At 43.4% G+C, this 461,373-nt stretch carries 421 protein-coding genes, 1 tRNA gene, 1 other RNA gene, 2 pseudogenes and 3 other annotated features (1 of these 428 cut by a window edge); of the genes and pseudogenes, 118 read left to right on the plus strand and 307 right to left on the minus strand.

Annotation, left to right across the window (positions count from 1 at the left end; translation table 11 throughout):
- Both IGK61_RS14025 and IGK61_RS14030 read right to left on the minus strand, forming a co-directional pair.
- Window positions 1-1,041 carry the 5' portion of an ABC transporter ATP-binding protein gene (locus tag IGK61_RS14025; protein ID WP_005228533.1) on the minus strand. The gene continues 48 nt to the left of window position 1, outside the view, so only the first 1,041 of its 1,089 coding nucleotides appear in the window; it begins with the start codon at window positions 1,039-1,041; its stop codon lies off the left edge, out of view.
- 16 nt (window positions 1,042-1,057) lie between these two features.
- Window positions 1,058-1,600: a helix-turn-helix domain-containing protein gene (locus IGK61_RS14030; RefSeq protein ID WP_015510239.1), complete on the minus strand. Its 543-nt coding sequence runs from the start codon at window positions 1,598-1,600 to the stop codon at window positions 1,058-1,060.
- Window positions 1,601-1,986: 386 nt separating this feature from the next.
- Between IGK61_RS14030 and IGK61_RS14035 the strand changes: the two genes are divergently transcribed.
- From IGK61_RS14035 to IGK61_RS14050, 4 genes are read left to right on the plus strand one after another with little or no spacing between them, the layout of a single operon-like run.
- Window positions 1,987-2,976, plus strand: coding sequence for an acrylyl-CoA reductase family protein (locus IGK61_RS14035; RefSeq protein ID WP_074535481.1), 990 nt, complete (start codon window positions 1,987-1,989; stop codon window positions 2,974-2,976).
- Window positions 2,973-3,722: a phosphopantothenate--cysteine ligase gene (gene coaB / locus IGK61_RS14040; RefSeq protein WP_074535480.1), complete on the plus strand. Its 750-nt coding sequence runs from the start codon at window positions 2,973-2,975 to the stop codon at window positions 3,720-3,722. Before IGK61_RS14035 ends, coaB begins: the two co-directional genes overlap by 4 nt.
- A gap of 31 nt (window positions 3,723-3,753) precedes the next feature.
- Window positions 3,754-4,311, plus strand: a complete 558-nt coding sequence (gene coaC, locus IGK61_RS14045; protein WP_005228528.1) for a phosphopantothenoylcysteine decarboxylase — start codon at window positions 3,754-3,756, stop codon at window positions 4,309-4,311.
- Window positions 4,312-4,313: 2 nt separating this feature from the next.
- Window positions 4,314-4,958, plus strand: coding sequence for an ECF transporter S component (locus IGK61_RS14050; RefSeq protein ID WP_005228527.1), 645 nt, complete (start codon window positions 4,314-4,316; stop codon window positions 4,956-4,958).
- A gap of 66 nt (window positions 4,959-5,024) precedes the next feature.
- On the opposite strand, the gene IGK61_RS14055 is transcribed toward IGK61_RS14050, so the two are convergent.
- From IGK61_RS14055 to IGK61_RS14070, 4 genes are all read right to left on the minus strand, one after another.
- Window positions 5,025-6,245 (minus strand): hypothetical protein, encoded by a 1,221-nt coding sequence (locus tag IGK61_RS14055; protein ID WP_438844952.1) that lies wholly within the window; start codon window positions 6,243-6,245, stop codon window positions 5,025-5,027.
- 117 nt (window positions 6,246-6,362) lie between these two features.
- A complete protein-coding gene (gene murB, locus IGK61_RS14060; protein ID WP_420911906.1) occupies window positions 6,363-7,247 on the minus strand; it encodes a UDP-N-acetylmuramate dehydrogenase in 885 nt (294 codons plus the stop codon).
- A gap of 276 nt (window positions 7,248-7,523) precedes the next feature.
- Complete coding sequence (locus IGK61_RS14065; RefSeq protein WP_005228524.1) at window positions 7,524-7,655, minus strand: hypothetical protein; 132 nt, start codon at window positions 7,653-7,655, stop codon at window positions 7,524-7,526.
- Window positions 7,656-7,727: 72 nt separating this feature from the next.
- Window positions 7,728-8,003 (minus strand): AbrB/MazE/SpoVT family DNA-binding domain-containing protein, encoded by a 276-nt coding sequence (locus IGK61_RS14070; RefSeq protein WP_074535477.1) that lies wholly within the window; start codon window positions 8,001-8,003, stop codon window positions 7,728-7,730.
- 213 nt (window positions 8,004-8,216) lie between these two features.
- On the opposite strand from IGK61_RS14070, the gene IGK61_RS14075 reads away from it, so the two are divergent.
- Window positions 8,217-8,969, plus strand: a complete 753-nt coding sequence (locus IGK61_RS14075; protein WP_005234144.1) for an exodeoxyribonuclease III — start codon at window positions 8,217-8,219, stop codon at window positions 8,967-8,969.
- Window positions 8,970-9,053: 84 nt separating this feature from the next.
- Window positions 9,054-9,587 carry a 3'-5' exonuclease gene (locus IGK61_RS14080; protein WP_010749886.1) on the plus strand — a complete coding sequence of 178 codons (534 nt, stop codon included), beginning with the start codon at window positions 9,054-9,056 and terminating at the stop codon, window positions 9,585-9,587.
- Window positions 9,588-9,662: 75 nt separating this feature from the next.
- Here the strand turns inward: IGK61_RS14080 and IGK61_RS14085 are convergent, their stop codons facing one another.
- The 5 genes from IGK61_RS14085 to IGK61_RS14105 form a co-directional block, all read right to left on the minus strand.
- Window positions 9,663-10,178: a GNAT family N-acetyltransferase gene (locus tag IGK61_RS14085; RefSeq protein ID WP_074535476.1), complete on the minus strand. Its 516-nt coding sequence runs from the start codon at window positions 10,176-10,178 to the stop codon at window positions 9,663-9,665.
- Window positions 10,179-10,194: 16 nt separating this feature from the next.
- The gene (locus IGK61_RS14090; RefSeq protein ID WP_010749888.1) at window positions 10,195-10,719 is read right to left on the minus strand and encodes a GNAT family N-acetyltransferase; all 525 of its coding nucleotides are present in this window, start codon (window positions 10,717-10,719) and stop codon (window positions 10,195-10,197) included.
- The gene (gene tsaE, locus IGK61_RS14095) at window positions 10,712-11,185 is read right to left on the minus strand and encodes a tRNA (adenosine(37)-N6)-threonylcarbamoyltransferase complex ATPase subunit type 1 TsaE (RefSeq protein WP_010749889.1); all 474 of its coding nucleotides are present in this window, start codon (window positions 11,183-11,185) and stop codon (window positions 10,712-10,714) included. Before tsaE ends, IGK61_RS14090 begins: the two co-directional genes overlap by 8 nt.
- Before the next feature lie 214 nt (window positions 11,186-11,399).
- The gene (gene pta / locus IGK61_RS14100; protein ID WP_005228517.1) at window positions 11,400-12,383 is read right to left on the minus strand and encodes a phosphate acetyltransferase; all 984 of its coding nucleotides are present in this window, start codon (window positions 12,381-12,383) and stop codon (window positions 11,400-11,402) included.
- 141 nt (window positions 12,384-12,524) lie between these two features.
- The gene (locus tag IGK61_RS14105) at window positions 12,525-13,214 is read right to left on the minus strand and encodes a uracil-DNA glycosylase (RefSeq protein WP_016608882.1); all 690 of its coding nucleotides are present in this window, start codon (window positions 13,212-13,214) and stop codon (window positions 12,525-12,527) included.
- 131 nt (window positions 13,215-13,345) lie between these two features.
- Between IGK61_RS14105 and IGK61_RS14110 the strand changes: the two genes are divergently transcribed.
- Entirely contained in the window at window positions 13,346-14,215 is an 870-nt protein-coding gene (locus IGK61_RS14110; protein WP_074535475.1) for a Cof-type HAD-IIB family hydrolase, read from the plus strand.
- Between the two features lie 39 nt (window positions 14,216-14,254).
- A complete protein-coding gene (locus tag IGK61_RS14115; RefSeq protein WP_005228514.1) occupies window positions 14,255-14,776 on the plus strand; it encodes an LURP-one-related/scramblase family protein in 522 nt (173 codons plus the stop codon).
- A 4-nt stretch (window positions 14,777-14,780) separates the two neighbouring features.
- Here IGK61_RS14115 and IGK61_RS14120 read toward each other — a convergent pair whose 3' ends face one another.
- Window positions 14,781-15,347 carry a GNAT family N-acetyltransferase gene (locus IGK61_RS14120; RefSeq protein WP_005228513.1) on the minus strand — a complete coding sequence of 189 codons (567 nt, stop codon included), beginning with the start codon at window positions 15,345-15,347 and terminating at the stop codon, window positions 14,781-14,783.
- A gap of 93 nt (window positions 15,348-15,440) precedes the next feature.
- Window positions 15,441-15,818, minus strand: coding sequence for an SMU1112c/YaeR family gloxylase I-like metalloprotein (gene gloA2, locus IGK61_RS14125; protein ID WP_074535474.1), 378 nt, complete (start codon window positions 15,816-15,818; stop codon window positions 15,441-15,443).
- 136 nt (window positions 15,819-15,954) lie between these two features.
- Between gloA2 and nrdI the strand changes: the two genes are divergently transcribed.
- Together nrdI and IGK61_RS14135 are read left to right on the plus strand one after the other, a co-directional pair.
- Window positions 15,955-16,404: a class Ib ribonucleoside-diphosphate reductase assembly flavoprotein NrdI gene (nrdI, locus tag IGK61_RS14130; RefSeq protein ID WP_005228511.1), complete on the plus strand. Its 450-nt coding sequence runs from the start codon at window positions 15,955-15,957 to the stop codon at window positions 16,402-16,404.
- Window positions 16,405-16,445: 41 nt separating this feature from the next.
- Window positions 16,446-18,095 carry a MutS-related protein gene (locus tag IGK61_RS14135; protein ID WP_074535473.1) on the plus strand — a complete coding sequence of 550 codons (1,650 nt, stop codon included), beginning with the start codon at window positions 16,446-16,448 and terminating at the stop codon, window positions 18,093-18,095.
- Between the two features lie 67 nt (window positions 18,096-18,162).
- Here IGK61_RS14135 and IGK61_RS14140 read toward each other — a convergent pair whose 3' ends face one another.
- The 5 genes from IGK61_RS14140 to IGK61_RS14160 all read right to left on the minus strand — a co-directional run bounded on the left by IGK61_RS14140 (window position 18,163) and on the right by IGK61_RS14160 (window position 23,999).
- On the minus strand, window positions 18,163-19,983 hold the full coding sequence (locus tag IGK61_RS14140) for an LTA synthase family protein (RefSeq protein WP_081343862.1): 1,821 nt from the start codon (window positions 19,981-19,983) through the stop codon (window positions 18,163-18,165).
- Window positions 19,984-20,174: 191 nt separating this feature from the next.
- On the minus strand, window positions 20,175-20,999 hold the full coding sequence (gene nadE / locus IGK61_RS14145; RefSeq protein WP_074535472.1) for an ammonia-dependent NAD(+) synthetase: 825 nt from the start codon (window positions 20,997-20,999) through the stop codon (window positions 20,175-20,177).
- Window positions 21,000-21,061: 62 nt separating this feature from the next.
- A complete protein-coding gene (locus tag IGK61_RS14150) occupies window positions 21,062-22,528 on the minus strand; it encodes a nicotinate phosphoribosyltransferase (RefSeq protein WP_010749897.1) in 1,467 nt (488 codons plus the stop codon).
- Window positions 22,529-22,777: 249 nt separating this feature from the next.
- Window positions 22,778-23,131 (minus strand): DUF1827 family protein, encoded by a 354-nt coding sequence (locus IGK61_RS14155; protein ID WP_010749898.1) that lies wholly within the window; start codon window positions 23,129-23,131, stop codon window positions 22,778-22,780.
- Window positions 23,118-23,999, minus strand: coding sequence for an HAD-IIB family hydrolase (locus IGK61_RS14160; protein WP_074535471.1), 882 nt, complete (start codon window positions 23,997-23,999; stop codon window positions 23,118-23,120). Before IGK61_RS14160 ends, IGK61_RS14155 begins: the two co-directional genes overlap by 14 nt.
- 114 nt (window positions 24,000-24,113) lie before the next feature.
- Here IGK61_RS14160 and IGK61_RS14165 point away from each other — a divergent pair, with 114 nt between their 5' ends.
- On the plus strand, window positions 24,114-24,887 hold the full coding sequence (locus IGK61_RS14165; RefSeq protein ID WP_074535470.1) for a MerR family transcriptional regulator: 774 nt from the start codon (window positions 24,114-24,116) through the stop codon (window positions 24,885-24,887).
- 60 nt (window positions 24,888-24,947) lie between these two features.
- Here IGK61_RS14165 and IGK61_RS14170 read toward each other — a convergent pair whose 3' ends face one another.
- Together IGK61_RS14170 and IGK61_RS14175 are read right to left on the minus strand one after the other, a co-directional pair.
- Entirely contained in the window at window positions 24,948-25,865 is a 918-nt protein-coding gene (locus tag IGK61_RS14170; RefSeq protein ID WP_010749901.1) for a LacI family DNA-binding transcriptional regulator, read from the minus strand.
- A gap of 13 nt (window positions 25,866-25,878) precedes the next feature.
- Window positions 25,879-26,142: a hypothetical protein gene (locus IGK61_RS14175; RefSeq protein WP_074535469.1), complete on the minus strand. Its 264-nt coding sequence runs from the start codon at window positions 26,140-26,142 to the stop codon at window positions 25,879-25,881.
- Between the two features lie 193 nt (window positions 26,143-26,335).
- On the opposite strand from IGK61_RS14175, the gene IGK61_RS14180 reads away from it, so the two are divergent.
- From IGK61_RS14180 to IGK61_RS14200, 5 genes are all read left to right on the plus strand, one after another.
- Complete coding sequence (locus tag IGK61_RS14180; RefSeq protein WP_005234115.1) at window positions 26,336-26,584, plus strand: helix-turn-helix domain-containing protein; 249 nt, start codon at window positions 26,336-26,338, stop codon at window positions 26,582-26,584.
- A gap of 176 nt (window positions 26,585-26,760) precedes the next feature.
- Window positions 26,761-27,696 carry an ABC transporter ATP-binding protein gene (locus tag IGK61_RS14185; RefSeq protein ID WP_074535468.1) on the plus strand — a complete coding sequence of 312 codons (936 nt, stop codon included), beginning with the start codon at window positions 26,761-26,763 and terminating at the stop codon, window positions 27,694-27,696.
- Window positions 27,689-28,459 carry an ABC transporter permease gene (locus IGK61_RS14190; protein WP_005228499.1) on the plus strand — a complete coding sequence of 257 codons (771 nt, stop codon included), beginning with the start codon at window positions 27,689-27,691 and terminating at the stop codon, window positions 28,457-28,459. The genes IGK61_RS14185 and IGK61_RS14190 overlap by 8 nt, the downstream gene beginning before the upstream one ends.
- Before the next feature lie 153 nt (window positions 28,460-28,612).
- Window positions 28,613-29,284: an ABC transporter ATP-binding protein gene (locus tag IGK61_RS14195; protein ID WP_074535467.1), complete on the plus strand. Its 672-nt coding sequence runs from the start codon at window positions 28,613-28,615 to the stop codon at window positions 29,282-29,284.
- Between the two features lie 8 nt (window positions 29,285-29,292).
- Window positions 29,293-30,567, plus strand: a complete 1,275-nt coding sequence (locus IGK61_RS14200) for an ABC transporter permease (RefSeq protein WP_438844953.1) — start codon at window positions 29,293-29,295, stop codon at window positions 30,565-30,567.
- A 65-nt stretch (window positions 30,568-30,632) separates the two neighbouring features.
- On the opposite strand, the gene IGK61_RS14205 is transcribed toward IGK61_RS14200, so the two are convergent.
- On the minus strand, window positions 30,633-32,462 hold the full coding sequence (locus tag IGK61_RS14205; RefSeq protein ID WP_074535466.1) for a glucose PTS transporter subunit IIA: 1,830 nt from the start codon (window positions 32,460-32,462) through the stop codon (window positions 30,633-30,635).
- 289 nt (window positions 32,463-32,751) lie between these two features.
- Here IGK61_RS14205 and IGK61_RS14210 point away from each other — a divergent pair, with 289 nt between their 5' ends.
- Window positions 32,752-33,951, plus strand: coding sequence for an enolase C-terminal domain-like protein (locus IGK61_RS14210; protein WP_005234111.1), 1,200 nt, complete (start codon window positions 32,752-32,754; stop codon window positions 33,949-33,951).
- 96 nt (window positions 33,952-34,047) lie between these two features.
- Here IGK61_RS14210 and IGK61_RS14215 read toward each other — a convergent pair whose 3' ends face one another.
- From IGK61_RS14215 to IGK61_RS14245, 7 genes are all read right to left on the minus strand, one after another.
- Window positions 34,048-34,755 (minus strand): GntR family transcriptional regulator, encoded by a 708-nt coding sequence (locus tag IGK61_RS14215; protein ID WP_005234110.1) that lies wholly within the window; start codon window positions 34,753-34,755, stop codon window positions 34,048-34,050.
- Window positions 34,752-35,078, minus strand: a complete 327-nt coding sequence (locus IGK61_RS14220) for an MGMT family protein (RefSeq protein ID WP_005228493.1) — start codon at window positions 35,076-35,078, stop codon at window positions 34,752-34,754. The genes IGK61_RS14215 and IGK61_RS14220 overlap by 4 nt, the downstream gene beginning before the upstream one ends.
- A gap of 139 nt (window positions 35,079-35,217) precedes the next feature.
- A complete protein-coding gene (gene uxaC, locus IGK61_RS14225) occupies window positions 35,218-36,606 on the minus strand; it encodes a glucuronate isomerase (protein WP_074535465.1) in 1,389 nt (462 codons plus the stop codon).
- A gap of 16 nt (window positions 36,607-36,622) precedes the next feature.
- Window positions 36,623-37,699, minus strand: coding sequence for a mannonate dehydratase (gene uxuA / locus IGK61_RS14230; RefSeq protein ID WP_074535464.1), 1,077 nt, complete (start codon window positions 37,697-37,699; stop codon window positions 36,623-36,625).
- Between the two features lie 3 nt (window positions 37,700-37,702).
- Window positions 37,703-39,301, minus strand: a complete 1,599-nt coding sequence (locus IGK61_RS14235) for a mannitol dehydrogenase family protein (protein WP_074535463.1) — start codon at window positions 39,299-39,301, stop codon at window positions 37,703-37,705.
- Window positions 39,302-39,573: 272 nt separating this feature from the next.
- Window positions 39,574-40,410 (minus strand): YitT family protein, encoded by an 837-nt coding sequence (locus IGK61_RS14240; RefSeq protein ID WP_015510257.1) that lies wholly within the window; start codon window positions 40,408-40,410, stop codon window positions 39,574-39,576.
- A 58-nt stretch (window positions 40,411-40,468) separates the two neighbouring features.
- Window positions 40,469-41,389, minus strand: coding sequence for a cation transporter (locus IGK61_RS14245; protein ID WP_074535462.1), 921 nt, complete (start codon window positions 41,387-41,389; stop codon window positions 40,469-40,471).
- A gap of 322 nt (window positions 41,390-41,711) precedes the next feature.
- On the opposite strand from IGK61_RS14245, the gene IGK61_RS14250 reads away from it, so the two are divergent.
- On the plus strand, window positions 41,712-42,503 hold the full coding sequence (locus IGK61_RS14250; protein ID WP_074535461.1) for an L-threonylcarbamoyladenylate synthase: 792 nt from the start codon (window positions 41,712-41,714) through the stop codon (window positions 42,501-42,503).
- Window positions 42,504-42,786: 283 nt separating this feature from the next.
- Here the strand turns inward: IGK61_RS14250 and uidA are convergent, their stop codons facing one another.
- Both uidA and IGK61_RS14260 read right to left on the minus strand, forming a co-directional pair.
- Window positions 42,787-44,547 carry a beta-glucuronidase gene (gene uidA / locus IGK61_RS14255; protein WP_074535459.1) on the minus strand — a complete coding sequence of 587 codons (1,761 nt, stop codon included), beginning with the start codon at window positions 44,545-44,547 and terminating at the stop codon, window positions 42,787-42,789.
- Between the two features lie 5 nt (window positions 44,548-44,552).
- Window positions 44,553-45,839, minus strand: a complete 1,287-nt coding sequence (locus IGK61_RS14260; RefSeq protein WP_074535458.1) for a PTS sugar transporter subunit IIC — start codon at window positions 45,837-45,839, stop codon at window positions 44,553-44,555.
- 180 nt (window positions 45,840-46,019) lie between these two features.
- Between IGK61_RS14260 and IGK61_RS14265 the strand changes: the two genes are divergently transcribed.
- A complete protein-coding gene (locus IGK61_RS14265) occupies window positions 46,020-46,682 on the plus strand; it encodes a GntR family transcriptional regulator (protein WP_074535457.1) in 663 nt (220 codons plus the stop codon).
- 514 nt (window positions 46,683-47,196) lie between these two features.
- Here the strand turns inward: IGK61_RS14265 and IGK61_RS14270 are convergent.
- The 6 genes from IGK61_RS14270 to IGK61_RS14295 are packed head-to-tail and all read right to left on the minus strand — an operon-like array spanning window position 47,197 to window position 52,491.
- Window positions 47,197-47,838, minus strand: a complete 642-nt coding sequence (locus IGK61_RS14270; RefSeq protein ID WP_074535456.1) for a copper homeostasis protein CutC — start codon at window positions 47,836-47,838, stop codon at window positions 47,197-47,199.
- A 59-nt stretch (window positions 47,839-47,897) separates the two neighbouring features.
- A complete protein-coding gene (locus IGK61_RS14275) occupies window positions 47,898-48,599 on the minus strand; it encodes an SIS domain-containing protein (protein ID WP_074535455.1) in 702 nt (233 codons plus the stop codon).
- 35 nt (window positions 48,600-48,634) lie between these two features.
- Window positions 48,635-49,429, minus strand: coding sequence for a PTS system mannose/fructose/sorbose family transporter subunit IID (locus tag IGK61_RS14280; RefSeq protein WP_074535454.1), 795 nt, complete (start codon window positions 49,427-49,429; stop codon window positions 48,635-48,637).
- A complete protein-coding gene (locus tag IGK61_RS14285) occupies window positions 49,413-50,219 on the minus strand; it encodes a PTS mannose/fructose/sorbose/N-acetylgalactosamine transporter subunit IIC (RefSeq protein ID WP_074535453.1) in 807 nt (268 codons plus the stop codon). The genes IGK61_RS14280 and IGK61_RS14285 overlap by 17 nt, the downstream gene beginning before the upstream one ends.
- Window positions 50,216-51,175 (minus strand): PTS sugar transporter subunit IIB, encoded by a 960-nt coding sequence (locus IGK61_RS14290; RefSeq protein ID WP_074535452.1) that lies wholly within the window; start codon window positions 51,173-51,175, stop codon window positions 50,216-50,218. Before IGK61_RS14290 ends, IGK61_RS14285 begins: the two co-directional genes overlap by 4 nt.
- Window positions 51,172-52,491 carry an alpha-L-fucosidase gene (locus tag IGK61_RS14295; RefSeq protein WP_074535451.1) on the minus strand — a complete coding sequence of 440 codons (1,320 nt, stop codon included), beginning with the start codon at window positions 52,489-52,491 and terminating at the stop codon, window positions 51,172-51,174. Before IGK61_RS14295 ends, IGK61_RS14290 begins: the two co-directional genes overlap by 4 nt.
- Window positions 52,492-52,673: 182 nt before the next feature.
- Here IGK61_RS14295 and IGK61_RS14300 point away from each other — a divergent pair, with 182 nt between their 5' ends.
- The 5 genes from IGK61_RS14300 (at window position 52,674) to IGK61_RS14320 (ending at window position 58,178) form a co-directional block, all read left to right on the plus strand.
- On the plus strand, window positions 52,674-54,107 hold the full coding sequence (locus IGK61_RS14300) for a rhamnulokinase (RefSeq protein ID WP_167826912.1): 1,434 nt from the start codon (window positions 52,674-52,676) through the stop codon (window positions 54,105-54,107).
- Between the two features lie 34 nt (window positions 54,108-54,141).
- Window positions 54,142-55,923 (plus strand): L-fucose isomerase, encoded by a 1,782-nt coding sequence (locus tag IGK61_RS14305; protein WP_438844954.1) that lies wholly within the window; start codon window positions 54,142-54,144, stop codon window positions 55,921-55,923.
- A 19-nt stretch (window positions 55,924-55,942) separates the two neighbouring features.
- Window positions 55,943-56,593 (plus strand): L-fuculose-phosphate aldolase, encoded by a 651-nt coding sequence (locus IGK61_RS14310; RefSeq protein WP_074535448.1) that lies wholly within the window; start codon window positions 55,943-55,945, stop codon window positions 56,591-56,593.
- Between the two features lie 35 nt (window positions 56,594-56,628).
- Window positions 56,629-57,387, plus strand: a complete 759-nt coding sequence (locus IGK61_RS14315; protein WP_074535447.1) for a DeoR/GlpR family DNA-binding transcription regulator — start codon at window positions 56,629-56,631, stop codon at window positions 57,385-57,387.
- 473 nt (window positions 57,388-57,860) lie between these two features.
- Window positions 57,861-58,178, plus strand: coding sequence for an RNHCP domain-containing protein (locus IGK61_RS14320; RefSeq protein ID WP_010749914.1), 318 nt, complete (start codon window positions 57,861-57,863; stop codon window positions 58,176-58,178).
- A 209-nt stretch (window positions 58,179-58,387) separates the two neighbouring features.
- Here IGK61_RS14320 and IGK61_RS14325 read toward each other — a convergent pair whose 3' ends face one another.
- From IGK61_RS14325 to IGK61_RS14390, 14 genes are all read right to left on the minus strand, one after another.
- Complete coding sequence (locus IGK61_RS14325) at window positions 58,388-60,157, minus strand: ABC transporter ATP-binding protein (protein ID WP_074535446.1); 1,770 nt, start codon at window positions 60,155-60,157, stop codon at window positions 58,388-58,390.
- Window positions 60,158-60,159: 2 nt separating this feature from the next.
- Complete coding sequence (locus IGK61_RS14330; protein WP_074535445.1) at window positions 60,160-61,869, minus strand: ABC transporter ATP-binding protein; 1,710 nt, start codon at window positions 61,867-61,869, stop codon at window positions 60,160-60,162.
- A gap of 229 nt (window positions 61,870-62,098) precedes the next feature.
- Entirely contained in the window at window positions 62,099-62,500 is a 402-nt protein-coding gene (locus IGK61_RS14335) for an MmcQ/YjbR family DNA-binding protein (protein ID WP_010749917.1), read from the minus strand.
- Window positions 62,501-62,789: 289 nt separating this feature from the next.
- The gene (locus tag IGK61_RS14340) at window positions 62,790-63,407 is read right to left on the minus strand and encodes a LysM peptidoglycan-binding domain-containing protein (protein WP_008380639.1); all 618 of its coding nucleotides are present in this window, start codon (window positions 63,405-63,407) and stop codon (window positions 62,790-62,792) included.
- A 329-nt stretch (window positions 63,408-63,736) separates the two neighbouring features.
- A complete protein-coding gene (locus IGK61_RS14345) occupies window positions 63,737-65,020 on the minus strand; it encodes a uracil-xanthine permease family protein (RefSeq protein WP_016612741.1) in 1,284 nt (427 codons plus the stop codon).
- A 49-nt stretch (window positions 65,021-65,069) separates the two neighbouring features.
- On the minus strand, window positions 65,070-66,425 hold the full coding sequence (gene guaD, locus IGK61_RS14350; protein WP_074535444.1) for a guanine deaminase: 1,356 nt from the start codon (window positions 66,423-66,425) through the stop codon (window positions 65,070-65,072).
- Window positions 66,426-66,678: 253 nt separating this feature from the next.
- On the minus strand, window positions 66,679-66,954 hold the full coding sequence (locus tag IGK61_RS14355; RefSeq protein WP_074535443.1) for a helix-turn-helix domain-containing protein: 276 nt from the start codon (window positions 66,952-66,954) through the stop codon (window positions 66,679-66,681).
- Window positions 66,955-67,046: 92 nt separating this feature from the next.
- Complete coding sequence (locus IGK61_RS14360; protein ID WP_074535442.1) at window positions 67,047-68,381, minus strand: hypothetical protein; 1,335 nt, start codon at window positions 68,379-68,381, stop codon at window positions 67,047-67,049.
- Window positions 68,382-68,537: 156 nt separating this feature from the next.
- A complete protein-coding gene (locus IGK61_RS14365) occupies window positions 68,538-68,879 on the minus strand; it encodes a PTS lactose/cellobiose transporter subunit IIA (RefSeq protein WP_010749921.1) in 342 nt (113 codons plus the stop codon).
- A gap of 1 nt (window position 68,880) precedes the next feature.
- A complete protein-coding gene (locus IGK61_RS14370) occupies window positions 68,881-69,180 on the minus strand; it encodes a PTS sugar transporter subunit IIB (RefSeq protein ID WP_010749922.1) in 300 nt (99 codons plus the stop codon).
- 28 nt (window positions 69,181-69,208) lie between these two features.
- Complete coding sequence (locus tag IGK61_RS14375) at window positions 69,209-70,474, minus strand: PTS sugar transporter subunit IIC (RefSeq protein WP_074535441.1); 1,266 nt, start codon at window positions 70,472-70,474, stop codon at window positions 69,209-69,211.
- A gap of 15 nt (window positions 70,475-70,489) precedes the next feature.
- The gene (locus IGK61_RS14380; RefSeq protein ID WP_074535440.1) at window positions 70,490-71,275 is read right to left on the minus strand and encodes a tyrosine-protein phosphatase; all 786 of its coding nucleotides are present in this window, start codon (window positions 71,273-71,275) and stop codon (window positions 70,490-70,492) included.
- Window positions 71,276-71,278: 3 nt separating this feature from the next.
- A complete protein-coding gene (locus IGK61_RS14385) occupies window positions 71,279-73,159 on the minus strand; it encodes a BglG family transcription antiterminator (protein WP_074535439.1) in 1,881 nt (626 codons plus the stop codon).
- A 166-nt stretch (window positions 73,160-73,325) separates the two neighbouring features.
- Window positions 73,326-75,476, minus strand: coding sequence for a glycoside hydrolase family 65 protein (locus IGK61_RS14390; protein WP_167826910.1), 2,151 nt, complete (start codon window positions 75,474-75,476; stop codon window positions 73,326-73,328).
- Window positions 75,477-75,651: 175 nt separating this feature from the next.
- Here IGK61_RS14390 and IGK61_RS14395 point away from each other — a divergent pair, with 175 nt between their 5' ends.
- A complete protein-coding gene (locus tag IGK61_RS14395) occupies window positions 75,652-76,869 on the plus strand; it encodes an amidohydrolase family protein (RefSeq protein ID WP_438844955.1) in 1,218 nt (405 codons plus the stop codon).
- Between the two features lie 82 nt (window positions 76,870-76,951).
- On the opposite strand, the gene IGK61_RS14400 is transcribed toward IGK61_RS14395, so the two are convergent.
- From IGK61_RS14400 to IGK61_RS14425, 6 genes are all read right to left on the minus strand, one after another.
- Window positions 76,952-77,761 (minus strand): alpha/beta hydrolase, encoded by an 810-nt coding sequence (locus IGK61_RS14400; protein ID WP_074535436.1) that lies wholly within the window; start codon window positions 77,759-77,761, stop codon window positions 76,952-76,954.
- A gap of 10 nt (window positions 77,762-77,771) precedes the next feature.
- Complete coding sequence (locus IGK61_RS14405) at window positions 77,772-79,238, minus strand: alpha-L-fucosidase (RefSeq protein ID WP_074535435.1); 1,467 nt, start codon at window positions 79,236-79,238, stop codon at window positions 77,772-77,774.
- Window positions 79,235-79,891 (minus strand): SGNH/GDSL hydrolase family protein, encoded by a 657-nt coding sequence (locus tag IGK61_RS14410; RefSeq protein ID WP_074535434.1) that lies wholly within the window; start codon window positions 79,889-79,891, stop codon window positions 79,235-79,237. The genes IGK61_RS14405 and IGK61_RS14410 overlap by 4 nt, the downstream gene beginning before the upstream one ends.
- A 138-nt stretch (window positions 79,892-80,029) precedes the next feature.
- Window positions 80,030-81,778: an ABC transporter solute-binding protein gene (locus IGK61_RS14415; protein ID WP_016612762.1), complete on the minus strand. Its 1,749-nt coding sequence runs from the start codon at window positions 81,776-81,778 to the stop codon at window positions 80,030-80,032.
- A gap of 21 nt (window positions 81,779-81,799) precedes the next feature.
- Window positions 81,800-82,732 carry a carbohydrate ABC transporter permease gene (locus tag IGK61_RS14420; RefSeq protein WP_005228460.1) on the minus strand — a complete coding sequence of 311 codons (933 nt, stop codon included), beginning with the start codon at window positions 82,730-82,732 and terminating at the stop codon, window positions 81,800-81,802.
- 15 nt (window positions 82,733-82,747) lie between these two features.
- Complete coding sequence (locus IGK61_RS14425) at window positions 82,748-83,689, minus strand: ABC transporter permease (protein WP_005228459.1); 942 nt, start codon at window positions 83,687-83,689, stop codon at window positions 82,748-82,750.
- 234 nt (window positions 83,690-83,923) lie between these two features.
- On the opposite strand from IGK61_RS14425, the gene IGK61_RS14430 reads away from it, so the two are divergent.
- Together IGK61_RS14430 and IGK61_RS14435 are read left to right on the plus strand one after the other, a co-directional pair.
- Complete coding sequence (locus IGK61_RS14430; protein WP_060791434.1) at window positions 83,924-84,529, plus strand: YesL family protein; 606 nt, start codon at window positions 83,924-83,926, stop codon at window positions 84,527-84,529.
- On the plus strand, window positions 84,526-86,322 hold the full coding sequence (locus tag IGK61_RS14435; RefSeq protein ID WP_060791435.1) for a sensor histidine kinase: 1,797 nt from the start codon (window positions 84,526-84,528) through the stop codon (window positions 86,320-86,322). The genes IGK61_RS14430 and IGK61_RS14435 overlap by 4 nt, the downstream gene beginning before the upstream one ends.
- A gap of 58 nt (window positions 86,323-86,380) precedes the next feature.
- On the opposite strand, the gene IGK61_RS14440 is transcribed toward IGK61_RS14435, so the two are convergent.
- From IGK61_RS14440 to xylB, 10 genes are all read right to left on the minus strand, one after another.
- Complete coding sequence (locus IGK61_RS14440) at window positions 86,381-87,844, minus strand: glycoside hydrolase family 43 protein (protein ID WP_074535433.1); 1,464 nt, start codon at window positions 87,842-87,844, stop codon at window positions 86,381-86,383.
- Window positions 87,845-90,115, minus strand: a complete 2,271-nt coding sequence (gene yicI / locus IGK61_RS14445; RefSeq protein ID WP_074535432.1) for an alpha-xylosidase — start codon at window positions 90,113-90,115, stop codon at window positions 87,845-87,847.
- Complete coding sequence (locus tag IGK61_RS14450) at window positions 90,112-91,011, minus strand: ROK family protein (protein ID WP_074535431.1); 900 nt, start codon at window positions 91,009-91,011, stop codon at window positions 90,112-90,114. Before IGK61_RS14450 ends, yicI begins: the two co-directional genes overlap by 4 nt.
- 144 nt (window positions 91,012-91,155) lie before the next feature.
- Window positions 91,156-92,583, minus strand: a complete 1,428-nt coding sequence (locus tag IGK61_RS14455) for a 6-phospho-beta-glucosidase (RefSeq protein WP_060791439.1) — start codon at window positions 92,581-92,583, stop codon at window positions 91,156-91,158.
- 10 nt (window positions 92,584-92,593) lie between these two features.
- Complete coding sequence (locus IGK61_RS14460; protein ID WP_074535430.1) at window positions 92,594-94,444, minus strand: beta-glucoside-specific PTS transporter subunit IIABC; 1,851 nt, start codon at window positions 94,442-94,444, stop codon at window positions 92,594-92,596.
- Between the two features lie 111 nt (window positions 94,445-94,555).
- Window positions 94,556-95,386, minus strand: a complete 831-nt coding sequence (licT, locus tag IGK61_RS14465; RefSeq protein WP_010749938.1) for a BglG family transcription antiterminator LicT — start codon at window positions 95,384-95,386, stop codon at window positions 94,556-94,558.
- Between the two features lie 362 nt (window positions 95,387-95,748).
- A complete protein-coding gene (locus IGK61_RS14470; RefSeq protein ID WP_438844956.1) occupies window positions 95,749-97,155 on the minus strand; it encodes a response regulator transcription factor in 1,407 nt (468 codons plus the stop codon).
- 36 nt (window positions 97,156-97,191) lie between these two features.
- Window positions 97,192-98,658, minus strand: coding sequence for a glycoside hydrolase family 1 protein (locus IGK61_RS14475; protein WP_074535428.1), 1,467 nt, complete (start codon window positions 98,656-98,658; stop codon window positions 97,192-97,194).
- A gap of 141 nt (window positions 98,659-98,799) precedes the next feature.
- Window positions 98,800-100,107: a xylose isomerase gene (xylA, locus tag IGK61_RS14480; RefSeq protein ID WP_008380597.1), complete on the minus strand. Its 1,308-nt coding sequence runs from the start codon at window positions 100,105-100,107 to the stop codon at window positions 98,800-98,802.
- A gap of 117 nt (window positions 100,108-100,224) precedes the next feature.
- Window positions 100,225-101,721, minus strand: coding sequence for a xylulokinase (gene xylB, locus IGK61_RS14485; protein WP_060791444.1), 1,497 nt, complete (start codon window positions 101,719-101,721; stop codon window positions 100,225-100,227).
- 250 nt (window positions 101,722-101,971) lie between these two features.
- On the opposite strand from xylB, the gene IGK61_RS14490 reads away from it, so the two are divergent.
- A complete protein-coding gene (locus IGK61_RS14490; protein ID WP_060791445.1) occupies window positions 101,972-103,150 on the plus strand; it encodes an ROK family transcriptional regulator in 1,179 nt (392 codons plus the stop codon).
- A gap of 55 nt (window positions 103,151-103,205) precedes the next feature.
- Here the strand turns inward: IGK61_RS14490 and IGK61_RS14495 are convergent, their stop codons facing one another.
- From IGK61_RS14495 to IGK61_RS14510, 4 genes are all read right to left on the minus strand, one after another.
- Entirely contained in the window at window positions 103,206-104,039 is an 834-nt protein-coding gene (locus tag IGK61_RS14495; protein WP_005228444.1) for a carbohydrate ABC transporter permease, read from the minus strand.
- Entirely contained in the window at window positions 104,040-104,951 is a 912-nt protein-coding gene (locus IGK61_RS14500) for a carbohydrate ABC transporter permease (RefSeq protein ID WP_015510298.1), read from the minus strand.
- A gap of 128 nt (window positions 104,952-105,079) precedes the next feature.
- Entirely contained in the window at window positions 105,080-106,405 is a 1,326-nt protein-coding gene (locus tag IGK61_RS14505) for an ABC transporter substrate-binding protein (RefSeq protein WP_074535427.1), read from the minus strand.
- On the minus strand, window positions 106,402-108,018 hold the full coding sequence (locus tag IGK61_RS14510) for a glycoside hydrolase family 43 protein (RefSeq protein ID WP_074535426.1): 1,617 nt from the start codon (window positions 108,016-108,018) through the stop codon (window positions 106,402-106,404). The genes IGK61_RS14505 and IGK61_RS14510 overlap by 4 nt, the downstream gene beginning before the upstream one ends.
- A 266-nt stretch (window positions 108,019-108,284) precedes the next feature.
- On the opposite strand from IGK61_RS14510, the gene IGK61_RS14515 reads away from it, so the two are divergent.
- The gene (locus IGK61_RS14515; protein ID WP_074535425.1) at window positions 108,285-109,079 is read left to right on the plus strand and encodes a helix-turn-helix transcriptional regulator; all 795 of its coding nucleotides are present in this window, start codon (window positions 108,285-108,287) and stop codon (window positions 109,077-109,079) included.
- Between the two features lie 262 nt (window positions 109,080-109,341).
- Here IGK61_RS14515 and IGK61_RS14520 read toward each other — a convergent pair.
- The 11 genes and pseudogenes from IGK61_RS14520 to gnd form a co-directional block, all read right to left on the minus strand.
- Window positions 109,342-110,064: pseudogene (locus IGK61_RS14520) on the minus strand (HAD family hydrolase).
- Between the two features lie 96 nt (window positions 110,065-110,160).
- Window positions 110,161-110,778 carry a bifunctional 4-hydroxy-2-oxoglutarate aldolase/2-dehydro-3-deoxy-phosphogluconate aldolase gene (locus IGK61_RS14525; protein WP_074535424.1) on the minus strand — a complete coding sequence of 206 codons (618 nt, stop codon included), beginning with the start codon at window positions 110,776-110,778 and terminating at the stop codon, window positions 110,161-110,163.
- The gene (uxuA, locus tag IGK61_RS14530) at window positions 110,775-111,872 is read right to left on the minus strand and encodes a mannonate dehydratase (RefSeq protein WP_074535423.1); all 1,098 of its coding nucleotides are present in this window, start codon (window positions 111,870-111,872) and stop codon (window positions 110,775-110,777) included. The genes IGK61_RS14525 and uxuA (IGK61_RS14530) overlap by 4 nt, the downstream gene beginning before the upstream one ends.
- Before the next feature lie 20 nt (window positions 111,873-111,892).
- Complete coding sequence (locus IGK61_RS14535; RefSeq protein ID WP_005228436.1) at window positions 111,893-112,348, minus strand: PTS sugar transporter subunit IIA; 456 nt, start codon at window positions 112,346-112,348, stop codon at window positions 111,893-111,895.
- Between the two features lie 24 nt (window positions 112,349-112,372).
- Window positions 112,373-113,248 (minus strand): hypothetical protein, encoded by an 876-nt coding sequence (locus IGK61_RS14540; protein ID WP_074535422.1) that lies wholly within the window; start codon window positions 113,246-113,248, stop codon window positions 112,373-112,375.
- Between the two features lie 103 nt (window positions 113,249-113,351).
- Window positions 113,352-113,858, minus strand: coding sequence for a PTS system mannose/fructose/N-acetylgalactosamine-transporter subunit IIB (locus tag IGK61_RS14545; RefSeq protein ID WP_005228434.1), 507 nt, complete (start codon window positions 113,856-113,858; stop codon window positions 113,352-113,354).
- An 18-nt stretch (window positions 113,859-113,876) separates the two neighbouring features.
- Window positions 113,877-114,734, minus strand: coding sequence for a PTS system mannose/fructose/sorbose family transporter subunit IID (locus IGK61_RS14550; RefSeq protein WP_074535421.1), 858 nt, complete (start codon window positions 114,732-114,734; stop codon window positions 113,877-113,879).
- Window positions 114,735-114,753: 19 nt separating this feature from the next.
- The gene (locus tag IGK61_RS14555) at window positions 114,754-115,587 is read right to left on the minus strand and encodes a PTS mannose/fructose/sorbose/N-acetylgalactosamine transporter subunit IIC (RefSeq protein WP_005228432.1); all 834 of its coding nucleotides are present in this window, start codon (window positions 115,585-115,587) and stop codon (window positions 114,754-114,756) included.
- 11 nt (window positions 115,588-115,598) lie between these two features.
- On the minus strand, window positions 115,599-116,702 hold the full coding sequence (locus tag IGK61_RS14560) for an iron-containing alcohol dehydrogenase family protein (protein WP_005228431.1): 1,104 nt from the start codon (window positions 116,700-116,702) through the stop codon (window positions 115,599-115,601).
- A gap of 15 nt (window positions 116,703-116,717) precedes the next feature.
- Window positions 116,718-117,719, minus strand: a complete 1,002-nt coding sequence (locus IGK61_RS14565; RefSeq protein ID WP_074535420.1) for a D-isomer specific 2-hydroxyacid dehydrogenase family protein — start codon at window positions 117,717-117,719, stop codon at window positions 116,718-116,720.
- Window positions 117,720-117,730: 11 nt separating this feature from the next.
- Window positions 117,731-118,630 (minus strand): phosphogluconate dehydrogenase (NAD(+)-dependent, decarboxylating), encoded by a 900-nt coding sequence (gene gnd, locus IGK61_RS14570; RefSeq protein WP_074535419.1) that lies wholly within the window; start codon window positions 118,628-118,630, stop codon window positions 117,731-117,733.
- A gap of 152 nt (window positions 118,631-118,782) precedes the next feature.
- Here gnd and IGK61_RS14575 point away from each other — a divergent pair, with 152 nt between their 5' ends.
- Window positions 118,783-119,634: a MurR/RpiR family transcriptional regulator gene (locus IGK61_RS14575; RefSeq protein WP_005228428.1), complete on the plus strand. Its 852-nt coding sequence runs from the start codon at window positions 118,783-118,785 to the stop codon at window positions 119,632-119,634.
- A 245-nt stretch (window positions 119,635-119,879) separates the two neighbouring features.
- Here the strand turns inward: IGK61_RS14575 and IGK61_RS14580 are convergent, their stop codons facing one another.
- The 3 genes from IGK61_RS14580 to IGK61_RS14590 form a co-directional block, all read right to left on the minus strand.
- Window positions 119,880-120,251, minus strand: a complete 372-nt coding sequence (locus tag IGK61_RS14580) for a YccF domain-containing protein (protein WP_074535418.1) — start codon at window positions 120,249-120,251, stop codon at window positions 119,880-119,882.
- 162 nt (window positions 120,252-120,413) lie between these two features.
- Complete coding sequence (locus IGK61_RS14585) at window positions 120,414-121,478, minus strand: DUF1002 domain-containing protein (protein WP_015510302.1); 1,065 nt, start codon at window positions 121,476-121,478, stop codon at window positions 120,414-120,416.
- Window positions 121,479-121,655: 177 nt separating this feature from the next.
- On the minus strand, window positions 121,656-122,669 hold the full coding sequence (locus IGK61_RS14590) for an acyltransferase family protein (protein ID WP_438844957.1): 1,014 nt from the start codon (window positions 122,667-122,669) through the stop codon (window positions 121,656-121,658).
- A gap of 232 nt (window positions 122,670-122,901) precedes the next feature.
- On the opposite strand from IGK61_RS14590, the gene IGK61_RS14595 reads away from it, so the two are divergent.
- Window positions 122,902-123,693 (plus strand): helix-turn-helix domain-containing protein, encoded by a 792-nt coding sequence (locus IGK61_RS14595; protein WP_015510303.1) that lies wholly within the window; start codon window positions 122,902-122,904, stop codon window positions 123,691-123,693.
- A gap of 48 nt (window positions 123,694-123,741) precedes the next feature.
- Here IGK61_RS14595 and IGK61_RS14600 read toward each other — a convergent pair whose 3' ends face one another.
- Window positions 123,742-124,410 (minus strand): CPBP family intramembrane glutamic endopeptidase, encoded by a 669-nt coding sequence (locus IGK61_RS14600; RefSeq protein WP_060791459.1) that lies wholly within the window; start codon window positions 124,408-124,410, stop codon window positions 123,742-123,744.
- 398 nt (window positions 124,411-124,808) lie between these two features.
- Here IGK61_RS14600 and IGK61_RS14605 point away from each other — a divergent pair, with 398 nt between their 5' ends.
- From IGK61_RS14605 to IGK61_RS14615, 3 genes are read left to right on the plus strand one after another with little or no spacing between them, the layout of a single operon-like run.
- Window positions 124,809-125,783 carry an ABC transporter ATP-binding protein gene (locus IGK61_RS14605; RefSeq protein WP_015510305.1) on the plus strand — a complete coding sequence of 325 codons (975 nt, stop codon included), beginning with the start codon at window positions 124,809-124,811 and terminating at the stop codon, window positions 125,781-125,783.
- Window positions 125,780-126,583 carry an ABC transporter permease gene (locus IGK61_RS14610; RefSeq protein ID WP_074535416.1) on the plus strand — a complete coding sequence of 268 codons (804 nt, stop codon included), beginning with the start codon at window positions 125,780-125,782 and terminating at the stop codon, window positions 126,581-126,583. The genes IGK61_RS14605 and IGK61_RS14610 overlap by 4 nt, the downstream gene beginning before the upstream one ends.
- A gap of 5 nt (window positions 126,584-126,588) precedes the next feature.
- Window positions 126,589-127,362, plus strand: coding sequence for an ABC transporter permease (locus tag IGK61_RS14615; RefSeq protein WP_005228413.1), 774 nt, complete (start codon window positions 126,589-126,591; stop codon window positions 127,360-127,362).
- Window positions 127,363-127,417: 55 nt separating this feature from the next.
- On the opposite strand, the gene IGK61_RS14620 is transcribed toward IGK61_RS14615, so the two are convergent.
- The 4 genes from IGK61_RS14620 to IGK61_RS14635 all read right to left on the minus strand — a co-directional run bounded on the left by IGK61_RS14620 (window position 127,418) and on the right by IGK61_RS14635 (window position 132,053).
- On the minus strand, window positions 127,418-127,876 hold the full coding sequence (locus tag IGK61_RS14620; protein ID WP_016608416.1) for a PTS sugar transporter subunit IIA: 459 nt from the start codon (window positions 127,874-127,876) through the stop codon (window positions 127,418-127,420).
- 13 nt (window positions 127,877-127,889) lie between these two features.
- Window positions 127,890-129,056 (minus strand): MFS transporter, encoded by a 1,167-nt coding sequence (locus IGK61_RS14625; protein WP_074535415.1) that lies wholly within the window; start codon window positions 129,054-129,056, stop codon window positions 127,890-127,892.
- 65 nt (window positions 129,057-129,121) lie between these two features.
- Entirely contained in the window at window positions 129,122-130,453 is a 1,332-nt protein-coding gene (locus IGK61_RS14630; RefSeq protein WP_010749959.1) for a 6-phospho-alpha-glucosidase, read from the minus strand.
- 28 nt (window positions 130,454-130,481) lie between these two features.
- Window positions 130,482-132,053 carry an alpha-glucoside-specific PTS transporter subunit IIBC gene (locus tag IGK61_RS14635; RefSeq protein ID WP_016612789.1) on the minus strand — a complete coding sequence of 524 codons (1,572 nt, stop codon included), beginning with the start codon at window positions 132,051-132,053 and terminating at the stop codon, window positions 130,482-130,484.
- Window positions 132,054-132,233: 180 nt separating this feature from the next.
- Between IGK61_RS14635 and IGK61_RS14640 the strand changes: the two genes are divergently transcribed.
- A complete protein-coding gene (locus tag IGK61_RS14640) occupies window positions 132,234-133,007 on the plus strand; it encodes a MurR/RpiR family transcriptional regulator (protein ID WP_167826900.1) in 774 nt (257 codons plus the stop codon).
- Window positions 133,008-133,034: 27 nt separating this feature from the next.
- Here the strand turns inward: IGK61_RS14640 and IGK61_RS14645 are convergent, their stop codons facing one another.
- From IGK61_RS14645 to IGK61_RS14685, 9 genes and pseudogenes are all read right to left on the minus strand, one after another.
- Entirely contained in the window at window positions 133,035-133,280 is a 246-nt protein-coding gene (locus IGK61_RS14645) for a hypothetical protein (protein WP_016608418.1), read from the minus strand.
- A 572-nt stretch (window positions 133,281-133,852) separates the two neighbouring features.
- On the minus strand, window positions 133,853-136,768 hold the full coding sequence (locus tag IGK61_RS14650) for an NADH-dependent flavin oxidoreductase (protein ID WP_074535411.1): 2,916 nt from the start codon (window positions 136,766-136,768) through the stop codon (window positions 133,853-133,855).
- Window positions 136,769-136,906: 138 nt separating this feature from the next.
- Entirely contained in the window at window positions 136,907-137,746 is an 840-nt protein-coding gene (locus IGK61_RS14655) for an SDR family NAD(P)-dependent oxidoreductase (protein WP_074535410.1), read from the minus strand.
- Window positions 137,747-137,833: 87 nt separating this feature from the next.
- Window positions 137,834-138,493 carry a hypothetical protein gene (locus IGK61_RS14660; protein WP_074535409.1) on the minus strand — a complete coding sequence of 220 codons (660 nt, stop codon included), beginning with the start codon at window positions 138,491-138,493 and terminating at the stop codon, window positions 137,834-137,836.
- A 24-nt stretch (window positions 138,494-138,517) separates the two neighbouring features.
- The gene (locus IGK61_RS14665; protein ID WP_430605809.1) at window positions 138,518-140,638 is read right to left on the minus strand and encodes a hydantoinase/oxoprolinase family protein; all 2,121 of its coding nucleotides are present in this window, start codon (window positions 140,636-140,638) and stop codon (window positions 138,518-138,520) included.
- A gap of 17 nt (window positions 140,639-140,655) precedes the next feature.
- Window positions 140,656-141,983, minus strand: a pseudogene (locus tag IGK61_RS14670) (citrate transporter).
- Window positions 141,984-142,098: 115 nt separating this feature from the next.
- Window positions 142,099-143,382: an MFS transporter gene (locus IGK61_RS14675; protein WP_015510311.1), complete on the minus strand. Its 1,284-nt coding sequence runs from the start codon at window positions 143,380-143,382 to the stop codon at window positions 142,099-142,101.
- Window positions 143,383-143,469: 87 nt separating this feature from the next.
- Window positions 143,470-144,318 (minus strand): shikimate dehydrogenase, encoded by an 849-nt coding sequence (gene aroE / locus IGK61_RS14680; protein ID WP_074535406.1) that lies wholly within the window; start codon window positions 144,316-144,318, stop codon window positions 143,470-143,472.
- A gap of 28 nt (window positions 144,319-144,346) precedes the next feature.
- The gene (locus IGK61_RS14685; protein ID WP_074535405.1) at window positions 144,347-145,198 is read right to left on the minus strand and encodes a sugar phosphate isomerase/epimerase family protein; all 852 of its coding nucleotides are present in this window, start codon (window positions 145,196-145,198) and stop codon (window positions 144,347-144,349) included.
- Window positions 145,199-145,434: 236 nt separating this feature from the next.
- Here IGK61_RS14685 and IGK61_RS14690 point away from each other — a divergent pair, with 236 nt between their 5' ends.
- The gene (locus IGK61_RS14690; protein WP_074535404.1) at window positions 145,435-146,334 is read left to right on the plus strand and encodes a LysR family transcriptional regulator; all 900 of its coding nucleotides are present in this window, start codon (window positions 145,435-145,437) and stop codon (window positions 146,332-146,334) included.
- A 140-nt stretch (window positions 146,335-146,474) separates the two neighbouring features.
- Here the strand turns inward: IGK61_RS14690 and IGK61_RS14695 are convergent, their stop codons facing one another.
- From IGK61_RS14695 to IGK61_RS14715, 5 genes are all read right to left on the minus strand, one after another.
- The gene (locus IGK61_RS14695) at window positions 146,475-147,101 is read right to left on the minus strand and encodes a restriction endonuclease (protein WP_074535403.1); all 627 of its coding nucleotides are present in this window, start codon (window positions 147,099-147,101) and stop codon (window positions 146,475-146,477) included.
- Between the two features lie 492 nt (window positions 147,102-147,593).
- The gene (locus IGK61_RS14700) at window positions 147,594-147,857 is read right to left on the minus strand and encodes a type B 50S ribosomal protein L31 (protein ID WP_005233979.1); all 264 of its coding nucleotides are present in this window, start codon (window positions 147,855-147,857) and stop codon (window positions 147,594-147,596) included.
- Window positions 147,858-147,956: 99 nt separating this feature from the next.
- Window positions 147,957-149,252, minus strand: a complete 1,296-nt coding sequence (gene rho, locus IGK61_RS14705) for a transcription termination factor Rho (protein WP_005228301.1) — start codon at window positions 149,250-149,252, stop codon at window positions 147,957-147,959.
- Between the two features lie 2 nt (window positions 149,253-149,254).
- A complete protein-coding gene (locus tag IGK61_RS14710; protein WP_074536819.1) occupies window positions 149,255-150,514 on the minus strand; it encodes a UDP-N-acetylglucosamine 1-carboxyvinyltransferase in 1,260 nt (419 codons plus the stop codon).
- A gap of 173 nt (window positions 150,515-150,687) precedes the next feature.
- Window positions 150,688-151,557, minus strand: a complete 870-nt coding sequence (locus tag IGK61_RS14715; RefSeq protein WP_005228297.1) for a class II fructose-bisphosphate aldolase — start codon at window positions 151,555-151,557, stop codon at window positions 150,688-150,690.
- A 368-nt stretch (window positions 151,558-151,925) separates the two neighbouring features.
- Between IGK61_RS14715 and IGK61_RS14720 the strand changes: the two genes are divergently transcribed.
- Entirely contained in the window at window positions 151,926-152,381 is a 456-nt protein-coding gene (locus tag IGK61_RS14720) for a YehR family lipoprotein (protein WP_005233973.1), read from the plus strand.
- A 263-nt stretch (window positions 152,382-152,644) separates the two neighbouring features.
- On the opposite strand, the gene IGK61_RS14725 is transcribed toward IGK61_RS14720, so the two are convergent.
- The gene (locus tag IGK61_RS14725) at window positions 152,645-154,252 is read right to left on the minus strand and encodes a CTP synthase (protein WP_005228290.1); all 1,608 of its coding nucleotides are present in this window, start codon (window positions 154,250-154,252) and stop codon (window positions 152,645-152,647) included.
- A 720-nt stretch (window positions 154,253-154,972) separates the two neighbouring features.
- Here IGK61_RS14725 and IGK61_RS14730 point away from each other — a divergent pair.
- Together IGK61_RS14730 and IGK61_RS14735 are read left to right on the plus strand one after the other, a co-directional pair.
- Window positions 154,973-155,458 carry an RNA polymerase sigma factor gene (locus tag IGK61_RS14730; protein WP_074536817.1) on the plus strand — a complete coding sequence of 162 codons (486 nt, stop codon included), beginning with the start codon at window positions 154,973-154,975 and terminating at the stop codon, window positions 155,456-155,458.
- The gene (locus tag IGK61_RS14735) at window positions 155,448-156,137 is read left to right on the plus strand and encodes a hypothetical protein (RefSeq protein WP_074536816.1); all 690 of its coding nucleotides are present in this window, start codon (window positions 155,448-155,450) and stop codon (window positions 156,135-156,137) included. The genes IGK61_RS14730 and IGK61_RS14735 overlap by 11 nt, the downstream gene beginning before the upstream one ends.
- A gap of 56 nt (window positions 156,138-156,193) precedes the next feature.
- Here the strand turns inward: IGK61_RS14735 and IGK61_RS14740 are convergent, their stop codons facing one another.
- From IGK61_RS14740 to IGK61_RS14760, 5 genes are all read right to left on the minus strand, one after another.
- Window positions 156,194-156,901, minus strand: a complete 708-nt coding sequence (locus tag IGK61_RS14740) for a zinc metallopeptidase (RefSeq protein ID WP_005228270.1) — start codon at window positions 156,899-156,901, stop codon at window positions 156,194-156,196.
- A 94-nt stretch (window positions 156,902-156,995) separates the two neighbouring features.
- Complete coding sequence (locus tag IGK61_RS14745) at window positions 156,996-157,328, minus strand: zinc ribbon domain-containing protein YjdM (RefSeq protein WP_010749972.1); 333 nt, start codon at window positions 157,326-157,328, stop codon at window positions 156,996-156,998.
- Window positions 157,329-157,571: 243 nt separating this feature from the next.
- Window positions 157,572-158,405: a diaminopimelate epimerase gene (gene dapF, locus IGK61_RS14750; protein ID WP_005228261.1), complete on the minus strand. Its 834-nt coding sequence runs from the start codon at window positions 158,403-158,405 to the stop codon at window positions 157,572-157,574.
- Between the two features lie 23 nt (window positions 158,406-158,428).
- Window positions 158,429-159,745, minus strand: coding sequence for a diaminopimelate decarboxylase (gene lysA, locus IGK61_RS14755; protein ID WP_005228260.1), 1,317 nt, complete (start codon window positions 159,743-159,745; stop codon window positions 158,429-158,431).
- 4 nt (window positions 159,746-159,749) lie between these two features.
- The gene (locus IGK61_RS14760; RefSeq protein ID WP_074536815.1) at window positions 159,750-160,919 is read right to left on the minus strand and encodes a M20 metallopeptidase family protein; all 1,170 of its coding nucleotides are present in this window, start codon (window positions 160,917-160,919) and stop codon (window positions 159,750-159,752) included.
- 222 nt (window positions 160,920-161,141) lie between these two features.
- On the opposite strand from IGK61_RS14760, the gene dapA reads away from it, so the two are divergent.
- From dapA to dapD, 3 genes are read left to right on the plus strand one after another with little or no spacing between them, the layout of a single operon-like run.
- Entirely contained in the window at window positions 161,142-162,023 is an 882-nt protein-coding gene (dapA, locus tag IGK61_RS14765) for a 4-hydroxy-tetrahydrodipicolinate synthase (RefSeq protein WP_008380503.1), read from the plus strand.
- Between the two features lie 13 nt (window positions 162,024-162,036).
- On the plus strand, window positions 162,037-162,792 hold the full coding sequence (dapB, locus tag IGK61_RS14770; protein ID WP_015510324.1) for a 4-hydroxy-tetrahydrodipicolinate reductase: 756 nt from the start codon (window positions 162,037-162,039) through the stop codon (window positions 162,790-162,792).
- Window positions 162,793-162,804: 12 nt separating this feature from the next.
- Window positions 162,805-163,518 carry a 2,3,4,5-tetrahydropyridine-2,6-dicarboxylate N-acetyltransferase gene (gene dapD, locus IGK61_RS14775; RefSeq protein ID WP_005228253.1) on the plus strand — a complete coding sequence of 238 codons (714 nt, stop codon included), beginning with the start codon at window positions 162,805-162,807 and terminating at the stop codon, window positions 163,516-163,518.
- A gap of 140 nt (window positions 163,519-163,658) precedes the next feature.
- Here the strand turns inward: dapD and IGK61_RS14780 are convergent, their stop codons facing one another.
- The 8 genes from IGK61_RS14780 to IGK61_RS14815 all read right to left on the minus strand — a co-directional run bounded on the left by IGK61_RS14780 (window position 163,659) and on the right by IGK61_RS14815 (window position 174,195).
- Window positions 163,659-164,612 carry a DHH family phosphoesterase gene (locus IGK61_RS14780; RefSeq protein WP_074536814.1) on the minus strand — a complete coding sequence of 318 codons (954 nt, stop codon included), beginning with the start codon at window positions 164,610-164,612 and terminating at the stop codon, window positions 163,659-163,661.
- Window positions 164,613-164,666: 54 nt separating this feature from the next.
- Window positions 164,667-165,998, minus strand: a complete 1,332-nt coding sequence (locus IGK61_RS14785; protein ID WP_005228249.1) for a DRTGG domain-containing protein — start codon at window positions 165,996-165,998, stop codon at window positions 164,667-164,669.
- A 37-nt stretch (window positions 165,999-166,035) separates the two neighbouring features.
- Complete coding sequence (locus tag IGK61_RS14790; protein WP_074536813.1) at window positions 166,036-166,719, minus strand: metal-dependent hydrolase; 684 nt, start codon at window positions 166,717-166,719, stop codon at window positions 166,036-166,038.
- 198 nt (window positions 166,720-166,917) lie between these two features.
- Window positions 166,918-168,357: an MFS transporter gene (locus tag IGK61_RS14795; RefSeq protein ID WP_074536812.1), complete on the minus strand. Its 1,440-nt coding sequence runs from the start codon at window positions 168,355-168,357 to the stop codon at window positions 166,918-166,920.
- 242 nt (window positions 168,358-168,599) lie between these two features.
- The gene (locus IGK61_RS14800; protein ID WP_010749981.1) at window positions 168,600-170,282 is read right to left on the minus strand and encodes a ribonuclease J; all 1,683 of its coding nucleotides are present in this window, start codon (window positions 170,280-170,282) and stop codon (window positions 168,600-168,602) included.
- A gap of 122 nt (window positions 170,283-170,404) precedes the next feature.
- Window positions 170,405-171,457 (minus strand): aspartate-semialdehyde dehydrogenase, encoded by a 1,053-nt coding sequence (locus IGK61_RS14805; RefSeq protein WP_074536811.1) that lies wholly within the window; start codon window positions 171,455-171,457, stop codon window positions 170,405-170,407.
- A 304-nt stretch (window positions 171,458-171,761) separates the two neighbouring features.
- A complete protein-coding gene (locus IGK61_RS14810) occupies window positions 171,762-173,549 on the minus strand; it encodes a glycoside hydrolase family 13 protein (protein ID WP_005228237.1) in 1,788 nt (595 codons plus the stop codon).
- Window positions 173,550-173,709: 160 nt separating this feature from the next.
- A complete protein-coding gene (locus IGK61_RS14815) occupies window positions 173,710-174,195 on the minus strand; it encodes a MarR family winged helix-turn-helix transcriptional regulator (RefSeq protein ID WP_010749984.1) in 486 nt (161 codons plus the stop codon).
- Window positions 174,196-174,333: 138 nt separating this feature from the next.
- Here IGK61_RS14815 and IGK61_RS14820 point away from each other — a divergent pair, with 138 nt between their 5' ends.
- The 3 genes from IGK61_RS14820 to IGK61_RS14830 all read left to right on the plus strand — a co-directional run bounded on the left by IGK61_RS14820 (window position 174,334) and on the right by IGK61_RS14830 (window position 179,886).
- Complete coding sequence (locus IGK61_RS14820; protein ID WP_074536810.1) at window positions 174,334-176,676, plus strand: ABC transporter ATP-binding protein/permease; 2,343 nt, start codon at window positions 174,334-174,336, stop codon at window positions 176,674-176,676.
- Window positions 176,677-176,833: 157 nt separating this feature from the next.
- Entirely contained in the window at window positions 176,834-178,183 is a 1,350-nt protein-coding gene (locus IGK61_RS14825) for an Nramp family divalent metal transporter (protein WP_074536809.1), read from the plus strand.
- A 152-nt stretch (window positions 178,184-178,335) separates the two neighbouring features.
- Window positions 178,336-179,886, plus strand: coding sequence for an IS1182 family transposase (locus IGK61_RS14830; protein ID WP_074536951.1), 1,551 nt, complete (start codon window positions 178,336-178,338; stop codon window positions 179,884-179,886).
- A 116-nt stretch (window positions 179,887-180,002) separates the two neighbouring features.
- Here the strand turns inward: IGK61_RS14830 and IGK61_RS14835 are convergent, their stop codons facing one another.
- The 9 genes from IGK61_RS14835 to IGK61_RS14875 all read right to left on the minus strand — a co-directional run bounded on the left by IGK61_RS14835 (window position 180,003) and on the right by IGK61_RS14875 (window position 191,117).
- Window positions 180,003-181,226 (minus strand): DUF1015 domain-containing protein, encoded by a 1,224-nt coding sequence (locus IGK61_RS14835; RefSeq protein ID WP_074536779.1) that lies wholly within the window; start codon window positions 181,224-181,226, stop codon window positions 180,003-180,005.
- The gene (locus IGK61_RS14840) at window positions 181,226-182,410 is read right to left on the minus strand and encodes a phosphoglycerate dehydrogenase (RefSeq protein ID WP_016609459.1); all 1,185 of its coding nucleotides are present in this window, start codon (window positions 182,408-182,410) and stop codon (window positions 181,226-181,228) included. The genes IGK61_RS14835 and IGK61_RS14840 overlap by 1 nt, the downstream gene beginning before the upstream one ends.
- Window positions 182,411-183,490, minus strand: a complete 1,080-nt coding sequence (serC, locus tag IGK61_RS14845) for a 3-phosphoserine/phosphohydroxythreonine transaminase (RefSeq protein ID WP_010749989.1) — start codon at window positions 183,488-183,490, stop codon at window positions 182,411-182,413.
- Window positions 183,491-183,615: 125 nt separating this feature from the next.
- Entirely contained in the window at window positions 183,616-184,542 is a 927-nt protein-coding gene (locus tag IGK61_RS14850; RefSeq protein ID WP_074536780.1) for an alpha/beta fold hydrolase, read from the minus strand.
- 205 nt (window positions 184,543-184,747) lie between these two features.
- Window positions 184,748-186,154, minus strand: coding sequence for a glycoside hydrolase family 43 protein (locus IGK61_RS14855; protein WP_074536781.1), 1,407 nt, complete (start codon window positions 186,152-186,154; stop codon window positions 184,748-184,750).
- Between the two features lie 30 nt (window positions 186,155-186,184).
- A complete protein-coding gene (locus IGK61_RS14860) occupies window positions 186,185-187,978 on the minus strand; it encodes a glycoside hydrolase family 2 protein (protein ID WP_074536782.1) in 1,794 nt (597 codons plus the stop codon).
- 18 nt (window positions 187,979-187,996) lie between these two features.
- Window positions 187,997-188,830: a carbohydrate ABC transporter permease gene (locus tag IGK61_RS14865; protein WP_008380370.1), complete on the minus strand. Its 834-nt coding sequence runs from the start codon at window positions 188,828-188,830 to the stop codon at window positions 187,997-187,999.
- Window positions 188,831-188,841: 11 nt separating this feature from the next.
- Window positions 188,842-189,717 carry a carbohydrate ABC transporter permease gene (locus IGK61_RS14870; protein ID WP_016609464.1) on the minus strand — a complete coding sequence of 292 codons (876 nt, stop codon included), beginning with the start codon at window positions 189,715-189,717 and terminating at the stop codon, window positions 188,842-188,844.
- A 158-nt stretch (window positions 189,718-189,875) separates the two neighbouring features.
- Window positions 189,876-191,117 (minus strand): extracellular solute-binding protein, encoded by a 1,242-nt coding sequence (locus tag IGK61_RS14875; RefSeq protein WP_016621844.1) that lies wholly within the window; start codon window positions 191,115-191,117, stop codon window positions 189,876-189,878.
- 246 nt (window positions 191,118-191,363) lie between these two features.
- On the opposite strand from IGK61_RS14875, the gene IGK61_RS14880 reads away from it, so the two are divergent.
- Window positions 191,364-192,272, plus strand: coding sequence for an ArsR/SmtB family transcription factor (locus IGK61_RS14880; RefSeq protein ID WP_008380365.1), 909 nt, complete (start codon window positions 191,364-191,366; stop codon window positions 192,270-192,272).
- A 78-nt stretch (window positions 192,273-192,350) separates the two neighbouring features.
- Here the strand turns inward: IGK61_RS14880 and IGK61_RS14885 are convergent, their stop codons facing one another.
- The 6 genes from IGK61_RS14885 to IGK61_RS14910 all read right to left on the minus strand — a co-directional run bounded on the left by IGK61_RS14885 (window position 192,351) and on the right by IGK61_RS14910 (window position 198,042).
- Complete coding sequence (locus IGK61_RS14885; protein ID WP_074536783.1) at window positions 192,351-193,379, minus strand: Gfo/Idh/MocA family protein; 1,029 nt, start codon at window positions 193,377-193,379, stop codon at window positions 192,351-192,353.
- Window positions 193,380-193,403: 24 nt separating this feature from the next.
- Window positions 193,404-194,372: a sugar phosphate isomerase/epimerase family protein gene (locus IGK61_RS14890; protein ID WP_005228209.1), complete on the minus strand. Its 969-nt coding sequence runs from the start codon at window positions 194,370-194,372 to the stop codon at window positions 193,404-193,406.
- Window positions 194,369-195,088 carry a ThuA domain-containing protein gene (locus IGK61_RS14895; protein WP_074536784.1) on the minus strand — a complete coding sequence of 240 codons (720 nt, stop codon included), beginning with the start codon at window positions 195,086-195,088 and terminating at the stop codon, window positions 194,369-194,371. The genes IGK61_RS14890 and IGK61_RS14895 overlap by 4 nt, the downstream gene beginning before the upstream one ends.
- Window positions 195,085-195,837, minus strand: a complete 753-nt coding sequence (locus IGK61_RS14900) for a sugar phosphate isomerase/epimerase family protein (RefSeq protein ID WP_008380356.1) — start codon at window positions 195,835-195,837, stop codon at window positions 195,085-195,087. Before IGK61_RS14900 ends, IGK61_RS14895 begins: the two co-directional genes overlap by 4 nt.
- A gap of 30 nt (window positions 195,838-195,867) precedes the next feature.
- The gene (locus tag IGK61_RS14905; RefSeq protein ID WP_005228203.1) at window positions 195,868-196,941 is read right to left on the minus strand and encodes a Gfo/Idh/MocA family protein; all 1,074 of its coding nucleotides are present in this window, start codon (window positions 196,939-196,941) and stop codon (window positions 195,868-195,870) included.
- Window positions 196,942-197,175: 234 nt separating this feature from the next.
- Entirely contained in the window at window positions 197,176-198,042 is an 867-nt protein-coding gene (locus IGK61_RS14910; RefSeq protein WP_074536785.1) for an AraC family transcriptional regulator, read from the minus strand.
- Between the two features lie 132 nt (window positions 198,043-198,174).
- Between IGK61_RS14910 and IGK61_RS14915 the strand changes: the two genes are divergently transcribed.
- Window positions 198,175-198,963 (plus strand): PHP domain-containing protein, encoded by a 789-nt coding sequence (locus IGK61_RS14915; RefSeq protein ID WP_074536786.1) that lies wholly within the window; start codon window positions 198,175-198,177, stop codon window positions 198,961-198,963.
- 107 nt (window positions 198,964-199,070) lie between these two features.
- Here the strand turns inward: IGK61_RS14915 and IGK61_RS14920 are convergent, their stop codons facing one another.
- From IGK61_RS14920 to IGK61_RS14945, 6 genes are all read right to left on the minus strand, one after another.
- A complete protein-coding gene (locus IGK61_RS14920) occupies window positions 199,071-200,009 on the minus strand; it encodes a 2-dehydropantoate 2-reductase (protein ID WP_008379573.1) in 939 nt (312 codons plus the stop codon).
- Window positions 200,010-200,274: 265 nt separating this feature from the next.
- On the minus strand, window positions 200,275-201,237 hold the full coding sequence (gene trhO, locus IGK61_RS14925; RefSeq protein WP_074536787.1) for an oxygen-dependent tRNA uridine(34) hydroxylase TrhO: 963 nt from the start codon (window positions 201,235-201,237) through the stop codon (window positions 200,275-200,277).
- Between the two features lie 107 nt (window positions 201,238-201,344).
- Window positions 201,345-202,094 (minus strand): alpha/beta fold hydrolase, encoded by a 750-nt coding sequence (locus IGK61_RS14930; protein ID WP_008379569.1) that lies wholly within the window; start codon window positions 202,092-202,094, stop codon window positions 201,345-201,347.
- A 100-nt stretch (window positions 202,095-202,194) separates the two neighbouring features.
- Window positions 202,195-203,067, minus strand: a complete 873-nt coding sequence (gene scrK, locus IGK61_RS14935; protein WP_074536788.1) for a fructokinase ScrK — start codon at window positions 203,065-203,067, stop codon at window positions 202,195-202,197.
- Window positions 203,068-203,086: 19 nt separating this feature from the next.
- Complete coding sequence (locus tag IGK61_RS14940) at window positions 203,087-203,584, minus strand: LURP-one-related/scramblase family protein (RefSeq protein WP_005233908.1); 498 nt, start codon at window positions 203,582-203,584, stop codon at window positions 203,087-203,089.
- A gap of 3 nt (window positions 203,585-203,587) precedes the next feature.
- Window positions 203,588-204,463 carry an SPFH domain-containing protein gene (locus IGK61_RS14945; protein ID WP_008379560.1) on the minus strand — a complete coding sequence of 292 codons (876 nt, stop codon included), beginning with the start codon at window positions 204,461-204,463 and terminating at the stop codon, window positions 203,588-203,590.
- Between the two features lie 164 nt (window positions 204,464-204,627).
- On the opposite strand from IGK61_RS14945, the gene IGK61_RS14950 reads away from it, so the two are divergent.
- Window positions 204,628-204,984 (plus strand): hypothetical protein, encoded by a 357-nt coding sequence (locus IGK61_RS14950; RefSeq protein ID WP_074536789.1) that lies wholly within the window; start codon window positions 204,628-204,630, stop codon window positions 204,982-204,984.
- A gap of 39 nt (window positions 204,985-205,023) precedes the next feature.
- On the opposite strand, the gene queG is transcribed toward IGK61_RS14950, so the two are convergent.
- Window positions 205,024-206,199 carry a tRNA epoxyqueuosine(34) reductase QueG gene (queG, locus tag IGK61_RS14955; protein ID WP_034872140.1) on the minus strand — a complete coding sequence of 392 codons (1,176 nt, stop codon included), beginning with the start codon at window positions 206,197-206,199 and terminating at the stop codon, window positions 205,024-205,026.
- 259 nt (window positions 206,200-206,458) lie between these two features.
- Between queG and IGK61_RS14960 the strand changes: the two genes are divergently transcribed.
- From IGK61_RS14960 to dhaL, 4 genes are all read left to right on the plus strand, one after another.
- Window positions 206,459-208,783, plus strand: a complete 2,325-nt coding sequence (locus tag IGK61_RS14960) for an HAD-IC family P-type ATPase (RefSeq protein ID WP_074536790.1) — start codon at window positions 206,459-206,461, stop codon at window positions 208,781-208,783.
- Between the two features lie 199 nt (window positions 208,784-208,982).
- The gene (gene dhaM, locus IGK61_RS14965; protein ID WP_005228160.1) at window positions 208,983-209,387 is read left to right on the plus strand and encodes a dihydroxyacetone kinase phosphoryl donor subunit DhaM; all 405 of its coding nucleotides are present in this window, start codon (window positions 208,983-208,985) and stop codon (window positions 209,385-209,387) included.
- Window positions 209,384-210,367: a dihydroxyacetone kinase subunit DhaK gene (gene dhaK / locus IGK61_RS14970; protein ID WP_010750002.1), complete on the plus strand. Its 984-nt coding sequence runs from the start codon at window positions 209,384-209,386 to the stop codon at window positions 210,365-210,367. Before dhaM ends, dhaK begins: the two co-directional genes overlap by 4 nt.
- Before the next feature lie 14 nt (window positions 210,368-210,381).
- Complete coding sequence (gene dhaL / locus IGK61_RS14975; protein ID WP_016609484.1) at window positions 210,382-210,987, plus strand: dihydroxyacetone kinase subunit DhaL; 606 nt, start codon at window positions 210,382-210,384, stop codon at window positions 210,985-210,987.
- 77 nt (window positions 210,988-211,064) lie between these two features.
- On the opposite strand, the gene IGK61_RS14980 is transcribed toward dhaL, so the two are convergent.
- From IGK61_RS14980 to hisS, 4 genes are all read right to left on the minus strand, one after another.
- Entirely contained in the window at window positions 211,065-212,933 is a 1,869-nt protein-coding gene (locus IGK61_RS14980; protein ID WP_074536791.1) for an acyltransferase family protein, read from the minus strand.
- A 198-nt stretch (window positions 212,934-213,131) separates the two neighbouring features.
- On the minus strand, window positions 213,132-214,007 hold the full coding sequence (locus IGK61_RS14985) for a YitT family protein (RefSeq protein ID WP_005233887.1): 876 nt from the start codon (window positions 214,005-214,007) through the stop codon (window positions 213,132-213,134).
- Between the two features lie 156 nt (window positions 214,008-214,163).
- Entirely contained in the window at window positions 214,164-215,939 is a 1,776-nt protein-coding gene (gene aspS / locus IGK61_RS14990; protein ID WP_074536792.1) for an aspartate--tRNA ligase, read from the minus strand.
- An 11-nt stretch (window positions 215,940-215,950) separates the two neighbouring features.
- Window positions 215,951-217,249: a histidine--tRNA ligase gene (gene hisS, locus IGK61_RS14995; protein WP_034857522.1), complete on the minus strand. Its 1,299-nt coding sequence runs from the start codon at window positions 217,247-217,249 to the stop codon at window positions 215,951-215,953.
- A gap of 449 nt (window positions 217,250-217,698) precedes the next feature.
- Window positions 217,699-217,906: a binding site (T-box leader), on the minus strand.
- Between the two features lie 189 nt (window positions 217,907-218,095).
- On the opposite strand from hisS, the gene IGK61_RS15000 reads away from it, so the two are divergent.
- Window positions 218,096-218,530: an acyl-CoA thioesterase gene (locus IGK61_RS15000; protein ID WP_008379539.1), complete on the plus strand. Its 435-nt coding sequence runs from the start codon at window positions 218,096-218,098 to the stop codon at window positions 218,528-218,530.
- Between the two features lie 90 nt (window positions 218,531-218,620).
- The gene (locus tag IGK61_RS15005) at window positions 218,621-218,791 is read left to right on the plus strand and encodes a hypothetical protein (protein ID WP_008379536.1); all 171 of its coding nucleotides are present in this window, start codon (window positions 218,621-218,623) and stop codon (window positions 218,789-218,791) included.
- A gap of 68 nt (window positions 218,792-218,859) precedes the next feature.
- Here IGK61_RS15005 and IGK61_RS15010 read toward each other — a convergent pair whose 3' ends face one another.
- The 16 genes from IGK61_RS15010 to IGK61_RS15085 form a co-directional block, all read right to left on the minus strand.
- A complete protein-coding gene (locus tag IGK61_RS15010) occupies window positions 218,860-219,498 on the minus strand; it encodes a PepSY domain-containing protein (protein ID WP_074536793.1) in 639 nt (212 codons plus the stop codon).
- Window positions 219,499-219,605: 107 nt separating this feature from the next.
- On the minus strand, window positions 219,606-220,964 hold the full coding sequence (locus tag IGK61_RS15015; RefSeq protein WP_074536794.1) for a sensor histidine kinase: 1,359 nt from the start codon (window positions 220,962-220,964) through the stop codon (window positions 219,606-219,608).
- The gene (locus IGK61_RS15020) at window positions 220,954-221,661 is read right to left on the minus strand and encodes a response regulator transcription factor (protein WP_074536795.1); all 708 of its coding nucleotides are present in this window, start codon (window positions 221,659-221,661) and stop codon (window positions 220,954-220,956) included. Before IGK61_RS15020 ends, IGK61_RS15015 begins: the two co-directional genes overlap by 11 nt.
- Before the next feature lie 141 nt (window positions 221,662-221,802).
- The gene (locus IGK61_RS15025) at window positions 221,803-223,239 is read right to left on the minus strand and encodes an ABC transporter ATP-binding protein (protein ID WP_074536796.1); all 1,437 of its coding nucleotides are present in this window, start codon (window positions 223,237-223,239) and stop codon (window positions 221,803-221,805) included.
- Window positions 223,236-223,937 carry an energy-coupling factor transporter transmembrane component T gene (locus tag IGK61_RS15030; protein WP_005233872.1) on the minus strand — a complete coding sequence of 234 codons (702 nt, stop codon included), beginning with the start codon at window positions 223,935-223,937 and terminating at the stop codon, window positions 223,236-223,238. The genes IGK61_RS15025 and IGK61_RS15030 overlap by 4 nt, the downstream gene beginning before the upstream one ends.
- A complete protein-coding gene (locus IGK61_RS15035; protein WP_016609843.1) occupies window positions 223,934-224,533 on the minus strand; it encodes an MptD family putative ECF transporter S component in 600 nt (199 codons plus the stop codon). The genes IGK61_RS15030 and IGK61_RS15035 overlap by 4 nt, the downstream gene beginning before the upstream one ends.
- Window positions 224,534-224,751: 218 nt before the next feature.
- Window positions 224,752-225,108 (minus strand): PTS glucitol/sorbitol transporter subunit IIA, encoded by a 357-nt coding sequence (locus IGK61_RS15040; RefSeq protein ID WP_005228129.1) that lies wholly within the window; start codon window positions 225,106-225,108, stop codon window positions 224,752-224,754.
- 36 nt (window positions 225,109-225,144) lie between these two features.
- Entirely contained in the window at window positions 225,145-226,533 is a 1,389-nt protein-coding gene (gene lpdA, locus IGK61_RS15045) for a dihydrolipoyl dehydrogenase (RefSeq protein WP_074536797.1), read from the minus strand.
- Between the two features lie 15 nt (window positions 226,534-226,548).
- The gene (locus IGK61_RS15050) at window positions 226,549-227,766 is read right to left on the minus strand and encodes a dihydrolipoamide acetyltransferase family protein (protein ID WP_429966549.1); all 1,218 of its coding nucleotides are present in this window, start codon (window positions 227,764-227,766) and stop codon (window positions 226,549-226,551) included.
- A 10-nt stretch (window positions 227,767-227,776) separates the two neighbouring features.
- The gene (locus IGK61_RS15055) at window positions 227,777-228,760 is read right to left on the minus strand and encodes an alpha-ketoacid dehydrogenase subunit beta (protein ID WP_074536799.1); all 984 of its coding nucleotides are present in this window, start codon (window positions 228,758-228,760) and stop codon (window positions 227,777-227,779) included.
- Window positions 228,761-228,769: 9 nt separating this feature from the next.
- The gene (locus tag IGK61_RS15060; RefSeq protein ID WP_438844958.1) at window positions 228,770-228,916 is read right to left on the minus strand and encodes a hypothetical protein; all 147 of its coding nucleotides are present in this window, start codon (window positions 228,914-228,916) and stop codon (window positions 228,770-228,772) included.
- A gap of 79 nt (window positions 228,917-228,995) precedes the next feature.
- Entirely contained in the window at window positions 228,996-229,883 is an 888-nt protein-coding gene (locus IGK61_RS15065) for an IS3 family transposase (RefSeq protein ID WP_317756472.1), read from the minus strand.
- Window positions 229,841-230,407, minus strand: a complete 567-nt coding sequence (locus tag IGK61_RS15070; RefSeq protein ID WP_016249831.1) for a helix-turn-helix domain-containing protein — start codon at window positions 230,405-230,407, stop codon at window positions 229,841-229,843. Before IGK61_RS15070 ends, IGK61_RS15065 begins: the two co-directional genes overlap by 43 nt.
- Window positions 230,388-231,317 carry a thiamine pyrophosphate-dependent dehydrogenase E1 component subunit alpha gene (locus IGK61_RS15075; protein ID WP_438844959.1) on the minus strand — a complete coding sequence of 310 codons (930 nt, stop codon included), beginning with the start codon at window positions 231,315-231,317 and terminating at the stop codon, window positions 230,388-230,390. Before IGK61_RS15075 ends, IGK61_RS15070 begins: the two co-directional genes overlap by 20 nt.
- A 56-nt stretch (window positions 231,318-231,373) precedes the next feature.
- Window positions 231,374-232,321 carry a sugar-binding transcriptional regulator gene (locus IGK61_RS15080; protein ID WP_074536801.1) on the minus strand — a complete coding sequence of 316 codons (948 nt, stop codon included), beginning with the start codon at window positions 232,319-232,321 and terminating at the stop codon, window positions 231,374-231,376.
- A gap of 79 nt (window positions 232,322-232,400) precedes the next feature.
- Window positions 232,401-233,645, minus strand: a complete 1,245-nt coding sequence (locus IGK61_RS15085) for an NAD(P)H-dependent oxidoreductase (RefSeq protein ID WP_074536802.1) — start codon at window positions 233,643-233,645, stop codon at window positions 232,401-232,403.
- Window positions 233,646-233,908: 263 nt separating this feature from the next.
- Between IGK61_RS15085 and IGK61_RS15090 the strand changes: the two genes are divergently transcribed.
- The 4 genes from IGK61_RS15090 to IGK61_RS15105 all read left to right on the plus strand — a co-directional run bounded on the left by IGK61_RS15090 (window position 233,909) and on the right by IGK61_RS15105 (window position 236,876).
- Entirely contained in the window at window positions 233,909-234,301 is a 393-nt protein-coding gene (locus tag IGK61_RS15090) for a transcriptional regulator GutM (RefSeq protein ID WP_074536803.1), read from the plus strand.
- Window positions 234,302-234,823 carry a PTS glucitol/sorbitol transporter subunit IIC gene (gene srlA / locus IGK61_RS15095; protein WP_074536804.1) on the plus strand — a complete coding sequence of 174 codons (522 nt, stop codon included), beginning with the start codon at window positions 234,302-234,304 and terminating at the stop codon, window positions 234,821-234,823.
- Window positions 234,824-234,850: 27 nt separating this feature from the next.
- Window positions 234,851-235,855 carry a PTS glucitol/sorbitol transporter subunit IIB gene (gene srlE / locus IGK61_RS15100; RefSeq protein WP_074536805.1) on the plus strand — a complete coding sequence of 335 codons (1,005 nt, stop codon included), beginning with the start codon at window positions 234,851-234,853 and terminating at the stop codon, window positions 235,853-235,855.
- 445 nt (window positions 235,856-236,300) lie between these two features.
- On the plus strand, window positions 236,301-236,876 hold the full coding sequence (locus tag IGK61_RS15105) for a helix-turn-helix transcriptional regulator (protein ID WP_438844960.1): 576 nt from the start codon (window positions 236,301-236,303) through the stop codon (window positions 236,874-236,876).
- Window positions 236,877-236,900: 24 nt separating this feature from the next.
- Here the strand turns inward: IGK61_RS15105 and IGK61_RS15110 are convergent, their stop codons facing one another.
- On the minus strand, window positions 236,901-238,520 hold the full coding sequence (locus tag IGK61_RS15110; protein WP_074536807.1) for an ABC transporter ATP-binding protein: 1,620 nt from the start codon (window positions 238,518-238,520) through the stop codon (window positions 236,901-236,903).
- Window positions 238,521-238,838: 318 nt separating this feature from the next.
- Here IGK61_RS15110 and IGK61_RS15115 point away from each other — a divergent pair, with 318 nt between their 5' ends.
- On the plus strand, window positions 238,839-240,134 hold the full coding sequence (locus IGK61_RS15115) for an ISL3-like element ISEfa11 family transposase (RefSeq protein ID WP_074536952.1): 1,296 nt from the start codon (window positions 238,839-238,841) through the stop codon (window positions 240,132-240,134).
- Window positions 240,135-240,237: 103 nt separating this feature from the next.
- On the opposite strand, the gene rplT is transcribed toward IGK61_RS15115, so the two are convergent.
- The 4 genes from rplT to nox all read right to left on the minus strand — a co-directional run bounded on the left by rplT (window position 240,238) and on the right by nox (window position 243,048).
- The gene (gene rplT, locus IGK61_RS15120) at window positions 240,238-240,597 is read right to left on the minus strand and encodes a 50S ribosomal protein L20 (protein ID WP_003128653.1); all 360 of its coding nucleotides are present in this window, start codon (window positions 240,595-240,597) and stop codon (window positions 240,238-240,240) included.
- Between the two features lie 63 nt (window positions 240,598-240,660).
- On the minus strand, window positions 240,661-240,861 hold the full coding sequence (gene rpmI / locus IGK61_RS15125) for a 50S ribosomal protein L35 (protein WP_003128650.1): 201 nt from the start codon (window positions 240,859-240,861) through the stop codon (window positions 240,661-240,663).
- 60 nt (window positions 240,862-240,921) lie between these two features.
- The gene (gene infC, locus IGK61_RS15130) at window positions 240,922-241,443 is read right to left on the minus strand and encodes a translation initiation factor IF-3 (protein ID WP_005228103.1); all 522 of its coding nucleotides are present in this window, start codon (window positions 241,441-241,443) and stop codon (window positions 240,922-240,924) included.
- 47 nt (window positions 241,444-241,490) lie between these two features.
- Window positions 241,491-241,614, minus strand: a sequence feature (ribosomal protein L20 leader region).
- A 99-nt stretch (window positions 241,615-241,713) separates the two neighbouring features.
- Complete coding sequence (gene nox, locus IGK61_RS15135; protein WP_061053308.1) at window positions 241,714-243,048, minus strand: H2O-forming NADH oxidase; 1,335 nt, start codon at window positions 243,046-243,048, stop codon at window positions 241,714-241,716.
- Window positions 243,049-243,380: 332 nt separating this feature from the next.
- On the opposite strand from nox, the gene IGK61_RS15140 reads away from it, so the two are divergent.
- A complete protein-coding gene (locus IGK61_RS15140; protein WP_074536712.1) occupies window positions 243,381-244,016 on the plus strand; it encodes a pentapeptide repeat-containing protein in 636 nt (211 codons plus the stop codon).
- Here IGK61_RS15140 and IGK61_RS15145 read toward each other — a convergent pair.
- Both IGK61_RS15145 and IGK61_RS15150 read right to left on the minus strand, forming a co-directional pair.
- Window positions 244,013-244,918: a magnesium transporter CorA family protein gene (locus IGK61_RS15145; RefSeq protein WP_008379505.1), complete on the minus strand. Its 906-nt coding sequence runs from the start codon at window positions 244,916-244,918 to the stop codon at window positions 244,013-244,015. The two genes, IGK61_RS15140 and IGK61_RS15145, sit on opposite strands and share 4 nt — an antisense overlap.
- 90 nt (window positions 244,919-245,008) lie before the next feature.
- Window positions 245,009-245,653, minus strand: a complete 645-nt coding sequence (locus IGK61_RS15150) for a deoxynucleoside kinase (protein WP_008379503.1) — start codon at window positions 245,651-245,653, stop codon at window positions 245,009-245,011.
- A 305-nt stretch (window positions 245,654-245,958) separates the two neighbouring features.
- On the opposite strand from IGK61_RS15150, the gene mvk reads away from it, so the two are divergent.
- The 5 genes from mvk (at window position 245,959) to IGK61_RS15175 (ending at window position 252,255) form a co-directional block, all read left to right on the plus strand.
- Window positions 245,959-246,891, plus strand: a complete 933-nt coding sequence (gene mvk / locus IGK61_RS15155) for a mevalonate kinase (RefSeq protein WP_175445295.1) — start codon at window positions 245,959-245,961, stop codon at window positions 246,889-246,891.
- Entirely contained in the window at window positions 246,884-247,882 is a 999-nt protein-coding gene (mvaD, locus tag IGK61_RS15160; RefSeq protein ID WP_034878304.1) for a diphosphomevalonate decarboxylase, read from the plus strand. The genes mvk and mvaD overlap by 8 nt, the downstream gene beginning before the upstream one ends.
- A 36-nt stretch (window positions 247,883-247,918) precedes the next feature.
- Window positions 247,919-249,001 carry a phosphomevalonate kinase gene (locus IGK61_RS15165; protein ID WP_005233792.1) on the plus strand — a complete coding sequence of 361 codons (1,083 nt, stop codon included), beginning with the start codon at window positions 247,919-247,921 and terminating at the stop codon, window positions 248,999-249,001.
- Window positions 248,998-250,038 (plus strand): type 2 isopentenyl-diphosphate Delta-isomerase, encoded by a 1,041-nt coding sequence (gene fni, locus IGK61_RS15170; protein ID WP_074536710.1) that lies wholly within the window; start codon window positions 248,998-249,000, stop codon window positions 250,036-250,038. The genes IGK61_RS15165 and fni overlap by 4 nt, the downstream gene beginning before the upstream one ends.
- Before the next feature lie 294 nt (window positions 250,039-250,332).
- Window positions 250,333-252,255: a heavy metal translocating P-type ATPase gene (locus IGK61_RS15175; protein ID WP_061053311.1), complete on the plus strand. Its 1,923-nt coding sequence runs from the start codon at window positions 250,333-250,335 to the stop codon at window positions 252,253-252,255.
- Between the two features lie 81 nt (window positions 252,256-252,336).
- On the opposite strand, the gene celB is transcribed toward IGK61_RS15175, so the two are convergent.
- From celB to rpsO, 4 genes are all read right to left on the minus strand, one after another.
- Window positions 252,337-253,677, minus strand: a complete 1,341-nt coding sequence (gene celB / locus IGK61_RS15180; protein WP_034872146.1) for a PTS cellobiose transporter subunit IIC — start codon at window positions 253,675-253,677, stop codon at window positions 252,337-252,339.
- A gap of 2 nt (window positions 253,678-253,679) precedes the next feature.
- Window positions 253,680-255,080 (minus strand): glycoside hydrolase family 1 protein, encoded by a 1,401-nt coding sequence (locus tag IGK61_RS15185; protein WP_074536709.1) that lies wholly within the window; start codon window positions 255,078-255,080, stop codon window positions 253,680-253,682.
- A 210-nt stretch (window positions 255,081-255,290) separates the two neighbouring features.
- Window positions 255,291-257,408, minus strand: coding sequence for a polyribonucleotide nucleotidyltransferase (gene pnp / locus IGK61_RS15190; RefSeq protein WP_074536708.1), 2,118 nt, complete (start codon window positions 257,406-257,408; stop codon window positions 255,291-255,293).
- Window positions 257,409-257,790: 382 nt separating this feature from the next.
- Window positions 257,791-258,060: a 30S ribosomal protein S15 gene (gene rpsO, locus IGK61_RS15195; protein ID WP_005228072.1), complete on the minus strand. Its 270-nt coding sequence runs from the start codon at window positions 258,058-258,060 to the stop codon at window positions 257,791-257,793.
- A 216-nt stretch (window positions 258,061-258,276) separates the two neighbouring features.
- On the opposite strand from rpsO, the gene IGK61_RS15200 reads away from it, so the two are divergent.
- Window positions 258,277-259,137 carry a MurR/RpiR family transcriptional regulator gene (locus IGK61_RS15200; protein ID WP_008379484.1) on the plus strand — a complete coding sequence of 287 codons (861 nt, stop codon included), beginning with the start codon at window positions 258,277-258,279 and terminating at the stop codon, window positions 259,135-259,137.
- A 70-nt stretch (window positions 259,138-259,207) separates the two neighbouring features.
- Here the strand turns inward: IGK61_RS15200 and IGK61_RS15205 are convergent, their stop codons facing one another.
- The 7 genes from IGK61_RS15205 to IGK61_RS15235 all read right to left on the minus strand — a co-directional run bounded on the left by IGK61_RS15205 (window position 259,208) and on the right by IGK61_RS15235 (window position 270,955).
- A complete protein-coding gene (locus IGK61_RS15205; RefSeq protein WP_074536707.1) occupies window positions 259,208-260,593 on the minus strand; it encodes a glycoside hydrolase family 1 protein in 1,386 nt (461 codons plus the stop codon).
- On the minus strand, window positions 260,590-262,845 hold the full coding sequence (locus IGK61_RS15210) for a glycoside hydrolase family 3 N-terminal domain-containing protein (RefSeq protein ID WP_074536706.1): 2,256 nt from the start codon (window positions 262,843-262,845) through the stop codon (window positions 260,590-260,592). Before IGK61_RS15210 ends, IGK61_RS15205 begins: the two co-directional genes overlap by 4 nt.
- Window positions 262,846-262,851: 6 nt before the next feature.
- Window positions 262,852-265,899: an alpha-mannosidase gene (locus IGK61_RS15215; protein WP_438844961.1), complete on the minus strand. Its 3,048-nt coding sequence runs from the start codon at window positions 265,897-265,899 to the stop codon at window positions 262,852-262,854.
- Between the two features lie 84 nt (window positions 265,900-265,983).
- Window positions 265,984-267,636, minus strand: a complete 1,653-nt coding sequence (locus tag IGK61_RS15220) for an extracellular solute-binding protein (protein WP_015510400.1) — start codon at window positions 267,634-267,636, stop codon at window positions 265,984-265,986.
- A 21-nt stretch (window positions 267,637-267,657) separates the two neighbouring features.
- Window positions 267,658-268,572, minus strand: coding sequence for a carbohydrate ABC transporter permease (locus IGK61_RS15225; protein ID WP_015510401.1), 915 nt, complete (start codon window positions 268,570-268,572; stop codon window positions 267,658-267,660).
- A 15-nt stretch (window positions 268,573-268,587) separates the two neighbouring features.
- Entirely contained in the window at window positions 268,588-269,541 is a 954-nt protein-coding gene (locus IGK61_RS15230) for an ABC transporter permease (protein WP_005228058.1), read from the minus strand.
- Between the two features lie 55 nt (window positions 269,542-269,596).
- Window positions 269,597-270,955, minus strand: coding sequence for an alpha-L-fucosidase (locus IGK61_RS15235; protein ID WP_074536704.1), 1,359 nt, complete (start codon window positions 270,953-270,955; stop codon window positions 269,597-269,599).
- A gap of 300 nt (window positions 270,956-271,255) precedes the next feature.
- Here IGK61_RS15235 and IGK61_RS15240 point away from each other — a divergent pair, with 300 nt between their 5' ends.
- The 4 genes from IGK61_RS15240 to IGK61_RS15255 are packed head-to-tail and all read left to right on the plus strand — an operon-like array spanning window position 271,256 to window position 275,605.
- Window positions 271,256-271,888 (plus strand): DUF624 domain-containing protein, encoded by a 633-nt coding sequence (locus IGK61_RS15240; protein ID WP_015510403.1) that lies wholly within the window; start codon window positions 271,256-271,258, stop codon window positions 271,886-271,888.
- Entirely contained in the window at window positions 271,888-273,759 is a 1,872-nt protein-coding gene (locus IGK61_RS15245) for a beta-N-acetylhexosaminidase (RefSeq protein WP_074536703.1), read from the plus strand. Before IGK61_RS15240 ends, IGK61_RS15245 begins: the two co-directional genes overlap by 1 nt.
- An 18-nt stretch (window positions 273,760-273,777) precedes the next feature.
- A complete protein-coding gene (locus IGK61_RS15250) occupies window positions 273,778-274,275 on the plus strand; it encodes a hypothetical protein (RefSeq protein WP_015510405.1) in 498 nt (165 codons plus the stop codon).
- A gap of 25 nt (window positions 274,276-274,300) precedes the next feature.
- Window positions 274,301-275,605, plus strand: coding sequence for an alpha-L-fucosidase (locus IGK61_RS15255; protein WP_074536702.1), 1,305 nt, complete (start codon window positions 274,301-274,303; stop codon window positions 275,603-275,605).
- A 239-nt stretch (window positions 275,606-275,844) separates the two neighbouring features.
- Here IGK61_RS15255 and IGK61_RS15260 read toward each other — a convergent pair whose 3' ends face one another.
- The 8 genes from IGK61_RS15260 to IGK61_RS15295 form a co-directional block, all read right to left on the minus strand.
- On the minus strand, window positions 275,845-276,345 hold the full coding sequence (locus tag IGK61_RS15260) for a GNAT family N-acetyltransferase (protein WP_074536701.1): 501 nt from the start codon (window positions 276,343-276,345) through the stop codon (window positions 275,845-275,847).
- A gap of 150 nt (window positions 276,346-276,495) precedes the next feature.
- A complete protein-coding gene (locus IGK61_RS15265) occupies window positions 276,496-277,797 on the minus strand; it encodes a family 20 glycosylhydrolase (protein WP_074536700.1) in 1,302 nt (433 codons plus the stop codon).
- A gap of 33 nt (window positions 277,798-277,830) precedes the next feature.
- Window positions 277,831-280,098, minus strand: coding sequence for a helix-turn-helix domain-containing protein (locus IGK61_RS15270; RefSeq protein ID WP_074536699.1), 2,268 nt, complete (start codon window positions 280,096-280,098; stop codon window positions 277,831-277,833).
- Between the two features lie 129 nt (window positions 280,099-280,227).
- On the minus strand, window positions 280,228-281,154 hold the full coding sequence (locus tag IGK61_RS15275) for an ROK family protein (RefSeq protein ID WP_060791536.1): 927 nt from the start codon (window positions 281,152-281,154) through the stop codon (window positions 280,228-280,230).
- A gap of 531 nt (window positions 281,155-281,685) precedes the next feature.
- Window positions 281,686-282,222: a flavodoxin domain-containing protein gene (locus IGK61_RS15280; protein WP_074536698.1), complete on the minus strand. Its 537-nt coding sequence runs from the start codon at window positions 282,220-282,222 to the stop codon at window positions 281,686-281,688.
- A gap of 33 nt (window positions 282,223-282,255) precedes the next feature.
- Window positions 282,256-282,825 carry a TetR/AcrR family transcriptional regulator gene (locus IGK61_RS15285; protein ID WP_010749120.1) on the minus strand — a complete coding sequence of 190 codons (570 nt, stop codon included), beginning with the start codon at window positions 282,823-282,825 and terminating at the stop codon, window positions 282,256-282,258.
- A 281-nt stretch (window positions 282,826-283,106) separates the two neighbouring features.
- Window positions 283,107-284,288, minus strand: coding sequence for an AI-2E family transporter (locus IGK61_RS15290; protein ID WP_005228027.1), 1,182 nt, complete (start codon window positions 284,286-284,288; stop codon window positions 283,107-283,109).
- Window positions 284,289-284,303: 15 nt separating this feature from the next.
- Window positions 284,304-284,657: a PTS glucitol/sorbitol transporter subunit IIA gene (locus tag IGK61_RS15295; protein ID WP_005228025.1), complete on the minus strand. Its 354-nt coding sequence runs from the start codon at window positions 284,655-284,657 to the stop codon at window positions 284,304-284,306.
- Between the two features lie 118 nt (window positions 284,658-284,775).
- Here IGK61_RS15295 and IGK61_RS15300 point away from each other — a divergent pair, with 118 nt between their 5' ends.
- From IGK61_RS15300 to IGK61_RS15310, 3 genes are read left to right on the plus strand one after another with little or no spacing between them, the layout of a single operon-like run.
- The gene (locus tag IGK61_RS15300; protein ID WP_005228024.1) at window positions 284,776-285,798 is read left to right on the plus strand and encodes a lactonase family protein; all 1,023 of its coding nucleotides are present in this window, start codon (window positions 284,776-284,778) and stop codon (window positions 285,796-285,798) included.
- Window positions 285,799-285,817: 19 nt separating this feature from the next.
- Complete coding sequence (locus tag IGK61_RS15305; RefSeq protein WP_005233740.1) at window positions 285,818-286,168, plus strand: hypothetical protein; 351 nt, start codon at window positions 285,818-285,820, stop codon at window positions 286,166-286,168.
- A 33-nt stretch (window positions 286,169-286,201) separates the two neighbouring features.
- Window positions 286,202-286,363: a hypothetical protein gene (locus IGK61_RS15310; RefSeq protein WP_005228019.1), complete on the plus strand. Its 162-nt coding sequence runs from the start codon at window positions 286,202-286,204 to the stop codon at window positions 286,361-286,363.
- Between the two features lie 43 nt (window positions 286,364-286,406).
- Here the strand turns inward: IGK61_RS15310 and IGK61_RS15315 are convergent, their stop codons facing one another.
- The 10 genes from IGK61_RS15315 to metG form a co-directional block, all read right to left on the minus strand.
- The gene (locus IGK61_RS15315; RefSeq protein WP_074536697.1) at window positions 286,407-287,954 is read right to left on the minus strand and encodes a bifunctional metallophosphatase/5'-nucleotidase; all 1,548 of its coding nucleotides are present in this window, start codon (window positions 287,952-287,954) and stop codon (window positions 286,407-286,409) included.
- A 176-nt stretch (window positions 287,955-288,130) separates the two neighbouring features.
- Window positions 288,131-289,414 (minus strand): ABC transporter substrate-binding protein, encoded by a 1,284-nt coding sequence (locus tag IGK61_RS15320; protein WP_016609876.1) that lies wholly within the window; start codon window positions 289,412-289,414, stop codon window positions 288,131-288,133.
- A gap of 16 nt (window positions 289,415-289,430) precedes the next feature.
- Window positions 289,431-290,723: an MBL fold metallo-hydrolase gene (locus tag IGK61_RS15325; protein WP_005228016.1), complete on the minus strand. Its 1,293-nt coding sequence runs from the start codon at window positions 290,721-290,723 to the stop codon at window positions 289,431-289,433.
- Window positions 290,707-291,525: a carbohydrate ABC transporter permease gene (locus IGK61_RS15330; RefSeq protein WP_005228015.1), complete on the minus strand. Its 819-nt coding sequence runs from the start codon at window positions 291,523-291,525 to the stop codon at window positions 290,707-290,709. The genes IGK61_RS15325 and IGK61_RS15330 overlap by 17 nt, the downstream gene beginning before the upstream one ends.
- A 4-nt stretch (window positions 291,526-291,529) precedes the next feature.
- Complete coding sequence (locus IGK61_RS15335) at window positions 291,530-292,411, minus strand: carbohydrate ABC transporter permease (protein WP_005228014.1); 882 nt, start codon at window positions 292,409-292,411, stop codon at window positions 291,530-291,532.
- A complete protein-coding gene (locus IGK61_RS15340) occupies window positions 292,411-293,484 on the minus strand; it encodes an ABC transporter ATP-binding protein (protein WP_005228012.1) in 1,074 nt (357 codons plus the stop codon). The genes IGK61_RS15335 and IGK61_RS15340 overlap by 1 nt, the downstream gene beginning before the upstream one ends.
- Window positions 293,485-293,959: 475 nt before the next feature.
- Complete coding sequence (gene abc-f / locus IGK61_RS15345; protein WP_074536696.1) at window positions 293,960-295,453, minus strand: ribosomal protection-like ABC-F family protein; 1,494 nt, start codon at window positions 295,451-295,453, stop codon at window positions 293,960-293,962.
- Window positions 295,454-295,948: 495 nt separating this feature from the next.
- Window positions 295,949-296,377, minus strand: coding sequence for a hypothetical protein (locus tag IGK61_RS15350; RefSeq protein ID WP_005228008.1), 429 nt, complete (start codon window positions 296,375-296,377; stop codon window positions 295,949-295,951).
- A 170-nt stretch (window positions 296,378-296,547) separates the two neighbouring features.
- Complete coding sequence (locus IGK61_RS15355) at window positions 296,548-299,226, minus strand: cation-translocating P-type ATPase (RefSeq protein ID WP_016609880.1); 2,679 nt, start codon at window positions 299,224-299,226, stop codon at window positions 296,548-296,550.
- Window positions 299,227-299,488: 262 nt separating this feature from the next.
- Window positions 299,489-301,495 carry a methionine--tRNA ligase gene (gene metG / locus IGK61_RS15360; RefSeq protein WP_167827393.1) on the minus strand — a complete coding sequence of 669 codons (2,007 nt, stop codon included), beginning with the start codon at window positions 301,493-301,495 and terminating at the stop codon, window positions 299,489-299,491.
- A gap of 356 nt (window positions 301,496-301,851) precedes the next feature.
- Between metG and IGK61_RS15365 the strand changes: the two genes are divergently transcribed.
- Entirely contained in the window at window positions 301,852-302,127 is a 276-nt protein-coding gene (locus tag IGK61_RS15365; RefSeq protein WP_074536694.1) for a hypothetical protein, read from the plus strand.
- Window positions 302,128-302,177: 50 nt separating this feature from the next.
- The gene (locus IGK61_RS15370) at window positions 302,178-303,008 is read left to right on the plus strand and encodes an NUDIX domain-containing protein (protein ID WP_005228002.1); all 831 of its coding nucleotides are present in this window, start codon (window positions 302,178-302,180) and stop codon (window positions 303,006-303,008) included.
- Between the two features lie 145 nt (window positions 303,009-303,153).
- Here the strand turns inward: IGK61_RS15370 and IGK61_RS15375 are convergent, their stop codons facing one another.
- From IGK61_RS15375 to opp3b, 5 genes are read right to left on the minus strand one after another with little or no spacing between them, the layout of a single operon-like run.
- Window positions 303,154-304,152: an RNA-guided endonuclease TnpB family protein gene (locus IGK61_RS15375; RefSeq protein ID WP_010749109.1), complete on the minus strand. Its 999-nt coding sequence runs from the start codon at window positions 304,150-304,152 to the stop codon at window positions 303,154-303,156.
- A gap of 30 nt (window positions 304,153-304,182) precedes the next feature.
- The gene (locus IGK61_RS15380) at window positions 304,183-305,121 is read right to left on the minus strand and encodes an ABC transporter ATP-binding protein (RefSeq protein ID WP_005227998.1); all 939 of its coding nucleotides are present in this window, start codon (window positions 305,119-305,121) and stop codon (window positions 304,183-304,185) included.
- Window positions 305,122-305,135: 14 nt separating this feature from the next.
- Entirely contained in the window at window positions 305,136-306,188 is a 1,053-nt protein-coding gene (locus tag IGK61_RS15385; RefSeq protein WP_216593164.1) for an ABC transporter ATP-binding protein, read from the minus strand.
- Window positions 306,188-307,231, minus strand: coding sequence for an ABC transporter permease (locus IGK61_RS15390; protein ID WP_074536693.1), 1,044 nt, complete (start codon window positions 307,229-307,231; stop codon window positions 306,188-306,190). The genes IGK61_RS15385 and IGK61_RS15390 overlap by 1 nt, the downstream gene beginning before the upstream one ends.
- Window positions 307,231-308,172 (minus strand): oligopeptide ABC transporter permease, encoded by a 942-nt coding sequence (gene opp3b, locus IGK61_RS15395; protein ID WP_005227991.1) that lies wholly within the window; start codon window positions 308,170-308,172, stop codon window positions 307,231-307,233. Before opp3b ends, IGK61_RS15390 begins: the two co-directional genes overlap by 1 nt.
- Before the next feature lie 84 nt (window positions 308,173-308,256).
- On the opposite strand from opp3b, the gene IGK61_RS15400 reads away from it, so the two are divergent.
- Complete coding sequence (locus IGK61_RS15400) at window positions 308,257-308,592, plus strand: DUF3899 domain-containing protein (protein ID WP_005227990.1); 336 nt, start codon at window positions 308,257-308,259, stop codon at window positions 308,590-308,592.
- A gap of 100 nt (window positions 308,593-308,692) precedes the next feature.
- On the opposite strand, the gene IGK61_RS15405 is transcribed toward IGK61_RS15400, so the two are convergent.
- Window positions 308,693-310,354 carry a peptide ABC transporter substrate-binding protein gene (locus IGK61_RS15405; protein WP_005227982.1) on the minus strand — a complete coding sequence of 554 codons (1,662 nt, stop codon included), beginning with the start codon at window positions 310,352-310,354 and terminating at the stop codon, window positions 308,693-308,695.
- Between the two features lie 427 nt (window positions 310,355-310,781).
- On the opposite strand from IGK61_RS15405, the gene IGK61_RS15410 reads away from it, so the two are divergent.
- Window positions 310,782-312,193, plus strand: a protein-coding gene (locus tag IGK61_RS15410; RefSeq protein WP_438844962.1) for an IS3 family transposase whose coding sequence is annotated in 2 segments (ribosomal slippage) — window positions 310,782-311,337 and window positions 311,337-312,193 — 1,413 coding nt in all. Because the reading frame shifts where the segments join, the coding sequence is not laid out codon by codon here.
- 151 nt (window positions 312,194-312,344) lie between these two features.
- On the opposite strand, the gene pcp is transcribed toward IGK61_RS15410, so the two are convergent.
- The 14 genes from pcp to IGK61_RS15480 all read right to left on the minus strand — a co-directional run bounded on the left by pcp (window position 312,345) and on the right by IGK61_RS15480 (window position 326,608).
- The gene (gene pcp, locus IGK61_RS15415) at window positions 312,345-312,992 is read right to left on the minus strand and encodes a pyroglutamyl-peptidase I (protein ID WP_005227979.1); all 648 of its coding nucleotides are present in this window, start codon (window positions 312,990-312,992) and stop codon (window positions 312,345-312,347) included.
- A 30-nt stretch (window positions 312,993-313,022) separates the two neighbouring features.
- Window positions 313,023-313,943, minus strand: coding sequence for a DUF979 domain-containing protein (locus tag IGK61_RS15420; protein WP_005227977.1), 921 nt, complete (start codon window positions 313,941-313,943; stop codon window positions 313,023-313,025).
- Window positions 313,944-314,627 (minus strand): DUF969 domain-containing protein, encoded by a 684-nt coding sequence (locus tag IGK61_RS15425; protein WP_010749105.1) that lies wholly within the window; start codon window positions 314,625-314,627, stop codon window positions 313,944-313,946.
- Between the two features lie 195 nt (window positions 314,628-314,822).
- A complete protein-coding gene (gene rlmN, locus IGK61_RS15430) occupies window positions 314,823-315,890 on the minus strand; it encodes a 23S rRNA (adenine(2503)-C(2))-methyltransferase RlmN (RefSeq protein WP_231435901.1) in 1,068 nt (355 codons plus the stop codon).
- Window positions 315,891-316,190: 300 nt separating this feature from the next.
- A complete protein-coding gene (locus IGK61_RS15435; protein WP_005227970.1) occupies window positions 316,191-316,487 on the minus strand; it encodes a hypothetical protein in 297 nt (98 codons plus the stop codon).
- Between the two features lie 8 nt (window positions 316,488-316,495).
- Entirely contained in the window at window positions 316,496-316,867 is a 372-nt protein-coding gene (locus tag IGK61_RS15440; protein ID WP_005227961.1) for a type II toxin-antitoxin system PemK/MazF family toxin, read from the minus strand.
- Between the two features lie 9 nt (window positions 316,868-316,876).
- Complete coding sequence (alr, locus tag IGK61_RS15445; RefSeq protein WP_074536114.1) at window positions 316,877-317,998, minus strand: alanine racemase; 1,122 nt, start codon at window positions 317,996-317,998, stop codon at window positions 316,877-316,879.
- 122 nt (window positions 317,999-318,120) lie between these two features.
- Window positions 318,121-318,486: a holo-ACP synthase gene (acpS, locus tag IGK61_RS15450; RefSeq protein ID WP_015510424.1), complete on the minus strand. Its 366-nt coding sequence runs from the start codon at window positions 318,484-318,486 to the stop codon at window positions 318,121-318,123.
- A 401-nt stretch (window positions 318,487-318,887) separates the two neighbouring features.
- Window positions 318,888-319,601: a GntR family transcriptional regulator gene (locus IGK61_RS15455; protein ID WP_074536116.1), complete on the minus strand. Its 714-nt coding sequence runs from the start codon at window positions 319,599-319,601 to the stop codon at window positions 318,888-318,890.
- Window positions 319,602-319,619: 18 nt separating this feature from the next.
- Window positions 319,620-320,639 carry an ADP-ribosylglycohydrolase family protein gene (locus IGK61_RS15460; RefSeq protein WP_438844963.1) on the minus strand — a complete coding sequence of 340 codons (1,020 nt, stop codon included), beginning with the start codon at window positions 320,637-320,639 and terminating at the stop codon, window positions 319,620-319,622.
- Window positions 320,640-320,665: 26 nt separating this feature from the next.
- Window positions 320,666-322,009 carry a PTS transporter subunit EIIC gene (locus IGK61_RS15465; RefSeq protein WP_074536120.1) on the minus strand — a complete coding sequence of 448 codons (1,344 nt, stop codon included), beginning with the start codon at window positions 322,007-322,009 and terminating at the stop codon, window positions 320,666-320,668.
- Window positions 322,010-322,269: 260 nt separating this feature from the next.
- On the minus strand, window positions 322,270-323,793 hold the full coding sequence (gene cshA / locus IGK61_RS15470; RefSeq protein WP_005227956.1) for a degradosome RNA helicase CshA: 1,524 nt from the start codon (window positions 323,791-323,793) through the stop codon (window positions 322,270-322,272).
- 290 nt (window positions 323,794-324,083) lie between these two features.
- Window positions 324,084-325,433 (minus strand): UDP-N-acetylmuramoyl-tripeptide--D-alanyl-D-alanine ligase, encoded by a 1,350-nt coding sequence (locus tag IGK61_RS15475; protein ID WP_015510425.1) that lies wholly within the window; start codon window positions 325,431-325,433, stop codon window positions 324,084-324,086.
- Window positions 325,434-325,519: 86 nt separating this feature from the next.
- Window positions 325,520-326,608: a D-alanine--D-alanine ligase gene (locus IGK61_RS15480; RefSeq protein ID WP_015510426.1), complete on the minus strand. Its 1,089-nt coding sequence runs from the start codon at window positions 326,606-326,608 to the stop codon at window positions 325,520-325,522.
- A 182-nt stretch (window positions 326,609-326,790) separates the two neighbouring features.
- Between IGK61_RS15480 and IGK61_RS15485 the strand changes: the two genes are divergently transcribed.
- Window positions 326,791-328,533: an ABC1 kinase family protein gene (locus IGK61_RS15485; protein WP_015510427.1), complete on the plus strand. Its 1,743-nt coding sequence runs from the start codon at window positions 326,791-326,793 to the stop codon at window positions 328,531-328,533.
- Window positions 328,534-328,585: 52 nt separating this feature from the next.
- Here IGK61_RS15485 and IGK61_RS15490 read toward each other — a convergent pair whose 3' ends face one another.
- The 6 genes from IGK61_RS15490 to IGK61_RS15515 form a co-directional block, all read right to left on the minus strand.
- Window positions 328,586-329,038 (minus strand): YaiI/YqxD family protein, encoded by a 453-nt coding sequence (locus IGK61_RS15490; protein ID WP_015510428.1) that lies wholly within the window; start codon window positions 329,036-329,038, stop codon window positions 328,586-328,588.
- Window positions 329,039-329,205: 167 nt separating this feature from the next.
- A complete protein-coding gene (locus IGK61_RS15495; RefSeq protein ID WP_074536122.1) occupies window positions 329,206-329,871 on the minus strand; it encodes an ABC transporter ATP-binding protein in 666 nt (221 codons plus the stop codon).
- Window positions 329,872-329,881: 10 nt separating this feature from the next.
- Window positions 329,882-331,366: an ABC transporter permease gene (locus IGK61_RS15500; protein ID WP_005231794.1), complete on the minus strand. Its 1,485-nt coding sequence runs from the start codon at window positions 331,364-331,366 to the stop codon at window positions 329,882-329,884.
- A gap of 170 nt (window positions 331,367-331,536) precedes the next feature.
- Window positions 331,537-333,393 (minus strand): carbohydrate-binding domain-containing protein, encoded by a 1,857-nt coding sequence (locus tag IGK61_RS15505; protein ID WP_074536124.1) that lies wholly within the window; start codon window positions 333,391-333,393, stop codon window positions 331,537-331,539.
- A 15-nt stretch (window positions 333,394-333,408) separates the two neighbouring features.
- Window positions 333,409-334,086, minus strand: a complete 678-nt coding sequence (locus IGK61_RS15510; RefSeq protein WP_074536126.1) for a DUF4956 domain-containing protein — start codon at window positions 334,084-334,086, stop codon at window positions 333,409-333,411.
- Window positions 334,076-334,798 (minus strand): polyphosphate polymerase domain-containing protein, encoded by a 723-nt coding sequence (locus IGK61_RS15515; protein WP_074536127.1) that lies wholly within the window; start codon window positions 334,796-334,798, stop codon window positions 334,076-334,078. The genes IGK61_RS15510 and IGK61_RS15515 overlap by 11 nt, the downstream gene beginning before the upstream one ends.
- A gap of 132 nt (window positions 334,799-334,930) precedes the next feature.
- Between IGK61_RS15515 and IGK61_RS15520 the strand changes: the two genes are divergently transcribed.
- From IGK61_RS15520 to IGK61_RS15530, 3 genes are read left to right on the plus strand one after another with little or no spacing between them, the layout of a single operon-like run.
- On the plus strand, window positions 334,931-335,605 hold the full coding sequence (locus tag IGK61_RS15520) for a response regulator transcription factor (RefSeq protein ID WP_005227933.1): 675 nt from the start codon (window positions 334,931-334,933) through the stop codon (window positions 335,603-335,605).
- Between the two features lie 3 nt (window positions 335,606-335,608).
- On the plus strand, window positions 335,609-336,925 hold the full coding sequence (locus IGK61_RS15525; RefSeq protein WP_005227932.1) for a sensor histidine kinase: 1,317 nt from the start codon (window positions 335,609-335,611) through the stop codon (window positions 336,923-336,925).
- A gap of 13 nt (window positions 336,926-336,938) precedes the next feature.
- Window positions 336,939-337,412, plus strand: coding sequence for a GNAT family N-acetyltransferase (locus tag IGK61_RS15530; RefSeq protein WP_074536129.1), 474 nt, complete (start codon window positions 336,939-336,941; stop codon window positions 337,410-337,412).
- Between the two features lie 348 nt (window positions 337,413-337,760).
- Here IGK61_RS15530 and udk read toward each other — a convergent pair whose 3' ends face one another.
- The 3 genes from udk to IGK61_RS15545 form a co-directional block, all read right to left on the minus strand.
- Window positions 337,761-338,384 carry a uridine kinase gene (udk, locus tag IGK61_RS15535; RefSeq protein WP_005227927.1) on the minus strand — a complete coding sequence of 208 codons (624 nt, stop codon included), beginning with the start codon at window positions 338,382-338,384 and terminating at the stop codon, window positions 337,761-337,763.
- Between the two features lie 83 nt (window positions 338,385-338,467).
- Window positions 338,468-339,151: a YjjG family noncanonical pyrimidine nucleotidase gene (locus tag IGK61_RS15540; RefSeq protein ID WP_074536131.1), complete on the minus strand. Its 684-nt coding sequence runs from the start codon at window positions 339,149-339,151 to the stop codon at window positions 338,468-338,470.
- A 14-nt stretch (window positions 339,152-339,165) separates the two neighbouring features.
- Complete coding sequence (locus IGK61_RS15545) at window positions 339,166-339,882, minus strand: 16S rRNA pseudouridine(516) synthase (protein ID WP_074536133.1); 717 nt, start codon at window positions 339,880-339,882, stop codon at window positions 339,166-339,168.
- 300 nt (window positions 339,883-340,182) lie between these two features.
- Between IGK61_RS15545 and IGK61_RS15550 the strand changes: the two genes are divergently transcribed.
- From IGK61_RS15550 to IGK61_RS15560, 3 genes are all read left to right on the plus strand, one after another.
- Window positions 340,183-340,797, plus strand: a complete 615-nt coding sequence (locus IGK61_RS15550) for a 50S ribosomal protein L25/general stress protein Ctc (RefSeq protein WP_015510436.1) — start codon at window positions 340,183-340,185, stop codon at window positions 340,795-340,797.
- A 316-nt stretch (window positions 340,798-341,113) separates the two neighbouring features.
- Window positions 341,114-341,431: a DUF960 domain-containing protein gene (locus IGK61_RS15555; RefSeq protein ID WP_005227922.1), complete on the plus strand. Its 318-nt coding sequence runs from the start codon at window positions 341,114-341,116 to the stop codon at window positions 341,429-341,431.
- Between the two features lie 248 nt (window positions 341,432-341,679).
- Entirely contained in the window at window positions 341,680-342,726 is a 1,047-nt protein-coding gene (locus tag IGK61_RS15560) for a helix-turn-helix domain-containing protein (RefSeq protein ID WP_074536135.1), read from the plus strand.
- A 38-nt stretch (window positions 342,727-342,764) separates the two neighbouring features.
- On the opposite strand, the gene IGK61_RS15565 is transcribed toward IGK61_RS15560, so the two are convergent.
- The 6 genes from IGK61_RS15565 to IGK61_RS15590 all read right to left on the minus strand — a co-directional run bounded on the left by IGK61_RS15565 (window position 342,765) and on the right by IGK61_RS15590 (window position 347,667).
- Window positions 342,765-343,619 (minus strand): MetQ/NlpA family ABC transporter substrate-binding protein, encoded by an 855-nt coding sequence (locus IGK61_RS15565; protein ID WP_010749087.1) that lies wholly within the window; start codon window positions 343,617-343,619, stop codon window positions 342,765-342,767.
- A 44-nt stretch (window positions 343,620-343,663) separates the two neighbouring features.
- On the minus strand, window positions 343,664-344,350 hold the full coding sequence (locus IGK61_RS15570; protein WP_005227919.1) for a methionine ABC transporter permease: 687 nt from the start codon (window positions 344,348-344,350) through the stop codon (window positions 343,664-343,666).
- Window positions 344,343-345,377, minus strand: a complete 1,035-nt coding sequence (locus IGK61_RS15575) for a methionine ABC transporter ATP-binding protein (RefSeq protein WP_005227918.1) — start codon at window positions 345,375-345,377, stop codon at window positions 344,343-344,345. The genes IGK61_RS15570 and IGK61_RS15575 overlap by 8 nt, the downstream gene beginning before the upstream one ends.
- A 71-nt stretch (window positions 345,378-345,448) precedes the next feature.
- Window positions 345,449-345,698: a binding site (T-box leader), on the minus strand.
- Window positions 345,699-345,775: 77 nt separating this feature from the next.
- A complete protein-coding gene (locus IGK61_RS15580) occupies window positions 345,776-346,114 on the minus strand; it encodes a glycine cleavage system protein H (RefSeq protein ID WP_010749086.1) in 339 nt (112 codons plus the stop codon).
- Window positions 346,096-346,473: an arsenate reductase family protein gene (locus tag IGK61_RS15585; protein WP_010749085.1), complete on the minus strand. Its 378-nt coding sequence runs from the start codon at window positions 346,471-346,473 to the stop codon at window positions 346,096-346,098. The genes IGK61_RS15580 and IGK61_RS15585 overlap by 19 nt, the downstream gene beginning before the upstream one ends.
- A gap of 9 nt (window positions 346,474-346,482) precedes the next feature.
- Complete coding sequence (locus IGK61_RS15590; protein ID WP_010749084.1) at window positions 346,483-347,667, minus strand: FtsW/RodA/SpoVE family cell cycle protein; 1,185 nt, start codon at window positions 347,665-347,667, stop codon at window positions 346,483-346,485.
- 453 nt (window positions 347,668-348,120) lie between these two features.
- Between IGK61_RS15590 and IGK61_RS15595 the strand changes: the two genes are divergently transcribed.
- From IGK61_RS15595 to IGK61_RS15625, 7 genes are read left to right on the plus strand one after another with little or no spacing between them, the layout of a single operon-like run.
- Window positions 348,121-350,064 (plus strand): BglG family transcription antiterminator, encoded by a 1,944-nt coding sequence (locus IGK61_RS15595; RefSeq protein WP_074536137.1) that lies wholly within the window; start codon window positions 348,121-348,123, stop codon window positions 350,062-350,064.
- A gap of 2 nt (window positions 350,065-350,066) precedes the next feature.
- Window positions 350,067-350,522 carry a PTS sugar transporter subunit IIA gene (locus IGK61_RS15600; protein WP_005233600.1) on the plus strand — a complete coding sequence of 152 codons (456 nt, stop codon included), beginning with the start codon at window positions 350,067-350,069 and terminating at the stop codon, window positions 350,520-350,522.
- A gap of 15 nt (window positions 350,523-350,537) precedes the next feature.
- Window positions 350,538-351,875 (plus strand): PTS galactitol transporter subunit IIC, encoded by a 1,338-nt coding sequence (locus tag IGK61_RS15605; protein WP_074536139.1) that lies wholly within the window; start codon window positions 350,538-350,540, stop codon window positions 351,873-351,875.
- Between the two features lie 15 nt (window positions 351,876-351,890).
- Window positions 351,891-352,175 (plus strand): PTS sugar transporter subunit IIB, encoded by a 285-nt coding sequence (locus tag IGK61_RS15610; protein ID WP_015510443.1) that lies wholly within the window; start codon window positions 351,891-351,893, stop codon window positions 352,173-352,175.
- A gap of 12 nt (window positions 352,176-352,187) precedes the next feature.
- On the plus strand, window positions 352,188-353,036 hold the full coding sequence (locus IGK61_RS15615) for a class II fructose-bisphosphate aldolase (protein WP_074536141.1): 849 nt from the start codon (window positions 352,188-352,190) through the stop codon (window positions 353,034-353,036).
- Complete coding sequence (locus IGK61_RS15620; protein WP_015510444.1) at window positions 353,036-353,728, plus strand: triose-phosphate isomerase; 693 nt, start codon at window positions 353,036-353,038, stop codon at window positions 353,726-353,728. The genes IGK61_RS15615 and IGK61_RS15620 overlap by 1 nt, the downstream gene beginning before the upstream one ends.
- A gap of 4 nt (window positions 353,729-353,732) precedes the next feature.
- A complete protein-coding gene (locus IGK61_RS15625; protein WP_005227898.1) occupies window positions 353,733-354,248 on the plus strand; it encodes a YjbQ family protein in 516 nt (171 codons plus the stop codon).
- 102 nt (window positions 354,249-354,350) lie between these two features.
- Here the strand turns inward: IGK61_RS15625 and IGK61_RS15630 are convergent.
- Window positions 354,351-354,423 (minus strand) — tRNA-Thr (locus tag IGK61_RS15630).
- A 126-nt stretch (window positions 354,424-354,549) separates the two neighbouring features.
- Here IGK61_RS15630 and IGK61_RS15635 point away from each other — a divergent pair.
- Entirely contained in the window at window positions 354,550-354,786 is a 237-nt protein-coding gene (locus tag IGK61_RS15635) for a hypothetical protein (protein ID WP_005227896.1), read from the plus strand.
- 174 nt (window positions 354,787-354,960) lie between these two features.
- Here the strand turns inward: IGK61_RS15635 and upp are convergent, their stop codons facing one another.
- The 9 genes from upp to IGK61_RS15680 all read right to left on the minus strand — a co-directional run bounded on the left by upp (window position 354,961) and on the right by IGK61_RS15680 (window position 362,613).
- Window positions 354,961-355,590: a uracil phosphoribosyltransferase gene (gene upp, locus IGK61_RS15640; protein WP_005227894.1), complete on the minus strand. Its 630-nt coding sequence runs from the start codon at window positions 355,588-355,590 to the stop codon at window positions 354,961-354,963.
- Window positions 355,591-355,838: 248 nt separating this feature from the next.
- Window positions 355,839-357,083, minus strand: a complete 1,245-nt coding sequence (gene glyA / locus IGK61_RS15645) for a serine hydroxymethyltransferase (protein WP_005227890.1) — start codon at window positions 357,081-357,083, stop codon at window positions 355,839-355,841.
- An 81-nt stretch (window positions 357,084-357,164) separates the two neighbouring features.
- Window positions 357,165-358,193: an L-threonylcarbamoyladenylate synthase gene (locus IGK61_RS15650; RefSeq protein ID WP_005227888.1), complete on the minus strand. Its 1,029-nt coding sequence runs from the start codon at window positions 358,191-358,193 to the stop codon at window positions 357,165-357,167.
- A gap of 176 nt (window positions 358,194-358,369) precedes the next feature.
- Complete coding sequence (gene prmC / locus IGK61_RS15655; protein WP_074536143.1) at window positions 358,370-359,227, minus strand: peptide chain release factor N(5)-glutamine methyltransferase; 858 nt, start codon at window positions 359,225-359,227, stop codon at window positions 358,370-358,372.
- Window positions 359,220-360,293, minus strand: a complete 1,074-nt coding sequence (prfA, locus tag IGK61_RS15660; protein ID WP_005227884.1) for a peptide chain release factor 1 — start codon at window positions 360,291-360,293, stop codon at window positions 359,220-359,222. Before prfA ends, prmC begins: the two co-directional genes overlap by 8 nt.
- 3 nt (window positions 360,294-360,296) lie before the next feature.
- Window positions 360,297-360,881: a thymidine kinase gene (locus IGK61_RS15665; RefSeq protein ID WP_005227882.1), complete on the minus strand. Its 585-nt coding sequence runs from the start codon at window positions 360,879-360,881 to the stop codon at window positions 360,297-360,299.
- Window positions 360,882-361,017: 136 nt separating this feature from the next.
- Window positions 361,018-361,599: a GNAT family N-acetyltransferase gene (locus tag IGK61_RS15670; protein WP_074536145.1), complete on the minus strand. Its 582-nt coding sequence runs from the start codon at window positions 361,597-361,599 to the stop codon at window positions 361,018-361,020.
- A 100-nt stretch (window positions 361,600-361,699) separates the two neighbouring features.
- On the minus strand, window positions 361,700-362,089 hold the full coding sequence (locus IGK61_RS15675) for a GNAT family N-acetyltransferase (RefSeq protein ID WP_254777455.1): 390 nt from the start codon (window positions 362,087-362,089) through the stop codon (window positions 361,700-361,702).
- A gap of 2 nt (window positions 362,090-362,091) precedes the next feature.
- The gene (locus tag IGK61_RS15680) at window positions 362,092-362,613 is read right to left on the minus strand and encodes an AAA family ATPase (protein ID WP_074536147.1); all 522 of its coding nucleotides are present in this window, start codon (window positions 362,611-362,613) and stop codon (window positions 362,092-362,094) included.
- A 92-nt stretch (window positions 362,614-362,705) separates the two neighbouring features.
- On the opposite strand from IGK61_RS15680, the gene msrA reads away from it, so the two are divergent.
- Window positions 362,706-363,224 (plus strand): peptide-methionine (S)-S-oxide reductase MsrA, encoded by a 519-nt coding sequence (gene msrA / locus IGK61_RS15685; RefSeq protein ID WP_074536149.1) that lies wholly within the window; start codon window positions 362,706-362,708, stop codon window positions 363,222-363,224.
- 162 nt (window positions 363,225-363,386) lie between these two features.
- Window positions 363,387-364,451, plus strand: a complete 1,065-nt coding sequence (locus IGK61_RS15690) for an iron-containing alcohol dehydrogenase family protein (RefSeq protein ID WP_074536151.1) — start codon at window positions 363,387-363,389, stop codon at window positions 364,449-364,451.
- 150 nt (window positions 364,452-364,601) lie between these two features.
- On the opposite strand, the gene IGK61_RS15695 is transcribed toward IGK61_RS15690, so the two are convergent.
- The gene (locus tag IGK61_RS15695) at window positions 364,602-365,396 is read right to left on the minus strand and encodes an HAD family hydrolase (protein WP_325837316.1); all 795 of its coding nucleotides are present in this window, start codon (window positions 365,394-365,396) and stop codon (window positions 364,602-364,604) included.
- A 311-nt stretch (window positions 365,397-365,707) separates the two neighbouring features.
- On the opposite strand from IGK61_RS15695, the gene IGK61_RS15700 reads away from it, so the two are divergent.
- From IGK61_RS15700 to IGK61_RS15730, 7 genes are all read left to right on the plus strand, one after another.
- A complete protein-coding gene (locus IGK61_RS15700; protein WP_223597487.1) occupies window positions 365,708-367,165 on the plus strand; it encodes a TrkH family potassium uptake protein in 1,458 nt (485 codons plus the stop codon).
- A gap of 198 nt (window positions 367,166-367,363) precedes the next feature.
- Window positions 367,364-368,713: a Mur ligase family protein gene (locus tag IGK61_RS15705; RefSeq protein ID WP_005227862.1), complete on the plus strand. Its 1,350-nt coding sequence runs from the start codon at window positions 367,364-367,366 to the stop codon at window positions 368,711-368,713.
- Window positions 368,706-369,377 (plus strand): type 1 glutamine amidotransferase, encoded by a 672-nt coding sequence (locus tag IGK61_RS15710; RefSeq protein ID WP_005227859.1) that lies wholly within the window; start codon window positions 368,706-368,708, stop codon window positions 369,375-369,377. The genes IGK61_RS15705 and IGK61_RS15710 overlap by 8 nt, the downstream gene beginning before the upstream one ends.
- 187 nt (window positions 369,378-369,564) lie before the next feature.
- Window positions 369,565-371,157: an alpha-glucoside-specific PTS transporter subunit IIBC gene (locus tag IGK61_RS15715; RefSeq protein ID WP_074536156.1), complete on the plus strand. Its 1,593-nt coding sequence runs from the start codon at window positions 369,565-369,567 to the stop codon at window positions 371,155-371,157.
- 13 nt (window positions 371,158-371,170) lie between these two features.
- A complete protein-coding gene (locus IGK61_RS15720) occupies window positions 371,171-372,502 on the plus strand; it encodes a 6-phospho-alpha-glucosidase (RefSeq protein ID WP_008379332.1) in 1,332 nt (443 codons plus the stop codon).
- A gap of 63 nt (window positions 372,503-372,565) precedes the next feature.
- Window positions 372,566-373,339: a MurR/RpiR family transcriptional regulator gene (locus tag IGK61_RS15725; protein WP_074536158.1), complete on the plus strand. Its 774-nt coding sequence runs from the start codon at window positions 372,566-372,568 to the stop codon at window positions 373,337-373,339.
- On the plus strand, window positions 373,332-373,772 hold the full coding sequence (locus IGK61_RS15730) for a hypothetical protein (protein WP_074536160.1): 441 nt from the start codon (window positions 373,332-373,334) through the stop codon (window positions 373,770-373,772). Before IGK61_RS15725 ends, IGK61_RS15730 begins: the two co-directional genes overlap by 8 nt.
- A 56-nt stretch (window positions 373,773-373,828) precedes the next feature.
- Here the strand turns inward: IGK61_RS15730 and IGK61_RS15735 are convergent, their stop codons facing one another.
- Window positions 373,829-374,659 (minus strand): endonuclease/exonuclease/phosphatase family protein, encoded by an 831-nt coding sequence (locus tag IGK61_RS15735; protein ID WP_074536162.1) that lies wholly within the window; start codon window positions 374,657-374,659, stop codon window positions 373,829-373,831.
- Window positions 374,660-374,752: 93 nt separating this feature from the next.
- A complete protein-coding gene (locus tag IGK61_RS15740; protein WP_074536166.1) occupies window positions 374,753-376,927 on the minus strand; it encodes a PTS transporter subunit IIBC in 2,175 nt (724 codons plus the stop codon).
- Between the two features lie 250 nt (window positions 376,928-377,177).
- On the opposite strand from IGK61_RS15740, the gene IGK61_RS15745 reads away from it, so the two are divergent.
- Both IGK61_RS15745 and IGK61_RS15750 read left to right on the plus strand, forming a co-directional pair.
- A complete protein-coding gene (locus tag IGK61_RS15745) occupies window positions 377,178-379,442 on the plus strand; it encodes a glycoside hydrolase family 65 protein (protein WP_074536168.1) in 2,265 nt (754 codons plus the stop codon).
- 107 nt (window positions 379,443-379,549) lie between these two features.
- Window positions 379,550-380,569, plus strand: a complete 1,020-nt coding sequence (locus IGK61_RS15750; protein ID WP_005227844.1) for a LacI family DNA-binding transcriptional regulator — start codon at window positions 379,550-379,552, stop codon at window positions 380,567-380,569.
- 77 nt (window positions 380,570-380,646) lie between these two features.
- On the opposite strand, the gene IGK61_RS15755 is transcribed toward IGK61_RS15750, so the two are convergent.
- Both IGK61_RS15755 and IGK61_RS15760 read right to left on the minus strand, forming a co-directional pair.
- Complete coding sequence (locus IGK61_RS15755; RefSeq protein ID WP_005233536.1) at window positions 380,647-381,612, minus strand: ribose-phosphate diphosphokinase; 966 nt, start codon at window positions 381,610-381,612, stop codon at window positions 380,647-380,649.
- 71 nt (window positions 381,613-381,683) lie between these two features.
- Window positions 381,684-382,223 carry a C39 family peptidase gene (locus tag IGK61_RS15760; RefSeq protein ID WP_005233534.1) on the minus strand — a complete coding sequence of 180 codons (540 nt, stop codon included), beginning with the start codon at window positions 382,221-382,223 and terminating at the stop codon, window positions 381,684-381,686.
- A gap of 140 nt (window positions 382,224-382,363) precedes the next feature.
- Here IGK61_RS15760 and IGK61_RS15765 point away from each other — a divergent pair, with 140 nt between their 5' ends.
- Window positions 382,364-384,256: a M13 family metallopeptidase gene (locus tag IGK61_RS15765; protein ID WP_074536170.1), complete on the plus strand. Its 1,893-nt coding sequence runs from the start codon at window positions 382,364-382,366 to the stop codon at window positions 384,254-384,256.
- A 50-nt stretch (window positions 384,257-384,306) separates the two neighbouring features.
- Here the strand turns inward: IGK61_RS15765 and IGK61_RS15770 are convergent, their stop codons facing one another.
- The 3 genes from IGK61_RS15770 to IGK61_RS15780 are packed head-to-tail and all read right to left on the minus strand — an operon-like array spanning window position 384,307 to window position 385,909.
- Window positions 384,307-384,606: a hypothetical protein gene (locus IGK61_RS15770; RefSeq protein WP_008379310.1), complete on the minus strand. Its 300-nt coding sequence runs from the start codon at window positions 384,604-384,606 to the stop codon at window positions 384,307-384,309.
- Window positions 384,607-385,170, minus strand: a complete 564-nt coding sequence (locus IGK61_RS15775; protein WP_008379309.1) for a cysteine hydrolase family protein — start codon at window positions 385,168-385,170, stop codon at window positions 384,607-384,609.
- 43 nt (window positions 385,171-385,213) lie between these two features.
- The gene (locus IGK61_RS15780; RefSeq protein ID WP_005227823.1) at window positions 385,214-385,909 is read right to left on the minus strand and encodes a 5'-methylthioadenosine/adenosylhomocysteine nucleosidase; all 696 of its coding nucleotides are present in this window, start codon (window positions 385,907-385,909) and stop codon (window positions 385,214-385,216) included.
- Window positions 385,910-386,061: 152 nt separating this feature from the next.
- Here IGK61_RS15780 and IGK61_RS15785 point away from each other — a divergent pair, with 152 nt between their 5' ends.
- Window positions 386,062-386,664: a class I SAM-dependent methyltransferase gene (locus IGK61_RS15785; RefSeq protein WP_008379308.1), complete on the plus strand. Its 603-nt coding sequence runs from the start codon at window positions 386,062-386,064 to the stop codon at window positions 386,662-386,664.
- A gap of 57 nt (window positions 386,665-386,721) precedes the next feature.
- On the opposite strand, the gene macP is transcribed toward IGK61_RS15785, so the two are convergent.
- Complete coding sequence (gene macP / locus IGK61_RS15790; protein WP_005233519.1) at window positions 386,722-387,018, minus strand: cell wall synthase accessory phosphoprotein MacP; 297 nt, start codon at window positions 387,016-387,018, stop codon at window positions 386,722-386,724.
- A complete protein-coding gene (locus tag IGK61_RS15795) occupies window positions 387,011-387,589 on the minus strand; it encodes an NUDIX hydrolase (protein WP_008379307.1) in 579 nt (192 codons plus the stop codon). Before IGK61_RS15795 ends, macP begins: the two co-directional genes overlap by 8 nt.
- A gap of 218 nt (window positions 387,590-387,807) precedes the next feature.
- On the opposite strand from IGK61_RS15795, the gene IGK61_RS15800 reads away from it, so the two are divergent.
- Window positions 387,808-388,449: a 5-bromo-4-chloroindolyl phosphate hydrolysis family protein gene (locus tag IGK61_RS15800; protein WP_008379306.1), complete on the plus strand. Its 642-nt coding sequence runs from the start codon at window positions 387,808-387,810 to the stop codon at window positions 388,447-388,449.
- Window positions 388,450-388,546: 97 nt separating this feature from the next.
- A complete protein-coding gene (locus IGK61_RS15805) occupies window positions 388,547-389,740 on the plus strand; it encodes a toxic anion resistance protein (protein WP_005233515.1) in 1,194 nt (397 codons plus the stop codon).
- A 102-nt stretch (window positions 389,741-389,842) separates the two neighbouring features.
- On the opposite strand, the gene IGK61_RS15810 is transcribed toward IGK61_RS15805, so the two are convergent.
- The 31 genes from IGK61_RS15810 to IGK61_RS15960 form a co-directional block, all read right to left on the minus strand.
- Entirely contained in the window at window positions 389,843-390,760 is a 918-nt protein-coding gene (locus IGK61_RS15810; RefSeq protein WP_074536172.1) for a D-ribose ABC transporter substrate-binding protein, read from the minus strand.
- 18 nt (window positions 390,761-390,778) lie between these two features.
- Window positions 390,779-391,732: an ABC transporter permease gene (locus IGK61_RS15815; protein ID WP_086337773.1), complete on the minus strand. Its 954-nt coding sequence runs from the start codon at window positions 391,730-391,732 to the stop codon at window positions 390,779-390,781.
- Window position 391,733: 1 nt separating this feature from the next.
- Window positions 391,734-393,218: a sugar ABC transporter ATP-binding protein gene (locus tag IGK61_RS15820; protein WP_060792555.1), complete on the minus strand. Its 1,485-nt coding sequence runs from the start codon at window positions 393,216-393,218 to the stop codon at window positions 391,734-391,736.
- 19 nt (window positions 393,219-393,237) lie between these two features.
- On the minus strand, window positions 393,238-393,633 hold the full coding sequence (gene rbsD / locus IGK61_RS15825; protein WP_060792556.1) for a D-ribose pyranase: 396 nt from the start codon (window positions 393,631-393,633) through the stop codon (window positions 393,238-393,240).
- Entirely contained in the window at window positions 393,608-394,513 is a 906-nt protein-coding gene (rbsK, locus tag IGK61_RS15830) for a ribokinase (RefSeq protein WP_034857599.1), read from the minus strand. Before rbsK ends, rbsD begins: the two co-directional genes overlap by 26 nt.
- Entirely contained in the window at window positions 394,506-395,492 is a 987-nt protein-coding gene (locus IGK61_RS15835) for a LacI family DNA-binding transcriptional regulator (RefSeq protein WP_060792557.1), read from the minus strand. Before IGK61_RS15835 ends, rbsK begins: the two co-directional genes overlap by 8 nt.
- A gap of 226 nt (window positions 395,493-395,718) precedes the next feature.
- The gene (locus tag IGK61_RS15840; protein ID WP_060792558.1) at window positions 395,719-397,050 is read right to left on the minus strand and encodes a sensor histidine kinase; all 1,332 of its coding nucleotides are present in this window, start codon (window positions 397,048-397,050) and stop codon (window positions 395,719-395,721) included.
- Complete coding sequence (locus tag IGK61_RS15845; protein ID WP_005233513.1) at window positions 397,044-397,730, minus strand: response regulator transcription factor; 687 nt, start codon at window positions 397,728-397,730, stop codon at window positions 397,044-397,046. The genes IGK61_RS15840 and IGK61_RS15845 overlap by 7 nt, the downstream gene beginning before the upstream one ends.
- 74 nt (window positions 397,731-397,804) lie before the next feature.
- Window positions 397,805-397,963 carry a hypothetical protein gene (locus tag IGK61_RS15850; protein ID WP_005233508.1) on the minus strand — a complete coding sequence of 53 codons (159 nt, stop codon included), beginning with the start codon at window positions 397,961-397,963 and terminating at the stop codon, window positions 397,805-397,807.
- 40 nt (window positions 397,964-398,003) lie between these two features.
- Window positions 398,004-399,317, minus strand: a complete 1,314-nt coding sequence (locus IGK61_RS15855) for a PASTA domain-containing protein (RefSeq protein ID WP_005233507.1) — start codon at window positions 399,315-399,317, stop codon at window positions 398,004-398,006.
- Window positions 399,310-399,984 carry an ABC transporter ATP-binding protein gene (locus IGK61_RS15860; protein ID WP_008379303.1) on the minus strand — a complete coding sequence of 225 codons (675 nt, stop codon included), beginning with the start codon at window positions 399,982-399,984 and terminating at the stop codon, window positions 399,310-399,312. Before IGK61_RS15860 ends, IGK61_RS15855 begins: the two co-directional genes overlap by 8 nt.
- Window positions 399,985-399,996: 12 nt before the next feature.
- The gene (locus IGK61_RS15865; RefSeq protein WP_074536220.1) at window positions 399,997-401,451 is read right to left on the minus strand and encodes an ABC transporter permease; all 1,455 of its coding nucleotides are present in this window, start codon (window positions 401,449-401,451) and stop codon (window positions 399,997-399,999) included.
- Between the two features lie 273 nt (window positions 401,452-401,724).
- Entirely contained in the window at window positions 401,725-403,110 is a 1,386-nt protein-coding gene (locus tag IGK61_RS15870) for an APC family permease (protein WP_005233503.1), read from the minus strand.
- Window positions 403,111-403,133: 23 nt separating this feature from the next.
- A complete protein-coding gene (locus IGK61_RS15875) occupies window positions 403,134-404,000 on the minus strand; it encodes a GRP family sugar transporter (RefSeq protein ID WP_008379298.1) in 867 nt (288 codons plus the stop codon).
- 115 nt (window positions 404,001-404,115) lie between these two features.
- Complete coding sequence (gene sapS, locus IGK61_RS15880) at window positions 404,116-405,153, minus strand: two-component system sensor histidine kinase SapS (RefSeq protein WP_016621950.1); 1,038 nt, start codon at window positions 405,151-405,153, stop codon at window positions 404,116-404,118.
- A complete protein-coding gene (sapR, locus tag IGK61_RS15885) occupies window positions 405,150-405,824 on the minus strand; it encodes a two-component system response regulator SapR (RefSeq protein WP_005227794.1) in 675 nt (224 codons plus the stop codon). The genes sapS and sapR overlap by 4 nt, the downstream gene beginning before the upstream one ends.
- A gap of 159 nt (window positions 405,825-405,983) precedes the next feature.
- Window positions 405,984-406,187 carry a hypothetical protein gene (locus IGK61_RS15890; RefSeq protein WP_005227790.1) on the minus strand — a complete coding sequence of 68 codons (204 nt, stop codon included), beginning with the start codon at window positions 406,185-406,187 and terminating at the stop codon, window positions 405,984-405,986.
- Window positions 406,188-406,206: 19 nt separating this feature from the next.
- Entirely contained in the window at window positions 406,207-407,712 is a 1,506-nt protein-coding gene (locus IGK61_RS15895) for a phosphoglucomutase (protein ID WP_060792561.1), read from the minus strand.
- Between the two features lie 103 nt (window positions 407,713-407,815).
- The gene (locus IGK61_RS15900) at window positions 407,816-408,310 is read right to left on the minus strand and encodes a methylated-DNA--[protein]-cysteine S-methyltransferase (protein ID WP_060792562.1); all 495 of its coding nucleotides are present in this window, start codon (window positions 408,308-408,310) and stop codon (window positions 407,816-407,818) included.
- Window positions 408,311-408,512: 202 nt separating this feature from the next.
- Window positions 408,513-410,435, minus strand: a complete 1,923-nt coding sequence (locus tag IGK61_RS15905; RefSeq protein ID WP_005227782.1) for an ABC transporter ATP-binding protein — start codon at window positions 410,433-410,435, stop codon at window positions 408,513-408,515.
- On the minus strand, window positions 410,374-412,113 hold the full coding sequence (locus IGK61_RS15910; RefSeq protein ID WP_074536174.1) for an ABC transporter ATP-binding protein: 1,740 nt from the start codon (window positions 412,111-412,113) through the stop codon (window positions 410,374-410,376). Before IGK61_RS15910 ends, IGK61_RS15905 begins: the two co-directional genes overlap by 62 nt.
- Before the next feature lie 189 nt (window positions 412,114-412,302).
- Complete coding sequence (locus IGK61_RS15915) at window positions 412,303-413,853, minus strand: PASTA domain-containing protein (RefSeq protein ID WP_074536175.1); 1,551 nt, start codon at window positions 413,851-413,853, stop codon at window positions 412,303-412,305.
- Window positions 413,846-414,520 carry an ABC transporter ATP-binding protein gene (locus IGK61_RS15920; protein ID WP_005227776.1) on the minus strand — a complete coding sequence of 225 codons (675 nt, stop codon included), beginning with the start codon at window positions 414,518-414,520 and terminating at the stop codon, window positions 413,846-413,848. Before IGK61_RS15920 ends, IGK61_RS15915 begins: the two co-directional genes overlap by 8 nt.
- 12 nt (window positions 414,521-414,532) lie before the next feature.
- Window positions 414,533-416,074 carry an FtsX-like permease family protein gene (locus IGK61_RS15925; protein ID WP_081343880.1) on the minus strand — a complete coding sequence of 514 codons (1,542 nt, stop codon included), beginning with the start codon at window positions 416,072-416,074 and terminating at the stop codon, window positions 414,533-414,535.
- A gap of 312 nt (window positions 416,075-416,386) precedes the next feature.
- On the minus strand, window positions 416,387-416,833 hold the full coding sequence (gene dtd / locus IGK61_RS15930) for a D-aminoacyl-tRNA deacylase (protein ID WP_005227772.1): 447 nt from the start codon (window positions 416,831-416,833) through the stop codon (window positions 416,387-416,389).
- Between the two features lie 6 nt (window positions 416,834-416,839).
- Window positions 416,840-419,050: a RelA/SpoT family protein gene (locus IGK61_RS15935; RefSeq protein ID WP_005227770.1), complete on the minus strand. Its 2,211-nt coding sequence runs from the start codon at window positions 419,048-419,050 to the stop codon at window positions 416,840-416,842.
- A 187-nt stretch (window positions 419,051-419,237) separates the two neighbouring features.
- On the minus strand, window positions 419,238-419,903 hold the full coding sequence (locus IGK61_RS15940; protein WP_005227769.1) for a hypothetical protein: 666 nt from the start codon (window positions 419,901-419,903) through the stop codon (window positions 419,238-419,240).
- A 4-nt stretch (window positions 419,904-419,907) separates the two neighbouring features.
- Window positions 419,908-420,663: a 16S rRNA (uracil(1498)-N(3))-methyltransferase gene (locus tag IGK61_RS15945; RefSeq protein WP_015510470.1), complete on the minus strand. Its 756-nt coding sequence runs from the start codon at window positions 420,661-420,663 to the stop codon at window positions 419,908-419,910.
- 1 nt (window position 420,664) lies between these two features.
- A complete protein-coding gene (gene prmA, locus IGK61_RS15950; protein ID WP_074536177.1) occupies window positions 420,665-421,612 on the minus strand; it encodes a 50S ribosomal protein L11 methyltransferase in 948 nt (315 codons plus the stop codon).
- 11 nt (window positions 421,613-421,623) lie between these two features.
- On the minus strand, window positions 421,624-422,112 hold the full coding sequence (locus IGK61_RS15955; protein ID WP_005227763.1) for a DUF3013 family protein: 489 nt from the start codon (window positions 422,110-422,112) through the stop codon (window positions 421,624-421,626).
- Between the two features lie 16 nt (window positions 422,113-422,128).
- Window positions 422,129-422,749 (minus strand): DNA-3-methyladenine glycosylase, encoded by a 621-nt coding sequence (locus IGK61_RS15960; RefSeq protein ID WP_010749036.1) that lies wholly within the window; start codon window positions 422,747-422,749, stop codon window positions 422,129-422,131.
- A 216-nt stretch (window positions 422,750-422,965) separates the two neighbouring features.
- On the opposite strand from IGK61_RS15960, the gene IGK61_RS15965 reads away from it, so the two are divergent.
- The 4 genes from IGK61_RS15965 (at window position 422,966) to IGK61_RS15980 (ending at window position 425,525) form a co-directional block, all read left to right on the plus strand.
- Window positions 422,966-424,243: a replication-associated recombination protein A gene (locus IGK61_RS15965; protein WP_074536179.1), complete on the plus strand. Its 1,278-nt coding sequence runs from the start codon at window positions 422,966-422,968 to the stop codon at window positions 424,241-424,243.
- Between the two features lie 85 nt (window positions 424,244-424,328).
- Window positions 424,329-424,523, plus strand: a non-coding RNA gene (gene ssrS / locus IGK61_RS15970) — 6S RNA.
- A gap of 167 nt (window positions 424,524-424,690) precedes the next feature.
- The gene (locus IGK61_RS15975) at window positions 424,691-424,981 is read left to right on the plus strand and encodes a hypothetical protein (protein WP_010749034.1); all 291 of its coding nucleotides are present in this window, start codon (window positions 424,691-424,693) and stop codon (window positions 424,979-424,981) included.
- A 64-nt stretch (window positions 424,982-425,045) separates the two neighbouring features.
- On the plus strand, window positions 425,046-425,525 hold the full coding sequence (locus IGK61_RS15980; RefSeq protein WP_074536181.1) for a universal stress protein: 480 nt from the start codon (window positions 425,046-425,048) through the stop codon (window positions 425,523-425,525).
- Between the two features lie 285 nt (window positions 425,526-425,810).
- On the opposite strand, the gene IGK61_RS15985 is transcribed toward IGK61_RS15980, so the two are convergent.
- Entirely contained in the window at window positions 425,811-427,391 is a 1,581-nt protein-coding gene (locus IGK61_RS15985; RefSeq protein ID WP_074536184.1) for an ABC transporter, read from the minus strand.
- On the minus strand, window positions 427,392-428,147 hold the full coding sequence (locus IGK61_RS15990) for an ABC transporter ATP-binding protein (protein WP_438844964.1): 756 nt from the start codon (window positions 428,145-428,147) through the stop codon (window positions 427,392-427,394).
- A gap of 270 nt (window positions 428,148-428,417) precedes the next feature.
- On the opposite strand from IGK61_RS15990, the gene IGK61_RS15995 reads away from it, so the two are divergent.
- Window positions 428,418-430,418 carry a KUP/HAK/KT family potassium transporter gene (locus IGK61_RS15995; RefSeq protein ID WP_005227748.1) on the plus strand — a complete coding sequence of 667 codons (2,001 nt, stop codon included), beginning with the start codon at window positions 428,418-428,420 and terminating at the stop codon, window positions 430,416-430,418.
- 313 nt (window positions 430,419-430,731) lie between these two features.
- Window positions 430,732-432,315 carry a ribosomal protection-like ABC-F family protein gene (gene abc-f, locus IGK61_RS16000; RefSeq protein ID WP_074536188.1) on the plus strand — a complete coding sequence of 528 codons (1,584 nt, stop codon included), beginning with the start codon at window positions 430,732-430,734 and terminating at the stop codon, window positions 432,313-432,315.
- A 95-nt stretch (window positions 432,316-432,410) separates the two neighbouring features.
- Here abc-f (IGK61_RS16000) and IGK61_RS16005 read toward each other — a convergent pair whose 3' ends face one another.
- From IGK61_RS16005 to IGK61_RS16075, 15 genes are all read right to left on the minus strand, one after another.
- Window positions 432,411-433,871 carry a peptide MFS transporter gene (locus IGK61_RS16005; protein WP_005227746.1) on the minus strand — a complete coding sequence of 487 codons (1,461 nt, stop codon included), beginning with the start codon at window positions 433,869-433,871 and terminating at the stop codon, window positions 432,411-432,413.
- 358 nt (window positions 433,872-434,229) lie between these two features.
- Entirely contained in the window at window positions 434,230-435,414 is a 1,185-nt protein-coding gene (locus IGK61_RS16010) for an acetate/propionate family kinase (protein WP_005233419.1), read from the minus strand.
- 24 nt (window positions 435,415-435,438) lie between these two features.
- Window positions 435,439-436,443 carry a class I SAM-dependent methyltransferase gene (locus IGK61_RS16015; RefSeq protein ID WP_074536190.1) on the minus strand — a complete coding sequence of 335 codons (1,005 nt, stop codon included), beginning with the start codon at window positions 436,441-436,443 and terminating at the stop codon, window positions 435,439-435,441.
- Window positions 436,444-436,610: 167 nt separating this feature from the next.
- Window positions 436,611-436,982 (minus strand): competence type IV pilus minor pilin ComGG, encoded by a 372-nt coding sequence (gene comGG, locus IGK61_RS16020; protein ID WP_240934946.1) that lies wholly within the window; start codon window positions 436,980-436,982, stop codon window positions 436,611-436,613.
- Entirely contained in the window at window positions 436,945-437,370 is a 426-nt protein-coding gene (gene comGF / locus IGK61_RS16025; protein WP_005227741.1) for a competence type IV pilus minor pilin ComGF, read from the minus strand. The genes comGG and comGF overlap by 38 nt, the downstream gene beginning before the upstream one ends.
- Window positions 437,360-437,674: a hypothetical protein gene (locus IGK61_RS16030; RefSeq protein WP_015510481.1), complete on the minus strand. Its 315-nt coding sequence runs from the start codon at window positions 437,672-437,674 to the stop codon at window positions 437,360-437,362. Before IGK61_RS16030 ends, comGF begins: the two co-directional genes overlap by 11 nt.
- Complete coding sequence (comGD, locus tag IGK61_RS16035; protein WP_034857584.1) at window positions 437,655-438,128, minus strand: competence type IV pilus minor pilin ComGD; 474 nt, start codon at window positions 438,126-438,128, stop codon at window positions 437,655-437,657. Before comGD ends, IGK61_RS16030 begins: the two co-directional genes overlap by 20 nt.
- Entirely contained in the window at window positions 438,103-438,408 is a 306-nt protein-coding gene (gene comGC, locus IGK61_RS16040) for a competence type IV pilus major pilin ComGC (protein WP_074536192.1), read from the minus strand. The genes comGD and comGC overlap by 26 nt, the downstream gene beginning before the upstream one ends.
- Window positions 438,405-439,433 carry a competence type IV pilus assembly protein ComGB gene (gene comGB / locus IGK61_RS16045; RefSeq protein ID WP_074536194.1) on the minus strand — a complete coding sequence of 343 codons (1,029 nt, stop codon included), beginning with the start codon at window positions 439,431-439,433 and terminating at the stop codon, window positions 438,405-438,407. The genes comGC and comGB overlap by 4 nt, the downstream gene beginning before the upstream one ends.
- Complete coding sequence (gene comGA / locus IGK61_RS16050) at window positions 439,387-440,349, minus strand: competence type IV pilus ATPase ComGA (protein WP_005227732.1); 963 nt, start codon at window positions 440,347-440,349, stop codon at window positions 439,387-439,389. Before comGA ends, comGB begins: the two co-directional genes overlap by 47 nt.
- 88 nt (window positions 440,350-440,437) lie before the next feature.
- Entirely contained in the window at window positions 440,438-441,094 is a 657-nt protein-coding gene (trmB, locus tag IGK61_RS16055; RefSeq protein WP_015510485.1) for a tRNA (guanosine(46)-N7)-methyltransferase TrmB, read from the minus strand.
- A gap of 57 nt (window positions 441,095-441,151) precedes the next feature.
- Window positions 441,152-441,931 (minus strand): phosphotransferase family protein, encoded by a 780-nt coding sequence (locus tag IGK61_RS16060; protein ID WP_005227730.1) that lies wholly within the window; start codon window positions 441,929-441,931, stop codon window positions 441,152-441,154.
- A gap of 104 nt (window positions 441,932-442,035) precedes the next feature.
- Window positions 442,036-443,247 (minus strand): ABC transporter permease, encoded by a 1,212-nt coding sequence (locus IGK61_RS16065; protein ID WP_005227729.1) that lies wholly within the window; start codon window positions 443,245-443,247, stop codon window positions 442,036-442,038.
- Entirely contained in the window at window positions 443,244-443,978 is a 735-nt protein-coding gene (locus tag IGK61_RS16070) for an ABC transporter ATP-binding protein (protein ID WP_005227728.1), read from the minus strand. Before IGK61_RS16070 ends, IGK61_RS16065 begins: the two co-directional genes overlap by 4 nt.
- Before the next feature lie 78 nt (window positions 443,979-444,056).
- Complete coding sequence (locus tag IGK61_RS16075) at window positions 444,057-444,536, minus strand: hypothetical protein (protein WP_074536196.1); 480 nt, start codon at window positions 444,534-444,536, stop codon at window positions 444,057-444,059.
- A gap of 212 nt (window positions 444,537-444,748) precedes the next feature.
- Here IGK61_RS16075 and IGK61_RS16080 point away from each other — a divergent pair, with 212 nt between their 5' ends.
- The 3 genes from IGK61_RS16080 (at window position 444,749) to IGK61_RS16090 (ending at window position 446,699) form a co-directional block, all read left to right on the plus strand.
- A complete protein-coding gene (locus IGK61_RS16080; protein WP_005227719.1) occupies window positions 444,749-445,174 on the plus strand; it encodes an HIT family protein in 426 nt (141 codons plus the stop codon).
- The gene (locus IGK61_RS16085) at window positions 445,175-445,549 is read left to right on the plus strand and encodes a YtxH domain-containing protein (RefSeq protein ID WP_074536200.1); all 375 of its coding nucleotides are present in this window, start codon (window positions 445,175-445,177) and stop codon (window positions 445,547-445,549) included.
- A 115-nt stretch (window positions 445,550-445,664) separates the two neighbouring features.
- Window positions 445,665-446,699 (plus strand): peptidylprolyl isomerase, encoded by a 1,035-nt coding sequence (locus tag IGK61_RS16090; protein WP_074536202.1) that lies wholly within the window; start codon window positions 445,665-445,667, stop codon window positions 446,697-446,699.
- A gap of 170 nt (window positions 446,700-446,869) precedes the next feature.
- Here the strand turns inward: IGK61_RS16090 and IGK61_RS16095 are convergent, their stop codons facing one another.
- The 5 genes from IGK61_RS16095 to IGK61_RS16115 all read right to left on the minus strand — a co-directional run bounded on the left by IGK61_RS16095 (window position 446,870) and on the right by IGK61_RS16115 (window position 454,461).
- Window positions 446,870-447,814 carry a 3'-5' exoribonuclease YhaM family protein gene (locus tag IGK61_RS16095; RefSeq protein WP_026008117.1) on the minus strand — a complete coding sequence of 315 codons (945 nt, stop codon included), beginning with the start codon at window positions 447,812-447,814 and terminating at the stop codon, window positions 446,870-446,872.
- A gap of 16 nt (window positions 447,815-447,830) precedes the next feature.
- Window positions 447,831-450,506, minus strand: a complete 2,676-nt coding sequence (locus IGK61_RS16100) for an AAA family ATPase (protein WP_074536204.1) — start codon at window positions 450,504-450,506, stop codon at window positions 447,831-447,833.
- Entirely contained in the window at window positions 450,503-451,693 is a 1,191-nt protein-coding gene (locus IGK61_RS16105) for a metallophosphoesterase family protein (RefSeq protein WP_233619068.1), read from the minus strand. Before IGK61_RS16105 ends, IGK61_RS16100 begins: the two co-directional genes overlap by 4 nt.
- 193 nt (window positions 451,694-451,886) lie before the next feature.
- Window positions 451,887-452,228, minus strand: coding sequence for a YlbF family regulator (locus IGK61_RS16110; RefSeq protein WP_005227708.1), 342 nt, complete (start codon window positions 452,226-452,228; stop codon window positions 451,887-451,889).
- Window positions 452,229-452,298: 70 nt separating this feature from the next.
- Entirely contained in the window at window positions 452,299-454,461 is a 2,163-nt protein-coding gene (locus IGK61_RS16115) for a PBP1A family penicillin-binding protein (protein WP_005227705.1), read from the minus strand.
- Window positions 454,462-454,652: 191 nt separating this feature from the next.
- Here IGK61_RS16115 and IGK61_RS16120 point away from each other — a divergent pair, with 191 nt between their 5' ends.
- On the plus strand, window positions 454,653-455,507 hold the full coding sequence (locus IGK61_RS16120) for an RluA family pseudouridine synthase (protein ID WP_074536208.1): 855 nt from the start codon (window positions 454,653-454,655) through the stop codon (window positions 455,505-455,507).
- 94 nt (window positions 455,508-455,601) lie between these two features.
- On the opposite strand, the gene IGK61_RS16125 is transcribed toward IGK61_RS16120, so the two are convergent.
- The 3 genes from IGK61_RS16125 to IGK61_RS16135 form a co-directional block, all read right to left on the minus strand.
- Complete coding sequence (locus IGK61_RS16125) at window positions 455,602-456,624, minus strand: M23 family metallopeptidase (RefSeq protein WP_074536210.1); 1,023 nt, start codon at window positions 456,622-456,624, stop codon at window positions 455,602-455,604.
- Between the two features lie 196 nt (window positions 456,625-456,820).
- The gene (locus IGK61_RS16130; RefSeq protein ID WP_074536212.1) at window positions 456,821-457,540 is read right to left on the minus strand and encodes a pseudouridine synthase; all 720 of its coding nucleotides are present in this window, start codon (window positions 457,538-457,540) and stop codon (window positions 456,821-456,823) included.
- A gap of 69 nt (window positions 457,541-457,609) precedes the next feature.
- Window positions 457,610-459,256 carry a putative polysaccharide biosynthesis protein gene (locus tag IGK61_RS16135; protein ID WP_015510492.1) on the minus strand — a complete coding sequence of 549 codons (1,647 nt, stop codon included), beginning with the start codon at window positions 459,254-459,256 and terminating at the stop codon, window positions 457,610-457,612.
- A 199-nt stretch (window positions 459,257-459,455) separates the two neighbouring features.
- Here IGK61_RS16135 and murE point away from each other — a divergent pair, with 199 nt between their 5' ends.
- Window positions 459,456-460,976, plus strand: coding sequence for a UDP-N-acetylmuramyl-tripeptide synthetase (gene murE / locus IGK61_RS16140; protein WP_005227684.1), 1,521 nt, complete (start codon window positions 459,456-459,458; stop codon window positions 460,974-460,976).
- 72 nt (window positions 460,977-461,048) lie between these two features.
- Here the strand turns inward: murE and IGK61_RS16145 are convergent, their stop codons facing one another.
- On the minus strand, window positions 461,049-461,348 hold the full coding sequence (locus tag IGK61_RS16145) for a DUF5960 family protein (protein ID WP_005227682.1): 300 nt from the start codon (window positions 461,346-461,348) through the stop codon (window positions 461,049-461,051).
- Between the last annotated feature and the right edge of the window lie 25 nt (window positions 461,349-461,373).

Here is a 461,373-nt window from a genome sequence, read left to right on the forward strand (position 1 = left end):
ATTGAAACGCATGACGTGGATGTCTTCTGGTTCAAAGGAAAGCCCGATCTTGCTTCCTTCAGTGGCTTTTCTTGTAGAGTGAACCATCCATTCGTTGCCTTGTTCATCGTAACAAATGATTTCGTAATGCACGCCTCGGAACAATTGCGTGTCTACTTCAACGACCAGCTTGCCTTTTTCCGCCGTCGTCAAATTCAAATCTTCTGGACGGATCACGATCTCAACAGCTTCATTCGGCCGCATCCCGCCATCGACACATTCAAATTGCTTGCCGACAAACTCCACTAAGTTGTCTTCGATCATCGTACCTGTGACGATGTTGCTTTCACCGACAAAATCCGCCACGAAATGGTTGATTGGTTCATCGTAAATATCCACTGGTGTGCCGCTTTGGACGATCTTCCCTTTATTCATAACGAAAATCTCATCACTCATCGCCAACGCTTCTTCTTGGTCATGGGTGACAAAAATAAAGGTGATGCCTAGTCGCTGCTGCAATTCCCGCAGCTCGTATTGCATGTCGGTTCGCAATTTCAAATCCAATGCGGACAAGGGTTCATCAAGAAGCAATACTTTGGGCTCATTGACGATCGCTCGTGCGATTGCGACCCGTTGGCGTTGTCCTCCAGACATTTCGCTGATTTCACGATTCTCATAACCAGGAAGCTGCACTAGCCGCAACGCTTCTAAGACTTTTTTATTCACTTCATCTTTTGGTAATTTTTTGATTCGCAGACCAAATGCCACATTTTCAAAAACGTTCATATGTGGGAATAAGGCGTAATCTTGAAAGACAGTATTCACTTGCCGTTGATTGGCAGGAACGTCATTGATTCTTTGTCCATCAAAATAAACGTCGCCTTCTGTTGCGTCCGAAAAACCCGCAATGATGCGTAAGATGGTTGTTTTTCCACAACCTGAAGGACCTAACAATGTATAAAAGCGACCTTCTTCAATATCAAAACTCACTTTTTTCAAAACTGTTTCATCATCATCAAATCGCTTCACCACATTGTTGAATGAAATTATTGTTTTTCCCACACTCTTTCCTCCTGTACTATAAATAAGAATCTGTCACGACTACAAGCACACGGCTTTTTTTGCCCGCAATATTTTTTAATTGATGCGGCTCAGTCGCCTGATAATAAATCGATTGGCCTTTACGAGCCTTGTACTGCGTTTCTCCTAGTGTCAAGGCCACACTGCCCTCTAAGACATAGATAAATGTTTCTGCTAACGATGGTTCAAAGGTCTTGTATTCGCCCGCTTTATCAAAGGTCAGCAAGACTGGCTCCATTTCTTTTTCATTGGAATCGGGAATCAGCCACTTCAATTCATAGCCATTTTCTTCATCATAATAAAGCGTGCTGTCTTCTTCGCGATAAACCACTTGATGCTGCGCATTTTCTTCTCGGAAAAATTCCTCTGGTGTCACGCCTAAAACTTCTAAGATCGTAAAAAAAGTTTCCATAGAAGGCGAACTCAAATCACGTTCCAACTGTGAGATATAGCCTTTCGTCAAATCGGTCCGCTCGCCTAATTCTTCTTGGGTCAAATTCTTTTGAACGCGCAAATTGCGCAGCTTCTCGCCAATCTCCATGTTCATTCCCCCTTTGATTGACACAACTTCAAATAAAAAAGTTTGCTATAAGTAAACTTCATGTTTAATTTCACTTTTTCTAGTATACAAATAATTGCAAAAAACACAAGCCTTTTTTCTTCATTTTTTTGAATTCTTTTCTCCCTGATCAAAAAAAGGAGTGACGCTAAACGCTTGTGTTATAAAGGAAACGATTTGTGGTCCCGGCATTTTCGCTTTTTAAAGGTTTAAAAGAACAACTTCTATTTTAACGAAGAAAAGGTAGATTTAATAATGATCTGTTTTTGCTGATTTTTTGATAAGAAGACCTGCCTTTTCTTGCTTCACTGGTTAAAAAAATAAAACTTATGGTATTATGAGTACAAACCATCAAAGGAGTGTCTGAAATGACGAATTTCTCTACCTTTCGTGTCATGAATGAACCAAATTTTACTGCTTCACTCACAACTGCAACCCTTGACGAGCTGCCAGCAGGCGATGTGCTTGTCCGTGTTGATTACTCAGATGTCAATTACAAAGATGCCTTGGCAGCAAAAGAAAATGGCGGCGTGATCCGCACGTATCCGATGACGCCGGGAATCGATTTAGCAGGGGAAGTCGTGGACAGTCAGTCTGCTGATTTTGCCCCAGGCGACCAAGTCTTAGTGACAGGTTATGGCTTAGGGGTTTCTCACCCAGGCGGTTACAGTCAATTTCAACGGGTCCCAGCCGAGTGGCTCGTGAAACGTTCTGCTGGTTTTTCAGCAAAAGACAGTATGACCTATGGCACTGCTGGGTTCACAGCAGCTTTAGCGGTGCAAGAATTAGAACAGCTGCACTTAGCAAAAGACGCTGCTATTTTGGTGACAGGTGCTAGCGGTGGCGTCGGCAGTGTCAGCATTGCTTTATTGAAAAAACTGGGCTATACAAATATAGTGGCGCTATCTCGGAAAACCGATGCGCAATGGTTGTTGGACCTAGGCGCAGCGAAAATCGTCAGTCCTGATGACGTGGTACCAGAAAAGGTCAAACCATTAGCAAAACAAACGTTTGCAGCGGTCATCGATACAGTTGGCGGTCCATTGCTTGCGGCAGTGCTTCCGCAAATCGCGTATGGGGGCGGTGCCTTCTTATGCGGCAATGCTGGTGGAATCAAAATCGAAACGACTGTCTTACCATTTATTTTGCGTGGGATTCGCGTAATTGGGATCGATTCGGTCAATGTTTCCCATGAGATCCGCTCGGCATTATGGGAGAAATTAGCGGGTGAGTGGAATGTGATCGATCAGCTTTACACGAAAGCCATCACTTTGGAAGACTTGCCAGAAACATTGGCAGCTTTATTAGCTGGTACGCACCAAGGACGGACGATCGTTGAGGTGTCACAAGCGCAATGAGAATTTTGATTACGGCTGGCGGTACTTCCGAAAAAATCGATGATGTCCGTGCAATCACGAATCATTCCACGGGCTCACTTGGTCAAGCCATTGCCAAGGAATGGCTGCAATACCCTGAGGTGGCCATCGATTACGTTACGACGAAAACTGCCAAACAACCGCCGACCGATCCACGCGTTACCTGTCATTTCATTGAAGGGACCACGGACTTGTTGACGCAGTTGACCGATTTATTGACGACCCATTCGTATGCTGCTGTGATCCACAGTATGGCAGTCAGTGATTTCACCCCTGCTGCTCATTTTTCAGAAGCAGCGTTTTATGAAGCAATCAACGATGCCCTACCAGCTTATGACAACCAGGTCACTCCGGCATTGATGGCACACGTGCTCACACAATCTGAAACAACGGCAGGCAAAGTTTCTTCCAATACTGATCATTTGTTTTTAGTGTTGAAGAAAACCCCGAAAGTGATCCAAACCATCAAAGCATTACAGCCGACAACCTTATTAGTCGGATTCAAATTATTAGTAGACGTAGCGGAAGCCGAGTTGTTTGCGGTCGCACGAAAAAGTCTGCTGGCTAGCCAAGCGGATTATGTGTTGGCCAACGACTTGACGCAAATTTCTGGAAACCAGCATGTCGGACACCTTTTGACACAAGAAGGACAAATCGGGACTGGCCGCACAAAAGCTGAGATCGCAACCTTGATCGTTGACACATTACGCAATGACCTGCGTGCTTAGCTAGATGTTTTTTAGAAAAGGAGAAAGAAACATGAAACAAAAACACGTTCTGCTTGGCGTCAGCGGCAGTATCTCTGCATACAAAGCAGCCGACCTAACCAATGAATTAACCAAAAAGGGCTATGCAGTGGATGTCTTAATGACTCAAAACAGCACACAATTTATTACGCCTTTGACGTTACAGTCATTATCCAAACGCCCGATCCATGTCGATGTTATGCAAGAACGTCAACCAGATCGGATCAATCATATTGAACTAGCCAAACAAGCCGATCTTTTCTTGCTCGCCCCAGCCAGTGCCAACAGTATTGGCAAGCTGGCGCATGGGATAGCCGATGATTTGATCTCAACAGTTGCCTTAGCGTTGCCGTTATCCGTTCCCCGCTTGATTGCGCCAGCCATGAATACCGTCATGTACGAAAACCCGATTGTTCAAAGAAATTTGGGGATTTTGAAAGAAGTCGGCTTCCAAGAGATTGAACCCCGTGAAGCGTTACTGGCTTGCGGTGATTTCGGCAGAGGCGCATTAGCAGCAACAGAAACGATTCTTGAAAAAGCATTGACTGCTTTGGAAGTACGGAGTGTCTAACAATGAAAAAAATATCAACTTTTGAACTTGTCTTAACAGCTTTCTTTTTAGGAATCTTGATTCTTTTAGCATCGGTTCCCTTTCTTGGGTTTATTCCCTTAGGACCAATCAATGCGACAACGATGCACATTCCTGTCATCATCGCTTCCATTGTATTGGGACCTCGGATCGGCGGCTTTTTAGGCGGCGCCTTTGGGATCATCAGTATGGTGCGTTCGACCTGGATCATCACCCCGCTTTCTTTTGTCTTCTCCCCTTTCGTACCGATTTATGGGAGTGATCAAGGAAGCTGGAAAGCGATCCTCGTAGCGTTGATTCCTCGTATTTTGATTGGTGTCGTTCCTTACTTTGTGTACAAAGGCTGTCAAAAAATCTGGAAAAACAAACAGCAAAGTCTTTCGCTACTGATTGCTGGTGTCGCTGGAGGCTTGACGAATACGATCCTGGTAATGAACTTGATCTACTTCTTGTTCCAGCAAGAATATGCGGAGGTTGTGGGGAAAGCTGGCAATGCTGTCTATGCAGCGATTTTGGGTGTAATCTTCGCCCAAGGTGTACCTGAAGCCATTGTAGCGGGAATCGCCACGATGGCAGTTGGAACCGTCCTTTTACGCTTAGTCATGAACCGCAAAAAAAATCGTATCTAAAAAAATAGCGACCGCCCAAAGTTAGCTTTTTGGCTAACTTAGGCGGTCGCTTCCCTTTTGAGTGACTCATAGACTTTGTGTCACTTGGAGTGCTTCGACAAGCTCTTGATACTGCTCTTGGGTCAAGTACTCTTCATAAAATGTCAGATAATCATCGATATCTGCTTGGGTCAAATAAGGCAGCTCTTGCTTGATTTGCAGCAGCAGTTCTTCAAACTCCTCATCCGTCAGCATATAAGAAGACCAATCATCGGTTTCATCATAGCTATCCCAGTACTCATCATCATAATCATTTTCATACCCATCGTCATAGCTGTCATCCCAACCATAATCATAGGGAGAAAACAATTCTTCTGGGTCAATCAATTCTTCCGCTGTAGGGATTGCAACAGCAGTATCACTTTTCTTCCCTGTAAAAGTCACCGTGGCTCCGATAGTGGTTTGCAGCTCATCCGCTTGCACGAAGTGAAAAGCCATTTTCTGCTGATTTGTTTTCGTATTGACGGTCATGGCTAAGTCAAACTGCTCAACTTCTTGCAGCATCGTTTCTAATTCGGCGACTTGCTTTTGATCGGCGCCGTGTTCTTGAGCATAGGTTGCATAATCTGCCAATTCTTCTTTGGTAAACGTGTGGCTGATCGTATCTCCATCTCTTTTGAAAGCATCTGGTTCAAAGGTTTTCAAATAGTCTGCAAACGTCTCATTATGAAAAAGACTGTTCATGGTAAAGAGGTTTTCAGGCTCTTTTTCTGCTTCGGTTGCCCCCTCGCCGTCCTCTGCAAAAGTTCCTTCGCCAAAGTAAGAATCTAAGGTTTCTTGATCGATGCGCAGGTATTTGCCTTCATATTCCGCAGCGTCTGGTTTTGTCCCATAACTGTCACTACCAAATGCGCTGATATACCCTTGCAGTGTTTCATAGATTTCAGCTGACACATACGCTTCTTGTTTTTCTGGATCGACGATCAGCTTGATCGGCAGCTCCTGCCCCCCAAAAGCGACTGCCAGATTGAGTAAAATCGCTTTGGTTTCTTTGTCCTGGACGAAGTCCCCTTTAAATGACGAGCCGACTAACTGTGACATCAACATAGAGGCATACCTATCGGCTTCTTGACCGTATTCGCTGCTGCTGCCCATCTCAAAGGTATCGATCGTCGCTTGGAATTCACCAGCATTCGCTGCTTGCTGATTCGTCAACTGTTCGGCAAACTGTTCTTGCGGTAATTTCGTACAACCGCCGAAAAGAAAGGCGAACCCAACAAACAAAATGACGCGTCCCCACTTTTTCATCCTGCTCACTCCTTTTCGTTTATTGTACCGAAGACTGAGAAAGCTTACAAACCTAAGCTCTTTTTTATCAGCTCTCATAAAAAAAAGACTGCCCCTCAGGACAATCTTTTTGCTATTCTATTCTTCGCCGATGATTCGGACTTCTGTTTCTAAGGTGACATCAAAGGTTTCTTTGATGACTTGTTGGATATGAGCGATCAGTTCGACGTAATCCGTTGCAGTGGCTTGATCGACATTCACGATAAAGCCTGCATGTTTTTCCGAAATTTGGGCTCCGCCCCATTTCAATCCTTGTAAGCCTGCATCTTGGATCAGCTTGCCGGTAAAATGACCGACTGGACGTTTAAAGACACTCCCACAAGAGGGGTATTCTAGCGGTTGCTTCAATTGCCGCAATTCTGTCAGTTCATCCATCCGCTTTTTAATTTGCTCTTGATCGCCTTTTGCTAAATCAAAGCGACTGCTTAAAATGATCATCTTTTGCTCTTGTAATTTGCTATGACGATAAGCAAATTCCATTTCTTCCTTGGTATAAGTCACGATTTGACCATTAGCCAGCAAAACGTCGCAGGACGCAAAGACATCTTGGATTTCGCCATCATAGGCGCCAGCATTCATAAAGACGGCACCGCCGACACTGCCAGGAATCCCGCAGGCAAATTCAAAACCAGTCAACGATTCATGCAAAGCGATATAGGTGGTATCGATCAACTTTGCTCCAGCATCGACGATCAAAGAAGTGCCGTCCACCACGATTTGGTTCATTTCTGATAGCATGATCACCACGCCACGAATACCACCGTCACGGACGATCAAGTTGCTGGCATTTCCTAAGACGATCCAAGGAATCGCTTGTTCTCGGCAATAATCAAGCAGCTGTTTGGCTTCATCTGCTGTTTTGGGAAAAGCCAAAATGTCTGCCGGTCCACCAGTTTTTGTATACGTATAGTTCAATAAGGGTTCATCTTTTAATAAGGCAATTTCAGGGAATTGCGCAATCATCAAGTCTTTATTCACGAGAAGGTTTCCTTTCACAATAAACATCTCACTTATTTTAGCATGTTCAAGGAAAAGTTGCTACCTCTGGTGAATCAAAGAAAAGCTTAATAATCGAATGACCTGATTAATAAAGAGTCAGCTTCAAAAAAAGTGTTTTGTTATTTCAGATAATCGTTCTTTCATCTCCGTAGTGACTTTATCGACTACTTCTAAGTTGCTGCGATGCAAGAAGTCCACACTGCAAATATGCTGACAAAGAATCGTCCCTTGAACTTTACTTTATTGTGTTTCGGTAACTGTTTGAAACGCATTCGATCGAGCAAATTTTTCTTCTACATATTTTTTTGAGCTACTGAGTGGCATCACTAAGATGGTATTGAAACTCTTGTTATAATAATCATTACTAACCACTACACACGGTCTTTTTTTGCCATTTCATTTCCTTTGGTGGGATTTAAGTCAATAAAAGAATATCTCCTTGCCTTACCATTCAATGTTCTCCTCCCCTAAATCTTTTTCAAAAAACATCTCACCTGTGTCAAATTTTCCCATTTCTTCTATGATCGCTAATTCTTGTTTCCAAAAATCTTCAAAAGAAGGTGCTGCTTTTTCACCTCTTACCTTGATCTCACCTTCTGGGGTAAATTCAAAAATTACCCAGTGATTCTCTTTTAAGCCTAGCTTTTGCCGCACACTTTTTGGAATAGTTATTTGATTTTTCGAAGTCATTTTCGCTGAAACTTGCGCTTTGATCGTCATGAAACTGCCCCCTTTTCAAAATGACTGTATCATAAAATGGAAGTAAACGTAAGGAGCCATCGTTCCTTTTTCGTACTACAAACGGATTTTCTCTAGCATCCAAATTTAATCCTCATTCTTCCTCCTTGTTTTCCTCATTCCGCTCACTTGCTTTGCGCTTCTGGCTTTTTTAGGTAAAATGGGAGGCGTAGTGGAAAAGAAGGAGGAGTCTCAATGAAATTTATTTCTTGGAATGTCAATGGTTTACGGGCCATCGTTAAAAAAAATTTTTCTGAAGTGTTTGAAGCCCTCGATGCTGATTTCTTTTGTTTACAAGAAACAAAGCTGCAAGAAGGTCAGATTGAATTGGATTTACCAGGCTATCATCAATACTGGAATTATGCGGAGAAGAAAGGCTATTCTGGCACAGCGATTTTCGCAAAAGAACCTGCACTATCGGTCCGTTATGGATTAGGAATCGAAGAACATGATACGGAAGGTCGCGTCATCACGCTGGAGTATCCTGAATTTTTCTTGATTACTTGCTACACACCAAATTCCCAAAATGAATTGCGCCGCTTGGATTATCGCATGACTTGGGAAGATGCCTTTTTGGCTTACTTGACTGAATTGAAACAACAAAAGCCAGTGATTCTCTGCGGTGATTTGAATGTTGCCCATAAAAATATCGACATCAAAAATTGGAAAACCAATCAAAAAAGTGCTGGGTTTACACCTGAAGAACGGGAAAAGTTTTCGACTCTTTTGGCTGCTGGCTTTACCGATACGTTCCGCTATTTCTATCCAGATGCAGAAGGTATTTATTCTTGGTGGAGCTACCGTTTCAACGCTCGCAAAAACAATGCTGGCTGGCGCATCGATTACTTTGTCGTTTCGGATGACTTAAATGAGCGCTTGCTAGACGCCAAGATCCATACAGATATCATTGGCAGTGACCATTGTCCGGTGGAACTGGATCTCAACTAACCGTAAGAAAACTTCAGTTTTTCTTAACGTTTGTTCGCTTTTCATTCTTTGATTTTGTGCTAGAATGGCAATGAGGTGAGTCTGATGAATTTTATCGCAATGGACTTTGAAACAGCAAATTATCAAAAGCATAGTGCCTGTTCCCTTGCACTAGTCATGGTACAAGATAGCAAAATCGTGGGCGAATATTACACATTGATCCAACCGGAAACGGAATTTTTTTGGAAAAACATTCAAATTCATGGCATCCGTCCAGAAGATGTACAAGAAGCGCCTAAGTTTCCTGACGTATGGAAACAAATCCAACAATATTATCAACTGAACAGTTTGATCGTTGCGCATAACGCTGGTTTTGATACTGGAGTTTTGGCGGGATGTCTTGATTATTATGGGTTGTCACAACCAAATTATCTTTCCTTATGCACGGTGCGAACGAGCCGCAAGCTGTATCCAGAATTTACGAACCACAAATTAAACACGGTTTGTGAGCAATTACAGATTCCTTTACTAAACCACCATGATGCACTAGAAGATAGTCGGGCATGTGCCCAAATCTTATTGCGTCAAGAAGAAGAATTTGGTATCGATCCATTAAAAAAATTGGTTTTAGTCAAATAAATGAAAACGTGCGTCCTAAAGTCAGCATTGCGCTAGCCTTTAGGACGCACGTTTTCATTTAAGGAAGGATTCATTTTAAGTCAGATCGATCCAATAATGACAGATTATAGCGCCATCTTCAGGATCAATGACTTTTTCTGTCAATTTACCTCCGTTGTTTTCAATGACTTTGGCGGAGGCGCGATTGGCTTCTTCACAGGTTACTAACACGTTGTTCAAGCCAAATTGTTTGGCACTTACCAATGACTGTGCCAGCATTGCCGAGCCGATGCCTTGCTTTCGATGGTCTGGGTGCACCGAATACCCGATGTGTCCGCCAATTTGGCGCAAGTACGCATTAAGTGTCAGACGCAGATTCAAGAGACCGATCACTTTTTGATCTTGGATAGCCAGATAGGTACGGGCGGGAACGAATCCTTCTGGTACCGTTTCTGCTGTTTTAAAATCCGCCAATCCCTCTAGCCAGTCTTTGGCTGTGGGACTTTCTACAAGTCCTGCCCCACCATGGATGACTTCTTGATTCTTCTCGAAGGCTTGCCGATACGCTTCGATTTGATCGCAGTCTGCGATCGTCGGTTCCCGAAACTCCATTTCCTTCACTCCTTTTTTATGATTCAAAAAGACGTGCCATCATCAAGACGTCAACTTTTTGCCCCTCGCGGGTTTGCACCGCTTCTTTCATACAGCCTTCTGTTAAAAAACCAAATTTTTGATACAGATGGATCGCCCGTAAATTTCTCGCTTGAACGGTCAACTCGATGCGGGTCAATTCGCCAACTTCTACTACCCAGTCCAGTAATTCTTCAATCAGGAGCGAACCTAAGCCTAAGCCCCAATAGTCTTTTAAAATCGAGATACCGATCTCCCCGACATGGGCTAATTGCCACTCTTCATGGCCTTTGACTGATGCCATGGCGATCAATTGTTCTTGATCAAATGCCAACAACAGCAAATAGTCGTCCCGTTCATAGATAGCGTCCAGCTGTTCTGCCAATAAGGCTTCTGGCAACGCCAAGCCGCTTTCGTCCATCAAGAGAAAATCCGTTTCTTCTCCTAGCTGTTGACTGACTGCTAACACAGCTTTGGCATCAGCACCCGTGGCTTCTTTGATCTGTAATTGGATCTCACTCATGGGCTGCCTGCCATTTTGTTGTGATCCGTTGCAAAAAGGCGGTTGCTTTGGTGCCGTATGCATGACATTTCACAAGACGTTTTTGTTCATCTGTATCATCTTTTTCCAAAATCAGTTCTAAATAATCCTCTGGCAGGGAGGCTTCTAAGAGATTGCCCCATTCGATCACACACAAGCCATCCCCTTCGAAATAATCATCCAGTCCTAAATCTTCTGCACCGTATTCCACCCGATAGACATCCATATGATACAGCGGTAGCCGCCCATTGGTATATTCACGAATGATCGTATAGGTCGGACTTTTGATCAGTTGCTCGATTCCTAGCCCCAAGGCGATGCCTTTCGTCAAGGTTGTTTTGCCAGCACCTAAATCGCCCGTCAATACCAGATTATCCCCTGGCTCGGCTGCCTCTCCAATGATTTTTGCAAATGCTGCGGTTGCTTCTAAGTCGTTAATGGTAAACATAGTCCCCATCCTTTGATCAATCTAATTTACTAGTTGCTAGTATAGCTTGTTTTTCAAGGAATTGTAAAGAAGGAGCTTAGGGGAAATTTCCCGACGATCACTGGATCGTTGCTTTTGCGCACACTTCCTCCTTTGCTGCCCTCAACTTTCCAAGAGCAAAACAAAAAACTGACCCTCAAGGGATCAGTTTTTCATAAGTGCAGCGATTGGCTGCTTATTTTTCCATTAGTGTTTGTGCCGCAGTAATGATTGATAATTTGTAGACATCTTCTTCATTTGAACCACGAGACAAATCAGAGATTGGTTTGTTCAATCCTTGTAAGATTGGTCCAATCGCTTCAAAGTTACCGAAACGTTGGGCGATCTTGTAACCAATGTTTCCTGATTGTAAATCTGGGAAAACAAAGACGGTTGCTTTACCTGCTACTTCAGATTCAGGAGCTTTCAATTGCGCAACTGCTGAGATATACGCAGCATCGAATTGCAATTCTCCATCGATTTGGTATTCTGGTGCCAATTCTTTGGCGATTTTTGTTGCTTCAACGACTTTATCTACTTCTGGTGCTTTCGCAGACCCTTTCGTTGAGAAGCTTAACATAGCAACTTTTGGATCGATTTCAAATAATTCAGCGGTTTTCGCTGAGTCAACAGCGATTTCTGCCAATTCTTGTGCAGTTGGGTTTACATTGATGGCACAGTCTGAGAACAAGTATTTTTCTTGGTCACGACCACGAACCATTAGGAAAGCACCACTTGTACGGCTCACACCTGGTTTTGTTTTGATGATTTGTAAAGCGGGTCTTACTGTATCACCCGTAGAATGGATCGCTCCTGAAACCATTCCTTCAGTAATGCCCATGTAAGTCAACATTGTACCGAAATAGTTGACATCTTTTAAGATTTCTTCTGCTTGTTCTTTCGTTGCTTTGCCGTTGCGGCGTTCCACAAAAGCTTCAACCATTTCATCCCAACGATCATAATTTTCAGGATCTAAAATTTCAAAGTTTGATACGTTGATTCCGCGAGCTTCCGCTGCTTTTTCGATTTCAACCGGGTTACCGATCAAAACAGGTTCAATCAATTCTTCTGAACGTAAACGGCTAGCAGCACCTAGGATACGAGGATCTGTTGCTTCAGGAAAAACGATTTTGATATGACGACGCACGATTTTAAATTTTAAACTTTCGAATAATTCCACGGGTAAAGACCTCCAGTTTTTTTATACCCTTCCATTGTACAATAATTGCGAAAAAAAGAACAGATAAAAATCCTGTATTAGTCGATTATTTTAAATATCGTTACCTTTTTCACAAGTTTACTCATTCTAAATAACACAGTTTTACAACTGTGTTATTTTTTCTGGCAACGCCCAGGAAATCGGTTCTTCCCCTAACGCCAGCAATGCTTGATTGATCTTAGAAAAAGGCTTCGAACCAAAGAATCCTCGATGCGCTGATAACGGACTTGGATGAGGCGCTGTTATAATAATATGTTTGCTAGTATCTAGCAAAGCGGCTTTCTTTTGGGCGGGTTTGCCCCAAAGCACAAAAATGACCGGTTCTTCTCGTTGATTCAATTTTTCGATGATCGTATCAGTCAGCTGCTCCCAGCCATGCCCGTGATGTGAATAGGCTTGCCCTTCACGTACTGTCAACACGGTATTCAACAATAAGACCCCTTGTTGCGCCCAAGGTACGAGATAACCGTGGGACACAGGTGGAATCCCTAAGTCATCAGCTAATTCTTTGTAAATATTCCGCAACGAAGGCGGTATTTTGACCCCCGGCTGTACGGAAAACGACAGTCCGTGGGCTTGGTGAGGGCCATGATAAGGATCTTGACCTAAGATGACAACTTTTACGTCATGGTATGGTGTCAGTTTTAAGGCTTCATAAATATGATCCATCGCTGGATGGATCGTTTGCTGGGCATATTCTTGTTTTAAGAAAGCTCGCAGTTGTTGGTAATAGGGTTGCTCAAATGATTCTTGCAATTGTTCTTGCCAATCATTGTCCAATAGTCGTTTCATGGCGAATCTCCTTTGTTTTCTTCTAGGATAACAAATCCCTCCCCTTAGAAACAAGAATTACTCTTCGAAAGAAAAAAATGCGCGATTTATGGTACACTATTTGTAGAAACGATTAAGAAAGGACGCTGACAATGATCAAATTAATTGCTTCTGATATGGATGGTACGCTTTTAAATGCTAGTATGCAGATTTCAGAAGAAAATATCCAAGCAATCAAATATGCCCAATCCAAAGGAATCGAATTTATGGTCGCAACTGGCCGTAACCGCAAAGAGGCTTTGCCGCCGCTGCAAGAAGCCGGGATCGACTGTGCAATGATCACCTTGAATGGTGCCCAAGTCTACGACGAAGCGGGTAATTCATTATTTACTGTGCCGATCAGCCATGATCAAACTCGTTCGTTGATCGACCTACTCAAAGAAAACGACATCTATTTTGAGATCTCCACGAGCAACGGGATCTATTCGGAAAGCCAAACACGTCGGATCGAAAATTTTGCGATCCACACGGCAGAAGCAATGCCCCATTTAACCCATAAGATGGCGATTGCTATGACAGCAGCCCGTTTGGAATTTTTACCGATCAATTATGTCGATGATTTCAGTGAGTTGTTTTCGATCGAAGAATTAGAATTTTTGAAAGTGATCTGCTTCCATCAAGATGGTGCGCGGGTATTGGGTCCTATCACGAAAATCATCGATGGGTACGGCGATCTAGTGGTGACTTCTTCTGGACAAAACAATATTGAGATCAACCACCGAAACGCGCAAAAAGGAATCGCAGTGGCGCATGTCGCTAAGGATCGGATGATCTCACTGGAGGAAGTGATGACGATCGGTGACAACTTAAATGACGTAAGTATGCTGCAACTGGCAGGCGTTAGTTTTGCAATGGGAAATGGCGAGTTAGAGGTAAAAGAAGCCGCGAAGTATTTGACGGACACCAATATTGAGTCTGGTGTCGGCAAAGCGATCGTTCGGGCAATTGATGAAAATCTTTAAATCACGCAGCTTTTTGGGGATACATGAGGAGGCGTAAGTATGTCAGAATTTTTCATCCAAGACAGACAACTTAGCAGAGTCACACGCACCATTGTCAAAGATGAAACAGGCAAATCACTGTTTTTAATGGTGGGCCGTTGGGGAACTAAGGGCGATGCTCTTTCCCTTTACCGCTTGAATGGGCAAATGGTTGCTAGTATCAAACAAATCAGTTTTACTTTTGGTACGCGCTTTGAGATCTACAAAGACTTTGAGAAAGTCGGTACACTGCAAAAAATCTTTAACTGGCCGGGTGATTTCTACTATATCCAGCAACTTCACTGGGCGGTCCACGGCGATATCTACAATCATCGCTATGGGATCCATCATTTCAATAAAAAGATCATGGAAATGGATAAGGCGACCTTATTGACGGGGGATTATTATGTACTGGATGTCGTTGATGATCGGGATGCACCAGTCTGCATCTGTATCGCTGCCGTCATGGATTACTGGCTGTACAATCGGCACCGCAAGAAAGACCATCCTCTTGAGCTTCGACTAACAAATGGAACCAGCTGAAAAATCAGCTGGTTCTTTTTTGCATATGGTCGTATAGGTGGCCACTGATCTCTCTTTGTGCCACGACTTCAAAGCCATGCTTTTCATAGAGCCGCTTCGCATGGGGATTTGCTCGGTCCACACTCAAGCCGATCACCTCATAGCCATCTCTAGAAGCAATTTTCGGCAACGCTTCTAATAAGGCTGATCCGACACCTTTGCCGCGAAATTTCTCAGCCACACAGATGGTATCTAAGTACCATTCATTTGGTAAGGTTTCTTCATCGATAAACAGCTTCATGTCTTTACTCAAACCGTACTGTTCCAGCACTTTATCTAGAGGCTGATCGATCGTTGCCTCTTCTTTGTCTGGGTATCCAAAGGCGACCCCAGCAACCTCCCCGTCGATCTCATTGACCAACGCACGGCGAAAGCCGTAACGATAGTCGGGTTCTAGCATGGCATCTGCCAAGATCTCTAAGGTCTTTGCTTCACCGATCTCTTTGACAAACGGCAATTCCATATCCTTTAAAATGACTAAAACGAGTTCAGCCATGACAAAGCGATCTTCTTTTTTTGCAAATCTTATCACGTTTTCTCCTCCTTACCTCTATACATAGAATAACAATTCTCTCAAGAAAAACCAAGTTGAATCGACAAAGGATCCACACAAAGTTTTCCTTATTTATTCATGCAATTCCAACGGCAAGCCGTCTGGATCTTGGAAAAAGGTCATTTTCTTATTCGTAAAGGTATCGAAACGAATCGGTTCACACGCAATTCCTTTGGCGGCTAACTTTGCCACGACTGCTTCAATATTTTCCACCGCAAATGCCAAATGCCGCAAGCCAGCTGCTTCAGGAAAACTTGGTCTTGCTGGTGGGTTTTCCACCACAAACAGTTCTATTTCTGATTCCCCAAAGCGCAAGTCGATTTTTACATCTTTCTTTTCTGGGCGCGCATGTTCACGAATCACTTCAAAGCCTAATTTCTCTACATAAAATTCTATGGTCTGCTGGTAATCACTGGCGATGATCGCCACATGATGCATTTTTGAAAACATTATTGCCACTCCTTTGTATTGGACTCCTCTCTCAGTGTAAAGCCTTTGGCTGCATTTTACTAGAAAAGACTGCCGAAGTTCTCCTCTTTTCATAAATGGTTTCTGTTATACTAGAAAGCGGAAGGTGATGAAAAAAATGAAACTACTTTATATTTCAATCTCTGGAAATACCCGTGCATTCGTCAACCGCTTGTTGGCCTATGCGGATCAGCAAGACACTCCGAGTACTTGGGAAGCCAAAGAAATTCATGACAATAGTGTCTTTGAACAAGAAGACGAACCTTATGTGGTTTTTGTCCCTACCTATTTAGAAGGTGGAAATGGCGTCGATAACGGCGATCAGGAGATTCTCACAGAAACCATGCGGGAATACATTGACTATGAAAACAACGCAGCTCTTTGCTTAGGCGTGATCGGCAGTGGCAACAAAAACTTCAATTATCAATATTGCTTGACCGCAAAGCAATATGCGGAGCAATTTTCGATCCCGTTCTTAGCGGATTTCGAGCTGCGAGGCACGACCCAAGATATTGAACGGATCTATGCTTGTTTGAAAGAAATCGATCCTGCCCACAGCAACACTTAACTTTAGCCAGCATTCATTAGCCATTAGGAGGACTTTTGCATATGGAACCACAAACGATGGTCATTTTGATCATACTCGCCAGCATTCTCATCTTGACCGCATTAGATATCTGGAATCGATACAAAGTACGCCGTTACGTTCGGCTTGCTTGGGGAAAGCTTCCCCGTCAGCCCCGCTTTGATAAAGAAGCGAGTTTGAAAAAGGCTTGGCTGACTGAGAAGAAGTTTCACGATTTTGATAGCGAGGTCGATGACATCACTTGGTATGACTTGGATGGCTTTTCGTTGTTTGAGTCCATTAATCTGACGTTTTCCAGTGTCGGTTCAGAAGCATTGTACCAGCAGTTACGCAATTTTCGCTTCAAGACGGACAAACAGCTGACCAAATTGATCGACTTTTTTGCTGCTGACAGTGCCGCACGCGAACAATCCCAATATACGTTTGCTCGTTTAGGAAAACAAGATGATAATTTTTCGAAAGCCTACTTGGCCAATGAAGCTGCGCAATCGATCGGCTCTCTGCCGTTCTTTGTCTTTTTAGGTGTGCTGCCGTTAGTCGGCATCTTGCTGCTCCTGCTGGGGTTTGTCCAAGGCATCCTGTTGACGTTGGTTAGTGTCGTTTTCAATACGATCTATTACTCCATCAAAAAAGCCAAGCTGGAAACAGAACTGAACAGCATGCGCTATTTGGTTCAAACGATTGCCTGTGGCAGTCAGATCGCTAAAATCAACACGCCCCTCCAAGATGAGATCAAACAATCCTTGGCACCATTAAAAAAGATCACTCGTTTCGCCTTTTCGTTTCGTGCCAAAAACGGCAGCGAAGGAGACATGTTGTTTGAATACATCAATATCATTTTTATGCTGCCGTTTATTTCCTATCAAACGGTCACTACTACCCTGGCAAAGCACCAACAAGCAGCCATCGATCTGTGGAATTTGCTGGGAAAATTGGAAGTCGCAGCCGCCATTTTAAATTTTCGCACGTATATGCCCATCACTTGCCTACCGACCTTCCAAACAAGCGGAGGTGTACAAGCAACGGGTACGTATCACCCGCTTCTAAGTGAAGCAGTCATGAATGATGTTGCTTGGACCCACAATACCCTCGTGACTGGCTCCAATGCCTCGGGCAAATCGACGTATGTCAAAAGCATCGCCATCAATTGCATTTTGGCACAAACGATCCAGACAGCAGTTGCCGAAGCCTTTACGATGGTTCCCGGTCATGTCATTACCTCGATGGCTGTCGAAGATGACTTGTTTGAAGGCGACAGCTATTTCGTCGCGGAAATCAAATCCATCAAACGCCTGCTAGACACCGTTGCTACGAACCAGCGTTGCTATTGTTTTGTTGATGAGATTTTAAAAGGAACCAATACGGTGGAACGGATCGCTGCTTCTGCCAGCATCATCCATTGGCTGCGTGCCTACCCATCATTGGCATTTGTCGCCACCCATGACATTGAGCTGACTGAAATTTTAAAAAACGACTGCCGCAACATTCATTTTTCTGAACAAGTCACGGAAGATGACGGCATCTCCTTTGATTACAAGGTCAAATCCGGTCCTGCCTTGAGCCGCAACGCGATCGCCCTCTTAAAAGTCATGGGCTACCCTGAAACGATCGTTCAAGACGCCTATGCCGCCGCCAATGATTTTGATCAAAACCGTAAATGGCAGGATTTATAACTTCCTACAAACAAAAGCGCCTTATCCTGTGACTAACACTGGGATAAGGCGCTATTTTACATTTCATTTAGCCAAACAAACCAGTCGTTAAACTGTATTGCTCTCCTTGTAACACATCGTATTGGATCAAATTGTAGGCATCATAGATTTCTTGGGCTTCTTGATCCAATGCAAGGGTCGTCTGCCATTGCCCGCCTTGATAATATTGACCCATTTCAAAAGCTGGCAGCTCATCTTGCAAGGCCAATAACAACTGGTAAAACCCGCTCGTTGGTTGGTCACTGGCTTCTAATAGGTTCGGCGCAAAGTAAAAGGGACTTGTTACTGGTACATCTTCTGGTGCAAAATTCCCTTGCGAATCGACCATCAAAAACTCCGTTTCATGCAGGGCAGCCGTTTCATTTTGCTCCTTGATCTCATCGGCATAAATGCCTGGTAAATGATCCCCCCAAAAGACGACCAGCGTTCGCCGATCCAGCTGTTCTAATTCAGCTACAAAGTTTTTCAATGCTGTACTGCTGTAGGAGATATCCTGCAGGTAGTTTTTCAAAGAAGCCATATTGCCCGGACCGCTTGCTTGGTAATTCAAGGTATCGTATTTACCAGTATACGGCATATGGGTCTGCATCGTCACTAAATGGACAAATTGCGGTTGCTGATCGTTTTCCAACAATGCCAGCACTTCTTTGTAGGCCGCCTCATCAGAAATATAAGGATTATTTTCGATTTTGTCGGTATAGGTCATCGTCTCTTGATCGATAAACTGTTCAAACCCCATCACCCCATAGACATCCTTGCGTTTGTACATCGATGTATCGTAAGGATGGATCGCCGTTGCCGTATACCCGGACTGTTCCAAGAAAGAAACCAAGGATGGCAGTTGCGTCAATTTCGGCACTAGCATCGTGTAAGGCGTCGTCATTTGCGGATTCAATAGGCCCATGGCAAAGCCAGTCAGCGCTTCAAACTCGATGTTTGCCGTACCGCCTCCATAATTTTGCGAAAGCATTTTTCCGCTGATGGTTTGATCGGCGACGTGGTAATAGTCTTTCAACGGATCGCCGGTGATCGACAAGCCATTTAAATGGCTCGGGTCGGAAAAGCTCTCGCTCATCACATAGACGATATTTGGTGCTTCACTTTCACGGTCTTGATTTTTCTCCGCAGCCTGTGCATTGTAGGTGTCCGCAATCGCTTGGATCGCTTCTTTTGAATACCCCTCAGGCTTCGTCATGGCATCTACCCGCAGGTTGTACAAAAACCCACCGATGAATCCCGTATTGTAATAGTTCATTTTTTGTGAATACGGAATCCAGAGCGCCGTCTGATTGTAGGCTTTGCGTAAAAGGTTGTTGCTGTCATTGAAGTGAGAAACATAGACTAAGCCCAGCGAGCATACGACCAGCACCGCTCCTCGCATCACTTGCAAACGCAGGTTTAATTTGCGGCTGCGATAGATACTCCAGCCGATCGCTCCGATCGCAGCCAGAGCGAAGAGGATGGCTAAGAAAAAGGCGCTATTGCCGATCATGGTTCGTAGAAGGTCGAATTGAGTGACCATCTTTAAATCATCGGGATAGATTGGTTCTTGGCGATAGACCATCTTTGTGTGGTTGGCATACCCTAAGATTCCGATGACGACACTATAAAAGATGCCCCCAATCAGTACCGAACCTGCCAAGCTGGCAAACACCCCATACACCAGCAGTAGCACCCCACAAGCCAAGAAAAACTTTGCTGTATGCCACGAAAAGGCAAATTTCAAGGCTAATTCAACGGAAAGATTGTTTTGACACCATTGCAAATATAAATTACTGAAAATGATCAACAGGACGATGGCGATGCCTTTTAATGCGATCTTCAGATAAGGATGGCTATTTATTTTCACGAAGGAACATTCCTCCTTTTCTACACGTTCTAGGTACCCTCGTATTTTATGCTTTCAAGACAAGAAAGTAAAGCCAGGGCAAGAAGATTTTGTTATTTTTAAAGAAAGCAACCCTCATAAAAAAGAGTCTAAGGTTTCTTGCCCCCTAGACTCTTCTTTCTATCCGAATGGAACTCAATCACTGGTTTCGTTTATTTCCAAAAATCGTCAAAGATCGTGACTGGCAAGTGGCGTTTGTGTTGCGTTTTGTTCCACCAGTTTTCAATGGTTTGTTGGGCTTCAGCCGAAATTTCCTTGCCTTCTAAATAGTCATCGATGTCGTTGTAGGTCACTCCTAAAGCTGCTTCATCTGCCACTAAAGGTTTGCCATCTTCCAAGTCCGCAGTTGGGACTTTTGTATACAACGCTTCTGGCGCGCCTAAGTATTGCAAGAGTTGACGTCCTTGGCGTTTATTCAAACGAAACAGTGGTAAAATATCGGCTCCGCCATCCCCGTACTTCGTAAAGAAGCCGGTGATGTTTTCCGCAGCATGATCTGTTCCCAGAACAGCCCCTGCTTTTTCACCCGCAATGGCATATTGCGTAATCATCCGTTGACGGGCTTTGATATTGCCTTTATTAAAGTCAGAAACCGCTAAGCCTGCTTCTTCCACCGCTTGCACTTGGGCATCGACGGCGGCTTTGATGTTTACCCGCAGCTCAATGTCTGGTTTGATAAATTCAATGGCTTTTTTGGCATCTTCTTCATCTGCTTGTTCCCCATAAGGTAAGCGTACCCCTATGAACTGATAGTTGGGATTCCCAGTTTCGCTGCGCATTTCCTCCATCGTCAATTGCGCAAGCCGTCCAGCTAACGTCGAATCTTGTCCACCACTGATCCCCAAGACAAACGTATGCAAGAACGGATTCTTTTGCAGATACGCCTTTAAAAAATCAATACTCTTACGAACTTCTTCTTTCGGGTCGATGGTCGGTAAGACTCCTAATTCTTTGATAATTTCTTGTTGCATGGTCATAGAAACGCCTCCTCTTATTTTTTGAAGCAGCTGACTGATCCTAGGACCAGCGCAGTTGCGGATTACAAAATCGCGCCATTGGTTTGTTTGCGTACTTTTTCAATCGTGCGCATTTTATGATCCCAGCATTCTTGCGAAAGATCGACTGGGTATTTCTGTGGATTCAAGTCACGTTTGTACTCGTCCCAAAGGGAATCCAAGCAATTCGTCGCATAGGCTTTGATGTGTTCTAAGTCAGGCACTTGATACACTTGCTGGCCATCCACAAAGATGTCTTGCAATAATGGTCGCGCATCAAAGTTCGTCACTGTTTTGTTGATAAAGGTATGAACAGGATGGAACATGAACAGTTCGTCTGCTGCTTGGGGATTTTCTTCCCATAGCGTGACATAATCGCCTTCTGACTTGCCGTCAGATTTACGGGTGATCCGCCAAACTTGTTTTTTCCCAGGGGTCGAAACCTTTTCAGCATTGCTGGATAATTTGATGGTGTCGATCATTTCTCCCTGCTCATTTTCGATGGCCACCAGTTTATAAACCGCGCCTAATGCCGGTTGATCGTAAGCGGTGATCAGCTTGGTGCCGACACCCCACACATCGATTTTCGCCTTTTGCATTTTCAAGCTTAGAATCGTATTTTCGTCTAGATCATTGGAAGCATAGACTTTGGCTTCCGTGAATCCCGCTTCATCCAGCTGTTCACGGACTTTTTTCGAGATATACGCCATATCGCCGCTGTCGATCCGCACACCTAAGAAATTGATCTTATCCCCCATCTCTTTGGCCACACGAATCGCATTCGGCACACCTAAGCGCAATGTATCATAGGTATCGACTAAGAATACGCAATCTTTGTGGGTTTGGGCATACGCCATAAATGCATCATAGTCATTGCCGTAGGATTGCACGAGGGAATGGGCGTGGGTTCCGCTGGCTGGGATGCCAAAAATCTTCCCTGCCCGCACATTACTCGTCGCATCTGCTCCGCCAATATAAGCCGCTCGGGTCCCCCAAATGGCTGCATCCAATTCTTGTGCCCGCCGTGAACCAAATTCCAACAAGGGATCCGTGCCGATCACGGATTTGATGCGGGCCGCTTTCGTGGCGATCAGTGTTTGGAAATTGACCATATTCAGTAACGCCGTTTCGATCAACTGTGCTTGTGCCAACGGCCCTTCTACTTGAATGATCGGTTCATTGTTGAAGACTAAATCGCCTTCTAACGCAGAACGAACGGTACAAGCAAACTTGAACTCCTTTAGATACTCTAAAAAGGCTTCTGGGTAGCCGCCGATTTCTCGCAAGTAGGCGATATCCGTTTCTGAAAAGGATAAATCGTTCAAATAGTCGATCAATCGTTCCAGACCGGCAAAGATCGCATAGCCGTTTTCAAAAGGCATGTCACGGAAATAGCATTCAAACACCGCATTACGATCGGCTCTGCCTAACTCCCAATAGGTTTGCATCATGTTGATTTGGTAGAGATCGGTGTGCAGCGTCAAGCTGTCATCTTTAAATAATTTCTGCATGTTCTTACTCCCTCTAGCTTACTTCTTCTCATTATAGCAAAAAAAACACAAAAGACAGAAAATCTTGTTTTTTTCAAAAAAAAGTTGGGTTTTTGCTCGTACAAGGCAATCCACCTGAGAACAAATTGCTCAAAAGCATGGGTCAGCCTCCTACTTATTGGCGCATCATTCCTGCGCGCGTATAAGGTCGCCCTTTTGTTCAACGTTTGATTGCTCTTGCAACGTGCATGTCCCAACTTCTTTCAACTACTATTCTTTCACAGGCAATTGAACAAGAATGACATCTTTCCTCGGTTTAGAAAAGGTGATGCCTCTTGCTTCCATTTCTTTACGAATATTAACATTGACGGTCACGTCTTTGCGATCGACCTTCAGCAAACGATGAATCGCTGTGTCAACTTCTTCCCGACTGATTTTCTTTTTATTGTTGATCAATACTAAAGAAATCGTATCAAAACTATCCACATAGAGAATCTGCGTCCGATCAAGCGAGTACAATTTATAGTATTTGATCGCTATTTTGTCAAATAGATACTTGGAGATGTTCGGGTAAAAAGTTTCCATATTTAGATTTTGGTTTACTGGGGTTTCAATCAACTTCATGCACAACATCCTCTCTCGAAACTAATTCTGTTAAAATAAAGCGGCCAACACCGCCGTCTTCCGCGCGCTCAATGGTTCGATCACAAACTGCTTTGATCGCTGGGCTGGCATTTGCTACAGCCAAAGAAACATCCACCGCTTCAAACATCGCAAGGTCATTTTCACCATCACCGATCCCGTAGCTTTTGGCAGCGGGAAAAGCTTCTAAAAAGGAACGGATCGCGGCACCTTTGGTCGCCAATGGATCAACGATCTCCAGTGTTTGGACAAAGGATTGAAAAATCGCAGCCGTTTCTGATTGGATCATCGCCCGCAGCCGTTCTCTTTTTTCGTCTGACGCTTCCATCAGTTCGATTTTGATGACCTTTATCTCTGGATGTTCCTTCATAAACTGCAGCACGTCGTCTTTATGAAGACATTCGTTGTAAAAGAACTCATATTTGTAGTCAGCGATGATTTGTCCTCGCTCCCCTAACTCCGCGAGTAACTGCTTGCGGCTTTCTTGAAATTGCGCTTCATACAAATGCGCTTGTGGGGAAATGATGCCATGGTCAGTATGTAAGAAATAAAAAACCTCTTCTGTTTCTAAGATACCAATCACTTGCGCCAATGTCTTATAGGGCAAGGTATGCGTCAAAACAGGCGCTTCTCCTTTTACCATCAGACCAGCGCCGTTTCCGAAAATCACATCACAGGAAAGGTCTTCTTCCGCCATCATATCTTGAACAAGCTCAAATCCTCGCCCTGTGACAAACACAAAGTGATCCCCTTGGGCTTGCAAACAACGGATGGCTTCTTTATTGATCTCATGAATCGGGTGCCCCATTTCTTGGAACGTCCCATCAATATCAGAAAAAACTATTTGCATCTTATCTTCCTTTCTTTGTTATAATTATAGCACATTTTAAAAAACGCAAAAAAATTTTCTTGACTTTGTCGTTACGTCAACCTTTAGGATACAGGTGTAAGGAGGGAAAAGCCGATGGAATATACGATCAGTGCCTTAGCTAAACTGTCAGGAGTCAGCAGCCGTACCCTGCGGTATTATGATCAGATCAAGTTGTTACAACCGCAACGCACCAACTCAGCTGGTTACCGTATCTACGGGAGACAGGAAGTCGATCGCCTACAGCAGATTTTATATTTTAAGTCTTTTGGGCTGTCATTAGAAACAATCCGCGGAATCTTGGATGAGCCACAAGAATCGATCCAAACGGTCTTGTTGCAGCATTACCAACAGCTTTTACAAGAGCGAGCAGCCCTGGACAGTCTTTTGACCACCTTAGCGCAAACAATTGATTATTATGAAGGAGAAAAGACGATGACCGATCAAGAGAAATTCCGTTATTTTAAGGAACAAAAAATTCGTGAAAACGAAGCGAACTACGGTGCCGAATTACGAGAAGCCTACGGTGAGGAAATCATCGAACAAAGCAACCAAAAGTGGCAGCAGATGACCCAAGTCGATTATCAAGCACTGACCGACAACGAAAACCGCTTATTGCAGCTGATAAAAGAGCTATTGAATGAAAAGGAAGGGAAACGAATCCCTTCTGACAAAGCCGAAAAGGCTTTTGCTGCGCATCAAGCATGGCTTAAACAAGCAGCGCCCTTTTACTCAGCAGAATATCACCGATCTTTAGGGGAAATGTACGTTCAAGACGAGCGTTTTACCGCCTATTACGATCAAAAAGCAGGCGTCGGCAGCGCTCAGCTGTTGAAACAGATCATTGACCATTACACCAAATCCCATTAAAAAAACGATGCGCAAGCACTGCCCGCTCAGGGCACTGTTTGCGCATCGTTTCGTCTGTAGCTATCGTTTGATGAACTCATAGGGCATGCGATAGTTGCCGCTTTTTTCCATTACCGCCAATTGGACGGCAGTCTCCCCGCAAGCTTGCAAGTGATGATCGATCGTTGAAAGCTGCAGCAGCTCGCTGATGTATAGATTGTCCCGTCCAATCACGAGCCATTCTCCCGGCGCCTGCGACTGGATCCCAGCAGCAACATGATCCCCGTTGGTGAAAATCGCTTCGACTCCTTTATCTGCAAAATAAGCAGCCGCTTCTTTGCCATCTTCTTCCGTCAAACAATCCCAAAAAATCAAGTCTTCGGAAAAGGTCGAAAAATAGTCATGAGCCAAACGGACCGTGATTTTTGAATTGCTGCTGAGCTTGCGGCTACGTCCCAATGTCACACCGATTTTCTGGATGCCTTGTTCCTTAAAATACGTGAAGACCTCCTTGATCGATTCCTCTCGATCGATATAGGTGCAGCCGTCAGTCAAATACGAGATATTTTCACAAAACACGATGCGTCCGTATGAACGATAAGGCAATAAGGTTTCGATCGGATTCGCCCGCGAAGTAATGATCAAAGCATCAAAGCTTTTCGCCGCAAATTCTTGCAAATACGCTTCCTCTACTTGCGGATCATAGTTCGTGGCTAAAAGCGTCACCTTATAGCCACGAGCAAACGCTGCTGTCGTGATGCCGCTCAATAATCGATCAAAATAGGGATGATTGACAAACGGCAGGATCACGCCGATATTTTTGGTTTTGCCGACACTTAATGCCCGCGCCGTGTAATTCGGAATATAGTTGACCTCTTCCATGACAGCCAGGATCTTACGACGCTTTTCTTCACTGACATAAGGATTGTTATTAATGACTCGTGAAACCGTTGAGACCGAATAGCCGGTCAAGCGTGCAATATCCCGAATGTTTGCCATGACTCACTGCTCCTTAAACGAATAATTGTTCTTTCATATAGTCTATCACACTTAACCCACATGTATAAAATTCATAGTAATCGTTGTGATGGATAAATCCGATGCGCTGAGACCCGAAGTGTTCATCACACGTCAAGTGACTGATCTCATCCACAGGAATTTCTACTAACCGTTCTTGAAAGAACCCTTTGGGCTTCGTCAATACCAGTTGTTGTCCATCAAATGCCAACGTCACATAACAACATTCCGCACTATTTTTCTTCATGTATGTATTCATGTTTCCATCCCGCCTTCCTTTTTATAAATCAAGCATACTGTATGAAACGCGTCTCAGAGCAAGTCATTTGTTTCACTTTTTGACAAAAACCGATCGCCCTTCATGTGAATCACTTCGCATATTTTGCTTTTGTTGGTACAATAAAAAGAGAACAGTGCGAAAAAAAGCGCTATTTTTTAAGGAGGACCGCAAAGTGACATTAGAAGAAGCTTTTTTATTAGACACCTTGCGTTGCCGCTTCAAATTTTTAAGAGAAGAACGCGGATTGAGCCCAAAAGAAGTATGCCAGCATCTCGATGTGTCTTACCCCGATTACACCTTATACGAAGCAGGCGATCGCTTACCCGATGTATTGACGCTGCTACATGCAGCTTCCCTCTATAATGTTTCTGTCGATTACTTATTAGGACAGACAGAACGACCAGAACGGTATTTATGCTAACAATCGACTTTATCGAAAAAACGATCAAATGGTCGTTTTTTCTTTTGCCTCTTTCCCACTTTTCATCGATTAGCAACAATTGTTATCTAATCAAATGAAAAAAATCAAATCATGCGGTTCTTCTTGAAAAAAAATGATAGAATAAACCATCATACATAGAAGGAGTTCAAACAAACATGACCTATGCACTAGAACTAACCGATTTACGCAAAGTCTATGCTACCGGCGTTGAAGCGTTGCGGGGCATAAATTTGACGGTGGAAGAAGGCGACTTTTATGCCTTGTTAGGCCCAAACGGCGCTGGAAAGTCCACCACCATCGGCATTATCACCTCTCTTGTCAATAAATCTTCGGGAAGCGTCAAAGTCTTCGGCTACGATTTAGACAAAGAATTGGTCCAAGTCAAACAACAGATTGGTCTGGTTCCCCAAGAATTCAATTTCAATCCCTTTGAAACGGTCCAGCAGATCGTCGTCAATCAAGCTGGGTATTATGGTGTCCCCCGCAACGAGGCCATCAAGCGCAGCGAAAAATACTTGAAACAGTCGAATTTGTGGGAAAAACGCAATGTTCGTGCGCGGATGCTGTCGGGCGGGATGAAACGTCGTTTGATGATTGCTCGTGCCCTGATGCATGAACCGCGGCTATTGATTTTGGATGAACCGACGGCAGGTGTCGATATCGAATTGCGTCGGGAAATGTGGAGCTTTTTGCGGGAGCTGAACCAAAAGGGCACAACGATCATTTTGACGACCCATTATTTAGAAGAGGCGGAAATGCTTTGCCGCAACATCGGGATCATCCAATCTGGTGAACTGATCGAAAACACCAGCATGAAGTCCTTGTTGGCAAAACTGCAATTTGAAACCTTTCTTTTTGATATCGCACCGATTGAACAAGCACCAACGATCAATGGGTATCCGATCCAAATGGAAGATGAACAGACCATCGCTGTTGAAGTCGCTCGAGATCAAGGCGTCAACGATCTTTTTGCCCAATTCAGTCAGCAAGGGATCAATGTCCTCTCCATGCGCAACAAATCCAATCGCTTGGAAGAACTATTTTTGAAAATCACCGAAGAATCACACGAAGCGGAGGAAAACCATGTTTAGTCTTTATTTTACAGCCTTAAAAAGTTTAGCGGTCAAAGAGACCAACCGCTATTTACGGATTTGGGTGCAGACCCTCGTCCCACCCGTCATCACTACTTCCTTATACTTTATTATCTTTGGGAAAATGATAGGCAGCCGCATCGGCGAAATGGGCGGCTTTTCTTATATGGAATTTATCGTTCCTGGGCTGATCATGATGTCGACGATCACTAGTTCTTACTCTAACGTGTCATCTTCCTTCTTTTCACAGAAGTTTCAAAAAAACATTGAGGAACTCTTAGTGGCGCCGGTCCCTACCCACGTCATCATTTGGGGCTTTGTCTTTGGCGGACTTGGCCGTAGTATCTTGGTGGGCACATTGGTGACCATCATTTCCCTTTTCTTCGTCCCATTACATGTTTATTCTTGGGTCATCGTTGTCTTAACCCTTGTCATGACCGCCATCTTATTTTCATTAGCAGGGTTGCTAAATGGGATCTTCGCCCAATCATTTGACGATGTTTCCATCGTGCCAACCTTTGTTTTACAACCATTGACCTATCTTGGAGGCGTCTTTTACTCCATCAGCATGCTGCCGCCGATTTGGCAAACGATCTCCAAAGTCAATCCGATCGTGTATATGATCTCTGGTTTCCGTTACGGCTTTTTGGGCACCATCGATGTCCCGATTTTCCTATCCATCGGTATTTTGGTCTTGTTCATTGTCGTCTTATACAGCGTATGCTGGTACTTGATCCAAAAAGGTCGCGGGCTGCGTAGTTAATTGAACTTAAAATCTTTCTTGCATTTTCAAGACGATTTCCAGCGGAAATCGTCTTTTTTTTTATTATATTTAAAAATCTACGACTAGAGACTGATTTATTGACAACTATTTGTGATAACCTTAACTTAATAACTTTTTAAGAGGAGGAATGAAATGATTGTTTTAGAAGCACGAAACTTAACAAGGGTCTACGGAAAAGGCGAATCATCCTTCAATGCGTTAAAAGGAATTGATTTAAAAATCAGAGAAGGTGACTCAGTAGCAATCGTCGGAAAAAGCGGTTCCGGAAAATCTACATTGATGCATTTATTGGCGTTACTTGATCAACCCACTAGCGGAGAATTGTTCTTGATGGGTCAAAACGTCAAAGGAAAAAAAGCGTCGGAATTAAATCACTTACGAAATGAAACATTTGGCTTTGTTTTCCAACAATTCTTTATGAATGCTAAAGATACAGTCCATGAGAATGTCATGTTGCCATTAAAAATAAATGGCATGCGCCGCAGTCAACGAAAAAAATTGGTGGATGAAGCCTTACAAGCTGTCGAATTATCAGAAAAATCCAAAAATAAAGCAACCGATCTTTCTGGCGGTCAAAAACAGCGGGTCTGTATTGCCCGCGCCATCGTTAACAAACCCAAGATCATTTTTGCCGACGAACCGACTGGAAACCTTGATTCAGCGACTGGCCAAAAAGTTGAAGACCTTTTGTTCGGCCTCAATAAAAAAGAAAATATCACCTTAGTCATCGTCACTCACGATCCTGAGCTGGCTGATCGCTGTGATCGTCAGATCCATATCAAAGATGGTTTAGTGATTGAGTAGGTAGAAAAATGAAACTAATCGATTTAGTAAAATCTTCTGCAGGAAATCTCTTACGCAACAAAGGTCGAACACTTCTAACGATCATCGCAATCTTTATTGGGTCTTTTACGATCTACTTAACACTGGGGATTAATACCGGCGTCAATAATTATATGGATCTGCAGCTAGAAACTGTTGGCAATGATCAGCTCTTAGCCGTCTATAAATCAGATGGGACTGGCAACATGGTTCCGGGCAGCAATTTAAAAGAATACGATCCAGAAAAAAATACCGCTGAGGCAAGTATGATCACTCCAAAGGATATCGAACAAATAGAAACAATTGACCATATCCAACGAGTGGAACCAATCGCGGCTTTAACACTTGATTATATTCAAGGACTAACTGATTCAAAATATCAACTAAACGCCATGGGCTCAGCTGGTGTTGATTTAGATTTAGAGGCGGGGCGACAAATCAATAATGAAACAGACGCATATGAGATCGTCCTTGATCAAGAATATATCGAACCACTAGGTTTTAAAAATGCTCAAGATGCATTGGAAAAAAAAGTCGTTCTCGGAGTTTCTGCTCAAGCGACTGGCGAACAAGAAACTGTGACCGCCAAAGTCGTTGGAGTGCGTAACTTTAGTTTTATCCAAGCAGGCATGACCATTTTGAACCAAGCATTAAGCCAGCACGTGCAAACAATCGCCGAAAAGGGATTACCAGAAAACTTAAAAAATCAATCATTTGCAGCACAAGCCTATCTAGAGGATGGCCTGTCCAACACAAAAATCGATACGATCAAAAAAGAATTGCGTGAACTCGGGTTTCAAGGTATGACGATCGAAGATGAAATCAATATGTTCCGACTGGTCATCAACGCTATCACTGGGGTTCTTACACTCTTTGGCGCTATCTCATTGCTTGCCGCTAGCTTTGGTATCATCAATACACTTTATATGTCAGTTCAAGATCGTACCCGTGAGATTGGATTGATGAAAGCATTAGGCATGAGCCGCAGCAAGGTTTTTCTCACCTTCAGTTTCGAAGCGCTTTTGATTGGTTTCTTTGGCGCCCTCACCGGAATTCTCGCCGCTTATGGTTTAGGAAATGTCATCAACGATTACGCTGCGAACACCTTCCTAGAAGAATTGACTGGCTTTGAATTGATCGGCTTTTCTTGGTCGAACACGCTGACTGTTATGGGTGTCATCCTATTAATCGCCTTTTTAGCCGGCACATTGCCTGCTAACCGCGCAGGTAAACTAGATCCAATCCAAGCTTTGCGCTATGAGTAAAAAAATAGTTACTGGACAAACAAAAAAGATGAACTTCGTTGACGAAGCTCATCTTTTTTCTTTTATTAGGCATTCAAAACGACTTTTTCCAGTAATGCACCGGCTTGGTGTCTGCCTTCTAAATCAGTACTTCCAGAAAATTGTTGCACGCGATCCATGTTGGTGATCAAAACGATCACCATGGTTTCTTTGCCTTGCTGCTTGATAAACGGCAGATCCATTTGTGCCAGTTTGGTTTGCGGAGTTACTTGCTCCCCAGCTTTGACAAAGACTTCAAAGCCTTGACCGCCAAGGGAAACTGTATCGATCCCCATGTGCACAAGAACTTCAACGCCGTTTTGGGTTTTGATCCCGACGGCATGTTTTGAAGGGAACACAGTGGTGACTTCGCCACTGACTGGTGCAAAGATTTGGCCATCTTGTGACTCGATGGCATAGCCTTCTCCCATCATTTTCGTTGAAAAAACTTCATCTGGTACATCTTCTAATGGGACGTATTCACCATGGGTCACGGCATGCAGATCCACTTCGTTGGTGTAACGATCGCCTTCTGCTGCTTGATTTGGTACCAAGAACCAGCTCATGGCAAAAGATAAGCCGATCGCCAAGATGATCCCTAGAACGGCGTAGATAAAGTATTCCCCGATATAGGCTGGCAAACTAAAGATACTTGAAAGAATGTACCCATAAATACGAACACCGAAGAAACTGATGAAGGCAGAAGCCACAGAACTACCGACTGTTGCTGCGATAAAGGCTTTTTTATACTTCGACAAAATCCCGAATAACGCAGGTTCTGTGATCCCTAACAAGCCTGAAACCGCCGACGATAGAATGATCGATTTTTCTTCTTTGGTTTTGACTTTGAAATAAATAGCTGCTGTTGCGCCGGTGATTGCCATATTTGCCATAAACATCATTGGCATCAGCATATCATATCCTTGATTCGCAAAGTTTTGCAAAGCGATCGGGGTCATGGCATGATGCAGTCCCGTGAAGATTGCGATTGGTCGAATCGCCCCTACCACGATTCCTGCTAAGACAGGCGAGATAGTGAATAATCCAGCCACGCCAGCAGCCAATAAGTTTCCTAGATGGATACTGATTGGGCCAATGACCGTTAATGTCAAGATACCAGCGACAAACAACGAAATCGTCGGTGTAAACACGGTACGCAGCACTTGTGGTAAGAGTTTATCGACCCAACGGTAAATATAACTGAGCGCCAGCACGGCAAAGATAATGGGAATCACTGTCCCTGCATAGTTAAAGACGGGTACTGGCAATACGCCGAACAAACGAAAGGCGGAAATGCTCCCTTCGGCTACCGCATTGGTCATCGTTGGAAATTGCAGCGTTGCCGCGATTGCGATCGCTAAATATTGATTGGTTTTAAAAATCCGAGCGGCAGAAGCAGCAACAAAAAATGGCAAGAATGTGAATACGCCGCTCGCAATCATGTCGATCACTAAATAGGTATCTGTTTGATTTGAGATGACATTCAATGCCACCAATCCAGCCATCAATCCTTTGATCATTCCTGCGCCAGCGATAGCTGGAACGATCGGACCAAAAACGCCAGAAACGGTATCCATAAATAAGGAAACGGCTCCTTTTTTCTCTGATGTTCCCCCTTGGTTCGCTTCATCAAGACCTAATTCTTTTGCTAAAGGTGCATAATAATCAGCAACATCCGTTCCTATCACTACTTGCAGCTGATTGCTTTGATATTTTGTTCCTACGACTTTGGGTGTTTTTTCTAACGCCGCATAGTCGACTTTTTTCTCATCCTTTAAATCAAAACGCAAGCGAGTCATACAGTGCCATGCATTGTTGATATTGTCTGATCCGCCAACATCTTTAATGATCTGTTTTACGATGTCTTCTTTGGTCATTTTTTTTCCCCCTGTTGTTTGCTAACGGTCCTGATCCTTTTGACGGGCGCCCTTTCAGGTGTTTCCGTTTTCACACACATAGTAGCATGCTCACACAGACTTGTAAAACCAGTCCTTTTTTGATAAAACCAGAATAAAAACGCTATATATCAACGTTTTATTATAAAACAGGCAAAAATTGGACTGGTTTTATGGTGTATATCCAGTTTTTATTAGACCAAATTGACAGCGGTTGCCAAGCATGTTTCAATGGCTATAGCAACTAGAGACAAAAATTGGAGTGAATGAAATGACACCAACGATCATCACCGACGTCAAAGCCTTTGCGATCAAACCTGATCGTCATAACCTTGTTGTCGTTAAAGTAGAAACGAACAAAGGCGTATCTGGGTTAGGTTGCGCAACCTTCCAGTTTCGCCCACTAGCCGTAAAAACCGTCGTTGACGAGTATTTACGCCCCCTCTTACTTGGCCGCGATGCCAATCAAATCGAAGATCTTTGGCAAGTGATGAATGTCAATTCTTACTGGCGGAATGGTCCGATCACCAACAATGCCATCTCAGGAGTCGACATGGCTTTATGGGACATCAAGGGACAATTAGCCGATATGCCATTGTATCAACTGTTAGGTGGAAAAGCGCGTACGGCGATTCCCGCCTATACCCATGCCGTGGCAGATAATCTCGAAGACCTTTATCAAGAAATCGATCGCTTCTTGGCTGAGGGCTATCGCTATATCCGTTGCCAATTAGGCTTTTATGGTGGAAATCCTAGCCAACTGCAAACACCCGATCAGCCCATCGCTGGTTCCTATTTTGATCAAACAGACTACATGGACACAACACTGAAAATGTTTGCTGCGATCCAAGAACGATACGGCAATCAATTTCAAATGCTGCATGACGTGCATGAACGGTTGCATCCAAACCAAGCGATTCAATTTGCAAAAGCCGCTGAGCCTTTCAATCTCTTTTTCCTAGAAGATATTTTGCCGCCGGATCAAAACAAGTGGTTGCAGCAACTCCGCAGCCAGTCGGCGACCCCGATCGCGACCGGCGAATTGTTCAATAATCCGATGGAATGGCAAGAGCTAGTCAAAAATCAACAGATTGACTTTATGCGTGCCCATGTCTCACAAATCGGTGGGATCACGCCAGCATTGAAATTGGCTCACTTCTGCGATGCGATGGGCATTCGGATCGCTTGGCACACGCCGTCTGATATCAGCCCTGTCGGCTTAGCCGTCAACACCCATCTAAATATCCATCTCCACAATGCCGCGATCCAAGAAACGATTGCGATCCCAGCAAATACACAGTCGGTCTTTGGTGGTAGCCCGCAACCTGAAAACGGCTATTTTTATCCCATCGAGAAAAGTGGGATCGGAATCACGTTCGATGAAGCAGCAGCTGCGGAATTCCCCGTGGTTTACCGTCCTCACGAATGGACCCAGAGCCGTACACCAGACGGCACTTTGATCACTCCTTAAACACAACAAAAGACATCCCCTGTCCAATCGACAGGGGATGTCTTTTGTTCTCTGTGGATAAAGACGACGCAACTGGCACATTTGCTTTCCTAAAAATCAATCGATGCGTGAGCGATGGATCTCACGGTCAAAGGGACGGATGTAGGTCACGGCATAATCAATGGCAACGATATTGCTGAACTCATACACGCGGCCGTCTTCTAAAATCGCCCGATTGCTGATCTGCATTGCCGGTGTTCCCCGCTTGCACAATAAAATACCCGATTGCGCGGTCGATGTGGTGATGGGGGTATAGCTTGTGATGTAGTGGGAAATGCGGTATCCGCAGCTTTCGACATAGCGTTGGATCGAGTGCTCCACGATTTCTTGTGTCAATTCAGGAAATAGGCTGACGGGCAATTTAGAGGTTTCCAGCTGTTCGATTTTATAATTGACGATCCGCACTCGTTCAAAGGTCCAGACTTCCTCGTCTGGGCCTATTTGGAAAATCTGCTGTTCATCCAACGTTGCTGCCGCCTTATTCAAGGAAATCATTTTGGAATGGATGCGGTCATAAGGGGTGCGGGTCAAGGAATTAAAGATCATTGGGTTTTTGACCCATTTTTCATGGATAAAAATCCCTGAACCTTGTACTACTTTGACGATCCCGATCTCTTCAAGGTTTTTGATTGCTTGCTGGATCGTAAACCGCGAGACGCCATAGGTTTGCGCAAGGGTTCTTTGGTTGGGTAATTTGCCGGCAGAAAATTCTTCCTGATAGATTTTACTCAACAGATCTTGCACGATAAATTCACGTTTTTTCATAATGGCTCCTTCATTTGAGCGGGAGCGATCTCGCTCATGGACCAACTGCAAGCCTTCATATCGATACGACCACTGGCTTTGAAGACCACCCCTTCATCGACGAGTGCTGCTTTTCGCACATTGGCAGAGGGACCAACTAAGACGCCATCTGCCCGCACGACTCGATGGGCAGGGACATCCTGAGGGCTCAAGCGCATCGCTCGACCGACTGCTCGCGCGCCGTTGATTTGTCCCAATTTCCACGCAATCTGACTATAGGAGACGACTTTACCAAAAGGGATCTGCCGCGCCAGCGCATAGACTTCTTCATAGAATGGATTCATACTGTTCGCTCCTTCTTTGATTCTTTCTATCATAGTACTGGATTCCCTGCCAATAGTAAATGAACAGACGCAACTTTAGCAATAGCCATACAAACACTCGATTCCTTCTCTAGCAAGCCAAGAACGAATCGAGTAGTCATTAGTTTGGAAAATCAAAGTAGGTTTTCGCATTGTGATAAGAGATATCTGCGACGATCTGCCCTAAATATATTTCATCTGCTGGCAGCTGTCCGTCTTCTACCCATTCACTGATCACCTGACACAAAATCCGCCGGAAATACTCGTGGCGTGGATAAGACAAAAAGCTGCGAGAATCCGTCAGCATGCCGACGAAGTTTCCAAGAATCCCGCCTTCTGCTAGGGTCGTCAACTGATGCCGCATACCAGAATACGTATCATTGAACCACCAAGCAGAGCCTAATTGCAGCTTGCCTTTGCTCTCTTCTTGGAACGCCCCCATCAGCGCAGTCAACACTGGATAATCTTTGGGGTTCAGTGAATACAAAATCGTCTTTGGCAGTAAGCTTTCCGCCTGAAGCTGCGCCAATGTCCGACTTAAGCCGCTCGCTAGACGGTCGTCCCCCATCGCATCACCGCCGCTATCAGGTCCTAGTTGTTGGAAAAGTTTTTGATTGTTGTTGCGCGTCGCCATCAGATGCAATTGCGCGGTCCAGCCTTGCTTTGCGTATTGGCGCATCAAGTCAATCAGCAAGCCGGTTTGAAACTGTCTGATTTCTTCATTAGTCAGTGTCCCAGTGGTCAAACGCTTCTGAAAAATCGCTTCAAGTGCAGCGGTATCGTAGGCTTCCTCTCCAAGACGTGACAGACTGTGATCTGCTAAACGACAGCCCCGTTGCTGGAAGTAGGAAATACGCACGGTCAATGCTTCAACCAGCGTTTGATAGCTAGTGATTTCTTTGCTCGCAGCTGCAGCCAATTGCTTAAGGTATGCTGGAAATTCTGAATTCTGTAGATTAATTGCTTTGTCAGGACGAAAGGTAGGAAACACAGCAAAGGATTCTTCTGCCAGCTTTTGATGATACGTCAACGAATCAATGGGATCATCCGTCGTACAGATCACCTCAACGGCCATCTTTTTGATCAGCCCTCGTGGTGAAAATTCCTTCGTCTGCAACTGTTGATTGGCTTTTTCCCAAATGCTTGCTGCATTGGCTAGTGTCAACCGCTCATCAATACCAAAGATTCGCTTCAATTCCAAATGGGTCCAGACATATAAGGGATTGCCAATGCAAGCCTCCAAGGTCTGCGCCCAAGCACAGAATTTTTCGTAGTCATCAGCATCGCCAGTGATCAAAGATTCTGCAACACCATTGGCTCGCATCAAGCGCCATTTGTAATGGTCCCCCGCCAGCCACGCTTGGGTCAGATTGGTGAAGTTTTGGTCTTCGAAAATCTCTTTCGGATCTAAATGACAATGGTAATCAATGATCGGCTGCTTTTTTGCATACCCATGGTATAACTCTTTGGCAAAGCTGTTTTTCAAAATAAAATCGTCAGTTAAAAACATTTCTTCGCTCCTTTTCTTAACGCCCCACGCTCTTGTCGATGGCTTCCCACAACCCTAATAAGTAGGAAGCGCCGATCGCCCGATCATATAAGCCATAGCCTGGACGTCCCGTTTCTCCCCAGATCATTCGCCCATGATCTGGTCGAATATAGCCGTCAAAGCCATTTTTGTACATCGCTTCTAGGATCTGATACATGTCTAACGAGCCTTCATAGGAGAGATGCGGTGCTTCATAAAAGTCTTTGTCATTGCCCAAGTATTGAATGTTACGAACATGGGCAAAAGGAATCCGATCCCGGCGACAAAACTCAGCCAAAATCTCATAGACATTATTGGCTGGGTCTTCGGCGATACTGCCAGTACAAAGTGTGATGCCATTTGACGGACTGTCGACCACGTTACAGACCCAATCCAGATCATCACGGTTTTTAACGATACGCGGCAGACCAAAAATCGAATAGGGAGGATCATCTGGATGAACAGCCATCTTGATGCCGACCTCTTCGCAGGTGGGAATGATGGCTTTTAGGAAATAAGCAAAGTTTTCTCTTAATTTGTCATCATCGACATCCTTATACGCAGCAAACAATTCTTTGACATGTGCCAAACGTTCTGGTTCCCAGCCTGGCAAGGTATAGCCAGAGCTTGACTCCTCAACTTCTTTGACGATCTCTTCTGGGTCTTTGTCGATCCCTGCTTTTTCAAATGCCATCGTAGAAGAACCATCGGCTAAGCGATAATCGAGATCCGTTTTGATCCAATCAAAAATCGGCATAAAATTATAGCAGATCACTTCGATCCCGTATGCTGCCAAATTACGAATCGTTTCTTTGTAGTTTTCGATATACAGGTCTCTCGAAGGCAAGCCAATCTTGATGTCATCATGAATATTGACACTTTCGATCACCTTCAGAGAAAGTCCAGCTGCTTCGACTTCTTCCACGAGCGCCTTGATCCGTTCTTTGGGCCAAACTGCCCCAGCAGGCAAATCAAAAAGTGTGCCGACGATGCCTTTCATCCCAGGAATTTGACGGATATCTGCTAACTTGATTTTATCGTATTCTTTTCCATACCAACGAAATGTCATTTCCATTTTTTATTCGATCCCTTCTACTGTTTCATGTAATGTTTTACGAACTGCGCCGGTTCCTGTTAGCATCTTAGCGAACAAGTGACCCACGTTTTCAGCGATTCCTGCTTGATAGAGATCCAAACCAAAAATCTGCGGATTTGCTAAGATTGGTCGAATGATCCCTTGAACATCGGCGGCTGTCCCCAATTGACACTCACGTAAAATCTCTTGTAATTCTGCTAAGAGGGGATCAGGACTTGGGACAAATGGATGGCCTTCATCATCGATCGCTAAGAGATAACGCAACCAGCCTGCAATCGCTAAGGGAATGAAAGTCAGCTCAGAAGCCGAGCCTTCTTTTTCCACATACTTTTTGATGGTTTCGCCAAAACGGATGGCGATTTTCTGTGAGGTATCTGCGGCGATCCGCTGTGGAGTGTCAGGAATCAGCGGATTCGGTAAACGAAGACCGACCACCTCATCGATAAATTTCTTTGGCTGAATGATCTCAGGATCTTCCACTACCGGTAAGCCTTCACGATAGCCGATTCCTTTGATCAAAGCGACAATATCTGGATCCGTCATTTCCGCAGCAATGGATGTATAGCCGAGTAAACAGCCGAACAAACTCATTGCCGTATGCAGTGGATTCAAACAAGTTGTGACTTTCATACTATCGGTTTTGTCTACGATCTCTCGACTCGTCAAGATCACCCCTGCTTTATCTAAATTCGGGCGACCGTTCGGGAAATCATCTTCAATCACCAAGTAATGAGTCGCCTCTGTGTTAGCAAACGGAGCGATCGTCGTTCCTTTATCGGTCCGAATGACTGGCAGCTGCTGAATGCCAGCTGCTGCTAATTCTTCTGCAACTGCTGTTGAAGGATTTGGCGTGATCCGATCGATCATTGACCACGGAAACGTCACTTGCGCGTTGTTTTCTAAGTATCGGACAAACGCTTCTGAAACATGCCCCAGCTTTTGCCACTCTTTTGCGATGGTGACAATCGCCGCTTGGAAACGGAGCCCATTTTGCGAAAAATTGTCGGTGGAAACCATAGCGATCGGAAGTGCCCCTTCCTGAAAACGATCCCATAAAAAGCTAGCCAAAATGCTCATTGTATGGTTGACCTGATGAGGACCCGCAGCGAGATCCGCTTGAACGACAGGCAAAAAATTCCCCTGACTGTCTTTTAAGCCATAGCCTTTTTCTGTGATTGTTACGGTGACCAGCTGCACAGAAGGATCGCTAAACAGCTGACGTACCTTTTGATAACTATCGGTGCAAGATGGATGACAATAATAACTGGCAGCTGTCGATTGCAAAAGTTTTTTCGTTAATTGACCATCCTCATGCATGATCACTTCCAGAATATCATTCTCATAAGGTGTATATACTTGATCGATTATCTGTTCATCAAATGTTTCGCAGACAACGATGCCGCTCGATAATTCGTTCTGATCAATCAAGGATTGTGCGATTTCTGCATGAAACGCTCGGTATAAATTTCCTCCGCCAAAATGAAGCCATCTCGGTTGTATTGCTGTTTGAGCATCAATCGCTGCTTTTTTTTCAGCAGGAAAAATGACGTGCGCCTTTTTCAAGACATTGTGATCAAACATGAATATCCTCCTTAAATTACACAAACTGATATATTAGTATTCTAATCTACACAAAAGAAAAATGCAAGCATTTTCAAGAGAGAAACCTGCAATTTGTTTTTGTTCGCAAGAATGATTCTTCCCTGCGAACAAAGGCTAGTATTTTCTCTAGACTGTTCCATTTCTGGTTTGACCTTACTGCGTTAAATGAACAAGACAAAAAAACACAGTGAAGTGGCGTTCGCTTCGCTGTGTTTTGTAATAGGCATAGCAGAATTTGACTGTGTTTCGCATCATTCAATGGGATGATAACTAAAACCTTGCCCCAGTACTTCCGAGACATTATTGACGATCACAAACGCTTTTGGGTCAATAGTCTCAATGATTTGTCTGATCTGCATAAACTCTTGGTCGCTGGCAACGATCAGCAGCACTTGCTTGTCGGCTTGCTGGTAACCGCCTTGGGCAGCCAACAGGGTCGCACCCCGAGCTGTTTTATCAAAGACCGCTTCTCGAATCTCATTCACGTGGTTCTCACTTAAGATCATGATAGATTTCTTTCGGTTAAAGCCGGTTTCAATGTAGGTCATCACACCAGAGGTGATCACGATCGATAAGATCGCAAACAAGAACTCTTCAAACCCGAAAACGAACAAGTTCATGGAAACAACGATCGCATCGGTCGCCAGCAAGCCAATCGCTGGATTCAAATTAAAGTATTTCTTGAAAATCAGCGGTGGAATCGTTGTGCCGCCGCTGGAAGACTGATTTTTGTACAAAATCGCTACTCCTAAAGCAAAAATCGCACTGCCAAAAATCACGGAAAGCAACCGGTCTTCAGCCACCATATATTCCGGAACTAAAGCAATTGCTACTGGAAAAGCAAAACTACCATAGAGGACTTTCATAAAAGGCCCCTTCCCTAAAAAGGCATAGGCAAGAATAAGCATGAGAATATTCAAGACCATGATCACAGCCGCTCGATCCCAACCGAGTGCTGACTCTAATAAAATACCGATTCCGCTGACACCGCCAGCTGCCACATGATGCGGTCCTAAAAATAAATTGATGCTTGCCGCTAACAAGAAAAGTGCTGCGGTGATTTTTCCATAGGTTTTCAGAATTGTCATTTGTTTCCTCTTTTCTCTGTCATTTACACGGTTTATTCAAGCTGCTTTGCAGCCATTCTTACTCCTCACTATACGCCCATTTGATGTCACCGACAAAATTTATGTTTAGCCAGAGGGAATAACCGGAAATCTGTTGGCTGATTGCCTGATTCAATCGTTCTCGCAAGGGATCTTGTTGACCTACTGTATCGAGAGGAGTTTCAGGTAAAATCACTACATCTAATTCCACAATGACTTGATTACCGACTTTGGCGGTACGTAACACAAAGTCTATCACTTCTTCTGCGCGCAATTCTTTTTCAACGATCGTCATGATGGTCTCCCGCAGTTCTTCTTTTGGAGTAGAAGAAGTCAATTCTAAAATCGCTGCTTTCAACTCTTTTATCGAAAGCTGGATAAAGAACAAGGTGATCCCGATGGAGATGATTGGGTCGACATACATCGCAAAATTCCCATAGGGACTGGCTTGGATCAGCCAGGACACAAGAAATGAACCGACGACACCCAGACTAAAGAAAAAGCCGAAACGCCATTGTTCTAGTTCCACCCAATAAAAGGGATGGGTCAGTGGTTTCTTTTTTAAGTACAAGTAAAAAGAGAAACAGTAGATCGTACCAACCAGCGAGAAATACAAACCGATTGGATCAATCATGCCATCACTGACGTGTAATAAACTAAAAGCAGACTCAATGATCCCATAAATTGAGATCAGCAGGATGATACTATATTGAATAAATACCACTAATGGCATCAATGCCTCTTTACCGAATGGAAAACGTTCAAAATCTTGGGCTTGGATATATTTTGCTACATACAAAGCAATCAGTGACATCACTGCACCAATCAATGTATAGACCCCATCTAACAAGAGGACGTTATAACTGACCAGCAACCCAAAAAGCAAGGCACCGCCACCATAGATACTCCCAGCGACAATCGATGCCAACAAAAGCTTGCGTATTTTTTTCTTTTCACTCATGATACTCCTCATCTTTCACAAAAAAACTATTCTTTTGATTGCGTTCTTCTATCTATAAGCCTATCTTCCCATATAAATAACATGAAAAACAGTCAATTTTTTCATACAAAGCGGAAAAAAATAGTGTTGCTGTCAATCATTCACTCTATTCTCTAGTGACGTATATTCGATTTTCCTCTTCCACTCTTTTCACATTCTGGTGTAAATCCCCTTGACTACACAGATTGATTCCCTTATCATCAAGGGTAACCATATTCAATCAGAATTTTCAGAATATTCCGTTATATTTTTCATAACGGCGATTCATTGGAAGACAGGGAGGATGAAGAGAGTGAAAGAAACAAAACAAGTCCCATGGACAGGAGAACCCAACCAACGTGCGATCAACTATTTGAATGAAGAAGGCAAAGTAATCGTTTGCCCCACCAAAGTCGGCTATATCATTGCCGTCTCTGATAAAAATGGGCTGGAACGCAAGTTTTCAGCAAAGAATCGCAAGCGTAACAAACCAGGCGTCGTTCTTTGCAGCTCATTGGAACAGCTACATGAATTAGCCGAATTAAATGCGGAAACCGCCGCCGTTTACGAAACTTGCTGGAACAATGACGTGTTATTCGGTGCGATTTTGCCTTGGAAAGAATCAGGAAAAGCCTATATCCCAAACGATGGTTCAGAAGAATTGATGACGGACGTTCGGGGAACCAGCTGTTTTGTGATCAAATTCGGTGTCCCAGGTGAGCAGATTTCAAAAGAGCTTTGGGATCAGAAAAAGAAATTGCTTTTCGCCAGCTCAGCGAACCCTTCAGGCAAAGGAAACCGCGGACTTGTTGAAGGGATCGGCGAACAAATCGCGCAAGAAGCCGATCTAATCATTGAAGGCAACGACTATGTTGCATCGATCCAACCAGACAAAACGCTGGAAACCCGCTATGAGCAAGGAGTCATGGTTTCTTTCGTTGATAAAGACGGCAACTTGATTCCAGAGCAAGGAGACCAACGCTCCATCACTCCCGCACCTGTCTTGATCCGTAAAGGACTCGATGTTGAAAAAATCCAAATGTACCTTTCTGATCACTTCAACTCATGGGACTATCGCCACGGGGAGTACTATTAAGTCTTTTTGTAATAGACAAACGCTTGTTGATCCTCTATTCTAAATCAGTACAGCTATATTTCGTCAGATTCAACAGCAGTTGGAAACTGCCATCGAAACAAACGAAAGAGAGTGAAGACCGCCTTGCGGGTCTTCACTCTCTTTTTTTTCAGCAATTTCATTGATTCTTTCGCTTGATTTTTCGAGCCTCCAGCAATCATACGTTTAAGAAATCGGACATCATTTAGTCTATCTACTGTATAGATTGCTGTTTGAGCCATCCGTTGGGTAAAGGTATGTTTTCTTATCGTGCTTCCCAGCGTTTTTTGATTTCAAAGGCAATCGATTTTGGTCTGCGGTCGCGAGTAAATATCCCCTTCTTATTGCCATCGATCCGACGAATATTCGCAGCTGTTGCAAAATCAGCAAAATTCCATAAGTGTTCCCCAACAACGTAATCTAAAGCATCCAGCACTTCAAAATTGGCTTTGTAAAAATCAATTTGGAATTCTTCTGAATAAGGTGTCCGATAGAGTGAATGCAAGCCTGAAATCGTGTCCGCTCCGAATTCAGAAAACATGATCGGTTTATCAGGGTACTTTTCGTGCCACTTTTCAATTTCTTGTCGAAGCCCTATCATTGCAGAGTCAAGATCCCCGTGCTCTATATACCAGCCATAATAGCGATTCAAACAAAGAATATCAACGAGTTCTGCTGCTTGATCTAAATCTGGCGATGCATTGACGATGTTTGGTATCACAATAGGCCGTTTTTGATGGTCTAATGCTTTAGCCAATTCAACCAACGGTTTAAAATATGCTCCGGCACCTTCTTGATGACTCGCTGGTTCATTCGCGATCGCCCATACAACCACACATGCATGGTTCTTATCACGTTCAATCAACTCTTGAATCACCTTGTGATGGTTCTCATGTGTTCTCAGCGTCTCCCAAGTATTTTTCTTGTTATTGTTCAAATTGACATCTACGTGAAAATTAGTAAACAGTCCCACACCGGGAACCTCGTCAATAACAACGATTCCTTCACGATCAGCAAGCCGCATTTCTTCTTCTGAATAAGGATAGTGCGATGTTCGAAAAGAATTCGCACCCAGCCATTTCATAAGGTTTTTATCCAGATTCGCAACGGCGCCGTTGTACCCCTTACCTAATACAGGGAAATCTTCGTGTTTGCCAAAACCTTTAAAATAAAACTCTTTATCATTGATATAGACTTTATTCTGTTTTATTTGAATCGTTCGAACACCGAATTCTTCAGTATAGGTATCGATCAAAAGTTCTTTATCAAAGAGCGATACCTCCAATCGATAAAGATAAGCATCCAGTGGTTGCCAGAGTCGAGTTTCAGAGATTACTAACGGTTGTTCAACATCACTGCTTTGGGCGATCAACTGATTGTCTTCATCCCAAATTTTCAGCTTGATGGTATCATAGTTCCCAGTAATAGACACTTCTGGCCGAACCGTTGTTACCCCACCGTGATACTCATAATGGATCACGATATCATCAATATATGTTTTTTTCGTTGTGTATAGTTTCACAGGACGATGGATACCACAATAATTGTAAAAATCAAAACGAGGTGTTACCGATGGTCGGTCATTTTTTTCTTGATAAAATCCACATGGCAGTGTACTTTCATCCAAGATATTTGAAACACACACTTTTAAATCGTTTTTCCCAGCATGAACCAAAGAATCAATGTCTATTTCAAAGGGAGTAAATCCGCCAATATGGTGAGCTGCTTTTATTCCATTGATATAAACAACTGCTTCATGAGTCACGGAGGCAAAGCGCAACACTTTTCTTTCATCCATTAGAGAAATTGGGATCATCATTTCTGTTTCATACCAGAAGTTTCCAACATGTTTCCTAATTGTTTCATCAATTACTTGGTCATCAATAGACCCTGGTACCGCGATCAAGAAAGGATCTTTCAAAGGTTTCGCTGGATCAATTGCTTCATTCTGTTTTTCAACTTGAACACGCCAGATGCCGCTTAAATCGATCAGCGAACGTGTTTCATTCATCACGGGATACAACATTTTATTTACCTGCTTTCTGCATGTTTTTGTTCCTCTAAGTATGCATCTTTATCGATCAATTTGAACCATGGATACCAAAGGATCGGCGACAAAATCAACTGCAAAAGAAGCTGCAGAATAATGATCGATACACTACCGCCAATACTAGCATGAAATCCTACTGGCAATCCAAAGATCGCTTGTGCACCAATCGTTCGTTCGATGAATCCGATATTGGTTAAGAAGTACGCGATTCCTAAACAAATCGAATTATTGAAAATAAAAGGTACAGCCATTTTAAAGTTTAGAACTAATGGAGTTCCAAAAATTACCGGTTCAGTGATACCAAATAATGCTGGGATGATCGAAATTTTTCCCATCTCTTTATAGCGTTGGCTTTTGCTTACAAACAGCATCAGCAAGACCAGTCCCAATGCCGATCCTCCCCAGCAAACGATATTGATAAATGCATGAGTAACAATATTCGGTAATGGCTGCCCTGCTTCATAGGCAGTCAGATTCTCAACATTCAAAGCCATCCAGATCGGTGTGACGATTGGTCCAATAACATTCGTTCCATGAATACCCAAGAACCACAAAAATTGTTGAAAAGCAATAATCAGCATGACCGCCCAGATAGAACTTCCGACTCCTTGCAACGGCGTTTGAACGATCGTAAAAATCAGCTGATGCAGATTGCCAAAGGAAGTAAGACTAAACAAGTACGCGACAAAACCGGAAAGTGTACCCAATAAAATAGTTGGGATCAGTGCTTCGAATGAACGCGATACCATGGGTGGGACACTCGCAGGCATTTTGATTGTCCACTTCCGTTCCTTAATAAATACATAGCCTCGACCAACTAAAAGCCCAATTATTATTGCAGAAAACATACCGCTCGTTCCAATCCAAGTAAGTGGAATCGCAGTGATATTGGCCTCGTCGACGGTATAATTACCTAATGGTGTAAAGATCAAGAAGCTCATGATTGCAATCAACCCGACAGTTGTACCATCTTCTCCCAAGTTAAATTTGGCCGTCAAATTTTTTGCTATCAAAAAGACAAGATAAATTGAAATTGCACCAATCGTCAAATTGTTGATTGCGCCAAAAAACACATCAAGTCCGATAGTGACGAAAAATTCCGCAACACTTGGTATTGGGAATGCACGAAAAATAACTGCAAATGAACCAAAAATCATAATACCGATCAGTGCCATCATTGCATCAGAAATCGATTTTATATACTTATTATTACTGAATTTCGTGACCCCTGCCAAGACCCCATCAAAAGTAGCCATTATTTTTTCCATCTGTTTCTCCTTCTCTCTTTAATATAAACTTCTTCCTTTGCTATTAATTAAAATGTGCACTTGTTAACTAATATATTAGAATATTAGCATGCGCTTTCAAAGGTTGCAATAGTTTTTTTTATCTTTATTAGTTATACTGAAAAGACAAACTAATATATTAATAAAAATAGGAGACGCCAAATGACTATAGCAAGCTATAAAGATGAAGCTTATCACATCATTAAAGAAAAGATTATTCGATTGGAATTATTGCCTGGGGAAAAAATCTCAAGAAAACAATTTGTGTCTATGCTGGATATCGGTGATACTCCCGTTAGAGAGGCCATTCTTCAACTGAAAAGAGAAGGGTTGTTAGTCATAAGACCTCAAAGCGGAACGTTTATCTCCAAAATCAATATGCAGCAAGTTCGGGAAGCAAAATTTGTACGAGAAAAATTAGAATCTGCTATTGTGGTTGAAGCGGTTGGGATTATTGATGATGCACAAATTGAATCCCTTCGGCAAATCGTCGAGATGCAAGAGATTTACTTAAAAAACGGCAACTCGGAAAAATTCTTTGAATTGGACGAAGAGTTTCACCAATTTTTTTACCTGGTGACCGATAAAACACATGTTTATACTTGGTTGCTGGATTTAAATGTTCATTTGAATCGCTACCGCCATTTGACCTTAAAAGTAAAAGACTTTGACTGGATGAATATCCTGCAGCAGCATTGGGATATTTATGAAGCGCTGAAAGCCAAAGATGCAGACCTTATCGCAAATTTAGTTTCTCGTCATTTAGACCTCGTTGATGAAAATTATGAAGCTGTTTATGGTGAGTTTCATGAGTACTTTGATTAATTCTATACGTTGGAAGCTGCAGACAAAGGGTTGCTTGTTTGATTGCGAACCAGCATAAAAGACCAGTCCGATAGTTTTCGGACTGGTCTTTTATGCTTCAGACATTAACATGACTGATTAAGTATATTCATCCGTTCCCCCCTAATTATCACTTGACAACGAATGATCGCTCCTGCTGGTTCTCCGAACTTCGTGATTCATTTTTTTCGCCATCTATCATGAGTGATCGCTTCAAATGCTTCTTTCCTATCCCTTGATTCGATTTACAGACTGCTTGGTACTGCCGCAGTTTTCTTATCTTCCTCATTGCTTCTATTAACCAGTTCATTATTTTATAGAGTGTTAACCACGAATCGAAAAATACCCAACATAACTTTTAACTTATATAAATAGATCCTTCATCGCCACAAACATGAACCGATTGTGCTGTTGGTGACATCTTTTATGTATAGCAAAAAACCGATCTGACCACGAGCAGATCGGCTTTAGATCAGTTTATCACTTTTTGGATGTTCTATAACGGCACTATTTTTGTTCCGTGTACTTCATTGATCGACAATGCATCTAGAACAGATGCTGCGTTCCTATAAGTTATCCCTGCTCCTGGTAAAATAATCAGTCGATCAGCTGCATATTCTATAAGCTTTCTCAAATGAGCAAAATTTTCTACAATACTTTTGTGTGCAGGACCGCCATGAGTTAAAATCCGATGAACATTTCTATGACTTAGCCAATCAATCGCCTTTAGCTGTTTCTCAACTGTCAACTCATCAAAAGCCATATGAAAGGTAATTTGCATCTCCCCTGATGCTTTTATCAATCGTTCCATTACTTCCTCATCGATCCATCCATTTTTTAAACAACCAAAAACCACACCATCGGAACCAAGCTGTCGACAGATCGTAATATCCGCCATCATCGCTGCAGACTCCTCTTCAGAAAAGGAAAAATCTCCTCCTCGCGGTCTTATCATTGTCATTACTGGAACTTCTTTAGAATGAGCAATCGCAAGGGCGTGTTTGATCACTCCATAGGAAGGGGTCGTCCCCCCAACCGCTAAGTTATCACACAATTCAATTCGATTGGCTCCAGAATCAATGGCTGCCGCAATTGTTTCGAAATTTTCTGCACAAAATTCTTTGATAACACTAGTCAATCGTTTGCTCCTCTCTAGGCATCCGAAAGCCGTTTCCAAAATATGACTTCTGCCAGCGTTTAAATATGAAAAATCCGTTCTGCATAGTGTTTTTCAATCTGCAGATTTCGTTCATGACCGCCATCAATATTCGCACTTAGATAGACCGGCGGCTCATAGCCTTCTTCAACCATGAGTTGAATGGCTTCATACATTGTTTGCTGTAATAAAAGCACTGCAGCAAACGATGACGTCCCACAGACCCTTGTATCAAGGCCGTCAATATCCAAAGAAGCGTCGCCAAAAGCAGAATGATTATCCAAAATGACATCTGCAAACTCGTAAAGTTTTTTTCCGCTGCTGTGTCTCGATTCCGCACGTTTTGAGACATCTAAAGAAGTTACTACGATCAATTTATTCCCATGTTCTTTGATTTCTTTCGCCATCTCAATTGCCATAGGATTTCGACCAGAATTCGATATTAAGAAAAAAACATCACATTCATTAATCTGCACTTTATGCATCAATGTCTTGCCAACACCTTCGCACTGTTCATACATTCCGCCAGCAGGATCCATTATGACTTTTGTTGGAATCAAGCCTCCGGCTCTTCCACTGATTTCAATAGCCGCAGCATAGGAATGACCGCTGCCGAATGACTGAATGATTCCGCCATTCATAATTGCAGAAGCTGTGATTTTTGCCGCTTTAGTAATGTTTCCCGACTCATTTTCTTCCAGCAATTTCGTTAATCGTTTGCATTCTTCAAAAAAAGTTAACATCTTGAATTCACTCCTTTTTATACTGCTTCAGTTGTCTACATCACACCTAATACACGTAATAGAATTGATAGTACGATGATCCCTAAAATTGCTCGGGTCGAATTTACATGTTTTTTCCCTAATAGCCAATAAATGATTCCAACTAATAATGCTGGAATAAGCATTGGCATAATTTGATCCAATGTCTCTTGAATATTTAACGAGACTTCCCCAGTCTCAAAAGTCAACACAATCGGGGCCCTTACAACTGATGGAATCATTGCACCAATGACTGTAACCCCCAACAGAGTAGCAGCATTAGTCAAAGCATTGAGATGTCCAGACATACTGGTTACAAGCTTTACACCTTGATGATAGCCAATACGAACAGTGAAAAATCGGAAAACCAAAATCGCAATGTTGACTAATAGCCAAATCACTACACCTATCGCATTTCCTTGTAAAGCCAAGTAAGATGCAACAGAACCAAAGACCGTTGGAAATAACACGCCAAAAATTGTATCCCCGACACCAGCAAATGAACCCATTAGACCCGTTTTTAAGCTTGCAACTGTATCTTTAGCTTTATAACCCTCTGCCTCTTCCGCCGCAATGTCCATACCGAGAATAAATCCGCCCATATGAGGAGTTGTGTTAAAAAATTGACTGTGAACTTTCATCATTGCCTTTCGTTTTTCGCTGTCTTCACTGTAGAGCTTCTCAATGACTGGAAGCATCGCATATAAGTATCCGCCGCCCATCATACGTTCATAATTCCATGACAGCTGACTGCCGTATAGCCAATCGATACTAACTTTATTTAAATCTTTTTGACTAATCTTCGTATTCATTTTCTGCTAGACCTCCTTTAGAATCATTCATCACGGCCGAAAAATTACCATTACCAACAGAAGTTGTCATTTTTTTAAACTGATAGAGCGCCAATGCAAATCCTAATAAAGCAACACCGAACATCGGCATCTGCAAATAGGCGACTGCTATAAAACCAATGATCAGGTAAGTCAGAAAGTTCTTTACAGGTAAATATCTCAGCAAAATGGCTATACCTACTGCCGGTAGCATTCCACCGGCAACAGACAATCCACCTGTCAACCACTCTGGAATAACATTTGAAACAAATTCAACAATCGTTTCTCCAAAACTAAATACGAGAAAAATTGGAACACCTCTGGATAATCCCCAACTAAAGGTACCTAATAGATGATATCGTTTTATTTTTGCTGGTTTCATTTCATCAACTGCTTTATCAATTCTCTTTTGGAAAAACACATTACAGAATCGTGCGAGAATATCTAGTTGAATCATTAATAAAGCAACTGGTACTGCTAAACCAATACCAAATTCTACTCCTCGCCCGCTTGTCACTGCGAAGACAGTCCCGACAATTGCTGCAGTCATGTAGTCAGGTACACTTGCACCACCATATGCTTGAATCCCCAAACCCATAAGTTGTAGTGTTGCTCCAACAGCTAAACCCATCTCAAGGTCTCCCATGACAAGTCCTGTGATGGTCCCCATGATCAACGCTTGATTTGCAAAGATGTTTATTCCTAAATTCTCAACGATTGCATAGAATCCTAATAATGATAAAACGATGATTTGCCAAATCTCAATGTTCATCTCGTCCCCTGCTTTCTATATAATTGTGAAAAAGCTTTTTCTTCTTCCATTGGTACCATTTGAGCAGTAAAAATGATCCCTCGCTTTTCCAATTCTAATATTTTTTTGATCGCCTCTTCTTTTAAAAACAGTGATTTTTTCACTTGGATAGTTCCCTCTTTTGCACTCGCATTCCCAAGATTGACATAATTGATTGGTGTACCTAAAGCGATCAGCTTAAATATACTTTGAATCGTCTTCGTAATTATCATCACCTTTTGTCCTTCGTATAGACCTTCTTTAAGACGCCTAGCAGCGGTTTCAACTTTCAGAATGCTCAGCTTTATACCTCCTGGAATAGCTGTTTTTAACGATGCTTTGGCTATTTCATCATCCACGATCTCATCATCAATAATCATCACTCGGTTTACACCAAGACTCCCTATCCAGAGTGTTGCTACTTGTCCATGAATCAATCGCTCGTCCAGCCTTACATGTGCAATTCCGAGATGAGTTGTTTTGTTATTGTCACCATTTTCAAGTATGGGCGTAAGATTAGAAACTTTTTCTTTGTCCATCATTCTCGTGGACCGAATGGCTTCTTTTCCTTCTTTCAGCAAATCACTTACAATTTGCGCTAAGGAGACTTTGTCATTCATACGCAAACTAAACGCTTGAAGCAGCATTGGTACATTCATTCCTGCAACGATCTCAATGTTTCTTGAAGAAGTCTCTTTTAACTGGATAGCACAGTTAAAAGGTGTTCCGCCCCAAATATCTGCAAGAATCAAAATTTCATCTTCTTCGGCAAAACAATTTACCACCTCTTGTAATTCCTTCTTGAAATCTAACGGACTGGCCTCCGAATAAAAAACACAAGATTCAACATTTTCCTGAATACCCATTATCATTTCCGCCGTCTTCTTTATCCCCTCAGCGAATACATCATGACTTATCAAAACAATCCCGCAACTCATTCAAGCGCCTCCTTTAATGTTAATTCAATAACTGAAACGAATTCATTTGGTTTGATGATTGGAACATTGAGCATCAGCATAGTCGGATCTAAAGCTTCCTTAATATGAACTTCTGTGATTTCTTTATAAAGATCAGTCGTCGCTTCCCGTTCTCCTCCTAAGTTTTTTGTATCTGAAAAACGTATTTCAGATCCATCATGAAGCAATCGTGCAAAAGAAACTTTCCCACCTAAATCAGGCAATAGAATTGTTCGATACGGCCAACTAAAAATATGAAGATACAATTTATCCCCTTTTTGAGTATAGCGGCAATCGATTGGTGGGCGATAGCTGCACGAAGTTGAACCATAGATCGATTCACCATTTCTGACAAGCCACTGCCCTACTTCTGAAAGGATAGATGCGCTTCGGTCATCCCACAACCCTCTGGCATTCGGACCGATGTTCATAGTAAAGTTTCCGCCTTTCGATACGGTATCGATAAGCTGTTTGAGAACTAGCTCACTTGATTTAAATTGAAGATTGTCACGATCATATCCCCAACTATTATTTAAAGTTTGAACAGTCTCCCACAGTGCATTTTCGTCTTCTAATCCTTTGTTTCTCGAAAACTGTTCCGGTGTTTGTACACCTCTACCTAATCCTAAACGATCGTTGATTAAAATATCGGGTTGCAACTGTAAAATTTGTGTTTCCAGAACCTTACTTCCCCAGTCTTCTGCTCCTTTTCCTAATGAAGTTCCCCAATCTCTACTTTTATATGAAAAATCAAACCATATATAATCAATCTTTCCATAATTACTAAGCAGTTCTTTGACTTGATTTGACATAAATTTGCGATAAGTATGCATATCGCCAGGATGACGTTCAATATATTCGTGCTTATTTCTCATAGGATGGTAGCCGTCTACTTCAAATCCGTGGTGATGCCAATCCAGAAGAGAATAATACAGACCGATCTTCATTCCAACATTTCGGAAGGCTTCGATTAGTTCATTTAAGAGATCCTTTCGATAGTTTGTATTGCAAATTTGATAATCTGTCTCCTTAGTATCCCATAAACAAAAACCATCATGATGCTTTGCGGTGATTATGACATATTTGAATCCTGCCTCTTTTGCTTTTTTTGCCCATTCGTTAGGATCTAATAAATCTGGATTGAAGTGATCAAAATATTTTTTGTATTCATCGACACTGATCTCTTCTAATGTCTGAACCCATTCATGTCTAGCCGCTACGGAGTACAATCCGAAATGGATAAACAAACCATATCTGCTTTCTGAGAACCATTTTTTTCTATTTGTAATTTCTGCCATGTTATCCTCCCGAAAATTCAAATTGATCGACCACCTAAATGATATCGGTTACATCTTGTTTTGGCTATATATGGAGAAATTCTTGATGTTTGTTCATAAATTTGTTCAATACTAAAAAAAAGCAGTTTTATCCGCTAAACTGACTATGACCTACGAAATTATTTATAAATTAGGAGGACACTATGACTGCTGTACTAGCATTCGATTTGGGCGCAACCAGCGCTCGAGGCATTGTTTATCGTTTAGAGAACGGTTACTTGGAAGAAGCTGAGGTTTTCCGATTTGACCAATACCAATACTACCTATCAAGCTCTAAAGAGTATCATTGGGACATGAGAAAGATAAAAAGAAACATCAAAAAAATTATTGCAAAAGCTTACCATCAATATCAAATCCAAAGTATCGGCTTTGATACATGGGGATGTGATTTTGGACTAATTGATGAAAATAATCAATTAGTGATGGATCCTCTAAGTTACCAAACCATGCTTCTTCAAGAAAATAGTCATTATGGAAGAGACTTGCCTGATCTCTTTCGTCAAAAAACAGGAATAGAAAATGCATCCATTAACAGCAGCTCGCAGCTTATCTATCTGAAAGAGAAACATCCAGAAAAAATAAAAAAAGCCAAAAAATTATTAATGATGCCGGACTTAATTCATTTTTTATTGACAGGGTCGCTGCTTTCCGAGACGTCGATTGCTTCTACGAGTCAATTATTCGATTTAGAGAAAAACAACTGGTCCTGTGAATTACTAAAAAAAATAGACATTGATCCTGCTCTTTTTTCAACAATCGTGCTTCCTTATACACAGGTAGGTACTGTGCCTATTGAGCAAGCGGCTATTCCAGTCTACTCCGTTATGCAGCATGATACAGCCAGTGCTGTCTACGCATTACCGAGCACAGAACACACAAGCATTTTCTTGTCATCAGGCACATGGTCAGTATTAGGAAAAAAAGAAGAGAGCGGGATTTCTCTACGTCATCCTTTACAAAACGGCTATTCTTATGAGCAATCAGGCGATGGAAAGATTTTGCAGTTAAAAAACTTACTAGGCATGTGGTACATCGAAGAAGCATTGACAGCGATTCAAAAAAAGCATTCATTGACTATCGAGGATTTACAACCGCTTAACAATACCAAACCCCTCTCTTTTTATTTCGACACTGGCGATCACCGATTTTCTAAGAAAGGAGAATTCACCGCCCTATTGGAATCGTACGGTCAAAAACAAGGATATAGCCGACTTTCCTCTCCGCAAGAATTAATCACGACAATTTATCAAAACCTAGCTTTTAAATACACAATGATATTTGAAGCTTTGATAACACAGTCGCCGCAAACAATTTTTCTTTTTGGCGGCGGAAGCAGGTCTTCTTGGTTAAATCAACTCCTTGCTGATTTAACCAAATGTACTATCACAGTATGTTATCCAGAGAGTTCCGCTTTAGGAAATGCGCTTGCACAATACACCTCTTTAAAAGAAATAAAGTCTCAAGAAGAATTGATTATGCTTGTGGCAAACTATGCTCCACTCAAACACTATCATCCAAAAAAAAATGATTCTTTTGAGGATGCCTATAAGATATATCAATCGCTATTCTCAAAGTAAAGATCTCTTTTAGCAAAAGACAGGAGGAATAAAAATGAATCATCCAAAAATCGGTATTAGACCAACTATTGACGGCAGACAAGGCGGTGTCAGGGAAGCACTTGAAGAGCAAACGATGGCGATGGCTGTAAGTGTGAAGGAGTTTATCGAATCAACTTTGTTTTATATGGATGGAACGCCGGTCAAATGTATGCTGCTGTATAAAACAATCGGCAGTTTTGCAGAAGCCAGCTTTGTAGACGATGCATTTGCAAGAAACGACGTCATTGCAACTTTAACTGTAAGCCCTTGCTGGTGTTACGGAACCGAAACACTTGATCTTCGGCCTGACACTTTTAAAGCGGTTTGGGGGTTCAATGGAACGGAACGACCAGGAGCAGTGTTTTTAGCTGCGGCTATGAGTGCCTACGCTCAAAAAGGAATGCCTGCTTATAAAATTTATGGAAAAGAAGTACAGGACTATGATGATACCAATATTCCAGAAGATGTGAAAGAAAAAATTCTGCTTTTTGCTCGCGCCAGTATTGCAGCGGGAGAATTAAAAAATAAATCCTATGTGAATATTGGAAGTTCCTCGATGGGGATTGCAGGAAGTCAGATTGATCAATCTTTTTTTGAAAAATATTTAGGGATGCATGTTGAATACGTAGATATGATCGAAATACTAAGACGAATTGAATTAGGTATCTATGATGAAAAAGAGTACCAGAAATTACGTGAATGGATTACTGAGTATTGTAATGAGGGGATCGATGTTAATAAAGGAAAAGATTATCCAGATGTAATAACACATTCTCGTTATATTCCAGATTCAGAACAGTGGAATTTTATTGCAAAGCAAACCATTATCGTTCGGGACATTTTATTGGGAAATCCGCGTTTAACTGAACTTGGTTGGGTTGAAGAAGCAAAAGGAAAAAATGCTATTTCTGGCGGCTTTCAAGGTCAGCGTCAATGGACTGATTGGTTGCCAAACGGAGATTTTTTAGAATCGATTTTAACAAGTACCTTTGATTGGAATGGTCCAAAACAGCCTATTGCTTTTGCGACAGAAAATGACACTTGTAATGCCGCAACTATGCTTTTTGGAAGCCTACTCACAAATAAAGCTGCTGTTTTCTCGGATGTGCGTACTTTCTGGAGTCCAGAATCTGTCAAGCGGCTGACTGGTCATCAATTATCAGGAAAAGCTGCAAACGGTGTCCTGCATCTTTTAAATTCAGGTGCAAGTGCCCTTGATGGAAGCGGCGGCAGTCTAGACAATGACGGGATGCCTACCATGAAAGAGTTTTGGAATATGACAGATCGAGACATTAAAAATTGTTTGGAAAAAACGAAATGGTGTCGTGCAAATTATGAGTACTTCCGAGGAGGCGGTTTTTCCAGTCAATATCATTTACAAGCTGAGCTACCTTTGACCTTAATACGTATCAATCTGGTTGAGGGAGTCGGCCCCACCCTCCAACTTGCTGAAGGATATTCTTGTGTGCTCCCTTTGGCGATCCATGATACTTTAAACAATCGGACTGATCCAACTTGGCCCACAATTTGGTTTGCTCCTAATTTAGGTGAACCTGGATTTGAAGATGTCTATCGTGTGATGTCTTCTTGGGGAAGCAACCATGGTGCCAGTGTACATGGTCATATAGGAGCAGAATTAATCACTTTAGCAAGCATGTTGCGAATTCCAGTTTCTTTACACAATATACCTAGAGAACGATTGTTTCGACCACACGCTTTTGATGGATTTGGAACCAAAGATCTTGAAAGTGCTGACTTTGCAGCATGCAAAGCCTTTGACGCATTCTATAAATAATAATGAAAGTAGGATAACAATGTATTTAGAACAAAAACAGCAATTAATTGATTATGGAAATAAGCTTATTGATTTAGGTTATACGCTAGGAACTGGCGGAAACCTTAGTCTTTATCTGCGGGAAAAAGATCTTATGCTGATTACTCCCTCTGGAATTCCATTTTCTGAGATCACCCCTCAAGATATTGTTCTCATGCGCTGTACCGGAGAAATTATCGAAGGAATAAAAAAACCTTCAAGCGAATGGCGTATGCACGGTATTATGTATGAACAGCGCCAGGATCTCCATGCGGTCATTCATGCCCATACGCTTTACTCAACAGCTTTTGCTGTGGCAAGAAAACCTTTTTCTGCTTCTCACTATATGATCGCTGTCGCCGGCAAAAACGTCCGTTGTGCTGACTACGCATCTTTTGGAACGGAAGAACTTGCACAAAATGCTTTCAAAGCGATGCAAAATAGAAAAGCAGTTTTGTTAGCCAACCACGGGGTTCTTACAGGAGGGACAACTCTTTTTGATGCTTTTAACGTACTGGAAGAACTAGAATATTGTGCTAAGGTTCATATATTAGCAACTCATATCGGTAGTCCATCAATTATTAATGATGGGGAAATGGCCAACATGGCTGTCCGTTTTAAAACTTATGGACAGAAAAGGAACGATATATGATAAAATAAAGAAAATTCTTGCTAGGAGATAGAAGGATGACAGATTCTAGAAGGAAACAAATATTGACATTATTAAAAAAGCATAAAAAGATGGACAATATTGATCTACAGAAAGCTTTGTTCTGCTCTCTTTCTACACTGAGAAGAGATCTCCTGCTACTTGAAAAAGAAGGTTTGATCCGCCGATATCGTGGAGGCGTTGTACTTGAAGTTGAAAGAAACCATGTGATCTCAACTAGGTACCGAGAAAATGTCATGATTCATGAAAAAGAATACATTGCCGAGATTGCCAGTACCTTTTTAGGACCAGGAATGAGTATTTTTATCGATTCCAGTTCAACTGCCAAAGCGCTTCTTCCCTATCTGTCAGAGTTATCAAATAGCGTAATTATTACTAACGGACTACAAATTGCCTATGAATTATTACATGAAAGTCAAGAAGGGACAAAGATATATATGATCGGCGGCGAGGCGATAAAAGATGCAGAAAGTGTTGTTGGCGATTATGGTAACTCTTTCCTAAACTTGTTTCAAATTGATTTGTTTATTTTAAGTTCTACGGGTATCGACTCCGAGGGAATTTATGAGGCTAATTTTGCACAGGCCCTTTTTAAGAAGAAAATTATGCGTATGGCACAGCAGAACCTTCTGCTTGTCGATGATACAAAATTTGAAAAAAAACACGCGTATAAACTCGCCGATTGGTCAGCATTGGAGTGTATCATCAGTAATAAAAAACCGCCAGAAACATACCTAAAACGCGCACAAATACTTAATATTGATTTTTTGTTTTAATCTCAAAATTTTACTTGCAAGTTATGCCGCTCTATTTTTAGAACGAACTAAAAACTATAACTGCTTGCGGTTATAGTTTTTTTAGTTCGTTGACAGAAAAACGAGCTTCTTTGAAAGAGCGATATTTTCTTTGCGGTCCTCATTTAATCATCGACCACTTTATTTCTGCTATAATACCCTCATAAACACATAGGAGGTACTCGATGAAAAAGCATTCCTCAATTGTTTTCTAGGGGACGACGCCAATGACAGTGACTTTGGACTACACTTACTGCTGGGTTGTGGGCTGCCGCAACACAGTGCTTAGCACAAAACGAAAAAACTAAGCGTGGTACGGATTGCGAAATCGCATGAAGCTGGAAGCAGAAGTAATCGTTACGGACGGTGAATGTGTCCCTAGCCAAAGAAGCCTGATGAAGAACGAACGGAACCCTTTTCTCTCAAAAGAAATCATTCTTTTGGAGGAAAGCAAAATGAGAAAAGATGAAAATACGACCTTTGTTTGTAAAAACTGCAGTACGCCTGTGGCACCCTTGACCAATGGTTCTTACCGCAACCATTGTCCCCAGTGTCTCTACTCGTTACACGTGGATATTCGCCCGGGTGATCGTCAAAATACTTGCCATGGCTTGATGCGACCGATTGACTATCGCCAACATTCCAAAAAAGGCTATCAGCTGCTGCATGAATGCACCCGCTGCAAAAACCAGCAGTGGAATATCGTGGCACAGGATACGCAACAGCCAGACCATTTTATTGAGTGGTTGGCTCAAACCGCTGCGTATCACTAAAAAACCAAAGAAGACCATGCTTAAGGCTGGTCTTTTTTGGTTATCAGAACAACGGACCCCTTATACCACTAACTGCTCATAGACATTGTCGTCATAAGAAGTGCTTACTTTAACCTAAAAAAAAACAGCCCGCTGTCTCGTCGATTAGTTGACGAAATCAGCGGGCTGTCCTGCTAGTGTCTTCTTGATGATTTTACATTGGTTTGCGCTTATTCAAAAACGAATTGATTGTGATACAGTTCCGCATAAAAGCCATCGGCAGCCACCAATTGATGGTGATTGCCTTCTTCAATGACTTCGCCGTCCTTCAAGACAACGATGCGATCGGCATTCAAAATCGTCTTCAAGCGATGGGCAATCACAAAACTGGTTCGTCCTTTGATCGCTTCATCCATTGCTCGTTGAATTTTCGCTTCAGTCACGGTATCAACGTTACTGGTGGCTTCATCCAAAATCAACAATTCTGGATTGGTCAAAATCGTTCGGGCAATACTCATCAATTGTTTTTGACCAGTACTGAAAAGATTGTTCTCTTCGGTGATCTCCGTGTCATAGCCTTTTTCCAACGTCATAACAAACTCATGGATATTGGCTTGTTTCGCTGCTGCAATGACTTCGGCTTCAGTCGCTTCTGGTTTCCCAAAAGCAATGTTTTCGCGAATCGTCCCTGAGAACAACACGGATTCTTGCAAAACGATTCCCACTTGAGAACGCAGCAGATCCAAGTCTAGCTCCCGGATGTCGATGCCGTCAAAGGTCACAGAACCACCATTCACATCATAGAAGCGATTCAACAGATTCATGATGGTCGTTTTTCCTGAACCCGTCGGCCCGACTAATGCGACCATTTCGCCTTTGTTGACTGTGATCGAGACATCTTTTAGGACCAATTTTTGACTGTCATACCCAAAGTCCACATGATTCAAAGCAACCGCCTCTTTGATGCCCTTCACTTTGATCCCGTCTTTTGGTTTGACTTCATCAGGTTCATCAAACATCTCATTGATTCTGCGCGCACCGGTGATCGCCAATTGAATCATGCTGTAACCAGAAGAGATCTGCATCAATGGTTGGTAATACTGCTGCGAATACTGGACAAAGGTCACAACTAATCCTAAAGCAACGGAACGTTCTAAGTCACCGTTTAATGCTAACCAGCCACCAAAGAAAATCACGATTGCCGTGTTCAACAAGGACATCCCTTGCATCAAGGGGAAAAGCAGCCCAGAGTAGACTTGCCCTTTGTAGGTAGCTTCCCGGACTTGTTGGTTGTGGACCAGAAAACCATCGATGGTTTCTTCTTGCAGTCCATTGGTGATGATGATTCGTTGACCACTGATTTTTTCATCGATATAGCCGTTTAATTTTCCGACTTCATCTTGCTGCAGATCGACATATTTGCGGGCTTTTTGGATCACGATCACCGCGATCAACACCGCAATCGGGGTAGAAGCAATCGTTGCCCATGCCAATTCAACGTTTTGACGGAACATCATGATCAAGATCCCCACCATTAAGACTACATTGGTCAGCACTTGCAACAATGCTTGGTTCAGACTGTTTTGGATGTTATCCAAGTCACTGGTGAAACGGCTCAAAATATCACCGTCTTGATGAGAATCAAAGAATTTGATCGTCAATTTTTCCAGTTTATTGAATAAGCCGATCCGCATTCTGTTGGTTGATTTTCCCACCACTTGCGTGAACAAGATACTATAAACAAAATTGGCTGCACTGGCTAAGACATAAAAAATCAACAGTTTCCAAATGATTGATAGAAAAGCCGATTTATCATCGACCCCTTGCATCAAACCGCCAACATAATTCGCCAACTCTTGGAACGCTTCTCCGACAAAGACTGGCGCTTGCACTTGCAGATACGTTGCTAGAATCACCGTCACAAAAATGAATAGAAACGACCACTTGTATTGTTTTAAGTAATGGTAGAAAAATTTACTCGCTTTGAACAAATCTGTCATGGTTACTCCTCTCCTTTCTGTGTTGCGAAGATTTCTTGATAAATAGCATTGTTATTGGCTAAAAATTCATGGCTTCCTTCACCAACCAGACGTCCATTATCTAAAACGAAGATGCGGTCGGCTTTCACAACAGAGGCAATCTTTTGCGCGATGATGATCGTTGTCGTGTCTTTTAATTGTTTTTCAAACGCTTCGCGAACCAATTTTTCCGAACGAGCATCTAATGCACTCGTACTATCATCCAAAATCAAAATTTTCGGTTCACCGATCACGCCTCGAGAAATCGATAAGCGTTGCTTTTGTCCTCCAGAAAAATTGCTGCTGCGCTCGGAGACCGGCGCTTCAAACCCAGCGGTCAATTTTTGAATAAATTCACTGGCTTGGGCGATTTCCGCTGCGCGAGACATCTCAGATTCTGAGGCGTCTTTTTTCCCTTGCCGCAAGTTTTGGGCAATCGTTCCTGAAAAGAGGATCGCTTTTTGCAAGACAAAGGCGACCGTTTTACGCAAGCTTTGTTCATTGACTTCTTTCAAATCAACGCCGCCTACCCGCACGACACCTTCCGTTGGGTCAAACAAACGGGGAATCAGCTGCGCCAGTGTTGATTTGCCGGCACCAGTCGCCCCTACGATCCCAATCATTTCGCCAGGTTTGATGGTGAAACTGATAGCCGTTAGGGCATTTTTTTCATCCCCAGGGTAACGGAAGCTGACGTTTTCAAAAGCGACACTTCCAGACAATTCTTGTTCTGGGACATCTTGGTATTGCAGATCCGGTTCGGTATCTAGAATCTCTTTGATCCGTTTTAGCGAAACTGCAGCCCGTGATGTCATCATCATCATCATGCCGCCGATAATGATCGCCATCATAATTTGCATCAAATAGTTCATGAATGAGGCAATTCCCCCAATCAAGGTTGGGTCATCTTTCGCTAGATCACTGACAAAGAAAATCGCGCCGACCACTGCTAAGTTGGCCGCCAGCATAAAGGAGGGGATCATTACAGAGAACAGGGTTCCTACAATAATATTATGCTTCGTTAACGTTTCACTGACTTTAGAAAAGCCTTGCAGTTGGTTGTCTTCTTGAACAAAAGATTTCACCACACGAATCCCCATCAAATTTTCTTTGGCGATCCCATTGATTTTGTCGATCAAGTTCTGGATGATCATAAAGTGTTTGCCCATCCGTGTAAAGGAGAGTGCCGTAATCACTAGGACAGCGATAATTAGTAAGACGATGATCCACCAAAGTTGCGGCATGGTTGTCATCGCCAAAATGAAGGCACCGATAAATAAGAACGGGATGCGAAACAACGATTGCAGCGAGATCATCACTAAGTTTTGAATTTGCGTGATGTCATTGGTCAAGCGCACCACTAGGTTTCCTGCCGAGAAGGTTTCGATATTACCAAATGAGAATGTCTGGATTTTCCGAAACATCTCTTCCCGAATATCGGCACTAACGCCTTGCGCCACTTTCGCAGAAAAAATCGTGTTGATGATCCCTGCAACAAGGCCTAGCAATGCTAGCCCAATCAGCTGCACACCAATTTTTTTCATTTCATCATTGTTTTCGGTAATAATTGATTCTAGCACTTGCTGCAAGAGCTTCGGCTGCCATAATGCAGCAACGACCATTAAAATGACCGATAATAAGGCAATGCCAGTTGCCGCTTTGTACTTTTTGACATGGCGTAAGACCAGATCCATATACGTACCACTCCTTTGTGTTTAGCAGAAAAGACTGCCAAAAAATTTCGGTTGCACAACAATTTACCATGGATCACGACGGGAAACAAGCGAACAAATAAAACAAAAAGAGCTTTCATGAAAGCTCTTTGAAAATATTGCATAAATGTTGTCGAAAATAACGAATAGTAAAGGGATTATGATGATCCTAGATACTGGTTTGATTATTTTTTGTCGCTAAATCTTTGACTTACGATTCGCTGTTTTCCAGCTCACTTTTTTGTTTTTTTGTCAGTTTTTGTTTGACTAAATCGTAGGAAACCAAAATCATTTGTTCGATGTTTTCTTCCATCAAGGCATCAGATGCCAACTTGATGGTATTCCAATGGGTCTTATTGGCATAATACCCTGGAATGATGACGTCAGGAAATTGCTCTCGCAGCGTTTCGTTGACCTCGGGCAGATTTTTCAAAGTCAAAAACGCTGTTTCTTCTGGTTGTGGACTCATGATTCCAAACTGCTTTCCTACTAAATCAAAGTAGATTGCATCCCAATCTTCGCGATAATAGACTTTGGCTCCCGGCAAGCCTTCCCCAAATGCTTGAAATCGCTGCATTTTTTGTGCAATTTTTTCTTCAATCGATGTACTCATTGTGTGTCCCCCACTTTCTGCTATCAAAATCGCCATTTTCTGTCTCAATTTTGACAGATTGAATCGCTTGCTGCTCTATTTCCTACTATTATACATGGTTGTCGTGGAAAAAGGGATTTTTTATCAGTGGCATGTCGACTGATAATGACGTTACATGCAGCTGTATGCGGCGTTACATTCATTCACCTTTCTCAGAGGACACAAAAAAGCCCTCATCAGCGAGTAAGTTGTACTCGCCAATAAGGGCAATTGATTACTAGATGTCATGGACAAGATTCATTTGAGAATCTTAGTACCAACCATTTGCTTCCCAGAATGCTTTGGCAGCAGACCAAGAACCATAACGTGATGCAACATATTCATCGGCAACCTTTTCTTGGTTAGCAGCTGAATAGTCACCATTTAAGTAAGAGTTGGTTAATTGGTAACGGCCATAGTATTGTCCGTTTGTCGCTGTGTAAGAACCACCAGATTCTTTGTTGGCGATCCATTCTTTTGCTGAAGCTTCTGAGCCGCTAGCTGAAGAGCTGTAGCTTGAGCTGCTTTGTGTGCTTGCAGCAGCAGATTGTGTGTTGCTTGATTGTGAAGCTGCTGGTTCACTTGGTTGTTGTACACTTGCTGCAGCAGTCGTGTTTGCAGATTCTGTATAAGTTGCAGTGCCATCTGTAGGGATGATCAATGCTTCCCCAACAAAAATCAAGTTTTTATCAGCAATCTCGTTTGCTTCAACGATCGCATTGATCGTATCATCAGAGCTATAACCATAAAAGTTAGTAGCGATTGTTGATAATGTATCACCAGATTGAACAGTGTATTGTTCGTCTGCAAAGGCGTCTTTCCCACCTAAGAAAAGGCCGAAACCGGCAAGGACAGCTGTACTAAGTAAAACAGTTTTTAAAGACTTCATATAATTAAATCTCCTTCTTTTGAAACTCATTTTGCGTCATTTGAGATGACTCAAGCGCATAAACAAGTCTAACATCGAAGAATATTTCATAGGTAAAGAATTCATTACAGATGATTACGAAAACGACAGTTGCCTTACGTTTCGTAAGAATTTGAGAATCCTATCATATCAAGCTTTATTCTGCTGTAATTTTTAACATTACAGTTATTTTGTTTTCAGGTAAACCAGTTAACCTTAGAAAACCTTTCCTATATTACAAAAAACCCTCTTTTTACACAGGATTGTAACAAAAGAAGGAACGAGACAAGGTCTCATTCCTCATTTACTTTCTATTTTTTCTTCACTGGGATCAATTTATTCATGACGATCGCCGCAATTGCACTTAAAGCAATCGGTGAATCTAATAAATATTGTAAGAATTGAGGCGCAGATTCTTTGATTTCTGCTGGCATAAACAACAAGCCGATGGCAATAATCAACGGTACCCCGATAATATACAACTCCCGCTCGGAAAACTCTTCATTCTTAATGACCCGAAAGCCGCTCAACAAAATAATGACGCAGACGACTGCGAACACGCCGCCGATGACAGCAGAAGGTACTGCGTGAATCAAGGCTGAAAGTTTTCCCATGAAGGACAATAGGATAAACCAGACGGACGCCATCACAAAGACTTTTTTACTAGCAACCCCTGTGATCGAAATGATCCCTGCATTGGTAGAATAACCAGTTACAGGTGTCGTTCCAACTAAGGCGGCAACCAAGCAGCCTAACCCTTCACCGATCACGCCTTTATTGATCTGTTCATCTGTAACAGGTTCTTCTGTCACGGAACTGACCGCATACCAAGTACCTGTTGTTTCTGCTAGGAGCACCATATAGATCACTAGCATCGTTAAGATCGCTGAAACATCAAAGTGCAGGCCATAGTTTAGAAATACCAGTTTTGGCAGACTAAAGAAAGAAGCATCCGCCACCGACTGAAAATCAACGCCCCCCATAAAGGAAGCAATCACGGTACCGATAACCAAAGCAATAATGACCGAACTGATTCGGAAGTATTTTCCCATTCCCGGAAAATAATCGCCTAACATGGAAAACAAAATCAAAATCGCCGCAGTAATCGCAGCCAACAACATGTTTTGATTGGCACTTAGTGTTTCAGTGGCAGGATAGATATTGCTGGTAAAGGCCGTTGGCAGCAATGTCAACCCAACGATCATAATGATCGTTCCACTGACGATCGTAGGAATAAAATGACGAACGATATACTTATAAATGCCCGTAAAACCTAGTAAAATGACTGCTGCGGCACCAACAATGCTGGCACCTAACACCGTGTCCATGCCGTTGGCACCAAAATAAATACCGATGATCGCTCCAACGGGTACAAAGGATGGTCCTTGACATACGGGTAATTTCAAGAAAAAGAGGACTTGGATCAAAGAAGCGATCCCTGCTCCTAAAAAGGTCGATTGGATCAAACCTGATGCGTCTGAAGAGGACATCGCCACCGCGGTTGCGATAATAAATGGCGGCACATACACGTCCATTGCCAACACATGCTGTAATCCTAAAAGTACTGCTTGACCAAAGGGAATGTCTTCGTTCATTCCGATCGTTAAATGTTTGTTTTTCGTTGATTCCACTGTCTCATTCTCCTCATTTTTCGTGTACTTTTTTTCCTTGGACCCAGACTTGGCGAATATTTTGCATCGTTGCTAAGTACAGGATTTTTTGTAATCTTGCTTCGGGTGAAGTAAACACACCGAAGTCAGGCAAAGGATTTTCTTTTTGTCGCGTATCGATCACTTGCACATCAAACGCATACCCTTCTTTGATGACACCTACTGGTAATTTTAGTGCCTCACCGCCGCCTTTTGTCGCCAATGAGAACGCATCGATCACGGATATACGAGAATCAGCTACTCCTCGTGTGTTTTGAGGAAGCGTGACATCCACGCCATCTTCTAACATTCTCGAAGACATCACAGCTTGTTTGATGTTGTCATACAAACTCGGTGAAAAACCGCCGGAGATATCCGTTCCTAAACCAATCGTGACCCCTTGTTCTTTCAAGCGCTTGATTGGGATCACGCCATTGGCAAAGTAGGCATTTGAGATGGGACAGTGCGCAACTGCGGCGCCGGTTTCGACAAAACGGGCGCCGTCAGCTGGGCTGATGAAATTGCCATGAGCCATCACTGCTTTTTCACGCAACAAGCCAAAATCTTGCAGCACTTCGGTATCCGTTTTACCAAATCGTTCTTGAACAAAGTCATGTTCCCATTGCCCTTCACTGCAGTGGGTCTGAACATGAACATCATATTTTTCAGCCAATGCGCCTAACCCTGCCAAGCCTTCATCGGTACAGCTGGGGACAAATCGCGGAGTGACCACAGGATAAACGCCTTGTGGTGCGGTCTTTGCGATTGCTTGTACTTCTTGAATAAAACGTTCTGTATCCGCTAATGCCTCTTCTGTTGACGCGTCTCGATAAAAAGCAGGATTGGCTTGGGGATCGTCCATAACGACTTTTCCGACTAATCCCCGTTGACCAAGAGTGGCACAAGTCTTCGCCAATTGAAGACTCGCTTCTAGATGGATCGTTGCAAAATAAAGAACCGTTGTCGTTCCTCTTGCCAATAGCTGTGCTACCAAATCTTGATAGACAGCTTTGGCAAATGCTGGATCGGCATATTTTGCCTCCAGCGGAAACGTGCATTCATCTAACCAGACATTTAACGGTTCATCTAACGCGATCCCTGCTTGCGGCCATTGTGGGGCGTGGACATGCAGATCGACAAACCCTGGTAAAAAGCACTGGCCTTCGGATAAAGCCTGAAGATTCTCTGATGCTTTTGCCAGCTCTACCTCATACCCTTGATCTGTTTTGGCAGTAACTTTCGTGATGATCCCTGCGTCATCGACTTGAATCAATGCATCTTCTATATAGTCTAGTTTTCCATCAGTTGGTGTATGGAAAACATCTCCTTTAAAATAGCGAATGGTTGCCATTTGTTTGATTTCCCCCGTTCTCTAAGACATTGTCAGGAAAAAGCCGTTCATTTAATGTTCCTTTTTCACTAACACGATGTTCTTATTTTAACGCTATTCGAAAATAGTGCAATAAAATTCACTATCATAAAGGAAGATAAAACGATAAATGTTCGGTTTTTATGCGATTTCAAAAAAAAGACACCGTCTAGAAATAAGACAGTGTCTGCTTTTTGAGAATATTCGCTTGGTTTATCTATAACTAAGGCGTTACCTAAACTAGACTAACGGTCAGGTTTTTTCCAAGGGCAGAAGCAAGTTTGGATAACGTTTCGAAACTTGTATTACCCCCTCTCTCAATACGTGCAATGGTTGACTGAGGAACAGCGGCGAGCTCTGCAAGTTCTCTTTGTGTGAGTCCTGCACTTTCTCGCGCTTTCATCAATGCTACAGCACTAGCAAGTTTCGCTTTTTCAGCTTCATATTCAGCTTTGAATTCAGTGTCTTTCATTTTTTCTTTTAAAAAATCATTGAATTTAACTGTTGGCATCTTTGATCTCCGCCTCTTTTTTCTAGTTGATACAAAACTACTTAACATTCTCTTTGTCGATTACACCGAATCAACTCCAAATCATTTCTCCATTATTTTTCTTTACGATTCCTACGAAATACCACCAATCCACCTACTAGCAAACACAGTACTCCTGCAATCGAGCCCCATTTTGCTGGCTCTAAAAAGCTTTGGATCCTTGAGGTCTGATTCGTTGCCGTCGTTCCTGATAGCTGAAACAAGAAAGCCAGCGGCTGATGTTCAAAACGAAGAATGACAAACAGGAGTGTCATCAAAAGAAATTGATGTACCAGACTCCCTTTGCTTTGTGTGGCATACTTGGCTAAACTCTGCTGCTCAATTGCTTCGGGTTTTGCCGCCAAATACTGTTTCGTGAGCCATTGATTCAATCCCGCATTAAAGAAACTAATGACAAATAAACTTATTGGGATCAAAAGATCGCTGCTAAATAGAAGAACACCAACCATCAATCCAAGCAAATACGCCGGTACTAACTGTTTTTCTAGCAAGCGTGCGAGTTTTCCCCCGAGAAACATTGCGCCAAAAAGGCCCAGTGCATAAGGCAAGTAAACGTGAGTACTGAGCGCTTGGGCCCCAAATCGACCGGTAACATAGACCGAGCCGAAAAGAAAAAGAAAGTTACCGATCACTCCCCGAATAAAGGTGAGGATGTTCAAGTGAAGCGGCTGTCTCCACGACTTACTGCGTTTCGTTAAAGTGATCAGCAGCAAAGCAAAGAGAAACAAGAAACCAGTGATTGCCCACTCAAAGAGGGCATTCGACTTGATCAGCCTGGCTGCTCGCAAGCCAAACAGTAAGAGAAAGAAAAAGAAATACAACAAAAATTGCTTGTTGAATAACTGGTTGCGCTGCATCAACGGTCTTTTTGGGAGGTTGTTGAAGGTTTGACTACTCTTAGCTGCCAGCACAAAGAGTGCAAAATAACTGCCAAATAGGCCAATGCCTTGAAGGTCATCAGGCAACCGTAAGGCAAACAGTAAAACCACAAGAAAGAACAGCGCCTCCTTCCAATCATTTTTCAGCGGCTGTTCAGTGAGCTTGGCTTTTTGGCGTACCATCAGATCAGCTGGCGGCAACCAAGAAGCACTGATCCCCAACAAACCAGCAGCTGGCAAGAGTGCCACACTCCACCAAGTGCTCAAGATACCTACCAATGCGCCGGCGCCGCCGATCAAGACACTGGCTGCTAACAATGATGGTGCGAAAAGCGCCGTAAGCGTCTGTAAGAAAAAGACCCCTGTCATGCGAAAGGTATAAAAGAGCGCAAAGGCTAATGCTGCACTTAGCGACTGCTCTTTGCTCAAAGATAAAAAATAAAGATACGGAATGATCGTGATCGTATTGCTGATAATCAAAAGTGCGGTATGGGATTTTAAAACTTTCATCGTCCGACTCCTTGCCTTGATTTAAAGTTCCATCTTTCTTCTATCCTACACCTTCAAGCAATCCTGTCAACGTGCGTACCAAATTTAAGCAAAAAGAAACCAAGTGTTTTGTCAAAGGACTGACACTTCGTTTCTTTTTCTTATTGCGATTTTCGGTTAGGAGCCAGTAGACTGAATCGTTTGCTTAATTGCCTGAATTTCTTCATACAACCCTTGAAACTCTTTTGCAAGCTCACTCATGATATCTGCGCTCATCAAAAGATCTTCCGCATGACTTAATAGTAAGGACATCCAGACTTTTTCCCCTTGGGCTTCTTGTTGGACTAACTTCCGATGTGCCAAATGGGCTTCATGATAGTGTTCTTTTCCTTTTTCGATTGCTTGCAGTGCAGCCAGATTCTGGGCTTCTCTTCCTTTTTGAATACTTTCAAAAAAGCAACTTCTTGCCATACCCGCTTGCGAGATAATCTGAAAACAAATTTGTTCTTTTTCTTCCATTCTACTCTCCTATTAATTCAAGTGCTTGTTCCAATGCTTTTTTTCCATCCATCATGCCATAGGTGCGCATGTCGATACTGGCTGCTGGACAAGCAACTAAGCCTTGGACTTCATTTAATCGGTAAGAAACTTGCGGTCCTAACAGTACGCAATCAGCATCTTTTGCTGCAGTCGTTACTGATTCAATGGAGAACGCATCGATCGCCACCGTTTCTCCTTTTTCTTGCGCTGCTTTTTTCATATTATTTACTAAGACACCAGTAGACATGCCGCCAGCGCAAACTAATACTATTTTTTTCATCATTGTTCCTCCATTTTCTCGTTATTTGTTACTCAACGACTGTCGCTTGGGTTTGCAGATTCTTTTCTTCAGCTAGTGCTGCTTTGTCTTGCAGACGCATAAAAGGGATATAGATGATGATACATAAGACAAATTGAATCAATTGTGCAATGATCCCTTGCCAGCCATTCACTAAGAAGCCACCGAAAATAATCGGAAATCCAGTTGGGATATTGACTCCATTATGATAAGGCAAAAAGCCGACAATCGTTAAGAGATATGCTGACAACACGGAAACAGCCGGTGTTAACATCAAGGGAAGCAGCATTCTGATATTCATCACTTGAGGAATCCCAAATTTGATTGGCTCAGAAATACCAAACATGGAAGGGATCAAACCAATTTTACCAACAGCTTTTAGCTGCTCTGATTTGCAGCCAAAAATAGCCAGTAAAGCGACTGCAAATGAACGAGCCCCGCGATTGTTCAAAATAAAACCAATCGTAAACAAATGTGGTAATGCTTGACCGGCACTGTACGCCGCCAGATTATCAAGTCCTGGTTGGTAAAAGACCAGCATCAAAATCGGATAAACAGCCAACACTCCGTGAATGCCAAAGAACCAAAGAAATTCGATAAACGCCACAATGATCATGCAGGCAAGAATATTCGCTCCTAGCAAGGTCAGTGGAGCTTGTACCCAAGTATAGATCATATCTGTCAGCGTGCCATAAGGGGTTGCCGCCATGCCCACGTAGATGATGCCCATAATGGCTGAAACAATAATTGCTGGCACGATCGCTGCAAAGGATTTGTTGACGATCGGCGGTACCGAATCCGGCATTTTGATCATCAAATTCTTCTGTACACATAAAATGTAAATTCTGGCACCCAACAATCCACCAAACATGGCGACAAACATCCCACCGGAGCCAAGGGTCGACAACTCCATCGTACGAGTTTCTTCTAAAGTCGAAATCGGACTCAAAATCAAAAATGAGACCAAACTCATGATACCGGCATTTAGTTGATCCGCATTTAAATGCTCGGCTAATTTGTAGCCAACTAGAAAGGCGACATAAACGGAAACGACATCGATCGTCATCGCGTTAACTTGGGTTAATAATGCTTTCAAACCAATTTGTTCCATTATCTGTTGCGTTGCCCCAATGTCGATCGCATTGATCAAGGAAGCAATGGAACTGATCATCATGACGGGCATTAAGCCCATCATTGCATTGGCAATGGCTTTCATATAAATATTGTTTTGTACTTGAACGGCTGCAGCTAGTATTTTATCTTTCAGTGTATTCATAAGGTCCTCCTTCACTTAATCCCGCAAGTATTTATCTTTAAGCAGCTGGATTTTCTGCTGTGAAAAACCCAGTTCTTCTTTTACATACGTCTCAATCCCCCCATGAGCCTCAATCAAATCCAAAGCGGTTTGTAAAAAACACCGATCAGCTTCTTTGAAGTATCGCATTGCTGCCACAAAATCGGGGTTGTTCGTTTCTTCTTGTATCTGCTTGAGACTCTTGGTATTTTTCTCCCTTTTGTACTCGTTGGTCAGCAGGTAATCTTCCATGACCTCTTCATAACTGACACCCAACAGTAACTGAATCAGGGCAACCCCATAACCGGTGCGGTCTTTGCCACCACGGCAGTGCTGAACCACTGCACCTTCAGCTTCCAAATGAATGTCCAATACTTCTTTATAAACGTTCTTGCATTGACTGTTTTCAACAAATTCATAATTTTGCCGAATCATCAATTCTTTTGCAACTTCGGTGGTGATTTCTTCTGCAGAAAGCGCCATTGGCTCCCCTTCTTCTGAAGAAGCTAAAGCAGCAATATCAGCAATCGGTGTCAAATAAAGCACCTGAGCATTCCCAATGGGTTTGTCTTCATTGTCTACTCTTTCTTGGGCATTACGGTAGTCAATAATTTTCTCGATTCCCAGAGCTGCTAATTTTTTCTGATCGGCTTCTGTCAATTTGCTCAATTCGTCTGAGCGGTATAGTTTTCCAGTCACCACATATTTTCCCTCTTTGGTCCGATAGCCGCCAAAATCGCGAAAATTATATGCACCTTCTAAGGTTACTTTTTCATTTGTCATATACTACTCCTTTAAATAATTAATGAACGTCATAAAGTCCGTTGTTGCAGCTAGTTTGTTAACTTTATCCAACGAAGAACATTGTTTGATCAAATGATCATTCAGCGGTTTCACTTTTAAGTGATCTTGTTCAGCAATCACTAATAAGAAAACGAGACGAACCGACTGTTTGTACCAGAACACTGGCTTTTTCAAGTTTGCAACAGCAATCACCGTTTCTGAACCAATCAGTGCATTGGGATGAGGGAAAGCGACCGACGGTAAGAAATCGGTTCCAAAAAAGGCTTCTCGTTCAAAAACTAATGTTTCAAAATTCTCAGGCATTGAATACTGTTCTTTGATTTGTTGGCATAAAAAATGCAATACCGCTTCTTTTGTTTCAAATTCTTGTTCACAGATGAATAATGATTCCTTAAAGTAGTTCAAAAGCACTTCTTCTGTGAAGACAGCGGCCAATGCGGCTTCGATCTTTTTGATCATATCCGGTTGCATAAAATAATCAACATTCATAACAGGAATCGTTCCTTCGTAAGGAAGCGGAATCGAAGAAAAGATGAAATCGAACTCCTGCTCTTCGATCATTTGCAAAAATTCATATTGATTGCATACCGTGACTTTCTTGATATAATTGCGAAAATAAAACTCAAATTTCTCTTTAAGGAAGGTATTGGCCGCTCGACCTAGGTCATTGACCACTAAAATATACTTGCGCTGTGTTTGCGAATTTTTCTTATTTAAAGCCACATCAAAGTGCATCGCCAAATAGCTGAGTTCATGATCACTGATGGTCTTTTCAAATTGCTTTGCAATGACTTGACCGGCAATGATGGCTAAATCATAAGCGACATTACAGTGTACCTTCACCTCATTCAACAAAGGATTTTTCAGCTCGATCCCCAATTCGATCCGATCGATCAGCGGAGCAAAGTGCAACATCAACATCGTTTGCAGATCCAAGTCTTTGCTGAAATCGATTTGGCGGCTTTCCTTGATCGCTTTTAAAATTTTGCTGACCAATTCTGCTGCTTCATCTGAAACAGTCATCTTTTCATTTCTAGGGACTACTCGTTTGCCAACGATTTGCCCTAAAACATAATTTCGCTCGTATTCGGTAAAGTGTACAGCACATTCTTTTTCAATTCTGGCTATGATTCGCTCTCCTAGTAACGTCTGTTCATCATTGGTCCTGCCGCTGATTGGCAGATTTCGATCCAAGTAGCGGCCGCTTTGCATGCGTAAGACAGCGATCGCTAAATGATTCACCAGATTGTTCAAAATAGCCTCCGACATGGGGTAGGCTTTTTGCGAAAACTCCGACGAAACGATCGCTTTTATCTGCTGGTGAAGAAGCGACGGTGTATCTTCGCTGATTGTGCCCTCTTCTAACTGCTTGATATGGGTTCTTTGCAAATAATTACTAGCCATAAATCGTCTCAAGTCAAATTCGCTGCCGCTAAGTTTCATTCCGTAATACGGCTTCGTTTGAATGGAGAGCTGGTAATGGCTTAGTATCCGTCGCAGCTTTTTCAATTCTTGAGATAGCTTACTCTGAGAAATGAATAAGCGTTCGCAAAGCATTTCGGATTTAATATACGTTTCTTCTTGAATAAAGAATTCAATAATTCTAGAAACAAAGTCGTCATTGTGGGACGCTTGTTCTTTCCTTCGCTGAAAAGCTTCTTCGTTCGTTATTTGTAAATACAACCCACTCCCTTTTTTCGCTTGAATCATACAACCGTATCGTTCTTGATGCTGGTTGATTTCTTCTGCATAACGGCGAACGGTTTTCCTGCTAACACCCAACTCGGCAGCAGCCGCTTTACTCGTCATAAAACCGTCATGCTCCGAAAGTGTTCTTAACAACAATAGGCTTAATTTTTCCATCTCTCTCTCCCTCGCTTACTAGTTTAGAGTCAAACCCAAGCAACCTCCATAGGTATATCTTCCCTTTCATTAAGGGAAATTTCTACAAGAAGTTTTATGAAATAAGTCAAAAAAAAGAACGCCGCAAGCGAAAATCCTTGCGGCGGTTCTGGTTCTATCCGATTGATCAGTCTTCTTGCGGATAGGCATCGATAGTCGTGGTGTGTTGCTGAATCCAAAGTCCATGCCCCTCTTTGACAATACGCAACTTGCTGTCAGGCAGCAACCGGCATTCGATTTCTCCCCCTTGAAGCTTCACTCTGATTGCTTCTTGCTGATAAGTGATCGTGAAGGTCAGTGATTCGATTTTCTGTGGCAAATGATTCGCCAAGTGAAGTCCGCGATCATAGGTCAGACCAGCAAAACCATAAATCAAACTCAACCAGCTGCCGCCCATATTGGCAGCATGAACACCGTCTACAACATTCTTTTGCAAATCATTGAGATCCATCAGTGCGGTATCCATGAAGTAGCGATACGCTTTTTCAGTGTCGCCGATTCGGCTAGCCATCACACTAAAGATGGAACGAGACAACGAGGAGTCATGGGTCGTCACCTGCTCGTAATAGTCATAGTCTCTTGTTAATTGATCTGCTGAAAATTCATGGGTAAACAGCATCTCTGCTAAAACAGTATCTGCTTGCTTGCATACTTGATACTTATAAATGATCATTGGATGATAGTGAAGCAGAAGCGGATAATTCTCAGCAGGTGTTTCCTCAAATGGCCACAGCGCTTGATCTAAGAAGGAATCATCTTGTTTCGTTAGCTGCCGCTCTTCATCGTAACCGAAGTACATCAAGTCAGCCGCTTTTTCCCAATCGGCAATCAATTCTTGATAGACATGGTATCGTTTGGCCAATTCGACCGCATAGCGTAAGTTATTTTGTACCATTTTGTTTGTATAAAAATTGTTGTTTACCAAAGCGCTGTATTCGTCTGGTCCTGTCACTCCATGAATACAAAACCGCTCTTGTCCTTCTTTTACAGCAAACGTGCCATAATGAAACCAGAATTTCGCTGTTTCAAAAACGACTTCTTTACCAATTTCTTCAATAAAGGGTTGATCACCCGTGATACGTTCATATAATTGAAAGCCATAAACGATATCGGCATTGATATGCAGTTGTGCTGTACCTGCTGGATAATAGGCACTCGTTTCATTACCGTCAATCGTACGCCAAGCAAACAATGCCCCAGCTTGATTCAATTCTTTTGCTCGTTTTTTGGCTTGCGGCAAAATACTTGCACGATAGGAAAGCAAGCTTTTGGCTATCTCGGGGTTCGTATAAATGAAGAAAGGCAGTAGATACATTTCTGTATCCCAAAAATAATGTCCTTCATATCCTTCACCCGTCAGCCCTTTTGCGGCGAAATTCGTTTTCCCATCACGCCCTGCACCTTGGTTCAAATGAAACAAATTGAAACGGATCCCTTTTTGCAAATAGTCATCCCCCACGATTTGAATATCGCTGGCTTGCCAGAAAGATCGATAGTAATCCGCTTGTTCTTTTAATAAGACAGAAAACTCATCGACTCTCTGCTGAAATGGTGTCTCCCCAACCCTTTGCAGCAATTTGACCTGAAAAATCGAAGTTGACGGTTCACCAACTGTCAAATACTGCTTTTCTTGATGCAGCTGAATAGCGATTTGCTTTTGACTATTTGGTGCTGTCCATACTTGGTATGCGCCCAGTTGTTCTTTTTCCAATTGATGATTCTTACTGGCAACTCGAGGATCATCTGTTTTATTGACAGAGAATTGCTGATTTAATGTGTGGGATAGTTCGATCGGTTCTGAAAAATCGGCTGTTATCACTTCATAGCGGCAAACATAGAGTTCACTACGCGTCATTGACGCAAACGAAGTTAACCCCAACTCAAAAGACTTTCCGGTCGGAGTAGTGATCCGATAACTTTCCGTCAGAATCCCGTCAGCTAATGCAAGACTCATTTGCGTTCGTTCGACTTGCCATTCCTCAACCGAAGAATCCTCCTCGCCGATTTTCAAAATAACTCCACGCAAGTTTGGCAATTTGCAAATCGTTTGATGTTCTTTTGCATACCCATAAGCCCATTCGCCATACTGAATCGGCTCGCTGTCAAAAAAGCCGTTGACAAACGCCCCAGGATTTCCTGGATACAGTTGATTGACCTTCAAAGGATGCCCTGCACGGACGCCGATTTGCCCATTTCCTAAAGCGAACAATGTTTCTAGATACTCCATTTTCTGATGGGACAGCTCATCAGCTGTCAATAGAAAGTCGTTTTTCTTCATCCTTTATCCTCCAAGTCTTTTGGTTTATTCCTCGTTATCTTCACTTAGTTTCTATCCTACACTTCTAGCCAATGATTGCAAGGCTCAGCTCTTAGTCCTTTTGCCACAAGCATCTCTTTAGAGCCGAGCAGCGAATGTATGATACCATGAAGCAAACACGAAAGAAGGCGATTTCTTGGATTTATGGCTTACAAATGTTCAACTTGAGACGAGTTATTTAAAAGAAGGCGACTGGTCTTATGGAACCAAAACAGAAAATACAGCAATTGGGATCAATGATGGAAAAATAGCGGAGATCGTGCCGATGACTGAATGGCAGGCATCAAGTGAGGCGACGATCATTGATGGGGAAAATCAGTTATTGTTGCCAGGATTGATCGAAAAACATTGTCATTTGGACAAAAGTAAATTAGGTACTTCTTGGCGTCCAGTAACGCCGGCAGCTAGCTTGGTGGAACGATTTGAAACTGAGATTCCTCAATTAGATGCCTTACCACTATCGATCAAAGAACGCGGACAAGCGCTGATTGATTTAGAACTACCTCACGGTGCGGTGATGTTCCGCTCACATATCGATATTGAACCAATGACTCAGCTGCGCTATTTTGATGCGATTACCGAATTAGTCGCCGAACAACCTTTTGGCTCGGAGTTGGTCTTATTCCCACAACATGGCTTATTGCGCTCAAATGCAGCTTCTTTGATTGAAGAAGCCTTAGCAACGGGCAAAGCTTCTTATATTGGCGGTGTTGATCCTTATACACTCGATCAAGATTATAAAACTTCCTTACGGACAACTTTTGAACTTGCTCAAAAAGGGCATGTCGGTATTGACCTCCATCTTCATGATCGGCAAGAAGCTGGCAGAGCGACCGTCAAAGAAATGATTCGTTTGACAAAGGAATTCAATATGCAAGGAAAAGTAGCGATCAGTCACGCCTTTGGTCTAAATGACTTTGAAGGCGCAGAACGCAAAGAAGTCTTTCAAGCGTTAGCAGATTTAGAGATCCACATCATTTCAAGTATTCCCATCAGCCTAAGAACGATCCCGCCACTGAAGGAATTGCAAAGCTATGGCGTGGCTGTTCATATCGGTTGCGACAATGTCTATGATTCTTGGTCTTCTCTTGGCGACGGTTCTTTACAAGAAAAGCTGGCGCGCTATTTAGAGATTTTTGCTGTCAAAAGTCAGGAAGACTTGACGCAAGCCCTAGGTCTGGTTACTGATGGCAAAGTGCCATTAGATAAAAACGGTGCGCAGCAATGGCCTAAGGTTGGTGATTCGGCTGATTTCTTGCTGACACCAGCTGCTTGTACGGCAGAATTTGTCGCCCGCAAAGGCTTCGTCAGCAAAAGTTTTTATCAAGGAACGGTTGTCTTTTCAGCTGAATAAACTATCTGATAACAACGAAAAGAAAAGCCATTGTCTGAACTCAGCAGACAATGGCTTATTTCTTTCGATCATTAAACGTTTCTCAAAAATTCCATTTTACCCAATCAGCAAATAATTCTGGCCAACGGACAACCGACGCTTCGATCCCGTGTTGATCGCTGTTGGCGGTTTCTGGCGTTCCTAAACTTAACCCGTGACCGCCCCGAGGGAAAATGTGTAGCTCATAAGGTATATTAAATTTGCGCAGCTGTTCAGCAAAAAGGAGGCTGTTTTCCGCCAAGACTAATCCATCTTCTAACGTATGCCAAAGAAACGTTGGTGGTGTCTGTTCATTGACTAAAGTCTCTAAAGACAAGGCGGCTTTTTCTGTTTCGTAACGATCTGCTAATAATGAACGGAAGGAATCTTGGTGCCCAAGTTCTCCACTAGATAATACTGGGTAGCTCAACAGTAACCCGTTAGGCCGCCATTCTTCATTGGTTCCTTGTAAAGCCTCTGCTAGAAAAGGTTGCTGCCAAGACACACCCAAGTTAGCAGCTAAATGGCCACCAGCTGAAAAACCAGCAACGATGATTTTTTCAGGATCGACGTGCCAGGTGTCATGATTGGTGCGGACAAGACGAACGGCAGCAGCCAATTCCTTTAAGGCTAACGGATAGACAGCCGGTTTGATACTATAATGCAACACAAAGGCTTGGAAACCAAAGCTCATCATTTTGATGGCGATAGGTTCCGCTTCTCGATCCGACAACATTTCATAGCCGCCGCCAGGACAGATGATGACCGCTGGTCGGACACGATCTGGTTCCATTTCAGGAGAATTTTCGATGACATAGGTAGTTAAACTTGCTTGGCTTTCTGGTAAAAGTGCAGATCTTTTTTCATGTATCACGGGTTGCGCCTCATTTCATTGTAATTTTATAGACAATTGGTTGGTCGGTTTCAATTGGTTCAAAAGTTAGTTGCAAGCCTTCATTGGTCACTTGCCAATCAACAGGCTGTTCTTCGTATCCTAGAATCGTGACGGTTTTGATGATGCCGTGAAATTCTGGCAAATTTTGGTCTTTGGATTGTGCCAGTGCTTGGATCCTTGCGTAGCCATTCTCAGGACTTGCCATGCCAATCGCATACAACGAATCCCCCTGAACCGTAAAGCGGAAATCCTGGCTCGTGTATGTCGTCGCCTGTGCTTCTTGAAATTGGCCCGAAACTACGGTCGTGGGCCCTTCCCCTGCTTTGCGCCATGGTTTCGCTTCATAAATGGCTTCACCATTTACATCCAGCCACGCACCGATTTCTTTTAAGATCGCTTGATCTTTTTCTGGGATCGAACCATCCCCTTTCGGCCCGATATTCAAAAGGAGATTGCCGTTTTTACTGACGACTTCGATCAAATCCTGTAAAATCTCACGTGTTGTTTTATAATCCAATGTCGTGGTATAGCACCATGAATTACGAGCGATTGCTGTGTCTGTTTGCCAGTAAAAAGGTTGTGGTTCGGCAAATTTCCCCCGTTCAATCTCCACGATACCGCTACCAAACATCATGGCATCGTGCTTGTAGCAAATACCAACTTGTTTGCCCCATTCAGCCCCACGATTGTAATAGTAAGCAGCAAAAACTTGCAAATGCTCCTTGAAGGCTTCATGTTGGATCCACCAATCAAAATACAGCAGCTCTGGTTGATAGTTGTCGACGAGTTCACAGGTTCTAAGCAGCCAATCATCTAAAAATTCTTTTGACGGGTATGGCTCGCTAAAGAGACTTTCATGGTCTGGCTCTCGCATCGCTGGCCAGTAAAAGTCGCCTTTTGCCAACGGTTCCTTGATATCACTGTCAAAATCCTTACCGTGTCCCATAAAAAACCAATGTTCAGCACGATGAGATGAGGTACAAAAATGCAGGCCTTGCTCCTCTGCTGCTTCTTTTAGTTCCCCAAGAATATCTTTTTTCGGCCCCATAACTGACGCATTCCATTCAGACAGTTCGCTTTTATACATCTGAAACCCGTCGTGATGTTCTGCAACGGGAAAAAGATAGTTGGCACCGGCTTGTTTGATCAAGCGAATCCATTCATTTGCATCAAATTTATCTGCGGTAAACATCGGAATAAAGTCTTTGTAGCCAAAGTTTTTTTGTGGACCATAGGTTTCAATATGGTGATCGTATTCTGGATGACCTTTGATGTACATATTTCTTGAATACCATTCATTGTGAAAGGCTGGAACACTGTACAGTCCCCAATGAATGAAGACCCCAAATTTTGCTTTGCGGAACCATTCCGGTAGAACAAAAGCGCCCAATGACTGCCAATTTGGAAAAAAGGGGCCTTGATGCGCGACTTGGTGGATCGTTTCTACTGTGATCATGGTCTTTCCTCCAAAATACCGACTGTTTCCAGCCATGTTTTTGCAATCAACACATGTCCTGCAGTCGACGGATGCACACGATCACTGCTTAAGACATAGGATGACTGATAAAGCAAAAAATCATCAAACTTTTCCTGCGTATCTCCTAAAAGGATACCATACTCTTGCGCTACTTTAGCAAGCACGTGTTGGTAGTTGGTAAGCATTTCTCTTAGTGGATCTTCTTTGTTGGCTTCAACCATAAACGGGCTCAAAAGAATCATCCCTTTGACATTTGGCAAGGTCTGCTCGATCAAATCACGCAGCTCTGATTCAAATCTCTCGATCCCCACTAGTTCCGTTTGAGCAAAGGTTCCATCAAAATGCCGCCACACATCATTCACACCGATCATGATCGTTACCCAATCTGGATGAAATGCCAACACATCATCCTTCCAGCGCTTCTTCAAATCGACAACCGTATCCCCACTGACACCCCGGTTGACGATCATTAATTCCATTTGCGGGAGTAATGCTGTGGTATAGGCGTTGATCAGATGAACATAGCCGTCCCCCCATGAAGACCAACCTGCGGGTATCGCTTGATAATTTCGATTGCTATCTGTGATCGAATCCCCCATAAAAAGCAAACGATCTTTTTTATCCACTATCATTGTTTTCCTCCTTAAAGAAAGAAGACTGATCCGCTGGTGCTGGATCAATCTTCTTAAGTGATTGCTTATCCAAAGGCTGTATACTCACTTTTGCCAAGGAACCGTTGGCAAATTACTCGAGCGATTCTTTGTTTTTGATTAGTCCCCAAATTCTTTCGCTACTTCTACCCGTTTTTCGTTTTGATCTTTCGCATTATTCATGTCAAATTCTAGCACTGTTTGATAGCCTAATCCGTCTGCTGTTTCTTGCATTTCTTTTAGCAATTGGTCAAATTCTGCTTCATCTTTGGCAAAAACCATTCGCCAAGAGTACTCGATGATTGTCGCTTTGGCTTGGTTCCGCAACGTAGAGATCTCTGAACTATCTTCGGGCGCTACATAGCTGGCACCAGGGGCAACTAACAATTGGTCGTTCTCCTCTAAATAGCCAATGGTCGATTCTGCACCACCCATATTTTTTGACCAATCTTCTTTTACAGGATCGGTTGTTTCATTTTGATAGCTTTCCCACATCGTATAAGCATATGGGAAGCCGGTATCAGGATTGATATCGATCGGTAATACCGTATTGACGTTTAGCGCGGATACACCATCTTTGTAACTTCCGCCACCATATTCTTCTGGCACATCCCCATCGCCATCTAGCAACGCTTGTTTCCCAAACTCAGTTAAGACAGGCTCGCCATCTTTCATTTCCCAAGTTAAGCCTTCAGGGCCACTACTACCGCTTGTTTGAGAAGAATTTGCTAACACGCCTTCTGAAGAGTAGAGCCAGTCAATAAAGGCTGCGATTCGTTCTGGGTCTTCGGCATTTGAACCGATCCCGATAAATTGTTTGCCACCGTAAACTTCCGCACCATAAGAGAAGATTTTTTGGTCTTGAATCGGTGCCAACATAAAGCCTTTTCCTTCATTCAAGTTCGTAGTCGTATTAAAAGCCGCTTGACCTAACCAAGGCCACCATGAGAATAAGACTTGTCCTTCTTGGAATTTGGCAAAAAGTGTATCGTAATTTTGCGTCGTTGATTCTGGATCCACTAAGCCCATTTGATTGGCTTGGAAATAAAACTTAAGTGCACGAATATATTCAGAATCACTATCGAGAATGCTTTGATAATCAGAACCATCCGCTTTTGCCAAGACAAATCCTGATTCATCGTACCCATAGTAGGTGACCAGCTGTTTGCCTGCATTCATCATGTTGCCGTCCCAATCGCTGAATAGAGAAAACCCATAAACTTTTTTCCCAGAATCTGTTGTTGGATTGTCTTCTTGCATTTTTTGAATCACAGGAAGCAGGTCTTCCAATGTACCGATTTCTGGATATCCTTGCTCCCCATAAAGATCCCAACGCACATAAGCACCAAATGTAGGATCTAATCCTTCTGAAGGATCGGTGGCTTTTAATGTAGAAACGGAAGTTGGAAAGCCATATAGACCATCGGCATCTTTGTTTAGATTTTGAACAGCCGCATCGAAGCGCTGAACATTTTCCATAGTTTCATAATACTCGCTCGCATCGGTCAACAAACCAGCTTCAACCAATTCGTTGTATTGTTGGCCATTATCAACAATGATCAAATCGCCCAAATCACCTGCTGCCGTCCTTGTTTGATAAAGAGTGTCTCCGTTTCCAGCAACGTTTGGTGCGATGATGTTCAATTCCATATTGAATTTATCCCGCACGATTTTGGCAAACCAACCTTCTTGCATCCCCATATAGTTGGCTAGCCCATTATAGACATCGATCGTGATCGTTTCATCGTAGCCACTTTCGCTGGAAGCAGCGTCTGTGTCAGAGTCAGCCGCTCCTCCACAGCCGGCTAAACTACCTAGCAATGTCATGCCTAACAAACCTGTTGTTACATATTTCGACATTTTTTTCATTTTCTTCCCTCTTTCTTTTTATTAACCTTTCACCGCACCCAACATAATTCCTTTGACAAAATACTTCTGGAATAGCGGATAAATGAACATGATTGGTAAAACAACAATGACTGAAACGGTCATGCGGATCGACGTCGGCGTCTGCGTTGTTGCTGCTGAAGCGATGCTGGAAAGTGATCCCGAGGTATTTTTGACCATTTGTGCCAACGAATTGGCTTGATTGATATACGTATAAAGAAGGTATTGCAAGGAGTAGAGACTTTGATCCGTAATGTAAATCAGTGTATCCTGGAAGGAATTCCATTGACCCACTGCCGAGAAAATCGCTACTGTTGCTAAAATCGGTGTACAGTTGGGTAAAATTACCCGAAAGAATACTTGAATGATGCCAGCTCCATCCATTTCAGCTGCTTCTTGCAATGATTTGGGGATCGACTCAATATAGGTTTTCACCAAGATGATATTAAAGGGCTGAACGACAGCCGGCAAAATATAGACCCAAAAGTTATTCGTTAAACCTAATGTCTTCATCGTGATGAATAATGGAATCAACCCTGCATTGAAATACATTGTAATCACGACAAAGCGATACCAAAATTTTCGTTTCCACATTTTTTCTTGGGTAAACATGAAGCCTAAGAAGGCTGAAGCTAAGACAGTCGCGGCGGTACCAATCACCGTTCTAGCCACCGAAACCGTTGCGGCTAGAGGCAATCCTTTTAGCTGTAACACTTGACTATAGTTTTCAAAATGGATCTCTTGTGGAAAAAAGCGAATTTGGCCTAACGCACTCAACTCATTATTACTGATTGAATTAATGATCAAGTAATAAAAGGGATACGCGCAAATCAACGTAATCAAAAAGAAAAAGGTATAATTGAGGATACTAAACGTCAGGTTTTCACGTTTGCGTACTTTTTTCGCCTTTTTCTTTTCACTAATCGATAGTTCCATTGATATCCTCCTCTTCTAAATAATGGATGTCCCCCGAATTTTTTTCGAAGCAATATTGACGATGGCTAACAAGGCAACAGAAATGACACTTTTTAGCATACTGATCGCGGTCGCTAGCGATAGACTATTTCCGCCCATCCCTAAATTGTAGACATACAAATCGAGGACTTGGATCGTGTTTCGATTGAATGCGTTTTGGAAGACAAAGTACTGATCCATTCCGTTGTTCAGCAAGTTGGCGATAGACAGCATCAACATCACAAGGAACGTCGGCATCAAGGCAGGTAGTGTGATATGACGCATCAGGTGGAAACGATTCGCCCCATCGATTCGTGCCGATTCATACAATTCGGGGTCAATTCCTGAAATGCCTGCAAGATACATGATGGCACCCCAGCCCAAGCCTTTCCAAATATTCCAAAGACACATCATCAGCCACGTATGATTGCCGCTATCCAAAAATTTGACTGGATCGGTAACGAAGCCCCATTCTTGCAGCAACGTGTTTACCAGCCCTGTTGAAGAAAACAAGCTAAAGGCAATCGTATACACCAAAACCCAACTGATAAAATTCGGTAGCGTGGTCAGCGTTTGGACCAAATTTTTAAACCATTTGCACTTGATTTCGTTCAGTAAAATGGCGAAGCCTACTGGTAGGATCGAAGTGGCGATCCCTAAAAAACTCATGGCAAAGGTGTTTTTCATTACTTGTACGATCTGATCCACTTGTGTTGGACTAGAGACAAGAAGTCGAAACCATTTGAAGCCTACGAACTCGCTGCGCGCTAAACCTAATGCTGGTTTGTAATCATAAAGTGAATAAATCCATCCGTGCAAAGGAAAATAAGAGAACAAAAACACGAGAATCAGAAAGGGAACGATACATAAAAACAAAATCTTCCCTTCTCGTGTCACCCGCTTATTTTTTCTTGGGACACTGCTTAGTTTACTTTCCATTTTCCTCCCCCTTTTTTGTAACCGCTTTTACATTTTTAATACTAGCACCTGAATGCTTATTTGCCACCTGTGAAAAATAGAGGTCAATCCGTACATTTTAGACTTCATTTTTCTTTTATTTATAAAGAACGTTGATCTATCAATGTTTTCGCTAGAAACCGCTCGAATGGCAAGGCTTTCAAAATTTGTTTTTTGCGAGTACTATAGGAATATATCAATTTTGGAGGGATATAAATGAAGTACAATCCTGATGGTCAACTGTACAAAATAACCACCGTTTTTTCACAATTCACATTGTTAAATTTACTATATATCATTAGCTGTTTGCCAATTATTACGATTGGTGCTGCGACAGCTGCCCTTTATGAAGTGACGATTCGTTATGCGGATGAGGAGCGTGGTGAATTGATTGTAGGCTATGTGCGAGCGCTACGTGCAAACTTTATGAAATCCACCGGTAGTTTTCTCCTTCTTGGGCTCCCCATGGTAGCACTACTGTATAGTAGCTTGTTTTGGTTTTCCTCAAAAACCATTCTTGCCAGTATTTTTGCTTTCGTTCTAATTGTTACAGCTATTTATCTGTTTATTGTGTTAGTCTATTGCCTTGCCTTAATTGGACGTTATGAAAACAGCTTTAGGCAAACACTAAAAAATGCGTTTCTGTTACCGATCGCGGACCCTATCCGTTCGTTAGCCCTCGCACTTATTCCTATCGCTGCGTTTTGTTTTGTTATTTTATTTCCGTTGTTTAAATTTCTCTTGTTGATTTTTGGCTTTTCTTTTGTTATTTATTGTAGTTCGTTCCTGTTGCTTTCTATCTTTCGTAATCAACAAGCATGAAAAGAATCAGTCATCTCTCACTTTTTCGTCGTCTGAGTCAGTTTTCCATTCGGCGACAATTGTTCATTCTTTATCTACCTGTTGTTTTTTTATCCACAGTGACTATAGGTCTCTTATTGGTCTACGATTCAACCAAACAGCTGACAGGCAATTACCAACACTTGGCAGAGTTGAATGCTCAGCGTGTCAAATCTGTTCTTTTTGATACAACAAACACGCTGACAAACACGGCGAGTTCCTTATCAAACGATACCCATCTACGTCAACTTTTAACTGCCAATTACCTTGACGACCAAGAAGCGATTGTGGACATCAATAGCTATGATCAACTAGATGAGATCAGAAATCTTCAAACCTCGATTGCGAAATTAACTATCTATACGACGAATCAAACCATTCCGAACTATAAATATTTTCAACAGGCAGATGACACGATTCAAGCGACCGCCTGGTACCAACGAGCTCTCAAGCAACCCGATGCTTTTTTGATGACGATGCCAGAGGATTACAAAGCAAATCGTTTGAGTCTTTATAAGACGTTGCCTTTGCCTTTATCAAAAGAAACAGCCGTTTTGGAGATCCAAGTCGATTACAATTATCTCAGTAACCGACTTCGTAATTCATCCTATGAATTGGAATTACAGTTAAATGATGATGTCATCTTTTATAGTGACAAAATCAATCAAGTTGGGGAACCGGGACAGCTGACAGCTCTTTCTGAGCCGCAAACGAGTGCTGCCTTTTTAAAAAATGATGGTACCAAGGTGATGCTCACCAAAAGCACCTTACCCATGAGTAACAAAGAAGATATCATCACGATTTATAGTGCGGATACAAATGCCTATCGTAATCTACGCGCCAATCTGATCCGTTGGAGCACGATCGTTTTGGTGATTTTGATCACTACTTTCATCATCGTCTTTCTCTTTGCTCGATTCTTTACCAAACGAATTTCTCAACTGCAGCAGGCGGTCTACTTTGCCTCGATCGAGGATTATGATTTCTTTCAAAATATTAGCGGCGAAGACGAGATTTCACAGATTTCTCTTGATTTCCATAAGATCATTCAACGAATCAAGAAAAAAGAAGAAGAGATCTACCGTTCGCGTCTGGCACAGCAAGAGCTATTGACTCAGCAGCAGCAAATGGAATTTAATATCTTAGCGGGGCAGATCAATCCCCACTTTTTGTTCAATACGTTAGAAACGATTCGCATGATGGCGATGACTTCTGGCAATTCTGACGTCGTTTATGCCATCAAGTTACTGGCAAAATCGATGCGCTATACGCTAGAAGCCCACGGAACCAAGCGAACGAGTTTAGAAGAGTCCTTAGACGCGGTTCACGTGTATGTCAAGATCCAGCGGATGCGCTTTGGCGATCGAGTCAACTTTTCCTATTCAGTCTCCAATGAGATCGACCAAAAAGAAGTCCAAATATTGCCCCTCCTGATTCAACCATTGGTGGAAAATGCCATCTCCCATGGCTTGGAAGGCATCACCTATCCAGGGTTTGTCCGTTTGACGATCACCAAAGACGGCCATGATCTGGTGATCGTGGTACAAGACAACGGCAGCGGGATACCGCCAGAAAAACTCGAACACTTGCAGCAAAAAATCAAGACGCCCTCCACCCATGCCAAAAAGAACATTGGACTAGCCAACGTCAATCATCGGGTCAAAATGTTTTATGGACCTGAATACGGCTTGACGATCGAGAGTGTGCTGGGCAGCGGCACACAAGTCACCTTGCGGATCCACGATCTAAGCCAAGATTCATTTTCTCCTCACTAAAACAGTAAAGCCCCCCTTCGATTCCTGTTTCAGAAATCGAAGAGGGGCTTTTGATTGATTAGAAATCCCGCACATGAACGGTTTGTTGTGGTGAAGAGGCGCTGGCATAGCAGCCTACCATGATCCCAGTAAAGACACCGCCAACTTCAGTAGTCAGATATTTTGTTTCTCCCCTACCTAAAGGCTGTGCTTGTCCTTGCTCATCAACAACAGAAAAACGATAAGTTTCTTTATCGGCGCTCAGCTGCAAGGTGACTGTATCTGCTGCATAAGGCAGTTTCTTTTCCACTTTCCATAGGGAACCGATTTGTCGACGGAAAACTAGCTGCTGACTGGACGCCGTTTTTTCCAAGTAGCCCTCATAGTGATGGGTGGCATTTAAGAAAACCGTCAATCCCGCTTGTCCATCCGTTAGTTGCCGACAATCAAAGGTTGCCTGAAATTGTTGCTCAAAGGCGGTTTGCCGTTGGAACACTGCGGCGAGTTTGCCTTGATCAGACAGACCCGTCTGATTAGGATGCAGCAAGAAGCCATGTGGCTCTTCTTCAATCAACGCAGAGTCCCATTCGAATAAAGTCACGTAATCAGGCTTGCTGCTCTTCTTTTGTGTTTCCTTTGGTGTCGCCGCTGTGTCTACCTGAATGGTTTCTGGCAAGTGACCTTCCTCGCCAAACACCGGCCATTGGTTTGACCAGTCCACCGGTAGCAGGCATGTTTCCCGCCCTAACAAATGCCTCAAAGGATAGCTGATGGGGCGTACTGCTAGACAAACTGCCCACCAGTTGCCTTTAGTATCTTGCACGAGATCCGCATGCCCTGCGGCTTGCAGTGGCAGATTCGTACTGCGATTGGTCATCACTGGATTGTGGGGATATGCTTCATAGGGTCCCGTCAAGGAACGGCTGCGGGCCATGGTCAGCATATGCCCATAGGACGTTCCGCCTTCGGAGATCAACAGGTAGTAATAACCGTCTTTTTTATACAAGTGGGGGCCTTCTGGATCAGCCGCTCCGCTGCCCGTCCAAATATTTTGCCGCGGGCCTAGATCTCCAGAAGCCAAATCGATCGTCCGCAGATAGATCTCCTTATGGGTGCCTAAGTAATAGGTCTGTCCATCGTCATCTGCGAAAATTGTTGGGTCGATCCCAGGGGTGTCCAGCCAAATCGGGTCAGACCATTCACCAGCGATGTCATCCGTCCAAATCAGAAAATTGCCTTCTCCTCCTTCGTTTGCACCAACATTGGTGCAAACGAGGTAAAAGCGGTCCTTGATGAAACGCAAGGTTGGGGCATACAGACCAAAAGCATTGGGGTTTTTCGTCGGTAGCTGCAACTGCTCAGGTCGCGAAAGTCCATGGCCAATCAGCTGCCAGTCTGCCAAGTTTTTACTGTGATAGATTGGTAATCCAGGAAAATATTCAAAAGTACTCGTCACCAGATAAAAGTCTTCACCGACACGGCAAATACTGGGATCTGGATGAAATCCAGGTAAAATTGGATTCGTGATGGTTCGCATGGGCATCTAAAACTCCTTTATCGTGGTTTGGTCAGCCGTCAGCTCATGGCTCGTTTTTCCAGCAGTCGTGTGTATCTGCAAGAATGCTTGCTGGATGCCAGTCAGCTTGACGATCAGTTCTTGATCGACTCTTTCGACAGCCACCTCGCCAAGCCACTCACCGTGGTGATCATAGATAGCGGCAGCGGTCTTGTCTTGCGGATCAAAAAGATGGATCGTTGGATGTTGGGCATAGTCATAGACTGCTTTGGTTTGTTCATGGCCTTCGATAATGACTTGATTTGGTCGGACTAACAGTGGCAAGTGGAAATAGTCATAGGTTTCTTGGTACCAGCGTCCGCCCTCGTATGCTTTGCCAGATAAATAGTCGATCCAATGCCCCTTCGTTTTCGGTACGTAAAAGGAGACTGTTCCTTGATCATTAAAAATGGGCGCCACTAAAAGGTGTTCCCCCAGCATGTATTGGCGATCCAAATGATGGGTCATCTCGTCTTCAGGAAACTCTAAGACTATTGCCCGCATCATCGGAATCCCCGTTTGAGCGGTTAGCACCGATTGGGCTTGCAAGTAAGGCATCAAGGACAGTTTTAACTTGGTAAAGGCTTTAGCTACCGCCACGGCTTCGTCGTCATAGACCCATGGCACTTTGTATTCCCAGCTGCCATGGTAACGGCTATGGGAAGACAGCAGACCAAATTGTGTCCAGCGCTTGTAGAGGTCTGGAGTTGAGCCAGCTTCAAACCCTGAGATATCGTGGCTCCAATACCCAAAGCCGCCTAATCCAAAGGATAGACCGGCTCGCAGCGACTCTGCCATCGATGGATAATCCGAGGTACTGTCGCCGCCCCAGTGTACAGGCAAACGTTGCGAACCAACCGAAGCTGCCCGCGCAAAAACGATGGCTTCTTCTGCTCCCTTGACTTCTTTCAGCAAGTCAAAGACGACCTTATTGTATAGATAGGCGTAATAATTGTGCATTTTTTCTGGATCAGAGCCATCATAGTACACCGCATCGGTGGGAATCCGTTCACCAAAATCCGTTTTGAAGCAATCCACCCCCATGTCTAATAAGGTACGCAGCTTGCTGTTGTACCAAGCGACCGCTTCAGGGTTGGTGAAGTCGACGATCGCCAAACCTGCTTGCCATTTGTCCCATTGCCAGACATCTCCATTGGCACGTTTCAAAAAGTAGCCATTCGTCATTCCTTCATCAAACAAGGGTGATTTTTGCCCAATGTAAGGATTGATCCAGACACAGATTTTCAATCCTTTGGCTTTCAAGCGCTGCAGCATTTTTTCAGGTTCTGGGAAAGTTCGTTCATCCCACGTGAAGTTGCACCACTCGTATTCTTTCATCCATAAGCAGTCAAAATGAAAGACCTCAAGAGGGATATCACGTTCTGCCATACCGTCTACAAAAGACGTCACGGTTTGTTCATCATAATCCGTCAAGAACGAGGTACTTAGCCATAACCCAAAGGACCATGCAGGCGGCAGCGACGGTTTTCCCGTCAAATCAGTGTAGCGCTGGATCACTTGTTTCAGCTCATCGCCGGCAATCACAAAGTATTGTAGCGATTGTCCTGGATTGCTGAATTGAACACGCGAAACTTTTTCACTCCCCACTTCGAATTGCACCCGATCTGGTGAATTGACAAAGACGCCATACCCTTTATTACTTACATAAAAAGGAATATTTTTATAAGCTTGCTCTGTACCAGTCCCCCCATCGGCATTCCAAATATCAACACTTTGGCCATTCTTCACGAAATTAGTAAAGCGTTCCCCTAAACCATAGATCGTTTCTCCCACATCCAGAGTCAACTGCTCGCTGATATGGGTATTTGCTTGCGGATCGATCACTAAAGCTTTGCTGCGAGGCTTGCTTTGGGTAATCAGCTGTTCTTTGTAATAAAACGAAGCTGTCACATTTTCCTCTTTGGTGATTACGACTTGCAAGTCTCCCGAGCGAAAAACATAGGATTGCTCGTCTTCTGAAATATCAGGAGTGATCGCTTCTGTCATCAATTCAAAATCGGGGGCTTTGGCTTGGACCCCTTTATAGTTATAGAGGGTGATCCCAATGATATTGCTTCTAGGGGTAGTGACTTCCATCGTTAACAATCCGCCATCCAGCGTTGCCCCTTTATGTCCGACATAGCTATAAGGCAGATATAAAACCAATTTGTTTTCTTCTTTACGGGCATCGTAGACATGCACCGCAAATTTCACATCAAATCCTTCACGAAATAACCAACCGCCATCTGAAAATTTCATTTTTTTCCTCCTTGTTGGATCAATGTCAACGCCCCTAACAGACCAGAATCATTATAGTAACGACAAGTCTCGATCGGCACTTGGAAATCTGGCCAATGGGGGTTCTCATTGATTGCTTGTTTGATTATAGCTAATAGATCAGGGTGTTGGCTGATGCCGCCGCCGATCAGTATTTTTTTGGGATTCATCGTGACAGCTAGGTTGTAAATCGCAAGTGCGCCATAACGTGCCCACTGTTTCAGGATCTCCTGCGTTTCAGGATCACTCGACCACTGCTGCATGATGGTTTCACCTAAAATCTCCTCTGATTCAGGAATCGCTTTTGCCCGCCGATAGGCAGCAATCAGTCCTCTCGTTGAAGCTAGATCATGGAGGGTCGCAAAAGAAGATGCTTGAAAATCAGTGATCATCATTCCGAATTCTCCTGCCCGAAACCCATTGCCGTGAATCAACTGGCGCTGATGAACGAGCGCGCCACCAATACCGGTGCCTAATGTGATCATGACAAAATCTTGTACGTCAGCAGCATTGCCGGTAGAAAGTTCTGCTAAAGCAGCACATTTCGCATCATTTTCGATCCAGATCGGATAAGACTTGGTTAAACGCTGCTGCAGCTCTTGTACGACAGCACAGCCGTGTAAAGGAGCCAACGCCCCCGCCATGATCGCTCGGCCATTGACTGAATCAATGAAACCAGGAAAACTCAGCCCGATCCCTTCGATGATATGCACTTGCTCGACTTCTTTTATTTTGGCAGCTAAGGCAGCAAAAAATTCATCCCGCGTATTACTCGGGGTTTTGATTTTGCCTCGGTCCAGCCATTGATTCTTCTCGGTAAAAACCCCGAATTTGATATAGGTCCCCCCTACATCAAAGCACAGGCGTACATCTGTCATTTCTCCTCCTCCGTTCGAAAAGCGCTTACAGTTTCATTTAAATTATATAAAAGAAAAAAAAGAAAGCCTACTTCTTAGAATAGACTTTCTTACTATAAAAATTAGCTTTTTTCTGTCTCCGATAGGCAATAGGATACTTCTTTTTTATTTCAGCATTGCTCCATTTGAAGCAATGACTTCCTTATACCAATCAAAAGAATCTTTCTTGATTCGATCAAACGAACCATTCCCTTCATTGTCACGGTCTACATAGATGAACCCATATCTTTTTCGCATTTCACCTGTAGTAAATGAGATGAGATCAATACAGCCCCATGCTGTATACCCAATCACATCAATGCCGTCTTCCTCGATGGCAAGCATCATTTGTTTGATGTGTTCAGCTAAATAGTCAATCCGTTCGGGATCATGAATGCCGGTTTCTGTCATTTGGTCATTAAAACCAAAGCCATTTTCCACAATAAAAATCGGCAGTTCATAACGGTCCTGCAAGAGATTCAGCATATAGCGCAATCCCATGTGGTCAATCGTCCAGCCCCATTCCGTCATCGTTGCATAAGGATTCGTTGTTAGCACACTGCTGCCCAACAAAGGATCATGTAGATAGTTTGCATCTGAGCGGGTAGATACTGTATTGCTTAAATAATAAGTAATACCGATATAATCAACGGTGCCGTTTGCCAAATCATCAAGATCGGCTTCTGTCACATCGATCGTGTACCCTTTTTTCTGCCATTCATTGAGTATTCTTTTTGGGTAGTGTCCACGGACATGTACATCTGTGAAATAGAGTTGATTATTATCTTCTTGTTGTGCTAACAATTGATCACGAGGATCAGAAGTCAGCGGGTAATTAGGTGTGGCAGCTAAACAGCAGCCAATTTGAAACTCAGGATTGATTTTTTTCGCAGCTGTGACGACCCGAGCTGAAGCAACAAACTGATAGTGAGCGGCTTGGTACATGCCTGCTAGTTTCTCCTCATCCTCGTCAAAGATCACACCAGAATTGGTAAAACTGTAAATTGGATTATCGATGATCCGCTGATTGTTGATCTCGTTAAATGTTAGCCAATACCGCACTTTTTCTTTGTAGCGTTCCATTACAGTTTGCGCAAAACGTTCAAAAAATCCGATCATCTTTCTGTTGCGCCAAGCCCCATAGGTTTCAACTAAATGATAGGGCATCTCGAAATGAGACAACGTCACAACAGGTTCTATTCCATATTTTTGCATCTCGTCAAAGACCTGATCGTAAAAATACAGCCCTTCTTCGTTCGGTAGTTGTTCATCTCCTAAAGGAAAAATTCGTGTCCATGCGATACTGATTCGCAAAGCTTTGAAACCCATTTCCGCAAAAAGTTTGATATCTTCCGGGTAACGATGGTAAAAATCAATGCCTTCATGATTCGGGTAATATTCCTCAGGCAAGATTGTGTTGGTAATTTTCCGAGGCCGATCTTTCGTTCCTGCTGTCATCACATCGGCAATACTGATCCCTTTCCCGCCTTCTTGCCAAGCACCTTCCACTTGATGAGCGGAGATCGCACCGCCCCATAAAAAGTTTTCTTTCATTTTCAAACTCCTATCCTTCGTTGTTTACGGTAAACAGAATCCCTTCTGCTTCAATTGTTCCGGCCGTTGTTTCGTACTCGATTACTGTATCTGGTCCACAATTTGTAACGATCACGGGTGTCGATAATTGATAGCCTTTATTCAGAATCGCCTGCCGGTCAAAGGTCAACAAACGATCTCCTCGTGCAATTGTCGCACCATTTTCGACGTTAACATCAAAAAACTCACCATTTAGATTCACGGTATTCAATCCGACATGGATCAATAATTCAACCCCTTGATCAGATTTAATACCAATCGCATGCTTAGAAGGGAAAACAGCAACAACAGTGCCCGCAAAAGGTGCCCGAATGATTCCTTCATCGGGGATGACCGCAATTCCTTGTCCAGCGATCCCGCTGGCGAACACATCGTCTTCCACTTCTGCTAAAGGCATCACTTGTCCTTTTACCGGTGAATAAATCGGAGTTGCTGCATTGGTTAAGATACTTTCTACCTCTGATTCAGGCTCTGCTTCAAATTCTGTTAGTTCACTTTCCTTCACGCCGAAGAAATAAGCCAGTAAAGCACCTGACAACAATGAAACGGTAATTCCGATCAGATAACCCACCAAAGGACTGTAAACAGGCAAGGAAAAAATATTATGGAAAACATACGCATTCATCGTCACACCAAAAGCGCCTAACACCGCTCCGCCTAAACCACCGGAAATAGCTACGATCGGCAAAAGTCTTTTGTAACGAAGAATAATCCCATAGACGATGGGCTCTGTCACACCGGCAAAGAAGCCAGTCAAGGCCACTGGGCCTGCCAAAGCACGCATTTTCGAATGTTTTTTCGCTCGTAAGAAGAAGCCAACTGCAATCCCGATTTGAGCAAAAACAGCGGCCAATGCCATTCCTTCAATAGGGTCTCCACCTAATCTTGTCAGATTATCTAACGTTACAGGTGTAAAGCCCCAGTGCAAACCAAACATAACCATGAAGGTCATCCCGCCGCCTAAAACGATGCCTGAAAGGATCCGGCTTTTTTCAAATAACCACATTACACTTCCTGATAAAAGATCCCCGAAAAAGGTGCCGAATGGACCAAAAAGGATAACGGTCAATGGAATCATGATCATCAAACTAAGCATTGGTACGGCAAACAATTGAATGTCTTTATAAATAATCTTTTTCAAAAATTTATCTACAAATTGATAAATGAAAATAGCCGCAAAAATCGGAAATAGGGTTGTGGCATAGTCCACGGCTTGAACTGGTATCCCCAAGAAATTTGTATTTTCCACGCCAATCAACCCAGTAAACTGAGGTTCCAACAATGCTGCACCAATCACACCGCCAACGTACATGTTGGCACCTAATCTTTTCGACAACGTGATCCCTAAGAAAATCGGTAAAAAATAAAATATTGCATTACTCGCGGCACTCAAAATGACATAAGTAGAAGATTCTGCTGATAACCAATTAAATTGGGTCAAAACCGTCAGCAGTGCTTTTAGCATCCCCGAACCTGCTAGAGCAGGAATTAAAGGAGAAAAAGCACCTGAGATAATTTCAAATACGGCGTTCAAATTAAAACCTGTTTTTTTCGAAGAACCTGTTTCTTGATCTGATAACCCAGCCATAGCTGAGATCGTCGCATAATAATCTGATACATTGCTGCCGATTACGACTTGATATTGTCCTCCGCTTTGTACAACAGACATCACATAGGGCAGTTTTTGAAGTTCCCCTTTATTGGCCTTGGTGTCATCCTTTAAGCCAAAACGCAATCTCGTTGCACAATGAACCAAGCTGTCGATATTTTTTTCACCACCGATCAAGCGAATGATCGCGGCACTTTCGTTTTCAAATTTCATAATTATTCTCCTTTTGCGTATAATAAAAAGCGTGATCTAGAAGACACCTCAAACAAAAGACTCGTTTGAGTGCTCACTCTAGGTCACGCCTGCTTTACCAGTAACGATCCGTTAAGATGCCAATCGATTTAAATGTAAGGTTAAATACAACACTTCATCTTCAGTGATTTCCCACTGATACCTATTTTCCAGAAATTGCTTGATTTTCATAGCACACTCATAATCCAACGGATATTTCAGTTGAATCACATCTAATAAACTAGACGCTGGTTGAGCTGGTAGCTCATTGCTCATCTGTCGTTTAACAAAGTAGCGAATGTGAGTGATGAATCGGGAAAAATAAATAGAGTCTTGTCTGAATTCTTTGCCATAATGATAATTGATGATCGTCAAAATATCTTTCATGACTTTGGAAATCAGCATTGTTTCTTCCATTCCGTTGTTATCGCCTAAAAAATTCACGAAATGCAGCGTAATAAAAGCAGCCTCATCTTGCGGAATATTCAGATGTGTTCGCTTTTGCATCAGCTCAACCGCTTGAAGACCAATTTCATATTCTTTCGGGTACACCTGCTTTAATTCCCATTCTAGGGGTGTTTGAATTTTCATCCCTTCTCTTGCCCTCGTCAGAGCAAAACCGATATGGTCTGCAAGTGCCACTAGCAGTGCAGGATTGCTTTCGCATTGAAACGCTTCCTCAAACAATTTTAAAATATCGCTGGCCAGTTGCAGATCACGATATTCAATCCGTTTAAGCAGCTGTTCCAAATCTGCAATGCTTTTTTGGTCGTTAATGATGAATCGCTTTTCTATTTTCTTTTGATCGACAGTGTCGCCTGGCTTCAAACCAAAGCCGATGCCACTCCCCATCACAACTTCTTCTTGGTGATTGTCGTTCAGGACTAATGAAGCATTATTATTAAATACTTTGACGATTTCCATGGTCAACACCTCCTAAAATAAAACAAAAAAATAACGTCACCAACTAGCTATGATCTTTTTCCAAAACAAACGAATGGAGAAAATCTCATACCTGTGGTCACGCCTGCATTATCAGTAACGATCCGATGCACTTACTATACTTCAAAATGAAAACGACGTCAATAGCTTTTTTAAAGCATTTTCTTGTATGAGTTTCTGACGAGATTATTCAAAAAAATGGCGACAAAAAAAGACGTGTTGTCTCTTGCTGCCGCCATGCGAACCTGTAATGCCGCTTTTTCTTTTCACAAATTTCTCTTTTCATTGCCCATTCGATGGACTGTTTTCCTGAAAAACAGCTGCTCATGTATCAGCGAATTTTCTTATGTTTTCCGAAACTCATTCGGTGAAACCTGATGGTATTGTTTGAACTTTTTGTAGAAATAATCAACATTGCTGTAGCCCACCAATTCAGCGACTTCGTAAACCATTAGATTGGAATGACGCAAGATTTCCACCGCTTTTTCCATTCGTACTTCATCCAAGAACGCCAAATAATTTTTCCCAGTTTCTTTGCGAAACTTCTTGCCTAGATAGGCACTATTGTAATTGAAACGTTCCCCGATTTTTTTCAAGGTCAAATCTTCTTGATAATGCTTTTTCGTGTATTGGATCAATTCTGCAATGATATCGATTTGGTTCAAACTGCTGGCGACTGTTGCTTGCAAGTCTGCTAGTTTTGCGGTGATCACCTCTTGCAGCATTGGAAACGTCTGGGCGAGAAAAATCTGCTGATGTACTTCGTCTGTCGACCATTCGATCGCTAAGGCTACTTTTTCACTGATTTGATGCTGCAGCCATTCAATGTCACCATTGATTTGCCATTTGATTTCTTCTTCCAATGCCAATGAATGATAAAAGGTTTGATAATAGCGGGATAACGGCTGTTCTAACGGATCGTTTGCCAAAATCGCCTTGACTAATTCTTCACGCAAATCGCTTCGCTCTTCTGCTTCTTGCGTCGTATCCAAAACATGGTGAGAAATGACTTGATTGGGAAATAAGAAAATCAATTTACTCAATGTCTGGATATCGATAATCAATGGCTTCAAGTTATCTTGCGCCGCAAACCAGCGGGAGATCAAGATTTCTTGGTGAGCCATTTTTTTACGGCACCACGCATCGATCGCCTCGTCGGGAAAGCGTTCCTCGTTTAACAGAACCAAATACCGATGATGCCGATGGATCAAGGTGACGACTTGCGCCACTTGCTCCTGCAATTTCTCAACCAGCTTTTGGGCATCTGCCTCCTCGGAAAGTCGCAATAGCTTGATGGCTTGTGCGTCTTTGATCCCCGTTTGATCCCCGCCAAACAATTTCTCCATCAACTGACTCTTCTGATTTTTCTGCTGATCGGTCTTGGCTTTTTGATCGATTTTCGTCAAAATACCGATCAGCTCTTCTTCATCAACTGGTTTCAGCAAATAGGTCACAGCACCCAGCTGCAACGCTTGCTTGGCATAGTCAAAATCTGAGTAGCCGGATAAAATAATGGCAAAAAACAAAAGCCCTTCCTCCGATGCTGCTTGCACCATCTCAAGACCATTTTTTCCCGGCATACGGATATCAGCGATCACAACATCTGGCTTCAATTCGCGGATCATTGCCAAGCCAGCTTCGCCGTTTTCCGCCGACCCGACGATTTGATACCCCAGACGTTCCCAATCGATGATCAGAGGTAGCCCATTTCGGATCGATGCTTCATCGTCAACGATCAACACTTTACGCATTTTCCAACCTCCATTTTCAGCTACTCCTTCGTTACATCATGTTTCACTTGTCAAACTTGCCCCGTTGGTGCGAATCACCTCTTGATACCAATAAAAACTATCTTTCGGGATGCGCGCCAACTGACGTTCGCTTTGATTGTCGCGATCGACATAAACAAACCCATAGCGTTTTTTGTATCCATTCAACCAACTCAGTAGATCTGTAAAGGACCAAGCACAGTAGCCGATCAGCTCAACCCCATCCGTGATGGCCTTTTGCAGTTCAACCAGATGTTCCTGCAAATAGGTGATGCGGTATGGGTCATGGATCTGTTTGTCTTCTGTCAATTGATCGATAGCGCCTAACCCATTTTCAGTAATAAAAATCGGCAAGTCATAATTGGCTTGGATGCGCCGCAAAGCTACACGGAAACCAACGGGATCGATCTCCCAGCCCCAATCCGTTTTTTTCAAGTGGGGATTTTCTGCTGTCGCAAACATGGTTTCTTCGGGTGAGAACTCACCAGCCGCCGCTTGCATCAAATACGGATCGACTTTAGAAAATTCTTTCTTTTCAGCTGACTGCTTTTGCAAGTTGTTTTGCTGGGCCGTCCCACCGTGATAGTAATTGATTCCTAAGAAATCAGGTTTTGCCTGTTTTAATAGTGCTTGATCTTCTGGAGTGACTTCAGGAGCCAAGCCAACTTTGGCTAATTGCTTGTACACAAATTTCGGGTATTCACCTTTGCAATAGACATCTAAAAACCATGCGTTGTTGAAGGCTTCGCCATTTTCTGCTGCCAGCACATCTTCTGGGTCACAGCTAAACGGATACATCGGTCCATAGCCAAAACTTGGACCGATCTTGCCCTGAGGAACCAGCTCATGGAACAAATTGATCGCCTTAGCATTAGCAAGGTTGATGATGTGATTGGCTGCATACATCCGTTTTAAGTCCTTCAAGCCCGGCGGATGTGCCGCCCAACGGTACCCAAGAGAAGTGAAGACATTTTGTTCATTCATGGTGACCCAATAGGTGACTTTCTTTCCTAGGCGTTCAAAAAGGATACGACAATACCGTTCAAATGCTTCTGCTGTTTCTCGACCTTCCCACCCTAAGTATTTGTCTTGCAAAGCCTGGGGAAGGTCCCAGTGATACAGCGTCAAAATCGGCTCTACTCCTTGCCGAAGCAATTCGTCCACCAGCTTTTCGTAGAACGCCACACCCGCTTCATTGACCGCGCCTTCGCCATCAGGCAAGATTCGCGACCACGCCACACTAAAGCGATAGGCTTTCAAGCCCATTTGCTTCATCAAGGCAACATCTTCTTTGTATCGATGGTAGTGATCGATCGCCACTTTGCCGTTGGTTTCCTCAAAAGTATTGCCAGGAATTTGGGCATAGGTGTCCCAAATCGACGGACCTTTGCCGTCTTCTGCCCATGCTCCTTCAATTTGATAGGCCGCCGAAGCTGCCCCCCATAAGAAGTTTTCTGGGAAAGGATCTAAATTTGTGTGAAACATCAAGTTGCCTCCTTCATTTCCTAAACCGAAATAAATCGGTTACATTTTATCGTATCATAATTTGGTTGATTCGTAACAATTGCTAAAAGATATTTTTTAGGTGAAAAAACTGCCGCTCCTCAGAACGACAGTCGTTTCTTATTAAAACAGGTAATCATTCAAACGAGATTTCACATATTCAATGTGGCTGGATTCTAATTCGATTTGATCATGCGCCAATGCGTAATCTGTCAGTGTTTCTAAGTTTTCCTCATCAGCAACGATCTTCGCTCCGATGCCTTCTTGGAAAGAGGCATACCGTTTTTCCTTCAACTCGTCTAAGAAGCGGTCTTCTTTTAGTTTCGCTGCTGCTTTCAACGCTCGGGCATACGTATCCATACCAGCGATGTGGGCTAACAACAGATCTTCCATTTCAAATGACGAACGACGGACTTTAGAATCGAAATTGATTCCTCCCGGTGCGATGCCGCCGTTTTCTAAGACTTCGTATAAAGCGAGTGTGGAGTCAAAGACGTTGGTTGGGAATTCATCCGTATCCCACCCTAACAGCATATCTCCTTGGTTGGCATCCAGTGAGCCTAATGCGTTATAGCTACGGGCAACGGCGATTTCATGTTCAAAGGTATGGCCAGCTAATGTTGCATGATTGGCTTCTAGGTTTAATTTGAAATCTCCTTCTAAGCCGTAGTGCTGAATGAAGGCCATCGTTGTCGCTGCATCAAAATCATATTGATGTTTTGATGGTTCTTTTGGTTTCGGCTCTAATAAGAACTGCGGTTTATGACCGATTTTTTCGCCATAAGCGATCGCCATTTTGAATAGACGGGCGATGTTGTCTTGTTCAAATTTCATGTCTGTGTTCAACAAGGTTTCATAGCCTTCACGACCACCCCAGAAGACATAGTTTTCGCCGCCTAATTTTTTCGAGATGTCTAAGCCTTTTTTGACTTGGGCTGCCGCATACGCATAAACTTCCGCATTATTGGTGGAAGCAGCGCCGTTATTGAAACGAGGATGTGAGAACATATTTGCTGTGTTCCATAATAGTTTGATTCCCGTTTGTTCCATTTTTTCTTTGATTAAATCGGTGATTTCGTCTAAGTTTTGGAAAAATTCTTCTAACGTTTCTCCTGCAGGTGCCACGTCAACATCATGGAAACAGAAGAACTCTGCCCCTAATTTTTCGCAAATCTCGAAGAAGGCTTCTACTCGATTTTTCGCCGTTTCCATTTCGGTGTCACCAATCCACGTCCGTTTGTTGACGGGTGCGCCGAAAGGATCAGAGCCGTCTTGCGTCATCGTATGCCAATAGGCGATTGCAAAACGTAGATGATCTTTCATTTTCTTGCCTAAAACAACTTCTTCGGCATCGTAGTGGCGAAATGCAAACATATTGTCTGTTTTAGGACCTTCGTAGCGGATTTTTTCGATCTCTGGGAAATAAGTCATTGTTGTTGCCTCCATTTTATGTTTTTTAGTGTAATAAACTAACTTACTTGTTTCCAATCATTTAGAACCAAAAACGATTCCTCGCTTTGATCAGGTAGATTGCCTGCTGCCATTACGCTACTCGATTTGCGCCAATGCATGGCAGATAGGTGCGGTTTGTTGGTAGACGGTCCGGTAGATCGCATAAATTTCTTGGTATTTGGCGACATTTTCAGGAATTGGTGCAATGGCCTTGCCGTATTTGACAAAGGCGTTAACACAAGCAGTTGCATCTGGATAAATGCCGCTGCCGATTGCTGCTAGCATTGCTGCACCCATACCTGGACCTTGCTCAGTAGACAAACTCAGCATTTCTGCATTAAAAATATCGGCTTGCATTTGCAGCCATTCGGCATTTTTCGCACCGCCCCCCACAGAAACGATCTGGGTGAATTTCCGCTGTGCCCGTTCTTCCATGATCATTTGGGAATCTTTCAAAGAGAAGGTGATCCCTTCTAAGACCGCACGACTGAAATGCTTTTCGCGATGCCGTGTGTCGATGCCGATAAAACTACCCCTGATTTGGCTGTCGGTATGCGGGGTGCGTTCACCCACGATATAAGGCGTAAACAGCAGGCCTTCTGCCCCTGGGTTTACCTCACTGATCGCTGAAAGCAATTCCTGAAACGATTGGTTGGGGGCAAACGTATCACGATACCAGCTTAAGGAATTTCCAGCGGCTAACGTGACCCCCATTGAATACAACTTGTCTTTGATCGCATGACGGAAAAGGTGTAGATCTCCTTGATAATCAACCTCTTGCGCTTCTTCAAAGGATAAGAACACACCGCTCGTGCCAATCGACACCATGCCGACACCTTCGGCGATGATCCCTGAACCTAATGCAGCACAGGCATTGTCTGCGCCACCTGCATAGATCGTCACCTCTTGTTCAAACCCAAAGGCTTCTTGCAGCTCTTTTCGCATTTGCCCCACAGGCGCTGCTGATTCAAAAAGCGGCGGCAGTAAATCCGATGCGATTGCGAATTTTTCTAGAATGGCTTCAGACCAGCACTTCTTTTCGATATCCAGCAGTAACGTACCCGCTGCATCGGAATAATCCATCGAATAGTTCCCAGTCAGCCAAAAAGCCAAGTAGTCTTTTGGCAGCATCATGTGACGAACTTGTTGCCAATGTTCAGGCTCGTGTTCTTGGACCCATAAAATTTTTGGTAAAGTGAACCCTTCCAAAGCAACATTCTTGGTGATTGCTTTTATTTCCTCTCCAAAGGATGCCATGATCGCTTGGCATTGTTTGGTGGTCCGAACGTCATTCCATAATATTGCCGGACGAATGACTCGGTTTTCTTCATCCAATAAAACAAGACTATGCATTTGCCCAGAAAAGCTGACGCCGATCAATTCCTTTTGCAGCGTTGGAAGCTGCTGGATCAAGGTTTTGATCACCTTATCTGCCGCCTCTTGCCAATGCACCGGCTCTTGCTCACTGAACCCCGGTCTAGGGGATGACAATGGATAGTCAGCACTTGCTGTTCCTTGGAGTTCCCCGGTTTGATCAAAAACTAAGCCTTTTAACGCACTTGTTCCCAGATCCAACCCTAAAAAATAAGCCATCTCTTCTCTCCTTCCTCTGTTTGAAGCAGTTAACCATTGACTCTCAAACGGTTAATTAGCATTCAAAACTAACTAATCGAATAGTAAACGATTCTCGCATTCCTGTCAAGCGCTTTCAACGAATCTTTCATGGTTTTTCCTTCTCAAACTGCTGCTCCTACATTCTTCGTCTTTTCTTTATTCTTCAGCTTGCACAATATTAATTTGCACGGTAAACTAACACTAATCACATCTACGAAGAGGAGTACACATGATTATCAATAAAATGGGCATACGCGAACAAAATGAAGCGGCTGTATTGAAGACGATCATTGACAATGAAAATGTGTCACGAGCGGAAGTGTCAAATTTGACCCATCTCAATAAAGCGTCTGTTTCTCAAATAACCAAAAAACTGATCGACACGGACTTCGTGCGCGAAGTCGGCATTGGTGATTCCACTTCGATCGGTGGTCGCAAACCGATTCAATTGCAATTCAATCACCGTAGCAGCTTAGCTGTTACCTTTGACATCGGCTATAACTATGTTAGAGGGATGCTCTCTTATATCAATGGCGAGATGATCGCCTCTGCCGACCATTCCCATGAATTGATCACCAAAGAAAATGTACTAGCGACGATCGATTCCATGATGATAGAGTTTTGGCCGCAAATGCCGCAAACCACTCATGGATTAGTAGGAATCTGTTTGGCGATCCACGGCATCGTTCATAATCAGACGGTCACCTTTGCCCCCTACTACGACTTGGAACACTTTGATTTGATCGCCCCTTTGAGCCAAAAATACAATACGGCGGTCTATATAGAAAACGAAGCCAATCTGACGGCTTTAGGCGAGTACTGTTTTTCTTCTGATTCCACGAATTTACTGAGCGTCAGCGTCCATAGTGGGATCGGTGTCGGAATCATCGTTGATGGGCAGCTACAAACCGGTACTCACGGCATGGCGGGGGAAGTTGGCCATTCTACGCTCTTTCCTCACGGCAACTTGTGCCCTTGCGGCAATCGAGGCTGCTTAGAGCAATATGCGTCGAACAAAGTCTTGTTTGACACCTACAGTCACTATACAAAAACAGCGTTCGTTAATTCGGATACCTTTGCACAAGCCTATCATGCCGGAGAAAAATCAGCAGTCGAATTGGCGCAACAAAATGTTGAGTTTCTTAGTATTGGGCTAAACAATGTCATCACTTTTTCTGATCCCGAAGAAGTCTATATCAACAGCTCGGTCTATCGCAAAATTCCTGATTTATTACTGGCGCTGCAACAAAAATTGACCAGCCAGTTCACCAAAAACACGAAGATCAAAAACAGCCGATTAGGCGATCAAGCCCCGCTGTTTGGCGGTAACGTTTTAGTCGCGAAACATTTCTTGAATATCAACGATTTGCGCTTTGCGGCACTTGATCTCTCCCGTGCGATCCGTTAAATGAACGCTGGACTGAAAACTCAGTCCAGCGTTTTCTTTTGGTAAAAGGGTATCGCTATCCTTTGATTCCGCCAGCCGTCACACCGCCCACGATGTATTTCGATAGAAACAGGTAAATCAGTAGCAAAGGAATAATACTTAATGAAATCCCTAGATACATACTGCCAAATTCAGTACGGTAAACATCAGTTTTCAGCAATTGGACCAGCATCGGCAACGTATACTTTTCCGTATCGTTGATCAAGATCAAGGGCATCAAGAAATTATTCCACGAGGTCACGAACGAGAAAATCGCCATGGTGGCTAAGCCCGGTTTCATCAAGGGCAACATGATGCGATGGAAAATTTTGATCTCGCCGGCTCCGTCCAAACGAGCAGAATCTGCCAAATCAGGATGATAGATCGTTTCTAAGTATTGCTTTAAGAAAAAAACGGTAGCAGGTGATGCGATCGCTGGTAAAATCAATGGCAGAAAATTATTTAAGAGCCCTAAGCGATTCATAAATTGATAAAAACCGATCATGCTAATTTGCTGAGGAATCATGATCAGCCCAAGAATGACAGCAAACAGGACTTTCTTGCCACGAAACTCATAGGCGATCACGCCATAAGCTGTCAATGCCGAAAAATATACATTGAGAACGGTAGCGCCAGCCGCAATCAAGAAACTATTTTTAAATCCATTGAAAACATTGAAGCCTCTGCCCATTAAGACGGACCAGTTGTATTGGAGATTACCGCCAGGCCACAAGGACAGCCCTTGCTGGATCTGTTCTGCTGAACGGGTCGCATTGACTAAGACGACCCAAAACGGCAGAATACTTAAGATGGTCAGCAACACCAAAAAGACATAGATCAACAATCGTTTTGCCCGATAGCTATTTTCCATTTATTTTCGCCCCACTTTGCTATTTTCTTTGAAAAATTGAAACAATAACGTGCTTAATACGATTGAAAGTACCAGTAATAGCACCGACGCGGTTGCGGCAACGTTGAAATTCCGACTCCCGGTAAAGGCTTGGTTGTAGATAAACATCGTGATCGTTAAGACACTATTGTTGGGATTGCCGTTTGTCAGCAAAAAAGGAATGTCGAACATTTGCAAGCCGCCAATCAAAGACGTCACCAATGTATAAAGCAAGATTGGTTTTAACAAAGGCAGCGTGATCTTGCGGAAAATTTGACCATCATTGGCTCCATCGACCATTGCTGATTCAAAAAGAGCATCATCAATGCTCAAAATGCCCGAAACCAAAACGATCGTGGTCTGACCATACCACATCCAAAATTGGATAAAGGAAACGATCAGCCGAGTGCCCGTTTCACTACGGAAAAAGTCATAGGGCTGGTCCAAAACACCGAAATGCTGCAAGACTAGGTTGATCGGACCTAACGGAAAACTGAACAAAACGAAAAATAAGATTGCTACTGAAGCGGCAGTAATGATGTTGGGTAAGTAAAAAGCGACTTTGAAGAAGCCTTTCCCCCGCAAGCGCAACTTGATATTGGTAAACCATGCCGCCAGCAACAGAGCCAAGCCAATTTGAGGGACAAAGTTTACGCCCCACAAAATAAAAGTATTGCTGATCGATTTTAAAAATAATGGGTTGCGAAAAATCGCAAAATAGTTATCCAGTCCGACAAGATTGGCAGCTGGATTCCACCCTTTTAGATCTGTAAAGCTCAGGTAAATCGTATAGAGAATTGGATAAAGCTGAAAAACCAAGAATGCTAGAAAAAATGGTGCGATAAATAATAGCCCATAGCGATGATACTGTTCAAATCTTCTCTTATTCTGCATCGTAATCCCCCTGATATTTTTTTCTTCTACTGTCAACTTCTGCCTGTAAAGACAAGCCATTTAAGCAGCGCATAGTACCTAGAAAAGGTTGAAACCGACCCCGTCTTCGGTGCCGGTTTCAACAACACCTAATCTACTTGAACATCTGGATAAGCATTGACGACCGCATCTTTAAAGTTTTGGATCGCCGTTTCCTGATCCACTTCACCTTTTGAATATGGTGTCAAACAACTATCCGTAAAGAGGGTTTCAATCGTTTGGTCATACTCGGTCAGAATTTTCGCGTTGATGTCTTGAACCATATCGGCAAATTCTGCATAGTGGTTTTGACCGCCTAAAAATTCCTCTTGGTATTCGCTTTTAATTTCTTCAACGACTCGCTCATTTGATACAAAATCACCGGTATCTTCGGCCCATTGTTTTAAAAATGCTTGATCTGTGGTCAAGTAAGCCACCAATTGCGCCGCTTCTTCTTGCATCTCAGAATTTGCCGTAGCACCGATCCATGTGCCGCCCCAGAACCACGACGACGGTCCTTGGATCATGCGCCAGTCCCCTTCTGTTGAGCTGGAGTTATCGGCAGCTGTCGCATTTGGTTTTAACCAATAGTGCAGCCCCCATGTCGGCAAACTATAACCGAATACATTGTCGCCATTCATTCCAGCAAACCAAGCTTCTGATTGTCCTTCTGTATCTTGTGTCAGGCCTTCTTCTACAAATTTTCGTGATATATCCAACAAATCATACAAACTGTCGTCGATCACTAATTTACCGTCTTCAACCCAGCCATGTTCGCGTTGACCATAAAAAGGCTTCGCCAAATCTTGGACACTAGAGATCATATAGGTGGTTCCACCACTTTTTTCTTTGACTGCTTTGGCTTCCTCATAGAACTTGTCGTAGTCTGACAAGGCCGCTTGCGCAGCCGCTGGATCATCGATCCCTAGCAGCTCTTCTGCCATCGACGCCCGGTAATAAAACCCGCCAGGAGCAGCTTGCCAAGCCAAGGCATGAAGAACCCCGTCTTTTGAAGTTCCTACGTCTTTGACATATTGATACGTATCTGCCGCGGCTTCATCAAGTCCCAGTGAACCAAGGTCTGCCATCATCCCTGATTCCACATATTTTTTGACAAAGGCAGATTCTAAAGCAATCACATCTGGTGCATCTTTGGAACCGAGAATCGGATCGAGCTTGGTCTCGAATTGGTCAGAAGGAATCTCCACGATCCGAATGTCATAGGCCAAATCGTCATGCGCCGGCAAATAGTAATCATTGATCATCGTTGATAATTCTGAAGTAAAGGTCCAAACCACGAGTTCATCCTTGCCACTACTTCCTGATGCGCTGTTATCCGAGCCGCTGTTTCCTGAACCATTCCCGCAGCCACTAAGCATAAAAGCCGCTAAGCTAGCCACTGACGCTGTTTGTAAGACCCGTTTCCAATTTTTCATCTTTCTTCCTCCTCGATTTTTTGATAGTCAAATGAATCAAAATCAGCCGCCAAACGATTACCAGTCGTATCGATCGCAAACATCCCCACAAAAGCCCCCGTAAAGAACCCACCGTAATGTTCTGCCACATAGTCGTCAGACAATTGCAAGCTGTCAAATAGCTGATCGATGACCTGCCACTCTTTTTGATCAAACGAGTACGCGTATTGATAGTGGGCATAATGAACGATCGTTTTGAAGTAGACTGTTTGTACATCGGCTGGTATCACAACTTCTGGTGCTTTTTGACTCTTCAGTTGGCCCTTTTCGCTTGCCAATACAGTGATGATTCTGCCTTTCGTCTCATCATGAGTGATGTAGATCGCCGACCAGTTTTGTGTATTGTAGTAATTCGTCATGCCTGCTAACTGTAGAAACGAGGTCGGTGAAAATTCAACGGCAGTCGTTGCTTCGAAACGAAAATCGCTCCATCTTCTTGCCACCAGTGCTTGATGGAACAAGGAATTGAACGACTCTCGCCCATACAAGCGCAAGTACCCTGGTCGTGCGGTCAAACTACCGATTTCCTCAGAAAAAGGAATCCGCAAGGTTTGAAACACTGGTGCCAACGACGCCTCTTCAAAATCATTAAAGCCTGATTCTGTTTCCCACGGATGTTCGGGCAGCTGTGGCTGTGGGACTTCCTCTTTTGGAAAGTTTCCGCCTGTGATATACGGCCAATCATTTTCCCAATAAACAGACTGGATCGCTGTTTCTCGTCCGAGCGGGCAATAGCCGCGATTTTCTAAGAGGGGCGTTTCGGGATACTTCAGCGCTCGCCCTGTTAAGTGAACAAAATACCATTCATCGGTCTGCGTTTTCACAAATGAACCATGGCCAGCTTTTTGTAGCAGGATCTCTGGCTGTCCCCAGGAACTGATCAGAGGGTTTTGAGGATGAACTTCATAAGGCCCTTCGATGTGCGTCCCACGAGCGATGGTACTTGCATGTTCAAACTTGGTGCCGCCTTCTGCCGTCAATAAATAATAATAGCCGTTCACTTTATACATAACCGGTGCTTCCGTCAATTTGCGCTCTGTTCCTTTGAAGATGATTTTGGGCTGCCCCACCAATTTCTTGGCTTGCCAATCAAACTCTTGGAGAGAGATCCCATAAAAGGAATGGTTTGTCGGACGATAATCCCAAACCATGTTCAGAAAATATTTTTTGCCGTCGTCGTCATGAAATAACGAGGGATCGAAACCAGAAGAATTCATATAGATTGGTTCTGACCAATCCCCATCAATGGTTTCACAGGTGATCAAATAATTGTTCACATCTTTCCAACTATTAGATTGTGTTTTGACATCTGAATAAATCAACCAAAAACGACCATCACTGTAACTTAAGTTTGGCGCCCAAACACCCCCAGAATCTGGGTTTCCCAGCATATTCAACTGACTGACACGATTGACTGGTGTACTGATCAAGCGCCAGTTCTTCAAATCCTTCGAATGGAAGATGCGCACACCTGGAAACCATTCAAAGGTCGACGTAGCAATGTAATAATCTTCACCTGCACGACAAATACTCGGGTCTGGATGAAAGCCTGTTAGTATCGGATTGGTAATCAAAAAAATTTCCTCCTCTTTCCCTTTTTGGCATTTTGTGATTCAACTGAGTGTCAGTAGGAATGAGCTTCATTCAGTTAGTAAGTTTTCTTTACTAATATACCTAACAAAAAAAAGAAACTTACTGCTGCAGCTCATTTTAAAAATATTCACTAATCATTGTTCTATTTACTTTCTTCAGCTGAACTGTCATAATTATAGAATGAAATCGCTATCATTCACAGGACGATTTCCACACAACGATAGACAAAAAATGGAGGATAGATCGCGTGACCATTTTAGAAGAATACCATTTCGGCGAATACCTAGGCGTTTCCAGTTACCATCCCTACTCGCTTAATTACATGGAACATTTTCATCGTTCCTTTGAATTGCTTTTTTGTAGTGATGGCGAAGCGGTTGTCAAAATCGAAGAAAGTCCCTATGTCCTTACGACAGGCCAAGTGTTATTAGTCATGCCTTATCAGACTCATGCCATTGAAACCCCTAAGGAATCACAATTGCATATTCTGGTGTTTTCACCTGAGTATATTCCAGATTTTTACGCCAAAACGAAAGATTTCGCTTTGTCAGATCCGGTGATCACCATTGATTCCTCTGTTGCCAAGCAGCTCTACTATCCTTTATTTGAAACGGATTCCCTCTATTTACGAAAATCGGCACTGTATCAAGTCCTTTACCTTTTTGAACACCAAACGACTTTATTACCAGCCAAAAATCAAGAGGATATCCTGATCCAGCTACTTGTTTACATCGAATCCCACTTCAAAGAAGAACTGACGCTCGAAAAACTAAGCAGCAGTATCGGTTATAGTAGCGTCTACGTTTCCAGAATGATCACTGAGAAATTGAAAAGCACCTTTCCTCGGCTTTTGAATCAAGCAAGAATTCGCCATGCCTCTTTTTTGCTGACCCATAGTCTCTTGCCGATTACGGAAGTAGCAGAACAAGCAGGCTTTCAAAATGTGCGAACCTTCAATCGAAATTTCAAAGCATTGACCTCACTGACGCCAAAAGAATACCGTTTAAAACACAATGCTCATTTTTCGTTGCTGAAGGAATAGCGTAAAAAAGCAGCTTCACTTAGCTGTAAAGTGAGCTGCTACAATCTTATTCGTTTTTCTAGTCAGCCTTTTGCCTCATTCCCAGAAACTAGTGAAAAACGCTCTAACTCCCCCTTCTTCATAGAGAAATGAGCAGGAAAAAAACAATTGCAAAAATGAACCTTTGTTGTTTTACTGATTCCACAAAACTATGCCTGTTTTAAAACACCGTACTTTCTTGCTTCATACCCTTTTGCTTTGTCGATACTTCTTGGAATATCGATCAATCCCAAGAAAAATGATTCACGACGAGCCAGTCTTTGACTTCCGTCAGATCAGAAAAAGTTTCCACCTGTGCAGCTACTTCTTGCTCAAGTTTTGGCTGTTTAAGCAAAGGATACTTCCCATTTTTCTTGACTGGCAAAGCACTCAAATCATCCGCAATCAGAAAAGCTGGGATCTCAGCTTGTTTTGCGGCTTTTATGCCAGCTAGAGAATCTTCTAATACTAAGGCTTCTTCAGGCTTTACGCCTAATTGTTGGCAAGCTGTTAGAAAGATTTCTGGATCAGGTTTGCCCTTTCGCACTTGATCCCCAGAAACCACCGTATCAAACCAATCTGGCATCTGTTCCATTTCAAAGTACGCCTTGATTTTTTCTTTCGATGAAGAGGATGCCACGGCTATCAAGCAATCTTGTTTTTTTTAAGCTTCCAACAGTTCAAGAAGGCCGGGCTTTTTGAATACCCGTTTTTCTTCAGCTAAAATCACTTCTTTCTGACGATTCATCGCTTCTCGCCACCGATCCGTCGGTACTTGATTGCCATAAAGTTTCTGCATCCCTATACGAATATCTGCTTCCGTTCTGCCAGTCAGGTAATAATAAACTTCTTGGCAAACTTCAAAATCATATTCCTCCGCGGCTCTTAAATAAGCGCGGTAAGCTAGACGACCTGTTTCAAACATCAAACCGTCCATATCAAAAATCACCAGTTTTATCTTTTTCATCCTATAACCTCCTTTACTTTTCTGCGAATAAAAAAGCAATGGTACCAAAATCCTTTGGCACCCATTGCTTCACCTTGTTTATTTACAGCTGACTGCTCAACTTAGCAATGATTTTACATGCGCCAAATGGCTGTCAGCCTTTTCCCGACCTTCTTTTACTAGTGATTCTGAAAGAATGAAGGAGCCGCCAACTGCTAGCACTTGCGGATCAGATAAATAGTCTTGCATATTTTCGAGGTTGATTCCGCCAGTTGGGACAAATCGAATATCATAAAATGGACCGCTGAGGGCTTTGATCGCCGGCAAGCCCCCGTAGATATCCGCGGGGAAAAATTTCACAACTGATAAGCCATAAGCCACTGCTCGTTGAATGTCATTTGGGGTAGCTGTTCCTGGAAACACTGGAATGTTTTCGGCAAGACAAAATTCCACCACATCAGGTACAAGAGCAGGGGAAACAATAAAGCGCGCCCCTTTCTCAACTGCTGCTTTCGCTTGTTCTAAGGTGCGCACCGTGCCTGCGCCTACGATCAATTTGCCTGATTGAGAGAGTTTTTCAATCGCTGCTAAAGCAAGGTCACTGCGGAAGGTCACTTCAATAAAGGGTAGTTCATGTTCGATCAACAGTGATTCTACTACTGGCAAATAGGTAAGATCTGTTGCAGTGTAAAGAGGCAATACCCTTGTTTTTGCCAATTGTTCATCGAGTGTCATACACTCTTTCCTCCCTTCGTTTCCTTCGATTGCATTTGTTCTTTCAAGACGGCTTCATGAAGCCCTTGAAGATAACTGATCCCAATCGCGCGATCATACAGACCATAGCCTGGCATCGCCACTTCCCCCCAGATCGTCCGCCCGTGATCTGGACGGATGACGCCATCAAAACCGATCTCAACCAAGGCTTTCATGATGGCATACATATCTAATGATCCTTCGGTGGACAGATGGGCGGACTCTTTAAATTTACGTTCCCCCATAAACAACACATTGCGGAAATGAACAAAGTTGATGCGTCCTTTTAAGGCATGAACGATCTCCACCATGTCGTTTTCTGGATCGGCACCTAACGAACCGGTGCACAACGTTACCCCATTATAAGGCGAATCCACGATGGCCATGATTTTTTTCAAATCCTCTAAATTTTTGGTGATTCGTGGCAAGCCAAAAATTTCCCAAGGTGGATCGTCGGGATGGATCGCCATTTTCACATCTACTTCTTCACACACAGGAATGATCCGCTTTAAGAAATAGCTTAAGTTATCAAAGAGGATCTCTTGAGTGACCCCTTCATAAGTTGCCATCAAACGCTGGAACTTTTTCAGTCGTTCTTCTTCCCAACCTGGTAATTTAAAGCCTTTTGATTGGCTATGGATCAGCGTATACATCTCACTAGGTTCCATATCATCCACAACGGCTTGATCATAGAGCAAAGAGAAGCTGCCATCCTCGTTTTGATAAAATAGATTTGTTTTTGCCCAGCCGAAGATCGGTTTGAAGCTATAGCAGATCATATGTACATCACAAGCTGCTAAATTCCGAATTGTTTGAATATATTGATCGATGTAGTGATCCCGTTCCTCTGTTCCGGCTTTGATCGCATCGTGGATCGCCACACTCTCAATCCCTAATAGTGAAAGATGCTCTTTTTCAATTGATGCTTTTAGTGCGTTGATTTCGGAAATCTCCCAGACATCTCCGGGCATTTTATTCAGAAGTGTTCCTACAATGCCGCGCATTCCTGGAATTTGTCGAATATTCGTTAACGGGATCGTATCCCCTTCCCCGTACCATCGAAACCCCCATTGCATTTGCTGTCATCCTTTCGTTTTTAAAAATCATCGTCCTCATCAGTTTCTTCGCTACTATCACCTGCTGAAGAATTGTGCCAAAGCGCTACACTATTTTCTCCTTGCTGGATCACTGCTGCTACCGCCTGTTCAATCGGTGTTGCCAAAAATTGGTGATTGATCGCTTCTAATACCATCGGCAGATTCACTCCGCCGATCACATACGTCTTTTCCTGAAGAGGTTCTTCTAATTGATTGATCGTTACAACCGACTGATTGTAGGGACTCGCACTCAATAGATCAGCAAACACCACTACACCGTCCCCTTGATCTGTTTCGTGGATCGCTTCATGGATTTTGTTTCCCAGAAGTTGAATATCCTCTCCGTGGTTCAAATTAACGACCGCAATATTTTCGACACTGCCCATGATCACCTCTGCAGCATCTTTAAAACCAGTACTCAGCTGTCCGTGAGTTGCCAATACGATTCCTAACAAATGTTGTTCCTCCTTTTTCGCTTCCTAACCAAATAACGCAAGGACTTTTTGCATATTCCTACTATTCAGCTCTTTTTGCTTTAATTGTTTTCTAGGCAACACATACGTCTGATCCTGCTGCTTTTCTGCACAAAACAGATAGTTGATGCTGCCCATCGCTTCACTACTGTGTTCGATCGCCAGCTGCTGCAGTTGCCCTTCATTGAATTGCTTGCCGATAGCTCGAATCGGAGCATCGGCGCCGATAGAATCTAAATAATAAATCTTCGCATTCGGCCCTACTGAATCACGTAACACTTCCAACCCGCGTTCTCCAAAACTTCCTTCATCAAGAAACGCAAAAGCAGTCGCTGTTTGACTGTTTTGACTGATCAGTGACAGCAGCGCTAAGATAGAGGAGGTATTGCGGGTTAGATTTTGCTCAAATCCTGCCCCGCGGCTTACGCGATTTAATAGCAGAAAATAAATACCGACTCCTAAAGCAAAAAGCGCTGTTTGCCATGACAACAAGGGAAATCTCCCTGATGCAAAGTGGATATAAAGCCAGGTACCTAACAACCCAAAAAAAATCATCACTGCTGAAGCAGTCAGAATAAATTGATTTGTTTTAAGCCCTTGCTCCTGCCGATCAAAAAAATGGTAATCGCCGAAATGCTGTGGCGGTGTATCATAATATGTGCAGATGATCCGTTTTGCTTTGGTCAGATCGCCAACATACAAATTGCGTGAGGCGTTTTTTTTCGTGTGATCATACTCGATCACCTGAAGATCTTTGCGAAACGGAATGATATCTGCGATGAGTGCCTTCAAAAATCTTTGTTTGCTTTTATCCGTGGAACGCGATCGGTAGACATACCGATAACGAAAAAGCCAATCACGAAATGTTTCTGTTTGATTCATGGCGGATTCTCCTATTCACAAATTACTGACAAGGAAGGAGGAACTCTATTTTTTATAAGATCCTCCGCCTTCCTCTTCAACAGATGACGAACGCGCTCAATGATTACAAATTGAACTGCTTCAACACATCTTTAAGCGTTGATTTCGGTGCAGAAGGTGTTGCTTGAAAATAGATTGATTCCACACCGTACGCTTCGTTCATTTCTTTGAGTTTTTGCGCATCAGCTTGATTTAAATAAACAGATTTTGTTACCAAGAGATCTTTCTCGGGATCTTTTTGGGCGATACCGCCTATGTTCAATTCTTTCATTGGCACGCCGTGTTTGACTAAGTCGTACATCACACTGACGGTTTTAGCGATCAAAATACAGTTGTAATCTTTGAAGTTGTATTCATCCCAGTAAAATTTGGCTTTTTCTGGTGTAACGACGATCGTTTTTTGCCCTGTGCGGCTACCGGCATTTTTGTATAATTCCCGCATGAACTTATCCTTAGCTACTACCTCATCCACTACAAAAATCGAGTTGACTCCGCTTTTTTGTGACAAAGTCATCATGACCTGCCCATGGATCAATCGTTCATCTACTCGTGCTAAATTTACTACACCCATTTTTTCCACTTCCTTTTCTTATAAAATACCGACACCGGCTAAAATAATCAGAATCAAGGTCAGCCATAGTAATGCTTGCGTGACTTTTAATCCTTTCTTTGTATAGAACCAGTAGACGCCCATTACAACTGCTAACGGCAAGATCCCTGGTACAATCTGATCAAGGATATCTTGGATAATAAATTCTCGTCCAGAAATATCAAACTGTAGCGAAGAACTGACTTTGACATAGTTTCCAGCCAGAACCCCCATCATAAATAAACCGAGAACCGACAGTGTTTCAATTGCGGTTTGGACGCCTGTACTCTGCATCAAACCAGTTGCATTGCGCCCCATCGAAAATGCTTGACGGGCGAAAAACATTCCTAGAGAAACTTGATACAGTGCAAAGCAAATGAATGGGAACAACGCACCTAGTGGACTTCCTTGCTGTGCCCAAGGAACAGCAATCGCAATAAAGATATATTGAACGGTTCCTGAGTCGATGGCATCCCCGATTCCTGCTAAAGCACCCATCAAACCAGCTTTCGTGTTGTACATTAGATCATCTTGCATCAAAATCTCTTTTTTCTCATGCTCTTCCTCGGCCCGCTGTTGTTCCATTGACGACATCAGCCCAGTGATGACTCCGCCCCCCCAACTCAGCTGGGTATTGAAAAACAGCAGTTGGCGTTTGTAGGCAGCTTTCAGTGCCTCATCGTCTTTGTAAAGTTTGCGCAAAATCGGCATCATGGCGTATAAAAGCGAGGGTGATAAATACCGTTCAAATGAATGCGGGATCTCATTGGCGAAATGCCATCTTAGGTATGCTTTTGTGACATCTTTCTTCGTGATTTCTTCTGGTGCGCCTTGCGCTTTTTGAATTGTTTCGGTCATTACTGCTCCTCCTTATCGATTAGAACCCGTCATCATAGTCATCGTCATCATCAAAGGATGGTGATGCTGTATTCGTTTCTGGGGCTGGGACCAATTTTCCTTTTTGTGACTGAACAAAAATCAACGCGATCAAAATGCCAAAAATCGCATAGGTGACCATGGTAATTTCCAGCGAACTGAAAACTACACTCATGAAATAGGCCAAGAAGAAAAAGACCATATAATCTTTTCGACCGATCACATAGACGGTAGTTGCAATCCCGATCGCTGCCAATCCTCCGCCGACTACTTCTAAAATATGAATAACGACTGTCCCCTCAAGAGCATTGATGACATCAGCAATCAGTGGAGCGCCTAAATAAAGTGCAATAAATACCAGCGGAACAAATAAAATAAATGAAGCCAGCGTTGGGTATAAAATAATTGAACGCGTCATTGCCTTGGCATTAAGATCTTCTACTGCTTTATCCGTATACTTTCCTAAGAAGGTATTGATAAAGAAACGGAACTGATACAAATAACTCCCTAGCAACCCAACAGGAACGGCAACAGCAATCGCTGCTTCTGGTTGCAGATTTCCTAGCAAAGCTACCGGTACGGCAATCGCCGCAGCAATCGAAGGTTCCGCTGGCATGGATCCGCCAGGAGAAAATACCCCCATGTAAATCATTTGTAAAGCGGCAGTAACGATCATGGCTTGAGCCACATTTCCCATCACCAGTCCGACAACTAATCCCGTCATCAATGGTGAAAAACGTAAAGTCAGTGTGGCGCCTCCGCCGAGCCAACGAGACATGACTGCTGCAACCCATAGCGCAATCAGTAAACTTTGTGTAACACTTAATGTATCCATTTTTCCTCCTCCTAAACTTCTTTCAAATAGTTTTCTAAATCAAGAACAGCTTCTTTCAAGCGTTCTTTGGTGATTAAGACTGGAATCAAGTGTACTTTTTCTTTCGAATCTATGAACTGCACCAACTGATCGATGACTTGTGCATCTTCAGGAAAAATACCCATTTGATGTAAACTCATTGGTAAGTGCAATTCTTGATAAAAGGGGATCAACTGATCGATGACCGTCCATTTTTCTTCAAGGGCTAATTGATAAAACATCCCATAGGCAACCTTTTCCCCGTGAAGAAAACGATGACTTTCAGGCAGATATTTACTGATGGCATCATGCATCGCATGCGCCGCTGCATTGCGGGCATATTTATCGCCTAGCCCGCCTACCATTCCAGCAACTGCAATAACGATCTCCGACAAGTGACAAAAGGCGTCTGTCACTTCCTGCCGCTTCATATCTTCAATCGCTTGTTTCGATTGTGTCAAAATAGCTGTTTCGCATAATTTTGCTGTATAGCCTGCCATTTGCAAGAAGGGCTCATTTTTCAAATGTGGTTGGGCTAAGATTGCTTCCGATTCAATCCACTTTGCCAACGTATCTGCTAAACCGGCGATGAAGTAGGAGACTGGTGCATCGATCACTAACGTCGGATCGGTAATCAAAAAAGCAGCCTGTCTTAAATAGTGTTCCGACTTTCCTTCAGATTCTCCCGACTCTTTATACATGACAGACAAGGGTGTCCATGGTGCACAATTACTGGCCAATGTTGGGATCAGTCCAAAGGGTCGATTGACTACATGTGCTGCATATCCCACTAAGTCGGCTAACTTCCCGCCGCCAACCCCCAGAATAAAATCGATCGCCAGTTCTTCAACAAGATCAGCAATCAGCCCAGCGCCATAATAGCTGCATTCTCCCGTGTAGCGATGATAAAAAATTTCCAAATGCGCATCTTCTAAAAAGAGTAATTTTGGTTTCGCTTTTTCCCATGAAACCGTTCCATGTACGAGCAGCAGTCGTTTTACTTTGTACTCTTTTAATACTTCCGGCACATAGTCGATCGCGCCTTCATGGTAACGATAAACTTGCGGTCCAACCTTTACTTTTAAATCCGTTAGCACGAGTTTCACTCTCCTTTATACAGCCAAAAACCGACTTTCCGCTTGAACAGCACGGTCTGGCAGCAGCCCCTTAACGATTCGTTCAATATCCGTTACACATTTGTTTCCCATCTCTTCTAAGCATTCCATAGTATAAGCCGATGTATGCGGTGTCATAACTACATTTTCAAAAGCTAAATACGGATGATCTTTATGACCAGGCTCTTCCTCTAAGACATCGGTGGCAAGACCAGCGATTTTCCCACTTTTTAATCCGCTTACAATTGCCTCTTCATTCAAAAGTGCGCCACGGGCACTATTGGAGAGATATACTTGATCTTTCATTTTTGAAATTTCTTCAAATGAAATCATATGATAATTTTCCTCCGTCAAGTTAGCACATAGACAAATAATATCTGATTTTGCTAGCAGCTCGTCTAGCTCGACTTTTTTTCCGCCATAGCTTTGAATATGCAAAGCGGACTTATATGGATCGTATGCCAAAACCTCGCAGCGGAAACCATTTCTCAATATTTCTACTACACAACTTCCAGTATTGCCGACACCGATCACCCCTACCGTCTTGTTAAATAATGCGCGTCCGACAAAGTCCGCTCGTTTTTCCCATTGATCTTCGCGGACCTTTGTATTCGATTCAACTGTACAGCGCAGAAGCGCCAATAGATTGGTCACGTTATTTTCTGCTACTGCATCTCGCTCGACCAAAGCTGGAATGATCGAAACAATCGTTTGGTGGTCCTTCGCTGCTTCTAAATCAATATTGTTATAGCCGATCCCGTGGCGTGTGATCAGTAGCAATTCATCTTTGTACTCAAAAAACTCTTTGGTAAAAAATGGGGTAACACTTGCTATAATGATGTTGTATCCCTTAAGCTTTTCTGCCAATTCTTTCCCATTGATTTCGCTATCGAACGTGAAGTGACTGACAGTTCCGATTGCTTTCAACCGCTCGATATGTTGCGGAAAGATTTTTCCAAAGCTGCTGGAATTCACTATAGCGATCTTAAACTGTTCCATGTTCTTCCTCCTTACTCTTTTGCAACAATCTCGTGACCACCAAAACCATTCCTTAGCGCTGAGACGACTTTTGCTGAGAAACTGTCTTCTTCTTGGGACAAATTTCTCATAAACAAACTCATAGCGATCGTCGGTACAGCAACATTCATCTCCAAAGCCGTTTCCACTGTCCACCTAGCTTCACCAGAAGCTGCAACAACCCCGCGATATTCCTCCAACTTAGGGCTCTCATTAAATTGGGCCGCTGCGATTTCCATCAGCCAGCTGCGAATAACCGATCCATGATTCCATACCTCTGCGACGGAAGCCAAATCAAAGTCATAGGCACTTTGTTCAATCAATTGAAAGCCTTCACCGATGGCTTGCATCATTCCGTATTCGATACCGTTATGGACCATCTTTAGAAAATGACCGCTTCCTGATTCCCCTGCATAAAGGTAGCCTCCTAAAACAGCCACATCTGCAAACAAAGATTCCACCTCTGAAAAAGCGATTTCATTCCCGCCAATCATCAAACATGCATCTTTTCTAGCTCCGGAAACCCCACCAGAAGTCCCACAATCAAAGTAATGCACCTCTTTTTCTTTAAACCAGGCTGCTCGGCGAATCGAATCTTTGTAATTAGAATTTCCGCCTTCAATCACGATGTCTTTCGCTGATACAAGGGGCCATAGTTCTTCAAGAATTCCCTCAGTCACAGTTCCCGCAGGAAGCATCAACCATAAAACCCGTCGGCCGCTAAAAGAATTCGTTAAATCAGCTAGCGTTTGATAGGGTGTAATTCCAGCTTCTTGCGCTGTTTTCTGCGCATGTATCGAAAGATCCAGCCCTTTTACTTGATAACCTTGATCTTTTAAATTGAGGGCCAAGTTCAATCCCATTTTTCCAAGTCCGATAATTCCTATCTCCATGACAGCGCCTCCATTTCATACTTTCATTATACAAAAAAATATTTTTTTGTAAACACAAAAAATAAAAATAATTTTTATTTGCTTTTTTTCTTTAAAAGAGGTAACGTAACAATACAAAGATAATAATGTTCATATAAAGGAGGTAACCGTCTTTGACTGTTTCGATTCGCCTGCAAATAAAAACGCTTTATAAAGACTTAAGTCTCAAAGAACAAGCGATTGCCGACTACATTTTGGAAAATCCTAGTAAAGTCAGCCACAGTTCAATCAGTGATTTATCCAATGAATTAGGCATCGCTGATTCGACCTTTTTTCAATTCACAAAAAAACTCGGTTACAACGGATTTAAAGACTTCAAAATGGCAATGCTGATGCAGGAAAATGATTTTTCTGCCATTTCGATCCATGAAAATATCCAGAAGTCTGATAATGAATTGACTATGGCTCAAAAAGTATTTGATTCCAATATGACCACATTGACTGATACCAAAAATCTTTTGAAAGAAGAAGATTTAAAGCTTGCTGCTGCAATGATCAATCAATCTAAACGACTTTTTTTCTTCGGCGTTGGTGGTTCAGAGATCGTGGCAACCGATGCCTATCACAAATTTTTGCGCTCGCCGATCACTGTTTTTCACAGCAGTGATTATCACATCCAACTGATGGAGGCTTCATTGTTGACGCCAGATGATTGCGGCATTTTTATCTCTCATACTGGAAAATCAAGAGAAACCATTGAACTAGCTCAAGTTGCCAAAAACAATGGGGCCAAAATTATCGTCATTACTAGCCATGCTGCTTCCCCTTTAGCCAAACTCGGCGACGTGGTTTTCATCTCTATTTCCGAAGAAACTGAGTTTCGCTCAGAGGCATTGGCATCCAGAATCGCTCAACTGAGCATCATGGATTCCCTCTATGTCATCTTAATGTTTATTAATCGAGACAAAGCGCAACAATCGATTGCCAAAATTCGGCGCTCCATTTCAAAAATCAAAGAACCCTGAGAAGGGAAGAAAAAACTTAGATTTTTCTGCGTTTCGCTAATTCTTTTGTGAATCACAGTTGATATGCAAAAAAGCTTGTGCTTTTTTCTGTACTCTTCTTTGGTTTCTTATCAACTTTTTCAGTTCTGAATCTCAAATGCGCTGAGCCTGCCAAAAATCCTGTCCCTTACTCTCGCAAAAAAACCACATCACAAAGCTATCCGCTCTGTAATGTGGTTTTTTAAGACTATCTTTTTTTAGGTAAATCAATAACGACTAGACACAATCTCTGCTCCAAAGGGCATCAACGCTAAGCGCGCCATCTTCAATGATTGCGCCGCAAATGGAATGCCGATGATCGTGATGGCTAGAATGACTGCGCTAGCTAAATGTCCTAAAGCCAGTGGTATACCAGAAAAAATCAACCATAAAATATTTAGAAACACGGACACGCCACCGCCACGGTAAGCGATGTCTTTCCCAAATGGTGCGAGTGACAACGTCGCAAACTTAAAACATTGCAGACCAATGGGAATGCCGATGATGGTGATACACCATAAACACCCAGCCAAAAACCATGAGATCGCACCGATCAAGCCGCCAAAGACAAACCAAATCACGTTGCCTAAAAAATTCATCTGATTGCCCTCCTTCTTTTTTTAATAAAGACTGCTCCTGTTTTAGCAAAGAAAGCAGAGGACATCGAAAGCCCTCAGACGTGCGCTATCGTCTGGTGCTCCTTCCCCTGCGCGCTTCTCTTTTTTCTTAATACAAGCGAAATGTGTTATTTTGTAAAATGCTTATTGCCCAGAATCAACCGTTGATTCGCTGCTATTGTTGGACTCATTTGAGTCATTACCGAAGACACCGGTGATCGAAGACCAGATGCCGCTAAAGAAGCTCTTGATATTTTCCCAAAGGCCCTTAGAGGTTTCTTCGATTTGCTTGCGGGCTTCTGACAGATCCAATTCTTTGATGAAGTCATCGAAGATATTGTTGTCTCGCATGTCGCTCATCAAAGAGGTCAATTCAGAAATTTGATTTTCCGTAACGATTCCTTCCAGTCCGTTGTCTTTCAAGGCTTTTTCTACTGTCTCTTGAATATCGGCTTGGGTTAATTCCGTACCATCTGCGGTTTGAGCAGCCAAATCGGTTTTCGCTTGTTCTTGCGCTGCATTCAAAGCTTCATCGGAATAGCCTTCTTTATCTTTATTCTCTTCGGTGATCGTAGACAGCACATCCATCTCATCTTGAGCTACGGCTACTCGATTCTGATTGATGACACCGCCTGATTCTTCAACGATTTTGTATACCCCAGCTAAAGCTCCGGAACCGTCGATCGGTACGGCAGAAGCGACCGTTAGCTTCGCATCAGTGATCCCTGCAGTCAGCGCTGCATTTTGGTACTGGGCTGCAGTGATGCGGGTAATGTTATCTGGTGTCGCGATATCGACAGTGATTCCTGCACCGCTTTCTAGCGTCTGCATTCTGACCGAGCTATAGACCGCCCAATCTGCAGTAAAGCCGCCATCGGGAATGTATTTCATCAAGTCATTACCGTTTGTCGTATAAATCGGTGTTTCGCCTTGAATGCCTAAGCGTTCCAGTGTGTAGTCTTCTTGTGCTTTCGTCAAGGCATTTCCGATCGCCACGGCATTGACTTGCAAACGATCTGAACTGCTGTCAGAAGTACTTGTTTGACTATCGGTAGTGGCTGTCGTTGCGGTAGAATTGCTCGTTGCAGTGGAACTGCTGGTCGTTGAATTGGTTTCGTCAGCAAAAACTTGTGGTGCTGCTAATAAAACTTGGCTAGATACCAAGAGAGTCGCTAAAATCATCGCTGGTTTTCGAGTCTGTTTTTTCATCACTATATCCTCCAAGTGTTGATCTCTTTTTCAGGGATTTTTCCCTCTTACTGCTGTAATTGTACTATAGGTTTTCTTGCAAAGCCTACGTCTAGGGTCTGAAATGAAGAAAAACTTAGAACTCTGCTGCTATTTAAAAAAGGCGTAACTTGGTATTATCCTTGGTACAGCAATACTTTAGACGCTTTTCTTTTCATCAACTGTTTTTTTAGCAAACCCAACAGTATAGGATTTTAAACGGCTGCCCACTTTCCTCAAACCAAGAAAGGCTCCCGTTAAAGCTATCGTATAAAAGAACAACGGAAACCCTGCGAGTGAAAAAAAGACCTTCCCGGTTTCTAGAAACAGCGGGTGACTCAGAAAGATCAATCGACTAGCCTCAACTGCTTGTTTTGCTTGCCAAGTCCGCTTTGGGGGTTGCTGCTTGATCAGCCAAGCAAGGAAAAAAAGAGTCGTCGGCACAAAAAACAGCATGAAATTCTTATCGTCCCCCTGATTGAGATACACCAGTCGACCTTCAATGCCTAATAAGCAAAGAGAGACCGCGAGTTTTCTACCAAGATGCTTCGTAAAAAAAGGGTGTTTTTGGTGTTCTCTTAAACAAACCCCAAACAGTAAAAATAAAAACCCATAAAAGAGTCCGTTTCTCGTTGTAAAAAATAGTGTCCGATAGCTTTGATAGCATACCAATAAAGGTCCCCTTAAATAACTGCTGTACGTTTCAAGACAGCCAATCACATACAAACTGATCGCCAGTAAAAACTGCCGCCGATAGCCAAGAAAGCGAGTTTTTCGTACTAACCACATGCCAAAGAGCAACGCTGGAAAATACCAAAGATGGTACCAGACCCCTACTGTAAAAAAGCCAGTAGCCAAACCGATGACCCGTAATGAATCAGCAAGATTTTGCTGCCCTAAGTAAAACCAGCCTAAGGGAAGATACACGATCGACCAACGCAAATAAAGCTTGAGTTGTCGTTTGCACCATTGCTGCCATGAACAGGTACTCTTTTGAAAAAAATAGCCATTCAGCAGCAGAAAAAAAGGAACCGCCAAACGACATAAGAGACTCTTTAACAAAAAATGAAGCCCGTTGTTTTCTGCCAGTCGGCCACAATGAACGAGAATCACCAATAAGGAAGCGATGAATTGGATGTAGCCAATTGGAACCATAGGTTGTTTTGTCTTCATTCGATCGTTTCTCCTTTCTCCGTCAAATTTGATCAAACATACTTCACTCTACTGGTCCTTTCTTTTTGTGACCAGCACGGAAAGCTTCCAAGATAGAAAGGCAGCGCAACAAGTAGAAACATTGATAAATAAAGATGTTACCCTTTGTTGCATCGCTAATTTCATAGATCCTCGTTCGCATAGAAAAGAGTTTGCTATAATATAAGAAGAATGATGGAGGCAAAACAGACACATGGATATTGGGAAAATTATCAAAGAAGAACGCACCAAACGAAATCTCACACAAGAACAATTGGCGCAGGAATTTTTTGTCACTCGGCAACTGATTTCAAAATGGGAAAACGGCAAGAGCTATCCTGATCTAGACCAAGTAGTCAAGCTGAGCAGCTATTTTGAATTGACCTTGGACTATTTATTAAAAGAAGATCAGCAGATGGTCCAAGAACTTAATCTGACCACCCACCGCAAACGAATTGGCCTCGTATTGATCGCCCTTTTGACTATTCTCAGTATTAGCTTAAGTACGATTTTGTTGGCAGCATTTTGGATCGATCCAGTCTTTTTTACAAAAGAAGACCTAACGATCACTTCTATAAAAAAGTATCGCTTGCCTGCCACTGAGATAACGAATGAGGCAACCGGACAAGTGATTCAACTGCCTGAAGATACGGAATACTTGATCACTTATACGATCGATCGGCCGCTGGTAAAAACGGATCGTCTGTCGGGTTATAAAGAATACAGCAGCGAAAATGCCAGCCAATTAACGGCTTTGGGTCATCGCGGTTTTCATTTTGGCGCGCAAACAAGCAAAATCGTCATTCGCAGCAATCGCGAAGACAATTTAGCTGCACCAGAATTAAATGCAGGCAAGGATCTTTATCTTCGTAATATGAATAAAGCGCGCGTCTATCAAAAATCTGCAGCTGGTGTCGCATTTTCTATCGAAGATGAAGGCGACCTCCTCTTTACTGCAGAAGAACTGGCGCAATTGCCCTTTGAACAAGGACAGCTGCCAGAGTAAACAAAAACCACCGAATCGTTTTGATTTGGTGGTTTTTTGCTGACTTTCTTATCCTAGCAAGATCATTGCGATCGCCGCCAAGGCGTTGTTGAGAAAATGCATGGCGATGGCTGTTTCTAGACGCTTAGTTTTTACATAAATCAACGCCATGATCAGTCCCATAGCACCATAAATCAAAAACTCGACCAGATTGGTGACGGAATGGATGATACTAAAAACCGCTACACTTGAAATGATCCCGACTATTGGGTATTTCTCGAATAAAAGGCCAATAAACCCACCACGAAAAACGATCTCTTCCATAATTGGCGCAGCAACAGCGATCAATAAAAAGATCAAAAGCGGATTTTCGCCTGTAAACAGTTCCCCTAACAATGCATCATTGGCGGTCGCCTCTTGATCGGATATATGCTGCAGATAGAGCGTTCCGCCAACTGCAACGACTCGACCTAAAACAAACCCTCCGACGATCCATAGCCAATTTTTCTTCGTTGACCAGCCAAAGTCAAAGGTGGCAAGTCCTAACTTTTTAGCCAAAAACATCAGTAGACCAATGTTTGCCAAAAGCAAGGCAATCAACCCATAGCTGATCATCGCAGGAATCGTCGGTTCTCCTGCTTCCAAATAATAGATTTTTACCACGCTAAATGCGGTCATCCCTACTTGACTAAGTAAGAATAAGCCAATCAAAATAAAGACATTCTTTACTGCTTTCATGCTCTCCTCCATTGTTTGCTCATTGCATTTTTCAGGATTGGGTTACGACAAATCATGACACAGCCCATCATTTGCTTCCCCATGTTTCCAGAAAATGCTTAGCCACTATCGGCTGCTTATAATGATACTTAGTTTCCTCATTATTTACAACTAATAAAAAATAAAAATAGTTATTTTGCTCATTTTATCGAATAAACCACGCTTTTTCATTCCCATTCTTTTCAAAAAAAATATAAGTAATGTTTGAAAAAAGCGCTCTCTTATGCTACACTGTTCCTACTTTTGTTTGGCTGACGAACCGCTGCCCCAACCATGTTCGTTTGGACCAACTCGTTGCGAGTATTCGATTTCGAATGCTCTTTTTGTCGCGTTTGTCAAAAGAAAGTGAGTGAATCCAAATAATCCAAGTAGAACACCTCAGCAAGACCTTCCAAGTATCCAAGCGAAAAAGCGGCTTTCGCCAAGCAGCCAAAGCCTTTCTTTCTCGTGAAACCACCACCGTCCATGCGTTGCAAGACATCAGCTTTACCATCAATGAAGGCGAAATGGTTGGCTACATCGGCCCTAATGGTGCTGGAAAAAGTACCACCATCAAAATCATGTGCGGGATTTTGACCCCTGATCAAGGCGTTTGTCACATCAATGGTCGTACGCCTTGGCAAGAACGTATCCAACATGTCAAAGACATCGGCGTCGTCTTCGGGCAACGCAGTCAACTCTGGTGGGATGTCCCCGTCAATGACAGCTTTGATTTGATTCGTGATATCTACAAAGTCGACGCTGCTAGTTATCAACGCAACCTAGAAGAATTAGTCACCTTACTAGATTTAGGTGAGATCTTAAAAACCCCTGCTCGTTCCTTAAGTCTCGGTCAGCGTATGCGCTGTGAGATCGCAGCCTCCTTACTCCATGACCCCAAAATCTTATTTCTTGATGAACCCACCATCGGTTTAGATGCTGTGTCAAAAATCGCCGTGCGTCAGTTCATCAAAAAAAGAAACCAAGAAAAAGGTACCACAGTCATCCTGACGACCCACGATATGCAAGATATCGAGGCGCTGACACAACGAATTCTGTTGATCGGCAAAGGGCAAATTTTGCTAGATGGTCGCCTCGATGAACTAAAGCACCGTTTTTCTGATGTCAAAACGCTGGAGGTCGACTATCAAGGGAATGAGCCCCATCTGCCAGAAAATGTCCAACTTCTTCAAAAAGACGTCGGTCGCCTTGTTCTGAAGCTTGATCCCAAAGAAGTGTCGGTCGCTCAGCTGCTCAGTCTGCTCAGCAGTCAAGTCGAGATCACCGATTTGGCCGTTGCCAGTATCACCGCCGAAGAAATGGTCGCCAAGCTGTATCAGGAGTATCAGATATGAGGAAGTATAAGGCATTTTTCCGCATCCGCTTTATCAATACCTTGCAATACCGCTCGGCGGCAATTGCCGGGATGGCTACACAACTAGCTTGGGGTTTGATGGAAATTCTGGCATTCCACGCCTTTTACCAAGCAGATCCTAGTGCCTTTCCCATGACCTTTCAACAAACCGTCTCCTATGTTTGGCTCCAGCAAGCCTTCTTGTCTTTATTTATGTTGTGGTTCTTTGAGGCAGAAATTTTCAATACCATCACCACAGGGTCGATCGCCTATGAACTTGTGCGGCCGATGGATCTATACAATCGCTGGTTTTGCCAATCGGCTGCCAATCGCTTAGCAAAAGCCGTCTTGCGTTGCGGACCGATTTTTGTGATTGCCTTTTTACTGCCAGCACCTTATCGTTTAATTCTGCCAGCAAACATCGTTGCACTGTTCTTGTTTCTTTTGTCTATGGCGCTGAGTTTAGGTGTAGTGATCGCTATGTCGCAGCTGGTCTACATCTCGACTTTTTATACATTATCCTCCATCGGGGTGCGGGTCGTCATCAGCTCCATCGGTGAATTTTTAGCTGGTGGGGTCATTCCTCTGCCTTTCTTTCCGCAGCCTTTTCGTCAATTCGTGGAACTACTGCCTTTTGCTTCCATGCAAAACGTCCCGCTGCGAATTTACAACGGGGATCTGACTGACTTGGCGCTGGTTTCCGCATTGCTCTTACAAGCCTTTTGGCTCGTACTTTTGATCGTGATCGGAAAAATTTGGCTGCAGCAGGCACTCAAACGTGTCGTTGTGCAAGGAGGTTAAGGAATATGGTTTATTGGCATTATTTTTGTATTCATCTCAAAAGTCAGATGCAATATAAAGTTTCCTTTGTGTTAACTGCTTTGGGACAATTTCTAGGTTCCTTTACTGCTTTTTTAGGCATTTGGTTTATGTTTACCCGGTTTCATCAAGTGGATGGCTTCACCTTTGAAGAAGTCTTGCTTTCCTTTGCGACGGTTTTGTTTGCCTTTTCGATTGCGGAATGCTTCTTTCGCGGGTTCGATCTTTTTCCACAAATGATCAGTAATGGCGAGTTCGATCGGGCACTCGTGCGCCCTCGCTCCTTGATCTTTCAAGTCTTAGCTTCCAAAATGGAGTTCTCTCGTCTCGGTCGTTTTATTCAAGCCTTGCTGTTGTTTGCTTATGCGATTCCCAATAGTGGAATTGCTTGGCATTTTGGAAATGTCCTGACTCTTTTTCTAATGATCGTCTGCGGCGCCCTCTTTTTCGCCCTATTGTTCTTAGTGTATGCCGCCATTTCCTTCTTTACGATCCAAGGACTTGAATTTATGAATATTTTTACCGATGGTGCCCGAGAATTTGGTCGCTACCCATTTAGTATCTACGGAAAACATGTCTTGCGTTTGTTGACCTACGTCGTGCCGATGGCTTGGTTTCAGTATTATCCGTTTTTGTATGTCATTGGTCGCGTAACTAATCCTTGGTGGATCTTATCACCGTTGGTTTGTCTGCTCTTTGCCTTTCCCGCCTTCTTCTTTTGGCGAGTAGGTTTGAAGAATTATATTTCTACAGGTTCGTAAATAAAAAGGAGCGCCTCTCTTTGAAACTAAGAGAATGCGCTCCTTTTTTATTCGGTTATTTCAAGTGAAAAACAGCCTCTCCTTGCTGAATATCGCCGTCAGTTCGCAGGCACTTCCCGCCTTGTTCCTCCATGAAGACAACGATCACCATGGTCTCTTTGCCCATTTCCTCAACTGCTGCTACATCCATTTCTGCCAGCAGCTCACCTGTCGTGACTGACTGGTTTTCTTGGACCGCGATCGTGAAGGGCTCCCCTGCTAACGCCACTGTTTCAATTCCCATATGGATCAAAAGGGAACGGCCATCCACCAACTCAACGGCTAAGGCATGCTGTGTTGGAAAAATCGTTCGAACCGTCCCGGCTGCTGGTGCATAGATTTTTCCGTGATGATGAGAAACGGCAAATCCATTTCCCATCATTTTAGACGAAAATACCTCATCTGGTACTTCTTCGATCGGTAGCAGTCGGCCTGTTGCCGGTGCACAGATTTCTATTTTTCTTTTAAAAAGCATCCGTAATTCCTCCTTAGATTGCCGACAGTGTTCTCTGACAGCTAGAATAGATAAGCAAAGCTACGAAGGGCAATAAACCAAAGATAAAGATGGCAGTATCGAGGGACAGCACCTGCGAAAGAAAGCCGCCAGCTAATGGCGAAAGAAACGATGCCGCACCAATGTACACACTGATCGATATCAGTTGTCCAGAAGAAAAAACAGCTGGCGGTGTAATAGCACTGATAATCATTCGACTGCCGATGGTAAATGCCGGTACAGTGAAAAACTGCAGAAAACTGGCTGCCAAAAGTAAGAATGGGCTACTAGCAAGCCAATAGACAAAAAATTGTAAGGTTAAAAATATGCCTGCAATCAAAATCAAGCGCTCATTTTTCCATTTAGCAATCATGCGATTCAGCAAAAGGTACGCTGGAATTTCACAAAAGGATTGGATCGACCATTTCAGACCAACAAATTCACTGCCTCTTTCCATTGTAATCAGCTTGTCGATAACGACCGTATTGTTCGCAACGATCGTCAAGTACAAGAGAAAGAACAGTCCCGTATAAACCAAAAAGCGTCGGTCTTTGCATAACAGAAGAATGTCTGCCAGCGAGACACCGCTGTTTGTTGTTGTTCCTTGCTTTTGCGGTAAGGCGTTTTTCTCTGGGATCGTTCGTGAAAATGTATAATTGATAAGCAAAAAGAGGAGCAGCGGCAAACTAAACCAGCGATAATTATTGGAAAATAAAAAGAATGGCACGCAGACACTCATCATACTCCACCCTAAAGAGCCGTTTGCTTTGATTGAAGCAATTCTTTTTGAAGTACTGGACTCCGATAATACCCAGTTATCGAGCACCGTTGCTGTTGTATTGGCTAATCCACCCGCAATAGCCAATACCAGAAGATGGATCAGCCAGTGGTCTTTTCCTAACCAATAAAAACTAATGGAGAAGAAAACCAGAAAGATCATCAGAAGCATCGAAATACGTTTTAATCGTTTGCTCTTGTCCGAATAATAGCCGATCACTAACTGAAAAAGAATTGTCGTGATGCTGTAGGAGGCTAAAAACCAGCCTCTTTCAAGCGCATCATAGCCTTGCTCAGTTAAAAAAGGAACGATTTGTGTCATCAAAATCGCCATCGTTGCATATTGAACAAAATAGATTACTTGAAATTTGTGTTTGATTTCCATTCTTTGTTTATGATCGGCTGAAGGAAATTCCTTCAGCCGATCCCTTTCCTTTTTACCTGCTGGACCTATTTAAGTTCTGGCCAATATGGTTCGTTCGCCACAATCATTTCATCTAATATTTCTTTGGCGACTTTCGCACTTGGTACAGTTTTGTTCATAGTAAAGGACTGCCACAATTTTTGGTAAGACTCTTGTTCCCAAGCATCAACTGCCAATTTTTCAGATGCGATCTGCTGCTCCATCAATCCCTTTTGGAATGTTGGAATATCACCGATCGACAAGACTTCGTAGCCATCTTTTCCAACTAGACAAGGCAGTTCCACCATTGCATCATGGGCAAAGTTGGCAATTGCGCCGTTGTTTTCAACAATAAGAATCATGCGTTCTTTCGTATTAAAGGTTAGTGCGCAAGCAAGGTCTGTAATAAAGGACGCATGTTCGTTTGAGGCAAATGTTGTATCAACTGCTGTGTTGTTTGCAACGATTCGTCGGCATTCATCAAACACATACTTCTCTCGTCCGTCAATGATCTCATTGGCACGGGTATACTCTTTGTCCGCATGAGCCACCGTTTCATCAGCCATCAAATAATATTTCAGATAGGTATTCGATAAAAATTCTGGTTCAATTTCGTGCAGATCTTTAGCCGCCCACATCGTTTCCAGCCAACTGCTTTCTTTATGCTGGCCTTTTTGTGTTTGTTCGGTGTAGCCGTACTTTTGAACATGCGCACTGATTTGTGGCATCAAGTCATTGCCGTCATGGTCTTTGATGCTGGTCCACCAGCCAAAATGATTCAAGCCGAAATAGCTCGTCTCAAATTCTTTCCGATCCTTCAACCCAATCACTCGCGCCATGATATCTTCCAAACAAACTGGCATATCACAAATATTGATGATTCTTGAATTTGGTCGGAATCTTCTGGTCGCTTCGGCAACGACTGCTGCTGGGTTGGAATAGTTCAAAAGCCAGGCATCTGGCGAGTATTTTTCCATGTAGTCGACTAGTTCTAAGATCGGTCCAATCGAGCGCAGGCCATAAGCTAAACCACCAGGTCCGCAGGTCTCTTGTCCGACAACATTATGCCTGAAAGGAATTTTCTCATCTTGTTCCCGCATAGCATATTTGCCGACACGAAGCTGTGCCATTACGATATCGACATCCGTAAAAGCTTCCTTTGGATCGGTTGAATATTCGAACTGTACTTCTGGCGCTCGCTCAGCAATAATGATCGCACAAGCTTTTGCTACGGTTTCTTGTCGCTTTTCATCGTTGTCATAAAATTTGATTTTTCTAACTGGAAAGCGCTCTTGACTTTCTAATAACATCATAACTAGTGATGGTGTATAGGTACTTCCGCCACCTGCAATTAAAATTGAACTTTTTTTCTTACTCATGGTACTTGTTCCTCCTTGTGATTCTGTTTTATTCGGCCATTAGTTCTTCGAATGATTCTCTAACCGTTGGTACCGTTAATCCTACAATGATTTGAATGCCGCCATTTCCAGGGTTGACCAATCCTGAGGCACCTGCTTCTTGAAACTGCGTACTATCTGCAACTTTGTCGGCATCCTTAACAGTCAAACGCAGCCGTGTCGCACAATTCGTTACATCAATGACATTGTCTTTCCCACCTACCAAGTGCATATAGGCCTGTGCTTGCCGCACATGTTTTGGTAATTTTTCATCTTGCTTTTTGTTGTCATAATCTGCTTTTGTATACAACTGCATTGCTGCAGTATCATCCTCACGTCCAGGCGTTTTTAAGTTGAACTTCTTGATCATAAAGGAGAACACAAAATACCAGATAGCGGTAAAAATCAGCCCGATAATGATTTGGGTAATATAAGTTGAGCTGTGGAATTTCCACAAGGGCAGCCAATTTAGACCTAACCAGTTGATCAATCCGCCACCAAAGTCCCCGACTACCCCGAAAGCATAGGAGATTGTGGCGATCGAAGCATCCAGTAAAGCATGAACGAACCATAATGCTGGTGCAACAAACAAGAAAGTAAACTCGATTGGTTCAGTGATTCCGGTCAAAATAGCCGTCAATGCTGCCGGTGCAATCAATGCGATCACTTTTTTCTTTTTATCAGGCCGAGCCGCTTGGATCATCGCTAAACTCAGACCTGCCGTTCCAAAGACTTTCGACATTCCTGATAGTGAGAAACCGCCAAACGGATAGAGCTCTTTCAGCGAAAACGCAGTAGTTTGGAACTCGCCAATGTGGGAGGCCCAATAAACGGCCATTCCCCCTTCGACAACCGCACTGTCATAGGCAAACGGTGCATAAACAAAGTGATGCAAGCCTGTTGGAATCAGTATTTTTTGCAAGAACTGATAAATAAAGACACCGAAGTTTCCTGATTCAATGAAAAAGCCTTGCATGCTTCTCATTCCCTCTTGGATAACTGGCCAGACAAAACACATGAGTACTGCCAAAGGAACCATGGCAAAAAAGGAAATCATGGTTACAAAGACTGATCCGCTGAAATTCGACAGCATTTCTGGCAATTCTTTTTCATAGAAGCGATTGTGGAGATAGACAACGATTCCCGAAATCAGCAAGCCGCCCATCATGCCGGTATCTAAGGTGATGATTCCTGCAATCGAGGTCAACCCAGAACCAGCAGTTGCCCCTTGAGCTAAATCTACCGCAAATGATTCTGGCCACAAAGTTAAAATTGCATTTACAAAATAATTAAAAGCGATATAAGTAACGAGTGCCTCCATCGTAGCGCGAGCGGCATATTTTTTAGCTAGACTGATCGGCAGCCCTACTACAAATAAAAGCGGTAATTGGAAAAAGGGCGTCCAGCCTCCTGCTGCGATCACATTCCAAAATTTGAACCAGAGGGTATCTGGTGCTGCGATATCCCCCATAATCGTCTGATTCGAAAATAGCAGAGAAAAGCCGATAACGATCCCAAAAAAGGAAAACAGCATGACCGGTGCCAGCATCGCTCCGCCGAACCTTTGAATTTTTTTCATCATAGTTTTTCGTCCTTCACGTTTTTTAGTTAAGCGCTTTACTGATTCTCATTTTACTATTAAAATGATGCTATGAAACCCTTTTCCGTTGTTTAAAAGTTTCTCACATTTGAAAGGTTTTTTTCACAACAAATGTGAATTGTCACACATTATCAATGGAGAGATAAAATGAGGAGATAGCCTATGCTGCAAGACCGTATCACTACCTACCAGTCAAGATTAACCGAGAATGACTTTTTGATCTGGTCCTACATCACCACTCACAAAAAGCACTGCTTGGCAATGTCCATCAATGATTTAGCCAAGGAGTGCATCGTTTCTAGGACGACGATTATGCGCTTTTGTCAAAAAATCGGCTTTGATGGTTTTTCAGAATTCAAATACCATTTAAAGAACGAGGTACAACAAGAAAATGCCCTACTCTCTGAGATTGAAGGCGAAATTCTAGACAATCATATTCAAACGATTGAAAATTTAAAAAAGAAAGATTTTACAGCATTGTGCAAGATGATGGCTCATGCCAAACGAATCTTTGTCTATGGTTCAGGGGACATTCAAAACCTTGTTTCCAATTATATGAAACTCTTATTTTTGCCTAATGGACTACTTGTCTACGATTTTGGTGCGATCTCAGTCAATGAACAATTTTATCGCATCATCGAGCCAGATGATTTAGTGATTTTGATTACTTTAAATGGTGAGTCACCCACCGTTGTCAAACTAGCAAAGCAACTGAAACAGCGCAACATCCACACGATCGGGATTACGAAGCTGAGAAACTCAACGGTTTCTAAACTTTGTTCTGAAACGATTTTCTTTTTAAATCCAGAGATCCAGTCAACCGAAAATGCGATCGCTCCCTTTGAAACGACCGCCACACTTTTCTTTGTGATCGAGTACTTATTGTTAAAATATGATGCTTGGCAAAAACAAGCCGCAAGCGTCTCAGAGCCATAAAAGTTCTCCTGATTTTCCTTCATTCATTTAACTTACAGTATTTTGAAAGACGCTTGAATAAGCCATTTTCAGCCAATTTCTGCTAGGAAAAGCCGCCAATCTCTGGTAAGATAAATAAAAACGTAAAAGAGGACCAGTTATGGAATATTTAGCGATTTTACTTGTTTTCTTTCTATTGAATGTAGTAATACTTGTACTTGGGTTGAAGAAGAAACGAATCATGCTGCTTTTTCTGTCACTCTCTGGTTTATTGTTGGTTTGCTTGATTGCCATTTCTTACGTTTTCTTCTATTCAAATACACTTTAAATCGTCAAAAACACGGGAAGCTGGCTACGAACCTACCGAAACAAACGAGACTGTTTTAGTCATTACACCCGATTTAGAAGCTATTGGACACACAATTTGCGTCCACCTTCAAACAAATCGCTGTTCTTTTGCTCTTTATCAAGTCTAGCGAAAGCAACATATGCACCTTTGATGTCGGTGATACCGTCCCCATCTTCGCACCAACCTTTGTGGATGCCCGTGCGTTCGCCGATCACTCTTCCAAGTCCGAGGTGGAACGATGTACCACTTATGTTTTTTTGCAAAGTAGATAGACAGTGGCTACAGGCGATCAACCAGTCGTATACGACAAGTTTGTTAAAATCACATAAAAAAAACAAAAAACCAGAACCTCCCAAAGGATCGTTCTGGTTTTTTTGCTGATTTGATTGTCCAGAGAAACGACCTAAATCGCTCAGATTCTAGCCAATTTTCAGGAAGAGTATATAGAAGGATTCTCCTAGACGATCAGTCATCGACACTGTTTTCTCAATTTAGTAATAAAGCTAAAAAGCGGATCCTACGCTTTTTTCGGTCCTTTCGTCACTTCCCAAACAGCTTCTGCTGCTAGTTTACCAGAAGTCAATGCCCAGGCATTATTGGCACCAGATGGAGAGTCTGATCCCATGACGCCTCCCACTACCTCACCTGCAGCATAGAGCCCTTTAATGGGCTGGTTTTGCTGATTCAAAACTTGTAACGAGCGATTGACCGCTAGTCCACCCAAAGTAGTCGCAAACCGAGGTTTTTGTTCGATAAGATAATAAGGTCCTACACCAATCGGTTCTTGCAAGTATTCAGTTGCACGGTGAAATTCTTCATCTCTACCTTGCGCTACCCAGTAGTTAAAATTATCCACTGTTTCGATCAATTGTTCTACAGGCATCTGCGCTTTGATGGCTAACTGTTCTAATGTGGCTGCTTTAAGGATGCGAGGCGTGGCCTTCCCCTCTTGAGCAATCCAACAAGCCAACTCTTCACTGGTGATTCCTCCTTCTGCTACGCCTTGGCTAAAATGCTCAAAGTGTTTGCCGTCTAGCAATAAATACAGCATTGGCGGGGTTTGTTTTAATAATGCTTCTAATACTTTCTTGTTACTAGCTCGTTCGTTGACTACCCGCTTTCCAAGTTGATTCACTAGAATACCATTTTCTTTCAGCACGATCAGATTGCCGCCAATCGTTGATTTCGCCACACCTTGAGAAATTTCCAATCCATTCGGATAGATTTTCCCTTGATCCATCGCTCGCGTTTGTGCTTTTAAAGCAGGGATCGTTGCCATCAAAAGACCATCGCCGGTGGCAGATTTTGGTCCATAATACAAAATTTGCTTGAATCTTTCCTTGAGTAAAGCGGCATTATTCCCATAGCCACCGGTTGTCACAATGACAGTTGAGGCGTAGATCATATACGTTTTCCCTGATTCTTCAAGGGCTTTGACGCCTATGACATTATTTTGATCATCTACTAATAGCTGTTGGGCTTTCGTTTGTAGTAAGACCTGAACCCCACTATTTTGTAATGTTTTACGGACGGTTTGGGCAAATCCAGCACCGCCCCCTTGATAGGCAAGTTCACGATTTTTTAGATATTCTGCTAAAACGTGCAGCCCTTGTTTTATATCGTACGCCACACCTAAGTACTCATGGACCCAATCTGTGGTTTCTCCTATATTCTCAGCGAAAAGGGTCAAAAGTTTTTGATCGTTCAGCCCATTTCCGTTTTCTAGAAAATCAGCCACCATGGCTGCCGGCGTATCATCTTTTACACCAGCTACTTGTTGTAGTTTCGAACCAGTTACGACTTGGTTTCCACCACTAATAGAGATCGCTCCGCCAACAAAACTCAATTTTTCCATTAAAATGACTTTTAATCCTAATTGATCCGCCCGCAGTGCAGCAGCAAGCCCAGCAGCTCCTGAACCAATGATCACTACATCAACTGATTCTTCAACCACCTCTTCTGACCAAGACACGACTGGCTTTGGCCGTGCTTTGAGGACTTCTACATCGGCGCCCGCAAGTTTTACCGCTTCTTCCACGCCTGCGATCACCCCTTGACTGGAAGCAGAAGCACCAGAAACAGCATCGACATTCAATGTCTGCCCTTCAATGATCTGTTCCGGGATTCGCGTAAAGACTAAATCAGACAAGCCTTCAGATTCATTGCCTTTATCAATGGTGATCTTTTCAATCTTCTCTTTTGAAAACGTCACTTGCATTTCGATTGGACTATTATGCCCTTGGGCTTGTACAAGATATGTCCCCGGTTGGTAAGCAACTTTCCGCTTTTGGAGTTCTTTCAAGCGTTCATGCTTTTGTTTCTCCTCTTCTGGATCAATGACCATTTCTTCCATAAACTGCCACAATGGTGTTGGGATTTTCAACTCACTTTGCGCATGACTAAGAGCAAAATGACGAACAACTTTCTTCTCGGCGATCATCTGAACCCAATTAGGTTCGACTAAAAACCCTTTCCCGATGGCGAGCAAATCGTAGCCAATTTCCAATGCTGCTTCTGCGTCTTCTCGTTGCAAGATAGAGCCCACTCCTACAATCGGAATAGTAGAAAGTTCAGGCGAACGCATTGTTAAAAACTTCACAATTAATGGTTCGCTGCTCTCGGTATCGATAATAGAGCTTCGTTGGTACGTTCCCATTGAAAAATGAAGGTACTCTGGCTTGCTTTTCGCTAGTTGATTCAACAAGTACATCGTTTCTTCAAAACAAATCCCAGGCTTTTCCATTTCTTCTGGCGAAAAACGATAGCCGATAATAAAGCCCTCAGCAGCTTCTTCTTGACGGACCCGCTGAACTTCTTCTAATACGGCTAGTGGAAAGTGCGCTCTTTTTTCCAGACTGCCTCCCCAATGGTCGTTTCTGAGATTTGAGTGGGGCGAGAAGAATTGTTGGATCAAAAAAGTATTCGCACCATGTATCTCTACACCATCGTAACCAGCTTTGATCGCACGCCTAGTCGCGTCTCCAAATCGTTGGATCATCGTTAGGATCTCATCATCACTCATTTCTTTCGGCACAGGTGCATTCGGTCGTAAAGCTGCGACGGGACTTGCGCAAATCGGGTGTGCTCCACCATTGTACTCAGGCCAAGCCATTCGTCCAGCATGATAAATTTGCAGGATCGCTTTCGATCCTTTTTCTTTGATGGCTTTTGCTAATCTAGTGAGCCCAGCAATTTTCTTGTCCGTATCTACCCCGAGTGCTCCCGGAAACCCACGCCCATGTTCTTCGATAAAACAGCTTTCTACGATCACTGCCGCAGCTCCACCGGCACGACAGCGATAGTATTCAATGATCTCTTCCGTTATCTCACCATCGTAAAAAGCAGATTGGGTCGTCATAGGTGCCATAACGAGTCGATTTTTAAGTTCAACGCCAGAAGATAGTTTGATCGGTTCAAATAATTTTTTTTTCATAAAAATCAATTCCTTTCAAATAGCTTGCTTCGTCAGACCGCATGTATTAAGGCATCACGAAATACACCCATCTTTTTCTAAATATTAGGAAAGGATGAGTGTACTTCTTATTCAATTGTTTTCTATTTCATTTCCCCGTTAGTTTTGATTTTCTGGACGAGAATTGATGGCATACTGTTTCCGTCCACCAGGTTTTGGTACTTGATCCCCCATCATTATTCCAAAACCACCTTCTACCCGAAGTTCATGACCATTCGTGTAATCAGAACGTTCGCTAGCTAGGTAAAGGACCGCATTGGCAATGTCTTGCACATCACCGATTCGTTTGTTGGCCGTCAAGCGTTTGCGCCCTTCTTCAACTTCTCGATCTGCATAGAAGCTTGCGGATAAAGGCGTCTTCACAAAACACGGCAAAACACAATTGCTGCGAATCCCATATTGTCCCCATTCTGCTGCCATTTGTTTCGACATCATGTTGACTCCTGCTTTGCTTGGGCTATATGCACCAGAATATGTTTCAGGGCTGATTGAAGCGATCGTTGATACATGAACCATCCGCCCAGATTTTTGTGCGATCATCACTCGTCCGATTCTTTGAGAAACCAAGAAGTAACCATTTAAGTTGACGTCGATCACTTGTTTCCATTCTTCAAATGGTAGATCCTCAAGCAATGAAAATTTCAAAATAGCAGCTGTGTTTACCAAAACATCAATGCGGCCAAAATCTTCTTTGACCTTTTCTGCCAATGCATCTACCTGCGCTTCGATCGTCGAATTGCAGACATAACTGTTTACTTTCACACCGAACTCATCCGCTAGTTTCACTGCGTAGTTGGCAAGGTTTTCCTCATGCAAATCAACTAATGCAAGTTGCGCGCCTTGCTCAGCAAAGTCCTGTGCGATTTTTTTCCCCATACCACCTAAAGCACCAGTAATAACTACGACCTCATTCTTAAGATTCAACCAAGATTGCTCCATTATTTGTCCCACCTCTAATATTGTTATATTCTTCACTAACAATATACCTTGATATTGATAGAGAAACTAATTCTTTTTTTCCATTGATCAATAGCTTCTGTGAATAGTTTGATTCTCTAAAGAGGCAGAGACGATTGCTTGTGCCAACACAGGATTTTTACAGTAAATCATGCAGCTTGCCAGCAGCATCGGCGAATTTTCAAGTTGATAAAATTCTTGTACAAAGGATGCAGCTGCAATCTCACTCAGCGAATAAAGACGTGCTTGTTTTTTCAAGAATCCAATATGATAGTGCAGTTGCTTTTTGACGGTCCACAGATTTTTGCGGTATTCGAGCACATGGAATATTTCATGCATCAATACCACTTCCATTAGTGTAGTCGTTGGCAGGAGTCGACTTAATTGTTGCGCTTCGATAAACTGCTGTGCTTGTGCCAAGAACGTGTGATCGATCATGATTTGATCGGATTTTCTATACAAAGCAAAGGTATAGCGCTCCTGCTGTGCTTGCGCTTCAGGCAGTTCGTTGATCTGTAATGAATCAATGATTTCTTGCAATTCTTGAGGATGCTCTCGATACCAGCAGGCTTCGTTCTTGCCTATGCTTTCGGCAGTTTCAATAAAGTACTCTACCTGTGCAGGGTCGATTTTGGCATAAAGTGGGTCTTGCTTTAGCAACTGCAAATGAGGATTGGTTGCTTGAGACCACAGTTGTAAAAACTGTCGACAAAATTCTGCTGTGCTCATGGAGTAAGATCCTCCCTTCCTACACTATTGCAATCGATTCGCCGCAATAATAATAATTTCCTCTGTACCAATCAACTGACTTAATTCAATATCGATCAACATCATCAATTGGGTATAATCTGTCGAACTAAAATCAAAGAGACGAGGACCAGCACAAATATAAAAATCTGGTCGGATCACTAGATCACTTTGGTAGTTCGCCATACTTTCCCAAAGACGCGCGATTTGTTCACTATAACTTTGGATCGTCGTTTTCACGACGGCTGCATGGTCTCTTTGCACGCGAATAAACCCTCGATGATCAATGACACAAACACGATCGCCTTTTTTTGTCGCTGCGCCATAGACATAAAAATGTTCACTTGCAGCACAAGAAACCACGTTTTCTCTAGCAACTTGCAGCTCAGTAACAGCAATCTCTTGCGCTTCTTCACGAGTGATTTGATTCTGACGCTCAGCAGCCTGAGCAGCTGTGGCACCGGAAGCTCGCGCAGTGATTTTTTGCGTCTGAGGATCGATCTCAATATGGACTTCAATACTATCGGGTGTTGCCCCACTCTCGATCGCTAAAGTAGCGGCTTCTTGTTTGATTGCTGCAATATCGGCTTTTGTTGGATTGGGAACGATTCGTTCCACCACATCTTGAACCACCGATAATGCCACCCCAATTGATGAAATCACTTCGGCGTTTTCAGGTATTTTATAATTTAATGACAATTGTTTCGCCGCATGTTTGATCAGAGAAGAAACACCACCTCCAACTCCTACTAAGGTCATTTGATTTGGTTCTAATTGATACTTGCGGGCAAATGAGTGAATCACCGGTGCTATTTTTTGAACTGCTTGATCCAAAATTTGTTGTGCAACATCCTCCACTGTCGTTTCTAAGTATTCCGCTAAAGGTTGCATAGCTTTTCTGGCTGAATGGGCATTGCCATAAGAAAAATCGTCCTTTGTCACATACCCTAAGACATTCGCAGCGCATGAATTCGTGATCGTGATTCGTTTTCCGTTAGCGAGCTTGATTGCAACATAATCCGCTGGGTCACCTGCTTTGGGCGCATAAAGCTCCAGTTCTGGCGCAATAATCTCTTCTTCTGGCAGATACGTGCTATATTCTAAACCAGCGATATGAGCACTTCTTGGTCCGACGTCTACCACGCCTTTTTTGTTCACTCGAACCATACTGCCGCCAGCCACACCTAAGACGCGAACATCTAATGAATTGACATACGTCTTATGTCCTGCAATCTCTGAGTAATCAATGACTGGCCGACCATTTTTGATCACGCCAAGATTTGTGGAAGTCCCCCCCACTTCAAAATAGATTCCATTTGATGTTCGCAGATACATCAATGCCCCCATCACACTAGCTGCTGGTCCAGAAAGCATGGTCAGTACCGGACGTTTTTTCATTTCAACGATGTCCATCAATCCGCCATCGCCACGCATGATCATCAGTGGTACATCCACACCTGCTTGGCGAACACTATTTTCTGTTGAATTTGCCGTTTCCAGCATCGTTGGCAAGATCGATGCATTGATTGCAGCAGTACGGGTTCTACGGGATAACCCATATAGTTTGGTCATTTCCGACGCCAAGGTCACTTCGATACCCTTTTGTTTCGCCACTTCAGCGATTCTTTCTTCTGTTTTTAAATCATCTACACCAAAAGCTGCTGAAGTCACAATGACTTGCGCCTGTGCTTGTTGCAGTTCTGCTAACGCCGTTTCGATCGTTGCCTTTGAAAGCTCTTTTTGAGGAATAAACCGCGCCACGACTTCAATACTTCTTCCCGTACCTAAATCAATATCTTTTAATGCCGTTTGCCACTTTGCTAGCCATCCTTCGACGCCGCCTTTCGCCGTACTGATAATACCGACCTTTGCTACATCACCTTCTAAGAGTGCATTGGTGGCTTGAGTAGTACTATGAGCGACAAAGACTACTTCCTCAGGCTGGATCTGATTTTCGGCTAAACACTTGATAAATGAGGCAACCACGCCTTCTGCCACCCCTTGTTCACTTTTGTGGGTCGTTTTTACAGATGATTTTCCAATCACCTCTTGGGTATCATTGTTGATTGCGACAGCTTTCGTATGGGTCCCGCCTACATCGATGCCAATTCGGACACTTCTTCTCATTTTCTTCACCTACTTTTTTAAATCGGGCTATATAACAGAAACGTCGCAACCTCAAGAATAAGCGAAATAACGATTCCTGGTAAAAAAGCGACTTTCATATAGTCTCTCGTGTTGATATTATTGAAGCCTAATCCCCAAGCATTCCAAGAAATGGTCAAATCAAAATGTCCCATGCCGATCATGTTGGAAATGAATAACGGATACAAAAAAGTCACTGGATAATTGGTTTGATTGCTGATCACTGCCAGCAATGCTGCGCCACAACCAATCAAAGAAAGGGGTCCGCGAAACCAAGTCAAGGGAGCTAAAAAACCAAAAAGCAGACAAAGCGCTAAGGGATGCGTCGGAATGATTCCTCCTAGCAATGATTCAAAATACGGTGCTGCAAACGTAGCAGCTGCATTGAACATTGCAAGAGTCATCCAAAAGGCAACTAAGGTCGCAGTATCTTTGACCCCATCTGCAAAAATACGGGTCAAAATCTGAGAATCTTTTCTGAACCCATCCTTTAAAACACCACAAATCCACAAGGCATAAAGACTCGCACCAATAAAACAAAAAATCACTGGAAATTGAAAGATGATGACTCCTACGACCGGTATAAAAGGGGTAAGTAACGCCAAACTAGGCACGTCATGGACTTTAGGTTCTTCTCCAACCGCCCAAGCATAGGTCAAACTTTCTACTCTCAAATACCCAATAGCAAAAATCGAAGAAACCAGAATCATCACAAAGAAAGCCAATAATCCAAACGAAAAATAATCATTATAGGTGTAATCAACCCCACCATTCACATTGCCAAAAAAGCTTGATACTGTGTGAAATTGATTGGATTTAAGAAAACACCTGCTGCAACGGAAGCCGAAAAACTAAAGAATGCCACGACTTTAGGAATACCAATCGAAAATAAAATCGGCAATACGATCACGGCGATCGCGATGACAGATCCGGCACCTGACATGGATGAAAAGATAAAGCCGGTAATCAAATTGACAATTACTAGAATAATCGCTGGACTATCCCCGCCAAGTTCCACACTCTTGCGAATGATGGTTGTCGCAATTCCAGTTTCCAACAAGATCCGACCAAAGAAGGCTCCTACAAAAATATTCATTTGTGAAGCTCCCCAACGTTCTGGCGCCTGTTGATAAACCTGTGCCAGCATCTCGGTAAATGGTAGGTTTTCAAAAGCCGGATTGGGTGAAATAACATTCCCTATAAGTGGCAACAACACCCATAACGTTGCCATAACAATAAAACCAATCATCAGGTTATACCCTTTGATACAATAAAAAACCATGCCACCAAATGACACTACTAGTAATAAGCCAATCAAGCTATCCATACTTCTTCTCCTCCATACAATTTACGCCGTTTAAACCTGCAACCAGATACGCTAAGTCACCTGTTTAACAAAAGCGAAAAAGGAGGAAGTGGTTGGCCACTATCCTCCAGGACGTTTAGTCCTTTAACTTATCAAATGCGCTATAGCCAAAAACTCTTTTGTGTTGCAGTAACAAATAAACCATCATGATGATCGCTAATACAGCAGCTGCAAGTAATAAGCCCATCATCAGAAAAATCGCTTGCGTTTCTCCTACAGACCGAGTCATGGAAGCAACGATGTAAGGCAAAAAGGTACTTGCTAAGCCCATCCAAGTATAGTAGATCCCGGTATTTCGACCTTTTGGTCCAGGGCAAAACATTTGTCGTACCCCTAGCCCAGTTTGCAACGCCCCTCCGGCAGCAAAGAAGCCCAGGAATGCGATACTGATATAAATCACTACCACGTGTTGGATCACTAGGACCATCCCCAATGCAAGAGCGATAAACACCGTATCAATAAACAAGACTTTCAGTGGATTCCAACGCAATTTCCCCATCATCACTGCCCAAAACAAAACTGCCACCATTGAGCCAAAAGTATAGATCGATGTTAGCCCTGCTGACTGCATCTCAGTCAAACCAGCATTCGTTAACCCAAACGCTTTGGTATACTGTTGGGCACCGTACATAATAAACATACAGATAAAACCAAAGAACATTGTGAAGAAATTAACGATAACATTCGGCTTAACAAGCATCTTGGCTTTCATTGCCGCGATTTCTTCTTGAACTGCATTTGTTTCTTTTCCATCGACGGTAGCAGTCTTTTCTTTCATCATGTCATCATAAGCGAAGGGCGCGATTGCTGCTAAAATCGTGCAGACGATCGATAGGACTAACGGAATGATGATCCCCATTGATTGATTTCCAGAACCAATGAAATTCACCACAAGTAATGGATAAATGACTCCTGACAGAGAAACAAAAAACTTGATCCCAATCATCGCTGAGGCCGCATATTTCGGTGCAGCTTCTTGAGAAGCAGGATATAACGCAGCGTCCCAAAATCCAGAAGTCGCCACCCCTGCGATAAAGGCACAGACAGACGCAATCACCATGTTCGTCGTCAGTAATAACCCTAAAAAGCATAGCGTATACAAAATAGCACCCATGACCGCCATTTTTTTGCGTCCCACTTTATCCGAAATTTCTCCACCGATCCAGACGGTCAAAAATTTTCCTAATCCGGTCGCAGTGATTGCCAACGATACTGCCGCTGCTCCAGCAGAAGCATCGGTATAGCCCCATTTATCCGAAAAATAAGTCGCATTTTGGCTTAAAATAATGGCTTGAATTCCATGAGTGAAATAACACATATAGACAGTTGCCAGTGACAAAATATACTTTTTTGCTCTCATTTGTACGCTCCTTATAAAAGAACATCCAGCTTTCCTACGAAAGTTCCCCTCAAGGTATTTCGTAGGAAACGGATACTCGGTCCCTAGTTAGTTTGCTTTGATAGGCAATTCTTTTCCAGTAAATAGTTTAAAGGCGGCTTTTCCTTGTCCGATAAGCATGCCTTTTCCACCTACAGTCTTACATCCCTTCGCGCTAGCATCTTTCAATAACTGGGTCATTGGTGGGTTATAGATCGCATCAGCCACCGTCAAATCTGCATGCAGTAAATCGGTGTCTGCAATCGGTGTCGCTGTATTTCCTTCACCCATTCCAACAGTCGTTGCATTCACCAGACAATCGGCTTCGTTGATTTTTTCAGCTAATAACGCTTGGTCCGCCAAATCATAGATGTCAATTGCTAGGTCAGGGTAATACTCTTTGATGCGAGCAACGGTCTCTTTGCCTTTCTCATAAAAAGCATCTTTGATGTTAAAAATCGCAATAGAGGCTGCGCCTTCGATCGCCAACTGGACTTGAATCGCCGTGGCAGCTCCTCCAGCTCCAATTACAACAAATTTTTGATCCTTCATTTTTACATCGTGGGCTTGCAGATTATCAACAAAGCCGACACCATCGGTAATGTGACCGACGAGCTTACCTTCATCATTGACGATGGTATTGATCGCACCCACCATTTTTGCAGCAGGTGTTAATTCATCCATATATTCTGCGGCTGCCGTTTTGCATGGCATCGTGACATTCCCACTCATTTTGAAGGTTCGGAACGCCTCGATCGCTTGGGCAACTTGGTCTTCTTTGATGTCAAAAGCTAAATAAACTGCATCGATATCAAGCTGGTCAAAGCCATAATTATACATGGCTGGCGAACCAGAATGCCCAACAGGTGTACCGATCAATCCTAAGAGCTTCGTTTTTCCCGAAATTTTTTCGCTCATCGTATTTCCTCTTTTCTATTTGATTTTTTTACGCAAGCAATTCTGGCCATGCGTTTTGGATCACTTTAATACTCGTTTTGTAATTTTGCTCTGCTGCTTTTTGATAGCCTTGACTTAAAATCGGATCAGAAATCACTTCCGTGCCTACAACACGAGGCTTGATGCCGTGTGCTTTTAGTGCCCGTAAGAAGCCTTCGGTATCACCCCATCCTGTTCCTGGACATAAGCGATCGTGCATCGACTCATCGCGTAAGATCGTATCAGGATATCGTCTTTCTAAAACATCACAAATTTGGATCGAAACAACTTTCTCCGCTGGGATCCCTTCCAAGTCAGCTGCTGTCATGTTGGCTCTCGCCCAGTGCCATGTATCTAGGATCAGCATCCCATTTTCACAATCTGCCTCTTTGACAATATTCCATGCACTAGCTAGATCAGGAACACCGCTATAAGGCATGAATTCTAACCCAATGACTAATTCTTTTGCTCGTGTACATAGTTCTTTAAAGGCTTGGATATGAACCTCTGCTGGGTATTTTTCCATTAAGCCACAATTGATGTGCCCAACACCAAACAAACGTGCCATATGATAGATCGTTTGCTCTTTAAATTGTTGCAGCAGTGTTTCCGGTGTTTCCATCGTTTTATTTGGATCAGCCCACAAGGTGATATATTCGACCTCGGTTACTTTCATGTCATGTTCTGCAAGAATTTCAAGCATCCGCTCATCAGAATAGCCTTGCTTCACAGCAAGCATATAGGTCTCCGCACGTAAACCGATCCCATCATATCCTGCTTCTTTCGCAATCTTCACTCTGTCTTCAAAATTGATCTCTGTTCCTAATGTGTATGAACTGATTGTCAATGGAACGTTTCTCATGTTATTTCCCCCTTTAAAAGTCTGTAAACAACTACTACTTGGTTTACAGCTGGAAATAAAAACACGAACTAAAAAGCGGTCGCAGTAATTGTGTTTTTATTCACAATGTTTGTTACCGTTATTATAGCTTTTCCGTTTCAGCACTTCTAATTGTTTTTTCTTTATGAATCTATAGATAAAAGATATAAGTCTTATGATATACTGATAAAAAAAGAAGGGTTTTAGAGGAGGTTTCTATGAATCTTCAGCATTTGAAGTATTTTGATGTCCTTGCTAGAGAAGAACATTATACTCGTTCGAGCAAATTGCTCAACATTACACAGCCAAGCCTCAGTAATGCAATTTCCCTCTTGGAAGATGAGTTAGGTGTCCAACTCTTTGAAAAAAACGGACGAAACGTCGCCCTAACCAAACCAGGAAAAATTTTTCATGAGCATGTTATACGAACATTAGAAAATTTAGATTCCGGCATTGATACAGTAACAAAAATCAGTAAAGGCTTTGGGCATATCAGCTTTGCTTTTTTACAAGTCCTTGGTACCTCTTACGTACCAAAAGTCACTAAACAGTTCCTTGAAGCAAATCCTGAAAAAAAGATTCAATTCGAATTTCATTCAGATAGCGTCAGTACCGAAACAGTTCAAGGATTGAAAACCTTGCGTTATGATCTCGGTATTTGTTCTTACATCATCAATGAACCAACCATTGAATTCGTCCCGATTGCGAGTCAAGAGCTTGTCGTAATCACGGCGTTGAACCATCCTCTGGCACAATTTGATGAAGTCTCTTTGGAAGACTTAGCAGAATATCCTCAGATTATTTTCAGCAAAAAAAGTGCCTTACGTGAAATCATCGATGACCTTTATCAACGCAACAACGTCAGCTATCAAGTTGCTTATGAGGTCAAGATCGATCAAGTGATCGCTGGACTAGTCAGTCAAGGATTGGGGATTGCGATCATTCCCAATATGACGATGCTCGACTCTTTGCCCCTCAAACGTATCAAACTCAAAGACATCAGTTGGGAACGATACTTTTATTTAGCCTATAACAAAGAAACCTACCTGCCGCCTGTTGTCAGTAATTTCAAAGACTTTATTTTGGCCCATGCAGATCCTAAACAGATCGTTTATTGAGTGGCTGGGTGAAAAACAAAGCTTTAGAAATATGAATAAAACTACGTTCCCACCTTCTTTTGGCGTTTTCACTTAATAAAAAACAGACATTCATTAATGGAATGTCTGTTTTTTATTGCTTATTCTATTATCCCTTTTTCTCATGATGAATAATTAAACGAGCTATACTCTCCACATGTTTCACAGATATAGTAATAGTTGCGTTTCTTCTTATTGTAAAGTTTCAACTTCTTCCCATTTTTACAACTCTTGCAATCTTCTAATTCAGTCAAGGTTTTATAATAAAATAACTCACTGATCATTTCTGGATAAAAATGCGCAAGCAGCTCAATCAGCTTTTTCCTGTCAACCAACAGTAAATTCTCACCGGATATTTCTAAAGCTTGATCTGTAAAAAAATGTGTTGTGATGAAAAGCCCATTGGGAAACCCTTTGTCTGGAAAAATCCCTTTAAATGCGGCAACGAGTGGCTTACTGATCCGCTCCGTTGTCTTTTGCGGATTCCAAGCTTTACATTGGACCGCAATTGCCTTTTTATTATTAGAAAAAGCATACACATCAATACCACCATCTTTGTAACCATCGATGTTTTGGACGGTATATCCCATCTTTTGTAAAATACATTCAGCAATATAATTCAAATCCTCAGATTTACAGGTTTCTAATTGAGCCACAATCTTTTTCAATTTTTTCGGGTATGTACGTTCATTATGGTTGCTTAGTTCTGGGAAATTAATGACTTCCTTCTTTTTCTTAAATGAAAACATGTCTCTTCCTTTCTTGATTGTTTTGGATGTGATTAGTTAAAGCATAGCTAGTGAGTGGTTTTTAATTATGTAGAATAGAAACTGGTTCTTAAGAGAGGAAAAATCTACTTTTCTCAAAAAATCGTTTGAATTCGGCGAAATAAGTCAAAATAAGAAACTTATAAACGGATATTATTAATTTAATGATAATTTTATTTAAGTTAAAAGTCAATTGAAGCTTGAATATTCAATAACAATCGAAGGTTAAATCAAATCACTCTTGATCACTGCTTCATTTTAAAAAATTTCTAGATAGGATTCGTTATAGTGCTAATTTCCACATTCTTGTCTTACTGATCTATTGAGTCCTCTTACTTTACTTGTAACAGATTCTGAATGGTTTCTTTCGCTTTAGCAGTTGCGTGTCTATTACCTATAAAAACAAAAAAAGGTTTCCCATGTAAAAGGGAAACCTCTGAAATGTTGTCGAAACAACATTTGCAGTTATTTGTCTTATTCTGCAGCGTTTGTGTCTTTGAGACCGTATTTTTTGTTGAAACGGTCCACACGTCCGTCTGCTTGTGTGAATTTTTGACGTCCAGTGTAGAATGGATGTGAATCAGAAGTTACTTCGACACGGATCAATGGATACGTGTTGCCGTCTTCCCACTCAACAGTTTCTTGAGAATTCTTTGTAGAACCTGATAAGAATTTGAAACCAGTAGTTGAGTCCATGAATACAACTGGATGATAATCTGGATGGATATCTTGTTTCATTTCTTCTTCTCTCCTTTGCCCTGGCTCATTTGCTTCACCAGAGTTGATTTGTCGATTTTACAACATGACTATCTTACCATGTTTGGTTTTTAGATGCAATTATCTTTTTATATTTCTTTTTTGCCGTTTGTCTCCGAAATGGACATCATGAAAAGCCGCTAAAAACTCTTCATTGTTCTTTGTTTTACGCAAGAATTGAATGAATTGTTCTGTGAACTCCAAGGAATCCCCCAACATGTTGTTGCGTAAGCGCCAGGTTTCTTCCAATTGCTCGCTGCTCATCAGCAATTCCTCTTTACGGGTACCAGATTTCTTGATGTCGATCGCTGGGAAGATCCGACGTTCTGCTAAGCTGCGAGAAAGCTGCAGCTCCATATTGCCGGTTCCTTTAAACTCTTCATAGATGACATCATCCATGCGGCTGCCGGTATCCACCAGTGCGGTGGCAAGAATCGTCAAGCTGCCGCCTTCTTCAATATTACGGGCAGCACCAAAAAATTTCTTTGGTTTGTACAAAGCAGCTGGATCGATCCCGCCGCTTAGTGTACGTCCGCTTGGAGGTACCACTAAGTTGTAGGCTCTTGCCAAACGAGTGATACTATCCATCAGAATCACGACATCACGCTTGTCTTCTACCAAACGCATCGCCCGTTCTAGTACCAATTCAGAAACACGGGTATGGTTGCTAGGCTGCAGGTCAAAGGTTGAAGAAACAACATCGCCTTTGACACTGCGTTCCAGATCAGTCACTTCTTCTGGGCGCTCGTCGATCAAAAGAACGATCAATTCCACCTCAGGATAGTTGTCAGTGATCCCATTGGCAATTTCTTTCAAGATACTGGTTTTCCCAGCTTTAGGCGGAGCAACGATCAGTCCCCGTTGTCCAAACCCCACTGGCGACAGCATGTCGATCATCCGCGTAGAAAGGCGTCCTGACGTTGTTTCTAATTTTAAATGACGATTCGGATAAAGCGGCGTCAGCGCTGGAAAATGCGGACGCTCTTTGGCATCTTCTGGATCTTTGCCATTAACAGACTCAACGTGCATCAATCCATAATAGCGCTCAGATTCCTTGGGCGGGCGCGCCTTACCGGCGACTTTATCACCATTACGCAAACTAAACCGACGAATCTGAGAAGAAGAAATATAGATATCTTCTGCACTCGGTCCGTAGTTGATTGGGCGTAAAAAACCGTAGCCTTCTTGGCCTACGATATCCAAGATTCCTTCCATATAAAAGAAGCCTTGTTTTTCCGCCTGCGCCCGTATCACAGCCAATGACAATTCTTTTTTATTCATCTGGCTGTAATAAGGAATTCGAAACTCTTTGGCAAAGGTGTAGATCTCTTTTAAGGTTTTGTTTTCCAACTCTGCCATCGTAAGATAATCGCTCATAATTACTCCTCTATCATTTGAATATCAGCTCCAAGAGCCGTTAGTTTTTCGATGATATGATCATAGCCGCGCAAAATATACTCGACATTAAAGACGCTGGTCGTGCCAGTCGCCATCAATCCGGCAATGACAAGGCAAGCTCCTGCTCGCAAATCAGAAGCGACAACTTCTGCTCCGTGCAATTGACTCGGTCCGCTAACAAAAATCATGTTGCCTTCTGTCGTTGCTTGTGCGCCCATCCGTGCTAATTCAGGAATATGGTTGACCCGTTTGGCGTAAATCGTGTCCATGATCTCCGATGTTCCGTTTGCTTTTAGCAATAATGGTGTGATCGGCTGTTGCAGGTCTGTGGCAAATCCTGGATAAGGATAAGTTTTCACAGTCGCTGGTTTCAAGTCTTTTGAGGGATGCACATAGATTTCATCTTCGCTGATATCCATTCGTACGCCAATTTCTTCCAATTTCGCAATGTAGCTTTCTAAATGCTCATAAATCACATTTTTGACAGTAATGCCTTCCCCCGCTGCTGCGGCTAAAGAAAGGTAGGTTCCTGCTTCGATCCGGTCTGGAATGATGGAATGACGACAACCGTGCAATTCTTCCACGCCTTCGATACGAATTTCATTGGTACCTGCACCTCTGATTTTCGCTCCCATATTATTTAAAAGGGTCGCAACATCAATGATCTCAGGTTCTCGTGCGGCATTTTCAATGATCGTTTTGCCTTTCGCTTTTACTGCTGCCAGCATCACATTGATGGTTGCTCCGATGGAGACCATATCTAGGAAGATTCGTTCGCCAGCCAAGCCTTCTTCTTCGGTACGCAAATACATAGCACCATGTTCATTGGTGACTTTTGCGCCAAGTGCTTCGAAGCCTTTGATATGCAAATCGATTGGTCGCGGGCCTAAGAAGCAGCCGCCAGGCAATCCAACGACGCCTTCACCAAACTTCGCCAACAATGCCCCCATGAAATAGTAAGAAGCTCGTAAACTGTTGATTTTTCCGTTAGGCATCGGGATCGAAACGATGTTTGTCGGATCGATCTCTAGCGTATTGTTTTCAAAATGGGTCTTCACACCCATGATTTCGATAATCTCAATTAATGAGTGCACATCTTGGATGTCAGGCACTCCTTCTAAAATGACCGGTGAATCAGCTAAGATCGCTGCCGGGATCAATGCGACTGCACTGTTTTTTGCGCCGCTAATGGTGACTTCACCTTTTAAGGGACGATTGCCGTTGATGACAATTTTTTTCATGGAATTCCACCTATACTCTTTTTTAATTTATGTGTATCATTCCAATTTTAGCACAGATCACTCAAAGAAAAAAGATGCAGGATATTTTTGATCCCCGCATCAAGAATATTTTCTTGGAAAACAAAAAAACTCTTAGAATCAGTGATTCTAAGAGTTTTGATCTTTGATTAAGATTAAGCTTTACCAGCTGAACCGAACCAGTCGATGTGTTCTTCTGCATCTTTAACGATTGCAGCAACACCTGGTGCTAATAATTTACGAGGGTCGAATCCTTTACCTTCTTTATCTTTGCCAGCTTCGATGTATTCACGAGTTGCTTTAGCAAATGATAATTGGAATTCAGTATTTACGTTTACTTTAGAAACACCCATTGAGATTGCTTTTTCGATTTGGTCTTGAGGAATACCAGAACCACCGTGTAATACTAATGGTACATCAGAACCTACTGCATCAGCGATTGCTTGTAAGTGATCAAAAGCAAGGCCTTTCCAGTTTTCAGGGTATTGACCGTGAATGTTACCAATTCCGCAAGCTAGGTAATCAATACCAGTTGCAACCATTTGTTTACATTCTTCGATGTCAGCTAATTCGCCAGAACCGATGATTCCATCTTCTTCTCCGCCGATTGAACCAACTTCACACTCAACAGAAACGCCTTTTGCGTGTGCTTTTTCGACAACTTCTTTAGCCAATTTCAAGTTTTCTTCAAATGGTAAGTGAGAGCCATCAAACATAACAGAAGTGTAACCAACTTCGATACATTCCATTGCTGCATCATAATCACCGTGGTCTAAGTGGATTGCAACTGGAACAGTGATGTTCATTGAATCAACCAAGTTTGTAACGATGTCTTTAGCAACTTTGTATCCGCCCATATATTTGGCAGCACCCATTGAAGTTTGGATTAGAACTGGCGCTTTTTTCGCTTCAGCAGCTTTTAAAATCGCTTGTGTCCATTCTAAGTTGTTTGTGTTGAATCCGCCGACTGCATATCCGCCTTGACGAGCAGCTTTTAAGAATTCAGCTCCTGATACTACTGGCATAAAAAATTCCTCCTAAGTTTTGAAAAACTTTATTTGTTAAGCAATGCTTAACCGACAATGCTATTTTAGCAAAGATTTGCGGTATTTGCTACTAAAAAGAGGAATTTCTCTTTTCAAAAAAAGATTGCACAAATATAAAAATCCAGCATTTTCATCATCTTTTCTGAAAGTCTACGATTCTGTAAGGTTTTGCTCTTCTGTCTGCGGTCGTTAGATAACAAATCGGCATGTGAAAATTCGAGAAAAATTTCACATATTTTTTCGTTATTTTATCATAATCTTCCAGCAAATCCTTTCTTCTTCTCTTTTGAGCATAAGAATAGCCTTGTGAAAGCGGCTATATTATTATGTAAAAAAGGAGGGATAAAATGAAAAAAGCACTTATTGGATTTTTGGCAGTCATCGGAGTTCTTTTCTTGGCAAGCTGTAGCTCGGGGGCCAAGGAAGAAACCAAAACATTCACAATGGATCAAAATGGGGTTTCGATGGAACTGGTCTTCACTTATGAAGGCGATAAAGTAAAAACTCAGACTGCGAACAATGTCATGCCTTATTCAGCGATCGGGGTAACGACTAAAGAAGAAGCACAGACGGTACTTGATCCGATCGCAGAACAGTATCAGCAAGTCAAAGGGTTGGACTATTCCCTCGACTATACAGATAGTGAAGCGACTGAATCCTTGACCATCAATTATGATGAGTTGGATTATGATTCAGCGAAACAATTGCCTGGGGTTAGTTTCGAAGGAAACACTGAAAATGGGATCAGCATGGAACGTACAGAGGAAATGCTCTTAGACCAAGGGTATAAGCTAAAAGAATAATCCTCTCTAGGCACCAGCAAATCAACATGGGTTTCCCGCTGGCGGATTTCATTCAAACTGTTAGCGAAAAAAATAATGCATCAGCCAGAAACTTCCGGTCGTTTTGACGGAAGTTTTTTGTGTGCAGAAACAGATACCTTCTACCAACGCTCTCGCAAGTTTCAACCTTTTACGGATTATTGGGATGGCGCAACTCAAAAAAACTCCCCATCTTGAGATGAGGAGTTTCGCACATTCATTCCTTGGTTTGCCGCTAGCGATTATTATGCTTGGCGGTTGTCTAATGAAGCTCCAACAAAGGCTTTGATCAAGCGTTGTGGGCGAGTTGGACGAGAAATCAATTCTGGGTGGAATTGGCAACCCACGAAGAATTTGTTTTCTGGGATCTCAACGATCTCAACCAAACGATTGTCTGGTGACACACCTGAGAAGACCATCCCGTTTGCTTCAAAGATTTCACGGTATTTGTTGTTGAATTCATAACGATGACGGTGACGTTCTTGAACAACTTCTTCTCCGTCATAAGCTGCAGCTGTTTTGGTGCCTTTCTTCACTTTACATGGGTACAAGCCTAAGCGCAATGTCCCACCTAAGTTTTCGATGTTTTCTTGGTCAGCCATCAAATCAATGATGTTGTTGGCTGTTTCAGGATCTGTTTCTGCGGAATTGGCATTTTCCAAGCCAACGACATTGCGGGCATATTCCACACAAGCCATTTGCATCCCTAGACAAATCCCTAAGAATGGTACATCGTTTTCCCGAGCATATCGGATCGCTTCGATTTTTCCTTCAATCCCGCGATCACCGAATCCACCAGGAACAAGAATACCGTCTACTTCACCTAAGTAAGAATCCACGTTTTCTCGTGTGATTTCTTGGGCTTTGATCCAATCGATCTCGATGTCTGCATCAAAGGCAAAACCAGAATGTTTCAAGGCTTCGACAACTGATAGATAAGCATCTGGCAATTCCACGTATTTTCCGACTAATGCGATGCGTACTTTTTTCTTCAAATTCAGTACCTTTTCTTCCAATGCTTGCCATTCAGTCATGTCAGCAGCTGGTGCAGTCAGTTTCAAATGATCACACACGATTTGATCCATGCCTTGTGCTTGCAGTGCCAATGGGATCGAATAAAGGGTCTCAACGTCACGAGATTCGATCACGGCTTCTGGTGCCACGTCACAGAATTGGGCCAATTTGTTTTTCGTTGATTGTCCTACGGGTTGTTCTGTACGAACGACCAAGATATTTGGTTGAATCCCCAAGCCGCGCAGTTCCTTCACACTGTGTTGGGTCGGTTTGGTTTTCATTTCGCCCGCTGCTTTCAAATAAGGAATCAGCGTGGTGTGGATGTACATCACATTGTCTGAACCTACGTCTGCTTTCATTTGACGCAAAGCTTCTAGAAATGGCAATGATTCAATATCCCCTACTGTACCGCCGACTTCTGTAATGATCACATCTGAATCAGTCATTTTGGCTGCCCGCATGATTTTTTCTTTGATCTCGTTGGTGATATGCGGGATCACTTGAACAGTCGCGCCTAAGTATTCTCCTTTACGCTCTTTCCGCAAAACTTCTGAATAGATTTTTCCAGTTGTTACATTTGAGTATTTGTTCAAATTGATATCGATAAAGCGTTCATAGTGACCTAAGTCTAAGTCGGTCTCTGCTCCATCATCGGTTACGAATACTTCACCATGTTGGTATGGGCTCATCGTTCCTGGATCGACGTTGATGTACGGATCGAATTTTTGAATCGTTACTTTCAAGCCGCGATTTTTCAACAGACGTCCTAATGATGCTGCTACGATCCCTTTACCAATAGAAGAAACCACACCGCCGGTTACAAAAATATATTTTGTCATAAACTGAAAAACTCCTTTAATCTATTTTACAGGAAAAGCATTTAGAAAATAATAAAAGCTCCCTATCCATAAATGAATAGGGAGCGAAAATTCTAAATCACTTTCTGACTCTTGTAAAGAGTGCCCAAACAGAATGATACATTCTCACCTAGCAAATGTCAAGAAAACTTTATCTGATTTTTTCAGAAAGAAAACGAGGTTTCCAGACAAAGCGCTTTACTTATCGATACAGCTGGTTCCTTCTTTTTCTCGACTAAATTCTATGGTTATTCTTTCTTAAACAACCTTCATGTTTTCTGCACAACTTTTTGCAAATTTTTCATTGCTTCTTACGAAATCGTTGAACTCTCTTTGGCATAATACAAAGTGTAGATGAAGTCTGGCGCTTTACTCGTTTTGGTAAAAATGATCGGAACGTATTTCTGGTTATTTTTGGCAAAGACGAGGTGCAGGTTCGATTCCTGCCTTCTACGCTAAGATAATTTTTCTTTTGCAGGATAGAGGCAGCTATCCTGCTATTTTTTTGTTATAAATCGTCACTGTCTTCTGAAAAGCATGTAATTCCCTTCAAAAGCTGATTGTTTTTTTCCGATTCCTTTGAGAAAATAAGCACAACTCAATCGATTAATTTAACGTTTTCTCGATTTTTTTCGATTTTTTTAGTTGAAAGATGTTCACTTTTTTTACTTTCAGTTGTTGTATTGTTAAGGAGGGGGAAAAATGCGTTTGGATGCTTACGAACATTATTTACTGCAGTTAACGAATGACTTGGTTCATTACCTGCAGTCCCTCGGCGCTTCACAACAGGATGCCGAAGATATTGCTCAAGAAGCAGTTGTTAAAATCCTTGAAATCGATTCGGTCTTATCCGCAGAAGCGATTCGTCCGTGGCTGTTTCGTGTGGGGATCAATGGTTACTTTACGTTGTATAAACAAACAAAGCGACGGCGAGAAATCGTCAGGCAGTATTTGCCAGTGACTGCTTCTAGTATCAACTGGCAAGAAACTGATGATGATCTTTATGAGGCACTTCAAGAATTACCCGTTTCTACCTCCACCCTTTTGATCATGAAGTATGCAGAAAATTTGAGCTTAAAAGAAATAAGCTTCTTACTGAATCGCTCGGAAGATAGTATCAAAACAGCATTATATCGAGGAAGAAAACAACTGAAAAAACGAATGGAGGAAAAGAAACATGGCTATTAAAGAGCAAGATTTTAAAAAAATCGTGAAAAAAGCTCGGCTAAAAAACACACGTAGGACAATTGTTATTGCTGTACTGTCTTTGTTCGTATTGATTGGTCTACCAGGGGGGCTTTATTTAAACTATTACAATTATGGTCCTTTTCGAGGAGAAAAAATAGCGGGTGTTCCAGATAATCATCTAGTTCAAGTCGAAAATCAAATGGATCTTTCCAGACTGTTATTTGATTTTGGTTCGCAGCTAAAATTTAATACCCAAGCTCAAGCGATGACGGTTTACTTTGATCACTATCACAAAGGTGAGAAAACAACCCACAAGTTGATTGCTTCCTTAATGACAGATACCAAAAGCAATTATAACGGTTATTTAACGATTGGCATTTCTAAAGGGGAAAAAAAGCTGCTCGTAAACTTATCTTCCAATGGCGGAGCATCAGAAACAACGACAGATCTTACGGAATATCAGTATATTTCTCTTGGAGAAGACAAAGATCTTCCCGGGGGAGCAATCTACCACATTGAAGAAGATCCCCTAGAAATCAAAAAAAATGTTGAGATTCCTTTGATTTATATTGCACAAGGTGGCGACCTAAAATTATATGATATGATGGAAAATAACTTGTCCGAAGAAAATTTAAAAAGCGTTGAAAACGTCTATTACATTTACTTAATAGTAGAATAACGAAAAAAGACCAGTTCAAAATGCCTGAGCTGGTCTTTAGTCTATCACACTGTCGATTAATTCCGACGGTTGTTATTACCAAATAAAATAATCAAACGTAAGAGCTGCAATAAGGTTGCTACGGCAGCTGCGACATACGTCAACGCTGCGGCGAAGAGCACTCTTCTTGCTTGTGGTACTTCATCTTCTGTTAACAAGCCACCATCTGCCAAAATACGGATCGCCCGTTTTGAGGCATCGAACTCGACTGGCAAGGTCACTAATTGGAAAATAAACGCCAATGAGAAAGCCAACAAGCCTAAGTTGATCAGAAACGATCCTCGTAATAGGACCCCAATCAAAATCAATGGGATCGAGATGCTGGTTCCGATATTAGCGATCGGTACGATCGCATGACGCAAACGCAAAGGAAAATAACCTTTGGCATCTTGGACTGCGTGTCCACACTCATGAGCCGCAACACCGATTGCTGCTACCGAAGTTGATTGTGCAGTAGATTGCGATAAACTCAGCATTTTGTTGCCAGAATTGTAATTATCCGTCAAATCACCAGCGATCGCTTGCACACCCACATTATTGATTCCTTGGCTTTGCAAGATGTACTGCGCCGCTTTTGTGCCGGTAATATTATTTTTACTTCTGACTTTGTCATATTTGTTAAAGGTACTTTTGACGTACGCTGACGCTGCTAGTGAAATCACCATACCGATAATTACAAGAATGAAAGTCGGGTCATAAAAAAAGCCGAACCCGTATCCGCCCATACCATACACGATAAAATTCCCCCTTTTAATCTTTGACCTTATTTTACCATTAAAGTGGTGAAAAAATTATGAAGATGACTGGAAGATTTTGTTTTTAACCTTTTTTTACAAATTCTGATTTTAGTTTCATTGCGCCGAAGCCATCGATCTTGCAATCAATGTTGTGGTCGCCTTCGACTAATTTGATGTTTTTCACTTTCGTTCCTTGTTTGATGGCGCCAGATGCGCCTTTGACTTTCAAGTCTTTGATGACCGTTACTGTATCGCCATCGACTAAAATATTGCCGTTGGCATCTTTATATACGGGTGCTTCTTCCATCGCTTGTTGCTCTTGCCATTCGTTTCCGCATTCAGGACAAACAAACAGCCCGCGGTCTTCATAAGCGTATTCAGATTGGCAATTTGGACAGTTAGGAATTTGAGTCATAGTGTTGCTCCTTTGATTGATAATAGTCGTATTGTTCACTATCGAACAATACTAAGCATACAAAAAAAACCACCTTTAATCAATAAGAATTATCGAAGTGATTCTCTACCACAAAACACTAAACGTATACTAAGAAAAAATTGCCGCTGCAACAGCTGACAACTAAGGAGCATTTCTGCATGTGCAAAAACGCCCCTCAATCATGACTTACTCAACTCATTTGCGCCAAAATGGATCAATCTGTCACACAGTCAAATTCTCATCTAAAATCAAGCCTTCAGATACCATAACCGCATCGCCGATCAATTCTAATGCGCCCTGATCAACATCAACTTCTACCGTTAACTCGCCACCTAACACGTGCAGCAAGACATTCGCTGCCGCTTGCTGGTGACGTTTGGTCACGACATACGCAGTGGCACCAGAACCTGTGCCGCACGCATAGGTAAAACCTTCCACCCCTCGTTCATACGTGCGAACGATCAGATCACCCTTGTCATCTTCTTCATAGAAATTGACATTCGCCCCTTTTGGGAAAACCTCCCAATAGCGTATCTCTTTGGCAAGTTCAGCCAGCTGTTCCAACTCAGTTTCTGCCAGACCAGGATAGTGAACCACCGCATGAGGGATTCCTGGATCACCCAATTCCACATAGTCCACGAAAGAAACCATTGGATTCGGGTACGCTTGATCAAATGTAGTCACGGTCGGTGGATTCAAGGTTACTTTGTAGTGTTTTGCCGACAAGCGCCATGCGGGGACATCGCCAGCAACTGTTTCGATGGTCATCTGCTCGCCAGCAATTCCCTTCTCAAAGGCATAACGGGCAATACAGCGAGCGCCGTTGCCGCACATTTCTGCTTCGGTCCCATCAGCATTGTAAAACCGCATCCGAAAATCAGCGGTTCCTGTGGGAAAATCCACTGCCATGACTGCATCCGCGCCAACAGAAAATTTCCGATGGCAAACCTGAGCAGCAAATTGCGACAGTTGTTCATGGGAGAATTTCAATGTGCGGTTATCGATTACGATAAAATCATTTCCTGCACCTTGCATTTTTGTATAAGGAATCGTCATGTTGTCACCTGCTTTTCAAAATTTTACTTGCTGGAAGCTCCCTCTTTTAGAAACGAAGGAACCACTTCATTTTGCAGCATTTGCTCGTAGGACTGTCGTTTAACGGCTAATTCCGCTTGGCCGTTTTCCACAAAGACGACTGCAGGAATCTGTAAATTATTGTAGCTGCTGGCCATCGAATAGCCATAAGCTCCTGTTGCGAACGTAGCAAACAGATCCCCAGTTTCAACGGGCGGTAATGCAAGATCTTTTACTAAGATGTCCGTGCTCTCACAAGCTTTGCCAGAAATGGTGACCTTTTGTGTCGCAGCTTCGGAAGCGCGGTTGGCTAAGATCCCAGTGTAAGTTGCCTGATAAAGACCAGGACGAATATTGTCTGTCATGCCACCGTCAATGCTGGCGTATGTTCTGATTCCTGGCAATGTCTTGATACTGCCGATGGTGTGCAAACTGATACCTGCTTCTGCGACGATACTGCGCCCAGGTTCAATAACGATGGTCGGGCGTTCGCTCTGGTGCTGCGCATAAAAGGCGTCGATTTTTTCCATCACAGGATCTAAAAAGTAGCTGTAGGGTTGGCGAATATCTGCATCTGTGTATCGAACGCCAAAGCCGCCGCCAACATTTAGTTCTTTGATCCAATAATCAAAGCGTTCATGAATGGTTTGGACAAGGGCCAAAGCCGCATCAACTGCCGCTAGATGTGAGCGATTGTCCGACAATTGACTGCCGACATGAAAATGCAGGCCATAGAAATCCAATTCAGGTGCTTGAATCACTTCTTCCACTAACGGAAATAAGATTTCTTCATCTAAAGGAATCCCGAATTTCGAATCTTTTTGTCCGGTCGAGATAAATTGATGGGTGCTGACCGAAACCTCGGGTGTGATGCGCAACAAAATTTTAGCAACGACTTGCTTTTCTTGACATAACGCGCGGATCAAGCCGACTTCTTGAATGCCATCAACGATGATCCGTCCTACGCCATAATCAAGGGCAGCTGCTAATTCTTCAATCGATTTATTATTCCCGTTAAACTCGATGTGTTCTGCTGGAAAATCAGCTTGGATTGCTGTATACAGCTCTCCACCGCTAACCACGTCTAATGAGAGTCCTTCTGACTTGATCACTTGCAGCATTGCTGTGGTGCAGAAAGCTTTAGCGGCATAGGCTGCCCGTGTCTTGCTGTAGCGCGTCAAAAACTGCGCCTGAATCTTTTGGCATTCTTCGCGAATCTCCGAAACGGAATACACGTAAAGGGGGGTTCCGAAGGTTTTTGCCAGCTCAACGGTATCACAACCGTCAATGTATAAGTGATTGTTCTTGATTTCTTTTGCCATCGCTTTACTCCTTGTCTGTTGGCTCGTTCAACGCCTCGATCAAACGAACGTAGCATTCGATGCCTTGCAATAGATTTTTTTCGTCAAAATTCATTTTGCTGCTGTGTAAAGGGTGGACATAGCCTTTTTCTTCATTTCGGGTACCCACAAAGAAAAAGACACCTGGGATCTCCTTTTGGTACATCGAAAAATCCTCTGCCAACATATATGGTGGTGTTTCTCGGTAGCTCTCCCCGACCACTTTTTCCAACACTTCCACCATCTCAGGATCATTGTCCACGACACGATAAAGATGTTCGAATTCGACATCCGCCGTGCAATCATATCCTTTGGCGATTTCTTGTGCGACGGTGGTGATTCTGCGCGTCATCGTTTCATAGACTTCATCTTCAAACGCCCGCATCGTTCCTTTTAAAACGACCTTGCCGGGAATGATATTTTCCGCATCTCCCCCATGGATCTTCCCAAAAGTGATGACCCCAGCAGAAAGCGGGCTGATATTGCGTGAAATGATCGAATGCAATCCTTGAATAATCGCAGCCGCGGCTAAAATGGCATCATGTCCTTGATGAGGCTGGGCACCATGGGCACTCGTGCCGTTGATCGTTAGATTGATCTCGCCGTTACGGGCCATCATCGGACCTTTCCGGCTCGCAATGACTCCTTCGGGAAAGTCTGGGAAGACATGCAGCCCCACGATTTTTTCCACGCCAAAATCTCGTAAGATGCCTTCATCGATCATCAATTGAGCGCCACCGAGGCTTTCCTCGGCTGGTTGGAAAATCAAAACGATCGTTCCACGAATCACTTCAGGATGTGTTGCTAAATATTTAGCAAACCCTAGCATCGTTGCCATATGGCCGTCATGACCGCAGGCATGCATTTTCCCTTCATGTTTGGAAACAAAGGAAACACCTGTCTCTTCTTTGATCGGCAGTGCATCGATATCCGTTCGAAAGGCCAGCGTCTTTCCTGGACGATCGCTGCGAAAGACAGCAATCAAGCCGGTTTCAATCACTGGATAGATTTCTTTGATCCCAAAGGATTGCAACTGACGCAGCAAGTATTCCTTTGTTTTGAACTCAGTTAACCCTAATTCAGGGATTGTATGTAATTCACGACGAAAACGAACCACGTCTTCGGTTAATTCTTTGACTGCTTGCGATACTTGCATGTTAAAACACCTTTCTATTCATTCCTTTTAAAAATATCCATAAAAACCAACGAATATTCAGTTTTTCATTGATATTGTTTAATATTATAGTATATAATTCGAATAATCTATAGTATAAATTGTCGAAATGTTTCGATTTTTATTGAAAAATTTACCCCTCGTTTTGGTACACTTATACGTAGAGTTACGAAAAATAAATTGGTTGAAAGGATGTGTCGTAGTTTGACAATATTCAAAGGTTCTGGCGTTGCGTTGATTACCCCTATGCTTCAAGATGGTTCGGTGGATTTCGATAAGCTGAAGGAGTTAGCGGAGTGGCATGTGCAGCAAGGAACGAATGCAATCATTGCATGCGGTACGACCGGTGAAGCATCCACGTTAGACGATGAAGAACATATCGCGGTGATCGAAGCGGTGGTAAAACAAGTTGCTGGTCGAATCCCCGTCATCGGCGGAACAGGCTCCAACAACACCCAACATGGGATCCATCTTTCAAAAGAAGCACAGCGCGTTGGTGCTGACGCATTATTGGTTGTAACACCCTATTACAACAAAGCGACCAAGAAAAGTTTAGTCGCTCACTATGAAGCAATCTGTCAAAGCGTTGAGCTGCCAGTAATCTTATACTCCGTCAGCTCAAGAACCGGCTTAAATTTAACACCTGAAGCTGTGGCAGAACTGAAAAAAATCCCTAATATCAAAGGCATCAAAGAAGCCAGCGGCGACATTTCGCAAATCGCAGAAATCGCTCGTCTTGCGGATGATGACTTTGCGATCTATTCAGGAAATGACGATCAAGTAACCCCAATTCTAGCTTTAGGTGGCTCTGGCGTGATTTCAACGATCGGCAATATCGCTCCGAAACAAACGGCACAACTCGTTGCTGATTTCTTAAATGGTGATGTAAAAGCCGCCATCAAAGAGCAATTGCGACAAAAACCGTTGATCGATGCGATTTTCAGTGAAGTAAATCCTGTGCCGATCAAAGCAGCGGTCTCCTTGCTAGGCAAATGCGAATTGCATTATCGTTTGCCTTTGGGTGTCCCAGAAGATGCGACCCTCGTTCATTTAGAAGAAGAAATGACCAATTACGGATTGCTGTAAGGAGGAGTTTTTGGTGAAACAGATTTTATTAAGCGGTGCAAACGGTCGCATGGGCAAAGTGTTGCAAAGCCTGATCGCAAAGCACCCTCAGTTAGAAGTGGCCGCCGGCTTGGATCGTACCGAGCAATTAGATGGTCCCTTTCCGATCTATGATCGTCCAGAAAAAATCACGCAGCCGATCGATTTGGTGATTGATTTTTCTCATTATAGCAATGTCCCTGCCTTATTGAACTATTGTGTCGAACAGCAGCTGCCTATCGTGGTTGCTACAACTGGTTTGACGGAAGACACGCAGATGATGCTGCCGTTGGCTGCTAAAGTGATCCCAGTTTTCTATTCTGCCAATATGTCGTTGGGGATCAATGTACTGATCAAAGCACTACAAAGTATCACCCCCGCATTAGAAGCTGACTTTGACATTGAGATCATCGAAAAGCATCATAATCAAAAACTCGATGCACCAAGTGGTACAGCTTTGCTGTTGGCAGATAGTATCAATGACAGCTGCGAAACGAAAAAAGAGTATCTCTACGGGCGTGAAGGCAGTGATCTAGTAAATGACCGCAAGCAGATGGGCATCCATGCCGTTCGCGGTGGAACGATTCCTGGAGAACACATTGTCATCTACGCTGGGCAGGATGAAATCATTGAATTAAAACACACAGCGCTCTCCCGCGAAATCTTCGCCAATGGTGCGCTAAAAGCAGCGGAATTTTTAGCCAACCAACCAGCTGGTTTTTATTCCATGCAAAATCTAATCGACAAGTAAAGGTGGTCTCTCATGACAGAATTACAATTTTCCGATCCTTATCAATTAGCAAAATACATCAAAGAAGCAAATAAACAAACACCTGTAAAAGTCTATATCAATGGAGATCTTAGTAACGTCCAAGCAGATGGCATCCAATTGTTTGGTAACGGCACTTTCTATTTCGTGGTTGGTGACAGTCAAAAAGTGGCTGAGTTTTTAACCGCGCATCAAGACAAAATCACCGATCACTATCTGGAAAATGATCGCCGCAACTCAGCAATCCCTTTATTGGACTTGACGAAAGTCGATGCCCGTATCGAACCAGGTGCCTTTATCCGTGACCAAGCCATCATTGAAAAAAATGCCGTTATCATGATGGGGGCCGTGATCAACATTGGTGCCGTCGTTGGTGAAGAAACCATGATCGACATGGGTGCGATTTTAGGCGCCCGAGCAACCGTTGGGAAAAAAGCCCATATTGGCGCTGGTGCTGTCTTGGCTGGCGTTCTTGAGCCACCTTCAGCAAGCCCAGTCATCATTGAAGACAATGTTTTGATCGGTGCAAATGCCGTCGTCCTTGAAGGCGTCCGTGTCGGCGAAGGTGCAGTCGTCGCTGCCGGTTCTGTGGTAACGGAAGATGTCCCTGCTGGAGCAGTCGTTGCTGGCTCACCAGCCAAAGTCATCAAAATGAAAGACGAGAAAACGAAAAGCAAAACCGAATTTTTAGACGATCTACGGGGCTAAACCGCGCTTTTCTCAAAAATAAACAAAAAAACGCAGTGCGGGTTCAGTGATGAGCCTGCGCTGCGTTTTGTCTAAAAAAGGGCGTGCCGAAAGCTTTTGGCACGCCCTTTTTCTATTGGTAAATGTTCTTGTAAAAGTGTTTATTCTGCTTGAAATTCTTTGATCGCTGCTTGGATCTCTTGATAGATTAGGGCAACTTCTTCAAGGTCTTTTGCGTTTGCTCCACTGGCAAGGGGATGTCCGCCGCCATGATGGCGTTTGGCGATCTCATTGATCACTGGACCTTTCGAACGCATCCGCACCCGATAATAGCCTTCTGGTTGTTCGACAAAGATCGCCCAAGCCATCACTTCGTCGATTTTCCCTGGTAAGGAAACGACTGCTGAGGTTTCCGAATCCACTACGCCAAAACGCTGCTGCAATTCTTGTGATAGGATCACTTTGCCAGCACCAATCTCATCGATCTCGATGTTTTCGTAGACATACCCTGAAAGGCGAGCAACACTGCGAGAGACTTGATCCAATTGCCGATTGATCTTCGGTGCATCAAAACCGTAATCCAATAGTTCAGCCGCTAAGCGCAGCGTTGTCGCTGTCGTTGCCGGATATAAAAACCGTCCAGTATCACCAACGATGCCCGCATACAGCAGACGAGCCGCTTCTTGTGTCATCGTCAGCTCGTTTTGAAACATTTGCCAAAACGAAACGATCATCTCACTACAGCTGCTGGCTTTCGTATTGACCCAGACCAGCTCTCCGTAAGGTTCATCATTAGGGTGATGATCGATTTTGATCAATTTCGCCCCTTGATCATAGCGTTGGTCACTGACCCGTGGTGCATTGGCCGTATCTGTAACGATCACTAGTGCCCCTTTATACAAATCATCAGGGATCGTCTGCATCAGCGCCAAGTAATCCAATCCTTCAACGGGTCCGCCGACTTGATAGATTTCTTTTTTTGGAAAACTAGCTCGTAAAATTTCTGCCAACCCTACTTGTGATCCTAATGCATCTGGATCAGGGCGTTGGTGCCGATGGATAATGATTCGGTCGAATGCTTTGATTGTTGCAAGTATTTCTTCTTGTACCTTCATGAATGGTCTCAACTTTCTCTCTAAAATTTTTCCATAAGTGCCGTTTTCGATGATTTATGGGCGTTCCATTACTTGGCATACCACGATCGCTTTTGCCACTAAGGAATTTTCGATCGATACTTCGATATCGATTTTCGCCGAACGTCGCCCCAGTTCTAGAATCTTCGGTTGAATGATGATCTCGCTTTCTAATTGGATCAAACGGAAGTAATGCAGATTGACTTGCTCGATCCAGCTATTGCGTCGTTGATTCAACTGCATGGTGCGTTTCGCCGTATTAGCGATCACTTCACTCAAGACACCAAAAGAGATCGTTCCGACTTCATTGACCATTTGAGGCGTCACCGCAAAGCTGAAATGTGGCTGCGGCAATTTGTTCCCTTCAAAATCTTGTTCGATGACTTGCATCTGTCCCGAGATTTGGTCTGAAATCGTATCTGAAATTTGTGTTTGTCGTTGGACCATCTGCATCGCTTTCATGATGTCTTGGCGTGTAACGATCCCAATCAAAGAAAGGTCATCTGCTACGACGGGCATCACTTCTAAGCCATCCCAAATCATCTGATGGCTGGCAGAGGCCACACTCATCTCTTTTTTTACGACCCGTGGTTCCCGGGTCATGATTCGTTCGATGATCTGCGTATCAGGCTTTTCTAAGACATCTTTGGCTGTGATGATCCCAACGACCCGCATATTCTTGTTGACGACTGGATAGCGGGAGTGGTTGGTAGACTCCGAAAGCAGTTTGTAATCCTTGACCGTATCAAAGGTGTGCAGATACTTGGTTTTTTCCAATGGCATATAAATGTCACTCACCAGCATGATGTCCTTTTTGATCAGCTGGTCGCTCAAGGCACGGTTGATCATCGTTGCCACGGTAAAGGTGTCATAGGTCGTTTGTAAAATCGGCAGCTCCAATTCGTCTGCTAAGCGACAGATTTCCTCTGAGGTTTCAAAGCCCCCCGTGATCAAGACGGCTGCGCCATCTTCCAGTGCCAACTTGTGGACTTCGTTACGGTTTCCGACGATCACTAAGGAACCAGGTGTGATGTAGCGTTCCATTGCCGATTCCTTCATGGCGCCGATAACAAATTTGTTCAAGTCTTTGTCTAAACCGGCTGCGCCGCCCAAAACATCGCCTTCAATGATTTGGACGACTTCGCCGAAAGTTAGTTTTTCAATGTGTTTCTTTAGTTTCCGTTCAATCCGAATGGTTCCCACACGTTGGATCGTTGAAACCAAGCCGATATTTTCCGCATCTTTGATCGCCCGATAGGCTGTTCCTTCACTGACATTCAAGTCTTTTGCGATTCCCCGCACCGAGATGCGATCGCCTACAGGCAGATTCTCGATATGCGCTAAAATCAAGTCGTGTTTTGTCGCCATAATTATCCCCTATTCCTACTACGAATCTTCCTGTTGCTTAAACTTCTATTGTCTCACCGACTGCAAGGATCTGGCCCACACCTGCCGGCAATAAATTCACGAAGGTTTGCGGATCTTGCTTGATCATTGGAAACGTATTGTAATGGATCGGTACTACTTTGCTCGCGTTTAACAGCGCCGCTGCTGTTGCAGCATCTTGAACGCCCATCGTAAAATTATCCCCGATCGGTAAAAACGCCACATCGATGTCGAAACGTTCACCGATCATCGCCATATCGCTAAAGAGGGCAGTATCGCCAGCGTGGTAGATGGTTTTGCCTTCTGCTTCTAAAATGATCCCCACTGGATTGCCCATATAGATCATCGTTCCGTCTTCTTCAAGACCAGAGCTGTGTTTCGCTTCCACCATTGAGATTTTGCCAAACGGGAACTCAAAAGAGCCTCCCATATTCATGCCATGCGTCTCAGTAACGCCTTTGCGGGCTGCATAGCGGCAAATTTCAACGACACTGATCACTGGTGCTTCATTTCTTTTGGCGATCGGCACCATGTCCCCAATATGATCGCTATGACCATGCGTGATCAAAAGCCAATCGGTTTCCACTGTGTCTGCATCCAAATCAGTCAGAGCATTTCCAGTAATAAAAGGGTCAAACAACAATTTTTGGCCATCCGCTAATTGGATAGCAAGCACCGAGTGTCCGTGATACGTAAGTTTCATACAACATTCCCCTTTCCATCTAAGTAATACAGTCTAATATTTTTCATTATAACAGATAACACCAGAAATCCAAAAGCACAAATTCTGGCAGCTTTATTACATCCGTCCTTTTTCTGGTTCTTGTCAAGAAAAATAAAAAAACTGTTCTACCCTTTCTGAATAAGGAATAGAACAGTTCGACCTGATGACTTCAAGCGATCATAGCGTTTTCTTACGTCCACCTTGTTTATAGATGCGCCAGACTGTTAAGAATAACGCCGTGATACAAAGAAGGAACGCCCCAAAGAAGGTGATTTTCATGCCATAGGCAAAAATATCTGCCCGACCTGCGATATAGGTCGTCACATGCTTCCCATAGGCTTGACTCATTGCGGCATAAAGAATCGTCGTTGCTAAGGATATCCCTAAGACCATGCCCAAGTTACGGGCAAAGGAATTTAGACTACCTGCCACCCCAAGATTTTCTTTGGTGACGCTGCTCATCACCATCGTATTGTTGGGGGATTGGAACAACGAATTGCCTAACCCCATGATGGCAGTAGCGACGACATAGTACCAAATCGGCGTATGCTGATTCATAAACATATACATCAGCTGAGTGATGGACAGCAACGCTAAGCCAGCTAAGACCAAGATCTCCGGTCCTACACGGTCCGTCAAATAGCCGCTAAGTGGTGAACCGATGACCATCATCAAAGGAAAGACCATCATCAGCATTCCTGCCACACTCGGCGTTAAGCCTCGGGCACTTTGCAAGTAAAAGGGAATCACAACATTGACAAAAAAGTTTGCAGAAAAGATCAGCAGCGCCGTGATCAGGCTCATGGTGAAAATTCTATTACGAAAGATTCCAAAGGTAATCAGCGGTTTGCTCACACGCGCTTCTACTCGCAAAAAGACGATGAATGCCACTAAGGCGATCCCCACCAGTAGCAGTGGTAGCCACGTTAAAAAGCCACGCTCTTGTCCAAGAAAAATGCCGCCGAAGAAGCTGATAATTGCAATTGAAAACAGCACAAACCCAGTTTTATCGATGGAGTCATGACTCATAGTGATATCTTTTGGCAACACCTTTTCTCCAGCAATCATTGTCAGAATACCGACTGGAACATTGATCCAAAAAATAAACGGCCAAGAAAAATGCGCCAAAATCACTCCGCCTAATCCAGGACCGGCGATGGATCCTAACGAAACAAAGGCACCAATCATCCCTAAGGCGCGTCCTCGTTCACTCATAGGAAAAACTTCAGTAATGATTCCGGTATTTGTCGCCATCGTCATGCTGGCACCGATCGCTTGCACGACTCGGGCAAATAACAGAAACGCTAAGGAATGATTAAACCCGCATAACAGCGAACCGATAATAAAAATTAGCATCCCCAAGCGGAATACTTTGATCTTGCCCCAACTATCCCCTACCTTACCGAATAACAAAAGGCAGGCACAAACGATCATCAAGTAGACGGATACGACCCACTCCGCTTGATTCATAGGGACACCCATATCTGCCGAGATCGTCGGCAAAGCGATATTTACGATACTCCCATCCAGTGTTGACATAAAGGTAAACATCGAAACAGCAATGAGAATCCACCACTTTCTCTGTTGTACTACGGGATTTTCTTGATAACTATTCACAAATCGACCATCCTCTCTTTGCTTGTTTTGTTCCTCTAGTCTTAGGGGGACAACTTTGTATTATTGATCGAAATCCATTCGCCGTCAATCCTTATCTGCTCATCACGACCAAAATAAGGGTCATTTTGTAAAAAAACCGCCACCTGTTTTCTTACATAAAAAAAGACAAAAGCTTCGGTGAAAAGAAATCGGCCGTCAAACGGCTATTCTTTCACCTGCTTTTGTCAGTAGGTCAAAACGAATTATTTACGGTTGCGATTTCTTTGGCTTGATTCCATGATGACCGGCAAGATGACGGGACGGCGTTTGGTTTGTTCAAACAAGAAACGACTCAAACGATCACGGATATCTTGTTTCAATTTGCTCCATTCAAACTCTTCATCATGAAGGTGTTTTTCTACGATTTCTTCCACGATCTCGCCACTTTCACGAATCAGATCGCGGCTGGCTTTCACATAGACGAATCCGCGAGAAGTGATTTGTGGTGCAGAAATAATTTTCTTTTCGCGACGATTGATCGTCACTACCGCAACGAAGATTCCGTCTTCAGATAAGACTTTGCGGTCTCGCAGGACGATATTCCCAATGTCACCGACACCGATCCCATCGATCATGACGTTTTCAGCTGGAACCGCACCTGCGGCAAGCATTTCGCCTTTTTTGTATTCTAATACATCCCCACGAGCAGTAATGAAGATATTTTTCATCGGAATCCCGACTTCTTGCGCCAAGTCCACATGGGCGGCTAATTGGCGGTACTCGCCTTGAATAGGGATAAAATACTTCGGTTTCATCATATTCAACATCAGCTGCAGATCATTCGGGTTGGCATGACCAGAAACACGGAAATTATCCGAGATCTGTTTTACGGTACCGCCAGCGCGATAGATGATATCTTCCGTTTTCGCAACCACAGTTTCCATTGCCGTTGTCGGCGTCGTTGTGATGTAAACAAGATCTCCTTCTTTGATGCGCAGCGTCCGGTGAGAGCCGTTGGCCATTTTTTGCAACGCTTTGATTGGTTCACCCATACGACCTGTTTCTAAAATCAGCAACTGTTCGTCTGAGTATTTTTTCATTTCTTTTTGGGTGATCAGCAAGTCTTCGGCAGGTAATTTTAATTTCCCTAACTTCATGGCCGTTTTGATGATCCGACCAAAATCTTGCCCGGTCAAAACGACTTTGCGATCAGAACGAAACGCCGCATCTAATACTTGTTGCACCCGTTGCAAATTGCTGGCAACACTAGCGACGATGATTCGACCTTCCCAATAACGGATATTGTCGTAAACTTCATCTTGGATCGTCAATTCAGAAGCGATCGGCGTTGGATTTTCGGCATTTGAAGACGTGCTTAGTAAGGCTAAGACTCCTTCTTTTCCAATTTCCGCTAAGCGGCCAAAATCGGTTTGATACATAGGGATCGCTGTTTGGTCAAACTTGAAATCTCCTGTATAAACGATATTGCCAGCTTCTGTTTTGACGCTGATCCCAACAGAATCAGGGATGGAGTGGGTCGTACGGAAAAAGCTGATGGTCGCATGACCAAAGTCGATCTCCGAATGTTCATCGATCACATGAAAATCTTTGAAGCGCTTGGTAGCTTCATTTTTATTCACGGTCAATTTTGCTAGTTCGATCGTTAACTCGGTCCCAAAGACCGGTACTTGGATATTCTCCAAGAAATAAGGCAATGCACCAATCGCATCTGCATGCCCATGGGTCAAGAAGACACCCGCCACACGGTCGGCATTTTCTTCTAAATATGTGAAGTCTGGAATCACTGTATCGATCCCTAATAATTCATTTTCTGGATAACGGACACCGCAATCCAGCACAAATATATCCTCGCCAACTTCAGCAATGTACATGTTCTTTCCGTTTTCGCGTACACCGCCAAGAGGAATGATTTTTATCGTTTCCACTTTTATTCACCTCTTAATTTTTTTCTACTGTATTATTTCCCAAGCATAAGCCGTCCCTAGTATTATACAACAAAAAAAAGAAAAGCGTGGCATTCACCACACTTTTCTGAAAAACTTATGGTTTACACATGAACTAATCCTTGCTGATGCAGGCTTTCGGCGATTTGAACGGAGTTCCATGCCGCACCTTTCAGCAAATTATCAGAAACGACCCATAAATGCAAGCCGTTTTCGACATCCAAATCTTTGCGAATCCGACCAACAAAGGTTTCCGTTTTGTCCACACTGGTCAAAGCTTGCGGGTACACTTGTTGACTCGGATCATCTTGCAAGACAGCTCCTGGCGCTTCGCTGATCCACTGCCTGACTTCCTCAACACTGGCATGGTCTTTGGTCTCGATATAAATCGACTCTGAATGACCGCTAAACACAGGGATCCGCACACACGTAGCTGCTACTTTGATCTGCGTATCTTCCATGATCTTCTTCGTTTCATTGATCATTTTCCACTCTTCGTAAGTATAGTCGTCTTCAGCAAAAACATCGATTTGCGGCAAGGCGTTAAACGCGATTGGGTAGTGCTTTTTGTCGCTGCCTGCTGGTAAAATCTCAGGGTTTAGTTCATCAGCGGCTTTGCCAGCTAATAATTCTTGAGATTCACGAGTCAATTCAGCCAAGGCTTGTGCGCCAGCACCTGAAACTGCTTGATACGTCGAAACCAATACCCTTGATAAACCGACTTTTTGACGAATTGGTTCTAACGCCACCATCATTTGAATCGTTGAACAATTCGGATTGGCAATGATTCCTTTATGTTGTGCTAATGCATGAGGATTCACCTCAGGAACGACTAGAGGAACATTCGGGTCCATCCGAAAATGACTGGTATTGTCGATCACGACTGCACCGTGTTTGACTGCTTCTGGAGCAAATTGTTTTGAAATGCCGCCACCGGCACTGAACAATGCAATATCGATACCTGCAAAGGAATCTGCGGTCAGCTCCTGAATAACGAGCGGTTCATTTTTGAACACAAGGGTCTTCCCAGCAGAACGTTTGGATGCCAACAACGTTATTTTTTTGATCGGCAACGTGGTCTTCTCCAACATCTCAATCATTTTTGTTCCTACTGCGCCGGTAGCCCCGACAACTGCTACGTGATACCCTGTACTCATCAAATCACTCCTCGAATAAAAATACATTTTTACTAGTTTATCATATCTTGTAAAAAAGAAAAGACCTTTCGTGGAAAGAAGCGCAAAAAGAAGGCAATACTGTCTAAATTTTCAATCTTTTCCCCCTTTGCAGAAAAAATCTACCTATATTTAAGGGTTATCATTTGTCACATTCAGGTGTTATAGGATATAATACCGACAGAAGGAATTTTGGGGAAGATTCTTTCCAACGTGCATGGGGAAATTAAAAATACCCAAAACATTGAATGAGGCAAGAATTGCATATGCAATTCTTGCCTCATTTTTATGCTTCATTCGATTCTTCGTTGTTTACTTTCACGATAGCAAAGCCTTTGTTATCAATAATCATCGTTTCATCTTCCAGTTGGACAAACTGTTCCATCAGGATCGAATCAGGACGAGAAAGGGTGATTTGGTCATCGCCCGTATTGAAAATACCGATGATCCGCTGTGCCCCCAACTCTCGTTCGAAAATGATCAGTCCATCCTCTTCCGAAACCCAGTTCCAACTCAAGGAACCTTCTGATAAGACTTTCTGGTTGTCTTTGCGAATGCTGATCAATGAGCGAGTGAAATGCAGGAGATCACGATCTTGCTTTTCTTCTTCCCAAATCATACATTTACGGCAATCCGGGTCCATATCGCCGGTCAAACCGATCTCATCACCGTAATACAGGCAAGGAACGCCTTGTTGCAGATACGTAAAGGCCATCACTTGGCGCATCAAGTCTTTGTCTCCTCGAGCCAAAGTTAACAAGCGCGGGGTATCATGAGAATCCAAGATATTGAACTGTACCTGGTTGGTTTGCTCCCGATACAACATCAGCTGGTTATTTAATTCCGAGACCATTTTCGTCATGGAGATCTCGTCTTTGACAAAATATTCAATGATTGCATCCGTAAAGGCGTAGTTCATTACTGCATGAAACTCGTCGCCTTGTAACCACCGTTGAGAAGAGTGCCAAATTTCCCCAAGGATATAAAAATCATCTTTGGCATCATCACACACTTGGCGGAATTTTTTCCAGAAGTGATGACTGACTTCATTGGCAACGTCCAAGCGCCAAGCATCGATATCAAACTCTTCGATCCAATAACGAGCGATCTTCAACAAATAATCTTGCACGTCAGGATTTTCCGTATTGAGTTTTGGCATATGCGGCGTAAAGGCAAACACATCATAGGTGATGTCATAGGCATCTTCAAAGTTTTCCCCTTCTTTGTAGTTGACAGGAAACTCATTGATGTGGAACCAATCAGCAAAGGGCGAATCTTTGCCGTTTTTGATGACATCTAGCCATTGATGCGAAGTATCCCCCATATGATTGAACACAGCATCTAGCATGACTTTGATGCCGCGTTTGTGGCATTCCTCCACTAAGCGTTTAAAGGTATCGTTATCTCCAAACGCTGGATCAATGGCTAAATAATCGATGGTATCATACTTGTGATTCGAATAGGCCTCAAAAATCGGACAGAAGTAGATCCCATTGATGCCTAGATCGACGAGGTAATCCAAATGATCGATGACCCCTTGCAGATCCCCGCCGAAAAAGTCTTGGCGATCGGGATTTTTTGAGCCCCAGGGCAATACACCTTCTGGATCATTTGATGGGTCCCCATTTGCAAAGCGTTCAGGGAAGATTTGATACCAAACGGTTTCTTTTGCCCACTCGGGAATTTTGAAACGATCGGCTTCTTGGAAGTAAGGCATCCGAAAATAATTGTTGTTCATTTCTAAATATTGCTGCTCAAAAGGATAGACCCCGTGGTCTCCATAAAAGACATGCAACCCATCGTAACTTTCGATGGAAAAGCCGTAAGACAAACGGCGGAATTCTGCTCCGACCGATACTTGCCAATAATCATGCAAGTCCGTGGAAAGAATTTTTTTCATTTCAATTCTTTGCTGGTACCAAGCTTCTTTATATAGTGTGTAAGGATCACCGCAAAGCAGCTGGACATGGCGGACGTCTTGACGGGCGGTACGCAAACGGATATGCATTTTATCCTTCTCGTACAAATACGCAAATTCACTTTCGGGACGATGATAAATGGCAGTAGTATTCATAGCAGACTCCTTTGACTTGTTTGATATACTCATTGTCGCACAAATCAGAAGTCAAAACAAGAGAAAAACGCAATCGGTTGCTTTATCTAAAAAATCGATAATATAAGTTAATATGAAATTAATTCAGTAATTAAAAAGCAAACGATTGCTTCGCCCTTTTTTAATCAAACGGCGTATTTTTCTCACATTGATTGCCAGTCCGTAAAATGTCATATTTCCGCAAGATCCCCACTGCCTCCGTCAACGACTGACTCAACTGCTGGATATCTTCTGCAGCCATTTGAGCGGTTTTGGCATTCAAGCGGTCTTCCACTTGTTTTTTCTTTTGGACAAACAACTGCTTCCCAGCTTCTTCCAAATAAACATTGACGTTGCGGCGATTGACGCCGTTGGTTTTGCGGACCACAAAGCCAGCCTTTTCTAACCCCGAGATCGAACGACTGATTTGGACTTTTGACGTACCGATTTGCTGGGCCAACTCGGACATCGTGATTCCTTCATTACTAGAGATCACCACGAGTTCCAAGATTTCCATTTTGGTCAATTTTAAATCTTCCAGACCGATTTCTTCAAACAATATGTTTCCCATCAGCGAAAAGATCTCCGCAAATACCGCCATATTGAATGTTCCTAACGCTTTTTCCATACTCTCCCTCTTTTCTGTCTTTAGTTTAGTATAAATTATTTGTTTAAACAATGATAATCGTTGATTTTTGTTAACCATTATGATAGCGTGGTTACATAATGAAAATAATCGTGAAAACGGCAAGAAAAGAGTGACAGCATGTTAGAATTAAAAGATATCAAGAAGTATTATACGGTTGGCGCCAGTACTACAAAAGCCCTCGATGGTGTCTCCGTCGCCTTTCGTAAACAAGAGTTTGTTGCCATTTTAGGGCCAAGCGGCTCTGGGAAAACAACCATGTTGAACGTGATCGGCGGCTTAGATAATTACGATTCTGGTGATATGATCATCAACGGCAAATCAACGAAATCCTTTAAAGATCGTGACTGGGATGCGTATCGGAACAATTCGATCGGCTTTGTCTTCCAAAGCTACAATTTGATCAGTCATTTAGGCATCATCGACAACGTCGAGCTTGGGATGACCTTGAGCGGTGTGTCAAAAGAAGAAAAACGCGCAAAAGCAACCGATGCTTTGACGCGTGTGGGCTTAGCTGAGCATATGCACAAAAAACCAAATCAGCTTTCTGGTGGTCAAATGCAGCGGGTAGCGATCGCTCGTGCCTTAGCAAATGATCCTGATATCCTTCTTTGTGATGAACCAACAGGTGCCTTGGATTCAGAGACCAGTGTCCAAATCATGGAACTGATCCAAGAACTATCAAAAGAAAAATTGGTCATCATGGTTACTCATAATCCTGAATTGGCGCACAAATACGCTGGACGGATCATTGAGTTCAAAGACGGACGAATCATTAAAGATTCGAACCCTCATGTCGAAGGACAAAAGAAAGACCAATTCGAATTAAAGCACACAAAAATGAGTTTCATGACTGCCTTACGTTTGTCGTTTAACAATATCCGTACCAAAAAAGGGCGCACCTTCTTGACAGCCTTTGCTTCTAGTATCGGGATCATCGGAATCGCCATTGTTTTGTCACTGTCAACGGGATTCCAAAAACAAATCGACAATACCCAGTCAGAAACATTAGCTCGTTTTCCGATCACGATCTCGCAAGTAGCCACTGAACAAGATCCATCAGCCATGGGAACGCGGGAGAAATCTGAAGATTTCCCTTCAGATAAAGAGGTCACTGCCAAATTAAGTGATGCGGATCGTGCAACCCATATCAATAAAATCGATCAAGAGTTTCTCGATTACATCAACGACATTGATCCTGAATTAAGCAACAATATCGGCTACACTCGTTCCACTTCCTTGAACCTTTTCCGTAAGATCGATGATACTGTGGAACAAGTCAGCTTCTCCAATGCATCACCTGACAATGAACAGACCAATGCCATGATGTCTGCCATGAGTGCCTCCACCGGGATTGGGGTTTCGACTTTCCCCGAGCAGTTATCAGAGGATAACGGCAATTTCTTAAAAGACAACTACGACCTTTTAGAAGGCAGCTACCCAAGTGCTAGCACAGATGTCGTTTTGATCGTCGATGAAAACAACGTAACGAATGTCAATGCATTGATCAACCTCGGTTTTGACATTGAAGATGGCGACAAGGTGTCCTTCGACGATATCGTGGGAACAAAAATCACATTGGCGTCTAATGATGCCTTTTACACCGAATTACCAACTGGAAACTTCATTCCAAATCAAGATTTAAATGACGTTTTCGATAATAGCGGCAACAAAGAATTAACGATCAGCGGAATCTTACGTATCAAGCAAAACTCTACGATGAACTTGCTGTCAACTGGCATTGCCTACAGTGATGCCCTCGCGCAAGAAGTCATCAAAGAAAACCAAGACTCAGCGATCGTCCAAGCCCAAAAAGACAGCGACACCAACGTGATGACGAATGAACCCGTTGACGAAAGTGCTAAAGATTCATTGATCGCTTATCTTGGCGGCAGTGATTTACCAAACAGCATTATGATCTATCCGAATGATTTCAGTGCCAAAGAAAAAATCCTTGATTACTTGGATGACTTCAACAAAGGCAAAGACAAAGAAGACCAAATCGTTTATTCCGATTTAGCGGGTACGATGACTCAATTGACTGGTGGCTTGATGGATGCCATCACCTACGTCTTGATCGCTTTTGCAGGAATCTCCTTGGTAACTAGCATGATCATGATCGGTATCATCACCTACACCTCTGTGCTAGAACGTACGAAAGAAATTGGGGTCTTAAAAGCATTAGGTGCTCGTAAAAAAGACATCACCCGCGTCTTTGATGCCGAAACCTGTATTTTAGGGATCGCTTCAGGAGCTTTAGGTGTCCTGATTGCTTGGTTAGCCACATTCCCGATCAACGCGATCTTATATAGTATGACTGATCTCGAAAATGTTGCTCAATTAAATCCGGTCCACGGCCTGATCTTGATTGCTGTCAGCACCGTCCTAACGATGATCGGCGGCCACATACCAGCTCGAATGGCAGCGAAAAAAGATGCAGCGATCGCTTTACGCGCCGACTAATTTTATAAGAAAACCCAACAGACAGCAGCCATTCCTTTGGCTGCTGTTTTTTTGTCCTTTCCTTCCGACTTCCAAAAGGTTTCTCTTGAAAAATTCATAAATGAGGAATACAATAGATTTGTTTTTAGGTATACCTAAAAAGATAGGACGTGAAACGATGAACGAAGAAAAAAAATTGATCCAAGCGGCCAACGGTCCTAGCTTGGAAGAAATAAATAATACAGTTGCCATTCCAAAAAACGGCAGCTTTTGGCGCAATCTCTTAGCGTTCTCTGGTCCTGGGGCATTGGTAGCCGTGGGCTATATGGACCCAGGAAACTGGATCACCTCGATCGGAGGCGGTGCTGAATATGGCTATCTCTTACTTTCTGTGATCTTGATTTCCAGTTTGATCGCTATGCTGCTGCAATACATGGCAGCCAAGCTAGGGATCGTGACCCAGATGGACCTTGCGCAAGCAACTCGTAAACACACCAGCAAAGGCTTAGGCTTTGTCTTGTGGATCGTCACCGAATTGGCTATCATGGCAACGGATATCGCGGAAGTGATCGGAGGAGCGATCGCTCTCAATCTACTATTTGGCTTACCTTTATTAGTTGGGGTCATCTTAACGATTTTCGATGTACTCCTTCTGCTCTTTTTAATGAAATTGGGTTTCCGAAAAATCGAAGCGATCGTCATGACACTGATTTTGGTCATTATGCTGGTCTTTTGTTACGAAGTCATTATTGCTCAACCAAATTTGCCTGCTGTCTTGCAAGGCTTTATTCCCCAAAAGCAAGTCTTGAACCATGGGCAGCTGACAATGGCGTTGGGGATCGTTGGTGCGACTGTGATGCCGCATAATCTCTATCTGCATTCTTCGATCTCCCAGTCACGAAAAATCGATCGTAGCAATACCCAAGAAGTGGCAACGGCCGTGCGGTTCGCTACTTGGGATTCCAATATCCAATTATCCGCTGCGTTTTTGGTCAATTGCCTGCTTTTGATCTTAGGAAGTGCCTTGTTCTTTGGTCATAGTGAAGAAGTCGGCACCTTCTCCGCGCTGTTCGATGCATTGCAAGATTCCTCCATTGCTGGTGCTGTCGCCAGTCCAGTTTTGAGCGTTCTGTTTGCCGTGGCGCTCTTGGCATCTGGTCAAAATTCAACGATCACTGGGACACTGACAGGGCAAGTCGTGATGGAAGGATTTATCCATATGAAGATCCCTACTTGGGCGCGACGTCTGATCACCCGTGGCTTATCGGTGATCCCCGTCTTGCTTTGTACGATTTACTTTGGCGGCAACGAACAAGCCTTGGACGATCTGCTGATTTATTCGCAAGTCTTTTTAAGCATCGCCTTACCCGTTTCGATGATTCCGTTGGTTCTTTTTACCAGCTCAAAAAAAATCATGGGGGAACGCTTCAAGAATCCGCTATGGGTCTCTACCTTAGGCTGGATCTGTGCCATTGCACTGACGGTCTTGAATGTCCGCTTGATCATCGAAACACTCGGCAACTTCTAATAGAAAAAAAGGGACTGTGACATAAGTCCATAGAAGAAAACCGCAAGAAATGACGAGAAATCGTTCATTTCTTGCGGTTTTTTGGGTAAAATAAAAAGGAGCACCGGTTGCCGCCAATGCCCCATCATTTAATCCTGAAAGGACTAAACAAAATGTATACTAATTATAACATGAATCAACTCACTTTGGATCTATCTACTTCATTTTCTCCAAAAGAAAATCATGTCGCCGTTTTTATCCATGAACTGGTCGAAGCGCTTCAGATTAATGACCCCTATCTTTTTGGTCGACCAAGAGAATATGATTTAGGTGCCATGTTGAAGTTGGTTCTTTTTGCGTATACGCGAGAAACCTTTACAAGTCGCAAGATTGAACGCTTAGCTGAAGAAAACCTATATGCTCGCTGGTTGACGCAAGAACGGGTTCCGACTTATCGAACGATCGCCCGTTTTTGTGTATCTAACGATGTGCAGGAGTTGACCAATAAAGGCTTAGATCAGTTGACAGAGTATCTGCGTGCACGGAATCTGATTGATGATGCGTTGTTTATTGACGGTACAAAAATTTTGGCAGATGCGAATAAGTACAGCTTTGTCTGGAAGAAAAACACGATCCGATTCGATCAAATGAATCGCGAAAAACTGCTTACTATGATGACGGAACTAAGAGAAGCGTATGCCCTGAAACAGATTCCCGAAGGGACGACCTTGACAGTAGACATGATAGATGAACTGTTAACACGGATGGAACTACGTCTGGAAGAACTAGAAAAAGAAGTTGAGGCAACGAAACGTCTTTCGCCAAATCCAGCGAAACAACAACGGCGAACGTTGAAAAGCCAAGTACGCAAATTAAATACAAAACGAGAAAAACTTCTGGAACATCAAACGCAGTTTTCTACTTATGGGACAAGAAACAGTTATTCAAAAACTGATCATGATGCGACATTCATGCGCGTAAAAGAAGACCCTATGAAAAATGGCCAACTTAAGCCTGCGTATAACCTGCAGATCGCTACTTGTAATCAATTTGTACTCGGCTACGATGTCTTTCAAAACCCAACAGACACTAAGACGCTGAAACCATTACTGGAAAAGATGAAGATCGCACAAAAGTCCCCTCATTATTTGGTCGCCGATGCAGGCTATGGTTCAGAAAGCAATTACCGCTATATAGAAGACGAACTTCCCCAGCATACTGCACTGATTCCTTATGGAACGATGTTTAAAGAACAAAGCAAGAAATGGCAGACAGATGATCGGAAAGTAATGAATTGGGATTATGAGCCTAAGGAGGACTTTTACATCGACCCCAAAGGGGTACGATTCAATTTTCATGCTTACCGTCAACGAACAGATGCGGATGGCTTTGTCCGAGATTTTAAAGAATACCAAGCAGAAAAAACGGATGCGAACCAAGCGCTCATTCCTGAAGCCTTAACCCCAAAGGGGAATCGCAGAAAGATCACTGTAAATCCGTCTTGGGAATACCATAAAGAAAAACAAAAAGAGCGCTTATCAACGCCTGAAATTCAAAAAATATATGGTCGGAGAAAGATCGACGTGGAAACAGTCTTCGGATTTATGAAGGCTTGTTTGGGTTTCACTCGATACACGGTTCGGGGCTTAGAAAAAGTCAGAAAACAGACGGGTTTACTCATTACGGCAATCAATATGATGAAATTGACAAAAATAGGTACTTGAACTACCCAAAATGAATAAAAAAAACAAGGAGCACTCGAAAAATCACATGATTTTCGAGTACTCCTTATATTTTGGAGAGCGTAACTAGTTAACTTATGTCACGCCCCCTTTTTTGGTTAATTCGTTTCTAAATCATGTAAAAACAGACCGCTCAACAGTTTTGGTTCAAACCAAGTTGATTTTGGCGGCATAATTTCTCCCGCATCGGCGACTGCCAAAAGATCGGTCATTTGCGTTGGATACATGGAAAAGGCCAATGTCCATTCTCCGCTATCTACCAAACGTTCCAATTCTTCTGGACCACGAATTCCGCCGACAAAATCAATGCGTTTGTCTGTCCGCACATCTTGGATCGCGAAAATATCAGCCAGCACGTATTGTTGTAAAAGCGACACATCCAGCTGTCCTACCGCATCTTGCGGCACAGCTTCCGGTTTGATGGTCAACTCCCACCACGCATGGTTTAGGTACAGATGAATCGAACCACGTTGCGCTGGTTTCTTCCTTGTAGTTTCTCGAATCGTAAAATGCTGGGCTGCCTGCTCAAAAAAGGTTTCTGGCACTGGTACCCGCAAAACCCGATTGTATTCCCAAATCGCTAATTCATTTTCTGGGAATAAAATCGCTAAAAAGCGGTCGCTTTCTTGACTGCTTTGGCCATCGGCTCGCTTTTGCAAGCCGACTTTGACTGCTGACTCTGTGCGGTGATGCCCATCCGCAATATAAAGGGCATCTACAGCTTGAAACTGCTGGGCAAAAGAGGCGACTAGCGCTGGATCATCGATCAGCCAAACACGATGTTGCACCTCATGATAGCTGACAAAATCATAGATTGGCGCATGCTCTGCTTGCCACGCATCGATCGCTTCTTTGACTGCTGCTGGTTGGCGATAACTCAAGAAAATCGGACTTGTATTGGCATCACATGCCAGAATATGATTGATCCGATCGATTTCTTTTTCTGGACGGGTAAACTCGTGTTTCTTGATTTTCCCAGCGACATAATCATCGATCGAGGTACAGGCGACAAGCCCCGTTTGGCTTCTACCAGCCATCGTCAATTCATACAAATAATATGCGGGCGCCGTTTCTTGAATCAACCAGCCTTCTTCTTGAAAAGATGCAAGATTTTCCGCCGCTTTTTGATACACCTGTGGATCATAAGGATCGATTCCTGGCAAGTCGATCTCCGAACGGTCGATGTGGAAATAGCTGTAAGGATTGCCTTGCGCAAACGCTGCGGCTTCTTGTGAATTGACCACGTCATACGGTAGCTCGGCCACTTTTTCTGCCAATGAGGCGTCTGGACGAATGGCTTTAAACGGAAATACTTGAACCATTAATACCCAACCTCCTGATTCTTGATGACCCGTACACGAACGATGTTTTCGTTCTCCCGCAGTTTATCGGCTAATTGATTCAATAAGGCTTCATCTTCAGAAGCGACATCGGCTAGGGTGTAAGCAAAGTCTTCCCGTCCACGATTCAGCATATTGTCGATATTGATCCCAGATTCCGCAATGATCGATGAAATCTGACCTAACATATTCGGTACATTGCGATTGATGATCGTCAGACGATAAGGCGAATGAAAAGCCATCTCAACAGTTGGAAAATTTACTGAGCGCTTGATGGTTCCAAATTCCAAGAATTTTTTCAATGTTCGGGCTGCCATTTTGGCACAGTTGACTTCGGCTTCTTCTGTTGATGCACCTAAATGCGGCAAGACGAGGACTTTTTCATTATGCAGCAATTGTTCATCCGCAAAATCAGTCGTATAGCCCGCTAAACGGTCGGCTTTTAACGCACGTAAAACAGCATCTGTATCGACGATTTCTTTACGAGAAAAGTTGAATAGCTTCGTTGTTGGTTTCATTTTCGCAAGTTCGGCTTCCCCGACGAGATGATGCGTGTTTTCCATTAGCGGCACATGAACCGTGATAAAATCACAGGTTGAAAAGACTTCCGCAATATCATTGGCACGCTTGACCCGACGAGAGATCGTCCAAGCAGTATCCACTGACACGTAAGGATCATAACCGACTACTTCCATCCCTAGACGATAAGCATCGTTGGCGACCATCGCTCCAATAGAACCAAGGCCGATGATTCCTAACTTTTTGCCTTCTAACTCTGTTCCAGCAAATTGACTTTTTTGCGCTTCTGCTTGTTCTTCCACATTATCACCGCTCAAGGTTTGCACCCATTGGGCACCTCGTAAAATCGGACGGACACTTAAGAGCAGACTAGCGATCACTAATTCTTTGACCGCATTGGCATTGGCGCCTGGCGTATTAAAGACGACGATCCCTTTTTCAGTACATGCTTTGACGGGAATGTTGTTGGTCCCAGCCCCTGCACGGGCAATACCTAAGACACTTTCAGGAAAAGCGTAATCGTGCAATTTCTGGCTGCGCAGCAAAATCCCTTGCGGTTGGTCGCTTTCGTTGATGGCATACTTTTCTTTTTCTAAACGCTGTAATCCTTCTGGTGCGATCGCATTGAATGTTTTAATTTGGAACATTTATTTGACCTCCGCTTCAAATGATTTCATAAAGTCGACTAACGCTTGAACGCCAGCTAATGGAAAGGCATTGTACAAGCTTGCTCGCATTCCTCCAACGGAACGATGCCCTTTCAAGTTCTCAAAGCCAGCTTTGACAGCTTCTTCATTGAAGCGCTGATCTAATGCTTTATCCCCTGTCACAAAAGGAATATTCGTTAGTGAGCGGCTGTCAACAGCCACAGGACTACTGTAAAGAGCAGAGGCTTCGATCGTTTCGTATAAAAGCGCCGCTTTTTGGCGGTCTTGTTCTAAAATTGCAGGAATGCCGCCTAATTCTTCCAACCATTCAAACACCAATTTAGCAATATAGATAGCATACGTTGGTGGTGTATTGTACAATGAGTCATTTTTAGCCTGTAGACGATAATCCAGCATTGGAGCGAAGACAGCATCATCATTGAGTAAATCTTCTCGGATGATCACTACCGTCAACCCTGCAGGACCAATATTCTTTTGGGCCCCAGCATAAATCACACCAAAGTCTTCTACGCGATAGTCATTGGCTAAAATATTTGAGGACATATCCGCTACGATCGGCACGTCGCCAGCCTGCGGAATCGTTTGAAAGGCCGTCCCTTCAATGGTGTTGTTCGTGGTGATATGCAAATAAGCCGCTTCTTGATCGATCGCATCTTCTGAAATTTCTGGAATATAGGTAAAGTTTTGATCCTCACTAGAGGCAACAACTTCCACCGTCACGTTTCCAAGCGCTTTTGCTGCTTCAATAGCTTTTTTCGACCAAGAACCGGTATTTACGTATAAGGCTTTTTTGTTTTGTGCAAGATTTAATGGGATCATACTGAATTGGAGACTCGCGCCGCCTTGTAAAAACAGTACCTGATAGTTTTCAGGAATCCCCATCAATTTTCGTAGAAGTGCTTCTGCATCTTTAATGATCGCTTCAAACAAGGAGGACCGATGACTCAGCTCCATAACGGACATCCCACTTCCGCGGTAATTCAAAAGTTCGGATTGTGCTTTCTCCAATACGGGACGGGGCAATACGGCAGGACCAGCTGAAAAGTTATAAACTGTCATACAAAAAATCTCTCCTTTATGTTAGATGTGAAAATCATTATAACAGATAGCCGAAAATGAAAAAAGCCTTAAAAGAGAAAATAATTTTGAATTTTCAGAAAAGACTACCAATTTCTTAACGTTCGTCATTTCGGCATTTTTTCAAACAGCCAGCGAGAAATTTCATTGTAAACGATCTCGCGGTTGCGCTCATTCAAAATCTCATGCCGGCCCTGTTCAAGCAAATACATCGTCACGTCAGCATTTTGCTTCAGCTGCTGAGCCAATTGGCGGACGCTTTTGCCATAGTGCCCAACAGGATCGTCTCCACCTGAAATCAGCAGCAGCGGCAATTCTGAATCAATCTTGCGCAGTTGATCCGGATCACTGGCAGCTTGTGTCAATGTAAAGAGATCCTTGTAAGCTGCTAAAGAAAAATGAAATTGGGTGTAAGGGTCCTTCAAATAGCGATCCACTTGCTGCGGATCACTGGTCAACCAATCTTTGGCGGTCCGATTGGGACGAAAACGCCGGTTGTGCCGGCCAAAAACTAGCTGTTCCATTACGTGATAAGGCCATTGCTGAGCGGCAAACGGCCGCAACAAGTTCGTAACGAGTTTACCTCCTTGCATCAGCACGGCTTTTTCCATCGTGGTGCCCATGATGATCGCTCCTGACAATGGATGTGGCTGACTAAACAAATAATTCCGCAAAACCAGCGACCCCATACTGTGCCCTAAGATAAAGTATGGTCGGTCTGGGTAGCAAGCAGCTGCGTACTGATGGACCACTCCCACATCTGCCACTAAATAGTTGGCGCCCTCTTTTTCACCAAAATGCCCATAGGCCTGTGTTTCCTTCACGGATTGCCCATGCCCTAAGTGATCATGACCGACCACCGTATAGCCTTGCGTAGTCAAACATTCCGCAAACTCGTGGTAACGTTCAATGTGTTCGATCATTCCGTGAACGATTTGCACGACTGCTGTCGGCTGTTCTTCTGGCAGCCACGTTTTGACAAAAAGCTGATCCTTCCCATTTGATGAAGTCAGCTTTTCTTGATTCATCCTCATAGTTCGCACCTCTTTTGCTTTTTCTTTTCCCATCGCCAAATAAAACGGTCGTTTTCTTTATTATACATGGAATTTTAGGCTATGGCGGTAGGAGTTGGGAATTTTCAAGGACAAAAAAATCCTGCCACATTGTCTAAAGACAAAGTAGCAGGAGTCAAACGATCATCACCCATGGCTTGGATTTAAAAAACTTCCTCATTATTCTTTATTGGAATTTGACGATTTCTAAACGATCAATACTTAGCGTATCAACCCCAATCTCAGACGAAAGGGTGATTTCCTGCGATCCTTTCGGTAACTTCATGCGGACTTGTAGCGGTTGATAATATTCGGAAGGATAGACATCCACCACGTGACTTGCTTGTTTCGTTTCAATCTTGACCTGAATTGGGTCATTTAAGGAGAGATAATCAGTGGTTTTGACATAGGCAATCACCAGAAATTCATCTGATTCTTCAATCTGCGGGGTAAAGATAATTTTGTCAGTCGTTGATTCAAAGCCTTGGACGACTTTCTTAGAGAGTGCTGCCTCATCTTCGACAAGCGCTAAATCGCCTTCCAGCAAAGCACGGCTAGCAGTTAATCGCAGTCGATTCGGCTCAGCTTTTGGCAACGCTTGAACATGCCACTCATCCAAAGGAGCTTCCAGTAGGACTTTATCCTCTTGATCCCAACCAATCTTTTGCAAGCGGATCGAACGGTCCCAGCCCGAATGATCCCACCGAGCAGCGTGATAAATCAACCAGTCTTCAGAACCATCTTTTGATTTGGCAAATCCATTATGACCAGGTCCATAGACAGTGTTTGTCTGTTGGAAAATCGGCTCTGGTTCCTTTTGCCAATTCGCTCTTTCTAGCGGATCATCAGCTACATCTAGGGTCATAAGACCAAGAGCGTAATCATTGTCCCAGCTTCCACTGGCGGAGTATACCAAATTGACTGTTTCGTCTTTGATAATCACTTGAGGGGCTTCATTGATCAATGGTGTTTGCCGCATTTCCCATTCATATTCTGGTTCTGAGATAAGCCGTTTCTCCCCAATCACTTCCGTAGGGGAGGCCATTTCCGCTAAATAAAGATTTTGCGCAACATTTTCATACCCTTCCCAGCCCGACCAAAGGAAATAGCGTTTGTCATTGATCTCTAAGACTGTTCCATCAATCGCAAATTTATCATCCATCCCTTTGATCTCTTCCAATTGCCACTCACCCATGTAAGGATCTTTTTGATGATTGACTAATGCGTACATACGATGCGTTTCTGAAGGACGATTAGCCGCGAAATACATCACCCAGCGATCATCTAAGTAATGAAGCTCGGGTGCCCAGATACTTTCAAATTCTGCTGGCATTTCCCAGATGACCTTTTTTTCACCAGCAGCAACGTGAGAGAGGTTTTCAGCACGCCAGAGCGTTAAATTATTCCCAGTCGTTTTGGTATAATAAAAGAACGCTTCCGTTTGCAAGATCCAAGGATCTGCCCCATCATTATCGATAATTGAAGTAAAACCGGACACTTCTTCCCCTGGATCAGTTCCAGCGCTACAACCGGTTATCATAAGCGCAGCAATCAAGATACTTACTCCACTGAGCCAAGCTGCTGATTTCCCCATCGTACATCGCCCCTTTCCTTACCAATCATTTTATTCTATCTGTGGTGGATGAAACTGCTCATTGATCTCTTTAATCGCTGCCAAATCAACTTTTGGTTGGCGGTCATAGGTCAGTAATCCATTGATTTCTTGTTCAACATCTGTCAACTGAGTGTAGCAATAGCCCCAGAGCCCGACAGAATCATAAACAGCTGTCATGATTCGCTGATAATCCTTCAAGAAATCTTGTTGATTTTCCACTGAGGTATAGCCCCAACCGGGTTGCCCCGAAACATCGAAGCCAATACCGCCAAACTCGGTCAATAAAATAGGCTGATCCTGATAAGAAAATCCTCCAGCGAAAATCGGCCATGGGGTCGATACTCGATTCACCAATTTTTCTCTCGTGCTGAGACTGTCTTTGAAGTATAGATATTTTTGCCGCTCAGATTCTTGCCCATGCGCATAATTATGAATCGCACAAATATCTGTCTCCGTCATCGCCCAACCATCATTTGAAATAACCAACCGTTGCTGGTCTAGCGAATGGATAAAGTGATACATCGCTTGAGAAAAATGCTGTTGCTGACGATCAAACGATATTTTTGGCACACCCCAGCTCTCATTGATTGGTACCCAAGTAACGATCGAAGGGTGACTATAGTCCCGAGTGATGATCTCTGCCCACTCTTGCATCAAACGCATCACAGAACGATCGGTATAGATTGCCGGCGCCGCACACTCTCCCCAAACCAGAAATCCTAATTTATCTGCCCAGTATAAAAAGCGTGGGTCTTCTGTTTTTTGGTGTTTTCGGCAACCATTAAATCCCATTTCTTTGGCCAATAAGATGTCTTGTTTAAAGTCCTCATCTGTTGGTGCAGTTAACAAGCCGCTCGGCCAATAGCCTTGATCGAGAACCAACTTCTGGTAGTAAGGCTTGTTATTTAAGTAAATCATACCGTTTTCTGTATGTATTTTACGCATACCAAAATAACTTTTTAGCTGATCGATGGCATTCCCTGCTTCTCTAAGCGTCAATTCAACATCAAATAATTGCGGCTTTTCAGGTGTCCAAGACCAGCCTTCGTGGTGAAAATTCGTCCGAAAAATTTCTTGCTGGAAAATATCAACTGCAAAACTCAACTTAGAAGTGATAAAGTCTGCCTTTCCGCTGGTAACTAAAGCATCTTTAAAATAGATTTGATATTCTAAGACTACTTGCGGCTGTAACTGGTTCAGTTCTACATCGATCTTCACGGCGCCAGCATCAAAATCACTCGTAAATTTCACCTGTTGCAGATGGGTTTCAGCAACTACTTCAAGCCAGACTGGCTGCCAGATCCCTGTTGAGTTTGTGTACCAGATTCCTGCTGATTCTTCTTCCCAAAATTGTTTCCCCCGTGGAATGCTTTCATCAAAATGCGGGTCAAATGCTCGCACACTTAGTATTTGCTCTTGTCCAGATACTAGAGCATCCGTGATGTCTATATCAAAAGAGGTATGCCCTCCGCAATGATTTTTCACATGATTGCCATTGACAAACACATCTGCTTCATAGTCCACCGCCCCAAAATGCAAAAGGACACGACTTTTTTCAGGGACTTGCACATCGAAGGTCCGATAATACCATACAACGTCGTGTACTTCTCGATGATCAATGCCGCTCAATGCACTTTGATAGACAAAGGGAACATTGATCTTGTACGGATAGTTTGCTTCATTTGTGTACCACTTTTCTTTTAAACCAAGATTTTGGTCATCAAAGGCAAATTGCCATTCACCATTTAAGCTTAACCAATTCTCTCTCTCAAATTGCGGTCTCGGGTATTCTTCTCTACTCATATTTCCTCCAAAAACAAATTATTTTATGCCACTTTGCAACGACATTGACGCCATAAAGCTTTTTTGCGCCACCAAATACAATAAAAAGGTAGGGATCAAAGCCAAGATTGCTCCGGCAGTTCCAATTCCCGGATAGGTCATGTATTGCCCTTGTAGCAACTGCAGCCCCGGTGTAATCGGTAATTTATCAATATCGTTTATCACGATCGATGGCCACAAGAAGTCATTCCATGAGCCAGTAAAACTAAATAACGCAACCACCGTCAATACAGGTTTGATCAATGGTAAGATAATATGATAAAAGATTTGAAACTCGTTGGCCCCATCGATCACAGCCGATTCATCCAATTCTTTAGGAATCCCTAAAATGAACTGCCGAACGAGGAAAATGTTATAAACACCTGCAGCCCCAGGAACGATGACTGCCAGAAATGTATTGGTCCAACCTAACGTATCAACGATTTTAAAATTCGGGATCAAATTGACCACCCCGGGAAACATCATCGTTCCTAACAATAGGGCAAAAATCAAATCTCTCCCCTTAAAGGTGAGTCGTGTATAGCCATAGGCTGCAAACGAGACGATCACCATAACCAACAGCGTATGTGAAGTTGAAATAATCATTGAATTCACAAACCAGCGGAACACAGGAGAAGAATCATTGCCTTGTAACAAGCCAAAAAAATTAGCCAGCGTCCAATCTTGTGGAATCAAACTGAACCCAACCTTTTGAATCTCTGCCTCCGATTTAAACGAGGTAAAAATTGCCCATATCAAAGGAAAGAGCCAAATCACACAGACGATCGCTAGCAAAATAAAGGCAATTCTTTTCCCTAGTTTGTTTTCTCGCATCTTCTTCCCTCCTATCTTTCCATTTTTTTGATGACCATAAATTGCACAATCGAAACTGCCATGATTACAAAACCTAGTAAAATAGCCATCGCTGAAGAAATTCCTGCAACCGAGGTACTACTACCAAAAGCATTTTCTTGGATGTACATCATCAACACGCGAGTAGAATTGTTGGGTCCGCCACCCGTCAACATTAGTGGCTGACCATAAATATTAAACTGAGCGATGGTCGTCATGACCGTGGTAAAAACAAGCTGGTTGCGAATACTCGGCAAAGAAATACGGAAAAATTTCGTGATACTATTCGCACCATCTAATTCTGCTGCTTCTAACTGCTCTTTGGAGACGCCATTTAATGCAGCAACATAAATAATTAGATTCCCACCTAATGTCCACCAAATCGTCACGATCAAAATAGCGATCCATGCCCATGGTTGCGTGCCTACAAAATTGATGTCGATACCGAATACTTCTTTGATCGGTCCAAAAGATTTGCTCAAAAGGAACCCCCAAATAATCATGACGGCAGAGATTGCAAATAATGTTGGCAGGTAGAGAATCGATTGAAAAAAACGCATCATTTTTGGTTTAGCAGATAATGCAACCGCTAGCAATAAGGGAATTACAATACATAACGGAACGGAGATTGCCGCAAAAAACAGCGTATTTTTCATTCCATTAAAAAATTGCGTATGATACAACGAGTCTTGATCAAACAAAATCGTTTTAAAATTATCAAACCCGACAAAAATCGGTGTACTGAACAGATCCCATTCAGTAAAAGAAACATAGATCCCAATCACTGCAGGAACTAAAAAGAATAAAAGAAAAAGGAGCATATGCGGACCAATAAAAACGATTGGCCAGCCATTTAACCTTTTTTTCATCAATACCCATCCTTCCTTGTATTTCTAGTGCAGCTCTCAACAAGAAACGACTGTGACAGCCCTTTAAGCCTCCCTATCAGAATTCCTACCCTATCAAAAAATGGACTGAATTCTTTTATGGTCGCTCTTCCTTCTGCCACAGCCTCCACGTGAGAAGATTATTTCATCTTTTCTTCTACAACTTTTTGGATCTCACCAAAAGTCGTTTGAATATCTGCTTTTCCTGTGATCATGTCCCATGAACGATTATCATATTCACCAAAGATATACGATAAGCCATCAACTGCGTTAACAGAAATTGCCGCTTGTCCTTTTTCTGTCTTCAATAAGAAGGATTGTGGCATCTCAACATATTCTTCATTGTCTAGCATTGCTAAGGAAGTAGGATTTGCACCTGATTTGACCCACTCTAATTGGTTTGCTTGTAACCAAGTCAGAAAGTCGACCATGCCATTTTTCTTTTCATCGGAACGTTCCTCGTTCGTTTTGAACATCGCAAACTGATCGACGCCTGAACCCTGAATGATATGTTCCGCATCCCATTGAGGAGTAAATGTTTGCCCCCAAGTGAAGTCACTGATTTCTTCCATATTACTTAGCATCCATGTTCCTTCTGGAAGAAAAATCAGCTGCTGGTTTGCAAAAAGTTTATTTGCATCTTCACCATCTGGGACCATGTAGCCGGCATCATATAAATCCTTAAACTCTTGAACGGCATTGTAAGAAAACTCATTATCGATATTGATGTTTCCTTGTGCATCTTGCCATTCCCCACCCATTTGTTGGTAGAGATTCGAATAATTCTGCATGCCCCATGTATAGCCAAAACTATAGATACCATCTGCTTTTGCTTTTTCCCCAGCTTGTCTGATTTCTTCATACGTCACTACGCCATCATCCAACGCTCCTGGAACATATTTATCCACCAAATCTTGGTTGTAATACATCACCCACGAACCCATGGTTGCCGGAATCCCATATTGACTATCATCCACTACACCAGTGTCCCAAGCAGCTTCTACGTAGTTTTCCCGTGCCAATTCTGTCCCATCGATCATGTCATCCCAAGTTTCAAGCATGTCTTGGTGTTTGTACGTAGGCAAAGCTTCTGAGGCAATCAAAGCCAAATCAGGAACACCTTTCCCCGATTTCCCCGCAGTCGTCAACTTTGAAGTAAAGGTGTCACCTTGCATGCTTACTAACTTCACTTTAAAGTCTGGGTCTGTTTCATTGTATTGATCAATCGTTTTTTTGATTTTTTCACCGTCTGGTCCTGTCGTCGAAGACCAAAGCAAAATTTCTGAATTATTACTTGAGCTACCACTCCCGCCACAAGCAGCTAACAACACTGTACATAATAAGCTTGTCCCTACTAAAACAATAGATTTACTTACTTTCATTTTTTACACTCCTTTTAATTTAACTAAAAAGTAAAATGACATCCAATTATCAATAAACATAATCGTTAGACTATCGTCAAATAATGTTTACACCGTAAAGTTACTATAAATATAAAGCGCTGTCAACATTATTTTAACAAGGTATAACCAAAAATTATATCATTTTACTATTTTGTAAATCCACAAGGTTGTGTTATAATTAAACCATCTTTTCATTAAACATTTTAGTATAACGAGGTGATCGCTATGGAATTGGATTTAACGAACGCATCTTTACCGATCTACGAAGCACTGGCAAATGAAACTCGCTTAGCGATTTTAAGAGAATTAGGCGATAAGAAGAAAAGCATCAGTGAAATTGGACAAAAATTAGCAATCAGCAATGCTTTAATGACCAAACATATCCGTAAACTCGAAGAAGCTCAGTTGATCAAAACCGAAAAAGGATCGGGGCAAGACTGGAAGAAAAAATATTTGTCTCTAAAAACTGATTTCATCAATATCAATTTCCCAGCAAAAGTGTTTCCAGAAATGAATCTAACCTCCCAATCTGTGAAAATCGGCCACTTCACCGATTTTAAAGCTGAGCCTTCTTGTGGAATGGCGACCAAAGACCGCTTGATTGGCGCCTTAGATGATCCAAAATCTTTTCTGGATCAAGAACGTGTTGATGCAAGTATCATCTGGCTAAATAACGGTTTTTTAGAATACAAAATCCCAAATCCTTTGAAAAATGGCGAAAAAATCGAATTACTGGAAATCAGTATGGAGATCGCTTCAGAGTTCCCAATTTCGAATAACTATTGGCCAAGTGATCTTTCCTTTTACTTAAACAATCACTGCATCGGTAGCTACACCGTACCAGGAAACTTTTCGGATGTCAGAGGTTCTCTGACTCCACAATGGTGGATCGATGAGTTCAGTCAATATGGATTACTTAAGCATTTACGCATCAATCGCTATGATACTTCCCTCGATGGAGAAAAATTAACAGATCACAACCTGAATGAAATCGACTTAGACCACAGTGACTTTTTCACCTTTAAAATTGCTGCACCTGCAACTGCCGAAAACGCTGGTGGTTTGACCATTTTCGGCGATCGATGGGGAAATTATCCTCAAGATTTATTGTTCAATTTTTACGTATCGGAATGACTGTTGTCGTTCCATTACACAAAAAAAGCACGTAGCGAAGAGAGATCACTCCCTCAGCTAGTGCTTTTTTCTATTCTCTTACGCTGTGGCAAAAATGCGTTCAATCAACTGCATCACTGCTCGGACTTCTTCGTTTTTAACGATAGGTTCGGCACCGTTGCGTACAACGTTGTAAAAATTCTTGTAGAAAGGTTCAAAATCCGCTTCGGCTTTCGGGAAAGGAATCTCTTTGGCTGCCAATTCCGATGGCGGTGCCATCGTTTTCGTCAAGCCAACGCCTGCTTGAACTGGTTTTGGTGCGGCCACGTCTTCGCGACCTGTTGCCTGAACCATTTCACCATTTAGATCCCAATCGGTGATGGTGGCTGTTCCTTCCGTTCCTTTGATGTACCAGCGAGGCAATTGCGTGTAATTGGAGGTTCCAACTTCCACGATTGCTTTGACCCCATTTTCAAAGGTAATCAAAGCGAAGAACCCATCATCGACTTCTTCCCCCAACACAAAGCTAAGATCCGCTTTGACGTCTTTCACTGGGCTGTCGATCAGCCATAGCATTTGATCCAGCAAGTGAACGCCCCAGTCTAAGAGCATTCCCCCGCCTTGTTTTTTCACATGACGCCAGTCTCCTGGGATGCCGTTTGCCCCTTGGACCCGTGATTCTAATTGGAACAAATCGCCGATCTGTCCATTACGGTACAGTTCGCGTACAAGTAAAAAATCAGGATCCCAACGGCGGTTTTGGTGAACCATAAAGGTATTGCCGGTTTCTTGGGCAACCGCCACGATCTCATCTAGTTCCGCAGTATTCAGCGCAACAGGCTTCTCGCAAACAACATGTTTGCCTGCTCTCAATGCAGCGATCGATAACTCTTTATGCAAGTCATTAGGTGTGGCGATCAATACTGCTTCGATCGTCTCATCGGCTAAGACTTCATCATAGCTTTTAAAGATCTTATGGCCTTTTTCTTGTGAGATCGCTTGACGTTCTTCATTGATATCGTAAGTTCCTACGATGCGGATTCGTTCGTTTTCATTTGGTAAGATATTGTGGACATGGTACGCACCCATGCCGCCATATCCGATTACTGCAAAATTGATTGCACTCATGTCTGACACTCCTCGGTTTTCTTCTTATGCCCACCACATGGATGAAGCTTCTTCACGGATCATAATCGTCTTCAAGTTGCTGATGGCACGAGTCAGTCCTTCATCAATGGACATGATTGGATCTTCATGCTCAATACTCAAGACATAATCATACCCATAAATTCTAAGTGCAGAAATAATATCTGACCAGACTTGTAAGCTGTGGCCGCAACCGACTGAACGGAAGGTCCAAGCTCGGGTTTTGACATTGCTATATGGCTGCATGTCCGTCAAGCCATGCATGTTGATATTGTCTTGGTCCAAATACGTATCTTTAGCATGGAAGTGATGGATCGCATCGGCTTCCCCTAAGATTTTGACCGCTGCCACTGGGTCGATCCCTTGCCACCATAAATGACTTGGATCCAAGTTACAGCCGATGGCTTTACCCGCAGCATCCCGCAGTTTCAACATCGTATAAGGGGTATGTGCCAAAAAGCCGCCATGAAGTTCGATCCCAATTTTAACACCAGCCGCTTCCGCTTCCGTGTTGATGCCTTTCCAATAAGGAATCAGTTTTTGTTCCCATTGATAATTATAATTGTCATCGTATTCCGTCGGCCATGGCAATACTGGCCAGTTGACTTGTGTATCTGTTGCATTTCCGCCTGAAACGCCTGAAAATCCGTTCACAACAGGTACATTCATTAAGCTGGCTAATTTGATGGTTTTGCGCAAAAGTTCATCGGCTTCTTGCGCTTCTGCTTTTAATGGAGAGATTGGGTTGTTGTGACAGCTCAAAGCTGAGATTTCCAATCCTTTATCAGCTAATTTCGCTAAGTATTCTTTTCGCTCTGCTTCACTTGCTAGTAAACGGTCAATGTCTAAGTGGGCATTGCCTGGAGAACCACCGGTACCGATCTCGACGGTTTGGAGCCCTTTTTTCGCTACTTCATCGATCATTTCTTCAAAGCTAAGTTGATTGAATAACGGGGTAAAAACACCTAATTTCATTTTCTTTCCTCCTCAATTGCTTGAAAATGCCCATATGTTGGGTAACGATTTTCTGTTGGTGCACACCAGCGAGCCGCATTTTGGATCACTTTTTGCACTTTGGGATTGTAATAGCTTGGGAATGTCTCATGACCAGGCTGGAAATAGAAGATTTTGCCATTCCCACGGCGGAATGTACAGCCGCTGCGGAAAACTTCACCACCAGGGAACCAGCTGACAAAGATCAATTCATCCGGCGCTGGAATATCAAAGTGCTCGCCATACATTTCCTCTTGCTCTAGTTCGATCCATTCGCCGACTCCTTCAGCGATTGGGTGGCTTGGATTAACATTCCAGATCCGCGCATGCTGATCGTCTACCCGCCATTTCAAATCGCACGACGTTCCCATCAACGTTTTAAAGATTTTCGAAAAGTGGCCAGAATGCAAGACGATCAGTCCCATTCCTTCCCATACACGCTGCTGCACACGAGCAACGATAGCATCATCGACTTCTTCATGCGCCATATGGCCCCACCAAACCAACACATCCGTGTCAGCCAATACTTGCTCCGTCAACCCATGTTCTGGTTCATCAAGGGTCGCCGTTCGTACTTGAAAATCATCCTCTGCTAAAAACTTGGCAATTTGACCATGGATTCCTTCTGGATACATTTTTTGGACGGTCTCATTCGTTTTTTCATGACGAAACTCGTTCCATACCGTAACATGGATCATTGGTAGACCTCCTCTACGATGTCTTTTAATTGCAGATAATCAATCCCGCTGGCTTCTAAAGGAGCGAATTTTTGAAACGCTTCCTGCTCGACGATCAGCCATGGTAGTTCTAATGCTTTAGCTGCTTCTACATACGACTTAATTGGTAAAATCCCATTGCCGATCTCGGTGCTTTCCTGCGGCTGCTCTTGCATATCTTTGATATGAACCAAGCCGACCTTCGTTTCGCGTTCCTTTAGCCAAGGTAAAATAGCCACGTTTGCAAAGGCTAACCAGTAAAGGTCGGCTTCCAAACGCAGTTGCGGATTGTCTTTGATCAGTTCATCGATCATGGATTTTCCAGCAACTTCAGTAAATTCATGGGCATGGTTGTGGTAGTAGCAAATCAGCCCTTCTGCCTGCAATTTTTGGGTGATCTGGGTCAGCTCCGCAGCAAAGGCTTGCCATTTTTCCAAAGAATCAAAGCTGGCATACGGAATCACGATCCGTTGATTGCCAATCGTTTTTTCAAAAGCGACGGTTTCTTCAAAACGATCTTGCAATGCTTCAAACGGGATATGGGAAGCCGCGACCGCCAAATCCAACTGCTCCAGCATTTCTTTGATCTGAACAGCGCTGTGTCCATGATAACCGGCAAATTCAACACCGTCATAGCCGTTTTGTTTTACTGTTTTCAACGCATCAAAAAGATTTGTCTTGCAGTCCTCTTGAATACTCCAAAGCTGTAAAGCGATTTTCGGTTTTGTCATTTGTGCTCGCTCCTTTTCTTCCAGCAGTTCTTATAGGTAGACTGGCTCACCGGTTTGCGATGATTTGTAGATCGCTTCTAGAATCTCCGTCACGACCATTGCTTCTTCAGGTTTGACCACTGGTTCGGTATCGTTGATGATCGCATGGATCCACGATTGTGCTTCTAAAATTTCTGGCGTCTCCCCGTTTCCTTCATAAAAATCAACGCCGCCTGTTTCAAGTTCGATATTTTTTTCATACAGCAAGCTGTGGTCTTCCCCATTGATGGTCAAACCGTTGTTCATATCCGCACCGGCTTTGCTACCCATCAGTGTCGTTTTGGCTTCTTTCACATCCAAGCTGTTGAGCGCCCAGCTGGCTTCTAAGAAAATCGTTGCGCCATCTTCCATGACCACAAAACCAAAGGCCGAATCTTCTACTGAGAATTTCTCTGGGTCCCAAGGGCCCCAAGCATTTGCGGCATTTTTGGTTTGCGACAACTCATGATACGCTTTTCCGACAACAAATTTTGGTTTGTAATTGTTCATCATCCATAAGGTCAGATCCAATGCGTGGGTACCGATATCGATCAACGGACCGCCGCCTTGCGCTTCTTCATCAAGGAAAACACCCCAAGTTGGCACAGCCCGACGACGGATCGCATGAGCTTTCCCAAAATAAATGTTTCCTAATTGTCCTTCGGCGCACACTTCATGAAGATAACGAGAATCTTTTCTAAAACGGTTTTGGTAGCCGATCGTGAGTTTTTTTCCTGTTCGGTTGGCTGCTTCGATCATTGCTTTGGCTTCTGCCGCTGTTTTTGCCATTGGTTTTTCACACATGACATGACAATCCGCTTCTAGTGCAGCAATCGTCAACTCAGCATGTGAGGCGTTTGGTGTACACACATGGATCACATCTAGATCAGCTTGTGCCAACATTTCTTGATAATCGCTGAATACTTGAGCATCTTCGGTCCCAAATGCTGATTTCGCTTCAACTGCACGTTCAACCAGCAGATCACAAAAGGCAACCATTTCTACTTCTTCTACTTGAGACAAGGCAGGCATGTGCTTGCCGTTTGCGATCCCACCGCACCCAATGATTCCAACTTTAACTGTCATATCTTTCCTCCTGAAAACGCTTATTATTTTCTACCCCCTCATTATAGCGAAACATCGAAAGCAGTTCTTCCCAGTTTCCATTGAAAAAATTCCCGAAAATTATCTTATGAAACTTTAACAAAAAGAACCACTCCACAATTTATGCAAAGCGCTTAAAAAAACACTATCGAGAAAAAAATAGTGCCAGATCAACAAAAAAACAGTCGACAAGCACAGGCTCATCGGCTGTTTCTATCAATTTTGATTCAATTGTTTCTGGTACTGCAACGGTGATTGACCAACGGCTTCCTTAAAGACATGATGAAATGTTTTGACACTGGCAAAGCCAGCTTTTTCAGCGACTTCTGCCATCGGGATCTTTTCATTTGCCAAGATAAATTTGGCTTGATTGATACGGTATTCCGTCAAAAACTGCATGAAGGTCTTGCCAGTATTGGTTTTAAAGAAACGCGTGAAATAATGAGGACTAAACCCTACATGTCTTGCGGTGTCCTCCATCGTCAAGACTTCTTGGTAATGGGATTCGATGTACTCAAAGACATCATTCAGACGCTGCAAGGTTTCTTTGTATTGTGCGGCCGTTCGTTTTAGTGGATTGACGGCTCGTTTTCGCTTTGGCAAGCTTTGATAGCACTCCCCGATCAACTGGTAAAGCAGCCCGAGAGTCAAATAACGCTTCCCAACAACATTTTCCTCTTCCAACTGATACAACTCGATCAAGAGACCTGTTATTTTTTTCGTAAAACTCGCTGGCCAATTTTTGCTGTGGGGCTCCCCTTCTTCAAAGAGTGTCATCAAGGATACTTCATTTTCTCGCAGCAGCGGCTCTTCAAAAAGCTGCATATCAAATTGATAGACATAGCGTTCACTCTCAGGTGATGCAAGAAAGTAGTGGGGCTGCCCGCTGGAAAAAAGATATAGATCCCCTTCTTTCAACTCAATGATCGTATCGTCAACACCAATATTCACCGTGCCGCGCTTAGCGTAAATGATCTCGATTTCTTTATGGACATGGGGATAAACGATGGTCAAACCATCATTTAGAAACGTTCGAAAACGAAATTCACTTTCAAATTCAGGAATTTCAAGATACATACTCATGGCTGACCGACTCCTTCGCTCTATTCTTATTTATTATAAGCGAAAAATTGCCCAAGAGAAAACCTTTTCTCAGCCAATCATAGTTTCTTCTGCTTTTTTGTGGTATCGTATTCAAGAAAAGGAGTCTTGTTTATGAATTATTATGATCAACATCTGCATACATTTTTGTCTTTTGATTCAGATGAACAGTTTGAGAATTATCTAGCTTACCATCCTGCCTACTTCGTTGCGACAGATCATTTCGATTTGAAGAACCCCTATTCGGGATTCCGTGATGATATTCCTGACTATGAATTACTAGTAAATACCCACCAGAAGCTGCAAGAGACCACAGCGACGAAACTCTTAAAAGGCATCGAGATTGGTGTCGTGCCTGGTCAAGAACAAGAAATCTTGCGCTATCTTGAAAGCCATCCTTATGACTTGAAATTGATCAGTATCCATCAAAACGGTACCTTTGATTATATGGACGATGCCGTGTTGACGAAGGACAAATTTGCAGTCGCCAAACAATACTTTGACCAAATGGCCCACGTGTTGGACTCGTTTTCTGACGGGCATATCGTGACCCACTTTGATTATGGCTTGCGTCGTTTCCAATTTACAGCTGAGGAATTGGCCGCCCATTTTGAAACAGAGTTAACGACGATCTTCAAAAAAATCGTTGCCCGTGACTTAGCGATGGAAATCAACGCGAAGAGTTTTGGCCCCTATCAAAATGCCCACCTTTATCAATATGCTATCCCGCTGTATCAAAGTGTCGGGGGTAAATTGTTCACCCTCGGCTCTGATGCCCATAAAGCCAGTGATTATCGGTTAGATTTTGCAGCGATGAGCGATCTGCTGCGTTCCTTTGGTGTCAATCAATTAGCGGTATTTCAAGGTAGTGAACGGTTTATGGCGGATCTGCCTGCTAAATAGCGTCACCTTTGAATACACTCTACAACACATTTTCAATAAATGAACCAAAAACGGCGAACCCTAAAAGGATACGCCGTTTTTTCATTTTAAGACCATATTTACTTAGGTTATTCTGCTGCTAAAATATCTTCCTTGGCATGGATCATTTGAGTCAAAAAGTCACAATAAGGCGTTGGCACTTGGTACTTGCGGCCTTTTCGTGAAATTGCGCCATTGATATAATCGATCTCGGTTTTGCGATGATTATTGATCAAATCTTGATACATGGATGGATAGTGCATTCCGATGCCTTCTGGATCATAGGTTTCCTCAATATGGTGGACTACTTCGGATACATCCAGTTCAACAGATTCATGGGTAGCAACTGCCGCAAATTCTTCCACAATCGTTTGGACCATCGCACGCGCCGTTGAGGTTTGTCCGAATTGAGCAATATTCACATTTAAAATCGAACACAAACCATTTAGTGTGCCGTTGACACAGGCTTTGCGATAGATGGAGTAGCGAATGTTCTCAGAATAAGACGCATTTAACCCAGCATCAGCCAAGACTGCCGCTAATTGACGGGCATCTTCTTCTTTGCCCGGTTCGATATTTTGCAGTTCTACAGAACCATCCCCAAACAAGCGAACATTACCAGGACCAATCAAGTCCGCCGTCCAAATGGTATTTCCTAAAAAGATTTTATCCGTGCTGACATATTTTTCAATCGTGTCCTCATGACCGATCCCGTTTAATAAGCATAAGACTTTCGTTTGCTCTCCGATCATCGGTTTGATCGTTTGCATCATTTGATCCAGTTGCATCGCTTTAGTAAAGACCAGGATCAAGTCTGCTTGTACAGTCGTTGGGATCTCATTTTGCGAATAGATCGAAAAAGGGACTGCGATCTCTTCACCGTTTAAGTTCGCTCGTAATCCGTGTTCACGGATCGCTTCGATATGCGCCGGCCAGCCGTCGATCAACGTGACGTCATTTCCGCCTCTTTTTAGCATAATAGCAAAACGGCTGCCCATAGCACCTGCACCAGCAATAACAATTTTCATCTGAATTCCTCTTTCCTCTTCCACAATTAGGTATAGTTTACTCTAAAATCGTGAAATATGCGAGAGCCTTGCGTTTTTTCTCGATAGGAAAGAAAAAAGAACAATTGGAATAGTTAGATTTTTCAGATAATTAAAAAACGGTCGTTTCCAATTTTGTCCATTCAAAAAGTCGCACGGAAGATTGAAAACTTGACTGAGCGAAACCAGTTTTCGGACTCACGTGCGACCCTTCTATTCAATTATTTCCTGTGAAACAGTTGTCGTTTTAGGCAGTGACTGTTTCATTGTTTGTTGCAAAGTTTTTTAGCCGTTCAGCTTTTTCCGCTTCTGTGATCCCATGTTGTTCCACGTAACGGTTGTGTTCGTGGATGGCACAATCATAGCTACAGGCACCTAAATGGGCAGCTTGATTTTCTTCAGAAGTCAAAAATTGGCGATTGCATTCTGGGTTGGCACAGTTTACATAGCGCTCGCAAGGTGTGCCATCAAACCAGTCGCGACCGATAACTTTTTTATCCACATGATTGATTTCCACACTAATGCGTTCATCAAAGACGTACATTTTGCCATCCCAAAGCTCGCCTTGAACTTCTGGGTCATTCCCATAAGCAAAGATACCACCATGAAGTTGGGCCACATCATCAAAGCCTTCTCGCAGCAACCAGCCTGAGAATTTTTCACAACGGATACCACCAGTACAATAAGTAACGACTTTTTTATCCATAAATTTTTCTTTATTATCGATGATCCATTGCGGCAACTCACGGAAGCTGCGGATATCGGGACGAACGGCTCCCCGGAAATGGCCTAAGTCATATTCATAATCGTTACGGGCATCGATCACCACGGTATCTTCATCTAACAAAGCTTCTTTGAACCCTTTAGGATCTAAATATTTTCCAGTCATTTCTAATGGATCGATGTCATCTTCCAGGTTCAATGAAACCAATTCTTTGCGCGGACGAACGAATAGCTTTTTAAACGCATGTTCTTCTACTTCATCGATTTTATAAAAAATCCCTTTAAAACGGGGATCAGCTTCCATTTTTTCCATATAGCGATTTGTTGCTTCAACCGTTCCAGAAAGCGTGCCATTGATCCCTTCATTGGCTACTAAAATACGGCCCTTGATGCCAATTTCTTTTCCAAATGCTAAATGCTCCTTGGCGAAGCTTTCCGGATCTTCAATTGTTGTATATTTATAAAATAATAAAACGCGGTATGTCAAACCAATTCCTCCTTTTTTTGCACCCTACAGTATAGGTTATCACGTGACAAAAAACGAGTTTTATGCTTGTACCTTTTCACACAATCTTTTTCTTTGAGCAAACAGTGTCATGGATTGGTTTTATTGAGCTCTGCCACGAAAAAAGCTGTGACTTGATCCATCGTTTCTCCACGCACCAGATGGCGTTCTTCTCGCGAGATAAACTGCAGATTTGCTTCTGGATTTTCTGCCACAAAGGCTTCCACATCAGCATAAGGAATTTTCTCGTCTTGGGTACCATGCCAAAATAAAAGGGGACGCTGTCCTAATTTCTCTGGTTGAGAAGACAGATCGTAAGCATCCATCCAGCTTAAAAGCTGACCATAATCCTCGGGTACAAAGAACCCAGCAGCGCCGGCGTGCATTTGGATGCGGTCACGGTATTTCAACATGGAAGGAGAACCCATGATACAAGCTGCCGCTGTGATTTCTGGATGCTGGCACAATAAACCACACGTGGTCATCCCTCCCATGGAGACACCGCCAACTGCGATCTGACCGTTGACCAAACCAAGATTTTCAAAAAAATCGACTAAGTAAGAAAACTCAAATAGATTGGTTTGGATACTTTGCCAAAAAGTTAAAGAAGGAATCTCCGATAGCTGGGTCTTGCGCTCCCCATGATTGGCTGCATCTGGCAAGACCACCCGAAAACCTTCTCTAGCCAACTTTCTGCCTTGTGTCAACACTAATTCTTTGCTCGTCTGCCAACCATGATAGTAAATAATCAATGGCAGCGGTTCATAAATCATTTCTTCTGGTACGACTTCTAAGACCGGAATATTCCCGATTTTTCTTTTTCGAACAGCTAATTTCATTCTTTTCCACCTCAGCTTAAGTATACAAAAAGTCGCCAAAAGCGCCACTGATACGCTGTAAAAAAAGATCATACCCGAAGAGTATGATCCGTTTTTTCGTTTATGAATGTAAGACCGCTTCTCGAGCCAATGCCAAACAACCGAGCGTTCCAGCGTTGTCTTCCAATGCTGGGGTCACGATATATTTGCTTAACTCAGGTGTTTCGACATACCCATTGACCAATTTTGCAAATGCGTCATGGACGTTTTGCAGCATATGGCGTTGTTTCATCACACCACCGCCAAAAATGATCACATCTGGAGAAAACATCAAAGTTGTATTGTAGGCACATTGAGCAATATAGGAGGCTTCGATTTCCCAATAAGGATCATCTTCTGCAACCTCTTGTCCTTTTTTCCTTAAGCGTTTTTCGATGGCGGGTCCAGCGGCCATCCCTTCTAAACAGTTGCCATGAAATGGACAGCTGCCAGAAAAGTCATCTTTTGGATGAGGGACGACCAGCATATGCCCCATTTCTGGATGACTAAACCCTTCGATAAAGCGCCCTTCTTGTAAGGCACCGCCGCCAACACCTGTACCGATCGTATAGTAAACGACACTGCTTAATCCTTTGCCACTGCCGAAGACATACTCACCATAGGCAGCCGCATTGACATCTGTTGTCCAAGAAATCGGGATCGGAAATTCTTTTTTCATGGTACCGATGAAATCAAAATTTTGCCATGCCAATTTCGGGGTCGAGGTAATGTACCCATAAGTGGCAGAATCACGATGGATATCGATAGGCCCAAATGAGCCAATCCCAATCCCTGCTAAATCTGCTTGGTATTGTTTGAAGAAACCAATGACTAAAGGCATTGTTTCCTCAGGTGTCGTTGTCGGAAAGCTCACTCTTTCCTTGATCGTCATTTCTTCATCGCCAATGGCGCACACAAATTTTGTGCCGCCTGCTTCAATCGAACCGTATAACATGCACATCGCTCCTTTTTTTCTAACTACTTGCTGAACTTGACGCTGCGGCATCATCTGCTTTGACGCGATCGATGGCTACCACTAATGCAATGATCAGGTCATCTAGATCTTCTTCATAGATCACAACTTCATAGGTATCGCCCCAAGAGATCCATTTTTTGTGAATCTCTGCGATTCGCTTGCCATTGCGGTTGACCACAAAATCCATATCCCACCAATTGCCGTCCACATCGATGCCTTCTGCACTGATGGAATAGCGGGCTTTAAAAAATGTGAAATGTTTTTCTAAAACGATCGCTTCTTGGCCGTGGACTTCCACAAAAAATTTCGGTAATAAACTGAACACTTTTTTGGTGATCTCCGCGATCGGTCGCTGCTGCTCATTGAAGATCGTAAAACTTTTCGGGATCTTAAAAAAACTGCCTTCGACATAATAGCGAGGGTTTTGTAAGTCATCGGTCACGGTAAATTTTTCGCCGATGCTGAAAACCTTCTGTTTGATGTAAAGTTTCTTCAAATGCTACACTCCTTTCTCTTTGACATCGCCCGTATTGATCACCGGCTGAGTGCCTTTATCGGTAATGATCGACACCAATAAATTATTGATCAGTTGGACTTTGCGGTCATCTGTGAAATTGATGTCCTGTCCGTCTTCGATTTGTTCTAACGCCATTTGTGTCATGGAGACGGCTCCTTCAACAATGATTTGCCGTGCTGATAAAATTGCTTTAGCTTGTTGGCGCTGCAGCATCGCACTAGCGATCTCAGTCGCATACGCGAGGTGATTTAAGCGGGTCTCTATGACTTCGACCCCAGCAACAGCTAATCGTTCCTGCAATTCTTTTGCCAGCTCCTCCGAGACTTCACTTGTATTGCCTCGCAACGTCAGATCATCGTCATTGAACGTGTCATAAGGGTATTGCGTCGCAATATGACGAATCGCTGTTTCACTTTGGATCTCAATGAAGTCTTGGTAATAATCGACATCAAACAATGCTTTAGCGGTATCTACAACTTTAAATACCACCACTGCCGAGATCTCGATCGGGTTTCCGTCTGAATCATTGACCTTCAACAGCGAACTGTTAAAGTTGCGGACTTTCAATGAAACATTGATTTTTTGGGTTAATGGGGTTGTCACAAACAAGCCGTTGTCTTTAATGGTTCCTAAATATTGCCCAAAAAAGAGGATCGCTTTGGCTTGGTTGGGTTGTACGATCGTTAACGAACTAAGGAAAAGAAACGAAACGATCCATAAAAGAATACTGAGAACGATTTCGAGAACGCTCTCATTTACGAACCCATGATAAAACAAATAACCGCCGCCAACTAATAACCCGATTAGCACAACCAGTGCTAAATACCCATTCACATGAAATGTCTGTTTTTCTGTCATTTTTATTCCTTCCCTTCTTGCTCTTATCTTACCTTGGTTAAAGCCGCTGTGCAAATGTTCTTGCGCATATCAGCGACGATTCCCAATCAAGCTATTTTGTTTTCTACAACTTTCCCGTTACAATTAAGGTAGGACAAAATTTTTCACAAAAAGGAGTAATTCTTATGGCACAAAAAATTGACTTAGAAACGAGTAAATGGTCGTTGGAATCGATCATTAAAACGGTCGGCACCGATCTTTCCTCTGTTGTGGAGGTACAAAACAAAGACGGCATTGACGTTGTAGTGATCTCGAAAGACGAGTGGCAATATCTTTTGGAATTACTCGATGCGCGTCATGCAGAAGGCTATCGGTTAGAACAAGAGCTTCCTGAAGAAATTTTAATTGACGTTGCCGATACCGACAATCAGTATACAGAAGACGGCGAGTTAGAAATGGAACTGCCTGAACGTGTGCATCCAGCACCTGATTTTGAACTGGATTCAGAAGAAATCGTTGAAAGTGATGACGTACTAGATTAAATAAAAAAGCAAAACGGCCCCGGGCTCGTTTTGCTTTTTTTATAGCTCTTTTTCCTGCTTTTTGGTAATGACTGCTTGCAATCGTTCGATGGCAGGCTGCAATTCTTGTAGCGCCTCTTCTTCGGGTTCTAACTCTGCACACCGTTGCAGTCGCTCTAACCACATTTCTGGTTCTTTGACGCCCAACTGGCCAATGGCCCAATAAGCCGTTCCTCGAATCACTGGGCGCACGTCTTCTGTCGCACAGCGCCAAATCGCTGGCAAGGCACTGCGGTCTCCCACATTGGCTAAGGCGATGATGGCATTACGCTGCAACGGTTTTTTCCCCCGCCAAGAGCCAGATAGATGGCCAAATTGTGCTTTGAAGGCTTTGTTTGATAAAGACAGCATCGGTTGCAGTTTTGGATAAACGGTATCGACTTCAGGCTCCATCTCTTGATGAAAATGGAAGTCTTTCCCCCGATTATAAGGGCAGACCAGCTGACAAATATCGCAGCCGTAAATCACGTTATGCATCTTTTTGCGGTACTCTTCTGGCATCATACCCTTCGTCTGGGTTTGATAGGACAAACAGCGCTGGGCATTCATTCGACCATCGCCCAATAACGCTTTGGTGGGGCAAGCCGTCACACAACGCATGCAATCACCACAACCAAACGGGACTTCTTCATCTGGTTCGAGAGAGATATTGGTGACGATCTCCCCTAGATAAACAAACGAACCAAATTCTTCCGTAATCAGCAAGCCATTACGACCGATAAAGCCAAGACCCGCCCGCTGCGCTGCCGCCACATCCACCAATTCCCCTGTATCGACTTGTGGTGCGAAACGCCATTCGACTTGTTCTTCCATCGTTTGCGCTTGTTCTTTGATAAAGGCGATTAAGCGATCCAACCGTTCTCGCAAAATATCATGGTAATCGATGCCCCACGAGGCACGGGCAAACATGCCGCGTTTTTCATCCCGCGGGACTTTCTCTTTGATTTTTGTCGGATAAGCTAAAGCGATCGCAATGATCGTTTGCGGATTTTCAAATGTCCGTTCAGGATAGATACGCTCTTCGATCACAGGATGCTCAAAACCAGACGTATGGCCTTTGGCTTTTTGTTCCCGCAAGGAAGGCTCCAATGCCAAAAACGGCTCCGCTGAAGCAAACCCGATCTTGTCGATGCCAAGCCGCTTGCTTTCTGCAATAATTTTTTCTTTTAAAGACATGCACGCTACCCTCTTTTGTCCGCTAAGCATCTGCTTCTCGGCTTTTTCTCTTCCCCTATTATACGTAAGCACCTGAAAAAAGTCGATGGTGCGGTTTGTTCCCCCCGTTTTTTTCTTTCTTTAAAAGAACACGTGTTGATTGTTTAAGATTTTAATTAATTTTATCGTTATTTTCCTCGCAACGATTGCATTGCCTTTTTCGAATGCTAGACTAGATAAAGGAATTAGAAAGAAATGAACAAATGAAATGGAGATGCTTATGACTCAATTACCCACCGGCTTGACTGCAGCAGAAGTCGCCAAGAAAACCCAAGAGGGGTTGCACAATGATTATGAAACAAAAACCAGTAAATCAACTGCTGCGATCATCAAAGACAATTTACTGACATTATTCAATTTTCTCAATCTATTGATTGGCGTTTTTTTATTTGCCGTAGGCGCCTATTCCAACATGTTCTACTTAGCGATTATTTTTGTGAATATCACCATTGGGATCAGCCAAGAATTGCACGCGCGTAATTTAGTAAAAAAACTCTCACTTGTTTCACCGCAAACGGTACGAGTGATTCGAGATGCCCAAATCCATGAGATTTCAGCCAAAGAATTGGTCTTAGAGGACGTAGTTATTCTTGGTGCTGGGGACCAAATCCCCGCTGATATGACGGTGCTTTCTGGACTAGTCGAAGTCAATGAAGCGATGCTGACTGGTGAAGCCGATCTGGTTGTCAAAGAAGCAGGTGCTTCCTTACTCTCAGGGAGTTTCATCGTCAGCGGTGAAATGACAGGAACAGTCCTTCATGTCGGTGCAGAAAACTACGCAGCGAAACTAAGCAATGAGGCAAAGGTCCACAAACCGATCCGCTCTGAGCTGCTTGCTTCGATCCGTAGTGTATCCAAATTCACCAGCTATGTAATCGTTCCTTTAGGGGTGATTTTGTTCTTCCAAGCCTTTATGATGCGAGATGCTGGGATCAAGGAATCCGTCGTCGTTTCTGCCGCTGCCTTATTAGGAATGTTACCAAAAGGACTTGTCCTGCTGATCAGTATCGCCTTGACGACAGGTGTCATTAAATTGGCAAAAAAACGGATTTTGGTCCAAGACATGTATGCCGTTGAAACCTTAGCGCATGTCGATACCCTTTGTCTGGATAAGACGGGGACGTTGACGGAAGGCCATATGGTTCTCGAATCGATCGTTCCTCTCCAAGCCGACAGCGACCCTAACATGCTCTTAGGGAATTATTTGGCAGCCAGTACGGATAACAATTTGACGATGCAAGCATTGCGTCAAGGCTGTCCTGAGCTAACGGATCATCAGCCGATCGACGTCGCTGCCTTTTCTTCACAGCGCAAATGGGGTGCTGTGGCTTTTGAACATCTAGGAAATGTCTATCTTGGTGCACCTGAAAAAGTCGCCGGCTCTGCTGCCTTGCCGCAAGTCATAGAAGCGCAAGAAGCTGGTCTACGGGTGTTGATTTTAGCCGTAGAAACTGATCCAAAAACGCCAACATCCTTTGACCCAACCAACGCACAAGCGGTGGCTGTCTTGATTTTATCCGATATCATCCGCCAAAACGCAGAAGAAACCTTGGCTTACTTAGCGGATCAAGGCATCGATCTAAAAGTGATCTCTGGCGATAATCCAATAGCTGTCGCAGCGATCGCCCATCGTGCAGGCCTAGCGAATGCCGATCAAGCCATCGATCTTTCTACCTTAACGACCGAAGCAGAAGTCCGAGAAGCTGCGACACGCTATACGGTCTTTGGTCGTGTGACTCCTGAACAAAAGAAACTACTCGTTCAAGAATTAAAAGCCAATCAACGGACCGTTGCCATGACGGGTGATGGCGTCAACGATGTGTTGGCACTACGGGAAGCCGACGTCAGCATTGCAATGGCTGCTGGCGACAGTGCGGCTCGTCAAATCGCTAACTTTGTCTTATTGGATTCTGACTTTACTACGTTGCCAGATGTTTTATTTGAAGGACGCCGCGTCGTCAATAACGTGACCAAAGCGTCGGGAATCTTCTTTATCAAGACGATTTACAGCTTCTTGCTCTCTTTGGTTTGTATCCTGACATCCAGCGCCTTTCCGTTCTTGCCGATCCAAATCACATTGATCGACTTAGCAATTGAAGGTTATCCATCTTTCTTCCTTTCCTTTGAAGAAAACAAAGCACCGATCAAAGGTCGTTACTTGCCGACAGTCTTGCTCAATGCGTTGCCAAATGCCTTGTTGGTGTTAGTCAATTACTTTGCGATCCGCTTTTTACAAACCGACTACGGTTGGTCGCAATTTGATACGACGACCTTGTTGTACTATTTGTTGATCGGGATCAGCTGTATCGCTGTGATTCGCGCTTGCTTGCCATTAAATCCATTGCGATTGTTCTTAGCGATTACCACTACCGTGGGGATCTATGTCGCAGCAATGCTTTTCCACGGATTGCTGGAAGTCGGTTTCTTGACCTCCGTAACATTGCCTTACTTCCTTGGCATGATGGCATTGAACATCTGCCTGTACGTGGGGCTTTCTTTCCTAACGAAGCGCTTTTCAGCCAAAATGCTTGTTAAACAATCCTAACCAATTCTGCCGCATCGTCTTTCTTTATCCAGAAAGACGATGCGGTTTTTTTGTCCTCTCCATAGGTGCAACCATACAAGAAGAAAGAAATTTGGTATACTGAACCTGTAGGCGGTTTCAACAAGGACGGTGTTTCTTTGGAAAAGGCAACCCCCTTGTCAAACAGCCAAATTTAATCAGAAAGTGTTGGTGAAATTGGATGAAAAAAAGTATTTTACTCGTTTCTCACAGTCAGCAACTCACCGAAGGATTAAAACAGATGATCGAAGAAATGGCTGATGGCGAGTCAGTCACGATCTATTCTTTAGGCGGGACAGCAGAAGGAGAGCTGGGTTCTGACGCCACGAAAATCGTGGATGCCGTCAACGAATCCGCAGATGCTGAACTGATCTTAGTCTTTGCCGATCTAGGCAGTGCCGTTTTGAATGCCGAACTTGCTTACGACATGCTGGAACCTCAGCAACAAGAACGCTATCACCTGATCGACGCGCCGCTGGTGGAAGGTGCCTTTGCTGCAGCAATCACCGCTGGTTTTAGTGATGATTTGGCGCAAATCGTTGCAGAAGCAAAAAAAGCAGCCGAGAAAGGATGGCATGAAGCATGAAAAAAATCATTAATGATCCCTCAATGATCGTAGAAGAAATGTTGGCTGGTATCGTAGGCAGTTATCCTGAACTGGTCCATCAAGTCGCCGACTCACGGGTGATCGCTAAGAATAATCAAAAAGAACAAGTCGGTCTTGTTTCTGGCGGTGGGAGCGGACATGAGCCGGCCCATGCTGGCTTTGTCGGTGATGGGATGCTTAGCGCCGCCGTTTTAGGCGATGTCTTCACCTCCCCGACCCCCGACCAGATTTTGACGGCTATCCAAGATTCTGATCAAGGACAAGGCGTCTTGTTGATCGTCAAAAACTATACTGGCGATATCTTGAACTTTGAGATGGCCAAAGATATGGCAGAAATGGAAGAGATCACGACGGAGATCGTGGTCGTGGATGATGATATCGCTGTTGAAAACAGCACCTATACTGCTGGCAAACGAGGAGTTGCCGGTACGGTTTTAGTCCATAAGATTTTAGGCGCAGCTGCTCGTAATGGTGCCAGCTTAAGCGAATTAAAAACACTGGGCGATGCCTTGGTTGCATCGATCAAAACCATTGGGGTCGCATTAAAAGCGGCAACAGTTCCTGAAGTTGGGAAACCAGGTTTTGACTTAGCCGATGATGAGATCGAGTATGGCGTGGGCATCCACGGCGAACCTGGTTACCGTCGTGAAAAACTGAAACCCTCACGTGAACTAGCACAAGAGTTGGTGGAAAAAATCTTGGCGGATTATGAAAAGACCCCAGAAAAAGTCGGTGTCTTGATCAACGGTATGGGTGGTACGCCGCAAATGGAGCTGTTCGTTTTTGCCAATGATGTCGCGAAATTACTCGCAGAAAAAGACATCCCTGTCTCCTTCCATAAAGTCGGCAATTTCATGACTTCCATCGATATGCAGGGACTTTCACTGACCTTGATCGACTTCAGCGAAACGGATCACACCGATGCGTTAAATGAAGCCGTCACAACAATAGCCTGGTAAAGGAGCGAATAGAGATGCAATTGACAACAGAAACGGTGCAAGCATGGTTAGATACCTTCACAAAAGAAATCGAAGCAAACAAAGCCTATTTGAGCGATTTAGATACACCGATCGGCGACGGAGACCATGGCAACAATATGGCACGCGGCGTAGCTGCTTATCAAGAAGCTTATGCCAAACAACAGCCAACGACGATCAGTGATACCTTTAAAGTCTTCTCGATGGCAATGATCTCAAAAGTCGGCGGCGCTTCAGGTCCCCTTTATGGTTCGGCGTTTATGAATATGACTAAAGCAACGAAGGAACTAGAAACGATCGACTCCTTTGAACAATTAGGTACGATCGTTGAAGAAGGCTTGACCGGCATCAAAATGCGGGGAAAAGCTGAGTTTGAGGATAAGACCATGATCGATGTCTGGCAACCTGTCGCAGAAGCCTTGAAAAAAGGTGAATTGACCAAAGACACGATCGAAGCAGCGAAAGAACATACCAAAGAACTCGTTGCTAAAAAAGGCCGCGCCTCTTATGTTGGTGAACGTGCCATCGGTCATATCGATCCCGGATCGGCTTCTAGTGCGATTTTGTTTGACTCACTATTAACGGTGATAGAAAAGAATTAAAAAACGCTGCTCTTACAAAGCACCGTTTAAGACAAAAGACAAACCTTATGATTACGTAAGGTTTGTCTTTTTCTTGCTTATTCCTCTTGTAAAATCGTTTGGGCAACTAGCTTCACGTATTGATCCATGCCATCTGGATTTGGATGGACCCGATCTTCATAGAACCATGACTCTTGGTCATTACTCAAATCATACCAATCGATCAAGGTCATATTGTCGTATTTTTCCGCCATGCGTTCCAACATCCGATTGACTTCATTTTGCCAACGCTGTGTCGGTACCCGCACATTGATCCAGTAGACTTTGCGATCACCGATCTCATTCATAAAGCTGTCAAATTGGGCTTCTGTAAAGGAACCATTCGTCCCTAGCCCCACAAGGACGGTATCCCGCAAAAGATTTTTTTCTTTCAAGTCTTTGATCAATTCAGGGCTCGCATACAGCTGGCGCCCAACATCCCCATCAACTACCGCTTGGGTAAAGACTTCTTTCAAGTCAGCCGTTGCATCCAGCATCACGGAATCACCAAAAGCCGTGATTTCAAGAGATTCTGCTTTTTTCACTTGAGCTGCTGTTAAATCATATTTTTCCATGATATTTTTTTCATCTTCACTCGTGCTCGCCTCATCGTCTGCTTCATTGCCTTCAGCATTCGCATTCTTTTGCGATTGCTCTGCCGCTTTTTTATTGGCCGCAATGTTGTCTTTCAACTGCTGCTGCTGGGCATCGACATAATTCGTCGGTGCGGTCACGACGCCAAACAAAGCAACGAGTGTAATCAGTAAGCTGGGCACTAACCACGGTTTTTTCCAACTAAAAATTGGTTTGCTGAACCAGCCGCGGACCGTTCTGAATGTATCTTTGTACTGGAATTTACGCATTGGGTTTTCGATAAACCGATAGGACAATTCACTGATAAACAAGATCAAGAATAGTTCCACTAACGTGTGCATCAGCACGTTCTCCCCGATATTCCCCACTTTTGCTTCGTAAAAAATCATCACTGGAAATTGATACAAATAAATCCCATAACTACGCTTGCCGATATAACTGAAAATCGGATTACTCAATACCCGGTTCAAGCTGGCTCCGGGATGAGCGGTGACTGCCACAAGAATCGTACATAGGATACTGATCAAGAACATGCCGCCATAATAGACAAAGGTCAAATGATCATCTAAGAAAAAGAACGCTGCGATCAGACCAGCCAAGGAAGCAAAGCCAGAGATATTCAAGACCCGTTTGGCTTTTTGCGGTATCTCTTTCTTCAAATGGGTACTTGGCCAAATGAATGCTAAGGCACTCCCCATCCAGATCGAAAAGAGCCGCGTATCCGTTCCATAATAGACCCGTGTCGGATCAGCGCCTGGTGTGTAAAGGACTGCTAACAGAATTGCCGACAAAATCGTGACTGCGGCAGTAAATTTAAAGGCGCGATGCCTCTGCTTGCCGATTTTCATCAACAAAATAAACACTAAAGGCCAAATCAGATAGTTCTGTCCCTCTACAGCCAGCGACCACAGATGGGTAAAGGGGGATTCATTACCGAACCGATCAAAATAGGATAACCCATGATTGATCTGCCACCAGTTGTTGTAATACAGCAACGAGCTAACAAAAACCCCGCGCAAATTATTCAACAGGTTTCGCTGGAACAACGTGATATATGCTGCTGAGATAAGCAGCATCACCACCATTCCTGGATAGAGCCGTTTCATCCGCCGAACATAAAAATCTTTGACTTTGATTTTGCCGTTTTGATCCCACTCTTGCCTCAGCAAGTCAGTGATTAAATAACCTGATACGACAAAGAATACTGGAACTCCTAAATACCCGCCTCGCATATGAGTAGGTAGTAAATGATATAAAATAACGCCGATGACTGCCAAGGTTCGAATGCCGTCAAACCCGGTAATATAGCGGCTTGTGCTTAAACGTTTATTCATTTTTCAACCACTTTTCTCTAATTGATCCAATTGTTTCATAAAAAAACAATTTCAGCATGAACGCTATTGATTCCATACTCTCATAATTTACCAGAAATCCCCCATATAAAGCTAGCAACATCTGCTATATTTCAAAAAAATTAATTTTTGACGAAAAAAAAGTACTTCTATAAAGAAATACTTTTTTCAACTCCTTTTTTACAGTTCTTCTTCATAAAACCGCCCCAAAATCTGGACATTTTCCGCAATACTAACAAAGGCTTTTGGATCGGCTTCTTTCATAGCACTGCGCAGCATCGGCAGTTCAAAGCGTGTGACTACCGTCAGCAAAACCGTTTGTTTGTCATGCTTGTAGGCCCCTTCGGCTTCATTGATGATGGTAATGCCTCGCCGCATATGTTTTTGGATCGTTTGAATGACTTCTTCTGGGTTGCGAGTGATGATCGTCACCTGCATTTTCTTTTGCTTCGTAAAGACCGCATCCGTCACTTTTCCACTGACAAAAATCGCGATCGCACTATACAACGCATATTGCCAGCCAAACAAGATTCCGGCGGCGAACAAAATAACAATGTTAAAGAAAATCGATATCGAGCCGATCGTCTTCCCTGTCCGTTTGCGGATGGCAATGCTGACAAAATCCAGCCCACCGGAAGAAAGACCATTCTTCAAGGCATAGCCGATCCCCACTCCATTGATGGCACCACCAAAAATCGCACAGATCATCGGGTCCGTCGTGACGGTTTCTTCTGGCAAAATTTGCACGAATAAGGATGTCAATAAAACAGTGATTCCAGTAAAGATCGTAAATTTGTGGCCGATCTTAAACCAGCCAAGAAAAAATAATGGCACATTCAACAATAATAGCGCAAGGGATAAGGGGATATAAAACCCGATCCATTCTCTTGAGATCGTAGTAATGATCTGAGCGACACCGGTAATGCCGCTGGAATAAATATTGCCCGGCTGATAGAAAAAATTGACCGCAATCGATGCCAGCAGTGCGTACACGATTGAGAATGAAAGTTTGTTGGCATATTCCGGATGAGGGAGCCATTTAAACAGAGGAGTCATTGCATTTTATAGCCTCACTTTTTTGATTTGCCTTTATTATACTTCAGCACATAAAAAAAGAAACGAGCAATGAAAGAAATGGGTGAATTCTCATGAACTTTTTTCATTCATTCACCAATTTCTATTTCATCACTCATTTCATCATAGGTTTAACGCTTATTCGTTTTCTTCAACCGTTGTTACATCAATGCTCAAGTCAAACAGTTGCATTGGTGAAACGGTACTTGGTGCTTGTGACATTGGATCAGCCGCTTTCCCATTTTTAGGGAAGGCAATGACTTCGCGAATGTTTTCTTCACCAGCCAAGAGCATCACTAACCGGTCTAACCCAAGGGCGATGCCGCCATGTGGTGGGAAACCATAATCCAAAGCATCCAATAAGAAGCCAAATTGATTTTGCATCTCGCGACGTGAGAAGCCTAGCGCTTCAAACATTTGCTCTTGCACTTCCCGTGTATGGATACGCAATGATCCGCCACCTAGCTCGTAACCGTTTAGCACGATATCGTAGGCTTGCGCATAGACCTTTGAAGGGTCTGTCGTTAACAACGGCAGATCGCTTTCTTTTGGCAATGTGAACGGATGGTGAGCAGAAACATAGCGACCTGCTTCTTCATCGTATTCAAATTGCGGCCAGTCAGTAACCCATAGGAAGTTGAATTTGCTCTCGTCGATCAAGCCTAATTCTTTTCCTAATTTATTACGAATCGCACCTAACGTTGCTGAAACGATCTCAAAGGAATCGGCACCAAACATCAGAATATCGCCAACTTCCGCATTGGCTGCTGCAATAATCGCGTCGGTTGCTTCCGTCAAGAATTTAGCGATCGGTCCTTTCAATCCATCTTCTTCAACTTTGACCCATGCCAATCCTTTGGCACCAAATTGGCCAGCGTAATGGCCTAGATTGTCCATGTCTTTTCTTGAGTATTTGTCTGCAGCCCCTTTGGCGTTCAAGACTTTCACAACGCCGCCTTTTTCAAGAGCCATTTGGAAGACTTTAAAATCAACGTCTTTCACAACTTCTGATAAGTCGATAAGCTCCATGTCAAACCGTGTATCTGGTTTGTCACTGCCGTAGCGTCCCATTGCCTCATCATAGGTCATCCGTGGGAATGGCAAGGTAACTTCGATGCCTTTGACTTCTCGCATCACTTTTGCCAATAGCTCTTCCGTATAGGTTTGGATTTCTTCTGCCGTCAAGAAAGAGGTTTCGATATCGACTTGGGTAAATTCTGGTTGACGGTCGCCCCGCAAATCTTCGTCACGGAAGCAACGTACGATTTGATAGTAGCGATCGAAGCCGGCGCCCATCAATAACTGTTTAAAAATTTGTGGTGATTGCGGCAACGCATAGAAATGACCTGGATAGATCCGTGAAGGAACCAAATAATCCCGCGCGCCCTCTGGTGTTGATTTTCCTAGATAAGGTGTTTCGATATCCAAGAAGTCATTCGTGTCTAAGAAATTGCGGATCGCTTGCGTCGTTTTCGCCCGCATCACGATGTTGTTCGTCATTTTTGGACGACGCAAGTCTAAATAACGGTATTTCATGCGAATCTCGTCGCCAACGGTTTGATCATCTTCAATCAAAAAGGCTGGTGTTTTTGCAGTGTTTAAAATCGTGATTTCGCTGATCATCACTTCATAGGCACCTGTCACCATTTTCGGATTGATGGCTTCTGGTGCACGATTGATTACTTGACCTGTTACTTCTAATACATATTCGCTGCGGCATTTGTCCGCGATTTCCCAGGCTTCTTTCGAAACCTCAGGATTGAAGACGATTTGCACGATCCCTTCTCGGTCGCGCAAGTCAATAAAGATCACGCCCCCTAAGTCACGGCGCTTTTGCACCCAGCCTTTTAGAGTTACTGTCTGGTTTAAATGGGTCTCATTTACTAACCCGCAATATACTGTACGTTTTGTCATTCTTTTTCTCCTCACTCAAACATTTTGGTTGTCATTTCATCGTAGATCTCATCGAAGCGGGCATAAAGATCCGCTAACGGAAATTGTTTTTCTTCACGGCTTGCCATGGATTTGATATTGATCACTTGTTCTGCTAATTCTGTTTCGCCTAGAGTCAGAACCAACCGTGCTCCTTGTTTATCAGCAGATTTAAACTGGGCTTTGGCTTTACGATCCATGAAATCACGATCGGCAGAAAAACCGAAATTACGAATCGCTTGCACGACTTTCAGCGCTTCTAAATTGGTTTCTTGTCCCAAACCAACCACATACGCATCTAACTCATTCAAAGCAGGAATCACAACTTCTTCGGCTTCCATAGTGATCAATAAACGTTCGATCCCTAAAGCAAAACCAAAACCAGGTGTTTCTGGTCCGCCTAGCTCTTCCACTAAATGATTGTAACGACCGCCGGCACAGATGGTGGCTTGCGCCCCCATTTTTGGTGCCTCACTCATGATCTCAAAAATCGTGTGGGTATAATAATCCAAACCGCGCACCATATTTGAATCGATCTCATAAGGGATCTCCAACGCATCCAGCATATTCGTTACAGTTTCAAAATGTGCCTTGGCATCTGGTGTTAAGTAGTCTAGGATCGATGGTGCATCCGCCACGAATTTTTGGTCACGCTTGTCTTTGCTGTCAAGGACCCGCAAAGGATTTTCATGCAAGCGGCGTTTTGAATCCTCACTAAGCTCCGCTTCATGAGGCGCTAGATAGTCGATCAACGCTTGCCGATAGTTTTGGCGTGTTTCTTTATCGCCTAATGAATTGATGACCAAGCGCAATTGACTCAGTCCTAATTGACGATAAAAATCCATTGCCATCGCCATTGTCTCAACATCGGTCGCTGGATTTGCTGAACCGAAAACTTCGACACCGATTTGGTGGAATTGACGCAAACGGCCTTTTTGCGGACGTTCATAACGGAACATTGGTCCCATGTAGAACACTTTATAAGGCTTCGTATGTTCTGGTCCGAATAGTTTGTTTTCGACATAAGAACGAGCGATCGGTGCGGTGCCTTCTGGACGCAACGTCACATGACGCTCTCCTTTATCGTAGAAATCATACATTTCTTTTGAAACGATATCCGTTGTGTCCCCGACACTGCGGGCGATCACTTCAAAGTGCTCAAAAATCGGTGTCCGAATTTCGTTGAATTGATAATCGCGAAACACTAAGCGTGCTGTTTCTTCCACAAATTGCCATTTTTCGGATTCTCCTGGCAAAATATCGTTGGTTCCTTTTGGACGTTGGTAACTCATCGTATGCATCCTCCTATTTGTTTCATGGTTGCCCATGTTCTTTGCTTTCATTACTTGTTTGCTTATTCACCTATTGCTTGTTGCTCATTGATGTGGGTGGGTTGTTCTCGTGTTTGACTTTTGGGTTATTGCGCTCTTTGCCGTTGGTTGCTGGTCATCATTTCGTTGGCTTCGACTGCAATTGAACAAAGCAAAAAATACCAAGTACAGCTTTCATGTCTCACTTCTTACGCCAATCATAGTGATTCCTAGTTCGGTTACTACGCTCCCTGCACTCGCCTAGTACTGTTCATCATCTGCTCTGTTCCGCTTTGCGGACCAGTCATTGTGATTCCTAGTTTGGTTACTACGCTCCCTGTGGTCGCCTAGTACTGTTCATCATCTATTCTGGCTTGCTCCGCAAGCCAATCATAGTGATTCACAGCAAAAAACTCGCCCTTGTTTTTTTATACAAGGGCGAGTTTTGATTACACGCGGTACCACCTAAATTCGAGAAATATTCTTCTCCTTCGCTCGATTAACGCTCGGTCACGGAACAGCTTTTCTTCTGTTCATCTCCAGATTGTCTTTCCTTTACACGTCCTAAACTGCTTTCAGCCGGGGCAGTTTTCTCTTTTAAGGAATAGAATAAAGTACTCGATCCTTCACTGATTTTTGATATTATCTATAAACTACAAGAAAGCTATGAAAAAGTCAAGGTGTTTCACTGTCTTTTTCACTCCGCTGCTCTCTAGTAGCATTTTCTCAAGTGGTCAACAGAAAGAAGCTCTCCTTCTGTTTGCTTTTCTTCCTTTTTGCGTTATGCTGAATAACGAAGGTTTTGTTTCTATGAAAGGAGCTGTTTTTATGTCTTTATATTCAGGCTATATCCGTCAACCACACTACTATGAGACCGATCAAATGGCGATCATCCATCACGCCAATTATATCCGCTGGTTTGAAGAGGCCCGCGTGGAATTACTCGCGTTTTTGGATTTACCGTATCATACCATCGAAGAAGCGGGCTTGATCGTTCCCGTGCTGGAAGTCAGTGCGCAATACAAAACGATGATTCGTTACGAAGATGAGGTGCGAATCGATGTTTTGGTCGACAAATATACTGGCACGCGTTTGGATTTTCGCTATGAGATCTACAAAACTAGTGATGGTCAGTTGGCAACGACGGGGACTTCAAAGCATTGTTTTTTAGCAAAAGAGACCAATCGCATCGTGCAGCTGAAGCGTAGTTTTCCTGAAATCCATCAACGATTTGCTGATTATGCTGCCCTGTCAGGGGAATAATCAATTCTGATCACTCATTTAAGTCAAAATCCTTGCTTTTTGAAACGGCTTTCGTATAATCAAAAGTAATTTCAGGGAAGGATGATGGCGATGTACGTGATTAAAGTTTTGCATGGTTACATTGGCAAAGATGGTCGTCGCACTCGTGAAAAAATTCCAGACAAGTTATGGGTCTTTGAAGATCGGAAGCAGTCCGAAGCATTTGCAGATAAAATTGGTGGTCGCGTCAAACCGTTAACTGAAGTCAAACAGCATACGTAAAGAAATAAGCCGTTATCGTCTTTTGCGCATAGACGATAGCGGCTTATCTTTTTTACTGCGAAACAGGATTAGTCATCTAATTCGGTTTCTAGTACTTCACCTGTTTGGGCATTGATTTTCACATCTGTTTGTTTGTTGCCATCTTCTACTTTTACTTCCCAATAGGTTACATTCATTTCTTTGTCTAATGACCAATCTGTTGCTTGACCACCGCCAGCTTCTTTCACGGCGATATCAGAAATTTCTTCCAATGAAAGCAAGTTGGTTAGGTCCAATTGATCGGCATCTTTTTTGACACCGTTTTGTTCATCGGCATCCAATTTTTCCGTTCTTTCTTCAGAAGTTTCTTTGGTTTCTGAATCGATCTTTAATTCAAACTCATTCGTGTCATCCACGCCTTCTACTTGGTAGAAGTAATTGCCAAAAGAAGTATCCAAATCAATCGAAGTGATCGCTGCATCTGGGTATTTGTCTTGGAATATTTGGATCGCTTCTTTTACGGTCACCGTAGGTAAGCCGCCGTTGGCGATCGCTGCACTGCTTGAAGAGCTGTCTGTTGCTTGTGACGACGTTGTTTCACTTGATGAGGCAACTGCTGTGCTTGAGCTGCTGTTTTGCGCAGGTTCTGAATTTCCAGTGTTGTTTTGTGTACATCCTGCCAGTAATCCTAATGCGGCAATTCCGAATAAAATAGTTGTTTTTTTCATGTTTCATTCCTCCAATTGTTTGTGTATTCCTTTTTTCTATATATTTAGAATAACAAGTTCCTCATGAAAAAGAATCAAAAATGCTTGAAGAAAATCTAAAAAAATCTTCATCTTTCTCTTTCATTTGGAAAGGCAAGTTTAAAGATACTGCCTTGCGGTTGATTGTCTGTCACGGTAATTTTGGCATGATACTTGTCTGCCAGCTGTTTTACCAATGAAAGCCCGATGCCTGAACCAGCAATCTGGCTGGAACGAGAATCTTCTACTCGATAGAACCGTTCGAAAATCAAGGCTTTCTTGTCATCGGGAATCCCAATGCCAAAATCGGCGACGGTCAAAGACATCTGTCTCTGCTCTTGTGTCAAGGTCACATGAATCGGCTGATCAGCAGGCGAATACTTCGCGGCATTTTCTAACAGGTTTTGGATGATTTGCTGGAAGTCACGCTTATGCCCACGTTTCATACATTGGTTCTCCACAAAATATTCAATCGATTGCGGAACGATCGTCGCTTGTTTTTCACACTCTTCTCGGACGATCTGGGAAACATCAACAAGGGTCATTTCATCTGGGGATTGATTTTTTTCTAGGTCCAACAATTGATTGCTCAATGTTTCCAAACGCTTCGACTCTTTGTCGATAAACGCCATTGAGGAAGGAATGACTTCGGGATGTTTGGTTCCACGCCGCTGGATCAATTGGACATGTCCGCGAATCGCAGCTAAAGGTGTTCGCAGCTCATGGGAAGCATCGGCAACGAATCGTTTTTCCCGTTCGATCGTCTCACGCTGTTCTTTCAACAATTTATTGAAAGCCAAGGCCACCGAACGAATCTCGATGGGTTCTTCAGACACTGACAATTCTCCTTGTCGGCTTTGTTCAATGGCAGCAATTTCTTGCGCCATGCCGGTAAGTTTCTGACTCCATTTCCCGACACTCCAATAAATCAGCAGGCTGCCAATCACAACAGCGATCAGATTCAAGAAACTGCTGATCATAAAGAGACCATAGGCTAATTCCACACTATCCTCCCCATTGATAGCGATCGTCACCTGATCCCCATCGACTTCTTGGGTTTTCGTGTAATAGATGCCATCCTCTGTAAAAACGATGTCTTCGAGAAATGGCATCACTCGTCCTTGATTGATATCGGCAAAAATCTCTTCCGCATCTTCTGATGAAACGACACTGCCATCGGCTAAGATCACTTGCAGGGCGTCTTCTTCATCTGCCGAAACATAGGCATTGACGAGAGTGTCCCAGGTATCCCCTGATGCCTCGCCTTTTTCGATGGCTTCAAGAATGTTGCTGGCACGATTTTCGATATGCTCAAACAAATAACCTACGGATAATAAAATAAACAGCAGATTGAAGAGAATCAGCAGACCAAAGAGTATCAAGGAAAAGCGGCTCGTCAATTGAAACTGGGCTGTTTTTCTACGTTGGTTGACTGACTTATTCTTCATGGTCGGTCCTCAAGACATAGCCTAATCCTCGAACGGTTGCGATCATTTTGCCTTTGCCGCAAACATCCAGCTTGTTCCGCAGTGTACGGATATAGACATCTACAACATTTGTTTGACCGTCGTATTCATAACCCCAAATCTCATTCAATAGGTCATCTCTGGTTTTGACGACCTCGGGTTCTTTCATCAATTCATATAAAATCCCAAACTCTTTGGGCGTCAATTCGATGGTCTCTCCAGCAATTTGAACCAAGTGCTTGGCGATGTCCATCATCAACTCCCCCGCCACTAATTGGTTTTGCTGGTTCTTTTGTTGTTGGGCTTCTCTTTGCAGCCGCCGCTCGATCACGCGAATTCTGGCAAACAGTTCTTCGATTTCAAAAGGTTTCGTTAAATAATCATCTAACCCAACATCAAGCCCCGTCACCACATCGGCGGTTTGATTTCTGGCGGTCATCATCAAAATCGGGATGTCGCTTTCTTTGCGTATCCGCCGCGCCACTGTGATGCCATCATAGATTGGCAGCATCCAATCCAATAAAATCAGATCAAAAGCATTTGCTTGCTGATTGAACAAGGTCAATGCCTCTTGCCCATCTTTGGCCCAGACCGTGCCATATCCCTCAAAAGTCAATTCGGACTGGATAAAACTGGCTAAACTTTCTTCGTCTTCTACTAGCAAGATCTTCAAAGTCATATGCGCTCCTCCTCTGGTTTTGCTTCTATCATAACGGATTTTTTCAAAACTTCCTAACTGATTGAAAGAAAAAAACATGAAGATTTTTTCATGTTCGACCAAAAAAAGACGGCATGAACCAAGGTTCACTCCGTCTTTCAGTTATTCCATATTTTTTGCCAACTGATACGTGCCAACAAGTTCTCCTTTTTCGAGTTGAATCATGTAAGGACATGTTTCAGCTAAAAACTCACGATCATGACTGATCACGGCTAATAAATCAACTTCTTTGGCAACTATTCGCAGTAGTTTTGCGACTTCCTCCATTTGCTGCAAATCTAATCCACTCGTTGGTTCATCGAAAAACAACAAACGTTTGCCAGAAAGCAAGGCACTGCCAATCGCAACTCGTTGTTTTTCCCCACCCGACAAGCTTTGTGGATGACGGGCAAGGAGTGGTGTTAAGTGCAACAATGAGACAATTTCTTCAAAGCGAGCTGGGTTTTGGGCTTTGATCAGCAACTCTTTTTCCACCGTTTCAAAAAACAGTTGCAAGTTGACATCCTGCATCACAAGAAAACTTTCCTGCAGCAGCTGCTTTTGGGTTCGCTTTTGTCCATTGATGGCAAATACTGCTTCTGGGCATTTTTTCAATCCTGACAGGACTTGCACCAACGTACTTTTGCCAGCACCATTTGGTCCAACGATCCCCACAGCTTGCTTCATCGGCAGTTGTAGTTCAGGCAAGTTGAGCGCCCAATTTCTGCTGTTTGCCGAGCGTTTTGATTGCTTGATCTGCAGATGCGTTGCCGTTAATCCAGATTTTTCTGGCAAAGATTCTCGGCAGTGCTGGGCTGCCAATGTCACCTCACCTACTTTTCGCAATCCTAACTCGTGAATTGCCTCCTCCGGCAGTGACAACAGCTGATCTGCTGGATAGGACGCCCGCAACCGCCCTGCTTCTAATAAGCAAAAGCGGTCTGCCAGTGGCGCCAAATACGCCAAGCGGTGTTCGGCGATCACAATGGTTTTCCCTTGTTGTTTTAAAGAAGCCAATCCTTGAGTCAACTTTTGGATCGCTTCTTGATCCAAATTGCTGGAAGGCTCATCCAATAGGAACACATCATGGGGCAACATCGTGGCTGCAGCGAGAGCAATCAGCTGTTTCTCCCCACCAGAAAGGTCAAAGACACTAGCATCAAGCAACGGGGTCAAGGAAAACTGCTGCGCTACTTCGGTGATTCGCTGTCGAATGTTTTCTGGCGCGACGCCCGCATTTTCCATTGAAAAAGCCAACTCCGAATAGACATCCGTGGTGAAAAATTGGGTCTTGGGGTTTTGAAAGACAACACCGATCGTCTGGGCATAATGGGAGAAATCGGCAACTGGCAAGTCTGTTTCTCCGACACGGATCTTCCCTTGCACTTCGGCAGGATACAGCTCAGGGATCAAGCCATTCAAAACATTGAGCAGGGTCGATTTGCCGCTGCCACTAGCGCCACACAAAACGATGACTTCCCCAGCTGCGACCGTCAAAGAGAGCTCAGATAATACGGTTCGATTTTCTCGCTTCACTGACACTTGTTCTAATCTGATCATCCAAGCCACATCCTTTTCACGATAAAGCCGCCTAATGCTAAAAAGACCAAGCCATCCCACCAGCGCAGCTTCAGTTCGTGGACGGTGGTATGGGGATTTTCTGATGCTAGCCCGCGAACGAGGGCCGTAGCCGACAGTTCGGTTGCGGTCTTTTCAGCCGACATCAGTAATGGGATCAAAAAATACTCCGCACTTTGCAGCGGATGAAGCAAGATCGATCCTGCGGACAGCGAGATGCCGCGAAAGCGCATCGCTTGACGAATACTTTTGAAATCTTGTACCAGTGTGGGGAAAAAACGAAATAAGACTGCCAACGGGACTAATAATACATTGGGCACGTGCATTTTTTGCAACGCCGCCATCCACTCACTGTTCTTCGTCCCACTAATGGCAAAAGCCGCCGCCATGATCGTTGGCAATAAGCGGCGATAACCGACGGAAAAGAAATCCAGCAACACGATCAGTAGGTGGTTTCCTTGGCGAAACAAAAAACTATCTGCCAGTGTCAGCAAGACAAACACGCCATAGAACATCAGGCCTTTTTTCCAAAAGCCGCTGACTAAAAATAGCAGCAGCAAGAACGTGACAAAGACAAACTCATCGATCCAGCTAATGGACACCATCATAGTAAAACTAGCAAAGAGAATCACCGCCAATTTGCTGCGGGGATCAAACCTTGTTTTCGACACATTCCTCACCCTTTATGCGATTGGATCGTTGGTTGAAAATGTTTTTCCATCAAGCGGCTGCCAATGCCTAAACCAGCCACCGCACCAATCAAAACCGCCAATGCACAAAGCCCTAACATCAAATTGGAGGTATGAGCAAACACGCCGGCAATGTAGGTTTCATCTTTTCCGCGAGCCACTAATGAATCGATATAGGCATTTTTCATAAACCACAGGGGCAAGATCGGGCCCATCAAGCCAAAACTAAAGACGATATAACTCGCCAGTACGCGAACGTTCTCTTTGAGCTTTGTTTTGTATTGAATCAAATCAGCTGCTAAGGCACATATCATATTCGGCAAAAAGGCCAATGGAAAATGTCCTGAAATCAAAAAAAAGAGCCCTACCACGGTACCCATAATGGTGATTGCGCCAAATTTCGGTACTTTATTCAATAAAATCAGATAGATAATGCCAGAAAACAAAGCGGTGACTGCTGGAATAAATAAATTATGAAAACCTGGGATCACAAAACGCAAAATCAATAGACAGACGCTCATTAAAAGAAAATAGATCGCTGTATAGATCCCTACTGCAATTAAATCTTGAACCTTTAGTTTTTTCACTGCGTATACGCTCCTTCTTGCAAGCAATCAATGAAAAAACCGTTGCTGCTTGCTTGTACAAACTTATTTTTACAAAGCCTCAGTATAGCACAAAGCAGACGTTTTTATGGGGAGATATGCTTACTGGTAAACAAATATTGTTCATCAAAAAATCGCCTGCAGGTAATGCCCTGATAAAAGCGACTTTACTTGCAGACGATTCTGGTAAATATTTTTTATCAATTGCCTATTCTAATGATGTCCCCCACCGTCAACTTAGGGTAAGCTCCCGGTTCTACTAGAATTGCTCCTGGTAAAATTTCATTTTCTCCATCACGAAAATAGATAGAGATATGTCCTAGCTCATTAAAGTTTTGGTTGGCTGCACTGCCAACCTTCTTTATTGTATAAGTCGCCTCACCTAATTGAAGCTTCACTCCAGGTTGAAGAACATTTTCTTGTTGTTCAATTGTTTCATGAAGCACACAGATTGATTTCAACTCTTCCGTTGCTGCTGGACCAAACAATATCAACAACATCTCCTCTTCAAAAGCTTCAACCAACTCACCAATTTCTTTCACCGTACTTTTATACAATCGAATGCCTCCTTCATGCTTTTTTTCACTTATTCGTTATAGATGAATAGGTAGACCTAATGCCAATTCTGTTGTATCCATTATAACTTCCGAAAGTGTTGGATGTCCATGGATCGTCAGCGCAATATCTTCTAACGTGAGTCCTGATTCAATCGCCAACGTGATTTCAGCGATCAAATCACTAGCTCCAGGTCCCACGATTTGTCCACCAATGACTACTTCTGAGTCTTTATCAAAGACTAAGCGAACAAAGCCTTCGTAGGTGTTCAGTGACAAAGCACGACCATTTGCTTGAAATGGAAAGCTCGCAGTATCAGCTGCCAGTCCTTGAGTCTTCGCCTCTGCTAAAGTTTTGCCTACAGTAGCGATTTCTGGATCTGTAAAACAAATTGCAGGAATGGCTCTGTAATCTTTTGCTACGTTTTTCCCGCTGATGACTTCTGCAGCTATCTTCGCATCATAACTCGCTTTATGAGCAAGTGCTGGTCCTTCAATAACATCACCGATGGCATAAATATGGGCTTGTGACGTTTGGTATTTTTGATTGACATGTATCCAGCCGTTCGTTCCTGTCTCGATCTTCGCCTGAGCTAAACCAAGATCTTCTGTATTTGGTTTGCGTCCCACTGTGACCAGTACGTAATCAGCTGTTAGTATTGTTTCATTTTGATCGGCACGAACCGTTACTTCCACACCTGTATCATGGCTTTTTACTGATTTTGCCATTGCACCTGTTACTATTTTGATCCCTTTTTTAGCAAAGGACGCTTCGACCACTGCCACTAAGTCTTTTTCGTAAGAAGGAAGCAGTTGCTCCGATCCTTCCAGTATCGTGACATCTGCGCCTAAATCTGCATAGGCACTTCCAAGTTCAGTGCCAATCACACCGCCACCAATAATCACCAACTTTTTTGGCACTTCTTTTAAAGACAATGCCCCGGTAGAGTCCAAAATTCTGCCGCCGAATGCAAAGCCGGGAATCTCGATTGGGCGACTTCCTGTGGCGATGATCGCCTGCTTGAACTGAATGTTTTTTTCTCCCTTACCTTTGATTTCTACTTGATTTGGTGAAAGAAACCGGGCATAACCTTTAACGATTTGAATTTTATTTTTGAGTAGCAGTCCACGAATGCCCGAAGTGAGCTTTTGGACGACGGTTTCATCCTTCCATTTCTGGAGTGTCTGAAAATCTAACGTTGTCTGCTGATTGGTTATTCCAAGATAATGGCTGTGTTTTGATTCTTGATAGACGTGTCCGGCATGGATCAGTGCCTTAGAAGGAATGCATCCCACATTTAAACAGACCCCACCGATAGCATTGCTTTCTACGATCGTGACTTGTTGACCTAATTGCGCCGCCCGAATCGCTGCCACATACCCGCCAGGACCTGATCCGATGACCAAGGTATCTGTGTTATATTCCATAAGTTCCCCCACTTTCTACAATAAGAAGCCTAGTGGATCTTCTAGTAGCGTCACGATTTTTGTTAAAAATGCAGCTGCTGGTGCCCCATCTACGACACGATGATCAAATGAAAGATTCAGTTCAACAAAGGATTGGTTTTTCACTTCGACAGCAGTCTGATTGAAGATAGCTTTTTCATAAATCCCACCGATGCCCAAGATTGCTACTTCTGGTTTGTTGATAATCGGCGTAAACTGCTTGACCTTTGTTTTTCCTAATGAACTGATCGTAAACGTACCACCAGACATTTCGGCATTCGTCATTGTTCCTTCACGAGCTTTTCTCGTTTTCTCTTTGATTGCCGTTGTCAAATCAGCTAGACCGAGCTGATCAGCTGACGAAATGACCGGAACGACTAATCCCTCTGAAAGAGCAACGGCAATTCCAAGCTGAATCGCTGAAAACCGTTTGATCCCCTCATCCGTGGCGTGGGCGTTGAATATCGGAAAATCCTTCAAGGCAATCATGGTTGCTTTGGCAAAAATTTCCAGATAAGAAAGACGTTCACCTGTTCTTTGTTCGATCATCGGTAACAGCTGATTTCGTAGGTCAATAACTTTCGTCAAGTTAACTTCAGCTGTCATGGTAACATGGGGGATGGTCGTTTTGCTCGCTACCATTTTTTCTGCAATTGCTTTTCGTAACGGACTCCATGGAATGAGCGCACTCTCAGATACCACTTCCTCAATCTGTGGTTCGACAGTTGGTTGTTTATTGATGGCCTTAATATCCAAAGCTTGGATCCTGCCTTTCGGTCCACTTCCTTGAACCGTAGTCAAATCGATCCCACGCTCTCTTGCCAAACGTCTAGCCGAAGGAGTTGCCCGTATGGTACGCATCATTTGATCATTGGTACGAGGTGCTGTCTTTTCAGTTTCTGTATTTGTTTGGTTCTGCTTAGCTTGGTCTGGTTGCGTTGCTTCACTTGAAGGCATCTGAGGTGGGACCGTTTCATTTGCTGCTCCTATATAAGCAATAATTGAATTAACGGGCGCACTCTCCCCATCAGCTAAGTATTTCTTTAAGAGAATCCCCTCTTCATAGGCTTCTACTTCAATGGCGATTTTATCTGTCATTACTTCAAAGATTGGATCACCGATCGCAATGGTATCGCCTTCATTTTTTAGCCAAGTCGTAATGGTTCCCTCAGTCATCGTTGAGCTTAATTTAGGCATCAAAACCTCATGTGCCATACTTTCCCTCCTATTTATCCGCCATCAGTTTGCAACATGCTTCAACAATATCCTCAACTTGTGGTACTGCTTTTTTCTCTAAGTCAGGATGATACGGCATCGGAATCTCTACACCTGCTAAGCGAACGATTGGCGCATCTAAAAAGTCAAAAGATTCGCTTTCTGAGATCACACTTGCTAATTCAGCACTGAAACCACTGCGTTTTACTGCTTCGGTCACGACCACCGCACGCCCAGTCTTCATCACTGAATCGATGATGGTTTGTTTATCTAAAGGCACCAATGTTCGAGGGTCGACAATTTCAATACTGATATTTTTCTCGTGTAAAATATCTGCTGCAGCTAATGCTTTATGCACCATAATTCCTGTAGCAACGACGGTAATATCTGTTCCTACTTTTTTAATATCCGCAACCCCAATAGGGATCGTATATTTTTCCTGCGGCACATCCGACGAGGTGCGATAACATAGTTTGTGTTCATAGAACATTACTGGATTATCATCCTCAATCGCCGCATGCAGTAAGCCTTTTGCGTCATAAGCTGTTGCTGGCTGGATCACCTTTAAGCCAGGGATATGAGCCGTCCAGTTTTCTAAACTTTGGGAATGCTGCGCTGCTGCCCCAGTTCCTGAACCACCGGGGGTTCTCATTACAAGAGGAATTCGTGCTTTTCCACCATACATATAACGAATTTTTGCTGCTTGGTTTACAATTTGATCGAGGGCGATCGTAATGAAATCAGAAAATTGAATTTCAAAAATCGGTCTCATGCCCGTCATAGCTGAGCCAACTGCCGCACCTGCAATTGCTGATTCAGAAATTGGGGTGGATCGAATCCGCTCCTCACCAAATTCTTCCACCATCCCTCGGCTAACGCCGAAAGCGCCTCCATAAACACCGATATCTTCCCCTAACATGAACACAGCTTCGTCTTCTCGCATTGCTTCCGAAAGAGCTTCTCTCACGGCTTCCGCATAAGTAATTTCTCTCATGATGTCCTCCTACTCTGCATATACATCTTCAAACATCGTTTCCACGGCAACGACGGGACTGTTTTCACCAAATGTCACTGCATCATTGATGGCTTGCTTGGCTTTTTTTCGAATTTCCTCTGCCTCTTCTTCAGTAAAAATCCCCGCTGCGATCAAGGTTGTGTAGTGACCCCAAAAAGTTAGACTTTTATGGAGTGGAGAAATTCACTCCTTTTTTGTACGATAAGATTAACTGTTAGACAGCTGTTTTTACAGCTTCTCGAAACTGAACCGGACTTCGCCAATTTAATTTCTTTTTGATGCGTTTATGGTTGTAATAATAGATATATTGGTCAATTTTTGTTTTCAATTCATCTAAACTCCGATAGACTTCTCCATGAAAAATCTCTTGCTTTAATAAACCAAAGAAGTTTTCCATAGGTGAGTTATCTAAACAATTCCCTTTACGAGACATACTCTGGAAGATTTTATGTTGCTTCAATTTATTCTTATAAGCATTCATTTGATAGGCCCATCCTTGATCTGAATGGAAGGTTCTACGAAATGGACAATCATTTGTCATCTGGATTGCTTCTTCTAATCCTTCCATTATGGCTAGTGCGTTTGGTTTTTCAGAAATCCGATAAGATAGAATTTCACTATTGTAGAAATCCATGAAAGGATCTAAATACAGCTTTTTCTGACGAACGACACCTGTGGTGTCTACTTCATAATACTTAAACTCTGTGGTATCAGTTGTAATTTTTTGGTGACAGATATTTGTATAAAACCGACGATGAATACGATTTTTGGCGACAGTACCAACCTTCCCACGATAAGAATTGTACCGTCGAGATTTTCTAGTGTAAGACTTTACTTCGATACCTAGTTTTTTTATCAGACGTTGAATCTTCTTTTTATTGACATGAATCCCTTGATTCTCTAATTCTTTTTTTAGTCGCAGACAGCCATAGTCTTTATGCTCTTTGCGAATTTCAAGCATTTTTTCTTCAATTTCTTGGTCTGGGTTTGGTCTGTCAAACCGTTTCTGCCAATACATATAGGTTGCTTTAGGAAATTTCAATGTTTCAAGAAGCTCAACTAGTTTGAATGATCCTCGGAGGCTGGCGATGATTCGTGCGATTGATTCTTGCGTCTTTGCTGGGCTTCCTGTTTTCGCAGCTTCCTCAACTCTTTTAAAAAGGCATTCTCAATTTGAAGGGATCGGACTTGCTTTTCTAATGCCTTGATACGCTCGCGTTCTTCAGTTGTTGTATTTTCTTTTTTGTTTTCTTTTTTTCTAGTCAAAGTAAGTGGTCGCCCTTTCTCTTTTGAGAGCCCCTCAATACCTGCTTCTCTGAAATTACGCATCCAATTGGCAATAAGCGCAGGGTTGTTCATTTCTAAAGTGCTAGCAACTTCTCGATAGGACATCTCACTTGTTTGATATAACTCTAGCGCATTTAACTTAAATTGAACAGAATATTTCTGATTTTGATGCTTTCTCAATAGACCTTCCTCTCCGTATTCACGATAGGCATTCACCCAATTACTTACTTGAGACTTGCTTGAAATACCGTATTTGTTGGCAAGATACCGATATCCGCCCACGCCACTAAGATATTCTTTAACGATTTTTAGTTTTAATTCAAAAGGATATTTTGCCATACAAATAACGACCCCCAAAAGTTAGATTTTTTGGTCTAACTTTTGGGGGTCGCTTCATTGTTTTGGCTTGTTGGATGGGATCTTTTTCTTTGCGCCACTGCTCTTCTTCTTGCTTCGTCCGGTATTTTTTCGCGTCTGATTTCGAATGTCCCTTCCAACGATAGGTCATAGCTTCGATCAATGTCGGTCCTTCGCCGCGCCGAGCTTTTTCAACTGCTTGATAGGTGGTCTCTATCACTTCTATCAGATTGTTTCCATCAATTGTGATTCCTTCAATTCCGTAGGCCTTTGCTCGCTCTGATAACTGTTGGATGTTCGTCATTTTTTCAACGGAACCGCTCATACCATATTTATTATTTTCAATAAAAAAGACTACCGGTAGATCCCAGATCGAAGCCAAATTGACTGCTTCGTGAAAACTTCCTTCGTTGGTAGACCCATCGCCCCCGTATGACAAAGCGACTTGTTTCGTCTTTTTCATTTTCGAGGTCAGAGCTGCGCCGACAGCAATCGGAAACCCACCGCCAACAATACCGTTTGCGCCCAAATTTCCAGTATCCAAATCAGCGATATGCATTGAGCCGCCTTTGCCTTTATTCGTCCCTGTGGTTCTCCCAAACAATTCCGCCATCATTTCATTGACATTGGTTCCTTTGGCAAGTGTATGCCCGTGCCCACGATGGGTCGAGGTGATCCAATCGGTCTTTTTTAAGACGGCACTGCTTCCTGCAGCAGTCGCTTCTTGCCCTACAGCCAAATGGGTCGTTCCATGGATCAAGCCTCGAGCAAACAGTTCATCTACTTTTTCATCAAAAAAGCGAATTTCCCACATTTTGTAAAAAATCTCTTTAAACGTTTCATTTGAGAGATTTGCACTATTCTCAATCGAAAAATACTTCGTTTTTTCCATTTGTTTTCTCCTTTTGTTTTGCCTAAAAGTTCATCTAAGCAGCACGAGGATTCACTCTATCCATTCAACAGAGCCTTTGCGGTGTCTTCATCCGTAATCAGCACATCAACCCAGTCACCAGTTAAGGCTGCTTTAATGCCCTTCACTTTATCCTTTCCACCCGCTGCAGCAATCTTTAAAGGAATCCTTTTTAGATCCGACACCTCCAGCGACAATACTCGTTTGTTCCATTCACAATCCACTAATGCGCCCACTTCGTCGATAAAGTTATAACAAATATCGCCGACGATCGTCCCATTGGTAAACTCAAGCTTCATGCCCTCTTCTTTCGCAAGATAAGCTTTTGTCATGGTCGAATAGACGGGCGTCCCACCGATTCCCACCAAAGAAATATCAGCATTTCTTGCTTTTTTAAACACATTTTTTATAAAGGATTGATTCAAGAAGACCTCTCGAGCCTCTGCTGAATCCACCGTGATTGGCGCATGTAATTCCACTGCAACTGCACCACACTTACTTGCGAAAAGTTCACAAAGAACATTGGCTTGTAAAGTTGCGTGTTCTCTGCCTAGTCCACCTACTAAGGGGATAAAGCGCACATTTGGTAAATGGTTTTTTGCAGAAAAATTGACGGCTGCTTCATGGATCGTAGTTCCAGCAGAAATCGCAATCGTCGCATCTGCTTTAGTGATGCGCGTCAGGTATTTTGCTGCCGCAATGCCTAATCGTTTGTTTAAAGATTCTTCTCCGGTTGATGGAACACAAATGACCTCTTTTAGTCCATATTGTCGCTGAATGTTTTGTTCAAGTTGTTGAAATGGGTGCAGCAATTCATCATGGATGATGATTTCTACTAATCCTAAACTACGTGCTTTCGCTAAATACTTAGAGACCAGTGAGCGGCTGATACTAAACTTTTTGGCGATTTCTTCTTGTTTTGCTCCTTCGTTGTAATACATTGATGCCAATTCTACAAGTAATCGTTTATCATCCGAGTAGCCCATTTATTTTTCCTCCAATAGTATAAATACTTTATTACTATTGATTTTAACACGTTTTAAAACGGCGATTTTCAAAAAAGAATTACGCAAATGTGCTATCTTGTAATTTTCTAAGCTTCCAGACGGTTGTTGATTGGTCTAACTCCACATCGTCTTCTGTCAAAAATGTGCCTGCTTCGATGGTGCGTTTTGCTACTACTTCTCCTGAAATCAAACCAATCGGGATATGTCCTTCTGTTGTCATGTCGGCATGGGTTTCTAAAACTCCACGCACACAATATCCGCCGATCCCATCTAAACGCTCTCCTGGTTTAATTGTCTTTTTCGCAACAGCTACTGTTTCAGAAATTGGTGCCCCTAATGGAACGATCGCATGATCTTTTTGCAAGACAGCTTTTGCAATGGTGATTGGTGTTTCTAAGCTTGCTAAGTGGAAGGGTCTATACAAGAGATGATGATCTCCTTCTTTTTGCATCAAATAATTCAGTTCATGTTTGACTCCTTCATTTTGACCTTTGACGATTACAAAAACACCTGGAGCCAAGCCATCGACATATTCTACAACCCCAAATTTATTCAGTATGCCACCCTTTTCTTGCAGGTTCAAATCCTTCAAAACGGACTCTTGATCACCAGCAACGCCGTGCATCCCTACTTTATCCGGGACAAAGCCAATCGCATTTGACAGTAAATTCATTTCAGCCATCGTCTTCGTACCGTCTTTAAAAGCAGCAAGCATATGAGAAGCCATTTTTTTCGTCTTTGCTTCTTCCTGGCAAGTATCTGGATTAGCGGCAATGTTAAGTTTGTTATTTTTCCCTTTCCCTGCTACTAAAACTTCCATCCCCATAGACTTCGCAAATTCAAAAAGTTCGGTTGTCGCTGCCGGCTCGTCTCCATCTGATCCGGTATACACTAAACCGGCAGTCCGATAAAGCCGATGCATCAAAGGACCGATCGTAATATCAATTTCAACATTTAGTAGAACAAGGTGTTTTTTAGCTAAAAGCGTCTCCATCGCAATTTTTGCACCTACTTCAGGTACCCCAGTCGCATCGACGATCACTTCAACGTCTTCTGAGTAGATCACCTCTTTGAAATCAGTAACTGTTAGAATTTCATGTTGGCTTGTGGAGGAAGCACGGTAAGCTTCCGCCGCACTTTGTGCAAAATTTAACCGAATATCACTGATCCCTGTTACAGCCATTCCCGGGATCGTCGCGATCTGTGCAATCATTCCAAAGCCCATTTGACCTGCACCGATTACGCCAATTTTGATTGGCATTCCGTGATCTTCTCTCTCCAATAATTGTTGATAAATAGTCATTCTCAGCTCTCCTTTAACAAAATATATTTCACGTAACATATGATACACCCTTATACTAGTAGGCCAAGATTCCCTTGTCAACGCTTCCAATAAAATTCAGCTGCGAACGATGCATCTTTACCTAACGTTCCCTTTTCTTCACAAATTTAACATATGTTCCAACATGAAGAATATGTGAATTTCATATTGACTTTCACAAATTCACAATTTAAGCTTTTCTTATAAAGCGCTTCCAAACAAATTGAGAAATGAGGGATTACTTGATGGAGGAATACAGGGAACTTGTTTTATTGTTAGCCGGTTGTTGGTTCATTCAGATTTTCTTGTCCTACTTGCAGCACAAAAACTATGGGAAGGAAATAAACGAATTAAAAAAACGAAATACTGGTTTTTTGGGTGTAGGAATCTCAAAGGCAAAATTTAACCTAGGTCGCGGCATCGTCCTGCTAGTCGTTACAGATGAACAGGATTGTATCGTGACTTATAAAGAAATGGCTGGCATCACGATCTTTGCCCGGTTTAAAGAACATCAAGAATTTATCGGAAAGAAAACAACGGAAACAATGCCATTACTTGCTAATAAAAGAAGGAAAGCTGCTTTTGAACAAGCAATTCAATTGATTCAATCTGAAAAAAATCGACTGGAGGTAGTGTAAATGGATTTCCTAGTAATGATTGCTGAAAATTTTATTGGTATTTTTGATGCTGGTGGGGAAAACTTAGTGGGTTTGATCACTGGTATCTTACCAACTTTGATTGTTTTACTCACATTCGTCAATGCACTGATTGCATTGATTGGGGAGGAACGCGTTTCCAAGTTCGCTCAAATCTGTACCCGAAATATCATTTTACGCTATAGTATTTTTCCGCTTCTCGCTGTTTTTTTCCTTACGAACCCAATGTGTTACTCCTTTGGGCGTTTTTTGAAAGAAAAGCAAAAACCGGCTTTCTACGATTCAGCTGTTTCTTTGGTCCATCCCATCACTGGCTTATTTCCCCATGCAAATGCCGGTGAATTATTTGTTTGGACTGGTATTGCTTCTGGTTTAACTACTTTAGGCTTATCCACCATGCCGTTAGCTGTCCGCTATTTTCTAGTCGGTCTTGTTGTTATCACCATTCGAGGCGTTGTCACAGAATTATTAACGAAACTGATGTGGAAAGAAACCACTGAATGATGTTCATTGGAAAGAGGAGGAAAAACAATGTCAAAAACGGTTATTGTCAAACATGGAACGAAGGGTTGGGGTGGTCCACTAACGCTAGAACCCACGACTGAAAAAAACGTCGTTGCTTCCATCACAGGCGGAGGTATCCATCCAGTGGCGAAAAAAATTGCTGAACAATTGGGTGTGGAAGCAATCGACGGATTTAAAGAAAAAGTGGAACCAAGTCAAATGATCTGTGCGGTTGTTGATTGTGGAGGGACTGCCCGTTGCGGTGTCTATCCCAAATTAAATGTCTTGACCGTCAATCTCCATCCTACTACTCCTTCAGGTCCGTTAATGAAATTTATCAATGAAAAGAATTTTGTCTCAGGCGTCACCATAGATGACGTTTACAGCTCTGATGAAGCAATGACAGAATCTTCGGTAACAAGCGAAAAAGTGGAAGAACCAACACCTACTAAAAAAGAACAGGTCACTGCTGCTAAAGCAAAAGTCGCTGAATCACAAGGAGGGCTTCTAGGTTTCATCAATCGCCTTGGTCGTTCCGTCGGCAACATTGTGGGAATCTTTTACCAAGCGGGTCGTGATACGATCGAAATCGTAATCAAAAATATTCTTCCCTTCATGGCATTTGTCAGTATGTTAGTAGGGATCATCAATTATACAGGCATTGGCGACATCATCGCTAGCGGTGTCACTCCCTTATCTGGTAGTATCGTTGGTCTCGTGATCTTATCTCTTATTTGTTCAATTCCAGTTCTTTCACCCGTTCTAGGCCCAGGTGCCGTCATTGCTCAAGTCGTCGGCGTATTGTTAGGAGTAGAGATTGGCAAAGGCACGATCGCTCCCGCCATGGCACTACCCGCTCTTTTTGCAATCAATTCTCAAGCCGGTGCAGATTTTACCCCTGTCGGTCTCACATTAGCCGAAGCTGAGCCTTACACCGTAGAAGTCGGTGTCCCTGCCGTTTTGTTCTCTCGCTTACTCACTGGTCCCTTAGCAGTGATTCTGGCTTGGTTAGCTAGTTTTGGGTTATATTGAGGAAGTCGCCTATTTATTCGAGTATCTTGCTAAACTTACAAAAAGACCAATCTAGCGTGGTTACTAGATTGGTCTTTTCCTGTTAAAAAGCATTTTTCTTCCTTTATGTTAAAAATCGTAGTACAGAAGATAGGAAAATAAATATTCTCTTTTCCTTTCTTTCCCCCTTCATTTGATGAATAATAGAGAAAGATCGAGTATATAAGATGATACTAGATAGTTCAAATTCTCTTTTTTTACTAGAGAAAGATCGATACAAATAAAAAACAAAGTGAAGAAAAAAATACCTTTGCTTATTATCTTAAGTTTAAAAATAATATTGTTATAAAAAGTCCAAACCCAACTGTAAAAACATTTTGACACTTGATTTCAAGGCATTGTCAAAGACATTTGATCGTTAAAAAGCAGACATTGGCCTACACTAATGGTAGAAGGAGCGGATAAAATGAACTTAAGCAAACAAATAAAAAAACATCGGGAACGATTAAGTCTCTCTCAGGAAGGGCTGGCAGAAAAACTTTATGTCTCCCGACAAACGATCTCAAATTGGGAGAATGAAAAAAGTTATCCTGATGTTCACAACTTATTATTGCTCAGTGTTCTATTTGATGTTTCTTTAGATGAATTAGTCAAAGGGGATGTTGAACAAATGAAAGAAACGATTGAGAAAACAGCAATGGATCGCTACACGAAAATAATGTTGGTCTTTACATTGTTGGCCGCATTATCTGTTGGGCCTGCTCTCTTTTTACCAGGACACTGGTGGATTGCCCCGCCTCTATGTTTTTGGCTCGTCTCCATGTATGCCGCATTGAAGATCGAAAAAATCAAGAAAACCCAAAATATCAAAACGTATAAAGAGATCGTTGCCTTCATGGAAAATCAAGACCTCGATGCCATTAGGAAAAAGCGGGACATCAAAAAAGATTTCCTCTCAAAAACAGTCATCGTCTTGGTCTTTGCCTTGATTGTCGGCATCATCGCATGGCTTAGTACACTGCCGCATTTACTGATGTGCTGATCAAAACACAGGTTGAAGCTGCTTTTATGATGAAGCCGCTTCAACCTGTGTTTTTTTCAATTCAATGATCTCATCCGCATAAACCAAGTTTTTCGGACGATGGGTAATCATGATGACTAGTTTATTTTTTAATTGGTCTTTGATCGCTGCAAAAAGCTTTTCTTCTGTTGCTTCATCTAAAGCCGATGTGGCTTCATCAAGGACAATGACTTCTGCGTTTGTGAAAAACAATCGGGCAAAAGCGATCCGCTGTTTTTCCCCACCAGAAAGGTTGGCTCCTTTTTCTCCAATTTCAGCAGACAGTCCTCCCTTGAGTGCCTGATAGAATGCGCCTAATTGACATTTTTCTAATACCGCTATGATTTCCTCGTCTGCGATTTCCTTATCAAAAATGATATTTTCTTTCAGCGTTCCTTGGAATATTGGCGCATCTTGCGATAGATAAAAGACATGCTGATAGTAATCATTTAAGTTGTAAGCAACTAAATTTTTGTGATTAATCAGGACCGCACCGGTCGTCGGCTGATACAAGCCTAAAATCGTTTTGACCAGCGTTGATTTTCCTGCGCCGCTTTCTCCTACTAACCCATAAATCGCTCCCCGCTTCAGCTCCAGTGTGCTATCGGTTAAGATTTTCTTTTCTTGAAGTATGACGGATAGATCCTTAACTGTGATGTAGTTGATGGTTTCAGACAATGCATCTCCTTGTGTTAATGCTTTGTCCTCTGGCAGATAGAAAAATTCATTTAACCGTGCAAAGGCAACTTTATCTAAGCTGTATTGAACAAAAATCACGTTAAATATTGCAACAGGCGTGTAGATTCGATCCACATAAATAATCAATGCTGCTAAACCACCCAAGCTGACCGTAATCTGATTTGTAAATGCCAATACCACAATTGCGACTTTGATCAATGCGACTAAAACTGCAAAAAAACCAAAGAAAAACTCATGGATCATCGTCATTTTCGTCAAACGTTCTGTTGTATCAGCAGACATATTTTTATATTGTGCGATCTCTTTTTCAAACCGTTTATTGATCCGAAACGTGACCATTTCCGTTAATCCGCGGATAAAGGTGCTGTTCATGGCTTCTTCTGAAACTAGCGCATGTTCTTTGAGAGAGCGTAAAACTTTCAAAAGCAAATTGGTCACGATAAACACCATTAGATAGCCCACAAGGATCGCTGGAATCAACCTTTTATCGATCATAGCAATAAAAGCTAAGTTAAACAGTGTTTCGGGAAGCAATTCTTTAAACAAGCGTCCATAAAAATTCAAATGGATATTTCTACCCGCCGCTGCTCCCGCTTCAGTTTTCTGTAAGAGTGCTCCAGAGCCAATCTGCAAGTATTCAGAATAGGCAATCTTACTGATTTTCACTAAAGCTTGTTCTTTGAGATAGAAATACATGCTGTTGTGCAATTTCGTTTTGGGTTTCTGCTCGAGATAGGACAAAAGCGGTACCAGTACAAGCGTTAACCCATAGATAAAAATAACTGACCAATCAAATGTCTTGCCAAATGAATCGAGTAATTTTTGAAAATAAAAGACATTCGCGGCACTCAAAAATGAGACCGCAATTCCAATCCCAATATATACCGTCAATCCTTTTTTAAAATGCCGCCATAAATCAATCGCCATCGTAAGCTCCTTTTGCTGCAGTGTTCGTGGAAAAGTCGTGAGATAAATAAAATAACCGCTTTCAAAAAGTATAATCTATTTTTCGCTTAATGGAAAGAAACGTATGAAAGATAGTGAGAAACCATTCCTCGGTCATCGAGAAAAACAAAAAAACCCCGCTCAAAGAGCGGGGCTAACGTTGTGGCTCTATAATTTATGGGACTGATGAATCAGAATTGATTCTTCAGTCCCATTTTCATTTTAGGTATTAAAAAACATATCGTTCTCTAGTATGATTAAATCACCACAAAATAAACAACTGAGAGGACGATATGCTATATGAATGATTCTATCAAAAAAATGCTGAGAATAATAGAGAAAGATTTGATGATTACAGAGGTCTCTTACGAGACCCTTCAGAAGAAAAAGACGTTGGTCGTCGATGCTGTTCTCTCGCCTACTCCTCGTGCTTGTAGAAGTTGTGGTTCTACTGTGGTAGATGGAAACGGGAAAGCAATTATAGTGAAAAATGGGAAGAAGGAAACGATTGTCCGTTTTGAACAATACAATCATATGCCTTTGGTTATGCGCCTAAAAAAGCAGCGCTATACCTGTAAAAACTGCCGAACCCATTGGACTGCTCAAAGTTATTTTGTCCAACCCAGACATTCAATCGCAAATCATGTTAGATATAAAATTGCTTCTTTACTGACTGAAAAAGTATCTTTATCTTTTATTGCGAAAAGCTGTCAGGTATCTTTGACCACCGTTATTCGTACATTGAAAGAGTTTAAAAGCTATTTACCAAAGCAATCCAAGAAGATTCTCCCCAGAGTATTGATGGTTGATGAATTTCGTTCGCATGCTTCCATAGAAGATAAAATGAGCTTTATTTGCGCAGATGGCGAAACAGGAAAATTAATAGATGTTTTGCCTACGCGTAAATTACCTCGATTAACAAGCTATTTCTTAGGTTGTACCAATCCAGAAGAAGTAGAATTCTTGGTGACAGACATGAACGCCGCCTACTTCCAGCTCACCAAACGTGTTCTGCCAAATGCGAAAGTAGTGATTGATCGGTTTCATATTGTCAAACACATGAATCAAGCGTTCAATGAGTTGCGTATCCGTGAAATGAATGAACTTCGTAAAGCAGGACAGAAAAGCCAGGCAGAAAAACTGAAAAAGAACTGGCGCTTTTTGCTAAAAAATCGTGCAAACATCAACCATTATGAATACAAAACATGGAAAAGTTTCCGAGCACCAAAATACCCATTTCTTACTGAAGCAATGATGATTGATCGATTGCTTGAGTTTTCTACGCCCCTGAAGGAGGCGTATCCCTTTTTTCATGAATTAGTTGAAGCCTTTCGAGACAAAGACCCTGACTTATTTTTCTGCATATTGGCAGAACTTCCCAAAACGTTAGATGACGGCTTTCGGGAGAAGCTTCAAAACCTTCTGACCTATGAAGAAGGCATCACCAACGCAATGATCTATCCTTATTCCAATGGAAAAATAGAAGCGAAGAATACCCACATAAAGACAATGAAACGAGTATCCTACGGATTTAAATCATTCGAGAACATGAGAATTAGAATCTTTTTGATCAATAAATTAATCAATGTAAGATAACAAAAAATCTGAGCCAGAATGTGGTTCATTCTGACCCAGATTTGATTTTGCACAACTCATCAGTCCTTATTGACAAAGAGCCAACGTTGTTGCCAACGATTGATTATTTGTTTAAAGCGTCTTTTGCTTGGTCAGCTAATGCAGTAAATGCTGTTGCATCGTTTACAGCCAAGTCAGCTAACATTTTGCGGTTGATGTCGATTTCAGCTAATTTCAAGCCGTGCATCAATTTTGAGTAGCTTAAGCCATTCATACGAGCCGCTGCGTTGATACGAGCGATCCACAATTTGCGGAAGTCGCGTTTCTTTTGACGACGATCGCGGTATGCGTAGTTGTATGAATTCATTACTTGTTCTTTTGCTGTTTTAAATAGAGTGTGTTTAGAACCGTAGTAACCTTTTGCTAATTTAAGCACTTTTTTACGACGTTTACGAGTTACTGTTCCACCTTTAACACGTGCCATGTATAATTCCTCCTAATATGAAAATCGATAATTGTTTGTATACGTGAAGCTTGGGTTACGCAATTATTTCATGCGTGCTAGTTGTTGACGGATACGTTTGTAATCGCCAGCTGAAACCATTGAAGCTTTACGCAATTGACGACGTTGTTTTTTTGTTTTGCCGTGGAAACGGTGACTGGTAAAGGCACGGAAGCGTTTCAATCCGCCGCCGCCAGTGCGTTTTACGCGTTTTGCTAATCCGCGGTGTGTTTTTTGTTTTGGCATAACTAATTTCCTCCTCAAAATCTTTCGTTATCTGACTTTAAACTGAAACTCAGTGAGTCATTATTTATCGTTTTTTGGTGCTAATACTAAGAACATACTGCGGCCATCCATTTTTGGCTTTTGCTCAACAGTTGCCAAATCAGCAGTTTCTTCCGCCAAACGATCTAACACTTTCTGACCAATTTCTTTATGGGTAATGGCACGGCCTTTGAAACGGATCGAAGCTTTCACTTTGTCCCCTTTTTCAAGGAATTTACGTGCATTACGCAATTTTGTGTTGAAATCATTGACGTCGATCGTTGGACTTAAACGAACCTCTTTAATGTTGATTACTTTTTGTTTCTTACGAGCTTCACGGTCTTTTTTCTGTTGCTCAAAGCGGAATTTCCCGTAATCCATAATTCTTGCTACTGGCGGCTTAGCATTTGGTGCCACCAATACCACATCAAGGTTTGCTCGTTCTGCAATTTGCAATGCTTCAGCTTTACTCTTTACACCAAGTTGTTCGCCGTTTTGATCAATCAAACGCAATTCACGTGCACGAATGCCGTCGTTTACCATCATATCCTTTGCTATGGTCATTCACCTCCGAGTTTTTTGAGAGAAAGAAAAGCTTGTCGATTCGAAATCAGACAATAAAAAAACGAGTTCTTCACGAACCCGCACGTACTCCACACAAATAAATGGTAGGAATCCTATTCTGCCCAGCGATATCTTCACTCAGGCGAGAAGCGGGTGCTTCTGCTTTTATTTCTCAACTTTTATAGTATACTGCTTTTTCCTCTTATTGTCAACAGTTTTCATGATTGTTTCAAAAAAAAGCCGGAGCATACGCTCCGACTTTCGTGTTTCTTATTCTGCTTTCAACGCAGCCATCGTGATGTAGTTGTATGGTTGATTGAAGTGAGGCAAGAAGAAGATATCTAATAGCTTCATCTTGTCGATCGTTACGCCTTCTTCGATCGCTAGTGAGAACATGTGGATGCCCATTGCGATTTCAGATGTTCGTGATGCCATTTGTGCACCAACGATGCGGCGTGATTCTTCTTCATAGACGATGCGGATTTTAACCGTCGCATTTTCTTTCATGAAGCCTGGTTTTTGGGTATCTTCGTAATCAGAGTATTTCACTTTCATGCCATTACGTTCGGCAGCTTCGACTGACAAGCCAGTTGAAACCATGTTGTAGCCGAAGATCGAAATCCCGTTTGATCCTTGAACACCTGTTGATTCTAAAGAAGTTCCGCCGATATTATGGGCAGCGACGATCCCTGAACGTACGGCATTCGTTGCTAATGCGATATAAGTGGTTTGTTGCAAAGCATTTGAGTACACAGTTGCACAGTCACCGACTGCGTAAACATCTGCATCGCTTGTCCGTTGATGGCGGTCCACTAAGTACGCGCCGTTAGCAAACAATTCCAAATGATCTTTGCCTAGCTCATTGTTTGGTAAGAAACCGATCGCATTGATCACTAGATCAACTGGGTATTCGCCGTTGTCTGTTACAACTGCTTCTACTTTCTCTGTTCCTTTGTATTCACGTGCTAATTCACCGAAATGCAATTCAATACCATTGTCAGCTAAGTTTTTGTCCATATCTTCTGTGAACCATTTGTCGTAGTAGTTTGGCAATGCCCGTGTCGCTGCATCAAAAAGCAACACATTTTTACCACGGCGTTTTGCTGCTTCAGCAATTTCAACACCGATGTAACCAGCACCGATAACGGCAACGTTTTTCACGTCTTCTGAGGCTAACTCTTTATCAACCGTTTGTCCATCTTGGAATTTTTTCAAGAAATGGATGTTTTTCAAATCACGTCCAGGTACTTTTGGTGAAATTGGCACAGAACCAGTTGCGATGACAACTTTGTCATAAGATTCAACGATCGTTTCACCGTCATTGGTTACAGCATGCACTTCTTTTTTCTCAAAATCGATATGGTCAACCACTGTTTCCATATGAATTTTTGCACCTTTTGCTTCAAAATCTTCACGTTTTGTATAGAACAAGCCTTCGTATGAATCGATTTGACGTCCAACCCATAAAGCAGTCCCACAACCTAGGTAGCTTAAGTTTGTATTACGGTCGATCATTACGACCTCTTGGTCTTTGTAGTTATCTAATAGTGTATTGGCAGCAGCAATCCCCGCGTGGTTTGCACCGATAATAACTGTTTTTGTCATGGAAAATTTCCTCCTTTTGTTTACATTGTCATTATAGCTCGCTTGTGAATTTGAAAACTATCAACTTTTTCGCGATTTTAAAAATTTGTGACAGTTTTTCGTTGATATACGTCACTTTCAGCGGATTAAGTTTCTATATCAAAATTATTTTCGTCTTGCAAGTAAAAAGATTGTGAAAAAATATGTATTCAAAATCAAAGGTTTTCCTTGTTATAAAAGCATTCTGCAAACCGATTGAATAAATTTCACAATACCCCACCGCTTTTTCGTAACTATCGCGGCATCGATTCGCCGTGTTATACTGAGAGAAAAACATACAGGATGGGATCTTGATGAAGAAAAAAATCGTATTGCCACTACCGCCCGTATTGTCGGCATTAGAGCCACAGGATTTTTATTTAGAAGAAGAACTGCTTTTCGAAGGTGGGTTGTTCGAAGGCGGTGATTATAGCTATGATACTTGTAAAAACCTTATCTTGAAGCAATGTCATTTCAAGAAAGTGACGATGCAAAAAACACGCTTGAGTCAATGGGAATGTCAAAATGTCCTCTTTGAGAACTGCGATTTTTCTAATCTGGAATGTTTTGGTGCCAGCTTTCATCGCGTTCACTTTAAACAGTGTAAATTGACTGGTACGAATTTTGCGGAAAGCTATTTCCGTGACTGTACCTTTGAAGATTGCGTGGCAAACTTTGCTTCTTTTAGCAATACCAATTTACGGACGATGCTGTTTCGTCAGTGCCAACTAAACGACAGTGAGTTTTATGAGATGGATTGGAAACACTTGACGCTACAAGAAAACCAGTTGAACAATAGCAACTGGTTTCACACAAAATTAGCAACTTTAGATTTTCGGACCAATCAATTTCAAAAGATCGCGTTGTCCTTTGAACACTTGCGAGGACTAACAGTCGATCAAGAACAAGCCTTGGTCATCGCCGCCGGTCTAGGTTTGGTGATCGACTAACGAATTCTGCGCCATAAAGCAATCAACATCCAGACGGATAACACTAAACTGATCAACAAGGCAATACCCCAACCGAAAATACTATTGGTAAAAGGCAGCGGAACATTCATGCCAAAGAAACTGGTGACGATGGAAGGCACAGTCAATAAGAGGGACCAAACGGTCAAAAACTTCATGGTATCATTCAAGTTATTGTTTAATAGATTATTGTAGGTACCAGACAATTGTTCCAAAATTTGGAATGCCAGTTGGGTCATTTCCACTGCCTGTTTGGCTTCGATCAAGGCATCATCCAGTTGTTCCCGCTCATCATCATCCATCAAACGATAAATGGATAATGCTTTGATTTGCTCCAAGAGGACCGCATTTTGTTTCGTGGCAGACACTAAAAAAACCAGTCCAACTTCCAAATCAGACATTTGCAGTAAGTTTTTATTGGTTGTTTTTTCCCGTAGTCGCTGATTCAAGCGAATCCGCTCACTATTGACTTCTTCGACTAACGGAAAAAACGTGCCAGAAATCAAGAACAAGCTTTGAAACAAAAAATGAATGGGCGTTTGCAGCGGGTTTTGCAGGATCAAGCGCTCCATCATTGGAATCACATAACGGGTATTGTGGGATGCAAAAGTAAAGAGTTGCTTCCTTTTTAAAATAAACGTCATCGGGCTGGTCTCAAAATGATTTTCACGCTTTTCTTGCTGAGGTACATTGAAAACCAGCAGCAATGCTTCCTCTTCGGCATCATATTCGACCCGCGCGCGTTCGTTTTTATCTAAAGAGTACGTAAGCATCTCGTCAGACAAATGATATTGTTTTTGCAGTGCCATCACGCTTTTTGCGTCTTGTTGGTCGACTTGAATCCATTCATAGTTTCCGTCATAAAAGACATGTTTGTTTTCCACAATCCATCCTCCACTCTTGCTTTCTTCTATTATAAAAGAAAACAGCCAGAAGCCCAATCAAAGGACTTTCCTGGCTGTATCGGCTATTACTTATTTACGGGCGTCTTTCAAGGCCTCTTCCACCATCGTTAAAACGGCCTGTGCCGCTTGCGGGTCTTCGACAAAATTGAATTGATCGCCATCGATCTGGATCTTTGGACTCTCATTGTACTCTTCGTACCATTGATCGTAGCGTTTGTTCAACTCTTTGTAGTAGTCGTATAACGAAGGATCAAAGGTCAACTGCTCATATTCCCGCCCACGTTTTTCAATACGCTCGAGCATCGTTTCAAAAGAAACGCGAATATGCACCAAAAGATCTGGATGCTTTTTGTGAGCTGCATACGGCAGCTCTTCTAACATATTGGCTAACAATTCATCATAGACTTTGACCTCGGTATCGGTCGCTCGCCCAAGGTCCGCATTTAAATGGAACAACAGTGAATCCTCATAAATGGAACGGTCCAGGACGTTATTGTCGTCTTTCATGGCTTGCTTGATACTTTCAAATCGTTTATTTAAGAAATAGATTTGCAGTAAAAACGCATATTTATTTGGATCTGCATAAAATAATGGTAACACTTCATTGTCATCGATCGATTCATAAAAGGCTTGACTGCCAAAATGATTGGCGATCAATGCGGTCAAACTTGATTTACCGGCACCAATCGTTCCTGCTAATACGATCACGCTCATATCCCCCAACTCACTCATCACTAAATATTGTATGTTGCATTTGCGATATCAACTATACAACACTATATCTTGTGCCGTCAACTGAAACTTTTGAAGCACAGATCAAGAATTTTTTCAATAAAAGTTTAAAGATTTTTGCTTTTTTTTGAAATCTCATACGGAATGCTTAACGAAAGAGCCTTCTTCTAGTAAAATAGGAAAGGATCTTTAATTAAATTGTGTTTTTGTCAGGAGATAGTTACAATTGACTGACAAACGATAAATGAATCATGTGGGGTAAGCTCCCTAGAGAAATGAGGAAAATAATGTCAATTGGTACTGGCATAGCTACAGGAAAAATCATCTTAATGGGTGAACATTCAGTTGTTTACGGTGAACCAGCAATTGCTTTCCCTTTTGCGGGAGCAAAAGTACAAGTCGAGATTACAGCAAATGAAACAAACACCTTGATTTCAAGTTACTATCACGGTCTGCTTGAAGAAGTCCCCAGCCACTTAAAAAATGTCAAAGACTTGCTGTATCGTCTGCAACAAGACTTCCACACGGGTCCTTTTGCAACCTCCATCGTCAGCACTATCCCTTCTGAACGGGGAATGGGTTCTAGCGCGGCGGTCGCTGTTGCACTGACTCGCGCTTTTTTTGATTGGATCAAAAAAGACTTTACAAAAGAAGAATTGATGACCTATGTCAACTTTTCTGAAAAAATCGCTCACGGCAATCCTAGCGGGATCGATGCTGCAGCAGCTAGCGGGACGGATGCCATTTACTTTATCAAAGGGCATCCCATCACTTCGTTTCCCCTCACGATCGACGGTTATTTGCTCGTCGCTGATACTGGAATCAAAGGGCAAACGAGAGAAGCAGTCAAAAGTGTCGCCCATCTTTTTGAAACCAGCAAGCAGCTGGCTAGTCAAGCGATCCAGCGTTTAGGGATCGAAACCAAAAGAGCCAAAGAGGCCATCATAGCCAATCAATTAGAAGTATTAGGCGAAAGCATGAACAATGCCCATCAGGCACTGCAGCAGTTAGGGGTCAGCAATCAGCAACTGGATCAGTTGGTTTCCTTAGCATTGGCACACGGGGCTTACGGGGCGAAGCTGACCGGCGGGGGCCGGGGCGGCTGTATGATCGCACTAACCAAAACGAAGGAACAGGCTGAGAATATCAGCCGTATTTTATTGTCCGATGGCGCTCGTGCGGCATGGATACAAGGATTAGGAGTTTATGAACATGTATAAGGGAAAGGCTCGCGCCTACACGAATATCGCATTGATCAAGTATTGGGGAAAACAAGATGAAACTTTCATTTTACCGATGAACAATAGTTTGTCCCTGACCCTCGATGCTTTTTACACAGAAACAACGGTGGCTTTTTCACCTGATTTTCCACAGGATTGCTTTACGCTGGATGGTGTGGTGCAAACAGACGTTGCTACCAAAAAAGTTGCGGACTTTTTGGATCTGGTACGAAAAAAAGCGGACTGCCCGTGGTATGCCACGGTGGAAAGTCAAAATTTTGTTCCAACCGCTGCCGGACTTGCCTCTTCTGCCAGTGGATTAGCGGCATTGGCGGGTGCCTGTAGTGAAGCACTGGACTTAAACTTGTCGGAGCAAGAATTATCCCGTTTGGCCCGTCGCGGTTCTGGTTCGGCGTGTCGGAGTATCTACGGCGGCTTTGCTGAATGGCATCAAGGCACCGATGAGACTTCTTTTGCCACGCAAGTGCCGTCGAATGGCTGGGAAGAAGAATTGAGTATGATCTTTATTTTGATCAACGCACAAGCCAAAGAAGTTTCCAGTCGTGAGGGGATGCGCCGAACCGTTGAAACCTCGAGCTTTTATCCGGGTTGGCTTACTGCCACCGCAACTGATCTCGTGAAAATGAAACAAGCGATTGCCGAGAAAGACTTTACTGCTTTAGGTGAAACGACCGAGGCCAACGCCTTGAAAATGCATGGAACGACCTTAGCCGCCGAACCACCTTTTACTTATTGGTCTTCTGAATCTTTACGAGCTATGGAATGTGTCCGAATGCTGCGAAAAAAAGGATTGGCTTGCTATTTCACGATGGATGCTGGTCCCAATGTCAAAGTTTTATGCCAAAAACAAGAAGAACAAACGATTTTACGTGAATTAAGTGCTCACTTTGCCTCAGAACAATTAGTAACTGCTCACGCGGGCAAAGGATTAGCCTTTTTACCGGTGGAAGAATCTTCTGCCATCAACTAAGAAGCCATTAAGAAGCCATCGATTAGGAGTGTCGAAATGATTGAACTATCCGTTCCCGGAAAACTATTTATTGCTGGTGAATACGCCGTTGTCGAACCTGGTCATCCTGCAATCATCGTTGCCGTTGACCAATTTATTACAGTCAATGTGGAAGAGGCCCGTAAAAACGGCAGCATCCAGTCTGCCCAATACAGCGACCTGCCGATTCGCTGGACGCGTCGCAAAGGCGAATTAGTCTTAGACCACCGGGATAATCCTTTCCACTATATTTTGGCAGCCATTCGTCTGACGGAAAAATATGCCCAAGAAAAAGGCATCCCCCTTTCCTTTTACGATTTAAAAGTGACCAGTGAACTGGATAACTCGAATGGTCGCAAATATGGCCTCGGTTCCAGCGGTGCCGTGACTGTTGCCACGGTCAAAGCATTGAATCTGTACTATCAAATGGAAATGGATCGGTTGACCCAATTCAAAATTGCGGCTCTTGCCCATCTCGCTGTTCAAGGCAATGGGTCGTGCGGTGATATTGCGGCCTCTTGTTATGGCGGCTGGATCGCTTTTTCAACCTTCGATCACGACTGGGTCTTAGCCAAACAAAAGGACCATACCTTAACAGAATTGATTGCTTTCGATTGGCCAGGATTATCGATCCGTCCCTTGACGGTTCCGAAATCGCTTCGACTATTGATTGGTTGGACAGGCTCTCCTGCCTCTACTTCTGATTTAGTGGATCAAGTCTATCAATCCAAAGAAGAAAAAGAAAACGCCTATGCCGCCTTTTTAGCAGCCAGCAAAGACTGCGTCAATCGATTGATCGACGGCTTCTTAAATGAAGACAGTCGCACGATCAAAAAAATGATCACGGAAAATCGAAAGCTCCTGCGAGAGTTGTCTGCACTAACTGGTGTACCGATTGAAACCCCCGCACTTAAAAAGCTTTGTGATCTAGCAGAAAATTATTGTGGCGCAGCCAAATCTTCTGGTGCCGGCGGTGGCGATTGCGGCATCGTGATCGTTGACCAGAAAACCGGTATTTTACCATTGATGAGTGCGTGGGAAAAAGCCGAGATCACCCCATTGCCGCTGCATGTTTACCATTACCGGGAGGACCTATCATGAATCGAAAAGATGAACATGTTTCCTTAGCAAAAGCGTTTCATAAAGAACACAGCAACGATTTTGATGCAGTTCGCTTGGTCCACCAGTCCTTTCCGCAAATTGACGTGGCTGATGTGGCAATTACGACGACTGTCTTTGACCGCTCATTTTCCAGCCCTTTTTTCATCAATGCCATGACAGGCGGCAGTGAAAAAACCTTAAAAATCAATCAAGAGTTAGCAGAGATCGCGCAAGCCTGTGATTTGATGATGGCAACCGGCTCCGTTTCGGCTGCCTTAAAAGACCCAAGTGTCGCCGATTCTTTCCGCATCGTCCGCAAAGCCAATCCTGACGGCTTCTTATTAGCCAATATTGGTGCGGGCAGTCCCGTTGAAAATGCACAACGGGCCGTAGAACTGTTTGGCGCCGACGCCTTGCAGATCCATCTTAATGCACCACAAGAATTAGTGATGCCCGAAGGCGATCGTCAATTTAGCCAATGGCTGTCCTTATTGGAAAAAACGATTGCTTCCGTTGCCGTTCCGGTTGTCGTCAAAGAAGTCGGCTTTGGGATGTCCCGTGAAACGATTCAGCAGTTACTGGCGATCGGCGTACAAACGATTGATGTTGCTGGCAGCGGCGGCACAAGTTTTACTCAAATCGAAAATGCTCGTCGAAAAAAACGTGAATTGGCGTATTTAGACACCTTTGGTCAATCCACCGTGATTTCCTTGCTGGAAGCAAATGAGATCCAACAGCCCTTTACCCGCATCGCTTCAGGCGGCGTTCGGGATGCTTACGATATCTTCAAAGCACTTTGCCTTGGTGCGGATAGCGTAGGACTATCCGCCACGATCCTCGTGCTGCTTTTGTCAAAAGGCAAAGAAGAAACCATCGCCACCTTACAATCATGGAAGGAACAGCTGCAGCTGCTCTACACAATGGCAGGACAGACAAGCACTAAAGACCTCACCAAGGTTCAGCTGATTTTTTCTGGCGCTGTCAAAGAGTGGTGTGAAGCACGTCAAATTCCCTTAGCAAAGTATAGTTTGCGTTGAGAGATCCAATCGCTGACTACCACATCAAATAAGTAAAAGCAGTACAATTCGTTTTTTATTGTGCTGCTTTTTTTGTGTTCTTTTTTCTATAATAGTGAGTTTCCATTTATCATTTGGATAGTAGCGTTATTTAATCGCTACTTGATAATCACTTTCATTATCAGGTACGTTGTTTTTTTACCATCTTGTTTTCGAATGTGCTATGCTCAAGTTGAGGGAGGAACAATCGATTGTTTCTTGAGAAAAGGATCGGTTTTTTCATTCCTAGACTACATTCAAAAGGAGGCGTTTCTTATGAGTAAATCCGAATCGTCGGCTGTTTTTTCAACGATTGCTTGTTTGCTATTGATGGCAACTGGCTTTCTTATGGCATCTTTTTCCATTCCTTATAGCTTTGTCCCTTATCTGTTAGCGATTCTTGCCGGGGGTTGGAAACAAACCTGGGAAGGCACGCAAGAATTGGTGCACGACAAACGGTTGAACGTCGATCTACTGATGGCGTTAGCCGCCATTGGTGCCTGTATCATTGGGCATTGGTTTGAAGGGGCGATGCTGACCTTTATCTTTTGTTTGAGCGGTGCCCTTGAGGAATATACGACCAACAAAAGTACGCGAGAAATTAGTTCATTAATGGCACTGCAACCAACGACTGCCTTAAAAATGATTGAATCTGGGGAGCTCGTCGAAGTACCAGTCGAAGCCCTTCAGTTAAAAGATACGATTATGGTGGCAAAAGGCAGTGCGATCCCGATCGACGGTATCGTGATCCAAGGAACCAGCAGTGTCGATGAGGCGGCCATCAGTGGCGAATCCATTCCTGTCGAGAAACGTTTAGGCAGTGAAGTCTTTGGGGGAACCATCAACCTTGGGCAGCCATTGTACATTGAAGTTACTCAAACGAGTGAAAACACCCGCTTTGCAAAAATCATTCAATTGGTGGAAGAAGCGCAGCAAATGCCAAGTCAAACGGCGACCCTGATCGAAAAAATCGAACGGATCTATGTGCCGATCGTCCTGATCGCCGTCCCACTAATGATCGTTTTGTGTACGTTTTTCACGAATTGGGGGTTCCAAGAAAGTTTTTATCGTGGCATGGTCTTACTAGTAGTGGCCTCCCCTTGTGCCTTAGTCGCCTCTGCTACTCCTGCGACGTTAGCAGCCATTTCTCACGCTGCTCGTTTGGGCGTTTTATGCAAAGGCGGACAAGCCTTGGATGCCTTTGCCAATGTCAAAGCGATCGCTTTTGACAAAACCGGAACGCTGACTCGAGGCAAACCTGCTGTCACTGATGTTCATCTGTTGTTGGATGAACCGTTTATTCCCCAACTGATTGTTGGGATGGAAAAACAATCAAATCACCCATTGGCTGAAGCGATCTTGGCGTATTTCCACGATGAAAGACCATTGGAATTAGCAGTGGAAGAACAAGCGGGGGTCGGTCTAGCCACCACTTACCAAGCTGCCCATTGGACGATTGGAAAAGAAGTCGATCTAACCTCTGTTGCTGTCAGTGAACAAACCCGCATCCAAGAATTGAAAGCAGCCGGAAAAACCTTGATTTATATCAATCGAGACCGTGTATTAGCAGGGTATTTAGCACTATTGGATCAGCCCCGTCCTGAAGCTCGTGAGAGTCTTGCCTACTTCAATAAGCAAGGAATTCACACGACGATGCTGACGGGTGATCATTTAGGTACTGCTAAAGTGATCGCAGCAGAAATCGGCTTGTCTGACTACGAAAGTGATTGCCTGCCTGATGAGAAAACCACTCGGATCAAAGAAATGAAAGAAACCTACCAAATCAATGCGATGGTCGGTGATGGGATCAATGATGCCCCCGCCTTAGCGACCGCAAGTGTAGGGATCGCTATGGGCGAAGGAACCGACGTCGCAATGGATGTGGCGGACATCGTCTTGATGAAAAATGATTTGCTGCGCTTGGTCGACAGTCACCGTTTGGCTAAGAAATTACAGCGGATCATCAAACAAAACATCGTCTTTTCTATCAGTGTCATCTTGTTGCTGATCGCTTCAAACTTCCTTGAATTTCTCACGCTACCTCTAGGGGTCGTGGGTCATGAAGGAAGCACGATCTTAGTTATCTTAAACGGATTGCGTATGCTTTTGCCATTACACAAAGAAACACCCCAGCAAGCCAAACCAACCCGCAAAGATTGCGATGATTGTGTCTTGTATCAACAGTCTTTGCATACGTGACCACTATTTGCACTAGCAAAAACGCTCATTGTTGGCACTTCACTAGAAGTCCATCAACGGGCGTTTTGCTGTTTTTTCTACTTATGCTTGATTGGCAAGTTGTTCCGTGTAGAGTTTGCCATCGTACATCTTAAAGAATGGATAATAGCAGAGAATGGAAACCCCTAAGTTGATCAAAGCGATCAGGATGGCTCGGAAATCACCGCCGGTTCCTAAAAACGCCCCTATGCCCACCGGTGAAATCCAGGGAATTCCCGTAATGACTTTATCGACAAAGCCAAACGAGCTAGCAAAGTAAGCAATCGTCACGTTGATCAAAGGTGTTACGATAAAGGGGATGATCAAATACGGATTGTAGACGATCGGTGCCCCGAAGATCACTGGTTCATTGATGTTAAAAAGCCCCGGTAAGATCGCTGCTTTTCCTAAGACTTTGAGCTGTTGTGATTTTGCCACAAACAGCATCAATAAAACCAATCCAAGCGTACTTCCTGCGCCGCCCATAAAAATATACATGTTCACAAAATCCCCAGCAAAAATATTATTGGCACCATCGATATTTTCAGTTAGAGCCACCAATAGGATGGGATTGATGAAACTATTTTTAATAACTGCCGTCCCATGAACCCCCACTGCCCATAAGAGGTGGATAAGGAGCATAATCACGATGATTCCTAACCAAGAACCCGTCAACTCCTTCACGAATTCAAATGGTTTGGATAGCAATCCGTGAAGATCCGTGTGGAAAACCGCCAGTACTCCATTGATCGCCACCATCAAAAAGGCAATCAAAATCGCTGGGATCAATGACGCAAATGCTTTGCTGACTCCATCGGGAACTCCTTCAGGCATCTGGATGGTGATCTTTCTTTTTACACAAAAACGATAGACTGACGTAGCAAGTACTGCAGTGATAATCCCGATGAAGATCCCTACTCCACTGAAGCGAGTGATCCAACCGCCTAAAGCGACCCCATTATAAACAATGGCGGTTTCGCTTTCTGACTGCAGCAATTGTGCCGCACCATCTGTGATATCGACTTGGACGATCGTCATTAAAAAGGCAAACAAACTTAATAACGCCCCTACAAAACTGCTCATAGTCAAATGCTCTTCTTTATGATAAATCTCAGTTAAATAATACCCTGTTGCTAAACAATAAAAAACAGCAATCGAGCCAACAGACATGGTAGTTACGACACTATAAAGTGGTGAAAATCGTAAAATCGTTTGTTCAAAAAAGCCAGCCAGTGGTGGAATGATTTGTGGTAAATTATTGATGATTAAAAAAATCGATCCGACGATCGTAAAAGGGACCGTAATGATCCCTGCTTGCATGATTGCGCGAATAAAGCGTAAATTCGCCAACTTATTCAAAGGCGGCATCAAACGCGTTTCTAAAAAGGTAAAAACACTTGTCATCGTTACTCCTCCAACGAAGGGATCGCCCCTTCTTCAATCAGCTTTTGATACCAATAAAAGCTGTCTTTTCTCACTCGTTTTTGTTCTTTTTCCTGTGCATCATTGCGATCCACGTAAATGAAGCCATACCGTTTTCGAATCCCCTCATGTACACTGATCAAATCAATGGCAGACCACGGACTGTATCCGATCAGATCCACCCCAGCATTGATCGCGGCTAAGCATTGGCTGATATGCTGCGATAAATAGTCGATGCGGTACGGATCATGAACCGTGCCATCTGCTTCTAGATGGTCTTCTGCCCCTAAGCCGTTTTCGGTAATGATGATCGGTAAGTGGTAACGATCATAAAGTGTTTGCAACGTCGTTTTCAGCCCCAAGGGATCGATGGTCCAATTGAAGGCATTTTTCTTCAAGAACGTATTGGTGAACCCTTTGTAAAAACCACGCTCCATAATGTCTTCACTTTGCTGATCGCTGATACCGTTCTTCATGTCCCCAGCTTCCGTCGGCTGCTCCACTGTCACTGTGGTGTAGAAGTTCATCGCGACAAAGTCAGGCTTAGCCCGTTCCATCAACGCCTTATCCTCCGGACCAAAGTCAATCGTGAGCCCATTTTGGTTCAAATAATCTTGAAAGACCGTATTGTAACGACCGAAGCAGGCGAAATCAAGGTACGCCCAGTTCCGGACACTGTTGAAATACAGCGCCGCTTGGTTGTCTTCTGGTCGACTAGTCGCCGCATAGACCAACGAAATATTCGGCACCGGTCCGATTTTGCCATTCGGTACGATTTCATGACACGCTTCGAAAGCATATTTTTCAGCGATCATCAGGTGATGAAATTGCTGGTATTTTTCTGATAATGGAATCTTTTTCCCTAATATTTTTTGATCCACCAACAGCATGATATTTGGTTCATTGATCGTCAGCCAGTGCGTCACTCGATCCCCATAGGCTGTAAACAGCGTTTTGGCGTATGCGGCAAATGCCTCAACGGTGCTGCGTTTTGTCCAGCCGCCTTCGTCTTCCAATGCTTGCGGCAAGTCAAAATGGTTCAACGTTACAAAGGGCTGAATGCCGTGTTTCAGCAATTCATCAATGACATCGCTGTAATGATCCAAGCCTTTTTGATTAATAGTACCGCGCCCTTCTGGAAAAATTCGCGACCAAGCGATCGAAAAGCGGAAAATTTTGATCCCCATTTCTGCTAACAAGGCGATATCCTCTTTGTACTGGTGGTAATGGTCGACAGCCACAGTAAAATCCGCGATCTTGTGGTTGTCTCTTGGACGAGTATCTTGGACACTCAGTCCCTTGCCATCGGTTTGATACGCTCCTTCGGTTTGGTGAGCGGAAATCGATGCTCCCCATAAAAAATCAGTTGGAAATGTTTGTTTCATATCGTACTCCTTATCCTAAATAAGATGCGTTTAACATCTTAGAATTATTGCTTGCATGGCAAAGACAATATTCTGAATTATCTCTTATTTTTCGCGGTAACGCAAAAAATAACTCCTGTCAAGTAAGACCCTTTTGAAGATGTGCTACTTAGACACAAAAAAAGCAAAGTCCAGTTTCCTAGACTTTGCTTATGATTTAGAAGTAGCAGCTTATTTTTGCTCTGCTTTATCTTCGTTCAATAGTGCTTTTCTTGAAAGGTTCACACGGCCTTGTTTGTCGATTTCTGTGACCTTCACTAAGATTTCGTCGCCTTCTTTGACAACGTCTTCTACTTTGTTGACCCGTTCGTTCGCAAGTTGTGAAATGTGAACTAAGCCGTCTTTGCCTTTGATCAAGTTGACAAACGCACCGAATTTTTCAACACGGACAACTTTCCCAAGGTACACTTCGCCAACTTTTACTTCTTTCGTCAATTCTTCAATGATCTTGATAGCTTTTTGGATCATTTCTGCATCAGCAGAAGCAATCGAAACTTTTCCGTCTTGATCAATATCGATTTTCACGCCAGTTTCATCAATGATGCCATTGATGGTGTCGCCGCCTTTACCGATTACATCTTTGATCTTCGCAGGATCGATTTGGATCATTTCGATCTTCGGTGCGTATTGGCTTAACTCTTCACGAGGAGCAGCCAATGTTGATGTCAATTCATTTAAGATTTCCATCCGTGCTTTTTTCGCTTGATCTAATGCTTCTGTCAAGATTTGTTCAGTGATTCCTTGAATCTTGATATCCATTTGTAACGCAGTGATCCCATCTTTGGTTCCAGCAACTTTAAAGTCCATATCGCCAAGGTGATCTTCTAAGCCTTGAATATCAGTTAAGATCGTGTAGTTTTCACCATCAGATACAAGTCCCATTGCGATACCTGCAACTGGTGCTTTGATTGGCACCCCTGCATCCATCAATGCTAAGGTTCCTGCACAGATACTTGCTTGAGAAGAAGAACCATTTGATTCTAATACTTCTGCAACGAGACGGATTGTGTAAGGGAAGTCTGTTTCATCAGGAATCACTTGTGCTAAGGCACGTTCGCCTAATGCACCATGACCGATTTCACGACGTCCTGGTGAGCCGGCACGACCAGTCGAACCAACAGAAAATTGAGGGAAGTTGTAATGGTGGATGAATCGTTTTGATTCTTCAACCCCTAATCCATCAATGATTTGGTGTTCTCCTAAAGGTGCTAACGTACAAGCGGACAATGCTTGGGTTTGTCCCCGAGTAAATAGACCAGAACCATGAACACGTGGCAATAAGCCAACTTCTGATGCCAGTGGACGGATTTCGTCTAATTGACGACCATCCGGACGAATCTTGTCGATAGTAATCAATTCGCGAACCACATCTTTTTCAAGATCTTCCGCGATTTGTTTCACTTCTTTCAAGAATTGTGCTTCCTCTTCATGTCCAGCAAATTTTTCTGCATACACTTCTTTCACTGTGTCTTTGACTTTATCGATCTCGTCTTCACGAGCCAATTTTTCTTCAGTCATAACAGCAGTTTTCATTGTTTGGTAGTAGCCGTCGAAAATTTCTTTTTTCAAGTCAGCATCTACTTGTAACAATTTGACTTCCATTTTTGGTTTGCCCACAGCTGCGACAACTTCTTCTTGGAAGGTAACCAATTCTTGGATAGCATCAAAACCGAATAATAACGCACCTAACATGTCTTCTTCAGAAACTTCTTTCGCGCCTGATTCAACCATGTTGATGGCTTTTTTCGTTCCAGCTACTGTCAATTCGATATCGGTTTGTTCTGCTTGTTCTACTGTTGGATTCAAGACGTACTCGCCATTGACCCGACCAACATCAACACCAGCGATCGGTCCGTCAAACGGGATATCTGAAATAGACAATGCTAAAGAAGAACCTAACATTGCCGCCATTGCTGGCGTACAATCTTGTTCAACACTCATTACGATGTTTGTTACTTGTACTTCGTTACGGAAACCTTCCGCAAACATTGGTCGGATCGGACGATCGATCAAGCGGGCAGTCAAGGTTGCTTCCGTACTTGGACGTCCTTCCCGTTTGATAAAGCCACCAGGTACTTTCCCTACGGCATACATTTTTTCTTCGTAATTGATTGTTAATGGGAAAAAGTCGGTATCTTTTGCTTCCTTAGATGCAACCGCTGCACTTAGGACAACCGTATCGCCATAACGAACCAATACAGCTCCGTTTGCTTGTTTGGCTAATTGGCCAACTTCTACTTCTAATGGGCGGCCGCCCCAAGTTGTTTTGAATACTTGTTTTTCTGTCATGTTCTGCTCCTTTTCATCGGATCCCAGCAAGTCACTACTAAACAAATGAAAAAATCGGAATGTCGTTCCGCTGCTTTCATTTGGTTAGTAGGATGCTGCTTACAAGGACCCAAAATTCTTTTTAGCTGCGCTTTTTGATTCACCAGTCAAAAGGCCGCTCTTTCGGTGTTTCACTTTTTAGATGGCTCGAGATCACCTGTCAGACTGCATCAGCTGTTTTAGCCGACACTGCAGTCGCAGTGATTCCGCTGCTTGGTCACTACGCTCGTTTCCCTCGCCTAGTACTATTCATCATCTGCTCTGTGCGGCTTACGCCGCCCAGTCGCAGTGATTCATAGCAAAAAAGTGAGATTCGGGTTGAACCTCACTTTTCTTTGTTTGATTAACGACGTAATCCTAAAGCTTGGATTAATTCGCGGTAACGTTGTACGTCTTTTTGACGTAGGTAAGCTAATAAGTTACGACGATGTCCAACTTTTTTCATCAACCCACGGTATGAATGGTGGTCTTTTTTGTGCATACGTGCATGTTCGTTCAAATGGTTGATTTCTTCTGTTAAAACAGCGATTTGAACTTCTGGAGAACCAGTATCTCCTTCATGACGTGCAAATTTGTTGATGATTTCGTTTTTGCGTTCTTTTGAAATTGCCATGTTTTTCACCTCTTTTTCTTTTTCCCCTGCGACTGAGTAAAACGTTGGTGATTCGTTAAACCAAGTAACAGGTACTGTGCTTTTCACACGTAATTACTTTACTTGATTCTAAGGAAAAAAGCAAGTTTATCTACCTATTCTTTTCGTTTCTTTTGAAAGCTCCTCCAAAACTTATGTTATACTTAGGATACTACTCTATCTAAAGGAAGTGTAAGGATGAGCGTTCTTTCCCGAATCGAGAGCATGAAAAATGAATTATCGCTTTCTGAGAAGAAACTCTTCGCATTCATGGAGGCCAATCCTGAAAAAGTGCCGTCGATGACTGCGAGTCAATTAGCAGAAGCCACTGGGATCAGTGCGCCGACTGTCGTACGCTTTGCGAAAAAAACCGGCTTTGCTAGTTTGACAGATTTAAAAATACAATTATCTGCGGAATCCGGCTTGCGCCAAAATGCCAATGAAAACTTGGGCTATGCCGATGTTGAATTAAATGAGCCCTTTCATGCCATCACATCTAAATTAAGCCACAATGCACAGGTGACTATGAATGAGACGGCCCAATTGTTAGAAGAACAGCTGATGTTGGCTGCCGCTGAACTGATCGCGACTCGTGAGCGAATCTTTGTCTGCGGGATCGGTGCTTCTTCATTGATCGCACAAGATATCCAACAAAAATGGACCCGTTTAGGCAAAATCGTCGTGTTTGAAAATGACTACAATCTCTTGTTGCCGCAACTCGTCAAAAACGAGAAAAAAAGTCTCCTCTGGGTCATTTCCAACAGTGGACACACGCCTGAGATGGTTCACTTAGCAGAAATCGTTAAAAATCTTGGCGTCCCGATTCTGTCACTCACCCGATTTGGCAGTAATCCGTTAACAAAGTTGGCGGATGTTCCCCTGCAAGTGTCCCGTTCCAAAGAAGCCAACCAACGTAGTGCTGCTACGAATTCGATTATCGCCCACCTATTGGCGGTCGATGTCCTTTTCTATGTCTTTTTAAGCAAGAATGAAAAGCTGGCACGCAATATCTATGCCTCACGCCAAGCCATTGCCGATTTTCGTGAGAAGTATTTATAAAATATTCATAGCCAAAGAAGTCCGCAGGAAAGTTTTCCTGCGGTATTTTTTTCTTCTAAGGACACTTTGATCAATCAAGGGCATTCTTGGCAGCTACTTCTGCCAACCAAAAACTGGACGCTTTGGGATAACGCTTGAAGCCATTTTTCAAATCCACTCGATAAAACCCATAACGGTTTTTATATGCGTTCAACCAGCTCCAGCAATCCATAAAGGTCCACATATGGTAACCGAAACAAGGAGACCCGTCTTCGATTGCATGATGCAGCTGACGTAAATGGTCTTCAACAAAGGCGATCCGATACGTATCATTGACCTGCCCCATGGCGTCCATGAACCGTTCTTCCTCAGATACCCCCATGCCATTTTCGGAAACAAACCATGGCATGTTTTGATAGTCGTTCTTTAGACGCATCGCAATATCGTAAATCCCTTCTGGATAGATTTCCCAGCCGCGATGAGGATTGATTTTTTTCTCTGGCCAATCGTACCCACGAAATAACTGACGCGGCTCAAAGGGACCGGATGCTGCATTCTGCGGAAGTGGTGCTTGGATCCGCAACGGTTGATAATAATTGCAACCAATAAAATCTACGGTATTTTCGCGAAAAATTTCCGCATCTGCTGCCTCATATTCAGGGGTCAATTGATGCTCCTTGAACAAGCTCGTTAGTTTTTCAGGAAATTGTCCATAAACGACACAGTCCAAAAAACTGCGAATATACAAGAGATCCGCCCATTCAGCGGCTTCTCGATCAGCCGCTTCTTGGCTTTTTGGATAAACAGGTGACAAATTCAAGATGATACAGATTTCTCCATCAGGAAGTGCGAGTTTACGAAACTCAGCAACCGCCTTCGCATGAGCTAGCAAAGTATGATAACCCACTTGGATCGCCCGCTTGAAATCACGCACTTGCGGCCAATGAGCATCTCCGTAATACCCACATTCAATATGCACCAATGGTTCATTAAAGGTCGCCCATTTTTTCACTAAATCGCCGAATTGTTCAAAAGCAGTTTTTGCATAAAATGCAAAATGGTCAACGGATTCCCTGGCTTCCCAGCCTCCTTTCTCCATCAGCCACCAAGGCATGTCAAAATGAAACAAATTAATGATCGGTTCGATGCCTTGATCCAGCATTTCCTGAAAATATGCCCGATAAAACTTTACTGCCGTCTGATTCAATGTTTTTCCGTCTGGTAATAAGCGGGTCCATGCAATCGATGTCCGATAGGAATTTAAGTTCATGGCCTTCATGTTTGCCACGTCTTCACGGTATTGATAGTAGGTATTTGAAGTGTCGCTTGGTCCGACACCATCGTAAAAGCGTGACGGCTCTAACTCAAACCATTGGTCCCATGTAGAGGGACTTTTGCCGTCAACAGCCGCAGCCCCCTCGGTTTGCGGTGCTGACGCGGCCGCTCCCCATAAAAAGTTTTTTGGAAAGTGAATCATTCTTTTGCTCCTTTCTGAGTTACCTGCCACGTACGGTCAGGGTTGGATCGTTGAAACAAAAATCGATACTGCTGACCTGCTGTTTCGACTTCCAGACAAAACGATGCAGTATCTTTCAAAGAAATTGCCAGCTGCTGCAATGATGTTTCACCGATCACGAGTTGAAAAGTTGCTTGTCCTTGACTAGGCACCCATACTTTTTGAAAGCCGCATAAGACTTTTTTCCTCGGCACATATGCTTTTGTATACTCTTTTAGATAGCATTGGACCACTTCTTTACCAGACACAGTAGAATGATTTTCAAGTGTGCCACTGACGATAATGCCTTCCCCTGCACATTCAGCCGAAACCGCGCTGCAAATAAAAGAGGCATAACTAAGACCATAACCAAAAGAATATACTGGTGCGCCGTTTTGATCGAGGTAGTCTTTTTGAAACGCTGTGTTGCGATAATTATAACAGACAGGCAGCTGTCCAACCGTATCAGGAATAGAAACTGCTAATTTCCCACTAGGTACCGTTTCGCCAAAAAGAATCCGAGCAATCGCTTCCCCTCCATATTGGCCGGGATAGCCAGCGTAAAGCAGCCCATCGAATACTTCTTTCAACGGAGCTAAGCAATGCGGTCGTCCAGAAATCACGATTCCAATCAGCGGTTTTTTCCTCTTCTTCAACGCAAACAGTAAATCCAACTGGCATTGCGGCAAATCGAGGGTAGCTAAGTCGATGTTTTCTCCGCTGGTCATTTCCTGAGATCCCCTTAAGGCGGCGCCGTTCTTGTCAAAATCCGTTGTGAAATCACGGGCACTGGAGCCACCAATCGTCACTAAGATGACATCAGCGTCTTCTGCGATCTGACAAGCCCGCCGTCGTTGCGCCGTTGTTCCATTGGCGATTTCGCAGCCTTTTTCGTAGGCGAAATCCACTTGATGCGTATTTAATTTGGTCAACCCTTCCCAAAGAGTCATACACATTGCTTCCTCCTTAAATGGGGTATAATCCCCCAGCTGATGATACAGCTGTTTAACGTGAGGACCAATGACAGCAATTTTTTGGCGCGTTTTCTTCAAAGGCAAAATGCCATTGTTTTCTAGTAAGACGACGGATTCTTCTGCTAATTTTAAGGAAGCTTGTCGGGCCTTTTCTTTGTCTGGCAATGAAACGTGGGGCGTTGCTTCTTTAAACAAGCCAAGTTTTTCTTTCAAAAGAAGCACACGCCGGACCGCCTCGTCGATAACCGTTTCCGCAATCAATCCGTCAAGGACAGCTTCTTCCAATACAGGGAAAACTTCGTCCCATAAACTAACATCTACACCGCTGGTCAAGGATTTGGCGGCTGCTTGCGAGCGACTTCCCAGCCAGTCAGCAATCCGATCCAACCCACACCCATCAGCCATAACGATTCCCGCAAAGCCACTTTCTTCTCTTAAAACATCTTGCAGCAAATACGCATTGGCATGGCAAGGAACGCCATCTAGATCATTGTATGCAGCCATACACCCCAAAGCCCCAGCAGCAATCCCCGCTTTCATTGGTGGCAGATGAATTTCACGGAATTCCCGATCACCGATCGCCACTGGTCCTGCATTGTGCCCCCCCATTCCTGCACCTTGGGCAGCAAAATGCTTCAACACCGCTAAAACGTTCTGTTTTTCTATCGTTGTTTTTGATCCTTGCAATCCTCTGACGGCCGCTTTGGTAAAGCTGCTGGTTAAAAATGGATCTTCACTGAAACATTCTTCAGTTCGTCCCCAACGCGGATCTCTAGCAATGTCCAATGCGGAAACTAAGCCGACATGGGCCCCTTTTGCTCGAATCTCTTGAGCAGTGATAGTTTGGGCCGCTTGATACAGGTCGGGATTCCAACTAGAACCGACACTAAAATTGACCGGAAATGTCGTGGCTTCCAAACCTTGGTGCCCGTGGGGACACTCTTCACTGAGAAAGGCTGGAATCCCCAACCGAGTGTGCTCCTGCAAATAAGTTTGAATCATAAGGGATAGCTCATAGGACTCCGCGGTCGTCAGGCCAGTTTGCTGATTTCTACCTGACCAAGGATCAGCCCGAAACACGCCGTAGATCCAGCCAAGACTGCCAAAACGAGCTACTTCTTTTTTAAAGGTTTCAGTCAACATAATTTTTCCGTTAGTTTTTTCATAGACTTCCCAACCATACAGACGCTGATTCAGCTGGCCGATTTTTTCTTTCAACGTCATTTGCCGTAAAAGTGTCTCAATCATATGCTTCTCCATTTCTATTTAGTCTTCTAAATAAAGCATGATGGTCTGGATTTCAAATGGATGGAAATGGATTGTGATGCTTTGGGCATCCAGCGGCTCGATCGGCAGTTCAGTGACGGTTTCTTCCAAAAGATTCGTTAAAACCGCTTTTTTGATTCTTTTTTGGCAACGCAATTGACAGGCGGTGGTTTGATTATGATATTCATACAACCGCACGATCAGTGCCTCTTCATCTTCGGCTTTTTTCACCGTATCCAGCAAGACATTCTTTTGATCGACTGCTAGAAAAGCTTCTGCTGATAGTTGCGGCACACCTGGAACGGTTAGAACGGGAACATTCAATGCCAAAGCTTCTTCCATCGTTTGCGCGTCTTGCCAAGTCCCTTCGTGGGCGTACAAGGAGTAGGTAAACTCATGAAAGCCTTGATCCGCTTCTGGATACGGATCGATCGGCGATTTGATCAAAGAAAGCCCGATCTTTTGATAATCCGTATTGAACCCATATTTCGAATCTGTCAAAATACTAACCCCATAATTTCCTTCTGAGAGATCAACCCATTTTTGACCACAGCTCTCAAAACGTGCTTGGTCCCATGTCGTGTTTTGATGCACAGGTCGTTTTACCTGCCCAAACTGAATATCAAATGTCGCTTCCAATGTGTTGACATCAATCGGCAGCAATGCCTTCAGCAGCAATTGATGCTGCTGCCAATCAACCGCTGTTTCAAAATCGATTCTTCCGGTGCCATGATAAAAATGTAGCCATTGGGTAATAAAAGAATCTTCAAACTGACGTTTGATTTTCAAGGTATCACGAATCTCACCTTGCTCAACGACCTCAGCTGAGAGAACTTGCTTCACAGGATAAGGCTTCTTCTGGTAATAAATATCAATATCCCACGCATCATAATCCATCGGCAGATCTTCATAAGCCACTAACTGATTCAACCGCTCGCCTTTTGGTACGATCTCTCGTTGATGCCGTTTGTCAATTAAAGAGATGATGTCAAAGTGTTCGTCAAAAATCACTTTAAAATCCGCCGTTTCAAATGATTCCTCCAGCCGCATTGCCACTTGCTTTGATTGAGGCACAGCTGAGACAGGGGTCAATGTTTTGCAGCTCAAGCCAGCCATGGCGGGAATTTTGACTAAGAGCCGGTCATCATGGGTCCGCTGAGTCGAGTAAGCTTCTTTGACCCCTGTTTGATCGTCTAAATAGACCAGACCCGTCCGCGCTTGTCCCAGCGGGTTAAAGACATGCCATGAAGTAGCTTTGGGTGGTTGTGTTTCTGGAAGCAAAGCGTGGATCAGCTCGCAGCCTTTATCAAAGAGCTGCCGATACTCTTGATCCGTCTGATCATAGACTTCTTTGATCGAGCTTCCCGGCAGAATATCGTGGAATTGATTGAACAGCAGCTGTTTCCAAAGTTGTTCTAATTCAGCTTGTGGATAGCGATTCATCCCACAGATACTATAAAGTTTTTCGATCGTCTGTAAGAAGAATTCTCCATGACGATTGGCCTTTTTGTTTTTTCCGATGGAAGTCAGGGTCCCGCGATGGTATTCAAAGTACAATTCGCCGTACCAGACCGGTCCTGGTTTTTCAGCAAAAGAATTTGCCAGTCGATCAAAAAAGCCCCCCACATGATTGCCAGTAATCGTCGGCATATCTGGCAATGTCTTTTGCAGCCGTTTTTGAACTTCCAACATCTCTTTCGTCGGACCTCCGCCACCGTCACCATACCCATAGGCAATCAAAATTTCGTCGTGCTGATCTTTTTGCTGATAACGTTCAAAACTCCCCTTGATCGTATAAGGATCTAGCAATCCATTATACGTCGTATAATAATCTCTTGGACTGTATCCTTCACTGATGGTTGTAATAAAATGCGTCAAAACGCGGCTTCCATCAATTCCTTGCCAATAGAAGGAATCATATGGAATTTGATTAAACTGGTTCCATGACAGCTTCGTCGTCATAAAGTATGGCGTATTTGTTTTGCGTAAAATTTGCGGCAAGGCGGCTGAATAACCGAAGACATCCGGTAGCCATAAGATGCGGCTATCGACTTGAAATTCCTCTTTCATAAACCGTTTGCCATAAAGGATCTGACGAACCAGTGATTCTCCTGAAGTCAAATTGCAATCGGCTTCCACCCACATCGCCCCGTCAACTTCCCATCTTCCTTCTCGAACTTTTTCTTTGATTGCAGCGTAAAGTTCAGGATAATGGGTTTTCATGGAGAGATACAGTTGTGGTTGGCTTTGAAAAAACGTGTAATCTGGATACTCCTCCATCAATTTCAAGACCGTCTGGAAACTGCGCTCGCCTTTTTCAATTGCTTGCTGCGCCGTCCAAAGCCACGCCAGATCGATGTGGGTATGGCCGACAGCCGTCACCTTTTGTTTTGGTGTATGCGCTGGTAGGTAACACGATGAAAGCAGCTGCTTTGCTTTTGTGAGACTTTCATAGAATGCCGTTGAGTAGGGGGTACGAAAATCCAAGACATTGGCGACTTGACCAAGGACTTGTTGATAAAATGCTTCGTCACCGCCAAACGCACGAATGGCACGCCAACTATCAAACAGCGTATAAAAATCATACCAGACATCATTAACTGCAGGATCCAACGCCAATAAATTGACCTGCAGCGGGAATGGTTTTTCGGATCGGCCGGAGAACAAATCGATCTTCAGTTTGACTTCTTTTTGTAGAAATTGTTTTGTCAATGTAATTTCTCGATGATTGACATCGATGGCTTGGACATAGGTATCGTCCAAATAGATTTTTATTTGGGGATTGGTGGTATTGTCCCACTCTGAAAGGCTTGAGTACACTTGCAGGACACAAAGATTTTCCACCCAGTCAGCGGGAACTTGAAGGCTACCTTGCAATTGGTAATAGGAATTTTTTCCTCCAAAATAGGTCCCTTGCTCATACGGTACCCAAGTCTCTCGTTTTAAAAAAAGTGGGGCTACCGGTTGCTGATGGCGTACGCGGTATTGTTTTAATTTGTATAAAATTTTTCGAATGCGTTCAAACTCATAAGGCTGCATAACTCTCATTTTTCTTTGGACTCCTCTAGCAGATTTTTGAAAAAAACGGGTTGAGATTGATCGTCTCGGCCCGTTTTCCACTTATCACTTTATTTAGTTTGCTTTCCAACGGTCATAAGCCGCTTGGTAGACTTCGACGTATTCGTCAATGCCCATTGCTTCGATCGTTTTCACATAGTCGTCCCAATTATCTAACGGTTCGACACCTGTGATAAACTTGGCTTCCATTTGTTCTACATAAGTTGTCAAATCAGTGGCAGTTGCTGCTACCTTATCGTTTTCTTCAATCGTTAAATACAGTAGCGGAAATGGTACTTCAGCGATGTCTTCCATCTTCTCAGCTGTTTCTTTGGCAACCCAATCGTTGAAACGAGTATCCGGTTCTTCATTCGCCGTTTTACGGATATGGTATTCGCCGGTTGTATCGATAACAAGGTTTGGCGTTGTCAATCCGTATGCTGGTGTGATCTTGCCACGTTCGTCTTCGGTATTGTTAGTATCGATACCGTCTGCATAGACACGAACTTTTTCACCGTCCGCATTTTCTTGGTACTCCCATAAAAACCCTTCTGGTCCTTGTTCGATATATTTTGAGCCTTCTTCTGAATAGAAGTAATCCACCCAGCGCATAGAAGCTTCTGGAGAAGGATTGACATTGGTCAAAGCAAAGGTCCCTCGTGAAATTCTTGGACTACCGGGAATCTTAGCTTCTGGAGCCCATTCAGAAGTCACTGGTTGGAACATTGGATCATTCATAGCCTCTTCCTCACTGCGACCAGTAGTAAAGAAGCTGAAATAGTCGGCAAAAAGCCCAAGTTGATTGTTTTCACCCTTCGCTTTTTTCTGTTCATCTGACTGTCCATAAACTTCTTTATCCAGCAAGCCTTCATCGTACAATGTATTCATATATTCCAAGAATGCTTTGTAGTTTTCTGAAGTCGGTGTGTAGGAGACCACATCATCATCCACTTGGATGCCGCGGGTCCGTAAGCCAAAGGCAGCCATCAACCAAACTCTTGTCGAGTTCATATCAACATCCGTCAATGGGATCTCGTCTGCTTGACCATTGCCGTTAGGGTCTTCGTTTTTAAAACGTGTCAGAAGCTCTTGCAATTCGTCTGTGGTTTTTGGCAGTTCAGATACACCTAAATTATCGAGCCACGTGCCGTTGTACCACATCGGACCTTGCCACCAAATCGATGTCGCATTCCGTGAGATCATCGGCAGAGAGTAGATGTGCCCATCCGGCGTTGTGATCGACTTCAAGATTGAGGGATCTTCTTGCGTCAGTGCATACAGGTTTGGCATGATTTCCGGCGTGATATACTCCTCTAAGGGAAGCAAGATCCCTTGTGAACCGTAATCGATCTCCATCGAAGCAGTCAATGCTTGCGAACCAGCACCGTAAACGATATCCGGTAAATCTCCAGAAGCAAAGGCTAAGTTCAGTTTCGTACTAAAGTCAGCGGATGGCGGTGTCGTATAGGTCAGTTTGATGCCAGTTTTTTCCTGATAATCCTGTAATGTCGGCATGTCTTCCCATTCCGCCAACCCTACACCAGGTGCCATGATATTCAGTGTCAGTTCTTCCCCTTCTTTGATGATCGGAAACTGACTGTCATGATTGATGGCCACTTCTTTCTTTTCCCCAGTACCTTCATCTGAAGAATTACCGCACGCACCTAAGACGAGCATACTGCACAAAGCAACACCTGCTATTCCTAAAAGTTTCTTTTTTACTCTCATTTTCTTCCTCCTTTAAGTTTTTTATCCTTTAATTGAACCAACCATCATGCCCTTGACAAAATACTTTTGTAAGAACGGATAGACGATAATTACCGGTAATGAAGAAACGATCATGACACCGTACTTGATGACTTGAGCAAGTTGTTGTTTGCTATATAGCATATTCGCCATTTCTGAAGTCACATTATTGACGGTATTTGATGACATATCTTGAAGAATCAATATTTCTCTTAAAATCATTTGTAACGGATACATTGATCGATCAGAAAGATAGATCAATGCGCTAAAAAAGCTGTTCCAATGTCCGACGCCATAGAACAAAGCCATTACCGCAATGATCGGCGTTGATAGTGGTAAAACGATCTGCATGAATAGCCGAAAATCAGAACAACCATCCACAATTGCTGCTTCTTCCATCTCCCGTGGAATCGTGGATTGAAAAAATGTTCGCGTGACAACAACATTGTAAACCGAGACGGCTCCTGGAATCACTAGTGCCCAGACAGTATTCAGCATGCCTAAGCTGCGAATCAACAAGTAGCTGGGAATCAAGCCACCGGACAAGAACATGGTGACCAGCATAAAATTAGTGAAGGCGCGTCGCCCATAAAAATCCTCTCGTGATAAGGCGTAGGCGCAAGGTAAGGTCACTAAGAGATTGATCGATGTCCCTAAAACCGTATAATAAATCGTGTTCAAATAGCCACGCCAGATACTGCTATTGCCTAGTAGTGTTCGATAGCCTTCAAAGGTGATCCCTTTTGGCAAAAGCCACATTTCACCAGAGTTTACCAGATGCGGATTTGAGATTGAAGCACTGATGATATAAATCAGTGGATACAAAACGATCAGCAAAGAAATTGCTAAAAACACATAAACAAAGATCAAAAAGATTTTATCAGCACGGGTATCTTTTATTAAAGACGTTGTTTTCACTTTTGGTCCTCCCTTCTACAATAAACTAGAGTTGCTTAAACGTTTGGCGATATGATTGACTACGATCAACAAGACTGAATTGATCAATGAGTTAAATAAGCCGACTGCCGCAGCAAAACTGTACTGCGCATCTAACAGCCCTTGCTGGTAAACAAAGGTCGCAATCACATTCGAGGATTGCATATTCAAAGGATTCTGCATCAAGATGATTTTTTCAAACCCAACTGACATCAAGCTGCCGAAGCTCATGATCAATAAGATCACCATCGTGGGCATGATCGTTGGAATATTGATATACCAAACGCGTTGCAGACGAGAAGCGCCATCGATCGTTGCCGCTTCGTGCAGTTGCGTATCAACTCCAGATAGGGCTGCCAGATAAATCACAGACCCCCATCCCGTTCCTTGCCAAACGCCCGACAGTACATAAATCGTTTTAAACCAGCGGGGATTGGTCATAAAGCTGATCCGCTCGAAACCCAAAAATTCTAATAGGTGATTGATGATCCCTGTTGAGGGAGATAAAAAAGCAATGACCATACCAACCATGACCACCACAGCAATAAAGTTTGGAGCATACGTGACTGTTTGGGTAATTTTTTTAAACGGGCCGTCTTTGATCTCATTCAAAGCCAATGCCAGGATGATCGGCAGCGGAAAACCGACAACCAATGAATAGATACTGATTCCTAAAGTATTTTTGATGAGTTCCCAAAAATAATAGGAATCGAAGAAACGTTGAAAATGTTTAAACCCAACCCAAGGACTGCCCATAATCCCTAATGAAGGCATATAATCCTTGAATGCAATAATGATTCCATACATCGGTCCATACGAGAAAATCAAAATAATCAAAAACGCTGGCAACACAAACAAGTACAATTGCCGATTTTTCTTGATCTTCATTTTTATATCTTGTTTCTTTGTTTTAGGTACTGAAACGGTTTGTCTGATTGGCGCTGTTTCCATTCTTCCTCCTCCTTGCTTGGTGTTAGCCTTATCATGAATTGTATTCGCTTTCAAATCAATGTGTATTTTTTTCCCTATGTGTCGAAACGCGAATCCCAACTGCCCCAACGTTCGGGTGACTGATATCCGACCATAAGAGATACGGTTCATCCGCATTTTTATAGACTGGTAACGGTTTTTTAGTGGCTAGATCAATTAGCTCGTCTTCTTCAGTTGCTCCGATCTCTGTTAAAGGAATCTGTTCGCAAGCGACTGCAGCGATACTGCGAAATGCAAAATGAGCCTTGCCGTCTTTTTGATAGGTCAAATACCATTCATTTTTCCAAGCTGTTGGTCTTGCCCGCGTTTCATAGATGCCTTCACCATATAGCGCCAACCAATGGCCGATTTCTTCTAAGCGTTGGGTCTCTTCGAATGTAAATTCGCCATCAGGTGTTGGTCCGACGCCTAAAATCAAATTCCCCCCTTTACTGACTACATCAATCAAGGTTTCCAGCAGTTCTTGGCTGCTCTTAAAAGTATCATTCGGCACATAGCCCCAATCATTTCCAATCGGGATATTGCTTTCCCAAACTTTTTTAGGAATTTCTGCTAATGCAGGAATTTTGCGTTCTGGTGTCACATAATTTTCATGACGGCCCCCCATCATCCGATCAACGATGATCAATTCCGGCTGTTTCTCACGCGCAATCTCAGCTAAACGATCCATTTGTAGGTCTTCTTTGCCTTGTCCGCACCAACCGGCATCTAACCAAAGAAAATCGACTTTTCCGTAATTGGAGGTAATCTCCGCAATCTGGCGATGCACAAACGACACATAGCGTGCCCAAATTTCTGGATGAAGATGGGTATCGTAACTGGCATGACGGCCTTTGACGGTATCATCATCCAACCAGTAAAAAGGAGAATACCAGTCAGCTTTAGAATAATAGGCTCCTGTGGCGATCCCTGCTTCTCGAAATGCCGTAAACACTTCTTGCAATATGTCGCGTTTAAAGGGACTTAATTTCCCGCCGATTTTAAACTCTGATTCCATTGTATTGAACATCGAAAACCCATCATGATGCTTTGTTGTGAATAAACAGTACTTAAACCCTGCATCCTTACAGATTTTTGCCCATTTGCGGGTATCCAGCTTCTTCGGTTCAAACTGATTGATCAACTGCCAATAATCCAAACGCAGTGCTTCGATGGTTTCTCGATAAGGGTGGTTTTCTCTAGCCCATTCATCTTTTTCAGATAATTGCCAAGACTCAACGATCCCCGCTTCGGCATACAGCCCATAATGGAAGATTACTCCGAATTTCAAGTCTTGAAACCATTCCAGACGTTGCTTGAGCATTTCTGTTTCTGGGACTAGTTCTTCTTGAATGTTCCCTTTGGCTTCTTCAATATCACCGCGAATATTTGTCATTCATTTGCACTCCTTTCTTTGTTCTAAATGTAAGCGAAAAAAATGTCCTATAACAATATGTAAGTTTTTTCGCTATGTTAAAACGAACAACTTCGTCTATAAAAGGTGCAAGGAATAAAGCTTGATTTCGATGAACGTTTTTGGAGAAATGTAGCGTTTCAAATACATTTGCTGTGTTTTTCTTGTTTTCGATGTGTGATTTTTCCATTTACTCCCACTGGCTATATATCAATGATACGATTAGAACAACAAATAAAGCGGATACAACAAAACTTGTATCCGTAAGAAAGTGAGGGGCTTATGAAACAAACGAATGGTATTTATCATGTTTCCTATCAAGTCGGCGATTGGTTACTTCATTGCCTGAAGTTGCAGTTACTCTGGTTTTATTGGGTATTTCGATACGGGATATTTTTAGGTATTTTTCCTGCCACCGCTACGATTATCCAAGCTTTTTTCGATAGCTTCCAAAAAAAGGAACGACCAGCGTCTTTGAAGACTTGGTTCAAAACTATCGTGAAAAAAAATTTCCGTCGTGCCAATCAATTAGGCGCCATGCAAGCGGGTTTGTTGTTGTTCTTATGGTTGGAATTACGTATCTCTAGTACTTTTATCCAAAATAGCTTGATTCACTTTTTTTTGCTGCTGCTATTTATCAGTGCCCTTTTGATCAGCTTGTACCTTCTGCCGGTCTATTTGCGTTATGATTTGACGCTTCTTCACTATTTTAAACAAGCAATATTACTAATGGTTATCAGTGTTCCCCAAACAATTGCGATGATTTTGGGAATCTTAGTGACTACTATCATTTTGACTTTTTTGCCAATCTTATTAGTCATCGGCTTTGTTCCCTTTTTCCTATTCCCCAGTAGCTGGTTCTCTTTTCAAGCGATTCAGCGCTCGGAATCACTGATGAAAGAAGGACGCTCGTGATGAAGGACATTTTTATCCAAAGTAATGAAAACCTCGATGATTTTTTTAGTCACGCACTGCAAGAACTAGAATTGAGGGAAACGCCGAATGGTCATCCCTTGCGCTTGATTCATCGACCCGGTTCCCTGAAAATTTGCCACGGCCCACTAGAAACGATCATTTACTATCAAGAAAAAGCGCATTTGTTTCGGGCATTAACTTTATGGGTGCATGAAGATCGCCCAGTCTATGTCTTAGAAGAACAGCCGCATTTTGAAGCAATTGGACCAATGATCGATCTGTCCCGCAATGCGGTGATGACCGTCAAAAAGCTGGAACGGTTCATTTTATTAACAAGTAAGATGGGCCTCAATCGCCTCATGCTCTATATGGAAGATACTTATGAAATTCCTGAGTACCCTTATTTCGGACATTTGCGCGGTCGTTATACCCAAGTAGAATTAAAGGCTCTAGATACCTATGCCCAAGCCGTAGGAGTAACTTTGATTCCAGCGATTCAAACATTGGCACATTTGACGAATCCTTTAAAGTGGCAGTTCGCTGGAAATATTCGGGACACAGAAGATATTCTACTGGTGGGAGAAGAAGAAACGTATACTTTTTTGGAAGCAGCGATCCGTTCGATCCGTTCGTGTTTTGCAACTGATCAACTGCACATCGGTATGGATGAAGCACACCAATTGGGGAAAGGAAAGTATTTAGAAATACACGGGTTACAAGACCGGTTCACGATTATGGCCGCACACCTAAAGCAGGTAGCTGCGCTTTGTCGAAACATAGGTTTTGAGCCGATGATGTGGAGCGATATGTTTTTTAGAATCGGTGCGCCTACGGGTGATTACTACGATTCAGACGTGTGTTTTCCGACAGAATTATTTGCTGACCTTCCTGCGGTCAAAATGGTTTACTGGGATTATTATCATCATGATCATGCCTCTTATCAGCGAATGTTTGCGAAACACCGGGAATTAAAACAGCCGATCGTCTTTGCTGGAGGTATCTGGACGTGGAACGGTTTGGCGCCGAACTACGGCAAAAGTTTCGCCACTATGCGTCACGCCTTGCAAGCCGCCAAAGAAAACGATGTCCAAGAAGTCTATGCCACACTTTGGGGCGACGATGGAGCTGAAACACCAGTGATTGCTGCGCTACTAGGTTTGCAATATTTCAGTGAAGCGCAGTTTGGAAACGACCTTTCGTTAGAGAATTTAACTAAAAAATTTCAGCTTTTTCACCAGTCAATAGCCAACGACTTTTTACTGCTTGATCGCTTTGATCAAACTGCAGGTGTGCAAAAAAACAATCCTCACGGAGAAAACCCCAGCAAGCTGTTGCTCTACCAAGACTTGCTGTATGGCTTGTATCAAGAAAATTTAACTGATCTTTCTTTAGCATCCCACTATCAAACATTGGCTCAAGAGTTGGCTGCTGTGAAAGCAACACGGGACACACAAACGATGTTTGCCTTTTATCAGCAGCTGGCTGATGTTTTGTCACAAAAAGCCTGTATTACCAACCAGATCACCAGTGCCTATAAAAGCAAGGATCGCACCGGACTGCACCAAGCAGTAGATGCGCTCAGTGTCTATAAATCCGCCTTGCAATCCCTTTATGAAGCCCATCGTCAAGTCTGGTTTGACTGGAATCGACCTTTCGGTTTTGAAATTATCGATCTGCGATACGGCGCCTTGCTGATGCGCTGCGACACGACACTTTGGCGGCTTACTGCCTTCTTGGACGGGGAGCTCGATACGTTGGAAGAATTGACTCAACCGTCCTTACCAATGGTGACCCCTTTCAGCGGCAGTACTTCTGTGGGTCGCAATTTATTTCATGGAATCTATAGTGCGGGGAAAATTTCTGATGTTTAAAAGAAGGAGTGAGAACTTATGAAAACATCCTTGCTGCGCCGAACCGTCATCGTGAGTCTGCTGGCTATTGTTAGCCTATTCTTTCTCTATTTTCTAACAACCGGTTCTTCTGCTCCAGTTCATGCCCAACCTTCAGAAAAACTGGAGATGACAGGCAATATTACAAATCAAGCAGCGGCGGAGGCGTGTTTGGCAGTGCTGAAAGAAAATTTACAAGCAGCCTCTGACCAAGACGCGACAGCCTATGCCGCAACGCTAGTGGCAGCGGCACGAGCAGAGACGACCCAAGAATTAGCTGATTTTTTTGCAGAAGAACAGCTGCAGCACACGCTGCTTTCTTTTGAAGTTGTTAAACAAGAGACAGGATCCATGCTGGTCGCGGCTCAACAGAAAACGATCAGCCCAAAAGACTCTTCTTACCGTGACCACATCACAGAGGCTTACCATACCTTTGTCAAGGAAGCAGATGGCTGGAAAATTCAAGAAACAGTCATGACGAATACAGAATTTCTTTAAGTGATTGAAAAAGGAGTTATTTTTAATGAGAACGTATAAAAATTGGCCTGCCGACTACCCTGATCCAAACTGGTTCCTCCATGATCGGTTTGGCTTATTCATCCATTTCGGCCTATTCAGTATTGGCGCTCGACACGAATGGTTTATGACGACAGAAAAAATTGAACCCACCACCTATCGCGAGAACTATTTTTCTCAGTTTGATCCTGATCTTTTCAATGCAGAGGAATGGGCTCAAACCGCAAAGAAGGCCGGTTTTCAATACATGGTCTTCACGACGAAACATCATGAAGGCTTTGCCCTTTGGGATACCGCTCTCAGCGAATACAAAGTGACCAATACCCCCTTCAAGCGTGACCTCTTAGCAGAACTGCTGCCGGCATTTCGTAAGGTCGGCATTAAGATTGGGCTGTATCATTCGCTGATCGATTGGTATCATCCAGATTTCACGCTCGACGGCCTGCATCCGCAACGAGAGACTATTCAAGCCCGTCAGACGAATAACCAGCGTGACATGCGCCGCTATCAAGATTTTTTAGCTGGTCAAGTCACTGAACTACTGACTAACTATGGAACCATCGATTATATGTGGTTTGATTTTCCATATAGTCATCGAGATTGGGGATGGTCTAAAGGCAAAGGTGCCGCCGATTGGGATAGTAAGCGGATCGAAGAAATTTGTCGAAACCTGCAGCCGAACATGCTGCTGAATGACCGTCTGGATTTGGGCCGAGGGATTACCACCCCTGAGCAATTCCAACCAGACAAACCATTAGAAGCGGATGGATTGCCTTTGATATGGGAAGCGTGCCAAACGATGTACGAAACGTGGGGCTATGATCGTGATGCTCAGCACTGGAAATCCAGTGAAATGATGACCAAAATGCTGATTGACACAGTGGCAAAAGATGGGAACTTTCTTTTAAATATCGGCCCAAATGCTCGTGGAGAAATCAGCTTACCAACTCGCAGCCATTTAGAAGCCATCGGTTCATGGATGCATTATCATCAACAAGCGATTATCGGCTGTGGTGCCAGCTCTTTTCAACCGCCTATTGACAGTCGTTACACCCAAAACGGGAATAAACTTTACTTGCACCTCTTTTCTTATCCATACAAATCCTTGCATCTTCCAGGGCTTGCAGGACGCGTAAAGCATATCCGTTTCTTACATGATGGCTCCGAATTGTTTTACCGAGGATTTGATCCCGAGGAAGTGCTAACTTCAACGGAAGCCATCATCAACAAAGAGGACCTTGTTCTCAGCTTACCCGTCTGCCCACCAGATGTGTTGGTACCAGTGGTCGAGATCACTTTAAGAGAAATGTAAGCACCCGTTGCACTGTCCTAAATGAAGAATTTATTTATATAAAGACGTTGCCCTTACTTTCTTTACAAAAAAATGACTAGAAGCGGATCGCTTTTAGTCATTTTTTATGGCTATTTGTTCAAGAACTCCTACAAATTTGCCTATACGAAAGTAGCCAACCAGCTTGTTGAACAGGTGATGAGAACATCCAAACGAGTTGCGTGCTTAATCCATTCTTAACGGTACTTACCACAGGAGGTTCAAAGTTCCTTAGACAAATAAAGAACAAGATCGTCATTGTTGCAGCAAGGCGCATTCATCGCACAATTCTGATTATTGAACCAAACACCAGATCCATCTGGAATATAGCCTTGTTTTACATACAGTCTCTGGGCCGATCCATAACCATTATGCAGGCCTACCCCCAATGTCACCACGGCAGCTATTTCTCGTGCCTTTTCTTCGGCTGCTTTTAAAAGCTGACTGCCTACCCCTTGATTTTGATAGGATTCAAAAACATTAAAATCCACAATTTCTGGATACAAGCCTTTAAATGGTCCGTGCTTTGCTAGAGGGATCATGGTCAAATACCCGGCAGTTTTGTTGTTTATTTTGGCAAGCAAAACGTATCTCTCCCCCGCTTCTTGCTCGTTTAAATAATCAATCAAGAGCTGCTTACGAGAAGGCCACCCTTGCTTTAAAAACATTTGATCCATTTCAAGGATATCTTTTCTCTTCAACGGTTGAATATCTATGATCACTTATTTGCTCCCTTTCTCCCCCTCACTCGGGGCTATGTTCATTCTATACAGTGTGTCGCTGGCATTGATTTGCCTTATCGTTAAACTTATTCATCATAAAAAATAATAGGGATTATCAGGGATTGCTGCTTCACCCAATTCCTCTAGCAATCAGCTGAATGTCGCTTCCCACCCATCATAGAGCTTTTGAACTGTCTCTTTTGGCCGATTGGGTTCATTATAAACTTTTTGGCTAATGGCCGCTTGGAGCCAAAAAATCGCTTGGATCACTTCACGACTGGTCTGGGCCTCAGGTACATCCGCCCAGACGGATAAAGCGATCGCCTGTGTTTGGGCAAGCTGTTCCTGTGCAACTTGTTGTCCATTGGCAAACGTCGTCAACTGGAATTCATTGCTGATTTTTTCGTAGGTTGGATAAGTATAGCCTGCCGCTTCTCCTAAGACATAATAGAAAAAATTATCATTGTGATTGATCATGGTATAGCCTTTTTCAAAAAAGACATCTGCCGGCGCCATATTCTGGTTCCACCGGGTCCAATAGGAGATTTGGCAATTCTCCGTCAACGTTGTCTGCTCTTGGCGATTCAAGCGGTAAAAACCATCATTCCAGACCCGCACAACAAAGCCGAGACTTTCAACAAAGGCCGTTAGCTCATTGACATAATCAATAAAAACTTCGATTCCGCTAGCTTTTTCCCCATAGCGCTCGCGGGCTGCTTCGATCATTTGCGGAAAGTTTTCTAAATGATCAAAATCAATAAACTCATCGGCACCAATATGAAAATAGGTGCTGTCTTCAAACAGTTGCGCATATTCCCGATAAACTTCCTGAATAAAAGCTACCGCTTCTGAATCCAAAATGTTCAGTGCTCGTTCATCACGCGTGCCATCAGCTGTCGGTAATTGCCACTCGGGCTTTTGAGCCAATACTTGCCGCAAATGACCAGGAGAATCAAAATCAGGGATAATGGCAATTGAATGGTTTTGAGCATACGCAATCAATTCACGAATTTCCTGCTTGGTCAAATATTCTTCCGAAACGATTTCTGGAAATTGCTGGGATTCAATCCGAAAGCCTTCGTTTTCCGAAAAATGAAGCTGCAGATGCGTAAATTGGAAGCAAGCCATACTGCGGACGATTGCTTTCAAATCAGTTAGAGAATAAAATTTGCGCCCGATATCGATCATCAGACAGCGTTCTTTAAGCGCTGCTAGATAGCTTTTCTGTGCTAATTGACCTGTCGCTTGATCTCGGCCATATTTGGTTAACGCGTAAAAGACGTGTTCTGGCGAGGACACACTGATTGTTTGGGTTTCAAATCGAAAATCAGCATCCAGCTGCGGATCGACCACTATTTGCGGGAGCGGTTCCTTCGCCGACTGCCAACCTATCTCCTCAAAAAAGACGGCAGCTCGTTGCTGAGCTTCTTTCAAATCAACTGGTTTATTCATCTCATTCTTCCTCTTACTTTCAATAATTTACGTTCAATAATTTCTCATTTTTTGGTTCATTTCACGGTATTGCCCTGGGGTCACACCCACTAATTTTCGGAACTTTCTCGTATAGTTGGAAACATCATAATACCCATTGTTACGAATAATTTCTTTGATTGGCAAATCTGTTTCAATCAGTTCTTCTTTGATTTTTTTCAGCCGTAATTCTTGAATATATTTGGAGAAGGTTTTGCCACTTTCTTTTTTTACAAAACGGCTGACATAAGAGACAGATACACCTACTTCCTCTGCCACCGATTCTAGCGATAGCTGAGAGGAATGATAATTTTCTTGAATAAAACTGAAGATTTTCTCATTCATTTCCGACTCGTCATCCAGCGGCTGTTTCTGCACCTTTGTACAAATCTGCTGGGCAATCGTTAACAAGGCCGTCTGCAATTGGTTCAAGCTGTTGAAATCGGCACTTTCAGAAGCAGTATGCAGTACCTCTGCCCCCACCAATTCACCGCCGACTTGCGCGATCGTATTCAACAAGTAGTAGCCGTACATTTTTTGGACACGAGGAGAAGTCTGTTTGCTCTCGCCTTCTTCAATCAAACGTTGGATCGTTTCACTGGCAATTTCAATATTTCCTTGATTCAAGGCTTGGATCAATTTTAATTTTTGATTGTCTGGATAATTGATCGGTAAATGTTTGGTCTCTTGGGAAAGCTCCGCATAGTAGCTGATTTGCTTCCCTTGACTTCCTTGATTTTCCAGTGCCGCCAATCCTTCGATATACGATTCATTAATAGCCGTTAGTTGATCCACCGTCATCCCGACACCCATTGCGGGTGTTAGGGAGATCGCTTGGGTAATTTTTTCCGCGATAGCATCTACAATTTCTTTTTGTTCTTTGCCATCAACAAAGCCAACGGTCAATGCCAGCATTTCTGTGGACAAAATTTCAGTGGCATATGCCGTATAATCAGCTTCTTTGATTTCTTCGATATAATCAATTAAAAATTTCTTATCCCCTTGCTTGGCTTTGGTATCAACAGTTTTCGTATCAATGGCGATCACAAAATAATTCGACTTAGGAAAACAAACATGGACAGCTTCCAAAAGCAGAGCCAATTCTTGTTCTGAACGGAAACGTCCACTCATTAATTTGCGCAATACTTGTTCTCTCGCATGGGGTGTTTGTAAACGAACTTCCTGATGCAGTTCTTGGTGCTCTACCAAAAATGCCGCAAGCGTATTATGGACATCATCCATCGAATGAAGAGTCATTTTTGGATCACGATGAAACTCCTGAACCAGATTTTCTATTTTGCGAATCGGCCGATAACTGCGTAAACCAAGCATCACGACTGCGGTGATACCCGTAAACAATATGGCGATAAATACTAGGACGAACTGTTCTTGCACACGGTTGACTGAAGCCAATGCTTGATTCGGATTGGCGACAGCTACGACCGAAATATTCAATTCTTTGTTGGCAATCGCTTGAACAAAATACGTCGATTGTTCAAACCGCATTCGTCCTGTTTGAATGCCTTTTTTCATTCGCTCAGGATGATTTAAAAAGCGTGCTAACTCATCATTGGTGGTACTGGCTAATAACTGATACTCATCATTGATGATATAGGTATTGCTGAGCCCATCACTATTGCTTAAATCAAGGATTCTCTTCAAATTGTTTTCTTTGATTTCGTAGATTGCTGCGCCGTAAACGGTCATTTCTTCACTTTGAATTGGAACGATATAAAAGAAACGCGAATATCGCTGTTCTCCACCAGCACCTTCCAATGTCAGTAACGTCGGCGCTGGAGAGTCCAATTGTGCGACCAATTGAACTTGGTCCATATCGTTTTTTGGCAGTACCTTATTCAAGAATGTGTCGACTGACAGTGAGCCAACGGTTGAATAAAGGGTCGCCGGAGCTTCTTTATAATATAAATAGACTTCTTCGACTAGATCGTTAGTGATTTTATATGTCTGCATCGCTTCTTTTGCTTCTTTAGTCAAGTAAGGATGCTGTAGGTATTTCAATGAAACAACATGATCATTGGTCATTTTTTGGGTCAGATAATTCAATTGAATAAATGTATTTTCTAATGAATATTTCAATTGGATCAATTGATTTCTGGCCGTCAGCAGTACTTGTTCATTGATACTTTTGACAGAGGTATCATACCAAATCCATGACACGGCTAAAAAAGGCACTAAAAACACGATTAAATAAGAGCTGATGGCACGAATGATTCCCCTAAATAGTTTTTGACGATTCTGTTCCGTGTACTTTCTCACTTGCATCACCTATTCTCTGTTATTTCAAAAGCTCAAAAACGCTTTCATTTATCGGTACTTATTTAGGAGAAAAGAATGTATGATACTCTAATAAAATACGCTTTATTTTAATAAAAAACAATGCTTTTTTACAAGTTAGCTATCAGGCTTGTATTTTCTTAACCAGTTATAACAAGCGCCTAATAAATTTGATTCATTGCCAAAACGACAGGCACAAATGTTTGGCACGATAACAGTACTTGGAATCTGTTCAGCAATCACAGCCAATCGTGCGTTTACTTGAGGGATCAAGAAACGGCTAGCACTGATTCCACCACCAATCAAGATAATTTCCGGATCAATCATGTACTGTAGGCTATAGCAAGCTGCCGCCAGCTTATCGACAAAATCAGCGACCATTGGCAGACATCGCGGATCTTGTTCTTGAACCAGTGTATCAATGCGCTGCCCATTGATTGTGGGATCTCCGATACGCTCTGCTGTTTCTTCCACAAGAGTTCTGGTTGACCCTGCGATGCTCCAAAGTTCCCAATCCTTCGTTTCGGTCGGAAAAAGCATATAGCCAAACTCTCCTGCTAGTAAGTGTTTGCCGCGAACCAATTGATGGTTAATCATTAAGCCACCGCCAACGGATGTACCTAGGACAATTGTCGCAAAGGACGCACAATTTTGAGCGTGACCTAACCACTTTTCTGCCAATAACGCACAGTTGCCATCATTTTCGGCAGCCACTGGACATTGGTATGTGCTTCGCAAATGCCTAACCAGTCTTTTGCCAAATCCTTCATACAAAGGTGATGTCATCCCGATTTCTTGGCTTCGTGGATCAACCAGTCCCGTTGAGCTAATAGCAATACCATCAAATGTTGCAGCATAGAATGCATCGATGTGTCGACATATGCGTTGCGTGACTGTGGCATATTCCTTGTTCATAGGAAATTGAGTCAATTGTCTGCGTTCCCCTTGACTATTCACTAACCCACATTTAATAGCAGTACCGCCAATATCAATTGCTAAAATCCACATTTTCTTGACCTCACAAGGCTTTCTTTTATCTTGCATTTAGTATACGCAACCAATGTTTTCGGCGACCATATGTATTTCTTGCAACAGTGTGTCAAATCCGCCCAAGCCATAAAAAACCCCGCAACGAAAGATATCTTGCATTTAGAAAGAATATACGTTGTACAGAAAGTGATAGCTTATCTGCTTATTTTTAAAACACTAAAAAGATCAGGTTTAACGCTCAGCTTCACAAAACTGTTCATCCTGCAAAGCAAAAAAGAAATCCATTAGATACGGTGCCTGAGAATTTTGTCAGCAAAGGAAACAGCTACCCATTTTTTGAGATAAGCTATCTAGTTTATAAAACAAAAAACCGTCACGCATAAGACATCCTCTCATGCGTGATCGGCATTCTACTTAGTCATTGCTTTTTAGAAATAGATCGAGCGATTTTTTAAAACTTAGTTGCTGACTCTGGGTGTCACAACAGAAAATCTATTAGCAATAAACTAACTTTGTTCTGTTCTTACACTCTGGTCACTCATTGCTCATTTGAGTCATAAAACCTCAATAAACGCTTGTGCTCGTTCAATACAGTCCCTGCTCCAAATAATCCACCAACGGACCCAAGTACTTTTTATCTGTCCAATCACAATCTTGTCCGTTGGCTTCCATGAGTGCCTTCGTCTGTGGGTCATAGGTGTGCGGCGCTTTCTTAGCCGCAGCTTTTCTTAACATTTTCACTAAGTTTCGTTCAAAGAAATTCATTTTGCTTTCCTGCCATTGTCCTCTGCCGTAAAAAAGGGGGATGTCTTTTAGCGAACCCGTGAGATTCTGTTCTCTGAGTTTTTTCACAACATCTTCTTCAGGAGCAGAGGCTCCCGCACAAAAGATAAGTATCTCTTTGTCTTTTAGCTGGTTGGTATTCTTTTTTAAAAAGGACAGTCCAGCAATACCCGATGCATAGATTCCCCCACAGAAGATAATTGTGTCATAATCCATTACTTCAGCTATTTTCGCTTTTGGGGTTTCTAGGCTGGAAAAACCTGTTGCATCTTGAAGCCAGTGGACATACTTTTTGACAGCGCCGTATTTCGATTGATAAACAATCATGCCGTTTTTCATGGGGGAACTCCTCTCTGCAGTTAGGACTGCACCTTATGGTTTTGTGCCAGCTATTGCTTGTTCTAAAAACGTTTCGTACGCTTTTTCCTGTTGTGCATAGATTTCATCTAGTGGAATACCAGGTGTCGTTACTGAGAAAATCGTACCGATTCCGATCGTGTAAATGAGCATATGCATGTGTAGCTGTTTGGCGGTTTCTATACTGATAGTCAAATCGGCGGCAATCCTTTGGGCTACTTGAGGATTCGTCTCCAACTGATACAGATCTTCTAATGACGAAACATTCGCTCTTTTTTGTAAGACAAAAATACTCAAAATATGGGGTTCTTCTTTCGCCAATTGCAAATACGCGTGTCCGGTACTGCGAAACAGATCCTGGGGGTCGCTATGGGCTTCTAGATACGCTTGTAAAAATTGCCGTGCTTTCTGCTCTACCTCTGTTCGCAGGCCCTCCATATTGGTGCAGTAACTATAGATGGGCTGGACTGAACAGCCTAACTTCTCGGCAATGTTCTTGACGATCACGTGCTCCATACCGCCTTTTCGTGCAATCTCAAAGGCGGCATCAACCACCATTTCCTTTGTTATTCGTTGTTTCGGCATTCATTGCCCTCCCTAAGCACAAGTTCCGTTATATAAACTCTTTATATAAATCGATTATATTATTTAGTTCCTTCGAAGTCAATTGGGTCCAGGCCACTATCCCTCGCTCTTTCTATTGAATAAAGAGTTGTCTATTTCTCAAAAATCATCGTTCATAGGTTGTAAATCTTCCGTTACTTTCCAATGATTGCTGGCTCTTTTATCCGCATAAAAAAGGTACAGCCCACAGAAAAAGGCTGTACCGTAGATAATACGTATGGGCTCTTTTACACTCGAAGCTGCTACACTTCTGGGGTGTCCTCTGGTGGCGCTTCGGGGATCGGTTCTTCCTCTTCATACAAGGAGGAAACCCGCGTATACCATTCAAACACATGGGTAATGACCACTTTAGCTGCCGCATACACAGGAATCCCTAAAATGACCCCAACAAGGCCAAACAGTTTTCCTGAAGTCAAGAGGACTAACAGGATCGTGACAGGATGAATCGACAACTCGTTTCCTAGAACTAATGGCGAAATCAAGCGGCCTTCAATGGTCTGCTCAATGACAAAGACGATCAGCACTTGGATCAGTAACACGGGTCCACCGACGATTCCTAAAAAGACCGCAGGGATCATGGCCAAAAAAGATCCTAAATAAGGGATTAAATTTAGAAATCCCGCTGCAATCCCCAGTGTGATGGCATAATCTAAGCCAATGATACTAAACCCGATCATAAACATCACTGCGACCGCAAACGCCACCGTCAGTTGTCCCCGAATATAGGAGGATACTTGATCGTTCATCTCTTTTAAGACGACCAGTGATGGCTGGCGCATTTTGGTTGGCAGAAATTTAACAAAATAAGGGGCTAGTTTACGGCCATCTTTCAGTAGGTAGAACAAAATAAATGGCATGGTAATGACCGCTAAAACGATCGTTGCAACGGCGCCGAAGAAACTGCCTAGATTTTGAATCGTGCTGCGGGAAAGGTTTTGGACGATATCCGTCAAAGAAGAAATCAGCTTCTCATTGGAGGCTTCGATCTGCTCTTGGACTTGCGAGAAGATTGGATCAGAGAGAATCTCATTCACCTTATTCTCGATGATCGTCAAGTAGCCTGGCAAATTATCCGCAAAGCTCATGGATTGCTCTTGGATCTTAGGGATGATCACCACCACACCCCAGACGATCAGACCAACCACTAAAATAAAGAGACCAAAAATACTGTAGATTCGTTTGATTCCCTTGCGTTCTAAGTAGTCGACGGTGGGGTTCATCAAGTAATACAAGATCCCCGCCAAAATGATTGGCAATCCGACGATGGCTAAAAATTGCCAGACGGGTTCAAACAAATACGACACTTTCGTAAAGAGCAGCAAAATCAAGAGAATCAATAAAATGACCAGCAAGCTGGTCACTGCTTGATTGTTTAAAAACCATTTCCAAAACCAGGAATGCGGCTTTTTCTGCGTTTCTTTCATGACATTCTTTGCCTCCTAGTCGTACGTCACCTGCATGCCGACTTCTAGTTTCGGCAGAACAGTTGGCGTTAAATAAATCGCACTTGAAAGCTGATCTTCAGCCGGCACTTCGTCAAAGACAAAGGTCACATGCTGGATCGTTTGCAGGATTTGGTTTACGACCGTCCCTACATATTGGACTTGATAGGTCTGATCACCAAAAGTGATCTGGTCCCCTTTTGTGACGACTAACGCTTGCGAATCAGGAATCGTTTGAATGACTGAATATTCTCGCAGTGTGTCGGTCGCTTCTTCCCCAAAAAAGATGATCATTCTTTCTTGCGAATCGATCGCTTGTGGACCGATTTCTTTGATCGTCCCTTTTTTCATATGACAAACTCCCCTTTCTATCTTCTTGTTTATTATAACATAAAGAGTTTTTCTACCCGCCCAAAACCGCATTCTATGGTAGAATTAAATAGGAATGAAACTATTAGGAGGTTTTTTTATGTTGCAAACGATTTATTTAGGTACGTACACTCGTCGCGAAAGTAAAGGGATCTATTCGATCGCTTTAGATACGGAAAAAGGAACACTGACCGATTTGACCTTATGCGCGGAAGAAAAAAGTCCGACTTATCTTGCCCGCAGTAAAAAAGAAGCAGTTTACAGCGTCACAGAAGTAGATGGCAACGGCGGCGCAGCTGCTTATACCCCAGACTTTACCTTGCTGAATACCGCAACGGAAGAAGGCGCACCACTTTGCTATGTAGCAGTTGATGAAACCCGTCAGCTTTTATATGGTGCCAACTACCATAAAGGTGAAGTGAATGTTTATAAAATTCTAGAGGATGGCAGCATCGAAGCAACGGACAGCATCTACCATGATGAACCCGTCGGCTCTCATGAAAACCAAGACAAACCTCATGTCCACTATACTGACTTAACACCAGACCAACGTTTAGCAGTTTGTGACCTTGGAACAGACCGGGTATATACTTATGATATTTCAGAAGATGGCAAACTGACAGAAGTTGCCGTTTACGTGGCAGAAGACGGAACTGGTCCACGTCATTTGGTCTTCCATCCAAATAACCAATACGCTTACTTAGTGGGCGAATTAGACAGCTCATTGACTGTTTTACGCTACAATGAAGCAGATGGCAGTTTTGAGAAAATCCAAAAGGTGCCAACGATCCCTGCGGACTTTACGGATTTCAACAGTGGCGCTGCGGTACGTATCTCGAACGATGGCCGTTTTGTTTACAGCTCAAATCGCGGCCATAATTCAATCGCTGTTTTTGAAGTAACCGATGAAGGCGCTGGCCTGACTTTTGTTCAATCAATCTCGACTGAAGGCGACTTCCCTCGCGATTTCGATTTGGACCCGACAAACGATTATCTCGTTTGTGCCAACCAAAATTCTGATAACCTAACGTTATACAAACGCGATGAAGCCACTGGCAAATTGACTGTCTTAGAAAAAGACATCTACGCACCAGAATGTGTCTGCGTCTTATTCAAAAAATAAAGTTTTGGAGGATTCCCCCATGTTTGATAAAACACCAAAGGAACTTGTGCTCAAAGATTTTTCTAATATCTACAATAAATGTCAATCAACCTTTGAACTAGTGACGAGCCGCAAATACAATGAATCATTGGTCCTATTAACGACTGCAGAAACGTATGCGATCGCTGAAAAAGCCTATATTCGCTGCGATACTGCCAAAGAGCTGCAAACAGCGGAAGTCATTGCTTTCTTTGATGCTTTTGAGATCTATTATTTTGAATTAAAACAAGTCCTTTTTCATGATGACGATGATTTTGTTTCTTTAAAAAATCGTTTAGAAAAAATGAAAGACACTTACGAAGCATTGACAGCCTCATTTCATTTGTTATGATGAAATCAAATCAAATGTGAAAAAGGTGACGTTATGAACCAAGAACAAGTGTTGGATCGTTTACGAGAAGAATTGGCCATGCCGTTTTTCGAAGCAAAACTAGAAGACAAAGAGTATTCCGAAGAAGACTATCAACAAGTCAAAGCGGATTTGGTAAAATACTTTGATGACTATGTACGCAATGTAGAAAATTAAGAAACAGCCTGCGATGCTTCCTTCATCGCAGGCTGTTTTACTGTTATAACGTCACTAGAAAGTTTTGATTCGTCGTAGCTTCGATTTGAGGATGCTGTTTTAAATAGTCAGCAATCAGTTCCGTCATATCGACTTGAATCTCACGAACGATTTTTTCGGCAGAAAACATGGCGTAGTTGCCGCCACCTACTGCACGGTATTGGTTAATGACGATCTCTAATTCTTGATCCATCGCAATGGCTTTTTCTTCAAAGTCCAAGCGGGTGATTCGCTGACCGACGGGTTGACTAAGATCGATCGTATACTCGATGCCTTCATACATATCGTAGTTATAATATTGCGGTTTTGGCTCAATAAAAGCAGGATTGAAGACGATCTGACCGTCAACAACGGCTAAATAATCCGCCGTTTGTTCTAAAGCGGCTTTTAATTCGGCACCTGTTATTTTGACTACAGCTAACGTATTTGGGTAAATATAATTAGTGATCACATCTCGCATCGTGATGGTTGCGCCAAAGCCTTTGCCCTCATTGTTGAAAAGAGCAGTACCAGAAATTTTGGCGCCGCTGGCAGCCATCTGAACACGATTGATAAATTCAATATAAGGGTGCTCTTTCAAGCGTGCCCCCATCGGATCGGTGATTCGCATATCCCCACTGACTTTGCCTAACGGTTGATCTAGCCAGGTTTGTAATTCTTCTTCGATGGGTGCTAACAAAGCCAACGTCTCTTGATCTGGGACAGCATCTGCAACAGGGATCAACGCAGCCGTACTGTTTGTGACATGAACCCCTGTCTGATTTTTTTCAACCGTCAATTCGATGGCGCCGATAAAGCTTCCACGATAACCGGGCTGTACAACGGGGACACCATTGATTTTTGTGGCGATCTCACGGTGCTGGTGTCCTGTGAAGAAGGCATCGATTCCGGAGACTTCCTGCAATAATTGATAGCCCTCATTTTCACCAGTCAATAATTCGGTCGGTTCTCCAGTGACTAAATCACGCTCGAAGCCGCCATGGTAGCTGACGACAACGATATCGGCTTGTTCTCTTAAGTAAGGCACATAGTTTTTCGCTGTCTCAACGATGCTGACAAACTGCATCCCGCGAATCGTCGCAGGCTGTTCCCAATGAGGAATATATGGCGTCACCATTCCTAAGATCGCGATCTTTACCCCTTCTTTTTCAATGATGGTGTAAGCTTGGCCAAAGAATGGTTCTCCCGCTTCATTTAAAATATTCGCTGCGAGTACTGGTGTTTGGTAGCTGGCGATCGCTTCTTGCAAATAAGGCAGACCGTAGTTGAACTCATGATTGCCTAAGACATGGACATCAACGTCCAGGTGGTTGACGACAGCGGTCAATGCGGCAACGGAGTGCTGGCTTTTGGCGATGTAATAGCTTAAGGGCGAGCCTTGGATAAAGTCGCCATTTTCGATCGTTACGACCGGTCCGGTGGCTGCTTGACGTAGCTCTTTCATTTTGGTAGCAATTTTTGCCACGCCGAATCCTTGTTCCGTGTCATCGGCAAAATTGGTTGGATAGACATAGCCATGCATATCGCTCGTTTCTAAAAACGTGATTTTCATTCAAAAGACTCCTTTTCCCCTCAATAGACCAAAAGGGCATGCGCATAAGTCGAAAACCCTCGAAAGCTAGCATTTTCTGCTTCCTTGTGTCTTCAAACCTTATGGCACAAACCCTTTTGTCTTTCATTCTCAGGTGTTTCCCTGATTATACCCTATTTTGACGAAGAAATTCAGAATTATTGGTTCCAAGCATCTTCTAATTGTGGTTTTGCGTTTTCAATCAATTGATCGACATCTTGATCTGTATTAGACAAAATGTTTTCCATGATAGAACGCATTTCATTGTAAGCAGGATCAGCATTTTCAATCACTGGGATCGAGAACAATTCTTTGGTTGCATCTTCTAATTTGGCAGCGACTTTTGTTTCAGGATTGTTTTTGTATTCATCGCTTTCCAAAACAGATTCAACAACTGGCATGTAGCCGGTATCGATCGCCCATGTTTTTTGCGCTTCTGGCGAAGTTAAGTATTTCATGTATTCAAAAGCAGCGGTGCGTTGCTCTGGTGTTGCGCTGTTGAACATATACAAGTCAGTTCCTTGTTGCAAGTTGATTGGTTCTGGACGAGCTGCTACGTCGTATTCAAATTTGCCTTCGGTATCTTTTTTAACAAAGCCTTCCCCTGCGATTGAGCCGACATACATTGCGATTTGCTCGTTGGCAAATGGACCAGACAAGTATTTGTCAGAACCAGCGATTCGGAAATAGCCGTCTTTAACACCATCTAGGTAGTAGTTGATGACTTCTTTTGATTCATCGCTGTCTAATTGCAAGTCTTTGTCAAAATCAACGCCTTGATTTTTCATTGCGATGGCATAGTAGTTGTTTAATGAGTCAAAACCAGCACCTACGACTTCACCGTTTGATTTTTCATAGATTTCTTGAGAAGCTTCTTTTAATTCTTCCAGGTTTGTTGGTACGTCAATACCATACTCGTCTAACATGTCTGCATTGTAAAACAGCATTTCTGTAGATTTGTTGAAAGGAATCCCGTATTGCACGCCGTCGATTTGCGCACCATCTAAAAGGGCACTGCGGATCTCTTCTTGGTCACCCCAACCGATAGTATCATCGTTGATGTATTCGCCAAGGTCAACTAGCATGTCATCTTGGGCAGCATTCCATAACCAACCAGGATATGCTTGGGTGATAGTTGGCAGATCTTTTGGTGAAGGCAAGGTTGAATTCACCTTTGCTTGCAAATCAGGATAGCTTGATTGGTTCTGCAATTCGATCTTGATGTTTGGATTTTCGTCCATGAATTGCTCGGTCAATTTCGTCAATGATTCTTCTTGCGCACCATTCATTGCATGCCAAAAGGTGACAGTCGTATCTTCGCTTAGTTCTGTAACGATTTCATCACTTTCCGTAGAACCAGATGAATCGTTGTTGTTTCCACAAGCCCCTAATACCAATGTCGCGGCTGCAGCTGCTGCAAATGCAAGTTTCTTTGTTTTCATTTTTTCCTCTCCTCTATCACTCTAAAATAATTTTTTCACCGCGTTGCGGCAATATTCTTTCACCATACGGATTCACCAGATTTTCTGGTTTCAGCGTATGGATTGGAACCAATCGTTGGGGCTCGATCCATGCAATGATCTGATCTAAATCAGCTGGTTTCGCATGTCCCGAGTTTGGCAAACGGACAAATTCGATCTCCAGTGCTGCCAATTGATCCAAAAAGACTTGATAAGCTGGATCAAAATCGCCTAACGGCTGCGCATCACTGTGAATATACAAACCACCCGTCTGCAAGTTTTCAAAATGCGCGACTGCTTGCCAAAGGTACTGGCTCGTGTCGGCACATAATGCCTGATAAGAAATGGCGAAGGCTGGATCGAGAGTCGCTGGTACTTGATCATCGATCGTATAGAACGGTACATCTTTATTGAAAATTTCTTTCAACAAAGCAGCTTGCGTCGCCTCTAAAACAACCGTCCGCGGCGCGGCTTCAACAAGCGCCATAAAGCGCTCGACATTGGCTGGATAGCCATTGAAAGTAATTTGTCGTTGGGGATTTTCTTTGACCAAACGCACGAAGGTCTCGATCAATTCTGTTTCACTTTCCACTGTGATCGCTTTGGGGTCCGGTTCTCTTTCTGGAAAGCTGATGCTGACCCCTTCCATCATCAATAGATCCGTGTGTTTGGCTAACTGACAGAATTCTTTGGTACGCTCTGGATGATAGCCATGCAAACGCAAATCACCGGTATAAGCGATAAAATGATCTGGCGTGCGAATCAACAAAGCTGCCGCACCGTACGCATCATGATCGACTGGAATGATCTCGACTTCGATTTCCCCGACCCGAATCACATCATGAGGTTCTAAGCCGATCAATTCACGGACAAAGCTTTTTTCTTCATGAGGAACGGGCAGCAAGAAGTCCCCTTTTTGATTCAACACTTCGAGGATCGCTTTGGTTTCCTTCAAGGTGTACATAGGAATATTTGGGTCTAAAAAGTTGATCATCTTGGAATGGTCCAGATGAGCGTGGGAAAGAAAAACTGCTGTTTCTTGGTATTCTTTCGTTTCGCTTCCTTGGTACGTGTAGTCTAAGCGTGGATCGTAAACATTTTTCAGTTCTGGTATCCAGCGATGCGCAACTAACGTTTGTAATTCTTCATCTGGTAAGGGTGTTTCTGGATGATACTCCGAACCGAAGTCAAAAAAGATATGGGCATCTTTGTACGCAACTTCGATGACGGTCCCTCCAATCGTTAAGATCCCGCTATGAAAGGTAATCGTCGTTTTATCCTTTGATGCCATCTTTAGCCACTCCTTTGATAATTTCTTTTCTAAAGATCAAGTAAATGATCAGAATTGGAATGACGGTCAAGGTCGCTGCCGCCATTTGTAAATGAACGTCACTGCCGCTTTCTGTGGTAAAGGCAGCCAATCCATTATTTAAGAGACGGTATTTTTTCTCATTCGTCACTAACAACGGCCATAAGAAAGAATTCCAGCTAGAGATGAACGTCAGAATCCCGACTGTCACTAAGGCTGGTTTAGACATGGGGATCAAAATTCGGCGGATATAAGCTAGGTCGCTGGCACCGTCAATTTTGGCTGCCTTATAAAAGGTATTAGAAATACTTTGTAAATAACCGTTTAAATAATAGATGTAAAAAATACTGGTCAGAAAGGGAATGATCAACGCACTATACGTATTCAATAAGCCCATTCGCGCAATCGTATTGTAATTGGTGAAAATGATCGATTCATAAGGAACCATCAATAACGAGATCATCAATCCGATAACTAACCGTTTGTATTTGAATTCAAGACTAGTCAATGCAAAGGCAGCTAGAATCGCAGTGATCAGCGTCGCGATAGTCGTCACCGCGGAAACGAAGACCGTATTGAAGAAGTAGCGTAAAAACGGTGCTCGGGTAAAAACTTCCCCGTAGTTGCTCCACTGGAAAGACTCTGGCATGATCGTCGGTGGAATACTGGTTGCTTCACTGTAGGTCATTAGACCAGCTAAAATCATATAGACAAAGGGAAACAGCGTGATCACTGCTAAAATTGCTAAAAACAGCATCGAAACAATCGTGACAATTTTTTTCATTCGTTTATTCGCCCACTTTCTTCAAAAGTTTATTTTGGATAAAGGTGACGAGCAAAATAATGATGAACAAGATCACGGTTGCCGCCATTGCAATCCCCGGACGTCCGGCGATATGGAATTTGTCATAAATATAAAAGACTGCCGTGGTTGCACTGCGGGCGATCCCTGGCTGTCCGCCAAACAAGGCATATACTTGAGTATAGACTTTAAATGCACTGATCAGATTGACCGTTAACAAGAAGGCAAAAGTCGGGATCAACTGCGGAAAGGTGATTTTCCTAAAAATCTCGCCATCGGTGGCGCCAAACATTTTTGCGATTTTGTAGTGTTCTTTGTCGATGTTGCGCATTCCTGCCAACAAGATAATAATGTTGAAGGCGAGGCTCGTCCAAACGCCAAAGATGATCAAGGTCGTCATACTCATATTGACATTATCCAGCCAGTTGACTGGTGGAATGCCGACAAGACTCAACAAATAGTTGATGATCCCGTAAGAGCCATTGAAAAAGTAGCGAAACACGATCCCGATGGCAATCGTACTCGTGACATAAGGCATAAAAAAGATCGTTTCAAAAAAACTTTTGTATTTGACTTTTTCAAAAATGATCCACGCAATCGCTAAAGAAAGGATCAACGCGATCGGTACGACCGCAAAAGCAAAGAGCGCCGTATTTTGCAGTGCTCGAAAGAAGACTGGGTCCGTTAAAACCCTTTGATAGTTCTCAAGCCCAGCATACTGTTGGTTAATCAAGGTTCCTTTTTGGAAACTCATGATGAAGGAACGAAACAGCGGATATACACTGAATAAGAAAATAATGACCAATGAAGGCAGTAAAAACAGCCATGCTTTCGGTTGGTTCTCAGGGTTATAATTTTTTTTGAACATTAGTAGACCCGCTCTCCTTTTTCATCAAAGATAAAGGCTTTTTTGTAATGAAAATCAAATGACACTTGCGCGCCTTCTTCAATGATTTCTTCAATACTAACGATCGATTTCATATGTTTGTCAGCCAGATCAAAGTTCAAGATTCGTTCTCGTCCGATCAGCTCCACACTCTTGACTTCCGTTTGGAACAAACCTGCTTGCAAGGTGGTCAGCACATCTTCTGGACGAATGCCTAACGTGTATTGGCCGTCTGTTAATGGTTTCTTGAAGCGAAGGTCAGTAAAACGGTCAACTGGTACAGTGAAGGCAGGATGGATCATTTGACCATCTTTGACTTCTACTGGCAAGATGTTGATGATTGGATTACCGATGAATTTCGCTACAAAAAGATTGTTTGGTTCTAAGTAAAGGTTTTGCGGATCATCATTTTGTTGAATGATCCCCTCGTTCATCAAGATGATCTTATCACTGATAGAAAGAGCTTCTTCTTGGTCATGGGTCACGAAGATCGTGGTGATGCCCACTTCTTTGACTAACCGACGGATCTCTTCACGGATCTTCAAGCGCAAACGGGCATCTAAGTTACTTAATGGTTCATCCAGTAGTAAGACTTCTGGACTTTGCACCAAGGCACGCGTGATCGCTACCCGTTGCTGCTGTCCGCCAGAAAGGGTTCCTGGTTTTTTCTGACTTAACTCTTCAATATTGGTCAGTTTCATGAACTTTTCAGCAATTTTCTGTGCTTCGTTTTTCTTGATCTTTTTCTCTCCGACTGTCAGTGGAAACATGACATTTTCTAAAACAGTCATATGGGGATAAAGGGCATAATTCTGAAAAACAAACCCGATATTGCGGTCTTTTGGCTCGGTCTTAACAACGGAAGAACCATTAAAGCGGATATCGCCATCGGTGGGACTCAACAACCCCGCGATCAAATTCAATATCGTCGATTTCCCACAACCACTTGGTCCCAACAAACAAACCAAATCGCCTTTTTCTATTGTAAAATCTACTGCTTTCAAGGCTTCAAACTTATTATCGAAAACCTTCTTCAACCCGACTACTTCTATCAAAACTGCCCCTCCATTTTCTCTTTTTCCTCCGAATAGTTGACTGGCATTTCAAGTCACAAAAAAAACGAACTCTTGATGTTTCGGTCAAACGCTCAAAGAAATTCGATTTTAATCATAACAAACGAATGTTTTTATTCGATACCATTATTGTAAATGTTTTGTAAAAATCATTGGGAATTATGAAAGAATTTTTAATTAATTTACCTTTTAATGAGAAAACAATGAGCCAAACAACGCAGTTTCTAGCCAGTAAACACGAACATTTTACTGTTTTTAGAAAATTTTCATGAAAAACGGGTAAAAATTATCAAACCTTTAGTATCCATTGATATTAACACTATTTTTACGCGACTTTTTGTCCAAAAGCACCTTTAGTAATTGTTTACTAAGACCATCAGTATTTCTTCTTTTAAAATAACAAAAAAAGGATGATTATTTAAAAAAACAATCATCCTTTTTCATTCTATCCTTCGCCTCAGTCACCCGTCAGCGTCAGCAATTTCGTTGAAACTTGCTCAAGAAAATAACGGTCGTGTTCAATGATCAGCATAGAAGGCTCCACCAAATGGATCACTTCCTCTAATTGCTTCTGATTGAAGACGTCCAAATAATTTAGCGGTTCATCCCAGATAAACAATTCTGCTGGTGTCGCTAATGATTTGGCTAGTTCCACGCGTTTACGCTGCCCCATGCTCATTTGCTGGATCGGCGTTTGAAAGACAGCTCTTTCCAAGCCAAGCTTTTTTAAGTTATTTAGCAGATCTTGATAATTCAAGCCATGCTCTTGGGCAAATTCTGTCAGCATCCCACAGTTGTCCTCGTAGTTTTGTCGGACATAACTGATGGTGATCCCATGGGCTGTTTTGATCGTCCCTGTCTGCTGTCCATCGAAAGTACCTAAAATACTCGCAATCAAACTGGACTTGCCAGATCCGTTGGCCCCTTGAATCCCCAAGCGCTCTTTTTGACGGATCGCAAACGTCAGCGGTTTAAACAAAGGCTGCTCATAGCCGAGCTGAAAATGCTCTGCTTCCAGCAACACATCATGATGGCTAACAAGCGGAGTCATTTTCAGAGGATCAATCCACTCAATGTCTTTTAACAACGCAGACTTGTCTTGAATTTGATCTTCCATCCGTTTAACGATCGCTTTCGAGCGCTTCATGGTCCGTGCCGCTCGGGCACCGATCGCCCCCGTATCAAAGATTGCCCCGCTGCCTTTTTTGGTCGGCGACCCTAATTTGTCCCGTTCCCGTCCTCGGGACCACTCCGCTTTCTCGGCTGCCGTCTGCTTCAAACGACCGATTTCTTTTTTCAACTTGCTGTTTTGTTCTTGCTCATACGCATCTTTTTGCTGCTTTTGCAGCTCATAGACTGAATAATTCCCTTTGTACAGCACCAAGCGGCTTTTTTCGATCGCCAATACATGATCGACGACTTCATCGACAAACTGTCGGTCATGGCTCACAACGATAAACCCGGTTTTTTGCTGCAAATAGCGGGCAACATGTTCGCGAGCAGTCACATCCAAATGGTTGGTTGGTTCATCGATCAAAGGAAAATTCTCTTCATCAACGAACAACCGCGCCAACAGGACTTTCGTTTGCTCGCCGCCAGATAAAGTGGCAAAGGGCCGCCAAAGAACTTCTGGATCAAGCTGCAGCAGGTTCAATTCCCGTTCCAAACGCCACTGCTCAAATTCGCCAGATTCCTGTAAAACAAAAAGCGTCAGTTGCTGATCGTCAGCGACGGTTAAGGGAAAATAAACGAATTGCTGCTCATGGGTGATCGAGCCGCTATAAGGCAATTCATTGAGCAGCAAACGCAGCAAGGTCGTTTTGCCGCGACCATTTCTGCCAATCAACCCTAATTTCCATTGTGTATCAAGGTTCAAGTTGGCATCCTCAAAAAGCAACCGTTCTTGGCTGTCAAAGCCAAAAGTTAAATGATTAATACTGATATTCGACATAAATATACCTCATCTCTATTCACGGAATAGAGTAGACCTAATGCTATTTTCAGAATCAGTTTTTAGAGGTACACAAAAAGATCCCCCATCGAAAAAGTCAACCAATCCTGAAAATCTGCAGACTATCCCCTTGGAGGAACAGTTTCATGCAGCTTTCAACAAATTGGTTAATTTTTCAATGGAGGATCCCTCATTTCGTTTAATAGTGCCCTAAGTATAGCATTGATCGGCAAAAAAGCGCAAGTTCAGTACCCCCTGCTGCTTTTCCTTTATATTTTATTCACAAACTAAACCCGTTATCGCTGGAAACGTTTCATTAAAAAACACTTGAAACACAAAAAAACCATCAGGTTGGTTAGTCCTGATGGCAAAAGGAGTAAAATGAAAAATAAAAAGGTTGTTGGTTGTGAATTCATTATACCTCCGATAAAAAAACTTTACATGTGAAAAACATAACAGTTAAATTAAATAACTCTTGTTTAACTTGAATGTTTATCATTTTTTTAACAATAAAGCCGTCATCCGTTGAATGGCAAAAGAAATTTCGTCGGTTGCTTCATCTTGCTTGGCTTCTGCCGCATCAAAGGCTTCTTGGTCGATTTTGTTATCGAGACTCAAAATCATCTCATCACAGCCAGCAACATATTTCATATACGCCCGTTCGAATTTTTTATGGATCCCCATCACATTCGCTGGGGGACGCAATTTGCTGATTTTTTCCAGCATCAAGCGGTATTTGTCCGTGCCTTCTTTAAAAATTCTGGTAATCTCAGCTAGCCGCTCAGGTGTTACCTCGGCTTCTTTCTTCTCGTCGATCGCTTTGCGGATCTCTTCATAATTGGGATTCATTTTCTCCCCGATCGCTTCTGTTTCTTTGACAAGATCGTTGATTGTTTGTACATAAAAACCTAAGTTTGGTCGCACAGTGGGTCCCCTACTTTCTTTGTTATTATCTCCTATTTTACCGTTTCTTACTGCAAATGAAAAGGTCAAGTAACAGCCGCAGGGTTTATCGAAAATAAGCCAGCAAAAAAGGCCTGCTGCCCAGTGAGAAGGACAGCAGACCATTGATTGTTTTTCCGTTTATTTTTGGCTTATTTGCGTCCCATTGCTCGTTGGATCGCTTTGACGATCTCAACGACTGGAATGATCGCAAAGGAGGCGCCTAAAACGATGCCCCATTGATACAAGTCAAGGTGTGCAACACGGAAGATATCATTTAATCCTGGCACGATGAAGATCACCAGCATCAACGCAAAGGACAACAGGATCGCCCAGTTGAAGGCTTTGTTTCTAAATGCCCCTACTTTAAAGAGCGACTGATGGATCGATTTGACGTTGAAGGCATGGAACAACTGCATCAATCCTAACGTGGCAAAGGCCATCGTTAAGGCATCGGCATGGATCGCATCGTACGTATTGTGAACGGGCCATTGGATCGCTGACCAATAAACGAACAGCACGGTTGCCGCTTCTAAGATCCCTTGGTAGATGATACTGCTCATCACACCACCAGAGAAGAAGTTGGAACTGCGTCCCCGCGGTGCATGTTTCATTAGATCTTTTTCAGCAGGCTCCATTCCTAAAGCAATTGCTGGGAAGGTATCCGTTACTAGGTTGATCCAAAGCAAGTGGATCGGCAATAGCGAGTCCCAACCCCACAAGGTTGCTAAGAACAAGGTCAAAACTTCCCCTAGGTTAGCGGCTAGCAAGTATTGAATCGCTTTTTGAATATTGGAGAAGACTTTTCGTCCTTCTTCCACTGCTACGACGATCGTAGCGAAGTTGTCATCTGCTAGGACCATATCGGAAGCACCTTTAGAAACTTCGGTACCTGTGATCCCCATGCCGACACCAATATCGGCTTGCTTCAGTGACGGTGCATCGTTGACCCCGTCACCAGTCATGGCAACGACTTTGCCTTCTTGTTGCCAAGCTTTGACGATCCGAACTTTATGTTCAGGTGATACCCGTGCATAGACTGAGTAGTTCGCTACCTTTTGGGCAAACTCTTCTTCGCTCATTTTATTGAGTTCAGCGCCAGTCAAGACGGCATCATCATCGCCCGGTTTGATGATCCCTAAACGTCCCGCAATGGCTTCAGCTGTATCGCGGTGGTCTCCGGTGATCATGATTGGACGAATCCCAGCTTCTTTGGCTAAACGTACCGCATCGGCTGCTTCTGCCCGTTCTGGGTCGATCATTCCGACTAAGCCAGCAAAGACCAAATCATTTTCGACGATTTCTGATTCTAAGTTTTCTGGTACTTGGTCTACATATTTGTAGGCCATCCCCAATACCCGCAGTGCTTGTTTTGCCATATCGGTATTGTTGAATAAGATTTTTTCTTTTTCTTCATTGGTCATCGGCAGCTCTTGGCCGTCCAGTAGTACTTTTGAGGTTCTGCCTAGCAAGACATCTGGTGCGCCTTTGACAGCAACTAAATAGCGACCGTCTTCTTGTTGGTGGATCGTACTCATAAGTTTTCGGTCAGAATCAAATGGCAAATCTGCTACCCGTGGTTCTTGATTGACAAGATCTCGCACATGGAATCCTTGATCCATCCCGAATTGCACCAATGCGGTCTCGGTCGGATCACCGATCAAGTTGCCTTCTTCACCAAATTTTGTATCATTGGCAAAGTTCATGACTTTTAATGCCATGTTGTCTAACGGAATATCTTCTGAAGCAGCATGTTGCTTGTCATTGACATACAATTTTTCCACGGTCATTTGATTCAACGTCAACGTACCAGTTTTATCAGAAGCGATAATATCGGTTGCCCCAAGGGTTTCAACCGCTGGCAATTTACGGATCACTGCATTTCGTTTCGCCATTACTTGCGTACCTAAGGCTAAGATGATCGTTACGATCGCTGGCAGCCCTTCTGGGATCGCCGCTACTGCTAATGAGATCGACGTCAATAGCATGTCGACCCATGAGGTATTGTTAAAGATCGTTCCAACAAAGAACATGACCACTGCAATGATAATGATGGCGATCGTCAGGAATTTTCCTAGTTCATTTAAGTTACGCTTCAACGGTGTTTCGGTTTCTTGGGCGCTAGCCAACATGCCAGCGATTTTCCCAACTTCAGTTCCCATCCCTGTATTGACCACGACCCCTTTTCCGCGGCCATAGGTCACATTACTGTTTGAGTACGCCATATTGACGCGATCGCCGATCCCGACATCCGTCCCTTCGATGACGGTCAATTCTTTTTCGACTGGTACGGACTCACCGGTCAAAGCAGCTTCTTCAATTTTTAAAGAACTTGCTTCTAAAAGGCGTAAATCTGCCGGTACGACATCGCCAGCTTCTAACAGGACAATATCCCCCGGAACCAATTCATCACTCTTAATCGTGACGGTATGACCATTACGCAAGACATTGGCATTTGGGGTGGACATTTCTCTTAGCGCTTCGATGGCCTGCTCCGCCTTCGCCTCTTGAACGACACCCATGATCGCGTTGATAATGACAACTGCTAAAATAATAATTGAGTCCACGACTTCATGGGAAACGACTGCTGAGATAATCGCCGCCGCTAGCAAAACGATGATCATCAAATCTTTGAATTGTTCAAAGAATTTTTGTACCATCGATTTCTTTTTGCCTTCTTCTAATTCGTTGGGACCGTACTCAGATAAGCGTTTTTGTGCTTCATCGTTCGTTAATCCATTGGCATCTGTTTGCATTTCTTCCAGAACATGCTGCGCTTCTTGCGCATAAAACGCCTGCGATAGCTGTTCCTTTTTGTTTTCTTCTGACATGTTTCTCCTCCTTTTATATTTACTCTTCCTTTATTGTACATGATATGAAAAAAAATAGACTTATGTATGCACTGTCTAAGCATACATAAGTCTCACTGTTTAAGACAGCACCAGAAATTTCTTTCAGGATGGTGATACTGCCGCAGATGAAATCCGCCAATTACTCCCTCATGTTCATGTCAATAACCTACATTATACAAAAACTTTTCAGGTCTGGCAATTTTATTTTTGCTGAAACTAGCAGAAGGATTTCTCCTAAGAATCAGGCGATGATCGAGCCGTTTGGCATGCCTTTTGGTGCTTCCACGATTTGCAGACGACCGTCATTGTCTTCTGCTGAAAGGATCATTCCTTGGCTGACTTGTCCCCGCATTTTCCGCGGTTTCAAGTTAGCAACGATCACGACTTTTTTACCGATCAAATCTTGCGGTTCTGGATAAAATTCAGCGATCCCCGATAAAATTTGACGATCTTGATCATCTCCCGCAGCTAAGCGGAATTGCAGCAACTTGTCGGCGCCTTTGACTTTTTGACAGTCAACGACTTCTGCCACTTTTAATTCGATCTTGTCGAAGTCTTCGTATTTGATCTCGGCTTTTTCGGATTGCAATGTGGTTTCTTCTGGATTCCATTTGACTGTTTCTTCTGGACTTTGCGTCCCTTCAGCCATTTTCTTTTGGATGTAGACTACTTCTGTTTCAAGTTCCAAACGAGGGAAAATCGGTGTGCCTTTGGCAACGACTTTCGTGCCGCTTGGAAATTCACCAAAGCGTAAATCTTTCAAATCCATGGCAACAGAAGCCAGTCCTAATTGTTGGAAAATATTGGCTGGTGTTTCTGTCATCACCGGTTGCAATAAGATCGCAACGATGCGTAAGCTTTCCGCTAAATGAACCATTACACTGTTTAATTCAGCACGCTTTTCTTCTTCTTTGGCTAATACCCATGGTTGAGTTTCGTCAATGTATTTGTTGGCACGGGAGATCAACGTCCATACTTCTGACAATGCCGTACTGAATTCCATTTTATCCATGGCTTCATGGTAACGACCAACAACATTGGCAGCAGTCGTTGACAGCTCGCTATCAAAAGGCGTCACTTTTGAGGCATAATCTGGGACTAAGCCATCACAATATTTATTGATCATAGCGATCGTCCGATTCAACAGGTTGCCTAAGTCATTGGCTAGATCGTAGTTCAAACGAGAAACGAAATCTTCTGGTGTAAACACACCATCGCTGCCAAAAGGAACCGCCCGTAAGAGGTAATAACGCAACGCATCTAAGCTGTAGCGCTCCACTAACATTTCTGGATAAACGACATTGCCTTTAGATTTCGACATCTTGCCGTCTTTCATCATCAACCAGCCATGGCCAAAGATTTTTTTCGGCAATGGCAAGTCTAATGCCATCAGCATGATTGGCCAATAGATCGTATGGAAACGCACGATTTCTTTCCCAACCATATGCACGTCAGCTGGCCAGTATTTTTGGAACAAGGAATCGTCGTCTGAGCCATAGCCTAATGCCGTAATATAGTTGGATAACGCATCGATCCACACATACACCACGTGTTCAGGGCTAGCAGTGACTGGGATGCCCCATTTAAAGGTCGTTCTGGAAACAGCCAGGTCTTCTAAGCCTGGTTTGATGAAATTATTCAGCATTTCATTTTTACGTGATTCTGGTTGAATGAACTCTGGGTGCTCATCATAGTATTCAACCAAACGATCGGCATATTTGCTCATGCGGAAGAAATAAGAAGATTCCTTCACCAATTCTACCTCATGACCGCTTGGCGCTTTACCGCCGATGACTTTGCCCTCTTCATCTCGGTAAACTTCTGCTAATTGCGTTTCAGTAAAGTATTCTTCATCAGAAACGGAATACCACCCTTCATATTCACCAAGATAGATATCTCCTTGATCAAGCAATTGCTGGAAGATTTTTTGAACGGCTTTTTTATGGTAATCATCCGTTGTACGGATAAATTTATCGTAACTGATGTCTAGTGTGTTCCATAGTTTCTTGACGTCAGCTGCCATTTTATCGACGTATTCTTGCGGATCTACGCCAAGTTCTTCTGCTTTTTTCTCGATTTTTTGACCGTGCTCATCGACACCCGTCAAATAAAAGACATCAAAGCCCATCAATCGTTTGTATCGTGCTACCGCATCACAAGCGATCGTCGTGTAAGAATTCCCGATATGCAGCTTGCCGCTTGGATAATAAATTGGCGTCGTAATATAGAATGTTTCTTTTTCAGCCATGGACGCAAGTCCTCCTTTTCACTAGTAAAGTGTATACTTAGGTAGTATACAGTTCGCAACCCAAAAATGCTATAATTTTAATCAAAAAAGCGGATAACCTAAGACCTTTTTCCATGGTCTACAAGGAACAAAGGAATCGCTTTGCTCCTTAATACGCAGCAAATAAACCAGCAGATTTGAGCATTTCTTTTCTACTAGTTATCATAGCGCAGATAGCCGTTCACTTCAATGTTCTAGGGGAAGAATCTGATCCTGACAACGAATCTCTTAGGAAATAAAGGTGTTTTATCTCTCTTTGATTAACAGGTGCTTCTTTTGCTATAATGAGGAAGACTTCACTTATAGAAAGGAACGCTATGACTCGAAAAAACAAACAGCATTTTTTGCTTTTAACTGTGCTTTCTGTGGGACACTTGCTTTTTTCAACCCCAAGTTACCCCTTTTTGTTTGCGTACTTCAATAGCCATGATTATGCTGCGCTCTTTGCAACAGCGATGGCAGTCCTCCGTGTGCTTTTTTTGCTCTGGATCGCTCTTTGGGGCTATTCAGCACTCAAAGAACACCCGCCGTCTTCTTGGCTTTATCTCGCATTATTTTTCCTTAATTTGATCGTTCCTTATTTTTTCCGTTAAGGAAAACCGTCGCGTTCAGCTACTTACTTTATCTAAGGCAGGAGAAACCAATGAAAGAATTTACCTCAAAATCAGCTGAAAAACACTACTATGAAAAAGAAGCGTCAGAAGCAGAGTTTCTTACATGGTATCAGGCGCAAGATCAGCCGAAATACGAGAAACCTTCCGTAACCGTCGATATGGTTTTGATGTGTTACAACAAAGAAGAAGAACAATTAAAAATTGCGCTGATCCAAAGAAAAGGCCACCCTTTCCGTAATTCTTGGGCATTGCCGGGAGGCTTCGTCAATCCCAATGAATCGACGGGGCAAAGTGTGATCCGTGAGACGCAAGAAGAGATCGGGGTCACCATCTCCAAGCAAAACATCGAACAGCTGCATACCTTCAGCACCCCAGATCGCGATCCTCGCGGTTGGGTGATCACCGTCAGCTATTTGGCTTTTATCGGTGAAGAACCCTTAAGTGCCGGTGACGATGCGAACCAAGTACGCTGGTTCTCTTTAGAAAGAAAAGCCAATCAAATTTATTTGACCAGCGGCGAGATCGAGATCATTCTTGACCTAGTGACTGGCGCCTCTGTTGGAAAAGATACGTTGGCTTTTGACCACAGCGCGATCATCCTCAAAGCTTTCAAACGGGTTGCCAACAAGATGGAACACGAGCCACAAGTGCTGCTCGTGTTAGGCAAAGACTTTACGATCACGGAAGCCCGTAAAGTATTCGCCAAGTTTTTAGGGATCGATTTTAAAATGATCGATCATTCCAACTTTAAAAAATCCATGCTCCAATATTTTACGGAAGTTGGCGAAAAGCCCGTCGGCATCGGGCGTCCCTCAAAGATCTATCGCTTAAATGACGCATTTTTAGGTGACAAAATGTAAAAAAATACAACCCCCTGTCAGACCGTAGTTTGGCAGGGGGTTGCTGGTTAATCATAATTAGTGAACGTGGTTCCTAGAAACAAAAATCAGAAAGATTTTTTCTATACCCTAGGCGATCCCTGGCGTTCCTTCCAGTTCAAGCGACTCAGCTGCTCATTTCGCCTGAGAGCCGTTCTAGCTTCTGTTGGTCCTGCGTATCCAACGTGACAAACCGCAGTTCTTTGCCGTACCACTGCGCTTTGTACTGGATTTTGCGAACGAATTGATGCCAATCACTGATGCTGTAATGACCAGCTTTTAAAACCGTATCTTCTGCGATTTGTTCCAAATAGATTGTATCGTACTGTTTTACGAGATGGTAGCTGACTTGATCGATGAATTCCCGCTTTTGACAGCAGTGAAAACGATAAAGGCGAGCGACCTTTCCTTTTAGCTTCTGATAATTTCGCGCCTGGGTCAAAAGGATTTTCTTCCGTTTGACCGCCGTCGCTTTCACCTGAAGTTTGCGTTCTGCTCGCGTCAGCTTTTGCTTCGTTTGGATGGCATGCTCACAGGTGATGGGTATCGGCTGGTTGGCTTTGACCAACTGCTGCGGATCATAAACAACAGCGACAGAGGCTTGCTGCTTCGGCAATGGCGGGATCTCTTCCAAGCAAAGGATCGAGATGTAAAACTCTTCGTTGTTTTTTGCTGAGATCGTTGCCGATTTGATCTTCCCTTTGATCGCCCGATGCTTTTTTACGGGAACCAATGTTTTAAGCTTTGGCAGCTTGATTTGATCGTCTTCAAAATAAATGGTGTGCTGCTGATTATTGGTGGTATACGATTGCCAGATACTTTTTTTGGTTTTCATTTTTGGAAAGCCAGCCCGCTTTTGAAAGTAATTTCGAAACGCTCGGTCCAGATTCCGTTGTGCATTCGCCAATGCCAAACTATCGGTCTCCTTCAAAAAAGGATACTCCTTTTTTAGTTTGGCTGGCGTCAACCCTTGCTTTGCTTCATTGTTGGCCAGCTCCTCCATCTTTGCCTCCAGCAGTTGATTGTACGTAAAACGTACACAGCCGAAGGTTTCGATGAAAAACTGTTTTTGCTGTCCATTAGGATAGATCCGAAATTTGTATGCTTTTAAAACACCCAGTTTCATCTCCTCCTAACACTCCCTATACCTTTGACGCTAGTTCCCCTTTTTTTGTGCTAACTTTTCTTGATAGATCTTGGCTTCTTTTTTCGTGGCATAAACGAAATGTCCTGGTGCGATCTCTTCCATTGCTCGTTCTTGGTTATCGTTTGGTTCGCTGACGTATTTGATCCGTTTGCGTTGACGCTCATGGTCAGGATCTGGCAGCGGAATCGCTGATAAAAGACTTTCAGTATACGGATGGACCCCGTAATGATAGATTTCATCGCTGGTGCCTACTTCTAGCAGTTTGCCGTTGTGCATCACGCCGATCCGATCGCTGATGTGTTTGACCATCGATAAATCATGGGCGATAAACAAGTACGTCAATTTATGTTCTTCTTGCAGATCTTGCAGCAAGTTGACGACTTGGGCTTGGATCGAAACATCCAATGCCGAGATTGGTTCATCACAGATGATGAATTTTGGATCGACGGCTAACGCGCGGGCGATCCCGATCCGCTGACGTTGTCCACCTGAAAATTCATGAGGATAACGGGTCCCGTGACTTGGGTTTAGTCCGACGGTTCGCAAAAGTTCATCCACCCGATCATTGCGTTCTTTTTCATTTTTGGCTAGTCCGTTGATATCGATCCCTTCGGCAATAATGTCCCGAACTTTCATCCGTGGATTCAAGGAAGCATAAGGATCTTGGAAGACCATTTGAACTTCTCGACGAAAATCAGCCAGTGGTTTCTTGCCTTTGATTTTCATAACATCTTGTCCATCAAAAAGAACTTCGCCTCCGGTAGGGTTATTCAAACGAATCACCGTCCGTCCAGTCGTCGATTTTCCGCTTCCGGATTCACCGACTAGACCAAAGGTTTCTCCTTCATAGATTTGGAAGGAGATATCATCGACGGCTTTGACTTCGTCTTTGCGGCCAACGTTAAAATATTGTTTGAGATTCTTTACTTCAAGTAAAACTTTTTCCAACCGTTTCTCCTCCTTTAGACAGATGCCTGAGTATTTTTTTCTTGGAATTTTTTCCAGCGAATCAAGATCTCATCCGGCGGAGTCACTTTCGGTGCTTGTGGCGCTAACAGCCAAGTGGCCGCTTTGTGCGTCGGTGAGACGTCAAAGAATGGCGGTTGCTGTTCAGCATCGATCTGCAAGGCAAACTCGTTCCGTGGATAAAAAGCATCACCTGTTGGCGGATCTAACAAATCTGGAGGTGAACCAGGAATCGCGTACAAGCGATCGCCTGTTCCTTCTAACGTCGGCATCGAACCTAACAAGCCCCAAGTGTATGGATGTTGTGGGTTATAGAAGATCTCTTCTGCGGTCCCCACTTCGACGATTTTCCCACCGTACATCACGGCCACCCGATCCGCCACATTGGCAACGACCCCTAAGTCATGGGTAATGAAGACGATGGACGAATTGATTTTCTTCTGGATATCTTTTAATAACTCTAAGATTTGTGCTTGGATCGTTACATCCAATGCAGTCGTTGGTTCATCTGCAATCAAGATCTGCGGGTAACAGATCAACGCGATCGCAATGACGATCCGCTGCCGCTGACCACCAGAAAATTGATGCGGATAATTTTTCAAGCGTTTCTCAGCATTCGGGATGCCGACAAGGTTCAATAGTTCCAACGCTTGTCGCAAGCCTTCTTTTTTACTGATTTTGTTGTGCTTCATCAATGATTCTGCCACTTGCTTGCCAATCGGCATCGTTGGGTCCAATGAAGTCATTGGATCTTGGAAAATCATGGCGATTTCCTTGCCACGGATTTTTTGCAGTTCTTTTTCGGATTTTTTCAAAATGTCCGTCCCATTGAAGAGGATCTGGCCATTATCGACATTGGCATTGCTGGCTAACAACCCCATGATACTGCGGGTCGTCACGGACTTGCCGCTCCCAGATTCGCCCACGATCGCCAAGGTTTCTCCTTTGTATAGATCGAAACTGACATCGCGGATCGCTTGGACTTTCCCAGCAAAGGTGTCAAAAGAAATTTCTAAGTTTTTCACTTCTAAGACTTTTTTCATAGCAATCACTCTTTCATTTTCGGATCAAAGGCATCACGCAAACCGTCTGCCAGCAAGTTGAACCCAATCATAATCACAGACAAGGTCACAGCTGGTACCCACATTTGGTAAGGCAGGAACAAGAAGGTTTTGTAGCCATCGCTTAGTAACATCCCTAAAGATGCTGAAGGTGGTTTTAATCCTAGCCCAATAAAGCTTAGGAAGGCCTCGAAGAAAATCGCCGAGGGAATACTGAACATCATTTGTACGATGATCACGCTGGAAATATTCGGTAATATGTGTTTCATCGCAATCTTGAGGCGACTTTCCCCCAGCGTCGTTGCGGCTAAAACGAATTCTTGATCTTTTAGTTTCATCGTTTGGGCCCGTACGATCCGCGCCATTGGAATCCAGTTAGTGATCGCCATTGCTGCCACGATCGAGAAGATCCCAGGTTCAAAAACCACCAACATCAAGATCATTACCACTAAGTTGGGAATACCAGATAAGATTTCTAGAAAACGTTGCATCACATTATCGATCCGTCCACCTAAAAGACCAGAGATCAGGCCATAGGTTACACCAAAGATGATGTCAAGCATTGCCGCGATAAACGCGATCAACAAGGAAATACGTGTTCCTACAAATAGACGACTCAATAGGTCACGACCCAAGCCATCCGTTCCTAAAAGGAAATACGTCCCGTCAGGAACATTGGCAGCTGCATACTTATCTACTAGCTCGCCTCCCACCATCGCATAGCCGTTTAAGCCATTGATGTTGATACCAGGAATTTTCGGCGGCAGATTTGTAAAGGTCACATTTTGCGCAGTTGGATCATGTGGCGAGACAAAAATCGTAATGATTGAGATCGCGATAATGATCAGCAGCAAAATGATTGAGAAAACAGCGGCTTTGTTCTTTTTCAGACGACGCCATGAATCTTGGAAAAACGTTAATGAAGGGGTTGCGATCGCTTCACGCTCTTCATTGGTATTTTTTTGTAACGGTTGAAATTTGGCTGCATCGATGGCAGCAACATCATTTGCTGTGTAAGGTTTCTCTGCCATTAGCCACGACTCCCTTCTGAAACTCGGATCCGCGGATCAACGATTCCATATAAAATATCAACAACAAGAATAACAAAGACCAACATCGCGGAATAAAGAATTGTTACCGCCATGATCGTTGGATAGTCATTGGTCATGATTGATTTTACGAACTGTTCACCGATACCTGGGATCGCAAAAATATTTTCTACGACAAGAGAACCCGTCATCAAACCGACAGCTAGCGGTCCTAACAGCGTCAATAACGGAATCAAACTATTCCGCAAACCATGCTTGAAGGCAATTTCCCAGCGGCTCAACCCTTTTGCTCGTGCCAACTCGACATAATCACTATGCAGCACTTCCACCATCTCGGTTCGAATAAACCTGGCGGAATCCGCTAACGGCGACATCGCCAAGGCGACGGTCGGTAGGATCGTGCTGGCAAAAGTCTCCCACTTAGCAATCGGTAAGATCCCTAGTTTGATGGCAAAAATGTATTGCAGCAACACGGCAAAGACAAAGTTAGGGATCGAACGTCCTAAGATCGCCACCAAGGTAGACGTTGTATCGATCCAAGTATTTTGTTTCATCGCAGAGATCGTTCCTAAAATGATCCCAAAGAACGTACCAAAGATGATCGCTTGTAGCCCTAGTTGCAGTGAAGGTCCGATTCTTCCTGATAATAAATTCGCTACTGGCTGGTTTTTAAATTGGAAAGAGATCCCAAAGTCACCTTTTAGTAAATTGGTCAAATAAAGCCAATATTGGGTAATGATCGGTTTGTCCAATCCTGCTTGCTCGTTTAGCAAGGCAATTTGTTCTGGACTTAATTTTTCAGCATTCGTATATGGTGTTCCTGGCAAAAATTGCATCAAGAAAAAGGTGATCGTGGCAATCAGCCATAATGTTAAGACCATGTAGAACACTCGTTTCAATAAATATTTCAAAAAGCTGTTCACGCAGTTTCCCCCTTAAGTATTTTGACTTCTATTCAATAATTATGTAAATTAACATAGTACGAATCATTAAAAAGGAGTCAGATCATGAAAATAAAAAAAAGTAGTGGGCTCATACCCCTCCTATGCCTCGCAATTTCTGGCGGATGGTTAGCCATAAAAAATGAATTTTCCATAGCAGCTCTTTCAGATGCCCTTTTCTTGTGGGCGCTGTTCTTTTTGATCATTGGCGGTTTTTTATGGGTATTTGCTTCTGGTTTCTTTGACCATTTTCAATACTCCATGAAGAAAGCTTTTTCCAAAAATAAAACAGATTATCTGAAATTATCCCAAGTCGGCAAACAGAGCTACGCCTTTTGGTTATGGCCTGGTGTCTTCTTGTTATTCCTTTCATTGCTCTTTTTAATGATTGCTACTAGTTAATTTCATTCTTATAGTTTTACTCATTGAAATGAGAAGCAAAAGGCTGAGACAAGAAATTGTCCCAGCCTTTTCTTCGGCATTTCAAGTCAACTACTCGTGATTATTCGATTGATGTCCACTTGTAGTCGTATTGTGCGCCCGCTGCGTGAGCAACAACACCTTTGACTTTTGTTGCACGTAAGTGTGCTTCCGCTTTTTGATAAACTGGAATGACACCTTGTTCATTCATAATGATTTTTTCTGCATTGACTAGGTCTTCCCAACGTTTGTCAGGGTCATTGGCATTGGTTGTACCCGCTGCTTCAACGGCTGCATCGTATTCTTCGTTGCTCCATTGTCCACGGTTGTATGAGTTGCCTGTCGTAAACAAGTCAGTAAAGCTACTTGCATCGGCATAGTCAGCACCCCAACCGCCCATTACTGTATCAAAATCACCAGCGTTTGAACGATCCAAACGAACAGAGAATGGTACTGGACTTAACGTGACTTTCACACCGTCCAATGTTTTTTCGATCGTATCTTGCAAGTACTCAATGATTTTCTTCGTTGAGTCTGTATCAGAAGCTAAGATATCAAATTCTAATGAATCGATCCCTAATTCTTCTTTGGCTTTTTCCCAATGTTCTTTGGCTTGCTCTTCATTGTATTCAATGACGCTGCCAGCTGCTTCTGTGAAGTCCGTATGATCGCCAGGGCTGAAGGTCATACCTTCTGGTACCAACCCAGTTGAAGCAATCGAACCATCCCCTAAGATCGATGTCACTAAGGCATCACGATCAATCGCATAAGAGATCGCTTTACGTAAGTTTTCGTTACGGAAAGGTGAATCTTCATCACGTTGGTTCAATTCTAGGTAAGAAGTCGTTGCTTCTGGTTGAGAAACGAAGGCTTCATCGTTAGCCATTTGTTGCGCTAATTCACCTGTTAGGATGACATCATCTGCTTGCCCATCTTGGAAAAGGTTCAAGGCAGTTGAGGATTCCTTCACGACGCTTACGTTGATCGTTTGTAATTTAACAGTATCTTTGTCCCAATATTGGTCGTTCTTTTCATAAGCCCATTCCGTATCCGTTCCTGGTCCATCAAACCCAGTCAAGACAAACGGTCCATTATAGACAGCATTGTCGCTAGTTGACGCATATTGATCGCCATTTTCTTCTACCACTTTTTGATTTTGTGGGAAGAAGGATGGGAATGCTAATAAGTAATCAAAGTAAGGTGTTGCTTTTGCTAGGGTGATTTCTAATTCATAATCCCCCACTGCTTTGATGCCTAGCTCTGATGGATCCGTATCGCCTGCTGTGATGGCATCTGCGTTCTTAACTGGTGAAAATAGATACGCGTATTCTGATGCTGTTTCAGGTTTGACTGTCCGTTGCCAACCATAGACGTAATCTGCTGCTGTAACAGGGTCACCATTTGACCATTTCGCATCTTCACGTAATTTGATCTTGTAAGTCAGTCCATCCTCGCTGACTTCAGCTGCTTCAGCTGCACCAGCAGGTTGTGGTGTACTGTCAGCATCCAAACGATACAGTCCTTCATATACATTGTTCAATGCACTGAAGCTGATCGTATCGGTTGCTAATGAGAGATCCGCACTTGGCATTTCTTGTGAAACCACTACGTTAAACACTTGTTCTGCACTGCTGTCGCCGCTTGCTGCTGTGTCATTGCTTGAACTATTTGTTCCGCCCGTTGTACAACCGGCTAACGCCACGCCACACACAGCCACTAAACCATAGGCCCATTTATTCTTCATCCTGTCCTACCCCTTAATTGAATTAATTTTCAGAATAATCATGCGATTTCTGAAGTTAGATAAGATTTTAATTAATAATTATTAAAAAAGCAATCCTTTTTTCGATAAAAAACATCTCTGACAGAAAGTTTTCTTGGTATTTACTTACCTTACTCTCATCAAACATTCGTTAAATGCTATTTTTCCTTTCTTTATTTATAAGAAATAAAGCAAAAAAAATAATAAAAAAACATGGTTAAATGTAACTTACATTCATTTTCCGTCTTTCTTTTTCATTTGATCCGTCAAAATGAGAAATGTCTGATAGAAGGGTAAACATACAGAAATCGCCAATGATTTTTATCAAAATAGTCCAAAAAAAGACCTGATTGAAGCGACCCCCAAAAGTTAGACCAAAAAAATCTAACTTTTGGGGGTCGTTATTTGTATGGCAAAATATCCTTTTGAATTAAAACTAATAATCGTTAAAGAATATCTTAGTGGCGTGGGCGGATATCGGTATCTTGCCAACAAATACGGTATTTCAAGCAAGTCTCAAGTAAGTAATTGGGTGAATGCCTATCGTGAATACGGAGAGGAAGGTCTATTGAGAAAGCATCAAAATCAGAAATATTCTGTTCAATTTAAGTTAAATGCGCTAGAGTTATATCAAACAAGTGAGATGTCCTATCGAGAAGTTGCTAGCACTTTAGAAATGAACAACCCTGCGCTTATTGCCAATTGGATGCGTAATTTCAGAGAAGCAGGTATTGAGGGGCTCTCAAAAGAGAAAGGGCGACCACTTACTTTGACTAGAAAAAAAGAAAACAAAAAAGAAAATACAACAACTGAAGAACGCGAGCGTATCAAGGCATTAGAAAAGCAAGTCCGATCCCTTCAAATTGAGAATGCCTTTTTAAAAGAGTTGAGGAAGCTGCGAAAACAGGAAGCCCAGCAAAGACGTAAGAATCAATCGCACGAATCATCGCCAGCCTCCGAGGATCATTCAAACTAGTTGAGCTTCTTGAAACATTGAAATTTCCTAAAGCAACCTATATGTATTGGCAGAAACGGTTTGACAGACCAAACCCAGACCAAGAAATTGAAGAAAAAATGCTTGAAATTCGCAAAGAGCATAAAGACTATGGCTGTCTGCGACTAAAAAAAGAATTAGAGAATCAAGGGATTCATGTCAATAAAAAGAAGATTCAACGTCTGATAAAAAAACTAGGTATCGAAGTAAAGTCTTACACTCGAAAATCTCGACGGTACAATTCTTATCGTGGAAAGGTTGGTACTGTCGCCAAAAATCGTATTCATCGTCGGTTTTATACAAATATCTGTCACCAAAAAATTACAACTGATACCACAGAGTTTAAGTATTATGAAGTAGACACCACAGGTGTCGTTCGTCAGAAAAAGCTGTATTTAGATCCTTTCATGGATTTCTACAATAGTGAAATTCTATCTTATCGGATTTCTGAAAAACCAAACGCACTAGCCATAATGGAAGGATTAGAAGAAGCAATCCAGATGACAAATGATTGTCCATTTCGTAGAACCTTCCATTCAGATCAAGGATGGGCCTATCAAATGAATGCTTATAAGAATAAATTGAAGCAGCATAAAATCTTCCAGAGTATGTCTCGTAAAGGGAATTGTTTAGATAACTCACCTATGGAAAACTTCTTTGGTTTATTAAAGCAAGAGATTTTTCATGGAGAAGTCTATCGGAGTTTAGATGAATTGAAAACAAAAATTGACCAATATATCTATTATTACAACCATAAACGCATCAAAAAGAAATTAAATTGGCGAAGTCCGGTTCAGTTTCGAGAAGCTGTAAAAACAGCTGTCTAACAGTTAATCTTATCGTACAAAAAAGGAGTGGATTTCTCCACTCCATAAAAGTCTAACTTTTTGGGGTCACTACAGATCGCATGCTTGCTAATCAGGTCTTCTCGCCTTAAAGACATTTGTTTCATCCCCGAAAGGATGTCCTCTTTAATGATTAATGGATCGCGCCGCCAATTGCTTTTAGATCTTCTTTGTCGGCATAATCAACGATGGCTTCCACCGCTGCAGTCAATCCTTTGGCAATGTCTTCGATGCTCATTGCAGGCTGTCCTGCTTTATCGACGACTTGCTGAGGAATAAACGGCACGTGGATAAAACCGCCCTTCATTTCAGGGTATTTTGTATCGATCATGTATTGTACTTGATACATGATGTGGTTGCAGACGAAGGTTCCAGCAGTATTAGAAACGGCTGCAGGTATTCCTGCTTTTTTCATGTTTTCTACCATTGCTTTGATCGGCAGTTGTGTGAAGTAAGCAGGCTTCCCTTCTGTTTGGATCGCTTCATCGACGGGTTGATTGCCTTCGTTATCAGGAATCCGGGCATCATCCACATTGATCGCCACTCGTTCTGGTGAGATGGCAAACCGTCCACCCGCTTGGCCAATGTTTAAAACGACATCTGGGTGGATCTCTTCAATTTTCTCTGCGACGATCGCTGCTGATTTCCCAAATACAGTGGGGATCTCTGCTTTCACAATCTGTGCACCATGAATTGTATCTGGCAACAATTTCACTGCTTCTAAGGCAGGATTGATTGCTTCTCCGCCAAATGGATCAAATCCGGTAATTAGTAGTTTCATTTCCATCATCCTTCCCTCTTTGTTTTACCACTAAAATGCCCAAAAGTACATTAAAGCGATGTGGATCACTAACAATAATAAAGCAATTGGGGCTTGTGCTTTAATGACGCCATTGGGGTCTTTCATCTCTAACAAGGCCACTGGCAGTGCATTGAAATTGGCTGCCATCGGAGTCAGCAATGTGCCACAAAAACCAGCGGTCATTGCCAACGCACCAGCAACGACTGGGTCGCCGCCTTGCGCCATCACAAAAGGTACACCGATGCCTGCAGTAATAACGGTAAATGCCGCAAAACCATTTCCCATAATCATAGTAAAGATCATCATTCCTAAACAGTAAGCCACGACACCGATAAAACGATTGCCTTCTGGCACGACACCAGAGATTCCTTGAGAAATCACATCACCGACACCAGCAGCGTTAAAAATGACACCTAGTGCTGCTAATAACTGCGGCAAGATACCGGCAGTTCCGACTTGACGAAGCATCCGGTCGGAATCGTCCAGCACTGTTTTCGGTTTAGCGGAAGTCAACACGACTGCCAACAAGAGCGCTAAGATCGATGCGATCCCGATTCCAACTTGGCCTCCTAATGGTGTATAAGAAATCACCACAGCGATCAATGCTAAGCTGATACATGGCACGAAGATCGTACTACCGATCCGTTTAGCCGATGCTTCTGCTTTTTCATCATCCACGTCCACGATTTTACCAATCTGCACTTGTTTGAAGAAGGTCAAACAGCCCATCAAAACGATCAAAATCCCGTCCACAAGATACGGCAAGAAATTCCCGAAAGCAAAGACGATCCCTAGCAGTAACCAAAAAGCAGAGGTGCCTAATCGGGTGGGATGATCCGCTTCGCGAAAAACCCGTACAGCCGTCATGATCGACAGCAATCCGATCAAGATATAAAAGAATTCCAGTAATCCGTTAACGATTCCTTCCATCTATTTGTCCTCCTTCTTGCCATATTTTTTTGCTAATTTACGATCAAAGAGCAAGTTCGACAATGTAGCAATGACTAAGACGATCAATGCGATCGGCAATGAGGCTTGCGCGATCGAACTAGCTGCCACATCGTAGCCAAGAGATTGCAATGTTCCTACGATCAATAGCACACCAGAAGCAGCCACAAAGGTATTTTGGGCAAAGAAATTCCCGAAGTTTTCGTTAGCGGCAGCCCGAGCTTTGATTTTTTCCTGATCTTTTTCATCCAGTTCCCCAAATTTGTTTTCCCCAGCAGCTTGCGCCATCGGGTTAACGATCGGGCGGATAAATTGTGTATGTCCTTGGATCCGAATAGAGAAAAAGCCAGCAAGTTCTCGAATAAACAAGTACAAGCTCAAGAACTTCCCTGGTGTTAAGCCTTTGATCTTTTCAATCAATATGACTGCCTGCTGCTTCAAGCCAAAACGTTCTGACAAGCCGACCATCGGTAGTGTTAGTAAGAACAGTGTAACGAGTCGATTATTGACAAACGCTTCTCCTAACATTGTTAAAAAATCAACAACAGAAATCCCCGACACAAGCGCGGTGACAAAACCAGCAACGATTACGACAGCAATAGTATCTAGCTTCAGCAAAAAGCCGACTAAAATAACTAGAATACCAATTAATTTAATCCATTCCATCAAATCATCCTTTCACGATAAGTTATTTTTAATGGATACCAGCTTTTAGTATAATCTATTTTTTTCTTGTAAAACAATGTTTTTTGAATTTTCTTTCGAGGAATACGCTTTCTTTAATGCGTTTTTTAATTACTTAGATAGTAAATAACAAAAAGAAGAACTGCACTTGTGCAGTTCTTCTTTTGCTTTTTACGTTTAAGAAGCGGAGGCTTCTTTTTTCATTTGTTTGCTTCGCAGCTGTCCGCAAGCTGCGTCGATATCTGTCCCGTGTTCTTTACGGATCACGCAATTGATACCGTTTTTCTTTAAAATGTCATAAAAGGCTAACACATCAGCTTTTTTACTTCGAGCGTATTGGTCATGCTCACTCACTGGGTTATATGGGATCAAGTTGACGTAGGACAATTTCTTTTTATCCTTCAATAAAGCTGCCAACTGACGGGCATGTTCTGGCCGGTCATTGACATGATCCAGCATGATGTACTCAAATGTGATCCGACGATTGGTTTTTTCTAAATAATAGTCGACCGCTGCCATCAGCTTTTCAATCGGGAAACTCCGATTGATCCGCATCATGGAGGTTCTGACTTCGTTATTTGGGGCATGCAGCGAAATCGCTAGGTTCACTTGCAAGCCGTTCTCCGCAAACTCTCTAATTTTATGCGCTAAGCCGCTGGTTGACACAGTAATATGCCGCGCGCCGATCGCTAAGCCTTTCGGGTCATTGATGATCTGTAAGAAATGCATCACATTGTCATAGTTATCAAAGGGTTCGCCAATCCCCATGACCACCACGTGAGAGACTCGTTCCCCCTCATTGCGTTCATCAAAATAGTGTTGTACTAACATGATTTGAGCCACGATCTCGCCTGCCGTTAAGTCTCGTTGCTTCTTTAATAACCCACTGGCACAAAACGTACAGCCGATGTTGCAGCCGACTTGGGTCGTCACACAAACGGACATGCCATATTCTTGACGCATCAAGACCGTTTCAATCATGTGATTGTCTGGCAATTGGAATAAATACTTGACGGTTCCGTCACTGGCTTCTTGCACCACCATCTGTTTCAGGGGATTGATCACAAAGGCTGCCGACAGTTTCTCAATCAAAGGTTTCGGTAGGTTGGTCATTTCTTCAAAGCTGGTTACTCGTTTTTCATAGAGCCACTCCCACACTTGGTTGGCACGGAATTTCTTTTCTTTTTGTTCAGTTATCCACAAAGATAGATCTGATTTGGTAAGTCCATAAATCGATGGGTTCACTTTTTTCCCTCTTTTCAAACTAGTCGCTACATACTATAACTGAATTCTTTGTGAAAAGCAACCGTACATTGGCTGATCTTCAAAGCATTCTAGCCCCACGCTTTTGTGGTATTCCTCTTTTTTGAAGATGCTCTTTCTTCCATTCATTGAATCTTTGTCCATAGGAAACCTCTCACAAAGACCTGCATGAAAAAAACAAGCAGTGACAGAACCTGCTCCGATGTACGAAACAAAGCGGCTCTTTCCTGCTTGTTTTCATGAGGGGGCTGTTTCCTCGTGCGCGTTACTTTCATTACATGATCACATTTCAAAAGAAAGCACTCTGCCTTCTTTGGCGGTCAACATGCCCCGTTGCGGCGGCTGCAGTTGCAAATAAAGTTGTAGCGACATTTCTAGTATCAGCTCTTTGTCTCCCTGCTGAAAAACGCCGTAATAATGTGTCTGTTCCCGCTTTTCTTCATATGTATGACTCACAAGATAATATCCTTGTTCCATGGTTTCGTTGCGCTTTTTTGTTTCTGAAAGAAAACGGCGAATATGTTTATACGTAAAGAAACTCAATAAAATGACAACTGCTATTAATACTACATACCCCATTGACAGATTTACACCTCGATCGTTGATGTGGCAAAAGTCGGCTCAACACCAATACTGATCATCAAGGCAGCATCGACTTCACACATCACTTTATCGTCTAAGTGACAAACCTTTTCTTTCAAACGGCTTTTGTCGATCGTGCGAATCTGTTCCATCAAAATGACGGAGTCTTTGCCAATCCCTGTGCAGGAAGCGGAAATCCCAATATGCGTTGGTAATTTCGGCTTCGCCATTTTTGCCGTGATCGCCGCAATGATCACAGTGGGACTGAAGTGATTCCCCAAGTCATTTTGAATGATCAAGACTGGACGTATCCCGCCTTGCTCCGATCCAACCACTGGTGAAAGATCGGCAAAATAAATATCTCCCCTTTTTACCATAGGACCACCCTAACTTTTATATTCTCGCGGAACCCTTGCTGAAAGGGTACACGCTACTTCATAGTGAATCGTTTCTAACTGGTCTGCAACATCCTGCATCGTAATTTGTTCCCCATGATTCTCACCGATCAAGGTGACTGGTGTACCGACAGCAAATGCCCGCGGCAAACGAATCATCAATTGATCCATACACACTCGACCGACGATCTCACAACGCTCGCCTTCTACTAAGATCGAGAAGCCTTGCATTTTTCGTAACCAGCCGTCAGCATAACCGATAGGCACGGTGCCGATCCATTCCTGACGTGGAGTGATATATGTTTCACCATAGCCAATCCCCGCTCCTTTTTCAAGTAATTTCACTTGTATCAGTTCAGAAACGAGCGAAAGCGCAGGTTTTAAGGAAAATGGTTCGCTCAGCGCATGACCTGATGGGTTCAACCCATACATTGCGATCCCAAAACGGACCATATTTCCTACTGCTTCTTTGTGCCATAAAGAGGTTGCGCTATTGCCTGTATGTATATATGTCGGCAAATAGGGCAAAACAGTTAAGACTTCTTTAAAACGTTGATGCTGGGTTTCCCAATAGCTCGTGTCTACTTGATCCGCTGTGGAGAAATGGGTAAAGATCCCTTCCCACTCAAAAGAGGGGTGATCTTCTAACCAAAGAACGGCTTGGCGCACTTCTTCGACAGTCAAAAAGCCGATTCTCCCCATACCAGTATCCACCTTGATATGCACTTTAAGCGGCTTATTTAGAGGGTTCTCCTCTAAATAAGCGCCTGCTTCTATCAGCCAGTCCATCGAAGCGACTGGAAATGACAAATCATAGGTCGTCAGCAAGGTAATATCACACACATTCACGACACCTAAGATCAAAATCGGGTCAGTAATCCCTGCTTCTCTCAATTCGATCGCTTCATCGATCGTCGCAACGCAAAAACCATCTGCGCCGCCTTCTTTGGCTGCAAGAGCGGTTTGAACCGCTCCGTGTCCGTAACCATTCGCTTTGACCACCGCAAAAAGAAATGTCTCGCTTGGTAAGTGAGCAATCTCATGTTTGATGTTCTCGGTAATCGCAGTTGTATCAATTATCGCTTTCGTTGGTCTATGGTAAGCAACCACCATTTCCAGTTCCTTCTTTCTACTAGTGCTTGATCAGACGAACAAATTAAGTTGGTTTTATGTAGTCGGCTGTTCGTCCATGAAGTATCAAAGTCTTCTTGACTGACAGACTACTTCAACTTGGTTTATTCACTATCTAGTACTTCTAAAATAATTTGTGCAAAAGCAGTATCATTTGTATGGGTGATACTGACAAACGTTTTTTCTAAAGGATGCGGTGCTTTAGTAACGATCGGGGCACCGAATTCATTGGTCAAGACTTCAATATCATGAAAAGAAACTTTGCCGATCCCTGTCCCCCAAGCTTTCGAGAACGCTTCTTTGCAGGCATAGCGCCCGCCAAGGAACTCTACCTGACGTTTCAGCGGCAAGCGTGCAAATAATTTTGCTTCCTTCTCTGTTAAAATACGCGTTATAAACTGAGGTTTTTTTTCAATTAATTCTTTCATTCGAGGCAGCTCGACTGCATCGATCCCGATTCCTTTGATCATTCTTTTCTCTACCTTCACCTAAGATAGGGTTTTCCAAATTGGAAATACCCCTTGTTCAGCTAGTTACCATTCTACCAAAAAAATGGCGAATTACCATTCAAATCTGACGAGTTTATACGGAGATTAAGATTTAAAAAAAGAAAGACTCAGTTAAATCATATTTTACGACAATTCGAAAATTTTTATAATAAATGAACATTAAAAAAAATCCTTACCGCATTATTATCCCTTCTACTACTATTTAATTAAGTTGCTTTAGCTAAAAGAACTCAAAAAAGCCAATTCAATCAAATGGAACATTTGATTGAATTGGACCTAATCATTCGTTCTCTATTTTCAAAATAAAATCATAGAAAAGAAAGACGGGGTTAATGGTAAGCATTCATATTATAAATATTACTCTATCTATTCAATTGAATTTCATATCTATATCTATCAGCCCGATAATAAATTTCCGCATATTCGATATTTCTATTTTTATCATCGATTGTATTTCTAGTTATATACAACAATGGTTCTCCCGTTTTGATCTTTAAATGATCAGCCAATACATCATCTGCTACGATAGACTCAATAATTTCGGTAGCACTTTCGATCAGAATAGATTTATTCTCAAAAATTTTATAGAGTGAAGCTTCTGGAGAATTAAAGTCCTCTTCATTCAACTCTATATAATTTTTCGGCACATATACACGCTGAAAACCGATATTCTCATCATCAATGATTCGTATCCGTTCATTCACATAAACTTCTTCCATTGGAGATAATTTTAACTGCAACCTTACTTTTTCAGGTGCAGGTTCTCTTCTAAAATCAACTAGCTTAGATGAAGTAATATGCTCACTATGCTCATCATTAAAACTTATCAAGCGATTCAATTGCAATGTTCGCTTATTGCTGTTGACGATTGTTCCCAATCCAGGAACCTTTTTGATATATCCATCCGATTCTAACAGTTGCAGTGCGGAACGAATCGTTATTCTGCTGACACCATATTTTTTTTGCAAATCAACTTCAGTTGGAAAAAAATCATTTTCCACATATTTCTTTGCAATGATGCTTTTTTTCAATTCTTCATAGATTTGATAATATTTAGAATTACTATTATTACTCAAATTATCCCTGACCTACTCTCATTTCACTATTTCTGCAATATTAGAGGCTAACCCTCTTATGTCCATTTCATTCGCTTTTTCTATCACTGATAATTTACTCTTGACCGTCTCATCTACTGATACAAGCGCACCTGTCATAGAACCGACGATTGTAGCAATCGTATCGGTGTCATAGCCGATATTTACAGCATCGATCGTTGCTTGATAGGGCGTTTCTTTATTTAGAGCTACGATTCCATACGCACAGGGAACCGCTTCTGAAACATGAAGTCCACTTCCAACAACCTCATAAAGTTTCAACAACTTATCAATTTTTTCACCACTGCCATTCGCTATATCTAAAGCAAGCTGTATTCTTCGATAAACACTTGGTCCTGGAACATGCTTAGAATATTTTTTTCCTTGTTCTTCTCCGAGTTTTGCGCCTAATAAGCCAGCTTCAATCACACTATCCATTGTAGCACTTTCCTTCAATGATTCCGACACACTTAGAGCAACCGCACAAGCACCTGAGATCGACAATGAATTATCATGGGTGACTTTTGTAATTATAATAGCATCTTCTAAAGCCTTTTCATAGTCACCTGGATGAAATAGTCCCGCCGGAGAAATCTTCATTGCGGAACCATTTGTAGCTTTAGAAGCATAATCTACTGTTACTGCCCCAGGAAGTGCTTTTATTTCTGATAAATTATTTTTGTACATTTCAATCGCACTTCTTGTTGTAGGTCCAGCAAAACGATTAAAATAATGCGGAATATCAGACCATTCAATAATACTTTTCTTTATAATATCTCGGTCAATCATTCCTTGGTTCTTAAGAATATTTTGACAGATTAAATATATTTGGGAAAAATCATCAGTGACTTCACCTGCCTTGTTTCCATATGCGAATGCTATTTTACCAGGTTCAACTAGCTTTTCCAATGGTCCAGCAAATTTTAACCGAATTTCATCGAAAGGCAGATTTTCTGTCGCAGCCCCCATTGCGTCACCAATTGCTGCCATTGTTAAAGATCCTAAAATTCTCTCAATCATGTAATCAATTCTCCCATCCATTTTACTTATTCAAGTCCTTTGACCCCAAATACAAAAGTTAAGACAAGTCCACCAATAAACGATAGCAGTAAACCAACTAAGTATGCCCATAAGGTAGGTCCAGCAAATGCAGGGATCGTTGTCAGTCCCCCAAATACAAATGCATTCCCAATAACATCAAAAGCACCCATAAAAGCACCACCAATCGCTGCACCGATACATCCTGCCACTAATGGTGTCTTATACTTCACTCCAATACCATAGATTGCTGGTTCGACTATTCCAGATAGAAAAACAGAAGTAATAGCCGACACAGAAAAATTCTTTAAATCTTTATTCTTAGTCATAATAAAAATAGCTAACGCAGCACCTGCCATCCCAAAATTTGCGTTGGCGCCATAAGCAATAAGAGCAGAAGTACCTGTCGCAGCAATTTCAGGAATAATGATCATCGTATTAGGTGCCCAATGAAATCCAAACATGATCAAAATATTCCAAATGCCTCCAATAATTGCTCCAGTAACAATGCTGTTTATCGCTGTTAGTCTCCCAACAACATCGGCAATAAATAGGCTAGCATAATTTCCAATTGGTCCAATAACACCGGCTGCAATCGGCACTAATAAAAACAAAAGTATGGTCGGTATAACAACCATATGCAAACTTTGAGGAATTACTTTCTTTAGAAAGAACTCCATTTTTGATTGAAGCCAAACAAGAATAATTGATGGAATCACTTGTCCTGTATAGCTAAATAATCGAATCGGCATACCCATGAATTGAATGATTGTTCCTGGTTGATCATTCATCATCGCTACAAAATCTGGCATAATCAGCACCCCTAAAACAGCAATAGCGATATATGCACTGGTTTTGAATTTCTTAGCAGAAGTGATAGCTACTAGCAATGGGAAAAAATAAAATACAGATGTTGCAGCTAGAGTTAACAAAGTATTCGTGTCACTCTCTACACTCAATATTCCCAGTTCATTTGCTAAGATAGTAAATCCTCTTAAAAGACCCGCACCAGCGAGAAGTGGCAATAACGGAGAAAAAATACTGACTACTAACGAAACAAATCGGTTGATCAAATTTTCATTCCCTGTTTCTCCACTTTCCAATTCTGAATGATTACTCATATGTGCTCGTACTGCTTCATAAACTTCCCCTACATTTGTTCCTATAATGATTTGAAAACTTTTATCGTTGTCTACGATCCCTATGACTTCAGCTAAATTCTTGATTCCCTCAGCATTAACTTTACTTCTATCTTTGAATGTTGGTCTTAATCTTGTGGCACAATGAGTCAGACTAGAAATATTATCAGAACCACCCATCAACTCTAAAAGCATAATCCCCAATTCATCCATCTGTTTTCCTCCAAGAATTTTTTAAATGTTATGACGTCATATCATTAAAGACAATATATAACGCTTTCATAATTATGTCAACAACTATTTTATCAACGAAACCAACATAAAAATATAAATAAAAACTATTTATTTATCTATATTTCTATTAATAGAAACCTTGTAATTTTTAACAAAAAAAAGAACATGAAGTGAGCGTAGCTCGCCATTCATGTTCTTTTAATAAAAAGCTCATTCTTATTTGTAATTCAAAAAAGCAATTAGTCTTGGTTATTTCTGATTACGAAACCGCGTTTTTTGTCGTTGCTGCGGCGATTGTTTTTACGGGCACCATCTTTTGAATAGTTGCCGCGGGCTTTATTGCCGTTGCCGCCGCCACGGTTCCCACCGTTTTCTTTGCGGTTACGATTGCCGTTGCTATTGTTGCTGCGACGACCATTTTTGTTGAATGATTTTTTTCCTTGAGGCAATGGACGCTCTGGTGTGATCTTCACTGGTGCTAAGTCAGCAGGATCTTTCGCCATAGTTTTTAGAAGCAATGCTGCTAAATCTTGTGCAGAATAACGTTCTAATAGATCGTCGGCTGCTTGCAAGTATTTATCCAAACCATTTTCATCCAATTTTGTTTCAACAGATTCGATTGCGGCACCTAATTGACCTTTGAACGCTTCTTTTTCGGTCGGTGGGCGCATTGGTGTCATCCGTTTTTTCGTTAAGTTTTCAATGACGTGCAGATAGCTCATTTCGTTTGGTGTAACGAAAGTCACAGACATTCCGCCTTTTCCAGCACGGCCAGTACGTCCGATCCGGTGAACATAGCTTTCAGGATCTTGAGGAATATCGTAGTTATATACGTGTGTAACGCCAGAGATATCCAATCCACGAGCTGCAACGTCTGTGGCAACTAAGATATCTAGTTGACCACTCTTGAATGAACGCAAAACGCTCATCCGTTTTTGTTGAGAAAGGTCTCCATGAATGCCTTCTGCTTTATAGCCGCGGGCTTCTAAGCCGCGCGCCAATTCATCGACACGACGTTTCGTACGACCGAAAACGATGGTCAATTCTGGCGTTTGCACATCCAATAAGCGAGTCATGATATCAAATTTTTCGTAATCTTTTGAACGAACATAGTATTGATCAATCAAATCAGCGGTCATTTCTTTGGCTTTGATCTGTACATGTTCAGGCTCTTTCATGAATTTCACGCCGATGTTTTTGATTGCTGGCGGCATTGTTGCTGAAAATAGCAATGTTTGACGAACATCTGGTACTTGGCTTATGATTTTTTCAATATCTTCCAAGAAGCCCATGTTCAACATTTCATCCGCTTCATCTAATACAAGCGTTTCAACGGTGCCTAATTTCAAGGTGTGGCGGTTGATATGGTCTAACATACGACCTGGTGTACCAACTACGATGTGGGGACGATCTTTTAGTTGACGGATTTGACGGCCGATATCGGCTCCACCGTAAACTGCTTGTACACGAATTTTTTTGTCTTTACCAAGACGGTACAATTCTTCTTGGGTTTGGATCGCTAATTCACGGGTTGGGGCAATCACTAATCCTTGTAGTTGATGGTTCGTTGGGTCAATTTTTTCTAACATTGGCAAACCAAATGCGGCGGTTTTACCAGTACCGGTCTGTGCTTGACCGATCACGTCTTTGCCTGCTAAGGCTAATGGAATCGTTGCTTCTTGGATGGGTGTTGCTTCTTCAAAGCCGGCACGCTCAACAGAAGTCAATAATTCGTTGGATAATTCTAGATCTTTAAATTTCAAATGGATCCTCCTAGGCTGGTCATCTTTTCGATGCCTGTTTTTCTATCATCGAAGCGTAGGTTAGTTCTTCAGAAACACAAGAGTAGTCCCATTTACTCTTATCTTTCTCTCGGTACCGAAAAACCGCTTCACGAAGGCATTATAAAAGGCTAAAACAAGTGTTGTTTGTCTCAGCCATCATTTTATCTCAAAACGTCAATGTTTTTTACAGTAATCATTCTGTGCTTCATCTTTCGGCGTTAGATAAGTATAACACGCTTTGAAAGTTTCAGCAAGATTTCAACTCCCTTTTACATTCCTTTTAGTGCATCAACGACTTCACTCAGGCCCATGCCATTGCTGCCTTTGATCACTAGGCTATCGGAAGGTTCTAAAGTTTCTATTAAGGAGGCGATCAGCTGTGGTTTTTCATCGATCGCAAAATAGCGCACCTTGTCAGCAAGGGCAGTGTTCGCTAGTCGTTTTTGCAATGCCTGCATTTCTTTGCCATAAAGGAAAACTAGCTGGAACGAGTCATCCAAGTGTGCGGCCATCTGCTCATGCATTTGTGCAGAATCTGGTCCTAATTCAAGCATATCTGCCAATACGGCGATCCGTCGTCCTGCTAAAGGCAATTTGCGGAAGCTATCCAATACAAGACCCATGGCCGTCGGATTGGCATTGTAAATATCGCTCAAAATCGCTGCCCCATTACCAGCAGTCACCCATTGGGTCCGATTTTTCGTCAATTGAAAATGCGCCAAGCCTTCCTTGATCGCTTCATCTGCTACACCAAAATGACGTCCTATCCCAATCGCGATCAAGGCATTCTTGACATTATAGCCGCCTAAGACCGGTAAGGTAAAGGTGGTACCTGCTACCGTAAAAATCGTCTGATCTTGCGATTCCTCCACGATGTCTCCTTGTAGATCTCCCTCAGTTAAGCCAAAAGTTTCAATGGTCTGCGTTAAATTGGGAACAAAGGGCTCTAACAATGGTTCATCAGCTGGCATCATAAAGAAGCCGTCTTTTTTCAATCCTGCGGTGATCTCCATTTTGGCTTTGGCGATCCCTTCTCTGGACCCTAAGTTTTCAATGTGGGCTTCGCCAATCAACGTGATAGCGGCAGCGTCAGGTTCTGCTAAGCGTGAAAGGACTTCGATTTCACCTGCATGATCCATTCCCATTTCTAAAATCAATACTTGGGTATCTTCTGGCGCATGCAAGATAGTCAAAGGCACGCCTAGTTCATTGTTGTGGTTGCCTTGGGTTTTATAGGTCTGGTACTTTTGGGCCATGACCGCTTCCACCATATCTTTGGTGGTCGTTTTCCCGTTACTTCCAGTAATACCGATGATTTTCGGTGCAAGCTTTTCTTTATACGCTCGTGCCAATTGTTGAAACGCTTTGACGGTATCCGTGACAGGAATCACAAGGATGTCTTGCGGCGGTTCGATCGTAGGGTGGCTCCACAGTGTGGCGATCGCACCATTGTCTTTGGCTTGTTGGGCAAATTCATGGCCGTCACGGGTCCCCGCTAAGGGAACAAAAAGACTGTTTTCTTTGATCAGACGGCTGTCGAATTCCACAGAGGCAAGTGGTGTTTCATTTTCAATTTGCTGACCAAATACGGCAGCGGCTTCTTTTACAGTAAAATTCATCAGGTTCGCTCCTTTTTCCTAAAAAAAGAAAGCACAAGATCGCTTCAAGTATTTTCCTTGAGTTGAGCTGGCTTTCTTCCTGCTATTTATTCTGCTTCGTTTTCTGCTTCTTTTTCTGTTGCTTCTACATTGGTCAAGAACGAACGTCTTTGATTGAAACGATTCATCCCTAATTGGATCAATTCTTCGATCAAATCCCCATAAGGCAAGCCGGTCTTCTCCCATAGCAGTGGGTACATGCTGAATTCAGTGAACCCTGGCATCGTGTTCAGCTCATTTAAAAAGAGCTCATTTTTATTGGTCAAAAAGAAATCACAACGGCTCAATCCGCTGCCGCCTAACATCGTATAGGCTTTTTTCGCAAACTCTTGGGCTTTGGCTTGTGTTTCTTCTGGAATTTGTGCAGGAATCTGCATCTCGATTCGGTTGTCAATGTATTTGGAATTGTAATCATAAAAGGCAACATCTTTTACGATTTCTCCCGGCATTGTGGTCCGAACGTCTTCGTTTCCAAGAACGGCTACTTCGATCTCACGGGCTTCGATTCCTTGTTCAACGATCGCTCGGGTATCGTAGCGATACGCTTCTTGTAGCGCATTTTGCAGTTCTTCTCGGTTCTCGGCTTTCGAGATACCGACACTTGAGCCCATGTTGGCAGGTTTGACAAACATCGGATAAAGCAGACTGCCTTCACATTGATCGAAAATCTTTTTCGGATTTTCTTTCCACGCATTTTTCAAGACTGGTACATAGGGAACTTGTGGAATCCCTGCAGCTTGCAAGATATACTTGGTCATGATTTTGTCCATCCCACAGGCACTAGTCAAGACACCGGCTCCGACATAAGGCATTCCGATGGTTTCTAAAAATCCTTGGATCGTGCCGTCTTCGCCATTTGGTCCGTGAAGTAAAGGAAAGACGATCGCGTCTTCTTCGTAGATTGCCCCAGGTGAAATTTCTTCCCCTTTGGTTTCTTCATTGGTCAATGCCAAAGTATCTGGAGACGTTGGCGCCTCAGTCAATAATGGGCCTTTTAACCAGCGTCCTTCTTTGGTGATCATTACTAATTGAACTTGGTAGTAATTATAATATACAGCATTAACAACTGAAAAAGCGGATAACAGTGATACCTCATGTTCTGCACTGCGTCCCCCGTATAATAAAATGATTTTCAAAAGAATTTCCTCCTGTATTCATTGATTCTACCAAACTAAGTCTTCCACATTTTAGCACAAAATCGACCAACCGGCATTAAATCTTGCAGAAATTTCTTTAAGCTTACACAGTCGTTAGTTGAATGTTTTTCATTTTGTCAGTACTATGAATATATCACGGCACGTTTAAAGAGGTGGGACCTATGACAGAACAAACCGCTCCTTCTAGAAAAGGACGATTAAAACAAATCGTTCAAGTCTTTTTGAAATACAAAGTCGTTCAAAATATCAGCAAACAGCAGCACCCCGAAATGGTGCGTCAAGCGTTTGAAGAATTAGGACCAACATTTATCAAAATCGGGCAGATGCTTTCGGTCCGCAATGATCTACTTTCCAGCACCTTTGTCGATGAATTCAAGCAGCTGCAGGACAATGTCAAAAGTGATCCATTTCCCAAGGTCAAAGCACTGCTGGAAGCAGAACTGCAGCAACCGCTAACGGAAGTTTTTTCCGCTTTTGATGAAATTCCAGTCGCCTCAGCTTCCATCGGACAAGCCCATCGAGCAAACTTGCTCAGCGGCAAAGAAGTGATCGTCAAAGTACAGCATCCAGGGATCATTGCGGCAATTCAAGTGGATCTCGATCTTTTTGAAAAAGCCCTGCCGTTGGTTCGCGCAATTCCAGAAGCCAATGTGGTGGATTTAAAAAGCGTGCTAAGCGAAGTCCGACGATCACTTGCCAATGAAACAAATTTTTTGCAAGAGATGAAAAACGCACAGGAATTCTACCGCAACAATCACCAAGACCCGCAGTTGGCATTGCCAAAAGTTTATCCCGAATGGTGTACCCAAAAAGTATTAGTCATGGATTACATGGCAGGTGAAAGCTTGAATTGCTTACTGACCCGCAAAAATCAAGACATCGTTTATGACAATCAGTCCGTTAAAGCCGTGAAAAAACAAGTGGGGACGCTATTAGTCGAAAACTTTATGAAACAAGTCTTTGAAGATGGCTTCTTTCACGCTGATCCACATCCTGGCAATCTTTTCTTGCATGTCTTCACGGATCAAGCCAACCGCCCACAACCATTTCAGGTCAAGCAGCGCGTCGGTGTCCTCGGCGGGGTCGATTACTCGTTGAAATGGCAAGAAGAAGCTGTCATGCCGCCTTACCAAGTGATTTTCTTGGACTTTGGGATGATGGGTCATTTGGATCAGTCTTTACGCAGCCGTTTAGCCGATGCGTTGATTGCTCTTTATACCCAAGACACCCAAGAAGTCGGCAAAGCCGTCTTGCGGTTGTGCAACAGCAGCGGCAGTTCCTTTGACGAAGTCGCCTTCTACCAAGACCTGCAAAAATTTGTTGAAAACTACTATAATATGCCGCTAAAGGATATCGACTTGCAAAAAGTGATGGCGGAAGTCATCACGATCTGCCATGATAACCAACTGCAGATGCATCGAGACATCACCTTGCTGATCAAGGCTTTTGGTACCTTGGAAGGTGTGATCAAAGCCTTAGACCCCGAATTATCAATGATGGAAGTCACTCAGCCTTTTGCACAAAAATATTTCCTGCAGCAGCTGAGTATTGAAGACGAGGTGAAAAAAAGCGCCTTGGCAACCGCAAAAAGCTTGCGGGCACTTAGCCATCTTCCCGATCGGACCTTGGCTGTCTTAGACACTTTTGCGACTGGTAAACACCGATTGAATCTAGAGATCCGCGAACAAAAACAGCTATTGGACCGCTTTGATCAGATGGTCAATCGACTGGTGATCGGTATTATTCTAGCTGCGGTCATCCTTGGCTCTTCCTTATTGGTGGTCGCCAGCCCGCAACAAGGAGCCTTCGTCCATCAGATGGGGATCTTCGGATATACCTTAGCATTTTTCGCGATCGTGGCTTTAGTCAGCAAATACTTCTATGATCGTTTTCGCAAGAAATAAATAAGCACCTTCAATTCCCGTGGTTCATGCAGAAGCTGGGTCTTGAGGGTGCTTATTTTGCAAGAGTCTGTCGCAATTCGTTTTCAAAGATTCGTTTGAAGGCTTCCCGATCCTCTTTCGTAAAGGGCTTCGGTCCTTTTGTACGCTTGCCTGCTTTACGCATCTGCGCACCTAAGTAGCGTTGTCCAAGTAAAAAATCGATCGTTTCTGGCAAATACTCTGTGCCGTTATGGTGAAAAACCCGCGCTTTTTTCGGCAAGACCAAAGAGGCTAACCCATAATCTTGGGTAACGAGAAAATCACCCGGCTCTATTTCCTTCACGATTTCATAATCCGCACGATCCGAGCCTTTGTCGACATAGACAAAGTGAACATGGGCAGGATAATCTTTGGTCGTGTAATGATCGACACTGGTGACGATCACCACCGGCAGCTGATATTGCTGAGCCAGCTCAATCACTTCGTTTTTCACTGGCGATCCATCGCCGTCAATAAAAAGTCGCATCTCCACACTCCCCTCACAAGTTTCTTCGTTTACAATTACTTCTATTGTAAGAGGAGCAAGGCGAAGATGCAAGCAGACTTTACAGCCGTTTCCTTGAGGATGTATTTAAAGCCTCAGGAAGAGCAACTGCCTCCGCCCTAATAACTAGCAGCTACCCTAAGCAAAGCTTATCCTTCAACTTTAGAAAAGGCTCGCTCTTTTAGCTCATAAACGACATCGCAAGCCTTGGCTACTTCTTGTTCATGGGTCACTAAGATAATACATTTTTTTTGCTCATGAGCAATTTCTTGAAATAGTCTGACGATCTCTTTGGACGTCGTTTCATCCAAGTTTCCAGTCGGTTCATCGGCTACGATCAGCTCATGCTCACAGCACAATGCGCGAACGATCGCCACCCGCTGCTGCTGCCCACCCGATAATTGGGTCACTTTTTTCAGTGCCAGCTCTTCCGTGATGCCAACTTTGGCTAAGTTTGCTAAAGCGTAGGCCTTTTTATCGGCTTGCTGCGACTTCGCGATCGCCATCGCTGTCACCACATTGTCCAATGCCGACAGATAAGGCAATAGATTATAGGCTTGGAACACGATGGACACATCTTTGCGGCGGTACTCCCGCAGCCCGATTTTTGCTAACGTTTCTTCGTTGTAGAAAATCTTTCCTTCTTTCGGGGTATCTAGGCCTGTGATCAGCGACAGGAAGGTCGTTTTCCCCGATCCGCTGGAACCTAAGATCGCATACATCTTGCCAGGCTCGAAGGTCAAGTCAACGCCACGAAACAGGGCTTCTGCTTCGCTTTGATACCAATAGCCTAATTGTTCTGTTCGTAATGTCATGTCGTTCCTCCTAAGAAACCAAGATTTTTTTCGGGTTCAGCCGCAAAATGCCCGCCGACGAGAGTAAGATCGAGCCAAAGCTGATCCCTAGACCGAGTAATGCCAATAGACCAATTTGTTGAGGGGAAACGGTAATTTCTAAGGACTCCACTTCTGCTGATTGGGTGAAGGATGGGAAAGAACCGCCACGGTTGCCGCCCATTTGCGGCATCTCTCCGCCTCCAGGTCCAGCGTTTTCAGCGGCTGCCTGATCCGTCGTCGTTTCGGTTTGCTGTGCCAATAATTGCTCTCCGACGGCATTACCGACTAGATTACCGCTAGCGGCCGCGATCCCTAAAGCAAATACCATGCAGACAAAAATCTCTGTGAAAAACTGTAGGATCACTTTGGCTCGTGACTCGCCTAAAGAGAGCAATACGCCAATCTCATAGCGACGTTCCCGAATCGACATCATCACGATCAACGTCAAAATAATGATACCGGCAGCAGCAACTAACACAATAATATTTTTGGCAAAGCTCGCGACATTATTCAACGGTGTCAACATCGATTGATACATCTGATCATTGGTTTGGATGCTATAGGTTTCTGTATCGATCAATCCTTCTGCTTCTTCCACGAATGCCGTCATTTCAGACGGATCACTCAAGGTATAGGTTGCTGAATCAATGGTATCCTCATTGCCGCTCAACGTATTGGCAAGAGTATAAGAGGCAATGATCGTGTTGGCCGGGTTGAGAAAGTTAAACATTTGGCTCATGCTGTTGCCAACTTCACTCGTTTCATAGATTCCTTTGACCGTCACTTCTACTTCATTGTCCTCTGCATCAGTGATTGAAAACGTATCTCCGACCGCTAAATCATTCGCTTCAGCTAGTGAGGATTCAATCAAGACTTGGTTTGTGCCTTCGTCCTCAGAAGTAATCCCTTCTCCATCCGTGATAGTCGCTGTTCCTTCCGAAAAAGTCGTATACGCCGCACTGGTTGATACACCAGTGATTTGGAAATCGCCTGTACTCATACTCCCACCAGGCATACCTCCTGGCATACCGCCCATTTGCCCCGACTCGCTACTATCGGTTGCTTCTGACTCTGTCGAGGAGTCACTGCTAGAGATCGGTTCGATCCCGCTGACGGCATCAGCCGAGGTACTGACTTCAAAACTATATGAAGCAACCCCGTCTAAATCAGCGATTGCTTGGGCATCTGTAATCGCTACGGGTGTCGATTGAAAACTCCCTGGATCTGGACGTGTGCTCTGGTCATCGCTGTCAGATGAAGAACTTCTTTGCTGAAAAGCCTGCTCACGGTTGGCTTGCAACGTCACGGTTGCGCCGACACTTTTCTGAGCATTTTCAGTCGCTACTAGCGCTGCACTGCGAATCGTCAAACCCGCCAATACAAAAATCAAGATTGCAGAAAATACGGCAATCAGCAGCAGACTCCGGCCTTTTTTCGCCCATAAACTTTGGAGCCCTCGTTTCAAAAAATTCATCTTTGTTCCTCCTGAATGGCAAATTATTGTATTTCGACTATAAGAACCTTAGCTTAAATTGAACTTAAATCTTCCCCAGATTTTTCAAAACGTTGGAACAGACCGCAGCTGTCTTCTGCGATCTGCACGTTTTATTGATGACCCCCAGGGAATGATCGATGTCCCTTCAACTAACGGCCAAAGCCACCGCCCATTTGATTGGTTGTCGCTGTCGCTCCTGATTGGGTCAAGTTGGCGATCGTTTCCGTGACGGGCAACGTTCCTAATTCCGTCCCATCACTAAGGGTCCCACCAGCATAATAACCAGAAACAGCTTGCACATCATTCGTTCCCCCACTGACCAATGTATAGCTGCTATCCGTCAAATCTGGGCTAGAAAGAACCACATGTTGGTAGCTTTTACTTGGTGCATAGGACAAGATCGTCTGTCCTTGACTATCCTTTAAGGTCACAAGGGTCTCTGCTGCTTGGGTTTGATCGAAACTGATCCCGATCGACTGTTGACTTCCCCCACTGACATTCATGGCCATATCGGTCGTACCAGCAGCTAACAAGACACCGCCAGTGATTTCAAACGTCCCGTTATAATCCAAAGCGCCATTGCCACCGGTCGTTGGACCATTTACGATGACGACCCCATCACTCATAGTGACATTGCCGTTACTGTCCAGGCCATCCCCTTCGGCATCGACCACCAACGTCCCACCAGTGATTGTGATTTGTTTGCTGTCATCTGCGGTATCGCCACCGCCAGGACCGCCACCAAAGCTGTCTTGCCCAAATTGGCCAGTGGTTTCCTCTGTATCACTGCCGCCACCGGCATTGATCCCGTCATCGCTAGCCACGACATGTGTCGTACCACCAGCAATCGTGATCACACTTGCTTCTAGTCCTTCATAGGATTCTTCGATAGCAATCGTCCCATCGGAGATCGTCAATTCATTGTCCGCATGTATGCCGTCGTCACCACTGTTGGCAGTGATCGTACCGCCTGTGATGTTGATGGTATCGTTGGCATGCAGGCTATCATCTGCACTATCGATCGCAAAGGTACCGCTGCTGATGGTCATCACACCGCCAGCTTTCAATCCTTTGTAGCTTTCATCCGTCACTAGCGACTGACTTTGTGCCCCGTCAGCCGTTTTGATCGTGAGATCGGCTGATTGGATGCTTAAATTTGTTTCTGCTTGGATGCCATCACGCCCACTTTGGATCGTAAAGGTACCGCCATCGATCGCAACGTAGCCTTTTTCCGCATCTTCCGAATTATTCGCTTGGATGCCATCTCCTTCAGTGGTGTTCAGTGTGTAGTTCCCTGCCAAGATCGACACGGAATCTTTTCCTTTGATGGCATTGTTTTTCGCTGTGATCTCAATCGTGCCACCAGCTAAAACCAAATCATCTTTGCTGCGCAGCCCGTTGCTGTAATTTCCTGTGATCACCAACGTTCCATCACCGTTGATGGACAAATCTTCTTTACTATAAAAAGCGGCATCTGGTTCCGTCTCACCTTCCGCCAAGGTGTAGCTGCTGCCATCTATCAGAGTATTTGTCGTATCACTGGCTAAGGTCGTGATGACTTTTTCTGCTTGTTCGATGACGACTGCCGCCCCGTCTTCATTGGTGATCGTGACACCCGCAAAGATCAGATGGACTTTTTCTTCTTTATTGACGTTGACAACCAGTTGACCATTACTTAAGGAACCGCTGACGACATAGGTACCAGCTTGCGTGATCGTCACCGTTTGGTCTTCCACTGCAACGCCATCAACAGCCGTCGTATCGCCGTCATTCAATTCAAGTTGCGTGGCGGTCGCCTCATCGTAGGAGGCATCCACGTCTTCTTCTTCGTAACTGCCATAATAGTCCGTAGCATCATCAAGAGTCGTTGCAACGTTGGTCACTGCGGCAGAACCTGAAACAGCCGCTGCAGAACTGGAGCTGCTGCTCGTGCTACTACTATCGGTTTGCCCACAAGCGCCTAGGAGCAGCGATGAGAGTAAGAGCGGATAAATGAGTTTTTTCATAAGAGGTTCCTCCTTCTACAGCTCATCGCGGTTAGCGGTGAGCTTGCCTAAAACAACGGGTAAATTGCCATTACGAACCCGAACTTCATCAATGATTTGTTTTTCTTGCGCTTGGTCTTTTAACAGCAACTGATAACGCAACTCATATAAGCTCCCCATCGTGGTCGTTCGAACCGATGTCAGTTTGGCAGAATGCGTATATTTTTCAAAGAGATCATCGAATAGTTGCGGATAATCCAAATCTTCTGGAATCGTGACTTTCAGTTCTCGTTCACTCGTGGCTTGTCGATCGCCAAAGGGCACCGTGTATAAAAGGGTCAAGAAAAGCGCCACGATGATGGAAAAAATCACGACATAGCCGACATAGCCCATCCCAGTTGCCAGACCGATCCCCATCGACCAAAAGACACTGGTGATCTCTCTAGACCCTCCTGGAACCGAGCGGAAACGAATCAAACTGAAGGCGCCTAAGATCGCCACACCTGTGCCAAGATTGCCGTTGACTAGCATGATCACGGATTGAACGAGGATCGGTAAAACAGCCAAGGTAATGACGAAGTTTTTTGTGTAGACATTGCGGATCATATGGATCGCAGCTACCAATATTCCTAAAAGCAATGAGGCGGCGATACAGATCAATAAGCTGCTCCATTCAAGGGTGCTCGTATCGCCAGAAAATAGACTAGATAACATGTAACCATTCCTCCTTCTTGAACAAATGCCGTTGATAGGTTTGGGCATATTTCGAAAAGCTACCTTTGCGCACGCTGTATTTGTTCAACAGCTCCACAAACCATAACGGATAAGCGCCGAGGGCTTTCACTTCCATCAACACTCCAACTTCCGGTGCGACTAGCGCACCGTCACTGCCAGAACCTAACATGAGATCATAGGTGCGAAAGCGAATGTTTTGGTCGAATGTCACACGAAATTCACTATCATCATCAATAAACAGCGACAAGCGATCATAGGCAATCAACACTTTCGGCAGCAAGTCTGGGTTTTGCTTAAATAGCCAGTGGATCTCTGCAGCGATTTGCGGTGCTTCTGCCATTGACGGCAAGACCCCTGTTTGCAACCAGCGACAATAGTCAGCATAGGGCAGCGGGACTCGGCGTTTGTAGACCACGCCATTGACTTTCTTTTTGATCTCTAAAAAAATCAACTGCTGCTCTGTCGGTATGCCATAGCTGCGGACCCGAAATTTTTCTTTGTATTTCGGTTTGTCCATCGAATGACGAATAAAGCGGTAATCGTGGGTATCGTAATACAAGGACATAATCGTGTGCTGCCCATATTCATCGATCGCCATTCTTTGCTGCAGCTCAGCAAGAAATGCAGGAAATTGTTCCTTGGCTATTAAATATTTTGTCTCTTTTCTTTGAAAGACTTTTTTCAATTTCATAAAAATGCTCCTCCCTTGAAATCCATGCACTGAATTTACGGCAGCTATCTTAAATGCAGCTTAAGGCAAAACAGTTTTTTTAAGCATTTTTTATGCTATTCGTGCTATTCTTATCCTTAAAGAGGTGGGAACATGATTAAACTATTAGTGATCGAAGATGACAAAACATTATCTGATAATATGAAAGAAATCGTCAGCGAGATCGGTGACGTCACACAAGCCTATGATGGCAGTGAAGGCTTATACGAGGCAGAAACGGGGATCTATGATTTGATTATTCTCGACTTGATGATGCCAGAGATGAACGGTTATGAGGTGCTTTCTGCCCTAAGAAAAAAAGGACTCCAAACACCCGTCCTGATTTTAACAGCCAAAGACGGCTTAGAAGACAAAGTGACCGGTTTTCAAAAAGGGGCAGATGATTATTTGACCAAGCCTTTTTATCGGGAAGAATTATTGATGCGGATCAAAGCGTTGCTAAAACGCTCCTTAGGTTTGTTCAATGAAAATACCCTGGAATATAACGGATTGCTGTGCAACCTTGGCACCAATGAGGTCAGTTACCAAGGGCAGCTTTTGCCGATCCAAGGGAAAGAATTTGAGCTGCTGCTGTATTTTCTACAAAATAGAAACATTATTTTGACCAAGGAACAGATTTTTGATCGCATCTGGGGATTTGATTCAGAAACGACCTTGACTGTCGTCGAAGTCTATATGAGCAATCTGCGGAAACACTTGCGCCAGACAGGGATCGACAAAGAGATCCGTACGTTGCGAAATGTCGGCTATATTATGCAAGGAGCCTAGTCTATGAATAAAGAACGCTCTAAGAGACAACGGCTGCACTCCTTTCTCCTAAATGTCAGTGCCTTTGCGTTGGTTTTCTTACTTTTAGGAACCATCGTCCTCCAATTGTTCAACCAATCGGCTTATCGGCAAACCGACATTTCTTTGGAACAAGCAGTCAAAGATACCCGCTTGATCCAAGCAGAGATCAGCGCTTCGCAATCCAATCTAGAGGTATTGCCACCAGATAGTGCCATGCCAAAGATCCCTGGGACCAATCGCTTCAATACCCAGTTGATTCTCTGGTCTGAAGACGGTGAGATATTAAACAAGCAGACCTTGGGCGGCCGCTTTTCACAACTTGCAAGTTTATCTTTAGATACAAGCCACTTAGACAGTATCACATCTTTTTCAGTGGTGGATCAGTCCTTGTCAGAGGAAGAAGAGACCCTTTTGTTTCGTTCGATCACCACCAAAGCACCAACAAATGATGCTGGTGTCGGCTATATCCAAGTCTTGGCGAACACTAACCAAATCAAAAATGCGATGAACAATTTCCAAACGATTTTGATTTTATCGATGATCTTTTTCTGGATTCTTTCGATCGGGATCAGCTATTTGCTTTCCAGCTTGAACATGCGCCCCATTTTAGCCTCCTGGAAAAAACAGCAGGAATTTGTCGAAAATGCATCCCATGAGCTGCGCACACCATTGACGATCATTCAAAACAGTCTGGAACGCCTGTTTACCAAGCCCAATCATACGATCATTGAAGAATCTGAAAGCATCGCGCAAGCGTTAGCGGAAACTCGGCGGCTGACTGGATTAACGGCGGATTTGCTGACGATCGCCCGCAGTGATTCCAATCAATTGCTTTTGACAAAAGAAACCATCGAGCTAGCTCCTTTTATCGATGACTTAGTCAAACCTTTCAAAGAAATTGCCGAATTGGATCAAAAACACTTTGTTGTCGAAAACTTTGCCAAAACGACCGCTTGCTTTGACCAAAAGAAAATCCATCAAGTCCTCGTGATCCTCCTAGATAATGCCTTAAAATATACCAGCAGTGGTGATAAAATCACCCTCTTATCGGAGATTTCTAACAAGCAATGGCTGATCGAGGTCAAAAACACAGGACCAGCCATTTCCGATGAAGAAAAAGCCCGTATCTTTGACCGCTTCTACCGCGAGGATCGTTCCCGCTCCAAAGAGACCGGCGGCTATGGTTTAGGCTTAGCGATCGCCAAGCAAATCGTTGAAGAGCATAAGGGACAAATCCAGGTCAAAGATTTGCAGCCACGAGGGGTTATTTTTCAGATTCGTTTACCTAAAGAAGGATAAAGGAGAAAAACAAATGCAGGTCATCACCCTTAAAGAACACCCTGACTACTTAGCAGAAGCCATTCGTTACTTCCAAAAACAGTGGGCTGGTCCCGACTCCCTCATGGTTTATGAGGATAGCCTGACCCATAGTTTTTCAGCAAATCCTTTGCCGCAATGGCTGCTGCTGGTCAACGAAGAAATCGCAGCAGACGGACGTTATCAAATCATCGGCTGCGGTGGCTTGATCCCCAACGACTTCATCAGTCGGATGGATTTGACCCCTTGGCTTTGCGCCTTGTATGTGGACCCTTTGTGGCGTGGCCAAGGCGGTGCCCGCCTTTTGATCGAAACAGCCAAGCAACGTGTTGCTGGAGCTGGTTTTGATTCTCTGTATCTATGTACGGATCTTTCTACTTTTTATGAGAAATTTGCTTTTGAACCGATCGGAACAGGCTACCATCCTTGGGGAGAGTCTTCCACCATCTATCGCTGTTCTCTCACCTAAATGAACAAAAAAAAAGCTGTGAACAAAAATGTTCACAGCTTTCTTCACTCACAGTACTATTGCTAGTAGAATACCCTATCTCCACAAAAGGAATATTCCGACACCCTACAAATCCGGTAGGTTGCTTACGCGGTGTGCCTCTGCTATCAATCTGGTCAGCTAATGCTAGACCTTCTCGACTCGTCGCATGAGGATTACTTTACCATAAATTTAGTCGGAATACTACTGTTTTTTATAAAATTAAAACTGCTGATAAGCATTTCTCAAGAAAGAGTGCCTATCAGCAGTTTTTCATGAATCAATTGTTACTTTTCAAATAGAAACATTCCAATTGATGGATAAAAAAACTTAGGATAAGAAGGTCGCTACTTTGGTCGTAATCAAATCGATGGCTACGTGGTTTTCGCCGCCTTCTGGTACGATGACATCGGCATACCGTTTGGTCGGTTCGATGAATTGATGATACATCGGTTTTACCACCGTCAAGTATTGTTCGATCACAGAATCCAATGTCCGGCCACGTTCTTCCATGTCACGTTTGATTCGGCGAATGATTCGAATATCATCGTCTGTATCAACATAAAGTTTAATATCCATTAAATTACGCAATCGCTCATCTTCTAGAATCAAGATCCCTTCCAAGATAATGACTTCTTTGGGTTCTTGAATGATCGTTGCTTCGCTGCGGGTATGCGCAACATAATCATAGACGGGTTTTTCGATCGTTTGATATGCAAGCAGCTGTTGCAAGTGATCGATCAACAAATCAGTATCAAATGCAAAAGGATGGTCATAGTTGGTGTTCAACCGTTCTTCAAAGCTCAGATCACTTTGGTCTTTATAGTAGGAATCTTGTTCAAGCATCATAATAGAATGGTTGGGGAAATGATTAAAGATCGCCCGACTCACGCTTGTTTTTCCACTACCTGATCCACCTGTCACACCAATAATAATGGGCTTGCCATTCGTCATTCAATTAACCTCTTTCATCTTAAAAAATTCACACTGGTTCTATTATAGCGAAAATTCGGCAAATTACTACTGTTTCTGTAGAATCAGTGCTGCAATAAAGGAAGTAATTGCTGCAAACGTTCGATCTCATAAGTAGGCTGAATCTCACCACTGTTTTTTTTCTTTGGATTGAACCAAATCGTATCGATCCCTGCCAGTTGTCCGCCTAAGATATCTGAAGTCAGTGAATCGCCAATGATGACTGTTTCTTGTTTTTTAACGTTTGGTATGCGAGCAAACACATAGTCAAAATATTCTTTCATTGGTTTTTGATACCCTGTATCTTCTGAAACAAAAATATCACGGAAATACGGCTTTAATTTGGCATCTTCCAAGCGGCGATATTGGGTTTCAGAAACCCCGTTCGTCACCACGTATAGGTCAAAATGCTGCGCCAACTCCGCTAAGATCTCATCACTGTTGTCTAACAGTTTATGTCCTTCATTTAGAAATTCCCGATAGGCCAATTCAACTGCTGGACTATCGACCTGAATGCCTTGCGTTTCAAAAAACAAACCGAAACGCTCATTGATGACTTGGTCTCTCGTGATTTTCCCTTGCTCAAACTGCTGCCACAAATCATGATTGATCGTTTGATAGCTTTGTTTGCGCTCTGGGTTCATTTCCAAGCCATGAGCTTCAAATAGTGCTTTTAAGGCTTGATCTTCGGTATCTTGAAAATCGAGGATCGTGTCATCGACATCAAATAATAATGTTTTATACTTCATTTTCTCCCTCTTTCTCAGCGGAAATGCGCCGCCAGTCCTTTTAATTCTTCTTGCGTCAGCGAGCGATAACTCCCCACTGCTAAATCATCTGGTAGAACCAGCGAACCCATCGCTGTTCGTTTCAGCTGAATGACTTTTTTCCCTCGGGCTAAAAACATCTTTTTCACTTGATGGAACTTGCCTTCAGCAATTTCTAACGAAACAAAGGAACGAGCCGCTCGGGCATCGATGATCGTTAGGGCAGCTGGTTTGCAAGTGACACCACCATGAAAGGTGATCCCTGTGGCAAATGCCGCCACATCTTCAGGAGTCACCAAGTCATTGACCACCACTTCATATCGCTTGGTCACCTTTTTCGTGGGATGCAGCAAGTCATAGCCTAACTGACCATTCGTCGTAACTAATACCAACCCTTCCGTGTCCCGATCCAATCGACCGACGGCATAAAGATCTGGGTGCTGGTCCCTTGGTGCAATCAAATCGATCACTGTCTGGTGCTGTTGATCAACATTCGCTGTAACAACACCATTGGGCTTGTTGACGATATAATAGCGTTCCTGCGTCTCCAACTGACGACCCGCAACGATGATTTGATGGATGGCGCTATCGACATTGCGCTCAGGTCGCCCTTCAATCCTTTGGTCCACGAGGACTTTTCCTTGCTGAAACAACCGTTTCATCTCTTTACGAGAAGTATTCAATTGTTGCTCGATCACTTTATCTAAACGCATAAATTTTTCTCCATAGTGGCTATTATAGCTCAGGATCTAGCGAAAGGAAACTGCCAGGATTTCAAATGATTTGACTTTCTTTGTCTTTTTGCGTAAGGTTAAAGAGTAAAGTAAATATAGTTTCTCATACACAGCGTTATGACCTGGTGGAGAAAAGTTGAACCAAAACTTTCTGGGGCAGTTGTGTACACAACTGCCCTTTTGCGTGTTTTCACTCACGTACCACTTAATGTGCAGAGTTAACAAAATTTGCTTAAAAAATCTCGTTATTAACGAGAAAATTTTAGGAGGAATTGAGTTATGTCAGTATCATTAGAAGTTACGAAAAGAGAAGTTCGCCCACGTTCTTTACGGAACAAGTTGCGCCACGAAGGAAAAGTACCTGCAATTGTCAATGGGTACAAAGTAGAAAGCACACCGATTGCTGTCAATGCAGCAGAATTAGAAAAAATCTTGCGTGAAAATGGATTGAATACCGTAATCACGATCAGTTTAGAAGGCAAAAAAGTCAATACACTGATCAAAGAGTATCAATCAGATACCTTCACACGCAATTTAACCCACGTTGAATTCCTATCTGTCGATATGAATGAAGAAACAGAAGTAGAAGCAGAAGTAACCTTAATTGGCGAATCTGCTGGTGTCAAAGCTGGTGGTGTTCTAGCACAAAACTTGTATACAGTCGTTGTATCAGCAACACCAGACAAATTGCCTGAACGTGTTGAGATCGATGTAACGTCATTAGAGATCGGCGATTCATTAACAGTGGCTGATCTGCCTAAGAACGACGAGTACACGATCGTGACCGATCCAGAAGAACAAATCGTTGCGGTTACTGAACCACAAGAAATCACTGAAGATGAAGAAGCTGGCGAAGCTGCTGAACCAGCAGTTATCGGTGAAGACGAAGAATAATCATAGAACATCGTTCTTAAGATCGCGTCTTCAATCAACAGACACTTCTAAGAAATGCAAGACTCTTGAAGGGCTTTTCCTTTAAGAGTCTTTTTCATTCTTACGAAGAGCTGGTGAGCTGCAACTGACTATTTTCCACTGAAAGACGCCATGGGAAAGCTTGGTCCAGCCAGCCCAACAAATTTTTAAGAAAATAGTTAAAATGCGTCGCTGACCAAAAAGAAAAGCAGAAGTAGTTGCATTTTTGACGGTTCTTCATTATGATAAATAGACAAATTTGATGTTATTGGCAAGCCTACTTGAAGGAGGGGTTTTTATGTTTGAAACATTTGATGATCACCGCAGCCGCTACGCTTCTGGCGGGATTGTTCAAACACTGCCTGGCGAACTGATCGATAGTATTTGGTTAATCATCGATCTCGATTTAAAAGGGTTTATTCCGTTGACAAATCTGCTCACCTTTGAAGTCCAAAACAATCACGGTCGTGTCACACTGCTTTTTTCTCAAGCACAAAGTCAAATCGAACTCGGCGTTGATCTGCCTTACCGTTATTCCGACCTCTATCCCCAAAAAGTCTATGTGTATGACGATGGGCAGCGGCAAACGATTTTATTGCCTAGCGAGACTCGTTAACAGCGCTTCGTGTTTCTCTTTTTATAACGTTACTTACATAAAAAACCACCCTTTTTATTTTAAAAGGTGGTTTTTTTTGATTCCTTCCTCTCATTTAATTCTATATTATACAGGGTTCGAGGAAGCAACCAATGAATCCCCCGTTTTTTATTACGTTTTATTGACTATTTTTTGTGTGTTAAAATAACGTGTGAAGTTCCCTTATAATAAGGACAGTTGCAAAATTCAGCTGAAAGAGGTGCCTGGTTTTGAAAAATATCCTTGAAAAAGATATTATGCAAATGCTGCGTCTGTCCACGATGCTCTTGAGCGAAAATCCCCTTCCTTTGAATAAAGCTGCTGCCGACCAAAATCTTTCCGTCAAAACGATCCGTCGGCTACTGTCCAGTTGTTTAAACGAGGACCCTTCCTTCCATTATGATGTGCAGCAAGGACACATTCGTGCCTTTCATGATTTGCAGCAGCCCCTAGCCAGCAAAAACTTCCCCCATACAGAAATGCTTGCTGCATTGTTTAATAAAAGTACAAACTATCAGTTGCTCTTGTTACTGTTAAAAATGCCGACCATTTCCTTTGCAGACCTCCACAAGCGGTATTACCTGAGCCCCTCCAGTTTGCATCGGCGCTTTTTGTCCTTTTCCTTTTTTTTGGCACCTTATCATCTAAGGATCGACCGTCGCAGTTTTCCTTTGATTACTGGCAATGAACGGCAACTGCGCTATGTGATTTTTCGACTCACCCTCTTAGCAAGCCCGACGCTTTCTTCTAATCAAGCGTTTCAAGAACTGAAGCAGATTCATCAGTTGCGGGCAAACGCTTTTTATCCCAACACCCCCGCCACGTTTACTCAGCAAGTTTATCCAACATGTTTTGTGCCGCGTTTTTATTTAGTTGGTGAACGCAGCTATTTATTTTTGTGGCAACAGCTGCTAACACTGGAACCTTTTTATGTGCCAACAGAAGAAGCCTTCCTTTTGCGACGAATCATCACGCCGATTTTGTCGGAGCATCCGCTCCAGCAGCCATTAGAAGTGCTTTTGTCGAAAATTTTCCAAGCCCATCTTTTGGGCGCCTTACTGGAAGGCAATTTATTTGTCTATCCGCCACTAAATCCTTGCCTATCTGAACGTTCCCAACGCTTGGTCCAGGCTTTTTTGACTCAGCTTCCCCATTACGAAAAACTCTTAAAAAAGCATCCCGAGTTACCCTTACTCTATGAATGCATTTGGCAAGAGCTCTCTTTTTTCCAACCGATCATTGCCTTTCCGAAAAAAAAAGAGCGTCCGCTTCAGTAGCGACACGCTCTTTTGAGGTTCATTTAGTTGGCAGTGAATTATTTAGCGTCAGCATCAACGATTTTCACTGAACCTTGCCATTGTTCTTCCACAAAGTCTTTGATTTCGTCTGAATGCAGCACTTCGATCAATTTCTTGATTTTGTCGCTATCTTCGTCACCACTGCGGACAGCGATCACGTTGACATAAGGCGAATTATCCGCTTCTAATAAAACAGAATCATCCGCTGGGTTCAAATCGATCCCGAATGCGAAGTTCGCATTGATGGCGATTAGGTCTGCTTCGTCGTTTTGATAAGCAGTCGCCAAAAGAGATGGATCGACGTCATGTTTAAATTCTAAGTTTTTCGGATTTTCAGCAATATCATCAAAGGTTGCCGTTTCTGTATCAACGCCGTCTTTTAAAGTGATCAAGTCAGCATCTTGTAAAATCGTTAGGATACGACCCCAGTCAGATTCAGAAGTGGAAGTAAGAACCGTTGCACCATCTTCTAATTCTGAAATATCAGAGATTCGTTTTGAGTAAAGCCCCATTGGCTCGATATGGATCGCACCAGCATTGACAAAATCATAGCCATTGTCTGCGATTTGTTTGTTCAAGTAAGGAATGTGTTGGAAGTAATTGGCATCGATATCGCCATTTTCCAATGCTTTGTTTGGCAACACATAATCATCGAAGGTTTTGATTTCAAGATCAATGCCTTCTTCTGCTAGTAAAGGTTTGGCTTGTTCTAAAATTTCCGCATGAGGCGTAACTGATGCACCGATCACTAATTTTGTTGATTCTCCCTCAGCCGCAGATGAGTCAGAGCTTCCTGAATTTGAGCCTGTGCCACAAGCAGCTAAAGCGGCAGTTAACAATAAGGTTGTTGCAATACCAAAAATCTTTTTCATATCCATTTCCTCCCATATTTTCCACTTTTTGTTCTTCGTTTCATTTACCGTTTATCGGTGGCTTTCGCAAGGAAATCGCCGATTCCTTGGATAATGAAAACGATAATTAAAATAATCACTGTTGCAACAAGCGTAACAGTGTAATTTCCACGTTGAAATCCTTCTTGCCAAGCCAAAGCGCCTAGCCCGCCGGCACCGATCGCGCCTGCCATGGCAGTATAACCAATCATTGAGATCGTTGTGACCGTCAGTCCTGAAATCAATGCTGGAACACTTTCGGGAATCACGATCTTGTAGATGATCTCCCAGTAACTAGCACCCATCGCTTCCGCTGCTTCAATCACACCAGGATTGACTTCACGAAAAGCAATTTCCACCATCCGAGCATAAAACGGTGCCGCCGATAAAACTAATGCTGGGATCGCTGCTTTTGCCCCTAGGAATGAACCGACTAATAATGTTGTAAACGGAATGATCAAGACCATCAAAATCATGAATGGCGTTGAACGAAAGGCGTTACTGATGATGGAAACCACGTTATAGAAAATGTTGGCTCCCGCTGTTTGTTTACGCCCTAGTGAATAAAGCGCCAATCCTAGAAGTAAACCGATCACAACCACTAAAACCATGGAGAAGAAAGTCATAAACAAGGTGTCTAGGGTTGCTTGCTGCATATTGGCCCAGTCGACCTTTTCAAAATTAAAATAGGTTTCTACAAATGACTTATCCACGTTCAATCACCTCCACGCCTACTTGCTGCTCTTTGAAAAAGGCGATCGCTTTTTCGATCTCACTTGCTTCACCTGTCAATAAAACCGTCAAGCCGCCAAAGGATCCCTCATTGGTTTGTTGGATCTTTCCGTAAACGACATTGACATCGATCTGGAAGCGACGGATTGCTTGTGAAATCACTGGTTCATTGGCGTTGTCTTGTGTAAAAGTCAAGGTCACTAAATGCCCTTGCGGATTTTCTCGTAGGAAGGCTTGCCGTAATTCTTCAGCATCTTCTTCTGGCTCCAAATCTTGCTGAACAAAACGTTTGGTCACTTCCTGCTGTGGGTTACGGAAAACCGATTGTACTGACCCTTCTTCCACGATCTGCCCATGCTCCATCACCGCGACCTTATTACAGATTTTGCGAATGACGTTCATTTCATGGGTAATCAGGACGATTGTCAAATGCAATTTTTTATTGATGGAAAGCAAGAGATCCAACACTTCTTCTGTTGTTTGTGGATCTAACGCACTCGTTGCTTCATCACACAGCAAAATTTCTGGTTCATTCGCTAATGCACGAGCAATCCCGACTCTTTGCTTTTGTCCGCCAGACAATTGTGCCGGATAGGCATTCTCCCGTCCTTCCAACCCAACTAATTTAATCAGCTCTTGCGCTCGTTGACGGCGTTTTGCTTTTTCAACGCCAGCCAACTCCAATGGCAATTCAATGTTTTCCGCCACCGTTCGAGACCATAAGAGATTAAAGTGCTGAAAAATCATGCCGATTTTTTTGCGGAAGTTTCTCAATTCTTTGTTTTTCAATGCCAAAATGTTTTGACCGTTAATGACTACATCTCCTGCTGTCGGCAATTCTAAGCCGTTCAACAAACGTACTAATGTACTTTTCCCAGCACCAGAGTAACCGACGATTCCGTAGATATCGCCTTTTTCCACTTGCAGTGAAACATCATTGACGGCGTGGACAGCCGTTTGCTTTTTGCCGAATGACTTTTTTACATGCGACAATTCGATTAATGCCATGTTATTCCCATCTTTCCTCTTTGGTTGGTTAAACACAAAAAAAGCTTTCATCCTCTGTACATTATACTGTTACAAAGGACGAAAGCACAACTTCCGCGTTACCACCTTGATTTACTGTCAATTCGCATCAACAGCCTCGCTCAGTACTTGAATTGCTTCGCATACTGCTGCACTGTAACGGGTGCCTCCCGTGATAGGCTTGTTTCCACTCACCTATCATGCTCAAAGACCATCTTCCATCCTCTCTCCGTTGCCCATTTGCACCAAACAGGGCTCTCTGTGTACGTTAAGAACATGTACTCTTCTTTTCAAAGCATTCATTTATTGAGCAAATTATAGCAACGTCTTATCCGACTGTCAATTCTTTTTGAAAAAATAGTCGTTTTTACAGCTTTGACTTACAAGGCTTCAAATTGACTTGGGTCAACCTCTTTGAAGCTGACCAGCCAAGCGTTCATTTCGTCTTCATCATTTAAGGTATCAATCGATTGATCAATTTTTTCATTTACGGAAGAAATCACGCCCGTCAATGGACTTGGAAATTCACTGACTGCTTTTTCCGCTTCTAGCTCAACAAGGGTCTCTCCTTGTTTTAAAGCAGTTCCTGCTTTTTGAATCGAAGCAAACGTGACCGCACCAAGTTCTTCTTGCGCTTCTTTTGTTAAACCGACACAATATTCTTTCCCGTTAAACAAAACCCACAAATTATCTTTTTTTCTTAAGCATTTCTTTTCCATGATTCTAGTAAGACTCCTTCATATTCATTTTCTTTAAATCCATTAATCAAAAAGCGGTCGCCGCTAACCAGCAGTGGGCGCTTGATCAACATACCATCGGTTGCCAGCACATCGGCTGCGTCTTGGGCAGTCATGGTCGGCACTTTTTCTTTTAATTGCAATTCACGGTATTTCATGCCGCTTGTGTTAAAGAAACGGGTTAACGGTGCTTCGCTTGATTGGATCCAAGCCAGCAATTGTTCCGGTTGAGGCGGTGTAGCTACCATATCGATCGCTTCAAAGGGAATCTCGTGCTCTTCTAACCAACGCTTCGCATTTCGGCATGTACTGCATTTTGGGTACCAATAAAATGTAATCATGTGAACTCCTTAAAGTGTTTTTGGTGCGGTCTCAGCTTGATAGCGCATCGATAAAATCAAACCGATCCCAATCATATTGCTTAATAGGGCAGATCCTCCTTGGCTGATAAACGGCAGTGGAATCCCCGTCAACGGTAAGAGACCGATGTTTGCGCCAATGTTTTCAAACACATGGAAGAGAATCATCATAATGATCCCAGTTGCCAAGTAGGCATAAAATTCATTGTTGGTATCGAAACATACGCGGATCATTCGGTAAATCAAAATAAAATACAATAAAATGACAAACGCGCTGCCAATAAACCCAAAATTCTCACCGATCACCGAAAAAATCATATCGGATTCTCGGACTGGTACATACACATCGCTGACATTAAATCCTTTCCCGAACATCCCACCAGAGGCGATCGCCATCAGAGCATACGCCAATTGGAAGGATTGCCCTTGGGTATCATGAAAAGGATCTAGCCACGAATCGATACGGGCGAATTGGTATTCTTTAAAGATTCCTGTATTGTACAGAAACTCGCGACCAACATCGGTAGTCACTAAGAAAATCGTTCCACCGCCGAGAATCACAAATGCCGCAATCACTGGCACGATGATTCGCCATGAGATTCCTGACATCAAGAAGACCCCACCGAAAATCGCTAGAAAGACCAACATCGTACCAAAGTCATTTTGTAAGGTGATCAGGATCAGGACTGGGATCGTGACGGCTAACATTTTTGCAATCAGTAACCCATCTGTTTTCAGATCCCGTTCCCGATGCTTGACATTGTGCTGCGTGACGACTAACGCCAACATCATGATATAGGCGATCTTCATCAATTCTGAAGGTTGCAAGGTAAAGGGACCAAAACTAAACCAGTTTTTCGACCCTGTCGAGGCAGCCATCGTCCGGTTGTAAAATTTCAGCAGCGCCAACATAACGGCTAGCCCAGCCCCATAAATATAGGGCGTCAATTTCCAGAGCCATTTTGATTTGATCTGCATGATAATGATCACGGCAACAACGCCTAACACATACCATAAAGCTTGAAACCCTAACATTCGCAGCATATTCGGATTATTCGGATCGTGTGTCAGCGCCACATACAGGGACGCCAAACCAATCAGACATAATAAAAATACGGGTAGAATCACACCGTAGTCAATTCGATTATCGTTCGTTTTTATTCGTGAATTTTCCATGTCCACACTCTCTTCTGTAGAATCTTTATCCATTATAGTGATAATTGAGGAGAAAAGAAAGGATTGTCCATGAGCATTCACAAAAAATTTAGAAACTTTAATGATTTTCGGGAAAAGAGGGTTAAAAACAATCCAAAATTGTTTAGAATTACAACGAAATAATCGCTGAATTCGTCCATTCTTCTTATTAATCAAATACCTTATTCTATGTATTCTTCTTTATTTTTGATAAATCTTTGCTCTATGTAACAGAATAGAGCAACTTTAACTCCATGATAGATCCCCGCCTAGTTTCCGTTTCAAATAAATAGCAACAAATGACTACTTTTTACAAAATATAAATTGATATACGACAATCGTATTTACCACATTAATGTGGTAATGAAATGTTATTTACGCCACCATATAATTTCACTAGAATACAATTAAGGAAGCGCTTCCGGAGGTGAACCAATGATTTTAAGTAATCGAGAACAGCTACTGTTGCAATTGCTATTAGAACAAAAGGAGTTTCGCCCTGCCTCTTTTTTTCAAAAGCAGTTAAATGTATCCCAAAAAACAGTTTATAACAATTTAACGACTTTAGAAAAGAAACTAAAAGATTCGGGACTAGCTATCAAAAAAGTACCAAGAAAAGGAATCTTTTTATCTGGTTCTGAATCAGCGAAACAGAATGGATATCGATTGTTAGCAAAAAAAGAGACTAAACTCGAACTATTTTCACCTAATTATCGTAAAATCTTTATTTTCGCTAACTATCTGTTTTCAGTAAAGCCAATGCACTATCAGGAATTCTCTGAATATTTTTATATTAGCAACCAGTCAATAAAGAAAGATGTTGATGAAATCGTTGCTTTCTGTCGATTCCATCACGTATCTACAAAAATGACTACTAGCGGACTCAAACTAACCTCAGTTGAATCTGCTACTCAAAACGTATTCAAATCTTTTTTAGAGCAGTATACCGACGCCAAAGCCAGTGAAAATCTTTTGGTCAACAATCTCTTTGACTCTAAGGTACTCGATTTAACGAAGAAATTTGTCTCAGATATGACTCAAACAATCGGCCATCCAGTCAATAATTATTCTATTGAATCCTTGAAGCTTTCATTGCGAATTTTTCTTTCAAGACTTCTTATAGATAAACACATTGAAAAACAAGAGCATCTAGTATTTGACGAACTTAGACGAATGAAATTCTATATGATCGCGGTTGATTTTTCTGAAATGATCCAACACCAACTACCTGTTCAATTTAGTGATACAGATATTCAATATGTATGTTCCCTGTTATTAGCACACGGTATCGAACCTTTTGGACAAATGGATGAGCCTCACGAATCTACTATCACAAATTGTACGAAACAAATTATTCAAAAAATGTCACATATGTTAAACGCAGATCTGACACAAGATAAATTATTACTGCAAACATTATTGGCTCATATCGTTCCCATGATCCATCGATCAAAGACAGGAATTTTATTGAAAAACCCACTGATAAAAAGTATCAAAAAACAATACTCAACAATGTATACATTGACCAAATATGCAATTGGAGATTTAGAGGAGCGTTTTCAAATCTTATTAACAGAAGACGAAGTTTCTTTTCTGACGATCCATTTTCAGTTAGCCTTTGAAAAGATAAAAATTACTAACCATATACTAATTGTTTGCCAATCAGGTTTTGCTACATCGGAGTTGATTTTTAACCGTATCAAACAGACGATCGCTGCTGATACCGTATTGGAGATCATTCCTTTAAGTAAACTGGCCAGTACATCTCTTGAGACTGTTGATCTGATCATATCAACTATTCCATTGGACATTACAGCACCGCCAGTTATTTATATTTCGCCGCTTCCTACTACCGAAGAAATAGGAAGAATCTCAGCAAAGATATCTAATCTTAATGAGAATGAGAAAAATTTTTACTCAAAAAAATACCAGAAAACGACTTTATTACAAAAATATTTAGATCCTACTTTCCTTTTTGTCAAAAAAAAGTTTCGAACAAAAAAAGATGTACTGGATTTTTTAGCAGATGATTATCTGAAAAAAAAGCTTGTTACAACAAAATTTAAGCATTCTCTATTTGAACGAGAGGAACTAGGAAGCACTGGCTTAAAGACGGGAGTAGCCATTCCACATGCTGATCCACATACAGTGAAAGAAACAAAACTTGCTTTTCTCACCCTCGATGCGCCAATTACTTGGGGAGACACAAAAATCCAACTAATTGTTTTGCTTGCGATTGCTGAAGAAAACATGATCGAGGCAAAAGAGTTGATCGCTTCGATTTACGGATTGTTTAACTCAGCCGAAGAAATTCAATGGATCGTTAATAGTCAAACGCAAGAAGAACTGTATCAAAGATTGTTAAGAGGAGGAAATTGATCATGTTTTTTGATCACCAAATCGTGTTACTTGAAAAAGATTCTAAAACAAAAGAGGAAGCTTTTCGACTATTAGCAGACGAACTCATCAAAACTCATTGTGTAAATGATCAGTTCTATCAAAATATCGTACAGCGAGAAGAAACCTTTCCTACAGGTTTAAAAATTAACGGCATTGGGGTAGCGATCCCACACACGGACAGCAAATTTGTTTTACGATCCCAAGTCGCTTTTATGTCACTTGCCTCTCCCCTTTCATTTATTGAAATGGGTTCACAAGAAAAGAAAATCGATGTATCCCTGTTGTTCATGCTTGCACTGAAGGAACCACATGAGCAATTGGGTATGCTGCAAAATCTTATCTCTATGTTTCAAACACCCGGGGTTTTGGAAGCCCTATCCTCAGTAACGACTAAAGAAGCGTATCTTTCGATTATTGAAAAAAATGGACTGCAATAAAAAGGAGGAACAATTATGTTAAATGCATTACAGTGGTTCGTTGATCTAGGTTCAATCGTTGTTTTGCCGATTTTAATTTTTATTTTTGGAATAATTTTGGGGACAAAACCTAGCAAAGCCTTTACTTCAGCCTTAACTGTTGGTGTTGGGTTTGTTGGATTGAATTTGGTGATTGACCTTCTAAGCAGCAGTTTGGGTCCCGCAGCACAGCATATGGTTGAACGTTTAGGATTAAATTTGACAACGATTGATGTCGGATGGCCTGCCGCAGCGGCAATTTCTTACGGGACGATTTTAGGAAGTCTTGCGATTCCGATTGGTGTGGTCCTAAATGTTCTACTCATCATTTTAGGGCTGACTAAAGTATTGAATGTAGATATTTGGAATATTTGGCACGCAGCCTTCATCTCTTCTCTGATTTATGCCCTCACTGGAGATTTTGCAATGGGAATCGCGGCGACCGTCATCTATTTGATGATGATTCTTTTAATGGGAGATATTTTAGGTCCGATCATTAATAAGTTCTACGGATTTCCTAATATTACTTTTCCTCATGGTACCGCCGCACCAGGATTCATCTTTGCACTACCGATGAATTGGCTCTTTGATCGTATTCCAGGACTAAAAGATTGGAAAGCAGATCCAGAAACCATTCAGAAAAAATTTGGTGTCTTTGGCGACTCTACTGTTATGGGCTTTTTGATTGGTCTTATCATGGGAATACTTGCCGGATATGACACAGCAGGGGTCGGCCAATTAGCCGTCCAAACAGGCGCTGTGATGGTTTTGATGCCCAAAATGGTGGCTTTACTGATGGAAGGTCTAACGCCTATTTCTGAATCTGCAAATGAATTCGTCAAAAAACGGTTTCCTGGAAGAGAGCTTTACATCGGTATGGATGCAGCATTATCGGTTGGTCATCCAGCTGTCCTTTCTTCCTCATTGCTTTTAGTTCCGATCACTATTTTGTTAGCCGTAGTTCTACCTGGCAATACGACCTTGCCTTTTGGTGATTTAGCAACTATTCCCTTTCTGATTTGCTTGATGGCTGCTGTTTTTGGAGGAAACATCATTCGAACAGTAATTGCTGGAACGATTTATATGGTAAGCATTCTATATATTACTTCGTGGGCAGCACCGCTTGTCACTACTGCTGCTCGATCCGCAAACTTTGATCTACAAGGAAACTCTATGATCACTGCTATGGCTGAAGGTGGTTTATGGACCACATTCCTTTATGTCGGCTTAACCAAAATATTAAGCTGGGGCGGTTTAGCCATAATTGGCATCTCTGTTTTGTTTGGATTGATTTATGTAAATAAAATTCGTCCCAAGAAACAAACATCGAAATAATAGGAGGAAATGATAATGAAAAAATTACTGATTATGTGTGGTACAGGTGTTGCAACTTCAACAATTGTAACAAATAAAGTAAAAGAATGGCTGAAAGAAAAAGGATTAACTGATCAAGTGAAACTGTATCAATCCAAAGTGGCAGATGAGATGAATAAAATTGATAACTATGACATCGTGGTGAGTACAACGGTTGTTCCAGACTCAATCAAAGATCGTGTAATTATGGGGCTACCGCTCTTAACAGGGATTGGTACAGAAGAGATGTACGCGGAAATCGAAAAGAAAATCAAAGAGTAAGGAGAATGCCCTATGTTGGTCACAACAAAAGAACTATTCGCACATGCAGAAAAACACAACTATGCATTACCCGCAGCAAATTTTTTCGACTTAACTAGTGCAAGAACATACGCGGAAACTGCTGAAAGTTTGAACAAACCTTTGATATTGGCCTTCGCTCAATCCCATATGAACATGTTGACTTTAGAAGAGGCTGCCATGATTGGAAAATTTTTAGCAAAAAAAAGCACTACACCTATCGCTCTGCACCTAGATCACGGTACCGATGAAGAGGTCATCAAAAGAGCCATTCATTTAGGTTTTACTTCCGTAATGATCGACGCTTCTGAGGAGTCATTCGAAGAAAATGTCCGTCGGTCAAAGGAGATCGCCGATTACGCTCATAAAAATGGTGTCGTTGTTGAAGCGGAAATCGGGCACGTTGGGTCGGAAAACAGTCTGGAATCAGCCCTAAATAGTCAATCTATTTACACAGAACCTTCTGAGGCTGTTGCATTTGCCAAATTAACCGGTGTTGATTCGTTGGCAGTTTCTATTGGCACCTCTCACGGACATTATCAAGGGATACCCAAAATAAATTTTGACGTTTTAAATGAAATACACCATGCCGTCAATGTTCCTCTTGTTCTGCATGGCGGATCCTCTTCTGGCGATGAAAACCTTGAAAAATGTGCCTTAGAAGGTATCCGTAAAATAAATATTTTTACGGACTTCGTCACTGCTGCTATGAATGAAATTCACAAAAATCAACCAAATGACTATTTCGATCTACTTCACTCAGCAAGCAATGGAATGTCCAAGACACTCGAGCACTATTTTAAAGTCTTTCATGCCAAATCTTATCGTGAAGGAGAAAGCTAATGAAAAAAAGAACTTTAAGAACGCCATTCTTTGTCGTCAATCCCAAAGCCTATCTTTATGGAAAACAAGCATTGGCATTGGCAAAAGCTGCTGATGAGTTGTCGTCTTTATATGACATCGACATTCTATTTACTGTGCAGCAAGCAGACGTTTCTCTAATTAAACAAGCAACAACACATTTATTCATCACTGTTCAACATTTAGACGGAATCGAAATCGGTCGAGGAATGGGTTATGTTTTACCCGAAGCAGTGGCAGAAGCCGGTGCTGAAGCTACCTTTTTAAACCATGCTGAACACCCCATGACATTGCAAGAACTGACTAAAGCGATGCAACGCTCAAATGAATTGGGAATTTTAACAATTGTTTGTGCGAATTCATTGACTGAAGCAAGAGCCGCAGCTTCCCTAAAACCCGATGTGATGGTTTGCGAGCCAACAGAACTAATTGGAACAGGACAAACCAGTGATCTTCAATACATGACGGAAACAAATCGTGTTGTTCGTGAAATTGATCCAGAAATCCTAATTCTGCAGGCAGCTGGTATATCTAGTGCTGTCGATGTTGAAAAAGCTTTGTCGTCAGGGGCTGATGGCACTGGTGGGACAAGCGGCATTGTGCAAGCAGAAGATCCAGTTCAAACCCTTACAGAAATGATCAAACAAGCGGTGAAGTATAAAAAGGAGGATTAACACTGTGAAATTTTTAAAAGAGCAACTGACGTTAACTTCTAACGGGAATCGAGTGTCTTACCACAACATCACAGAAGAAGTGAAAACGATGGTTGAAAAAAGTGGAATTTCAAATGGAATCTGTCTCGTACAGTCTCCTCATACGACCTGTTCGGTTATCTTTGAAGAATACATGCATGATACAGACTTTAACGGAGATGAATTTCTTCAAGTTGATTTAAACCGAATTCTCGATAAGATTATTCCTCGTGAGTTATCAGAAAATACCGATTACCGTTATCCTGGACCAAAGCATTTAGAATTTTTGATGAGTCTGGACGATCCAAACTACCCAACAGATCCAGCAACGATTTTAAACGGCGATGCACATATTCGCTCGAGTTTTTTCGGTGCAAGCGAAAGCTTTATTTTAAGTAACGGCAAGCTAGAGATCGGTTCCGTAGGCTATATCTATTTTGTTGATTTCGATCAAAATCGTGTGCGAAATAGGACATGCCATGTAATGCTAATGGGCGAATAAAAACAGTTACCGGGTAAACCAGAAAAAATTGAGATTACTTATCGCATGCAAAAGAAAAACCATGAATCCTCTAAAAGAAGATTCATGGTTTTTCATTTCTTATGCCAGCTGCAGGATTCGAACCTGTGACCTACGCGTTACGAGTGCGTTGCTCTACCAACTGAGCTAAGCTGGCGTTGTATGGCACAAAGAAAATTATATGCAAAAACGGTTGTTTTGTAAAGAGGTCTGCTGAAAAAAATCTACTTACTGAAATTTTCCGAAAATTGTGATATAATAGAAGTATCAAGGAGGTTTTTACATGGCAACATTTGGTAAATTCGAAACAACAATTGTCCCGTCACAAGAAGGTTCAACGTTTGAGGTCGCTACTCCTGTCATGTTCACGTTCCATGGGAAGAAACAAACTGGTACCATCACAAAGCAGTTGAAAAACTCTGCGGTGGTCGAGCTGAACGAAACCCCAGAAAACCAGAAATTAGTTTCGCAAAGTAATGGTGTATTGATCATCAATTACAAACAATTAACCAAACTATAACCCGTTTAATGCAAGGAGAAAATCAGTTGATTTTCTCCTTTTTTCATTGTCTGATTTTATGAAAAGCTAAAAAAAGCCATGGATAACCGATCAAACCGTTTTGGCTGTCGATCTTCTTCCATGGCATCATTGACGAGGCAAAACTTCAGTTGCCTTTGTCTTATTTGTATTGATTTATTTTGTACCGAATAGACGGTCACCGGCATCGCCCAAACCAGGAACGATATAGCCGTGTTCATTTAGGCGTTCATCAAGATTTGCAGTATAGATGTCAACATCTGGATGGGCATCTTGCAATGCTTTCACGCCTTCTGGTGCAGCAACTAAGCAGACGAATTTCATGTTTGAAGCGCCGCGTTTTTTCAGTGCGTCGATCGCCATGATCGCTGAACCGCCCGTAGCTAACATTGGGTCAACGATAAATAATTGACGTTCATCGATATCTTCAGGTAATTTTACGAAGTATTCGTGTGGTTCTAGCGTTTCTTCATCACGGTACATCCCGATATGACCAACTTTTGCGGCTGGGATCAATTCAAGGATACCATCAACCATGCCTAGACCTGCACGCAGGATCGGAATGATCGCTACCTTTTTACCAGATAGTGTTTTTTGTGTTGATTCTTCAATTGGTGTTTCAATCACTAGATCTTCAAGCGGCATGTCGCGAGACACTTCATACGCCATCAACATTGCGATTTCATTAACAACTTCACGGAAAACCTTTGTTCCACAGTTCTTGTCGCGGATCATTGTTAATTTGTGTTGGATCAGCGGGTGATCGATTACTTGAAATTTACCCATTTAAAAAAATCTCCTTTGGTTTTTCTCTTATTTTAAAGCAAATCGGCTCTTGTTACAACCATCTGCCACAGGCAATACTGCTTTTCCTCAAAAAAAGGATTGTGTTAGAAGGAAGGAGACAAGACGGCATGAAACACGCCTCTGCGTTCATTCTAGCCCCTTTTTCACTTTCGGTGATCAAAGAGCTGTAGCGCAGGAAAAACGCGTGAGACGTCTTGTCTGACCTTAACTTCTGTCACAGTCCCCTTTTATTTATTTTTATAAAGTGGATAGTTGTCCGTCAATTCTTTGACTTGCGCCGTGACTTCTGCCAAAACGGCTTCATCATTTGGTTTTTCTAAAACTTTGACGATCAATTTCGCCACTTCGACACAATCTTCTTCTTTAAAGCCGCGACTAGTGATCGCTGGTGTCCCCACGCGAATTCCACTCGTTTTGAAAGGACTTAATGATTCGAAAGGAATCGAGTTTTTATTGACGGTGATATTGACTTGATCCAGCAAAGCTTCTGCTTCTTTGCCGTTCAAATCAAAGCCGCGCACATCGATCAATAATAGGTGATTGTCTGTTGCACCAGAGACCAAGCGGGCTTGTGGTGCTTGGTTGAAGACTTTCGCCATTGCTTGTGCATTGCGGATGACTTGCTCAGAGTACTCTTTGAACGACTCATCTTGTGCTTCTTTAAAAGCAACAGCTTTCGCTGCGATCACGTGCTCTAATGGGCCGCCTTGGATACCAGGGAAAACGGCACTATTGATTTTTTTCGCTAAGTCTTCATCATTTGTTAAAATCAAGCCGCCTCGAGGGCCGCGTAATGTTTTATGGGTCGTAGAAGTCGTGATGTCCGCATAAGGAACTGGGTTTGGATGAAGACCAGCCGCCACTAAACCAGCGATATGCGCCATATCCACCATCAATTTTGCGCCGACTTCATCAGCGATTTCACGGAACTTCGCAAAATCGATCGTACGTGAGTAAGCACTGGCACCGGCAACGATCAGTTTCGGTTGATGCTTACGCGCCAAAATACGAACGACATTGTAGTCGATGACTTCTGTTGCAGGATCAACACCATAACTAACAAAATTATAGGTCTTGCCGCTGAAATTCACTGGTGAGCCATGAGTCAAATGACCGCCTGCGGAAAGATCCATCCCTAATACTGTATCGCCTGTTTCGATCAACGCTAAATAAGCTGCTGTGTTGGCTTGAGAACCAGAATGCGGTTGAACATTGGCATATGCCGCACCGAAAATACTTTTCGCCCGTTCAATTGCTAAGTTTTCTACCACATCAACAAATTCACAACCGCCATAGTAACGACGACCTGGATAACCCTCAGCGTATTTATTTGTCAAAATACTACCTTGCGCAGCCATTACACCTTCTGAAACGATATTTTCAGACGCAATCAATTCCAAATTGTTTTGTTGACGATTCGTTTCTTTTTCGATCGCTTGCCACAATTCGGGATCAAACGTTTGATAATCCATGCTTACAACACCCCTTTACCTTAATGGTAGCATTGTATCACATTTCTTCATAAGCTACCTATAATGAATTCTGGTTTTTTGCTAATTTTCTTGAAAGAAACTTTGATTTGCAGCTTTTTTCAATCGATTCATATAAGCAGCCCCTAAGCCGCTTTCTGGAAACGTGGGTGCAAATAAGACATCTAACTCAGCAATCGATTCATCTAACGCCCGTAAACCAGCAAACAGCCCTTTTGTCGCGGCTTCCACACTGTCATCAAAAAATAAATAGATGGCTGCAGCTTCAAAGCGGACTTGCTCGGCGATCGTTGGTCCAGCTAAAACCCCTACCTTAAACTGCTGTTCTTTTGCCCAAGCCATGGCTGCCGGCCAATCTTGGTCATTGACCATCAGAACGTTGGTATTCGGTGCATAGTGCTTGTATTTCATGCCCGGCGCTTTGGGCGCTTCACTTTCTGTTACTAAGTGCTGATCGACGAGGACTTTTGTTTGTAAAACTGCTTCAAGCTGTTCTTTAGAGATCGCACCAGGACGTAAGATGATCGGCGGCGCCGTTGGGTCACTCAAATCTAAGACCGTTGATTCGACACCGATCTGCGTCACCCCATCATCCAAGATGCCAGCGATTTTGCCTGCCAGATCATGCTGAACATGTGCAGCTGATGTTGGGCTTGGTTTACCAGATGTATTCGCGCTAGGACCAACCAATGGCTGCTGGGCTTGTTTGATCAACGCTAACGTCTTGGTATTGTTTGGCATCCGAAAAGCCGCTGTGGATAAGCCGCCAGTAACAATGCTAGGTAAACTGTCTTTTTTGATCGAAAAGATCAAGGTTAAGGGCCCAGGCCAGAAAGTTTCCATCAATTTATCAGCAAAAGGATGCTTGTTATCCACAAACGGTTCCAACTGCTCTGGCTCGGCAATATGAACGATCAAAGGGTTGTCACTAGGTCGCCCTTTGACTTGATATACTTGCGCAACAGCCGTGGGCAAAAGCGCGCTAGCCCCTAGTCCATAGACGGTTTCCGTCGGGAACGCCACCAATCCGCCCTCAGCTAAAATAGCTGCGGCTTCGTTCAACTGTGTTTGATCAAAAATTTTTGTTTCCACAATTTATCCACATCCTTTTTTGAGAAGTTTCCACACTTATCAACATTTTCTCGTTTCTTTTCCACATTTTGTGGATAAGTCGTTTGTCAAGTGTGGATAACCCTGTTTATAACTCGGTTTATTTAGAAGTCGTTCATTTCATAAGGTTTTTGCAATTTTTCTGTAGCAAAAAAAATTTATTTATCCACATCTTGTGGATGACTGACGAACACCATCCGGTCTTGACCCGCCAGATCTTTTACTACGGTGACTTCTTTGTTGGGAAAAGCGGCTGCAAAAAGCTGTTGAACAGCTAACCCTTGCTGAAAGCCGATTTCTAGCGCCATTTGCCCGTTAGGCGCCAAACAATTCGGTGCTTGCTGTGCCAATTGCTTATAGATCGCCAATCCTTGTTCTTGAGCAAAAAGCGCCATTTTAGGCTCTTTTTCTCTTACGCTGATATCCATCAGCGGCCACTCTTCAGCGCTGATATACGGCGGGTTGGAAACGATCAGATCCCATTGCTGATCTGCCACGGGTTCTAAGGTATCTCCTTGGAAAAAGCGGATCTCTGCGTCTAAGGTTGCCGCATTTTCTTTAGCAACGGCTAATGCCTCTGCTGAAAGATCCAAGGCACTTACGGCCCACTGGGGACGTGCTAATTTCAAGGCAATGGCGATTGCTCCAGTACCTGTGCCGATGTCTACGACTCGCAGCGGCTGATCTGCTGGTAATTTTGCCAAACACTTTTCCACCAGCTCTTCGGTTTCTGGACGCGGGATCAAGGTTGCAGGGGTCACTTTTAAGCGATGCCCATAAAATTCTTCATACCCTAATAAATATTGCGGTGGTTCATGCTGCAACAGCTGTTCAAGATCTGCTGCGATCTGTGCCTCATCTTCCCTTAAGATGGGTTGGTCCATCTGCAGCAGCCAATCGAGTTGCTGCCAGTTTTTTCGCTGTAAAAACAGGTATTGGATCGCATACCCGTCCAGCCCTTTCGTTTCTAAAAAAGAAGAAGCCCGTGAAAGGACTTCTCGATAGGTTTTAGCCATTTTGCATCTCATCTAATTTTGATGTTTGATCGTAAACGATCAGTGCATCAACAATTTCATCGAGTTTTCCAGCTAAAATTTGATCCAATTTTTGAATAGTCAACCCGATACGGTGATCTGTTACGCGGTTTTGCGGGAAGTTATAGGTGCGAATCCGTTCAGAACGATCGCCGGTACCCACTGCTGATTTACGGTTTGCATCGTATTCACTTTGTGCTTCTTGCTGCATTTGGTCATAGACCCGTGCCCGCAAGACTTTCATCGCTTTCTCACGGTTTTTCAGCTGTGAACGCTCATCTTGCATCGCAACAGCGATCCCTGTTGGCAAGTGCGTCAGACGAACAGCAGAAGCTGTTTTGTTGACGTGCTGACCACCAGCACCAGAGGCATGGTAAATATCGGTCCGAATATCTTTGTCTGCGATATCGATTTCGACTTCTTCAGCTTCGGGCATAACCACGACCGTTGCCGTAGACGTATGGATTCGGCCTTGTGATTCGGTAGACGGTACCCGCTGCACTCGGTGGGCGCCGCTCTCATATTTCAATTTTGAAAAGACGTTGTCGCCAGTGATCATCATGATGACTTCTTTGTACCCACCGATCCCAGTGACGTTGGCATCCATGACTTCGACTTTCCAGCCTTGGTTTTCCGCATATTTTTGATACATATTGAAAAGATCGCCAGCAAATAAGGCTGCTTCATCGCCGCCTGCTGCACCACGGATCTCCATGATGATGTTTTTGTCATCATTCGGATCTTTTGGCAATAACAAGATTTTGATGCGTTCTTCTAAAACATCTTTTTCTTTTTTCAAGTCAGAGAGTTCTTCTTTGGCCATCTCTGCCATTTCCGCATCAAGGTTTTCCCCAAGCATTTCTTCGGTATCCTTGATTCCCTCAACAACTTCTTTGTAACGACGGTAGACTTCCACCGTTTCCCGTGTATTGGCTTCCTCTTTTGAAAGCTGCATGAAGCGTTTGGTGTCAGAGATCACGGCTGGATCACTTAGTAATTCGCCTAATTCTTCGTAGCGGTCTTCGATTGCTTGTAACTGATCGTACATTGATTATTCTCCTTCTTTTTTCATTCCCGGGTGAAAGTAATGTTTGCGGCAAACAGGATAATACGCTTCGTTACCGCCGATTTGTACTTGGTCGCCCTCGTAAACGGGTTTTCCGTCGATATAGTGCAAGTTCATGGTTGCTTTTTTATGACAGAACCAGCAGATGGTTTTCATCTCTTCGATTTTATCTGCGTAAAGCAGCAAGTATTTTGAGCCTTCAAATAATTCATTGCGGAAATCATTTTTCAAACCAAAGGCCATCACAGGGATTCCTAGCTCATCCACGATTTTGGTGAAAGCCAGCACGTGATGCTTCTTTAGGAACTGTGCTTCGTCGATCAAAATACAATAAGGTTTATAACCGAGGTCTTTGATCAAATGGAACAGATCCGTTTCATCAAAAATCGGGATCGCGTCTCGTTCTAAGCCGATGCGGCTCGAAACATTTCCCACACCGCTTCTGGTGTCCAATCCACTTGTCATGATCACGACTGGTTTGTCTTGTTCTTCATAGTTGTGAGCAACTTTCAATATCTCGATCGTTTTCCCACTATTCATTGCGCCATATTTAAAAAAAAGCTGTGCCATCTCGCCCATCCTTCCTCATACTCCTTTGGTATTATACTTGAAAAAGGAGAATTTTTACAGACTTAAATTCGACACCTGCCGCCTTTTACGCAAGAGTTTTACGAAAAATTAACGGATTTTTTGCCGCCGCCATCTCTTACTCGTTTCTGGCTTTTTGAGCAACTTCTGCCAATACTTGACAAGCCAGCGAATATTCTGGATTTTCATTCCCATTGATATCCGTTGCAATGATCACAAAACCAAGCTGCTGATACAGCGTGATTGCTGCGTGGCTCCAGGTTTGCGTATGAAGATACATCGGTTCGTTGGCTGCCTCCAAGACAGAAACGACTTGCGTGACCAAGCCGCGAGCGATCCCTTGACGTTGAGCTTGCGGCATTACTGCTACCCAATGGACTAGTGGAACCGGTGTGCCGTCTTGCTTGGCTTTTTTCCAAGCGGTAGCCGTACCGACCGGTGTACCTGATTGATCAAGGGCAAAAAACATTCGTTGGCCTAGCTGTGCTTGCTCGGGCATAAATTCCTTTTCAAAATACGCCAATGCCTCTGCCTCATTGTCAAACTCTCCGACGGATGTTTCAATCCGTGCCCAGTGCCTTTCGTCTCCTGCTTGGTAGCTGCGTAATGAATAGTTATCGGATTGAACAGGCTGGATCGGTGTGCTTTTGTGCGCTCGTTTCATCCAGATTTCTGCATATGGAATTGATTTATCTAACATTGGTTGTGCCTCTCTTTCATTGTTTTTTTCCTTGTTCAAAGGTTTATTTGAGAATCAATTTGGAGTCAATCATGTAATTTCTTTACTAGAAAAATTTCTGTTAGCTGATTTTGCGTATGGGCGATTCTCCCAATTTCATCATAGCCCAATCGCTGATAAAAATCTGGCGCTTGAAAATCAAAGGTTGCCGTCTGACAATTTTCACAGCTAATGCTTTCAACTGCTGTTCAAGAGCAGTAAGAATCTGCTTACCATACCCTTTCCCCCGCTCGGATGCTTTGACCCACAGGGTGTCAAGATAACCGATGTGATACATCGAGGCATAGGCAATGCCACCAGCAATCACCATCCCCTCTTTTTTGATTACACAACTGAAGCTCTGATAGGTTTCTGTTTGCGTAAATGGTTTTTGGTGCTTTGTATACGCTGTTAACGCTGATTCTAAAGCAGCCAATTCTTGCTCGTTTCCTTGTTCAATGACTAGCGCCACAGTCAATCCCGCCTTCTTATTTCTTCATAGTCAGCCATGATATGATTGACCGTTTCTGCTATCGTTTGCCCTTCTTTAATCAGCCTTTCCTTTAAAGACTCCTGCGGGAAAAGCAAGTCACGCTCAAGCCACCATTCACGCATGTTCTCCTCGGAAAAATGGTCTCGCTGCATTCGGGTCTGATGTCTTTTGACCGTTTCCTCAAAAGAAAGATCAAAATAATAAACGAGATTACTTTCGGGAAAGAGTTGAATCAGAAAGTCGAGAAAGTCTTGGTATTTTTCACGAGAATAAATTCCTTCAACAAGTACCAATGGCACTTTCCCCTTCGCATACAAGACGGCTTCTTTCATCAAACCGATTGCTAAATTATTGGGGCTATCTTTGACACAAAAAATTTCTCTGCGAAAAACATCTTGTGAAATCAACACTGCTTTCTCACCGAAAATGTGTTGAACAGCTCTGGCAATAGTGGTTTTGCCGCTGCCAGAATTACCTCGAAGTAAAATCAAAATACTTTCCATGCAAACTTCCTTTCTTCATTGCCCTGTTTTCTAAGCATATCTCTTGTTTTTCTCTACTAGAAGCATACCATAGAAGCAAAGGAGGAATACCTATGAAAGATACGGCAATTTTTGCTGGCGGTTGTTTTTGGTGCATGGTGAAACCTTTTGACTCGCAGCCAGGCATCCTCAAAGTGGTTTCTGGCTTTACTGGCGGCCATGTGCCTAACCCAACCTACCAACAAGTAACGACAGGAACCACCGGTCACACCGAAGCAGTTGAGATCACCTTTGATCCTGAGGTCATCTCTTATGAAGAATTGGTTGCCATCTATTGGCAGCAGACAGACCCCACGGATGCGTTTGGTCAGTTTGCCGACCGTGGTGATTCCTATCGTCCAGTGATTTTTTACAATAGTGAAGAACAAAAAGCGATTGCGGAAAAATCAAAGGCGCAGTTGCAAGCTAGCGGCCGCTTTGACCGTCCGATCGTAACGAAGATCGAACCAGCAGAACCTTTTTATCCTGCAGAAGACTATCATCAAGATTTTTACAAAAAAAATGCAGCCCATTACAATGCTTATAGCGAAGGCTCCGGTCGAGCTGGCTTTATTCGCCAAAACTGGTCCTAACATTTTTGGAGCATGCCTCCCGATTCATCATTAACAGCCGATTTGCTCTCAAGGCAGATCGGCTGTTTTCTGTTTCTTTTGCCAAAAGGAAATTGACAGTCAGGGCATTTTCGCGATACACTGATTAGAAAATTCTGACGATTATAAAGGAGTGTTTGTTTGATGTTAGCCAATGAAGTCCGTCCAGGTCCTAATCGGTATATTACTGGCGATGGGGTCTTAGCTGATTTGCCAGAGTATTTAAGTGAGTTCCAAGAAGTTGCCGTGATCACTGGGGAGCAGTCATTCGATGTGTTTTCAGCCTATTACCCCCATTCATTTGACTACCCGATCTACCGCTACGATGGATCATCGAGTTATGAAAATGCACAAGCCTTAGCTGAGGCGATCCAGCAAGCGGATGCCGTAGTGGCAATCGGCGGCGGCAAGGTCGCTGATACAGCAAAAATCACCGCCCAAATCCTTGGCGCAGAATTGATCGTGATCCCTACATTGGTTTCTAACTGTGCACCCTTTACCCCTGTGATCGTCGCCTATTACCCTGATCATACGATTTGTAAAATCGACTATGCCAAAAAAGGTGCCTACATGACGATCGTCGACACCCGTTTTTTACTAGCCACACCCGTTGATTACTTTATCGCTGGGATCGCTGATACGTTAGCCAAATATTATGAAATGGAAGCCATCGTCCGCAACATGGCAGAAGACGACAAGACTGCCTTAGTACGGCTAGGTTTCCAAAGTGCTCTTTTGATCAAAAACTTGCTGATTGCCGATGCGATCCAAGCCGTCAAAGACTTAGAAGTCGGGCAGCTGACCCCCGCCTTTGCCCGCATCACCGATGCGATCATTGCTTTGGCAGGCGAAGTTGGCGGTTTTGCAGTCGAATTTGGCCGCACATCTGGTGCGCATGCGCTGCACGACGGCTTGTCTTATTTGAGTGAGACCCATACCGTCTTGCACGGCAACAAAGTCGCCTACTGCATTTGGGTCCAGCTTGCCTATACCAATGATTTTGATGTGATTGAAGAATTACGGCCATTTTACGAAGCTTTGCACTTGCCAATGAAGCTGAAGGATCTCCACGTGACACGCCTTGATCGGGATTACTTCGCCTCGGTTCTGGCCTATGCTGTCAAAGAAGAAGAAACCTTTATTTTGATCGATCCTGCGATCACACCCGAAAAAGTCTATCAGGCGATCGAAGCGGTGGAGGCGCTGTAAACCGTACACATTGCTAAACAACTTTATATCAAAAAAACTGTTTCCCTAATACATTTCGGAAACAGTTTTTTTATTTGATCAAACAGACACGCAGTAGCGATCCTGGCTGCGCATATTCTTAGCGGGCGACAGCAACTGGCGCATTGCCCATCACTGCACGACTTCACCCAGCAGCCCGTTTTCTAAGCAGTAATGATAAATGCCTTCCTCGGCTACGTGACCGATCACTTCATCGGCGATTGCTTTTAACTCATCCGAAGCATTGGCCATTGCGAGACCCCAGCCGACTGCCTCCAGCATCTCAATGTCATTGTTGCCATCGCCAAAGGCAATGGCTTCAGATTTATCCAAGCCATAGTAAGCCAGCATTTTGGCAATGCCGCTTCCTTTCCCACTGCTGGCTGGAATAATATCGACTGCGCGATCCCACCAGGCGGTGATTTTCGCCTCCGTGGTATTTGCCATCACTTTGGCGTAGTCTTCTTTCCCTGAGCCTAGCATCACTTGAAAAATGTCTTGCTGTTGGATCACCTCATCAAAATCTTCTGCCACGATCACTTCTTGGTGGGCAAAGGAAAAATACTCAACTAAATCAGCATCTTTGCCATTGGCAACCGTTCGGTCCTTCGTAGCGATCGCTACTGGACGCTTGAGTGCCGTCGCATTTTCAATGATTTGCTGAACATCTTTTTTAGGAATGGGGTTTTGGTGGATCCCCTCGGCTTGATTAAAACAATACGATCCGTTAAAGGTCAAAAACGCATCGAAGGTTACGCCTTCAAATTGCGGCAACGCGATGGGACTTCTGCCAGTCGCAATGCACAACAGGATTCCTTGCTTCTTCAAGGCTTTTAATGTGGCTAACATTCTTTCAGAGATTTGCTTTTTGCTCATATCGATCAGTGTGCCATCAACATCGAAAAAAATAATTTTTACGTCTTTCATGATACTCCCCATTTCCGTCTCGATTGTCAAAAAATTTGATGCGCTTTTTTGTCCGCTTTCTCGCTATTGTTCCATGCGGATCGTCGCTGCTATCTTTTTCTTCTTTTATCTTCTCATAAATTGCCAGCATTTTCTTCTGAAATCGTGAAATCCTTACTGATTTGCTTCGAGTTTTTAAGTTTCTTAAGCAATCAAGCTGCCGCAAGAACCACAGCCTGATCGTGTCCTCTAACCCAACGATACTTTCCAAAAGCTTTTCCTTGCACAATTTCTGCTCCCATGAATTCTATCCTGCTTTCTTTCAAATCTACTTGGTTCTTTGGTATACTGGGGATAGTTTATTTAGTGAGGGGTTTTTTGTAATGAACTTTACCCGCTTTGCCCGCTTGACGCAGCGCAGGAGCAAGACGTTTATTTCCCAGAACGTGTCTTCAATCCAAGTGATTGTTTTTTATTATATCGTGATGACGGTGGTCTCTTTGGGGCTTTTTTCACTCCCCTTCTTTCGAGAACCCGGCTCTCATGTCGCGTTTATCGATCTGTTCTTTATGGCGGTCAGCACGGTCAGTGTCACTGGGCTGACTACTTTTCCGATCAATGACGTGTTTAACGACCACGGGGTCATCTTATTGGAAGTCCTCTTTCAAGTCGGCGGTTTAGGGATCATGATGATCTCGACCTTTTTTGCGATCGTCTCACGGCGCAAAATCAGTTTAAAGCAGCGCCAGTTGATCATGACGGATATGAATCAGCCAAAGCTTAGTGGGATCGTTCGGATGATTCGAACGACGTTTACAATCATCTTGCTTTGTCAGGTGGTAGCAGGCACGATCTTTGCTGTTTATTTTCATCTTTACGGCTATTATGACAATTGGCGAGATGCGATCTTTTATGGATTTTATCAAGCGATCTCTGCTGTGACCAACTCAGGGTTTGATGTGACGGGCAATTCCATCTTGCCGTTTTCCCATGATTATTTCTTCCTGACGTGTATCATGATTTTGATTTTTATCGGGGGGATCGGATTTCCAGTAATTATGGACTTTCGGGAATGGGTCCTTTTTAAAATGAAAAAACAACGCCGCCGCTTGCCGTTTCGCTTTTCATTATTCACAAAAATTGCTGTTTTGGCTTTCGTGATCCTCTTTGTCGGCGGTACATTAGCGATCTTTTTCCTTGAGAAAGATTATTTGTTCAAAGATTACAGCTTTAGCGGTATGTGGATGAACAGCATGTTTTATTCCATGACAACGCGGAATGCTGGCCTGCAGATCCATGACTTAGGCAACTTTCAAACCACGACGTTGATCGTTTTCTCCTTGCTGATGTTTATTGGTTGTAGTCCCAGCTCTGTTGGCGGGGGGATTCGGACGACGACCATTGCCATCATTGGGCTGTACCTCTATGCCTTCTTGAAAAGTGAGGACAATATCAATATCTTCGGTCGCCGCATCGATCAAGATGACGTCCGCAAATCAGTGGTAGTCTTCATGCTTTCGATGGGTATGTGCTTCTTTTGTGTCTTATTCTTGACCGCCATCGAGGATATCCCTTTGATCGCCATCATTGTTGAAGTTTCCTCGGCATTTGGAACCACAGGGCTTTCTTTAGGAATCACGGGCGATTTATCAACCATCGGCAAACTCGTGATTGCTCTTTTGATGTTTATCGGCCGTGTCGGTATGCTGTACACCTTGATGTTATTCGTACCAAAAGAAACACGTGACTTAGGCTACGAGTACCCAACGGAAAAAATCATTATCGGTTAAAGCAGCAGCAAACCTGGCAGAAGGTTTGCTGTTTTGCTTTTCAAGCCTTTGATCATCGCAAGTAAAAGAGCCATTTATCAGAATGGTCTTTGCAGAAATTTAAAGAATCGCAAAAGCAATTTAACCTTTTTCTTGGTATATGGTATGATAAATTGAATTTGCACAATGAAAGCATTCGCTCTAATGGAGGGTTACATTATGGGAATACGAAGTCATCTGGCTGTTTCAGTCGGTAAGACCTCTCAATGGGTATTAAAGAACTTTTTCAAAGGCGGCTCAAGCCTGCCTGGTAAATTAGCATTAAAAGTTGATCCACATATATTAGATCATTTGGCGAAAGATTACCAAGTCGTCGTGATCACAGGCACCAACGGCAAAACATTGACGACTGCCTTGACTGTCAATATTTTGCGCCAAGAATTTGATGAAGTATTGACGAACCCCACCGGCGCCAATATGGTCCAAGGGATCGTTTCAACCTTTCTATCAGCACGCCCTAAAAAAGGCAAAAAATTTGCGGTTTTAGAAATCGATGAAGCCAGTCTCAGCAAAGTAACGAAGTACATCAAACCGGAATTGTTCGTTTTCACTAATATTTTCCGCGATCAAATGGACCGTTATGGCGAGATCTATACGACCTATAAAATGATCGTTGAAGGTGCCGCAAACTCACCAGAAGCTACGATCCTCTGCAATGGGGATTCGCCACTGTTCAATTCGGTAGCAACTGTCAATCCGCGGAAATACTATGGATTTGATCATTTGCCAGATGAAGAGCAGATGGCCCATTACAATACGGATGGCGTGTTATGTCCTGAGTGTCATCACATTTTACACTATAAAATGATCACCTATGCCAATCTTGGAAAATACTACTGCCCAAATTGCGGCTTCCATCGACCAGAATTGGATTATAAACTGACGGAAATGACCGCAATGGACAACACCTCTGCTGATTTTGTGATCGATGGCAATGACTATCGCATCGAAGTTGGTGGGATGTACAATGTCTACAATGCGCTGGCGGCAACTGCGGTTGCGGAATATTATGGCGTAGCACCTGCAAAAATCAAATCTGGTTTGGCCTATGACGAAAAAGTCTTTGGTCGTCAAGAAGTGATCCGCATTGGGGACAAAGAATGTACGTTAGTCTTAGTTAAAAACCCTGTTGGTTTGAACCAAGTCATCGATATGATCGGCCTGTCGCCCTATCCTTTCTCGCTAGTCAGCTTGTTGAATGCCAACTACGCAGATGGGATCGACGTCAGCTGGATTTGGGATGGCGACCATGAAGCGTTTGCCGATATGGGGATTCCTCAAGTGATCGCTGGTGGTGATCGTCACAAAGATATGGCGTTGCGGCTAAAAGTTGCGGGGATCCCTGAAGAAAAAATCATTGAAACCCCTGAACTTGATGACGTCATCAAGCAAATTGCAGACTTACCAACAGAAAAAGTCTATATTTTAGCGACTTACACTGCAGTCTTGCAGCTACGCAAAAAGCTTGCGGAAAAAGGCTATATCAAAGGAGGAATGAGTCGTGACTAAGTATCAACTGAATGTTGCCCACTTGTATGGAAATCTTTTGAATACTTATGGCGACAACGGCAATCTCTTGATGCTGCGCTACGTGGCCGAAAAACTAGGCGTGACCTTCAACGCAGAAGTCGTCAGCATTCACGAGCCCTTCGATCCTGAAAAATATGATCTCGTCTTCTTCGGTGGCGGACAAGATTTTGAACAAGTGATCGTTTCACAAGATATCCAATCAAAAAAAGAAGCCCTGACCAGCTATATCGAAAATGATGGCGTCATGCTGGCGATCTGCGGCGGCTATCAATTACTGGGTCATTACTACATCGGTGCCAACGGCGAGAAAATCAATGGGATCGGTGCCTTGGATCATTACACCTTAAGCCAAGAAAACAATCGGTTCATCGGTGACATCGTGATCCACAATGAAGAATTCGATGAGACCTATTATGGCTTTGAAAACCATAATGGCCGTACTTTCTTAGGTAAAGGGGAAAAACCATTGGGGAAAGTCATCCAAGGACAAGGAAACAATGGCGAAGACCAAACCGAAGGCGTGGTTTACCGCAATGTGTTCGGCTCTTACTTCCACGGACCGCTCCTTGCAAGAAATGAGCATTTGGCAGAGCGCTTGATCCGCACCGCCCTTGCCAATCGTTATGGCAACGTCGAAATTTAAATACACGTACGTAGCAAACAAACCTGTTTTTCGCAGGTTTGTTTTTTTATGGGAAATTTCCCCGCAGTTGCCACTTTTTCTCTTTGTTTGCTTCTACGTTCCTATGCTTCCTCGCTTTATTGTAACCGCTATCTTTCTTTTCTATACTGAGATTGTAGTAAAAATTGAAAGGAGATGTTAAGAAATTATGATGGAAAAAGTTCAGCGGTTTGGCGGTGCGATGTTTACCCCGGTCCTCTTGTTTTCCTTTTCAGGGATCATGGTCGCGCTGTGTATTATTTTTAAAAATCCGATGCTTGTGGGGAGCATCGCCACTGAAGGCTCTACTTGGTACAACATTTGGACGATCATTGAAAACGGAGCGTGGACGGTCTTCAACCAAATGGAATTATTATTTGTCATTGGATTACCGATCGGTCTCGCAAAAAAAGCCAATGCGCGAGCGGCAATGGAAGCCTTTGTCGTCTATATTACTTGTAATTATTTTATTTCTGGCATGATCGAGTACTTTGGTCACTTCTTCGGTGTCAACTTTGCAGCTGATCCCGGCGGTGAGAGTGGCTTGAAAATGATCGCTGGCATCAAAACATTAGATACTGGTATTATCGGAGCAATTTTTATTTCGGCGATCGTCGTCTATCTTCACAACAAGTTTTTCGATACGAAGCTGCCTGATTTTCTCGGAATCTTCCAAGGCTCTTCCTTTGTCGTGATCCTCGGTTTCTTTTTAATGCTGCCAGTTGCTTTTTTGATCGCATTGATTTGGCCGAAAGTCCAAGCTGGCATTGGGTCCATGCAAGGGTTTCTAGCAAGTGCTGGGGTCTTTGGGGTCTGGCTCTATACTTTCTTAGAGCGAATATTGATTCCCACAGGTCTCCATCATTTCGTGTATACCCCCTTTGTTTTTGGTCCCGCTGTCGTCGAAGAAGGAATCTCCAAATACTGGATGGCACATTTACAAGAATTTGCCCAATCCACCAGACCATTGAAAGAGCTTTTCCCTGAAGGGGGCTTTGCTTTACATGGCAATTCTAAGATCTTTGCTGCACCAGGGATCGCTGCTGCTTTTTATTTCACAGCCAAGCCTGAGAACAAAAAGAAGGTCTTAGCGATTTTGATCCCTGCCACTTTAACTGCCGTTTTAGCTGGTATCACTGAGCCATTGGAATTCACCTTCCTCTTTATCTCACCACCCCTCTTTGCGGTGCACGCTGTTTTAGCAGCGACCATGGCGGCAACGATGTTTGCCTTCGGGGTCGTTGGTGATATGGGGGGCGGCTTGATTGATCTGTTGGCGAAGGTCTGGATTCCGCTATTTCAAAATCATCGCAGTATGATCTTCACGCAGCTGGTGATCGGGTTAGCCTTTACTGCCCTTTATTTCCTTGTTTTCCGCTTCTTGATCCTCAAATTTAAGTTAGCCACACCAGGACGGGAAGAAAACAATAGCGAAGTCAAACTGTACACCAAAAAAGATTACAAAGAAAAACAAGCCAACACTGGTACGCCAGTGATTGCTGGTGCCAATCGCTACACCGAACAAGCCGCAGTCTACTTAGAAGGGTTTGGCGGTCGCGATAATATTGATAAAGTCACTAATTGTGCCACTCGCCTAAGAATCACCGTCAAAGATCAAGACCAAGTGCTGCCAGATGACATCTTTAAAGGCGCTGGTGCCCATGGTGTTGTTCGCAACGGCAACGCCTTCCAAGTGATCGTTGGTCTGGATGTGCCACAAGTGAGAGAACAATTCGAAAAATTATTAGCTGTATCAGACTAAGGAGGAAACAAAAATGAAAAAATTTTCAATCGTGATCGCCGGAGGCGGCAGTACCTTTACCCCAGGAATCGTCTTGATGCTTTTGGAACACTTGGATCGTTTCCCGATTCGCCAAATCAAGTTTTACGACAATTTGGAAGAACGACAAGAAAAAGTTGCACAAGCTTGCGAGATTTTATTAAAAGAACGCGCACCAGAAATCAGCTTTTTAGCAACCACTGATCCCGAAACCGCATTTCAGGATGTCGATTTTGTGATGGCGCATATCCGAGTTGGCTTGTATGCGATGCGCGAAAAGGATGAAAAAATCCCTTTGAAATATGGTGTGGTCGGCCAAGAAACTTGTGGTCCTGGCGGGATCGCTTATGGGATGCGTTCTATCGGCGGTGTATTGGAGTTAGTCGATTACATGGAAAAATATTCCCCTGATGCATGGATGTTGAATTATTCCAATCCTGCAGCGATCGTCGCAGAAGCGACTCGTAAATTGCGCCCTGATGCCAAGATCATTAATATTTGTGATATGCCAGTGGGAATCGAAGAACGGATGGCGCAAGCGATCGGTTTAGCTTCTCGCAAAGAGTTGGTGGTTCGCTATTATGGCTTGAATCACTTTGGCTGGTGGACAGATATACGAGACAAAGCTGGCAATGATTTGCTGCCGCAGATCCAGGCGCATGTGGCAAAATACGGCTATTCATTGCCAGAAGAAATCGAAGCGAGCCAACATGCTGATGCCAGCTGGATGCACACCTTTGCTAAAGCAAAAGAAGTGTACGAAGTTGATCCATCAACTTTGCCAAATACCTACTTGAAATATTACTTTTTCCCTCAAGATGAAGTGGCGCACACCAACCCATCTTTTACACGGGCAAATGAAGTCATGGCTGGCCGCGAAAAACACGTCTTTGGTGAATGCCAACGCATCGTAGAAAACCAGACAGCGACTGACACCACGCTTGAAGTGGATGAACACGCCAGCTACATCGTGGACCTTGCACGAGCGATTGCTTATAACACGCAAGAACGGATGCTGTTGATCGTGCCTAACGAAGGAGCGATCGTCAACTTTGATGAACAGGCAATGGTGGAAGTGCCTTGTATCGTCGGCAGTAACGGGGCAGAACCAATCACACAAGGCAAGATCCCTCGCTTCCAAAAAGGATTGATGGAGCAACAAGTCGCCGTAGAAAAATTAGTCGTGGAGGCTTGGGCAGAGGGTTCTTACCAGAAATTATGGCAAGCACTGATTCTTTCAAAAGTGGTTCCAAATGCCCGTGTAGCCAAAGAATTACTCGATGAATTGATTGAAGCAAATCAAGCCTTTTGGCCAGAATTACACTAGCCAGCGTTCTTCGCCTCCCCTCCTGGCTTTTCAGCTATACTTAATCAATAAGGAGGGGTTTTTGTGAAATTACAGTATTTGATTCAACAGCACCAATCAGAGTTAAGTGAACTTGATCGTGGCATTCTAAACTACATTCTTTCCAACGGCGACACCGTTCTATCTATGGGGATCGTCGAGCTATCCGAGCAGGTTCACGTCTCCAAGTCTTCTATTTTACGGTTGACGAAAAAACTTGGTTTTTCTGGCTATTCCGAGTTCAAATATTTTCTACGGCATCAGCAAGAACAGACAACAACGATTTCGCAGCAAAAAACGATTTTTGAAAAGCAACAAGAGGATATTTTCGCCACCCTCAACTATGTAAAAACGGTAGACTTAGCTGCCCTCAACCGCTTGTTTGACCGCAGCAAAACCATCTACTGCTACCCAACTGGGTTTTCCCAAAAGAAAGCACTGGAGAAGTTTTCCAAAATGATGCTTTCTATGGAAAAACGAGTGATCGTATTGCCGAACAAAACGGAATTTGATATGGTCATGCCGATGATCACTGCCGAAGATTGTGTGATCATCGCCTCACTGAGCGGCGAAACAGAAAACGTCAAAGAGAATCTGACGACTTTTGCGATTCGTCAGATTCCCGTTTTGACATTGAGTGCGCCAGGAGATAATTATTTTGCTCGCCATTCAACGTTTCACCTGACCTATTATTGCGATTTTTTTCAAATCGGTCGCAAGAAAATCCCTAGCCAGTCTTTGATTGGACTAAGCTGCTTGATTGATTATTTGATCCGTTCCTACGGACTATTCACTTTACAGGAGGGCAACCATGACTAAACGAAAATGGGCGTTTCCATTGATTTTACTGAGTTATTGGCTTTTGATCGCCGGTGCTTACTATCTTTATCTTTCCTTGACTGCCTTCAACCATGGGATGACCTTTGCCCAGTACCTCAACTCGCAACCGTTAGCCGCTTTAGGGGTCTTGTTAAGTAGTCTCCTTTTGCTGCAAGGGGCTTGCCTGTACTTTATTCAACGGTTTTCCATGAGTAAAAAAGGCCTTTTGGGTCAGTATTTATTCCTGATCTTCTTCCAGCAGTTGCTGACAGCGAATGTCATCGGTGCAGGACTCGTCTTTTTTACAAGAAGAAGTCTTTCGAGTCAGGAGGAAAACGCAACTTGGGGCGAAGAGAGTTTTACCTACGGGGCATTAGCATTCATTCTTTTATTGAGTTTATTCTTTTTCCTCCTTGTTCGATCAGCGATTTAACTTCCCCAAAAAGAAAAGCAGTGCCGGTTGGCACTGCTTTTTTGCTGTCGCTTCTGCTAGTTTGGCTCTGTTTTTGAAGCAAAAACCACTTTGATTCCAAAGTGATCGCTGACGATCGGAGTACGCGTTCCGTCAAAAACGACTTCATATTCCGTTGCTTGCAAGTCTTTGGATGCAAAAACATAATCGATCCGCAATGCTTCTCGATTGTCTTGCCAACCATCAATGGCTTTAACGACAGAGGCTTCACCGATCGTTTCGGTAGCCGTTAAAAAGCTGTCTTGCAACTGTAAGGAGCTGTCAAGGACGAGTTGATGACCAGAACTGGCCGCATCGTTGTTGAAATCTCCTAGGATCAATAAGGTATCTGCCCGTTCTGCTAAAAATGCTTCTGTCTGTTGCCACTCGTAGGCAAATTTACCGTCTTGCCACCAAGAAAAATGACAGCTAACGACTTGTACGATCTGTCCATCGGCTTCAGTCAAGCCGCTCAGGTTTTTGCGTGTGGTATGATCCCAGACATCCGTGGCTTGTGAAGCAAGGTATTCTTTGGCAATGATGGGCTGTTTGGACAATAAGGCATTGCCTTCGTGGTAAATGTCATAGCCTACGTGACTGTAGGTCCATGACCAATAGTAGTCACAGTCTAACAGTTGCAGTTCTTCCACTAGGCGTAAAGCAAAATTGTCCTCCTTGATTTCCACCAGCGTATCTGTGGGGCAATAAAGCCCATCAGGAACGATGGTTTGAGCAGCGATCGTTTGGTTGACTTCTTGCAAGGCGATGATGTCATAGTCGCCTGTTGCAATCTCTTGTGCGATCATCTTGCATTTTTCGAGCTGATTTTCTTCTAACCAGCTATGGGTGTTCAATGTTAATACCTTCATGAATAAGGCTCCTTCTCTCGGTTTGCTTGTACGATTCCTTAAAAAAATAAAAGAGAGCGGGTCAACAAAAAAGTCGACCCGCTTGTCATTTTATTATAGTTTTACGATTCCAACAACTGCGGCTGCTTGTTGCTTACCGATTTGGGTCAATTCAAAGGAATCGATTTGATCGCTGTTGGTCAACACTACAACGATGGTGGTGTCTTTGCCAGCAGCACTTACTGCAGCGAGATCCATCTCCGCTAACTTGTCACCCACCGCCACTTGTTGTCCTTCAGTGACAGCTACCGTAAAGGGGGCACCGTTTAAGTCAACGGTATCTAAGCCCATGTGAACCAATACTTCGATGCCTTCATCAGAAAGCAAGCCAATCGCATGTTTCGTTGGGAAGATGTTGGTGACTTTCCCGCTGATTGGTGCGACAACTATCGTCTGCTCTGGGCGCACGCCATAACCGTCACCCATCATTTTTTCCGCAAACACTTGGTCTTTGACAGAGGTGATCGGCATCACTTCTCCAGTGGCAACGGCAGCTAGTTCAGCTGTCACGCCTTGGCTTTGGTGGGTAGTGGTTTCTACTGGTGCTTGACTAGCCGTCGGTTCGGGAATCGTGACACCAGAATCTAAGATATCTTGAATGTCTGATTTTAAGACATCTGCTTTCGGTCCATACACTGCTTGCACACCGTTGTCTTTTACGATCAAGCCTAAAGCCCCTGCGGCTTTCCATGCTTTTTCATCGCCGACCGCTTCTCGATTTTTCACAGAGACCCGTAAACGGGTCATACATGCATCAACGTCGGCGATATTTTCACGTCCGCCTAATAAATGAATGATTTTCACGACTTGCGAATCTGGGTTCAAATTTCCATCCGCCGAAGCTGTTGCTGGCGCATCGCTGGCTCCTTCTGTTTCGTAGTTGCCGTTTCTACCTGGTGTTGCAAAGTTGAATTTTTTGATCAAGAAGTTGGCCAAGAAATACATCCCAACACCAAAGACGATGGTCACTAACACAAAGTTGATCAAATCTTGTCCTAAGCCGGCATTGATCGCCATTGGGGTACGGGTCAACAACTCGATATTCCCAAAAGAGTGGACCCGTAAGTTGACGATATCCGCCATCGCAAACGCCGCCCCTTGTACGACTGCATAAACGATGTAAAGCGGTACGGCAGCAAACATAAACATGAACTCCAACGGTTCCGTTACCCCTGTCAAGAAGACAGCGATAGCAGCTGATAAATACATAGAGGTATATTTGTGCCGTTTGTCCGCATCGACATTGCGATACATGGCATAAGACAAGCCCATCAAGATCCCAGATGAACCAATCATTTGTCCAACTTTAAAGCGGGCAGGAACAAAGTTTTCCAATAAAAATTGATATTGTGACGTATCGCCAGCATTGCGCATGTTCACTAGATCCGTTGCCCAAGCAAGCCATAATGGGTCTTGTCCAAAGACTTGGGTGCCGGCTTGTGCGCCAGAAAGAATCGTGTAAGTTCCACCTAATTCGGTGTAATTGATCGGGATCGTCAACATGTGATGCAGCCCGAATGGTAAGAGCAGCCGCTCCAAGGTTCCAAACAAGAACGGTGCTAAAACGGGCGCACTTTCTTGTGATTGCGCGATCCATAAACCGAAGTTGTTGATGCCTGCCTGAATGTAGGGCCAAACGATCGATAACACTAATGCGACGACTACTGAACGGGCGATCACTACGAAAGGTACGAAGCGTTTGCCGTTAAAGAAGGAAAGCGCATCCGGTAATTTGCGGAAATTATAGTATTTGTTGTAAGCTGTTGCTCCCACAAAACCGGCGATGATCCCAACAAAGACACCCATGTTCAAAGCAGGTGCTTCTAATACACTAGTAAAGAAGCCGTCGATCATGATCTTCGTCCCAAATAACGTATGGGTAAAGGCGCCTTCTTCGGTTAACATCGCGCTCGTCACGCCAAAGATCGAACCAGTGATTCGGTTGATCAAAATAAAGGCGATCCCAGCAGCAAATGCCCCACCAGCTCGCTCTTTTGCCCAACTACCACCAATAGCTAATGCAAATAATAAATGCAAGTTACCAATAATTGCCCAACCAATGTTTTCAATGACGCCTCCTGTAGTGATCAAAAATGCCCAGTCGGCATTGATCATTGGGATCGTTTTCCCAATACTGATCATCAAACCAGCAGCTGGCATAACAGCGACAACCACCATTAGCGCTTTTCCGAATTTTTGCCAAAATTCGAAGCTCAATAATTTTTTCATCTTCCTTCTTCCTTCCCTGAATCGATTTACGCAATCGGTTTCTTAACGATTTCATTCTAACGGAGAAAAAAGATTTTGTAAACCCAGAAATATCAAAAGGGATTCTATTCGCTTTTCACCTTTATATAACTGAATCTCTCTTTCTCGATGTTTCCTAATAGGAAATTCTTTAAACGCAACAACTTTCACTTGACGATGCAATCGTTTGCGCTTATGATAGAGATATCAAAAAGATTCTGGAGGGACTTTCATGAAAAAAATCCAACGATTGTTCGAGATCGATCCATGGAAAATCGCGACATCTACCTTAGATAAAGAAAATCGTCGACTGCAAGAGTCGCTAACAAGTATCGGGAATGGCTACATGGGAATGCGCGGCAACTTTGAAGAACAATACAGCGGCGATCATCACTTAGGTACTTATATCGCTGGTGTCTGGTACCCAGACAAAACCCGTGTCGGCTGGTGGAAAAACGGCTATCCTGATTATTTTGGCAAAGTGATCAACGCGGTCAACTTTATTGCAATGGACCTATTTGTCAATGACCAATTAGTCGACTTAGCAAAAATCAGCCCAAGTGATTTCCGTTTAGAACTAGACATGGAAACCGGGATTTTACGCCGCAACTTTACTGTCACTTTGGCAAGCGCCACCGTAAAATTCTCTTTTGAACGCTTCTTGAGCATCGTAAAACGTGAACTTGCCCTCATTAAGATGGACGCTGAGATCATTGAAGGCGACGCTGAGATCAAAGTCGTTTCTAAACTAGATAACAATGTCCATAACGAAGACAGCAACTACGACGAACGTTTCTGGGAAGAATTGGCTCATGGTCAAACCGAAACTTTCCATTACTTGACCACTCGGACCGTAGAAAATAATTTTGACATTGAACGCTTTACTGTCACTTCTGCTATGCGTCATAGCCAAACACCGATCGATTCCGTGAAAAGCGAGCTTTGCGTTGCTGATACCTTTGCCTTTTCTGGAACAGCCGGTGACACCTTCTCATTGATCAAAGAAGTCTTGATCGTTACGAGTCGTGATGTTCCCGCTCATGATCATCCAGCAAAAGTCACCGAATTAGGCACTTTATACAAAGCAGATTATGATGCGTTGCGTGCAGAACAAGTCGCTGCTTGGAAAGCCCGCTGGGATTTAGCTGATGTGATCATTGAAGGCGATGCTGCGGCGCAACAAGGGATTCGTTTCAACCTGTTCCAATTGTTTTCAACCTATTATGGCGAAGACGAGCGCTTGAACATTGGACCGAAAGGCTTTACTGGTGAAAAATATGGCGGTGCGACTTACTGGGATACCGAAGCCTATGCAGTTCCATTGTATTTGGCATTAGCAAAACCAGAAGTGACCCGTAACTTGTTGAAATACCGTCACAACCAATTGCCGCAAGCCCATATCAATGCGCAAAAACAAGGCTTAGCAGGTGCCCTTTACCCAATGGTGACCTTCACTGGGATCGAATGCCACAATGAGTGGGAGATCACTTTCGAAGAAATCCACCGAAATGGTGCCATCGCTTATGCCATCTACAACTATACGAATTATACTGGCGATACAAGTTACCTGAAAAAAGAAGGATTAGAAGTGTTAAGCGCAATCTCACGTTTCTGGGCAGATCGTGTCCACTATTCAAAACGCCAGCAAAAATACATGATCCATGGCGTTACAGGACCAAACGAATACGAAAACAATATCAATAACAACTGGTACACCAATAAAATGGCTACTTGGGTCTTAGCTTATACCTTAGCCAGCTATGAAGCCTTCAAAGACGAAGCGACTGTCACGATCTCTGACGAAGAACAAGCCAAATGGCAAGACATCATCGACAATATGTACTTCCCAGAAGACCAAGAGCTTGGTGTGTTCGTCCAGCATGATACCTTCTTAGACAAAGACTTGATGCCCGTTTCCGATCTTGATCCAAAACATTTGCCGTTAAACCAAAATTGGTCGTGGGATCATATCTTGCGCTCTTGCTTTATCAAGCAAGCCGATGTTTTGCAAGGGATCTACTTCTTCGGCGATCAATTCAGCAAAGAAGAAAAACAACGGAACTTTGATTTCTATGAGCCGATGACAGTGCATGAATCTTCCCTTTCTCCAAGTATCCATGCGATTTTAGCAGCGGAATTAGGCATGGAAGAAAAAGCGTTGGAAATGTATGAGCGGACTGCTCGTCTTGATTTGGACAATTACAACAATGATACCGATGATGGCTTGCACATCACTTCTATGACCGGCAGCTGGTTAGCGATCGTTCAAGGCTTTGCTCAAATGAAAACCGATCACGACCACTTAGGGTTTGCGCCATTCTTACCTAAAACGTGGAGCCGCTATGCCTTCCACATCAACTATCGTGGACGTCTGCTCTTTGTTTCCGTCAATGAGTCAACGGTGACTTTGAAAAAAATCAGCGGTGAGGCATTGCCAATCAAGGTGTATGGCAAAGACTATGTTTTAGAAGACGAAATCAGTACAGCGATCAACTAAACAAGCCTTCTGAAAGAAGAAATGTCTGCATTTCTTCTTTCTTTTGATTGGCTCTACCCTTGTGCCGACACTTTGTGATACTATAAGCTAAAAAAGGAGGGAAATCAGTGAGCATTACGGTCAAAGATGTCGCCAAAAAGGCTGGCGTCGCTACATCCACGGTTTCTCGTGTCGTAAACGATCATCCCAGCATTTCTGAAGATACCAAGAAGAAAGTGCGCAAAGTAATGGCAGAAATGGGCTATGTCCCCAATCTTGCAGCTCGAAATCTCGGCAAACAGATATCCAGTGCCATCGGCGTGATCTTGCCGCCCCTTGATTCGAAAGAACGACTAGGAAACCCCTTTTATTTAGAAACGATCGAAGCCATCAATGAAGAGGCCCGCCATCATCAAATGACGGTTGCCGTTGCCTCCGCCCGTGACTTTGCTACATTACTAAAAAACGTGGAACGGATGCACCTGCAAAAACAAGTAGATGGCTTTATCTTGGTCTATTCCGATGAAAAAGACCCCATCATCGACTATCTGGTCGAAAAAGAAGTCCCTTTTACCTTGATTGGTCAACCATACAGCAATGAAGACAAAATCGTTTTTGTCGATAATGACAACCAGTTGTTAGGCAAGCAAGCAACCGAGCATCTGATCGCCCAAGGGCATACGAAGATTTTATTTGCTACTAATACGACCCATGAAAATCTGTATTTCGAACGTTTTTTCGGCTACCAAAAAGCCATGATGCTGGCAAATCTCCCCTTTTATCCAGCATTGACCTTTGAAAAAGCGGAAGATTACGTCACGTTTGAAGAAACGATCAAAGAATCCCAAGCAACTGCCATCGTCGTGATCGATGATCTGTTCGCTGTGCGGATCATTCAATTAGCGACGATGTATGGCTACAAAGTCCCGGATGACTTATCCATCATCAGTTTCAATAATTCGATCTTTGCTACTTTGACACACCCGTATTTGACTAGTATCGATATCAACGTGTTGTCCTTAGGAAAAATCGCTACCGAACGGCTGATGGCGCAATTGAATCATGAAGATTCAAACGGCGTACAGCTGGTCGTACCACATAAGCTGATCAAACGAGAAACGGTCTTGAACCGCAACCAGTTGAACTGATCCGCTGTGTTTGGTCCACTTCCCCCACACGCAAAAGCACCCGCTGTCCCTAAGGATAGCGGGTGCTTTTCATATTTTTATTTATACTCTTTGCTTTCCAGGCGGAACAATGGACTCATTGGTGTATTTTCGTGAATGCGGCGAACGGCTTCCCCCATCAATTCAGCACAAGAAATGTAGTGCAGTTTTTCTGGATGGCGTTCTTCGCTGGTCCAACAAGAATCGGTGACACAAATCCTTTCAATCGCTGATTGATCCAAAATTTCTTTAGCTGGCGGCGAAAGTAAGGCGTGAGACACACAAGCATACACTTCGCTGGCACCAGCTTCCTTCAACAAGTCTGCCGCTTTTGCCAATGTATGGCCGGTATTTAAAATGTCATCAACTAAAATACATTTTTTCCCAACGACATCACCAATCACATAGCCGCCATCGGCTTCATCTTGATCGACGATCGCGATCGCTGTATCTAAGTATTCTGCCAAACTACGGGTCCGTTGGACACCGCTGTTTTTTGGTGAAACAACGACATAGTCGTCACCAGTCATTTTTTGTTCGCGATAATAATGAGCAAACAATGGGATCGTAAAGAGATTATCCACTGGGATGTCGAAAAACCCTTGAACTTGGACGGCATGCAGATCAAGCGTCAAGATCCGAGAAGCCCCTGCTTCCACCAGCATATTGGCAATCAATTTTGCAGTAATCGGCTCATGCGGGTTGGCGGTTCGGTCTTGCCGCGCATATGCGTAATAAGGCAAAACGACATTGATGGTCTTCGCACTAGCCCGTTTCATCGCATCGATCATGATCAGCAACTCTAAATAATGATCATTGACGGGTTCATTCGTCGATTGAATGATATAAATATGGTCGCCCCGCACACTTTCTTCAATATTGATGGCAATCTCTCCATCACTAAACTGTGTCACTTTTGACTTCCCTAGTTCTGTACCGAAAACTTTCGCAATGTTTTCTGCTAATGGTAAATTTCCATTTAAACTAAAAATTTTCAACGAACTATCTTTATAACTTTCGCCCATGATTGCCTCCAATGAATGTGGTTGTTTTCTTCTATTCTAGCACAAAGTGACTGTTTTTTTAACCGTCTCGTTCAAGGAAGTGTGACGGTACCGTTTACCCAACTGGCGGGAATTACTTTTTTGTAGTTGCCCCAGTTGTCATGAACTTTAAAATAGCGTTCTCCGCTGGCGGTTTCGGCGTAGGCGTAAGCCACGACCCAATGATTGCCATATGTGCTGCCTAAAGGCTTCAAAATACCGATGATCACCGGTTTGCCTTCGTCGATTCGTTTGCACGCTCGATGCCAACCGCCAACAACGGTCGCACGTCCGCGGTAAGGCAATTGGAATTGATCGAAAAACCGAGTCAAACCATGACTGACTTGCCAAGCGATCGTCGGCAACCCATGAGGCTGAATCAGCACACGCAGCATTTCCGTCACTACTGTCAGATCCCGCTGTTTTTTTCGGCGAAACGCTTTCGGGATGATCGTTTCATCGATGTAATCTTGATAGTAGGCCAAAAAGACGGCTGCCGCATAGGTGCCGCATAAATACCCTGAAGGAGTGACCCACTGCTTATACGGACGAAACCGCTCTTCGGCGATCCCTTTCCACTCTACTTGTTCCATCTCGTTCACCTGCCTTTTTTCTTATTATACCTTAGATTCTCCTCCTACTTGGATCAAAACCCTTTTTCGTCTAGAAAACTTTTCTTTGCGTCCTTACAGATTTTGTTTCATAATAGTAGAAAGCGAGAGGAGCGAAAGACATGACAACCTTGTTAAAAGATGATTTTTATGACTATGTAAATGGCGAGTGGCTGGAGACCGCTGTTATTCCAGCAGATAAACCCGCTACGGGTGGATTCCAAGATCTCGTTGACGGAATCGATTCCTTAATGATCGCAGAATTTGAAAATATGGCACACGATCCCCATGCTACGCCAAAAGGCCGCATGAAGGATGCTGTGGCTTTTTACCGCTTAGCCAGCGATTTTGCCCAACGAGAGGCAGCTGGCGCTACTGAAGCAAATGCACTATTAGCAAAAATCGAAGCGTTGCGTTCTTATGAGGAATTGAATCAGCAACTGGCAAGTTTCGTTTTAGAGGGCATTGCCTTGCCTTTCCAACTGGATGTCGATGCAGACATGAAAAATGCGCAAATGAATACTTTGTCGGTCTATCCGCCTGCTACTATTTTGCCGGATAAAACCTATTACACAGAAAATCCCCAAGCAGGCGAAATGCTGCAAGTCTACTTTGAGATGGCCGTCAACGTTTTAGTTGCTTACGGAAAAGACCAAGCAGAAGCGGAATCGATGGTAGAGCAAGCGATCGCATTTGATAAATTGATCGCCCCTCATGTCCGCAGTGCGGAAGAAAGTGCGGATTATAGTAAAAACTACAATCCTCGCTCCTTGGAGGAATTTGCAAAGCAAGCTAGCAAGATCGATTTTACACAACTCTTGACAGCCCTTTTACCAGGTACACCAGAAGAGCTGATCGTAACGGAACCCGCTTACTTTGAAGCCTTTGACATTATTGTTTCTGATAGCCATTTTGAACTCTTGAAAGGCTGGATGATCGTCAACCAAAGCTTGCGCTATACTAGCTATCTGAGTGAAGAATTGCGTCAGTTAGGCGGAACCTACAGTCGCTACTTATCAGGGATCGATGAAGCGGCTCCCCAACAAAAAGCGGCTTATTACTTAACGATGGGTCATTTTAGTCAAGTGATCGGTGATTATTATGGACGCAAGTACTTTGGGGAAATGGCGAAAAAAGACGTCAAACACATGGTGGAAACAATGATTGCTGTCTACCAAGATCGTTTGCGCAACAACACGTGGTTAAGTGAAGAAACCCGCCAAAAAGCGATTATCAAATTGAATCGTTTAGGCATCCATGTCGGGTACCCTGATCAAGTTCCTGCTATTTATGATCAATTGCATACCGATGAAGAGAAAAGTCTGTTGGCAAATGCCCTTCATTTCAATCGTTTGTTCCGAGAAGATACCTTCAAAAAATGGCAGCAGCCCGTGGATCGCGAGGAATGGGAAATGTCCGCCGCTACCGTGAATGCCTACTATCACCCATTTAAGAACGTGATCGTTTTCCCAGCCGCAATCTTACAAGCGCCCTTTTATAGTTTGGAACAATCCACCAGCGCAAATTATGGGGGGATCGGCGCGGTCATTGCTCATGAGATCTCCCACGCCTTTGACAACAACGGGGCAAAATTTGATGAATATGGTAATTTAAACAATTGGTGGACAGAAGAAGATTTGGCACACTTTGAACGCTTAGCTCAAGCGATGATCGACGAGTTTGATGGCCTGCCATTTGCCGGCGGTACCGTCAACGGAACATTGACTGTTTCTGAAAACATCGCCGATGCAGGCGGACTAAGCTGTGCGCTAGAAGCAGCGCAAAAAGAAAGCGATGTTTCTTTAACAGACTTCTTCACCAATTGGGCGAAGATTTGGCGTACAAAAGCCAAAGAACAATACCAACAGCTCTTACTGGCGATCGATGTCCACGGACCAGCGAAACTACGGGCCAATATCCAAGTCCAAAACATCGATGAATTCTATACCACCTTTGATATCAAACCTGGTGACCCTATGTATCGTGCACCAGAAGATCGTGTGCAGATTTGGTAAACAAAAGCGCAAGCAGATTTTTCTGCTTGCGCTTTTTCTTCGCCAATTGTTTATTTCTGTAAAGCTTTTTTCATCATACTAATCACAGAATCGAATTGAGAATGCTCATTGACGACTTGATCGGCTTTTTGTCGATTGGGGCGGTCTTTTAGAAAGTCGAAGATTTGGTTTTCATTCTGGATTCCTAGTTTAGCCATAAACTCATCCAAGTTCTGAAAATCTGTATACTTTTGTAAGAAGTCATTGTTCAACAACGCCTTCACATCAAGATTCCCTTTTTGATACGCTTGATAAAGGCTAGTCAGTTCACTGAAACTGAAATTTGCTTTTAATTGATCCATCCATCCCATTTATGCTTCCTCCTTCGCAGAAATGATTTTCGCACCAAGGGTATTTTCAAAATGGCGTAGTGCCCATTCATGTCCGACCGCGTCAAAGCTGGCAACGGTATCTGCATCGATCACCAGTTGGTAGCCTAAATTATAGGCATCCACTGCTGTATGCAAGACACAGATGTCGGTACAAACGCCGGTCAGGTACAATTCCGTGATCCCTCTTTCCCGGAGTCGGATGTCCAAGTCGGTACCACTAAACGCTGAGTAATGGCGCTTGTCGATCCAATAGACATTTGGCGCTTCCTGATAGGTTTCATAAAGCGGGGCTAAACGGCCGTAAAGATGTCGCCCCGCACTGCCCGCAAGATTGTGGGGTGGGAACAAGCGGTTTTCAGGATGATAGTTGTCTGTTTCCTCATGACGATCAATGGCAAAAACGACATACTCACCGGCTTCGATAAAGGCTTGTGTCCGAGCCACTAAGGCAGCTTCAATCGCTTGCCCAGCAGCACCCGTCGTCAATCGTCCCTCATCTGCAACAAAATCAAACGTATAATCAATGGATAGTAATGCTCTCATGCTTCCTTCCTCCTCTTACGGATCGGCTCTCCTGTTTTTTAAGTTACTTTAATGTTTCAACGAATGCCAAGACCATTTCAGCGGAACGCTTGCCAGCTTCTAAGATAAACTCATCAAAAGAGACGGTTGCTGCGTGGTCGGCGGTGTCGCTAATCGCGCGCACGATTAAGAAAGGAATATTGAATTGCTGCGCAGTCTGTGCGATCGCGGCTCCTTCCATCTCACAAGCCAAGGCATCTGGAAAATGTCCTAAAATCTCCTGTACTTTTTGCGGGTCATGAATGAAGCTGTCACCAGTAACGATCAGTCCCTTTTTCACGGTATGATGGGTCGCTTCTGCGGCTTTTGTCATCTCACTGATCAAATAGCGGCTGGCTTCATAATACAAAGGCATCCCACCAGGCAACTGGCCATATTCATAACCAAAGCCCGTCACATCGACATCAAAATAGGCCACTTTATCTGAGATCACTAAATCCCCTACTTGTAAACCGGCACCGATCCCACCAGCTGATCCAGTATTGATCACCATATTGACCCCGTATTGTTGGATCAGTAAACTAGTGGTGATCGATGCCAGAACTTTACCAATACCTGAACGAACGACGATCACTTCATGATTGCCGATACTTCCTGAAATAAATAGTGCGCCGCCGCGTTCCCAAGAAAGCGGTGAAATCAACTGTTCCCGCAACGCCTTGATTTCTTCCTCCATTGCACCAATAATACCAATTTTCATGTGTTTGCCTCCTGCTTCTCGTTTATTTTTCATCCTTTAAAATGAAAAACAACAGAAATTTCCACGTATCTACTGACGTGTTTTTTCTCCTTTCATGATAAACTAGTTTTGACGAAACGAACAGTTTTTTGTCATTATCAAAGGAGGCACTTATGTCTGAAATTTTCAACGCCATGGCAGCAAAATACGATACCCCTGAACGGATCGCGTTAGCACAATTAGTCACCCAAACCCTTGAACCTTATTTTAAAGACAACCAGCACCAAACTCTGATCGATATCGGCGGCGGTACCGGCCTAGTAAGTCTGCCCTTAGCAGCTTATGTCCAGCACTTAGCCATCTGGGATACTGCCCCTGGCATGATCGAGGTTTCTGAAAAAAAAATCAACCAACTGCAGCTGGCCAATGCTTCTGCAACTGTCCACGATCTGCTGCAAGAATCCTTACAAGCAAAAGCAGACGCTGTGCTGCTATCCCTCGTCTTGCTGCATATTCCTGACACAGCCGCTATGATGGAAAAACTATACGCCTTGCTGCAGCCAGGAGGAACCCTTTACCTAGTGGATTTCCTCAAAAATCCCGCCGTGTCTCACCCGCTGGTTCATAATGGGTTTGACCCTGCTGCATTGACTCAACTGACAGAGGCGATTGGGTTTACCGACACTTCCTTTACCGTTTTTCATGAAGCGGATCATTTGTTCATGAATCAGCCAGCGGCCATGTTTTTAGCTATTTTGAAAAAGCCGACCGAATAACAAAAAAGCCGCACTTGCAGAAGATGCAGGGGCGGCTTTTTCTTAGTACTAGATGAATCACAACAAAAAGATCGCCAAACCGACGACGACTAACAATAAAGTGACGATCACAATGGCTTTCATTAAAAAACGGTTCAGATCCCGAGATTTCTGGTTCTCACCGGCACGGGTCTTCGTGATTTCTTTGTTTTTCTTGCGCACTTTTCGGTAGTGGTTATCAATTTGTTTTTCTTTTTGTTTCCATTCTTTCTTGCTTTGCTTTTCTACGATTTGCTGATTACGTTCAGACGCCGCTTGTTCTTCTTCGCGTCGGCGTCGAAGTTCACTGCGGGTGATCAATGGTTCTTTAGGCAAGTCCGTTCCTCCGTTTCAATTCCAGCAACTCCCAAAATTGGATCGCAAACACGGTCTTCGCATCACAGATCGTTCCATCAGCGATAGCGGCTTGTGCTTGCTCTAAGCTCAATTCATAGACTTCCAGCACTTCGTCTTCGTCTTGCGGTAAGGGATTTGCCACTTTTTCCAGCTCTTTCGCATAATAGACGTGCAAGATTTCATTCGCAAAGCCTGGTGAAAGGTACATAGAAGAAACATGCTCTAGCGTTTTTGCGCGATAGCCAGTCTCTTCTTCCAATTCCCGGGCGCCAGTCAAATCTGGACGTGCGCCTTCTCCTGGATCGATTTTGCCTGCTGGTATCTCTAAAATCACTCGCTCTAATGGCTTTCTGAATTGGCGAACAAACAGCATTTTGTTCTCACTCGTCAAGGCGATCACGGCCACCCCACCTGGGTGGAAGACTAGTTCGCGTTTACTGGTTCCACCATTGGGCAAGGAGACATCATCAACCACCACATCAATGATTTTGCCATGGAAAATTTCATTCCGTTGGATCGTTTTTTCTTCAAAATCTTTAAATTCTAACATCTATCGACACCTAACTTTCCTCATACGTCTTATCTATCAAACACTTTAGCATAATTTAGAAAAAATATCTTCTTAAGAAATAGCAAGAAAGCTTATGAATTTACTAAAAATCGGAAAATCCACCCCAAGTCTGATATTTTTCTTTTAGTGAACATGCTAAAATAAAGATGTCGAATAACCCAATCTACTTGTCCAAGAGATTTTTAGGAGGAGGAAAAATGAAAAAAAACATCTGGCTGATCGTTGGTGCGATCGTCCTCATCAGTATTATTTTTAACGTAGTAGGCGATTCATTTGCGAGCCTATTATTAATCGTCGGTGCAATTTTAGTCTACGTCGGTATCAGAGGACGTAAAGTTCCGGCAGCGGATCCACAAGTTTTGCCTTCTTTAACGAGAGAACGAGAAGCCCATTACTTGAAGAGCGGAATGACTGCTCGTGAGATCGAATTGTTCCGTGAAACGATGAATCAGACGAAACACCAAATCGATAAATACCAAAAAAATATCACTAGCAATAACAAGTTAAAAGCCATTGACTTGCGTCACGATGCCTTGCGTGCCTCAAAAGCTCTTTTCAAAGAACTCGTAAAAGAACCAACTAAACTGCCTTTGGCAAGTCATTTCCTTTACACCCACTTGCCCAATATGGTCGATTTGACCGATAAGTTCATTGAAATCAATAGCCATGAGATCAAAAGTCGTGAGACCTATGATAAAATCGAAGAAAGCACACAAATTATCGAGCAAATGGCTTCCTTGATCGCCAAAGACTACTCCCAATTTGTAGCAGACGATCTTGATGACATGGATATTGAGTTATCCATTGCCAAACAAAGCATAAAACGAGATAATGAATAGGGATAGATTCTGATTGGCAACAAAAAAAGAATCTAAAAAAAAATCTAGCCCAGGCTAGATTTTTTTCGAAAGCAGACAATTATTAGGAGGAGTTATTATGAGTGACACACCAAATCAAGTAAAACCCGTAACGGATACGCTTGACGATTTATTGAACAACCCATTTTCAACCCCTGTCGACACTTTGACCACTACTCAACAAGCGGAGATCAGTCAGCTGAAAGAACAGCAAACAGCACCGCGTTTGATTGACAAATTACCGCCAGAGCGTCAAGCACAGGCCCAAGAATTAGCCAGCAAGATCGATGCAACTGACCAGCAAGCAGTCATCACCTATGGTGCAGCTGCCCAAACAAAACTTGGGGAGTTTTCCCAATCTATGTTGAACCATGTCCAAGCAGCTGATATCGGCCCTGTGGGCGACTCATTGACTGAGTTGATGTATCGCTTGCAAGAAGCCAATCCAGATGAACTGCGTGCAGGTGAAGGCAACTTATTCAAGCGGATGTTTGGTAAAGTAAAACAATCCATTTTTGAAATCACCGCTAAATACCAAAAAATCGGTGCCCAAATCGACAAGATCGCCGTCAAATTGGATAAAGAAAAAGACGGTTTGCTAAAAGACAACCTGATGTTGGAACAGTTGTATCAAAAGAACAAAGATTACTTCGATGCATTGAACATCTACATTGCCGCTGGCGAGTTGAAGATGCAAGAATTGCAAACCAAAATCATTCCTGAAGCCATGAAAAAAGCAGAAGAAACGAATGATCAAATGGACGTACAGATCGCCAACGATTACACGCAATTCCTAGATCGTTTAGACAAACGGACCCATGACTTGCGCTTGGCACGTCAAATCACGATCCAACAGGCACCGCAAATTCGCCTGATCCAAAACACGAACCAAGCGTTAGCAGAAAAAATCCAAGCTTCTGTCAATACAGCGATCCCACTATGGAAAAACCAAGTGGTCATTGCCTTGACTTTATTGCGTCAAAAAGATGCAGTTACGGCACAGCGCCAAGTTTCTGAGACCACCAATGATCTATTGAAGAAAAACTCAGAAATGTTGAAAGTTTCTGCTATTGAAACAGCGAAAGAAAACGAGCGCGGCATCGTCGACATCGAAACATTGCAAAAAACACAAAACGACCTTGTGGAAACGATCCAAGAAACATTACGGATCCAAAAAGAAGGAAAAGAAAAACGTCGTGCTGCCGAAGTGGAATTGGGTCATCTAGAAGAAGACTTGAAAGACCGCTTATTGGATTTAACTAGCAACAAGTAAACGAAACGCCACGTATTAAAGAAAGCCCCTCTTTGGTGACCTAAATGGTCAGCCAAAGAGGGGCTTTCTATGTTGAAAGTAGGAAATGCATTGAGCGTCTACCTATTTTTTCACCAACTCTAATGGTGAATCGATTTGTTCAGCGACTGTTTTTCCTTGGAAATGGTCAAACGCTGACTGCAATGCAAGGCGGCCCATTTCTTCTGGTTTTTGAGCGATCGTTGCCGTCATTCTACCTTCTTCGATGGCTTTGAGTCCGTCTTCAGTACCGTCAAACCCGACAATCACTACGCCTTCTCGGTTTCCCATCGCTTCGGCTGCCCCTAAAGCCATTTCATCGTTTTGAGCAAAGACGCCTTGAATGTCATTGTTGGCTTGGAGGATATTTTCCATAACCGTTAATCCTTCTGCTCGATTGAAGTTTGCGGATTGCTTTTCAACAACATCCAGTTTGTCTTTAGCATAATCATCAAAGCCTTTTCCTCGCTCTCTGGTTGCAGAAGCGCCAGGGACGCCTTCAAGTTCTACCACTTTTGCGTTTTCCCCTAATTGTTCGAGAATAAATTCTGCTGCCATTTTTCCACCTTCTTCGTTATTGGAGGCAACCGTCGTCAAAAGCGTTCCTCCATCGCTACTACGGTCGATGGCAATAACTGGGATGTTGGCATTATTAGCGGCTTCAACAGCTGGGACGATAGCAGCAGAATCAACGGGATTGATCAAAAGCACATCCACGCCTTGTTGGATCAAATCATCAATATCATTGCTTTGCTTGGCAGTATCATCTTGGGCATCAACAAAGCGTACATCGGTGTCATTTTCCTCAGCCAGTTGATTGATCCCCTCTTGCATGGAAACAAAAAACGGGTTATTGAGGGTGGAGATCGATACACCAACTGTCAATTCTGAAGCTGCTTTTTCCTCACTTTGTGTCTCACTACTGCCGCCGTTGTCCAATGTTGCCGCTCCACATCCAGAAAGTACCAATAAGCCTGCTGCCAATAAAAACATTTTTTTCATAATAGATCCTCCTATTTTTTATTTCCTTTTCCGATCCAGTAACACTGCAATTACGATCACGATCCCTTTAACGATTTGTTGATAAAAACTTGAGACACCCAATAGATTTAGACCATTGTTCAACGTACCAATGATCAATGCCCCGATCAACGTGCCAAAAATTCTGCCTCTTCCACCAGATAAGCTTGTACCACCTAAAACGACTGCTGCAATCGCATCCATCTCATAGGCTTGCCCTGCTGTTGGTTGCGCAGAATTCAGCCTAGAAGTGATGATCATGCCACTGATTGAAGCCATCAATCCAGAGATCGAATAAATGATCAGTTTTATCTTATCGATTTTCACCCCAGCAATAAAAGCGGCCTTTTCATTGCCACCGATGGCATAGGTTTTTCGTCCGAAGGCGGTGCGATGAAGCAACAAGAACAAAAGAAAGAACACGAGAAACATCAATACGACTGGAAAAGGAATCCCGAAAAGATACCCACGACCAATAAAGCTGAATAGAAAGCTGTCACCTAGTCCAGTGATTGGATTTCCATTGGTGTACACTAAGGTAGCGCCCCGATAGATCGTCATCGTTGCTAAGGTTGCGATAAACGGTGCCATTTTTCCTTTTGAAATCAGTAGTCCATTCAACGCACCAAGGATCGCTCCACTTAGTAACCCAATCAAAATAGCGACTAAAGGTGACACCCCGTTGGCCATCATTCCTGCTGTCAAGGCACTGGAAAGTGCCAAGGTGGACCCTACAGACAAATCAATGCCCCCAGTCAAAATGACAAAGGTCATTCCGAATGCAATAAAGCCATTCGCTGCGACTTGCCGCAAAAGATTCAACAAATTACTGGGTGATAAAAAGCTTGGATTTAAGGCAGTGACAGCAGCCACTAGAGCAATCAAAGCGAGTAAAGGTCCCAATTTACTAATTGATTCCGAGAGTTGTTTTGTTTTCATACCACTTTTTTCCATATTAGTTTCCTCCTGTCGCATACGTCATGATCTTCTCTTGTGTGGCTTCTTGCCGAGAGAGTTCCCCTGATATTTTTCCTTCGTGTAAAACAATGATGCGATCGCTGACACCTAGCACTTCTGGTAGATCACTAGAAACCATCAAAATCGCAATACCACGTTCCGCTAACTCATTCATCAGCTGATAAATCTCTCGTTTGGCACCTACGTCTACTCCGCGTGTCGGTTCATCTAAAATCAATACTTTTGGTCCGACACCGATCCACTTCGCCAAAACCACTTTTTGCTGATTTCCACCAGAAAGCTCGCTGGCTAAATTCTGGGCACTCATCGTTTTGATGCGTAAGCGCTCGATCATTAACGCAACGAAACTGGCTTCAGTCTTGCTATCGACCATGCCTGTTTTGACAAAATTATCAATGCTGGGCAAACTGATATTATCGGTCAGGGAAAAGTCTAAGACCAAGCCTTCCGTTTTCCGATTTTCTGTTAGAAAGCCAAAGCCATTGGCGATTGCCTTTGAAGGCGAAGAGTTTTTCACTTCTTGCCCTTCGACGATTAAGGTACCGCTTTCAATTTCATCTAAACCAAATATTCCTCGCATGACTTCTGTGCGTCCAGCACCCATTAAACCTGAGAACCCAAGGATCTCACCTGCTCTGACTTGAAAATTGATGCCTTGGTAAACTTTAGAAGCTGCTGTTAAATTTTTTACTTCAAAAACGACTTCACCGATCTGCGCTTGTTTTTCTGGATAATAATCAGCTAACTCTCTACCGACCATTTTCTTCACGACCTCATCCATCGTTGTATCCTGCGTCTTTTTCGTATCGATCGATAGACCATCCCGCATCACAGTGATCTTGTCACTTATTTTGAAAATCTCCTCCATTCGGTGAGAGATATAAACGATCGCTACGCCGTTTTCTTTCAAGCGACGAATGATTTGAAACAAATTATTAATTTCCTTATCCGACAAGGCAGCAGTCGGTTCATCCATGATCAACACCTTGGCATCAGTCATCAGCGCTTTCGTGATCTCGATCATTTGCTGTTGCCCGACTGAAAGTTCATCCACTTCTTTTTGAAGGGGGATCTGAATCCCTAATTGTTCAAAGACTGCCTGCGCTTTGCTTGCCATTTTCTTCGTATCTAGTAGCCCAAAGGTGGTTTTCAATTCCCGATTCAAGAATAAGTTATCCAATACAGTCATCTGTTCCCAGTTATTCATTTCTTGATGGATAAAGCTCACACCGGCTTGTTCGGCTTCCTTCGGATCGGCGTAGTTCGTTTCTTTGCCATCGATCAAAATCGTCCCTGCATCTTTGGCATGTAACCCAGTTAAAATGTTCATCAACGTTGACTTGCCTGCCCCATTTTCTCCCATTAGGGCATGGATTTCTCCAGGGTACAATGTTAGTGAGACATCTCTTAACACTTGATTCTTCCCAAAGGATTTCTCAATATTGCTCATCTCGACTTGCACATGATTTCCTCCTGTCTCTTTAGAAGATAACGGCTGCTTGTAAAATAATGTTTGAATAGGGTGTCGCTTCCCCTGTTCGAATAATGGCTTTGCTTTCCTTTGTTTCTTCTTTGAATGCCTCATGTGGAACAAAACGAATCGGAACATTCGGGAACGTTTTTTGAATCAATTGCCACTGCTCCGCATTCTCCGTTTTTATTTCCTCTGCTAAAACGATCGCCTCGACTGCCATCTCTTGTTGCATTACCGATAACACCTCTTCAAAACTCGGACTACCTAGTTTTAATGCCAGATCGATTTTTTTCACCCCTGTGGGTACTGGCAACCCCAAGTCCCCAATCGTAAGCTGATCAGTGTGGCCTAAATCCGCCAATAATTTGTCGATCTCACTATTTAATGCCCCATGCTTCTTCATACAATGGACTCTCCTTCATTTCCTTTAATGTAGGCATTCCGCCTTGAGCACCATATCCTTTGACGGAGATTGCTGCTGCTAAGTTGGCAAAGGCAATGGCGTTTTCTAAGGGAACACCTGCTAAAATCCCTACTGCTAATGCACCATTGAAGGTATCACCAGCTCCCGTAGTATCGACCGCAGCAACTGGAAAGGCAGGAACTAAGACCTCCGACTTCCCGTTGTGGAAAATCGCTCCTTTGGCACCTAGGGTAACGATCAATCGATTAGGGTAGGCTGCTAAAACGTCAGCAAGCTTTTGATTGGGGAAAAGTAACTTAAACTCATGTTCATTAGGGGTCAGATACCCCACCTTAGATAACATACGCGGATTGAGCTTTCTCGCAGGTGCTGGATTATATAAAACAGGGATTTTTGCTTCCCAACACCAGTCGATGATGGCTTCATTGGCTTCTTGGGGAATCTCGTTTTGCAAAATCACTAAATCAGCCTCTGTGATGTTTCCTTTTATTTCGGAAAAGCGAGCTAAATCAAGCGCATTATTGGCACCGGGTATGACAATGATGCTATTGTCATTTTCATGCAAAATGATATGCGCGGCACCAGATGGAAAATGTGTAACGGGTTCCACATTCTCCGTAGAAACGCCATTCACGTTTAAGTTTTCGACGATTTCATTTCCGAAACGATCGGTTCCTACATGGCCTAGCATTGCTACTTCTGCGCCTAAACGGCTAGCGGCGATGGCTTGGTTTGCTCCTTTGCCGCCAAAATTCGTGTCAAATTTTTCCCCAAAAACCGTTTCTCCTTGATTGGGTTTCACCTTCGTAGTGACTACAAAATCTGTTGCCATACTACCAATGACGATGATCTTATTCAATTGGCGTTCCTCCATTTCTTACTGTCTCTCTTTCTTCTAAATGAACAGGAAGGATGATTTTTTTCTGTTCAATAAATTGATCGTTGATCAATGCAAAGAGCATTTCTGCTCCTTTGTAACCTACTTGATAAGCAGGCTGATGGATCGTCGTCAAGCGTGGCACCACCAATTTACTGATGGGAATATCGTCATAGCCGATCACTTGAAGTTGTTCTGGGATCTTTACGCCATGATGATAAGCCTCTTGCATGATGGCAATCGCATGGGTATCACTTGGGGCAATCACACTATCGACAGTGGGATGTTCTAAAAAAACTTGTTTCGCTGTCAAGGTCGCATCCTCTAAGAGAAAGGATGTGGATTTCACTAGTGCATAAGGAACTTGTGCTTTTTTCAATGTGTATTCAACACTCAATAAACGATCCCGAGCACGGGTGACAGATTCAGGCCCAGCAATCACGACTACCTTTTTGGGGTCACCTTTTAAGATCGCTTCAGCAGCAAGTTCGCCGCCTTGAAGGTCATCCGAATAAACCCCATATTCGACATCTTGATCGATCCGATCCAAGACGACCGTCGGAATATTGCTTTGGGTACGATTTTTATTTTCGACAGCGGAAAGAATCCCCGCCACATTGTTTTGCTCAAACGCACGTAAATATTCATTGGCTTTCTCATTGTCTTCTTGAATGTTGCCAAGGATGACTTGATAGCCTTTTTTTTGTAGAAAGTCTTCAACGCCTTTGGCTACTAGCGGAAAAAACGGGTTGGATATATCAGGAAGTAGCAAACCAATCAATTTTGACTTTTTCTGATACAGAGAACGTGCGACTTCATTGGGGGAATAATTCAGTTCATTGATCGCCTGATGGATTTTCTCACGGGCTTTTTCGCTCACATAGCCAGTCCCATTCATGGCTCTTGAAACTGTCGCCACGGAAAGTCCAGCTAAATTGGCGACATCTTTAATTGTTGGCATGTTGCTCCCCTCCTGTGTAACCGATTACACACCTATCATAGCCGAACTTTGTGAAAATTGCAAGGAGAAATAAAAAAACTTTTTCCCTTGGTGTCCCCTTCTCCTAAAAAATGCGTTTTGCTGCATAAATACCGCATTTCGAGGAAGCGAGACTTTCTCGAAATGCGGTAAAAGATTTGATGAGCGCAGCGCATATCTTTTATTTCCTAACGGTAAAGCTCATTTTTCAATGAAATGAAACTTCAAAGTGATTGACGCCGTCTTGATCCACCGTCAAACTGATTTGTGCCTGCAGCATTTCTGTGATGGCTTTGGCGATGGCTAAACCTAACCCATAGCCACCGTCTTGATGGTTGCGAGAAGGATCCCCGCGGTAGAAGCGATCAAAGACATAGGGAATTTTTTCTTCTGGGATCGGGCAACCACTGTTGGACACTTGCAGCACCGTTTTTCGTTGGCGTTCAACGAGTGCCACTGTGACGGTTTCTCCAGTAGGTGTATATTTCAAGGCATTGTCCACCAAAATCATGGTCAATTGCCGTAAGGCTTGCTCATTGCTTTCAAGGCGCACCTGTTTAGCGATCTGTTCCTGATAGTGGATCCCTTTTTCCAGTGCAATGGCCTCCATGCTTTGATAAACACTTTGCACGACTTGACTGGCATCGATCACCGAACGCACGACTTCTTGCTCGGCACTTTCGAATTTGGTCAGCATCAATAAGCTATTTACTAGCTCATCCATCCGTTCGGAACCTAACTGAATGTTTTCCAGCCATTTCATTTGGCTTTCCAAGGTTTCTTCTGGACTGCCAGCTAATACCTCGGCATTGACTTGAATGATCGCCAGTGGTGTTTTCAGCTCATGGGAAGCGTTAGAAACAAACTCTTTTTGTTTGCGCCAAGCCAGTTCCACTGGTCGTAAGGCTCGATTGGCGACATAAAAGCTAGCGATATAAATACTGACTAAGGCTAAGACCCCGATGATCAAAAGCGTGGTTCTTAAGTTGCTTAGACTGGTTTTGTAGTCGGTGACGTCAAAGAAAAGCACTTGATAAAATGGCTCGTAATTATTGATACTAGTGGAATATTCCCCCATCGAATCATGATTGATCGAATAATGACTAAAGGAAGTCACCAAAAAGAGCGCATACCGCCAATTTCGGCCATTCACCTTCACTTCGTTAGGGATCTCCCCTTGTTTCGCCGCTGCATCGACCAAGGCTTCATAAAGCTCGTTTTGATCGACGCTCTCATCAATACTTTGAATCACGACATCCATTTGGCTAATGTCAAGTAGAGCGATCTCTCTGAGCTCACTAGTACTATTCGTGATGGTCAACATCATTGGATACTCAGGTTCTGTCAGTGATTGCCGCACTTCCTCCTCATCCAAAGGTACCGCAGCTAGGGTGTTTGCTTCTTGCGAGATCAATGATTGGATCTCGTTTTCAATTTGGGTGGCATTCAAAATATAGATAAAGGTAAAGGCACCTAAGACAATGATTGAGATCAACGCCATATTGAACCACAGCATTTTATTTCGCAATTTTTTTAACATGGTGGCTCCTTGCTCTGCAAAATATACCCCGCATTGCGGATCGTGCGAATGCCGATATCCGCTTCAAGCAGCGTCAGTTTTTTCCGCAGCAAAGACACATAGATTTCAACGCGGTTTTCTTCCACATCGGGATCAAAGCCCCAAATTTTATTGATGATGGTTTCTTTTGATAAAATCACTTTAGGTCTGGCTAAAAATAGCTCCATCAGTTTCATTTCTTTGGGTGACAGCACCACTTGATTGCTAGGCGTGGCTAACTGCAGCTCATTACGATCTAAGCCCACGTTGCCAAAGGCTAACTGGTCTTCTTGATAATCCAAATCTTTTCTTCTGCCTAGCGAACGAATCCGTGCCAGCAACTCTTTCATTTGAAAGGGTTTCGTCAAGTAATCATCTGCCCCTGCATCCAAGCCGAGTACTTTGTCATCGACTTCGCTTTTGGCCGTCAACATAATGATCGGCGTGCGAATATTTTGCTTGCGTAACGTCTTTAGCAATGTGATCCCATCGATTTTTGGCAGCATGATATCCAAAACGAGAATGTCATATACACCACTCGCTGCATAATCTAATCCGGTTTCGCCATCATACGCCAAATCAACGGAATAATGTTGTTTCTTCAATAAGCTGGCAACCGCTTCTGCGATCGATGGCTCATCTTCTACGAATAAGATCCGCATCGGTCAGTCCCCCTTTTACACTCATCATTTCTTTTTTCAATCACTTTTCGGTAAGCACAATCATTCCTGTAGGATCATTCCAATTGTTCTCCAATAAAACGTTCTGTTGAAACGATCCGCACGTGTTCGCTGGATTGATGAATCCACATGTGTAGCAACAATGCTACCATACCGCTTAGTAAAAACACAAACAGCTTTTTCCTAAGGTCTTGAAAATTCTCTTGATGACGCATGGGTTTCCTCCTTTTGCAGGTTGACTAAAAAAGAAAGCGACTATTCAGAATCAGATGCCGCTGGGGCTGTCTGATTGCCTAAGCTGATATCGAAGGTAATCGTATCTTCTAACGGTAAAAACTGATTGAACTTGCTCATCCCCACGATTGTCCCGTAGGGTTCTGCTGAATTGACATAACGGACTTGATAGCTGATGTTCGCCCCTTTTGAACGGAATTCATCAAAGAAGAGTTTTTGCAGATCCCCTTCAAGGATCTCGCTTCGACGGTAATCTTTGATATAAGGTTGACCTGCCGAATAGACGACTTCAATGCCTTTGTCATCTTTGCTGGTTAAGACGGTCCCGGCGGTCTCACTTTGCGAGATCAATTGTCCATAGGGCAGACTCTGAGTAAACTGCATCCGCATCCGCACAGTGACACCCTCAACAGCGGCCTGGGCATCATCTGGTAAAATCGTTGAAAAGTCTGGTACGGTGACCCCTTTCCCTAGGGAAATCGTTACTTGAAACGCATCCCGTTTCGCGATTTTTTCTTTTGGTGCCACGCTTTGTTCAATGACCTTGCCTTCTTCCACAGTATCCGAAGCCTGTTCTTTGACTTCAAGCTCCAGCTCATGGGCTTTCCCCCATGTTTCTACCTCTGCACGGGTTTTATCACTAAAGTCTGGTACTTCAATATCTTTTTCAAAGGTTTCTTCGCCTTTGGAATAAAAGACTCGTCCGACATCTCGACGATGATAGTTCTCTCGTGAGACTTCTTTATTGGTAAATTCTACTCGAATCGGTGCTTTTTCCTCGATCTCATCGTGGTATTCATCGACGATCGTCAAATTGCTTGCTTGATTTTTTTCGATCCACTCTGCTGCCTCGTCCCTCGTCATTTCCATAAAGTCTGGCAATGCCAATTTCTCTTCTGGATCAGGTCCTTGGCTCACGGTTAGATGCAGGGTGCTTCTTTTTCTGACTCGACTTCTGGCAGCTTCTGCTTGGGCGATCACTTGATTGGCTGGGGCTTCATCATAGGCTGGTGTGACATCAACCGCAAGACCATGTTCCGCTGCCCATTCTCTGACCTCTGAGATCTCTTTGTCCACAAAGTTATCCAACCGGACATACGCCAATTGGAAAAATAAAAAGCCGCTGAGTATAAAGAGTCCAAGCAAGGCAGCTAACCCTAGCAATCGTTTTTTTCGCCGCTTCTTTTTGAAGGAGGGATCATGTTCGATCCCCTCTTCTAAAGAAGCTGAACCTTTTTCTTTGCGGGAAGCACGGGAAGAAGGTACTTCGGCTGCTGCTGATTCCTTGTCTGGCTGTTTCGGTTCTTCTTCAAACTTCGATAAAAAATCACTCATAGGCCGTCAACGCACCTTTTTTTAAGTAAAAAGTCTGATCTGACTGCTTGGCGATCTCGGTCGAATGGGTCACTACGATGATGCACTTGTTGTGGATCGCCGCTAGTTCTTTAAAAATATCCACGATTTCTTGTTCCATGCCTTCATCCAAATTCCCGGTAGGTTCATCGGCTAAAATGATATCAACGTTGGTCGCTAAAGCACGAGCGATGGCGACCCGCTGCTGTTCCCCACCGGAAAGCTGATTGACGAAACGATCGGCTTTCGTGGAATTGATGCCGATATAGTCCAGCAAACGATACGCAATTTGATCGTGCTGATCCGGGAGTTTGTTGTCTGAAATCGCCATCGAAACAAGGACGTTTTCTAAAGCCGTCAAATAAGGAATCAAGTTGTAACTTTGAAAAATCAGACTGATTTTGTTGCGGCGATATTCTTCATAACCGATCGTTTTGATATTTTTTTCTTCAAAAAACACTTCCCCATCGGTTGGCTGATCCAATGCACTGATCAAGGAAAGAAAAGTGGTCTTTCCTGAGCCTGATTTTCCTAAGATCGTGTAAAATTTGCCTTTTTCAAAGGAGATATTGGTTTTATCTAAAATTTTCCGGCGATTCTCGCCATCTTGGTAGTAATACGTCATGTCTTTTGTTTCTAAAATTGCCATGTTCATCGCTCCTTACAGCATGATTTTTTTCGGATTCAACCGTAAAATGTACAACAGCGGCACCACTGCCGAAAGCAAGATCGTCACGATCCCAGTCGCTAAAAAGGCGATCACATAAGATAAGGTATATTGAACGCGAAACGCCTCGTTGATCGTCGCTTGGTCGATTTTCGGTGCCCCCACAAAGAATTGTTCCATCCCTGCCTGGTTTGCCTCTAGCATACTGCTGGCTAACAAAGATTCAGAAACCATCTTGCCCAGCATATTCCCTGTAACCAAGGAGATCAGCATTGCACTGACACCAATCAACAGGAGTTCGATCACAATCTGTGCAAACACGTATTTCCGGCGTTCCCCTAACGAAAGGTAGATGCCTAACTCATATTTACGATCACGGGTAAACAACACAATGATCAAGGTGATAATAATCAAGGAAGCAATCACCGCAATCACTACGACATACGAGGAAATTTGTGATAAGCGATTCATACTGGTTCCCACACGGTCATACTCATCCGTAGAAGCATTGACCTTATAGCCATTTGGCAAGAGTGGTGTCACCTCTTGTTTGAATTGTTCTGCATCTTCTGGTTGATTCAAAATAAATTGCGGGGTAAAGAAATCCTCGTCAGATCCGGGGTCTGTCGCTGGAAACGCCGCTTGTCGCCCCGCACGTTCCTCTTCAACAATCGTTTTCACAGCATCATTTGGCATATAGATCCGATTGAAGGGACGATCATCAAAAGCAAACGAGCTGACTCCCCCCTCTTGTCCTTGTTCATTCGCTTTTTCTAAGCTGGTATTTTTAAAGATCCCGACGATTTCGATAGGATAATCATTGCCTTTTTGTTTCTCTGGATCTCCACCAGATGAATAATCGATAAACTGTCCATCTAATACCATGGTGTCACCAACGGTCAAGCCGTTTTCCTGAGCCACCTCTTCAGAAATCAACCCTACACGTTTTCCGGTACGCTGTTCCTCTTCTGTAAAGAAGCGTCCCTGTGTTAAATTCACCGTATCTTCTTCAAAATCCAACGGTTGTAAGAGATTGGTTCCTGTTAAATAGACCCAAGAATCCATACCTCCAGAAACCATGATATTCTCGTTTTCAACTTCTGGTCTAAAACTATAGGGTTTGAATTTATCAACAGCAATCATTGCTTCTCGCAAATAGTCATACTGTTTGACTTCCGAGCGCTCGCCAATTTGTTTGATCAGCTCCTCCGGCAGCGGCTGAATCTCCTCCATACTTGCGCCGCCCTCACTATTTGCCATCAAGGCTTCATAGTCGATATCGATCGTTGCGAGGGAACCTAATTGGTTTTTGATCTGCTTTTCGACATTTTGAGTCGACTGATTGACCGCAATTGCACCAGCGATCACATTTCCTAAAATTAGAATAACAGCAAACAATATTGCAGATTTCCCTCGCTTTCTCGTCACACTCAGCCATGCCCGTTTCATATAATTCAATTGCCAACATCCTCTCTTTTTTTCTCTAACAAAAGCATACTGGATGAACCTTTAGCGAATCTGTCATTTGGAAAATTTCTCAAAAAAAGCAGATTCATAGAGGACTTTTGATCAAGAAAGACTGTCATTGCAATGATCAGCACCAGAAATGACCACTATTTGAATAACAAAAAAAGCCTCCTAAAACGCTGCTTATAGGAAGCTCGGCTATATTTACATAAAAAAAGACAAAAACCGCATCCGGGTCTTTGCCTTTTCACAATCCTATTCGTCAATTTTCTCATTTAATTCGCTGTTACGATAGCCATATACAAAATAGATCGCGATTCCGATCACTAAGGAGATCCCAAAAACGATCCAGGTCGCCGTTTGTAGACGGGTCATCAAGAAGAGACAGCTGGCAACGGACAACAAAGGCAATAACGGTACCAGTGGTACTTTGAATTCGCCTTTAGCAGGTGGGCCCATCATCTTCCGCAGCTTGATGATTCCTAAGGACATTAAGATCATATACGACAATGCCGCAATGTTAGTCAATTCTGCCAAGATATTCAATGGGAAAGCTGCCGCAAAGAAGAAAGCAAAAACACCCGCGATGTAGGTCGCTTTCTTTGGTGTTTGATGCTTTGGATCAATGGCTTGCATCGCTTTTGGCAATAACCCATCTTTACTGATGGCATATAACAGACGCGCCAAGGAGTACATCATAGCGATCGTCACTGTTAATAAGGTCAAGATCGCACCCACAGAAATGATTGATCCGACAACCCCATGACCGACATAACGCATCGCAAAAGCTACCGGATCATTGACTCCTAATTCCGCAAACGGAACGATTCCCGTCATGATCAGTGTGACAATGATATAAAGGACAGTTGCGATCGCAATGGAACCAATGATTCCTCGAGGGACATTTTTCTTGGCATCTTCGACTTCTTCCGCTGCCATTGCGACGGCATCAAAGCCAAGAAAAGCAAAGAAGACTAACGCTGCACCATTAAAGACGCCTGAAAAACCAAAGGGCATAAAGGGCTGCCAGTTGTCTGGTTCCACGAAAAAGGCACCAAAGACGATAAACAAGAGGATCACGCCGAATTTGACCCATACCATGGCATTGTTCAAACGTAACGCTTTTTTCGCTTCTTGGCTGACCCACAAGGTTACAAAAATAATGACTAAACCAGCGATCAAATCAATGTAGGTCCCCTTGCTTGGGTCATAACCGCCCGTCAACGCGGTTGGTAAATGGATATCCGCACTGGCCAAAAAGCCTTGCACATAGCCTGACCAGCCAGATGCCACCGAAGAAACGGCCAATAAGAACTCGCAAATCAAAAACCAGCCTGCCAGCCACGCGGTAAATTCACCAAAAACGACATACAGATACGAATAGGCGCCCCCTAAAACGGGGATCCGAGAAGCAAATTCCGCAAAAGAAAGCCCTGATAACACAACAACGATACCAGCTACAACAAAGGAAAGAATCAATGCCGGTCCGGCATACTCAGCAGAAGCAGTCCCTGTAACAACAAAGATACCTGTGCCGATAATGGCGCCGATTCCCAACATAATCAAATCTTTTAACTTCAACTCTTTTTTTAAATTCGTCACACTTTCCCGTTGTATGACTTTTTTTCGAAATAAATCCATAACTCCTCCTCAAAAATATACGTTTATGTTGCTTTCATATACCCCAGCAAAACACCGCCGATAATCACCAGCAGACAACCAATCACCACATACCGCAGTTCTTTTTTGGTTTTCTTTTCGCCGAGAATAAAAATCCCGCCTAGCGTTGAAATGATGATTCCCATCTGCGACAATGAGAAGCCCACCGCTAGTCCGACTTGCTGAACCGTGATCAGCATGCAGACATTGCCGATGCCCCATAACAATCCTGACAAGGTATTTTTCCCTACAAAACGGTCGACCTTCGTCTTTCTTAAAGCAAATAGGCTGGCACCGATCAGCATCCCGACACTTTGTGGCAAAATGATCGCCAATGGGTCCAATCCTGCCCAAGTAATCAAAATTGTATAGGCGCCGTACCCAATCGTGGATGAGATCAATGCCCGAAATCCTTTAGGAAAATCAAGCATCTTGCTGCCGGCTTCTACCGGACTTTCACCATCTTGGCGAGCGGTCAGATAAGCCCCGATCACCAATAAGATCAATGCGCTAACACCTAATGCATAATCGCGGGTCTGGGTCCATTCCGCAAAAAACAATGCACCGGCGACCGTATTTAAAATCAGCTGCATGCCGGTTGAAAGCGGCAGTCCAACAGACACACCTAAATATTTCATGCCATGGAATTGACCGTTTTGACCGACGGACCAAAAGAGACCAGACAAAAGACCGATCAAAATCACCTTTCCATCAATCACTGGCATCGTCACAAAATATACGACCAGAGAAAAGAAAAAGGCACCAATCGTCATTCCTAGCGTTTGCTGGTTCGCATCCCCGCCAAGTTTGGCACTTACTAAACCAATGCTGCCCCACGCAAACATTGGTACTAATGCAACGAGTATCTCCATTTCATTCATCCTTACCATTCAATTTTAAGCACAGGCTTTAGTGTATCAGTGAAAACGTTCTAGGGACAAGTGATTTTTGTCAAAAAACACAAAAAGATACTCGAAAAAAAGCAGATTAGCGTTTTTCCTCATAATAACTCAACAAGGGAAAGAACAGCGTCATGGTGGTTCCTTTTCCAACTGTCGACGAAGCCGTTAGCTCGATGCCTAATTCCTTCGCTAAACTTTTCGCTAAAAAGAGCCCTAATCCCGTCGAGTGGGTGTCCGTTTGGCGCCCATTTTCGCCCGTAAAGCCTTTATCAAAGATGCGACGCATGTCTTCTTTAGGAATGCCGATCCCACTATCTTGCAAGTGGAGATAGGTTCCTTGGGCATCTTTTTCGATCCGAATTGTCAGCTGCCCATTTTGTGGTGTGTACTTAACGGCATTGCTGACCAATTGTCGAAAGATAAAGCCGAGCCATTTTTCATCGGTCAACACTTGCTGATCCTCACCTTCAACGGCATAGTGCAGGTTCTTTTGGATAAAATAATTTGCCTGACTGCGTAAAACCGGCTGGATGACGGCTTTCAATGAAATTTCTTGGACCAGATAATCTTTTGAAAAGCTGTCCAAACGGGCGACGTACAAGACTTGCTCGACGTATTCGTTCATGCGGTTCAATTCATTTTCTAGTAAGATGAATTTTTCATCTGGAATATCAAATTCGATCGAATGCAAAAGCAATCGTGATGCGGCTAAAGGTACTTTGATTTCATGGACCCACGAATCGATGTATTCCTTTTGTTCTTCTTGATTGCTGACGACTTGCTGCATCAATTCTTGGTGCTCTCGGATCAACTGATTGATGTAAGATTCGATCCGTTCTTCTTCCGCCGAGCGTGCTCCTTGCAAGTAGTTTTGCAGCAAGCTGTCTCCGGGCTTGGGGGTGATTTTTTGCCAAAAACGCCGCTTAGATAAGTAGCTGATTGCCAAAAAGAACACCATCAAGACACTTTGCATCAAAAAGAGATAGCCGACTGTACCCCAATCCATCGGGGAATGAGGAGTCAGCCAAAAAACTAAGACCGTCAACACGAAAAAGACCAGCCAGCCAATAAACAGCAGCCAACGATCTTTCAAAAAACTGCGCAAAACCCGCCACTTTGTCATGGTACGATATACCCTTGACCAACCTTGGTTTCAATGTAGCCATTCATCCCCGCTTGTTCGATTTTTCGTCGCAAACGATTGATATTGACCGTCAAGGTATTGTCATCTACAAAACGCTCGTCATCCCATAAGGCCCGCAAGAGTTTTTCACGACTTAAAATCTTGCCGTGATTTTTCATCAAAATATACAGCAGGCGGTATTCGTTTTTGCTAAGATCGATGCTTTCGCCATTGATATACATGCTGCTGTTGTCGATATTGAGGGTCAAACCGTTATGCACTAACGTCTCGCTGCTGCTTTCTACATAGTTGTAGGAACGGCGCAATAAGGCATTGATTTTTGCAATCAGAACGTCGATCTCAAAAGGTTTTGTCACAAAATCGTCCGCCCCCATATTCATGGCCATGATCATATCCATATTGGTATTGCGACTGGAAATAAAAATGATTGGTACTTTGGAAGCTTCGCGGATTTTTTGACACCAATAGTAGCCATCAAAAACCGGCAAATTAATATCCAGTAAAATCAGTTGGGGCTCTTGTTCTTCAAAGTCAGTCAACACTTGATGGAAATCCGTCGTGCCAAAGGTCTCAAACTGCCATTTTTCTAGTTCTTCGATAATCAGTTGGCGAATCACCGCTTCATCTTCTACTACCATTATTTTTGCCATATCCGTGAATTCCCTCACTTTGCGTAATTTTCTCCTCTTTACTTTATCAAATATCAAAAACGAATGCGAACATTAATCGCCGTTTTTAGCAAACCCTAAAAAACCTCTTCACTGTCCTGAGGAATCAGTGAAGAGGCAAACAAAAAACGGACGACTAGGTTACTCGATGATCTCAACAGTCTCAATTAGTAGTTTTCCGATAAACAATAAAATCCCATCGAAAAAAAGCACACTCATGTTGACACCTAATAGCATTGATAACCGTTCAACGACATCGATTTTTGGTCGTTTGTTCAAATAACGAAACAAGAAAAAATTCACACCATACGTCACTGCCATGATCAGCAGCATCAAGATCACCATTTTAGTTCCCTGCTTTTCTTCAAATTTTTGGTTGCTGTGCTAAAAACTGTGTCAGTTTGCTTTGATCGATGGCTTCATACTGCGATAGGAAGCGACCGATCGCTTGAACGACTGCCGGTAGATGACCCGCTTCATCATTTTCGATCTGCAGCACCAGCAGTGGTTCGTGCAGGCTCATTCGCAGCAAGAACCAGCCTTGGCCATAGGGCGCTGCCAAGTTGATGCGAATACCTTCCTCATTTTCTGGATCGATCTGCCAGCCTGGCAGCAAATGATCGGCTAAATCCGCGATCACTTGGCGACCATAGTCTTGATAGTCGGCTTGTTGGATCGCAAAGCGCAATTCTTGGGTCTCGGCGGGTTGTTGCAACGCCGCGATCAGCTCATCCAGTGTCGTGCCTTGCTGTTGCAATTGAGGCAGCATCATCAAGAGCTTGGCGATCACGTACGCCCCGTCATCTAAAAAGAAATTTTCTTTAAACGCGGCATGCCCGCTGGTTTCGATGGCTAACTGTGTGTCCAGTCCTGCTTCATTCAATTCGATCGCTTTGTTGATCACATTGCGGTAGCCAGAAATATAGCGTACTTGCTGCCCTCCCAGTGCTTCGATAAAGGTTTTTAAATGATTAGAGGTTGGCGAATTGGTGACGATACGCGTGCCAGGGTGTTCCGCTAAGATGATCTTGCTTAATACAGCGATCATATTGTTGCGGTTCAAGGGCTCACCGCTTTTGGTCACGACGGCCGAGCGGTCGACATCGGTATCGAAAATAATGCCTAAATCAGCTTGTTCCCGCAAGACGGCTTCGCGAATACTTGCCATTGCCTCTTTATTGTCTGGATTCGGGATATGATTGGGAAAATGCCCATCCGGTTCTAAAAATTGCGAGCCATTCGTATCTGCTCCCAGCGGCAGCAATACTTTTTCAGCAAAAAAGCCGCCGGCGCCATTGCCTGCATCAACAATGATCTTTAATCCAGCCAAAGGTTTTTCCTCATTGGTTCCAATCCCTTGGCGAATTTTTTGCAGTAGATCTTGGGCATAAGGCGTCAGCAAGTCTTTTTGCTGATAGCTTCCTTTTTCCGCTGCCTCATGAACGGTAGTGTGGGTCAAAATATAGTGGATATCCGTTTTTTCGGCACCGCCTTGGCGGCTGAAAATTTTTATTCCATTAAAGTAATAAGGCAAATGACTCGCTGTCAGCATCACACCAGCATCACAGTCGAAATCCGCAAACTGTGTACTCATAAACATGGCAGGTGTCGTTGCCAAGCCGCAATCGATCACTGCCACGCCTTCTTGCTGCAGCTGTGCCATCAACACTTCTTGCAGTGCTTCGCCACTCAAGCGACTGTCACGACCGACTCCCACGCGAAAAGGACCGCTGCCCTTTGTTGCCAACCAGTTGCGCAAGCCCGAAGCAACTTGCCGAACCGCTTGCTCTGTCAGTGTCACCTGCTCTTTTTCTGTTGCGATCGCAATTCCTCGAATATCAGAACCATTTTGCAAATCAACGATGTTCATTTCCTCCACCCCTTCTTGTAACCGGAATCAATTTTATTATACCAGAGAAAAAAGGAAATGAAATTGCTTTTTAGTATTTTTTACTATAAATAGTTTGCTTCCCTTACTCTTTAAACGGAATCCCTTCCAGTTGCAGTAGTCGGCGTTTGGTTGCTAACCCGCCCCGGTACCCCGTCAAGCGGCCGTTTTTTCCTAACACCCGATGACAAGGAACCACGATCATCATCGGGTTACGCCCCACTGCATTTGCGACAGCGCGGACAGCAGTCGGTCGTTGAATGCGCAGCGCCAAGTCACTATACGTAGTGGTTTGCCCATAAGGAATTTGGGTCAGTGCTTGCCAAACGGTTTGTTGAAATGGTGTCCCGACAAAATCAAACGCAAAAGTAAATGTCACTGGTTCCCCTGCAAAATAAGCTTGCAGCTGCGCTTCAATTACTGGATCAAGGTCAACTGTACTACTGATTTCAGCCAATGGAAAGAACTTGAGTAATTCATGATGATCCTGCTGCCGACCAAAATAAACTAGCCCTTTTTCCGATTGGACCACTTCATACCACTCATCATCTAAAACGATCTTTGCCAATGCTAGTTTCATATTTTCACCTCATGGAATCCATTTTTCGCAGCACAACTGCTTATGTGCTGCCGCCGTTGTGCGGCTATCTCAGTGACAGTATACCATTTTTTCGAGCTGCGCAAAAAAACCGACTGGCTTATTGCCAATCGGTCGTTGCAAACAAGGGGAAAAATAGGTAGATCGCCAGTCGCTGCAGCTTCAAGCCGTAGCCATGGCAGGATCAATCCAATTCGATTTTTCCAGTATAGAGCTGATAATAGGTGCCTTTTTCCGCCAATAGCGTTTCATGAGTCCCCCGCTCAATGATACGGCCATGATCCATCACCATGATGGCATCGGAGTTTTGGATCGTAGATAATCGATGAGCAATCACAAACACGGTCCGTCCAGACATCAAACGGTCCATCCCTGATTGGACGATCCGCTCTGTACGGGTATCGATGCTTGAGGTGGCTTCGTCTAAGATCATCACTGGCGGATCAGCGATCGCTGCCCGCGCAATTGCCAACAGCTGACGTTGCCCTTGGGAAAGCCCTTCGCCATCGCCCGTGATCACGGTGTCGTATTTTTCTGGCAAGTGGTTGATAAACATGTCGGCATTGGCTAATTTCGCAGCTGCCAGCACTTCTTCATCACTAGCATCCAGTTTTCCGAAGCGAATATTCTCGCGAATCGTTCCAGTAAACAAATGGGTGTCTTGCAACACGATCCCTAAGGAGCGGCGCAGGGATTCAAGATGGATTTTTTCAATATTGATGCCATCATAACGAATCTTCCCGTCTTGGATGTTGTAGAACCGATTGATCAAATTGGTGATCGTTGTCTTACCAGCACCTGTGGCACCAACAAAAGCAACTTTTTGCCCAGGCTCTGCATACAGATTGATATCATGTAAGACCAGTTGATTGTCGACATAGCCGAAATCAACATCTTCAAATCGCACGTCTCCCGTCACTTCCGTATAGGTAATGGTCCCATCCTCGTGGGGATGTTTCCACGCCCACGTGCCTGTTCGTTCTTTGGTTTCAACTAGCTGACCTTGCGACCATTTGGCATTGACCAGTGTGACGTAGCCATGATCGATTTCTGGCGTTTCATCTAATAGATGGAAGATCCGCTCGGCACCAGCTAACGCCATGATCACAAAATTGATTTGTTGTGACACCTGGCTGATAGGACCATTTAATGAACGGCTCAGCTGCAAGAAAGAAGCGATCATCCCGACCGTTAGGCCAGAAACACCATTGATGGCAAACAGGCCCCCAATGATGGCGATCAAGACATATTGGACATTCAGTAAGTTCATCATGATCGGCATCAAGGTATTGGCATTGACATTGGCTTTAGTGGCACTTTCTTGTAGTTGGTCATTTAAGGCATCAAATTCTTCCATGACGATTTTTTCATGATTGAAGATCTTGACGACTTTTTGCCCGTGCATCATTTCTTCGATATACCCGTTGACAGCGCCTAAATCTCGTTGCTGTGCGCCAAAGAAGCGGCCGCTGCGGCGAGAAATGATGCGGATCACATTCAGCATCAAAATAATCGACAGCATCACGAACAAAGTCAATGGGACACTGATGGAGAACATAGCGATAAAGACAGAACAAAAGGTTACCGCCGCCATCATCAAGTTGGGAATACTTTGGGAGATCATTTGGCGCAACGTATCCGTATCGTTGGTAAAGTGACTCATGATGTCGCCATCTGAGCGGGCATCAAAGTAACCGACGGGTAGAGACTGCATATGCGTAAACATTTGGTCACGGATTTTTTTCTGCGTCCCCTCACTGATCTTGACCATCATAAAGTTATAGATCAGTGCGGCCAAGATCCCAATCAGGTAGATGATCGCCATTTGAACGATCGCCCGAAACAAACCGCCAAAATCAGGATTGGCTTGCCCTAAAAGCGGTGTGATATGATCGTCGATCACGACTTGTAAAAACAACGAACCGCGAACGTTGGCAAAGGCACTTAATAAGATCATAACAACGACGAATAGGAGTTGTCCTTTGTAGTCGCCAAACATCGTCCGCAATAAGCGTTTCAATGTGCGCTTGGGATTTGCTGCTTGTCTATTCTTCACCTTCACCAAATCCTTTCTGCTGCGAATGGTACACTTCTTGATAGATGGCATTGTTTGCCAATAATTCTTCATGGGTACCGATGCCGTTGATTTTGCCATCATCCATTACGATGATCCGATCTGCATCTTCGATCGAATTGATCCGTTGGGAAATAATGATCGTCGTCGTTCCAGGGATTTCTCGTTTCAAGCCTTCACGAATACTGCGGTCGGTTTTGGTATCGACGGCACTGGTAGAATCATCGAGGATCAAGATTTTCGGTTTCTTCAACAAGGCACGAGCAATCGTCAACCGTTGTTTTTGTCCACCAGAAACATTGTTTCCTCCTTGTGAGATCTGCGTTTCATATTTATCAGGAAATTCTTGAATGAAGGGATCGGCTTGTGCGATCGTTGCCACGCGCTGGATCTTTTCATCCGACGCCTCTTCATTGCCCCAACGTAAATTGTCGTTGATGGTGCCGCTGAAAAGGACATTGTTTTGCAAGACCATACTTACTTGGTCCCGCAATGCTTCTAAATCATAGTCGCGAACATCATGACCGCCGACGATGACACGCCCTTCAATCACATCATATAAGCGCGGGATCAGCTGGACGAGGGTGGATTTTCCGCTCCCGGTCCCGCCAATGACTCCAATGACTTCCCCGGATTCGATACGCAGATTTGCATCCGTCAGCGCCAGCTTGTTTTTGTCATTGGCGTAACTAAAGCCGACATTCTCAAAAACGATGGAGCCGTCTTTGATCTCTTTGACTGGATCGGCGGGATTTTTCAAGTCACTTTCTTCATCTAATACTTCTACGACCCGTTCGGCAGACGTTCGTGCGATCAAAATCTGCACGAAAGCCATCGACATCATCATCAAGCTCATCAAAATCTGCATCGTGTAGTTGAACATGCTGACTAACTCACCAGTGGTCAGGCTACTTTGTTCCACGATCAGCTGGGCACCAAACCATGACAGGAGCAGCATACACGTATAGACAGAAAATTGCATCAATGGCATGTTGAAAGAGACGATTCGTTGCGCAAGCGTGAAATTCCGATAAACATCGGTGGACACTTCGCCAAACAGTTCTTCTTGCTGTTCTTCCCGGACATACGATTTCACGACGCGAACCCCTTGTAAATTTTCTTGCACCACATTATTCAGGCGGTCATAAATGCGGAATACTTTTAAAAACAGCGGGTGGGCAAAACGTATAACTAAAGCCAGACCAATCGCTAAGATCGGTAAAACAACCAGATAGATCGTCATAAGTTCTGGACTGATGGTGCTAACCATTGCAAGTGAAAAAATCAGAACTAACGGACTACGGACCAGAATACGAATAATCATTTGGTAAGCATTTTGGACGTTGGTCACGTCAGTGGTCAAGCGGGTGATCAAACTGGAGGAAGAAAAGCGGTCAATGTTTGAAAAGGAAAAATCTTGGATTCGGCGAAACAGATTGTGCCGCAGGTTGCGGGCAAAACCAGCCGAAGCGATCGCTGCCGTTCGTCCGCCAAGCGTTCCTAAAAGTAATGCGATCAAGGAACATAAAAAAAGCAAGCCGCCATCTCTTAGAATCACACCGGCGTCTCCTTTTTCGATCCCTTGGTCGATCATCATGGCCATGATCAGGGGCATAATGACATCTAAGGCAACCTCTCCTGCTACATACACAGGGGTCAGCAAGCTGTCCTTCTTATAGCTGCCAACATTCGCGAGTAATTTTTTTATCATTTGTTTCGTCCCTTCTATAGATGGCACTGCGGAGCCATTTTTTATCGTTACCATCAAGTTTACTTTATCGACCCAGCGATTTCAAGCGGCTCGCTTGTGTTTTTTTTACAATTAGTAAGTAAAAAGCACCCTTCCAAAAAGAAGGGTGCTTGCTTTTTTGATGCGGTTTGAAAAAGCACTTAGTAAGGATTATTCGGTAGCGTTTGAACCAGCGGTACTGATCGGTTCATCGACATCGTCACCGCCATCATCTGCCGGCGGTGTTTGGGTACTGCCTTGCAGATTGCCGCGGCTGATCCCGATGGTGATCCACGTTTCTAGGGGAATAAACTCGCCGTAGCGGCTCATTTCAACAACGGTTCCTTTTGGTTCCGCCGAATCGACATAGTAGATTTCGTAATAGACGTTGGCGCCTTTTGATTTGTATTCATCAAAGAATAGTTTTGGCAAGTCGCCTTCCGTTGCTTGGAAACGGATGTCTTTTAAATATGGTCGGCCTAATGAGTAGACGACTTTGACGGTTGGCAAAGTATCGCTTTCGCTGTATTCTTTGCCTGCTTCTTCCGACTGGCTCAAGAAACTACCATACGCCACTTGATCGGAATAGACTGTGCTGACTTGCAGCGGGATTTTCGATTCTAGTCCTTGGGCTTCTTCGATCGTGTATTGTGAAAAATCTGGAACGGTCAATGCTTGGCCTTTTGAGACCTTCACCACAAATTCATCTTTTTTCGCGAGTTTGCTGCCTTTGACTGGTTCTTGTGAAACCACCAGATCCAGGGCGACACTGTCAGAAAAGACGGTTTCTTCTTTGTATTTCAAGTCATTCTTTTTCGCCCATTCAGAAGCTTCACTCTTGGCTTTGCCCGTAAAATCAGGTACTTCAATATTCTTTTCAAAGACCTCTTTCCCTTTTGAATAATAGACACTCAAACGGTCTTTGCGTTTGTATTCCGCCAAATCAAGCTCTTTGTTGACCGCCTCTTGTTTAATAAAGGCTTCTGCTGCTACGTTGTCGTCAAATTGTTCGATCAAAGAGAGGTTCTCGGCTTTATTGCTGGCGATCCATTCTTTTGCTTCGGTCACTTGCATCGCTGAAAAATCTGGCAGCTCTAAGCGTTCTTCAGGATCAGGCCCGAGACTCGCCGTCAGTGTCAATGTGGCACCCTTCTTGATCTTTTTGTCAGGGTCAACACTTTGGTCGATCACTTGGTTGACGTCTTTGTCAAAATCATATTCTTGCTCCACTTTGATAGCGACGCCTTCTTCCATGCCCCACGTCCGCGCTTCTGACAGATCTTGGGCAGTGAAATCTGGCACCTTCACATGGGTCATTTGATAGTAGACGATCCCAATCACGGCAACCGCCAAGGCGGTCAGTAGGGCAATCAGCAAGATTTTTTTCTGCTTACGCTTTTTGTAGGTCGGATCAAATTCCGTTTCTTCTTTCCCAAACCGGCTGACTGGTTCCTTTGATGCTACCTTCTCCGTCGAAGAACTCGCCGCTTTTGCTTCAGTCGTCTGTGTTTGTTGACGGGCTGCCGAACGACTCAGTGGCTCACTAGCGGTCGACTCTTCTGATTGGTGAACCGGAGTCGGCTCTGCTGGTTTGCCCGCTTGCTCCGCGCCACTTGCGTTTTGATCTACGACAGGTTCGCTGGTTTTTTTCTCGCGATCAGGCGTGGGTTTCTTTTTGCCATCATAGTTGTCCGGGCTAAAATTTGATAAAAAATCACTCATGTTTGCTCAACACACCTTTACGTAAATACAAGACTTCATCCGCTTGTTGAGCGATCTCGTTGGCGTGGGTCACGACGATCACACATTTGTTGTGGACGTGTGCCAGCTCTTTAAAGATATCGATGATTTCTTGTTCCATTTCTTCATCCAAATTCCCGGTTGGTTCGTCCGCTAAAATGATATCGACATTGGTGGCTAACGCCCGGGCGATCGCTACCCGTTGTTGTTCCCCACCAGATAATTGATTGACGAGACGATCGGCTTTTTCTTTAGTGATGCCTATATAATCCAGCAAATTGTACGCCACTTCTCGTTGATTGTCTGGTAGCTGATTTTTCGTGATCGCCATCGGCACTAAGACATTTTCGACTGCACTCAAATAGGGAATCAGATTATAGCTTTGGAAAATGATACTGATGTCGTCGCGGCGATAATTCTCATGCCCGATTTTTTCGATATCGGTGCCTTCATAAAGTACTTGACCGCTTTTCGGACTATCCAACGCACTGATCAAGGATAAAAACGTCGTTTTTCCCGAACCAGATTGTCCTAAGATGGCATAGAAAGTCCCTTTTTCAAAAGAAACAGAGGTCTCTTTCAGTATATAGCGGCGCTGATCGCCGTCTTGGTAATAGTAATCGACTGCTTTCGTTTCTAATAAAGTCATCGTTGGTTCCTCCTACATCATGATTTTCTTTGGATTCAAGCGTAAAATATACAATAGCGGTAAAATCGCTGAGAGTAAGACAGTTCCTAGACCTAACAGCAGATACGTGATGATGTAGCCGGCTGAGAAGGATACTTGATAAGCATTTTTGATATCCATGTAATCAATATTAGCTGCTATCATACTGCCATAATAAACACCGCCCATCTCATTTTGATTGCTCATCCAATCGTTTTGCATCAAGGTATTTGAAACGGCACCACCTAATAAGTTCCCGGTCACTAAGGACAATAGCAGTGCGGCTAAACTAACCAGCAAGACTTCAATCACGATCTGACCAATGACTTTCCCACGACTTTCCCCCAAGGAAAGATAGATGCCTAATTCTTGTTTCCGATCTCGTAAGAAAAGCAAGACCACTAAGGAAATGATAAAGATGGTAGCGATCGATGCAATGATCACGATGTAATTTGCGATCACTCCTAAACGAGTAAAACCACCGGCGATCTGCTCGTATTGATCCGTATTGGCAACGACGCGGTAATATTGGGGCAATAACGCACCAGCTTCTTGTTTAAAGGCTTCGACGTCATCCGTTGAATTTAGGACAAAGATCGGTTGATAAAAGTTATCTGCATCTTCATCGATTGTTTCACCCCAAACCTTCTCTGCTTGAATCTTAGTGTAATCGAGGACTAGATTATTACTAGCATAAAACGTATTGATTTGATCCATCACTTGCCATATCGTATCGGAGTTTTGACTACCACTTTGATCCGATGAATCATTTTGATTGCTCTGATCTTTTTTAACTACCGAAAAAATTCCAGCGATCGTCACAGGATAATCAAAGCTGGCACTGTTGCTGTCATCACTAGTTTCTTCTGTGCCATCGTTTTCTTCGTCATCCACGATCTCGCTTCCACCGCCCATCATGATATCTGTCCGGATATCCCAAACCAACTGATCACCAACGCTCAAGTTATTCAGTTCAGCAACTTCTTTACTGATCAATACCGCATTCGTCAGTTCATTTAAATCTTTTTCCGTTAGGCCTTCGCCTTCATCGAGACGAATCAACCCTTCTTGCATATCTATTGGCTGTGTCAAATTGCCGCCTTTCAATGTGAAATATTGACCGCCCATCTGTATTGAACCATCTTCTGGTACATACGCTTTCAGTTCTTTCGTTTCTAAACTGCCCATCATTTGATAGTCATATTGTTTGACATAGCTTAACTGACCGATTTGCTTATAAACATCCAGCGCTGGTGGTTTCGGATAAAAATCCTCTTGAGACCGTTCTTCCTCCGAAACATCCGCATGGTCTTTATCAAAACCTTCCCAATCCATTTCCACCGTAGCTACGTTCCCCATTTTGCGTTTCGTCTCTCGCTCCACGTTGGCAGTGGATTGTTGAATTGCTACAGCACCAGCGATCACATTGCCTAGAATAAATAGAACTAAAAATAAAATAAATGATTTCCCTTTTCTTCTGGTGATACTTTTTAATGCACGCTGCCAAAAGTTCATTGTTATTTCCTCCAGTGACATTATTTTTTAACAATTATTCCATACTTCTCCTTCAAGAACAATCGCAATAAAGGGTCGTTTTTCGAATTCGAAATATTAAAAAACGAATACAAACGATATTTCCATTTAAAAACCCTTATAAAAGAACAAGAAAAAGATGTTAAATAACAAATAAAAGAATGGGATTTTTGCTAACAGTTTTGTAAGATTTCCCGATTTCAACTTAAATTTTACTTAAATTCCATCAAAAATGCTTGGCGCTTTCGAGAGTATAAAAAAACGAAGGAATTCTCTCACTCTTTCCCAGCGAGAAAATCCTTCGTTTTGTATCACTTATTTTTCTTTCGTATCGATCACAATCGTCACCGGGCCATCATTGACCAAGGCGACTTGCATATCTGCACCAAATTTTCCAGTAGCAACAGTGATCCCTTCGGCTTTTAAGCCTTCATTAAAAGCTTCGTAAAGCGGGATCGCAATACTTGGCGGTGCCGCTTGAATGAAGCTGGGGCGATTGCCTTTCTTGGTCTCCCCATAGAGGGTGAACTGTGAAATACTCAAGACGGCGCCATTTATACTTTCCAGTGACCGATTCATTTTACCTTCTTCGTCTTCAAAAACCCGCAGATTTTTGATTTTTCTTACGAGATAAGCCACATCGTCGCCTGTATCCTCATGGGTGATCCCCAATAAAACCATAAACCCTTGTTGGATCGCACCGACGATATTCTCCTCAATCGACACACTTGCTTGACTGACTCGCTGGATCACTGCCCGCATTCTTTCTCATCCCTTCGTACGTCTGACGCTGTAAACATCTGGAATCTGTTTGATCTTATCAACGATCGATTTCAAATGAGTCAAATTCTGAATCGCCACCGTGATGCGGATCGTTGCCATTTTGTCTTTGTTGGTTTTGGCTTCGACACTCACTAAGCGCTTCGTGACAGTGTTGACTGTCTGTAAGACATCATTGAGCAACCCAGAACGATCATAGCCGTAGATCTCAAGATCGGCATCGTATTCTTTGTTGATGTCGGTGGCATCTTCCCACTCAACATCGATCAAACGGTTCGCGGCGTCTTTGTTTTGAACATTGGGACAATCGCTACGGTGGATCGAGATTCCTCGACCTTTGGTAATGTAGCCGACGATCGAATCTCCAGGGACCGGATTGCAGCAGCGGGAGATACGGATCAACAAGTTATCGACCCCTTCAATGACAATGCCGCCTTCGTGACGAACCTTCATTTTTTCTGGTTCTTTTTTCGTCGGTTGATTGATCATCTCTTGGACTTGCTGCTTTTGCTTCTCGATTTGTTTCTCGCGCCGTTCTTCTTCGGTCAAACGGTTGGCTAAAGTCGTGGGACTAACTTCCCCATAGCCGACAGAGGCAAATAGATCATCTTCTGTTTGGTAGTTGAACCGTTCGCAAGCTTCCGCCATTTTGCTTTTCGTCAAAAATTCTTTTGGCACAAAGCCCATATCTTGTAAGGTACGAACCACTGCCTCATGCCCTTTGATGATGTTTTCATCACGATCTTGGGCTTTAAAAAATCGTTTGATTTTGTTCTTCGCTTTGCTGGTAGCCACTAGTTTGACCCAGTCGCGGCTTGGACCAAAGGAATTTGGTGAGGTCAAGATCTCGATAATGTCCCCATTTTTTAGCTTGTAGTCCAATTGGACCATCTTGCCGTTGACCTTGGCGCCGGTGGTTTTGTTACCGATGTCGGTATGGATGCTATAGGCAAAATCCAGGGGACTGGAGCCTTGAGGCAACTCCGTCACATCACCTTTTGGCGTAAATACATAGACTTTGTCGCTGAAAATATCGCCTTTGACACCTTCCATAAATTCAGAAGCATCATAGCTTTCATCTTGTAGTTCCAAGATTTCTCGGAACCAGCCAACTTGTTGGGTCATCTTGTCGGCTCTGACTTTTTCGGTCTTGCCTTCTTTATAGGCCCAGTGCGCAGCAACCCCAAATTCAGCGATCTCATGCATTTCATGGGTCCGAATTTGGATCTCGACAGGATTGCCTTTGGGACCAATGACCGTCGTATGCAGCGATTGGTACATGTTGGCTTTTGGCATCGCGATATAATCCTTGAACCGTCCAGGCATTGGTTTCCATTTTGTATGGATCGTTCCCAAAACCGCATAACAATCTTTGATGGAGTCAACGATCACTCGGATCGCCAACAAATCATAGATTTCATTGAACTGTTTCTTTTGGTCTTTCATCTTGCGATAGATCGAGTAAATATGCTTTGGTCGGCCATAGATCTCAGCATAGATATCTAGTTCCTCGGTGGCGATCCGAATCTCTTCTACGGTTTCAGAAACGTAGGATTCCCGTTCTTCTCGCTTTGTCTGCATCAAATGCACGATTCGGTAATATTGCTGTGGATTCAAATAACGCAAAGAAATATCTTCTAATTCCCATTTGATGCGGCTGATCCCTAAACGATGAGCCAATGGGGCATAGATTTCCATCGTTTCTTGGGCGATGCGGCGCTGTTTGTCTTCCCGCAGATGTTTCAACGTGCGCATATTATGTAAACGGTCAGCCAGTTTGACCATGATGACCCGTAAATCTTGCGCCATGGCGATCAACATTTTTCGATGATTTTCTGCTAATTGTTCTTCATGAGATTTGTACTTGATCTTACCCAGCTTGGTCACGCCATCCACTAGCATCGCTACATCTGCACCGAATTCTTCTTTCAGATCGGCTAACGTCACATCGGTATCTTCGACGACATCATGCAAAAAACCAGTTGCAACGGTATGAGGATCCATCTGCAATTCTGCCAAGATCCCCGCAACTTGGATTGGATGAATAATGTAAGGCTCGCCGGATTTACGGAATTGTTCTTTATGGGCTTCTGTCGCGTAATCTAATGCTTTTTGGACAAAGGCAACATGCTCTTCACTCATATAATGAGCGACCAATTTGATGACATTGGGCCCGGTCAATATAACTTCTTTTGCCATTCATTCCGCCTCCTGCTTTTCTTTTTTGTGCTATCAAAAAGGCAGACAGAAGTCGCTGTTAACGTTTCGTCACGCACCCAAAGCCTTGCGGACAAACGTTCTAAGCATGGGACTCCTGTCTAACCTGCAGTTCTTATTTAGTAGTATTATTATACAAATTTTTCAGCTATTTTTCAATCGCTGTTGTTCAAAGCACATCGGGCGACGGCTGGTCCTTAAGCAATTCTTCAAAAACATGATACGAGAGCCCGATTTTCTCAGCGCCAGCAGCCTGTAGTGATTGCAGCGCTTGTTCATCTACTGTGTCAGGATTGATCTGGATCGACAGTTGACTGCCGCCATCTAAGGAAAACAAGCTCACGTCATGCAATGCTTCTGCTAGTGGTTGTTTTTGCCCTAACACAATCTTTGGCCAAGCTTCTTCTTTCAAGCGTTGTGCTACTTGGATCTTCGTCAATTCATTCATGATCTCGGTTTGCACAGCTAAGCGGATCTCTCCTCCTGTCAAGGTCAAGGAGCGGATCGTTTCAGTCAGCTCCGCAAAGCCACGATCATTTTCCATGAAGGAAGAAGCTGGCAGCCAGACTTCCAAAAAATCGGCGCCTTCCATAAACGCCCGACCAATTTCAAACGCCACCTTTGCCAGTGTTCCTTGGGCAAGGGGGTAATCGATCACTGCGCCGATTTGTAGGGAAGAGCCTTGTGCCAAGATTTTCGCTCGCCGAATGGCACTAGGCAAAACGACGACTTCCTTTAAGGTCGTCTTATATTGATTGATAAAATCCTTCAAGACCCAGTCGGTCAGATCGGCCGTCAACAAACGGACACTGATTGCTTCTTGGTTCTTATTCATCAACTCACATCCTCTTTAATTCCGTTAGCACACTGACAGCACTTAAAAAATAAAACGGTGCTGTTTCTGTTCGTAAAATTCGAGGGCCTAACCCGCATAATTTGGCGTTGTTTTGCTGGGCTTCTTCGATTTCGGAGGGGGTCAGACCGCCTTCTGGACCAAAGATCGCTAAAACTTTGCTGCCAACAGGCAATGCGGTGATCACTTGCAGCAGCATCGCTGCTTCTCCTTGTTTGGCTGATTCTTCATAAGCCACTAGGACCGCATCATACTGACTGAGGCTTTGCCAAAATGCTTTGGCGTTATCCAGCAGCGTGATGGCTGGTGCGATCTGCCGTTGGGATTGCTCCGCCGCTTCTTGGGCGATTTTTTGCAGCCGCTGCTGCTTTTTCTGTAATTTCTTTTGATCCCATTTCACGACCGAAGTTTGCGCAGGAAAACCGATAAAGGCTGCCGCCCCCAGTTCCGTTCCTTTTTGAACGATCAAGTCCAGCTTGTCGCCTTTCGGGTAGCCGCTAGCGATCGTGACCTGCAGCGGCAATTCCTTGTCCTGCTGTTCTTTTTCGACTTCCTCTAAGTACACCGTTTCTTCATCGGCTTCTTTGATCTTGGCAATGATCGCCAAATGATCCTCAAAGACTAAACCGACTTTTGCCCCGGGAGTCATGCGCATCACTCGGATCATATGGTGGAAGGGTTCTCCCGAAACGGCAAACACCGCTTTTGCTTCATAAGGCTCCTGTAAAAAATATCGCTGCATCTTACTCTACCTCTGGTTTTTTAAAGGCGATCGCATACCAGTCTTTTTGATTGAACAATTGATCGATCTCAAAGCCTTGTGCGATCATGGCATCGATCACTAATTGTTTTTTCGTCTCAATGATCCCAGAAACGATCAAGGTCCCTTCTTGCTTCAATAGACGCCACGCATCAGGGATCATCAATAAAATGATGTCCGCTAAAATATTAGCAACGATAAGATCAGCAGGGACCGTCACTCCTTGCAAGAGATCATTGGCCTGCACGGTCACATCGTGAGCAATAGGGTTCATCGCCATATTTTCTTGGGCGGACCTCACAGCGACTTCATCTAGATCATAAGCGAACACGTCTTTGGCACCTAAATATTTACTGGCGATACTCAACACGCCTGAGCCCGTCCCGACATCTAAGACGGTTTCACCGCCTCGCAAGTAGACTTCTAGGGCTTGTAATGTCAAGCGTGTCGTAGGATGCGTGCCGGTTCCAAAAGCCATCCCCGGATCAAGGGTGATGATCTTTTCCTCTTCTTGCAGCGGTTGATAGTTTTCCCAGCTCGGCACGATCGTCAGATAGCGGGAGATACGGACTGGATGGTAATATTTTTTCCAGGCCGTCGCCCATGCTTCTTCCACGACCTCGCTCGTTGTGATGGTGTTTTTGCCGATCGCCAAACCATATTCTGGCAGACGGTCGATGGCTGCTTTGATCGTCGGCAGCACTTCTGGTAAAAAGATCGTCTCTGGGAAATAGGCACTGACTTGGGCGCCTTCATCTAAGGTCGTATAGGTTTCTTTATCCAAAATTTCGCCATACGCATCGCTTTTAAAATTTTCGATATCTAAAACGTCCTCGATCGCTACCCCACTTGCTCCGTGTTCCATTAAAATATTGGCGACTGCTTCCACTGCTTCGCTAGCTGTCGCTACGGTTACTTCATTCCATTTCATGTTCGTTCTCCTTAGTAACTAGGGTACGGGATCATGGTTTCCCCAGCTCCCGCTTGATAGTTCGTCATTTTCTCCACAAATTCTTCTTCGTTGAATCGCAATTCAAAGATCGCTTCTTCACTGTCATCGTTCAAGAAATCAAGCAGATCGCTTTGGCCTTCTTCTAAAATTTCTTGAATGTAATCAACCAATCCGTCTAACAAGGCTTTTTGGATCCCTTTTTTCCCTGCATAAGGGATCGTCGCTAAATAATCTTCTTCATCAAACGTTGATTTTTGTGGATCATACAGCAAAATCCCATCTTCAAATTCAATGATCGCTTCTTCTGATGCCACACCTTGTGCATCGTCGATCTGCACGTGGTGAGGATTTTCAGCAAACAAGCGCAGCACCAATTCGATCGTATGATTTTTGGCATCCCAATCGATCGCCACATCATAGTCGGTGATTTTTTTCGTTAATCGCTGATCTAAGTAAGTCAATATCGTTTCTTTCGCCATCACTATTCCTTCTTTCTTAACACCATCCATGGTCTTGCTGAACAGCGGTTTTTCGTATATTTGTCAAATACGGATTGCCAGCCACCGCAAAACGAAGCGGCATCTGGGTCCATTCCCCTTTATTTGGGATACCAATCCGAGGCAATGCCAAAATTTCTTTTGGGGTACGTCGGCGCTCAGGAACCAAATGCAGTGGGCTTGTAAAAATCGATTCTCCATAAAGCTCAGCGGGGATCTGCAGTGCCTGTACCAGTTTCCCGGGGCCGTTGGCTACATCCGGTCCTGTTTTTTGTCGTTGTTGCTCCATCAAAGCGATCCCATCCACCGGTTCTAGCCCGCGAATCATGATTCCTTGCGGGATGCCTTTTGGCTGCGTAATAAAGTTGACGATTCGATGCGTATGCATCGTATATAAATAAATCGTACCTGGCTCCTGATACATCGCCCGAACCCTTGGTGTGTTTCGCATGCCCACACTATGAGCCGCCAGATCATCGGGACCTAGATACGCTTCACAATCCACGATATACCCACCTACTGTTCCTTCTGGGGTCTCATGTTCCAAATACATTCCTAATAAGGCACGTGCGATGGTCGTTGTCGGCTGTGTCGCAAAAAGTGCCATTAATTCATCCATTCTCATCACCCTCTTTATTCTACACAATTCTCGGCGAACTTACTATCTTTGACTACAGAGTTACGACGATCTCAACGATTTCTTTTCAACGAAACTGATTTTTGCTGACTGAGTGGAAAATAAGCGCCCTTTTGTTTCTGCAAAGACGCAAATCAGCTTGTTTATGAGAATATACGTTCTTATGTTATACTTACAGGAAAAGGAGAGGATCGTTTTATGCAGCAGCCACTTGCTTATCGAATGCGGCCACGGAACTTAGATGAAGTCGTCGGACAGCAGCATTTGGTTGGCCCGGGGAAAATCATTCGCCGAATGGTCGAAGCCAAAATGCTTTCTTCGATGATCCTATACGGACCGCCGGGAACCGGAAAAACCAGCATTGCCAGTGCGATCGCCGGCTCGACACGCTATGCGTTTCGCATGCTGAACGCCGCCACAGATACAAAAAAAGACCTGCAGATCGTGGCAGAGGAAGCCAAAATGAGCGGTACTGTCATTTTACTGCTTGATGAAGTCCATCGACTAGACAAGACAAAACAAGACTTTTTACTGCCCCATTTAGAAAGCGGCAAGATCATTATGATCGGTGCCACGACGGAAAATCCCTACATTACGATCAATCCAGCGATTCGCAGTCGGACACAGATTTTTGAAGTCAAACCGCTCCAAGAAGAAGACATTTTGACCGCCATTGATCAAGCCTTAGCAGATGAAACTCGCGGACTTGGATCAGAAACCATCGTATTGACCGATGATGCCCGCTTGCATCTCTCGCGAGCGACCAACGGTGATTTACGAAGTGCGCTAAACGGCTTAGAGCTCGCTGCTCGTTCCACCCCAAAAGGACCAGACGGCATTATTCATTTGACCTTAGCGATCATCGAAGAGTGCGTCCAGCGTAAAGCATTGACCCACGATAAAGATGGGGATGCGCACTATGATGTGATCTCTGCTTTTCAAAAATCGATTCGCGGCAGCGATGTGGATGGTGCGCTGCATTACTTAGGTCGTTTAGTAGAGGCAGGCGATCTGGCGATCATTTGTCGGCGCTTGATGGTCATCGGCTATGAAGACATTGGTTTAGCTAACCCAGCAGCCGCTGCTCGAACCGTCAATGCTGTGTTAGCCGCTGAACGTTTGGGCTTGCCAGAAGCTCGGATTCCGTTAGCCGATACAGTGGTCGATCTATGTCTGTCACCAAAATCCAACTCTGCTTACATGGCATTGGATGCAGCGATCGCAGATATTCGCAGCGGTAAAGCTGGCGGTGTCCCAGATCATTTACGAGACAGTCATTACAAGGGTGCCCAAAGCTTGAATCGGGGTGTCGGCTATCAATACCCACATAATTTTGATGATGCCTGGGTCGATCAGCAATACTTACCTGATAAGCTGAAAAATACTCATTATTACCAACCAAAAGCCACTGGTAAATATGAGCAAGCCTTAGGTCAACGGTACCAACAGTTGCAGCAGCGAAAGAAAAAAAACTAGGTACTTAAAAAAAATAGCGACTTTTTGGTATCGTTTTCAAACAACTTTATTGCACCTTCGTCATTCCTATGCTACTATAAGGGTGGGAATTCTGTGATGTACGAGTTGTCCCTTTTGTGTGTTGACCGAACATTTTTATTGATATCTTGGGATCCGTCTTGTGTCAATGCTGGTAACATGCCTTTTCCTTTGGTAGTTCGAAGCTTAGACCGTGGAACCCACCTGCTAGAATTTGCGGGATCAATACTATGGGAAAAAGAACGGCATCAACGGATATTACCCATTCTTTTTAGAATGTGCCATCTGTTTTTAACAGATGGCTTTTTTGCGTTTTCTAACCGATAGCAACAGTGAAACGTCCTTGCCTGACATCAGAGTAAGGGTGGCTTTTGCTATTCTTTCTAGGGTTCGCTATACTAAACTTATCAACTTAGGACAGGATGGCGTATGTTTATGATTCTTCTATTATTTACGATCGTGGCACTCGTATTATTCGGCACCAGTTATTTGCTTTATGCCAAACAAGCGATTTTTTTCACTTTGATCCCTACCACCGAGGCGAATAAGGTCTTCTTAAAAACCTATAGTCTCATTCATTTCCTTTTAGGCGTGGTGGCATTGGTTGTGGGCTTTGTCGATAAGGAGCTGATTGCCTTGTTTTATTTGGCTTTATTGCTGCTCTCTTCCGCATCTTTCAGCATCTTGTTGGCACAAAAAATGAAAAAAAAGAAAGATTAGGTTTTCTTTTTCCAGAAAAAAGCATTACAATAAAAGTAGAAGATAACAGATGGGAGTGTTTCTTATGTTACAACAATATCAACGAATCATGGTAGCCGTCGATGGGTCTAGCGAGTCAGAATTAGCCTTCAAAAAAGCCGTGAACGTGGCACAGCGGAATGATTCTGAATTGGTTTTAGCACATGTGATCGACACTCGTGCCTTTCAAACCGTTTCTTCTTTTGACGGCATGCTTGCTGAACAAGCAACCGAAATGGCCAAACAAACCTTGAAAGACTATGAGGATTGTGCCCGCAAGCATCAAGTAACTGCGGTCAAAACGGTGATCGAATACGGCTCGCCAAAACCGATCATTGCCAAACAATTGCCAGAAGATCACGACATCGATTTGATTATGATCGGTGCCACTGGTTTAAATGCCGTGGAACGAATCTTTATCGGTTCCGTTTCTGAGTATGTCATTCGCCATGCCGGCTGTGATGTGTTAGTTGTACGGACAGACCTAGAAAACAAAGTCCCAGCAAAAGACCACACGAAAGCTTAATAGTGAGACGACCTGCCGCTGCTTGGCAGGTTTTTTTTGTACAAAAAAAACCGTGACAAAAGCAAAAGAGGCAACGAGCGCTCAGGTCTCATTGGTCTTTTTGACTTTGGTCACAGCTCTTTGACAAGTCGGTTATCCAAACTTGTACAGCAAAAAATGAAAGCAAAGTAATAGGTACTCCTATCTAACCATGTTTCCGCTTGATTGTAAATAGTTTTTCTGAATTTTCTGAATAAATAGTTAATTTACCCATCCTTAAATAAAAAAAGCAAAGCGTCGCTTCCCTTAGGAAAAACGACGCCAAAATCTATGGTGATAATGGGCTATCCAAAGGACGCTGGTCAAGAGGATCACAAAGAAAACCGGACCATTCAATAACCAAAAATCAACCGAAGTCGCAGCAAAGCCGTAAAGGATGATAACAATGATGGAAAGAAACAGCGTTGCGATCGTTCCAATGGCTAACCCAAGACTCCCCGCCCCTCTCGTAAACAATTGACTGATGTTGGTCCAATCCAAAAGCAGCAGCCGATAATCACGAGCAAAATATTTCAAGCACAAAAGAAAACTGCTCCAAAGTGCCCCGATTAGAAAAGAGACAGCCAAAATCAGCGGCATTTTGAACAGAAGGACTGCTGCCAGCACGATGACTGCCGTTAAGCTCAGCTGCAAAACGACCCCAAAGCGGAATTTTTCCCGCAAGTAGCGCTTCATCGATAGCGGCAAGGAGCGGACAAACAAGAAATTCTCCTGATCCAGTGAGATCAAATTACTGATAAAAGAAGTCGGGTTGACCATCAATGCTGCCAAGGCGATCCCCGCCACAAAAACGACACCGATAAACCGCTCATCCAATTCACTTAACTGAATCGCTCCTGTAAACACAAAGGACACTAAGAAAATAATGGGCATCAGCAACGAAGAAGAAAAGACTTGCATGATCAAATTCGGATCTCGGATCAACTGCGAATTGTAATTAAACAACAGCTGGCCCAAGCCTTGATTGGGTTTATGCTTCCGACGAACACTCCCTTGGTTGGGCGCCGCGGCTGCCACTTGCTCATAAAACTTCGGCAAGATCAATCGATAGAGGGCAAAAAGCAACACGCCTGCTGTGGCGATGATCCCTAGCAAGCTAAGCAAACCAGTCGTTTGAAACGGTGCCACCATCACATAATAAAAGGGCAATAAAAAGCTGATCGCTCCCCGATCTACCACGTCTGTCTCATAAGTATTCACCTGATTCATCATTAAGACCCCGATCACAACAACCAGCATCGTCACGCCTAGCAATAAACTAGTGACCAATTTTTTATGCTTCAAGAAAAACTTGGTGCGCGTCAGGCTGAAGACGATCAAGCTGCAAATGCTGAAGATCAAGACTAAAAACAAGCCGAACAGCAAGAACGCCCATAAGATCGTCAGCAAGAAAAAGACATTTGCCCGAATCCCTGTCAGGAGAAATAAGACCAACAGAGGAAAAATAAACGGCGCAACGGTGAGAAATACCACCACGATCTTTGCCAAAAAAATTTCACTCTGTCGAAAGGGCAGCGGCAAATACGCTGGCAGATCTTGACTCTCGAAAAAGACATTGTAAATGGACGAAATCCCTTGGGAAAAGCCTAAGATCCCGAACAAAGCGACATAAGCGGTAAAAAAGCCTGGCATCTGACTAAAATCCAATGTGATCATCGTCAACCCATAGACTAGCAGAAACACTACCCCAGAAAGCGCATATTGAAACAACAAATAACTGGTCAAGGTCGAACCAGCCTTGCCTTTTTTGCGGGCTTTGTCTGTCAATTGGGGATTGGCATACCGCAAATTAACGGAGGTCATCGTCAGAAATTGTTGTTTTCGCATCTACGCTTCCTCCGCTTCTGCAAGAATCGCTTCTTCTTGACTTCTCCCAGTCATTTGCAGATAGATCTTTTCCAAAGAAAGCGACGGATGCTGTGCCAGCAAATCTGCCACTGAGCCATTGTACAGCAGCTCACCTTTTTTCAAAATCGCCAATTGATCGCACAACTGCTGGGCGGTGTCCAAGACGTGGGTGGAAAAAATCACGGTCTTGCCCTTGGCAGCGTGCTGTTTCATCATTTCTTTTAAATCATACGCCGCTTGGGGATCTAAGCCTTGTAATGGTTCATCCAAGATCCAAATGTCTGGATCGGGGATCAATGCCCCAATCAGCAGCGTTTTTTGCCGCATTCCATGGGAAAAGCTGGCGATGGTCTCTTCTTCATGAGACAGCATATCAAACAAGCGCCCTAATTTTTGCAAACGCTCGGCCTTTTCCCCTGCTGGCACCTCATACGCGGCGGCAATCAAGTCCCAATACTCCCCTGCCGTTAGCTGTAAAAACAAATCTGGCGTGTCCGGTACATAAGCAATTTGTTTTTTTATCGCTTCGCGATGTTCCACGAGGGATTGGCCATCAAAATAGATTTCCCCACTCGTCGGTTGCAAAATACTCACTAAGCTTTTGATCGTGGTCGACTTCCCTGCTCCGTTGTGTCCCAGAAAGCCAAAGATCTCCCCTTGACGGATCGTCAGGGAAAGATCAGACAACGCTTTTTTTGGTCCATACTGTTTCGTCAGATTCTTGATCTCAATCATTTTCCTGCCTCCTTATTCCATACCTATTGTTATCTTACGCTGAAAAGCAGGAAATGAAAAATGTTTATTGCCATTTTTAACAAATCAATTGACAGGAGCTGCAAAAACAAAGATAATAAGAGCACTTTAGGGGAGTAGCACATGGATCGTTCCATGATCTTAGATCAACAGCAAGCGGGAATCCGCTGGTTTAAGATGTTTCTTGCAAGACCTAAGTGGCAAGGGGCCGCTTAGGTCTTTTTGCAGTTTAAAATGGAGGGAAAACAGTCAATGAGTTCAAGTAAAATGAAAAAAGTGACCGCCGGCGGACTTTTAGTCGCCATGGGGGTGGTCTACGGTGATATCGGTACGAGCCCGCTTTACGTAATGAAAGCCTTGGTGGAGGACAATGGCGGACTACGCACCTTAACACCCGATTTTATCTTAGGCAGCGTCTCGCTCGTCTTTTGGACGCTAACGCTGCTAACGACGATCAAGTACGTCTTGATCGCATTAAACGCGGATAATCATGGAGAAGGCGGGATATTCTCCCTTTATACTCTCGTTCGTAAAAACAGCCGCTATTTGATTATTCCAGCAATCATCGGGGGCGCAGCCCTGCTAGCAGATGGCGTGTTGACGCCAGCCGTGACGGTGACCACTGCCATCGAAGGATTACGGGGGATTCCAGTCTTTTTTGATCGCTTCGGCAATGATCAATCGATCATCGTCGGCATCACCTTAGCAATCTTATTGGTCCTCTTTGCCCTGCAGCGCTTTGGGACTGAGTTTGTCGGCAAAGCCTTCGGACCGATCATGCTAGGCTGGTTCACCTTCTTAGGCATCGTCGGTGTGATGAACTTTGCTGGTGACCTTTCGGTGATTCGCGCCCTTGATCCCCGTTATGCAATCAATCTGCTCTTTAGTCCCGATAACAGCGCCGGTCTCTTTATTCTCGGCAATATCTTTTTGGCAACGACTGGTGCGGAAGCCCTCTACTCAGACTTAGGTCACGTGGGCAAGAAAAACATTTATGCCAGCTGGCCCTATATCAAAATCTGCTTGATGCTGAATTACTTTGGTCAAGCTGCGTGGTTGCTGCAAGTCTATCAAAACCCGACTTATCAAGAAATCGAAAACTTGAATCCATTCTTCCAAGCATTGCCGCAAGGGTGGACAGTCTTTGGCGTCAGCTTTGCCACCCTCGCTGCCATCATTGCTTCGCAAGCCCTGCTGTCTGGCTCCTTTACCTTGGTTTCTGAAGCCATCAAGTTGAAACTATTGCCGCGGATGCAAATCATCTATCCGGGGGCGTCTATCGGGCAAATGTACATTCCTGCCTTGAACACCTTGCTGTGGATCGCCTGTTCTGGCGTGGTCTTGTTCTTCCAGACCTCTACTCGGATGGAAGCTGCTTATGGATTGGCCATTACGGTAACGATGTTGATGACCACTATTTTGCTGTATTTCTACTTGCATCAAAACAAGAAGACCCGTTTCTTGGCACCGTTCATCACGCTCTTTTTTGCAGCGATCGAGGGGATTTTCTTTATCTCCAGTGCGACCAAATTTTTCCATGGCGGTTACGTTGCCATCTTGTTAGCCAGCGTGATCATCGGCGTGATGCTGATTTGGGAATGGGGCAATCGTATTCAAGAAAATGCTGCCGAAGAAGTTGCACTTTCTACCTACATCCCTCAATTGAAACAGTTGCGGGAAGATGATTCTTTGCCGTTATCTCAGACGAACGTCGTCTTCATGGTTCCTAAGCTGCAAGACGATCAGATCGGTCAGCAGTTCATCTATTCCATTTTAGACAAACGGCCAAAACGTGCCAAAGTGTATTGGTTCGTCAATGTGGAAGTCACCGATGAACCCTATACGAAAAAATATGAAGTTTCGATGGCAGATACCGATTTTATCGTTAAACTAAAGCTTTATCTCGGCTTTCGGGTGCCGCAAGAAGTCAATCTCTACATTCGCCAAATCATTCAAGAATTAATGAAAGATGGTCGCTTGCCGCTGCAGCCGCAACGCTACTCCTTAACGCCTGGACGCAATGTGGGCGATTTCCAATTCGTGATGATCGAAGAAGAGCTGTCGAATGCAACTGCATTAAGCAAATGGCAGAAGCAAGTCATGCAGACGAAGCTTTTTATCAAACGCCATACCATTTCACCTGAACGCTGGTTCGGCTTAGAATACAGTGATGTGGTTCATGAGACCGTTCCATTGGTCATCGGTCAGATGAAAGAAAGCTCCCTGACAGAATTACGCATCGAGGAACGCTAAGAAACCGCCAGTACTGGTTGAACTTTCTGATACTTTCAGGTACACTGAAAAGACAAAGACACAAAGGAGGGAAAACTACCATGATGCGCATGACTAAAATAACAAGTAATGAAAATTACCAACGATACCATATCGCATTTAGCCATGCAATTGGTTTTACAGTTGCTGTTGACGGGACGAGTCTGTCCAAAACAGTTACATTTACGTAAAATCAATGGCCATCTCAAGGTATTTTTCTCAAGAAAATCTGAGTTTAAATAACACTGGCCATGGATATCCATGGCCTTTTTGAGTGGTCTCAAGGAGAGAGATCATGATCATACAAGCAATTGCTATTAAAAAAACCATCGGCGGGAATCCGTTATTTGAGGAGTTAGCCTGCCAAATCGAAGCTGGAGAAAAAATTGCCTTAGTCGGCATCAACGGAACGGGCAAATCAACCTTTTTACAAATCTTGACTGGCAGTGAAGGCGTCGATAGCGGCGTTATCAGCCGCCAAAAAGGCTTGAGGATCGGGACGGTCGAGCAAGAGCTGACAGTTTCTGAAGCAACCGTTACCCACTACCTGCTCCATTCTGCTGCTACCATTCAAGAACTCAAGCAGCAAATGAGCCATTACGAAGCCTTGATGGCAGAACCCGATACTGATTTAGAGAAGTGTCTGATCCGTTATGGCGAGCTGCAGCAGCGCTTTGAAGAGCTGGGCGGCTATGGATTGGAAGACCGAATTTCCGCGATCTTACAAGGCTTAGGAATTCCCCATCGACAGAACACACGCTTAACAGAGCTTAGCGGCGGTGAACGGGTCAAAGTCGCTTTAGCCAAAGTGTTAGTTGCCGATGCTGACCTGCTGTTACTGGATGAACCAACCAATCACTTGGATCTTTCAAGTATCCGCTGGTTGGAAAATTATTTGCAGAATACGAAAAAAGCGGTTCTAGTCGTTTCTCACGATCGGCACTTTCTCGATCAAGTCACCACCAAGACCTGGGAACTAGAAGAAGGCGCCTTGGTTGAGTATCCTGGGAACTACAGCCGGTTTCGTGTCTTGAAAGAAGCTCGCTTGGCGGAGCTGACCAAAAATTACGAACTGCAGCAGAAAGAAGTCCAGCGGCTGAAAGTCATGATTCGTCGGTTTCGTCAGTGGGCCCATGAAGGAGACAATGAATCCTTCTTCAAAAAAGCCAAAGAATTGGAACGCCGCCTAGCGAAACTAACGCTGGTCAAACCGCCAGCGCCCCCGAAAAATCGGCTGCAAGGCTTGGCAAATGGCGGAAAATCAGGCAAAGAGGTGTTCATCGTTCATGATTTGCACCAGCAATATGCCGATCAGCTCCTATTCAAAGACAGTAGTTTTGCAATCTACCGTGGGGAGCATCTAGCCATCATCGGCGACAATGGTACCGGAAAATCAACCTTACTCAAATTACTTCTCGGTGAGGAGCTTCCTAGCGGCGGCACCATCAAGCGCGGCAGCAGCTTACAAATCGGCTATTTGCCCCAACAGCTGCAGTTTGCCGATCCTGAGAGCCGCTTGTTGGCCTACGTACAGACGTTGACAGGAAACGAAGAGGCTGCTCGTCGGCAATTGGCCAAAAGCGGGTTTTATCAAAGTGATGTGGCCAAACGAATCAAAGATTTGTCTGGTGGTGAAAAAATCCGTTTGGCGTTACTGAAACTCTTTTTAGAAAAAATCAACGTCCTGATTTTGGATGAACCAACCAATCACCTCGACAGCTATGCCCGAGAAGAAATTGAAGAAATGCTGCAAGATTATCAAGGGACCCTGTTGGCGGTCAGCCATGACCGCTACTTTTTACAGCAGCACTTCCAAGAAGCCCTGGTCATTGCACAGCAGCAGATCACGCGCCAGTCCCTGAGCCCCTTGATTGACTAAGAGATTGATTCGCAACAAAAAAACTTGATTTTCCTACGATATGCATGGGTTGTTCAATCCATGCATAGGCGGAAAATCAAGTTTTTATTTTTTGATCAATGAATGTTGCCGATCAAGTTGCGGATCGGTTTTCTAGCTAAATACAAGATGATACCGACAACAACGGCTACTCCGCCGACGATGCCATAGTACATCCCTTCTGTTTGCGGTGTGTAGAACCGAGCGATTTGCGCATTGATGGCTTGTGAAGAAGCGTCTGCTAACAACCAAATCGCCAAGGTTTGTGCTTCGAAGGCTTTCGGCGCTAGTTTGGTCGTCACCGACAAGCCCACCGGTGAAAGACACATTTCCCCTGCAATCATAATGAAGAAGCTCAATACCAACCATAATGGGCTGACCCGTTCTTCTACTCCAAACAAGAGGCTTGGCAGCATTAGCAATAGAAAGGACAAACCGGCTAAGACTAAACCGATGGCAAACTTCACTTCTGTCCGTGGCTGACGAGAGCCTAGTTTGGTCCACAACCAGACAAAGACAGGTGTCAATAAGACGACAAAAAGTGGATTTAAGGTTTGATACAAACTTGCTGGAATATTGATGCCGAATAACGTTGATTGCGTACGGTCAGCGGCAAACAATGCCAAGATCGATGAGCCTTGTTCTTCCAATGACCAAAAGACGATCGCTGACAAAAACAGCGGAATGTAGGCCAACACTTTTTTCTTTTCATCTGGTGTGACATCTTTCGAACGGAGCATTTTGGTAAAGTAGTAGATCGGTAAGAAAATACCTAAAACACTGATAAAGTTGATGAAGAAATCCACCGTCAGATGGCCAGTTGCAGCTGCTGCGCCAAACAACACTGCCAATGCGAGAAGAACCAGAACGACTGCTCGGAAGAAGGTTTTCTTTTCGGCTGCCGATAAGGGATTCGTTGGCGCGATCGCTACACTTTTCAACGTGGTTTTTCCTTGCACATAATACTGCACCAAACCGATGAACATCCCGATGGCAGCAATCGAAAAGCCTAAGTGGTAGTTGACCTCTTGTCCTAAGATCCCGACGATGATCGGTGCTAACAAGCCGCCAATATTGATCCCCATATAGAAAATCGAGAAACCAGCATCCCGACGGATATCGTCTTTGCTGTATAAATGCCCCACCATACCCGACACGTTAGATTTCAAGAGTCCGGTTCCGATGACGATCAGCATCATGGACACAAACAACGCTGGAATCCCTAAAGGTGTTGCCAAAACGATGTGTCCTAACATGATCAAGATCCCACCATAAAAGACGGATTTATTTGATCCTAACAGACGGTCCGAGATCCAACCGCCAACAATACTTGACATATACACTAAGGAACCGTAAATCGACATGATCGCCACAGCCGTTCCTTTTGGCAACCCTAAGCCGCCGTTGGCAACTGCATCGTACATGAAGTACACCAAAATCGCCCGCATACCATAATAACTGAATCGTTCCCACATTTCCGTGAAGAATAAAGTTGACAGCCCTCGCGGCTGACCTAAGAATGTTTTTTCTTTTTCCATATGTAATGGCCCCTTATAAAAATTAATGAAAATAAAATAGCGGAATTTTTCTGAAAATTCACAAATGCCAGTTTATTCCCATTTGGCAACTTTTACAAGGGTATTTCCCTGAGAACATCTTGTAAAAAAGGTGGGAAATTTAAATTCAAATGAAAGCAAAATGAGAAGCCCTCCACCTAGGTGCAGTATGAGCCAATTTCCATATGTATAATTATTAAATTTTCTGTTTAAAAAATTAGAAAATGGTCTTCACCAATTTTTCTCTCTAGCCCCATTTTGCGGACTTTCCTACAAAAAAAACACATGCAAGCATTTCTCTTGCATGTGTTTCAGCTTCTATTCTAAGGAAGGTTTTCGCTTAGCCGCGTAAACGTTCCACATCGCGAGCGATCATTAATTCCTCATCTGTTGGGATCAAAAGTACTTTGACTTTTGACTCTTCAGTTGAGATCACTAATTCTTCGCCGCGTTTTGCATTTTGATCGGCATCTAATTCGCAACCAAACCAAGTCATGCCTTTGATAACTTCGCTGCGGACGTGGGCATCATTTTCACCGATACCAGCAGTAAAGACGATCGCATCGACACCGTTCATGGTTGTGACATAGCCACCGATGTATTTACGGATGCGGTCAGTAAAGACGTCATAAGCAACTTTGACTTCTTCTTTGTCGTAGTTTGCTTCTAGATCACGCATGTCGCTGGAAATACCAGTTAAGCCTAATAAACCAGATTTTTTGTTTAAAACATCCACCATTTCATCGATATTCAAATCTAATTTTTCCATTAAGTAAGGCAAAACAGCAGGATCGATGTCACCTGAACGTGTGCCCATCGTTACACCAGCTAATGGCGTGAAGCCCATTGATGTATCTACTGATTTTCCGCCGTCAACCGCAGTGATCGACGCACCGTTCCCTAGATGGCAAGTGATGATTTTTAATTCTTCGATTGGTTTACCTAACATTTCTGCTGCACGCTCAGAAACATAACGGTGGCTTGTACCGTGGAAGCCGTATTTACGTACTTTAAATTCGTTATAGTACTCTAATGGCAAGCTGTATAGGTAATTGTGTTTTGGCATCGTTGCATGGAAAGAAGTATCAAAAACAGCGACACTGATGATTTCTGGCAAGATTTTTTTGAAAGCAGTGATCCCCATCAAGTTTGCTGGGTTGTGTAATGGCGCAAATTCAGCCAATGCTTGGATGCGTTCCATCACTTCGTCTGTGATCACAACTGAATCAGGGAAATCTTCTCCGCCGTGAACGACGCGGTGACCGACGCCAGTGATTTCATCATAGGCACCTAAAATGTTTAATTCGATCAGTTGATCCAATAACATTTTTACAGCTACTTCGTGATCGTTGATGTCGATGATTTGTTCGAATTTTTGATCTTCCCCATATTTGATGGTAAAGATAGAATCTTTCAAACCGATTCGTTCAACGATTCCTTTAGCGACAACTGTTTCCTCTGGCATTTGATATAATTGCCATTTTAAACTTGAACTTCCAGCATTGATTGCGATTGTTTTTGACATGATGATCTCCTTATCCGAATTATATTACAGATTTGCTGCTTTCCAAGCCGCAAATTGTTCAAAAAGTTTTGTGATGTTCTTTGGTTCTTTCAGTGAGGCTAGCTTGACCAGCAAGACTTCGTCTGCTTGTTTGCTTGTCCCTCCATGGTTTTGTAAAAGCAAAATACTTTTACGTGAATGTTCATTTTTAAAGAGTTCTTCAGGAAGCTGAATCATTCCTTGCAAATAAACCTTTTCTTTCAGCCATTTTTTCAAAAATTCACTCTGTTCCGTTTCCAAGAAGTTGCTTGGTACTAAGAACAAACCGTAACCGCCAGCTTTGACATAGTTCATCGCTTGTTCCATCAACAAATGATGGGCGTAACTGTGCCCTTCTGGAGCCGCCGTAATGAAGCTGCGGGCTTTGTCATCTTGTGGGTAATAGCCCACCGGTAGATCGCTGATCGCCAGATCCATCGGTTCGATCAAAAGCTCTTGCAAGCCATCTTGATGGAACAAATGCAAGGGCGCTTTGGTCCATTCGCCAGTCGCAGCTGCGATCGCCAACAAGGTTTCGTCAATATCCACACCGGTTCCTTCTACTGGACGCTTCGCTAATTGCAGATTCAGCAAGACTGTCAATAAGAGATTCCCCATGCCTACCGATAAATCAAGAAGTTTCACTGGTTGGTCGGCACTACTCAACTGCTCGATCAAATAGACGAATAAAAACCCAAGACTATCTGGTGTCAGTTGGTGATTGGCCTGCAGGCGCTCCGTTTGGCTGCCTTTCAACAAAGCCAACTGCGCAAGCTTGCGTTTTTCTTCTGCCGATAGTTCCATTGCTCGAATTTCTTGATAGATGGTTTCTAAACGAGCAGCAGTTGCTTCATCTGGTACCCCATCGATCACGCGAACTTGGTATTGATCAACAAAATTTTCGATCGTCTCTACGTAAGCATCAAAAAAAGACGTTTCCAATGCGTTTTGAAGCAGTTGGATCGCTTCAACGGTCAAATGAAAAGACGTTTCCATTTTTTCTGCGGACATCTTGCACCTCTTTTCAAAACTATAACAACATATATACCTGTTTAATTTTAGCCGATTCATCCAAAATAATCAATCGCTTTCGTTTAGAATAATTTGTGAAGCTGTAAACATTCTTTTTCTATTTCTGTATGAAAAAGGATGGTCGAAACAACCATCCTTTTCCTGTACTATTCTTCTTGGTCATCTGTGTCTATTTCAGGCTCTTCTTCGGGTAACAAAAAGGCAAATGTAAAGCGGCGGCTTTTGACATGGCACTCGATCTGTAAGAGTTGTCCTTGCCGTTCATAGGTCAACTTTCCTACATTATAAAGTCGTGACCCTTGATCTGCCAATTCGTTTTGCAAGAATTCCGCATGAAACAGTTCGCTCATGATGCGGGCTTCATAGGTTTCAATGGTTTTTGTATAAAAAAGGGCTGTTGTGCGGCTGTTTTCTAACACTAGCAATAACATCAAGCTCAACAGCTGCACAAACAACAATGCTGTGAGTAAAATACCGCCTTTATGCCGCCTCTTGTGTGTGAATTTTCCATTGTCCAATTTTCTGCTCTCCATTCTCAAAGGAAACGGTAAAGCGGATCGCTGCGCCAATTTTCTCAAAAGACACATCCGTTACTTCTGTCAATAGTGGTTGATACCCATTGTTGTCCCGCTTTCGCAGCACGCGATTGATGCGATCGATGGTGACCGAATTGTTTTGACTACTTCGCAAATACAGTGTGGTCTCACTGACCGATAGATAGGTACAGGTACTTAATTCCCGTTCCAGCTGAAACAAAAACACATGCCATTCTTGATCTTTGCGAGCCATGATCTGCTGATTGACGGGTGCGAGGTGCTTGACGATCCCGCTGATCAGCAATAAGCAGATCGCCAATACCCATAAAGACAACAGACACTCCAACAAAGTAAAGCCTTTACTCTTCATACACGATCTCCCAGAGCTGTTCACAGCTTTGGATGCGTGCCTGTTGATGCTGCGCTGCTTGCCAAAAGCGAACTTGATAGACTGCCTGACGCTGCGTCGTGTAGGTAATGGTTGACGCATCAAAGGAGTGGTTCTGGACTTCTTCATACAGCACCCGCAGCATTTGGGCTTTTTCTTGCAATGCCGCACTTTGCGTCAGTGAAGCGGTCTGCATTGCTAAAAACAGTAACACACAAGTTGCCAACACCCCAAAGCCAATCAGGCTTTCTGCTAAGATGAACCCACTATTCAACGATTTTTTCATAACGGCCACTCCCAAATAAAAACTTATAGCTGATGGTTTGCTTTTTCTCCTGCCAATAGAAAATGATCCTTCGCAGACTGCTGTTGTTGCCGGATTGACTACTAAAAAGAATATCGGGAAACGCCTGCATCGCTAGTTGAGGAGGAACGTCGATCTTGGTGACTGGCTCAGTTGCAGCGCCGTAAAATGAAACAGTTGGTGTTGGCTCTGCTTGATAGATTGCTCGGGTTTGTGTGTTATCGATGATGGCCGATTGCTGCAAGGTATAGAGTCCTTTTTCTAAGCGAGCACAAAAGCCGAAAACTTCCGCAGATCGTTGATAGTACTCGATGGCCACGACGGGGAAAAAGAGAAAGAGACTACTGACCAAGAGTACCAAGAGACTTTCCATCAAGGTAAACCCAGAAAATCCCCTAGTGCCATTGTTCTCACTTTCCCTGCTCATAAATCGCATATTGTTCCTCAGATACATACCCTTCTGCAATCAATTCTTCTTTCGAAGGCACCCGATCTTCATTTAGACGAAAGAGTTCGATCTGGGTTTCCACTACTTTCACGATCGCCGCATTTCCTTTCTCATCAATGATTCCTCTTTGATTGGCAAGATTTGGGACAAACAACAAAACCAAAATACTGATCACTAATAAAACGACTAGCATTTCAACCAATGTAAAGCCTTTTTTGACACGCCAAATCCCCCGCTTGCGAGGAGATACTACTTTCTTTTCTATCATTCGATCACTCCTTGGATATTTCCATAGATTGGTAAAAACATAGCGGCATAGATCCCAACGATCATTAAAGCAACCAACAAAAAAATCAGAGGCTGAACCCAGTGAATGGCTTTTTCGATTCGTTGAAACAAGCGTTCCATCAATAATTGACTGTATAAAAAAAGCTCTTCTCCTAACTTTCCTCGTACTTCTCCTTGAAAGACGATCAAAGAAAATTCGGGTGTGAGAAACGAGAAATGACGAAGTTTTTCTGGGAGTTCGCCCCCAAGTGTCAAGGTCACTCGCAGTTCTCGTGCTAATTCTTGGATCAAGGTAGCTTTATTGGTGTGCTCCATACACTCGATGATCTGTTGGATATCTAACCCTTGCTGAAACAACTTGCCCCATTCCAATGCGAAAAAACTCGTGTGATAACTCGTGTACAATGCTCCGAACAATGGCAGGTGGCTGAAAAACACAGCTTTTTGCAAGGCAGTGCGGCGGGCAAACACCCAGCGGCTGATCACAAAAAGCAGCACACTTAACAACAAGAAGAGGATAAGTACTGCTGGTGCCCAAGTGATGGCGCGAATGCCCCAATGACCTTCGTCGATCATGCCAGAGGCTAGCAATTGGGGCAATAAAAAGCGGTGCATCCCAAAAAGCGCAGCTAGTAAAAAGACCAGTAACAAAAGCGGATAGGCAGCTACTTTGTACAGCAGCTGTTTTTGCTTGTTGACCAATTTATGGTAGTCGACCATCCGCCGCAAGGTCGCCGTGAGATCCCCATGCCTTTCTGCTAAATGAAGCTGACTTTTTTCAGTAGCCGATAACGACAACGGCGCTACCGCTGCTGCAAAGCTTTGCCCTTGGGCGAGATGGACAATTAGCTGTTCGATCACAGGTTCAGAAAACTGGCGGCTGCGCAGCAGCACTTGGAGGCTTTCTTGTAGGGAAAAGCCACTCTCCAATAACACCGTGAAGGTGACTAAGAGGGCTTCAGTTGCACGGCGTGGTAGCTGGAGCTTCTTTTTCATAAACTTCATCGCTGATCCACCCACTTTCTTTCACTTGTTTTAATACCTGCTGCCACTGTTTTTCCACTTGCCCCTCATAAAAGTGATATGCCAGCAATCCATGAGGTTCATTCGCTTCATTTGGCAACAATCGCTGATAAATGATCCCTTGCAGCGCATGTGCCAGACGATCGTCTGTCCCGAGCAATTCCAGCAGCCGCGTCTTGGTTTCTGCTACACCTCGGGCATGGATCGTGGCAAATACTCGGTGACCTGTCAGAGCGGCTCGTACAGCGGCTTGCGCCGTTTCTTTGTTACGAATCTCGCCAATCAAAAGCAGGTCTGGACGATGCCGCAAGGACAAGCGAATCAATTCATCATAGTCTTGTTCGATCTTCAAATTGGTTTGCAGCTGTAAAAAGCGCGGCTCCTCAATCTCCACAGGATCTTCGATGGTAATGATTTGCCCCTTGGTTGCCCGAGCTAATTGATACATGAGGGTCGATTTCCCTGAGCCAGTGGGGCCAGAAAACAAATACAGCCCTCTTTGTTTGGTTGCCTGTTGGATCTGCTGGACGTCTTCTGCAAAAAAATAGCGCAGATGCTCCTGAGTCAAAGGATAAAGAAACCGCATCACGAGACTTTCACGCCCTTGGTAATCACCGACTGTGGAGATGCGCAGCCGCTGCAGCTGATCGCCTAACGGATAACTGACTGCTCCTAACTGAGCTTTGCGTCGTTCTCCCACCTCCATTCCTCCTAAAAATTTGAAGCGAGTGATCAGCTGCTGGGCTTCTTCGTTGGTCAGTACTTGATAGGTCTTTCTGAGATAGCTTTTACTGAAAATCACCTCCATCTGTGTACCGCTCGGCAAAATGGCCAGATCCTGCATGCGTTCTTGTCTGCCATAATGAATCAACTCATCTGAGAATGCTTGAATATCCACGACTTATCCCTCCTAAAAAGAAATACGCAAGCCTTTTGAGAATAGAAAAAAAAGACGAAGCAAATTTGCTTCGTCTTTCGTCACTTCTTTATTCCTGCGGGTCTTTTGCCACAAATTGGGCTTCCACCCGATAGATTCGCTGCCCGCGGCTTGAGAATTTTTCTTCATATTCCGTCATGATATTGTTCTCAAAGGTACTGTTATGCAGGTCCAACCAAACTTGTTTGATGATCATGCCATATTGAGAAAAGCTCGCTAAGGAATACTCAAACAATCCTTGGTTGTCCGTTTTGAAATGGATTTCGCCATTAGGTCGTAAAATTTGCTCGTCCACCGCTAAAAAGGCTTTAGAAGTCAAACGGCGCTTCTCATGCTTCTTCTTAGGCCATGGATCAGAAAAATTCAAATAGATCTGGTCTACTTCATTGTCTTCAAAATAGTTGGTCAAAGCCGAACCATCCACATGCAGCAGCTGCAAGTTTGGGATCTCCTGCTCGATCATTTTATCCAATGCGATCGAAACGACACTGATCTGCATCTCTACCCCAATATAATTGATTTCGGGATGAGCTTTCGCCATTTCCGTAATAAATTGACCTTTTCCCATGCCGATCTCGATGTGTAGCGGATGATCATTGCCAAAGCGTTCATGCCAACGCCCTTTCCATTCGGTAGGCTCTGCAACGACGTATTGTGGATGAGCTTCAATCAGCTCTTTTGCACCTGCACGTTTTCTTACTCTCATGTTTCTTCCTTTCCGAAAAAACAAGATGGAACCAAATTGCCTCGCTCCATCTTCTCTTCATTCACTATAAATTCGTTTTAATTGTAAAATCTCTGCATTCATGGCTTTGTAATCGCCCCGCAGATAATATTTTTTGACCTCTTGCAGCATACTCAACAATGCATACCAATAAATTTTTTCGATCACTTCGCTGCTGCTATGGATACCGTAGCGCACCAGCCAATGGGACCAGCTGGATAGCGGCACATAGTGACCTAAAATAGTCCCGATATCGATTGCTGGATCTGCAAACATCACGGAATCCCAATCGACTAAATACAAATAGTTTTGACAAACCAGCCAATTTCGATAATTGACATCGCCATGGACGACCGCGGCTTTTTGCTCGTCAAAAGCTGGAATATTGGCTTTTAAATACTCGGTGACCAAATGAATAAAACGGTTTTGAGCCACCGCAGAAGGCAGCTGATCTTGATAATCCATCAGCATTTGTTCAGGCGATCTGACTTGTCCGCCGATTTTGCTTAGCATCTGTGCCAGCGTTTTTGAATGATGCAAGTGATACAACACATCAATGACGTCATTTCTTTGGCCGATCTCATCGGGATCTAAGACCCGTCCATCCAGCCATTCTTGTGCGGAGAGCGTATCCCCATTTCCCGTCCGTTTCGTCCAGACGAGTTTGGGTGCAATGCCCTCTTTAGAGAGTGCCGCAAGCATCGGGGTCGTATTTCGTTTGATAAAGACTTTGTCGTTGTCCTTGAGCCCGATATAGGCTTTCCCGGTGTCGCCTTTGATCGGCCGCATACGCCAATCTTGATCCAAGCGAATATCCATCCTAGCTTCTCTCCTTATTTCGCAGTACCTCTTATTCTAGCTTCCTAAAGGGTTGCCGTCAAGCGCATATGCGTTCGCTTTTTGTAAGAGAGGTTTCCTGAGGATCAGGCGTGCATTTTCTTTAATCGCCCTGGCAAGTAGATGCCTAAAAAAAGACCCGCAAAGAGGAAGAAGCCCACAAAAGCGATGCCCCCTTGCCAAACAACGGGCAAGCGCCAGCAACAGATCACGCCGAAAAAAACAGTCGTCACAAGCAAAAGTGACCCGATAATTTTTTTGATTGCTGCGGCTTTTTGTTTTTCTGGCACGGGATACAAATGGGTCAAAACCATGTATTGAAATTCATTGATCAAAGGGATCAGTTGGAAACCGATCAGATAAAGAAACAAGCAGCCAATCAGCAGACTGATCCAAAGCTCATCGACAAAGAATAAGACGAAGCCACCAATCAAGGATAAACGAACATAAAGACCGCCGTATTGCCCACCACGAATCACTCGGCGCAAGTAAAGATAAAGATACGTATTGCTTTGGGCTGGTTTGATCTTTGCCAGCAACCAGTCGAGGTATTTGCGCCGTTTGGCTTCCGTCGTGATTTGGGGAACATCTGTAAACAAGTTGATAAACCGATAGATCCGTAATAAGCGTGATTGCTCAGCTTGGATCATATAGTCCCAATCCAAGAGCTGACGATTAGATTTCACGCCAAAGAGGAACCAGATTGCTTGGAGGATGCTGATCACCAACCCTAGCCAAGGTGCTACATAAATACTGGCAAGTGTGGCAGCTAACGCACTGGCGAACCAGATTCCTCGCTGCTGTTTGACTTGCTGATGTGTTTCTTGATACAACCGAATCCGCTGCAGTGAAAGATCCCCCAGTTTTAACAGCCACATCATTCCTAAAAAGAAGGGAAAGGAAGCAAATGTACTGTTTGCTGTGACCACGACTAAAGGCATCGTTGCTCCTACGGCTAAAAATAAGACCCCAAAGGGCAGCCAGAGGGAATAACGCAGGGCTTGACTGAGGTAACTTCTCATTTGCCCTTCTTTGGCTAACAGAAAAATCAAATCTGCCGGTTTCGTCAGTGTCGCTAAGCGTCCCAGCGGTAAAACGAAGAGCCAAACAGCGACCACGATGATGCCGCCTAATGGAAACGGCCGCGGCAATGTTTTTAGCAATTCTGAATAATACAGCCCCAGACCTCCCACTAAGAAGGTGCTGATCAAAGCAAAATGATCATTGAAGACATAGCGCAAATAGCGTGTCATCTGTTTTTGATGCCGCTGTAAGCGTTGCGAGAAAAACTGCTTCATGCTTGACTCTCCTTTGTCAGTGCGAGGTACAGATCATCAAGGGAGGCTTCTGGTGCTTGAAATTGGCTTCTTAGCTGCGCCAATGTCCCTTGTGCGCGGATCTCACCGTTATGCAGTAGGATGAATTTGTCACAATACTTCTCTGCGGTTGCTAAAATGTGGGTGGACATCAAAATTGATGCCCCGGTTTGTTTCATCTCATTCATCAGTTCCAATAACGCATTGATCGCTAAAGGATCTAATCCTAGAAAAGGTTCATCAATGATGTAGACGCTTGGCTCAATCAAAAAGGCACACAGCACCATGACTTTTTGTTTCATCCCTTTTGAGAAGTTTGCTGGGAACCAATCGAGTTTGTTTTCTAAGCGAAAGGTTTTTAACAAACGCTCCGCTCGCTTCATGGCTTCTTCTTGCGGAAGATCATAGGCCATCGCTGTCACTTCAATGTGCTCTCTTAAGGTCAATTCTTCATATAAAGATGGGGTTTCGGGAATATACCCGATTTGTTTGCGGTATTGCTCTGGGTTCTCCTTCAAGGTCAAGCCGTCGATCGTGATCGTCCCGCTGTGAGGTTGCAGTAACCCGATGATTTCTTTGATCGTCGTACTCTTCCCCGCCCCATTCAAGCCAATCAGACCAACGAGCTCACCATCGCCGATCGTAAAATCAATATTTTTTAAGACTGGCAGCTGGTTATAACCGCCTGTCACATTTGCTACTTGTAAAGTCATTCTTTTCCTCCGATTCGCCTAATTACGGCTTTCTGTCAACGTAGGCTCTTTTTTTCAATCCGCTAGCAAAACCGTTGCTTATTTTTCTTTATTCGTGACTTGTAAGATAAATTCGTTTTCTCCCACTGTAATGGTTTCTTGCGGCAATTCTTGGCTGCCAAAGCGTTCTTGCCACAGTTGTGCATCACTCGCTGGAAAAATGACCATTTGGATCGCACCGGCGGCAAGACGGGTGGTAAAGGCTTGAACAGCAGCAGGTTCAGCATAGGAAACCAGACTGATCCTCAACTCTTCTTTTTGATACCCTTGGTCGATCGCCCAGGTCTCAACGGCTGTCTCTAATTCACTTTGGACCGTAGGGTCCATCACTGTTTCAGTGACGATGGCGGCATTGACTACTTCTTCTTTTGGGCGCGTTAGCGAATAGGTGATCGAACCTGCGAACACCACAAAAAGCGTGATCGCAATCAACCATTCTTTATAGGCATAAGCCAAGTAGCGGAGCTTCGCTGAAGTCGTTGTTTTTTTCTGTAAGGTTTCTTTGATGATTGGTTTCATAGGTTCCTTCTTTCCAATTGATTTCTGATATTAAGTCTAGGGTTGTTGGAATCTAAATGCAAGCGTTTCTCGCTCGCTTTTCGCATTTCTTTAAAAAACCGCCTTTGTTGAAGGAACAGTTGCCTTGTTCCGACTTTTTCAAAGAGGAAACCAGACGAAAAAAAGCAAAATATGGTAAAGTAGAGGTAATAGATCAAGGAGGTTTTTTTACAATGGAAAATTGTATTTTTTGTAAAATCAACAATCGTGAGATCCCTAGCTACAAAGTCTACGAGGATGAGCAAGTTTATGCCTTTTTAGATATTTCCCAAGTCACCCCTGGTCATACATTGGTGATTCCCAAAACCCATGTGACGGATATTTTTGAGTACGATGAAACGTTGGCAGCAGCGGTTTTTGCCCGCATCCCTAAGATTGCTCGGGCGATCGAAAAAGCATTCCCTGAGATCGAAGGCTTAAATATCATCAACAACAATAAAGAATTGGCGTACCAATCGGTCTTCCATTCCCATGTCCATTTGATTCCTCGTTACAGCAAAGACGATGATTTCAAGATCCATTTTGGCAATCACGCAGACAATTACACGGGGGAAGAACTAGCGGCAATCGCCGAAAAAATTGGAAAGCAGGTGGACTAAATGATCGGCAATTTTCTTAAAGGACTATTATTCGGGTCCATCGCCGGCGGCTTAGGCGGTTTGCTTTTTGCACCGAAAAGCGGCAATGAAACCCGTGAAGAATTGATTCGCTATTTAGATGACACGACAGAAGCGACCTTAGAATTCAATGACAGCGTCAAACAGCTAAAAGATGCCGTAATGGTGACCCGCAAAACGATCGACGAAACGATCCCTGTTGTTACGGAGTCTTTCACGAAAGATTTGGAAGCCTTCAAATTCCAAGCCCAACCGCGCCTTGCTCGGATCAAGACCCAAATGGAGCAATTGAATCAACACATCACGACGATTCAAGCCCAAAGCGCAGAGGATAACAAACAAATCGAAAATTTGTAGTTTTTATGAATTTTGTTTGAAACATCCACTGTTTTCTTCCCAACCATTTCTAGAAGTGGTATAGTAGGTGCAGTGATTATTATGAATCTTTTTAGAATTAGGAGTGCTTAAACGAATGAAGAAAAAATTACTTTTAGTAGCAGTCAGTGCAATGAGTCTTTTTGCATTAGCGGCTTGTGGAAACTCAAGTGAGGAAATCGCAACAATGAAGGGCGGTAAAATCACTGTTCAAGATTTTTATGACAAAGCAAAAACAAGTTCAGAAAACCAACAAGCGTTGCGTCAAATGATCGTCTTAAAAGTCTTTAATGAAAAATACGGCGATGACGTGACTGAAGAAATGATCGACGAACAATTCAACAACGTGGCTGAACAATACGGCGGTAGTGATTCTTTTGAATCAACCTTGACTGCTTCTGGTTATACGGTGAAATCTTACCGTGCAGAATTGAAAGAACAGCTTTCTTTAACAGAAGGGTTAAAAGCCAACATGGATATTACTGATGAAGAAATGAAAACTGCTTGGGATTCTTTCCACCCAGAAGTAGAAGCACAAATCATCAAAGTAGCAAGTGAAGATGATGCCAAAGATGTCTTAGAAGAAGCGAAAAAAGATGATGCTGACTTTGGCGAAATCGCTAAAGAAAAATCAACGGATGCGGCAACAAAAGAAGATGGCGGAACGATCAAATTTGATTCAACGTCAACTGCTGTGCCAAACGAAGTGAAAACAGCCGCTTTTGATTTAAAAGATGGTGAAATCTCTGAAGTGATCTCTGCAACCAACACGTCGACTTATACGACGGAATACTATATCGTGAAAATGGTGAAAAACCAAGACAAAGGCAACGATATGGATAAATACAAAGATGAATTGACGGAAATTGCTCAAAACACGTTGTTGAATGATTCAACCTTTGTGGCAGCAACGATCGGTCAAGAATTGCAAGCAGCCAACGTGAAAATGAAAGACTCTGACTTAGCAGACTTGCTTTCTGATTACATCACAGCTGCCGAAACAGAAGATTCAACTGCTGACTCTTCTGCAACGGATGCAACAGACAGCTCTGCAGCAGATTCTTCTGCTACTGAGGCAACCGATGATTCTACTGCAACAAGTGAAAGTGCTACAGATTCTTCTGCTGAATAAACAAAAAAAAGAAGTGCCGTCATAGCGGTGCTTCTTTTTTTGTGCCGATTAGATTTCTATCTACGATCCAACTGCTTTTCCAGCAGCTAAAAAAGCCACGCTAAGCAAGCCTAGCGTGGTTTTTATTCTTTCTATCATTCACTTTGATCGATCAAGCTGCAACATCACTGCTACACTTCTTTCGGTACATAAAAACTCCGATTGTCCATGCCAAAAATTCGGTCTGTGTATTGACCAGGTTCTGTCAGGCGGATCGAGGTCAGCATCATTTGCATGGAAGCATCCAAATTATCGATCTGATGGAGGATCTCCGCTTCCATTATGCGGGGCCGAACAGGTGACCCATATTCTAATAAACCATGGTGGGCTAAGACCATATGCCGCAAAACAACGATGTCTTCTTGTTTGTCATCAAATTTCAAAGCAATACAGGCTTGCGTGATTTCTTCATCCACTAAGACCAAATGCCCTACTAGATTCCCCGCTAAGGTATATTCTGTCGTCATGGGACCTGTCAACTCGATCACTTTTCCTAAATCATGTAAAATAATGCCCGCATACAGCAGTGACGCATTTAATTCAGGGTATTCTTTGACGATCGCTTTTCCTAAGCGCAGCATAGTTGTCGTATGATACGCCAATCCACTGGCGAAGGCATGGTGATTGCGCTTCGCAGCTGGAAAATCAAAGAATTCCTTTTTATACTTGTTCAACAAGAAACGGACGATGCGATTCCAGTGAGGATTTGTGATCTCAAACAAGGTTTGACTGATTTCTTCTTCCATCTCTTCTTTTCGCAAGGGCGCTTTTTCCATGTATTGGCTTGGTTCGTGGGGTTCTTCCGGCTTCGCTAAACGCAAATGCATGATTTTGACTTGCGGATTGCCTTGGTAAACTTCTCGTTTCCCATCTAGTAGTACCACTTTCCCGGGTTCAAAACGGGCGATTTCTTCATCTGATGCATCCCAAAACTTTCCATCGATCGTGCCAGATGTATCCTGAAACGTGAAGGCAATAAACTTTTTGCCGTTTTTCGCGATCCGTACATCGGCATTTTTGATCAGTAAGAAAAGTTGAAACGTTTCATCAACAGTTAATTCACGAATTTTTTTCATGGGCTTATTTGGCCGATCAGCCAAATCTTTCACTTCCTTTACTCAGATCCTGGATAGGCTGCTGGTACTTCTGATAATAGCTTACCATTTCTTGGTCAGAAGACAAACAAATTACTTGATAACTTTGTCCAAACTCTTTTAATAGTGCTGCGAAGCGTTCCTTACGAACACTGTCATAATGCAACCAACCATCATCAATAATGATCGGGCACAACGGGTGATTTTTTTGCAGCGCTAGATAACCGAAACGTAACGCCATGATCAACTGATCCTTCGTTCCTGTGGACAAGTCAATGATCGAAAAGGTCTCGCTGGCATTTGCCGCTACTAACAGACCATTTTCCAGAAGAATCTTTTGATAACGTCCGTTTGAAAGCTGTTCAAAATAAGTCGAAGCGGCTGACAATAGCTGCGGCAATTGCTGTTCTGACAATTCAGTCGTGACATCCGTCAAAATTGAAGCCGCCAACTGACGACTGCCCCATGCCACAGCGAGTTCTTCAATGACCGCCTTCAGCTCACTTTCTTCTTGATAAAGCTGATTCAAGGTGCCGTTTTTTTGACTGGCTGCTGCTTCTAATTCCAAGCGCTGTTTGTGCTCCGTCAACTGCTGCATTTGTGCCTGAAGCTGTGTTTGCTGCTGCTTGATCTGGTCTTTTTGCTGCAGCAATTCTGCTTGTGTGACTGGTTTGGGATAGATCGGTGTTAACATCCCCGCCAATTCTTCTGCTCGCTGCTGCGTGCGCTGCGCTGCTTCCCATTGCTTCAACCAGAGGCTGATTTCTGCAGGGTGATCTAACCCTTGCTGCTGCAAGAGCGCACTGGCTTGGGCAAACAGCTGGTCGCGTTCGTTGCGGGTACGGGTCAATTGTTGGGCCAGTAACGTGCTAGGTTGTTGCAACCGCGAAAGCTTGATCGTTTGCATCTCTTCATGAAACTTCTGCAACATCGCCGCTTTTTCTAACAAGGTTTTGTTTTGCAGCGGCAGCCACTCCGCATACGGGCGGAATTGCTCCTCAAAGGGGGCCAATTCTTCCGTGACCGCTTGCCGTTCTTGATAGGCTTGCTTGCGCTGCTGCGAGTAGGCTTGATAGCTAGCAACATCTTCATCATAGGCCAATAGATACGACTGCCAGTTTTCCACCGGCAAATCACCAAAAAAGGGTGTCAACGCTTGGTGGGCACGGCTGATCTGCTGTTGCTTTTGCTGCTGTTCATTTTCCAGCTGTGCCAACTCTTCGCCCAGTAGATCCAACTGCATGAGGACCGTCTGCCATTCTTGCTTGATGCCTTGCTGCTTGTTTGGTGCTGCTTTCATCAGCGGCAAAATACTGCCGGTGATCGCTGCGATCCCCGCACCTAATGCAAGCCAGCGCCACGGACTTGGCAAAAAGATACCGATCACTGCGACTAGCCCACCGACGATCCCTAGCGGCCATAGTGGGCGAGAAACGGGCTTGCGGCCAATCAATTGAGGATGCTGCTGTTCTAAGCGGGCCGCGGTGTCTTGCAAAGGTTGCGCTTTTTCTTCTAAATGCCTCATGCGCTTTTCGAGCTCTTCTAACTGCACACGTTCTTGCAGTAAACGTGTGGTTTGTTCATGGATCGAAGCCGTTACTAGCGGCGGCGATTCTCTGCTCCACTGGCGCTTTTCAATCAAGCGATTCAACTCTGTGATGGCGACAGTTTCTTGTTGATTGGCTGCTGCTTCACGATCTGCCAAACGCGCCATCGTCACTTGCTGCTGCAGCAAGTGATTGATCTGATGCTCGTGATCAAGGTAAAAGAAATACTTGTCTGATTCTTTTCCTTGCTCCAACTGATCTAATTCGGCTTCTTTTTTGCGAATTTCTTCCGTCAGCTGCTGATACTGCTGATAAAACTGTTTGATGGCTTGGACTTGCTGAGGATCGGCTAGCGTATCTGCTGGTGCCATTTGCTGCCACTCTTCATAAAGGCCCCAGTGACTCAGCTGTTGCTGATTTTCCTGATAAGCGTCATTCAATGCTTGATACTGGTGCCGCAAGTCTTGGATCTGTTCTTGCAGCTGGGCGATCTGCTGATACTGCTGTTGGATGCGGCTTTCTTCGCTTTCTTTTTCCGCAATCGTTTTTTGCAGTTTTTCTAATTGTTTTAACGCTTGATTCAAAGGCAGCTTTTGCCCTCGTGGCTTGTATTGCTGCTGATTGATGGTTTCATATTGCGCCACTTGCTGCAGCATTTTTTGACTGCCGCTGATCCCTAGAGAAATCAACGCTTGGTGCAGCTCATTTTCTTCTAGCTTATCGATCTGGGTCAATTGCTCTTGCTGAAAAGTAAAGACATCGAAGAACAATGCTCGATTGAGGGGCTGCAGGTGTTGTGCCAGCCATTGCTCATCGACCGTCTGGCCAGCGACATGGACTTTGGCACGACCACGGTCCACTTGCCGATAGCGTTCCACGATCACTTCGCCGAAGGGTTCCAGCGCCAACCATAACTTGCCACCGTAAGCAGCACCGTTTTTGGGGGTATAGTCTTTTTTCTTGGCTGTCTTTTTCGGAAAGCCAAACAAAATGGCGGCAATAAATTGATACAACGTCGATTTTCCGATCTCGTTGTGCCCAAAGAGCAGCTGATTTTGCGGATGAAAGGCAAAGCTTTGTTCATGGTATTTCCCAAAACCGGTAATCTCTGCTTTTAAAATTCTCATGACTGCTCCTCCCATTGAAAGTCGTCTTTCAACAATTGCTTGGCTTGCTGCAAGACTTCTTCTTGAAATGATTCATGGGTGATCCCCCGCTGGATCAGCGGATGCTGCAATAGATCCGACAGTCGGTCCGCAAACATCTCTGGTGACTCATACATCGCTAAAAACTGCAGCATATAATCTTCTGATACCGCCAATGCGATCTTGTCTTCATTGGCTTGCTCGACTTCAAGGGCATAGATCACTTGCAGCGGCTCTGTTTGTGCCAACCGTTCATTGAGGTAGGTCAGCCATTCATTTTTTTCCGCAGCTGGAAACCAATCTGGCGGCAGCTGCTGCACATCGGTCAACACCAGATGCAGCAAGCGCGAACGAGGGCTTTTTAAGCGCTCAATGATCGCTGGCAATACGGCATTCGAGGCAGTCACATCCGCTAAGGAGACCACTTGCTTTTGCCAAGCGATCTCTGCGATCTCCAAGCGCTCGATCGTTGGTCCCTGCGGTGATAAGTCTGCCAAAATCACCCCAGTCGCCTGTTCTTTCTTGGTCTTTCCTTGAGGTGTGCCGGGATAGAGAATCGGTGGCTGCTCTGAGAGCGTCTTAGGTACATGGATGTGCCCCAAGCCCCAATAATCATAGCCTTTTTGCTTCATTTCACTGATTGAAAAGGGGGCATACCGTTCACCAGCTTGGTCCCCGTGGTAAAGCCCAATATGGTAATCCACCGCTGCTCTTGCAGGAAATTCTGTTACTTTATTTTCAGTGATCCAAGGATGTTGGTAGCTAAATCCACTGATTGCATAGGTTTCACCGTTTTTCGTTGTTCCTTGAACCGTTTGAACTTCTTCTGATGAAAAGAGAATGACGTTTTCTGGAAAAGCAAACCAATACCGTTGCGGATCATAATAATCATGGTTGCCGAAAATCATATAGACAGGGATCTGTGCTTCCCCTAGTCGTTGCAGTTGGGCAAAAAAGTCATGCTGCACTTTTAGACTCGGCCGTGCTTGATGGAATGTATCCCCAGCCAGCAAAACAAAATCGACCGCTTTTTCTAAGGCAACATCCACCAAATTACGGATGATTTTTTGATTGATGGCAGGGAGTTGGGTCTTCACTTTTTCAGATAACAAATGAACCCCTTCAAATGACCGGTCGATATGCAGGTCTGCACTATGTAAAAATCGCATTTCTTTCTCCCTCCTTAATGCTTCTATCATAACATTTCTCAGGCATTTCGTCAGCAAAATACGAAAATTTGTTCGCCTTTTTCATAAAAAAAACCAAAGAAGCGATTTTGAAACTTCTTTGGAAAAGGCTCTTGCAGTTGCAGCCGATTGCTCTGAAGATTCACTTGCTTCTTTGGTCTTTGTTTGTTGGCGATTACGCTTCGTATAGATCTCTTACAGGACCCATGATGATGCGGTTCAAGTCATTGGCTACTAAGCTGAAGGCTTGCTCTTTTTGCATCAAGTCAGAAACAATGCCGTCTTGTTGAATTTTTTGCGATAATTCTTGGGCTTTTTGCGCTTCTTCTTCTGTCATTTCTTCGCCAGCCATCATTTTTTGTTGCAGGCTTTGTTGCAACTCTTGAAACTCTTTGAATAACGCATACGCTTCTTCATTTGCTTTCAAGCGGTCGAAAGAACCTTTCAAATCTTGAAACTGTTCTGACTCGCGTAATTCACGTTCTAATTGGTTTGCTGTATCATAAATATTTGCCATTTTGACGCCTCCTCTTTTTTTCTAGTATACCATTCTTCTCAGGTTCTAGACTAGCAGTTGCCTAATTCCTTTAATTTCCGCTGATGGAATTCCATAAGCCGCCAAACAGTTCTTTCGTTCCTTCTTTGATCTTGCTGCCGAATTCCTTCATGCCTTCTTTGGCGCTTTCGGCAAAGTCATCGATGGTTTTCTGCCAATCATTGCCATTTTGTGACGTACTGCTCTCAGGATCTGGTACTTCATCGGCCGCCATCAGTTTTCCGCCTGTCCAATAAGCGTCTGCAACTTGGAATTGGGTGCCTTGACTATAAGGCAGTAAGCTTTCGGCCTCTGCTTTGAATATTTTCCCAACGACTTGCCCACTGGTTCCTGTTAAGTAATGATCTTCACTCACATGCTCAAATCCTAACCAAGTTGAAAGAACCATATCAGGAGTATAGCCGACGATCCATTGGTCATTGACCTTAGAAGCATCAAAGTTGGTCTCTGTCGTACCCGTCTTACCGGCGATCGTAAAGCCGTACGGACTGGCACTAACACCCGTCCCGTTAGAGAAGGTGCCCAGCATCATGCTCGTCATTTTATCAGCGGTCTCTTTAGAAATCACCCGTTTGCCTTGCACAGACGTATTGTCAACGATCACGGCACCAGTAGAATCAACGATTTTGGTGATCAAATGCGGTTTGTAGTAATACCCGCCATTTGCGAAAACGCCATACGCTGCTGCCATCGTCATTGGAGATTCCCCTTTTTCCAAACCACCTAATGCTAAGCCATAATATTTGTCGGATTCGGTCAAGGAAAGTCCAAACTCTTGTGCTTTGCTGTACCCACGATCTAAGCCGATCTCATGCAACAGCCAAACTGCTGGCAGATTCAGGCTTTGGGCGAGGGCTTGATACATGACTGCTTCGCCAGCATAGGTCCCATCAAAGTTTTGAGCATCATAAAAATCGAGGGGCTCGTCTTTCAGGATACTATCGGGTTCAAACCCAGCTTCTAGGGCAGGGGCGAAGACGCTGATCGGTTTGATCGTGGAGCCTGGTGAACGTTTCATTTGCGTGGCAAAATTAAAGCCTCTAAAGACGTGCTCGCCACGACGACCCACCACCGCTTGCACCCCACCGGTATTCGGATCAAGTGCGACAGAGCCTGATTGCACCATCGTGCCATCAGCGGCATTTTCAGGGAACAAGGCATCGTTTTTATAGGCAGCTTCCATTTGCGCTTGGTAGTTTTGATCCAGTGCTGTATAGATCTTGTAGCCGCGATTCATGACATCATCGGCGTCCAACCCATAGGATTCAGCTTCATCGATGACCGCATCGAAATAATAAGGATACTTATAGCCAGATTCTGAATTGCCAAATCCATCATACAGTAAATTGGCTAAGGCAACTTGTGATTCTTGGTCAGCAACGGACTGGTCCAACTTGCCGTTATCCACCATCAAACTCAAGACGGTATCGCGACGGTTCGTGGCGTTTTCCAGATTGTCGATCGGGTTATAGATCGAAGGACCTTTGAGCATCCCCACCAACGTCGCAGCTTCTCCCACGCTTAGTTCAGAAGCATTGACACCGAAATATTTTAGCGAGGCATCTTGAATGCCCCAAACCCCGTTACCGAAATAGGAACTGTTCAAATACATTTCCAAAATCTCATCTTTGGAATATTTCTTCTCGATCTCGATCGCTAAGAAAAGCTCCTTGGCTTTTCGACTAAAGGTTTGATCCAAGGACAGATAGGCATTTTTGGCAAGCTGCTGGGTGATGGTACTTCCCCCACCGCCTTCGGCACTGCGGTTGACCAGCATGCGCAGGGCTGCCCGAGCGATCCCCTTGATATCAAACCCGTGGTGATTATAGAAGTTGCGGTCTTCGGTTGAGATCAAGGCGTTGACCACATCACTGGAGATGGCATCAAGAGAAACGTACGTGCCTTTTTGCGAGTACAACTGCCCTGCTTCATCACCATTGGCATCAAAAATCACCGTCGATTCTTTCAGACCTGACTCTAATTCACTGACTTTCGTATTTTTGGCAATATAAAATAAATACCCGCTCATGATTAAGATAGCAACTAAACTAAGTAAAATAAAAATTTTATTTACGTGGTATTTTTTCCAAACCCGCTTGCGCCATTGATGAAATTGCTGCAAATACGGTTTTAACCAGCGCCAAAAGGTCAGCCAACCGGTCTTTATTTTGTGAAGGATGTGTTTCCAATCCATTACTTCACGCTCCTTTGGTTAAGTGTAGCATAAATGACTTTCTTTGTTATACGGCTCTAGACGTAATTTCATTCGAAAAGAATGCTTTATTATTCTAGCATTGAATGCTCTGTTTTTTATTGTTTTTTTTATAAGAAAAGCTTAAAGATGCTATAATAGTCGATAGCGAACAGCAAAGAAAGGACGTTTTTATGGAATACACCATGACTTTACCCGAAAATCACCCGCCCATGCCGCTTCGCGAGTTGTTGGAACAAGAGTGGCTCGTCCCACGAAAAGTGCGCCATTTTCTGCGCACACGGAAAAATGTTACCGTCAATCAGCAGCCCGCGATGTTTCATCAAGAAGTTCGTGGCGGCGATCAAATCACTTTGATCATTGAAGACAGTGATTACAGCTATCAGCCGATCCAGTTAGGCCAAGCAGACAAAGTCGACGTACTTTTTGAAGATGAGCACTTATTGGTGCTGAACAAGCCTGCGGGGGTCAAGACGCACCCCAATCAGCCATTAGAAGCAGATACCCTATTGAATGATGCAGCTGCTTACCTTGCGCCGAAACAGCAGCAGCCTTATGTGGTCCATCGTCTAGACAAAGAAACCAGCGGTATCGTTTTATTCGCAAAAAATCCTTTGGTGTTGCCGATCTTGGGTCGAATGTTGGAAAACAAACAGATTTTCCGCCGCTATCAAGCCACAGTTTGGGGTAAACTTACGCAAGATCAAACGATCGCCAAAAAAATCGGTCGTGACCGTCACGATCGTCGCAAGCGAATCATTGACCCCCGCAACGGTCAGTCAGCCGTCACCCATGTAACCATCGCCCACACCCAACAAAAGACGACCGATGTGTATTGTGTGTTAGATACGGGGAGGACCCACCAAATTCGCGTCCACCTTGCCAGTATCTGTCATCCAGTCGTCGGTGACACGCTTTACCAAAACAAACCAGCGCCGCGTTTGCTGCTGCATGGCTATGAATTGCATCTGGAGCATCCCTTTACCAAAGAACAGTTAGTGATCATCGCTCAACCGGGCTTGTGGTAAACAAAAAAAGCATGACGACTTGAGGAACCCCTCTTGTCAGTCATGCTTTTTGGTTTCAGATGTTTTTTTCAATGTTTCTACTCGGTGCTTCGGCTTATAGCGGTAAGTAAGCTGCTGGATCAACGAAATCTGACCACAACGTCTTACTCAATCCAAAGTGCAAATGGACGCCAGTCGAGTTTCCAGTCGTCCCCATCGTACCGACTTGCTCGCCGACTGCAACGGTTGCCCCCTTCGAGACACTGATAGTTGTTAAGTGAAAATAATACGAGTAAAAGCCGTTATCATGAGCCAAAATCACGTAATTCCCCGTGCTTGGACCATAACCAGCATCTTCTACCTGTCCATCACGAGCGGCGACGATCTTCTCCCCCGCTTGACCTGTGAAGTCGATCCCGTCATGCTGCGTCCCTGAAAAACCAGTCGGGTCTGCTCGAGTACCAAAACCGCTGGAGATCGACACGGAGCCAGTGATTGGCAGTGAAAATTCACTGGCTGCCGCTTTCTCCGCTGCTTCTTTGGCTTTTTGTTTCGCTTCTTCAGCTGCTTTTGCTTCTTGCTCCACTTTTTCTTGTAGGTCTTGCACTTGGGCTTGCGTCTGCTGCAGCTGCTCTTGTTGGGACTGCAATTCTTTTTTGGCTGTTGCTAATTGTTCTTCGCTATGTACTAATTGGGCTTGCGTCAAGGTTTGGTACGAAGTGATTCGTTGTTGTTCGGCTTCTTTTTCCGCCAATTGTTGGTTCACTTCCCGTAAAGCCGCTTGTTGTTCACTAAACTTGCGTAGTTGTTGGATCGTGGCTTGTGGTCCGTCGACTACCAGGCTGCTTGGCGCTTGGCTTTCTTGATGCTGGGCTTTTTGGTCATTCAGAGCAGCGATCTGCGTTTGAACTTCCTGGCTTTCTTGTGCTAATTGGGTTAATTCTTCCTGATAATCCGCTAATTGACTTTCCAGCGCTGTGACTTTCTGTTGGCTAGTGGTGACTTCCTCTTCATACGTGGCAAGTTCTGCAGTCAAAACCGTCAGTTCCTCAGTGCTCTTCGTTTCAGCAGCATAACTGACAGCTGGCTGGAAAAGCGGCAACGTAAGGGCGAGCAATAAAAAAATCTTTTTCTTCAATGAGGCAACTCCTTCTTTTTTTTAGTAGCTTGGCTACTTTAACATGCTTATTCATGAAAAAAAAGAGGGTTTTTCCAACAGTTTAAAGTCTATTGTTGCAAATTTTCATGTAAATTACCTATAAAACGGGCTTTTTTTACAAATATTGCAGCCAAATAACAACTTTCATAAGAATTTCTTTAGCTCGCCAACCGCCTTATCCTCGCTCTTGCAGCTTCGCCAATTCCTCAGACGTTAATTCCCGATACTCGCCTAATGCCAAATCATCTGGCAGGGACAGGCCTCCCATGCGAATCCGTTTCAAATAAACGACTTCTTTTCCTACTGCATGGACCATCCGTTTGACTTGATGAAACTTGCCTTCATGGAGGATCAGTTTGATTTCGCTGCGCGTTTCTTCTTCATCGACGTTGAGGATCTGCAGTTCAGCCGGCAAGGTCCACTCGCCGTCTAATTTGATGCCTTTGGCAAAGGTTTTTTGATCCTCCGCTGTCATGATTCCCTCGACTTGGGCATAATATTCTTTTTCCACATGCTTCTTAGGCGACAATAATTGATGCGCCAATCCGCCATCGTTCGTAATCAGCAAAAAGCCTTCGGTGTCTTTATCCAACCGTCCTACTGGAAACAAATCTTCGCGAAACGCTTCTTCAGAAAACAAATCTAAGACCGTCTCTTCATAGGAATCGACAGTTGCCGAAATCACGCCGGCGGGTTTATTCAGCAAATAATAAAACTGGCTTTGATAGACGATGGGTTCCCCCTCAAAACAAACGGTATCTTGTGTTTCTAGTACTTGCGCTTTGTCACTCTTGATGACTTGTCCATTGACGGTCACGAGACCTTTTTTGATCAACTGTTTCACTTCTTTGCGGGAGCCATAACCCATATCCGCTAAAAACTTGTCTAAACGCATCGGTTTCTTCCTTTCATATAAAACAGCCGCCAAGGTCTCGCAAAGGAGGCTCAGCGGCTGCTTCTAGTTTTATTTGATGTGTAATTTCTGGCGTAAACGAACCATTGATGAGCCGAGTAATTTTTCAGCTAAACGCAATTTCAGCGCAATGTAGATGTATACACTGCCGCCGACTCCTGCTACTAGCAAGCTCAAGATAAAGGCTTGGACTTTTCTTTCAGAGCTCAAGACAAGCCCAAAGAGTTGGCGAGCGATCAACGCTGCGATCACCATAATGATCGTCATCGCCCCAATCAATAATGTCCGTCGCAACGTTAAGTTTACATTGAAATGGCCTTTGCGAATCATTTTGCGAATATTTAACCAGCAGACGATCCCTAAGGCAATCGTGGTAGAAACCAATGGACCGTAGACTTGGAACAAACGAATCGCTGGATACTGCAAGATCACTTTCACCAGTAATCCTACAAAGAAGAAAACAACCGCTTCTTTGTTGTGGTACATCCCTTGCAGCATACTCGAACTAAGCATAAACAAGCCCAAGACCAGACCAGACAGACAGGCAGCGACTAAGACGCTCGCCCCTAACGCATCTGGACGATAAAACAAGGTGTATAGAGGATAAGACAGTACGATCATCCCAAAAGTCGCTGGAAACATTACAAAGGAATACAATTGCAAGTTGTTGCTGATCAATTTGGCTAAGTTCTTTTTGTCTTTTTTGGCGACTGCTTCACTGATCAAAGGCAGTCCCGTTGAAGCCATGGAAGTAGCTAATCCGATAACCACCATCGTCAGCTTATCAGGGTTGCTGCCGAAAATCGCCATTAGTTCTAAGAGCTGATCATTTGAAAATTCGGTAAAACTGCTCATCATTCGAACAAAGGTGTACTGATCCACCAATTTTAAAATCGTGATCCCTGAGCCTACGATAATAAAAGGGATCGCTTCTTTGATGGTCGCTAAAACCAATTCTTTGGTTTGCAGCACCGTTTCTTCTTTGCTCATATCGACTAAAACATCCATCCGCACCCGCTGCTTTTGGAAGTAATAGCCTAATACCAAAATGCTGGCTAAGACACCGATAAAGGCGGCAAAGGTCGATTGCGTCACGGCTGCCGTGTATTCGCCTTCGATGACCCGCATAATGATGAAGGTCGCCAAAAGCATATAACAGACACGAGCGATTTGTTCAACGACTTGCGAGATCGCAAAAGGTTTCATGTCTTGGTTTCCTTGGAAATACCCTCGCATGACACTCATACAAGGAAAAACCAATAAAGCAATACTCAATGAGCGCATCGCAGGAATCAATTCTGCGCCTCCGCCTGAAGCCGTTGCCAACCATGGGGCTGCCAAATACATGATTCCAGCGGTCACCACGCCAAAACCTGCCATCAATTGAAACGCTCTTAAAAAGAGCTTCTGGCTCGTGCGGTATTCTTGGCGAGAATTGTAAAAAGAAATCTGTTTGGCAATTGCTGAAGGGATCCCCGCAGTGGAGATCATTAAAAATAAGGCGTAAACATTATAGCCCATTCCAAACAACGCATTTGCTTTATCCGCATTTGCGCCCATCCAATAATACCAGGGTAAAATGTAAATGGCGCCAAGCAAACGTGAGCCGATATTTCCCATCGTCATCCAAGCAGATCCTTGAGCCATTTTTTCTTGTGTAGTTAATTCTTTTGACACTGAACGCATGTGTTTATCCATCGCCATTATCTCCAACTTTCTACAAACATATCCCTTCCATTTTAATTCGAAAAAGGGTTGGTCGCAATCTATTTTTGCAACATCTTAAAGTTTCTTCAAAATAAGGAGAAAAAAAAGAAAACTTTTCCCTCCCAAACGGCGGTTTTTAGGAGTTATGCTATAATAAGAGAAATCTTTAGAGGAATGAAGGAGAACAACGATGCAAAAGGAACTCATTACCGTGCCACAGATCCGCAAGCTCTTATTGCAGGAAAACCTATTGAAAGAAATCATCACCCCCACTGATTGGGTTTATACCGTGCCGCAAGAAATGACTGATCTTGCCTTTACCTCATTAAGCTACGACTCGCGAACAGCCGATGCGGCGACGCTTTTTTTCTGTAAAGGGGCTTCTTTTAAAGAAAGCTACCTGGCTGCCGCCATTGACCAAGGGATTCAGTGCTACATTTCAGAAACGCCCTATGACAACTTTGCAACTTATGGAATCATCGTCACCGACATTCGAGAAACGATGGCAGTGATCGCTCAAGCGTTTTATGGCCATCCTCAAGAACAGTTGGTGACCATCGGCATCACGGGAACAAAAGGCAAAACCAGCTGCGCCTATTTTGCTCGGGCGATTTTAGCAGAATCGACGGGTCAAAAAGTAGCATTCTTTTCATCTGAGGAAAACTCAGTCGACGGAAAAACCTTTAATGAAGCAGTGTTGACGACCCCCGAAACACTGGATCTTTATAAGATGATGGCCGAGGCTGTCGCAAACGGCATGACCCATCTTGTGATGGAGGTTTCTTCCCAAGCCTATAAAACCAAACGGGTCGCCGGTATTACCTTTGATATTGGCGCGTTCTTGAATATTTCGCCTGATCACATTGGACCAGTGGAACATCCAACTTATGATGATTACCTTTACTGCAAACGGGAACTGATCCGCAACAGCAAACAGATGATTTTAAATCGCCAAAGCGATCACTACCACTTGCTGCGAGAAACTTGTGAAGTCCATCAAGTTCCTTATATCACCTACGGACGTTCAGACGCCGATTATGTCGTCCAAGAAGGGGCAGATCTAAAAGGCTTTGCGCTGTCAGCTGCTTCTGATGTCTTGCAAGTCTCTGGTGAATATCAACTGGGGATCTTAGGTTCTTTCAACCATGAGAACGCCGCAGCGGCGATTTTAGCTGCCTGCTTAGCGGGTGCCTCTCGTGAAGACGCTCAGAAAGTCCTGCCGACAGTGATCATCCCTGGACGAATGATCGTTTTAGAAAAAGAAAATGGCGCAGTCATGATCGTTGACTATGCCCACAATTACCTTAGCTTCCAATCATTAAGTGAACTTGCCCGCCAATTGCGCCCAGAAGGCCGCCTGCTTTTTGTCACTGGCAGTGCTGGCGGCAAAGCCCAATCTCGCCGAGCAGATATGGGACGAGCGCTAGGAGAATATGCGGACAAAGTCTACCTGACCAGCGATGATCCTGATTTTGAAGAAGCATCCGCAATCGCAAAAGAAATCGCAGCTGCGATCACCAATCCTGAAGTTGCCATCATTCATGAGATGGATCGGGCTCAAGCCGTCAAATCAGCGATTGCTGATGCAGACAGTAAGGATATCGTGATTATTGCGGGCAAAGGCGCCGAACAATACTTGAAAGTCGCTGGAAAAAAAGTCCCTTACATCGGTGACTTGACCTTAGCGCAGCAGCAAGCCAAACACCAATAGCAACAAGTTGCCTCAACAAAAAAACTTTCAGATGATTTAACAGATCATCTGAAAGTTTTTTTTTCTGCGTGACTAAGGTTGTTCGTCTTCGTAAGTCTCATAGACATAGGGTGCGCCATCATAACGGAATTCTGTTGAAATGGCGGCGTCAAGGTCTTCGGTAAACATTCGTTTGCTGAAAGGAAACAAAAAGACTTGCCCTTCTTTGGCATCTTCGGCTGCTAAACGGTAAAACAGCTCTTCTTCTGTTAATTGTTGATTCAACTGTTCCAAGACATCGGCAGTGACTGCCTCTTCCTCATAGCCAGGTTTGGCAATCCGTGCATAATCTTCAAAAAAAGCCGACTGGCCTTCAAATGATTGATACTCCATGTAAGTCCCCTCTTTCTTTTCTCTT

The organism is Enterococcus sp. AZ063 (assembly GCF_051715045.1).
GTDB lineage: Bacteria > Bacillota > Bacilli > Lactobacillales > Enterococcaceae > Enterococcus_D > Enterococcus_D casseliflavus.

Excerpts from the sequence above, each read along its gene's own strand:
- IGK61_RS14030 (WP_015510239.1), bottom strand. The coding sequence starts at position 1,600 with ATGGAGATTGGCGAGAAGCTGCGCAATTTGCGCGTTCAAAAGAATTTG.
- IGK61_RS14035 (WP_074535481.1), top strand. The coding sequence starts at position 1,987 with ATGACGAATTTCTCTACCTTTCGTGTCATGAATGAACCAAATTTTACT.
- coaB (WP_074535480.1), top strand. The coding sequence starts at position 2,973 with ATGAGAATTTTGATTACGGCTGGCGGTACTTCCGAAAAAATCGATGAT.
- coaC (WP_005228528.1), top strand. The coding sequence starts at position 3,754 with ATGAAACAAAAACACGTTCTGCTTGGCGTCAGCGGCAGTATCTCTGCA.
- IGK61_RS14050 (WP_005228527.1), top strand. The coding sequence starts at position 4,314 with ATGAAAAAAATATCAACTTTTGAACTTGTCTTAACAGCTTTCTTTTTA.
- IGK61_RS14055 (WP_438844952.1), bottom strand. The coding sequence starts at position 6,245 with ATGAAAAAGTGGGGACGCGTCATTTTGTTTGTTGGGTTCGCCTTTCTT.
- murB (WP_420911906.1), bottom strand. The coding sequence starts at position 7,247 with ATGATTGCGCAATTCCCTGAAATTGCCTTATTAAAAGATGAACCCTTA.
- IGK61_RS14070 (WP_074535477.1), bottom strand. The coding sequence starts at position 8,003 with ATGACGATCAAAGCGCAAGTTTCAGCGAAAATGACTTCGAAAAATCAA.
- IGK61_RS14075 (WP_005234144.1), top strand. The coding sequence starts at position 8,217 with ATGAAATTTATTTCTTGGAATGTCAATGGTTTACGGGCCATCGTTAAA.
- IGK61_RS14080 (WP_010749886.1), top strand. The coding sequence starts at position 9,054 with ATGAATTTTATCGCAATGGACTTTGAAACAGCAAATTATCAAAAGCAT.
- IGK61_RS14085 (WP_074535476.1), bottom strand. The coding sequence starts at position 10,178 with ATGGAGTTTCGGGAACCGACGATCGCAGACTGCGATCAAATCGAAGCG.
- IGK61_RS14090 (WP_010749888.1), bottom strand. The coding sequence starts at position 10,719 with ATGAGTGAGATCCAATTACAGATCAAAGAAGCCACGGGTGCTGATGCC.
- tsaE (WP_010749889.1), bottom strand. The coding sequence starts at position 11,185 with ATGTTTACCATTAACGACTTAGAAGCAACCGCAGCATTTGCAAAAATC.
- IGK61_RS14105 (WP_016608882.1), bottom strand. The coding sequence starts at position 13,214 with ATGAAACGACTATTGGACAATGATTGGCAAGAACAATTGCAAGAATCA.
- IGK61_RS14110 (WP_074535475.1), top strand. The coding sequence starts at position 13,346 with ATGATCAAATTAATTGCTTCTGATATGGATGGTACGCTTTTAAATGCT.
- IGK61_RS14115 (WP_005228514.1), top strand. The coding sequence starts at position 14,255 with ATGTCAGAATTTTTCATCCAAGACAGACAACTTAGCAGAGTCACACGC.
- gloA2 (WP_074535474.1), bottom strand. The coding sequence starts at position 15,818 with ATGTTTTCAAAAATGCATCATGTGGCGATCATCGCCAGTGATTACCAG.
- nrdI (WP_005228511.1), top strand. The coding sequence starts at position 15,955 with ATGAAACTACTTTATATTTCAATCTCTGGAAATACCCGTGCATTCGTC.
- IGK61_RS14135 (WP_074535473.1), top strand. The coding sequence starts at position 16,446 with ATGGAACCACAAACGATGGTCATTTTGATCATACTCGCCAGCATTCTC.
- nadE (WP_074535472.1), bottom strand. The coding sequence starts at position 20,999 with ATGACCATGCAACAAGAAATTATCAAAGAATTAGGAGTCTTACCGACC.
- IGK61_RS14150 (WP_010749897.1), bottom strand. The coding sequence starts at position 22,528 with ATGCAGAAATTATTTAAAGATGACAGCTTGACGCTGCACACCGATCTC.
- IGK61_RS14155 (WP_010749898.1), bottom strand. The coding sequence starts at position 23,131 with ATGAAGTTGATTGAAACCCCAGTAAACCAAAATCTAAATATGGAAACT.
- IGK61_RS14160 (WP_074535471.1), bottom strand. The coding sequence starts at position 23,999 with ATGCAAATAGTTTTTTCTGATATTGATGGGACGTTCCAAGAAATGGGG.
- IGK61_RS14165 (WP_074535470.1), top strand. The coding sequence starts at position 24,114 with ATGGAATATACGATCAGTGCCTTAGCTAAACTGTCAGGAGTCAGCAGC.
- IGK61_RS14170 (WP_010749901.1), bottom strand. The coding sequence starts at position 25,865 with ATGGCAAACATTCGGGATATTGCACGCTTGACCGGCTATTCGGTCTCA.
- IGK61_RS14175 (WP_074535469.1), bottom strand. The coding sequence starts at position 26,142 with ATGAATACATACATGAAGAAAAATAGTGCGGAATGTTGTTATGTGACG.
- IGK61_RS14185 (WP_074535468.1), top strand. The coding sequence starts at position 26,761 with ATGACCTATGCACTAGAACTAACCGATTTACGCAAAGTCTATGCTACC.
- IGK61_RS14190 (WP_005228499.1), top strand. The coding sequence starts at position 27,689 with ATGTTTAGTCTTTATTTTACAGCCTTAAAAAGTTTAGCGGTCAAAGAG.
- IGK61_RS14195 (WP_074535467.1), top strand. The coding sequence starts at position 28,613 with ATGATTGTTTTAGAAGCACGAAACTTAACAAGGGTCTACGGAAAAGGC.
- IGK61_RS14200 (WP_438844953.1), top strand. The coding sequence starts at position 29,293 with ATGAAACTAATCGATTTAGTAAAATCTTCTGCAGGAAATCTCTTACGC.
- IGK61_RS14205 (WP_074535466.1), bottom strand. The coding sequence starts at position 32,462 with ATGACCAAAGAAGACATCGTAAAACAGATCATTAAAGATGTTGGCGGA.
- IGK61_RS14210 (WP_005234111.1), top strand. The coding sequence starts at position 32,752 with ATGACACCAACGATCATCACCGACGTCAAAGCCTTTGCGATCAAACCT.
- IGK61_RS14215 (WP_005234110.1), bottom strand. The coding sequence starts at position 34,755 with ATGAAAAAACGTGAATTTATCGTGCAAGATCTGTTGAGTAAAATCTAT.
- IGK61_RS14220 (WP_005228493.1), bottom strand. The coding sequence starts at position 35,078 with ATGAATCCATTCTATGAAGAAGTCTATGCGCTGGCGCGGCAGATCCCT.
- uxaC (WP_074535465.1), bottom strand. The coding sequence starts at position 36,606 with ATGTTTTTAACTGACGATTTTATTTTGAAAAACAGCTTTGCCAAAGAG.
- uxuA (WP_074535464.1), bottom strand. The coding sequence starts at position 37,699 with ATGGAAATGACATTTCGTTGGTATGGAAAAGAATACGATAAAATCAAG.
- IGK61_RS14235 (WP_074535463.1), bottom strand. The coding sequence starts at position 39,301 with ATGTTTGATCACAATGTCTTGAAAAAGGCGCACGTCATTTTTCCTGCT.
- IGK61_RS14240 (WP_015510257.1), bottom strand. The coding sequence starts at position 40,410 with ATGACAATTCTGAAAACCTATGGAAAAATCACCGCAGCACTTTTCTTG.
- IGK61_RS14245 (WP_074535462.1), bottom strand. The coding sequence starts at position 41,389 with ATGAGTGAAAAGAAAAAAATACGCAAGCTTTTGTTGGCATCGATTGTC.
- IGK61_RS14250 (WP_074535461.1), top strand. The coding sequence starts at position 41,712 with ATGAAGAGAGTGAAAGAAACAAAACAAGTCCCATGGACAGGAGAACCC.
- uidA (WP_074535459.1), bottom strand. The coding sequence starts at position 44,547 with ATGTTGTATCCCGTGATGAATGAAACACGTTCGCTGATCGATTTAAGC.
- IGK61_RS14260 (WP_074535458.1), bottom strand. The coding sequence starts at position 45,839 with ATGGAAAAAATAATGGCTACTTTTGATGGGGTCTTGGCAGGGGTCACG.
- IGK61_RS14265 (WP_074535457.1), top strand. The coding sequence starts at position 46,020 with ATGACTATAGCAAGCTATAAAGATGAAGCTTATCACATCATTAAAGAA.
- IGK61_RS14275 (WP_074535455.1), bottom strand. The coding sequence starts at position 48,599 with ATGTTAACTTTTTTTGAAGAATGCAAACGATTAACGAAATTGCTGGAA.
- IGK61_RS14280 (WP_074535454.1), bottom strand. The coding sequence starts at position 49,429 with ATGAATACGAAGATTAGTCAAAAAGATTTAAATAAAGTTAGTATCGAT.
- IGK61_RS14285 (WP_074535453.1), bottom strand. The coding sequence starts at position 50,219 with ATGAACATTGAGATTTGGCAAATCATCGTTTTATCATTATTAGGATTC.
- IGK61_RS14290 (WP_074535452.1), bottom strand. The coding sequence starts at position 51,175 with ATGAGTTGCGGGATTGTTTTGATAAGTCATGATGTATTCGCTGAGGGG.
- IGK61_RS14295 (WP_074535451.1), bottom strand. The coding sequence starts at position 52,491 with ATGGCAGAAATTACAAATAGAAAAAAATGGTTCTCAGAAAGCAGATAT.
- IGK61_RS14300 (WP_167826912.1), top strand. The coding sequence starts at position 52,674 with ATGACTGCTGTACTAGCATTCGATTTGGGCGCAACCAGCGCTCGAGGC.
- IGK61_RS14305 (WP_438844954.1), top strand. The coding sequence starts at position 54,142 with ATGAATCATCCAAAAATCGGTATTAGACCAACTATTGACGGCAGACAA.
- IGK61_RS14310 (WP_074535448.1), top strand. The coding sequence starts at position 55,943 with ATGTATTTAGAACAAAAACAGCAATTAATTGATTATGGAAATAAGCTT.
- IGK61_RS14315 (WP_074535447.1), top strand. The coding sequence starts at position 56,629 with ATGACAGATTCTAGAAGGAAACAAATATTGACATTATTAAAAAAGCAT.
- IGK61_RS14320 (WP_010749914.1), top strand. The coding sequence starts at position 57,861 with ATGAGAAAAGATGAAAATACGACCTTTGTTTGTAAAAACTGCAGTACG.
- IGK61_RS14325 (WP_074535446.1), bottom strand. The coding sequence starts at position 60,157 with ATGACAGATTTGTTCAAAGCGAGTAAATTTTTCTACCATTACTTAAAA.
- IGK61_RS14330 (WP_074535445.1), bottom strand. The coding sequence starts at position 61,869 with ATGGATCTGGTCTTACGCCATGTCAAAAAGTACAAAGCGGCAACTGGC.
- IGK61_RS14335 (WP_010749917.1), bottom strand. The coding sequence starts at position 62,500 with ATGAGTACATCGATTGAAGAAAAAATTGCACAAAAAATGCAGCGATTT.
- IGK61_RS14340 (WP_008380639.1), bottom strand. The coding sequence starts at position 63,407 with ATGAAGTCTTTAAAAACTGTTTTACTTAGTACAGCTGTCCTTGCCGGT.
- IGK61_RS14345 (WP_016612741.1), bottom strand. The coding sequence starts at position 65,020 with ATGAACGAAGACATTCCCTTTGGTCAAGCAGTACTTTTAGGATTACAG.
- guaD (WP_074535444.1), bottom strand. The coding sequence starts at position 66,425 with ATGGCAACCATTCGCTATTTTAAAGGAGATGTTTTCCATACACCAACT.
- IGK61_RS14355 (WP_074535443.1), bottom strand. The coding sequence starts at position 66,954 with ATGCCAACAGTTAAATTCAATGATTTTTTAAAAGAAAAAATGAAAGAC.
- IGK61_RS14360 (WP_074535442.1), bottom strand. The coding sequence starts at position 68,381 with ATGAAAGTTTTAAAATCCCATACCGCACTTTTGATTATCAGCAATACG.
- IGK61_RS14365 (WP_010749921.1), bottom strand. The coding sequence starts at position 68,879 with ATGGAAGAAAAAGAACAAATTTGTTTTCAGATTATCTCGCAAGCGGGT.
- IGK61_RS14370 (WP_010749922.1), bottom strand. The coding sequence starts at position 69,180 with ATGAAAAAAATAGTATTAGTTTGCGCTGGCGGCATGTCTACTGGTGTC.
- IGK61_RS14375 (WP_074535441.1), bottom strand. The coding sequence starts at position 70,474 with ATGAATACACTGAAAGATAAAATACTAGCTGCAGCCGTTCAAGTACAA.
- IGK61_RS14380 (WP_074535440.1), bottom strand. The coding sequence starts at position 71,275 with ATGACAAATGAAAAAGTAACCTTAGAAGGTGCATATAATTTTCGCGAT.
- IGK61_RS14385 (WP_074535439.1), bottom strand. The coding sequence starts at position 73,159 with ATGGAAAAATTAAGCCTATTGTTGTTAAGAACACTTTCGGAGCATGAC.
- IGK61_RS14390 (WP_167826910.1), bottom strand. The coding sequence starts at position 75,476 with ATGAAGAAAAACGACTTTCTATTGACAGCTGATGAGCTGTCCCATCAG.
- IGK61_RS14405 (WP_074535435.1), bottom strand. The coding sequence starts at position 79,238 with ATGATCACAGTAGAAACGATCCACCAAGTCGCGCATCAAGGCCCCTTT.
- IGK61_RS14410 (WP_074535434.1), bottom strand. The coding sequence starts at position 79,891 with ATGATAGTGGATAAAAAAGATCGTTTGCTTTTTATGGGGGATTCGATC.
- IGK61_RS14415 (WP_016612762.1), bottom strand. The coding sequence starts at position 81,778 with ATGAAAAAAATGTCGAAATATGTAACAACAGGTTTGTTAGGCATGACA.
- IGK61_RS14420 (WP_005228460.1), bottom strand. The coding sequence starts at position 82,732 with ATGGAACTATCGATTAGTGAAAAGAAAAAGGCGAAAAAAGTACGCAAA.
- IGK61_RS14425 (WP_005228459.1), bottom strand. The coding sequence starts at position 83,689 with ATGGAAAGTAAACTAAGCAGTGTCCCAAGAAAAAATAAGCGGGTGACA.
- IGK61_RS14430 (WP_060791434.1), top strand. The coding sequence starts at position 83,924 with ATGAAGTACAATCCTGATGGTCAACTGTACAAAATAACCACCGTTTTT.
- IGK61_RS14435 (WP_060791435.1), top strand. The coding sequence starts at position 84,526 with ATGAAAAGAATCAGTCATCTCTCACTTTTTCGTCGTCTGAGTCAGTTT.
- IGK61_RS14440 (WP_074535433.1), bottom strand. The coding sequence starts at position 87,844 with ATGCCCATGCGAACCATCACGAATCCAATTTTACCTGGATTTCATCCA.
- yicI (WP_074535432.1), bottom strand. The coding sequence starts at position 90,115 with ATGAAATTTTCAGATGGCGGTTGGTTATTTCGTGAAGGATTTGATGTG.
- IGK61_RS14450 (WP_074535431.1), bottom strand. The coding sequence starts at position 91,011 with ATGACAGATGTACGCCTGTGCTTTGATGTAGGGGGGACCTATATCAAA.
- IGK61_RS14455 (WP_060791439.1), bottom strand. The coding sequence starts at position 92,583 with ATGAAAGAAAACTTTTTATGGGGCGGTGCGATCTCCGCTCATCAAGTG.
- IGK61_RS14460 (WP_074535430.1), bottom strand. The coding sequence starts at position 94,444 with ATGAAATTTGAAAACGAAAGTGCCGCGATCATTCGCTTGATCGGTGGT.
- licT (WP_010749938.1), bottom strand. The coding sequence starts at position 95,386 with ATGGAAATCGTCAAAGTATTTAATAATAATGCTTCATTAGTCCTGAAC.
- IGK61_RS14470 (WP_438844956.1), bottom strand. The coding sequence starts at position 97,155 with ATGCGTAAAGTGTTGATCGTTGACGATGAAGCATCGATCCGAAATGGG.
- IGK61_RS14475 (WP_074535428.1), bottom strand. The coding sequence starts at position 98,658 with ATGTTTCACACAAATTTAGATCCTTTCCCAGAAAACTTCTTATGGGGG.
- xylA (WP_008380597.1), bottom strand. The coding sequence starts at position 100,107 with ATGACTTATTTCCCAGAGATCGAAAAAATCCGCTACGAAGGTCCTAAA.
- xylB (WP_060791444.1), bottom strand. The coding sequence starts at position 101,721 with ATGGCTTATTTTTTAGGGTTGGATCTGGGAACAAGTGCGTTAAAAGGC.
- IGK61_RS14490 (WP_060791445.1), top strand. The coding sequence starts at position 101,972 with ATGATTATCAATAAAATGGGCATACGCGAACAAAATGAAGCGGCTGTA.
- IGK61_RS14495 (WP_005228444.1), bottom strand. The coding sequence starts at position 104,039 with ATGGAAAATAGCTATCGGGCAAAACGATTGTTGATCTATGTCTTTTTG.
- IGK61_RS14500 (WP_015510298.1), bottom strand. The coding sequence starts at position 104,951 with ATGCAGAATAAGAGAAGATTTGAACAGTATCATCGCTATGGGCTATTA.
- IGK61_RS14505 (WP_074535427.1), bottom strand. The coding sequence starts at position 106,405 with ATGAAAAATTGGAAACGGGTCTTACAAACAGCGTCAGTGGCTAGCTTA.
- IGK61_RS14525 (WP_074535424.1), bottom strand. The coding sequence starts at position 110,778 with ATGACACTCGATGAACAATTGGCAAAAACAAGGGTATTGCCTCTTTAC.
- uxuA (WP_074535423.1), bottom strand. The coding sequence starts at position 111,872 with ATGCAATGGGGGTTTCGATGGTACGGGGAAGGGGATACGATCCCGTTA.
- IGK61_RS14540 (WP_074535422.1), bottom strand. The coding sequence starts at position 113,248 with ATGAATCAAACAGAAACATTTCGTGATTGGCTTTTTCGTTATCGGTAT.
- IGK61_RS14545 (WP_005228434.1), bottom strand. The coding sequence starts at position 113,858 with ATGGGTGTAGTAAATTTAGCACGAGTAGATGAACGATTGATCCATGGG.
- IGK61_RS14550 (WP_074535421.1), bottom strand. The coding sequence starts at position 114,734 with ATGACCGAAACAATTCAAAAAGCGCAAGGCGCACCAGAAGAAATCACG.
- IGK61_RS14555 (WP_005228432.1), bottom strand. The coding sequence starts at position 115,587 with ATGGATACATTAAGTGTTACACAAAGTTTACTGATTGCGCTATGGGTT.
- IGK61_RS14565 (WP_074535420.1), bottom strand. The coding sequence starts at position 117,719 with ATGGAACAGTTTAAGATCGCTATAGTGAATTCCAGCAGCTTTGGAAAA.
- gnd (WP_074535419.1), bottom strand. The coding sequence starts at position 118,630 with ATGGAGATAGGAATTATCGGACTTGGAAAAATGGGATTGAACTTGGCC.
- IGK61_RS14580 (WP_074535418.1), bottom strand. The coding sequence starts at position 120,251 with ATGAATTTTTTAGGCAACGTGATTTGGTTTGTCTTTGGCGGCTTGATC.
- IGK61_RS14585 (WP_015510302.1), bottom strand. The coding sequence starts at position 121,478 with ATGAAAAAACAGACTCGAAAACCAGCGATGATTTTAGCGACTCTCTTG.
- IGK61_RS14590 (WP_438844957.1), bottom strand. The coding sequence starts at position 122,669 with ATGAAGACAAAACAACCTATGGTTCCAATTGGCTACATCCAATTCATC.
- IGK61_RS14595 (WP_015510303.1), top strand. The coding sequence starts at position 122,902 with ATGGATATTGGGAAAATTATCAAAGAAGAACGCACCAAACGAAATCTC.
- IGK61_RS14600 (WP_060791459.1), bottom strand. The coding sequence starts at position 124,410 with ATGAAAGCAGTAAAGAATGTCTTTATTTTGATTGGCTTATTCTTACTT.
- IGK61_RS14610 (WP_074535416.1), top strand. The coding sequence starts at position 125,780 with ATGAGGAAGTATAAGGCATTTTTCCGCATCCGCTTTATCAATACCTTG.
- IGK61_RS14615 (WP_005228413.1), top strand. The coding sequence starts at position 126,589 with ATGGTTTATTGGCATTATTTTTGTATTCATCTCAAAAGTCAGATGCAA.
- IGK61_RS14620 (WP_016608416.1), bottom strand. The coding sequence starts at position 127,876 with ATGCTTTTTAAAAGAAAAATAGAAATCTGTGCACCGGCAACAGGCCGA.
- IGK61_RS14625 (WP_074535415.1), bottom strand. The coding sequence starts at position 129,056 with ATGGAAATCAAACACAAATTTCAAGTAATCTATTTTGTTCAATATGCA.
- IGK61_RS14630 (WP_010749959.1), bottom strand. The coding sequence starts at position 130,453 with ATGAGTAAGAAAAAAAGTTCAATTTTAATTGCAGGTGGCGGAAGTACC.
- IGK61_RS14635 (WP_016612789.1), bottom strand. The coding sequence starts at position 132,053 with ATGATGAAAAAAATTCAAAGGTTCGGCGGAGCGATGCTGGCACCGGTC.
- IGK61_RS14640 (WP_167826900.1), top strand. The coding sequence starts at position 132,234 with ATGCTGCAAGACCGTATCACTACCTACCAGTCAAGATTAACCGAGAAT.
- IGK61_RS14645 (WP_016608418.1), bottom strand. The coding sequence starts at position 133,280 with ATGGCAATCAAGCAAACCAACAATAAACCAGAGAGTGACAGAAAAAGC.
- IGK61_RS14650 (WP_074535411.1), bottom strand. The coding sequence starts at position 136,768 with ATGAAAAAAAAATTATTTGAACCGATCAAACTATCTTCTGGCGTTGAA.
- IGK61_RS14655 (WP_074535410.1), bottom strand. The coding sequence starts at position 137,746 with ATGGAGCAATCTTGGTTGAATCTTAAGAATGAGGTCGTAGTTATTACT.
- IGK61_RS14660 (WP_074535409.1), bottom strand. The coding sequence starts at position 138,493 with ATGAGCACAGCAGAATTTTGTCGACAGTTTTTACAACTGTGGTCTCAA.
- IGK61_RS14665 (WP_430605809.1), bottom strand. The coding sequence starts at position 140,638 with ATGAGAAGAAGTGTCCGAATTGGCATCGATGTAGGCGGGACCCATACG.
- IGK61_RS14675 (WP_015510311.1), bottom strand. The coding sequence starts at position 143,382 with ATGAGAGCAAAAAAGTATATTTTGTCACTGGCAACTGTCTATATGTGT.
- aroE (WP_074535406.1), bottom strand. The coding sequence starts at position 144,318 with ATGAGCGAAAAAATTTCGGGAAAAACGAAGCTCTTAGGATTGATCGGT.
- IGK61_RS14685 (WP_074535405.1), bottom strand. The coding sequence starts at position 145,198 with ATGAGAAACGTTCCATTGACAATCAGTTCATACACATTAGGAACAGAG.
- IGK61_RS14690 (WP_074535404.1), top strand. The coding sequence starts at position 145,435 with ATGAATCTTCAGCATTTGAAGTATTTTGATGTCCTTGCTAGAGAAGAA.
- IGK61_RS14695 (WP_074535403.1), bottom strand. The coding sequence starts at position 147,101 with ATGTTTTCATTTAAGAAAAAGAAGGAAGTCATTAATTTCCCAGAACTA.
- IGK61_RS14700 (WP_005233979.1), bottom strand. The coding sequence starts at position 147,857 with ATGAAACAAGATATCCATCCAGATTATCATCCAGTTGTATTCATGGAC.
- rho (WP_005228301.1), bottom strand. The coding sequence starts at position 149,252 with ATGAGCGATTATCTTACGATGGCAGAGTTGGAAAACAAAACCTTAAAA.
- IGK61_RS14710 (WP_074536819.1), bottom strand. The coding sequence starts at position 150,514 with ATGAAAAAAATTGTCATCAACGGCAATCGTCCCTTAAAAGGTGAAGTC.
- IGK61_RS14715 (WP_005228297.1), bottom strand. The coding sequence starts at position 151,557 with ATGCCAGTAGTATCAGGAGCTGAATTCTTAAAAGCTGCTCGTCAAGGC.
- IGK61_RS14720 (WP_005233973.1), top strand. The coding sequence starts at position 151,926 with ATGAAAAAAGCACTTATTGGATTTTTGGCAGTCATCGGAGTTCTTTTC.
- IGK61_RS14725 (WP_005228290.1), bottom strand. The coding sequence starts at position 154,252 with ATGACAAAATATATTTTTGTAACCGGCGGTGTGGTTTCTTCTATTGGT.
- IGK61_RS14730 (WP_074536817.1), top strand. The coding sequence starts at position 154,973 with ATGCGTTTGGATGCTTACGAACATTATTTACTGCAGTTAACGAATGAC.
- IGK61_RS14735 (WP_074536816.1), top strand. The coding sequence starts at position 155,448 with ATGGCTATTAAAGAGCAAGATTTTAAAAAAATCGTGAAAAAAGCTCGG.
- IGK61_RS14740 (WP_005228270.1), bottom strand. The coding sequence starts at position 156,901 with ATGGGCGGATACGGGTTCGGCTTTTTTTATGACCCGACTTTCATTCTT.
- IGK61_RS14745 (WP_010749972.1), bottom strand. The coding sequence starts at position 157,328 with ATGACTCAAATTCCTAACTGTCCAAATTGCCAATCTGAATACGCTTAT.
- dapF (WP_005228261.1), bottom strand. The coding sequence starts at position 158,405 with ATGACGATTCCTTATACAAAAATGCAAGGTGCAGGAAATGATTTTATC.
- lysA (WP_005228260.1), bottom strand. The coding sequence starts at position 159,745 with ATGGCAAAAGAAATCAAGAACAATCACTTATACATTGACGGTTGTGAT.
- IGK61_RS14760 (WP_074536815.1), bottom strand. The coding sequence starts at position 160,919 with ATGCAAGTATCGCAAGCAGTCAAAGAATTAACCGAAGACGTGGTTCGT.
- dapD (WP_005228253.1), top strand. The coding sequence starts at position 162,805 with ATGACAGAATTACAATTTTCCGATCCTTATCAATTAGCAAAATACATC.
- IGK61_RS14780 (WP_074536814.1), bottom strand. The coding sequence starts at position 164,612 with ATGAAGGTACAAGAAGAAATACTTGCAACAATCAAAGCATTCGACCGA.
- IGK61_RS14785 (WP_005228249.1), bottom strand. The coding sequence starts at position 165,998 with ATGGCGACAAAACACGACTTGATTTTAGCGCATATCGAGAATCTGCCT.
- IGK61_RS14790 (WP_074536813.1), bottom strand. The coding sequence starts at position 166,719 with ATGAAACTTACGTATCACGGACACTCGGTGCTTGCTATCCAATTAGCG.
- IGK61_RS14805 (WP_074536811.1), bottom strand. The coding sequence starts at position 171,457 with ATGAGTACAGGGTATCACGTAGCAGTTGTCGGGGCTACCGGCGCAGTA.
- IGK61_RS14810 (WP_005228237.1), bottom strand. The coding sequence starts at position 173,549 with ATGAATACTACTGCCATTTATCATCGTCCCGAAAGTGAATTTGCGTAT.
- IGK61_RS14815 (WP_010749984.1), bottom strand. The coding sequence starts at position 174,195 with ATGGAAAAAGCGTTAGGAACATTCAATATGGCGGTATTTGCGGAGATC.
- IGK61_RS14820 (WP_074536810.1), top strand. The coding sequence starts at position 174,334 with ATGTTAGAATTAAAAGATATCAAGAAGTATTATACGGTTGGCGCCAGT.
- IGK61_RS14825 (WP_074536809.1), top strand. The coding sequence starts at position 176,834 with ATGAACGAAGAAAAAAAATTGATCCAAGCGGCCAACGGTCCTAGCTTG.
- IGK61_RS14830 (WP_074536951.1), top strand. The coding sequence starts at position 178,336 with ATGTATACTAATTATAACATGAATCAACTCACTTTGGATCTATCTACT.
- IGK61_RS14835 (WP_074536779.1), bottom strand. The coding sequence starts at position 181,226 with ATGGTTCAAGTATTTCCGTTTAAAGCCATTCGTCCAGACGCCTCATTG.
- IGK61_RS14840 (WP_016609459.1), bottom strand. The coding sequence starts at position 182,410 with ATGTTCCAAATTAAAACATTCAATGCGATCGCACCAGAAGGATTACAG.
- serC (WP_010749989.1), bottom strand. The coding sequence starts at position 183,490 with ATGACAGTTTATAACTTTTCAGCTGGTCCTGCCGTATTGCCCCGTCCC.
- IGK61_RS14850 (WP_074536780.1), bottom strand. The coding sequence starts at position 184,542 with ATGAGGATGAATCAAGAAAAGCTGACTTCATCAAATGGGAAGGATCAG.
- IGK61_RS14855 (WP_074536781.1), bottom strand. The coding sequence starts at position 186,154 with ATGGGGAAATCAGCAGCTTGGCTCAGTGGAGTAAGTATCTTGATTGCT.
- IGK61_RS14860 (WP_074536782.1), bottom strand. The coding sequence starts at position 187,978 with ATGAGTAGAGAAGAATACCCGAGACCGCAATTTGAGAGAGAGAATTGG.
- IGK61_RS14865 (WP_008380370.1), bottom strand. The coding sequence starts at position 188,830 with ATGCGAGAAAACAAACTAGGGAAAAGAATTGCCTTTATTTTGCTAGCG.
- IGK61_RS14870 (WP_016609464.1), bottom strand. The coding sequence starts at position 189,717 with ATGAAAAAAAGGTTAAATGGCTGGCCAATCGTTTTTATTGGTCCGCAT.
- IGK61_RS14875 (WP_016621844.1), bottom strand. The coding sequence starts at position 191,117 with ATGAAAGTAAGTAAATCTATTGTTTTAGTAGGGACAAGCTTATTATGT.
- IGK61_RS14880 (WP_008380365.1), top strand. The coding sequence starts at position 191,364 with ATGGAATTGGATTTAACGAACGCATCTTTACCGATCTACGAAGCACTG.
- IGK61_RS14885 (WP_074536783.1), bottom strand. The coding sequence starts at position 193,379 with ATGAGTGCAATCAATTTTGCAGTAATCGGATATGGCGGCATGGGTGCG.
- IGK61_RS14890 (WP_005228209.1), bottom strand. The coding sequence starts at position 194,372 with ATGAAATTAGGTGTTTTTACCCCGTTATTCAATCAACTTAGCTTTGAA.
- IGK61_RS14895 (WP_074536784.1), bottom strand. The coding sequence starts at position 195,088 with ATGATCCATGTTACGGTATGGAACGAGTTTCGTCATGAAAAAACGAAT.
- IGK61_RS14900 (WP_008380356.1), bottom strand. The coding sequence starts at position 195,837 with ATGACAAAACCGAAAATCGCTTTACAGCTTTGGAGTATTCAAGAGGAC.
- IGK61_RS14905 (WP_005228203.1), bottom strand. The coding sequence starts at position 196,941 with ATGACAGTTAAAGTTGGAATCATTGGGTGCGGTGGGATCGCAAACGGC.
- IGK61_RS14910 (WP_074536785.1), bottom strand. The coding sequence starts at position 198,042 with ATGAGTATGTATCTTGAAATTCCTGAATTTGAAAGTGAATTTCGTTTT.
- IGK61_RS14915 (WP_074536786.1), top strand. The coding sequence starts at position 198,175 with ATGAATTATTATGATCAACATCTGCATACATTTTTGTCTTTTGATTCA.
- IGK61_RS14920 (WP_008379573.1), bottom strand. The coding sequence starts at position 200,009 with ATGAAAATTGTTATTGCTGGTGCAGGTGCTATGGGCAGCCGTTTTGCT.
- IGK61_RS14930 (WP_008379569.1), bottom strand. The coding sequence starts at position 202,094 with ATGAAATTAGCTGTTCGAAAAAGAAAAATCGGGAATATTCCGGTCTTA.
- scrK (WP_074536788.1), bottom strand. The coding sequence starts at position 203,067 with ATGTTATACGGTTCGATTGAAGCAGGCGGCACAAAATTTGTGTGCGCC.
- IGK61_RS14945 (WP_008379560.1), bottom strand. The coding sequence starts at position 204,463 with ATGACAGAAAAACAGACATTTCATGTGAATGGGTATTTAGCACTGGTT.
- IGK61_RS14950 (WP_074536789.1), top strand. The coding sequence starts at position 204,628 with ATGGCACAAAAAATTGACTTAGAAACGAGTAAATGGTCGTTGGAATCG.
- queG (WP_034872140.1), bottom strand. The coding sequence starts at position 206,199 with ATGTCTTTAAAAGAAAAAATTATTGCAGAAAGCAAGCGGCTTGGCATC.
- IGK61_RS14960 (WP_074536790.1), top strand. The coding sequence starts at position 206,459 with ATGACTCAATTACCCACCGGCTTGACTGCAGCAGAAGTCGCCAAGAAA.
- dhaM (WP_005228160.1), top strand. The coding sequence starts at position 208,983 with ATGAAAAAAAGTATTTTACTCGTTTCTCACAGTCAGCAACTCACCGAA.
- dhaK (WP_010750002.1), top strand. The coding sequence starts at position 209,384 with ATGAAAAAAATCATTAATGATCCCTCAATGATCGTAGAAGAAATGTTG.
- dhaL (WP_016609484.1), top strand. The coding sequence starts at position 210,382 with ATGCAATTGACAACAGAAACGGTGCAAGCATGGTTAGATACCTTCACA.
- IGK61_RS14980 (WP_074536791.1), bottom strand. The coding sequence starts at position 212,933 with ATGAATAAACGTTTAAGCACAAGCCGCTATATTACCGGGTTTGACGGC.
- IGK61_RS14985 (WP_005233887.1), bottom strand. The coding sequence starts at position 214,007 with ATGACTCCTCTGTTTAAATGGCTCCCTCATCCGGAATATGCCAACAAA.
- aspS (WP_074536792.1), bottom strand. The coding sequence starts at position 215,939 with ATGACAAAACGTACAGTATATTGCGGGTTAGTAAATGAGACCCATTTA.
- hisS (WP_034857522.1), bottom strand. The coding sequence starts at position 217,249 with ATGAGTTACCAACGTCCAAAAGGAACCAACGATATTTTGCCAGGAGAA.
- IGK61_RS15000 (WP_008379539.1), top strand. The coding sequence starts at position 218,096 with ATGTCTTTATATTCAGGCTATATCCGTCAACCACACTACTATGAGACC.
- IGK61_RS15005 (WP_008379536.1), top strand. The coding sequence starts at position 218,621 with ATGTACGTGATTAAAGTTTTGCATGGTTACATTGGCAAAGATGGTCGT.
- IGK61_RS15010 (WP_074536793.1), bottom strand. The coding sequence starts at position 219,498 with ATGAAAAAAACAACTATTTTATTCGGAATTGCCGCATTAGGATTACTG.
- IGK61_RS15015 (WP_074536794.1), bottom strand. The coding sequence starts at position 220,964 with ATGAAGAATAAGTCAGTCAACCAACGTAGAAAAACAGCCCAGTTTCAA.
- IGK61_RS15020 (WP_074536795.1), bottom strand. The coding sequence starts at position 221,661 with ATGACTTTGAAGATCTTGCTAGTAGAAGACGAAGAAAGTTTAGCCAGT.
- IGK61_RS15025 (WP_074536796.1), bottom strand. The coding sequence starts at position 223,239 with ATGATCAGATTAGAACAAGTGTCAGTGAAGCGAGAAAATCGAACCGTA.
- lpdA (WP_074536797.1), bottom strand. The coding sequence starts at position 226,533 with ATGGAATATAACACAGATACCTTGGTCATCGGATCAGGTCCTGGCGGG.
- IGK61_RS15050 (WP_429966549.1), bottom strand. The coding sequence starts at position 227,766 with ATGGCACATGAGGTTTTGATGCCTAAATTAAGCTCAACGATGACTGAG.
- IGK61_RS15055 (WP_074536799.1), bottom strand. The coding sequence starts at position 228,760 with ATGAGAGAAATTACTTATGCGGAAGCCGTGAGAGAAGCTCTTTCGGAA.
- IGK61_RS15070 (WP_016249831.1), bottom strand. The coding sequence starts at position 230,407 with ATGGCAAAATATCCTTTTGAATTAAAACTAAAAATCGTTAAAGAATAT.
- IGK61_RS15075 (WP_438844959.1), bottom strand. The coding sequence starts at position 231,317 with ATGGAAAAAACGAAGTATTTTTCGATTGAGAATAGTGCAAATCTCTCA.
- IGK61_RS15080 (WP_074536801.1), bottom strand. The coding sequence starts at position 232,321 with ATGGGCTACTCGGATGATAAACGATTACTTGTAGAATTGGCATCAATG.
- IGK61_RS15085 (WP_074536802.1), bottom strand. The coding sequence starts at position 233,645 with ATGACTATTTATCAACAATTATTGGAGAGAGAAGATCACGGAATGCCA.
- IGK61_RS15090 (WP_074536803.1), top strand. The coding sequence starts at position 233,909 with ATGGAGGAATACAGGGAACTTGTTTTATTGTTAGCCGGTTGTTGGTTC.
- srlA (WP_074536804.1), top strand. The coding sequence starts at position 234,302 with ATGGATTTCCTAGTAATGATTGCTGAAAATTTTATTGGTATTTTTGAT.
- srlE (WP_074536805.1), top strand. The coding sequence starts at position 234,851 with ATGTCAAAAACGGTTATTGTCAAACATGGAACGAAGGGTTGGGGTGGT.
- IGK61_RS15105 (WP_438844960.1), top strand. The coding sequence starts at position 236,301 with ATGAACTTAAGCAAACAAATAAAAAAACATCGGGAACGATTAAGTCTC.
- IGK61_RS15110 (WP_074536807.1), bottom strand. The coding sequence starts at position 238,520 with ATGGCGATTGATTTATGGCGGCATTTTAAAAAAGGATTGACGGTATAT.
- IGK61_RS15115 (WP_074536952.1), top strand. The coding sequence starts at position 238,839 with ATGAATGATTCTATCAAAAAAATGCTGAGAATAATAGAGAAAGATTTG.
- rplT (WP_003128653.1), bottom strand. The coding sequence starts at position 240,597 with ATGGCACGTGTTAAAGGTGGAACAGTAACTCGTAAACGTCGTAAAAAA.
- rpmI (WP_003128650.1), bottom strand. The coding sequence starts at position 240,861 with ATGCCAAAACAAAAAACACACCGCGGATTAGCAAAACGCGTAAAACGC.
- infC (WP_005228103.1), bottom strand. The coding sequence starts at position 241,443 with ATGACCATAGCAAAGGATATGATGGTAAACGACGGCATTCGTGCACGT.
- nox (WP_061053308.1), bottom strand. The coding sequence starts at position 243,048 with ATGACAAAAACAGTTATTATCGGTGCAAACCACGCGGGGATTGCTGCT.
- IGK61_RS15140 (WP_074536712.1), top strand. The coding sequence starts at position 243,381 with ATGAAGAAAAAAATCGTATTGCCACTACCGCCCGTATTGTCGGCATTA.
- IGK61_RS15150 (WP_008379503.1), bottom strand. The coding sequence starts at position 245,653 with ATGAGCGTGATCGTATTAGCAGGAACGATTGGTGCCGGTAAATCAAGT.
- mvk (WP_175445295.1), top strand. The coding sequence starts at position 245,959 with ATGTCAATTGGTACTGGCATAGCTACAGGAAAAATCATCTTAATGGGT.
- mvaD (WP_034878304.1), top strand. The coding sequence starts at position 246,884 with ATGTATAAGGGAAAGGCTCGCGCCTACACGAATATCGCATTGATCAAG.
- IGK61_RS15165 (WP_005233792.1), top strand. The coding sequence starts at position 247,919 with ATGATTGAACTATCCGTTCCCGGAAAACTATTTATTGCTGGTGAATAC.
- fni (WP_074536710.1), top strand. The coding sequence starts at position 248,998 with ATGAATCGAAAAGATGAACATGTTTCCTTAGCAAAAGCGTTTCATAAA.
- IGK61_RS15175 (WP_061053311.1), top strand. The coding sequence starts at position 250,333 with ATGAGTAAATCCGAATCGTCGGCTGTTTTTTCAACGATTGCTTGTTTG.
- celB (WP_034872146.1), bottom strand. The coding sequence starts at position 253,677 with ATGACAAGTGTTTTTACCTTTTTAGAAACGCGTTTGATGCCGCCTTTG.
- IGK61_RS15185 (WP_074536709.1), bottom strand. The coding sequence starts at position 255,080 with ATGAAACAAACATTTCCAACTGATTTTTTATGGGGAGCATCGATTTCC.
- pnp (WP_074536708.1), bottom strand. The coding sequence starts at position 257,408 with ATGACAGAAAAACAAGTATTCAAAACAACTTGGGGCGGCCGCCCATTA.
- rpsO (WP_005228072.1), bottom strand. The coding sequence starts at position 258,060 with ATGGCAATTTCAAAAGAACGCAAAAACGAAATCATCAACAAATTTGCA.
- IGK61_RS15200 (WP_008379484.1), top strand. The coding sequence starts at position 258,277 with ATGAGCGTTCTTTCCCGAATCGAGAGCATGAAAAATGAATTATCGCTT.
- IGK61_RS15205 (WP_074536707.1), bottom strand. The coding sequence starts at position 260,593 with ATGATTCACTTTCCAAAAAACTTTTTATGGGGAGCGGCCGCGTCAGCA.
- IGK61_RS15210 (WP_074536706.1), bottom strand. The coding sequence starts at position 262,845 with ATGGAGAAGCATATGATTGAGACACTTTTACGGCAAATGACGTTGAAA.
- IGK61_RS15215 (WP_438844961.1), bottom strand. The coding sequence starts at position 265,899 with ATGAGAGTTATGCAGCCTTATGAGTTTGAACGCATTCGAAAAATTTTA.
- IGK61_RS15220 (WP_015510400.1), bottom strand. The coding sequence starts at position 267,636 with ATGAGAGTAAAAAAGAAACTTTTAGGAATAGCAGGTGTTGCTTTGTGC.
- IGK61_RS15230 (WP_005228058.1), bottom strand. The coding sequence starts at position 269,541 with ATGGAAACAGCGCCAATCAGACAAACCGTTTCAGTACCTAAAACAAAG.
- IGK61_RS15235 (WP_074536704.1), bottom strand. The coding sequence starts at position 270,955 with ATGACAAATATTCGCGGTGATATTGAAGAAGCCAAAGGGAACATTCAA.
- IGK61_RS15240 (WP_015510403.1), top strand. The coding sequence starts at position 271,256 with ATGAAACAAACGAATGGTATTTATCATGTTTCCTATCAAGTCGGCGAT.
- IGK61_RS15245 (WP_074536703.1), top strand. The coding sequence starts at position 271,888 with ATGAAGGACATTTTTATCCAAAGTAATGAAAACCTCGATGATTTTTTT.
- IGK61_RS15250 (WP_015510405.1), top strand. The coding sequence starts at position 273,778 with ATGAAAACATCCTTGCTGCGCCGAACCGTCATCGTGAGTCTGCTGGCT.
- IGK61_RS15255 (WP_074536702.1), top strand. The coding sequence starts at position 274,301 with ATGAGAACGTATAAAAATTGGCCTGCCGACTACCCTGATCCAAACTGG.
- IGK61_RS15265 (WP_074536700.1), bottom strand. The coding sequence starts at position 277,797 with ATGAATAAACCAGTTGATTTGAAAGAAGCTCAGCAACGAGCTGCCGTC.
- IGK61_RS15270 (WP_074536699.1), bottom strand. The coding sequence starts at position 280,098 with ATGCAAGTGAGAAAGTACACGGAACAGAATCGTCAAAAACTATTTAGG.
- IGK61_RS15275 (WP_060791536.1), bottom strand. The coding sequence starts at position 281,154 with ATGCAAGATAAAAGAAAGCCTTGTGAGGTCAAGAAAATGTGGATTTTA.
- IGK61_RS15280 (WP_074536698.1), bottom strand. The coding sequence starts at position 282,222 with ATGAAAAACGGCATGATTGTTTATCAATCGAAATACGGCGCTGTCAAA.
- IGK61_RS15285 (WP_010749120.1), bottom strand. The coding sequence starts at position 282,825 with ATGCCGAAACAACGAATAACAAAGGAAATGGTGGTTGATGCCGCCTTT.
- IGK61_RS15290 (WP_005228027.1), bottom strand. The coding sequence starts at position 284,288 with ATGAAAGAAACGCAGAAAAAGCCGCATTCCTGGTTTTGGAAATGGTTT.
- IGK61_RS15295 (WP_005228025.1), bottom strand. The coding sequence starts at position 284,657 with ATGAAAAAAGGGACGATCAAAGAAATCGGTCCACAAGCGATCGATTCG.
- IGK61_RS15300 (WP_005228024.1), top strand. The coding sequence starts at position 284,776 with ATGTTGCAAACGATTTATTTAGGTACGTACACTCGTCGCGAAAGTAAA.
- IGK61_RS15305 (WP_005233740.1), top strand. The coding sequence starts at position 285,818 with ATGTTTGATAAAACACCAAAGGAACTTGTGCTCAAAGATTTTTCTAAT.
- IGK61_RS15310 (WP_005228019.1), top strand. The coding sequence starts at position 286,202 with ATGAACCAAGAACAAGTGTTGGATCGTTTACGAGAAGAATTGGCCATG.
- IGK61_RS15315 (WP_074536697.1), bottom strand. The coding sequence starts at position 287,954 with ATGAAAATCACGTTTTTAGAAACGAGCGATATGCATGGCTATGTCTAT.
- IGK61_RS15320 (WP_016609876.1), bottom strand. The coding sequence starts at position 289,414 with ATGAAAACAAAGAAACTTGCATTTGCAGCAGCTGCAGCCGCGACATTG.
- IGK61_RS15325 (WP_005228016.1), bottom strand. The coding sequence starts at position 290,723 with ATGGCATCAAAGGATAAAACGACGATTACCTTTCATAGCGGGATCTTA.
- IGK61_RS15330 (WP_005228015.1), bottom strand. The coding sequence starts at position 291,525 with ATGAAAAAAATTGTCACGATTGTTTCGATGCTGTTTTTAGCAATTTTA.
- IGK61_RS15335 (WP_005228014.1), bottom strand. The coding sequence starts at position 292,411 with ATGTTCAAAAAAAATTATAACCCTGAGAACCAACCGAAAGCATGGCTG.
- abc-f (WP_074536696.1), bottom strand. The coding sequence starts at position 295,453 with ATGTCGAATATCAGTATTAATCATTTAACTTTTGGCTTTGACAGCCAA.
- IGK61_RS15355 (WP_016609880.1), bottom strand. The coding sequence starts at position 299,226 with ATGTCAGAAGAAAACAAAAAGGAACAGCTATCGCAGGCGTTTTATGCG.
- metG (WP_167827393.1), bottom strand. The coding sequence starts at position 301,495 with ATGGCTGAAAAAGAAACATTCTATATTACGACGCCAATTTATTATCCA.
- IGK61_RS15365 (WP_074536694.1), top strand. The coding sequence starts at position 301,852 with ATGACTCGAAAAAACAAACAGCATTTTTTGCTTTTAACTGTGCTTTCT.
- IGK61_RS15370 (WP_005228002.1), top strand. The coding sequence starts at position 302,178 with ATGAAAGAATTTACCTCAAAATCAGCTGAAAAACACTACTATGAAAAA.
- IGK61_RS15375 (WP_010749109.1), bottom strand. The coding sequence starts at position 304,152 with ATGAAACTGGGTGTTTTAAAAGCATACAAATTTCGGATCTATCCTAAT.
- IGK61_RS15390 (WP_074536693.1), bottom strand. The coding sequence starts at position 307,231 with ATGGCAGAGAAACCTTACACAGCAAATGATGTTGCTGCCATCGATGCA.
- IGK61_RS15400 (WP_005227990.1), top strand. The coding sequence starts at position 308,257 with ATGAAAATAAAAAAAAGTAGTGGGCTCATACCCCTCCTATGCCTCGCA.
- IGK61_RS15405 (WP_005227982.1), bottom strand. The coding sequence starts at position 310,354 with ATGAAGAATAAATGGGCCTATGGTTTAGTGGCTGTGTGTGGCGTGGCG.
- pcp (WP_005227979.1), bottom strand. The coding sequence starts at position 312,992 with ATGAAACTACTAATTACCGGATTTGATCCATTTGGCGGAGAAGCAATC.
- IGK61_RS15420 (WP_005227977.1), bottom strand. The coding sequence starts at position 313,943 with ATGGAAGGAATCGTTAACGGATTACTGGAATTCTTTTATATCTTGATC.
- IGK61_RS15425 (WP_010749105.1), bottom strand. The coding sequence starts at position 314,627 with ATGGAATGGATTAAATTAATTGGTATTCTAGTTATTTTAGTCGGCTTT.
- IGK61_RS15435 (WP_005227970.1), bottom strand. The coding sequence starts at position 316,487 with ATGGGGTATGTAGTATTAATAGCAGTTGTCATTTTATTGAGTTTCTTT.
- IGK61_RS15440 (WP_005227961.1), bottom strand. The coding sequence starts at position 316,867 with ATGGTAAAAAGGGGAGATATTTATTTTGCCGATCTTTCACCAGTGGTT.
- alr (WP_074536114.1), bottom strand. The coding sequence starts at position 317,998 with ATGGTGGTTGCTTACCATAGACCAACGAAAGCGATAATTGATACAACT.
- acpS (WP_015510424.1), bottom strand. The coding sequence starts at position 318,486 with ATGATCAAAGGAATCGGGATCGATGCAGTCGAGCTGCCTCGAATGAAA.
- IGK61_RS15460 (WP_438844963.1), bottom strand. The coding sequence starts at position 320,639 with ATGATTGAGAGAATTTTAGGATCTTTAACAATGGCAGCAATTGGTGAC.
- IGK61_RS15465 (WP_074536120.1), bottom strand. The coding sequence starts at position 322,009 with ATGGATGAATTGGGGATTATGCTTTTAGAGTTGATGGGTGGTTCTGAT.
- IGK61_RS15475 (WP_015510425.1), bottom strand. The coding sequence starts at position 325,433 with ATGAATTTTACTGTAAAAGAAGCCGCTGCCGTATTTGGTCAGCAAATT.
- IGK61_RS15485 (WP_015510427.1), top strand. The coding sequence starts at position 326,791 with ATGACAGAACAAACCGCTCCTTCTAGAAAAGGACGATTAAAACAAATC.
- IGK61_RS15490 (WP_015510428.1), bottom strand. The coding sequence starts at position 329,038 with ATGCGACTTTTTATTGACGGCGATGGATCGCCAGTGAAAAACGAAGTG.
- IGK61_RS15495 (WP_074536122.1), bottom strand. The coding sequence starts at position 329,871 with ATGACATTACGAACAGAACAATTAGGCTATTGGTATCAAAGCGAAGCA.
- IGK61_RS15500 (WP_005231794.1), bottom strand. The coding sequence starts at position 331,366 with ATGAATTTTTTGAAACGAGGGCTCCAAAGTTTATGGGCGAAAAAAGGC.
- IGK61_RS15505 (WP_074536124.1), bottom strand. The coding sequence starts at position 333,393 with ATGAAAAAACTCATTTATCCGCTCTTACTCTCATCGCTGCTCCTAGGC.
- IGK61_RS15510 (WP_074536126.1), bottom strand. The coding sequence starts at position 334,086 with ATGTTATCTAGTCTATTTTCTGGCGATACGAGCACCCTTGAATGGAGC.
- IGK61_RS15515 (WP_074536127.1), bottom strand. The coding sequence starts at position 334,798 with ATGAAATTGAAAAAAGTCTTTCAAAGAAAAGAGACAAAATATTTAATA.
- IGK61_RS15520 (WP_005227933.1), top strand. The coding sequence starts at position 334,931 with ATGATTAAACTATTAGTGATCGAAGATGACAAAACATTATCTGATAAT.
- IGK61_RS15525 (WP_005227932.1), top strand. The coding sequence starts at position 335,609 with ATGAATAAAGAACGCTCTAAGAGACAACGGCTGCACTCCTTTCTCCTA.
- IGK61_RS15530 (WP_074536129.1), top strand. The coding sequence starts at position 336,939 with ATGCAGGTCATCACCCTTAAAGAACACCCTGACTACTTAGCAGAAGCC.
- udk (WP_005227927.1), bottom strand. The coding sequence starts at position 338,384 with ATGACGAATGGCAAGCCCATTATTATTGGTGTGACAGGTGGATCAGGT.
- IGK61_RS15540 (WP_074536131.1), bottom strand. The coding sequence starts at position 339,151 with ATGAAGTATAAAACATTATTATTTGATGTCGATGACACGATCCTCGAT.
- IGK61_RS15545 (WP_074536133.1), bottom strand. The coding sequence starts at position 339,882 with ATGCGTTTAGATAAAGTGATCGAGCAACAATTGAATACTTCTCGTAAA.
- IGK61_RS15550 (WP_015510436.1), top strand. The coding sequence starts at position 340,183 with ATGTCAGTATCATTAGAAGTTACGAAAAGAGAAGTTCGCCCACGTTCT.
- IGK61_RS15555 (WP_005227922.1), top strand. The coding sequence starts at position 341,114 with ATGTTTGAAACATTTGATGATCACCGCAGCCGCTACGCTTCTGGCGGG.
- IGK61_RS15565 (WP_010749087.1), bottom strand. The coding sequence starts at position 343,619 with ATGAAAAAGATTTTTGGTATTGCAACAACCTTATTGTTAACTGCCGCT.
- IGK61_RS15575 (WP_005227918.1), bottom strand. The coding sequence starts at position 345,377 with ATGGCATTAATCGAATTGTCGCATGTAAAAAAGTCATTCGGCAAAAAG.
- IGK61_RS15580 (WP_010749086.1), bottom strand. The coding sequence starts at position 346,114 with ATGGAAAAGAAATGCTTAAGAAAAAAAGATAATTTGTGGGTTTTGTTT.
- IGK61_RS15585 (WP_010749085.1), bottom strand. The coding sequence starts at position 346,473 with ATGATTACATTTTATTGGTACCCAAAATGCAGTACATGCCGAAATGCG.
- IGK61_RS15590 (WP_010749084.1), bottom strand. The coding sequence starts at position 347,667 with ATGGAAAATTCACGAATAAAAACGAACGATAATCGAATTGACTACGGT.
- IGK61_RS15595 (WP_074536137.1), top strand. The coding sequence starts at position 348,121 with ATGATTTTAAGTAATCGAGAACAGCTACTGTTGCAATTGCTATTAGAA.
- IGK61_RS15600 (WP_005233600.1), top strand. The coding sequence starts at position 350,067 with ATGTTTTTTGATCACCAAATCGTGTTACTTGAAAAAGATTCTAAAACA.
- IGK61_RS15605 (WP_074536139.1), top strand. The coding sequence starts at position 350,538 with ATGTTAAATGCATTACAGTGGTTCGTTGATCTAGGTTCAATCGTTGTT.
- IGK61_RS15610 (WP_015510443.1), top strand. The coding sequence starts at position 351,891 with ATGAAAAAATTACTGATTATGTGTGGTACAGGTGTTGCAACTTCAACA.
- IGK61_RS15615 (WP_074536141.1), top strand. The coding sequence starts at position 352,188 with ATGTTGGTCACAACAAAAGAACTATTCGCACATGCAGAAAAACACAAC.
- IGK61_RS15620 (WP_015510444.1), top strand. The coding sequence starts at position 353,036 with ATGAAAAAAAGAACTTTAAGAACGCCATTCTTTGTCGTCAATCCCAAA.
- IGK61_RS15635 (WP_005227896.1), top strand. The coding sequence starts at position 354,550 with ATGGCAACATTTGGTAAATTCGAAACAACAATTGTCCCGTCACAAGAA.
- upp (WP_005227894.1), bottom strand. The coding sequence starts at position 355,590 with ATGGGTAAATTTCAAGTAATCGATCACCCGCTGATCCAACACAAATTA.
- glyA (WP_005227890.1), bottom strand. The coding sequence starts at position 357,083 with ATGGATTATCAAACGTTTGATCCCGAATTGTGGCAAGCGATCGAAAAA.
- prmC (WP_074536143.1), bottom strand. The coding sequence starts at position 359,227 with ATGGCTAAAACCTATCGAGAAGTCCTTTCACGGGCTTCTTCTTTTTTA.
- prfA (WP_005227884.1), bottom strand. The coding sequence starts at position 360,293 with ATGTACGATCAGTTACAAGCAATCGAAGACCGCTACGAAGAATTAGGC.
- IGK61_RS15665 (WP_005227882.1), bottom strand. The coding sequence starts at position 360,881 with ATGGCACAGCTTTTTTTTAAATATGGCGCAATGAATAGTGGGAAAACG.
- IGK61_RS15670 (WP_074536145.1), bottom strand. The coding sequence starts at position 361,599 with ATGTTAGATAAATCAATTCCATATGCAGAAATCTGGATGAAACGAGCG.
- IGK61_RS15680 (WP_074536147.1), bottom strand. The coding sequence starts at position 362,613 with ATGGAAAGTATTTTGATTTTACTTCGAGGTAATTCTGGCAGCGGCAAA.
- msrA (WP_074536149.1), top strand. The coding sequence starts at position 362,706 with ATGAAAGATACGGCAATTTTTGCTGGCGGTTGTTTTTGGTGCATGGTG.
- IGK61_RS15690 (WP_074536151.1), top strand. The coding sequence starts at position 363,387 with ATGTTAGCCAATGAAGTCCGTCCAGGTCCTAATCGGTATATTACTGGC.
- IGK61_RS15695 (WP_325837316.1), bottom strand. The coding sequence starts at position 365,396 with ATGAAAGACGTAAAAATTATTTTTTTCGATGTTGATGGCACACTGATC.
- IGK61_RS15705 (WP_005227862.1), top strand. The coding sequence starts at position 367,364 with ATGGGAATACGAAGTCATCTGGCTGTTTCAGTCGGTAAGACCTCTCAA.
- IGK61_RS15715 (WP_074536156.1), top strand. The coding sequence starts at position 369,565 with ATGATGGAAAAAGTTCAGCGGTTTGGCGGTGCGATGTTTACCCCGGTC.
- IGK61_RS15720 (WP_008379332.1), top strand. The coding sequence starts at position 371,171 with ATGAAAAAATTTTCAATCGTGATCGCCGGAGGCGGCAGTACCTTTACC.
- IGK61_RS15730 (WP_074536160.1), top strand. The coding sequence starts at position 373,332 with ATGACTAAACGAAAATGGGCGTTTCCATTGATTTTACTGAGTTATTGG.
- IGK61_RS15735 (WP_074536162.1), bottom strand. The coding sequence starts at position 374,659 with ATGAAGGTATTAACATTGAACACCCATAGCTGGTTAGAAGAAAATCAG.
- IGK61_RS15740 (WP_074536166.1), bottom strand. The coding sequence starts at position 376,927 with ATGAAAAAATTATTGAGCTTCGAATTTTGGCAAAAATTCGGAAAAGCG.
- IGK61_RS15745 (WP_074536168.1), top strand. The coding sequence starts at position 377,178 with ATGAAAAAAATCCAACGATTGTTCGAGATCGATCCATGGAAAATCGCG.
- IGK61_RS15755 (WP_005233536.1), bottom strand. The coding sequence starts at position 381,612 with ATGGGCGAAAGTTATAAAGATAGTTCGTTGAAAATTTTTAGTTTAAAT.
- IGK61_RS15760 (WP_005233534.1), bottom strand. The coding sequence starts at position 382,223 with ATGGAACAAGTAGAGTGGAAAGGGATCGCCGAAGAGCGGTTTCGTCCG.
- IGK61_RS15765 (WP_074536170.1), top strand. The coding sequence starts at position 382,364 with ATGACAACCTTGTTAAAAGATGATTTTTATGACTATGTAAATGGCGAG.
- IGK61_RS15770 (WP_008379310.1), bottom strand. The coding sequence starts at position 384,606 with ATGGGATGGATGGATCAATTAAAAGCAAATTTCAGTTTCAGTGAACTG.
- IGK61_RS15775 (WP_008379309.1), bottom strand. The coding sequence starts at position 385,170 with ATGAGAGCATTACTATCCATTGATTATACGTTTGATTTTGTTGCAGAT.
- IGK61_RS15780 (WP_005227823.1), bottom strand. The coding sequence starts at position 385,909 with ATGAAAATTGGTATTATTGGTGCAATGGAGGAAGAAATCAAGGCGTTG.
- IGK61_RS15785 (WP_008379308.1), top strand. The coding sequence starts at position 386,062 with ATGTCTGAAATTTTCAACGCCATGGCAGCAAAATACGATACCCCTGAA.
- IGK61_RS15795 (WP_008379307.1), bottom strand. The coding sequence starts at position 387,589 with ATGTTAGAATTTAAAGATTTTGAAGAAAAAACGATCCAACGGAATGAA.
- IGK61_RS15800 (WP_008379306.1), top strand. The coding sequence starts at position 387,808 with ATGAAAAAAAACATCTGGCTGATCGTTGGTGCGATCGTCCTCATCAGT.
- IGK61_RS15805 (WP_005233515.1), top strand. The coding sequence starts at position 388,547 with ATGAGTGACACACCAAATCAAGTAAAACCCGTAACGGATACGCTTGAC.
- IGK61_RS15810 (WP_074536172.1), bottom strand. The coding sequence starts at position 390,760 with ATGAAAAAAATGTTTTTATTGGCAGCAGGCTTATTGGTACTTTCTGGA.
- IGK61_RS15815 (WP_086337773.1), bottom strand. The coding sequence starts at position 391,732 with ATGGAAAAAAGTGGTATGAAAACAAAACAACTCTCGGAATCAATTAGT.
- rbsD (WP_060792556.1), bottom strand. The coding sequence starts at position 393,633 with ATGAAGAAGCATGGGGCATTAAATAGTGAGATCGACAAATTATTGGCG.
- IGK61_RS15835 (WP_060792557.1), bottom strand. The coding sequence starts at position 395,492 with ATGCCAACAATTAAAGATGTCGCCAATTTAGCTGGACTTTCCGTGGCG.
- IGK61_RS15840 (WP_060792558.1), bottom strand. The coding sequence starts at position 397,050 with ATGTTAAAAAAATTGCGAAATAAAATGCTGTGGTTCAATATGGCGTTG.
- IGK61_RS15845 (WP_005233513.1), bottom strand. The coding sequence starts at position 397,730 with ATGCGGATCTTATTCGTAGAAGATGAGCCATCGATCGCAGAAGCGGTT.
- IGK61_RS15850 (WP_005233508.1), bottom strand. The coding sequence starts at position 397,963 with ATGCGTCATCAAGAGAATTTTCAAGACCTTAGGAAAAAGCTGTTTGTG.
- IGK61_RS15855 (WP_005233507.1), bottom strand. The coding sequence starts at position 399,317 with ATGAGTGATTTTTTATCGAAGTTTGAAGAAGAACCGAAACAGCCAGAC.
- IGK61_RS15860 (WP_008379303.1), bottom strand. The coding sequence starts at position 399,984 with ATGGCAATTTTAGAAACAAAAGACATGACGTATTACTACCAAGATGGC.
- IGK61_RS15865 (WP_074536220.1), bottom strand. The coding sequence starts at position 401,451 with ATGAAACGGGCATGGCTGAGTGTGACGAGAAAGCGAGGGAAATCTGCA.
- IGK61_RS15870 (WP_005233503.1), bottom strand. The coding sequence starts at position 403,110 with ATGGATTTATTTCGAAAAAAAGTCATACAACGGGAAAGTGTGACGAAT.
- IGK61_RS15875 (WP_008379298.1), bottom strand. The coding sequence starts at position 404,000 with ATGGAGATACTCGTTGCATTAGTACCAATGTTTGCGTGGGGCAGCATT.
- sapS (WP_016621950.1), bottom strand. The coding sequence starts at position 405,153 with ATGACAAAGTGGCGGGTTTTGCGCAGTTTTTTGAAAGATCGTTGGCTG.
- sapR (WP_005227794.1), bottom strand. The coding sequence starts at position 405,824 with ATGGCAAAAATAATGGTAGTAGAAGATGAAGCGGTGATTCGCCAACTG.
- IGK61_RS15890 (WP_005227790.1), bottom strand. The coding sequence starts at position 406,187 with ATGGTGATCTTGATGCTGCTGATCATGGCAGTGACGTATGGTGTGAAT.
- IGK61_RS15895 (WP_060792561.1), bottom strand. The coding sequence starts at position 407,712 with ATGAACATCGTTGATTTGCAAAATGGTTCTGATATTCGAGGAATTGCG.
- IGK61_RS15900 (WP_060792562.1), bottom strand. The coding sequence starts at position 408,310 with ATGAAACTAGCATTGGCAAAGATCGTTTTAGATGATGAGTGGTATGAA.
- IGK61_RS15905 (WP_005227782.1), bottom strand. The coding sequence starts at position 410,435 with ATGCCATCTATCAAGAAGTGTACCATTCGCAGCAGAAAGGATTTGGTG.
- IGK61_RS15910 (WP_074536174.1), bottom strand. The coding sequence starts at position 412,113 with ATGATAAAAAAATTACTCGCGAATGTTGGCAGCTATAAGAAGGACAGC.
- IGK61_RS15915 (WP_074536175.1), bottom strand. The coding sequence starts at position 413,853 with ATGAGTGATTTTTTATCAAATTTTAGCCCGGACAACTATGATGGCAAA.
- IGK61_RS15920 (WP_005227776.1), bottom strand. The coding sequence starts at position 414,520 with ATGACTTTATTAGAAACGAAAGCAGTCGATTACTATTACCAAGACGGC.
- IGK61_RS15925 (WP_081343880.1), bottom strand. The coding sequence starts at position 416,074 with ATGTCACTGGAGGAAATAACAATGAACTTTTGGCAGCGTGCATTAAAA.
- dtd (WP_005227772.1), bottom strand. The coding sequence starts at position 416,833 with ATGCGGGCAGTGATCCAGCGAGTCAGTCAAGCAAGTGTGTCGATTGAG.
- IGK61_RS15935 (WP_005227770.1), bottom strand. The coding sequence starts at position 419,050 with ATGGCAAAAGAAGTTATATTGACCGGGCCCAATGTCATCAAATTGGTC.
- IGK61_RS15940 (WP_005227769.1), bottom strand. The coding sequence starts at position 419,903 with ATGAATAAGAACCAAGAAGCAATCAGTGTCCGTTTGTTGACGGCCGAT.
- IGK61_RS15945 (WP_015510470.1), bottom strand. The coding sequence starts at position 420,663 with ATGCAGCGATATTTTTTACAGGAGCCTTATGAAGCAAAAGCGGTGTTT.
- prmA (WP_074536177.1), bottom strand. The coding sequence starts at position 421,612 with ATGAAATGGAATGAAGTAACCGTAGCGACAGCTAGCGAAGCAGTGGAA.
- IGK61_RS15955 (WP_005227763.1), bottom strand. The coding sequence starts at position 422,112 with ATGGCGAAAGAAACGATATTGACTTACTTAGATCAGCGATTAACGAAA.
- IGK61_RS15960 (WP_010749036.1), bottom strand. The coding sequence starts at position 422,749 with ATGGATGAATTAATGGCACTTTTTGCGACACAGCCGACAACGACCATC.
- IGK61_RS15965 (WP_074536179.1), top strand. The coding sequence starts at position 422,966 with ATGCAGCAGCCACTTGCTTATCGAATGCGGCCACGGAACTTAGATGAA.
- IGK61_RS15975 (WP_010749034.1), top strand. The coding sequence starts at position 424,691 with ATGTTTATGATTCTTCTATTATTTACGATCGTGGCACTCGTATTATTC.
- IGK61_RS15980 (WP_074536181.1), top strand. The coding sequence starts at position 425,046 with ATGTTACAACAATATCAACGAATCATGGTAGCCGTCGATGGGTCTAGC.
- IGK61_RS15985 (WP_074536184.1), bottom strand. The coding sequence starts at position 427,391 with ATGCGAAAACAACAATTTCTGACGATGACCTCCGTTAATTTGCGGTAT.
- IGK61_RS15990 (WP_438844964.1), bottom strand. The coding sequence starts at position 428,147 with ATGATTGAGATCAAGAATCTGACGAAACAGTATGGACCAAAAAAAGCG.
- IGK61_RS15995 (WP_005227748.1), top strand. The coding sequence starts at position 428,418 with ATGAGTTCAAGTAAAATGAAAAAAGTGACCGCCGGCGGACTTTTAGTC.
- abc-f (WP_074536188.1), top strand. The coding sequence starts at position 430,732 with ATGATCATACAAGCAATTGCTATTAAAAAAACCATCGGCGGGAATCCG.
- IGK61_RS16005 (WP_005227746.1), bottom strand. The coding sequence starts at position 433,871 with ATGGAAAAAGAAAAAACATTCTTAGGTCAGCCGCGAGGGCTGTCAACT.
- IGK61_RS16010 (WP_005233419.1), bottom strand. The coding sequence starts at position 435,414 with ATGTCAAAAACAATCGCAATCAATGCTGGAAGTTCAAGTTTAAAATGG.
- IGK61_RS16015 (WP_074536190.1), bottom strand. The coding sequence starts at position 436,443 with ATGTCCGCAGAAAAAATGGAAACGTCTTTTCATTTGACCGTTGAAGCG.
- comGF (WP_005227741.1), bottom strand. The coding sequence starts at position 437,370 with ATGAAGAGTAAAGGCTTTACTTTGTTGGAGTGTCTGTTGTCTTTATGG.
- IGK61_RS16030 (WP_015510481.1), bottom strand. The coding sequence starts at position 437,674 with ATGAAAAAATCGTTGAATAGTGGGTTCATCTTAGCAGAAAGCCTGATT.
- comGD (WP_034857584.1), bottom strand. The coding sequence starts at position 438,128 with ATGCGATTTATGAGCAGGGAAAGTGAGAACAATGGCACTAGGGGATTT.
- comGC (WP_074536192.1), bottom strand. The coding sequence starts at position 438,408 with ATGATAGAAAAGAAAGTAGTATCTCCTCGCAAGCGGGGGATTTGGCGT.
- comGB (WP_074536194.1), bottom strand. The coding sequence starts at position 439,433 with ATGAAGTTTATGAAAAAGAAGCTCCAGCTACCACGCCGTGCAACTGAA.
- trmB (WP_015510485.1), bottom strand. The coding sequence starts at position 441,094 with ATGAGAGTAAGAAAACGTGCAGGTGCAAAAGAGCTGATTGAAGCTCAT.
- IGK61_RS16060 (WP_005227730.1), bottom strand. The coding sequence starts at position 441,931 with ATGGATATTCGCTTGGATCAAGATTGGCGTATGCGGCCGATCAAAGGC.
- IGK61_RS16065 (WP_005227729.1), bottom strand. The coding sequence starts at position 443,247 with ATGAAGCAGTTTTTCTCGCAACGCTTACAGCGGCATCAAAAACAGATG.
- IGK61_RS16070 (WP_005227728.1), bottom strand. The coding sequence starts at position 443,978 with ATGACTTTACAAGTAGCAAATGTGACAGGCGGTTATAACCAGCTGCCA.
- IGK61_RS16075 (WP_074536196.1), bottom strand. The coding sequence starts at position 444,536 with ATGAAACCAATCATCAAAGAAACCTTACAGAAAAAAACAACGACTTCA.
- IGK61_RS16080 (WP_005227719.1), top strand. The coding sequence starts at position 444,749 with ATGGAAAATTGTATTTTTTGTAAAATCAACAATCGTGAGATCCCTAGC.
- IGK61_RS16085 (WP_074536200.1), top strand. The coding sequence starts at position 445,175 with ATGATCGGCAATTTTCTTAAAGGACTATTATTCGGGTCCATCGCCGGC.
- IGK61_RS16090 (WP_074536202.1), top strand. The coding sequence starts at position 445,665 with ATGAAGAAAAAATTACTTTTAGTAGCAGTCAGTGCAATGAGTCTTTTT.
- IGK61_RS16095 (WP_026008117.1), bottom strand. The coding sequence starts at position 447,814 with ATGAAAAAAATTCGTGAATTAACTGTTGATGAAACGTTTCAACTTTTC.
- IGK61_RS16100 (WP_074536204.1), bottom strand. The coding sequence starts at position 450,506 with ATGAGAATTTTAAAAGCAGAGATTACCGGTTTTGGGAAATACCATGAA.
- IGK61_RS16105 (WP_233619068.1), bottom strand. The coding sequence starts at position 451,693 with ATGCGATTTTTACATAGTGCAGACCTGCATATCGACCGGTCATTTGAA.
- IGK61_RS16110 (WP_005227708.1), bottom strand. The coding sequence starts at position 452,228 with ATGGCAAATATTTATGATACAGCAAACCAATTAGAACGTGAATTACGC.
- IGK61_RS16115 (WP_005227705.1), bottom strand. The coding sequence starts at position 454,461 with ATGGATTGGAAACACATCCTTCACAAAATAAAGACCGGTTGGCTGACC.
- IGK61_RS16120 (WP_074536208.1), top strand. The coding sequence starts at position 454,653 with ATGGAATACACCATGACTTTACCCGAAAATCACCCGCCCATGCCGCTT.
- IGK61_RS16130 (WP_074536212.1), bottom strand. The coding sequence starts at position 457,540 with ATGCGTTTAGACAAGTTTTTAGCGGATATGGGTTATGGCTCCCGCAAA.
- IGK61_RS16135 (WP_015510492.1), bottom strand. The coding sequence starts at position 459,256 with ATGGATAAACACATGCGTTCAGTGTCAAAAGAATTAACTACACAAGAA.
- murE (WP_005227684.1), top strand. The coding sequence starts at position 459,456 with ATGCAAAAGGAACTCATTACCGTGCCACAGATCCGCAAGCTCTTATTG.
- IGK61_RS16145 (WP_005227682.1), bottom strand. The coding sequence starts at position 461,348 with ATGGAGTATCAATCATTTGAAGGCCAGTCGGCTTTTTTTGAAGATTAT.